This window comes from Mucilaginibacter roseus (assembly GCF_021215455.1).
Lineage (GTDB): Bacteria > Bacteroidota > Bacteroidia > Sphingobacteriales > Sphingobacteriaceae > Mucilaginibacter > Mucilaginibacter roseus.
Map to the genome: position 1 here is coordinate 519,045 of NZ_JAJPWV010000001.1, position 461,373 is coordinate 980,417.

Annotated in this window: 400 protein-coding genes, 4 tRNA genes, 1 other RNA gene, 1 pseudogene and 2 riboswitches (2 of these 408 running past the window's edge); of the genes and pseudogenes, 196 read left to right on the plus strand and 210 right to left on the minus strand. The window is 42.7% G+C overall.

Translation table 11 applies throughout. The features are described from left to right. On the minus strand, positions 1-1,381 hold the 5' portion of the coding sequence (locus LT679_RS02220; protein WP_232175283.1) for a carboxypeptidase-like regulatory domain-containing protein. Its footprint begins 4,475 nt before the window's first position; only the first 1,381 of its 5,856 coding nucleotides appear in the window; the start codon lies at positions 1,379-1,381; the stop codon falls past the left edge of the window. Between the two features lie 159 nt (positions 1,382-1,540). Between LT679_RS02220 and LT679_RS02225 the strand changes: the two genes are divergently transcribed. Then, the gene (locus tag LT679_RS02225) at positions 1,541-2,902 is read left to right on the plus strand and encodes a pyridoxal-phosphate dependent enzyme (RefSeq protein ID WP_232175284.1); all 1,362 of its coding nucleotides are present in this window, start codon (positions 1,541-1,543) and stop codon (positions 2,900-2,902) included. 101 nt (positions 2,903-3,003) lie between these two features. Here the strand turns inward: LT679_RS02225 and LT679_RS02230 are convergent, their stop codons facing one another. From LT679_RS02230 to LT679_RS02245, 4 genes are all read right to left on the minus strand, one after another. After that, entirely contained in the window at positions 3,004-3,372 is a 369-nt protein-coding gene (locus tag LT679_RS02230) for a hypothetical protein (protein WP_232175285.1), read from the minus strand. A gap of 92 nt (positions 3,373-3,464) precedes the next feature. Next, positions 3,465-5,018, minus strand: a complete 1,554-nt coding sequence (locus LT679_RS02235) for an ArnT family glycosyltransferase (RefSeq protein WP_232175286.1) — start codon at positions 5,016-5,018, stop codon at positions 3,465-3,467. Between the two features lie 154 nt (positions 5,019-5,172). Continuing rightward, entirely contained in the window at positions 5,173-6,480 is a 1,308-nt protein-coding gene (murA, locus tag LT679_RS02240; protein WP_232175287.1) for a UDP-N-acetylglucosamine 1-carboxyvinyltransferase, read from the minus strand. Between the two features lie 102 nt (positions 6,481-6,582). Continuing rightward, positions 6,583-7,302 (minus strand): DUF4290 domain-containing protein, encoded by a 720-nt coding sequence (locus LT679_RS02245; RefSeq protein ID WP_232175288.1) that lies wholly within the window; start codon positions 7,300-7,302, stop codon positions 6,583-6,585. A gap of 199 nt (positions 7,303-7,501) precedes the next feature. Here LT679_RS02245 and LT679_RS02250 point away from each other — a divergent pair, with 199 nt between their 5' ends. Continuing rightward, positions 7,502-8,602, plus strand: coding sequence for a mandelate racemase/muconate lactonizing enzyme family protein (locus LT679_RS02250; protein WP_232176051.1), 1,101 nt, complete (start codon positions 7,502-7,504; stop codon positions 8,600-8,602). A 55-nt stretch (positions 8,603-8,657) separates the two neighbouring features. Here LT679_RS02250 and LT679_RS02255 read toward each other — a convergent pair whose 3' ends face one another. The 10 genes from LT679_RS02255 to LT679_RS02300 all read right to left on the minus strand — a co-directional run bounded on the left by LT679_RS02255 (position 8,658) and on the right by LT679_RS02300 (position 12,405). Next, the gene (locus LT679_RS02255; RefSeq protein WP_232175289.1) at positions 8,658-10,028 is read right to left on the minus strand and encodes a dipeptidase; all 1,371 of its coding nucleotides are present in this window, start codon (positions 10,026-10,028) and stop codon (positions 8,658-8,660) included. Positions 10,029-10,134: 106 nt separating this feature from the next. Further along, positions 10,135-10,305, minus strand: coding sequence for a hypothetical protein (locus LT679_RS02260; protein ID WP_232175290.1), 171 nt, complete (start codon positions 10,303-10,305; stop codon positions 10,135-10,137). 44 nt (positions 10,306-10,349) lie between these two features. Further along, positions 10,350-10,541: a hypothetical protein gene (locus LT679_RS02265; protein WP_232175291.1), complete on the minus strand. Its 192-nt coding sequence runs from the start codon at positions 10,539-10,541 to the stop codon at positions 10,350-10,352. A gap of 66 nt (positions 10,542-10,607) precedes the next feature. After that, entirely contained in the window at positions 10,608-10,799 is a 192-nt protein-coding gene (locus LT679_RS02270; protein ID WP_232175292.1) for a hypothetical protein, read from the minus strand. A 66-nt stretch (positions 10,800-10,865) separates the two neighbouring features. Next, on the minus strand, positions 10,866-11,057 hold the full coding sequence (locus LT679_RS02275) for a hypothetical protein (RefSeq protein WP_232175293.1): 192 nt from the start codon (positions 11,055-11,057) through the stop codon (positions 10,866-10,868). A 66-nt stretch (positions 11,058-11,123) separates the two neighbouring features. Next, positions 11,124-11,315 (minus strand): hypothetical protein, encoded by a 192-nt coding sequence (locus LT679_RS02280; protein ID WP_232175294.1) that lies wholly within the window; start codon positions 11,313-11,315, stop codon positions 11,124-11,126. A gap of 66 nt (positions 11,316-11,381) precedes the next feature. Next, a complete protein-coding gene (locus tag LT679_RS02285) occupies positions 11,382-11,573 on the minus strand; it encodes a hypothetical protein (protein ID WP_232175295.1) in 192 nt (63 codons plus the stop codon). Positions 11,574-11,640: 67 nt separating this feature from the next. Further along, a complete protein-coding gene (locus tag LT679_RS02290; protein WP_232175296.1) occupies positions 11,641-11,832 on the minus strand; it encodes a YfaZ family protein in 192 nt (63 codons plus the stop codon). Positions 11,833-12,075: 243 nt separating this feature from the next. Then, positions 12,076-12,219 (minus strand): hypothetical protein, encoded by a 144-nt coding sequence (locus LT679_RS02295; protein WP_232175297.1) that lies wholly within the window; start codon positions 12,217-12,219, stop codon positions 12,076-12,078. A gap of 33 nt (positions 12,220-12,252) precedes the next feature. Next, positions 12,253-12,405, minus strand: coding sequence for a hypothetical protein (locus LT679_RS02300; protein ID WP_232175298.1), 153 nt, complete (start codon positions 12,403-12,405; stop codon positions 12,253-12,255). Between the two features lie 305 nt (positions 12,406-12,710). Here LT679_RS02300 and LT679_RS02305 point away from each other — a divergent pair, with 305 nt between their 5' ends. Then, on the plus strand, positions 12,711-14,150 hold the full coding sequence (locus LT679_RS02305; RefSeq protein WP_232175299.1) for a tetratricopeptide repeat protein: 1,440 nt from the start codon (positions 12,711-12,713) through the stop codon (positions 14,148-14,150). Here the strand turns inward: LT679_RS02305 and LT679_RS02310 are convergent. From LT679_RS02310 to LT679_RS02320, 3 genes are all read right to left on the minus strand, one after another. Then, positions 14,147-14,431 carry a hypothetical protein gene (locus tag LT679_RS02310; RefSeq protein WP_232175300.1) on the minus strand — a complete coding sequence of 95 codons (285 nt, stop codon included), beginning with the start codon at positions 14,429-14,431 and terminating at the stop codon, positions 14,147-14,149. The two genes, LT679_RS02305 and LT679_RS02310, sit on opposite strands and share 4 nt — an antisense overlap. Positions 14,432-14,622: 191 nt before the next feature. Further along, positions 14,623-14,973 carry a helix-turn-helix domain-containing protein gene (locus LT679_RS02315; protein ID WP_232175301.1) on the minus strand — a complete coding sequence of 117 codons (351 nt, stop codon included), beginning with the start codon at positions 14,971-14,973 and terminating at the stop codon, positions 14,623-14,625. Positions 14,974-15,151: 178 nt separating this feature from the next. Next, the gene (locus tag LT679_RS02320) at positions 15,152-17,425 is read right to left on the minus strand and encodes an ATP-dependent helicase (RefSeq protein ID WP_232175302.1); all 2,274 of its coding nucleotides are present in this window, start codon (positions 17,423-17,425) and stop codon (positions 15,152-15,154) included. 200 nt (positions 17,426-17,625) lie between these two features. Between LT679_RS02320 and LT679_RS02325 the strand changes: the two genes are divergently transcribed. Both LT679_RS02325 and ccsA read left to right on the plus strand, forming a co-directional pair. Continuing rightward, positions 17,626-18,036 carry a cytochrome c maturation protein CcmE domain-containing protein gene (locus LT679_RS02325; RefSeq protein WP_232175303.1) on the plus strand — a complete coding sequence of 137 codons (411 nt, stop codon included), beginning with the start codon at positions 17,626-17,628 and terminating at the stop codon, positions 18,034-18,036. A 21-nt stretch (positions 18,037-18,057) separates the two neighbouring features. Next, positions 18,058-20,514: a cytochrome c biogenesis protein CcsA gene (ccsA, locus tag LT679_RS02330; protein ID WP_232175304.1), complete on the plus strand. Its 2,457-nt coding sequence runs from the start codon at positions 18,058-18,060 to the stop codon at positions 20,512-20,514. Positions 20,515-20,639: 125 nt separating this feature from the next. Here ccsA and LT679_RS02335 read toward each other — a convergent pair whose 3' ends face one another. Further along, positions 20,640-21,263, minus strand: coding sequence for a hypothetical protein (locus tag LT679_RS02335; protein WP_232175305.1), 624 nt, complete (start codon positions 21,261-21,263; stop codon positions 20,640-20,642). A gap of 57 nt (positions 21,264-21,320) precedes the next feature. Between LT679_RS02335 and LT679_RS02340 the strand changes: the two genes are divergently transcribed. The 8 genes from LT679_RS02340 (at position 21,321) to LT679_RS02375 (ending at position 26,421) form a co-directional block, all read left to right on the plus strand. Further along, the gene (locus LT679_RS02340) at positions 21,321-22,091 is read left to right on the plus strand and encodes a Rossmann-like and DUF2520 domain-containing protein (RefSeq protein ID WP_232175306.1); all 771 of its coding nucleotides are present in this window, start codon (positions 21,321-21,323) and stop codon (positions 22,089-22,091) included. Between the two features lie 31 nt (positions 22,092-22,122). Continuing rightward, a complete protein-coding gene (locus LT679_RS02345) occupies positions 22,123-22,455 on the plus strand; it encodes a 2Fe-2S iron-sulfur cluster-binding protein (RefSeq protein WP_232175307.1) in 333 nt (110 codons plus the stop codon). A gap of 21 nt (positions 22,456-22,476) precedes the next feature. Further along, positions 22,477-22,719, plus strand: a complete 243-nt coding sequence (gene iscX, locus LT679_RS02350; RefSeq protein ID WP_232175308.1) for a Fe-S cluster assembly protein IscX — start codon at positions 22,477-22,479, stop codon at positions 22,717-22,719. Between the two features lie 9 nt (positions 22,720-22,728). Beyond that, on the plus strand, positions 22,729-23,250 hold the full coding sequence (locus LT679_RS02355) for a KdsC family phosphatase (RefSeq protein WP_232175309.1): 522 nt from the start codon (positions 22,729-22,731) through the stop codon (positions 23,248-23,250). Positions 23,251-23,388: 138 nt separating this feature from the next. Beyond that, positions 23,389-23,958, plus strand: coding sequence for a Maf family protein (locus LT679_RS02360; protein WP_232175310.1), 570 nt, complete (start codon positions 23,389-23,391; stop codon positions 23,956-23,958). Positions 23,959-23,997: 39 nt separating this feature from the next. Continuing rightward, the gene (locus LT679_RS02365; protein WP_232175311.1) at positions 23,998-24,744 is read left to right on the plus strand and encodes a prolipoprotein diacylglyceryl transferase; all 747 of its coding nucleotides are present in this window, start codon (positions 23,998-24,000) and stop codon (positions 24,742-24,744) included. After that, positions 24,737-26,134 (plus strand): radical SAM protein, encoded by a 1,398-nt coding sequence (locus LT679_RS02370; RefSeq protein ID WP_232175312.1) that lies wholly within the window; start codon positions 24,737-24,739, stop codon positions 26,132-26,134. The genes LT679_RS02365 and LT679_RS02370 overlap by 8 nt, the downstream gene beginning before the upstream one ends. Continuing rightward, positions 26,131-26,421, plus strand: a complete 291-nt coding sequence (locus tag LT679_RS02375) for a hypothetical protein (protein ID WP_232175313.1) — start codon at positions 26,131-26,133, stop codon at positions 26,419-26,421. Before LT679_RS02370 ends, LT679_RS02375 begins: the two co-directional genes overlap by 4 nt. On the opposite strand, the gene LT679_RS02380 is transcribed toward LT679_RS02375, so the two are convergent. From LT679_RS02380 to LT679_RS02410, 7 genes are all read right to left on the minus strand, one after another. Further along, on the minus strand, positions 26,418-27,347 hold the full coding sequence (locus LT679_RS02380; RefSeq protein ID WP_232175314.1) for a Ppx/GppA phosphatase family protein: 930 nt from the start codon (positions 27,345-27,347) through the stop codon (positions 26,418-26,420). The two genes, LT679_RS02375 and LT679_RS02380, sit on opposite strands and share 4 nt — an antisense overlap. 37 nt (positions 27,348-27,384) lie before the next feature. Further along, positions 27,385-28,002: a hypothetical protein gene (locus tag LT679_RS02385; RefSeq protein ID WP_232175315.1), complete on the minus strand. Its 618-nt coding sequence runs from the start codon at positions 28,000-28,002 to the stop codon at positions 27,385-27,387. A gap of 83 nt (positions 28,003-28,085) precedes the next feature. Further along, complete coding sequence (gene dnaJ, locus LT679_RS02390) at positions 28,086-29,249, minus strand: molecular chaperone DnaJ (RefSeq protein ID WP_232175316.1); 1,164 nt, start codon at positions 29,247-29,249, stop codon at positions 28,086-28,088. A gap of 108 nt (positions 29,250-29,357) precedes the next feature. After that, positions 29,358-29,945: a nucleotide exchange factor GrpE gene (locus LT679_RS02395; RefSeq protein WP_232175317.1), complete on the minus strand. Its 588-nt coding sequence runs from the start codon at positions 29,943-29,945 to the stop codon at positions 29,358-29,360. A gap of 244 nt (positions 29,946-30,189) precedes the next feature. Continuing rightward, on the minus strand, positions 30,190-30,876 hold the full coding sequence (locus tag LT679_RS02400) for a cell division ATP-binding protein FtsE (protein ID WP_232175318.1): 687 nt from the start codon (positions 30,874-30,876) through the stop codon (positions 30,190-30,192). Positions 30,877-30,884: 8 nt separating this feature from the next. Then, positions 30,885-31,088 (minus strand): fructose-6-phosphate aldolase, encoded by a 204-nt coding sequence (locus LT679_RS02405; RefSeq protein WP_232175319.1) that lies wholly within the window; start codon positions 31,086-31,088, stop codon positions 30,885-30,887. Between the two features lie 111 nt (positions 31,089-31,199). Then, positions 31,200-32,225, minus strand: a complete 1,026-nt coding sequence (locus tag LT679_RS02410) for an acyl-CoA reductase (protein WP_232175321.1) — start codon at positions 32,223-32,225, stop codon at positions 31,200-31,202. A 90-nt stretch (positions 32,226-32,315) separates the two neighbouring features. Here LT679_RS02410 and LT679_RS02415 point away from each other — a divergent pair, with 90 nt between their 5' ends. Next, positions 32,316-32,669, plus strand: coding sequence for a 4Fe-4S dicluster domain-containing protein (locus LT679_RS02415; RefSeq protein ID WP_232175323.1), 354 nt, complete (start codon positions 32,316-32,318; stop codon positions 32,667-32,669). A gap of 109 nt (positions 32,670-32,778) precedes the next feature. Here LT679_RS02415 and LT679_RS02420 read toward each other — a convergent pair whose 3' ends face one another. Next, on the minus strand, positions 32,779-33,720 hold the full coding sequence (locus LT679_RS02420) for a bifunctional helix-turn-helix transcriptional regulator/GNAT family N-acetyltransferase (RefSeq protein WP_232175325.1): 942 nt from the start codon (positions 33,718-33,720) through the stop codon (positions 32,779-32,781). Between the two features lie 96 nt (positions 33,721-33,816). Here LT679_RS02420 and LT679_RS02425 point away from each other — a divergent pair, with 96 nt between their 5' ends. Then, positions 33,817-34,587, plus strand: a complete 771-nt coding sequence (locus LT679_RS02425; RefSeq protein ID WP_232175327.1) for a C40 family peptidase — start codon at positions 33,817-33,819, stop codon at positions 34,585-34,587. Here LT679_RS02425 and LT679_RS02430 read toward each other — a convergent pair. The 21 genes and pseudogenes from LT679_RS02430 to LT679_RS02530 all read right to left on the minus strand — a co-directional run bounded on the left by LT679_RS02430 (position 34,577) and on the right by LT679_RS02530 (position 53,847). Continuing rightward, positions 34,577-35,488 carry a WD40 repeat domain-containing protein gene (locus tag LT679_RS02430; protein ID WP_232175328.1) on the minus strand — a complete coding sequence of 304 codons (912 nt, stop codon included), beginning with the start codon at positions 35,486-35,488 and terminating at the stop codon, positions 34,577-34,579. The genes LT679_RS02425 and LT679_RS02430 overlap by 11 nt on opposite strands. Before the next feature lie 146 nt (positions 35,489-35,634). Continuing rightward, positions 35,635-36,225 carry a bifunctional phosphoribosyl-AMP cyclohydrolase/phosphoribosyl-ATP diphosphatase HisIE gene (hisIE, locus tag LT679_RS02435; protein WP_317206529.1) on the minus strand — a complete coding sequence of 197 codons (591 nt, stop codon included), beginning with the start codon at positions 36,223-36,225 and terminating at the stop codon, positions 35,635-35,637. Positions 36,226-36,264: 39 nt separating this feature from the next. Beyond that, positions 36,265-37,059, minus strand: coding sequence for an imidazole glycerol phosphate synthase subunit HisF (hisF, locus tag LT679_RS02440; protein WP_232176052.1), 795 nt, complete (start codon positions 37,057-37,059; stop codon positions 36,265-36,267). Between the two features lie 3 nt (positions 37,060-37,062). Continuing rightward, positions 37,063-37,335, minus strand: a pseudogene (locus tag LT679_RS02445) (endonuclease domain-containing protein); the annotation flags it as partial. Positions 37,336-37,438: 103 nt separating this feature from the next. Then, positions 37,439-38,188, minus strand: coding sequence for a 1-(5-phosphoribosyl)-5-[(5-phosphoribosylamino)methylideneamino]imidazole-4-carboxamide isomerase (locus tag LT679_RS02450; RefSeq protein WP_232175330.1), 750 nt, complete (start codon positions 38,186-38,188; stop codon positions 37,439-37,441). Positions 38,189-38,194: 6 nt separating this feature from the next. Next, the gene (gene hisH, locus LT679_RS02455; RefSeq protein ID WP_232175331.1) at positions 38,195-38,848 is read right to left on the minus strand and encodes an imidazole glycerol phosphate synthase subunit HisH; all 654 of its coding nucleotides are present in this window, start codon (positions 38,846-38,848) and stop codon (positions 38,195-38,197) included. A gap of 51 nt (positions 38,849-38,899) precedes the next feature. After that, complete coding sequence (hisB, locus tag LT679_RS02460; protein WP_232175332.1) at positions 38,900-40,045, minus strand: bifunctional histidinol-phosphatase/imidazoleglycerol-phosphate dehydratase HisB; 1,146 nt, start codon at positions 40,043-40,045, stop codon at positions 38,900-38,902. Further along, positions 40,042-41,088, minus strand: a complete 1,047-nt coding sequence (gene hisC / locus LT679_RS02465; protein WP_232175333.1) for a histidinol-phosphate transaminase — start codon at positions 41,086-41,088, stop codon at positions 40,042-40,044. The genes hisB and hisC overlap by 4 nt, the downstream gene beginning before the upstream one ends. A gap of 2 nt (positions 41,089-41,090) precedes the next feature. After that, positions 41,091-41,831, minus strand: a complete 741-nt coding sequence (locus tag LT679_RS02470) for a hypothetical protein (RefSeq protein WP_232175334.1) — start codon at positions 41,829-41,831, stop codon at positions 41,091-41,093. Between the two features lie 35 nt (positions 41,832-41,866). Further along, a complete protein-coding gene (gene hisD, locus LT679_RS02475) occupies positions 41,867-43,156 on the minus strand; it encodes a histidinol dehydrogenase (RefSeq protein WP_232175335.1) in 1,290 nt (429 codons plus the stop codon). Between the two features lie 92 nt (positions 43,157-43,248). Beyond that, positions 43,249-44,100: an ATP phosphoribosyltransferase gene (hisG, locus tag LT679_RS02480; protein ID WP_232175337.1), complete on the minus strand. Its 852-nt coding sequence runs from the start codon at positions 44,098-44,100 to the stop codon at positions 43,249-43,251. Positions 44,101-44,370: 270 nt separating this feature from the next. Then, on the minus strand, positions 44,371-45,333 hold the full coding sequence (locus LT679_RS02485; RefSeq protein WP_232175338.1) for a hypothetical protein: 963 nt from the start codon (positions 45,331-45,333) through the stop codon (positions 44,371-44,373). Between the two features lie 23 nt (positions 45,334-45,356). Then, positions 45,357-46,244 carry a hypothetical protein gene (locus LT679_RS02490; RefSeq protein ID WP_232175339.1) on the minus strand — a complete coding sequence of 296 codons (888 nt, stop codon included), beginning with the start codon at positions 46,242-46,244 and terminating at the stop codon, positions 45,357-45,359. 10 nt (positions 46,245-46,254) lie between these two features. Continuing rightward, entirely contained in the window at positions 46,255-47,208 is a 954-nt protein-coding gene (locus LT679_RS02495) for a hypothetical protein (protein ID WP_232175340.1), read from the minus strand. 17 nt (positions 47,209-47,225) lie between these two features. After that, positions 47,226-48,098 carry a hypothetical protein gene (locus LT679_RS02500; RefSeq protein WP_232175341.1) on the minus strand — a complete coding sequence of 291 codons (873 nt, stop codon included), beginning with the start codon at positions 48,096-48,098 and terminating at the stop codon, positions 47,226-47,228. Between the two features lie 10 nt (positions 48,099-48,108). Beyond that, positions 48,109-49,053, minus strand: coding sequence for a FimB/Mfa2 family fimbrial subunit (locus tag LT679_RS02505; RefSeq protein WP_232175342.1), 945 nt, complete (start codon positions 49,051-49,053; stop codon positions 48,109-48,111). A 12-nt stretch (positions 49,054-49,065) separates the two neighbouring features. Then, complete coding sequence (locus tag LT679_RS02510; RefSeq protein ID WP_232175343.1) at positions 49,066-49,932, minus strand: hypothetical protein; 867 nt, start codon at positions 49,930-49,932, stop codon at positions 49,066-49,068. Positions 49,933-49,940: 8 nt separating this feature from the next. After that, positions 49,941-50,876 carry a FimB/Mfa2 family fimbrial subunit gene (locus tag LT679_RS02515; RefSeq protein ID WP_232175344.1) on the minus strand — a complete coding sequence of 312 codons (936 nt, stop codon included), beginning with the start codon at positions 50,874-50,876 and terminating at the stop codon, positions 49,941-49,943. A gap of 27 nt (positions 50,877-50,903) precedes the next feature. Beyond that, entirely contained in the window at positions 50,904-51,782 is an 879-nt protein-coding gene (locus tag LT679_RS02520) for a hypothetical protein (RefSeq protein WP_232175345.1), read from the minus strand. A gap of 57 nt (positions 51,783-51,839) precedes the next feature. Continuing rightward, the gene (locus tag LT679_RS02525; protein ID WP_232175347.1) at positions 51,840-53,339 is read right to left on the minus strand and encodes a hypothetical protein; all 1,500 of its coding nucleotides are present in this window, start codon (positions 53,337-53,339) and stop codon (positions 51,840-51,842) included. 16 nt (positions 53,340-53,355) lie between these two features. Next, positions 53,356-53,847 (minus strand): D-glycero-alpha-D-manno-heptose-1,7-bisphosphate 7-phosphatase, encoded by a 492-nt coding sequence (locus LT679_RS02530; RefSeq protein WP_232175349.1) that lies wholly within the window; start codon positions 53,845-53,847, stop codon positions 53,356-53,358. A gap of 342 nt (positions 53,848-54,189) precedes the next feature. Between LT679_RS02530 and gltB the strand changes: the two genes are divergently transcribed. The 3 genes from gltB to LT679_RS18725 all read left to right on the plus strand — a co-directional run bounded on the left by gltB (position 54,190) and on the right by LT679_RS18725 (position 60,792). Next, positions 54,190-58,713, plus strand: a complete 4,524-nt coding sequence (gltB, locus tag LT679_RS02535; protein ID WP_232175351.1) for a glutamate synthase large subunit — start codon at positions 54,190-54,192, stop codon at positions 58,711-58,713. Positions 58,714-58,720: 7 nt separating this feature from the next. Continuing rightward, on the plus strand, positions 58,721-60,205 hold the full coding sequence (locus tag LT679_RS02540; RefSeq protein ID WP_232175352.1) for a glutamate synthase subunit beta: 1,485 nt from the start codon (positions 58,721-58,723) through the stop codon (positions 60,203-60,205). 410 nt (positions 60,206-60,615) lie between these two features. Then, positions 60,616-60,792 (plus strand): YcxB family protein, encoded by a 177-nt coding sequence (locus tag LT679_RS18725; RefSeq protein ID WP_394800133.1) that lies wholly within the window; start codon positions 60,616-60,618, stop codon positions 60,790-60,792. Between the two features lie 156 nt (positions 60,793-60,948). Here the strand turns inward: LT679_RS18725 and LT679_RS02545 are convergent, their stop codons facing one another. The 3 genes from LT679_RS02545 to LT679_RS02555 all read right to left on the minus strand — a co-directional run bounded on the left by LT679_RS02545 (position 60,949) and on the right by LT679_RS02555 (position 63,418). After that, entirely contained in the window at positions 60,949-62,118 is a 1,170-nt protein-coding gene (locus tag LT679_RS02545; RefSeq protein ID WP_232175353.1) for an MFS transporter, read from the minus strand. Positions 62,119-62,228: 110 nt separating this feature from the next. Further along, complete coding sequence (locus LT679_RS02550) at positions 62,229-62,888, minus strand: YdeI/OmpD-associated family protein (RefSeq protein WP_232175354.1); 660 nt, start codon at positions 62,886-62,888, stop codon at positions 62,229-62,231. Further along, positions 62,885-63,418, minus strand: coding sequence for an RNA methyltransferase (locus LT679_RS02555; RefSeq protein WP_232175355.1), 534 nt, complete (start codon positions 63,416-63,418; stop codon positions 62,885-62,887). Before LT679_RS02555 ends, LT679_RS02550 begins: the two co-directional genes overlap by 4 nt. 100 nt (positions 63,419-63,518) lie before the next feature. Between LT679_RS02555 and LT679_RS02560 the strand changes: the two genes are divergently transcribed. The 13 genes from LT679_RS02560 to LT679_RS02620 all read left to right on the plus strand — a co-directional run bounded on the left by LT679_RS02560 (position 63,519) and on the right by LT679_RS02620 (position 75,758). Beyond that, positions 63,519-63,809, plus strand: coding sequence for a YciI family protein (locus LT679_RS02560; RefSeq protein ID WP_232175356.1), 291 nt, complete (start codon positions 63,519-63,521; stop codon positions 63,807-63,809). A gap of 31 nt (positions 63,810-63,840) precedes the next feature. Next, positions 63,841-64,623, plus strand: coding sequence for an NIPSNAP family protein (locus LT679_RS02565; protein ID WP_232175357.1), 783 nt, complete (start codon positions 63,841-63,843; stop codon positions 64,621-64,623). A gap of 173 nt (positions 64,624-64,796) precedes the next feature. Further along, positions 64,797-65,435, plus strand: a complete 639-nt coding sequence (locus LT679_RS02570) for an RNA polymerase sigma factor (protein WP_232175358.1) — start codon at positions 64,797-64,799, stop codon at positions 65,433-65,435. Continuing rightward, positions 65,435-66,631: a PorT family protein gene (locus LT679_RS02575; protein WP_232175359.1), complete on the plus strand. Its 1,197-nt coding sequence runs from the start codon at positions 65,435-65,437 to the stop codon at positions 66,629-66,631. Before LT679_RS02570 ends, LT679_RS02575 begins: the two co-directional genes overlap by 1 nt. 14 nt (positions 66,632-66,645) lie before the next feature. Beyond that, positions 66,646-67,209 carry a YceI family protein gene (locus LT679_RS02580; RefSeq protein WP_232175360.1) on the plus strand — a complete coding sequence of 188 codons (564 nt, stop codon included), beginning with the start codon at positions 66,646-66,648 and terminating at the stop codon, positions 67,207-67,209. A gap of 3 nt (positions 67,210-67,212) precedes the next feature. After that, entirely contained in the window at positions 67,213-68,157 is a 945-nt protein-coding gene (locus tag LT679_RS02585; RefSeq protein ID WP_232175361.1) for a DUF5777 family beta-barrel protein, read from the plus strand. A 4-nt stretch (positions 68,158-68,161) separates the two neighbouring features. After that, a complete protein-coding gene (locus LT679_RS02590) occupies positions 68,162-68,596 on the plus strand; it encodes a QcrA and Rieske domain-containing protein (protein WP_232175362.1) in 435 nt (144 codons plus the stop codon). A gap of 208 nt (positions 68,597-68,804) precedes the next feature. Beyond that, positions 68,805-69,497: a TolC family protein gene (locus LT679_RS02595; RefSeq protein WP_232175363.1), complete on the plus strand. Its 693-nt coding sequence runs from the start codon at positions 68,805-68,807 to the stop codon at positions 69,495-69,497. After that, positions 69,498-71,654: an exopolysaccharide transport family protein gene (locus LT679_RS02600; protein ID WP_232175364.1), complete on the plus strand. Its 2,157-nt coding sequence runs from the start codon at positions 69,498-69,500 to the stop codon at positions 71,652-71,654. Between the two features lie 11 nt (positions 71,655-71,665). Next, positions 71,666-72,847, plus strand: coding sequence for a glycosyltransferase (locus LT679_RS02605; protein WP_232175365.1), 1,182 nt, complete (start codon positions 71,666-71,668; stop codon positions 72,845-72,847). Position 72,848: 1 nt separating this feature from the next. Then, complete coding sequence (locus LT679_RS02610; protein WP_232175366.1) at positions 72,849-72,998, plus strand: hypothetical protein; 150 nt, start codon at positions 72,849-72,851, stop codon at positions 72,996-72,998. Between the two features lie 9 nt (positions 72,999-73,007). Further along, positions 73,008-74,540 (plus strand): O-antigen ligase family protein, encoded by a 1,533-nt coding sequence (locus LT679_RS02615; RefSeq protein ID WP_232175368.1) that lies wholly within the window; start codon positions 73,008-73,010, stop codon positions 74,538-74,540. A gap of 3 nt (positions 74,541-74,543) precedes the next feature. Further along, positions 74,544-75,758, plus strand: a complete 1,215-nt coding sequence (locus tag LT679_RS02620; protein ID WP_232175370.1) for a glycosyltransferase — start codon at positions 74,544-74,546, stop codon at positions 75,756-75,758. On the opposite strand, the gene LT679_RS02625 is transcribed toward LT679_RS02620, so the two are convergent. Together LT679_RS02625 and LT679_RS02630 are read right to left on the minus strand one after the other, a co-directional pair. Beyond that, positions 75,755-76,525, minus strand: a complete 771-nt coding sequence (locus LT679_RS02625; protein WP_232175372.1) for a glycosyltransferase family 2 protein — start codon at positions 76,523-76,525, stop codon at positions 75,755-75,757. The two genes, LT679_RS02620 and LT679_RS02625, sit on opposite strands and share 4 nt — an antisense overlap. 5 nt (positions 76,526-76,530) lie before the next feature. Further along, positions 76,531-77,325, minus strand: a complete 795-nt coding sequence (locus LT679_RS02630; RefSeq protein ID WP_232175374.1) for a glycosyltransferase — start codon at positions 77,323-77,325, stop codon at positions 76,531-76,533. A 125-nt stretch (positions 77,326-77,450) separates the two neighbouring features. Between LT679_RS02630 and LT679_RS02635 the strand changes: the two genes are divergently transcribed. Both LT679_RS02635 and LT679_RS02640 read left to right on the plus strand, forming a co-directional pair. Next, positions 77,451-78,788, plus strand: a complete 1,338-nt coding sequence (locus tag LT679_RS02635; protein WP_232175375.1) for an oligosaccharide flippase family protein — start codon at positions 77,451-77,453, stop codon at positions 78,786-78,788. 71 nt (positions 78,789-78,859) lie between these two features. After that, a complete protein-coding gene (locus tag LT679_RS02640; protein ID WP_232175376.1) occupies positions 78,860-79,699 on the plus strand; it encodes a beta-1,6-N-acetylglucosaminyltransferase in 840 nt (279 codons plus the stop codon). 8 nt (positions 79,700-79,707) lie between these two features. On the opposite strand, the gene LT679_RS02645 is transcribed toward LT679_RS02640, so the two are convergent. Genes LT679_RS02645 through LT679_RS02660 form a run of 4 tightly spaced genes read right to left on the minus strand, consistent with a single transcriptional unit; the run spans position 79,708 to position 82,257 of the window. Next, positions 79,708-80,244 (minus strand): hypothetical protein, encoded by a 537-nt coding sequence (locus tag LT679_RS02645; protein WP_232175377.1) that lies wholly within the window; start codon positions 80,242-80,244, stop codon positions 79,708-79,710. Between the two features lies 1 nt (position 80,245). Then, positions 80,246-80,581, minus strand: a complete 336-nt coding sequence (locus LT679_RS02650; protein WP_232175378.1) for an STAS domain-containing protein — start codon at positions 80,579-80,581, stop codon at positions 80,246-80,248. Further along, positions 80,578-81,720 carry a fused response regulator/phosphatase gene (locus LT679_RS02655; RefSeq protein WP_232175379.1) on the minus strand — a complete coding sequence of 381 codons (1,143 nt, stop codon included), beginning with the start codon at positions 81,718-81,720 and terminating at the stop codon, positions 80,578-80,580. The genes LT679_RS02650 and LT679_RS02655 overlap by 4 nt, the downstream gene beginning before the upstream one ends. Continuing rightward, positions 81,721-82,257: a hypothetical protein gene (locus LT679_RS02660; RefSeq protein WP_232175380.1), complete on the minus strand. Its 537-nt coding sequence runs from the start codon at positions 82,255-82,257 to the stop codon at positions 81,721-81,723. Between the two features lie 60 nt (positions 82,258-82,317). On the opposite strand from LT679_RS02660, the gene LT679_RS02665 reads away from it, so the two are divergent. The 3 genes from LT679_RS02665 to LT679_RS02675 all read left to right on the plus strand — a co-directional run bounded on the left by LT679_RS02665 (position 82,318) and on the right by LT679_RS02675 (position 85,129). Continuing rightward, positions 82,318-83,232: a glycosyltransferase family 2 protein gene (locus LT679_RS02665; RefSeq protein ID WP_232175381.1), complete on the plus strand. Its 915-nt coding sequence runs from the start codon at positions 82,318-82,320 to the stop codon at positions 83,230-83,232. A gap of 3 nt (positions 83,233-83,235) precedes the next feature. Continuing rightward, a complete protein-coding gene (locus LT679_RS02670) occupies positions 83,236-84,399 on the plus strand; it encodes a glycosyltransferase family 2 protein (RefSeq protein ID WP_232175382.1) in 1,164 nt (387 codons plus the stop codon). A gap of 115 nt (positions 84,400-84,514) precedes the next feature. Then, complete coding sequence (locus LT679_RS02675) at positions 84,515-85,129, plus strand: acyltransferase (protein ID WP_232175383.1); 615 nt, start codon at positions 84,515-84,517, stop codon at positions 85,127-85,129. A 439-nt stretch (positions 85,130-85,568) separates the two neighbouring features. Here the strand turns inward: LT679_RS02675 and LT679_RS02680 are convergent, their stop codons facing one another. After that, on the minus strand, positions 85,569-86,756 hold the full coding sequence (locus LT679_RS02680; protein ID WP_232175384.1) for a sugar transferase: 1,188 nt from the start codon (positions 86,754-86,756) through the stop codon (positions 85,569-85,571). A gap of 24 nt (positions 86,757-86,780) precedes the next feature. Then, entirely contained in the window at positions 86,781-87,182 is a 402-nt protein-coding gene (locus LT679_RS02685; protein WP_232175386.1) for a response regulator transcription factor, read from the minus strand. Positions 87,183-87,405: 223 nt separating this feature from the next. Between LT679_RS02685 and LT679_RS02690 the strand changes: the two genes are divergently transcribed. Then, positions 87,406-90,198, plus strand: a complete 2,793-nt coding sequence (locus LT679_RS02690) for a PAS domain-containing hybrid sensor histidine kinase/response regulator (protein ID WP_232175387.1) — start codon at positions 87,406-87,408, stop codon at positions 90,196-90,198. 6 nt (positions 90,199-90,204) lie between these two features. Here LT679_RS02690 and LT679_RS02695 read toward each other — a convergent pair whose 3' ends face one another. The 5 genes from LT679_RS02695 to LT679_RS02715 form a co-directional block, all read right to left on the minus strand. Further along, positions 90,205-91,014 carry a glycosyltransferase family 2 protein gene (locus LT679_RS02695; protein WP_232175388.1) on the minus strand — a complete coding sequence of 270 codons (810 nt, stop codon included), beginning with the start codon at positions 91,012-91,014 and terminating at the stop codon, positions 90,205-90,207. Positions 91,015-91,107: 93 nt separating this feature from the next. After that, on the minus strand, positions 91,108-91,380 hold the full coding sequence (locus tag LT679_RS02700) for a UBP-type zinc finger domain-containing protein (protein ID WP_232175389.1): 273 nt from the start codon (positions 91,378-91,380) through the stop codon (positions 91,108-91,110). A 4-nt stretch (positions 91,381-91,384) separates the two neighbouring features. Next, positions 91,385-93,043 carry a response regulator gene (locus LT679_RS02705; protein WP_232175390.1) on the minus strand — a complete coding sequence of 553 codons (1,659 nt, stop codon included), beginning with the start codon at positions 93,041-93,043 and terminating at the stop codon, positions 91,385-91,387. Positions 93,044-93,085: 42 nt separating this feature from the next. Next, the gene (locus tag LT679_RS02710) at positions 93,086-94,483 is read right to left on the minus strand and encodes an ATP-binding protein (protein ID WP_232175391.1); all 1,398 of its coding nucleotides are present in this window, start codon (positions 94,481-94,483) and stop codon (positions 93,086-93,088) included. A 127-nt stretch (positions 94,484-94,610) separates the two neighbouring features. Next, on the minus strand, positions 94,611-96,071 hold the full coding sequence (locus LT679_RS02715; protein WP_232175392.1) for an ATP-binding protein: 1,461 nt from the start codon (positions 96,069-96,071) through the stop codon (positions 94,611-94,613). Positions 96,072-96,162: 91 nt separating this feature from the next. On the opposite strand from LT679_RS02715, the gene LT679_RS02720 reads away from it, so the two are divergent. Continuing rightward, the gene (locus LT679_RS02720; protein ID WP_232175393.1) at positions 96,163-96,498 is read left to right on the plus strand and encodes a TfoX/Sxy family protein; all 336 of its coding nucleotides are present in this window, start codon (positions 96,163-96,165) and stop codon (positions 96,496-96,498) included. 3 nt (positions 96,499-96,501) lie between these two features. Here LT679_RS02720 and LT679_RS02725 read toward each other — a convergent pair whose 3' ends face one another. From LT679_RS02725 to LT679_RS02740, 4 genes are all read right to left on the minus strand, one after another. After that, a complete protein-coding gene (locus LT679_RS02725) occupies positions 96,502-97,245 on the minus strand; it encodes a DUF3575 domain-containing protein (RefSeq protein WP_232175395.1) in 744 nt (247 codons plus the stop codon). A 68-nt stretch (positions 97,246-97,313) separates the two neighbouring features. Then, positions 97,314-98,543 carry a PepSY-associated TM helix domain-containing protein gene (locus LT679_RS02730; protein ID WP_232175397.1) on the minus strand — a complete coding sequence of 410 codons (1,230 nt, stop codon included), beginning with the start codon at positions 98,541-98,543 and terminating at the stop codon, positions 97,314-97,316. Positions 98,544-98,549: 6 nt separating this feature from the next. Beyond that, entirely contained in the window at positions 98,550-101,009 is a 2,460-nt protein-coding gene (locus LT679_RS02735; protein WP_232175399.1) for a TonB-dependent receptor, read from the minus strand. A gap of 113 nt (positions 101,010-101,122) precedes the next feature. Continuing rightward, positions 101,123-102,343: a dicarboxylate/amino acid:cation symporter gene (locus LT679_RS02740; protein ID WP_232175400.1), complete on the minus strand. Its 1,221-nt coding sequence runs from the start codon at positions 102,341-102,343 to the stop codon at positions 101,123-101,125. 138 nt (positions 102,344-102,481) lie between these two features. Here LT679_RS02740 and LT679_RS02745 point away from each other — a divergent pair, with 138 nt between their 5' ends. Then, positions 102,482-104,137: a M1 family metallopeptidase gene (locus tag LT679_RS02745; protein WP_232175401.1), complete on the plus strand. Its 1,656-nt coding sequence runs from the start codon at positions 102,482-102,484 to the stop codon at positions 104,135-104,137. A gap of 64 nt (positions 104,138-104,201) precedes the next feature. Here the strand turns inward: LT679_RS02745 and LT679_RS02750 are convergent, their stop codons facing one another. Then, the gene (locus LT679_RS02750) at positions 104,202-104,600 is read right to left on the minus strand and encodes a VOC family protein (RefSeq protein ID WP_232175402.1); all 399 of its coding nucleotides are present in this window, start codon (positions 104,598-104,600) and stop codon (positions 104,202-104,204) included. A gap of 327 nt (positions 104,601-104,927) precedes the next feature. Here LT679_RS02750 and LT679_RS02755 point away from each other — a divergent pair, with 327 nt between their 5' ends. From LT679_RS02755 to LT679_RS02810, 12 genes are all read left to right on the plus strand, one after another. Continuing rightward, positions 104,928-105,866: a dihydrodipicolinate synthase family protein gene (locus LT679_RS02755; protein WP_232175403.1), complete on the plus strand. Its 939-nt coding sequence runs from the start codon at positions 104,928-104,930 to the stop codon at positions 105,864-105,866. Between the two features lie 9 nt (positions 105,867-105,875). Next, the gene (locus LT679_RS02760; RefSeq protein ID WP_232175404.1) at positions 105,876-107,459 is read left to right on the plus strand and encodes an aldehyde dehydrogenase (NADP(+)); all 1,584 of its coding nucleotides are present in this window, start codon (positions 105,876-105,878) and stop codon (positions 107,457-107,459) included. Between the two features lies 1 nt (position 107,460). Then, complete coding sequence (locus tag LT679_RS02765; RefSeq protein WP_232175405.1) at positions 107,461-108,462, plus strand: 4-hydroxyproline epimerase; 1,002 nt, start codon at positions 107,461-107,463, stop codon at positions 108,460-108,462. Between the two features lie 42 nt (positions 108,463-108,504). Further along, a complete protein-coding gene (locus LT679_RS02770; protein ID WP_232175406.1) occupies positions 108,505-109,749 on the plus strand; it encodes an NAD(P)/FAD-dependent oxidoreductase in 1,245 nt (414 codons plus the stop codon). 114 nt (positions 109,750-109,863) lie between these two features. Next, positions 109,864-110,763, plus strand: coding sequence for an AraC family transcriptional regulator (locus LT679_RS02775; protein WP_232175407.1), 900 nt, complete (start codon positions 109,864-109,866; stop codon positions 110,761-110,763). 105 nt (positions 110,764-110,868) lie between these two features. Next, positions 110,869-113,598 carry a DUF5695 domain-containing protein gene (locus LT679_RS02780; protein WP_232175408.1) on the plus strand — a complete coding sequence of 910 codons (2,730 nt, stop codon included), beginning with the start codon at positions 110,869-110,871 and terminating at the stop codon, positions 113,596-113,598. A 127-nt stretch (positions 113,599-113,725) separates the two neighbouring features. Next, positions 113,726-114,223 (plus strand): DUF6265 family protein, encoded by a 498-nt coding sequence (locus LT679_RS02785; RefSeq protein WP_232175409.1) that lies wholly within the window; start codon positions 113,726-113,728, stop codon positions 114,221-114,223. A 126-nt stretch (positions 114,224-114,349) separates the two neighbouring features. Continuing rightward, positions 114,350-114,826, plus strand: a complete 477-nt coding sequence (locus LT679_RS02790) for a hypothetical protein (protein WP_232175410.1) — start codon at positions 114,350-114,352, stop codon at positions 114,824-114,826. Between the two features lie 1,005 nt (positions 114,827-115,831). After that, the gene (locus LT679_RS02795) at positions 115,832-119,062 is read left to right on the plus strand and encodes a SusC/RagA family TonB-linked outer membrane protein (RefSeq protein WP_232175411.1); all 3,231 of its coding nucleotides are present in this window, start codon (positions 115,832-115,834) and stop codon (positions 119,060-119,062) included. Positions 119,063-119,073: 11 nt separating this feature from the next. Then, a complete protein-coding gene (locus LT679_RS02800; protein WP_232175412.1) occupies positions 119,074-121,092 on the plus strand; it encodes a RagB/SusD family nutrient uptake outer membrane protein in 2,019 nt (672 codons plus the stop codon). Positions 121,093-121,116: 24 nt separating this feature from the next. Beyond that, the gene (locus LT679_RS02805; RefSeq protein ID WP_232175413.1) at positions 121,117-122,322 is read left to right on the plus strand and encodes a DUF4959 domain-containing protein; all 1,206 of its coding nucleotides are present in this window, start codon (positions 121,117-121,119) and stop codon (positions 122,320-122,322) included. Between the two features lie 19 nt (positions 122,323-122,341). Continuing rightward, positions 122,342-123,568: a DUF4998 domain-containing protein gene (locus LT679_RS02810; protein ID WP_232175414.1), complete on the plus strand. Its 1,227-nt coding sequence runs from the start codon at positions 122,342-122,344 to the stop codon at positions 123,566-123,568. An 81-nt stretch (positions 123,569-123,649) separates the two neighbouring features. Here LT679_RS02810 and LT679_RS02815 read toward each other — a convergent pair whose 3' ends face one another. Together LT679_RS02815 and LT679_RS02820 are read right to left on the minus strand one after the other, a co-directional pair. Further along, on the minus strand, positions 123,650-123,988 hold the full coding sequence (locus LT679_RS02815; RefSeq protein ID WP_232175416.1) for a hypothetical protein: 339 nt from the start codon (positions 123,986-123,988) through the stop codon (positions 123,650-123,652). A 144-nt stretch (positions 123,989-124,132) separates the two neighbouring features. Then, positions 124,133-124,208 (minus strand) — tRNA-Gly (locus LT679_RS02820). A 321-nt stretch (positions 124,209-124,529) separates the two neighbouring features. Between LT679_RS02820 and LT679_RS02825 the strand changes: the two genes are divergently transcribed. Next, the gene (locus tag LT679_RS02825) at positions 124,530-125,186 is read left to right on the plus strand and encodes an FISUMP domain-containing protein (protein WP_232175418.1); all 657 of its coding nucleotides are present in this window, start codon (positions 124,530-124,532) and stop codon (positions 125,184-125,186) included. Positions 125,187-125,239: 53 nt separating this feature from the next. Here LT679_RS02825 and LT679_RS02830 read toward each other — a convergent pair. The 14 genes from LT679_RS02830 to spt form a co-directional block, all read right to left on the minus strand. Then, positions 125,240-125,323: transfer RNA gene (locus LT679_RS02830), tRNA-Leu, on the minus strand. Positions 125,324-125,336: 13 nt separating this feature from the next. Beyond that, on the minus strand, positions 125,337-125,861 hold the full coding sequence (hscB, locus tag LT679_RS02835) for a Fe-S protein assembly co-chaperone HscB (RefSeq protein WP_232175420.1): 525 nt from the start codon (positions 125,859-125,861) through the stop codon (positions 125,337-125,339). Between the two features lie 10 nt (positions 125,862-125,871). After that, on the minus strand, positions 125,872-126,429 hold the full coding sequence (locus LT679_RS02840) for a CAP domain-containing protein (RefSeq protein ID WP_232175421.1): 558 nt from the start codon (positions 126,427-126,429) through the stop codon (positions 125,872-125,874). Between the two features lie 43 nt (positions 126,430-126,472). Beyond that, entirely contained in the window at positions 126,473-127,198 is a 726-nt protein-coding gene (locus LT679_RS02845) for a hypothetical protein (protein ID WP_232175422.1), read from the minus strand. Positions 127,199-127,368: 170 nt separating this feature from the next. Next, on the minus strand, positions 127,369-128,307 hold the full coding sequence (locus LT679_RS02850) for a phosphatase PAP2 family protein (RefSeq protein ID WP_232175423.1): 939 nt from the start codon (positions 128,305-128,307) through the stop codon (positions 127,369-127,371). Position 128,308: 1 nt separating this feature from the next. Continuing rightward, positions 128,309-128,929 (minus strand): sterol desaturase family protein, encoded by a 621-nt coding sequence (locus tag LT679_RS02855; protein ID WP_232175424.1) that lies wholly within the window; start codon positions 128,927-128,929, stop codon positions 128,309-128,311. Between the two features lie 6 nt (positions 128,930-128,935). Continuing rightward, the gene (locus LT679_RS02860; RefSeq protein ID WP_232175425.1) at positions 128,936-129,505 is read right to left on the minus strand and encodes a DUF4833 domain-containing protein; all 570 of its coding nucleotides are present in this window, start codon (positions 129,503-129,505) and stop codon (positions 128,936-128,938) included. A gap of 3 nt (positions 129,506-129,508) precedes the next feature. Then, positions 129,509-130,246: a CDP-alcohol phosphatidyltransferase family protein gene (locus LT679_RS02865; RefSeq protein ID WP_232175426.1), complete on the minus strand. Its 738-nt coding sequence runs from the start codon at positions 130,244-130,246 to the stop codon at positions 129,509-129,511. Between the two features lie 17 nt (positions 130,247-130,263). Further along, positions 130,264-132,822: a DUF5686 and carboxypeptidase-like regulatory domain-containing protein gene (locus tag LT679_RS02870; RefSeq protein ID WP_232175427.1), complete on the minus strand. Its 2,559-nt coding sequence runs from the start codon at positions 132,820-132,822 to the stop codon at positions 130,264-130,266. 16 nt (positions 132,823-132,838) lie between these two features. Further along, entirely contained in the window at positions 132,839-133,210 is a 372-nt protein-coding gene (locus tag LT679_RS02875) for a GtrA family protein (protein ID WP_232175428.1), read from the minus strand. A 162-nt stretch (positions 133,211-133,372) separates the two neighbouring features. Further along, positions 133,373-134,698: an inositol-3-phosphate synthase gene (locus tag LT679_RS02880; RefSeq protein WP_232175430.1), complete on the minus strand. Its 1,326-nt coding sequence runs from the start codon at positions 134,696-134,698 to the stop codon at positions 133,373-133,375. Positions 134,699-134,724: 26 nt separating this feature from the next. Next, the gene (locus LT679_RS02885) at positions 134,725-135,711 is read right to left on the minus strand and encodes an NAD-dependent epimerase/dehydratase family protein (protein WP_232175431.1); all 987 of its coding nucleotides are present in this window, start codon (positions 135,709-135,711) and stop codon (positions 134,725-134,727) included. Next, on the minus strand, positions 135,708-136,826 hold the full coding sequence (locus LT679_RS02890) for a hypothetical protein (RefSeq protein WP_232175432.1): 1,119 nt from the start codon (positions 136,824-136,826) through the stop codon (positions 135,708-135,710). The genes LT679_RS02885 and LT679_RS02890 overlap by 4 nt, the downstream gene beginning before the upstream one ends. A gap of 75 nt (positions 136,827-136,901) precedes the next feature. After that, positions 136,902-138,107 (minus strand): serine palmitoyltransferase, encoded by a 1,206-nt coding sequence (gene spt, locus LT679_RS02895; RefSeq protein ID WP_232175433.1) that lies wholly within the window; start codon positions 138,105-138,107, stop codon positions 136,902-136,904. A gap of 356 nt (positions 138,108-138,463) precedes the next feature. Here spt and LT679_RS02900 point away from each other — a divergent pair, with 356 nt between their 5' ends. From LT679_RS02900 to LT679_RS02915, 4 genes are all read left to right on the plus strand, one after another. Then, positions 138,464-139,807: a TolC family protein gene (locus tag LT679_RS02900; protein WP_232175434.1), complete on the plus strand. Its 1,344-nt coding sequence runs from the start codon at positions 138,464-138,466 to the stop codon at positions 139,805-139,807. A gap of 9 nt (positions 139,808-139,816) precedes the next feature. Next, the gene (locus tag LT679_RS02905; protein WP_232175435.1) at positions 139,817-140,947 is read left to right on the plus strand and encodes an efflux RND transporter periplasmic adaptor subunit; all 1,131 of its coding nucleotides are present in this window, start codon (positions 139,817-139,819) and stop codon (positions 140,945-140,947) included. Between the two features lie 79 nt (positions 140,948-141,026). Next, positions 141,027-144,206, plus strand: coding sequence for an efflux RND transporter permease subunit (locus LT679_RS02910; protein WP_232175436.1), 3,180 nt, complete (start codon positions 141,027-141,029; stop codon positions 144,204-144,206). Positions 144,207-144,578: 372 nt separating this feature from the next. Continuing rightward, the gene (locus LT679_RS02915; protein ID WP_232175437.1) at positions 144,579-145,106 is read left to right on the plus strand and encodes a hypothetical protein; all 528 of its coding nucleotides are present in this window, start codon (positions 144,579-144,581) and stop codon (positions 145,104-145,106) included. 71 nt (positions 145,107-145,177) lie between these two features. Here LT679_RS02915 and LT679_RS02920 read toward each other — a convergent pair whose 3' ends face one another. Further along, positions 145,178-146,371 (minus strand): pyridoxal phosphate-dependent aminotransferase, encoded by a 1,194-nt coding sequence (locus tag LT679_RS02920; RefSeq protein ID WP_232175438.1) that lies wholly within the window; start codon positions 146,369-146,371, stop codon positions 145,178-145,180. A gap of 73 nt (positions 146,372-146,444) precedes the next feature. On the opposite strand from LT679_RS02920, the gene LT679_RS02925 reads away from it, so the two are divergent. From LT679_RS02925 to LT679_RS02935, 3 genes are all read left to right on the plus strand, one after another. Then, entirely contained in the window at positions 146,445-147,437 is a 993-nt protein-coding gene (locus LT679_RS02925) for a cation diffusion facilitator family transporter (protein ID WP_232175440.1), read from the plus strand. Further along, entirely contained in the window at positions 147,434-147,889 is a 456-nt protein-coding gene (locus LT679_RS02930; protein WP_232175442.1) for an NUDIX domain-containing protein, read from the plus strand. Before LT679_RS02925 ends, LT679_RS02930 begins: the two co-directional genes overlap by 4 nt. A 100-nt stretch (positions 147,890-147,989) precedes the next feature. Beyond that, positions 147,990-148,601 (plus strand): hypothetical protein, encoded by a 612-nt coding sequence (locus tag LT679_RS02935; RefSeq protein WP_232175443.1) that lies wholly within the window; start codon positions 147,990-147,992, stop codon positions 148,599-148,601. A 24-nt stretch (positions 148,602-148,625) separates the two neighbouring features. Here LT679_RS02935 and LT679_RS02940 read toward each other — a convergent pair whose 3' ends face one another. The 4 genes from LT679_RS02940 to LT679_RS02955 all read right to left on the minus strand — a co-directional run bounded on the left by LT679_RS02940 (position 148,626) and on the right by LT679_RS02955 (position 153,759). Further along, on the minus strand, positions 148,626-150,494 hold the full coding sequence (locus LT679_RS02940; protein ID WP_232175444.1) for an LTA synthase family protein: 1,869 nt from the start codon (positions 150,492-150,494) through the stop codon (positions 148,626-148,628). Between the two features lie 78 nt (positions 150,495-150,572). Then, entirely contained in the window at positions 150,573-151,220 is a 648-nt protein-coding gene (locus LT679_RS02945) for a DUF4412 domain-containing protein (protein WP_232175445.1), read from the minus strand. Between the two features lie 63 nt (positions 151,221-151,283). Beyond that, positions 151,284-153,377, minus strand: a complete 2,094-nt coding sequence (locus LT679_RS02950) for a ComEC/Rec2 family competence protein (RefSeq protein WP_232175446.1) — start codon at positions 153,375-153,377, stop codon at positions 151,284-151,286. A 46-nt stretch (positions 153,378-153,423) separates the two neighbouring features. Continuing rightward, positions 153,424-153,759 carry a MerR family transcriptional regulator gene (locus tag LT679_RS02955; RefSeq protein ID WP_232175447.1) on the minus strand — a complete coding sequence of 112 codons (336 nt, stop codon included), beginning with the start codon at positions 153,757-153,759 and terminating at the stop codon, positions 153,424-153,426. 158 nt (positions 153,760-153,917) lie between these two features. Here LT679_RS02955 and LT679_RS02960 point away from each other — a divergent pair, with 158 nt between their 5' ends. Beyond that, entirely contained in the window at positions 153,918-154,241 is a 324-nt protein-coding gene (locus LT679_RS02960; protein WP_232175448.1) for a hypothetical protein, read from the plus strand. A gap of 98 nt (positions 154,242-154,339) precedes the next feature. After that, positions 154,340-157,066 (plus strand): carboxypeptidase-like regulatory domain-containing protein, encoded by a 2,727-nt coding sequence (locus tag LT679_RS02965; RefSeq protein WP_232175449.1) that lies wholly within the window; start codon positions 154,340-154,342, stop codon positions 157,064-157,066. Positions 157,067-157,137: 71 nt separating this feature from the next. On the opposite strand, the gene LT679_RS02970 is transcribed toward LT679_RS02965, so the two are convergent. The 3 genes from LT679_RS02970 to gatB form a co-directional block, all read right to left on the minus strand. Then, on the minus strand, positions 157,138-157,827 hold the full coding sequence (locus LT679_RS02970) for a response regulator transcription factor (protein WP_232175450.1): 690 nt from the start codon (positions 157,825-157,827) through the stop codon (positions 157,138-157,140). Positions 157,828-157,922: 95 nt separating this feature from the next. Then, positions 157,923-159,044 (minus strand): TlpA disulfide reductase family protein, encoded by a 1,122-nt coding sequence (locus LT679_RS02975; RefSeq protein ID WP_232175451.1) that lies wholly within the window; start codon positions 159,042-159,044, stop codon positions 157,923-157,925. Continuing rightward, the gene (gene gatB / locus LT679_RS02980) at positions 159,041-160,510 is read right to left on the minus strand and encodes an Asp-tRNA(Asn)/Glu-tRNA(Gln) amidotransferase subunit GatB (RefSeq protein WP_232175453.1); all 1,470 of its coding nucleotides are present in this window, start codon (positions 160,508-160,510) and stop codon (positions 159,041-159,043) included. Before gatB ends, LT679_RS02975 begins: the two co-directional genes overlap by 4 nt. A gap of 113 nt (positions 160,511-160,623) precedes the next feature. On the opposite strand from gatB, the gene coaD reads away from it, so the two are divergent. Further along, positions 160,624-161,085, plus strand: a complete 462-nt coding sequence (coaD, locus tag LT679_RS02985) for a pantetheine-phosphate adenylyltransferase (RefSeq protein WP_232175454.1) — start codon at positions 160,624-160,626, stop codon at positions 161,083-161,085. Here coaD and LT679_RS02990 read toward each other — a convergent pair. Continuing rightward, on the minus strand, positions 161,060-161,692 hold the full coding sequence (locus LT679_RS02990) for an NUDIX hydrolase (protein ID WP_232175455.1): 633 nt from the start codon (positions 161,690-161,692) through the stop codon (positions 161,060-161,062). The two genes, coaD and LT679_RS02990, sit on opposite strands and share 26 nt — an antisense overlap. Here LT679_RS02990 and pyrE point away from each other — a divergent pair. Further along, positions 161,691-162,332: an orotate phosphoribosyltransferase gene (gene pyrE / locus LT679_RS02995; RefSeq protein WP_232175456.1), complete on the plus strand. Its 642-nt coding sequence runs from the start codon at positions 161,691-161,693 to the stop codon at positions 162,330-162,332. The genes LT679_RS02990 and pyrE overlap by 2 nt on opposite strands. A gap of 15 nt (positions 162,333-162,347) precedes the next feature. Further along, positions 162,348-162,743 (plus strand): SRPBCC family protein, encoded by a 396-nt coding sequence (locus LT679_RS03000; protein ID WP_232175457.1) that lies wholly within the window; start codon positions 162,348-162,350, stop codon positions 162,741-162,743. Between the two features lie 342 nt (positions 162,744-163,085). Here the strand turns inward: LT679_RS03000 and LT679_RS03005 are convergent, their stop codons facing one another. Next, entirely contained in the window at positions 163,086-164,972 is a 1,887-nt protein-coding gene (locus tag LT679_RS03005; protein WP_232175458.1) for a PAS domain-containing sensor histidine kinase, read from the minus strand. Between the two features lie 191 nt (positions 164,973-165,163). Here LT679_RS03005 and LT679_RS03010 point away from each other — a divergent pair, with 191 nt between their 5' ends. Next, on the plus strand, positions 165,164-166,792 hold the full coding sequence (locus LT679_RS03010; RefSeq protein ID WP_232175459.1) for an ABC-F family ATP-binding cassette domain-containing protein: 1,629 nt from the start codon (positions 165,164-165,166) through the stop codon (positions 166,790-166,792). Positions 166,793-166,858: 66 nt separating this feature from the next. Continuing rightward, positions 166,859-168,286 carry an ATP-dependent DNA helicase gene (locus LT679_RS03015; RefSeq protein WP_232175460.1) on the plus strand — a complete coding sequence of 476 codons (1,428 nt, stop codon included), beginning with the start codon at positions 166,859-166,861 and terminating at the stop codon, positions 168,284-168,286. Here the strand turns inward: LT679_RS03015 and LT679_RS03020 are convergent. After that, positions 168,267-169,613, minus strand: coding sequence for a sensor histidine kinase (locus LT679_RS03020; RefSeq protein WP_232175462.1), 1,347 nt, complete (start codon positions 169,611-169,613; stop codon positions 168,267-168,269). The two genes, LT679_RS03015 and LT679_RS03020, sit on opposite strands and share 20 nt — an antisense overlap. 201 nt (positions 169,614-169,814) lie before the next feature. Here LT679_RS03020 and clpB point away from each other — a divergent pair, with 201 nt between their 5' ends. Both clpB and LT679_RS03030 read left to right on the plus strand, forming a co-directional pair. Further along, on the plus strand, positions 169,815-172,427 hold the full coding sequence (gene clpB, locus LT679_RS03025) for an ATP-dependent chaperone ClpB (protein ID WP_232175464.1): 2,613 nt from the start codon (positions 169,815-169,817) through the stop codon (positions 172,425-172,427). Between the two features lie 149 nt (positions 172,428-172,576). Beyond that, positions 172,577-173,302 (plus strand): RluA family pseudouridine synthase, encoded by a 726-nt coding sequence (locus LT679_RS03030; protein ID WP_232175467.1) that lies wholly within the window; start codon positions 172,577-172,579, stop codon positions 173,300-173,302. Positions 173,303-173,596: 294 nt separating this feature from the next. Here the strand turns inward: LT679_RS03030 and LT679_RS03035 are convergent, their stop codons facing one another. The 4 genes from LT679_RS03035 to LT679_RS03050 form a co-directional block, all read right to left on the minus strand. Next, positions 173,597-174,307 (minus strand): SIP domain-containing protein, encoded by a 711-nt coding sequence (locus LT679_RS03035; RefSeq protein WP_232175468.1) that lies wholly within the window; start codon positions 174,305-174,307, stop codon positions 173,597-173,599. Positions 174,308-174,384: 77 nt separating this feature from the next. Beyond that, complete coding sequence (locus LT679_RS03040) at positions 174,385-175,236, minus strand: helix-turn-helix domain-containing protein (RefSeq protein WP_232175470.1); 852 nt, start codon at positions 175,234-175,236, stop codon at positions 174,385-174,387. A 32-nt stretch (positions 175,237-175,268) separates the two neighbouring features. Further along, entirely contained in the window at positions 175,269-177,374 is a 2,106-nt protein-coding gene (locus tag LT679_RS03045) for an FUSC family membrane protein (RefSeq protein ID WP_232175471.1), read from the minus strand. Positions 177,375-177,446: 72 nt separating this feature from the next. Next, positions 177,447-177,872 carry a Fur family transcriptional regulator gene (locus LT679_RS03050; protein ID WP_232175473.1) on the minus strand — a complete coding sequence of 142 codons (426 nt, stop codon included), beginning with the start codon at positions 177,870-177,872 and terminating at the stop codon, positions 177,447-177,449. Between the two features lie 134 nt (positions 177,873-178,006). Between LT679_RS03050 and LT679_RS03055 the strand changes: the two genes are divergently transcribed. The 6 genes from LT679_RS03055 (at position 178,007) to LT679_RS03080 (ending at position 185,791) form a co-directional block, all read left to right on the plus strand. Further along, complete coding sequence (locus LT679_RS03055; protein WP_232175474.1) at positions 178,007-179,203, plus strand: GTP-binding protein; 1,197 nt, start codon at positions 178,007-178,009, stop codon at positions 179,201-179,203. Positions 179,204-179,310: 107 nt separating this feature from the next. Then, positions 179,311-179,457 (plus strand): DUF2256 domain-containing protein, encoded by a 147-nt coding sequence (locus LT679_RS03060; RefSeq protein WP_232175475.1) that lies wholly within the window; start codon positions 179,311-179,313, stop codon positions 179,455-179,457. A gap of 86 nt (positions 179,458-179,543) precedes the next feature. After that, positions 179,544-180,263, plus strand: a complete 720-nt coding sequence (locus LT679_RS03065) for a helix-turn-helix domain-containing protein (RefSeq protein ID WP_232175476.1) — start codon at positions 179,544-179,546, stop codon at positions 180,261-180,263. 110 nt (positions 180,264-180,373) lie between these two features. Next, complete coding sequence (locus LT679_RS03070; RefSeq protein ID WP_232175477.1) at positions 180,374-181,096, plus strand: ImuA family protein; 723 nt, start codon at positions 180,374-180,376, stop codon at positions 181,094-181,096. A gap of 18 nt (positions 181,097-181,114) precedes the next feature. After that, positions 181,115-182,596, plus strand: coding sequence for a Y-family DNA polymerase (locus LT679_RS03075; protein WP_232175478.1), 1,482 nt, complete (start codon positions 181,115-181,117; stop codon positions 182,594-182,596). A 6-nt stretch (positions 182,597-182,602) separates the two neighbouring features. Next, positions 182,603-185,791 (plus strand): error-prone DNA polymerase, encoded by a 3,189-nt coding sequence (locus LT679_RS03080; protein ID WP_232175479.1) that lies wholly within the window; start codon positions 182,603-182,605, stop codon positions 185,789-185,791. A 5-nt stretch (positions 185,792-185,796) separates the two neighbouring features. Here LT679_RS03080 and ctlX read toward each other — a convergent pair whose 3' ends face one another. Both ctlX and LT679_RS03090 read right to left on the minus strand, forming a co-directional pair. Further along, on the minus strand, positions 185,797-186,714 hold the full coding sequence (gene ctlX, locus LT679_RS03085) for a citrulline utilization hydrolase CtlX (protein WP_232175481.1): 918 nt from the start codon (positions 186,712-186,714) through the stop codon (positions 185,797-185,799). Between the two features lie 132 nt (positions 186,715-186,846). Further along, positions 186,847-188,283, minus strand: coding sequence for an arginine deiminase family protein (locus tag LT679_RS03090; protein WP_232175482.1), 1,437 nt, complete (start codon positions 188,281-188,283; stop codon positions 186,847-186,849). A gap of 100 nt (positions 188,284-188,383) precedes the next feature. Between LT679_RS03090 and argS the strand changes: the two genes are divergently transcribed. Beyond that, positions 188,384-190,150 (plus strand): arginine--tRNA ligase, encoded by a 1,767-nt coding sequence (gene argS / locus LT679_RS03095; RefSeq protein WP_232175484.1) that lies wholly within the window; start codon positions 188,384-188,386, stop codon positions 190,148-190,150. A 32-nt stretch (positions 190,151-190,182) separates the two neighbouring features. On the opposite strand, the gene LT679_RS03100 is transcribed toward argS, so the two are convergent. Continuing rightward, positions 190,183-191,517 (minus strand): sigma-54-dependent transcriptional regulator, encoded by a 1,335-nt coding sequence (locus LT679_RS03100; RefSeq protein ID WP_232175486.1) that lies wholly within the window; start codon positions 191,515-191,517, stop codon positions 190,183-190,185. Between the two features lie 248 nt (positions 191,518-191,765). On the opposite strand from LT679_RS03100, the gene pta reads away from it, so the two are divergent. The 4 genes from pta (at position 191,766) to LT679_RS03120 (ending at position 200,481) form a co-directional block, all read left to right on the plus strand. Then, entirely contained in the window at positions 191,766-193,859 is a 2,094-nt protein-coding gene (gene pta / locus LT679_RS03105; RefSeq protein WP_232175488.1) for a phosphate acetyltransferase, read from the plus strand. A gap of 24 nt (positions 193,860-193,883) precedes the next feature. Further along, positions 193,884-195,083, plus strand: coding sequence for an acetate/propionate family kinase (locus tag LT679_RS03110; protein ID WP_232175490.1), 1,200 nt, complete (start codon positions 193,884-193,886; stop codon positions 195,081-195,083). Positions 195,084-195,219: 136 nt separating this feature from the next. Then, positions 195,220-197,910, plus strand: a complete 2,691-nt coding sequence (locus tag LT679_RS03115; protein ID WP_232175491.1) for an alpha-L-rhamnosidase — start codon at positions 195,220-195,222, stop codon at positions 197,908-197,910. A gap of 87 nt (positions 197,911-197,997) precedes the next feature. Continuing rightward, on the plus strand, positions 197,998-200,481 hold the full coding sequence (locus LT679_RS03120; protein WP_232175492.1) for a phosphocholine-specific phospholipase C: 2,484 nt from the start codon (positions 197,998-198,000) through the stop codon (positions 200,479-200,481). Positions 200,482-200,532: 51 nt separating this feature from the next. On the opposite strand, the gene LT679_RS03125 is transcribed toward LT679_RS03120, so the two are convergent. The 6 genes from LT679_RS03125 to LT679_RS03150 all read right to left on the minus strand — a co-directional run bounded on the left by LT679_RS03125 (position 200,533) and on the right by LT679_RS03150 (position 208,954). After that, positions 200,533-201,072 carry a hypothetical protein gene (locus tag LT679_RS03125; RefSeq protein WP_232175493.1) on the minus strand — a complete coding sequence of 180 codons (540 nt, stop codon included), beginning with the start codon at positions 201,070-201,072 and terminating at the stop codon, positions 200,533-200,535. Between the two features lie 400 nt (positions 201,073-201,472). After that, positions 201,473-201,880 (minus strand): OsmC family protein, encoded by a 408-nt coding sequence (locus LT679_RS03130; RefSeq protein ID WP_232175494.1) that lies wholly within the window; start codon positions 201,878-201,880, stop codon positions 201,473-201,475. A gap of 16 nt (positions 201,881-201,896) precedes the next feature. Next, on the minus strand, positions 201,897-202,307 hold the full coding sequence (locus tag LT679_RS03135) for a hypothetical protein (RefSeq protein WP_232175495.1): 411 nt from the start codon (positions 202,305-202,307) through the stop codon (positions 201,897-201,899). A 35-nt stretch (positions 202,308-202,342) separates the two neighbouring features. Further along, entirely contained in the window at positions 202,343-203,365 is a 1,023-nt protein-coding gene (locus LT679_RS03140) for a PorP/SprF family type IX secretion system membrane protein (protein ID WP_262909228.1), read from the minus strand. A gap of 30 nt (positions 203,366-203,395) precedes the next feature. After that, positions 203,396-207,592, minus strand: coding sequence for a PKD domain-containing protein (locus tag LT679_RS03145; RefSeq protein ID WP_232175498.1), 4,197 nt, complete (start codon positions 207,590-207,592; stop codon positions 203,396-203,398). 123 nt (positions 207,593-207,715) lie between these two features. Continuing rightward, positions 207,716-208,954, minus strand: a complete 1,239-nt coding sequence (locus LT679_RS03150; RefSeq protein WP_232175499.1) for a nucleoside recognition domain-containing protein — start codon at positions 208,952-208,954, stop codon at positions 207,716-207,718. Between the two features lie 150 nt (positions 208,955-209,104). On the opposite strand from LT679_RS03150, the gene LT679_RS03155 reads away from it, so the two are divergent. The 3 genes from LT679_RS03155 (at position 209,105) to LT679_RS03165 (ending at position 212,517) form a co-directional block, all read left to right on the plus strand. Then, positions 209,105-209,533 carry an OsmC family protein gene (locus LT679_RS03155; RefSeq protein ID WP_232175501.1) on the plus strand — a complete coding sequence of 143 codons (429 nt, stop codon included), beginning with the start codon at positions 209,105-209,107 and terminating at the stop codon, positions 209,531-209,533. A 28-nt stretch (positions 209,534-209,561) separates the two neighbouring features. Beyond that, positions 209,562-210,743 (plus strand): trans-sulfuration enzyme family protein, encoded by a 1,182-nt coding sequence (locus LT679_RS03160; RefSeq protein ID WP_232175502.1) that lies wholly within the window; start codon positions 209,562-209,564, stop codon positions 210,741-210,743. A 406-nt stretch (positions 210,744-211,149) separates the two neighbouring features. Further along, complete coding sequence (locus LT679_RS03165; RefSeq protein ID WP_232175503.1) at positions 211,150-212,517, plus strand: OmpA family protein; 1,368 nt, start codon at positions 211,150-211,152, stop codon at positions 212,515-212,517. A 71-nt stretch (positions 212,518-212,588) separates the two neighbouring features. Here LT679_RS03165 and LT679_RS03170 read toward each other — a convergent pair whose 3' ends face one another. Further along, entirely contained in the window at positions 212,589-212,972 is a 384-nt protein-coding gene (locus LT679_RS03170) for an SRPBCC domain-containing protein (RefSeq protein WP_232175504.1), read from the minus strand. A gap of 24 nt (positions 212,973-212,996) precedes the next feature. Further along, positions 212,997-213,587: an acetate uptake transporter gene (locus LT679_RS03175; RefSeq protein WP_232175505.1), complete on the minus strand. Its 591-nt coding sequence runs from the start codon at positions 213,585-213,587 to the stop codon at positions 212,997-212,999. Between the two features lie 111 nt (positions 213,588-213,698). Here LT679_RS03175 and gpmA point away from each other — a divergent pair, with 111 nt between their 5' ends. The 4 genes from gpmA to LT679_RS03195 all read left to right on the plus strand — a co-directional run bounded on the left by gpmA (position 213,699) and on the right by LT679_RS03195 (position 217,795). Beyond that, positions 213,699-214,388 carry a 2,3-diphosphoglycerate-dependent phosphoglycerate mutase gene (gpmA, locus tag LT679_RS03180; protein ID WP_232175506.1) on the plus strand — a complete coding sequence of 230 codons (690 nt, stop codon included), beginning with the start codon at positions 213,699-213,701 and terminating at the stop codon, positions 214,386-214,388. A gap of 80 nt (positions 214,389-214,468) precedes the next feature. Beyond that, positions 214,469-215,788, plus strand: a complete 1,320-nt coding sequence (mtaB, locus tag LT679_RS03185; protein WP_232175507.1) for a tRNA (N(6)-L-threonylcarbamoyladenosine(37)-C(2))-methylthiotransferase MtaB — start codon at positions 214,469-214,471, stop codon at positions 215,786-215,788. A 30-nt stretch (positions 215,789-215,818) separates the two neighbouring features. Next, positions 215,819-216,985, plus strand: coding sequence for a prolipoprotein diacylglyceryl transferase (locus tag LT679_RS03190; RefSeq protein WP_232175508.1), 1,167 nt, complete (start codon positions 215,819-215,821; stop codon positions 216,983-216,985). Positions 216,986-217,006: 21 nt separating this feature from the next. Next, complete coding sequence (locus LT679_RS03195; RefSeq protein WP_232175509.1) at positions 217,007-217,795, plus strand: inositol monophosphatase family protein; 789 nt, start codon at positions 217,007-217,009, stop codon at positions 217,793-217,795. Between the two features lie 169 nt (positions 217,796-217,964). On the opposite strand, the gene LT679_RS03200 is transcribed toward LT679_RS03195, so the two are convergent. The 3 genes from LT679_RS03200 to ung form a co-directional block, all read right to left on the minus strand. Further along, positions 217,965-218,513 carry a NifU family protein gene (locus LT679_RS03200; RefSeq protein WP_232175510.1) on the minus strand — a complete coding sequence of 183 codons (549 nt, stop codon included), beginning with the start codon at positions 218,511-218,513 and terminating at the stop codon, positions 217,965-217,967. Between the two features lie 104 nt (positions 218,514-218,617). Beyond that, complete coding sequence (purB, locus tag LT679_RS03205; RefSeq protein WP_232175511.1) at positions 218,618-219,961, minus strand: adenylosuccinate lyase; 1,344 nt, start codon at positions 219,959-219,961, stop codon at positions 218,618-218,620. Positions 219,962-220,006: 45 nt separating this feature from the next. After that, the gene (ung, locus tag LT679_RS03210; protein WP_232175512.1) at positions 220,007-220,684 is read right to left on the minus strand and encodes a uracil-DNA glycosylase; all 678 of its coding nucleotides are present in this window, start codon (positions 220,682-220,684) and stop codon (positions 220,007-220,009) included. Between the two features lie 75 nt (positions 220,685-220,759). On the opposite strand from ung, the gene LT679_RS03215 reads away from it, so the two are divergent. Then, positions 220,760-221,311 (plus strand): tetratricopeptide repeat protein, encoded by a 552-nt coding sequence (locus LT679_RS03215; protein ID WP_232175513.1) that lies wholly within the window; start codon positions 220,760-220,762, stop codon positions 221,309-221,311. A 38-nt stretch (positions 221,312-221,349) separates the two neighbouring features. On the opposite strand, the gene LT679_RS03220 is transcribed toward LT679_RS03215, so the two are convergent. Then, positions 221,350-221,562, minus strand: a complete 213-nt coding sequence (locus LT679_RS03220) for a hypothetical protein (protein ID WP_232175515.1) — start codon at positions 221,560-221,562, stop codon at positions 221,350-221,352. A 220-nt stretch (positions 221,563-221,782) separates the two neighbouring features. After that, on the minus strand, positions 221,783-223,504 hold the full coding sequence (lysS, locus tag LT679_RS03225; protein WP_232175516.1) for a lysine--tRNA ligase: 1,722 nt from the start codon (positions 223,502-223,504) through the stop codon (positions 221,783-221,785). 145 nt (positions 223,505-223,649) lie between these two features. Between lysS and alaS the strand changes: the two genes are divergently transcribed. Then, the gene (gene alaS, locus LT679_RS03230) at positions 223,650-226,451 is read left to right on the plus strand and encodes an alanine--tRNA ligase (protein WP_232176053.1); all 2,802 of its coding nucleotides are present in this window, start codon (positions 223,650-223,652) and stop codon (positions 226,449-226,451) included. A gap of 72 nt (positions 226,452-226,523) precedes the next feature. Here alaS and aroQ read toward each other — a convergent pair whose 3' ends face one another. Further along, positions 226,524-226,937 carry a type II 3-dehydroquinate dehydratase gene (gene aroQ / locus LT679_RS03235; RefSeq protein ID WP_232175517.1) on the minus strand — a complete coding sequence of 138 codons (414 nt, stop codon included), beginning with the start codon at positions 226,935-226,937 and terminating at the stop codon, positions 226,524-226,526. Between the two features lie 42 nt (positions 226,938-226,979). Here aroQ and xerD point away from each other — a divergent pair, with 42 nt between their 5' ends. The 12 genes from xerD (at position 226,980) to LT679_RS03295 (ending at position 246,346) form a co-directional block, all read left to right on the plus strand. Next, on the plus strand, positions 226,980-227,882 hold the full coding sequence (gene xerD / locus LT679_RS03240) for a site-specific tyrosine recombinase XerD (protein WP_232175518.1): 903 nt from the start codon (positions 226,980-226,982) through the stop codon (positions 227,880-227,882). 574 nt (positions 227,883-228,456) lie between these two features. Further along, on the plus strand, positions 228,457-231,378 hold the full coding sequence (locus LT679_RS03245) for a SusC/RagA family TonB-linked outer membrane protein (protein WP_232175519.1): 2,922 nt from the start codon (positions 228,457-228,459) through the stop codon (positions 231,376-231,378). 32 nt (positions 231,379-231,410) lie between these two features. Continuing rightward, on the plus strand, positions 231,411-232,910 hold the full coding sequence (locus tag LT679_RS03250; protein ID WP_232175520.1) for a RagB/SusD family nutrient uptake outer membrane protein: 1,500 nt from the start codon (positions 231,411-231,413) through the stop codon (positions 232,908-232,910). Positions 232,911-232,922: 12 nt separating this feature from the next. After that, positions 232,923-234,032: a discoidin domain-containing protein gene (locus LT679_RS03255; RefSeq protein ID WP_232175521.1), complete on the plus strand. Its 1,110-nt coding sequence runs from the start codon at positions 232,923-232,925 to the stop codon at positions 234,030-234,032. 3 nt (positions 234,033-234,035) lie between these two features. Then, a complete protein-coding gene (locus tag LT679_RS03260; protein WP_232175523.1) occupies positions 234,036-235,157 on the plus strand; it encodes a DUF5007 domain-containing protein in 1,122 nt (373 codons plus the stop codon). Between the two features lie 19 nt (positions 235,158-235,176). Continuing rightward, complete coding sequence (locus LT679_RS03265; protein ID WP_232175525.1) at positions 235,177-238,326, plus strand: SusC/RagA family TonB-linked outer membrane protein; 3,150 nt, start codon at positions 235,177-235,179, stop codon at positions 238,324-238,326. Positions 238,327-238,336: 10 nt separating this feature from the next. Further along, positions 238,337-239,860 (plus strand): RagB/SusD family nutrient uptake outer membrane protein, encoded by a 1,524-nt coding sequence (locus tag LT679_RS03270; protein WP_232175527.1) that lies wholly within the window; start codon positions 238,337-238,339, stop codon positions 239,858-239,860. 12 nt (positions 239,861-239,872) lie between these two features. Further along, positions 239,873-240,607 (plus strand): hypothetical protein, encoded by a 735-nt coding sequence (locus LT679_RS03275; protein ID WP_232175529.1) that lies wholly within the window; start codon positions 239,873-239,875, stop codon positions 240,605-240,607. Between the two features lie 17 nt (positions 240,608-240,624). Beyond that, on the plus strand, positions 240,625-242,235 hold the full coding sequence (locus tag LT679_RS03280) for a DUF5008 domain-containing protein (protein ID WP_232175531.1): 1,611 nt from the start codon (positions 240,625-240,627) through the stop codon (positions 242,233-242,235). A 26-nt stretch (positions 242,236-242,261) separates the two neighbouring features. Then, positions 242,262-243,974, plus strand: a complete 1,713-nt coding sequence (locus LT679_RS03285; protein WP_232175532.1) for an alkaline phosphatase family protein — start codon at positions 242,262-242,264, stop codon at positions 243,972-243,974. A 42-nt stretch (positions 243,975-244,016) separates the two neighbouring features. Beyond that, positions 244,017-245,477 carry a PA14 domain-containing protein gene (locus tag LT679_RS03290; RefSeq protein ID WP_232175535.1) on the plus strand — a complete coding sequence of 487 codons (1,461 nt, stop codon included), beginning with the start codon at positions 244,017-244,019 and terminating at the stop codon, positions 245,475-245,477. A 17-nt stretch (positions 245,478-245,494) separates the two neighbouring features. After that, positions 245,495-246,346, plus strand: a complete 852-nt coding sequence (locus tag LT679_RS03295) for a PKD domain-containing protein (protein WP_232175537.1) — start codon at positions 245,495-245,497, stop codon at positions 246,344-246,346. Between the two features lie 86 nt (positions 246,347-246,432). Here LT679_RS03295 and LT679_RS03300 read toward each other — a convergent pair whose 3' ends face one another. Both LT679_RS03300 and LT679_RS03305 read right to left on the minus strand, forming a co-directional pair. Further along, the gene (locus LT679_RS03300; protein ID WP_232175538.1) at positions 246,433-247,383 is read right to left on the minus strand and encodes an aldo/keto reductase; all 951 of its coding nucleotides are present in this window, start codon (positions 247,381-247,383) and stop codon (positions 246,433-246,435) included. Then, positions 247,383-247,625, minus strand: coding sequence for a hypothetical protein (locus tag LT679_RS03305; protein ID WP_232175539.1), 243 nt, complete (start codon positions 247,623-247,625; stop codon positions 247,383-247,385). The genes LT679_RS03300 and LT679_RS03305 overlap by 1 nt, the downstream gene beginning before the upstream one ends. A 158-nt stretch (positions 247,626-247,783) precedes the next feature. Here LT679_RS03305 and LT679_RS03310 point away from each other — a divergent pair, with 158 nt between their 5' ends. Both LT679_RS03310 and LT679_RS03315 read left to right on the plus strand, forming a co-directional pair. After that, complete coding sequence (locus LT679_RS03310; protein ID WP_232175540.1) at positions 247,784-248,725, plus strand: MBL fold metallo-hydrolase; 942 nt, start codon at positions 247,784-247,786, stop codon at positions 248,723-248,725. A gap of 12 nt (positions 248,726-248,737) precedes the next feature. Continuing rightward, the gene (locus LT679_RS03315; protein ID WP_317206527.1) at positions 248,738-248,989 is read left to right on the plus strand and encodes a DUF3820 family protein; all 252 of its coding nucleotides are present in this window, start codon (positions 248,738-248,740) and stop codon (positions 248,987-248,989) included. Between the two features lie 34 nt (positions 248,990-249,023). On the opposite strand, the gene LT679_RS03320 is transcribed toward LT679_RS03315, so the two are convergent. The 3 genes from LT679_RS03320 to LT679_RS03330 all read right to left on the minus strand — a co-directional run bounded on the left by LT679_RS03320 (position 249,024) and on the right by LT679_RS03330 (position 252,541). Next, positions 249,024-250,406, minus strand: coding sequence for a sigma-54-dependent transcriptional regulator (locus tag LT679_RS03320; protein WP_232175541.1), 1,383 nt, complete (start codon positions 250,404-250,406; stop codon positions 249,024-249,026). 117 nt (positions 250,407-250,523) lie between these two features. Beyond that, positions 250,524-251,783: a nucleoside permease gene (locus LT679_RS03325; RefSeq protein WP_232175542.1), complete on the minus strand. Its 1,260-nt coding sequence runs from the start codon at positions 251,781-251,783 to the stop codon at positions 250,524-250,526. A 155-nt stretch (positions 251,784-251,938) separates the two neighbouring features. Next, positions 251,939-252,541, minus strand: a complete 603-nt coding sequence (locus tag LT679_RS03330; RefSeq protein WP_232175543.1) for a bifunctional nuclease family protein — start codon at positions 252,539-252,541, stop codon at positions 251,939-251,941. Between the two features lie 318 nt (positions 252,542-252,859). Here LT679_RS03330 and LT679_RS03335 point away from each other — a divergent pair, with 318 nt between their 5' ends. The 3 genes from LT679_RS03335 (at position 252,860) to LT679_RS03345 (ending at position 255,966) form a co-directional block, all read left to right on the plus strand. Continuing rightward, positions 252,860-253,204: a tetratricopeptide repeat protein gene (locus tag LT679_RS03335; RefSeq protein WP_232175544.1), complete on the plus strand. Its 345-nt coding sequence runs from the start codon at positions 252,860-252,862 to the stop codon at positions 253,202-253,204. A gap of 651 nt (positions 253,205-253,855) precedes the next feature. Further along, a complete protein-coding gene (locus tag LT679_RS03340) occupies positions 253,856-254,566 on the plus strand; it encodes a hypothetical protein (protein ID WP_232175545.1) in 711 nt (236 codons plus the stop codon). 50 nt (positions 254,567-254,616) lie between these two features. Next, positions 254,617-255,966, plus strand: a complete 1,350-nt coding sequence (locus LT679_RS03345) for a PhoH family protein (protein ID WP_232175546.1) — start codon at positions 254,617-254,619, stop codon at positions 255,964-255,966. Here LT679_RS03345 and LT679_RS03350 read toward each other — a convergent pair. Further along, positions 255,958-258,132 (minus strand): FUSC family protein, encoded by a 2,175-nt coding sequence (locus LT679_RS03350; RefSeq protein WP_232175548.1) that lies wholly within the window; start codon positions 258,130-258,132, stop codon positions 255,958-255,960. The two genes, LT679_RS03345 and LT679_RS03350, sit on opposite strands and share 9 nt — an antisense overlap. 185 nt (positions 258,133-258,317) lie before the next feature. On the opposite strand from LT679_RS03350, the gene LT679_RS03355 reads away from it, so the two are divergent. The 4 genes from LT679_RS03355 (at position 258,318) to LT679_RS03370 (ending at position 263,142) form a co-directional block, all read left to right on the plus strand. Continuing rightward, on the plus strand, positions 258,318-260,903 hold the full coding sequence (locus tag LT679_RS03355; protein WP_232175549.1) for a phosphoenolpyruvate carboxylase: 2,586 nt from the start codon (positions 258,318-258,320) through the stop codon (positions 260,901-260,903). 80 nt (positions 260,904-260,983) lie between these two features. Then, positions 260,984-261,514 (plus strand): DUF4142 domain-containing protein, encoded by a 531-nt coding sequence (locus LT679_RS03360; RefSeq protein ID WP_232175550.1) that lies wholly within the window; start codon positions 260,984-260,986, stop codon positions 261,512-261,514. A 169-nt stretch (positions 261,515-261,683) separates the two neighbouring features. Continuing rightward, on the plus strand, positions 261,684-262,235 hold the full coding sequence (locus LT679_RS03365; RefSeq protein ID WP_232175551.1) for a sugar O-acetyltransferase: 552 nt from the start codon (positions 261,684-261,686) through the stop codon (positions 262,233-262,235). 13 nt (positions 262,236-262,248) lie between these two features. Beyond that, on the plus strand, positions 262,249-263,142 hold the full coding sequence (locus LT679_RS03370) for an SMP-30/gluconolactonase/LRE family protein (protein WP_232175552.1): 894 nt from the start codon (positions 262,249-262,251) through the stop codon (positions 263,140-263,142). A gap of 3 nt (positions 263,143-263,145) precedes the next feature. Here LT679_RS03370 and LT679_RS03375 read toward each other — a convergent pair whose 3' ends face one another. Then, a complete protein-coding gene (locus LT679_RS03375; protein ID WP_232175553.1) occupies positions 263,146-264,183 on the minus strand; it encodes a LacI family DNA-binding transcriptional regulator in 1,038 nt (345 codons plus the stop codon). A 117-nt stretch (positions 264,184-264,300) separates the two neighbouring features. Here LT679_RS03375 and LT679_RS03380 point away from each other — a divergent pair, with 117 nt between their 5' ends. Both LT679_RS03380 and xylA read left to right on the plus strand, forming a co-directional pair. Next, entirely contained in the window at positions 264,301-265,788 is a 1,488-nt protein-coding gene (locus tag LT679_RS03380; protein WP_232175554.1) for a xylulokinase, read from the plus strand. Positions 265,789-265,818: 30 nt separating this feature from the next. Next, positions 265,819-267,147 carry a xylose isomerase gene (xylA, locus tag LT679_RS03385; RefSeq protein WP_232175555.1) on the plus strand — a complete coding sequence of 443 codons (1,329 nt, stop codon included), beginning with the start codon at positions 265,819-265,821 and terminating at the stop codon, positions 267,145-267,147. A 56-nt stretch (positions 267,148-267,203) separates the two neighbouring features. Here xylA and LT679_RS03390 read toward each other — a convergent pair whose 3' ends face one another. The 3 genes from LT679_RS03390 to pdxH all read right to left on the minus strand — a co-directional run bounded on the left by LT679_RS03390 (position 267,204) and on the right by pdxH (position 269,603). Continuing rightward, positions 267,204-268,328 carry an NADH-quinone oxidoreductase subunit D gene (locus tag LT679_RS03390; RefSeq protein WP_232176055.1) on the minus strand — a complete coding sequence of 375 codons (1,125 nt, stop codon included), beginning with the start codon at positions 268,326-268,328 and terminating at the stop codon, positions 267,204-267,206. Positions 268,329-268,461: 133 nt separating this feature from the next. Further along, on the minus strand, positions 268,462-268,959 hold the full coding sequence (locus LT679_RS03395) for an NADH-quinone oxidoreductase subunit C (RefSeq protein ID WP_232175556.1): 498 nt from the start codon (positions 268,957-268,959) through the stop codon (positions 268,462-268,464). After that, a complete protein-coding gene (pdxH, locus tag LT679_RS03400; RefSeq protein WP_232175557.1) occupies positions 268,956-269,603 on the minus strand; it encodes a pyridoxamine 5'-phosphate oxidase in 648 nt (215 codons plus the stop codon). The genes LT679_RS03395 and pdxH overlap by 4 nt, the downstream gene beginning before the upstream one ends. Positions 269,604-269,711: 108 nt before the next feature. On the opposite strand from pdxH, the gene LT679_RS03405 reads away from it, so the two are divergent. Then, on the plus strand, positions 269,712-270,275 hold the full coding sequence (locus LT679_RS03405; protein WP_232175558.1) for a YqgE/AlgH family protein: 564 nt from the start codon (positions 269,712-269,714) through the stop codon (positions 270,273-270,275). Positions 270,276-270,351: 76 nt separating this feature from the next. Here the strand turns inward: LT679_RS03405 and purE are convergent, their stop codons facing one another. Further along, positions 270,352-270,840: a 5-(carboxyamino)imidazole ribonucleotide mutase gene (purE, locus tag LT679_RS03410; protein WP_232175559.1), complete on the minus strand. Its 489-nt coding sequence runs from the start codon at positions 270,838-270,840 to the stop codon at positions 270,352-270,354. Positions 270,841-270,937: 97 nt separating this feature from the next. After that, positions 270,938-272,077 (minus strand): 5-(carboxyamino)imidazole ribonucleotide synthase, encoded by a 1,140-nt coding sequence (locus tag LT679_RS03415; RefSeq protein ID WP_232175560.1) that lies wholly within the window; start codon positions 272,075-272,077, stop codon positions 270,938-270,940. Between the two features lie 270 nt (positions 272,078-272,347). Here LT679_RS03415 and LT679_RS03420 point away from each other — a divergent pair, with 270 nt between their 5' ends. From LT679_RS03420 to LT679_RS03430, 3 genes are all read left to right on the plus strand, one after another. Next, positions 272,348-273,805, plus strand: a complete 1,458-nt coding sequence (locus LT679_RS03420; RefSeq protein WP_232175561.1) for an NADP-dependent isocitrate dehydrogenase — start codon at positions 272,348-272,350, stop codon at positions 273,803-273,805. Between the two features lie 132 nt (positions 273,806-273,937). Beyond that, the gene (locus LT679_RS03425; RefSeq protein ID WP_232175562.1) at positions 273,938-275,077 is read left to right on the plus strand and encodes a cystathionine gamma-synthase; all 1,140 of its coding nucleotides are present in this window, start codon (positions 273,938-273,940) and stop codon (positions 275,075-275,077) included. An 80-nt stretch (positions 275,078-275,157) separates the two neighbouring features. Continuing rightward, on the plus strand, positions 275,158-275,925 hold the full coding sequence (locus LT679_RS03430) for a TIGR02757 family protein (protein ID WP_232175563.1): 768 nt from the start codon (positions 275,158-275,160) through the stop codon (positions 275,923-275,925). A gap of 276 nt (positions 275,926-276,201) precedes the next feature. Here the strand turns inward: LT679_RS03430 and LT679_RS03435 are convergent, their stop codons facing one another. Beyond that, positions 276,202-276,420: a hypothetical protein gene (locus LT679_RS03435; protein ID WP_232175565.1), complete on the minus strand. Its 219-nt coding sequence runs from the start codon at positions 276,418-276,420 to the stop codon at positions 276,202-276,204. 251 nt (positions 276,421-276,671) lie between these two features. Then, positions 276,672-277,169 carry a hypothetical protein gene (locus tag LT679_RS03440; protein ID WP_232175567.1) on the minus strand — a complete coding sequence of 166 codons (498 nt, stop codon included), beginning with the start codon at positions 277,167-277,169 and terminating at the stop codon, positions 276,672-276,674. A 139-nt stretch (positions 277,170-277,308) separates the two neighbouring features. On the opposite strand from LT679_RS03440, the gene LT679_RS03445 reads away from it, so the two are divergent. Together LT679_RS03445 and LT679_RS03450 are read left to right on the plus strand one after the other, a co-directional pair. Beyond that, positions 277,309-277,788, plus strand: a complete 480-nt coding sequence (locus LT679_RS03445) for a hypothetical protein (protein WP_232175569.1) — start codon at positions 277,309-277,311, stop codon at positions 277,786-277,788. Positions 277,789-277,887: 99 nt separating this feature from the next. Continuing rightward, positions 277,888-278,682 (plus strand): SDR family NAD(P)-dependent oxidoreductase, encoded by a 795-nt coding sequence (locus tag LT679_RS03450; RefSeq protein ID WP_232175571.1) that lies wholly within the window; start codon positions 277,888-277,890, stop codon positions 278,680-278,682. 53 nt (positions 278,683-278,735) lie between these two features. On the opposite strand, the gene ppnP is transcribed toward LT679_RS03450, so the two are convergent. From ppnP to LT679_RS03480, 6 genes are all read right to left on the minus strand, one after another. After that, the gene (gene ppnP, locus LT679_RS03455; protein WP_232175572.1) at positions 278,736-279,020 is read right to left on the minus strand and encodes a pyrimidine/purine nucleoside phosphorylase; all 285 of its coding nucleotides are present in this window, start codon (positions 279,018-279,020) and stop codon (positions 278,736-278,738) included. 75 nt (positions 279,021-279,095) lie between these two features. Beyond that, positions 279,096-279,698 (minus strand): peptide-methionine (S)-S-oxide reductase MsrA, encoded by a 603-nt coding sequence (gene msrA, locus LT679_RS03460; RefSeq protein WP_232175573.1) that lies wholly within the window; start codon positions 279,696-279,698, stop codon positions 279,096-279,098. A 78-nt stretch (positions 279,699-279,776) separates the two neighbouring features. Next, positions 279,777-280,535: an oxygenase MpaB family protein gene (locus LT679_RS03465; protein ID WP_232175574.1), complete on the minus strand. Its 759-nt coding sequence runs from the start codon at positions 280,533-280,535 to the stop codon at positions 279,777-279,779. Beyond that, complete coding sequence (locus LT679_RS03470) at positions 280,532-280,918, minus strand: ribosomal maturation YjgA family protein (protein ID WP_232175575.1); 387 nt, start codon at positions 280,916-280,918, stop codon at positions 280,532-280,534. Before LT679_RS03470 ends, LT679_RS03465 begins: the two co-directional genes overlap by 4 nt. Before the next feature lie 74 nt (positions 280,919-280,992). Then, positions 280,993-282,093, minus strand: coding sequence for a YbjQ family protein (locus tag LT679_RS03475; protein ID WP_232175576.1), 1,101 nt, complete (start codon positions 282,091-282,093; stop codon positions 280,993-280,995). A 51-nt stretch (positions 282,094-282,144) separates the two neighbouring features. Further along, positions 282,145-283,014: a 3-keto-disaccharide hydrolase gene (locus LT679_RS03480; RefSeq protein ID WP_232175577.1), complete on the minus strand. Its 870-nt coding sequence runs from the start codon at positions 283,012-283,014 to the stop codon at positions 282,145-282,147. Positions 283,015-283,423: 409 nt separating this feature from the next. Here LT679_RS03480 and mutS point away from each other — a divergent pair, with 409 nt between their 5' ends. Continuing rightward, the gene (mutS, locus tag LT679_RS03485) at positions 283,424-286,033 is read left to right on the plus strand and encodes a DNA mismatch repair protein MutS (RefSeq protein ID WP_232176057.1); all 2,610 of its coding nucleotides are present in this window, start codon (positions 283,424-283,426) and stop codon (positions 286,031-286,033) included. Between the two features lie 56 nt (positions 286,034-286,089). Here mutS and LT679_RS03490 read toward each other — a convergent pair whose 3' ends face one another. The 4 genes from LT679_RS03490 to LT679_RS03505 form a co-directional block, all read right to left on the minus strand. After that, positions 286,090-287,325 carry a homoserine dehydrogenase gene (locus LT679_RS03490; protein WP_232175578.1) on the minus strand — a complete coding sequence of 412 codons (1,236 nt, stop codon included), beginning with the start codon at positions 287,323-287,325 and terminating at the stop codon, positions 286,090-286,092. After that, positions 287,325-288,380 carry a homoserine O-acetyltransferase family protein gene (locus LT679_RS03495; RefSeq protein WP_232175579.1) on the minus strand — a complete coding sequence of 352 codons (1,056 nt, stop codon included), beginning with the start codon at positions 288,378-288,380 and terminating at the stop codon, positions 287,325-287,327. The genes LT679_RS03490 and LT679_RS03495 overlap by 1 nt, the downstream gene beginning before the upstream one ends. A 59-nt stretch (positions 288,381-288,439) precedes the next feature. Then, positions 288,440-289,765 carry an O-acetylhomoserine aminocarboxypropyltransferase/cysteine synthase family protein gene (locus LT679_RS03500; RefSeq protein ID WP_232175580.1) on the minus strand — a complete coding sequence of 442 codons (1,326 nt, stop codon included), beginning with the start codon at positions 289,763-289,765 and terminating at the stop codon, positions 288,440-288,442. 223 nt (positions 289,766-289,988) lie between these two features. Continuing rightward, a riboswitch (SAM riboswitch) is annotated at positions 289,989-290,101 on the minus strand. 102 nt (positions 290,102-290,203) lie between these two features. Next, positions 290,204-291,325, minus strand: a complete 1,122-nt coding sequence (locus tag LT679_RS03505) for a trans-sulfuration enzyme family protein (RefSeq protein ID WP_232175581.1) — start codon at positions 291,323-291,325, stop codon at positions 290,204-290,206. Between the two features lie 55 nt (positions 291,326-291,380). On the opposite strand from LT679_RS03505, the gene LT679_RS03510 reads away from it, so the two are divergent. From LT679_RS03510 to LT679_RS03530, 5 genes are all read left to right on the plus strand, one after another. Next, positions 291,381-291,806, plus strand: a complete 426-nt coding sequence (locus LT679_RS03510; RefSeq protein ID WP_232175583.1) for a hypothetical protein — start codon at positions 291,381-291,383, stop codon at positions 291,804-291,806. A 134-nt stretch (positions 291,807-291,940) separates the two neighbouring features. After that, positions 291,941-293,134 carry an aminofutalosine synthase MqnE gene (mqnE, locus tag LT679_RS03515; RefSeq protein WP_232175584.1) on the plus strand — a complete coding sequence of 398 codons (1,194 nt, stop codon included), beginning with the start codon at positions 291,941-291,943 and terminating at the stop codon, positions 293,132-293,134. 151 nt (positions 293,135-293,285) lie between these two features. Continuing rightward, entirely contained in the window at positions 293,286-293,906 is a 621-nt protein-coding gene (locus LT679_RS03520) for a histidine phosphatase family protein (RefSeq protein ID WP_232175585.1), read from the plus strand. A 7-nt stretch (positions 293,907-293,913) separates the two neighbouring features. Then, the gene (locus LT679_RS03525; RefSeq protein ID WP_232175586.1) at positions 293,914-294,663 is read left to right on the plus strand and encodes a menaquinone biosynthetic enzyme MqnA/MqnD family protein; all 750 of its coding nucleotides are present in this window, start codon (positions 293,914-293,916) and stop codon (positions 294,661-294,663) included. A gap of 275 nt (positions 294,664-294,938) precedes the next feature. Further along, positions 294,939-295,403, plus strand: coding sequence for a hypothetical protein (locus tag LT679_RS03530; RefSeq protein WP_232175587.1), 465 nt, complete (start codon positions 294,939-294,941; stop codon positions 295,401-295,403). A 163-nt stretch (positions 295,404-295,566) separates the two neighbouring features. On the opposite strand, the gene LT679_RS03535 is transcribed toward LT679_RS03530, so the two are convergent. The 10 genes from LT679_RS03535 to LT679_RS03580 form a co-directional block, all read right to left on the minus strand. Further along, positions 295,567-296,817 (minus strand): sulfate adenylyltransferase subunit 1, encoded by a 1,251-nt coding sequence (locus LT679_RS03535; protein WP_232175588.1) that lies wholly within the window; start codon positions 296,815-296,817, stop codon positions 295,567-295,569. Position 296,818: 1 nt separating this feature from the next. Then, entirely contained in the window at positions 296,819-297,727 is a 909-nt protein-coding gene (gene cysD / locus LT679_RS03540; protein WP_232175589.1) for a sulfate adenylyltransferase subunit CysD, read from the minus strand. 14 nt (positions 297,728-297,741) lie between these two features. After that, entirely contained in the window at positions 297,742-298,446 is a 705-nt protein-coding gene (locus tag LT679_RS03545) for a phosphoadenylyl-sulfate reductase (protein ID WP_232175590.1), read from the minus strand. A 1-nt stretch (position 298,447) separates the two neighbouring features. Continuing rightward, the gene (locus LT679_RS03550) at positions 298,448-299,965 is read right to left on the minus strand and encodes a TSUP family transporter (RefSeq protein ID WP_232175592.1); all 1,518 of its coding nucleotides are present in this window, start codon (positions 299,963-299,965) and stop codon (positions 298,448-298,450) included. Next, on the minus strand, positions 299,949-300,725 hold the full coding sequence (cobA, locus tag LT679_RS03555) for a uroporphyrinogen-III C-methyltransferase (protein ID WP_232175593.1): 777 nt from the start codon (positions 300,723-300,725) through the stop codon (positions 299,949-299,951). The genes LT679_RS03550 and cobA overlap by 17 nt, the downstream gene beginning before the upstream one ends. Continuing rightward, a complete protein-coding gene (locus LT679_RS03560; RefSeq protein WP_232175594.1) occupies positions 300,725-302,815 on the minus strand; it encodes a nitrite reductase in 2,091 nt (696 codons plus the stop codon). Before LT679_RS03560 ends, cobA begins: the two co-directional genes overlap by 1 nt. 226 nt (positions 302,816-303,041) lie before the next feature. After that, positions 303,042-303,479, minus strand: a complete 438-nt coding sequence (locus tag LT679_RS03565; RefSeq protein WP_232175595.1) for an RrF2 family transcriptional regulator — start codon at positions 303,477-303,479, stop codon at positions 303,042-303,044. A gap of 106 nt (positions 303,480-303,585) precedes the next feature. Beyond that, positions 303,586-304,410: an MOSC domain-containing protein gene (locus LT679_RS03570; protein WP_232175596.1), complete on the minus strand. Its 825-nt coding sequence runs from the start codon at positions 304,408-304,410 to the stop codon at positions 303,586-303,588. A gap of 24 nt (positions 304,411-304,434) precedes the next feature. Further along, positions 304,435-304,818 (minus strand): acyl-CoA thioesterase, encoded by a 384-nt coding sequence (locus tag LT679_RS03575; RefSeq protein ID WP_232175597.1) that lies wholly within the window; start codon positions 304,816-304,818, stop codon positions 304,435-304,437. 61 nt (positions 304,819-304,879) lie between these two features. After that, positions 304,880-306,829, minus strand: coding sequence for an ATP-binding protein (locus LT679_RS03580; RefSeq protein WP_232175598.1), 1,950 nt, complete (start codon positions 306,827-306,829; stop codon positions 304,880-304,882). Between the two features lie 305 nt (positions 306,830-307,134). Here LT679_RS03580 and LT679_RS03585 point away from each other — a divergent pair, with 305 nt between their 5' ends. The 3 genes from LT679_RS03585 to cysM all read left to right on the plus strand — a co-directional run bounded on the left by LT679_RS03585 (position 307,135) and on the right by cysM (position 309,443). Further along, on the plus strand, positions 307,135-307,647 hold the full coding sequence (locus tag LT679_RS03585; protein WP_232175599.1) for a DUF4269 domain-containing protein: 513 nt from the start codon (positions 307,135-307,137) through the stop codon (positions 307,645-307,647). 93 nt (positions 307,648-307,740) lie between these two features. Further along, positions 307,741-308,547, plus strand: coding sequence for a serine O-acetyltransferase (locus tag LT679_RS03590; protein WP_232175601.1), 807 nt, complete (start codon positions 307,741-307,743; stop codon positions 308,545-308,547). A gap of 11 nt (positions 308,548-308,558) precedes the next feature. Next, complete coding sequence (gene cysM / locus LT679_RS03595; protein WP_232175602.1) at positions 308,559-309,443, plus strand: cysteine synthase CysM; 885 nt, start codon at positions 308,559-308,561, stop codon at positions 309,441-309,443. A 3-nt stretch (positions 309,444-309,446) separates the two neighbouring features. On the opposite strand, the gene uxaC is transcribed toward cysM, so the two are convergent. Further along, positions 309,447-310,850: a glucuronate isomerase gene (gene uxaC / locus LT679_RS03600; protein WP_232175604.1), complete on the minus strand. Its 1,404-nt coding sequence runs from the start codon at positions 310,848-310,850 to the stop codon at positions 309,447-309,449. A gap of 162 nt (positions 310,851-311,012) precedes the next feature. Between uxaC and LT679_RS03605 the strand changes: the two genes are divergently transcribed. From LT679_RS03605 to LT679_RS03620, 4 genes are all read left to right on the plus strand, one after another. Further along, on the plus strand, positions 311,013-311,666 hold the full coding sequence (locus LT679_RS03605; RefSeq protein ID WP_232175606.1) for an HAD family hydrolase: 654 nt from the start codon (positions 311,013-311,015) through the stop codon (positions 311,664-311,666). Between the two features lie 65 nt (positions 311,667-311,731). Further along, positions 311,732-312,412, plus strand: a complete 681-nt coding sequence (locus LT679_RS03610; RefSeq protein WP_232175607.1) for a metal-dependent hydrolase — start codon at positions 311,732-311,734, stop codon at positions 312,410-312,412. A 146-nt stretch (positions 312,413-312,558) separates the two neighbouring features. After that, the gene (locus tag LT679_RS03615) at positions 312,559-314,385 is read left to right on the plus strand and encodes a mechanosensitive ion channel family protein (RefSeq protein WP_232175608.1); all 1,827 of its coding nucleotides are present in this window, start codon (positions 312,559-312,561) and stop codon (positions 314,383-314,385) included. Between the two features lie 48 nt (positions 314,386-314,433). Beyond that, the gene (locus tag LT679_RS03620) at positions 314,434-315,429 is read left to right on the plus strand and encodes a glycosyl hydrolase (RefSeq protein ID WP_232175609.1); all 996 of its coding nucleotides are present in this window, start codon (positions 314,434-314,436) and stop codon (positions 315,427-315,429) included. Between the two features lie 364 nt (positions 315,430-315,793). Here the strand turns inward: LT679_RS03620 and LT679_RS03625 are convergent, their stop codons facing one another. Beyond that, on the minus strand, positions 315,794-320,164 hold the full coding sequence (locus tag LT679_RS03625) for a caspase family protein (protein WP_232175610.1): 4,371 nt from the start codon (positions 320,162-320,164) through the stop codon (positions 315,794-315,796). A 94-nt stretch (positions 320,165-320,258) separates the two neighbouring features. Between LT679_RS03625 and LT679_RS03630 the strand changes: the two genes are divergently transcribed. The 3 genes from LT679_RS03630 to LT679_RS03640 all read left to right on the plus strand — a co-directional run bounded on the left by LT679_RS03630 (position 320,259) and on the right by LT679_RS03640 (position 325,408). Further along, positions 320,259-321,617, plus strand: coding sequence for a hypothetical protein (locus tag LT679_RS03630; protein WP_232175611.1), 1,359 nt, complete (start codon positions 320,259-320,261; stop codon positions 321,615-321,617). Positions 321,618-321,628: 11 nt separating this feature from the next. Continuing rightward, a complete protein-coding gene (locus LT679_RS03635) occupies positions 321,629-322,537 on the plus strand; it encodes a hypothetical protein (RefSeq protein WP_232175612.1) in 909 nt (302 codons plus the stop codon). A 444-nt stretch (positions 322,538-322,981) separates the two neighbouring features. After that, positions 322,982-325,408: a hypothetical protein gene (locus LT679_RS03640; protein WP_232175613.1), complete on the plus strand. Its 2,427-nt coding sequence runs from the start codon at positions 322,982-322,984 to the stop codon at positions 325,406-325,408. Positions 325,409-325,436: 28 nt separating this feature from the next. Here LT679_RS03640 and LT679_RS03645 read toward each other — a convergent pair whose 3' ends face one another. The 4 genes from LT679_RS03645 to LT679_RS03660 form a co-directional block, all read right to left on the minus strand. After that, positions 325,437-326,594 (minus strand): AlbA family DNA-binding domain-containing protein, encoded by a 1,158-nt coding sequence (locus tag LT679_RS03645; protein ID WP_232175614.1) that lies wholly within the window; start codon positions 326,592-326,594, stop codon positions 325,437-325,439. Next, positions 326,594-327,058, minus strand: coding sequence for a hypothetical protein (locus tag LT679_RS03650; RefSeq protein ID WP_232175616.1), 465 nt, complete (start codon positions 327,056-327,058; stop codon positions 326,594-326,596). The genes LT679_RS03645 and LT679_RS03650 overlap by 1 nt, the downstream gene beginning before the upstream one ends. Before the next feature lie 64 nt (positions 327,059-327,122). After that, on the minus strand, positions 327,123-327,353 hold the full coding sequence (locus LT679_RS03655; RefSeq protein ID WP_232175617.1) for a hypothetical protein: 231 nt from the start codon (positions 327,351-327,353) through the stop codon (positions 327,123-327,125). A gap of 1,306 nt (positions 327,354-328,659) precedes the next feature. Further along, on the minus strand, positions 328,660-330,126 hold the full coding sequence (locus tag LT679_RS03660) for a HEPN domain-containing protein (RefSeq protein WP_232175619.1): 1,467 nt from the start codon (positions 330,124-330,126) through the stop codon (positions 328,660-328,662). A gap of 138 nt (positions 330,127-330,264) precedes the next feature. On the opposite strand from LT679_RS03660, the gene LT679_RS03665 reads away from it, so the two are divergent. Then, the gene (locus tag LT679_RS03665) at positions 330,265-330,651 is read left to right on the plus strand and encodes a helix-turn-helix domain-containing protein (RefSeq protein WP_232175621.1); all 387 of its coding nucleotides are present in this window, start codon (positions 330,265-330,267) and stop codon (positions 330,649-330,651) included. 76 nt (positions 330,652-330,727) lie between these two features. Here LT679_RS03665 and LT679_RS03670 read toward each other — a convergent pair whose 3' ends face one another. The 3 genes from LT679_RS03670 to LT679_RS03680 all read right to left on the minus strand — a co-directional run bounded on the left by LT679_RS03670 (position 330,728) and on the right by LT679_RS03680 (position 334,163). Beyond that, positions 330,728-331,918, minus strand: coding sequence for an AlbA family DNA-binding domain-containing protein (locus tag LT679_RS03670; protein WP_232175623.1), 1,191 nt, complete (start codon positions 331,916-331,918; stop codon positions 330,728-330,730). A 102-nt stretch (positions 331,919-332,020) separates the two neighbouring features. After that, positions 332,021-332,893 carry a hypothetical protein gene (locus tag LT679_RS03675; protein WP_232175625.1) on the minus strand — a complete coding sequence of 291 codons (873 nt, stop codon included), beginning with the start codon at positions 332,891-332,893 and terminating at the stop codon, positions 332,021-332,023. Continuing rightward, positions 332,886-334,163, minus strand: coding sequence for a hypothetical protein (locus LT679_RS03680; RefSeq protein WP_232175626.1), 1,278 nt, complete (start codon positions 334,161-334,163; stop codon positions 332,886-332,888). Before LT679_RS03680 ends, LT679_RS03675 begins: the two co-directional genes overlap by 8 nt. Before the next feature lie 110 nt (positions 334,164-334,273). Here LT679_RS03680 and LT679_RS03685 point away from each other — a divergent pair, with 110 nt between their 5' ends. Continuing rightward, positions 334,274-334,840 (plus strand): hypothetical protein, encoded by a 567-nt coding sequence (locus LT679_RS03685; RefSeq protein ID WP_232175627.1) that lies wholly within the window; start codon positions 334,274-334,276, stop codon positions 334,838-334,840. A 243-nt stretch (positions 334,841-335,083) separates the two neighbouring features. On the opposite strand, the gene LT679_RS03690 is transcribed toward LT679_RS03685, so the two are convergent. From LT679_RS03690 to LT679_RS03720, 7 genes are all read right to left on the minus strand, one after another. After that, on the minus strand, positions 335,084-335,242 hold the full coding sequence (locus LT679_RS03690) for a hypothetical protein (RefSeq protein WP_232175628.1): 159 nt from the start codon (positions 335,240-335,242) through the stop codon (positions 335,084-335,086). 60 nt (positions 335,243-335,302) lie between these two features. Then, on the minus strand, positions 335,303-336,307 hold the full coding sequence (locus LT679_RS03695; RefSeq protein WP_232175629.1) for a PDDEXK nuclease domain-containing protein: 1,005 nt from the start codon (positions 336,305-336,307) through the stop codon (positions 335,303-335,305). A 105-nt stretch (positions 336,308-336,412) separates the two neighbouring features. Next, positions 336,413-337,696 carry a site-specific integrase gene (locus LT679_RS03700; RefSeq protein ID WP_232175630.1) on the minus strand — a complete coding sequence of 428 codons (1,284 nt, stop codon included), beginning with the start codon at positions 337,694-337,696 and terminating at the stop codon, positions 336,413-336,415. A gap of 488 nt (positions 337,697-338,184) precedes the next feature. Beyond that, positions 338,185-338,958, minus strand: coding sequence for an NARF domain-containing protein (locus LT679_RS03705; RefSeq protein ID WP_232175631.1), 774 nt, complete (start codon positions 338,956-338,958; stop codon positions 338,185-338,187). Further along, positions 338,945-339,361, minus strand: a complete 417-nt coding sequence (locus LT679_RS03710; RefSeq protein ID WP_232175632.1) for a Mov34/MPN/PAD-1 family protein — start codon at positions 339,359-339,361, stop codon at positions 338,945-338,947. The genes LT679_RS03705 and LT679_RS03710 overlap by 14 nt, the downstream gene beginning before the upstream one ends. A 50-nt stretch (positions 339,362-339,411) precedes the next feature. Next, positions 339,412-341,058, minus strand: coding sequence for a ThiF family adenylyltransferase (locus LT679_RS03715; RefSeq protein WP_232175633.1), 1,647 nt, complete (start codon positions 341,056-341,058; stop codon positions 339,412-339,414). Then, positions 341,058-342,005, minus strand: coding sequence for an SMODS domain-containing nucleotidyltransferase (locus LT679_RS03720; protein WP_232175634.1), 948 nt, complete (start codon positions 342,003-342,005; stop codon positions 341,058-341,060). The genes LT679_RS03715 and LT679_RS03720 overlap by 1 nt, the downstream gene beginning before the upstream one ends. Before the next feature lie 1,220 nt (positions 342,006-343,225). Between LT679_RS03720 and LT679_RS03725 the strand changes: the two genes are divergently transcribed. The 3 genes from LT679_RS03725 (at position 343,226) to LT679_RS03735 (ending at position 345,161) form a co-directional block, all read left to right on the plus strand. After that, complete coding sequence (locus LT679_RS03725; protein ID WP_232175635.1) at positions 343,226-343,516, plus strand: helix-turn-helix domain-containing protein; 291 nt, start codon at positions 343,226-343,228, stop codon at positions 343,514-343,516. Positions 343,517-343,620: 104 nt separating this feature from the next. Continuing rightward, a complete protein-coding gene (locus LT679_RS03730) occupies positions 343,621-343,956 on the plus strand; it encodes a plasmid mobilization protein (RefSeq protein ID WP_232175636.1) in 336 nt (111 codons plus the stop codon). Continuing rightward, positions 343,953-345,161 carry a relaxase/mobilization nuclease domain-containing protein gene (locus LT679_RS03735; RefSeq protein WP_232175637.1) on the plus strand — a complete coding sequence of 403 codons (1,209 nt, stop codon included), beginning with the start codon at positions 343,953-343,955 and terminating at the stop codon, positions 345,159-345,161. The genes LT679_RS03730 and LT679_RS03735 overlap by 4 nt, the downstream gene beginning before the upstream one ends. A 16-nt stretch (positions 345,162-345,177) precedes the next feature. Here the strand turns inward: LT679_RS03735 and LT679_RS03740 are convergent, their stop codons facing one another. Beyond that, positions 345,178-345,543: an RNA recognition motif domain-containing protein gene (locus LT679_RS03740; RefSeq protein ID WP_232175638.1), complete on the minus strand. Its 366-nt coding sequence runs from the start codon at positions 345,541-345,543 to the stop codon at positions 345,178-345,180. Between the two features lie 164 nt (positions 345,544-345,707). Then, positions 345,708-346,103 carry a helix-turn-helix domain-containing protein gene (locus LT679_RS03745; protein WP_232175639.1) on the minus strand — a complete coding sequence of 132 codons (396 nt, stop codon included), beginning with the start codon at positions 346,101-346,103 and terminating at the stop codon, positions 345,708-345,710. Positions 346,104-346,244: 141 nt separating this feature from the next. On the opposite strand from LT679_RS03745, the gene LT679_RS03750 reads away from it, so the two are divergent. Continuing rightward, complete coding sequence (locus LT679_RS03750) at positions 346,245-347,720, plus strand: HEPN domain-containing protein (protein ID WP_232175640.1); 1,476 nt, start codon at positions 346,245-346,247, stop codon at positions 347,718-347,720. 357 nt (positions 347,721-348,077) lie between these two features. Here LT679_RS03750 and LT679_RS03755 read toward each other — a convergent pair whose 3' ends face one another. The 12 genes from LT679_RS03755 to LT679_RS03810 all read right to left on the minus strand — a co-directional run bounded on the left by LT679_RS03755 (position 348,078) and on the right by LT679_RS03810 (position 361,900). Next, positions 348,078-348,761: a DUF3226 domain-containing protein gene (locus tag LT679_RS03755; protein ID WP_232175642.1), complete on the minus strand. Its 684-nt coding sequence runs from the start codon at positions 348,759-348,761 to the stop codon at positions 348,078-348,080. Continuing rightward, positions 348,754-353,406, minus strand: coding sequence for an AAA family ATPase (locus LT679_RS18690; protein WP_232175644.1), 4,653 nt, complete (start codon positions 353,404-353,406; stop codon positions 348,754-348,756). Before LT679_RS18690 ends, LT679_RS03755 begins: the two co-directional genes overlap by 8 nt. Positions 353,407-353,906: 500 nt before the next feature. After that, complete coding sequence (locus LT679_RS03765; protein ID WP_232175646.1) at positions 353,907-354,446, minus strand: ORF6N domain-containing protein; 540 nt, start codon at positions 354,444-354,446, stop codon at positions 353,907-353,909. A 28-nt stretch (positions 354,447-354,474) separates the two neighbouring features. Continuing rightward, positions 354,475-355,710 (minus strand): site-specific integrase, encoded by a 1,236-nt coding sequence (locus LT679_RS03770; protein ID WP_232175648.1) that lies wholly within the window; start codon positions 355,708-355,710, stop codon positions 354,475-354,477. 294 nt (positions 355,711-356,004) lie between these two features. Next, a tRNA-Pro gene (locus tag LT679_RS03775) sits at positions 356,005-356,078 on the minus strand. A gap of 240 nt (positions 356,079-356,318) precedes the next feature. Then, entirely contained in the window at positions 356,319-356,894 is a 576-nt protein-coding gene (locus LT679_RS03780; protein WP_232175650.1) for a chemotaxis protein CheB, read from the minus strand. Between the two features lie 68 nt (positions 356,895-356,962). Next, positions 356,963-357,694, minus strand: coding sequence for a polyprenol monophosphomannose synthase (locus tag LT679_RS03785; RefSeq protein ID WP_232175652.1), 732 nt, complete (start codon positions 357,692-357,694; stop codon positions 356,963-356,965). Between the two features lie 50 nt (positions 357,695-357,744). Next, positions 357,745-359,256, minus strand: coding sequence for a POT-type proton-dependent oligopeptide transporter (locus tag LT679_RS03790; protein WP_232175654.1), 1,512 nt, complete (start codon positions 359,254-359,256; stop codon positions 357,745-357,747). Between the two features lie 112 nt (positions 359,257-359,368). Then, on the minus strand, positions 359,369-360,286 hold the full coding sequence (locus LT679_RS03795; RefSeq protein ID WP_232175656.1) for a hypothetical protein: 918 nt from the start codon (positions 360,284-360,286) through the stop codon (positions 359,369-359,371). A 48-nt stretch (positions 360,287-360,334) separates the two neighbouring features. Further along, the gene (locus LT679_RS03800) at positions 360,335-360,505 is read right to left on the minus strand and encodes an Arc family DNA binding domain-containing protein (RefSeq protein ID WP_232175658.1); all 171 of its coding nucleotides are present in this window, start codon (positions 360,503-360,505) and stop codon (positions 360,335-360,337) included. Positions 360,506-360,512: 7 nt separating this feature from the next. Continuing rightward, positions 360,513-361,031, minus strand: a complete 519-nt coding sequence (locus LT679_RS03805; RefSeq protein ID WP_232175660.1) for a hypothetical protein — start codon at positions 361,029-361,031, stop codon at positions 360,513-360,515. Positions 361,032-361,042: 11 nt separating this feature from the next. Further along, entirely contained in the window at positions 361,043-361,900 is an 858-nt protein-coding gene (locus LT679_RS03810; protein ID WP_232175663.1) for an SPFH domain-containing protein, read from the minus strand. Between the two features lie 116 nt (positions 361,901-362,016). Between LT679_RS03810 and LT679_RS03815 the strand changes: the two genes are divergently transcribed. The 5 genes from LT679_RS03815 to LT679_RS03830 all read left to right on the plus strand — a co-directional run bounded on the left by LT679_RS03815 (position 362,017) and on the right by LT679_RS03830 (position 366,815). After that, complete coding sequence (locus tag LT679_RS03815; RefSeq protein WP_232175664.1) at positions 362,017-364,080, plus strand: HD family phosphohydrolase; 2,064 nt, start codon at positions 362,017-362,019, stop codon at positions 364,078-364,080. A 79-nt stretch (positions 364,081-364,159) separates the two neighbouring features. Further along, a tRNA-Ser gene (locus LT679_RS03820) sits at positions 364,160-364,246 on the plus strand. Between the two features lie 249 nt (positions 364,247-364,495). Beyond that, entirely contained in the window at positions 364,496-364,627 is a 132-nt protein-coding gene (locus LT679_RS18730; protein ID WP_394800126.1) for a hypothetical protein, read from the plus strand. Positions 364,628-364,783: 156 nt separating this feature from the next. Further along, the gene (locus LT679_RS03825; protein ID WP_232175666.1) at positions 364,784-365,416 is read left to right on the plus strand and encodes a phage integrase SAM-like domain-containing protein; all 633 of its coding nucleotides are present in this window, start codon (positions 364,784-364,786) and stop codon (positions 365,414-365,416) included. A gap of 559 nt (positions 365,417-365,975) precedes the next feature. Further along, positions 365,976-366,815 carry an endonuclease/exonuclease/phosphatase family protein gene (locus LT679_RS03830; RefSeq protein ID WP_232175668.1) on the plus strand — a complete coding sequence of 280 codons (840 nt, stop codon included), beginning with the start codon at positions 365,976-365,978 and terminating at the stop codon, positions 366,813-366,815. Between the two features lie 66 nt (positions 366,816-366,881). Here the strand turns inward: LT679_RS03830 and LT679_RS03835 are convergent, their stop codons facing one another. Further along, entirely contained in the window at positions 366,882-367,391 is a 510-nt protein-coding gene (locus LT679_RS03835; protein ID WP_232175670.1) for a hypothetical protein, read from the minus strand. A gap of 157 nt (positions 367,392-367,548) precedes the next feature. Between LT679_RS03835 and thrS the strand changes: the two genes are divergently transcribed. From thrS to LT679_RS03860, 5 genes are all read left to right on the plus strand, one after another. Further along, positions 367,549-369,474 carry a threonine--tRNA ligase gene (gene thrS, locus LT679_RS03840; protein ID WP_232175672.1) on the plus strand — a complete coding sequence of 642 codons (1,926 nt, stop codon included), beginning with the start codon at positions 367,549-367,551 and terminating at the stop codon, positions 369,472-369,474. Between the two features lies 1 nt (position 369,475). Further along, positions 369,476-370,042, plus strand: coding sequence for a translation initiation factor IF-3 (gene infC, locus LT679_RS03845; protein ID WP_232175673.1), 567 nt, complete (start codon positions 369,476-369,478; stop codon positions 370,040-370,042). 63 nt (positions 370,043-370,105) lie between these two features. After that, positions 370,106-370,306, plus strand: a complete 201-nt coding sequence (gene rpmI, locus LT679_RS03850; protein ID WP_173413919.1) for a 50S ribosomal protein L35 — start codon at positions 370,106-370,108, stop codon at positions 370,304-370,306. Positions 370,307-370,385: 79 nt separating this feature from the next. Further along, positions 370,386-370,730, plus strand: coding sequence for a 50S ribosomal protein L20 (gene rplT, locus LT679_RS03855; protein ID WP_232175675.1), 345 nt, complete (start codon positions 370,386-370,388; stop codon positions 370,728-370,730). A gap of 120 nt (positions 370,731-370,850) precedes the next feature. Next, on the plus strand, positions 370,851-371,519 hold the full coding sequence (locus LT679_RS03860) for a response regulator transcription factor (RefSeq protein WP_232175677.1): 669 nt from the start codon (positions 370,851-370,853) through the stop codon (positions 371,517-371,519). A 49-nt stretch (positions 371,520-371,568) separates the two neighbouring features. Here LT679_RS03860 and LT679_RS03865 read toward each other — a convergent pair whose 3' ends face one another. Continuing rightward, positions 371,569-372,312 (minus strand): SRPBCC family protein, encoded by a 744-nt coding sequence (locus tag LT679_RS03865; RefSeq protein WP_232175679.1) that lies wholly within the window; start codon positions 372,310-372,312, stop codon positions 371,569-371,571. A 121-nt stretch (positions 372,313-372,433) separates the two neighbouring features. Further along, a riboswitch (cobalamin riboswitch) is annotated at positions 372,434-372,636 on the plus strand. Positions 372,637-372,738: 102 nt separating this feature from the next. Between LT679_RS03865 and LT679_RS03870 the strand changes: the two genes are divergently transcribed. Genes LT679_RS03870 through LT679_RS03880 form a run of 3 tightly spaced genes read left to right on the plus strand, consistent with a single transcriptional unit; the run spans position 372,739 to position 376,446 of the window. Continuing rightward, positions 372,739-374,739 carry a TonB-dependent receptor plug domain-containing protein gene (locus tag LT679_RS03870; protein ID WP_232175681.1) on the plus strand — a complete coding sequence of 667 codons (2,001 nt, stop codon included), beginning with the start codon at positions 372,739-372,741 and terminating at the stop codon, positions 374,737-374,739. Positions 374,740-374,748: 9 nt separating this feature from the next. Then, entirely contained in the window at positions 374,749-375,816 is a 1,068-nt protein-coding gene (locus LT679_RS03875; protein WP_232175683.1) for a DUF5074 domain-containing protein, read from the plus strand. A gap of 57 nt (positions 375,817-375,873) precedes the next feature. Further along, positions 375,874-376,446 (plus strand): DUF6580 family putative transport protein, encoded by a 573-nt coding sequence (locus LT679_RS03880; RefSeq protein WP_232175685.1) that lies wholly within the window; start codon positions 375,874-375,876, stop codon positions 376,444-376,446. A 328-nt stretch (positions 376,447-376,774) separates the two neighbouring features. Here the strand turns inward: LT679_RS03880 and LT679_RS03885 are convergent, their stop codons facing one another. The 4 genes from LT679_RS03885 to LT679_RS03900 form a co-directional block, all read right to left on the minus strand. Next, the gene (locus LT679_RS03885; protein WP_232175686.1) at positions 376,775-378,112 is read right to left on the minus strand and encodes an NHL repeat-containing protein; all 1,338 of its coding nucleotides are present in this window, start codon (positions 378,110-378,112) and stop codon (positions 376,775-376,777) included. A 13-nt stretch (positions 378,113-378,125) separates the two neighbouring features. After that, positions 378,126-378,926, minus strand: a complete 801-nt coding sequence (locus tag LT679_RS03890; RefSeq protein ID WP_232175688.1) for a DUF4249 family protein — start codon at positions 378,924-378,926, stop codon at positions 378,126-378,128. Between the two features lies 1 nt (position 378,927). Then, positions 378,928-381,741, minus strand: coding sequence for a TonB-dependent receptor (locus LT679_RS03895; RefSeq protein WP_232175690.1), 2,814 nt, complete (start codon positions 381,739-381,741; stop codon positions 378,928-378,930). Between the two features lie 106 nt (positions 381,742-381,847). After that, positions 381,848-382,558 carry a LytR/AlgR family response regulator transcription factor gene (locus LT679_RS03900; RefSeq protein WP_232175692.1) on the minus strand — a complete coding sequence of 237 codons (711 nt, stop codon included), beginning with the start codon at positions 382,556-382,558 and terminating at the stop codon, positions 381,848-381,850. 194 nt (positions 382,559-382,752) lie between these two features. Here LT679_RS03900 and LT679_RS03905 point away from each other — a divergent pair, with 194 nt between their 5' ends. From LT679_RS03905 to LT679_RS03920, 4 genes are all read left to right on the plus strand, one after another. Next, complete coding sequence (locus tag LT679_RS03905; protein WP_232175694.1) at positions 382,753-383,826, plus strand: sensor histidine kinase; 1,074 nt, start codon at positions 382,753-382,755, stop codon at positions 383,824-383,826. A gap of 165 nt (positions 383,827-383,991) precedes the next feature. Next, complete coding sequence (locus tag LT679_RS03910) at positions 383,992-385,926, plus strand: glycoside hydrolase family 97 protein (protein ID WP_232175696.1); 1,935 nt, start codon at positions 383,992-383,994, stop codon at positions 385,924-385,926. 382 nt (positions 385,927-386,308) lie between these two features. Further along, positions 386,309-386,902, plus strand: coding sequence for a DUF6436 domain-containing protein (locus LT679_RS03915; protein WP_232175698.1), 594 nt, complete (start codon positions 386,309-386,311; stop codon positions 386,900-386,902). Between the two features lie 9 nt (positions 386,903-386,911). After that, on the plus strand, positions 386,912-389,182 hold the full coding sequence (locus tag LT679_RS03920; protein ID WP_232175701.1) for a response regulator: 2,271 nt from the start codon (positions 386,912-386,914) through the stop codon (positions 389,180-389,182). Between the two features lie 457 nt (positions 389,183-389,639). Here the strand turns inward: LT679_RS03920 and LT679_RS03925 are convergent, their stop codons facing one another. Both LT679_RS03925 and LT679_RS03930 read right to left on the minus strand, forming a co-directional pair. Then, on the minus strand, positions 389,640-390,050 hold the full coding sequence (locus LT679_RS03925) for a helix-turn-helix domain-containing protein (RefSeq protein WP_232175703.1): 411 nt from the start codon (positions 390,048-390,050) through the stop codon (positions 389,640-389,642). 69 nt (positions 390,051-390,119) lie between these two features. Continuing rightward, positions 390,120-390,704: a UpxY family transcription antiterminator gene (locus LT679_RS03930; RefSeq protein WP_232175705.1), complete on the minus strand. Its 585-nt coding sequence runs from the start codon at positions 390,702-390,704 to the stop codon at positions 390,120-390,122. A gap of 652 nt (positions 390,705-391,356) precedes the next feature. Here LT679_RS03930 and LT679_RS03935 point away from each other — a divergent pair. The 24 genes from LT679_RS03935 (at position 391,357) to LT679_RS04050 (ending at position 418,901) form a co-directional block, all read left to right on the plus strand. After that, positions 391,357-392,097 carry a polysaccharide biosynthesis/export family protein gene (locus tag LT679_RS03935; RefSeq protein WP_232175707.1) on the plus strand — a complete coding sequence of 247 codons (741 nt, stop codon included), beginning with the start codon at positions 391,357-391,359 and terminating at the stop codon, positions 392,095-392,097. A gap of 4 nt (positions 392,098-392,101) precedes the next feature. After that, positions 392,102-394,426, plus strand: a complete 2,325-nt coding sequence (locus LT679_RS03940) for a GumC family protein (RefSeq protein WP_232175709.1) — start codon at positions 392,102-392,104, stop codon at positions 394,424-394,426. Positions 394,427-394,440: 14 nt separating this feature from the next. Continuing rightward, entirely contained in the window at positions 394,441-395,739 is a 1,299-nt protein-coding gene (locus LT679_RS03945) for an MATE family efflux transporter (RefSeq protein ID WP_232175711.1), read from the plus strand. A gap of 4 nt (positions 395,740-395,743) precedes the next feature. Then, a complete protein-coding gene (locus LT679_RS03950; RefSeq protein ID WP_232175713.1) occupies positions 395,744-396,721 on the plus strand; it encodes a glycosyltransferase family 2 protein in 978 nt (325 codons plus the stop codon). A gap of 27 nt (positions 396,722-396,748) precedes the next feature. After that, a complete protein-coding gene (locus LT679_RS03955) occupies positions 396,749-397,888 on the plus strand; it encodes a glycosyltransferase (protein ID WP_232175714.1) in 1,140 nt (379 codons plus the stop codon). Between the two features lie 41 nt (positions 397,889-397,929). Further along, a complete protein-coding gene (locus LT679_RS03960) occupies positions 397,930-399,057 on the plus strand; it encodes a glycosyltransferase (RefSeq protein WP_232175716.1) in 1,128 nt (375 codons plus the stop codon). Further along, a complete protein-coding gene (locus LT679_RS03965) occupies positions 399,044-399,979 on the plus strand; it encodes an NAD-dependent epimerase/dehydratase family protein (protein WP_232175718.1) in 936 nt (311 codons plus the stop codon). The genes LT679_RS03960 and LT679_RS03965 overlap by 14 nt, the downstream gene beginning before the upstream one ends. 34 nt (positions 399,980-400,013) lie before the next feature. After that, on the plus strand, positions 400,014-401,204 hold the full coding sequence (locus LT679_RS03970) for an acyltransferase family protein (protein ID WP_232175720.1): 1,191 nt from the start codon (positions 400,014-400,016) through the stop codon (positions 401,202-401,204). A gap of 1 nt (position 401,205) precedes the next feature. Continuing rightward, on the plus strand, positions 401,206-402,315 hold the full coding sequence (locus LT679_RS03975; RefSeq protein ID WP_232175721.1) for a hypothetical protein: 1,110 nt from the start codon (positions 401,206-401,208) through the stop codon (positions 402,313-402,315). 7 nt (positions 402,316-402,322) lie between these two features. Continuing rightward, the gene (locus LT679_RS03980) at positions 402,323-403,561 is read left to right on the plus strand and encodes a glycosyltransferase family 4 protein (RefSeq protein WP_232175723.1); all 1,239 of its coding nucleotides are present in this window, start codon (positions 402,323-402,325) and stop codon (positions 403,559-403,561) included. Positions 403,562-403,564: 3 nt separating this feature from the next. Next, positions 403,565-404,986, plus strand: a complete 1,422-nt coding sequence (locus LT679_RS03985) for a hypothetical protein (protein ID WP_232175725.1) — start codon at positions 403,565-403,567, stop codon at positions 404,984-404,986. 41 nt (positions 404,987-405,027) lie between these two features. Next, positions 405,028-405,645 carry a D-sedoheptulose-7-phosphate isomerase gene (locus LT679_RS03990; RefSeq protein WP_232175727.1) on the plus strand — a complete coding sequence of 206 codons (618 nt, stop codon included), beginning with the start codon at positions 405,028-405,030 and terminating at the stop codon, positions 405,643-405,645. Between the two features lie 7 nt (positions 405,646-405,652). After that, positions 405,653-406,660 carry a bifunctional heptose 7-phosphate kinase/heptose 1-phosphate adenyltransferase gene (locus tag LT679_RS03995; RefSeq protein WP_232175729.1) on the plus strand — a complete coding sequence of 336 codons (1,008 nt, stop codon included), beginning with the start codon at positions 405,653-405,655 and terminating at the stop codon, positions 406,658-406,660. Between the two features lie 3 nt (positions 406,661-406,663). Further along, positions 406,664-407,758 carry a glycosyltransferase family 9 protein gene (locus tag LT679_RS04000; RefSeq protein ID WP_232175731.1) on the plus strand — a complete coding sequence of 365 codons (1,095 nt, stop codon included), beginning with the start codon at positions 406,664-406,666 and terminating at the stop codon, positions 407,756-407,758. Between the two features lie 2 nt (positions 407,759-407,760). Next, the gene (locus LT679_RS04005; RefSeq protein WP_232175734.1) at positions 407,761-409,014 is read left to right on the plus strand and encodes a glycosyltransferase; all 1,254 of its coding nucleotides are present in this window, start codon (positions 407,761-407,763) and stop codon (positions 409,012-409,014) included. After that, positions 408,998-409,570: an LbetaH domain-containing protein gene (locus tag LT679_RS04010; RefSeq protein WP_232175736.1), complete on the plus strand. Its 573-nt coding sequence runs from the start codon at positions 408,998-409,000 to the stop codon at positions 409,568-409,570. The genes LT679_RS04005 and LT679_RS04010 overlap by 17 nt, the downstream gene beginning before the upstream one ends. A gap of 7 nt (positions 409,571-409,577) precedes the next feature. Continuing rightward, on the plus strand, positions 409,578-411,287 hold the full coding sequence (locus tag LT679_RS04015; protein WP_232175738.1) for a GMC oxidoreductase: 1,710 nt from the start codon (positions 409,578-409,580) through the stop codon (positions 411,285-411,287). Between the two features lie 2 nt (positions 411,288-411,289). Then, positions 411,290-412,177 carry a glycosyltransferase family 2 protein gene (locus LT679_RS04020; RefSeq protein WP_232175740.1) on the plus strand — a complete coding sequence of 296 codons (888 nt, stop codon included), beginning with the start codon at positions 411,290-411,292 and terminating at the stop codon, positions 412,175-412,177. Positions 412,178-412,233: 56 nt separating this feature from the next. After that, positions 412,234-413,571, plus strand: coding sequence for a WcaI family glycosyltransferase (locus LT679_RS04025; protein WP_232175742.1), 1,338 nt, complete (start codon positions 412,234-412,236; stop codon positions 413,569-413,571). Between the two features lie 117 nt (positions 413,572-413,688). Beyond that, on the plus strand, positions 413,689-413,907 hold the full coding sequence (locus LT679_RS04030) for a hypothetical protein (RefSeq protein ID WP_232175743.1): 219 nt from the start codon (positions 413,689-413,691) through the stop codon (positions 413,905-413,907). Between the two features lie 121 nt (positions 413,908-414,028). Beyond that, positions 414,029-415,144, plus strand: a complete 1,116-nt coding sequence (gene gmd, locus LT679_RS04035) for a GDP-mannose 4,6-dehydratase (protein ID WP_232175746.1) — start codon at positions 414,029-414,031, stop codon at positions 415,142-415,144. A 26-nt stretch (positions 415,145-415,170) separates the two neighbouring features. After that, positions 415,171-415,608, plus strand: coding sequence for a response regulator (locus tag LT679_RS04040; RefSeq protein WP_232175747.1), 438 nt, complete (start codon positions 415,171-415,173; stop codon positions 415,606-415,608). 185 nt (positions 415,609-415,793) lie between these two features. Beyond that, a complete protein-coding gene (locus LT679_RS04045; protein WP_232175749.1) occupies positions 415,794-415,952 on the plus strand; it encodes a hypothetical protein in 159 nt (52 codons plus the stop codon). A gap of 198 nt (positions 415,953-416,150) precedes the next feature. Continuing rightward, positions 416,151-418,901: a glycoside hydrolase family 2 TIM barrel-domain containing protein gene (locus tag LT679_RS04050; RefSeq protein ID WP_232175751.1), complete on the plus strand. Its 2,751-nt coding sequence runs from the start codon at positions 416,151-416,153 to the stop codon at positions 418,899-418,901. A gap of 102 nt (positions 418,902-419,003) precedes the next feature. Here the strand turns inward: LT679_RS04050 and LT679_RS04055 are convergent, their stop codons facing one another. Continuing rightward, positions 419,004-419,867: an AraC family transcriptional regulator gene (locus LT679_RS04055; protein WP_232175753.1), complete on the minus strand. Its 864-nt coding sequence runs from the start codon at positions 419,865-419,867 to the stop codon at positions 419,004-419,006. A 169-nt stretch (positions 419,868-420,036) separates the two neighbouring features. Here LT679_RS04055 and LT679_RS04060 point away from each other — a divergent pair, with 169 nt between their 5' ends. From LT679_RS04060 to LT679_RS04070, 4 genes are all read left to right on the plus strand, one after another. Next, a complete protein-coding gene (locus LT679_RS04060; RefSeq protein WP_317206528.1) occupies positions 420,037-422,097 on the plus strand; it encodes a family 16 glycoside hydrolase in 2,061 nt (686 codons plus the stop codon). Then, the gene (locus tag LT679_RS18600) at positions 422,025-422,396 is read left to right on the plus strand and encodes an alpha-L-arabinofuranosidase C-terminal domain-containing protein (RefSeq protein ID WP_262909231.1); all 372 of its coding nucleotides are present in this window, start codon (positions 422,025-422,027) and stop codon (positions 422,394-422,396) included. Before LT679_RS04060 ends, LT679_RS18600 begins: the two co-directional genes overlap by 73 nt. Positions 422,397-422,405: 9 nt before the next feature. After that, positions 422,406-424,427 carry a glycoside hydrolase family 127 protein gene (locus LT679_RS04065; RefSeq protein WP_232175755.1) on the plus strand — a complete coding sequence of 674 codons (2,022 nt, stop codon included), beginning with the start codon at positions 422,406-422,408 and terminating at the stop codon, positions 424,425-424,427. A 96-nt stretch (positions 424,428-424,523) separates the two neighbouring features. Then, complete coding sequence (locus tag LT679_RS04070; protein ID WP_232175757.1) at positions 424,524-425,207, plus strand: DUF421 domain-containing protein; 684 nt, start codon at positions 424,524-424,526, stop codon at positions 425,205-425,207. Positions 425,208-425,579: 372 nt separating this feature from the next. Here the strand turns inward: LT679_RS04070 and LT679_RS04075 are convergent, their stop codons facing one another. From LT679_RS04075 to LT679_RS04120, 10 genes are all read right to left on the minus strand, one after another. Then, positions 425,580-426,614 carry a basic secretory family protein gene (locus LT679_RS04075; RefSeq protein WP_232175758.1) on the minus strand — a complete coding sequence of 345 codons (1,035 nt, stop codon included), beginning with the start codon at positions 426,612-426,614 and terminating at the stop codon, positions 425,580-425,582. A gap of 212 nt (positions 426,615-426,826) precedes the next feature. Beyond that, on the minus strand, positions 426,827-428,095 hold the full coding sequence (locus LT679_RS04080) for a tetratricopeptide repeat protein (RefSeq protein ID WP_232175760.1): 1,269 nt from the start codon (positions 428,093-428,095) through the stop codon (positions 426,827-426,829). Next, complete coding sequence (locus LT679_RS04085) at positions 428,085-429,194, minus strand: tetratricopeptide repeat protein (protein ID WP_232175762.1); 1,110 nt, start codon at positions 429,192-429,194, stop codon at positions 428,085-428,087. The genes LT679_RS04080 and LT679_RS04085 overlap by 11 nt, the downstream gene beginning before the upstream one ends. A 38-nt stretch (positions 429,195-429,232) precedes the next feature. Further along, positions 429,233-431,821, minus strand: coding sequence for a DNA gyrase subunit A (gyrA, locus tag LT679_RS04090; protein ID WP_232175763.1), 2,589 nt, complete (start codon positions 431,819-431,821; stop codon positions 429,233-429,235). A 146-nt stretch (positions 431,822-431,967) separates the two neighbouring features. After that, entirely contained in the window at positions 431,968-432,363 is a 396-nt protein-coding gene (locus tag LT679_RS04095; protein WP_232175765.1) for a hypothetical protein, read from the minus strand. Next, positions 432,360-433,274, minus strand: a complete 915-nt coding sequence (gene hemF / locus LT679_RS04100) for an oxygen-dependent coproporphyrinogen oxidase (RefSeq protein ID WP_232175767.1) — start codon at positions 433,272-433,274, stop codon at positions 432,360-432,362. The genes LT679_RS04095 and hemF overlap by 4 nt, the downstream gene beginning before the upstream one ends. Before the next feature lie 56 nt (positions 433,275-433,330). Beyond that, positions 433,331-434,560, minus strand: coding sequence for an MFS transporter (locus LT679_RS04105; protein WP_232175769.1), 1,230 nt, complete (start codon positions 434,558-434,560; stop codon positions 433,331-433,333). Positions 434,561-434,662: 102 nt separating this feature from the next. Continuing rightward, a complete protein-coding gene (locus LT679_RS04110; RefSeq protein ID WP_232175771.1) occupies positions 434,663-434,860 on the minus strand; it encodes a cold-shock protein in 198 nt (65 codons plus the stop codon). Positions 434,861-434,994: 134 nt separating this feature from the next. Continuing rightward, on the minus strand, positions 434,995-435,630 hold the full coding sequence (locus tag LT679_RS04115) for a peroxiredoxin (RefSeq protein WP_232175773.1): 636 nt from the start codon (positions 435,628-435,630) through the stop codon (positions 434,995-434,997). A 185-nt stretch (positions 435,631-435,815) separates the two neighbouring features. Then, positions 435,816-436,253, minus strand: a complete 438-nt coding sequence (locus LT679_RS04120; RefSeq protein WP_232175775.1) for an Hsp20/alpha crystallin family protein — start codon at positions 436,251-436,253, stop codon at positions 435,816-435,818. Between the two features lie 140 nt (positions 436,254-436,393). Here LT679_RS04120 and LT679_RS04125 point away from each other — a divergent pair, with 140 nt between their 5' ends. After that, positions 436,394-436,840 (plus strand): acyl-CoA thioesterase, encoded by a 447-nt coding sequence (locus LT679_RS04125; protein ID WP_232175777.1) that lies wholly within the window; start codon positions 436,394-436,396, stop codon positions 436,838-436,840. Here LT679_RS04125 and folB read toward each other — a convergent pair. Then, on the minus strand, positions 436,833-437,204 hold the full coding sequence (gene folB / locus LT679_RS04130) for a dihydroneopterin aldolase (protein WP_232175779.1): 372 nt from the start codon (positions 437,202-437,204) through the stop codon (positions 436,833-436,835). The two genes, LT679_RS04125 and folB, sit on opposite strands and share 8 nt — an antisense overlap. Before the next feature lie 226 nt (positions 437,205-437,430). Here folB and LT679_RS04135 point away from each other — a divergent pair, with 226 nt between their 5' ends. Further along, positions 437,431-439,491, plus strand: a complete 2,061-nt coding sequence (locus LT679_RS04135; protein WP_232175780.1) for a tetratricopeptide repeat-containing sensor histidine kinase — start codon at positions 437,431-437,433, stop codon at positions 439,489-439,491. Between the two features lie 114 nt (positions 439,492-439,605). After that, positions 439,606-440,445, plus strand: coding sequence for a sensor histidine kinase (locus LT679_RS04140; protein WP_232175782.1), 840 nt, complete (start codon positions 439,606-439,608; stop codon positions 440,443-440,445). On the opposite strand, the gene LT679_RS04145 is transcribed toward LT679_RS04140, so the two are convergent. After that, a complete protein-coding gene (locus LT679_RS04145; protein WP_232175784.1) occupies positions 440,442-441,806 on the minus strand; it encodes a GH1 family beta-glucosidase in 1,365 nt (454 codons plus the stop codon). The two genes, LT679_RS04140 and LT679_RS04145, sit on opposite strands and share 4 nt — an antisense overlap. Before the next feature lie 292 nt (positions 441,807-442,098). On the opposite strand from LT679_RS04145, the gene LT679_RS04150 reads away from it, so the two are divergent. From LT679_RS04150 to rnpB, 5 genes are all read left to right on the plus strand, one after another. Further along, positions 442,099-442,566 (plus strand): DinB family protein, encoded by a 468-nt coding sequence (locus LT679_RS04150; RefSeq protein WP_232175786.1) that lies wholly within the window; start codon positions 442,099-442,101, stop codon positions 442,564-442,566. A gap of 27 nt (positions 442,567-442,593) precedes the next feature. After that, on the plus strand, positions 442,594-443,010 hold the full coding sequence (locus LT679_RS04155) for a hypothetical protein (RefSeq protein WP_232175788.1): 417 nt from the start codon (positions 442,594-442,596) through the stop codon (positions 443,008-443,010). Then, on the plus strand, positions 443,011-443,667 hold the full coding sequence (locus tag LT679_RS04160) for an SCO family protein (protein ID WP_232175790.1): 657 nt from the start codon (positions 443,011-443,013) through the stop codon (positions 443,665-443,667). It begins immediately after the preceding gene. Next, a complete protein-coding gene (locus LT679_RS04165) occupies positions 443,664-444,083 on the plus strand; it encodes a c-type cytochrome (RefSeq protein WP_232175792.1) in 420 nt (139 codons plus the stop codon). The genes LT679_RS04160 and LT679_RS04165 overlap by 4 nt, the downstream gene beginning before the upstream one ends. 33 nt (positions 444,084-444,116) lie before the next feature. Further along, positions 444,117-444,494, plus strand: an RNA gene (gene rnpB / locus LT679_RS04170) — RNase P RNA component class A. Between the two features lie 100 nt (positions 444,495-444,594). Here the strand turns inward: rnpB and LT679_RS04175 are convergent. After that, positions 444,595-445,200: a porin family protein gene (locus tag LT679_RS04175; protein WP_232175794.1), complete on the minus strand. Its 606-nt coding sequence runs from the start codon at positions 445,198-445,200 to the stop codon at positions 444,595-444,597. Between the two features lie 552 nt (positions 445,201-445,752). On the opposite strand from LT679_RS04175, the gene htpG reads away from it, so the two are divergent. The 3 genes from htpG to LT679_RS04190 all read left to right on the plus strand — a co-directional run bounded on the left by htpG (position 445,753) and on the right by LT679_RS04190 (position 448,743). Further along, on the plus strand, positions 445,753-447,636 hold the full coding sequence (htpG, locus tag LT679_RS04180; RefSeq protein WP_232175796.1) for a molecular chaperone HtpG: 1,884 nt from the start codon (positions 445,753-445,755) through the stop codon (positions 447,634-447,636). Between the two features lie 69 nt (positions 447,637-447,705). After that, entirely contained in the window at positions 447,706-448,065 is a 360-nt protein-coding gene (locus LT679_RS04185) for a hypothetical protein (protein WP_232175798.1), read from the plus strand. Between the two features lie 177 nt (positions 448,066-448,242). Further along, positions 448,243-448,743 carry a DUF4251 domain-containing protein gene (locus tag LT679_RS04190; RefSeq protein WP_232175800.1) on the plus strand — a complete coding sequence of 167 codons (501 nt, stop codon included), beginning with the start codon at positions 448,243-448,245 and terminating at the stop codon, positions 448,741-448,743. Here LT679_RS04190 and eutC read toward each other — a convergent pair whose 3' ends face one another. Genes eutC through eat form a run of 3 tightly spaced genes read right to left on the minus strand, consistent with a single transcriptional unit; the run spans position 448,744 to position 452,225 of the window. Then, positions 448,744-449,499 carry an ethanolamine ammonia-lyase subunit EutC gene (gene eutC / locus LT679_RS04195; protein WP_232175801.1) on the minus strand — a complete coding sequence of 252 codons (756 nt, stop codon included), beginning with the start codon at positions 449,497-449,499 and terminating at the stop codon, positions 448,744-448,746. Next, positions 449,496-450,872: an ethanolamine ammonia-lyase subunit EutB gene (locus LT679_RS04200; RefSeq protein ID WP_232175803.1), complete on the minus strand. Its 1,377-nt coding sequence runs from the start codon at positions 450,870-450,872 to the stop codon at positions 449,496-449,498. Before LT679_RS04200 ends, eutC begins: the two co-directional genes overlap by 4 nt. Beyond that, positions 450,873-452,225: an ethanolamine permease gene (gene eat / locus LT679_RS04205; RefSeq protein ID WP_232175805.1), complete on the minus strand. Its 1,353-nt coding sequence runs from the start codon at positions 452,223-452,225 to the stop codon at positions 450,873-450,875. A gap of 127 nt (positions 452,226-452,352) precedes the next feature. Between eat and LT679_RS04210 the strand changes: the two genes are divergently transcribed. Next, positions 452,353-453,417 (plus strand): hypothetical protein, encoded by a 1,065-nt coding sequence (locus tag LT679_RS04210; RefSeq protein WP_232175808.1) that lies wholly within the window; start codon positions 452,353-452,355, stop codon positions 453,415-453,417. Between the two features lie 50 nt (positions 453,418-453,467). Here LT679_RS04210 and LT679_RS04215 read toward each other — a convergent pair whose 3' ends face one another. The 4 genes from LT679_RS04215 to LT679_RS04230 all read right to left on the minus strand — a co-directional run. Then, positions 453,468-455,423, minus strand: a complete 1,956-nt coding sequence (locus tag LT679_RS04215) for an OmpA family protein (protein WP_232175810.1) — start codon at positions 455,421-455,423, stop codon at positions 453,468-453,470. 5 nt (positions 455,424-455,428) lie between these two features. Beyond that, positions 455,429-456,394 carry a PorP/SprF family type IX secretion system membrane protein gene (locus LT679_RS04220; RefSeq protein ID WP_232175811.1) on the minus strand — a complete coding sequence of 322 codons (966 nt, stop codon included), beginning with the start codon at positions 456,392-456,394 and terminating at the stop codon, positions 455,429-455,431. A gap of 42 nt (positions 456,395-456,436) precedes the next feature. Beyond that, positions 456,437-460,582, minus strand: coding sequence for a CshA/CshB family fibrillar adhesin-related protein (locus LT679_RS04225; RefSeq protein ID WP_232175813.1), 4,146 nt, complete (start codon positions 460,580-460,582; stop codon positions 456,437-456,439). Positions 460,583-460,822: 240 nt separating this feature from the next. Next, a protein-coding gene (locus LT679_RS04230) for an SGNH/GDSL hydrolase family protein (RefSeq protein WP_232175815.1) crosses the window boundary here: on the minus strand, positions 460,823-461,373 show its 3' portion. The gene runs 538 nt beyond the window's last position; 551 of the gene's 1,089 nt are visible here — the last part of the coding sequence; its start codon lies beyond the right edge, outside the window — the gene reads right to left on this strand; the stop codon is at positions 460,823-460,825.

The window sequence follows — 461,373 nt, forward strand, 5'->3', positions numbered from 1 at the left end:
TTACTTTAGTTTTTATCTGGTAATTATCCGCCTTATAATTTAGATACTTAGTTTGGGAGCGGTGTTCATTTGATGAATTAAGAAAGTCAGCCTCGATGTAATATGACATACTTACCGGTGGAAATATAGAACCGGGAATGGTAACCTTAGTTTCTCCCAGCGGGTCGAGTTGTACGGTATGCTTCCATAAAGTATCAGGCACAAAAGCGTGATCGACTTTGTAATTGTTAATAAAACTGCTTTTAACAAGCAAGTCTACCCGGCCATCAGGCACCGGTAACCCATTTTCGTCGGTAGCTTTTAAATAAAGGTTTAGGGTATCTCCCGGTTGATTCGATTCTTTGTCGGTACGGACAGTAAAGTTGATGGCTTTTAGCTCGTACTCTTCGTACTCAAACTTTGTGCTTACAAATTGTAAGTGATTTTTTTCGCTCTCCTCTAATTCTTCTTCCTCATCATCATCGTCGTCATCTTCATTGTCTTTCTTCTGCAGTTTTTTTGTGTCAGTGAGTATGATCTGGTAGGTATCATCCAGGTCGATATCCAGGCTATCGGTCAGCACAAAGCTATACTCATACATCCCCGGGCGATAGCTGTTTATGGTAGCCAGTGTTTTAAAGTCATCATCCCCATATTGATCTGCTAGGCGTACCAGGACAGGTTTGTTTTTAAACGGCTTTCTACTCTTTTTATCAACTATAAATGCTTTCAATCTTACCGTATCGCCACGCTTGTATTTTGGTTTATTAAGCACTACAAAACCCGGATAATCCGCATGTTGGTTATAGCTGTGATATCGCTGTTTTGGCTTCTTTGAAAAGAGCCCCTTAAACCATCGTGTTAAAAAGAATTGCTTTTTGACCTCATGCTCACTGAGGTTTAAAAAACTAGTAACGCCATTATATATTACTTTTATAACATTCTGCTTTGCCGGATTAACCGAGTAAAGCCCTTTGGCTTGGTTGTAGGATACCTTTTTGCCGTTATTAGTTACGGCAGCGTTAGTAATTATGGTGCCGTTTTTATCCGTCAACAAAAATTCAATCTGTTTATCCTGAGACAGCAGTTGCATGGAAACATTTTGCTTTTCGAGCAGGGTAAACATCAACCTATTCTCGGTTGCGTAAACCTTCACATAATTACCGTATGGCAATTTGGGCTTATGAAATGCCTGATTCTTGGTTAAAATGGAATCTACCTTTTGCTTTAAAATTTTATCTGTAGGTTTTTTATCCGGATGCAGGTAAAGGTCCGCCACATCGTCATCGCTTATTTTATAGTAGTAGGTGTATTGGCTGTTCCTGATGCTTTGAGTTAGTTTTTGCTGCGCCAGGCTATTTATCGAAATCAGGAGAAGTAATAATAATGAAAGTTTTCTCATTGTGGGTAAAGGCTCGTGGTAACGCACCTAATATACCGTTTGTACGCGTTGTTTTGAAACTAATTATACGGGATAGGGTTAGTTTATATATCCCTTATGTGATATTTGATTTATTAAAATCTGATAAAATCTATAGCTTTGCTATACAAAACACTTTTTATGTGGTATAACAACATCCTCGAAACTATTGGTAATACGCCGCTGGTTAAACTTAATAAAATTGTAAAAGACATTCCGGCAACTGTTCTGGCTAAAATTGAAACCACTAATCCGGGTAATTCAATTAAGGATCGTATGGCGCTTAAAATGATAGAGGATGCTGAAAAAAGTGGCAAGCTTAAACCCGGCGGCACTATAATAGAAGGTACATCCGGTAATACCGGTATGGGCCTGGCTATAGCAGCCGTTATAAAAGGCTATAAATGTATTTTTACGAGTACCGACAAGCAGTCGAAAGAAAAATTTGATGCCTTGCGAGCCTTTGGCGCCGAGGTGATTGTTTGCCCTACTAATGTCGACCCGGAAGATCCGCGTTCGTACTACTCGGTATCATCACGCCTGGAGCGTGAGGTGCCAAATTCATGGAAGCCAAATCAGTATGATAACCTGTCCAACTCACAGGCACATTACGAGCAAACAGGCCCGGAAATATGGGAGCAAACCGAAGGCAAGATAACGCACCTTGTAGTAGGCGTGGGCACAGGTGGCACCATTTCAGGCACGGCGCGTTATCTCAAAGAGAAAAATCCGGCTATACAGGTGTTAGGTATTGATACTTATGGTTCAGTATTTAAAAAATACAAGGAAACCGGCGTTTTTGATAAGAATGAGATTTATCCTTACATCACTGAAGGCATCGGCGAAGATTTTCTGCCGCAAAACGTAGACTTTAGCCTGATAGACCATTTTGAAAAAGTAACCGATAAAGATGCCGCTTTGATGACACGCGAAATAGCGCGTAAGGAAGGCATCTTTGCTGGTAATTCTACCGGTTCGGCAGTGGCGGGTGTGCTGCAAATGAAGGACCGGTTTAAAGAGGGCGACGTGGTGGTGATTGTGTTCCCCGATCATGGCTCACGTTACATGGGTAAAATGTACAATGACGACTGGCTGCGCGACCGTGGCTTTCTAAAGGACGATAAACTCACCGCTCGCGACATCATCAGCAAAAAAGAGAGCGCCGAGATTATTACTATCGATAGCGAAAAAACGGTTATCGAGGCCATCAATACCATCAAAACACTCAATATTTCGCAAATACCGGTTACGCAGCATGGCAATATTATTGGCAAGGTAACCGAAAGCGATATTCTGGATGCCCTGCTTGAAAGCCCAAGCCTTAAATCGCAGCCTGTAAAAAATATCACCACGGCACCGTTCCCTTATGTTGATTTGAATACGTCGATTGATCGCATATCATCCATGATCAATAAGGATAACATCGCCGTGTTGGTAACCGATGAGAAAGGAAACGCAGAGATTATTACGCAGTACGATATTATTAACGCTATATCAGCGTAGAGGTAGATTGCGGATTTCGGAAGGGTGATTGCGGATCGAGTTAGAGTAAGTAGTCTGTTAATAATTAGCCTAAAAAAGTACAAGCGAAATTTATTAAACCATTAAAAATCTTTTGGATCAAGAAATAAAGAAGCCAAATACAGAATAACAAACAACGCTACAGGAATTATGAATGCTAAGTAGTTGAACACTTCTAATGGTACAGCTATTAAGCGGCCTATTATTGGTAGTGTTAATAATAAAAAGCATAATAAGTCAATCCTGATACGTTTTGCAGGTCTTGATTCTTTAGGGGTGATAATTATGAATAATGCGACGATGGCTAAAAGAGAAAGTAACTGATCGATATTCCAAAAGTCAAATAAGGATAAAGGTAGCCATAGTAAAAATGGCAATCCAATCATTTCTCCTTTCAGCACAATACACAGATAGGCAATGAGGGATAGTGTTTTGACTTTTGAGCGCGACATATTGCAAAAAATACTTAGAATATCAAAGATTAAAAACTTAGCCCCGCCAAAGTTTATAGAAATAGAAAACGTTCTAAAGCTGCCTTAATCTTTTACTTTCTAAGTTCAGCAAGTTCTTTTTGATAGCGTTGGTTTAGCGATGGCTGCGGGTTATACAGTAAATACACGCCCGAACCTTTTTCCCTCGCCAGCGGATTGTTGATAGTGCCTATTTTAACATAGCGTTCAATAAAGGGCTGTAGTTCTTTCACGCCATCTTCATTCTCGGCAATATAAATTAGGTATTTGGGTACCAGGCTGTCGGGCGCCCAAAGCGAAAAGCTGCTGCTTAGGGATATTACCTGAGGAATATTAAACCGTTTGCCATACACGGTAATGGCTCCCGCCTGTCCGTAGTTTTCAGCAAAGATGCGTGTTTGCGTTTTGGCCTGATCGCTTAAACCGTGGTAGGCTTTGGCAGTAAGTTTAGCCATTTCATCCCAGCCCAGCATATCGGCGTAATCCTGTGTGGTGGCATGTTGTTGCTGATCTTCCCACCGGGTTAAAAAATCTAAGGCCGGTACCATACTTTTAGTAAAGCTGATAGCCTTTACGGTTTGCTGCAACGGCAATACCGGTAAAACAGTTGGTAAGAGTATTACATTGGGCAAGGTTACCATTACGATAGCTACGGCGCGTAACGGATTTCCGGCTGTTTTAAACAGTCGGTCAAACCCGCAGCCACCGGCCGCGAACAGCATAGGGTAGGCGCCAAAAAGGTAATAGCTTTTGCCATTCATCTGCACTAAAAAAATGAAGATGAGTATATAGGCAAATGCCAGAAACTGATACTTGCGAAGCCTGAACGATACCAGCAAAAACACAAAGCCGGTTAACCATACAAACAGCGCTATACCATTTACCATCAATTGCTGCGCTATAAAATCGCCTGCTTTAATATATTCAAGCTGCGTTTCGCGCAGTTCGCTCATGTGATGCAATACGGGGAAGTTATGCTGCCACTGCCATATCAGGTTTGGCAAAAAAACAATCAGCGCTAACAAGGCCGCGCCAAGCGTATGCTTGGTGAACAATAGTTTACGCTGCCTGCTGATTAATACGGATAATACTAATGCCACAGCAAAAAAGGCCATGGTATATTTGGTGAGCATACCCACGCCTGTAGTTAAGCCAAAGCCATATAAAAATATAACGGACGATGTGTTTACGTACTTTACTATACACCAGGCCGCTAAAACCCACCACAACTGATCGAACACAACAGGCTGAAACAAGTAGCCACTGGCTGCGAATGCCGGCGCAAATATCATGGACAGGCAGGCTATAGCAATGGCAAATTTACGACCGCCAAGTTCAATGGTGATCATGCCGGTTAGCCAGATGATGATGCCGCTGGCAATGGTAGTGAAAAGGCGGGAAGCAAATACAGAATCACCGAACAGGCCTAATGATATTTTGGCAAGCAGCGCAATAAAGGGTGGCACTTCCTTAAAGCCCCAGTCAAGGTGATCGGCCAGGGAAAGGTGCAGCAATTCGTCGCGGTGAAAACCGAAATTTGAAATGGCTAACAAGTTAAGCGCTACCTTAACGAGCACAAATATCAGTACAAACTTGTGATACTCGGCCCGCTTATTCCTGTAGATCATGCGTGGTGGTTAAAACTGGTTTGATAAAGTTAATATTTAAGTCTGTTATCTTCCAAATAATAAAAAGGGCCGAACTGCTGACGGTGGGGTAATCAACTCATCATCCCACTCAAATCAACAGTTCAGCCCCCTGGTAAAGTAACTAAAAGTCTATTTAGATACGCTTTATATCGGCGCCTAACGCGATAAGCCTTTTATCAATATGCTGATAGCCACGCTCAATTTGTTCAATATTATAAATGGTTGATTTACCTTTTGCTGATAAGGCAGCGATCAATAACGATACGCCGGCACGAATATCAGGCGAGGTCATGGAGATACCGCGCAGTTGTATACGTTTATCCAAGCCTATAACGGTAGCACGGTGCGGATCGCAAAGTATGATGTTGGCGCCCATATCCAGCAGCTTATCAACAAAGAACAAACGGCTCTCAAACATTTTTTGGTGTATAAGCACCGAGCCTTTAGCCTGTGTGGCTACTACCAGCACAATGCTCAACAGGTCAGGCGTAAAGCCCGGCCACGGCGCATCGGCAACAGTAAGTATTGATCCATCTATAAAGGTATCAATCTCATAATGATCCTGTTCCGGGATGAAGATGTCATCGCCACGGAGCTCCATTTTAATACCCAGGCGCTTGAATACCTCAGGTATAATACCTAACTCTTTGTACTGAACATCCTTAATGGTGATCTCTGAACCGGTCATAGCTGCAAGGCCGATGAACGAGCCAATCTCGATCATATCCGGCAGCATACGGTGCTCGGTACCACCCAGGCGTTCAACGCCTTCAATGGTAAGCAAATTTGAACCTATGCCGCTGATATTGGCACCCATGCGGTTAAGCATTTTACAAAGCTGCTGCAGGTAAGGCTCGCAGGCGGCGTTATAAATAGTAGTGGTACCTTTAGCTAATACAGCCGCCATCACAATATTGGCGGTACCGGTTACCGAGGCTTCGTCAAGCAAAATATAAGTACCTTGTAGGTTCGACGCGTCAACATTAAAAAATTCTTCTGTAGTATCGTAGTTAAAGCGTGCGCCCAGTTTTTCAAAACCAAGGAAGTGGGTATCCAAACGGCGACGGCCAATTTTATCGCCACCCGGTTTCGGGATGGCAGCCTTGCCAAAACGGGCCAGCAGCGGGCCAACAATCATGATAGAACCGCGTAAGCTACCACCTTTAGCCTTAAATGCTTCAGACTGAAAGAAGTTTTGGTCAATGTTTTTGGCTTCAAAGGTGTAGGTATCGTCATTGAGGCGCTCAATGGCAACCCCCATATCGCCCAATAATTCTATCAGCTTGTTAACATCAACAATATCGGGTATGTTGCTTATGGTAACTTTTTCTTCGGTTAGCAGTACAGCTGAAAGTATCTGCAGCGATTCGTTCTTTGCGCCCTGTGGTACAATTTCGCCCTTAAGCTTTTTGCCGCCAATTATTTCAAATGCGTTCTTCATAAATTAGTGTTGGTAATAAACAGATATGGCAAGGTTAATACCTTGCCCATCCTTAAAAAGTTTTTCGGTTCAAAAATAAAAAAAGCCTGAAGTTTTTAACGCTTAAAATTTACGCCCGCCGCCATTACTGCGGTTACGGTTGTTTTGGTTATTGTTGCGTTGGCCGCCACTACCATTGTTATTGCTGCGGCCGCGGTTGTTTTGATTATTGTTTTTTCCGCGGTTGTTTTGGTTGTTAACCGGGTTGGTGCGGTACTCAACCTTATTCAGGTTAACATTATCATCAAGCTTAAGCTCCCCGCGCGACATGCTTGCCAGATCAGCCAGTATGATCTCGTCAGACACCGAATCCTTGTTCCACTGCACATAAGCCATTTTCATGAAATTGGCAATTGATTGTACCATGTGGCGTTTACGCTCAGGTTCCTCAATGGCTTTGGCACGCTCTATCATCAGCTCAATGGTTTTGCCATAGTGCTTGGCGCGTATGCGCTGGTTAGGATAGTTAAGCGGCTGAGGTTTTATGTGGATTGACTCGGGGGTTGGTTTTGGGTAGGGCGAGTCAACATCTATCTTATAATCAGATATAATGTGCAGGTGATCCCAGAGTTTATGCTTAAAGTCGGCAACATCGCGCAGGTGAGGGTTCAAAAAACCCATCAAATCAATAACCACCTGTGCGTAGCGGTTACGTTCCTCTTTACTGTCAAGATTGCAGATATATTTGACCATGTTTTGCACATTACGGCCATATTCGGTCAATATTAGTTTGTTCCTTGTAGAGTTATAATCAAACTCGGCAGGCGCTTTGGTATAAGCCATGTATTATTATGAATGAAAATTTAATGTAGCCCCTGGCGCTTAAACAGCAGCCTGACTAAAAATGACAAGTTGTATTAATAATTTTTCTTGTAGTAACGCAAATATAATGCAAATGTGTTAATGTACAAATAACATTATTAGGGCTGTAAGTTTAATTACTTTATTTTAGCAGATAAACTCTGCCACTTTGAAACAGGAAATAATCATAACCGGGATAAACATTTACCGCTTCAATATACCAATGGAGCCATTTAGTATAGCTACCGGCACAATGGATCATGCACAGAATGTATTTATCCGGGTGCATACCGATGCGGGTTTTTATGGGGTGGGCGAGTGCTCGGCCTTCCCGATGATTGTAGGCGAAACGCAGGATACCTGCCTGGTTATGGCAAAAGAATTTGCCCGTTTATGGGTTGGTAACAACGCCCTGGATATTGAAGCCCGTATGCAGCAACTGCATAGTTTTACCGCAGGTAATACTACCATCAAGAGCGCGTTTGATATGGCCCTTTTTGATATTGCCGCCAAGAACGCAGGCTTACCGCTATACAAATTTTTAGGCGGTGCGGTACGAGATATTGAAACTGACATCACCATAGGTATTGGTATACCCGAAGCCATGGCCGAAAAGGCTGCGCATTTTAAGGCTACCGGTGCTACTATATTAAAGGTAAAATTGGGTAAGGACGCGCTCACGGATGTTGAGCGCATAAAACAGATTCGCAATGCTGTGGGAGATAGTATGCGCATTCGCGTGGATGCCAATCAGGGTTGGAGTTTTGACGATGCTGTTTTAGCACTAAATGGCATAGCACCATATAATATAGAATTTTGCGAGCAGCCTATGCGCACCTGGTATGACGACCGCTTGCCCGAACTCATGCAACAATCGTCTGTAAAAATTATGGCTGATGAAAGCGTGTATAATCATCATGATGCACGTAAACAGATCGAAAGCGGATCATGCCATTATATTAACATTAAATTCTCCAAATCAGGCGGCATGCTCGAAGCGAAAAAGATTCATGATGTAGCAGCCCTGCACAATATACCGTGCATGATGGGCGGCATGCTCGAAAGCCGTATTGGCCTGAGCGCTAAGCTGCACTTTGCCTACTCAAGCCCGAATATTAAATTTTATGATATGGACACCTGTATGCTTGGGCACCTGGCCGACCCATGTGTAGGCGGCGTAAAATATAACGGATATTATTTGAAGATAGATGATGTACCCGGAATTGGCGCAGATGCCGATGAGAACTTTTTAGCGAATTGTGAAAGGTTTACCATCGAATAAACAAAAAGGCTCCTGACGATCATCAGGAGCCTTTCATTCATATATAAGGTCACGTTTACTTGCTCAAATCAGCAAAATGCTTAAAGAACAGCGGTATAGTTTCAATGCCTTTAAAGTAGTTGGCAATATCATACTTTTCGTTTGGTGAGTGCAGGTTGTCACTATCCAGGCCAAAGCCCATCAATACGGTTTTTATGCCAAGCTCTGCTTCAAATAATGCTACGATGGGTATGCTGCCGCCGCCACGGGTTGGTATAGGCTCTTTCCCGAATGATTCGGCAATGGCTTGTTGTGCCGCTTTGTAGGCTATGCTATCAGTTGGCGTAACCACCGGTTCGCCGCCGTGGTGCGGGGTTACTTTTACTTTAACTGTGGCCGGAGCTATACTCAAAAAATAATCAGTAAACAATTTGGTTATTTTAGCTGAACCCTGGTTGGGCACCAAACGCATAGATATTTTGGCACTTGCTTTTGATGGCAATACGGTTTTGGCACCTTCGCCAATGTAGCCACCCCAAATGCCGTTTACCTCAAGGGTAGGGCGGGTACCGGTACGTTCAAAGGTGGAATAACCTTTTTCGCCCCAAAGTTCGTTAACGCCAAGGTCGGCTTTATATTCCGCATCATCGTAAGGCGCACTGTTTAGGGCATCACGTTCGGCACTACTCAAATCTATTACATCATCGTAAAAACCGGGGATGGCTATGCGGTTATTTTCGTCATGTAGTGAAGCAATCATTTTAGCCAGTATAGTGGCCGGGTTGGCAACTGCACCGCCGTAAACGCCGGAGTGCAGATCGCGGTTAGGACCGGTAACTTCAACCTCAAGATAGGAGAGGCCACGTAAACCGGTTTCAAGAGACGGGTGTTCCATACTGATCATGGCCGTGTCTGATATTAATATAACGTCGGCTTTTAGCCTGTTTTTATTCTGCTTAACAAAATCGCCCAGGTTGTCTGAACCTACTTCTTCTTCTCCCTCAATCATAAATTTAATGTTGCAGGGCAGGCCGTCAGTTTGCATCATCAGCTCAAAAGCCTTTACATGCATATAAAACTGGCCTTTGTCATCACACGCGCCACGGGCAAATATCTTACCGTCGCGTATGGTGGGCTCAAACGGTGGTGTTTCCCACAGTTCCAGTGGGTCAGGCGGTTGTACATCGTAATGCCCGTAAACCAAAACCGTTGGTTTATTGGCATCAATAATTTTTTCTCCGTAAACAATAGGGTAGCCGGCTGTTTGGCATACTTCTACGTTATCGGCGCCGGCTTCAATTAGCTTCTTTGCAACAAAGTCAGCTGTTTTTAAAACGTCGGCTTTATATTTTGGGTCTGCGCTTACAGACGGGTAGCGCAGTAAATCAAACAGTTCATCAAGCATTCGCTGCTCATGCTGTGCAACATAATTTTTTATGACTGACATAAATAAATGTATTTGCAGCAAATATAGCGTAAGTTGCTTTTAAACCATGCCGTTTTTCAATAACCGTGCAGCGTTGCGCCGCCGGAATTATATATAGGTACTGATATCAATCAGCAGTTGATATATCATGTATAGTACTGCCCGGAGCTTTCTCGTTTAAACGAGCCTTTTCTATTTTAATAGTATTCTCGGCAGGTACGTCGTTTTTCTTGTTAAATGACCATGCAGTTATGCCTGATGTAAGTATGATGGCAGCTGCTATAAAGTATTTTTTCATCGTTCTGAAATGTCTAATGCTTAAAAATCTTCCTCACGTTACAATTAGTCTGCTGAAGACACATCTTTTTTATCACCTGCTTTAGTGAAATCGGCTGAAGAAACGTCCTTTTTGTCGCCTGCTTTAGCGTCTGCTGATGACACGTCTTTTTTATCGCCGGCCTTGTTTTCTGTTGCTGCTACTGAAGAGAATACGGTTGAAAGAACTAATGCTGCTGCTATGATTGACTTTTTCATGATCTGTATTTTATTGGGTGTTTGTTTGTTGTTGTATGTTGATTACCTGTAAGTTGTGTGTTGTAATTAGTCTGCTGAAGACACATCTTTTTTATCACCTGCGTTAGTGAAATCTGCTGAGCTTACATCTTTTTTATCGCCTGCTTTTGAGTCTGCTGATGACACGTCTTTTTTATCGCCGGCCTTGTTTTCGGTTGCTGCTACTGAAGAGAATACGGTTGAAAGCACTAATGCTGCTGCTATGATTGACTTTTTCATGATCTGTATTTTATTGGGTGTCTGCTTGTTGTTATATGTTGATTATCTGTAAGTTGTATATTGTAATTAGTCGGCTGAAGACACATCTTTTTTATCACCTGCGTTAGTGAAATCCGCCGAAGAAACGTCCTTTTTGTCGCCTGCTTTAGCGTCTGCTGATGACACGTCTTTTTTATCGCCGGCTTTATTTTCTGTTGCTGCTATTGAAGAGAATACGGTTGAAAGAACTAATGCTGCTGCTATGATTGACTTTTTCATGATCTGTATTTTATTGGGTGTTTGTTTGTTGTTGTATGTTGATTATCTGTAAGTTGTGTATTGTAATTAGTCTGCTGAAGACACATCTTTTTTATCGCCTGCTTTAGTGAAATCCGCCGAAGAAACATCCTTTTTATCGCCTGCTTTTGAGTCTGCTGATGACACGTCTTTTTTATCGCCGGCCTTGTTTTCGGTTGCTGCTACTGAAGAGAATACGGTTGAAAGCACTAATGCTGCTGCTATGATTGACTTTTTCATGATCTGTATTTTATTGGGTGTCTACTTGTTGTTATATGTTGATTATCTGTAAGTTGTGTATTGTAATTAGTCTGCTGACGACACATCTTTTTTATCACCTGCATTGGTAAAATCCGCTGAAGAAACATCCTTTTTGTCGCCTGCTTTAGCGTCTGCTGATGACACGTCTTTTTTATCGCCGGCCTTGTTTTCTGTTGCTGCTACTGAAGAGAATACGGTTGAAAGAACTAATGCTGCTGCTATGATTGACTTTTTCATGATCTGTATTTTTATTGGGGTATTTATTGTTGTTGTATATTGATTATCTGTAAGTTGTGTGTTGTAATTAGTCTGCTGAAGACACATCTTTTTTATCACCTGCGTTAGTGAAATCTGCTGAGCTTACATCCTTTTTATCGCCTACTTTATAGTCTGCTGACGATACGTCTTTCTTGTCACCTGCATTGGTAGTGTTTGCTGATACCGAGGTGAATACTGTTACTAAAGCCAGTGCGCTTGCTAAGAATATCTTTTTCATATCTGTATATTTTAAATTTTATAGTCTTTGTGTAATAAATATTTTTTATATATGATTATATTTGTTATTTCAATCGGCTGAACTGATGTCGTTCTTAAATCCAATCAGTACATGAAGAGGCGCCTGGGGCTTAGGCTCATGCTTTTTTTGGCATGACGCTAAAAATCCACCCACTGCTATCAATGATATCCATGCTAACTTTTTCATGATGATTTGTTTTATAAGTTTTTGTAGTACAAATGTTTAGTCTGCAACGCTAATGTCTTTTTTAAAGCCGGCCAGTGTTTTGGCTGGTGCTTCTATTCGCAGCTTAGCTTCTTTTTTACAAGATGTAAGTGAAGTTGCGCCTACGGTGGCTATAGCTATAATTATGGCGATCTTTTTCATGTTCGTTGCTTATTAAAATTGTATAGTTAAGTATTAGTCGGCTACGCTTATATCTTTTTTAAATCCACTCAATTTGCTTAGTGATGCGCCGATTTGCTCATTTTTTTGAGTAACCTTAGAATTGGCATTCAAAGAAAATGAACCAATAACTAATAAAATTGCTGTAATAAAAAATAAAAATTTCATATAATTTATATTTTAATCTATAGTTAATATAATATTCATACCAATGCTTTCTCGTTTTTTTCGCTCAGATTAAACGAACAACTTGCTTACCCCGCGGATGTGTTTCATTTAAACAAACCGCTGATATTGCTGCATATTTTTCTAAATATTATTTTATCATATAATGTGTTGTTAGTCAATTATTTAACAGTTGCAAATATACCTATGTTTATGCAATGCTCAAGAATTTTAAAAAAAAGTTTTCAACAAGGCTTTTATTGCTATTTTTATAACTTTCGGTAATAAAGGCCGTATAAGAGTGTTTGATGAATAGATACCTTCTCTTCCTAATCCTGTTTACTTTGGGCTTTAACGTTTACGCATTTAGCGGTACAAATGTTATGCTTCAGGATACCAGTGAGGTTATCAAATTTAATAAGCAGGGTTACGATAGCCGGCTTACCGATCCCGAACAAACTTTAGCCAACGCTAACCGCGCGCTTGACCTTTCAAAAAAGCTTAATTATGTGCGTGGTATGGGCGAATCGTACCGGGTGTTAGGTATAGGGTACTACTATTTGAACGAGGCTGAAAAATCAATAGATAATTACCTTAAGGCGCTGGAGTATTTCAGGCGTATAAATGATTTGCAAAGCGAGGCAAAGGTTTATAACAACATTGGTAACCTTTTTAGGGACAACGATTATGAACAGTCTCTCAATTATCTGAACAAGTCTCTTACAATAGCTTTAAAGCTTAAGGATAGGGAGCTTATAGCTTCGTTATACCTCAATATCGGAAACATTAAGTACCGGCAAAAAAGCTTTAACCAGGCGCTTGATTATTATAACCGTAGCAGTGTTATATTTTCTGAACTACAGGATACGGTGAACATAATTAAGTGTATCCAAAACAAGGGTGTAATTTACTTTTACCTTAATGATTATGGCAAGTCGGAGAAATTGCTGCTGCAGGCCAATGATGCAGCTAAGCGGCATGATCTTAACCAGACCGTTGCCAGTATTAATTTAACGCTTGCATCGTTATACATAGCAAAAGATAAATTTGCTGACGCGGTTAGGGTAGTGGAAGAAGGTAAAACCTATTCAAACATTATTAAAGATCAAAAACTGATTTACGATTACGAGTATACCAATTACCAGCTGGAGTTTAAGCGTAAGAATTACGAGAAGGCTTTACGCTACTTGCAGGCGATATACCGGCAGGACAGCACCTTGCACAAATCTAACGAGTCAACCAAAATCAACCTGATACAAAAGCAGTTTGAGCAGGCGGAAACAGAGCGGAAGGCCGCCTTGTTATTACAAAGGCAAGCGTATGATAAGCAACGGTTTTTTGGCGTTACCATAGTGGCTATACTGCTTTTGGTAGTAGTAGGGTTGCTGGTAGGTAATGTTAAACGTAAAGCTAAAACCAATTCGCAACTTACGGAACTGAACGCTGAAGTGTCCAAACAAAAAGACAATCTGGACAGGATTAATCATCACTTGGAGGAAATTATTGATGAACGGACAAAGGATCTTCAGGTTAAGAATCGTAAATTGTCCGAATACTCGTCTTATCTTTCACATCAAATTAGAGGGCCTATAGCTACGCTTAAAGGATTAATGAACCTGGAACGAGAAGGTTTGGTAGCGCAGGATGAGTGTATCAGGATGATGGATAAATGTGTAACAGATATCGACTCGCGTATTATTGAAATGAGCGATATGTTGCACAACCCGGCTAGGGATGCGCTCGATTAAGGCCAGTTAGGATAAATACGCGCCTCAAATAACCCCAAGTAACTGCAATACCACGATATCATTTGCAGAATTAACAATTCGCGGTGCTTTTTGTAGCCCTTAGTTTCAAACGCTAAAACTTCGTCGTTAGCGGTTACAAAAAAACGCATTTCGCCTTTGCTGGGTTTAAATTTCGATTTCAATACATCGAATACCCTTACTTTTAACTTGCTCGCCGGATCGTGAATGATGCCACCGGCAGCCGTTTCATGGTTAGCTATAGATATAAGGTAGTTTGACATTGTTAATCGCTATTTTGGTAAAACGATACAATATTCAAACCAAAAACTACCAAGCAAGCATGTTTAACCGGTTGCTAAGTAAGCCGAATTAATTTTTGTTCGTTTCAGCATACTAATTAACCGGTGCTTAAAATGCAAAATGCCCTGTTTCGTATAAAAACAGGGCATTTTGTAGGCATTTATAAACAATATCAGGCTTTGGCGCGCAATTCTTCGTACAAAAGAATCACTTTACGCTGCAATGTTGCTATTTCATTTTCACGCTCAAGGAGCTTCTTCTGTGCAACGCTTAAGTTTGAAGGCTCCGGTTCGGTTTCTTCAATATCGCTTGCAAGCAGATAAACTACCGCTACTTCGAAAATATTGGCAATTTGCTCGAGACGTGACAGGTTGATGTCCGTGACACCTGTTTCAATTTTTGAAAAGGCGGGTATTGATATGCCTAATCTGTTAGCTACGTCCTCCTGGCTCCAGCCACGTTGGTGACGTAATATTCGGATGTTTTTTCCGATTGACTTGTTTGTTTTCTTTTTCTCGCTCATACCTAATATATCTCAATAGTTTATAGGGGAAAGGGTTGTTTAAATATTTATATTCCAAACTCAATGCCATTTTAAAAAAGGGGCATTATTTAACTAAAATGTAACTCTGGCTTGAAATACCGTTCCCCAATTGTAGATAATATTCTACAAATATGGGAAATGTGAGATATATTTTTCTTCAATTTAAAACGTGAAGTTTTGCGAATTTAAGTAAAAGCTGCTTCTGGCCCACCTCTTTAAAAAATATGGTGGCTTTTACATCTGGTTTATTACCCTCTAAGCTGATTACCTTGCCAAAGCCAAAACGTTCATGTTCAACTTCCATACCTACCTGCAGGTTCGACGTGTCAGACGGTTTAAAGTCAGGCGAGGGCACGTGGGCCTTAGCTAAAACTGATGTGGTTTTAACGGGTGCCGATGCCGGTTTGGGCTTGGAAAAAGTATCTCCGCCGCCGCGGCTCCAGGCGGCCCGCTCGTTATTAAATGATCCGGATGACGGTGCGGGCTTGGCGGTAAAATCAAGCTCCAGGTACTTGGCATCTATCTCATCCAGAAAGCGGCTTGGCTCACAATTTATCAGCGTACCAAATTTAAAGCGCGATGTAGCATAACTTATGGTGAGTTTATGCTCGGCACGTGTAATGGCTACATAAAATAACCTGCGTTCTTCCTCAAGGTCGCTGCGGGAGTTAAGCGACATTTGCGACGGAAACAGGTTTTCCTCCAAGCCCACCACGTGCACGTTCGGGAATTCAAGGCCTTTTGATGAGTGGATGGTCATGAGCGATACCGTGTCGGCATCTTTGTTCTTATCGTTATCATCATTGGTAAGTAAGGCTACATCCTGCATAAATACATCCAGTCCGCGCTCCTCAATATCCTCACGCTCCTGAAATTCCTTTATACCGTTTAATAATTCCTGAATGTTCTCATAACGGTTTAAACCTTCTACAGATTTATCTTCATACAGATCTTTCAATACACCGGAATGCTGCGCAATGTGCAAAGCGGCATCATAAGCCAGCTGGTTTTTAGCGATCACCTGGAAACTCTGAATCATGGTAGCAAAGTTTGGCAGTGATGCAGGGCTTTTGTCGATATACTTAGAAGGAGCGAGGATCACCTCCCACGGCGTGATCTGGTGCTGATCGGCTGCCAGGATAATCTTATCTACCGTGGTATCGCCAATGCCGCGTTTAGGGTAATTGATCACACGTTTCAGTGCTTCCTCATCATTGGGGTTAAAGGTTAGCCTGAAATAGGCTATCAGGTCCTTGATCTCTTTACGCTGATAAAAAGACAGGCCGCCATATATCTTATAAGGTATATTCAGTTTGCGCAAACCTTCCTCCATCGAGCGCGATTGCGCATTGGTGCGGTAAAGTATGGCAAAATCGTTCCACTTGAGGCCGTTGGTGGTGCGGCGCTGCATAATTTCTTCAGCTATGATCTTACCTTCCTCGTTATCGCTGAAAGCGCGGATCACCTTTATTTTATCGCCGGTTTCTTTTTCAGAGAATACGTTTTTCTTAAGTTGTTCCTTATTATTGGCGATAATGCTGTTAGCAACATTAACTATGTTTTGAGTAGAGCGATAGTTCTGCTCCAGTTTAAACACTTTCAGGTCCGGGTAGTCCTTCTCAAAGTTGAGAATGTTTTGGATGTTGGCACCACGGAAAGCGTAGATACTCTGTGCATCGTCGCCCACTACACACAGGTTCTCGGTAACGGCTGCCAGCTTTTTTACGATCAGGTACTGCGAAAAGTTGGTATCCTGATACTCATCCACCATCAGGTATTTAAATTTATGCTGGTACTTGTTCAATACGTCCGGATGATCGCGCAGCAATTCGTTTGTTTTGAAGAGTAGATCATCAAAATCCATCGCCCCGGCACGGAAGCATCTTTTAGCATAATTTTCATACACCTTGCCCAAATGGCCACGGCCGCTGCTAAAATCATCAGCCTGTATCTGCGTGTTCTGTTGGTAATCCATCCACGATACCAGGTTGTTTTTGGCTGCTGATATGCGGTTATATACAAAGTTGGCGTTGTACAGCTTATCGTCAAGGTTCATCTCTTTGAGGATGGCCCGCAAAACGCTTTTGCTGTCGTCGGTATCGTAAATAGTGAAGTTGTTCGGGTAGCCAATCTTGTCAGCTTCAACACGCAAAATCTTGGCAAACACCGAGTGGAAGGTACCCATCCATATATTTTTTGCATCGGCACCAACCAGGTTATTTATACGCTCGCGCATCTCCTTGGCGGCCTTATTGGTAAAGGTTAGTACCAATATATTAAAGGCATCAACGCCTTTATTTATAAGGTGCGCCACCCTGAAAGTAATTACCCGGGTTTTGCCTGATCCGGCACCTGCAATAATCATCACTGGTCCTTCGGTTTGCTCAACCGCAGCACGCTGTTCCCTGTTTAATCCCGCTAAATAATCCAATGCTATCCCTCTCTTTTTAACATGGCGAAATTAGGGTTTTAAGGCGAAAGCTGAAAATAACGCCAGTCAAGCTTTTTACACATTGTTAACATGAAGATTTATTGATAATGATTCTAAATAGTATATATCCCCTACAATAAACATTATTAGCTGCCCGTTTCGTATTTTTGTAACCTCGAATTACAAAGTGTAAACCGCAAATGAAAAAAAGTTCAATTTTCGGAATAATCATTATAGCCATTGCCATCGCGGTGGTTATTAGTACTTATTCAAATTCAAGCACATACGGTACCTTCACTGAAGCTACCGAAACCCAGGCCGAACTGCACGTGGTTGGCCAGCTTAATAAAGGCAAAGAACTGTATTACGATGCTACCAAGGATGCTAACTATTTTTCGTTTTTTATGAAGGATAAGGACGGCAAGGAATGTAAAGTAATATTCACAGGTACCAAGCCGCAGGATTTTGAGCGCTCAGAACAATTGGTGCTTACCGGCAAAATGCAGGGCAACGAGTTTCATGCGTCAAAAATTTTGATGAAATGCCCGTCGAAGTATAACGACAATAAACTCAACGTAGCCGAGGCTACGCCAAAAACCGCTAACCTTTAATTTTTTTGCCCCTGTAGTTTAATGGATATTGCTTTTAAGAATGAACATTTATTTGTTGGCGATTTAGGACGTTTATTTGTAGCACTGGCATTTGGCGGTGCGCTTATATCTTTCATCAGTTACTTTTTTGCAACCCGCGAAGAAAGTCTAAACAAGGATACATCATGGCACAAACTGGCCCGAGTAGGCTTTTGGCTTAACTCGCTGGCTATTGTGGGTATGGGCGTATGCCTTTTCATGATACTGTATAACCATTATTTTGAGTATCACTACGCATGGTCATACACCTCACGTTCGTTACCTGTATATTACTTAATATCAGGCTTTTGGAATGGACAAGAGGGCGGCTTTTTGCTGTGGATGTTCTGGCAGGCGGTGCTGGGTAATATCCTGATACGCAAGGCCGGCTCATGGGAAAAACCGGTGATGACGGTAATTGCCCTTTCGCAAGCTATACTGGGCACCATGGTGCTTGGTATTGATATTTTTGGAGCCCGCATAGGCAGCTCGCCATTTTTGCTATTGCGTAACGCCATGGAGGGACCGATATTCCAAAATCCGGATTACCTGTCGTTCATCAAAGATGGCCGCGGCATGAACCCGACGCTGCAAAACTACTGGATGGTGATACACCCGCCAACGCTATTTTTGGGTTTTGCATCTGTAGTAGTACCGTTTGCTTATGCTATAGCCGGTTTATGGCAAAAACGTTATAAGGATTGGGTTAAACCAGCCTTATCTTATGGCTTATTCTCTGCCATGATATTGGGTACCGGTATCATTATGGGTGCTTTCTGGGCGTATGAGTCGCTTAACTTTGGTGGCTTTTGGGCCTGGGACCCGGTAGAAAATGCCTCGGTATTCCCGTGGTTAACCTTGGTGGCTGCTTTGCACGTGATGATCGTGTTTAAAAATACCGGTCATTCCTACTTTACAGCTACGTTTTTAGTGCTCATAAGTTTTGTGCTGGTATGGTATTCATCATTCCTGGCACGTAGCGGCATACTGGGCGAATCATCTGTACACTCGTTTACCGATTTAGGGATGTTCTGGCACCTGGTACTTGCTATCATTATATTCCTTGTGTTATCAATTTACTTTTTGGTTGTACGATGGAAAGAGTTGCCTATCACCCAAAAAGATGAGGACACTTACTCGCGCGAATTCTGGATGTTTGTGGGTGCGGTGTTTTTGGCGCTGGCTTGTTTTCATTTGATAGTGGTCACCTCGTTTCCGGTATGGAATAAGATGTTTGGAACCGAACTTGCTCCGCCAACCAATGTGGTTAAGCATTACAACATCATACAAGCATGCTTCGCGGTTGTTATTATGTTCTTTACTGGCTTAACACAGTTCTTAAAGTATAAAAAAACAGATTCGAAGGTTTTTGTTATTACAAACTTTGTGTATCTGGGTTTTGCCGGCTTACTTACTGTATTGATATTTTTTGTGGCTGGCTTGAGCAAGCTTCAATACCTTTACTTGGTAGTCATATTTACATCGCTATATAGCATAATGGCTAATGGTAAAATATTAGCGGAAGCATTGAAAGGCAAATTTAAACTGGCCGGGTCAGCAGTGGCGCATATTGGTTTCGGGTTGATGCTGGTAGGTGCTGTAATAGCAGCCGGAACCAGCAAGGTAGTATCTGAAAACAATACCGGCGAACAATACAGCGCCGAATTCGCTAAGGAAGAAAATCCTCGTGAGAATGTGCTGCTTTACCGCAATGAGCCTATCGAGATGAATGGCTACTCGGTTACCTTTTTGGGTGACACCATTGAAGGCGCGCAACACCTTTTCAACATCGCTTACGAGCGTAAAGATAAGGATGGCAAGCTGGTAGAAAATTTTGTGCTTCGCCCTAACGTGATACAATCGCAGGATGGCATGTCGTCATCTCCGGATACCAAACATTACCTGACGTACGACCTGTACACCCACGTTACCATGACCAACGTGCTGCAAAACAAACCCGAAGAGGAAAAAGGCGGGCATGACGAGCAGCAGGATGATGACAAGAATTACGATGCCCCAATGACGCATGAAGTAGGAGTGGGCGATACTATTCGTTACCGCGATGGCGTGATCGTGTTTAAGGGCGTGAACAAGCAAGCCAAATTACAGAACATACCATTAACTGATAAGGACGTGGCTGTCGGCGCGCAGTTGGAGGTAATTACCCACGGCCGCACCATTAATGCCGAGCCTATCTACATGATAAAGAACGGCAGCGCGTTTGACTTCCCTAAGAAACTGGAAGATGCCGGACTCAAACTTCGCATCAGCAAAATACTGCCTGAAAAGCAAAAGTTTGAGATCACGGTTTATCAGCAACCTGAGAGCAAAAAGCAATTTATAGTTTTAAAGGCCATACAATTCCCGTACATCAACTTCCTGTGGGCGGGTGTGGTAATTATGGTTATCGGCTTCCTGATGTCTATCTTCCGCAGAAATAAGGAGCTTAAAACAACCTGATGTTTTTTGACGCTGACGATCACAAGCATAATTTAAGGCAGGATGGTTTTACCATGCTGCCTTTTTTGTTGGCTGTTATTTAGTAATAGTTCCTGTTTTTATTCCAAGGCTGATAAAATACTTTTTCAGCAAATCGTACTTCTGCGTGCACAAATCACCAATGTTGATCTTGTCTGATTGCGAGGCGTAGTTATTGCATTCAAAGCAAATTTCGAGGTAATCATAAATCTTGCCTTGTTTGTTAATAAATAAAAGGCGTTTCTGGGCATGAAGCAACCACCATGGTCAGTACTATTAAGGCCTTCTACTTTATAGCCGGTATTGTACAAAAGATCCGTCAGCTTCTCAATTTGCAGCGGAGTAAGCTTTTTGATCTCAACCAGGCGGGTTGTATCTAAAACGCCATTAACTATTTTTATTCCATACTTTGTTGGGTCTTTTTTTGCTTTAATTTTGTGCAAACTACTATCCGGTTTATCATAAATGATGTCTGCCTCCTCATTATTAAAGTAATGGTAGGATACAGCCAATACCTTAGCCGCTTTATTAAAAGGATATATGCTTAGTCGCTTAGTTAGGGTATAACGGTTACGACGCAGACAATCGTCATGTTCCGGCCTCCAATTATTTAATTGTTCTAAAGGTGTAAGGCTACGCTTTTTTGTTTGCTTAGGCGTTTTTGTGGATTGTGCGTAGCTGGCAACAGAAAGAGCAAAAAATATCAGTGTGGTGATAAGCAGGTTCTTCATGCTTTAAATATCCAATTAAAATATCATCCTGCAAAACCAAACCCTTAGCTTTGCGCTATGCGTATCACCATCATCGGGGCGGGCAATGTGGCTACACACATGGCCGCGGCCTTTAAAAATGCGGGCCATCGTATTGTGCAGGTTTACAGCCCCACCATGCAAAATGCCGCCCTGCTGGCCTACCATGTAGGGGCGGAGGCTATCGACAACTTGGCAGGCATCAACCCCGAAACGGATCTATTCCTCATCGCCGTAAAGGATGATGCGATTATGGATGTAGCCAAACAACTGGCCCCGTACAATAAGCTTGTAGTACATACATCCGGCGCTACCAGTATTTCGGCGTTGGAGATATTTACCGGTAACTGCGGCGTGTTCTACCCGCTGCAAACATTTAGTAAGATACGTGAGCTCAATTTTCTGAATGTGCCCCTTTGTGTTGAAGGGGCTGATGATGATATAACCAACCACTTACAACACCTTGCCCAAACCATTAGCAACAAGGTTTACCGGGTAAACTCCGATCAGCGGAAGATACTGCACCTGGCAGCGGTATTCGCCTGCAATTTTCCTAATTATTTATACCATGTTGCCGAGCAGTTGCTCAATAAAAATCACCTGGATTTTAATATCATCCGTCCGTTAATTGATGAAACGGCGCAAAAGGTGCAGCAGGCATCTCCCGCAAAGGTGCAAACCGGCCCGGCCGTACGCGGCGACGAAAAAACCATGCAGGCGCATTTGGAGTTGTTAGATAATGATGCTGACTTACAGGCGGTTTACCGGATGCTAAGTCAGGCCATTATCAAAATGGATAAATCAGAATAACTACACGGCTAATTTTGTTACTTTTGCCCAAATGAATGTTTTTAAAGTAAAGATAAACTTTGAGGAGAAGGATCACCAGACGGTTGAACTCCCCATAGCTGAAGGCGAATCGGTGCTGGATGTTTGTCTTGAGAATGGTATTGAGCTGCAGCACAACTGCGGCGGCGTTTGCGGGTGCAGTACCTGCCATATTTACGTGAACAAGGGTATGGATAATATCCAGGAAATATCAGACAAGGAAGAGGATTTTATCGATCGTGCGGTAAACCCGCGCATCAACTCTCGCCTGGGCTGCCAATGCGTAGTTATTGATGGCGATATTGAAGTTACCCTGCCCGATCAATCACAATTTTTAGGACACTAACAAGCACTCACTATACCGAACATGACACAAGATAAATTTGCCCTGCCTATACACTGGAACGAATACGAAGACATTGCCATGGGACTTTACGAAAAGTTTGGCGATGAATTTACCGAGGCGAAAATTTACCGCATACGTTTTACCGACCTGCTGGAGTGGGTGCTATCGTTGCCTAACTTTGCCGGTACGCGCGAAGAAGCTAATGAAGGCCACCTGGAGCAGATACAATCGGCATGGGTGTACGAGTGGCGCGATAATCAATAATCACGCAGCATGGAATCGTTTTTAACCAAGCTGAAAGATATTACCACCTTTATTTTTGACGTTGACGGTGTACTGACCGATGGATCGGTATTTGTTGCTGACGATGGCGTGCAAACGCGCGCGTTTAATATAAAGGATGGTTATGCGTTACAATTGGCCGTTAAACTGGGTTATAATGTTTGCGCTATTTCCGGCAGTCGCTCAAAAAGCATCATCCACCGCCTTAATAGCTTGGGTATAACCGATGTTTATATTGGCGCCCGTAACAAGGACGAACGCTTTAAACTTTACCTGGAAGAAAAGCGCATCAAAGCCACCAACGTTGTTTATTTAGGTGACGATATACCCGATTTGACCGTTATACAGTTAGCCGGTTTGCGCGTTTGCCCTGCCGATGCCGTAGAAGAAATAAAGGCCGTGTGCGACTATGTATCACCAATACCCGGCGGCAAAGGCTGCGCGCGCGACATCATCGAAAAAGTACTCAAAGTACAAGGCAAATGGATGAACGCCGAAGCGTATAGCTGGTAAGTTCGTCCATAGTCCATGGTCGATGGACCATAGTAGGAGAACTTACTACGATAATTGAAACACTATGGTCTATGGACTATTGTCTATCGACTTAAATAATAACCATGGGCTATGGTCCATTGTCTATCGACTGAAAATATGAGCAAATTCCCACCTGTAATTCTGGCTTCAAAATCACCGCGCAGGCAGCAGTTGCTGCAACTGATGGATGTCGATTTCCGTGTGGTGTTAAAGGATGTTGACGAGAGTTTTCCTGAAGGCCTTACACCCGAGGAGGTTGCTGTATACATTGCCACCCAAAAAGCCGAGGCTTTTGATGAGGAAGTTGCCGACGAGGTGGTGCTTACTGCCGATACCATAGTTACTATTGATGGCGAAATACTCGGCAAACCTGAATCGGCAGAGCATGCGGTCGAGATGCTTAAAAAGTTGTCAGGCAGGGTGCACCGTGTAGTAACCGGCGTTTGTTTATTATATAAAGGCAATTATAATAAGTTTTTTGATGTAAGCGAGGTGTTCTTCCGCAAGCTAACCGATGCCGAAATACAAAGTTACGTGGATGAATACCAGCCGCTTGACAAGGCGGGATCATACGGTATTCAGGAGCGTATAGGGCTGATCGGCATTGAGCGTATCAACGGATCATATACCAACGTTGTTGGCCTGCCAACCGAAAAGGTTTATAAGCAATTACCCCGCTTATCCTGATAAAGCGTCAAAATGTGTATTTTGCCGTAAAAACCGGCTTTGCATTTTCCTGTAGACTTACATATCGGCAAACTTTCGCTACCCATACACTTCATCTGCGAAACGTTATCTTACTTTATTGGCTACCGGTATTACAGCTACCTGCGAAGGCATGTTTACGATACGATAAGCGATTATAACCGCCTGCTCATTTTTATTGGCGCTGCTGCCGGGGCTTTTTTAGGCTCACATGTGGTAGGTGTCTTTGAAAATCCCGAATATTTAAAACAACTCAGTCTTTATAATTTCATGGCCAACAAAACCATAATTGGTGGTTTGCTTGGCGGGTTGATAGGAGTTGAACTGGTAAAGAAGGTTATCGGCGTAAAAGCCTCTTCCGGTGATCTGATGGTTTACCCCTTGATCATTGCTATGATCATCGGCCGTACCGGCTGCTTTTTTGCCGGGTTGGAAGATGGTACTTATGGCATCGCGACGACCTTACCCTGGGCCATCAACTTTGGCGATGGTGTTTACCGGCATCCCACCAATTTATATGAGATTTTATTTTGGTTGATCCTGTGGATAGCGATTGGCGCTATCAGCAGAAGGTACACTTTAGCCGATGGCGCTAAGTTCAAACTATTTATGGTGAGCTACCTGTTGTTCAGATTATTTATTGAGTTTATTAAGCCCGCCTACTTCTTCAATATCGGGTTATCAACAATACAGTTGGTTTGTTTAGGCGGATTATTGTATTATTACAAGGTATTCATCAAACCTGTAAAACTAATTGCACATGCCTGAGCGCCCGTATATATATTATGATTTTACCCTGAGCATTTGCTCAACCTGCCTGCGGCGGGTGGATGCCAAAATCGTGTTTGAGGATGAAAAGGTGTACATGCTGAAAGTATGCCCAAAACATGGCCGCGAAAAAGTTTTGATAGCTACCGATATTGAATACTATAAAAATTGTCGCAACTACGCCAAGCGCAGCGAAATGCCTTTAAGGTTTAATACGGCAACACACTACGGTTGCCCTTATGATTGCGGTTTGTGTGCCGACCACGAGCAGCACTCATGCCTTACCGTTATAGAGGTGACCGACCGCTGTAACCTTACCTGCCCAACCTGTTATGCCATGTCGTCGCCGCATTACGGGCGGCACCGTACTTTGGAGGAGATTGAACAAATGTTGAATGTGGTGGTACGCAACGAGGGCGAGCCCGATGTGATACAACTAAGCGGCGGCGAACCTACGGTGCATCCTCAATTTTTTGAGATACTGGACATTGCTAAAACCAAACCCATCAGGCATCTCATGCTCAATACCAACGGTATCCGCATTGCCAAGGATGAAGCCTTTGTGGAGCGATTGGCCAGCTATATGCCCGATTTTGAGATCTACCTGCAATTTGATTCATTTGAGCAAGAAGCACTGGAGAAATTGCGTGGCGAGGATTTGCGGTGGGTGAGAGAAAAGGCAATTGAGCATCTTAATAAATACAATCTGTCGACCACGCTGGTGGTAACCCTGCAAAAAGGGGTGAATACGCACGAGATAGGCAAGATTATTGAGTATGCGTTAAAGCAGCGTTGTGTGCGTGGTGTAACCTTTCAGCCAACGCAGCAGGCGGGCAGGCTTGAAAATTATAACGAGGCCACCGAGCGTTATACCATGACCGAAGTGCGTAGCGCCATACTGGAGCAAACGGATGTTTTTAACCATAATGACCTGATCCCGGTACCCTGCAACCCGGATGCGCTGGTGATGGGGTATGCCCTTAAACTGGGCGAGCAGGTATTCCCGCTTACGCGGATGATTAACCCGGATGACTTGCTTGATAATTCGAAGAATACCATCGTTTATGAGCAGGACGAGCAATTGAAACTGCACCTGCTCAATATGTTCAGCACCGGTAATTCAGTTGATAAGGCAAAGGAGCATTTAAAATCCATCATGTGCTGTTTGCCCGAAATTGATGCGCCCAACTTGGGGTATGATAACCTGTTCAGGGTTATTATTATGAATTTTATAGATGCGCAGAACTTTGATGTACGCGCCATCAAAAAATCGTGTGTGCACATCGTGAACAAGGATATGAAGATTATCCCCTTTGAAACCATGAACCTGTTTTACCGTGATGACAAAATAGAATACCTCAACCAGTTACGTAATGAAATACCTGTATGACGCCTGAACAAAATCCTGAACCTAATAAGCGCCCAATCTACATGGGCATTACCGGCATCAATTTAATGGTGATGATAGGTTACACGTTGATGTGTGGTTTGGCTGGTGAAGAAGGTCTGCTTGTACAAATATTTCTTGTTATAATACATGCTATAGTTTGCGTAATTGTTGCGCCGTTTGCACGTAAATGGGAGTGGGTGCTTGCAGGCTTGCTGGTGTTGATTATAGGTGTATCAAGTTGTTTTGGGTTACTGGAACTGCAAGGTGGTTTACATTTAAACCATTAATTAGCCAGCTCCTGTGCCAACACACCTTCTTTTAATGAGTAGGTTGACATAGCCACATCATGAATATCTAAACGCCGCATCACAAAGCGCGTAATTAATGATGCTACCACGATCATATCAACCCTAACGGGATTGATGGCCGGGTTTGTTGCCCTTTCATCGTGCGATGAAGAAATAATATCGTCGGTTACTTTGGTAAGATACTCGTAATCAAAATCGTAATTCCGTACGTCCTTTAATTTAAAGTTCGGATTTTTCGGCTTTTCAATTAACGCTGTAAAGGTTTCAAAAGCGCCGGATGAACCAATTAGTTTATTTACTTTAAGATGTTCGGCCGCTTGAAACAATGGTTCAAGATTATCGTCGAGGTAATTATTTAGGTCAACAATTGACGCCTGCGGTATTGGGTCCGTTTGGTGGAATTTATCCATCAGGCGGGCTGCGCCAATTTCAAAGCTTTGTTTCCAGGTGATACCGTTGTTATTACCCAAAATGAACTCTACGCTTCCGCCGCCAATATCCATGATAAGCGTATTATTGGCCGAGAGGCAGCCGGATGCCTTAATGCCCTCATAGATCAAACCCGCCTCGGTATCGCCATCAATAATTTCGATGTGTATTCCCGTAATCCCTTTTACCTGTTGTATAAAATCGTGCCCGTTACCGGCATTGCGTAGGGCAGAGGTGGCGATGGCCCGAACATGATCAACCTGGTGCTTATCGATCAGCTTTTTGAATTGCTGCATGGTACTCAGTCCACGCGCGAATGCTTCAGGTTGAATAGTGCCTTTATTGATACCGCCTTCACCTAATTTTACGGCGATGTGCTCATGCTCCAGAACAACGTGATCGGCAATGCTTCCTTCGGTAATCAGCAAATGGAATGTGTTGGTACCAAGGTCCATCACCGCGATGCGTTTATTCATAGTAGCCATAAAACCTTAAAGCTGATGAATGGTTTGGTTAAACTTTTTTGTTAACAGTTGTGCCGCCGTTAAGCAGCAGCCATACTTTTTGCAGGATAAAGAAAATGGCGAAGCCCGGTAGTAAATTAACTAATTCAACTGCCGCTATGGACAATTTATTCACAGTTGGCGTTTGTACCGCAGGCATTAAAGTCGGCAGATAATGACTTATTAGGGCTGATAGTATCACCACGATAAAAAAGGCTCTGAAAGCTGTGCCCAATGTAGTAGGAGTAATGCGGAACGAGGTCATCATCATCACAATAATCGCCGCGAAAGTAGCAAACACAGGTATGGCCAGTATAAAGCTGGTGGATGCTGTTAAGGTAAGCAAGCCGGTATGGTAAGCTATAGGTATAAAAAAGCTGATGATGCTAAGCGCAAGGTAAATACCCAGCCACAAAGCGGTCGATTTTGACTGCCAGTGCCTTAGCGCACCAATCAAAAATATGATGACCGCCACAAAGCTTAACTCGGCTAAAAATATTAAAAAGTACTGCAAGCCTTGAGGTATAATTAAAGGGATGATTTTAACCGCAGCCGAAATGCCCCGACTCACGATATAAATAATATTCAGTAAAAAAGCCAGCTGGGCTGATTTTAGAGAGATTTTCATGTAAACAGATTTAGCAGTAAATATAGTACATAAACAAAACAGCCCGGAATAACCGGGCTGTATATTACTTTACGCTTACTTTGTTACTCAAAATATTCCTTCATCCGTTCAAAAAAGCTCTTTTCGTTTTTGCCCGGGTTGGGTTTAAAGTTGGGTGAACTTTGCAGCTTTTCCAGTGTTTCGCGTTCCTCTCGGCTAAGCGCCTTTGGTGTCCATATGTTTACGTGCACCAACTGGTCGCCACGGTGGTACGAATTTACTTCCGGCACGCCTTTGCCTTTCAACCGCAATATCTTGCCACCTTGTGTGCCCGCGTCTATCTTGATCTTGGCTTTGCCATCAATAGTTGGCACTTCAACGCTGGTACCTAAAGCGGCATCAATAAAGCTGATGTGCAGATCGTAAATCACATTATTACCATCGCGTTTCAATGTTTCGTGCGGTACTTCCTCAATCAGGATGATCAGGTCGCCGGGTACACCGCCACGTGGGGCCGCGTTACCCTTGCCGCTCATGCTTAATTGCATACCTTCGCTAACACCGGCAGGTACGTTAATGGTAATAGTTTCTTCGCCGCGAACAACACCATCGCCATGGCAAACATTACATTTTGAAGTAATGATAGAACCTTCGCCGTTACAGGTAGGGCAGGTGCTGGTAGTTTGCATCTGGCCCAAAATCGTGTTGGTCACCCTGCGTACCGCGCCGCTGCCGCCGCAGGTTTTACAGGTTTGAAAGGATGATTTATCCTTTGCGCCACTGCCATCGCAGGTTTTACAAACCACCTGCTTGTTAACCTTGATCTTTTTCTCGGCACCGTTGGCAATTTCCTCAAGTGTAAGCTTTACCTTGATACGCAGGTTGCTGCCGCGGGCTACACGCCTGCCGCCGCCACCCTGACGCCCACCGCCGCCAAAGAAACCCTCAAACGGACTACCGCCGCCAAATATATCGCCAAACTGGCTGAATATGTCTTCCATATTCATGCCGCCGCCGCCATAGCCGCCGCCGGTTGCTGATTGCGCATTGGCTGCATGGCCAAACTGATTATAGCGCTGGCGTTTTTCAGGGTTGCTTAACACCTCGTAAGCTTCGGCTGCTTCCTTAAATTTTTCCTCTGCCTCTTTATCGCCCTGGTTTTTGTCAGGGTGATATTTGATAGCCATCTTGCGGTAGGCCTTCTTTATTTCATCGGCGTCGGCATTACGCGAAACCCCAAGTACGTCGTAATAATCTCTTTTTGACATCTCTGTTTATGTTCAATTATCTCAATTATCGAATTATTGATTGCCGGAATTATTGATTTTCTCTCATTCAATAAATCAGTAATTCAATAATTTTCAATAACGCAATATTTAATTTCCTACAATAACTTTAGCAAAGCGAACTACCTTATCGCCAAGGTAGTAGCCCTTTTCCATCTGGTCTATAACTTTGCCTTTCATATCGTCCGTTGGTGCGGGAATGTTGGTAATTGCCTCATGCAAGTCAGCGTCGAAAGGTTCGCCAACAGCTTCCATCGGTTTTAAACCTTTTTGTGAAAGGATATTGTTTAGTTTGCTATGTATAAGCTCAACGCCCGCCTTAACCGCAACAACATCGGTCGCTTGATCCATTGATTTAAAAGCACGCTCAAAATCATCCAGTACCGGCAATAATGATACAATGATCTCTTTACCGGCGGTTTGCAACAGCTCAACGCGTTCTTTGGTAGTGCGCCTTCTGAAATTATCAAACTCGGCATACAGGCGCAGATATTTGTCATTGGCCTGTGCTAATTCTTCTTTCAACTTAGCTTCAGCGGTAGGCTCTTGCATTGTTTCCTCGGCTGGTTGCTGAGTAGTATCTTGTTCGGCAGCTGTTTGCTCGTTCAGCTCCTCGTTATTCTCTTGCATATTGGTATGTTCTTTCTTTTTTTTCTTCAACATATCATTAAATTTCATAGCTAAATAGTGCCAAACAAATGCCTTGCCATAGCTGTAAAACAGCCAAGCTGACAGCGGCAGTCGTATTATTTAGGAAGCAATGACAGAATTTGACAGAGGTGGCAGTGGCGGTTACAGTAAAACTCATAAAAAAGCAGTAGCGTTTGCGATAGTAGTTATTAAGTTTTTAATGCAATCGCTACCGCAATTGCCACCCAAAAAACTACTGCTACTGCCACCGCGACTGCTTCCTAAACTAAACTCAGGCTATTTGCACATCCTCTAATACCTTACCGTTCTCACATTTAATGATGCGTGATGGGAAGGTGCGGATGATATGATAATCATGCGTAGCCACAACAACCGCAGTGCCCATTTGCTGGCTTATCTGCTTAAGCAGCATTACAATTTCTTCGGATGTATCAGGGTCGAGGTTACCGGTAGGCTCATCAGCCAAAATGATCTCCGGATCATTAAGCAGGGCACGCGCAATTACCACACGTTGCTGCTCGCCGCCTGACAGCTCATGCGGCATTTTTTTAAGTTTAGAGCGTAAGCCCACTTTTTCCAACACGTCGAGCGTACGGTCTGTCACGAGCTTTTTGTCTGTCCAGCCCGTGGCGTTTAGCACAAAGTGCAAGTTTTGCTCAATGGTACGGTCTGTAAGCAATTGAAAATCCTGGAAAACTATGCCCAGCTTGCGGCGCAGAAAAGGTACATCACGGTCAGCCAGCTTACCCAGGTCATACCCGCAGGCATATCCGCTGCCATTGGCAATATTTAAATCGCCGTACAATATTTTCAGCAAACTACTCTTGCCAGATCCGGTTTGACCTATAAGCCAAACGAAATCATTTTTATCAATATGCAGGTTTACGTTTGAAAGCACGAGGTGCTTTTGCTGAAATATATCAACGCCGGTAAGTTTTATAATAGAATTTCCAATCATGGTAGTTTTTACAGCTCTAATTTTAAAATCTGCCCGAAAGGCAGGTCGTTAATAATATTCATTATCTGCTCAGATTTATCACCGAGCCCCACTTTATCAAGTGATTTATCAGGCCTGTCAACCCTGAAATAGGCCAGCAGCGTAAACTTGTCATCACGCAGCTGCACATAATCCGGTATTTTGGCAACGCCCTTTACTTTTATAATATACATTTAGTCGATGGTCTATAGTCGATAGTCCATAGTTTGTTTAAATAATCAAAAAAGGCCTTTACCATTGACTATGGTCTATCAACTATGGCCTCCTCCAAAGTTATCGTTATTTTAAAGATCAGCCAAAAATTTCATGGTATCAATTCCATCGGCGTAATCGGCGAGGCCGGGTTGCTGGCTTTGGCCAAACTTTACCACTTGGTTATTCACCTGTAAATCGGCGTCGCTCACCACGCATTGTATCTTATCAGTATTAGCGATAATTTGCTGTTGAGCGGCTTCCAGGCTGTCGTATTCCTCATAAAACAATACCGCCAGGGGCGAGGCCAAACGTTTATCCTGCTTCACCAGTAAAAAGCCGTTATCATAATGCTTATCGCGGTTTACCAGGTATATTGATTTATTATAATCGTAATTGTTATGATACTTATGGTGATTGTTTACCTCACTATAGCTTTCAATCGACTCAAAAAAGCTCGTAAAATCATAACCCGCAGGCACCAACACCTTTGATACGTTGCGGCAGCCCAGACCGAAGTAGTCAAAAATATCGTGCCCGAGCGTATGCAATTGTTCTCGCGTTTCAGTACCTGTGAGCACCGCTATGCTATTACGATTTTTGCGGATGATGTGTGGCACTTTGCCAAAGTAGTACTCAAAGTAACGAGAGGTATTATCGCTGCCCGTGGCAATAATGGCATCAAAGCCCTGTAGCTTGTCAACAAAAGTAAAGCTATCCTCAATGGCGCTGTTAATTTGCACCAGCTTGTTAAGCAAAAAGCGTATCAGGCGGCTATCCTGTGATGAGGCTTTGATGAGCGCCTTATTGCCTGACAAAATTACGCACAACACATCATGAAAACCTACCAATGGAATATTGCCTGCCAGTATCAGTCCCACGTTCTTAGGCTGCCTGTAGGCTTTTACATTGTAACCTGTCAGCCATTCCTTTAAATTAGATATGGTGAGATTGCTGGCTATGGCATCAATGGCCGATTGTATATTCTCTGGCGTGAACCAGGCATTCTGCTGTTTCTCGGTTTGTATGATGTTTTGCAGTAGCTCATCGGGCTGGCACAGGTATTCACCCAGCGCGGCAAAAGCCTGTATGTATGTATCCGGATTGTAATTTGACATATTAAATGTGGTATCAGTGTAAACCCTGAAACCCTTTTTTTGTTATATTTGCAGCTTGCAAAGTTAATTTAGAATATATAATAATAAAATATGGCGATCAAAATCACCGACGAATGCATAAACTGCGGGGCCTGCGAACCGGAATGCCCTAATAACGCTATTTATGATGCAGGTGCCGCCTGGCGTTTTTCTGATGGTACAGGTTTAAAGGGGCTTATCGACTTTGGCGATGGCAATACCCTGAATGCTGAAGAAGCTCAGGCTGCATTATCTGATGATATATATTATATAGTACCCGATAAGTGTACCGAATGTGTTGGTTTTCACGATGAGCCACAGTGTGCTGCCGTTTGTCCGGTAGATTGCTGTGTGGACGACGAAGATATCCGCGAAACCGAAGAAGAATTGCTTGCCAAAAAAGATTGGCTGCACATGGGTGAGTAATTAATCATCTTTTTAGTAAATATTGAAAAGGAGCATCGTTTGATGCTCCTTTTTTTTGACCCCACCTAACCCTTCTAAGGGAGGGGTTTAACAAATTGTCCTGCTAACCTTACAAATACATCTCCATCTTCACATCTGCCCGTTTATAAGGTGAATCACCTACCGGAATATCCTTGAAACCGAACTTGCGATATATGGCAAGGGCAGGGGCGAGCTTACTATTTGAGCCCAGCCAGACACGTTTGGCGCCCAGGCTGCGAACGGTATCAACAACTGAGGTCATTAATGCCTGACCTATCTTACGGCCCTGGTATTTGGGGCTTACGCCCATTTTGGCTATTTCATATTCCAGGTAACCCGTTTTTATTAAGGCGCAAGTGCCTGCTATATCCCCATCAACCTCGGCAAAAATAATTCGGCCGCCGTTGTTCAATATATGTTCCGGATGATCGAGTTGCTCCAGGTCGTGGGCTTCAACAGTAAAATAAGTATTGATCCATTCCACGTTGAGCGATTTGAAGTAAGGCGCAAGCTCAGGCTTGTAATCCAATATCTTAACTTCAGTAGGCCCGGAGTAACTGAACATTTCCTTAAAGCGCTGGTAATAATTCTTTTCGGCTAACTGATCCTCTGTTTCAATAACGGCTTGTAACAAATGGTTTTGTTGATTGCTGAATAACGACTTGTTCAAGCTGGTTATCTTAGCCCAAACGTGTTCAAACTTTACCAGCGATTGTTTCCCTTTTTCGGATAGGCGCAGGTTACGCTTACGGCTATCTGTTTTTGATTTTACCGATTCAATGTAACCTAAAGCCTCTAATTCTTTAGCCAAATGTATAACTCCGGGATGACTTAGGGCCAACTCTTCCGAAATTTCAGTAATGCCTATTTCTTCCCGGCGACTAATCAGGTAGTATAAAGCAAAATATTTTGGTTCAAATGTAAGTCCTTCATCTTTATATATAAGCGCTACACTTTCGGCAAAAGTATCATACAAACGCTTCATTCTTGCGCCAATGGCAAGTTCTTGCAAGTCATCAATTATCGACATATCAATTTTATGTAAGTACTTACGTAATTGTTTACGTAAGTACTTACAAATATATTATTTATTTCGAATGATTACCTTTGAGACAAATATTTTTTAATGGAATACGGTATTTGCAATATGGCCATCGCGCCTTTAAAGGCTGAACCATCTGAGCGCAGCGAGATAATGACACAAGTATTGTTTGGTGAAGCTTTTGAGATATTGGAACGCCAGGAGCATTGGGTAAAGATCACTACCGCTTATGAAAATTATACCGGCTGGATAGGTAAGCTGTTGTTCACCAATTTAGATGAGGTTGATTACAATCACATCAAACAAACGCCGCCTGTTATTACCAACTCGGCTGTAACCTGGGCATTTAAAAAGCCCGAAATGGCTTTGTTGTATTTGCCCTTTGGTAGCTCGCTGCCTTTTTTAGAGGGGGATGAATGCCGGGTTGGCGACGATTACTATGCGGTACCTGAAGTTGATGATGAACTGGAAGATACCTTGATAGAAACCGCTATGCAATTTCTGAATGCGCCTTATTTGTGGGGAGGGCGTACACATTTCGGTATTGACTGCTCTGGATTAACACAGGCTGTTTTTAAGCTGCATGGAATTAAAATAGACAGGGATGCATCGCAACAGGCACAGCAAGGCGAATTAGTTGCAGATCTGGATTCAGCGCAAGAAGGTGACCTGGCATTTTTTACTAATGCCGAAGGCCGTATTACTCACGTGGGTATTTTGCTGGGCGATGGCAACATCATCCATGCATCCGGACGTGTTAAGATTGAGCAGATTGATGAAAAGGGAATTTACTCAGAAGAGCAGGGGAAGTACACGCATAAGTTAGCCGTTATCAAACGCTACTTCAATCACTAAAGCTAACATCCCATATCAACACGGTTTTATCATCGCTTACGGATATCAGGTGGTCGCCATTCCATACCAGTTTGTTAACCGATAATACATGCGATGGCAGGCCTTTTTCGCGGCTTATGATTTTGCGGAGCTTAAAGTTATGCGCGTCCCATATTTTGATGCTTTTATCCATACTGGCCGTAGCAAAATACGGTCGAGTTGGGTGAAAGGCAATATTATTAATAGCGAACATATGTGCCGCTACATTTTCTTGTAAAGAGTAATTGGTGGTATCCCAAACTTTGAGTTGCGCATCGCGCGAGCCGGTTAGCAGGTAGCTTCCGTCCGGCGAGTACTGCGCTGAAAATACGGCCATTGTATGCTCGTTTAGCGAGGTAATAAAACCGTAATCGTCCATATCATATATCTTAACGCTGCTGTCGCGACAGCCAAAGGCTATGTGCTTTTTGGCGAGAGATATGGTTATGCAGCGAATGGTATCGACCGATACCTGAATGGTATGCAGTAGCTCCAGCGTTTCGAGACTCCAAACGGTTACCGAGCCATCTTCGCTGGCCACTAAAAGTTCTTTTTTGGGAGTGACGGCTTTAATATCAAACACCGGCTTAACGTGATGCTTGAGCAGCTTGATCACTTTTTGCTGTATAAAATCAAACACAGCCACATCGCCGGTACGTAATCCCACAAACATGTACGGATAGCCCTCCGGGCAGTGAATAGCATAGACCGAAGCAGGCACCGGGAACATCACCTTGATAAAAGTATTGTCCCTCAGGCTCCACTCAACCACGCCCTTGTCATTGCCTCCGGTAAACAATATCCCCGGCTTTTGCGATAGTTCAGCCGTAAATATCGGGTTGCCATGCCCGGTAAGTTCAGCTATTTTTTGTACTTCGATCATAAATTAGTCAATAGTTGATCGTCCATAGTTCATGGTTTATTTAGAGAGTCCATGGACGATAGGCCATAGTCCATAGTGTTCTTCAATTAATCGTTTGTCAATAATTTAAATACATTCACTATTGACCATTGACTATTGACCATGGTCTACTTATGCCTCTCCTCTAAATTCTTGGCTATAGTTTCAAGGCTGATACCTTTTTCGCGCAGTAGCACCAGCAGGTGAAACATCAGGTCAGATGACTCATTGATAAAGTCGTGCTCGGTTTCATTTAAAGCGGCTATTACGGTTTCAACGGCCTCTTCGCCAACCTTTTGGCTTATTTTATTTAAACCTTTTTTGTGCAGTTTATTCACGTACGAGCCTTCCTGCGGATTTTCGTAACGATCAGCTATAATGCGTTCTAACTCGTGAATGAAATTTTGGTTGTACTCCGTGTTAAAACAACTGCGTGAGCCGGTATGGCAGGTTGGGCCATCAGCTTTAACTTTTATAAGCAGGGTATCGTTATCGCAATCAATGTCAATGTTTTTTACATGCAGATAGTTGCCGCTGGTTTCGCCCTTTTTCCACAGGCGGTTTTTTGAGCGGGAGAAAAACGTCACCACGTTTTCCTGAACGGTTTTGTCGTATGCCTCTTTATCCATGTAACCGAGCATCAGCACCTCGAGGGTTTGCTCGTCTTGTATAATAACCGGCACCAGGCCGTCGCTTTTATCGAAATCGATGTTCATTATAAGAGTTTTTTGATAGGGGATGTTGACTTAGCAAAGCTATCAAACCATCCGCACTTCAATGCTATGTTGTTGTAAAGTGTTTTTCAGATCGGGTATCAATATCTCGCCGTAATGAAAAACCGATGCGGCCAAAGCGGCATCAACATTAGTTTTTTCAAATACATCCACAAAATGCTGTACCGAACCCGCGCCGCCCGAGGCTATTACCGGAATATGTACGGCATCGTTAACGGTTTTAAGCAAGCCATTGTCAAACCCCGCCTTAGTGCCATCATGATCCATAGAAGTAAGCAGGATCTCGCCTGCGCCGCGACTTTCGGCCTCTAATATCCATTCCAGTGTTTCGCGCTCCGTAGGCAGGCGCCCGCCATTCAGGTGAACAATGTTTTTATCGCCAATGCTGCGGGTATCAACCGCTATCACCACAAACTGCACCCCGAAGGCTTTAGCCAACTGATCAATCAGCGCGGGGTTGCGCACGGCTGCTGAGTTGATTGAAATTTTATCTGCGCCGGCATTCAGCAAGGCATCGGCATCGGCTATCTCGTTGATTCCGCCACCTATAGTGAATGGTATATTGATCTGCCGGGCTACGGCCTTAACCAGCTCAACCATGGTTTTACGGCGTTCAACCGTTGCGGTTATGTCCAGGAACACCAGTTCGTCCGCTCCTTGGTTTGAATAGTTCCAGGCCAGCTCCACCGGGTCGCCGGCATCGCGCAGGTCAACAAAGTTTACGCCTTTAACTGTGCGCCCGTCCTTAACGTCAAGGCAGGGGATAATTCGTTTGCTAAGGCCCCCCGGCCCCCTAAAGGGGGAGGTTGTGGCTTGTATTATTGTATCCAATACTTTTTGTAATTGATTATATATCTCATCGTTTGTAAAACGAAGTACCTTGATTCCGTCATCTTCAATATTCAGTTGCCTCTTAATATCGTTAACAGCAACCCTGGGTAAATTATGAATGCCGCCATCTACCTCAATAACCAATTTATGTTGATGACAATAAAAATCGGCAATATAAATGCCTAATGGGTGTTGCCTCCTGAATTTTGCGCCAAGCTGGCTGCCTTTTAAATGTCCCCATAGCAGCATCTCCGCATCTGTCATGTTATTTCATAGGCGCCCGGCATTTTTAAATATCAAACTACTTGCGCCAAGAAACATCTTCTTTTTCATGAGATAAAATGCTCCCCTTTAGGGGTTGGGGGCTCTAAATCGATATTAGCGCTTCCAGATTCCAGTTTTTCACATCCTCGATAGAAATATGGCCTTCATAGATAGCTTTACCTACCACGCACGATTCTACTTTAATGCGGCTCAGCTTTTCAATATCCTGCATGGAGCTTACCCCGCCGGAGGCGATCAGCTTGATGAAAGGAGAATGGTCTAAAAGTTTTTCGTACAATTCAATGCCGGCACCGCCTAATTTTCCGTCCTTATTAATATCTGTACATAAAAAGCGGAAGAAGCCCAGCGCCAGGCACTTATCTACATAATCCATTAATTTGATAGGTGAGCTTTCCATCCAGCCTGAGTACTTGATCACTTCATCCAGTACGTCGATCGCGATAACCACCTGATCAGAACATTTATAGTTACCGCAGATGGATTTGCTCAGATCAACCAAAAAGCTGGGATTAGTAAGTGCTTGTGTACCCACTATAACGCGATGAACTCCGGCATCAATCAACTCCTTCACTTTTTCAATGCTGCGAACGCCGCCGCCATATTGTATTTTCATGTCCGTTTTGCGGATCACATTAAAGAGGTATTCCTGGTTAGAGAAATCGTTTTTTGCGCCGTTAAGGTCGATAACGTGAATAAAATTGGTACCGTTTGACTGGTAGCGCTCTATCATCTCTTCCAATGATACATCGTACTCTGTAACTTGCTGGTAATCGCCTTCGCGCAGGCGCACAACTTTTTTGTTCAGAATATCTATAGCGGGAATAATATACATGCCTTTTTAAATTTTTGAAAAGTTAGTTAAGAGTGTTTCACCATATATGCCTGATTTTTCGGGATGAAACTGAACCCCGAAAAAATTATTTAGCCAAATTGATGCCGAAAACTTGTTATTATAAGTTGCTGACGACAAAGTGTATGCACCGTTGTACTCAATAAAATATGAATGTACAAAGTAAAAGTGCGAACCTTGCGGAATATTTGCAAACAGTTTATTCTCTTTTTCGGAGTAAACCTGGTTCCAGCCGGTGTGCGGAACTTTGTATTCAGCGCTATCAGCAAAGCGGCGGGTTTTTACCGGAACGATGCTTAACAGGTTTGAATCGCCTTCTTCAGAATGTTCGGTCAGCAACTGCATTCCAACACAAATGCCCAACACAGGCTTGGTAAGCGAACGGATTTTAGGTACTAAGCCGGTATTTTGTAACTTTTGCATGGCAGCGCCCGCGTGGCCTACGCCGGGTATGATATAGCGATCAAACTGTTCAAAATCAGCTTCATTGTGTATCATTCCGTAGGCAATACCCAGCCTGTCTAAAGCCGCAGTGAGCGAAAATATATTGCCGGCTCCGTATCTGATAATTCCGATCCCCCCGCCCCCTGAAGGGGGAGCAGCTTCACCAGTGAGCGAAGCCAGGGTACTGTTAGTGTTCATTTCATCCATTGCAATTCAAACTTCTGTTCCCCCTTTAGGGGGTTAGGGGGCCTACAGTACTCCCTTAGTGCTTGGTAAAACCATCTTGTCCACATCGCGCTTTACGGCCATTTTGATGGCTTTGGCAAAGGCTTTAAATATCGCTTCAATTTTGTGATGCTCGTTAACACCTTCGGCTTTTATGTTGAGGTTGCACTTAGCGGCATCACTGAATGATTTAAAGAAATGGTAAAACATTTCGGTAGGTACATCGCCCACTTTTTCCCGCTTGAATTCGGCATCCCAAACAATCCAGTTGCGGCCGCCAAAATCAATAGCTGCCTGCGCCAGGCAATCATCCATCGGGAGGCAAAAACCATAACGCTCAATTCCTTTTTTATTGCCTAATGCCTCGGCAAAAACCTCACCCAGGGCTATGCCGGTATCTTCAACGGTGTGGTGTTCGTCAATATGCAGGTCGCCTTTGGCAATAACTTCCAGATCAACACTGCCATGGCGCGCTATCTGATCCAACATGTGGTCGAAGAAATTTAAACCTGTCGAAATCTTAGCTTCGCCCGTACCATCAAGATTTAGTTTGATAAAGATGTCGGTTTCCTTGGTAGTGCGGCGGTGTTCAACTACCCGTTGCCCCAGTTTCAGGTATTCATAAATATCCTTCCAATCGGTGCTTTCAATAGCGATGCTCTCCTTAATGCTTTCGGGCCATTTGTCGGTATCAAATTCGGCTCCACCAAGATTGGTGTCATTATTTAACCAGATGGCCTTAGCACCCAGATTTTTGGCTAATAACACATCATTCTTACGGTCGCCGATAACGAAAGAGCCTTGCAGATCGTACTCGTCGGCGTTTAGATATTGCGTGAGCAGCGCCGTGCCCGGTTTGCGGGTAGGAGCATTGTCGCGTGCAAAGGTGCGGTCAATAAATATGGCATCGAAGGTTACGCCCTCGTTCTCAAAGGTTTTTAAAATGAAATCGTGCACCGGGTAAAAGTTAGCTTCCGGGTGCGATGATGTACCCAGGCCATCCTGGTTGGTAACCATCACCAGCTCAAAACCAAGTTGGGCTATTTTAGGCAGCCATTGCAGCGCGCCGGGATAAAACTCCAGTTTGGCAAACGAGTCGATCTGCTCATCGGCAGGCTCGTTGATCAGGGTGCCGTCGCGGTCAATAAAAAGTACTTTTTTCAGGCTCATTTATAATTTTGTAAAGCGTTGATCAATGTTTCATTTTCGGCTGGCGTGCCGATGGTAATGCGCAGGCAACCCTCGCAGAGCTCCACTTTTGAACGGTCGCGGACGATAATGCCCTGTTGCACCAGGTAGTTGTAAATATCCCGCGCGCCGGTAGTTTTTACCAAGATAAAGTTAGCGTCGGAAGGATAAATATCCAGCACAAAATCAAAGTTTTTTAACTGAAGTACAAGTTTATCCCGTTGTGTTAAAGTTTCTTTAATCCAGCTATTTACGGTGTCAATATTGTTCAAGGCCTCCAATGCTAATTGCTGCGAAGCTTCGTTGATGTTGTAAGGCGGTTTCACCTTGTTCATCACCTCGATGATCTCCTCGCTGGCAAAGGCCATACCCACACGCAGCCCGGCTAAGCCCCATGCTTTCGACAAGGTTTGCAACACTACAAGGTTGGCATATTCGGTGAGTTCCTGTATAAAGGTTTTTTGGCGACTAAAGTTGATATAAGCTTCATCAACCACTACTAAACCACTAAAGTTGGCCAGTAATGTTTCCACATCTTCACGATTAATGGAGTTGCCGGTGGGGTTGTTGGGTGAGCAAATGAAGATCATTTTGGTGTGCTCGTCAATCGCTTCGGCAATGCCTTCCAGGTTGAGCTGATAATCTTCGGTAAGTAATACCTTGCGGGTTTCAATATCATTGATGTTAGCCGATACCTCATACATGCCGTAGGTGGGTGGTACCAGTATCACATTATCAACTCCCGGATTACAAAAGCTGCGGAATAGCACATCAATAGCCTCATCGCTGCCATTACCCAAAAATATGTTGCGCGGCGGCACGCCTTTAATTTCGCTCAGGCGCTTTTTAACCTTGTATTGCAACGGATCTGGGTAGCGATTATAGGCGGTATCCAACGGTGAGCCAAAAGCATTCTCGTTAGCGTCCAGATACACGCTGGCTTCCCCCTTGAACTCATCACGTGCAGAGGAGTAAGGCACCAGTTTTTTTATATTAGGACGAAGTATTTTATTTATATCGAACATGGTTATTTAAGAGTTAAACCGGAAGAGAAGATATATCTCTTTCCATTAAATTGAAAAATAATTTGGCCATTAGATGATTGAGGTGATTCAAAGTAACCCCCATCATCGGTTTCAATAAAATCATTAAATAAATAATGGCTCGTTGTTTTAAGTGTCAGAGGGTCAAACATCGCGGCGAAAACACGATTGTTAGTGCCTGCTTCTGATACTTTCCAGTAATAGATCTTTTGATTGATGATTGCCGGGTTAGCAAACCAGCCAAAGTCTTCAGCTTTGTTATTGAGGCTGATCTTATTCCCTTTATTCAAGATGATGAAATCACCTATGTTAGCGAATATCGATTTTTTATAACAGTTATTACCAACCACTCCATCCTCATTTTCTTTGTCGGTCAGTATGCTTTTACCATCAATCACCAAATACAAATAAATGTCTTTCGAGATTTTCTGTATTCCGTATTGCTGATCAATGGTGTCCAATAGTTTATTATCTTTTTTTACAACGGCATATGTGCCATCTCCCAGTCCAAAATCAAAGTAGCCGGTATCAGCAACTATAAAATTATCAATCAGTTTGTAAGGCTTAAAAATAGTATCCTCAACTGCGGCGACTTTAATAGTATCTGTTTTTGACTGCGCTGGAGTAGTGTCAAATAGCAAGCTATCCGATGGTGCACTTGTTTGCTTGCCTTTGCAGGCCGCAAATAATACCAAGCTCAAAATATAGATAATGTATTTATTCATCTTTACTATCAAAAGTCCTCCCTTACGGGGAGGATTTAGGAGGGGTTATACCTTACACCAACCGCATTAGCATGCGCATGCAGGCCTTCTAACTCGGCCAGGGTTTGCACCGCCGGACCAATATTTTGCAAACCATCAGCCGTGATGTGCTGAAAGGTTATCTTTTTAACAAACGAATCAACTGAAACACCTGAATAGGCTTTGGCATAGCTACTTGTGGGTAGCGTATGGTTGGTTCCGGATGCGTAGTCGCCCGCGCTTTCGGGTGTAAGGTTGCCCAAAAATACCGAGCCTGCGTTTATGATGCTGCCGGTTATTTCCTGCCATTTTTCGGTAGCTAAAATCAAGTGTTCTGGCGCGTACTGGTTGCTGAAACTCATGGCTTCGCCGAGGCTTGGGGTTACTACGATGTAAGAGTTATCAATGGCCTGGCGGGCAATTTCGGCACGGGGTAATACCGCTAATTGTTTCTCTACTTCCTCAGATGCTGCTGCGGCAATTTCTTGAGATGTGCAAACCAGTACAGCCTGGCTGTCAATACCATGCTCAGCCTGGGCTAAAAGGTCAGCCGCGATGAATCTCGCATTGGCGGTATCGTCGGCAATCACCAATACTTCAGAGGGCCCGGCAGGCATATCAATAGCCGTTGTGGTGGTTGATTGTATAATGGTTTTGGCCTTGGTAACAAATTGGTTTCCCGGGCCAAATATCTTATCAACCTTTGTGATGCTTTCTGTACCATATGCCATTGCCGCGATAGCCTGCGCGCCGCCAGCCAGAAATATCCTGTCGATACCCAGCATTAGTGCCACGTAGGCGATAAACGCGTTCACCTTGCCATTTTTTTGCGGCGGAGAACACACGATCAACTCATGGCAACCGGCAATTTTAGCGGGAATGCCCAGCATCAAAAAAGTGCTTGGCAATACGGCAGATCCACCGGGAATGTATAAGCCTACCTTTTCAATCGGGCGCAACTCGCGCCAGCAGGTTACACCGGGCATGGTTTCCACCTTATCCTCAGCTTTTAACTGCGACTCATGGAACCTATAGATATTTTGGTAGGCAATATCCAATGCCGCTTTTTGCTCAGGCAATACGGTGGCGGCTATTTCCTCCAGCTCATGCTTGTTGAGGTAAAGCTTGTCAAGCGTTACTTTGTCAAAACGGTTGGCATAGTCATACAGGGCACGGTCGCCATGCTGCTGTACGTTGCTGATAACCTCTTCAACAATGGTACGTATTTCATTAGCCGGGTCAACGTTGCGTTGCACCAGTCGAGCTATGTCCTGTTTGGTTAAATCTGAATAGTTGTAAGTCTTCATAAAACCTCTCCCCAGCCCTCTCCAAAGGAGAGGGAGTTTTATACCACCTTATCAAGTCCTCCCTTATGGGGAGGATTTAGGAGGGGTGGCGCCTAAAATATTATCTTCTCAATCGGCAATACCACTATGCCCTGGGCGCCGGCCTGTTTCAATTGGCTTATGCGGTCCCAAAAATCACGCTCGGGTATTACGGTGTGTACTGCTACCCAGTCGCTTTCAGCAAGCGCTACTACCGATGGGCTTTTTACCCCAGGTAACAACGCTGTAATGGCATCCAGGTTTGCTTTTGGTGCGTTAAGCACTACGTACTTGGTTTCTTTAGCGCGTAATACTGATTGTACACGCTGGATCAGTTCCTGTATCAGGTCGTTATCTTCTTCACCTTTACGGCCGATCAATACCGCCTCGCTGCTCATTACATCGGCAAAGGGTTTAAGGCCATTGCTTTTTAGCGTTCCGCCGGTTGATACCAAATCGCATATCGCATCGCTTAAACCTAAACCCGGCGAAATTTCAACCGAGCCTGATATGGTGCGGATGTCGGCTTCAATATTATTACTTTGCAGATACTTGTTCAGGATGACAGGGTAGGTGGTAGCGATGGCCTTACCATTCAACGATGCCAGGCTACTGATATCGCTGTTGTTTGGTATGGCTATCTTAAGCGAGCAACGGCCAAAGCCCAAGGGCTGCAGGTAGGCTACGTCAACCTCGGTTTCCTGTATAACGTTTTCGCCTACAATGCCCAGGTCGGCAATGCCATCCTGTACATACTCAGGAATATCGTCGTCACGCAAAAAAAGTATTTCAAGCGGAAAATTCGATACCGGTGATATTAATGAGCTTTTATAATTTTCAAAGTTAAGGCCGCAGTTTTTAAGCAGCTCAACAGACTTTTCATTTAGCCGACCCGATTTTTGGATCGCTATTTTTAGTGTTTTCACAAAATAAAATTAAGGGTAAATAAATAAACGGGGGTGCTGTTATTTCACGTAGAAACATACATTATCTAATATCGCCATGGTGGCGATGATGCAGATGAAGATGATGTAGTTTGTAACCGTTCATTTTTAATATATAGTAGTACTATAGATTTTGAAGTGCTGCAAATATATACAGTAGATCATAAAATCAAAATTATATGTGAATTTTTATGAAAAAGAGAAAGCCCTTCCGGATGGTGGAAGGGCTTTCACTTTCAATTAAACGCTTGCTTAAAATGATTTATAAACAATATTGCTGTTCCATGTGCTGTCAACTTTAACATTCGTACCTGTGGCGGTGCCGTTTCCGCCGAATAAATTTCCGGTTAAAAGCGTTATCTGGTTAGGGTTACATGTAACGTCGGTAAGCGCTTTTGAAGCTATTACCTTGTTGTTGGCATCCACCGCTTCAATGGTTATATTGTGCTTGCTGTTGGCATCAACCAATGCATAAGTGGCAAAACGCAGGTTGCTTTTTCCGGATAAACTGCTGGTAATAGTAAAACGTGCACCTGCGTCAGCACTATTCAGGAGGTCGTCCACGCCGTAAGGTTCTGAACCCCAGTTGTAAACATGCTTTGCCGGTGACACGCGCGTGTATATATATTTAACGTTGCTTGGTATAGCATCTTTAATATGCAATTGTACCTGGGCTACTACACGTTCAAGTACTATGTTAAGCGACTGGTTTGATTGGCCCACCGTAAATGCCATACTTTTGGCAAATGTTTCTCTGAATAGGGAAGGATAAAAACTGGTGTCATAGTAAAAAGCGATGCTTGAGTTGCCTGAATGGACAAGTGTGCCATACACTGCACCTTCTTTTTCTTGCCTGCTAAGCCCACGCGTGTCATCGTTTAAGCCGGCTGCGCAATAAATTGTATAGTTGCCGGGTTGCAATTTTACCTTTATGCTGCCATCGGTAGTGGTTATATAATTGCCTACCTCGGCTCCGGTACTGTTTAATATAAACCGGTGAAATACACGGTAAAATTTATAGTCATTATCCTCTCGTATAGCCGTATCTCCAACTGCGTTGGTTTTTATACCCGAATAATCTTTAGAGAAACCGGATACTGTAAAATTTACTTCATACTCCTTGTTATTATCAGATGGTGTGGGTTTTACATCTTTTTTACAGGATGCAACGGTAGTTAGTATGGCAATGGCTATAGTATTGTAAATTGCTTTCATGTTTTAAAAATTGCAGGTTATTATTAATATTCTACCACTGTAGTGTCGTTACCATACAACTCATTATAGGTTACGGTAAAGCCCTGTTCTCCATAAGCACCTTTAAACACATTGCCCGATAGTATAGTACGTGTGTTAGGATAAATCATCACGCTATCTATCACCTTGCCGTATGTTCCAAATATTTTATTACTTACGGTTACTACCACTTTAATTGGTTTTACAGTGTTGGTAACATAAGTTTTGTAAGTGTAGTTAGTGATGCCGAATAATGAAGGCGCTATGTTTTTTGTTTCACTACGACGGTAGGGCTTACTAATATCGGGCGTGCCGTTGTTCAACAACAGGCTGTAATCGTTTTCCAAACTATATTGTATTGATAAAGTCTCATCATCAATAGCATCAAGAAACTTCACTTCCAACTGGCCGTTTACACGTTGAAGGTTAATATTTTGGGTTACAGTAGATGCCGTTACAGTAAGTTCAAATTTTTGATAGAAAGTGTCGCTGCCCAGCGCAACTATATGTTTAGAGTCATATTCCGTCGGCTTATTTTTAGTAGCTACCAGTACAACAGTATACGTTCCGGCAGCAAAGCCATCAGTTATCTTTCCAAAATTTGGCGTGGTACTGGTTTGTATCAGCGAGGTTACTAATTTATCATCGCTATTAAAAACATAATAGGCTAAAAAGGTGGCCAAGTCTGCCAGGTTAGCCGGGGTATTGTTCAGTTTTTTAATTTTAGACGAGCGTTGCAGGTTTTGCTCGTCGGCATCAATACCGATATTGAAATTAACTTCATATTTTTTACCATCATTATCCGGATCAGGCTTCGACGGGCTTTTGCCATCCTTTTTACATGCCGCGAAAAGCAAAAAGAGCAATGGGAAAATTATATAAATCTTTTTCATTCTTGATAGACTAAAATGATTGATTGATCACGTTTGTATTCCAGGTGGTATCAACCTTTAAACCGAGGTTGTTAAATAATTTACCCGAAAGCACGGTTATACTGTTAGGGCTCAAAGGCACATTCTGTATGGTTTTTACCTTGCTGTCGTTTGTTTCTTTAAGCCGGTAGCCTATTTTTACATCCCTTATAGTATTGGGCTCAACTAAAAAATACGATACAAACTTGCGGCCTTTTTGGGAATACAATGTGTTGGGTATATCATATTCGCAACTCAAGCGGGTTTTTTCACGCCACGCAGTACCTTTAAAAATAAACTCATCAGATAGTGAATCCACACCAATAGAAATTAAATCGATGTTATCAGGTATCGCATCCTTAACTTCAACTATAACTTTGGCAACTATACTTGTTAATTGTACCGTAATAGGCGTTGTACTGGTAGTTGAAACCGTAAAGTCAACTTTCTTGAAAAATGATTCGCGTGTGAATGGTTGTATCCCATCATAATTTCCATAATGCAAGGTTCCTACATCAGGCCCGTCTGCAGATGTGTAAGCGCCAACGGCATCGTACGTTTGTCTTGGGTCATTATATGGGTTAAAACCCTCTGTGTTATCATTCAAAGAGCTAAAAAAGTATGCTGTATAGTGGCCTTCATTTAATTCGAGCGATATGTTGCCTGTGGATGTATTTACATATTTAACCGCGACTTGATATCCGGCATCATTACATACGTATACAGATACGCTTCTGGAGAGTGGATACCTACCGTAGGTTGGATAAATAAGCGAATCGCCTAACGCGTTTGTTTTAATATTTTGGTATTGCTGCGTAAAGCTGCTAACATTAAATGCTACCTGGTATTTTTTACCGTTGGTACTTTGTGGCGAAGGTTTATTATCTTTTTTACAGGCCGATATAATAATACATGCCAGAGTTAAGCTAAAAAATATTTTTTTCATGATTGCAGGTTCAATGGTTAAAACTCAATTTGAGTTGTATCCGCATAAGTTGCGTAGCCAACTCCAAAATTGCCTGTACCTAAAGGTTCAGATAATTTGCCCGAGAGTATGGTACGGGTGTTAGGCTTTATAATAACATTATCAACGGTAATAATTTTAACAGGCGTATTGGCTTGGTTTAACGTAGTGATGGTTACGCTAACAGGGTCCGCGGTATTGGTAACATATGTGCCAAAGGTAAAATCTATATGGTTGGTTACGCCTTTAACGTAATTATGTGTGTATGATGATTGCGTGTTTGGTAAACCGGTAGATAAGAGCAATTCACGATCATTATGTATATCGAATTTTATAACCCTTATATCCGGTGTAATTTTATCGAGAACTTTTATTTGTAATTGCCCGTTTACGCGTTTTAAATCCAGGTTACGGGTAACCCCGGCGTCAGCAATAGTGAAGGTATATTTAGCATAAAATAATTGTTGCCCCACTGCTTTAACCTTTGTGGCATCAAAAAAGGCGGGTGCAGTCTTTGTGGCAAAAACAATAAGGGTGTAAGTACCGTTGCTAAATTCGTGGTTTATTAAGCCAAAATTCGGGTTTGTGCTGTTTTGCGTTACCTCATTTACCAGCTGGTTGCTGCTGTTGTAAACGTAATAACTTAAAAAGGAGACGGCTTTAGCAAGGTCAACGGCTTCATTGTTGCGCAATTTACCCGAAGGTGTAACGCTTAACTCGCTGGCACTACTAACCTCAATACCAACATCAAAACTTACATGATATTTTTTTCCATTATTGTCCGGATCGGATTTCGACGGGCTTTTGCCGTCTTTTTTGCATGATGCGAAAAGCACAACCAGCAAACTCGTCAGTATGTAAATCTTTTTCATGTTCGAGATATTAAAATGATTTGTTGATCACGGTTGAACTCCAGGCGGTATCAACTTTAACATTATTGCCCGACGGGCCTGTAGCGCCACCAAATAAATTGCCACGCACCAGCGTAATTTTGTTAGGACTGCAAACAACGCCTGTAATGATTTTTTGCGCATATAACGTACTGCCCGAATATGCTCTTATACTTACGGTATGAGTACTGTTTGGCGGTACCAGCATTTGCACGTCTGCGGTTATATCATTGCGCTTGTTTTGTGCAATCCCAAAAGATCCTCCGCTACTGACTAATTCATGGTACACTTCAGGACTGTTGCTGAATTTGTTATACGTTGAATCTATACCAACATCAATACGGGTTACCGCGGTAGGTACGTAATCCTTTATGTTTACCCGTAGCCTGCTGGTTATTCGTTGCAAGGTTACGTTTTGAGTTTGGTTGTTTTGCGGAACGCTGAAGTTCACCTCTTTAAAAAATATATCTTTCGATAACTGCATAGGGCCAAATTCGGTATCCAATTGATATACGTAATAATAGTTGCCGTCACTTTCCAAGTCAACTATTAAATTATAGCTAAAACGGCCTTCACTGTAGTAAGTCTCTTTCATGCCGGTAAATACCGCTTTGTAGTTGCCCTGTGGTAAGATTACCGAAAACTGCCCGAGGTTGCCTCCGTATACCGAAGTTGCGCCCTTATAAACTTCTTTTTCCTGACTATCAAAAATATTGAGGCGTATCGCGTCGGTTGTGGTGTCAAGTATGGCGTTAATTTTTAAGCCCTTAGTTACTGATGATGGATCAACATCCGTAAATTCCTGCGAAAAGCCTGTTGCATTAAATTTTACTTCGTATTTTTTGCTGTCGTTGGGTGTGTTTTCGGGCGCTTTATCTTTTTTGCACGCTGTAAATACCAGGGCTGCAAGTATGGTTATAGTAAGTATTTTTTTCATGAGATGGCTGTGTTAAAATTCAACAATTGTTGTGTCGGTCTCAAAGGCTTGATCGTAGCTTGCGTTAAAACCGGCGGAGTTAACATCAAACAAATTACCTGATAGTACCGTGCGTGTATTAGGCATCACCTTTACGCTGTCAATAACTACTTTTTTACCTGTTGCAGAATTAATTATTACCCTAAGGTTTCTATCGGTGTTGGTTAACGATAGCAGGAAACTATAATTTGTAGTACCAATCAAATTAGTGGGTATCTTTTTTACATAGCTCCTTAAATAGGTGGGATCGCCCGGTAAGCCGTCAGCTATATTTAAAGCCCTGTCAGTACTTACTTCATAGCTTATGCTGTTGGTCCCTTGTGGTATGGCATCCAATATTTTGATTTCCAGTTGGCCATTGCGGCGCTCCAGGTTTATATTTTGCGTTACGGCGGAGTTGGTTACCGTTAGCGTGAACTTTTTATAAAAGTTATCTCTGCCTATGGCTACAAAATGTTCATCGTTATACAACGTAGGCTTTCCATCTGTAGCTAATAGCATTACGGTATAGGTGCCCGCCTGTAAATTATCATTTACCGAACCAAAGTTTGTCAGGGTGCTGTCCTGAACGTAATGGCTCACCAGCTTATTCTGAGCGTTGTAAACAAAATAAGCTAAAAATGAAGCAACGTCCGATATGTCAATATCTGCATTGATTTTTTGCCCGCCTGCTGATTTTGTGCTGATTGTTTTGCTGCTGGCATCTATACCAACGTTAAAACTTACCTCATAAGTTTTATTATTGTTGTCCGGATCAGGTTTCGACGGGCTTTTGCCGTCTTTTTTGCATGATGCCAGAGCAATACCAAACAATGCGCAAATATAAATTACCTTTTTCATAGCCTTTGTTAGAATGATTGATACAGAATGTCTGAACTCCAGGTTGTGTCGGCCTTCACGTCAACGGCGTTGTTGTTTGTGCCATTACCCCCAAACAGATTGCCCGATAGTACAGTGATTTTGTTTGGATTGATTGTGATGTTCCTGATCGCTTTTGTTGCGATTATCTCCTGGCGTATGTTATACGCCTTTAAGCTTAGGCTGATGGTGTTGTTTGGGCCACTTAAAAGCTGCTTTGTAATTGTATAGTTTAAAGTGCCTGCTGAATTATTGAAATAGTAACGGTCCCAAAAGGCAACATCAACATATTTATCTGACTTTAAAGGCAAACCATCTTTTATCTGCATCGCGCTGTAAACGGTATCGATAGTTAAAATTAGGGTAGATGCATTTGCCGGTATTGCATCCTTTATAATAATTTTTAAACCGGCAACCACCCGTGTCAGATCAACAGTGTTTGACACATCGTTGTTACTTACCGTAACTGATAATCGCTTGTAAAATGTTTCCCTGAACTCGCCCCTGTCAACGTTTGTGCCACTATAATAAATATAACCAGTATTCAATTGGTCCTTGTTTGGATAACCGAAATTGTTGATTAGACTTAAGTTAATAAATACAAAGGTGTATGTGCCTGAAGGTAGCTGGTATGATATATTCGCGTAGCTGCCATCAATACCTCTTCTAAGAGTTGATTCACGGTAAAGTTTACCGTTACTGTCATATATAAATACTCGAATTTGATTGCTTTCTATTGCTTGTATAGCGAGTGCGTTGTTTTTCAAATCATTGGTTTGAGTGTTGGCATATTCAACACTAAACGCGTTAAAAGTAAAGTTAACGTTATGAAGTTTGCCATCACCTACAGGTGCAGCCGGTTTATCCTTTTTGCACGATGAAAATGCCAGCAATAGTAATGCGGCCATTTTAAATATATTTTTCATTACAATGTGTTTAAGGTGAGTGTAAAATTAAAAGCCAACAGTGTCGGCAACAGGTTCCCAGTCGTTAAATGTGAAATTAAATACGCCGCTTGGGTTAGAAAATATCTTTCCGGATAATATAGTACGCTTGTTTGGCAGGCACTTTACGCCGTTAACCGTAGTGTTTGTAAACACATCACTGCCAATGTAGCTGGTTATATTAACATTTATCCTACTGACTGTATTTAACACATAAGTTGTAGCCACAAAATCGGGCTTGCCTTGATAGTCGGTTGTTAAATAGGTTTGTGTGAATGAGCCTGGTGAGTTGGATAATACACCGGTAGGTATGTCAAAACCATAGTCGTTGGTTATGTTTAATATAATGCGCGATACTTTATTTGGTACAGTATCCAATATTTTAACCTGCAGCTGGCCTACAATTCGTTGCAGATTTACTTCTTGATTTACTGCGGTTGTAGCATCAACCTTTAGTGTAAATCTTTTGTAGAACACTTCGCGCCCGACACCAAATATTTTATCATCTTTTATATTAGGCTCGGCGCTTGCAGCCCAAACAACAACCGTGTATTCACCAGTCTTAAAGCTGTCTGCAAGTTTGCCAAAGTTGGGTTGATTACTAAGTTGTATCAATGATCCCAAAATTTTTCCTGAAGCATCGTACACACGGTATTGCAAGTAGGTGGCTATCGACTTAATATCAACAAGAGCATTGGTGGTTAAGCCGTTTTCGTTTGGTGCAATACCTACTACTTTTTGGCTGTCGGCATTAATACCAACATTAAAATTAACGGTGTACTCCTTATTATCGGGTTCCGGATCAGGTTTTGACGGGCTTTTGCCGTCTTTTTTACAAGAGAGCACAGCAAGCCCTATTAATGCAAAAAGGTAAAAGGTTTTTTTCATGGGTGAAAATTTTTGTAAAGATAGTTATTAAATTAATAACCAATACTTTAATTACCGTTAAGGCTTTTCCATCAGATAGATCGCGCCATCATCAAACCCATAAAGTTTTTTTACACGAAATTGTTTTTCAATGTCAGCAATGCTTATTAGTTCAGCATTAGCCATGGCATTGAACCAAACCAGGTAGAACTTTTTTTGCTGCGAGAATTTGGCAACGTCAGCAGTGAAAAATTTTTGCGGAACCAGTTTAGCGTGGCCGCCGGTAAAAAAATATACAGCCTCATCAGCATCGGAGTAAACGGGGATGCCGGGTTTGTATATATGCTTGTTCTTTTTCTGGAAGCTTATAAAAGGGGAGGTGTTCCAGTCGTCATCGCTATAGCCCGGCACGCCGTATTCAAATTCATCGTCATAGCGTTTCAGGTCAATAAGCGTAAGGTTGTACAGAAAACCTGCCATTATAATAACGGCCACGGCAGCCATCCATTTACGACTGTTGTTTTTAAAGGCAACAATAGCACCCGGTACCCAATCGGTGCAGGCTAATAATAACGGCACATACATAGGCGATAGAAGCCTCGAATTCAATTGCTCAAATCTTGAAACCGAGGCTATCACTAATATAAACGTAGCGTAAACTATTGCGAAGCTTAAAAATATGGTTTCGTAACGGTTTATCTGTTTTTGCTTCACCTGCCAGATGAAACGAGCTGTCAAAGCAATTAAAATTAGTGCACTTAACATTGCGCCGTAAGAGTAGGCGGCTTCGGTAAGGCCAAGCCAACCGCAAATAGTAACACCAAAATAATGCAGGTTTTCGCCAAACGTGGTTACTGATGGTTTGCGGGTACCCGTTGAATAGCCGGATGAAAAATAGTTAACCAGCAGGTTAATTATCAATGGCAATAACCCTGCAAAGCCAAATAGGGTAATATGTACAAAACGTTTTTTAAGCTCAGGTTTGGCATTTGCCAATATCATCAGGCATCCGGTAGTTATAACCGTAATGCCGGCATATCGGGTAATACAACATAAACCCGCAACCACCGCGACGTACAATAAATGTTTTATTCGCGGTGAATCTAAGTATCGCTTAAAAAAGGGTACAAAAAGGATGGTCAGGAAAATGAATAACGTTTCTGACCATAAATAGCTGTAAATCTCAAGCAGGGCAGGGCTAAGCAATATGGCCGCTAACACCAGCCATTTATATAGTACAGAAGGCTTTTTAAACCTGCTGATGCAATAGCCTGTCAACAGCAAAACCCCGCCAAAAAGTAGTCCGTTGATTACCGGCCCGGCCTTTATAGCGTCAACTCCGAACAGAAAACTCAAGCTCAACACCGCCGGGTAAAACACCGGGAAAAAGGTAAGGGGAGAGCCATTAAAAGTAATAAGGTTGCCGTGCTTGTAAATGCTTTCGGCAGCGCTGGCATACATAATGGAGTCGGGCGATATACCGACTCCGCTGTATTTTGTAAAAAAGTAAACCGCAAAGTAACCCGCTATAGCGAATAACAGCGTATCGAGATGTTTTAAATAGCGGGTTTTCGGCATTTGTGAATAACTCCGATTAGTTTATCAAATGTAACACGGTGCTTATCGGCTGGTCGCTATCAATCAATATACCCGTAACGCCCGCCAGTGTGCCTGCCTCAACATCGCGCTCGCGGTCGCCAATAAAGTATGATTTTGACGGATCGATATTATATTTCTCAATGCCTTTAAGCAACATGCCGGGTTTGGGTTTACGGCAGTCGCAATCACCCGTAAAATTGGGGTGGTGCGGGCAATAGTAAAAATCGGTAAATGTTACGCCGTGTTCACGGTAAACTTCGCTCAGGTGTTGGTGCATTTTGCCGAGTTCGTCCTCAGTGTACCAGCCTTTAGCTAAACCGCCTTGGTTAGTAGCTACAATAAGCAAGTATCCTCTGTCCTGAAGTGTCTTTAAGGCTTCAAAGTTGTCCAGCACATGGAAATCTTCCAGACGGCACACGTAATCGCCCATCTCTTTGTTTAACACACCGTCGCGGTCGAGGAATACTGCTTTGTTCTTTTCTTGCATTTGTTTTAAATTTTTGCAAAATTAGCAATTCTAAAATTTTAACTGACCCAATAAAGCATCAGCAATTTTGCTGTAAGCGGTATAAACCTGCCATCAGGTAGAGATAATCGGAATACTATATTACGATATTCTAATTTTCAAAATTAAATTCTGATTTTAGAATGATTCTATATTCGCTTAAATATGTAATAAATAATAGTTTTCATTAAAAAATTATTAAATTAACATCATATTATCTTGGCTATATTAAGAAAGTCGCAAAAATATTGCGCTTATTTTTAGTGTTTGTCAATTTAATTATCTTCGTAATTACACCCTAATTGAAACGGTTTAATTTTTATTATGAATCAAACTGATAGCCACCAGGGCCTTTACCGGCCTGAATTTGAACACGACTCGTGCGGAACCGGATTTATAACTAATATAAACGGCCATAAGGAGCACAGGATAGTAAGCGACGCGCTTACCATGCTGGAGAATATGGAGCACCGCGGCGCCTGCGGATGCGATCCGGAATCGGGCGATGGTGCCGGTATACTGATACAGTTACCGCACGAATTATTGATGGAAGAGTGCTCAAACCTCGAGATCAGTCTGCCTGAACCGGGAGAGTACGGTGTGGGTATGATCTTTTTCCCGAAAGACTCAACCCTGAAAAAAGCCTGCCGTACCATTATTGATAAAGCGGTTGAAAAGCTGGGCCTGCATAAGCTGGGTTACCGTAAGTTGACTACCGATAACAGCGTTATTGGAGAAACCGCCCGCAGTGCAGAACCGGATGTAGAGCAAATTTTTGTGGCGAAGCCGCACCATATTTTAAATATTGATGATTTTGAGCGTAAACTTTATGTGCTGCGCCGCTATATTAATAAATCGGTAACCGAACAGTTTCCGAAAGCTGCCGATGCTTTTTACTTTACCTCGTTTTCGGCTAAAACTATTATTTACAAGGGCCAGTTAACTACTTACCAGTTGCGTAAGTATTTCTCTGATCTGTCTGATCCGCGTGTGGCCTCGGGCTTTGCTTTGATCCACTCACGTTTCTCAACCAATACCTTCCCGTCATGGAAGCTGGCGCAGCCGTTCCGCCTGATAGCGCACAACGGTGAGATCAACACCCTGACCGGTAACCTGAACTGGTTCTACTCAGGCCTGCAATCGCTGGCATCATCATACTTTACAAATGAGGAGATGGAGATGCTGTTGCCGGTTATTGATAATAATCAGTCTGACTCGGCTTGCCTGGACAATATTATCGAGATATTGCTGCACACCGGCCGCTCATTGCCACATGTAATGATGATGCTGATACCTGAGGCATGGGATGGTAACGAGCAGATGGACCCGATCAAAAAGGCGTTCTATGAGTATCACGCTACACTGATGGAGCCATGGGATGGCCCGGCTGCTATCAGCTTTACTGATGGTAAACTGGTAGGTGCCGTGTTGGATCGTAATGGCTTACGCCCGCTGCGTTACGCCATCACCAGCGATGGCAGGGTGGTAGCCGGTTCAGAAGCAGGTGTACTGATCATTGATGAAAGTACCATTGTTAAAAAGGGCCGCTTACAGCCAGGTAAGATGTTCCTGATCGATACCGAGAAAGGCAAGATCATCACCGATGAAGAGATAAAGCACCAGGTAGCATCGCGCCAGCCTTATGGCCGCTGGTTGGAAAACTATAAGATACGCTTGCATGAACTCACCGAGCCTCGTTTAGCTTTCGCTTCATTAAGTGCCGATTCGGTTTACCGTTACCAAAAGGTATTCGGTTATACACGTGAGGATACTGATCTGATCATCAAATCAATGGCGCTGGACGGCAAGGAGCCTATCGGCTCAATGGGTACCGATGTGCCTTTGGCTATATTGTCTGACAAGCCTCAGCACCTGTCGAGCTACTTTAAGCAGTTCTTTGCGCAGGTAACCAACCCGCCTATCGACCCGATCCGCGAGCGTTTGGTAATGAGCCTTGCTACCTTTATAGGTAACAATGGCAACCTGCTGGACGAAGATAAAATGCATTGCCACTGCGTAATGCTTAAGCATCCGATATTAAAGAACCATCAGTTGGAAAAACTGCGTAGTATTGATACCGGTTTGTTCCATGCTAAAACACTGCAAACGTACTTTAAGGCTGACGGTCTGCCGGGTTCGCTGGAAAAGGGTATAGCCAGGCTTTGCCGCTACGCGGAGGACGCTGTTGATGATGGTTTTGAGGTATTGATCCTGTCAGACCGTGCCGTGGATTCAGAGCACGCCCCAATCCCGTCATTGTTAGCGGTATCAGCCGTGCATCACCACCTGATCAAAAAAGGCCGTCGTGGCGCGGTAGGTATTGTGGTTGAAAGTGGCGATGTTTGGGAAGTACACCACTTTGCCTGTTTGCTGGCATTCGGTGCAACGGCAATTAACCCGTACCTGGCCCTGTCAACCATCGAAACCATGATGGAAAGCGGCAGCCTGGAAACCAGCCTTGATCTGCGCCAGTTGCATAAAAACTACGTAAAATCGGTTAATGATGGCTTGCTGAAGATATTCTCAAAAATGGGTATTTCCACGCTGCAATCATACCATGGTTCGCAGGTGTTTGAAATATTGGGTATAAACCAGGATGTGGTTGACAATTACTTTGTTGGCGCCGTTAGCCGCATAGGTGGTTTAGGCTTGGATGAAATAGCCCGCGAGTCGCTTACCAAGCACCGCGCAGGTTTCAATATCAATAAAGAAGATAACGCTCACTTGCTGCCCGAAGGTGGTATATACCAGTGGAAACGCAGGGGCGAAGCGCACTTGTTTAACCCGCAAACGGTTCACCTGTTGCAGCATGCTACCCGTACCAACAATTACGACGTATATAAAAACTATTCCAAGCTGATCAACGAGCAGGGCGAAAAGCATTACACCATCCGTGGTTTGTTTGATTTTGCCCACCACCGCGAACCAATCAGTATTGACGAGGTTGAACCGGCAGAAAGCATACTGAAGCGTTTTGCAACAGGCGCCATGTCGTTCGGTTCCATCTCTCACGAGGCACACAGCACGCTGGCCATTGCCATGAACCGCATCGGCGGTAAAAGTAATACCGGCGAAGGTGGCGAGGATGAAATGCGTTACGAGAAGCTGCCAAACGGCGACTCTATGCGCTCCGCAATTAAACAAGTAGCGTCGGCACGTTTCGGGGTAACGTCAAACTACCTTACCAATGCTGACGAATTACAGATAAAAATGGCGCAGGGTGCAAAACCGGGCGAGGGTGGCCAGCTACCGGGCCATAAGGTTGACGACTGGATTGCTAAAACCCGCCACTCAACACCGGGCGTGGGTTTGATCTCGCCGCCGCCGCACCACGATATTTATTCTATTGAGGATTTGGCGCAGTTGATATTCGATTTAAAGAATGCTAACCGTGCCGCGCGTATTAATGTTAAACTGGTATCAAAAGCCGGTGTGGGTACTATTGCCGCGGGTGTGGCTAAAGCCCACGCCGATGTTATACTGGTTGCAGGTTATGACGGCGGTACCGGTGCATCACCAATAAGCTCCATCAAGCACGCCGGTTTACCGTGGGAGCTCGGCTTGAGCGAGGCGCACCAAACACTGGTACGCAACAAACTGCGCAGTCGTGTAGTTCTGCAAACGGATGGTCAGCTAAAAACCGGACGTGATATTGCCATAGCTACCCTTTTGGGTGCCGAGGAGTGGGGCGTAGCCACTGCTGCTTTGGTTGCAGGCGGTTGTATCATGATGCGTAAATGTCATTTAAATACCTGCCCGGTAGGTGTAGCCACGCAAGATCCGGAACTGCGCAAACTGTTCTCTGGCGATCCGGAGCATGTGGTTAACCTTTTCAAATTCCTGGTACAGGAGTTCCGCGAGGTAATGGCCGAGTTAGGTTTCCGTACCGTTAACGAGATGGTTGGCCGTGTACAGTTCCTGAAAGTAAAAGATAATGTGAAGAGCTGGAAAGCCCGTACCATTGACCTGTCAGGCATCCTGCACCCGGTAACCAACGCTAAAGGCGCTACCCTGTACAACAGCGAAAGCCAGGATCATGGCATGAGCAACATTATCGATTGGAAATTGCTTGAAGCAGCTAAACCGGCATTAGAGGATAAAACCCCGGTTTACGCGTCATTCAACGTAGTTAACGTTGACCGTACCATCGGTACCATGCTGTCAAACGAAATATCTAAAGTGTACGGTTCAGTAGGTTTACCAGCCAATACCATCAACTTTAAGTTTAAAGGCTCGGCCGGACAAAGCTTTGGCGCGTTCGCTACCAAAGGCGTGTCGTTTGAGCTGGAAGGCGAGGCTAACGATTATGTGGGCAAAGGCCTTTCGGGCGCTCAACTGGCTATCTATCCGGCAGCTAACGCTACGTTTAAGCCGTCAGAGAATATCATCATCGGTAACGTGGCCTTGTATGGTGCCACTTCGGGTGAGTTGTTTGTAGGCGGTATGGCCGGCGAGCGTTTCGCGGTGCGTAACTCAGGTGCTACCACGGTAGTTGAAGGCGTGGGCGATCACGGTTGTGAGTACATGACTGGTGGCCGTGCGCTGATACTGGGTTCAACAGGCCGCAACTTCGCGGCAGGTATGAGCGGCGGTTTAGCCTGGGTGTACAATCCGGAGAATGACTTTGCCGAAAAATGTAACACCGAAATGGTTGATCTTGACCCGCTATCAGTTACTGATGAAGAAGAGATACTGACCTTACTGCGCAAGCACATACAGCTAACCGGCAGCAAGCTGGCACAAGGATTACTGGATAACTGGAACGAGGTATCAACCCAGTTTGTAAAGGTTTATCCAAAAGAGTACAAAAGAGTTATCGAACAATCACAATATCAAACTACAGCATAATTATACGATGGGAAAACCAACAGGATTTCAGGAATTTAACAGGGAGCTTCCCGCTAAAACACCCGTTGCCGAACGTGTTAAAAATTATAACGAGTTTGTAGGATTGTATAGCGATGAAAAGCTGAACCAGCAATCGGCACGCTGCATGAACTGCGGTATCCCGTTTTGCCACTCAGGTTGTCCGCTGGGCAACATTATCCCTGAATTTAACGATGCCGTTTACCGTAAAAATTGGGAAGAGGCATATAACATTTTATCATCAACCAATAATTTTCCGGAGTTTACCGGTCGGATATGCCCGGCTCCGTGCGAGTCGGCCTGCGTGCTGGGTATCAACAAACCGGCCGTAGCTATTGAGGAGATTGAGAAACATATCATCGAGATAGCCTACTCTAAAAATCTGGTTAAGCCTACCGCACCGCTTATTAAAACCGGTAAAACGGTGGCGGTTGTAGGTTCTGGTCCGGCGGGTTTGGCTGCTGCGGCTCAACTGGCAAAGGCCGGCCATAGTGTAACTGTTTTTGAGCGCGACGACCGTGCAGGTGGTTTATTACGTTATGGTATTCCGGATTTTAAACTGGAAAAATGGGTGATAGATCGCCGTGTAAAGGTGATGGAAGACGACGGCGTAGTGTTTAAATACAATACCGAGGTTGGTAAAGATATTGCCGCTGATGAAATAGTGCGCAGCTTTGACGCCGTTGTTTTAGCCGGTGGTTCAACCATTCCGCGCGATTTAAAAATCCCTGGCCGTGAGTTGAAAGGCATTCACTTCGCTATGGACTTTTTGAAACAACAGAACAAACGTGTTGGCGATAGCCCTTTCACTGCCGAGGATATTTTAGCTACCGATAAAGATGTAATCGTTATTGGTGGTGGCGATACCGGGTCAGATTGTGTGGGTACATCAAACCGCCAGGGCGCGCGCTCAATTAAGCAGTTTGAGGTAATGTTCAAGCCTGCTGATTCACGCCCGAGCAGCACGCCATGGCCAAGTTTCCCTGGCCCGGCAGTGTTAAAGATCACCAGCTCGCACGAGGAAGGTGCCGACCGTTACTGGAGCATCAACACCAAGGAATTTTTAGGTGATGAAAATGGTAACCTGCGCGCCGTAAAAGTGGTTGACCTTGAATGGGAAGTTGACTTTTTAGACCGCCCGGTTAAGTTTACCGAGGTTGCCGGTACTGAACGTGAGCTGCCTTGCCAACGTGTGTTCCTGGCCATGGGTTTCGTACATCCGCAATTTGAGGGTGCCCTTGAAACTTTAGGTGTTGAGCTTGACGAACGCAAGAATGTTAAGGCTACTGAAGGCGTTTACCGTACTAACGTGAGCAAGGTATTTGCCGCAGGCGATATGCGCCGCGGTCAATCGCTGGTAGTATGGGCAATATCTGAAGGCCGTGAAGCTGCACGTAAGGTTGATGAATTCCTGATGGGGCACTCTATACTGGAAAGCAAAGATGGCGTTAACGAGTTTGAACAGGCTTATTAGTCATCGGGCATGGTCATTAGTCATTGTGGACGGTGATAAATGAAATAAATCCTAATAATATGAGTATGGCCGGGTGCGCAAAACGCCCGGCTTTTTTTGTCGTTATAATACAATTTAGGACTAAAGCGTTTATTTAAGGTGAAAATTTCAACTCAGATAACCGAACGTGAATTCATTCAACTGCAATATCTGCTGTCGTACCGACGGCCTACAGCCATATTTGTAACAGTATTTGGCGCTTAAATGCTAATGGCTGCAATAGCGCAATCATTGACAAGTTTTACGGAGATTGATCTGAGTATTGGGTATATACTGGGCGGTTATTTGCTGTTGAGAGCCGTGTTGATTTATTTTTTCTCAAAACGTAATTATAACAGCAACGCACTGATCAGGGAGCGGTATATGTATGAATTTTTACCTGGCAAAATTTTTATAAGATAATCGAGCATAGAAATTGGTTTCTGCTGTATCAAAGCACTAATCTGGCTAACATGATACCCAAAACGCAATTAAGCCAGCAACAAATCAACGAAATACGATGGCTGTTGCAAAATGTGCCTGTGAAGAATAAGAAGTTGAAGAAATAAGTTAGAAGGGAGTTGTACTTTACTTATTAGTTCTACAACGCCGTCATTTAGAGTGATAGCGAGAAATTTGCACGCGTTCAAAACCCTTATTATATCGTCCCTAAAGTAGGACCTTTCTTTTTTTTAGCCCTCCCTTTGGGAGGGTTGGGTGGGTTTTCACTGCTTTAACTTTGAAGATAGCAAAGTAACCGTCAACCCCATCACGGCAATAATAGTGTATGATACCCTTAAATTAGTTGCCGCTGCCGCAAAACCTATAATAGGCGGCCCTAACAGAAAGCCTAAGAAACCGACAGTTGATACCGCCGCCAATGCCACCCCTGCGGAAATGGTGGTTGATTTACCGGCTTCGCCGTACACAAGTGGTATGATGGATGATACTCCAAAACCAACAATAAAAAAGCCCGCTATGGCAGTATATAAGTGAGGGAATATAACTGAAAGCAACAATCCTGCGGCTATTAAACTACCGCTTATCTGCAGCATGGTTTTCATGCCGAAACGAGCCGTAAACCAATCGGCTACAAAGCGCCCGCCAGCCATGGTACACATGTAAGCCGTATACCCGGCGCCAATCCACGCTTTTTCGGCGTGTACAATTTCTTTAAAGTAGATGCCGCCCCAATCAACCATGGCACCCTCGCACATCAGGCCTGAAAAAGCGATTACGCCCAATAGCATCAATGCCTTATCGGGTTTGGCAAATACAGGCTGATCAACTGCTACCGTGCCCTCATCTTTAATAACAAAGCCCGAGCTGATAGCCGCTATTACCAACGCCGCCGAAGTAATTATTACGTAGTGCCAAAATGGGATCAATCCGAATCCTATCATCATGGTACCGATTGATGCACCGGTAAAACCCGCCAGGCTCCACAAGCCATGGAATGAGGCCATTATTGGCTTACGGTACATGGCCTCAACCTGTACAGCCTGGGTATTCACCGCGATGTTTACCATATTGCCGCTGAAGCCAAACGCAAACAGGCCGCCCAATAAAGCATATACAGATGGAGAAAGGCCTATAACAACCAGTGTTAAAGCATATACTACCGTAGCTGCCAATACTATTTTACGGCTGCCGAACTTTGCGGTGAACCAGCCTGAAAAAGGTAAGGCTACCATCAAACCTGCCGGTAGGGCTAAAAGCAACCCGCCAACTTCGGCTTCATTGAGATGGAATTTTTGCTGAAATGTAGGTATACGTGAGGCCCAGCTGGCAAAACATAAACCTTGCGTAAAAAATAACGCGCTTACTGCAACCCTGTGCGCAAGGCGCGACACACTTTTTACCGGGGCGTTAACTGTTATAGCTATATCGTTCATCTCCAATCCAAAATATAATGCAAAATTACAAATTTTAATTGGTGTAAATAATACACTAACTTGTTGCTTTTATAATATTACAAAACGATGAATAGCGATATTGATCCGGTTTATTTATCTCCGGGATGCTTTTTATTATCGAGCAGCATTTGCAGCATTTTGGTAACGCGCGCTTCCCTCGTTTTTTCCTGTTTGGCGCTTACTATCCAAACTACATATTCCTTTTTGTGCGTATACGCTAATTTGTTAAAGTATTCTATAGCTGCGGGATGTGCACTTAATGTTTGCTGTACATCCAAGGGCAGTGTTACTAATCTTTTTTCGGTATCGATGTACTGCGCGTAATTGTTTTGCGGAATGGCATCGTTTCTGGAGGCGGATCTGTTCACTAAAGATTCCGGTTTAAATCTAAGGGCAGTCCAGGTTTTATCAATCGCCGCGGAGGTTACCGGTCGCAAACAATAATTTGCCATCACATCCCAACTGCCCATTATTTCCAGATCGGTGCTGATATTGCTGGTTTTCTTTGGGAATATAATCCACAGTAATGTTTGTGGTTGTAGTTTTTGAGATAAGATGCCAATATCACGGATTAATTCAGCATTGCTCTTTACAAATAATTGAATGCCGTGGAAGCTTTCATTCAAATCATAGTTAATCATGATCTCCTCATCGGCATCAAAAATTGTAAGATAATCATCCGGCGCATTAAGCAACACCCAGCGCTGTCCGGCTTTCATCTGTAATTTTTTGGCGAGTGAACTGATCATGCTTTGCTAAGCTTACTAAAAAAATCCCAAAGTACAATACCTGCCGATACCACTATATTGAACGAATGCTTGGTGCCAAACTGTGGTATTTCAATACAAGCATCAATCTCCTGCATTACTTTGTCGCTCACACCATTCACCTCATTGCCGAATATCAGCGCATACTTTTCGACAGGGTTGGGTTGGTAAGTGTCCAGCATCAGGCTGTTTTCAGCCTGTTCAATCGCGATTATTTTATAGCCCTCGCCGCGCAATTTTTGTACGGCTTCAAGCGGTGTTTGATAATATTCCCAGTCCATTGAGGTGGTGGCGCCAAGCGCGGTTTTCTCAATCTCACGGTGAGGCGGGCAGGCGGTTATTCCGCACAGCACAACTTTTTCTACCGCGAAGCCATCAGATGTACGAAATATGGAGCCGATGTTGTGCATGCTTCTCACGTTATCTAATACTACGGCTACGGGTAGCTTTTCCTGTTCTTTAAACTCATCTACTGTGGCCCGGTTCAGCTCATCAAGCTTTAATTTACGCATGGCCAAAGTTATCAAATCAGCCTGTATAAACAATATTTAGCGGTTGAGGTTCACTTGCACATCAGCCTAAACATAGCTACATTGCGCAAAATTATCTGCCATGAAACAGTATCTTCTCACTGCGTTCGACCACACAGACGCTGAAGCCCTGCAACGCCGTTTAAACGCAAGGCCACATCACCTCGAATTAGTGAAAAGGTTGAAAGCATCAGGTAACTTTGTTGTCGGCGGCGCGATGCTTAATGATGAAGGTAACATGATCGGTTCAACCATGATCGTTCAGTTTGAGAGCGATGAGCAACTGGAGCAATGGAAACAAAACGACCCTTACGTAACGGGCAAAGTTTGGGACAGGATAGAGGTAAGGCCTTTTAAAGTGGCCGACGTATAACTAAATTAAACACACCAATTTTATAATAATTATGATGTCTGTTAATAAAATAAAGTCTGCACTGACTTTTATATTTATAATCACCCTGGCTTTTACTGCGGGTGCTAAGGATGGCAGCTATTACCAGCTCAAAGTGTATCATTACAAAACAGAAGCGCAGTTTAATCAGCTGAATACTTATTTGCAGCAAGCTTATGTACCTGCTCTGCATCGCCATGGTATAAAAAAGGTAGGGGTGTTTGCCACATTACCAACTGACACAGCCGACAAGCGCGTTTACGTTTTCATCCCTATGAAGGGGCTAAACAAGCTGGAAGAGCTGGAGCATGAACTTTCTGCCGATCAGCGTTACCTGGCTGATGGCGCTGCTTACCTGAATGCGCCTTACAATACCGCGCCTTATGCCCGCATTGAAAATATACTGCTTAAAGCCTTTTTAGGCATGCCCGGTGCGGAAGTGCCTTCGCTAAAATCGCCAAAGGCCGAGCGTATTTACGAATTGCGCAGCTATGAAAGCGCTACCGAAAAGTACCATCAAAACAAGGTTGACATGTTTAACATTGGCGATGAGATAGCCCTGTTTAAACGTCTTGATTTTAATGCGGTTTTCTATTCTCAGGTACTATCGGGCGGAAGGATGCCTAACCTGATGTACATGACGGCCTTTAACAACAAGCAGGACCGCGACAGACACTGGGATGCGTTTAGCGCCGATCCGCAGTGGAAGATATTATCGGGCAAGCCGGAGTATAAAAATAATGTGTCGCGTAACGAGATCGTATTTGTTAAGCCGATGGATTATTCTGATTTTTAGTGCATTAGCATCTATTCAAAAAAATAAAATAATTTTCTGCCGGCAGGCAACCCTTGCCCCAACTCTGGCGTAATTGCTTATAAATAAGTTAAAATAAACGGCATGTTTATATTGGCTTAAGCAGTTACATGCTATTTTTAAAGTAATTAATAGGACCGGCCCCCACCCGATCTATGGCAGAAAAAGACTTAAAGGAGCTTATTGAAGGCTGCATTCGGCAAAACCGGCAATGCCAAAAGCAACTGTATAAAAATTTTTACAGTTACGCTATGGCCATTTGCCTGCGCTATGCTAATGACCGGGATGAAGCCGCAGGTATCATGAACCAGGGATTCTTTAAGGTATTTAAATACCTGAAGAACTATGATGAGAACCGTCCATTTAAAATATGGCTCGGTAAGATCATGACCAATACGGCTATTGATAGTTACCGGGCTGCGGCGCGCATGGTAGCGGTTGATGAGCTGGACAAGGCAGAACATGTAAGCGATGTTGAAATGGCGGATAAGCGCTTAAATTATAATGATTTACTGAGTATGATACAGCGTTTACCGCGTGCCTATCGCCTGGTGTTCAACCTGTTTGCGGTAGAGGGATATTCACACGAGGAGATTGCTGACATGCTGCAGATCAGTACGGGCGCGTCAAAGTCAAACCTGCACAAGGCGAGGCAAAAACTAAAGATGATGATAACCGAGGCAGATAGACGCGATGCCGGTAATTATGGAGCAGGGGCAGGTTACGCGCCCATAGTGGCTATAAACGGTATGCGTTTGAATACGAATTATATACTCAACAATTTTTTAAGGTGATGGATCAGGAGAGAGATAAAGAATTGGATGAGTTGTTCCGTAAGGCTATGCAAAATCCTGATGAAATTAATTTTCGTGAGGATGACTGGAGCCGAATGGAAGAAATGCTGGACAGGCGGCGAAAACCACTCATTATGTGGATGCGCGTTGCCGGCGGTATTGCGGCAATGCTGCTCATTGCTTTATGCATGTGGTGGCTATTGCCGGACAAACATAAAAATGAACAACAAAACACAGCCAGGGTGAAACATAACAAGCCGATGCCAGATGAACGAGAGAAAAGCGAAGCGCCCTTGGTTGAGCTTAATGGAGACAGCGTAGCCGGATTGTCTGTACGTGGGGGGACTGCAGCAGGAACACAACACCGTAGGGAAAGTTCTTATCCGGCTGCCGCTCCATTTAAGCAAATAGCTGAATCAGTTAATACTGCGGATACCGCTGAAGTATCTCAAAATACGGACGAACTTGCATCAAGTAACGGTAACCGTTCGCAGTTTCCGGGAGTGGATACAGCGGAGCAGGCCAGTGTCATAGCGGTTAATAATCCGGATACTGTTGTAGCTGAGCAAGTGGAAAAGAAAAATAACGTTACCAAGCCTGCCCGGATGGATAAAAAACCGGTGTTCGCGGTGAGCGTACTTGCCGCCCCCGATGTAAACGGTATAGGCTCATTTGGAGAGGGTAAGATGGGGCTTAACGCCGGTGTTTTATTAAGCATGAAGCTGGGCAGCAGGTTAACTGTAACTACCGGCGCGGCTTATTCATACAAGCCTTACGCTACCAACTTTAGTAACTACCGCACTGCTTACAGGTTTGATGTGAACCCTACGCGTGTAATGGCCGATTGCCGGGTGCTTGATATACCGCTTAATATAGATTATATGGTATACTCAAAAAGGCAAAACAGCATGAGTTTTGGCGCAGGTTTATCATCATGGTTTATGCTGAACGAAAAATACACCTTTACTTACCCGGGTAATTTTGGTGGCCCGCAATCATACAGTGTATCAAATCAAAATCAACATATTCTGGGTGTGCTTAACCTCCAGGCCACGTACCACAGGCAACTGAATAACAAGGTTGGTGTCGCGATACAACCTTTTATGAAAGTGCCGCTAACCGATATAGGGTACAGCCAGGTGCGGTTACGGAGTTTGGGTATAGCCGCCGGATTAACATGGAACTTGAGCCCATGACAAACTAAGAAAACATGAAACATTTATTGATTTTACTTGCCCTGACAAGCAGTTTGCTTGGTCAGCAGGCTACTCCTGCGCTTTATGTTAGCAAAAATGCGGCTATTACACTGTACTCCAACGCTCCGATGGAAGACATTGAAGGTGCCTCTACCGATGGTAAATCAGTTTACAACGCTTCAACCGGTGAGTTGGCTTTTAACGTAGCTATCCGCTCATTCAAGTTCCAGAAATCATTAATGCAGGAGCATTTTAATGAGAACTATATGGAGAGCGACAAATATCCGCAGGCATCCTTTAAAGGTACTATAGCTGAAAAGCCTGATGTTACGGTGAACGGCAGCTACCCGGTAACCGCTACTGGCGTACTTGAGGTGCATGGGGTAAAGCAGCAGCGCACCATTAAAGGCAAAATCAATGTAAACAATGGCAAAGTAACCATGACCTCGGAATTTATGGTGAAATGCGCCGACCATAAGATTGAGATACCAAAGCTGGTATTTCAAAAAATAGCCGAAACACTTAAGATCACGGTTACGGCCAACTACACGGCATACAACAAAAACCCCACAAAATAGATCATGAAGAAAGTATGTATTGCATTGGTGCTGCTGTTTGCGGGCCAAACACTGCGGGCACAAACGGACACATCGTCGGCAGACGCGGTAATGTCATCATTAACAGCCGAGGAGAAGCCGGAAGATGTTATTGCCAGCTTTAAGGCCACCCGGTTAATTTTTTCGCAAACTACCGAAACGGTTAAAAAGCACAACCTTAACTTTTTAGTTACCCACCGCTTTGGCGACATTGCCGGGAGTGAGGGCGGCGGATCAACCTTGTTCGGCCTGGATAACTCAAGCGATATATTTATCGGGTTTGAATACGGCCTTACTGATAACCTGGACCTGCAGTTTGGCCGTAGCAAGTACGAACAGTTGATTGAGGCGGGCTTCAAATACGCTGTCCTGCATCAAAAAGCGGATGGCAGTATGCCATTCTCATTAGCCCTGGCCGGTAAAATGGGCCTTAAACCGTATAGTGTAAATACCGATGTTTTTGACGATTACACCAATCGCATCAACTACATGGCGCAGGCCATCATCGCGCGTAAGTTCTCGTCAAAACTCTCGGTGCTGATATCGCCAACATTTGTGCGTAACAACCTGCCTTTTCCATTTATTGATGGTAACGAGAAGGATTACGTAGCTATAAGCGCCGCCGCACGCTATAAAATAACCAAGCGTTTTGGGCTGGTGGTTGATTACGCACATCCGTTTTCATCATTCCGCAATAACAGCACCAACCCCAAATTCTACGATCCGCTGGGCGTAGGCTTTGAGGTAGAGACAGGCGGCCACGTATTTACGCTCAACTTCTCAAACGCAAAGGCAATTTCTGAAATGAATTATTTAAGCGATACTGAATCGAGCTGGGGTAAAGGCCAGTACCGCCTGGGTTTCACCATATCGCGCATGTTTGACCTCGGACCAAAACATAATAAAAACAAAAAACAATCAAATTATTAACGCAATGGAAAGAAAAGAATTTTTATCGAAACTGGGCATCGGCTTTGCCGCGGTTTGTGTAGGTTGTGGCGTTGCCGCCTGCGGCAGCTCAAAAAGTAACGATCCTACGCCGGATGACAACAATAACAACAACGGCGACTTGTTCACGGTAAATCTTGCCAACGAGCTTACTACAGTAGGGCAGTCAAAAGTATCAAATGGCGTTATCGTGGTGCGCACTGCTGCGGGTAATTCGGCCAGTTCGTTTACCGCTGTGCAGGTGGCATGTACGCACCAGGGTACCTCCATAAACTACAATAATGCGCAAGGCCGCTTTATTTGCCCTAACCATGGCAGCCAGTTCAGCACTTCGGGAGCGGTATTGGTTGGCCCGGCAACCGCGGCGCTTAAGGAGTATAAAGTTGCAGTTAACGGCAGTACATTAACTATATCGGCATAAGTTATTCTGATAAGTTTTAAGCTATACAGCCTGTACCTAAAGTAGGTACAGGCTTTTTGCTTTATGGATAGCTTTATACCAAACCAAAATGGAATTTAAACGTATATAAGAACTGAAAAAAAGCTCAGTCACAACTTTGTTGTATTTTTCAGCGATATTTACCGATCAAGGTATATATTGCCGTCAAATTACTCTTAAAACTCTTTTAATGAAAATACAGGTACTATCGGTATTTATTTTTCTGTTTCTGATTTTACATAAGCAATCGGCTTATGCGCAGGAAAGTATAGTACAGGATATATCAGAAGTGTACGTAGATAAACTGGTGAATGTTGCCAGGCAAAACTATCCGCGTGTTAAAAGTTTTCAGAGCAGGGTTGATGTAGCCAAAGCCAACGTGTCGATAGCTTCGGTGTCCATATTTGATGCATTGAGCCTTTCCTATATTTACCAGCCCGAAAATGTCACGGTGGTTGATCCTTCAAATCCGGGTACACGCTTTTTTCAGGGTTTACAGCTTGGGGTATTTATTAACCTGGGTACTATACTGCGTACGCCCATGAACATTAAACGGGCCAAAGCAGAACGCCGCGTTGCCGAGAGCGAACGTGATGAATATCAGCTTACGCTGGCTGCCGAAGTTAAACGCCGTTATTACCTGTATATACAGCGCGTAGGGCAGCTAAAAACGCAAACCCGCGCCTGGCAGGAATCAGAGAACGGAATAAAGGATATTGAGTATCGTTACAAAAAAGGCGAGGCTACGTTTGAAACATTTAATACCGCGCAGGTACAGCTTACCCAGCGCCGTACGCAAAAAATAGAGGCAGAGGCCAACGTGTTCATCTCAAAGGCTGATTTGGAAGAAATGTTAGGAGATAAGCTGGAAAACATAAAATAAATGGAATTCGGTAAATTTATTAAACTACTGCTTAGGCATAAATACACCCTTATAGCCGTACCTGTTATTGCAGTGGTTATAACTTATTTTTTAGTACGCAACCTGCCTGATGTTTACACTTCAACCTCGCAACTGGCAACCGGTATAGTTGACCCAACACAACAGGTTTTAAGTACCGAGCAACCGCAGGAATCAAAAATAAGCCAGGAATTCAGCAACCTGGTACAGATGCTGCGCTCAACTAAGATATTGGATCAGGTATCGTACCAGTTGATATTGCATGACCTTACGAGCGACAAACCGTTTCGTAAACCCAGCGAACTGCTGGAAGACCTGAACCCCGACGCGCGTAAACATGCTGTACAGGTTTATCGTGACCTTTATCAGAAAAGACAAGGGCTTTCACTGTTTGACCGCGACCAGAATGGCTTGAATAAAGTGATTGAATCCATGCGGTATGATGATCAATCATTACTTAAAACACTGAGCATTTACCGCCTGGAAAGCAGCGACTTTATTAATATCCAATTCGATGCCGAAAACCCGGAACTAACCGCTTTTGTGGTGAACGCATTATGCAGGGAGTTTATCAATTACTATACTTTTATAGTTAAAGAAAACCAGCGCAAGGCAGCCACTTTCTTAGGTAAATTATTACAGGATAAGCAGGATTCGCTGCGTGGGCTTAATGATTCGCTCAAGCAATACAAAATCCGCAACCGGGTATTCAGCCTTACCGAGCAGGCACGCAGTTTATATGGCCAGCTTGCCGATTACGAAACCCGCCGCCAGGAGAACGAAAAGGATGTAGCCTCAACCCGCGCGGCCATCAGGCGGATAGACCAGAGCTTTGATCCGGCAGACCGCCAGTATGTAGAAAGCTCCATGACCCGCGTAAACGCGCAGATAACCGAGCTTGACAAGCAATTAAACGCGGCTAATAACGCTTACATCGAAAATAATTTCGATCCGGCCTATAAAGGCAGGGTTGACTCTTTGACCAATGTAATTGCCTCTAAAATTCGTCAATCGTCAGATAAATACATACTTAACCCGCTTTCAGCTAAGCAGGAGCTGGTAAATACCAAGCAAACGCTGCAAACGGCTAACGTGGTTGCTAAAAACAGCAAAGGCTCAATTGACAAGGAACTCGGGCGATTAAACCGTCGTTTTGATAACCTGGTACCTCACGAGGCGGTTATCGGCTCGTACGAGAAAGCTATAGATATTGCCCAGGAAGAATACCTTACATTGCTTGCCAAATACAATCAGGTAAGCATGGAAGCCAGCATGTCGGTAACCTTACGCCAAGTGGTAGCGGCTATGCCGGGTGTTGCGCAGCCATCGAAAAAAATGCTGCTGGTTATATTGGCGGGTGTAGGCTCTTTCGCGGTATGTGTAGTAATATTGTTCGCAATTTTCTTTTTGGATAACACCGTAAAAACGGCCAAAGAACTGGCTAACCGCACCAAGATACCGGTATTGGGTTATTTAAATTTGCTGGATAACAAGGTGATTGATTTCCGCAAGCTTTGGGAAAGTAACGATCCGGATAAAAAAGTACGCACTTTTAAAAACCTATTGCGATCGTTACGATACGAGATAGACAACGACATGCAGGGCGAAAAAATATTGCTGATAAACAGCTTTAAAGCCAACGAGGGTAAAACTGTAGTGGCCGTTAGCTTGGCTTATTCTCAAGCGGTAATAAACAAACGCGTGTTGTTGATTGATGGTAACTTTGAGGATTCGGGTATTACAAAGGCGACTAAAGCGGCGCTGTACCTGGAAGATTATTTGACGGGTAAAGCTAATCCGGCTGCTGACAACACCGGCATGCTAACTGTTTGGGGTAACCGCGGCGGTGACGTATCATTATTTGAGGTTGCGCCTGAACACGAGGTTAAGCAGAAGCTGGAAGCCTTAAAAAATAACTTCGACCTGATCGTGGTAGAGGCGTCTGCGCTCGACACGTTGAACCGCTCGAAAGAATGGGTAAGCGTGGCTGATAAGATACTAACGGTATTTGAGGCCGGTCAAAACTTAACTGAGGCACAAAAACCAAACATTCAATATCTCAAATCCGTAAGAAACAAATTTATGGGTTGGGTACTTAACAAAGTGACGAATGTTGATGTAGCTGAAGGTAAGGCGTAACAATAAAATTTATGGCGGTTGTAAATATACTTTGGGTTACTGTTCAGGTTGTAATTGGTTATAACCTCGTGTTGCCGTTCATCCTTTATCTGTGTTCGCTAACCTCACGCAAAAAGCTGTATCCCTCGTCTATCAATGACGCTGACTATGCCATTATCGTAACCGCTTATGAGCAAACATCATCGTTACCTGCGGTGGTAAACTCTATATTGCGGGTTAATTATAGCAACTACCTGGTGTATGTAGTGGCTGATAAGTGTGATATCAGCAACCTGCATTTTGATGATGAACGCGTTATCATATTGCGACCACCTGAAACTTTAGCTAATAATATCAAATCGCACTTTTACGCAATCAATAACTTTCGCCGTCAGCACGATAGGGTAACTATTATTGATAGTGATAACCTTGTACACCCATCATATTTAAATGAGTTAAATAAGATGTTTGATGCCGGTTTCCTGGCCGTGCAGGGTGTTCGCGAAGCTAAAAATCTGGATACAACCTACGCGCGTTTAGATGCCGCCCGAGATATTTATTATCATTATTACGATGGCAAGCTGCTGTTTAATTTAGGTTCATCAGCCACGTTGGCAGGCTCAGGCATGGCATTCACCACGCAGCTGTACCGCGATTGCCTGGAGCGTAAGGAAATCTCAGGCGCGGGTTTTGACAAAGTTTTGCAGGCCGAAATTGTAGGCCGCAACCTGCGCATCGCTTTTACTGAGAGTGCTATAGTTTACGATGAAAAAACCACCCGGTCAGACCAATTGGTGAAACAACGTTCACGCTGGATCAATACCTGGTTTAAATATTTTGGCTTTGGCTTTAGCATGATAGGTAAGGGTATAGGCAATGCCAGCCGTAACCAGCTGTTATTCGGATTAATATTGTTAAGGCCGCCACTATTTATCTTCCTGTTGCTTGGTGGGCTGTTTATGTTTATTAATTTATTTATCAGCATTACGGTAGCATTTACATGGCTGGTTGCTTTTTTGTTGTTTGTTTTGGGCTTTTATATTGCCCTGGCGAAATCACCTACTGATAAGCGTATTTACCAGTCGTTGGTCAACATTCCCAAATTTATTTTTTATCAAGTGTTATCGCTAACCAAAGCGCGTAAAGCCAATCAGCATTCCGTGGCAACGCAGCATTATCATACCGGCGAGAACGATACGACAGGAGAGCCGTAATATGCGTATTGATCCGGCTGAAGAAATTGTACACAGCGACCGCTTTAAACGCCGCTACCAGCGCAAGGTAAACCGTATTGCGCGTATAGTTGCCATCGCCTTAGCCGCGGTTAGCACTTATGCGTTGATTTTTAAGATCGTATTTTTATAAAGATAACCTTTGGAACAAATTCAGCTCGAAATAGACAATACCGTACGCGCCGGCAATCCGGGGCGAGGTTTGTTTGGTGCGCTGAAAAAAACCTTATTTATTGATAAGCTTAACAACAAGGGGGGGATTATTATACTTGCTTTATTAGCATTGGCGTTTGGTGCAGGGGTGGCCAAGTTCGGTATAATATTTAGCGTATTGGTTTTTGGGGCTATTGTGGCCACATGGGTAATGGCCGGTATTATAGCATCCATAAATTTCGGTATTGTGGTTGTAATTGTGATGGCCTTTATGCTTTTTATGCTGATGCGGATCGGCGTGTCGGGCCCCGTGGGTATATTGATGGATGCGCTGCAGGTTATACTGATGATCAGCACGCTGGTGCGCCTGAAGCGTGAAGACAACTGGGAACTAATGCGCGGACCGGTGAGCACGGTGGTGCTGATATGGATAGGCTACAATGTACTGCAATTTGTTAACCCGGCAGCCGAATCGCGCTTGGCCTGGGTATATACTATACGTACCGTAGCAATTGTGTTGTTTAGTTATTTTGTATTCGTTTACAACATCCGCACGGTAAACATGCTGCGTATTGCTATTAAAGTTTGGCTGTTGCTTGCATTAATAGGCGCTTTGTATGCCTACAAACAGGAGTATATCGGTTTTTCGGCGGCAGAGGATGCCTACCTGCACTCTGACCCTGAAATAGCATCCTTATTATTCATCGGCGGGCATTGGCGTAAGTTTTCCATTTTCTCTGATCCTGTGGCATTTGCCTATAACATGGTGATGCCAAGCATCATTTGCATCTGCATATTAGCAGGTAAATTTAAGCTTTGGCAAAAAGTTATAGCAGGTTTAATGGTTTGCATGTATCTGCAATCTATGCTGTTTTCGGGTACGCGTGGCGCTAACGTGCTTTTACCTGCTGCAATGGTATTATTTGCCATACTGAATTTTAATAAAAAAGTATTGATTTTTGCCATAATGGGCGCGGTATTTTTGGTGGTGCTTATTAACATACCCACCAGCAACCCTAATATCATGCGTTTTCAAACAGCGTTCCGGCCTAATAACGACGACTCTTACAACCTGCGTAAAATGAACCAGAAGCGTATTCAGCCCTTTATACAATCGCACCCGTTTGGTGGCGGCTTGGGCGCTACCGGTACGTGGGGTAAGCGGTTCGCGCCGGGGTCGTACCTGGCAAATTTTCCGCCGGACAGCGGTTATATCCGTACTGCAGTGGAGCTGGGCTGGGTGGGGCTTATCATTTTTTGCACCATGGTGTTCATTATCGTAAAAACAGGCATTAATTATTTTTACAGGATAAAAGACCCCGAGCTTCGCAGCTATTGTTTGGCTATGACGTTGGTTGTTTTCGCCTACAACATCGCTAACTTCCCGCAGGAGGCATTGGTGCAGTATCCTTCAAATCTGCTGTTCCCGCTGGCTGCTGCACTCATAACGGTAAGTTACCGGCTGGACAGGCAAAAACAGAAAGGTGACAACATTGCGGAACCTGTTTCCGTAAAATATTGATACATGAGCATAAGCGACAGCATACAAAACGGTGATATTGTTATTGTAGGGCAGCAACCCTGGGATGTTGAGATAGGCAGTAATTGCAAAAATCTGGCCCTTGAGTTCAGCAAGCACAACCGGGTGCTGTATGTCAACTCGCCGCTTGATCGTATCACCCTGTACAAACAAAAGCACGATCCGAAAGTGCAGAAGCGCATTGATGTGATCAACGGCAAAACAGAAGGGTTGGTTACACTACAGGATAACCTATGGAACCTTTATCCCGACCAAATGATCGAGTCCATTAACTGGGTGCGTGGCAACTTTATTTACGACGTACTAAATAAGATCAATAACAGGCGCTTTGCAGCATCCATCAGCAAGGCAATAAAGCGTTTGGGTTTTAAGGACGTCATTTTGTTTAATGACAACGATATGTTCCGTAGCTTTTACCTCAAAGAGCTATTGCAGCCCGATGTAAGCATTTACTACTCGCGCGATTACATGCTGTATGTGGATTACTGGAAACGCCACGGCGAACGTATTGAACCTTTAATCATCAAAAAAAGCGATTTGTGTGTGGCTAACTCCACTTACCTGGCCAGTTATTGCGGCAGGTATAATCCCAACTCTTTTTACGTAGGGCAGGGTTGTGATCTGGAGATGTTTACTAACCAAACCGGTCTGCCTGTTCCTGATGATTTGAAAAACATCGCAAAACCGATTATCGGTTACGTCGGCGCGCTGCAGAGCATCAGGCTTGATATTGATTTGCTAGCCCATATTGCCAACACCAAACCCGATTGGAGCATTGTTTTAGTTGGCCCGGAGGACAACGAGTTCCAGGCCAGCAGTCTCCACGGCATCCCTAACATCCATTTTTTAGGGCCGAAACCGGGTACCATGCTTCCAGCTTATATTAATGCTTTTGATGTATGCCTCAATCCGCAAAAAGTAAACCAGGTAACGATAGGGAACTATCCGCGTAAAATTGATGAATATTTAGCAATGGGTAAACCCACGGTAGCTACCCGGACAGAGGCCATGAGTGTTTTTGAGCAGCACACTTATTTGTGCGATACCAAAGAGGATTACGTGAATGCAATCCAAAAGGCTTTAGCCAAAGATTCGCCCCAGAAGCAACAGGAGCGGGTTGCCTTCGCGTCAACCCATACCTGGGAAAATAACGTGAAAGAAATTTATAAGGCCATTAATACGGTAAAAGCCGGCAATTAATCGCGCTTGGTTTTAAAGGTTGCCAAGTCGTAATTGTGTTTGATGTTGCGATAGATCATCCGTGCGAACGCGATAAAGGGATTGGTGCTCTGCCTGAAATCGCTGCGAGTCATGGTTGATGGTTCGTCATCCGGGTTAACCTGGTCAAACAAACCTTTAAAGTCTTCGTAAAAAATAGCTTTCCCTTTATTTTTCAGGAACGACATCGCCATCAGGAATTCTGTACGGTCGCCTTTTATACCCTCTGCATAGCGCCCGAATTTGTTGAAAAAAGAGGTACGGCGAAGGTGCGGGTGATCGCTATATACGTGGAATTTGCGGTATCCGGGTTTCCAAACGCTGAACATCATCTCTGAAAAGCCTTTTCGCAATGGTTTTAAGTAAGGATACTTGAAGTAGGCATAAAAGCGGGCCATATCCAGATCAGGGCGCTCGTTTAACAGATCAAGCGCATCCTGCAGGTGTTCGGCATAACCCGGAAACGGATCAAAATCTTCCTGAACATACAGTGTGTATGGAGTAGTTACCGCATCCTGCCCCTTATTTATATTGTTACCCAAGCCCCGGTTTTTTGGCGTTGTGATTAGCCGGAAATTATAAGTAACGGCAAGTTCCCGCAAACGGTCGAGATGCTCCGGGCGGCTGCCGTCGTCAGATACTACGATATCCGCAAAGTTGATGTTTTGGTTAGCAAAGGCCTGCAACAAACGCTGTAGCGATTGGCTGCGGTTATAATGCGTTACAAGCAGGGTAATAGTATTAAACATACGGGCTATACTTTCTTAAATAACACATCATAAGTCCACTTCAATAACTTGAATTGCAGGTATACTGCCCTGGCGGCAAGCGCAAGCGGGTTTTTACTTTCGCGCCACGAAGCACGGTTCATGGTGCTCGGCTCGTCCGACGAATTTTTTTGATAAAACAAGTCGGTGAAGCGATCAAAGAATATGCCTTTGCCCTTATTTTGTATAAATGATAATGCCATACGGTATTCGGTCAAATCACCTTTAATTCCTTCAGGGTAACGGCCAAATTTTTGCAAAAAGTTACTTCGCCGCAAATGAGGGTGATCGCTGTAAACGTAAAATTTAAGGTGATTGTTTTTTAACGGCGATGCAGAAAATTTCATTTCCGAAAAGCCCTTGTTATACGGTTTGGTGTAAGGGTATTTAAAGTAGGCGTAAAAGCGCGCTATATCCAATGCCGGTTCGGTCTCAAAAAAATGCAGGGCATCTTTAAAGTGCGTGGCAAATATTTCTTTTGGCTCAAAATCCTCCTGAACGTATAGGGTATAAGGTGTTTGCACGGCGTCCTGTCCTTTATTAATGTTATTACCCAAGCCCCGGTTTTTCGGTGTGGTAACCAGGCGATAATTATAATCGGGCTGCATGGCTACCAGTTTTTCAAGATGCTCGGGGCGGCTGCCATCGTCAGATACCACAATGTCGCCAAAAGTTATGCCCTGGGCTTTGAAAGCGTCAAGCAAACGTTCCAGCGAGCGGCTGCGGTTGTAGTGGGTAACCAGCAAGGTAACATCCTTAAAATGCAAATCAGCAGTAGTCATACAATCTTTTACGCAATTTATAACGTATAAGGTTTATAATTGCTTTGTTTATTTTTATAAGCTAATATGCAATAAAAACATGTTTTACCAATAGGTGTTTTACAACCACTGTATATCAACCATTCATGCTAAACAAACTACTGGCCGTTATTAAAAATAAGCATTTCCTGTCGCTGGCAGGCAACATTATCATGTCTGGCCTGGGTATGCTTACAACAGCCATCATTTACCGCTCACTTACACTTGCCGAGGTTGGTATATGGGTTATTTTTCAAACAACTATCCTTTTTGTTGATACCTTTCGTTCAGGTTTCCTTACAACGGCCTTTATTAAATTTTATGCAGGCGCCACACCCGAACGTGCCGCCGAAGTGGTAGGCTCAACCTGGTATATTGCCTTAGGCATAACCGGTACGTTGATTTTACTTAACCTGCCGGTATTGTTTTTTATGGAGTATATTCAGGATGGGGGGTATATTCTGTTTCTCAAGTACTTTGGGTTGACTTATATTTTATCATTGCCTTGGTTTATAGCGAGTTGTGTGCTGCAAGGCGAGCAGCGGTTTGACCGGCTGTTATATGTGCGCTTTGTTAACCAGGGTAGCTTTATATTAATTGTTGTATTGTTGCTGATATTTGGTAAAGCCAGCCTGCTCACCGTGTTATATGCTTACCTGGCATCGCACGGCATAACCAGTCTGTATACGCTGCTTATGCGTTGGACGAGGTTAAATACCCTGGGTAAGCGCACCAAAGAAACCACGCTTACCATATTTAACTTTGGTAAATTCAGCGTGGGTACAACGCTCAGTTCAAACATGTTCCGCCTGTCTGACGTGGCCATTATTAATCATTTTTTGGGCGCTGCACCCGTGGCGATATACAACCTTGGCCAAACGCTTATGCAACTGGTAGAGATACCCTTACGCAGCTTTGCTGCCACGGGTATGCCATCGCTGTCAGCCGCTTATAATCAAAACAGCCGCAGCGAGGTGATCTATATCATGAAAAAGTACATCGGCCTGATTACCGTAGTGCTTATACCTGCCGCTATTGTTGCCGTGTTGCTTGCCGATGTGCCTATTTACTTAATAGGTGGTGGTAAGTATGTAGGTACTGAGGCCGCAAACGTTTTCCGCCTGTTTATGACCTTTGCTTTGCTTTACCCGGCCGATCGTTTTTTCGCGCTTACGCTGGATGTGATACACAAGCCCAAGATTAATTTTTACAAGGTACTGGCGATGCTCGCCGCCAACATCATTTTTGATATACTGGGCGTAATGCTGTTTAAGAGTATTTATGGTATAGCGATAGCCACCGTATTCCCAACGCTTATAGCTGTAATAGTAGGTTACATCGCCCTTAACCGTTATCATAAATTCCCTTTTTTGAGTGTTTATGAATTGGGCGTGAGCGAGGCTAAGATATATTTGACGCAGATAAAGCAAAAGATCAGGCGTTAATACCGTGAACTAAAATTTATGAAATAGTTAATTTGCGTATCATTACGGGCATATGCTACGTAAAACGGTTAATGAAGCTGGCTCATTTAATACTTGCTCATAATCATCCTGAACAGCTGGAACGCCTTATAAATAAACTGGCGCATCCGGATGCCGACGTTTACGTGCACATTGATGCAAAGGTGAACTTGCGACCTTTTGAAAATTTAAGAAGTATAAAAAATGTATATTTTATAACTAACCGTATTAAGATATATTGGGGTGCCTTTAATATGGTTGAGGCAACCGTTAACAGCCTTAAGCAGATAATAAATAGTGGGAATTATAACTACATTAACCTGCTTAGCGGGCACGATTATCCGCTACAGCCGGCAAATGAGTTTTTAGAATATTTGCGCATTAATCCCGGCAAAGCTTTTATGAGTTCGCTGGTTGCTGAAACCGATTGTCGGGATCTGCTGCCACGGATTGAAAAATATTACCTCGATAACTATCGCTTCCCGATGCGGTATAGGGCGCAGCGGTTAATTAACCGCATTTTACCACGACGCAAAATGCCCGGCAACATGGTATTGGTAGGCCGCTCGCAATGGTTCACCTTAAGTATTGAGTGCATTGATTTCATATTAAAGTATTGGGATGCGCACCCTGCCTTCCGCCGGTTTATGACCTTTACCTGGGGGCCCGATGAGTTTATTTTTCAGACTATTTTATACAACTCGCCTTTGCGCGATAAAATGGTGAACGATGATTTGAGGTATATCGATTGGTCGGCCGGGGGCAAAAACCCTAAAACACTCACAATGGACGATGCTGACAAATTGCTTGAATCTAAAAAATTCTTCGCCCGCAAGTTTGATGTACAACGGCATCCCGATGTGCTTGATTATATCGATAAACACCTGCTTTGACGCGCTATTTAAGCACTGGGCAGTTTAATAACGGCAGTAAATAAGTTAAGTCTGTTCTCCGCATTATAATGATAAGTAAACTCATCGGCACATTTGGCAATTATCAATAAACCAAAGTGCTCGGTTACGCTTTCAATGTCGGGAATTTCGTCATCTGTACATTCTTCAATGCTAAAGCTAACGTTGTGTTCGCCGGTATAGTTGGCAAACAGGCGGCACATAATATCGTAACTCAACTGTACCTTACCTGCAACCGGGCCTGGCTTGCCAAAGGTTACCGGCGGGCCGCTATCGTATTTTTGTATAATGATGTGGCTGCTATCAATATCAACCAGCAGATTTACCGTATTGGCGTGAGAATGTTTAAAGCCATTGGTTAACAACTCGGTGGTGATGGATTTTACTTTAAAATGCAGCTCATAGTTTTCAACTAATGACGCGCCGGTACTATCTTCCAAAAAAGCCAGCACCTGCTTTAACGATGGTGTTAATACCAGGCTATCATTTAAAAATATAAACTCTTTACGGGTGGTTGTTATACGCATTTTATATTGCGGTGGCTTCGGTCAGGTTTTTATAAATTTTAAATACTTTATCCAATCGGATCAGGCTGAAAAGGTTGTGAATATCGGGTTTTAATCCGACAAGTAAAATATCATTTTTAGAGGCAATAGCATGTTTTAATGATGATACAAGCGCTCCTAAAAACGAGCTGTCCATATAACTGATGCTGCTTAGATCGAGTACAACTTTCTTGTTGTGCTCATCGATAAAAGCAATCAGTTCGGCTTTAAATTTCTCAGAATTATTCAGATTAGCCTCTGTAACGTTGCTTTTAAGGGATACATAGCTATCGGTAACATTTTCAATATCGATCATCATAACGTTCTTACAATATTTATTATGCTCTGATCATCCACAACAATGTCAGGGCTTAGGTTAAAAAGCTGTTGTTTTATTTCTTCAAAGCTAATGCCAGCTGTGAGCAGTTCGCTTAATTTATACTTAAAATTTTCGTAGTCGGTTTTAATCTTACCATTGTCAGCAACGTCAATCATGCCGTCAGTAAAAATAAAAAGCTGGTCTGTAGGGTTTAAAACCAATTGTTGTTCAGTATAACTAACACCTGCAAACATGCCGAGTAATAATCCGTCCGTAGTTACCTGCTGCAATTGCTGTGTATTGGCATTATAGTGTAACAGCGGCAAATCGCCTGCACCGGCGTAGGTAATTAGGCCGCTCTCGGTATCAATCAGCACTAATGATAAGCTGGAGAGTATGTCCTGCAACACATCGTCAAGGCAAATAATGCTGTTTACTTTCTGCAATATATTTGCCGGCGAAAACTCATTACTTAACGTAGCAAACCTCACTGCCGAGCGCACGTAACTCAGGTAGCCAAAGGTAAAGTACCAGGCCATCCATTTTTTACCCATAATATCGCCAAGCACCACGTAGGTATAACGCTTATCAACCTGTATAAAGTCAATAAAGTCGCCGCCCGGCACGTCATTATATGGGCGGTGCCAAAAGTTAATATCATAGCCGGTTATTTCCGGCTTCTTTTGCGGTATCGATTTGATGTTTAGTGCCTTTGCTGCATTCTGTACCTCAAGTGTTGATAGCTCGCGCTGTTTATTTACGGTGAGTAATATGTTATTAAGTTTGGATATGATTACATTGATGGGCGTATCTTTTATAATAAAGTCAATAGCCTGCAAATCAAGCCCCTGCTCAATAGTTTCTTTATCGCTTAACGAGGTCAGAAATACGAAGGGGATATCCCTGAACATTTCCAGTTCCATCAGCTTTTGCCTGAACTCGATACCATTCATACCCGGCATCTCGTAGTCTGACAGAATAATGTCGGGAATATCGGTACTTAGCTTTTCTATAGCGCTTGCTGCCGACATGGCGGTTACGCATTCCCAACCGGTTTTTTTCAAAGCCTGTACCATGATGTTTAAAAACAACAGGTTATCATCAACCAAAAGAATCTTGTTTTCTTTAGCCTGTGTCATTTACTTTTGGGTACCGGGGAATTTAAATATTGATTTAATAAGCAAATATATGCCCGAAAGTACAATTAACGATGATATCAGATCCATAATCGTGATACCATCGTTAGGATTAAAGTAAAAAATGGTGTAAATCTCAAAATCGGGCGGGGCCGGCAACACAATCATGGCCAACCCGAGTGTAATGAGTACCAGGCTAATCACCATCAGTACGATGTTTGCGCCCTTTTCGGCACGGATATATTTTTTAGAGGATTCGCTATCAAACTGGTGCGATGATAAAAGTATGCTGAACTCATCCAGCAAGTCATCTCTTGAGGCGTTCTCCGTATCAATTTGTCTTAGCGCGTCAATACCGGTTTCGCCATGTGCCGAGTTTTCAATAGCACTATTCAGTTTTTGTTGAATATCGCGGGCCTTATCGCTGTCAATATTGGTTTCAGCAAGCAGGGCAATCAGTTCATCAAGTTTTTGGTTGATGGCCTGTTCGTCGGGCTGATCATTTTGACTGTTATTTATATTACTAACTTGGTCGCTCAATTTAAATTGATAATTTCAAAAACACTATTGACATTAAACCGTACAAAGGTTATAATTTGAATGAAACGCGTATCAATAATAACCGTCAATTACAATCAAAGTTTGGTTACAGAGGATCTATTGGCCTCTATCAGTTCAACAAACACTTATCCGGCTATTGAAATTATAGTTGTTGATAACGGTAGCGCCATCAACCCGGTGCCTGCATGGACAACCCTTTATACGGATGTAAGATTTATACGCTCTGATGAAAATTTAGGTTTTGCCGGTGGTAATAATATAGGCATAGCCGCTTCAACAGGCGATTACCTGTTCCTGGTGAATAATGATACGGAGTTTACAGCAGGCTTAATTGAAACGCTGGTTAAAACATTGGATGATAATAGTAAGGTAGGCATGGTATCGCCTAAGATACGCTACTTTGATGAGCCTGATACCTTGCAATACATGGGCTTTACGCCGATGAATTACTATACTGCCCGCAATAATTCTATCGGTCAGTTTGAAGTTGATAAAGGGCAATACGATAATTTGACAGGCCCTACAGGTTACGCACATGGTGCCGCCATGATGCTGCGCCGCGAATGCATTGATAGGGCGGGTTTAATGGCCGACCATTTTTTTCTGTATTATGAAGAACTGGATTGGTGCGACCGTATAAATCGGGCAGGCTATGAAATATGGCTGAATACCGGCGCGCTGATTTATCATAAGGAGTCGGTATCAGTAGGGCGGGTAAGCGCGCTTAAAGAATATTTTATGAACCGCAACCGCATCTTGTTTATCCGGCGGAACGCGCCGTTAACCGCGCGGATAGTGTTTTACCTGTTCTTTTTGCTGATAGTAACGCCCCGCAACATCATCAGATACATTAAAACCGGCCATGCCGATTTTATAAAATGGCTTTTTAAGGCCATATGGTGGAATATTACCCGAAGTAAAAACAGTACTTATTTAGGTTATCCTTTAAAATAATATATGATAGTTACTTTCTGGCTAAGCCTGTTTATAGTTTTTTATGCCTTTGTAGGCTATGGCATCGTGTTGTTTGGTTTAATAAAAATTAAGCGCGCGCTTAAAGGTAAACCTGTTTTGCCCGATGTTGTAAACCTGCCAACCTGTACGCTGGTGGTTGCCGCCTACAATGAAGAGCGTTTTATTGCCGAAAAAATCCAGAATAGCCTGGAACTAAACTATCCTGAAGGTAAGTTGGAGTTTATTTTTATTACCGATGGCTCGACCGATAATACCGCCGCTATTGTTTCAACGTTTCCGCGGGTTAAACTGATGCATAAGGACGGGCGCAGCGGTAAAATAGCTGCCGTTCACCGCGCCATGACTGAAGTAACCACCGAGGTTGTGGTTTTTACAGATGCCAATACCTTTTTAAATAAGGATGCCATTGTAAATATCTGCCGTCATTACGCCGATAAAAAGGTAGGTGCTGTGGCGGGAGAAAAACGCGTACATATTGATGAAACCGCGGATGCTACTGCAGGAGAAGGCTTTTACTGGAAATACGAATCAAAACTTAAAACCTGGGACTCAGAGCTATATTCCGTTGTAGGGGCAGCAGGGGAGTTGTTCAGCATACGCCGCGAGTTGTACGTGCCCGTACAGCCTGACACCATTCTGGATGATTTTATGATATCGCTGCTGGTTACTATTGATGGCTACCGGGTTATTTATGAGCCGGATGCTTACGCTACCGAAACCGCATCGCAAAACGTAGGTGAGGAGCTTAAACGCAAGATCAGGATAGCGGCAGGTGGCATACAGTCTATTCTCCGTTTAAAACCACTGTTAAATCCTTTGCGCAATTTTATACTAAGCTTTCAGTACATCAGTCACCGGGTGTTACGGTGGACGGTGGTGCCCTTTTTAATGATACTCGCGCTGTTGTTAAACATAGCTATTGTAGCTCAGGGTGTATATGGTATTTACTTGCTTATATTGATAGCGCAGATAGGTTTTTATGGAATGGCGCTATTGGGCTGGATATTGGAAGCGAGAGAAATAAAGGTGAAAATATTTTTCATTCCATACTATTTTTGCATGATGAATTACGCCGTTGTGCGTGGAATATTCCGCTACTCGGCAGGTAAACAAAGTGCGATATGGGAGAAAGCGAAGAGGCAGTAGTTTGGAGAGTAATGAGATATTAGTGGTGAGTGATCTTTAAAATTAACGATCTAACCCTGCTAATCTTAACTTGCCGCTCTTCACTCACAATTCACAACTAACCACTCACCAAAAAATGTCTTTAAAAGATAAAATAAAGAATAACCCCAAGCTGAAAAAGCTGGTACACTGGATGCTGATACCGAGCGGTGAGGCGAGGCCGCGCCTTTGGGTTAAATGGTTTGTAAACCCATTTATACACAAGCGGGGCAAGGGCTCAAAGGTACGCAGCCGTACGCGTATGGATGTGCTGCCATTCAATCAGTTTCAATTGGGTGCAGGTTCAACTATTGAGGATTTTTGCACTGTAAATAACGGCGTCGGTGATGTATCAATCGGTGAAAACTCGCTGATAGGTATGGGTAATGTGATAATCGGTCCTGTGCGTATTGGCAACAATGTAATATTCGCGCAAAATATAGTTGCAAGCGGCTTAAATCATGAGTACCGCGATGTTAACCAACCTATCCATGCCCAAAAAATATTAGTAGCGCCTATTGTGGTTGAGGACGATTGCTGGATAGCCGCCAATTCCGTAATTACATCAGGCGTAACGATTGGCAAGCACAGTGTTGTTGCCGCAGGGGCTGTGGTTACCAAAGATATTCCGCCCTATTCGGTTGCCGTGGGTAACCCTGCCCGCGTGATTAAGCGTTACGATTTTGAATTGAACGATTGGGTTAGGGTATAAGTATAGTTGTTACATGTCCTAAATTTCTTTTGAGCGATCAGAAGAAATAAAACTAAGCGTTAGCGATCTCATGAGCACCACAAAAAATAAGCAACAGCGAATAAATTGCCGGCTTTTTAATTTTCTATTAAGGCAGTGAATTATCAGTGCTACCCGAAAATTAAGAGGCCGGAGAAGTTGGTTATGAGTGGTCTCCCCATTTTTTTAATGATTAAAAGAGCGTGGGCCTGCCGGAAAACCGGGCCGGGAGTATGGCATGTGCGGCTGAAGGTTTTTTCCGGCTTGATGTTTGGTTACTTTGCATCTAAGGTAAAGTAACTGGCCTCTGCGGCCAAGAGCAGACCAAAGTTAATTTGAGCAAACCCTGTCAAAGTAATTTTGAAAGAGCACTTTATTACCCTACCTATGTCTTTTAGTTGATAAAAGAATTTGAGTAGGATCAAACTTGCTCTTTTTGGAGCAACGCCGGTATGGTTTTTAATATCACACGGGCATCATTCCATAAACTGTGGTGCTCGGCGTAATAGTTGTCGAGCATCAGGCGTTCTTCTTCGCTCATTTCAGCTTTGCCACGTTTTTCAACCTGCCATAAGCCGGTAATACCCGCCGGTGCGGCAAATCGCAAAGCATATTTATCCGTAGTTAGTTTTTCTGCTTCATAAAGTGGCAGCGGACGGTTGCCCACAATGCTCATGTCGCCTTTAATAACGTTCCACAATTGTGGCAACTCGTCAATACTGGTATTGCGTATAAAATTACCAATCTTGGTAATTCGCGGGTCATTCTTGATCTTGAAGAAAGCAGAGTCACCACCCTCACGTTTTGAGCTGATGTATTGTTTTTCGCACCAGGTAACCTTGTCGGCATGCAGCGGGAACTGGCACTTACCATATTGCGTACACTCGGCACATAAAAAGTTTGTGTTGTCGCTTGCAGATTTTTCCTGCTTGCTTTGCGCGTCAATAGTATACTGGTTAAGGTGCTTCAAGTCTTTAACGCGCTGATCTGCATTTACATACATTGAGCGGAATTTGTAAAACTTAAACACGTTATAACCTGTACCTACCCGCAATGAATAATAAAACGCGGGTCCGCGCGATTCAAGCTTAATGGCCAGGTAAATGATCAGGAACAGAGGAGACAACACCAGTAATACACCACCGGCAAAAACAATGTCGAATATGCGCTTGCCTATTGGTGTTTTCTTTGGAGCAGGTACTTTTTTAACCAGGTTGGTTTTAAGCTTGCTCCACTGCGTAAGCGTAAAGTTGATGCGTGATTCAACGTTATCGGCCATCATTGGCTGCCAGAAAACATCCACCACGCCCGATTCAAGGGCGAGTTTACGCAGGTTAGCGCTCAGGTGATTTACCACCAAAAAAAACGGCGGCGCGTCAGCACGCGTTTTTTTGATGGCTTCAATTAATTGTACGCCACCCGGCGCCAGTATTTCACTTTGCGAAATTACGGCAGCAATGCTGGTGCCTTTTTCAAGCGCTTCGGTAAGTTCCTGGTTATCATTAAAACATGTTACATCATTTACAGGCAGGTTCATGCCCTTAAAAAAGTCAACTATGTTATTGCTGCAATTAACCAGTGCAATTATGCTTCCGTTCGTGTCTGACATGATTAAATACCTTCCTCTATCTGTTTACAATGGCCTTTCAACGCGCCTTAATACTACCCTTATACGTGCGGCAAGCTCCGCAGGGTTAAAGGGTTTTACAACAAAATCGTCTGCACCGCTATCAAGGCACTTGATTCTCTTCTCAGAGCTTTCTTCACCCGAAAGAATAATGATCGGTATCGATTTAAAGAAGTCGCTGGCCTTTACCTGTTCAATCAATTGCAAACCGGTAATTTCAGGCGTATTATAGTCGGATAAAATAAGGTTGGGAATATTGCCGTTCTGCAAAAAAGCAAGCGCCGCCATACCATTATCAGTAATTTCAACCTCATAGGTCGAGCTCAAAAACTCGTTCAGAATGATCTGCATGTACGGATCGTCCTCAACAACAAGTATTTTAATTTTATTAGTATCAGTAAATGCCATAGGCTTCGCTTATTTTTTGTTTCTGTATAAAAATATCCAACGTTTAGTTATCTGCCAATTAAACTTACATTTATTTTCTGTGTAACATTATTACGAAAAATGCAGTATATAAGTTGGTGACATATAAAATAAATATTTTCTAATACTGTTTTAAGTAATTATTAATAGCCGTTTTGATGTAAGTACTTTAATAGTAACTTCGCTTAACACATTTCGTTGGTTGATGAACGTATCGCACTTTTTTTTTAATGCAGAGCAGCTTGGCCGTTTGTTTCCTTATTACATATTGATAAGCAATCAGGAGCTAAAAATTGATGCCTGCGGTGCCGCGCTTAACAACTTTGTAACCCTGCCTGAGTATGGCAGTTTTGCGCAACATTTCACTATTGCCGATAAACCCGGCGATACCATCAATAATCATTACCTGTCTTCTCAGATAGGGCGGTCGCTAACACTAACCCCGGCCGGTAAACCAGGCTTATACGTACACGGGCAGCTGGAATATTTAAAAGCTACCGATCAGTATCTTTTTGCCGGTAACAGTATCACCGGCTTGCCGAACGAAAAAGCAGGCGGTGGAAGTGCTGACCCGGTGCTTAAAAACAAGCTCGATTTTTATTTTGACATACTGAATGAGATACCGGGCGAGGTTGTGGTGTTTGATACCTCGCACCGTTATATATTTATAAACCAGGCAGCCATACGTGATACAGCCTTGCGTGAGCGGATGATAGGCCTGCGCGACGAGGATTTTTGCTGGCTTACCAACCGGCCGGAAAGCCTTGCACAGGAGCGGCGCGCACACTTTAACGAGGTGATGCAATCGCATAAGCTAAAAACCTGGGAAGAAACGATCATCAACCGTTATGGCGAAGAGCTGTATAAGCTGCGCCATATGTACCCCGTGCTGGATCATCAGGGTGAGGTGAAGTTTGTGGTTGGTTACAGTTTTGACATTACCGACCGAAAACGAGCCGAGGAGCAATTGCTCATCAGCGAGAAAAAATATCGTGAACAATACAACCTGAGCCCGGCGTTGATTTACACGCATGATCTTAATGGTAATATCCTTTCCGTAAATCCGGCAATTGCCGATACGCTCGGTTTTGAGCAGGACGAAGTGAATGGCAAAAACATCGCGCAGTACCTCACCGATGAAGATGGCGCCAAACTCGAAAAGCTCTACCTGAATAAGCTAAAAGCAAAAGGCCATGCCCGCGGCGTTTTCAGGGCCATGCATCATGATGGTAAAAACACGGTTTACCTGTTTTATCAAAGTTATGTGGTGGGTGCTGATACCGACCAATCTTATATCATCGGTTTCTCGCATGATATTACCGACCGGATAAACATCGAAAAAGAGCTCCGTAAAGCTAAAAATGCTACCGAAAGTGCGGCGCAGGCTAAGGGAATTTTCCTGGCTAATTTGAGCCATGAGATACGTACACCTATGAATGGTGTGCTCGGCTTAAATAAGTTGCTTTCAAAAACACCATTGAATGAGCAGCAACAAGGCTATGTGAAACTTATTGCCGAATCGGCAGACAGTTTATTAGCCATAGTGAATGATCTGCTCGACCTTGAAAAAATAACTTCAAACAACCTGGAATTTGAGAGCCGCCCGTATAACATCACCAATAAACTTAATCGTACACTGCAACTGTTCCAGTTAAAAGCCAGGCAAAAAAATCTGGAACTGGTGTTAAAGAATCGTCTGCCAGAGGAATTTATAGTAATAGGTGATGAATCGCGCTTTATCCAGATATTGTCAAACCTGCTAAGTAACGCAATTAAATTTACTAAAACCGGTACCGTAACTGTTTCATCAGCAATGCTCTACAATGCTAACGATAGGGTGTTGCTTGAATTTTCGGTAGCCGATACCGGCATTGGTATCAGCGACGACCGCTTGCCTTACATATTTGATCCGTTTATGCTTACCACCTCAAATATGGTGAGGCAGCAGGGCGGTACAGGCATGGGGCTTGCCATTGTGAAAAACCTGGTTGAAATGCAAGGTGGCCACATCAAGGTAAATAGCAAGGTAAATTCAGGTACTGAATTTACGTTCAGCCTCACCTTAAAAAAGGGCCTGGTGTACATACAGCGTTACAACGGCAACGATGGCCAGTACGATCCGGACAAGTTGAAAGGCAAACGCGTTTTGGTAGCCGAAGATGTTGAGTTGAATATGTTTCTGGTGAAAACGTTGTTAGAAAGCTGGGGGTGTGAGGTTGATTCGGCCGAAGACGGCCAAAAAGCGCTGCAAAAGGCATCCAATAAATATTATGATGTAATACTGATGGACATCCAGATGCCCGAAATGGATGGTTTAACAGCCACGCGCCATATCAGGCAGCTTGAAAATCCGCTTTATCGTGATGTGCCTATTATTGCGCTTACAGCCAACGCGTTAAAAGGTGATGGTAAGTATTACGCCAACGCCGGCATGAATGATTGCGTTACAAAACCATATTCTGAAGAACATTTATACGAAAGAATAGTTGAAACTATAGCGAAGGATAAAGCACGAGGAGATAGCGCGCCTTCCTTAAACAATGCTGACAATGTTGAGAATAAAGTTATGCAGGAAGCTGCATCGCAGTTCTCAGGCGAAAAGAAATTAGAAATACCCCAAGATACCCCTATACAAGATACCCCGCTACCCATGAACACCACCGTTAAGTTATACGATCTTTCTATAATTGATAGTATAAGCAAGGGAAACCAGGCATTCAATAACAAGATGATCAAGATGTTCTGCGACGTAACCGCGCAGGATTTGAGTAAGATTAAAGAAGCCGCCTCAGGTGGCGATTGGCAAACTGTGGGCTCACTGGCGCATAAGCTCAAATCAACTGTTGGCAATATGGGCGTTGAGATATTGAAAGAGCCAGTACGCATGCTTGAAACCCGTACCGCTGCTAATCCCCACGCCACTGTAAACGAACTTGAAGAAAAGTTAAACCAGGTAAGCCAGCAACTTAAAGCAGATTACCCGGAAGCTTTTAATTAACCCGTATTATTTGATATTTAAAACGCGTTTAAGGCGTTTCCAGGTGCCTTTCCACAGGCCGCCGTCAATTTGTATGCGCCTGTCCGTTGTCCAAACAATTGCTTTTGAGGCTGATACCCGGTGCATTTTACCAAAGCCTTTGCGGGTTAGCTTCAGGGCCAGATAACCGTCCTCGTTAGTGCCGGGAGGGTGGTTAAAGCCATCAACCTGAAGGCCCTGTTCTTTACGGAAGCCGGAGTTGAAACCATAAACGTTTACAGCTTCGCTTTTAAATTTGGTATTGTAAAAGCGGCTTAGTTCGGCAAACCACTCGTAAAAATAATAAGTTACGCGGCCAGTGCTCCCAATGGGGATAAAAGAAAATATGCCGTAGGTGATGGCCACATTGTTATTAGTGACAAGCGGCTTAACCATTTCCTCAATCCAATCCTTAGGGTAGATAGTGTCGGCATCGGCATTTAAAATGTATTTGCCACGGGCCTGCCCAAGCCCGCAGTTACGGGCGGGGGTAATGCCCTGTGTAGTTTCAAGCACATAATTAACGCCGCAGTTTTTAATAAGCTGCTCGGTAGCATCTTTAGAGTTGTTGTTTACCACCAGTATTTCAACCGGCCACTGGGTGCTGTTGTTGCATAATGATGCCAGTGTTTGAACAATGTTCTCTTCCTCATTATAAGCGGGCATCACCACCGAAATTAACGGTTCAGTATCCTTTGAAAGCTGTTTATACGCCGCGCGGATACGCTCAAAGTTTTCGGCAGAGTGATCTTTTACCAGGTATTGCGTTATGTATGATGGTATAAAAACTGATTTCATTTACGGGGCAAAGGTTACATTATGAATATAAGCGCTTATACGCTTCTTTTTAAAATAAGATACATAGGCGCTTACATCACCTTAAAACCGGCATTAATATTCAGTGAATACCTCGTCCGGGTAGCACCACAGCCAGCGTTCGCCCGGCTCGGCCGAGGCAATTACCGGGTGCTGCGAGCGGTGGTAATGCTTGGTCATATGTTTATACGGCGAAGCATCACAGCATAGCGTAATACCACAAGTTTGGCAGGTACGCAGGTGCACCCACGTACCGCCGTTTTTTATGCATTCATCGCAAACATATTCGTCGCCAATGGTAACTTGTATTATAGCGCTGATGTGGCTGCATGTTGTTGGTTGATCCATGATGTTATACTTCGGCCAGGTATTTATGTACAAAGCTAATGGCCATTGAGCCTTCGCCCACGGCTGATGCAACACGGTTCATGGCGCCGGCGCGTACGTCACCGGCGGCGAATATGCCGGGTGTGCTGGTTTCAAGCAGGTACGGGTCGCGTTTCATTTTCCATATTTTATCAAAACCATCATAACGGTTAAGCTCGCGTCCGGTTTCAACAAAGCCCTTATTATCTTTAATAATGTTGGTGCCCAACCACTCAGTGTAAGGTTTTGCACCGATGAATATGTAAAGCGCATCTGCTTCAACCGTTTCCACATCGCCCGAAATTAAGTGAGTTATGGTAAGCTCGCGCAGTTTATCATCGCCCTTGGCCTCGGTTATCTCGCTGCATCCCTTAACACATATATTTTCCACACCATTGATCTGCTCAATAAGGTACGCCGACATGGTAGATGTAAGGTCTTCCCTGCGGATGATGATACAAACCTGCTTAGCAAATTTAGACAAATACATCGCGGCTTGCCCGGCAGAGTTACCACCGCCAACAATATAAACCTGCTTGTCGCGGCAGGAGAGGGCTTCGGTATTAGCCGCGCCGTAATATATACCGGCACCGGTAAAGTTGTTCACGCCCTTGGTTTCCAGCTTGCGGTAATCAACGCCGGTGGTTATAATAATGGCTTTGGCGTTAATTTCGGTTTCGTCGTTTAGTACGATGGCTTTGTAACCATCTTTAATTCGTATTTCCTTTACCATTTGCGGCGATAAAAATTCAGTACCAAAACGGGTAGCCTGTGTAATAGCACGGCGGGTAAGGTCTGAGCCGCTCAAGCCGCTTGGGAAGCCGAGGTAATTCTCTATACGTGAGCTTGTCCCTGCCTGTCCGCCTGGTGCGTGCCTTTCAATAAGCAGGGTGCGTAAACCTTCGGATGCGCCGTAAACGGATGCCGCCAGGCCCGCAGGACCGGCGCCAACTATAGCCACATCATAAACATTATTGCTTACACGCGGGTTAAGACCAATTTTTGACGCTACATCAATAATGGTTGGGCGTTTTACCACCTCGCCATCTTCAAAAATAAGCACAGGGAAATCCTTAGGCTGCAGGTTGTTTACATTGCAAAGGCGCGTTCCTTCCTCATCAGCCATATCAACCCATTGATAGGGTACCAGGTTGCCTGCCAAAAACTCCTTTACCTCATGCGATTGCGGCGAAAATTGATAGCCCAAAACCTTTATACCTTTAAAATCCGGGCGGTAGCTGCCCTGCCAATCGTCCAAAAGATCGTCAATTATCGGGTAAAGCTTTTCTTCAGGCGGATCCCATGGTTTCGTCAGATAATAGTCAAGCTTAACATCGTTAATGGCCTTTATGGCAGCATCGGTATCAGAATATGCGGTAAGTAAAACACGCTTAGCATCAGGAAAAAATACCATCGCCTTGGTCAAAAAGTCGACGCCCTGCATTTCGGGCATGCGTTGGTCTGAAATAAAAGCGGCTACAACCTCGCCCTTATTCTTCAGCTCGCGCAGGCTGCTCAAGGCTTCGTTTGCCGATGATGTGCTGAGTATGCGGTAATCCTGGCGATATTTTGAGCGAAGGTCGCGGTTAATTGCCCGCAACACCTGCGGGTCGTCATCAATTAAAAATATTATCGGCTGATCCATTTATTGTTTAGTGGTGGTAGATTGTTGGTTGTGATTGTTTAATTATTGATCTAAGGGCAGGCAAACCTCAAATTCCGTTTCGCCGGGTTTTGATTTTACCTTGATGGTACCATTATGCTGCTGAATAATGCGGTTTACAACATCGAGCCCCATGCCGGTACCTTTGCCCATTGCTTTCGTAGTAAAAAACGGATCGAAGATGCGGCTACGGATATCCTCAGGTATGCCCGGGCCGTTATCAGTAATCTTGATCTGTACAAAAGCACCGTCACGTTGCGTACTTATCTTAAGCGTGTCGCCATTGTTGCCTTCCATGGCATCGAGCGCATTATCTATAAGGTTTGTCCACACCTGGTTAAGGTCGCCGGGGCGGGCATTAACCTTAGGCAGGTCTTCGGCAAAGCTTTTAACCATGTTGATATTGTTCTTCTTGATCTTGTAGATCATCATCTTTAACGTACTGATGATGCCTTCCTTAATATCAACCGGCTGCTTATCGGCGGCCATATCCATGTGGGTGAAATTCTTTACGGATGTAACCAGCTCGCTTATGCGGCGCGATGCTTCTTCAATGTCTGACACGAGTTTGTCCGTCATCAGCGTATTATTGATCCATACCAGCACCGGCGAAACGCAATCAACAGCCACCTGGTCACGCAGCTTTTCCAGGTCATTAACGGCAAAGCCTACATCCACTAACGTTTCAGCCATTTCGTAGCTGTTCACCTCGTGGTCTTCCAACCAGTCCATCATCTCATCTTCCTTGGCCGATTTTTCGAGCATGCTCAAAACCGGTTTATCCGGCCTGTTGATAATGTCCTGAATAAAGACGTTGATCGGGTCAACCTCGCTCATTTTTAGTTTAACCGCGGCTATTTGCTTAAAAATATGCGGGTATTGTTTTAACTGTTCTTTTAATGCCGATGTATTGCGTACAATAGCGGCTGCCGGGTTATTCAGCTCATGCGCCAGGCCGGCTGATAATTTGCCCAGCGCCATCATTTTTTCGTTTTGCTGTTGTAAGGCCGTAAAATCGCGCACGCGGTTGGTCATGATGTGTACCAATGCTTCGGTAAGCTCGTAATGCAACTTTATGCTTTCCTGTACTTTTTCGGCAGGGCATACCAGCGCCGTCATTTTACGTACGCATTCACCGTAACCGGTAAGTTTTTTACCACGCGAAAATGGCAGGTAGCCGGTTATGGAGCCTTCGCCAAGCACGGCGAGTTCTCGAATACTGCCGCCTTGCACCATACATATCCGGAAACTGCCTTCCAGCACAACCATGGTGATATTTAATGGGGCGCCGGCTTCAAATATACGTTCGCCGGACTCGTATTCCCGAACTTCGCCCTGTTCTATAAGCCATTGCAACTGGTCTTCAGGTACAGTTTGCAGGCTTTCAATTTTTTTTAGCTGATCAGCAGTTACAGTATACATTGGTAGTGTTTTGCGTTAGTAAAAATAGCGCAGATTTTTTAAAATTCCACTATTTTACAAAGCACAAAACTGTTGTAACCGCCTTTTGTGTGAATGCCGGCAGGCCGATTGGAAAGGAAGCCGGAATTTATGTATTTAAAGGCAGGCTAAAGTAAAAGGTGGCGCCCTCATACTCCTTGCTCTCTACCCATATTTTACCTTGATGCAGGTGCACAATCTCTGCCGCGATGTACAGGCCGATACCGAATCCCGCTACGGTTTTCATAACCTCATTATCAGCGCGGTAAAAACGATCGAACAGCTTGTCGAGATCCTGTGTTTTAACGCCGATGCCCTTATCAGCCACCGATATAGTTACCTCGTGTTCGGTAACTACGCTATTCACGTAAATCTCCGTTTCGAGCGGAGAGTACTTGGCTGCGTTGCTTAGCAGGTTATCAAGCACCTGTGCAATCTTGTTACGGTCGGCATTTATGATGACAGAATCGTTACGGTCAATTTCAATAAAGTGGTTGCTGTTTATAAAGCGCGATTCCGCTACAACCTCGCTGATCAGATCACTGATATCAAACACTTCTGGCGATAAGCTGATCTTCCCTGATTCCAGCTTCGACAGATCAAGGAAACCGCGTATCATCTTGGTCATTTTAACAATTTGCAGGTCGGCTTTGGTAAGCGCCCCGGCAATAAAGTCTTCATTGAGCTTCTTGGCCTTGCTGATAGATATCTGGATGTATGATTTTATTGACGTAAGCGGCGTTTTCAGCTCATGGCTTACCATGGCAATAAAATCGTTCTTGCGTATTTCTTCCTGCTTGCGTTCGGTAATATCAATCATGATACCCGAATAGTTAGACGGCTTGCCATTGGCATCGTAATATAACTTTCCGTTTGAATGTACCCAGCGCTGCCTGCCGGTTTTAGGGTCCGTTATCGGGTATTCCATATCGCAGCCGCCGCCTTGTTCAAAGGCTTTATTTATCGCTTCAACAACCAGCGGGCGCTGCCTTTCGCCAATTCGGTTTATAGCTTCACTAAACAAGAGTTCCTCATCCGGTTGCAAACCAAAAAATTCCTTCGTTCGTGCAGAGGGATATACCTGCATGTTGGTTGCGTCAATACTCCAGGTACCTAAACCGGCCGAATCAATAGCCAGGCGCAGCCGCTCTTCGGCCTCTGCCAGTTGAAAGCGTGATTCTACCTGGTCAGTAACGTCAGTAGCGGTTTGCAGCACGCCCCAAACATATCCATCGCTGTTAATTAGCGGCTTAAAGGTAAAATTATAGTAAAATGCTTTTGGGCGATAATTGATTACGCGTTCTATGCGTTGCTCCTTCAATTCAACCAACTGCCGGTTTTTATAGGCATGGTAAAGCACCGATGTAAGCAGTCGCTTATCGGCTTCAGGTAAGGCGGTATCAAACGGCATCCCGGTAACGCTTTCATCCCGTTGCCAAACATTGAGCATGGCTTTATTAGCCAGCTTGATAAGCATATTGGCGCCGGTGTAAAGCGCGGTAGGAGCGGGCGTTTCGTCAATTACGGCACGCAGCATTTCTGATTCTATATCTATAACCGAAAAATTCATGTAGAGATTAGCAAGCAGGACGGTTTACTTAAAGTGTGTTATACGTATTTTTACAACTAATAGTTAACAAAAATTAACGGGTATTTTAGCCATGGCTGCAAATTCTTTATTACTCGATTTAGTACGAAACTCGTTAATGCAAACTGCTACCGCGACGGAAAAGAAAATGTTTGGCGGCGTTTGCTTTATGGTTGATGGAAAGATGTGCGTTTGCGTAGGCGACGTTTACTTAATGTGCCGACTTACCCCCGATAATTACGAGCACGAACTGCAATTACCGGGCGTACAACAAATGGTACATGGCGGGCGGTTGATGAAAGGGTATGTTTATGTAAATGAAGCGGTATTAAATACCCAGGCCGATGTAGACTCATGGGTTAACAAAGCATTAGGCTACAATCCTGCGGCCTGGGCATCAAAAAAGTAAATCTTAAAAACGTATACCTAATGCCAAGCCTAAACGGGCGGTGATCCATTTGCCGTTCAGATCAACAGTTGCGCCGTTTTGGTCTACCCGGTATTTAGTATCAATAAATCCGTTTTTAAATTGTTCCAGCTCATTCCGCAAAGCTTGTTGCTCATTCTCGTCCAGCGGGGCGCTGCCGTCAATACGGCCGGACGAATGGCCATAGGTGCCGCCGATGATCCACCAATCCAAATACAGCAAACGGCTTAGTTTAAACTGCGTGCCTATCATCACACCACCCGAAAAGGCGTTAAGGCTGCCCTCCAGCGGGAAGATTTTCTCCGTACCATTATAGTCGTATTTAAAAGGCAGTTGGGCGCTGTAATGCGCATACCTTACGTAAGGCGCAACATAAAAACCGCGGCCTGCCTGCCCGCCGGTGTAGTACCTAAACTCAGGCGCGATTACAAAGTTGCCGGTGCGCAAACCATCAATTTGTTTGGACACCTCATCATCGTCAATGATATTTTTAAATGCCTGTTTAAAAGGAAGGTCAGACGTTGGCGCATAGCGTACATTAAGCGCTACAGATATCTGCTGGCCTACAGGGCGCTCGTATTGCAGCGATATGTTTTTGAGCGCGAGTGCGGGCACATTTATCTTTAGGTAATTATCGCCATCGTAGTCCACCGTTTGGGCTGTAGCAACTGAGATAAGGCATAGGGGCAAGCATAAAGCTCTCCCAATATGTTTAACAAAAGGCATCATAATATTCACAGGTTATGTTACGGGTATACGATGCCTCTGTTTTATTTGTTTATCTATTTGTTAAATAATTAAACTACAGCTTCGGTTTGTATAACAGGTTCCGGGTTGTTTAAAGGCTCCTTTAGTTTAGCTGATCGTTTTTTGCTCTTTTTATTACGCTTGCCCCACCATATTAAAAAGCCTGTTATGGGTAATGAGGCACATATAAAACTGGCTAAAAAAGCCAGCAGTTGAGTACCCAAACCATAAATACGCCCGGTATGGATATCCTTGTTGGAGTTGCGCCATTTTAAGCCTAAAGGCTTTTGGCTATGTATTAACTTGTCGAACTGCTTACCGTTGCGCATGTCGAAATAAAAATAGCTCATGTTACGCCAGCCGTCGGTCCGGTTTTTATGGTAAACAAAAGCCATCAGGGTAGGCTCATCCTTTTCGGGCAGGTTAAGGCCTATGGTAACGTAACTATGGTTGATTTCCTGTTGGATGTGATGCAATATCTCATCCAGCGTACCACTCGATTGCGCAGCAGGCGTAGTTGTTTTAGGTGCCTTGCGTACCAGCTCAATCTTGCCCGGCGAACCTAAAATACGGTAAATACCGTCTTCCCACCATTTGAACGACCATACCAGACCTGTGATAGCGATGATCATGGCAATGGGCAGCACATAAAAGCCAAAGCTGTTGTGCAAATCGTAATTAACACGTTTCCATTTGGCGCCCCATTTTACCGAGAGATTCTTTTTGAGCTGTTTCAGATTTTTTGGCAGCCAAAGCATAAAGCCGGTGATCATCATCAGCAAAAACAACAAAATGCACGAGCCTATAATAACGCTGCCCACCGGTTTTACCAGCAATAACTGTCGGTGCAGTTGCTCGGTAACGTTAAAAAACTCGTATCTAACGTCAATAACGCCAAGTACCTCGCCGGTGTAAGGGTTAATGTAAACATCATCCTTATACTTAAACTGGCTAAAGTAACTCCACCACTTTATCTGATCTTTCTTGTTGATTTTGGCCGCGGAAAACACATAGCTGCGATCAGCCTCATTAATGCGGATATCGGTAACCGGCTTTTTTTTGCCGAGCTTTTTTTGGGCTATCACCAATAACTCAGAAACCGGCCTTGCGGGGCCGGTTTGCTTCACCTCAACCAGGTCGCGGTGAAAAGTATCAAAAAGCTCATCCTCAAACACCAGGATACACCCGGTTACAGATACCAATACTACGATGATACCGGTAACCAGGCCTACCCATAAATGCAGCCACGCGGCTACGGCCTTAACTCGCTTCCAGATCATAAGCTATTAAAAGTCATAAGTTAATGTTAGCAGGTAGTTTGCAGGTGCACCCGGGAACAGCCTGATATAATCATAACCACCTACCCAATATTTTTTGCCGGTAATGTTGTTGGCATTAAACTGCAACTGTACTTTATTAACACGATAGTAAGCTGCCGCGTTAACCAGCAGATATTCCGGTATGCTTTGCGTAAGGTTGATAGACAGGTTACGCTTGCCTACGTAGTTTGAACCAACGCCCAAACCAAAGCCATTCAACGGGCCACGTACAAAGTTATACCTTGTCCAAATGTTGGCGGTATTTTTTGGTGCGTTTGGTTTCTGCAATCCCAGTTCAACCGGGTTTAAGCTCTCCACAATTTTGGCGTCATTGTACGCGTATGATGCCAGGATGCTCCAATTGGGCATTATGCGGCCGGTTATATCAAACTCCACACCGCGCGCACGCTCTTTACCTACTTGTCTTAAAAGATCGGGGTTGGTGGCATCGTTGGCATTGTAAAGCGTGTTGTTTTGCTCAATTTGATATACACTTGTTGTAATGCTTAAGCGGTCATCAAACCAGCTGCTTTTAGCGCCGAATTCCACCATGTTACTGGTAACGGGATCAAAAGGTCCGCCCGCGTTAGGATTAGCCAGGTTAGCTGCGGTTTGTGGGTTATAGCCCATTACATAACTTCCGTAAACATTGATGTTTTTAGTAGCGGTATAAACCAGGCCGAAACGTGGCAGCCAAGCGCTTGAGTGTGTTTTAACTTCGGTATTTGTCAGATAGTTGTTAAAGTCGGTATAATATTCGTAACGGATACCGGCCAATAGTTGCAAACGACCTAATTTGATCTGATCCTGCACATAACCGGCGTTCAGATAATAATAGGTTGGGGCAAGAGTCGTGGGAGCAAAAAATGCTTTGCTGTCATCCTGCATACGTTGTGAATTGATTGAGTTAGTCAAATCAAACGACGGAATATTCGGCACCGGGTTGCCTTTAGCATCACGTAAATATTTTAAGCTGTCCTTAGCTGCGTAGTTTGCAATAGTGCCGGTGTTGGTGGCATTACGGTAACCCGAAGCTGTAAGTTGAGACGCGCCAACAGGCATTTTTTCGCTACCATAATCATAACCCGCAACAATTTTATGTTCCAGAGCTCCGGTTTTAACATTATAATTAAAGTAGCCACTCAAATTATCAATATAGCGTTTGCGCTTACGCTGAAAAACCTGCATAGCAACCAAATTAGATATATCGTTACCTAATTTATCCTTAGCATAAGCGTTGGCACTGCGGTGCTCATACAAATCTTCCTGGTAGCCGGTTTTTGAGTAGGCGGCGTTAAAGCTCAGGTTATCATTAAACTTATGGTTTAGTGATAAGGTAACAATATACGTTTGCTCGTTCAAAAAATCGTTAGCGGTACTCAGCGCCAGCGATTGCGGGGTAGAGTAAAGGTCAGTACCAATTACGGATTGGCCCCTGTCCAGCCTTGAGCGTGAGCTGTTGTATACCATATCAAAGTTGATGCTGGTTTTTTCGGACGCTATAAAAGTAAGCGATGGCGCAACAACCACGTTCTTGTCAAACTGCAAATCACGGAATGAGCCTGCATCTTCGTAACCCAGGTTAAGGCGGTAAAGCAGCGAGCTATCCTTATTGGCAGGGCCGGTAAAATCAGCCAAACCACGAAGGGTGTTAAAGCTGCCTAATGACATGCTTAACTGGCGACGGGTTTCATTCAGCGGTTTTTTGGTTACACGGTTAACCACACCACCCGGGCTGGCGTTACCGTATAGCGCTGATGACGGGCCTTTCAGCACCTCAACACGCTCCAGGTAATTGGTAAGCGGTTGTTTCCAAAAGCCGGTGCTGGTACGCAGGCCGTTAACCAACTGGGTGTTGCTTTGGCCGTTCACGCGGAAACCACGAATGGTCAGGTCATCATAAAAAGTGAACTGATTTACACCACTAAAGTTTTTAACCACATCGCCGGTGCGGATAACGCCCTGATCGGCCATTAATTCCTTACTGGCATAAGATACCGACTGGGGCAAATCCTTAATATCGGTTTCTGTTTTGTTGCCGATAAAGGTGGATTTGGTTTTGTATGTTTTTTCCTTACGGCCGGTAATTTCTACTTGCTGTAAAGATGAATTATCGGTTGATAAGGAGATGTTTTGATTAACGTTGCTACCCGCGTTAACAGTGATTTTACGCGCTGCAGAAGCGTAGCCAATAAAGCTAACGCGAAGGGTATAAGTTCCGGGTTCAAGTTTAATGGCGTAACGGCCCTTTAAGTCGGTAGCTCCGCTAAGCGATGTGCCTTCAACGGCTACGGTAGTACCAGGCAGTGGATCGCCTTTTTCGTCGAGCACTACACCGCTTACGGTTTGTTGGGTTTGTGCTTGAGTGATGATGGTGCAAAGAGATAAGCTTATCAGCAAAAAAATGGATAATAAACGTTTCGTCATACTAAATGGTGCGAATTGTGATGGTAATTAATATTGCCACAAATGTATGTTCTTATTTAGATTAAATCCAAATAAAATACCAAAAAGGTGTTGAAACGTTTAATCAATTGAAATTATGCGGATTGTTCCATCCAGTTTTTACCGTGGCTAAAGCGCGCCACCAACATGGCGGCAACGGTATCGCCGGTTGAATTCAGAAGGGTAGCTAACGGATCGACAAGTGTGCCAATGATAATGGCAGGGGGGAGCGCCTCCGGCGGAAAGCCGTAAGCGGAGATAAACAGCAGTTCGCCAACGTAACCGCCATTGGGGATGCCTCCTTCAACAATGCTCACTAAAACGGTTATGGCCAATGCGCTGATAATGACTTCTACACTGTCAAATCCTTTACCGAATAAAGCAAATACCACAGCCATTTTTACGATGGATGAGATGCTTGAGCCATCCTTATGCAGCGTGGCGCCAAGGGGTACGCTGATGTTAGCAATATAATCGGGCACGCCGATTTTTTTAGCGGCATCGAGGTTGGCAGGTATAGTGGCAATGCTACTGCAGGTACTTACTGCCGTTGCCGAAGGGATGATATTGTTTTTCCAGTAGCGTTTAAACCCTTTGAGGCCGCCTGCTATAAAGGCATACGCGCTAAATCCGAATACAAAATAAAACGCGCCTACGCTGTAATATAAGCCTAATGATTTTGCATAAGCCCCAAACAATTGCGGCCCGAAATAACCCACCTGGTAGGCAAAGTAAGCACCAAGGCCAACAGGCGCCATCTTCATCAGGATGATGAATAGTTGCTTGAAAACCTCATTCCCCGCGTTTAAAAAGCGGGCGAAGCGTACGCCATCTTCGCCGGAGCGCAATACGGCGAAACCAATCAATACCGAAAAAAGTATCATGGCCAACATACTGGAGCGGGTGAAAAGCTGGTAAAAATCGGACGTAGTAAAAAGCTGTACCATTTGTTCACCAAAAGGCTTTTTACTGATCTGCTCGGTAAGTGGTGGCGCGGTTAATTGCTCATGCACTGGGAACAGCCTAACGGCAATGATGGTTAAAGTGGCTGATACCAGAATCGTACCCAAAAACACCATTGAAGTTACACTGAGTAACTTACCAATTCGGTTGGTGCCATTAAGGTTGGCAATGGCCGATGATATAGCGAAGAATACCAGCGGTACCACGGCAATAAACAACAGGTTCAAAAAAATATCGCCCAATGGCTTTAACACAACTACCTCTTTACCCATCACCAAACCCGCAATGGCACCGGCGGTTACACCGCTGATGAGCCATAATATTCCGCTGTAGTTTTTAAGCCAGTTACTCATTTACCGTTTTGGGTGATGTAATGCAGGCTAAGATATGTAAAAAAGGGGCTAATAAGCGGTTGACAAGCCATGGCTTTGTAAAGTATTTTTGCCGTTAGCCAAATACATTTTACGTGGTTGGCTTATATTTACTTTTATATGTTACGATCTCGAATAGTACTTATCGGCATCCTGTTATCAGGCTGCACACTGGCGCAAGCCCAAAATAAAACTTTTACCCGAGCTGATACCCTGCGGGGCACCATAACGCCGGAGCGCGTATGGTGGAATGTGCTGAAATACGACATCACTGTAAAGCCTGATTACAATACTAAAACCACCGTCGGATCTAACATCATAACCTATAAAGTGCTTACCGCAAAGCATTCGCCAATAATGCAGGTTGACCTGCAGGAGCCATTGAATATCGACAGTATCTTACTGGATGGCAAGCAAAAACTAAGATATGCCCGTGAAGGTAACGCCTGGCATGTAACCGTTGGCGAACAGGCTGCAAAATCAGAACATAAACTGGCCGTTTACTTTTCAGGCACACCCAAGGAAGGGGTCAGGCCGCCCTGGGTAGGCGGGTGGACATTTGCCAAAGATTCACTTAACCGCCCCTGGATGACCGTTACCTGCCAGGGCCTCGGCGCTTCGGTATGGTACCCGTGTAAAGATCACCAGTCGGACGAGCCGGATAACGGTGCCTCTTTGACCATGATCGTGCCTGACACGCTGGTAGCCGTGGCAAATGGCCGTTTGCAATCGCACAGAAAAAATAATGATGGTACCGCTACCTACAAATGGGCTGTAACCAACCCCATCAACAATTACGATATCATCCCTTACATCGGCAAGTATGTGAACTTTAGCGAGGTATACAGTTGCGAAAAAGGCAAGCTCGACCTTAACTATTGGGTGCTTGATTATAACCTGCCGAAGGCTAAAACCTACATGCCGTTTGAGGTAAAACACATGCTTAAAGCGTTTGAGTACTGGTTTGGGCCATACCCGTTTTATGAGGATGGCTACAAGCTGATAGACGCGCCGCACACCGGCATGGAGCACCAAAGCGCAGTTGCCTATGGTAACTGGTACAAACCGGGCTATCGTATGCGCGATGCATCGGGTACCGGATTGGGCATGAAATGGGATTTTATCATCGTGCACGAGAGTGGGCACGAATGGTTTGGCAACAACATCACCAGTAATGACCTGGCTGATATGTGGATACACGAGAGCTTTACCAATTATTCGGAAACCCTGTATGTGGATTACCGCTTCGGCGTTGATGCCGGTAACGATTATAATTACGGTATCCGCAAGGGAATACAAAATAAGGAACTTATTATTCCGCCGTATAACGTAAATGCGCAGGGCAGCGGCGATATGTATCCTAAAGGTGGCAACATGCTGCAAACCATCAGGCATAGTATTAATGATGATGTACTGTTCCGCAATATTATGCGCGGATTGAACAAGCAGTTTTACCATCAAACGGTAACCGCAGCGCAAATTCAGAACTACATATCAGGCCAGGCTAAATTCGATTACCAAAATGTGTTCAAGCAATACCTGACCACCACGCAGATCCCTAACCTGGAAATGCAGTACAGCGCCGATGGCAAAACGCTTAAATACCGTTACACCAATTGCATACCCGGCTTTAATTTGCCATTGGTATTAAAAGATAAAACCAAACTGGTAAAGCTATCTCCAACAACGGAATGGAAAACCATTATAGTAGGTGCGAATAAAGAGTTATTTAAGCCGGAGGCTATAATCAAGATGTATTATATTACCGTATCTTAATTTGTTCGCAGATACAAAAATGGCCGCTTTAGATAAGAAGCGGCCATTTTTATTTTTGATCATCTTATAAATATTTCTCCGGTACGGAGTGCAGCGCTACGCGGTTCCCCTCAGTATCTAAAAATACGGCCATGTAACCGTACTCGGGCGATATTTCAGTTTTGGGTACAATGATGGTACCGCCAGCCGCTTCAATACGGTCGGCCACTATCTTCACATCCGGGTTAGCATTGAGGTAAAGCATGGTACCACTGTTGGCCGATGGTTGATGAAAGTCGGACACCTGGCACAGCGCGCCGCCAACACCATTCATCGGGTCTTCAAGCGGGAACATGCACATAACCGCCCCCTCAAACTCAATCCTATCCATCTTGATGTCGAAGATTTTTTCGTAAAAGCTTTGGGCTCGATTAATATCAACTGCCGGTATCTCAAACCAGCTTATGGCATTTTTGAAAATCATAAAGTAGCGTTTTGGTTTAGTTAAAGTTAGTTTTCAAAACGCTATAAATCAAATCATAAAGCAAAAAGCCCCGCTAATGCAGGGCTGAAGTTAATAAGGGGAGTTGTTCAAATATTAATTTGTAACTGCAGTTACAGTTTGCTAAGTTATTTATACATGTGATCGATTTAGCGTATTAATTGACAAATATTACCCGTATTTTAACCTTTTTAGTGCGGGTTTGCAGATATTGTCTTTTAGGATAAAATGTAATAAGTATAAGCTAATTTGTTATATAGCCTGTCATCAATTAAACCCTACTTTTGTAAAAACAATATTAATTACGAGATGATAACATTTAGCTGGAAGGGCGTTTTCCCGGCGGTAACAACCAAATTTACTGCAGATGATGAATTAGATTTTGATGCTTTTGATATAAATATAAAAGCCCAGCTTGAGGCAGGTGCTGAAGGTATTATATTAGGTGGTTCATTAGGCGAGGCAAGTGTGCTTACCGAAGACGAAAAATTCAGCCTGCTTACACATACCTTAGAACTTGTTGAGGGTACCGTTCCGGTTATCTTGAATATTGCGGAGCAATCAACCCGCGCTGCGGTAAGGGTAGCTCAAAAAGCATTTGAACTTGGCGCCGACGGCCTGATGGTATTGCCGCCAATGCGCTACAATGCTGATGAGGACGAAACTATCGCTTATATTTCAGCTATTGCAGAAAGCACACCGCTGCCGATCATGATCTATAACAACCCTGTTGATTATAAAATTGAAATTACGCTGGATATGTTCGATCGCTTGTCGGTATATCCAACCATACAAGCGGTTAAGGAATCAACCCGTAACATCATGAACGTTACCCGCATGATCAACCGCTTTGGCGATCGTTTTAAGATCATGACCGGTGTTGACCCTATCGCTACCGAAAGCATCATCATGGGTGCGCATGGTTGGGTAGCAGGCTTGGTTGATGCCTTCCCGAAAGAAACCGTAGCTATCTTCCGCTTAATTAAAGCCGGCCGCATTGATGAGGCCATCGCTATACACCGTTGGTTTTTACCGGTGCTGGAGCTTGATATTCACGCCAAACTGGTACAGTATATTAAACTGGCCGAAGTTGCTACCGGTATAGGTACCGAGCAAACACGTGCACCACGTTTACCATTAAAAGGCGCTGAACGTGAGAGAGTATTAGCGGTGATTGAAAACGCTTTAGCTAACCGCCCGGAATTACCTGAAGGTAGCTGGGGTAAATTAGCCGAGGTAAGTTTATAAATTTGGCGAATGATCAAAGGACAAAATATTGTAGGTTGTAAGCACATATCATTAACGGGCGAAAGTTTTAAAGCTATCGATCCGGCAACAAGTAAACACCTCGAGGGCGACTTCGAGGTGGCCAATGAGCAATTGGTTGAACAGGCCATGCAAATGGCACAAAAGGCTTACAGCACATACAAAAACATAACTAATACAAAAAAAGCAGCCTTTTTACGCGCAATAGCTGAAGAAATAACAGCTTTAGGCGATACATTGATAAGCCGTGCGGTAGCCGAAAGCGGTTTGCCAACAGCACGTTTATTGGGTGAAATGGGCCGCACAACCGGTCAGCTACGCATGTTTGCTGACCTGGTGGAAGAAGGCTCGTGGGTTGAAGCGGTTATTGATACTGCTTTGCCTGAGCGTACACCATTGCCCAAACCCGATATCCGCAGAATGTACAAGGCTATTGGCCCGGTGGTGGTATTCGGTGCAAGTAACTTTCCGCTGGCATTTTCTGTTGCCGGTGGCGATACGGCATCGGCTTTAGCTTCGGGCTGCCCGGTAATTATAAAGGCACACCCTGCACACCCCGGTACCAGCGCATTGGTAGGCGAGGCCATCAGTAAAGCGGCGTTAAAGGCAGAAATGCCCGAGGGTGTTTTCTCGCTACTGCACGATTCAGGTTATGCGGTAGGTACCGCCCTGGTAAAACATCCGCTGGCCAAGGCTGTAGCATTTACCGGCTCGTACAAAGGCGGTATGGCGCTGGTTAATATGGCTCGCGACCGTAAAGAGCCTATCTCGGTATTTGCCGAAATGGGTAGCATCAATCCGGTAATATTATTGCCGGAAACATTAAAAAAACAGCCTGAAACCTTGGCTGCTAAATATGCCGCTTCAATCACTTTGGGTGCCGGGCAATTTTGTACCAATCCGGGTTTGATACTGGCCGTAAAATCAGATGCCTTGAACATATTTGTCGATGGCCTGAAAAAAGCTATCGAGGTAGTACCATCAGCAACCATGCTTACGCCGGGCATCTGGCAAAACTACCAAAACCTATCGCAGGGCGTTGCTGGTGAGGCTGGTCTTGATGTAATTGCCCGTTCAGGCAACATTAATCAGGAGCTTTGTAACCAGTCGGTAGCCACGGTGGCAACCGTTAAGGCAAGCGATTTTATACAAAACTATAAACTCAGGGAAGAGATTTTCGGCCCGTGGTCTTTACTGGTAGTGGCTGATGATGTGCAGGAGCTTGAAACGGTTGTTGGCACATTGGAAGGTCAGTTAACGACCACCGTAATGGCTGAGCGCGAAGAGCTTCCTGCTTATGCTGGTTTGCTTGATAAGCTTGCTGATATTTCCGGTCGTGTAATATTGAACGGTGTGCCAACAGGCGTAGAAGTTTGCGCGGCAATGCAGCATGGCGGTCCTTTTCCGGCGGCAAGCGACAGCCGTTTTACCTCGGTGGGTACAGGCGCAATCTATCGTTTTGTGCGCCCCATAGCCTGGCAGGATTGGGAAGATAGCTTGTTACCGGCCGAATTGCAGGATAGCAATCCGCTGAATATCTGGAGGCAGGTAAATAACGAATGGACGAAAGCATAACATGAGCAGCAAAACTTTTTTTTGTATAGACGCGCATACCTGCGGCAACCCTGTGCGGTTGGTTGCAGGTGGCGGCCCACAGCTCAAGGGTGATAATATGAGCGAAAAACGCCAGCACTTTTTAAAGGAATATGATTGGATTCGCACTGGTTTAATGTTTGAACCACGTGGGCACGATATGATGTCGGGCAGTATATTGTATCCACCGCATGATCCGGAAAATGATGTTGCTGTATTGTTTATTGAAACAAGTGGCTGCCTGCCCATGTGTGGGCATGGTACCATCGGTACAATCACCATAGCTATTGAGGAAGGATTGATCCAGCCTAAAACACCGGGTGTGGTGCGCATGGAAGCTCCTGCCGGTTTGGTGATAATATCTTATACACAAATAGGTCAAAAAGTTACCTCGGTAAAGCTGGTCAATGTACCATCATACCTTGCTGCGGAGAACCTGGAAGTGGAGTGCCCGGATCTGGGAAAGCTCACGTTTGATGTAGCTTATGGCGGTAATTATTACGCGATTATTGATCCGCAGGAAAATTTTGGCGGATTGGAAAATTATACTGCCGGGCAACTAATTAGCTGGAGCCGCACTATCCGTACGCGTATTAACGAAAAGTACAATTTTGTTCACCCGCAAAACCCAACCATAAACACCTGTACGCATGTGTTATGGGCTGGTGCTACCTTGTCTGCCGATGCGACCGCGCGTAACGCCGTATTTTACGGTGATAAAGCGATTGACCGTTCGCCATGCGGTACTGGTACTTCGGCACGTATGGCACAGTGGCATGCCAAAGGCAAGCTTAAAATGGGCGATCAGTTTATCCACGAAAGTATTATTGGCAGCAAGTTTATTGGTACGGTTGAGGATGAGGTGAAGATAGGAGATATTAACGCTATTGTTCCAGGTATTGAGGGCTGGGCTAAAGTGTACGGTTACAACACCATTAAAATTGATGATGAAGATCCGTACGCGCACGGTTTTCAGGTTATATAAATAAAATAAAGACAGGCCGCTGCAATGCGGCCTTTTATTAATATGTCAAAAATTGTAATCATCGGCGGCGGCATCATGGGGCTTAGCTCTGCGTATTACCTGCAGCAAGCCGGTCATGACGTTACCATACTCGAAAAAGGCGACCTGAGCGATAATTGTTCGTTCGGTAATGCCGGCATGATTGTGCCAAGCCACTTTATACCGCTTGCCGCACCGGGCATGGTGCAGCAGGGCATCCGCTGGATGTTTAACAGCAAAAGCCCTTTTTATGTAAAACCATCGTTAAGCGGCGAACTGGTATCATGGGGGATGAAGTTCCTGAAACATGCCAATACCGCGCACGTAGAGCGCTCTGCAAAGCCACTGCTGGAAATATCATTGTTGAGCAAAAAACTTTACAGTGACCTTAGCAAACAACCTGATTTTAATTTTGGCTTGGTTGAAAAAGGAATCCTGATGTTTTATAAAACCGAAAAGGCAGGTGAGGAAGAAGCACACTTAGCAGAAAAAGCCCGTGAGTTAGGTTTAGATATGGCTGTTTTAAGCGCTGATGAATGCCGGGCTTTGCAACCTGACTTAGCCCTTGATGTATTGGGTGCTGTGCACTATCGTTGCGATGCGCATTTATACCCTAACCAGTTGATTGCCGCGTTACTAAAGCATTTACAGGCAGGCGGCGTAAAAATTGAGCGTAACGCTGAGGTTGCCCGCATTGAAACCGCGGGCGGTAAAATATCAAAAGTATTTACCGGCAACAAGGTGTGGGATGCCGACCAGTATATTATAGCAGGTGGCTCATGGTCTCCGGCTATCGCTAAAATGATCGACATCAATGTGCCGCTGATGCCGGGCAAAGGCTACTCGTTTATGGTGCCTGAGCCTGAACAACGTATGCAGATACCCGCTTTATTGTGTGAAGCCCGTGTGGCTATTACGCCAATGAATGGCAGCATCCGTTACGGCGGTACTATGGAGCTTGGTAAAATAAATGATAAGATTAATATGAACAGGGTAAAGGGTATCGTTGAATCGATACCCAAATATTTCCCTGGCCTGCACCCCGAAGTGCCGGCCGAAAAAGATATCTGGTACGGTTTCCGTCCATCGTCTCCGGATGGTTTGCCTTACATTGGCCGCAGTAAAAAATACAGCAACCTGGTGGTGGCAACCGGCCACGGAATGATGGGTTTAAGCCTTGGCCCCGCGACCGGCTTGCTGGTTAAGCAGGTGGTTGATGGAACCAATACCGAAATTGATATCAGCGCTTTTTCACCTAACAGGTTTTAGCAGTCTTTAAAATTCCCTTACCCGCTTTAGCAGTATTTTAACTCGGGTAAAGGTGTTTTTTGCAATTTAGGGATAAAATCGTATTTTAGATCTCCGTTTCCCCGATTTAATACGATGAAGGTACTGCAATTTACAATCCCAGTAGCGCATGATAAAAGCGTAATAACCGATCAGGTTGAATTGCCCTACCATTACCCGCATCTGCATCGCCATAAAGAAGCGCAACTTACCTGGATACAGCGCGGAGAAGGTACTTTAATTGCAGGCAATAATATGCACGCTTTTGCCGAGGGAGATATATTTTATATTGGCCCCAACCTGCCGCATCTGTTTAAAAGCAATCCCGAATATTTTAAATCCGAAGACCATCGCCCGGTAAAGGCACTAACCGTGTTCTTCAATCCTGAGGGAGCGTTATCGGCCATGTTTGATCTTCCGGAGATGCGTGCCATCAGCCAATATCTCGGCCAGCATGCACTTGGTTTTAAATTGCCCGCACGTAACACTCAATCTATCGCCATTCAGATGCTTGCCGTGCGTGAAGCAACCGGGAGCAAGAAGTTGCTTGCCTTTTTGGAGTTGATGCAGGGCCTGATCTCCGTGGGCAATAAACCGGAAGCACTGTCGACCCACGGAAACTTACCCTCAATGGCCGATAATGAAGGTATACGTATCGGTAACATCTACAATTACATTATGCAAAATTATAACGGCAACATAACGCTCGAAGATGTTGCCCGCGCCGCCTGCATGACCTCCGAATCATTTTGCCGTTACTTTAAAAAGCATACCGGCCACACCTTCGTGTCCTTTTTAAACGAGGTAAGGGTTAATGAGGCCTGTAAACGGCTTACCTCGCATAAATTTGAAAATGTTTCGGAGATAGCCTTCAAATGTGGCTTTAAAAGCATCACCAATTTTAACCGGGTATTTAAATCAGTAACCGGCAGTTCGCCGCGCGAATATCTCGATAACTACAGGCAAAATATTAACAGCCTTTCGCAATCTGCTTAGTAAGGTCTTTGGGTTAAAAACATGCTACAATTTGGCAAATTATAGCCGAATGCTATTTGTGGGTATGCGTATTTTTATGCGCCGGCAAATCATCCCGGCTTCATTATGGCGAGTTTCTTTAAATCATTTAATCATAGTATACTATTAGTAACGGCAGTAGGTATCTTCAACTGCGCATCCGCCCTGGCGCAAAATCCATGGGAGGCGCTCTCAAAGCGGCCGTCAACACTTGGAATAGAGTCCGGTATAGATACCTATAACACTTCGGCATTCAACTTAAAACTGGTAAAGGCTTCGCAAACCGTTGCCGGCCTGGAGCCTAAAGTTGCCGCTGGTTTTGATTTTACCCCCGCCGACAGGTTAAAGCAACGCAGCAGCGATGGTATGTACCAGTTGGGTGATATCAACCTGCGGTTAAAATCGGATGGCGATACTGTCTGGAAAAGTTTTTCTACAGCTACCAAACGAGCCCCTGTTAAAGCACTGGCGGTTAATGATACTGTTTTGGCTGCTGCCGACCTGGCCGCCACTTTGCCTGCCGATATTCCGCTAACGGTGGAGCGTGTATGGAAGCAGCGTAACGGGCAGCTTATTCTTGAATTTGTACTTACCAATACCTCGGCCAAAACGGTAGAAATAGGCTCGCTTGGTATACCCATGATATTTAACAATATTTTGCAGGAGAAATCGCTTGAAAAAGCGCATGCTGAATGTGTTTTTTACGATCCGTATATCGGTAATGATGCTGGTTATTTACAGGTAACCTGCTTAAGCGGACAAGGCCCTGCCTTAGTGGTTGTACCCGATGGCAAAACGCCTTTTGAGGCCTACAACCCGCTGCTTGATGACCCGACTCCGCGAGGTATTGACTTTGAAGGCTTTTACGAATGGATGGTCAGCAGTAAAGCGTATGCCGAAAAGGATTGGAAAAAAGCGCAGCCATGGAATGAACCTACCTCGATAAGCTTAAAATCCGGTGAAACACGTCGCATTGCGGTGAAATTTATTTTGGCAGACGCAATAAAAAATATAGAGAAAACGCTGATTGCCAACAACAGGCCTGTAGCTATGGGTGTACCGGGTTACGTTATCCCGCAGGATGTGAACGGTAAGCTGTTTTTAAATTATGGTAAACCTGTATCATCTATAAAAGTACAGCCTGAGGGAGCGTTAACCTTTACACAACTGAACGACTCTCCTAACGGATGGGTAGCTTACCAGGTAAAAGGTAGTACTTGGGGCAGGGCAAGGTTAACCGTTACTTACGCTGATGGCCTGCAGCAAACTATTAACTATAAAGTGATAAAGCCGGAAGGCCAGGTGGTGAAGGACTTTGGCAACTTTTTAACAACCAAACAATGGTATCACAATGACAAGGATCTATTTGGCCGCAACAACTCGGTGATTACCTACGACTACGAGAAAAAAGCCAAAGTATTGCAGGATAGCCGTGCCTGGATAGTTGGCCTGAGTGATGAAGGAGGCGCAGGCAGCTGGCTTGGCGCTATGATGAAGGAGCTGGTGCAACCGGATAAAGCCGAAATTCAAAAGCTTCAATTATTTGTAAACCATACCCTATGGGGCGGCTTGCAGCATAGTGCCGGGAAAGAAAAATACGGGGTGAAGAAAAGCCTTTATTATTACGACCCCAAAGGTAAACCGGCCGGTACTTACAGCGACAGCGTAAACTATAAAACATGGGCCGCATGGGATAAAAAGGGTGCTGATGATATCGGCCGGTCATACAATTACCCGCATGTGGCGGCGGCGCATTGGGTACTGTACCGTTTAGCCCGTAACCATAAGGGCTTGGTAAATGAGTATAACTGGCAATGGTATTTAACCAATGCTTATGGCACCAGCATGGCGATGATAACTTTAGCGCCTTACTATGCGCAGTTTGGGCAAATGGAGGGCACCATTTTTTACCTGATTTTACAAGATTTAAAGGCCGAGGGCTGGGGTGAAATGGCTGGCAGATTAGAAGCAGCTATGCGTAAGCGTGCTGATCATTGGCGTACACTGCAATATCCATTTGGTAGTGAAATGCCCTGGGATTCGACCGGGCAAGAAGAGGTTTATGTATGGTCAAAATACTTTGGGTATGACGATAAGGCGATGGTTACCCTTAATGCCATTTTGGGTTACATGCCTACCGTTCCGCACTGGGGTTACAATGGTTCGGCCCGCCGCTATTGGGACTTTTTATATGGTGGCAAGCTATCGCGCGTGGAGCGCCAGTTACATCATTATGGGTCAGGGCTTAACGCTATACCGGTGCTTACCGGGTATCGTAGTCAGCCTGATGATCTTTATCTGCTCAGGGTTGGTTACGGCGGCACGTTGGGCGCTATATCAAATATTACCGAGGATGGTTTTGGCCCGGCAGCGTTTCACTCGTTCCCGTCAACATTAAGAATAGATTATCTGTCAGGCGATTATGGGCCAAACTTTTTTGGTTACGCGGTAAATACCGCAACCTATTTGGTTGATGATAAAACTTTCGGTTGGCTTGCCTTTGGCGGTAATTTAACAAAACGGGGAGATGTTGTAGATGTTGCTATCACCACGGCAGCAAAATCAAGGGTGTTTATAGCACCTGCCAAACTTTGGCTTACGCTTGATGCGGGTAAATTTAAAATCGCAACATACAATTCAAAAACCGGAGAGGTAAATTTAACACTTGAAAAAGGAGACAGCTACACTCCGAATGCTTATCTCCGCGTAGAAGGCGGCAATAGTAAATATAACTTAAAGCGGGCTAAAGCGAGAGGCGCATATGTATTCTCTTTAAGCAGCAAATCGGTAGTTAACATCAAGCTAATTAAGCAATAATCGTTCTTTCTATTTTCATATTTGTTTTGCGCCGGGCATTTACGTCCGGCGTTTTTGTTTTATACAGATTATTTTGGCTTGTTAAGTATTTGTTTTAATTTACACCATCAACCAATTACATAAAACTATGAACTGCAAGTACATCTGCCTGCTTTTATTATTACTGATTACGTCAAAGGGGTTTGCACAAACAGGTAAAGGTTCTGTTGCTGATGTTGCCTTTATACAGGGCAACTGGAAAGCCACCACACCGGATGGCCGTACCATTGAGGGATCGTGGTTGCCGCCTAAAGGAGAGAACCTGCTGGGCTTTATGCGGATGATGAAAGGCGATAAGCCTGATCTGTATGAAATACTGGCTTACGAGCAAACCGACAAGGGATTGACATCAATGGTAAAACACTTTCAGCCCGGCTTAATAGGCAACGAGGAAAAAGATAAGCAGGATAGGTATGTTTTCGTCGAAGCATCTAAAAACCGCGCTGTCTTTGAAAAGGAAGGAGAGACAACCCTGCGCATACTTTACGAAAAGCGTTCTGTCAGCCAGTTTGTTATAGCCCGTGGCAGCCAAAAAGATGGCAAGTGGGTTTTTGAGGATTTATTTGTGTTTAACAAGGTTAAATAGTATAAACGATGTACTGAATAAATAATACACAATCGGTCTTTATGAATACATTGTAATGAGCTATATTTTATTGGTATTTCATCAGGTGATTTCTATATTTGCCGAATATTACTTACTCCTTATCAAGTGAAAAAATATCTCTTAGTTATTTTGATTGCGCTTTTGGCAATCATATCATCATGTAAAAAAGAAAAAGTTGAGGTCAATCCCGCAGATGCTGTAGTTGGTTATTGGAGTTTAAACCGTATTTCAACAGATCTTTACTATAAAACAGACGTAGTTAAATCAAGGGATGAAAAACTTGCCGACGTTCGATATATCGATAATGTAGAGTTTAAGCCGGATGGTACCGGCGTCATGATAGAAAAGGGACTCGAATTCAGAAGATTTAGTTATCGTATTGAAAAGAACGAAATATATTTTTCAAATGTTACAGCTTTAAGTAATAAGCAATGGGTAGCTGAGCGTAATTCAATGGGAATAATTGCCGCAGTTGATGGAGGAAATTTTGTACTTGCTTATGATACCTTTTTGCTCAAGGATTTTAAAGATGATGATACTCTCTATGATCGCTATCGCACATATTATCATTTTGCTAAATAAAGTTTGAACTTATTTCAAATTGATCTCAAGCCCTTATTGCAACCGTGTAAAATACATTTGCTCTTAAATAGTTCGAAAATTTCCCAATCATCAAAATGTTTTGGAGTATGCAATTATTCGCTAAACCCCGGTTGGTTTTTTTTAAGGGTATCCCAGTCTTTTTTGTCCTTAAAAAGTAGGTAGTCATGTATCCTATTTGCTTTTGGCTCCCGTTAAATCTTTTATAATCATTGCATTTTGCTCAGCATTATATTGGCAAGCGAAAGGCGCACTATATAATGATATTTTAAAAGGCTTTTTTAAGTGCTATTGCCAAAATACAGCAAAACTAATTACTTCAGTTCTCGCTATTATTTATACACTGATACTGTAAGAGTACGGCTAACAAGTTGGATCTGAATTGCTATTATTAAACGTATAACTAACAATCATTAATTTATATCGAGTTTTTTCGTAGGTGTATAGCTGTAATATATTAACATATATTGGCATTATATAAACCTATTTAGACAGGTCTTCCTAAGTCATCAATAAAAAAATATTTTTTATTGTTTTTTTTACAATTAAAAATATTCGTTTATATTTGGTTGTTATCAATTGTAAAACCAAGTAATTCAATTTTTTCATGAACAGGATTTGTACTTCTTAGAGGGTGCTGTCTGCAATGTTGATGTTAAACTTTTTTGGCCGCTGGAGTTATTATAATTCAAAAGCGACACAAAGTTCTTACATCAGCTTTGGCCCGGCACTTGCCAAATTACCGCAAGTTTTAAGGGCGTTTTTTTAACTGATTATACCAATTATAATTCGGACAGGGAGGCTTTTGCCTAAACTGTTCAGGTTATTGCTACGCGTTTGATTTACTGAGCTTACAACAACTGATTTATTATAAACCTGATTAATTGTAATACCATGATGCCGCCTTAAACAAAGCCGTTCCGCGCAGCAACGCTGCAACTTATTTGTACGCTCAATTATCTCTAATCTAATTTAAACTGTAAACATATGAGGAAAAACTACTTTCTGTTTTTACGAAAGCTGTGCGCCACTTTGCTGTTGCTGTTTGTTGCCCTATTTGCTAAGGCGCAGCAGGTAACCATACAAGGGGTGGTACAGGATACCGTTGGCGGTATTCCCGGTGCAACCGTTATAGTTAAAGGCGGCGGCCAGGGCACTAACACCGACAACCTGGGCCGTTATAAGTTTAAAGCAGCTGCAAACGCTACCTTAACTTACTCAGCCATAGGTTATAAGCCTAAGCAGGTGCTGCTTTCAAATTACAAGGCTGATGCAGCAGGCATTATTAAAATTGACGTATCGCTTGAGGTAAATACTACCTCGCTCGAAGAAGTTGCCGTTACCGGTTTTGGTAACACGCAAAAAAAGGCCAGCCTGGTAAGTTCCATCACCACCGTAAGCGTTAAGGATTTAAAAACCCCTTCATCCAACCTTACCAACGCGCTCGCGGGTAGGGTAGCGGGTATAATCGCTTTTCAGGGCAGTGGTGAGCCGGGTTTAGGTACTGATAACTCTACGTTCTACATCAGGGGCTTGTCAACGTTCGGTTCGGGTAAGCAAGATCCGCTGATCCTGATTGATGGTATCGAATCATCATCTACCGATATGGCCCGTCTACAACCCGATGACATCTCTGACTTTTCGGTATTGAAGGATGCCGCCGCCGCTTCTATTTACGGTGCGCGTGGTGCAAATGGCGTTGTACTCATCAATACCAAAATGGGTAAGGATGCCGCACCGCAATTCAACTTCAGGGTCGAAAACCGCATGTCGCGCAATACACGTGATTACGAGTTTGCAGACAATATTACTTACATGAACATGAGTAATGAAGCCGTGCTGACCCGTAATCCAAACGGTGTTGAACCTTACTCTCAAAACAAAATAAACAGCACACGTGCCGGCGAAGACCCATATCTGTATCCAAATAATAACTGGATCCAAAAGCTGATTAAGGATTATACAATTAACCAGGGTTACAACTTAAACATCAGTGGTGGCTCTAATAGGGCAAGGTATTATATAGCCGGTACTTATAATAAAGATAACGGTATATTGAAGGTTGAGCCTATTAACGACTTCAATACCAATATCAGCCTGAAAAACTACTCTTTACGCTCAAACGTTGATTTTAATGTTAGCAAAAGCACCGTGCTGATTGTGCGTATGTATGGTCAGTTTGACGATTATCAGGGCCCGATAGGCGGGTTTAATGAAAGCGGCGCCCGTATTTCAGGCGGTGAGCAAACCTTTCGTAATGCCCTTAATGCCAACCCGGTAATGTTTCCGGCGGTATACCCGGCATCCAAGCTTCCGTTTATTGAGCATCCGTTGTTTGGTTCGGCACAAACCCGTAATTCCGACCTGAGCCTGAGCTCAACCATGTATATTAACCCTTATGCCGAAATGGTTAAAGGTTACCAGGTTTACAAAACCTCGAACCTGCAACCTCAATTGGAGCTAAAGCAAAACCTGGATGGTATTACACCGGGGCTTACCGCGCGTGCAATGGGTTATTTACGCCGTGTATCATTCTACCGCGTAAACCGTAGTTATGTGCCTTTCTTTTATTCCGCTATCATCAACCCGCAGGATCAATCTTACTCGCTTCAGCCGCTTAATGATGGTTCGGCCAATTCTTTACAGCCGGTGGGCCGTGAGTTTCTGGATTTTAACCAAGATGCGAAGGAAATTGATTCACGTTTCTGGCTTGAGGGCGCAGTAAATTATAACCGTACATTTAAAAAGAAACACACAGTTAGCGGTATGTTGGTGTCATACATGTCCAGCTACGAGAATGCTAACGCCTCCAGCCTTATCCAATCGTTACCTGCGCGTAACGCGGGTGTGTCGGGCCGTTTCTCATATGGCTATGATGACCGTTACTTAGCCGAATTTAACTTTGGTTACAACGGATCGGAGCGTTTTGACAGGCGTAACCGCTGGGGCTTCTTTCCTTCAATAGGTGTTGGTTATCGCATCTCGCAGGAGAAATTCTTTAAACCGCTGCGCGATATAGTAAGTAACCTGAAATTCCGCGCTACATACGGTTTGGTAGGTAACGATGCTATTGGTAACGTTAACGAGCGTTTCTTCTACATGTCAAACGTAAACCTTAACGATGCCGGTTTTGGCGCTACGTTTGGCCGTAATGATGGTACCGCCGTTTATAACCGCAACGGCGTGTCTATTTCACGTTATGCTAATAGCAATATAACCTGGGAGCGGTCAAAACAAATCAACCTAGGTATGGATTTAAGTATTGCTAATGCCTTTGACTTGATTGTTGATGCTTACAAGCAAGAGCGTTCAAACATTCTGCAACCTATATCAAATATTGACAACGCTGCAGGTTTAATGGCTGTTCCGTTCTCAAACTTCGGTAAGGTTAGCGCTAAGGGTGTCGATTTATCGGGCAGTTACCGTGCAAACATTTCAAAGGATTTCTCGATCAACGCGCGTGGTACATTTACGTATGCCACTACCCGTATTGAGCGTATAGACGAGTTGCCATATTCAAGCGATCTGGCTTACCTGTCGCGGAAGGGCTATTCCATTAACCAAACCTGGGGTTATGTTGCTGAGCGTTTGTTTGCTGATGATGAAGAGGTTGCTAACTCACCTGTTCAGTTTGGTAACACCAACCTGCGTGCGGGCGATATCAAATACCGCGACATCAACAAAGATGGTATAATTAACAGCGATGACCAGGTAGCCATTGGCTATCCAACACAACCGGAAATTATCTACGGCTTCGGTTCAAGCTTTTACTATAAAAATATCGATTTCAGCTTTTACTTCCAGGGTGCTTCGCGTTTCTCGTTTTTCATCAATTCAGCGCAAATACAGCCATTTTACCAAAGCGGCGGTTACCAAACCGGCTTGCTACAGGCTGTTGCTAATGATTACTGGTCAGAAACCAATCCTAACCTATATGCTTTCTGGCCTCGTTTGAGCACCTACCGTATTGATAACAATAACCAGCTATCGACCTGGTGGATGCGTAACGGCAGCTTTTTGAGGCTTAAGAATTTAGAGTTTGGTTATACTTTCAACAACCTTAAAAAAGTAAAAATGCAGCACGCCCGTCTTTATTTTTCTGCAACCAACCTGTTTATAGTAAGTGGTTTTAAAATGTGGGATGCGGAAATGAGGGGCAATGGCTTGGGTTATCCGCTACAATCACTTTATAACCTGGGTGTACAAGTTAGTTTTTAATAGCAATCAACATGAATACACAAAATAATATACATAACCCAAGCGCCGGCAAACCTATGTTTGGCTTTAGTAAGGTTATATACGGCAAAAAAAGCCGCCTGATAGCTGTGGCAGGATTGTTAGCTATAGCATCAGGTTTATCGGCCTGTAAAAAATATTTGGATATAGTGCCTGATAACGTTGCCGTTATTGAAAACGCATTCAAATTGCGTACCGAGGCCGAAAAATATCTGTTCACCTGTTACTCGTACCTGCCAAAAAATGGCGATGGCTGGTTTAACGCGGGCCTCATGAGCGGTGATGAAATGTGGTTGCCGCAAAGCGATCAGGCACATTGGCACCCGGCTTTTCGTATAGCCCAAGGCCAGCAAAACAAGGATAGGCCACTGTTTAATGAGTGGGGCGGCGATTTAAAAGGCGGCGATGGCCGTTTTAATTACCTGGTAATGTTCAGGGGAATACGCCATTGCAATATTTTCCTTGAAAATATTAAGGATCAAACCAAAGTGCCTGACCTGAGCCTTTCTGAGCGCGAGAGGTGGATAGGCGAGGTGGAATTCCTGAAAGCTTATTACCATTACTACCTGTTGCGCATGTATGGGCCGATACCTATTGTTGATAAAAACGTGCCTGAATCATCAGCTCCTGAAGATTTGTATTACAAGCGCATGCCGGTTGATGAGTGCGTAAATTACATATCAGCATTGCTTGATGACGCCATTGCAAAACTTCCGCCGCGTATTGTTGACGAGAATAAAGAACTTGGCCGTACTACACAAGTTATCGCGCTGGCTGTTAAGGCAAAGTTGTGGTTAATGGCCGCAAGCCCGCTATTTAATGGTAACAGTGATTTCGCCGGTTTTCGCGATAAGGAGGGAATTGCATTGTTCAATCCTACAGTTGATCAAACTAAATGGGAAAAAGCACGCGACGCGGCCAAGGCGGCAATTGACGCAGCCGAAGCTAACGGTAACTCACTTTATACCTACCGTAACGACGTGTTTAACCTGAGCAACGAAACGAAAACACAGTTAAATATTCGTAACGCCGTTACCGACAGGTGGGGAACCGAAGTAGTTTGGGGGTTATCAAACAGCTATTTTGTAAATGAGGCGCTTTGTATGCCGCCACTGGTACGTGGTTCTAATACCGACCGTTTCCAGTTACAAGGTGTTTGGGCTGCGCCGATCAAGATTGCTAAGATGTTTTACAGCAAGAACGGCGTGCCTATTGATGAAGACAAAACCCTCGATTTCACTAATTACATGCAAACCCGTGCTGCCGTTACTTCTGAACAATTTTATATTGAACCGAACTTTGTAACAGCACGCCTAAACTATGACCGCGAACCACGCTTTTATGCTGATTTAGGTTTTGATGGCGGCCGCTGGTACATGAAGGATGGAACAACTACAGGTAGTGACGTTAACGGAATGTACGTACAGATGAAGAACGCGCAAACCGCCGGTTTTGGTCACTTTACCAACTGGAACGAAACGGGTTACTTTATTAAAAAGCTGGTTCACTGGGAATCAACCACTAACAGTAACAACGCGCCTACCTGGAAAAGCTATCCATGGCCCGAGATAAGGCTGGCAGATTTATACCTGATGTATGCGGAAGCCCTTAATGAGGTTGAGCCTGCATCGCCAATGGCTATATCCTATTTGGACAGGATAAGGACACGTGCCGGTTTAAAAGGTGTGGTTGAATCGTGGAGCAACTTTTCACGTAACCCGGGTAAATATGGCAGTCAGGACGGCCTGCGTTCCATTATCCATCGTGAGCGATTGATAGAGCTTGCCTTTGAAGGTCAGCGCTTCTGGGATCTGCGCCGCTGGAAACAATCCGGAGAGGAGCTTAACAAGGATATCACCGGTTTCAGCATATTAGGTAAAACTACCGAAGCTTATAATATTGAGCGCACTATCTTCAACCAAACTTTCATCGCTCCGCGCGATTACTTTTGGCCAATAGGTAATTACGAAACCAGGCGCAACCCTAAGCTTGTTGAAAATCCGGGATGGTAATTATAAACTTAAAATAGTTGTAATATGAAATTGATAAAATTAATCCGTTATATCCCCGTCTTGGCGGTGCTGTTGTGGCTGTCATCATGCAAAGAGGATATGGACTATAAAACCCCAGCAGGTGGCGACGGGTCGGTACCGCAGGTGGTTAGTAACGTAAGTGTGGAGAACCTGGCCGGCAAGGCCCGCATTACTTACAAATTGCCTAACGACAAAAATTTGTTGTATGTAAAGGCGGTCTACAAAAACTCCGCCGGTGCAATGGCCGAAACTAAATCATCGTATTATAAGGATACGCTAACGGTTGAAGGCTTTGCAGATACGTTGGAGCATGAAATAAGCCTATACTCAGTTAGCCGCAGCGAGGTGCTTTCATCGCCGGTGGTAATAAAGGTAAGGCCGCTTGAGGCGCCATTTAAAAAGGTTTTCAAGAGTATTGAAGTTATCAATGCTTTTGGTGGTTACAACCTTACAGCCTTAAACCCTACGCGCGATAATGTGGCCATAATAGTGATGAAGCGTAATGCGTTCAACCAATTCGAGGTAGATAACTTTAAGAGTATTTATACTCGTACGGATGATATCATATCCAAAATACGCGGGCTTGATACCACAAATCATGAATACGCGGTTTACGTTAAAGACAAATGGGGTAACAGTTCAGACACGCTGGTGGTAAACGTTAAACCTATTTATGAGGCCAAACTCGATCCTTCAAAATTCAGGGGATTTGTATTACCGGGCGATGCGCCGCAGGTAACCAACGGCGCCCGCCTGGAGTATGCCTGGGATGGCCAATTAGGCTGGCCTTGGGTTAGCTTTACCGCCCAGGTAACCGGTGGTACGAATCCGCATATGATTACTTTTGACACCGGTGTAACTGCCAAAATTAGCCGTATCTGGATCAGGCCTTTCCCTGAGGGTACAAGGTTCTATTACCTGTCAACCATGCGCCGATTTGAAATTTATGGCTCAACCAATCCATCACTGAATGGCGCGCTTGATGGCAGCTGGACGTTAATGGGGACTTACGAGGTTAAAAAGCCTTCAGGTTTACCTTATGGTACTGATAATGCCGAAGATCAGGCTACGGCGGCCGCCGGCTTTAGCTGGGAGGTTGACCTGAATGCGCCAAAAGTTCGCTACATACGCATCCGTTGCCTCGAAAACTGGGCAGGCGGTACCGCGCAAAGTATAAACGAGCTCGAGGTTTATGGTTCAACGCTTTAACTTTTAACGATCAATGGTTATGAAACATAAATTTCAACATAAAATAAAGGCGTTATTAGCGGTTGCCGCGGTTTGTACGCTTACATACTCATGCTCAAAGTGGGATGAGTTTAAGAAATATAAAGAGGGCGGCGAAATCATTTACACCGGTAAGTTAGATTCGGTTAAATTCCTTTCGGGCAACCAACGGATCAGGCTGAAAGCCATGCTGAAGGCCGACCCAAAGTTAAACAAGGTTAAAGTACTATGGAACGGCGGTAAAGACTCCGTTGTGTACGATGTTGATATGCAAAGCGAGCCACGTGAGTTTATCCGTACTTTCCCGATGGAAGAGGGGATAAAAAACTTTGTTATCTATACGTATGATGCTGCCGGAAACCAATCAGTAGCGGTTAACGCGGTAGGGCAGGTTTACGGCCCCCGTTACCAAAACGGCTTAAATAACCGTGTGGTTAGCGCGGCGGCTACTTTGGTGGATACTACTAAGATTGATTGGTTGCCCATTGATCTTTCGGCCGGTCCGATTGCTACAGAGGTTACCTATCTTTCAAAAACCGGTATCAAAAAAGTAATTACACCGATAGCACTGGATCGAACCGTAATAGGTGACCTTGATGCAAGCGCATCAACGATAAGCTACCGTACGCTGTTTAAGCCTCAGCCTACAAGTATTGATACCTTTTATACCGAACCTGTAGAAGTGAAAGTTACTAAGGAGTATTTACGTAACACTAAGATTCCGTTTGAAACTGTGCTGAATAGCGACAGGTGGGCTATACCTAAGTATTGGAAAACCAACGCGGCGGTGCTTAATTTCACCAATGGTGCTGGTACCAAATTTGGTGGTGTCGACTTTTGGTTTGGCGGTCCTCAGTTAGCTATGGAAGCCGGTTGGTCATCAGATAATATGGTAACCATCACCAACGGAAAAATTTACCAGACAGCGGAACTACCTGCCGGTAATTATACCCTCGAAATGGATATACCTGATTGTACCCAGAACGGTAACTTCTATACAGTTGCGGCCGAAGGCACAATTATACCGGATATCGAGAATTTATCGTCAGCCATCAGCTACGCTAAAACAAGTACTACGGGTACGCACAAAATTAGCTTTAAGCTTACCTCAACAAAAACTGTATCAATGGGTTTTGTAGGCACGCTGCAAAATAAAGGCTGCTGCGACGGTACTTTCTGGCGTATAAGCGCAGTAAGGCTTAAACAAACGCCTTTAGAAGGTAATTAATTAATACCCCCCTATTAGCAAGAGCTGCCTGGCACATGCCTGGCAGCTCTTTTGTTTTTTTAGGAGATACTGTTTATCAAATTAATCCTGACCGGGAAGTGGCTTTTTCTCATTCAGTTTTTTGCGGATAGTGTAAGCACCATATATAAACATAAGCGCAATAAATACATAAACCCATTTAGGGATGTTACGCCCCGCAAAAATGATGTAAACATAAGGTATGCTGAATGCCATGGCTGAAATCAAAATAGGAACCAGTACTGACGCTTTACGGCGCGCACGGTTGGCCGTCCATACCAAACTGCCTATGAATGTTGGCTTGCTGATAAAATAAAGAATGCCGAGCGTTAACGGGTCAACGTCATACTCGTCTCCCAAGGCGGTGAGCCAATCGCTAAACGAGTTAATGTATTCTTCCATCAATGCAATTTTAAACGAATTATTGGAAATACGATTGTTTACATTAAAAAATGTTGATGAATTATACTTGATTTAAGCTTAGGCGCTTATTAAATGAGGTGAAATAAAAAAATCCCTTCTCTGATTACAGGAGGGATTTTAATTTGGAGCGAAAGACGAGATTCGAACTCGCGACCCCGACCTTGGCAAGGTCGTGCTCTACCAACTGAGCTACTTTCGCGCTGGCATTATGCCTGCAAAGGTATAAATTCAAGCCTATTTATAAAATCAATTTTTTAATATATGGCTTACAATATTATAATAAGTTGATTTTTAGCCAGAAAAAATGTCGCTCAATTTCACTTTGGCCAATGTAAAAGAAAATCATTAATAAAAGTGGACAACGCTACATCGCATAAAAATAAAACAATGTTTTTAAGTGAGGGTTAATATTATGTGCTAAATGCCTAAAATCCAGTTATAACCATTTATAAAACCTATCGATATGATTATTATCAGTAATCTTAAATTAAACAGTAAAAAGTGTTTAGTTCTTTTTACTATGATGATTTCTATAGCAGCTTGTAAGAATGATAATGATAATAATCCTGAACCGTCTGTAGAGAGCGTAACCATTGACGGCACAAGCTATCCAACGGTAAAAATTGGGAAACAGCAATGGATCAGTATAAATTACAGCGGCAAGGGCGGCGTATTTTACAACGGCGATAGGGATGTTAAATACGGCAAGCTTTACACACGTAAAGAGGCGCAAGCCATAAAGCTGCAGGATGGCTGGCGGTTGCCCACCAGATCTGACTTTGTAAAATTGGCTTCAAATTTCCCGAATATCAGTGCGGATGGATATGTAAATCTTAAACCGGAAGGTGTACTTAAGCTGGCATCATCATCAGGCTGGCGCGATAAAAGCGGCGATAATTCGTCCGGCTTTAATGCCCTTCCGGCAGGTATTTGTAAAGTGGAGGCCGACGGTGATAATGATTACAGCTATCGCGGAATTGCAACCCAGTTTATATCATCCACTACTGAAACGTTTAACGATAATGGCGCAACGCGTGCCAGAACAACAACATTTTTCCTACAGATAGCGAATAGCTCATCACAGCCACCTACCACAGAAACTGCCGGCGGCGTTGTAGATGTAATAAGGGCGGATGATTACAGGTTTAGTGTGAGGTTTTTAAGAGATATAGACTAATAACACATTGTTAATAAAAAAGGGTTGCTCCTGTTGGAAGCAACCCTTTTTAGTACCCAGAGCCGGGGTCGAACCGGCACGGCCTTGCAGCCATTGGTGTTTGAGACCAACGCGTCTACCGATTCCGCCATCTGGGCAACTGTTGTTCTTTCAGAACCGGGCTGCAAATGTATCTAAACTCTCTTTAATACGCAACAGATATTTTTGTTTATAGTAAATATTTACGATTTCATTCAGCCTGCTTTCCTTCGCTATGTGGTCAAGGGTAGGGTAGTCGTTAGTCAACCCGTTCAATTGCTCATTTATATCTCCCTCAAAAGCAAGTACTTCAGCTGTAATGTCGCGCAACTGATCCGCATTTTCAACTTCCATCAGGCGCTCATTGAGCTCCATCATTTCCATTAAAAAGTCTGCCGGTAATTGTGGTTTTGCACCTTCTTCAAGCAATTCGTGGCTGCGTAATATGTATTCCAGGCGCTTTGCGGAGTCAGCAAGGGTTTGGTAGGCCTTGTTATTGAGGGTCGAAAGTTCCAGTATTTCCTGCTGTTTTTCATCACCCTCGGTTGCGTAAAAGTCAGGATGATATTTCTTGCTGAGCTGGTAAAACTGTTTTTTCAAAGCAGCCTCATCCAGGTGGAAAGATTCGGGCAGGTTATAAAATTCAAAGTAGTTCATTAAAACAAAATTACCCTCTTTTTTGGATAATACGTGCACCTTGCTTTATCATTTGCTGTTGCTGTGGCGTAAAGTTTTCACGGCCACCAAAATCCTGTACCCAATAATTGTCTTTTTCGGCCACGCCAACTTCTTTAAGGCCGGGGTTCATCAGGTTTTTACAATGGCCCGGGCTTTTAAACCAGCCGTTTTGCACCTCGGCAATACTACGCTGCCCATAAGCAATATTTTCGGCAATGGCGTAGCTTCTAAAGCCTTTATAAGTGTAACCGGCACCCATAATACGATCTTTAATACTACGGCCATTCCTGCTTTCATGACTAAAGTACTTTTTCCTGGCCATGTCTTTTGCGTGGTCTTCAGCCGCATCCTCCAGTTGGTCATTCCAAACTAATGGCGGGGCAGGTGCCATGCGTTGCGTTCCGCAGTTGCAGCCAGTACGCCGCACCGCGTTTATGCGTTCTAAAAATTCGTCCTTAAAATCATCGTCGGCAGTATTATTGCCCATGCTTGTCAGTGTCAGGCCGAGCATTAACAGCGCGATCCCTTTCAATATCATTCTCTTCATACCGTTAAGTATGACTGTAAACGGCGAAAGTGGTTTAAGCGTGTTATATAACCGCTAATTTTTTGGCGGCTACCTTGGCTGGTTTCTTATCCGTGGCAACAGGTTTTGCCGATCCGGTAGTATCACTTGATGCGATAAGCGGGGTAGCAACTGGCTTTATGCTTGATTTATTTTTCTTAGATTTTGTGGATGCCAGCATTGTCTTGCCCTTTTTACCCAGCTTTTTATTTAGTTTAGCGTAATCCTTTTTAATCGAGGCAGACGCCGTAGCCGACTTTTGTTGTTCAGACCAGTATAAGGCTTCCTTCAGGTCTCTCTCTGCCAGTTTATATTCCTTAATATCCGTTTTTATAGCGGCAAGATGTTGTAATGACGCTATTATATTGGGAACATCATTTTTGATGCGCGAAAGGTTATTTGATTGCAATGCATACCATTTTGCCTGGCTATATTTTTTTTGCTTGTAGAATAATTGTGAGAGCTTATCAAAGCTGATGCGCATGCCGGTGGTATCGCTGATCCCGGAGTATAAATGCAGCGCCTGAAAACAATTAATTTGTGCCTCATTTTGGTACATGGCCTTTTTCATCGGATTGCTAACCGTATCGTAATGCATATATACGTTTACCAATTTTAGATGTATAGGCGCGCGCAACGAATCAACGGTGGTTTTCTTAAGCTTTCTCCTTAGGCTATCCAAGTCATCGGCATGAGTAAATTGAAAAATAAATAAGAAGGCGAAAGCAATAATTGTGAATAGTTTTTTCATCAGCTAATGGGCTATGAAAAATTCTATTCAAACTACATGCCTATATCATAATTAAGACCTTATGTACAATGAAATAGGCTTTGAATGAAGATATGTTGGTAATTGCATACAAATGCCGATAAGCCTTGTTGGCTGCCGTAGTAGCTTTTTTGGTACAGTTTGTAGCTAAATTACTTAATAGTCTGTTCGTAACGATCTAAAAAGTTGCGTAGTGGACTAACACGGGAGAATGCCCATTCAAATAAAGCGATGCCTAACGTGGCGGTCAGAATTCCGAAGGTAACATCAAGCACGTAGTGATGGCTGGTATATACAGCGGCAAACCAAATCCCTACCATCACAGTAGCGAAGAAGAGGTTAATGAAACCTAATTTATTTTTAAGGCCGAAGTATAAGACGATGAGTGGATACGCAGAGTGCAACGACGGCATAGCCGCAAACACATTTGATCCTTTGGCGTAAATGGTTTTAAAAACATTTATATCAAAATACTCATCAAAACGGGCGAGGCCAGCGGTATTGCCTGGAGTAGTTTGCACAAAATTAAATCCATAAAAATGCACATACCAGGGTGGGGCAGCCGGATAAGTATAGTAAACTATAAAACCCAAAAAGTTCACTATAAAGAACGTCAATAAAAAGCTCAGAAACTGCCTGCGGTTTACAAAGAAAAGGTACACCGCAAATGCCATTGGCACCGGTATCCAGCACAAGTAAAAGATGCCTGATATAATATCCAGGAAATTGACGTTGTTGATCCACAAATATTCATTGGGCGTAAGTATTTTTCCGCCAGAATTAATTCCGAACAAGCTTTTCTCAAAATTGTATAAGCCCGCTATATGAACGGTGTTATATTCATAGTTTGGAAAGGCCTTCATGTAATCGTAGATTATCCAGTATACAATGAATATGGAAAATCCTACGATAAATTTACGGCTGATAGGGGTTGCGTAGAAAAACAGGTTGTATAAAAACACCAGCACTAACTGATCGCTTTTAAAACCCAGCAATAACCACGAAATTATTAAATACGCAATAGAGATCAGCGAAACAGTTAAAGCCGATTTGGGAGTAACCGGAAAAACTGCGCCGGCAGTTTTGGCCATGTTACTTCTTTAAAAAATCTGAACGGAATATTTTGTCCCACAATGGAGAGCTTACACCGTAACCTTTGGATGGATCCTGGTAGTGGTGCAGCATGTGGTGCTGTTTAATTTTTTTCCAAAAACTGCCTTTAAAGTTAAAGTGGTGAATGGCGTAGTGCGAAATGTCATAACACAAATACCCTAATATAAAGCCTGAAAAAAGGCCGTTTACATACAAAGCAGGGAAAGCAAGCTTAAATAAAAAATAAAAACCTGTAGCCAGCGGAATACTTGCTGAAGGTGGCATTACCAAACGTTTAGCGTCGCTGGGGTAATCATGATGTACACCGTGAAATATAAAGTGTAAGCGCAGCGCCCACTTTGCTTTAGGTACAAAATGGAAAACAAAGCGGTGCATTACATATTCAATAAACGTCCAGACAAATAAACCGGCTAAAAACAAACCAGCAAAGTTTAAAAAGGGCTGATCGTCAACAAAAAGTGAATAGTAAGTGCATACACCGATAACCGGTACAAAAATTATAATGGGTACATAAAAGCTTACTTTTGATAAACTCTCTAAAATATCGTTCTTAAACATTCTCACCGATTCGGGTGAGTTTGATACAAAGTTCCTCTTCATGGCCTTTCAGGGTTTTAAACGCTCTGCAATAACTTTTCCGGTGAGGGTGTCAGTGCCTCTTAACTCCATGTATTTTACGTTAGGCGACCAAACTGGCCCGCCATCAATACGTACAAACACCCGGTTAAGTATTGCCTGCTTGTTTAAAATGGTTACGAAGATATGATATTTTCCGTCAGTTCCCTTCATCAGCGTAAGCGGAATTTTTTTGTATGACAATATTCTGATATCATATTTTTCTTTCGCCAATGCCTTAGCGCTTACACCAAAGGCAAATTTGCGCTGTATCATGCTCAACTCCACGCATTGTTGTTGTTTGGCGTAAAGTTTCCAATAGGGGTGTATCGGGTCATCAGCATTTAGAGTGCCGTCCTCGTTCCAATTCAATTCGTAAATAATGGTGTTGGTATTCGGGTCGCGCTGCAGGTAAAACAGCATTTCAATACCATTTGGAGTAGGTAGCTCAGCTATCTTAAGGGTATCTGATGCAGCGTTGCGATAAGCGTTATCGGCCTTGCTGCTTTTGGCAAGCATTAAATACATCACCAAAAGCAGCACGGTCAATAGTTTATGCATATGTTATTGCTGTTCTTTTTCTTCGAGGGCCTTTTTAGCCTCGCGCAACCGGTTAAAAGCGGTTATATTAGTTAGTACAGCTAATATAGTAATTGGAAGTGTAAAAAACGACATGGTTTCAAATACATGATATTTAATTCCAGGTACATACAATTTATAATCGCCACCAATGTAATTTGACATCACGCCGCATAAAATAGCGCATAAACCGATAGTCACCACGCGCTCCGGGCGCTGCATTAATCCACCTTTACATTCAACGCCCAGGCCTTCCGCACGGGCACGTACATAACTCACCATCATGGAGCCAATAAGGGCTATGAAAGCGAATATTGAGCTAAAAAAATAATGATGCGCTACCAGGTAATAGCATATACCTAAAAACATGATCAGTTCGCTGTAACGGTCAAGTACCGAGTCATACAGCGCGCCGAATGTTGATTTCATGTTGCCCAGGCGTGCTACCTGCCCGTCAAGCATGTCAAACAAGCCTGCAAATAATATCAGGCCGCCTGCCCAGCCTACATAATTAAGGTTGATGCGTGCGCCTGTTTCAGCACCTGCTATAAATATAATTGCCACCCCCACATTAAGCACAAAGCCTATTGAGGTTACGGCGTTAGGGGTAAGGCCAAGTTTGATGAGTACCTTTACAAAAGGATCAATTACTTTATAAATGCCCAGTTGCAGGCTGGTACGCAGGTTTGGTGATGTTGTTGCCGTAGTGGTTTGTTGTGCCATTAATTTTTTACTGTCAATTAAAAGTCGAATGTTATACGGGTTCTTAAACCCCATTCAGATACGTTTGGATTATCGAGATAGTTAAATCTCTTTACCAAATCCAAGCGGATAAATTTAAAAATATTTTCAATACCAACGCTCCCCTCAATGTAAGGTTTACTTCCCAATGAATAAGTTATAGGTTTTCCGGCCTCATCAACCGGAAATTGATACAGATCGGGATGTAAAGACGGATCGTTTTCGCTCCGTAACCCACCATATAATGCTTTAAACGACACTACCTCACGCCACTTCAATTTTTTTAATAAAGGTATCTTGTTAAAAAAGAATCCGTAAAAATGCTGATCGATGCTAATTGCCTGGTAATCATCGCTCACAAACTCCAAAAAGTTCATCAGGTTATATGAGTCAACATCGTAAGCATAAGTTTGGTTTGCACGATGGATATTTAATAATGGATATGGTACTTTGCCGAATATGTGGCCTGCCTCTAAAGATACATCTGCATATCCAAATACGGATAGATAGAAGTGCTTATCAATACGGCCCAACAATTTATCGTACCCGTACTGCCCGCCAAACAGATCTTTTATGCCTTTTGTATAATACAAATTAAATATGGGATACTTGCTCAGAATTGGCGTGCGAAACATTTTACCCTGGTAAAATTGTTCATAAGGAGCGTAACGCAGGTTAAGGTTTAACTCGCTTGTGGTGAGATAACGATCGCTAATTAAAGAGCTGTTAACTAAGCGGTTAAAATAGAGCGAACCGGCGGGCTCTTGTGTCCATTTGGTAAAATTGAATTTGTATGAAAAGTGATTTTCAAATTCGCGTACGTAGTCAAACCGGTAAAAATCATTGTATAAATACTTATCGTTATTACCCCTTTTAAATGATAACAGGAAGTTATCTTCTCGAACAAAGTCAAGATTTAAACCCGGTATCTTGGTATCACGCTGAAAGCTTGCCCGCACATAATGCTGCGGGAATTTGTATATGGATTTGGCATTAAGCGAATAGGTGCTGCTTAAAAAATATTTCCAGCGTTCATCCTTAAAACCATAGGCCGCGTAAGTTTCAAAAAATATACGTTTGCTAAAGTCATATGTAGTACGCCCGCCGAACCTCAGCCTGAAACCCTCAACCGGGTTAAAGCTGTAGAATGAGTTTGCCGGACCAACCTCAAACTTGCCAAATCCTTTGTAACCGAACACCAATAGCGATAATAAATCGGCTGCACGACGATAGGATGGCATGCGGGTTAGGCTGTCAATATTAGTATAAACTTTTGATTCGGCGGTGCTTAGCGTGTCCAGGCGGTTCTCCTGCCAAAACTGCTCGTTTCGTTCCTTTGCTTCATCCATATAAACAACCGCTTCACCGGCATAGGCGGCATCAGGCCGGGGAGTATTGATGAAAAACTTATCGAACGTGATAGTGCGTATACCAAACAGGCCGCCGGATTTATCCTTATTGAAACCAAAATCGGCCAATGTTGTGCTTTTGCTGAGATGATAACGGCCATCGGTGTTCTTGGCAAAGTCCAGATCAACTTCCATGCTTTTTACAAAGTTAAGGTTGATGTTTCGGTTTGCTTTCAATACAGCTCGTTGTACTGCGTAGTTGCCGTCGAGCGTAACGTACAACATACCCTCAAAAAGCATATCTGCTGTATTGCGTGGGGTAAAACTAAGCTCAACAAGCTTTTCGTTGCTGGCGGTGGTAACGGTATCGGTTATAAAAAACTTATAGAAGTTGGGTGATACGCCTGCTATCGGGCTAAGCCATTGGTTAGTGAGCAGCATTACGTTGTTATCGTAAATGTTGATCTCAGAGTACATGTGTTTAAAGTAAGCGCCAATGCCCTCACTATCTACAAACGGACCAAAGTTTACCGCTTTTTCGCCCAAAACCACGGTATGTTTTTTCTCAGGATTTTTTCGGTAAAAAGTATGCGACACCTTCTCGTTAAGATAAAATGGTAGCAGGTTTTTGCCCGGAATGGTTGTAGTATCGCGGTTATCTATCAGAAATTTATACTTTTTGAAAAACTTTTTATCCGCCAGCTTGCTCGAAACATTCAGGAACGAGAACTGCATTTTATCATAACTGCGGTACTCTACGTACTCATAGCTTTCCGGTTGGTTCTTTTCCTTGTTTTCAATAACCTTCCGGATCAACTCAACCGCCGGGTTATTCTTATTACTGTATTTCTGTTTTTTCTGGCTTTTAACTATAACCTCATTGAGCGCCTGTGCCTCGGAGGTTAAACGAATGGTGACATTTTGTTCGGCTCCCGGCTTTATGGCAAAGTTTACGGTTTTATACCCCACAAACGATACCTGTAACGTGCTCTGCGCTTTTACTGATTGCAGAAAGAACCTGCCGTCGGCATTAGTAGTGGTACCCGTGCTGGTACCCGCAAATGCTACCGACACATATGGGAGTGGCTTTTTGTTTTTGGCATCGATAACGGTGCCGTTAACAACGGTAATCTGGGCTAATAATAGTGTAGACTGTAGAAGGAGTAGGGTGAGTAAAAAAAGTTTTTTTACCGGTGTGTTTATATTCATTTATGGTGTTAGGCGTTTATGCAAATACAAACTTTTTTTGCATAAAATAATTGTAACTAAAGCCAACTATTAATGAAACAATGGCTTTTGATATATATTTATCAACGTGCAAGTAATGTACAAATAAAAACACACCCCCGTTATTAAGCAACAGGTTTCCTATCCAAACTAAAATATACTTCAATGCCTGTCCCGGTGCCTTTTTCTCCCTGGCATGAAAAACCCATATGCGGCCTAAAATAAAGTTAGTTACTCCACCGGCAACTGTTCCGGCAAAATTTGAGTATATGTACCAGAGATTAAAAAAATGGTTGCATACAAATGTAATCAAATAATCAACCGCGGTTGAAATGAACGAAGAGGCTTGTGCCTTTACAAATGTTGCCATGTTAAATATAAGCGATAAGCAGCTATAATACAATAAATTGTAATGCTATAACTGTGCCAGCTTTAGCCGGCAAATATAAAGGGTTATAATGAATATGAAATGAAAAAAAGCCCGGTTACAACTTGCGCTGCAACCGGGCTTTAAATTTTATAAACGTCGGTATTAGTTTTCTACCTCTACCAGTTCTTCATAATAGTCAAGACCTAAGTGCGTAATCAAATCTTCACCCATCAGGTAACGCAGGGTGTTCTCTAATTTGATCAATTGCTTAAATATGTCATTCTCAGCTGGTAAGCCTGGCGCAGTTTGCGGGCTTTTCAGGTAGAATGATAACCACTCCTGAATACCGCTCATTCCTGCGCGTTTAGCAAAATCGCTAAACAAAGCTAAGTCAAGCGCTACCGGTGCAGCAAGAATTGAGTCGCGGCACAGGAAGTTGATTTTGATCTGCATTTTATAACCCATCCAGCCAAAGATGTCAATGTTATCCCAGCTTTCTTTGTTATCGCCATGCGGAGGGTAGTAGTTGATGCGGATTTTGTGGTAAAGATCGCCATATAATTCAGGCTGATCATCAGCGTTCAGAATATCCTCTAATACACCACCTTTTGATACTTCTTTAGTTTTGAAGTTTTCAGGTGCGTCAAGTACTAAACCATCGCGGTTACCCAGAATGTTGGTTGAGAACCAGCCGCTAACACCTAATGAACGGGTAGCTAAACCAGGAGCGAGGATGGTTTTAACCAGTGTCTGGCCGGTTTTAAAATCCTTACCTGCAATTGGAGTACCGGTTAATTTAGCCAGTTCAACCATTGCCGGAATGTCAACTGTTAAGTTTGGAGCGCCGTTAGCGAAAGGCACACCTAACTTAAGAGCCGCATAAGCGTAAAGCATGCTTGGTGCAATGCGTTTATCGTCAGCTTTAAGGGCTTCCTCAAATTTTTCAAGCGTGCTGTGTATATCACTCGCCTCAAAGAAAACTTCAGTTGAAGCACACCAAACGATAACCACACGGTCAAGGCCGTTTGATTCTTTAAAGTTGGTAATGTCTTCCATCAGCTCTTGCGCCATTTCCCAACGGGTACCGGTTTTAACGTGGGTACCGTCAAGGTTACGTGCGTAATCGCGGTCAAAAGCAGCCTTCATCGGAACGATAGCCTGTAATTGATCTTTAACAGCTTCGATGTGATGACGCTCTAATACCTGCGCGTGGCTTGCAGCTTCGTAAACGTTGTCTGAGTAAACATCCCAACCGCCCCAAACAATGTCATTCAGGTCAGCCAGCGGAACAAAATCTTTGATCTTAGGCCTGCGGTTCTCAGTTCTTTTACCTAAACGTATAGTGCCCATTTGAGTTAATGAGCCGATAGGTTGAGTCAATCCTTTTTTTACAGACTCAACACCCGCGATCATTGTTGTAGCTACCGCGCCTAAGCCCGGCAGGAGGATACCCAATTTACCCTCAGCAGGTTTAATGTTGTGTTTCATTTATTGTACTATTTATTTATAAGGGGCTAAAGCCAGTTATTTGCTTTATACCAATTTAACGTTTCAGTTAATCCCGCGTCGAGGTCATACTTAGGGTAAAACCCCAGATCATGTTTCGCTTGTTCTGTATCGCAGTTCCAGTTGGCGGCGGTTAACTCTTTTAATTTCTCAATATTCAATGCCGAAGCTTTGTTGCTCAAAGAACTTACTTTTTCGGCAATTGCTGCAATTACTTTTACTAAATTTACAGGCAGATGAAACTTTATAGCCTTCAAATTTAATACACTTTTTGTAATATTACCTAATTCGTACCGGCTGTAAAAATTTCCATCGCTTATGATGTAGGTTTTCCCTGTACCTGCAAATAGCGCCTTAACGCTTACTTCGGCTAAATCAGTAACATAAATAAAGGTTAGCTTTTGTGCCTTATTACCTATGTAAGGTTCAATACCCTTTACTACCTGTTTAAAAAATATAAATATATCCTTGTCCCTCGGGCCATAAACCGCAGTAGGGCGCAGGATGGTATAATCCAGTCCTTTAACGGTTTTTAACTGTTGTTCGGCAGCCAGTTTACTGCGGCCATAAGCAGTTACCGGGTTAGGCGTTGTATTACCCGTAATAGTACCTTCCAGCGAGTTTATTGGGCCAACTGCAGCCAGGCTGCTAATCAGCACAAATTTTTTGAACTGCGCACCCGCGTTTACCGCGGCTTTGGCAAGGTTTACAGTATAAGTGGCATTTATAGTATCGTACTCCTTTTGCGAACGGGCTTTAGTAGCTCCGGCGGCATGTATAATATAATTGATGCCGTTGTCACTTAGCAGTTTGCTTAACGACTCCTGATTGCGAAAGTCCGGATATACATATTTTACATCCAAATCCTTTAAATGATCTATGCTGCTGCTTTTACGAACGGCGGCATAAACTTCCAGGTTATTTTTTAAAGCCTCGTTAATTAAATGGTAACCCACAAATCCGCTGGCGCCGGTTATTAAAACCTTTTCCTTCATATCGCTTTCTCGTATATCCTGTAGGTTTTGTATTGCTCGCCACCTATAGCTTCAATGGCACGGTTTACCATGTCATTATGTTCCAGTGTCCAACTGGCCTCTGCATAGTCCATACCTTTTTTGGTGTACGATCGCATGATCTCACCATATAAACAGGCCTCGATACCCATTTTACGGTAGCCATCAATTACACCGAGCAGCATAATGCGTATACCTTTGATTTTGCTTTTATTTAACAGCAGTTTAAATATCCCAGTTGGTAATAAACGGCCTTTTTTAATTGTACGCAGTATTTGGTTTAAATCAGGTATTGCTACACCAAAGCCTATGATTTTACCGTCCTGCTCGGCCAATACAGCAAAGTCCTGATCGAGTATCATCTTCAGGTCGTTCGCCGTGTAATCAAACTCTTCGTTCGTCATCGGGAAAAAGCCAAGGTTTTTATCCCAGGCTTTATTATATACCTCGCGTAGCGCAGCAGCCTCTTCCTTAAATTTTTTAAGGTTGATTTTACGTATAGTGATATTATTGCGCTGCAAACGGCCTTGTAAAAGGTCGAGCATTTTTACAGCTTTATCGTTATAAGCATTGCCTTTCCAGCTATAAGCAAACAAATCAACCTGCTTGGTTAGGCCGGCATTTGCAAACAGTTCCATGTAATATTGCGGGTTATAAGGCATCATCACAAGGGGAGGAGAGTCGAAACCCTTAACCAACAAACCACAGGTTTCGTTAGTTGAAGGATTTGCAGGGCCTACCAATTTATTCGCTCCTTTTTCTTTAAGCCAGCTTGTAGCTGCCTCAAATAATGAGTTTGCTACTTTTTGATCGTTAATACAATCAAAAAAACCGAAGAAACCATCGCTGGCATTATTGAACTGATTGTGATTGGTGTTGAATATTGCGGCGATGCGGCCAACAACTTTACCAGTGTCATCAAAGGCTAAAAACGTTTGTAACGACGAATGCTTTAAAAAAGGATGCGTGGTTAACAAATCTCTTTGAGCAATAAAAAGCTCCGGTACGTAATTCGGGTCGTTTTTATGTAACTCATGCGGAAAGTCGATAAAACTTGCAAGCTCCTTTTTGGTTTTGACCGCTGCAACGTTGCTCATAGTATTGGTGTGGTTATAATTGAAATAAGGTACACGTTTGGTGTACCTTATTTTTGTGCTCGGGCAATATTTTAATTAAATGCGCTCTTTTATCGTGTTGACACCAACATCCTTAAAGGCTTTGGCTATTTTCTCAACAGCTTCGTCAATCTGATCGAAAGTGTGCGTTGCCATTAAAGAGAAACGCAGTAGTGAGGAGTCTGACGGAACCGCCGGCGATACTACCGGGTTAACAAATATACCATCGCGTTGCAGCTGGTTAGTTACCAGGAACGTCTTATCGTTATCGCGGATGTATATAGGCAGGATAGGGCTTTCTGAAGCGCCGATATCAAAACCCTCCTCAGTTAACAAACGTTTAGCGTAGTTAGTGTTATCCCAAAGTTTGGTTATACGCTCAGGCTCTGATTCGATGATGTCTAAAGCAGCTATAACACTCGCAACTGATCCCGGCGTCATGCTTGCGCTGAACATCAGTGAACGTGCGCGGTGTTTCAGGTAATCAATCGTATCATGGTCAGCAGCGATAAAACCACCTAATGAAGCCAATGATTTACTGAAAGTGCTCATGATCAGATCAACCTCGTCGGTTAAACCAAAGTGTGATGCTGTACCCGAACCATTTTCGCCAATTACACCTAAACTGTGCGCGTCGTCAACCATAATGTTGGCACCATACTCATCAGCAAGCCTTACAATTTCAGGTAACTTAACAATGTCACCTTCCATGCTGAAAATACCGTCAACAACAATAACCTTAACGGCTTCTTCCGGCAGTAAGCTTAGCTTACGCTGCAGGTCGCCCATGTCATTGTGGGCGTATTTAATAACTTTTGAAAATGATAAACGGCTTCCGTCAATTAACGAAGCGTGATCGTACTCGTCTAATATTAAATAATCGTTACGGCCTGTAATGCACGACAAAACGCCCAGGTTTACCTGGAAACCGGTGCTGAATAAAACAGCGGCTTCTTTACCTACGTAGTTGGCCAGCCTGTTTTCAAGCTCAATGTGAATGTCAAGTGTACCGTTCAAAAATCGCGATCCGGCACAACCAGTACCATATTTATCGATAGCTATTTTAGAGGCTTCTTTAATTTTAGGATGGTTGGTTAAACCCAAATAGGAGTTTGACCCAAACATGAGTACACGTTGATTATTAATAATAACTTCAGTATCCTGCCCCGACTCGATGGGTCTGAAAAAAGGATACAGACCCTTCTCCCTGATCATATTAGCATCCTGGAACTGAGCAATTTTTTGATGTAGTTTTTTACCCATGCATTAAGCCTGCTTAAATTTTTTGTAAAAATAATATGAATAAGCCATATCCCGATAACTTTCAGGTGTAATTTTTTTTATACAGCCCATTCTATAGATGTTTTAAAATCTAAAAGGCAAAGTAATTAAATTTTTTATTTAATCAGTGTCAAAATTTTTCAAATTGTTAACGCCAACATATAGCTAAAAATTGTGGGATATGGGGTACGTGTAATCGAACCTTTACGTAAAAAATTTGTTATTGTCAACAAAATCGTCATTTAAATAACATATTCGTAACGCCTTGCTTTATAATTGATAATAATATAGAATTTTTGCCACCACATTAACACATCACACCGCCGTTCCATTTATTTATGAAGAGAATATTTATTGTTTTATTAAATATCATCGCCGTAAGCGGAGTGTTTGCCCAAACACAACAACGGCCCGATAGCATTTCGGGTAAGGTAAGCTTACAACAATGTATTAATTACGCTTTACGTAATCAGCCACTGGCTCGCCAGGCTGTATTGGACGAAGATATCAATGAGCGCGACATTCGCATCGGGCTTGCCGGTTGGCTTCCACAAGCTACGGGTACCGGGCAATTACAGCATTATTACGAGGGAGGGCCTAACGCCAACTCCGCTAACGTACCGGGCAGCGTTCTGCAAAACCAAAACATCAGCAACCTGTCTATATTAGGTGTTCAGGTAAGCCAGGTACTATATAATAATGATGTATTCCTGGCGTCACGGGCTGCAAGGTACTCACGTCAGTATTATAAACAGAATACCGAAAGCACGCGTATCAACCTGATATCAGATGTAAGCAAAGCTTATTACGATGTGCTTTTATCGCAACGCCAGCTTAAAATTACTAATGAAGACATTTTGCGCCTGCAACGGAGCCTTAAGGATGCGCGCAGCCGTTATGAGGCCGGCGTGTCTGACAAGATTGATTACAAACAAGCTACCATCGCGCTTAATAACTCTACTTCGACACGTAAACAGCTTAGCGAGAGCATTAAAAGCCGTGAGGCTTACCTGAAACAACTGATGGGTGTAAATACCAATACGCCATTAAGCTTACAATTTGATTCGACCCGTTTTGAGGCCGAGGCCGCGATTGATACCAACCAAACGCTGGATGTAACCAAACGGGTGGAGTACCGTATGTTGCAGAGCCAAAAAACGCTGCAAAACTTAAACGTGAGTTATTATAAGTGGGGCTTTTTGCCGTCGCTGTCTGCAATTGGTACTTATAACCTGATATACGCCAGTAGCAGTATATCAAAACTGTATAACAATAGCTTCCCTAACGGCTACGTTGGCTTATCTTTAAGTGTGCCGTTGTTCCAGGGCACCCGCAGGTTGCAAAATTTACGTAAAGCCCGATTACAGGAAGAGCGTGTAGATTTGGATTTGATTAATACGCAAAACAGCATAAACACAGAGTATGTACAGGCCTTAGCGAATTACAAGAGTAACTACACCGCCTGGCAACTGGTTAAAGAGAACGTTGATTTGGCACGGGATGTATATAATGTGGTAAGCCTGCAATATCGTGAGGGTATTAAAACTTATCTCGATGTAATCGTGTCGCAAACTGATTTACGTACGGCTCAGCTTAATTACTATAACGCCTTGTTCCAGGTGCTATCGAGCAAAATAGAACTTGAACGATCATTAGGAAAAATATCTGCACAACAAAACTAAACCCTGAATATGAAACACACCAGTATATATACGTTGGCCGTAGCCGCTACATTAACATGGTCGGCTTGTGGTAACAAACAACAACAGGCAGGCCCGCCACCGGCAACGCCAATAAGCGTTGTTGAAGCCAAAAAAACTCCGGCCGCTTACTATGACAATTATCAGGGTATTGTTGTTGCCCTTAACACCGTTGAGCTACGCAGCCAGGTTTCAGGCTTTATCACCGGCATCTTTTTTAAAGAGGGTGACGTAGTACAAAAAGGGCAGGCACTATATGAGATAGACCGCCGTAAATACCTTGCGGCTTACCAACAGGCGCAAGCAAATGTACTTAGCGCAAAAGCCAATCTATCAAAAGCGCAAAAAGATATCGACCGTTACAATATGCTGCTTAAAAATGATGCCGTTGCCCGCCAAACAGTAGATCAGGCAACCGCTTCTTACGAAACTGCTAAAAGCCAGGTAGCTGTGGCCAATGCCGCGTTAGAGTCGGCGCGTACCGATCTTTCCTATGCTACCATAACTGCGCCATTTACCGGGCGTATTGGTATATCGCAGGTAAGGCTTGGCGCGCAGGTTACGCCGGGTACAACTTTGCTTAACACTATTTCGGCTGAAAACCCTGTAGGTATTGACGTGGTGATTAACGAGCAGCAAATAGACCGTTTTTACAAGCTGATGAAAAGCAGCTCTGATACAACCTTTAGGCTCCAGTTACCGAATGGGCAAATGTATGGCAGTACCGGTAAAATACTGGCGGTTGACCGTGGTGTGAATAACCAAACCGGTAGCACAACCGTACGAGTTCAATTTCCTAATCCTAACAAGGAGTTAAAAGATGGAATGAGCGGCGTACTACAGGTTTTGAATGACGATTCGGGCAACCGCATACAAATACCTTACAAAGCGGTTGTTGAGCAGATGGGTGAGTTTTTTGTTTTCACCGCGCAGGATAGCATTGCTTTACAACACAAAGTGAACCTTGGCCCTCGTGTTAAGGATGATGTTATTGTACTGAATGGTATTAACGAAGGCGATAAGGTAATTACTGAGGGTATACAACGCCTGCGCGATAGCAGCAAGGTTACTACGGCCGCACCGGCACAACCCGGCGCACAAGCTAAACCGGCTGCCAAATAATCATACAAAGCGTATATCAACCTAATGAAAAAAAGACGATGTGGGTTTTAACCCCATCAACGAAACTTTAAAAAAAAGAATGATAGCAGAAACCTTTATACGACGACCGGTAACGGCCATTGTAATATCATTAGTAATACTGGTGGTAGGCTCGCTGGCGATAGCCAATTTGCCTATTGCGCAGTACCCCGAAATTACGCCGCCTACCGTGCAGGTTACCGGTAACTATACGGGCGCCGACGCACTCACGGTGGAGCAAACCGTTGCTACTCCGGTTGAGGTGCAGGTGAACGGTACACCGGGCATGACCTATCTGCAAAGTAACAGCACCAGTAACGGCCAAATGAGCATGACGGTTAACTTTGAAGTAGGTACCGACATTAATATAGCAGCGCTCGATGTACAGAACCGCGTGGGTATAGCCCTGCCAACCTTACCTCAGGAAGTGCAGCGTTTAGGCCTGGTGGTACGTAAACGTAACCCGAGTATCCTGATGCTGGTAGCACTGTTTTCGCCAAAGGCTACGCACGATGTAACCTTTACCGATAACTACGCCAACGTATTTATTAAAGATGCGTTATTGCGTACCAAAGGCGTGGGTGACGTGTTTACACGTGCCGATGATTTTAGTATGCGTATATGGCTTAAGCCTGATAAGCTTGCAGCCCTGGGCATGACAGCCGCTGATGTTACCGCTGCCTTACAGGAGCAAAACGCGCAGGTAGCTGCAGGTACCGTAGGAGCCACTCCGCAAATGAAGGGACAAACATTTGAGTACACCGTACTGGTAAAAGGCCGTTTAGTTAAACCGGAGGAGTTTGAAAACATCGTTGTAAAAACACAACCCGAAACGGGCGCCGTAGTGCATTTAAAAGATGTAGCACGTATACAACTGGGTAAGTTTAACTATGCCGGTAATTCGTTTGTTGATAATAAGCGTGCATCATATCTGCTGATTTACCAGGCGCCGGGCAGTAACGCTATTGAAACAGCGGATAATGTTACCGCTACAATGGAGCAGTTGAAAAAAACTTTCCCTAATGATATTGACTACGTGATCCCGTTTGAATCGGTTACCGTGGTAAAGGTATCGCTTGACGAGGTAATTGAAACGTTGGTTATTGCGCTTGCGCTGGTAATTATAGTGGTATTCCTTTTCCTGCAAAGCTGGCGAACAACGCTTATACCGGTGTTGGCTATCCCGGTATCCATCGTGGGTACATTTATCTTTTTCATACCGTTAGGTTTTACTATCAACACACTTACCTTGTTTGGCTTCGTGCTGGCTATTGGTATTGTGGTGGATGACGCCATTGTGGTAGTCGAGGCCGTGCAGCATTATATGGACGAGGAAGGCATGTCGCCGAAGGACGCAACTGTGCACGCCATGCGAGATATATCGGCCCCGGTAATCGCGATAGCGCTTATCCTGGCGGCGGTGTTCGTGCCGGTAGGCTTTATACCGGGTATAGTTGGGCGACTGTATCAGCAGTTTGCAATTACCATCGCTATATCGGTACTGATCTCAGCTTTCGTAGCCTTATCCCTTACGCCCGCGTTATGTACTTTAATCCTTCGTCCGCATAAAATTGACGAGAAGTCGGGCGGTTTAGATAAATTTTTCTACAAGTTCAACTCCTGGTTTGAGCGTGTTACCGGGCGGTATAGAAATGCCGTTGATAAAGGTATCAAGCATTCCAGGTTTGTAATGGTGGTGTTATTGGCTATTATTATAGGTACGGTGTTCCTGTTCCGTAGCAAGCCATCAGGGTTTATTCCGCTGGAAGATGAAGGGCGTATATTTGTAACTTATGATTTGCCGGAAGGCTCAGCTACCGAGCGTACGGTTGACGTTTTAAAAGGCATGATGAAAACGCTTGATAGCGTACCTGCAATTAAGCACTATGCCGCCCTGGGTGGATTGAACGCCATTAACTTTGCAACCAAATCAAACAGTGCCACCATCTTCGTTCAGCTCAAACCCTGGGAAGAGCGCGAGAAAAAGGAAGACCAGTTGGAAGCTTTGGTTGGTATGTTACAGCAAAAGCTGTCTGCAAAGTTTAAAGAAGCAAGTGTGGTTGTAATATCACCACCGGCTATCCCAGGTTTAGGTAATACAGGCGGTTTCTCTTTTATTTTACAAGAGCGCGAAGCTGGTGGAGATATTAAAAACTTCGAGAAAACATTGCAAGCTTTTGTTGGTGCAGTTAACCAGCGGCCTGAAATTGCCCGGGCATTCTCGTTCTTTACCGCACGTACTCCGGCTTACCAGTTAACTATCGACCGTGAAAAAGCCAAAAAACTGGGCGTGCAGATCAGCGATATTAACAACGCGCTACAAACCTACATGGGTAGTACATATATAAACGATTTTACCATATACGGCCGTAACTTCCGCGTTTTGGCGCAGGCTGATACCAACTACCGTACGAGCATTACTAACATAGGCCAGTACTTCGTACGCAATCGCTCCGGCCAGATGGTACCGCTGAGTACGCTAACATCGTATAAGGTGATTGAAAACGCTCCCCTTATATCGCACTACAACCTGTTCCGTTCTGCTGAGATAAACGGTAGTACAAAGCCGGGATACAGTAGTGGCGATGCTATTAAGGCTTTGCAGGAAGTGGCCGCGCAAACCCTGCCGCAGGGTTACGGCTACGAATTCTCCGGCTTAAGCCGTGAGGAGATATTGTCAGGATCGAAAACGGTGTACATATTTATTCTTTCGATAGGTTTCGTATTCCTGTTTTTGGCGGCATTGTACGAAAGTTGGTCGGTACCGTTCTCGGTACTGCTTGCCGTACCACTCGGCGCTTTCGGTGCGATATTGTTCCTTTGTTTTAAGCCTGATCTGACCAACAATGTGTATGCGCAGATAGGTTTGATCACCCTAATTGGTTTGGCTGCAAAAAATGCTATCCTTATTGTGGAGTTTGCCAAGGAGCGTGTAGACAGGGGCATGGAACTTGAAAAAGCAACACTTGAAGCGGTGAGGCTGCGTTTACGCCCGATTGTGATGACATCGCTGGCGTTTATATTAGGTATATTGCCATTACTCTTCGCCTCGGGTGCAGGTGCTGTATCACGTAAAACCATTGGTTATACGGTATTTGGCGGTATGCTTTCGGCAACGGCTTTAGCAATATTTATAGTACCGGTATTGTTCTACGTAATTACCAAGATGGCTTACGGTAAAAAGAAACTTGCCGAGCTGGAGGCCAATTACAAACCCGATCCAGATCACGGTGAGGTTTAATTATCGTATTAGAAAGCCGGGTTGTAAGCCCGGCTTTTTTGTATCGTAAGCTTTTATTAATACATGAATAATATCATATAATAAGATGCAGAAGGTGTATTTTCATGAAAATTATATGAAATTGTCAGGTTAAACATACATGTTGTATAATAATTAATACTTTATAACAAATGTTTATAACGTTGATTTCGGGCCGTTACCGGCGTCGTAAAAAATTGCATATATAAATGCGATATGTTTTATTATCAGTATAGTTACAATTGTAAAAGCAGCGTCATGTAAGTAGTTAATCTATTAGTTTGGCATATTTGGCAACAAAATTGGATGAGTTGTGTTGTGAAATCTAAAATTTATTTACAAAACATCACAACAATGAAAAAGTCAACAAAACTGATAGCTGCTGCGATTACTGCCGTAGCATTATTTTTAGGATCATCAGACGTTAAAGCTCAAACTAACGAAAAAAGCGCTTGGCGTTTAGGCTTCGGTATTGAAGGTGGTATTCCAACAGGCGATGTAAAAGATGGAAGCAACTTTCAATTAGGTGGTACAGCAAGATTACAGTATGGTGTATCAGATAATTTAGCGCTTACTTTAACATCAGGTTACTATAACTTTTTTGCTAAAAAGGAAATTTCCGATTTGGGCGGATCAGATTTGGGTATTGTACCGGTTAAAGTAGGTATCAAATCATTCTTTACCGATAATCTTTATTTCGGAGCAGAAGCTGGTGCTGGTTTTGAAACACGCGACAATGGAAATACCAAATTGATTCTATCTCCAGCATTAGGTTGGGCTGATAAACATTGGGATTTCGGTGTGAAGTATGAGAACTTCTCAGGTCAAAGCAATAACTATGGTGCAGTAGGTCTGCGCGTAGCTTACGGCTTCGGTTTGTAATCCGTACACTACTATTAGAACAAAAAAAACCGCTCAAATGAGCGGTTTTTTTTGTTCTATGATTGCAAGGTTTATTGCAGTTTGCCAAGCGCTTCTTTAATACGGCGCATCGCTTCAATCAGTTTATCCTCAGCTGCTGCGTACGACATGCGGATTGATTTTTTATCACCAAAAGAATCACCACCTACAGTTGATACGTGTGCTTCCTCTAAAATATATATGCTAAGTTCATCGGCGTCATTAATAGTTTTACCGTTAAAGCTTTTACCGAAAAATGATGTTACATCGGGGAAGAAATAGAATGCGCCTTCAGGTAAATTTACTTTAACACCATCAATTTCTTTAAGCAAATTGTAAACAATATCACGGCGTTTTTGGAACTCATCGCGCATTTGGTGTACACTCTCCAAACCACCTTCGTAAGCGGCGGTGCCTGCACGCTGGGTAATTGAACAGGTACCTGAAGTAATTTGTCCTTGTATTTTATCGCATGCGGCAGCCAATTCTTTATTCGATGCTGTGTAGCCAATACGCCAGCCAGTCATCGCGTAAGATTTTGAGAAACCGTTAATAATTACCACGCGGTCTTTAATGCTATCAAATTGCGCGATAGACTCATGTCCACCAACAAAGTTAATGTGCTCATAAATCTCGTCTGATAAAATATAAACGTGCGGGTGTTTCTCAAATACTTTAACTAATGAGGCTAATTCTTCTTTGCTGTATACGCTACCGGTAGGGTTGCATGGCGACGAGAACATGAAAAGCTTACTGTTTGGCGTAATAACGGCTTCTAACTGCTCGGCGGTAATTTTAAAGTTGTTTTCGGCAGATGATTCAATAAATACGCTTTTACCTTCGGCCAGTTTTACCACCTCTGAGTAAGATACCCAGTAAGGAGTAGGGATAATCACCTCTTCGCCGGGGTTAACCAGGCACAGTACCGCATTAGCTATAGCCTGCTTTGCGCCGGTTGATACTACGATCTGGCTCATGTCATAATCCAAACCATTCTCGTTCTTTAATTTGGCGGCAATGGCTTTGCGCAGGTCAGGATAGCCTGATACGGGCGTATAATAAGTAAAATTGTCGTCCATCGCCTTCTTGGCGGCGTCCTTTATATATTCAGGTGTATGAAAGTCAGGCTCGCCAAAGCTCAGGTTGATCACATCAACACCTTTGGCAGCTAATTCACGGCCCAGTTTGGCCATTTTAATGGTTGCTGATTCTGACAGGTTCTGTATCCTGTTACTTAATGTCGTCATATTGTTTGTGTTAACGCGGCAAATATAGAAAATAAGTTTACTGCTGATTACGCTTGTTATTCATTAAATTTGCATGCTAACAGAATTTATTTTGGGCGAGCAAAAAAGGATAATCCTGATTTCATTAATAACCGGCGTAGTGCTGATGCTGGCCAAGTTCAGTGCTTATTTTATCACCTCATCAAATTTTATATTAACAGATGCCGCCGAAAGTATAGTAAACGTGGTGGCCAGCTCGTTTGCTTTCTTCAGTATCTATCTTTCGGCTTTACCGCGTGATGAAAATCATCCTTATGGCCACGGTAAGGTAGAATATTTCTCGGTGTTCCTTGAGGGTGGATTGATTGTTATTGCCGGTGGAATTATCGCCGTTAAATCTGTTTACGGTTTATTGAACCCTGAGCCCGTTCGTGATCTGCTGATTGGCACTATTATCATAGCGGTTACCGGTTTAATTAACGGTGGTTTAGGGTATTATCTGATTAATAAAGGCAAAGCATTGTGTTCCATAACGCTTGAGGCCGATGGTAAGCATTTGCTTACCGATACGGTTACCAGTGGAGCCCTGGTAATTGGTTTGCTTATCATTTACTTTACCGGTATTTTATGGTTAGATAGCGCACTCTCCGCCATTGCGGCATTGTATATTATTTTTTCGGGCTACAAGCTGGTTCGCCGGTCGGTAGCAGGGCTAATGGACGAGACCGATTTTGGTGTGGTTACCAACATACTTGAGGTTTTGAATGAGAAGCGTAAAGAAGAGTGGATAGACATTCATAACCTGCGCGCGCAAAAGTATGGCAGCGAGCTGCACATTGATTGCCATTTAACCTTACCCAACTACTTTGATTTAAACAAGGTGCACGAGGAAGTATCGTTGGTTGATAAAATGATCAACAAAGAAGCCGGCGTAAAAACAGAACTCTTCATCCATTCAGATCCATGCCTGCCCGAGTGTTGCCACTATTGCAGCATGCCCAATTGCCCTATACGATCAGAAGCTAAGCGTATTGATATAGAATGGACCCTGGACAAGGTAATGCGAAATAAAAAACATTTTGAATGACATACATTAACGTACGAGTTTACGGTTTGCTGATTAATGATGCTAACCAGGTTTTGTTAAGCGATGAGCGTGAGTACGGTATGGAATTCATTAAATTCCCAGGTGGTGGGTTGGAGTATGGCGAAGGTTTGATCGACGGCCTGAAGCGGGAGTTTATGGAAGAATGCGCAATGGAAATCGATGTGATCAGTCATTTTTACACGACGGATTTCTTTGTTAAGTCGGCATTCAACGATAGCCAGATCATGAGTGTTTATTATTTGGTTAAAAACAGCGCACCTATGAATCTTGTGATAAAAACCCGGGCATTTGATTTTGATGGCGATGGTAAGGCGGATATTCTGCAATCGTTCCGATGGGCGGATATCAGTCAACTTAAAGCGGAGGATGTGACTTTCCCGACGGATAAAAAAGTAGTTGAGCTTTTACGTGAGCAATACGCCGGACAGTAACCAGCGGCATCATTACACATTTTACCGCTAAATTGCATATACAAACCTTTGCACTGGTATATTTACCGCGGATTTAACATTCGACCTGTAATATCAACATATGGAACTAAGTACATTACTACCTAAAATTGTTGCCGATAATAAACTGCACGCTAAATGGCTGAACACGCTGTCGCTGATGGAAAACACCGGCGCACGTAAAATATCGGCAAGCGAGGATCCGGTTACCGTAACATATATCATACTAAAACACGCTGCTGAAGAACACCGCCACGCTTTTTATCTGAAAAAGCAGATTGAAAAGACAGGAGAGGGGCAATGCCCAACGTATGCAGACGAGTACCTGGTAGCGCCGTTGAGCAGTAAATATTATTTGAATTTGTTGGATGTGGAAGTAAGCCGCTTTCTTAAAAAGCATTTAAACCTCTCGGGTGCTGAATTACGTTTTGCCGCCTACCTGTTGGTTACATATGCTATCGAAGTACGTGCTGACGAACTTTACCCGATATACCAGCAGGCGCTTGACAATGCAGGCAGCAAGGTTAACGTAAAATCAATTATACTGGAAGAAGAAGGACACCTGGAAGAAATGATTAATCAACTGCATCAGTTTTCGCCGGATTGGCAAACTTACGCTGACAAGGCTGTCGAAATTGAAAGCCGACTGTTTGCCGGATGGGTAAACGCGCTCTCCGCAGAAATAGCCGCTTAATTAGGATATTTTAATATAAAGCCTTTATAGCTTCATGTATTCAGCAAATACCTGTTGCATAAAGGCTTTTCCATATCTTAATAAATCGTCGGTTTGTTTTTTTGATTTATTAGGATCACCTACATAGATGATGCGTTGCCCCGCATGGTCATAAGATACCACCTGCCCCGGTACCATAAAGCCGAAGCCATTATCCCAATCAAAAAATGCGAAATCCTTGCTGTATGGGTTTAACAGGTTTTTTGACCATTTAAATTGTGTATTCGGGATATTAAGCTGAGCCAGCAGGGTAGCGGCAATATCCGTTTGGCCGCCAAGTTTGTGTATGCGTGTACCCTGATATTCCGGCTTGATAGCATCGCCAAAAAACAATAAGGGAATGTGATATTTCTGTGGTTCAAAAGGGTCGGCGGTATTGAGGGGCAGCCGGTGGCCATGATCGGCCACCAAAATAAATAGCGTATTTTTATACCAACTTTCTTTTTTAGCAAGGTCAAAATATTCTTTAAGGCTTGCATCCGTATAATAAGCCGTGCTCCTGAATTTATTGCTCAGATCATCCCCCGGAAAATGTGCAGGTACCGGTAAATCAAAAGGTTCGTGATTACTTAACGTTTGCAAATAACTGAAAAACGGCTGTTCAACCTTATTTAAATATTTTACATGCCTTTTAACCACTACATCATCATGCGCACCCCATTTGGAGTTCATATCCCTGGCGTCGAAGTTCTTTTTGTCGATCACCTCATCAGTTTTGTGGCTAAGCATGTAAGCTTTAAAGTTCATGAATTCACTTTCGCCACCGTACATGTATGAGGTTGTGTAATGTTGGGCATTAAACACATTAGTTAATGACGGAAGCTTTTCCTGTTTTACGTTATCCACAATCACGGTACGGATAGCTTGCGACGGAAAAGCGCTTAGTATGCCGATAATACCCTTGTCGGTTCTATCACTGGTGGAGTAAATACTATCAAACAGAACGCCATGCTTAATAAAATCTTCAAAATTAGGTGCGTCGCCCTTTTCACCACCTAACGACTCGATCAGATCCGCGGTGAAGCCCTCGATCTGAATCATAACTACGTTGGGCTTAGTGGTATTCAGGATGCTTATAGTCGTATCTTTTTTAACAGCATACATGCTGTCAACTAAACTCTCGGCATTTTGTGCCGACATATATATGTAGGGGTTATACGGAGTCTTGAAGTTTTCAACCGTGTTATGCAGCAGGTTCCATTCTGTATTAAGCGCGCATTGATTGAGTATTTGCTTATCGCTAAAATAAGCCATACTCTGGTTCATGGGTGATAATTGTAACCCGCCACGAATAATCAATATGTTTAAGCCAGCCAACAACAAAATGGCGAATGGTTTAACATACCATTTAAGTTCGGGCTTTTTAAAGTTATAATCGATAATATAGTTAGAGAGCAAAATACCGGCGGCCATTAAAAAGACACCGATTGCCAGGCTCAAACCAATAGGTGAGGAGCCGGTAGAAGCGATCGCTTCTGATGGAGAGTGGTAGAGCGTATCAAATACCCTGAAATTGATTTTTGAGCCCCACTCCCTGAATATATTGAGATTGAGTATAGTAACGAATGAAATAATGAAGATACAGAAGTATACGTATACCCGTAACCAGATACCTTTAATATTGAGTTTGGGAAAGAACCAGCCTATAAAAAATACCAGCAAGGGCAAGGCAGCAATATAACCTGCAGCGGACGCATCGATACGTATGCCGTAAAAGAAGGTTTGGAATATTTCGCCTAATGAAGCCTTTTGGAGTTTATTGATAAAATAAAGCTCGAACGTAGCCCGGGTAATCACCGAGAATACAAGCCAGAATAAAATAAACCGAATAAAACTAATTAGGCTCCTTAACATGAGGCGACAAAAATAATTATTTGCCTGAATGTTAAGAAGCCTTTAATTAAATGTTATACAACAATGACGGGGCGGAAATTAGTTTCCGCCGCCGCCTAATGATTTCAAATCGGTAAGGGTGATCTTTTCAAAATCCTTTGGAATACCAAAAAAGCCCGCGGCTACCTTTTGGTCGGTTACGCTTTTTAAAGTTACGTTAACAGCCTGGCCTTGTTGCAACGCGGTAAATTGTACCGGTACTCCACCAATTTCCTTAAACGTATGGCTGAATGATGTAGCCGGGATTTTAATATCATTGGTTACCCAAGCTTCGTAGCTGCTGCCGCTTTTTGAATCTTTAACCATTACTTTTTTGCAATTAAAGCCGCTGATAACTTTAGTTTCGGTACCCGGAGTAAAGGTGAATTTCGGCTCCTGAGCTTTGCCTTCCTCAATTTCGGCAGGGGTAGCAATAGCTGCTTTTTTAATGCTGGCTACAGGTACATCAACTAATACGGCCAGGTAATCACCGTTTTTTGCAGTGATGATCTTTATATCAGCCGGGCCTTGCTGCATTGAGGTAAGGCTGCTGTCGCCTTTAAAGTAACTCTTGGTATCAACTGCACCTCCTGGTGTTTGGATAGTATAGGTAGCAAAACCTTCGGTGTAGTTTTTTTGAGCGCTGGCGCCTAAGGCAGACGCTGACAAAGCAAGAAACAGCGCTGATCTTAAAAATTTAATGTTCATTGGGTCGTTTTTAGTTAGTACAAGTTATGGTTAAATTACCAATTATGCAATCAAGTTACTTATTTATTGTTTAGACGGCATCTGCAATGCTTTGTTACTGCCGTTTATCATATATTTTATATCATTATTGTTCAACAGGTTATTGACTGAATCCTGATCCGCAAATCTGTCAGGCCTCAAAATCCACATTGCCTTGTTCGCTGTAAGGCTGTTGACGTCTATTAGTCGGATTTTATTAGTTATGTAGATGAAGTTGTAAGTATCGACGTCAATATTTGGCTGATAATTATCAAGCAACAATATACGGTACCCTAATACATCCAATGATCTTTTGTTAGGAGTAATATGGTTTGTACTATGGCTCTCGTTCGGCGATTTTAAGTTGAGCGACTCAACCCCGCAACTATCAAGGTATGGCTTGATAGAGTATTGAAAGGCCTTGCTGTTTTGCTCCAGATCGGTTATCAACGTAACTCTTTTGCCGCTCCGGGCAGCTATAGCGGTATTACTTCGCAGACTAAAAAATACAAGTTCGCTGCTTTTATGTAACCGTGTTGATTGCCAAATGAAAGTTGCAGCGAAGATTGTAACTATACTAACGGATACAATAAGCGTAACCCTATTAAATTTATACAGGCAGTACACCAGGCACGTTGCAACCATTACCGCAAGTGCGAACTGTACGGGAGTAAGCCAAATTTTATCGATCACCGAAAAAGGGGCGTGCTCGATGGTTGAAAGCGTTCTATTTATCCATATGATCATCTTTTCCAGTATAAACCCGAGATACTTGGTTACCAGCCAGGTTTGGGGCATTAGCAGATAAAGAATCCCTGCATACATGATAACCGCTGAAGGTATTAGTATAATTAAATTACTTATCAAAAAGTATAGCGGCACCTGGTGAAAGTACCATACACTAAGTGGCAGGGTTACCAGTTGCGCGGCGATGGAAGCGGAGGAAACCAGCCAGAGCTTATCTGCAAGCTTATTTTTAAAACTAAACTTTTGATAGATCAGCGGTTGAATTACAATGAGTCCGGCTACGGCGATGTATGAAAGTTGGAAGCCTACATCGGTTATAAGCAATGGATCGACCAGCAGGCTGATGAAAGCGGATAACGCCAGGATGTTTAACTGATTAATACGGCGTGCAAAGCAGCGGCCAATCAATATGAAAGACAGCATCATGCCCGCGCGGCATACCGGTGGTGAGAAACCAGTTAGTAATGCATAACCCCATATACAAGCAATAATCACAAGCGTGGTGATAATGCGGCTTCTTGTGCCCGAGTTAAAGCGTGCAAATACTAAGGCCAATACTAAATAGATCAGGCCAACATGTGCCCCTGAAACTGATAGCACATGGATGGTCCCTGTTCTGGAATACGTTTGTAAAACATCGTTACTCAACTCCGCATTATAACCCAATATTAACGTAGAGGCAATTGCTGCTGCCTGTTTGTCGTGAATGTTAGCGTTGAACTTATCAACCAGGCGTTTGCGGAGACCTTGCGCATAGGCAACCAGTGTATTACCCGTGTTTTTACGTGCAACAATATAACCACCGGGGCTAAGATAAAACTGGTGATAAATGTTTTTATGCGACATATACTGGCGGTAATTAAATTCCGCAGGATTGAGCGGTGGCGATATATCTTTATAGTTGGCCGGAACTATCAGCACATCGCCATAGTTAACCGCCTGCCGGCTTTTGTCGCTTAGCATTATAGATAGGTTTCCGCTTACTACCTTTGATTGGCCTTTATTTGTAACCGCTTGATATACTACGGCTGTAAACCGAATGTTTGCATTTTTATGGATCGGCTCAGTAATAACCCTCACCACAAGTGCGGTGGCGTTTATTTTTGAAAAGTGGTCAGCCCGGTTGATTGCAATGGAGTGACCGGTAAGCATTATTCCAGCGGTAAATAAAAAAACAGCGGCGAGTGCGCTACCTAACCAGGCGTGTTTGTATACCCGTAATCTCCTGTAAAAAATATTCAGTGAAATGAATAGTGAAACGCAGGTGAAACATAACCAGGCTGGCCATATATGTTCGTGAATAACAGGTAGCTTGATCGCAAATAATATTCCGGCGGCAAATGGGGCAAGCAATAATACAAATGGATAGGCATCCTTGTGGCTTGCTTTCATGTAATGGTCAGGATGTGAAGGTTAAGCTTTAGGCGGATTAAGATATTTACAATTGATCGCGTACCTCTAACAAAAACTTTTTCAGGTTTTCCAGCGCGTTAAGCACACGCTGCTGATCTTTACTTTCGCCCATATTATTGCGCATGTGTTCTTTAGCGCCGTTAATGGTATAACCCTTATCGCGTATCAAATGGAAAATAACCTTGAGGTTCTCAATATCCTCGTTGGTAAAATAGCGGTTACCTTTTTTATTCTTTTTGGGTTGCAGTATGTCAAACTCTTTCTCGTAAAAACGCAATAACGATTGATTGACATCGAACATGGCCGATACTTCGCCCATAGTGTAATACATCTTGTTTATCTCGCGTTCTTTGTAAGGCATACTCTGGTACATTAACACCTCAAATATAATACGTTTGGTGTGTATATAAATATTTAATGCAGCTACAATGGCCGTTTAGCTGAACATTACACGTTAAGCGTTGTTAAATTATTGTATTAGAGTTATTATTTAATTGAAGATGCGGAAAGGATTGTAATATGAGTTCAAAATCATCAGGACCGGTTAAAGATGAAAAAAGCTTGTTTGGAAAGGTTAAAGAAGCGGTTACCGATATATTAGGCGGTCCGCAAGGTAATTTGGTAACGGATGATAAATTTGGCGATAAAGCCACAACGCGAAAGAAACGGGCTGCTACTAAAAGTTCGCACGCTAAAACAGTTAAAAAGCGTAGAACAACTAAACTTACGCCTCAGGCAAAAACCGTTGAGGGTCGAGCCCAAAAGCAGGTGATAGCGGCTAAAGCTATCGCCGTAAATCACAATAATATTGAGCCTGTGAAGGCGCGCAAAAGGAATAAGTAATATTCATGGTATTGTGAAAATATGTTAAAACCTTAAAATAGGTCATCTCTTTAAACTTCGGTTTTCTATATTAGCTTTTGATTAAACTCCGAAAGTTGATGATAGCGAGGCGATTTTTATTTTTACTGTATCTAACGATTTTTTCTTCAAGCGTTTTTGCCCAGCGCGATAGCGTACCCCTTAAGGATTTGGCCGAAAAGTACGGCAAGGTATCAGAGGCCTACCCAATAGAAAAGGTTTACCTGCATTTCGATAAGCCCTATTATGCCGTGGGCGATACCATTTGGTTTAAAGGGTATCTCACCTACACGCTCAACATGCCATCGCCATATAGCAAAATCATCTATGTGGATATATTTAATGGTAAGGATGCGTTGGTAGAATCGCTCACCTTGCCTGTTAAAGATGGTACCGCATCAGGTATGTTAGCGCTGAACAAAGAACGCTTTGGGCAGGATAATTATCACATAAAGGCATACACCAAATGGATGGCCAACTTTGATAGCGAATACTTTTTCAGTAAAACCATTCCTGTTGGCAATGCTATAAAACCTGTTGTGGCGATAACCAATCTTAAAAGAAGTGTAAACAACCAAGTGCCTGAAATTGCGGCTAACGTAAACTTCAGCGACCAGAACGGTACCGCTTTTGGCGATAAAAAGGTAAGTTGGACGGTTACCTCAGGCGATAACGAACTGGCTAAGGGCAAGGGCACAATTGAAAAGAACGGGCAGCTAAACGTTATCTTCCCCAATAGTAAAAATACCGATTTAAGCACCGCCTATTTGAATGTTACATATGAGGGTGCTGATCGTCAGGATCAAACAACCGCCATTCCATTAAGTACAGTTGCCGGCCCGGTTGATGTGCAGTTTTTTCCGGAAGGTGGTAACTTGCTTGCAGGTGTTGCTACAAAAATCGCCATAAAAGCAGTACAGCCTAACGGTCTCGGAATAGGTTTCAAAGCCAACATAACAGATGAAACGGGCACGTCAATAGCGGTTTGCGAAGCTAAACATGCCGGTATGGGTGTATTTGATTTAACACCGCAACCAGGCAAAAGCTATAAGGCTGATGTTACATTGGCTGATGGATCGCGCCAAAGTTATGACCTGCCCAGGCCACAAACCAGCGGCGTAAATCTGAACGTTAATCCTGTAGATACAGGGAAAATGCTTGTGGTTATTTCCGCCGATTCAACTTACCTGAAGAAAAATCAGAATAAAGTTTTTTACATTATCGGCAAGGCCGGAAACGTAGTGTGCTACGCCGCGCAAACAACGCTGACCAAAACCTCATACTCGGCATTTATACCTACATCAAAATTCCCGACGGGAGTGGTGCAATTAACTCTGATGACATCGTATGGGCAGCCGCTTAGCGAACGATTGGTTTTTGTAAAACATGCTAGCGATTTGCTGACGCTTAATGTTGCGGGTGATAAGCCATCGTATAATAACCGTGCGAAGGTTAGGCTAAATGTGTCTGCTAAAAATAATGTGTCGCCGGCTGTTGGTGATCTATCATTAGCGGTAATTGATGAAGGCAAGGTGAAAACAAATGAAACTACCGAGACTACGATATTGAGCAGTTTACTACTTACATCAGATATTAAAGGCTATGTTGAAGAGCCTAACTACTATTTTTTACCGGCTAATAAAAATGCCGTTGCACATTTAGATATCTTGATGCTCACGCAAGGGTATCGCCGGTTTACTTATCGAGAGGTAATCGGCAATAAGCTCCCACAGGTGTTCTTCTTGCCGGAGCAGGGTATTGATATAACGGGCACACTCCGCAATAATACCGGTATGCCGGTTAAGGGCGGAACCATAACCCTGCAAATACCAAGTAAATTTTATACCACACGTACAGTTACCGACGGCGAGGGTAAATTCAAATTCTCTAACCTGATCTTTACAGATTCATCGCAAGTAGTTGTAAGTGCTAAAAATAATTACAACTCAAAAAACCTGATGGTAATGGTTGACCCGATAACCTTTCCAAACTCGGGCAAAGCCATATCACATGCTGATGATGTATTGAATATTGACACCGTGATGAATGCCTATTTGCAAAACAGTAAGAAGTTCATCAACAACTCTACTACACTGCAAGAGGTTGTCATCAAGGCCAAAGCTAAGCCGAAGTTGACTGATCACACCCAGTTTTCTGCCTTATCTGGCCTAAGCTCTATTGATGCCCGGGTGGTTACCGGAGAGCAGTTAAAGGGTTGCCCGGATGTATTAAGCTGCCTGCAAAGCATGGCTCCGGGTGTAACTTACGATGCACAAGCGCAGGCTTTTTATGTAAGCCGCGATTATAACCAGGGCAAGCGTGTGCCTATGGCCATATTTGCACAAGGCAGCCCGGTTGATGTTAATTATTTGAGAGGCCTTAGGGGTTCGGATATTGAATCTATCGAAGTGTTTTTACGTGACGATCTGGGTTTGGTAAACCGTACGTATCAAACCAATGGTGTGCTATCCGTATACACAAAAAAAGCGCCGCAGGGCACAAAAATATCGGTTCAGGAATTACAGGATTTATTGCCACAGCCGAGCGTGGCTAAGCTTTCGCCTAAAGGGTATGACGTAGCCAAAACTTTTTACTCACCAAAATATCTTCCTGGGAACAAAGCCTTTGGTGCCGACCTGCGCAGCACAATTTATTGGAATCCACGTGTGCAAACCGACAAAGCCACCGGCAAAACATTTGTAGAGTTTTACACTGCTGACAGTCCAGGCACCTATAAGGTTATAGTTGAGGGTACTGATAATAACGGCCATTTGGGGCGTGCTATATACCACTTTAAAGTTCAGTAACCCAAAGGTATCAAAGCAAAAAGGCAGTCTATTGAGTTAGACTGCCTTTTGCTTTATGTGAATATTGATTATTAAGCGCCAAATTTATAGCCTACGCCTTTTACGGTAGAGATATAATCTTCACCCAATTTTTCGCGCAGTTTACGTATATGCACGTCAATGGTACGGTTAGTAACAATTACCGAGTCTTCCCAGATGTTTTTAAGGATCACCTCGCGGGTGTAAACCTTACCCGGTTTTGATGCCAGCAGGTACAGCAGCTCAAACTCTTTTTTAGCAAGCACTACCTTTTCGCCGCTTTTGTAAACTAAATAGGCCTCGCGGTCAATAACCAGATCTTCAATCTCGAGTTTATTATCAACCACCTCCTCAGCAGGTGCATTGCGCCTTAAAATAGCGTTAATACGGCTAACCAGGGCGCGTGGCTTAATAGGTTTGGCTATATAATCATCAGCGCCTACGTTAAAGCCGGCAATTTCAGAGTACTCTTCGCTGCGGGCGGTTAAAAACACCATAAAAGTATTTTTAAATTCAGGCATGGTGCGCATAATACGGCAGGCCTCAATGCCATCCATCTTAGGCATCATTATATCAAGTACTATCAGGTCAGGCAGGGTTCTTTTAGCTTCAGTAACAGCCTCCTGGCCGTTATGTGCCAAAAACACCTGGTAACCTTCTTTCTTTAAGTTGTATTCTATCAGCTCTAATATATCCGGTTCGTCATCAACAATAAGAATTTTCTGTTTTGTAGCGTAGCTCATCAGGTTAAATTTTTGCTATAAAAGTATACGCTTAATTATAGTAAATAGTTAAAGTAATATTAATTAATTGTTAAGCGTTACTTTGGTTTAACAATTTATTGAGGCTTGCTAAAAGTTTTCTTTAAAAATTCTTTAAGTTGCGGGCCGGTGATATTTTTGGCTACGATAACGCCCTGTGGATCAATAATAAAATTCGATGGAATAGCGGTTATCTGGTACATGCGCTCAACAGGGCCTTCAAAACCTTTTAAATTTGAAGCGTGCGCCCATGCTAAACCATCAGCTTTTATAGCAGCCTGCCACTTGGCTTTGTCATCATCTAACGATATGCCCAGTATATTCAACCCTTTTGATTTATAAAGATTGTATTGTTTAACTACATTCGGGTTTTCCTGGCGGCAGGGTACACACCATGATGCCCAAAAATCTATCATCAGGTATTTGCCTTTATAGTCGGCCAGGCTGATGCTCTTGCCATCAATACCGGGTATGGTAAAGTCCTGTGCTTTTTGCCCAACTGATACCGGTTTTATGGCGATCATTTGTGTTACAAATCGCTGAATGATGGGGTTATCCTTAAACTTATCCTTAATATCTTCGGCATAGGCTATCAGTTGCTGCTCATACGTGCGCGGATCAACAGAGGTAGCGGCATAAAAACCGGCCAATGAACTTTTATTATCATTAGCGAAGGCCATTGCGGCTTTGTTGTATTCTGCCAGATTTTTCAGGAATTCAGGGCGGTAAATATTCAGTAACGAATCAGACTGTTTACCTAATGCCTGCGATTTCGCTTCGAACTCTTCAGATAGTTTAGTATTACGCTCCGAAAAAACGTTTGTTTTTTGATGAAACTCTTTAAGTTTTTCTGATTCATCCGAACCCTTTATCTCGTATCCGCTTTTAGTAGAACCACTCTTAAAAGTTATTTCTTCGCCATTTTTAGCGATCAGGTCATACTCATTCTCGCCGATTTTTAAGCGATAGAAAGCGGCATACGGTGAAACGCCTTTGAGTTCAAACTTCCCATCCTGTATGGTAGCCGAATCAACCGGGCGTAATTCGGTGCTATCCATTTGCAGCAATTGCACTTGTTTGGCATCTACGGGGTTCTTCAACTCGCCCGTTACAGTGAATGATGACGAATCCTTGCTGTTGCAGGCAAAAATAAAAAGCGAGCCTGCTAAAAGGGTATATTTTGCTAAACGGAATTTCATTTACTTGCTTCTAATTGTTTTATTAATAATTGGTTGGTTTTCTGCGGGTCTATCTTACCCTTTGAGCGTTTCATTACCTCGCCCATAAATAAACCCAAAACACCTTTTTTACCTTTATGGTATTCCTTTACCTTATCCGGAAATTTTGCCAGCGCTTCGCGGATAAATTCATCTACTTCATTACCATCTGCAGTAATCAGCAGGTTAAGCTCCTGCGCCAGTTGCGCGGCGGTTTTGGTAGGTTGATCAAGCAGGGCAGGGAACAGTTTATGGGCGGCAACAGTGTTATTTATTTTGCCTTGCTCTATCAGTTCAATAATTCCGGCCAAATGCCCGGGTGTTACCGCTAATGTGCCAATTGAGTGCCCTTTTTCATTAAGGTATGATTTTACCGGCCCCATCAGCCAGTGTGCCGCGGCTTTATAATTAGTTGTTTTTTGTATCAGTTGTTCAAAAAACAGGGCCACATCATGGTCGGCAGTAAGCACGCCGGCATCATAATCACTCAGGCCTAATTGGATATATTTATTATAAAGCTGTTGCGGAAGGGCAGGGAGCTTTGCGCGTATCTGTTCTACATAATCCTCTGTTAAAACCAGCGGTTGCAGGTCAGGCTCAGGGAAATAGCGGTAATCATTAGCCATTTCCTTGCTGCGCAGTACTGATGTTTCGCCGGTATCGGCATCAAAGTTCAAAGTATTTTGATCAATATGGCCACCTTGCTCAATAACGCGTACCTGGCGGGCAAATTCGTGTTCAATAGCACGTTGAACGTTACGTATAGAGTTAAGGTTCTTTACTTCGCAACGATTACCATATTCGGTTTGGCCATGCAATCGTACTGATATATTGGCATCACAACGCATGCTGCCTTCTTCCATATTGCCATCACATATATTTAAATAGCGAAGCAGGCGACGTACTTCGGTCAAAAACTGACCGGCCTCTTCAGCGCTGCGAAGATCGGGTTGGGTAACTATTTCTAATAGTGGAACGCCAGCACGGTTAAGGTCGATCAACGAGTCGGTATGGTGGCCGTCGTGTGAGCTTTTGCCGGCATCTTCTTCCATGTGTATATGGTGTAGGGCAATATTTTTTGTTGATCCGTTAGAGAGCTTTACCTGCACATGGCCGCCAAGGCATACCGGCGCCTGATCCTGCGAGATCTGGTAACCTTTGGGCAGATCAGCGTAAAAATAATTTTTACGTGCGAATGAGTTATGTTTATTAATGGCACAATTGCAGGCCAGGCCCATTTTTACGGCATATTCAACCGCGGTTTTGTTGGTAAAAGGCAGTGTACCGGGATGACCCAATGATACCATACTTATATGGTGATTAGGCTCGGCGCCGAAGGCCGCAGAATCAGCGGAAAACATTTTGCTTTGGGTAGATAGCTGCGCGTGAACTTCTAAACCTACTACCAGCTCGTATTTATCGCTCAGGCCGTCTGTAAAACTCGTCATATATTATTTAGTGTACCGGTGGCAAAAAGCCAAATATATAAAGTTAATATCATACTTGGCCTTAAATGCAATTTCAATAACCAGTTTCGCATTTTTTTATCATCTTTACTACCATGAATATCGCCCTGTTCCCCGGTTCGTTCGATCCTGTAACCAAAGCCCACGTTGATATTGTTAAACGCTCGGTGGGTTTGTTTGATAAGGTTTACATCGGCATAGGTGTAAACAGCAGCAAACAGAGCTTTTTAAGTATCGAGAAAAGGCAGGAAATGTTAAGGGCTGTTTTTGCTGATCAGTCTAAGATACATATAGTTGCATACGAGGGACTTACAGTAGATTTTTGCCGCAGTATTGATGCCAACTACATGATCAGGGGCATACGCACCGTATCAGACTTTGAATACGAAAAGGCCATCGCGCAAATGAACCATACCCTGGCGCCCGATATTGAAAGTATATTTATTGTAAGCAAGCCCGGTCACTCGGCCATTAGTTCAACCATAGTGCGCGATGTACTGCGCCACGGGGGAGATGTAAGCCAGTTTATCCCTAAAGAAGCACTGGCCTTTCTTTAATCAGTTTCGTTTTTACCAGCACATCAATAATAGATGGAAAGGTGTTTTGCAAAATGGTATCCACCTGGCTTTTTTTAAACCAGCGAACATCGGTGATGCCTTCTTCTTTTTGAGGCTTCAGCTTTTCGTTACCCTTATGTTTCATAGCGTACCAATGGGTTTTCTTTAATACCACCTGGCGTTTTATGGTGTAAACATGGTAGGTTTTGCAGATTTTATCGCCCAATTTACTCACGGTTATGCCGCATTCCTCTTCCACCTCACGTACAGCGCCTTCCTTACGGCTCTCATCTTTTTCAAGTTTGCCTTTAGGTAAGTCCCATTTATCATTACGATAAATAAAAAGATAATTGCCCTCGTCATTCTTCACTAATCCGCCCGCGGCCTCTATCAGCGTGATGCTTTTTTCAACATCCCTGATAAACTGCTTAGCATCCTCACACACCACATAAAACTGGCCTATGTTGTATTTGAGAATCTTTGGATAGATTGTTTTCAGATTAAAGGTTTGACCGTCAATCAATTGATGGTTCTCTACATTCTCCGGGGCTTTTTCTGTTATCAGAATAACCTTTTCGTTAATATAAATTCTGTATTTTTGGGCCATGTTTAATTATACTGAGACGGAACAGCAGGTAGCCGAATTCCTGTTGCAAATTAAAGCAATTAAATTACAACCTAACAATCCTTTTACGTGGGCGTCGGGCTGGAGATCGCCAATTTATTGTGATAACCGTATTACATTGTCACATCCGTCAATTCGTACCTACATCCGGCAAAAACTTTCAGCATTAATTCAGGAAGAATTTGGCGCTGTTGGTTGTATAGCCGGTGTTGCAACGGCAGGCATTCCGCAAGGCGCGTTAGTAGCGCAGGAGTTAGGCTTGCCATTTGTATATGTAAGGGCAAAAGCTAAGGAGCATGGCCGTGGGAATTTGATTGAGGGTGATGTACTTACCGGTAAAAGGGTAGTAGTTATTGAGGACCTGATATCAACAGGCAAAAGTAGTTTACAGGCAGTTGAAGCTTTGCGCGAGGCAGAATACGATGTAGCCGGTTTGGCTGCTATATTCAGCTACGGGTTTGATGTAGCCACCGAGAATTTTAAAGAAGCCCGCTGCCCGTTTTTTACGCTGTCAAATTACAGCGCGTTACTCAAATATGCTGAAGAGCATCAGTACATTTTACCGGCTGACGTTGAAGTATTGAAACAATGGCGTACCAGCCCTGATACCTGGGGACAATAATTAGAATTTTTAACCATGACCGTTTTTGAAAGCATCGTACATATTGAAAGGCCAGTGGCCGATCTGTTTGCATTTTTAAGCGACATGAACAATCATCAGCAGTTGATGCCACCTCATGTGCAGGACTGGCGTTCAACCGCTGATGAAATAAGCTTTAGCATACAAAATATGGCCAACTTGAGGTTGGTTGTAGATCAACGAATTGAAAATTCGGAGGTGAGCATCACCGCGGTAGACGAGCCACCGTTTAAAGTTAATTTCAGATGGTTGTTGGCGCAGGAGGCTGGCTACGCCAGCGTGCAGTATACCATTACCGCCGAACTTAATATGATGATGAAAATGTTTGCTTCGGGGCCTTTGCAAAAATTAGCCGACCACGAAACGGCTGCGCTGGCAGCACTGTTTGTATAATTGGTTTCGGGCAATTAATACATCTCTCTGTGAGAGGTTGAATTGCGTGATAGCACTAACAACACGTTAATAACTATCAATCCTATAATTAAAGCTACCATAACTAAAGTGTTGAACTTGTTTTAACTCGTTTACAAAATATGGGTCGAAGCTTGTGTCAAATCCTGTGTTATTTAAAGCGCCGGTTAAATTGGTTGTTTAATAATATTAACGATAAAAAATTCCGTTTAGTTTTAACAATTGTGGATTTTTGGTCATAAATCGCACATTTAAAAAGATTTAACTTGCAGAGGGAATCTGTTGTATTTAACGGAATAAACGAGTGGTTTTATTGCACTTTAGTTAACTTTTAGGTAATGATATTTTAAAAGTTGTGCCAAGGTTTACCGCACTTTCAACTTCTATCTTTCCGCCCATGGCCTCAATTTGATTTTTTGTTATAAAAAGCCCTATTCCACGGGCATCGGCATTGCCATGAAACGTTTTGTACATGCCGAATAAATCATTACCATGTTTACTCATGTCGATGCCTATCCCGTTGTCCGTAATGGTTAAATAGTCTTTATGCTGGCAGTTCGTCAAATTAACCTGTATAAGTGGTTTTCGGTCAGCACTGCGGTATTTTATAGCATTGGTCAAAAAGTTTAACAGTATGCTTTCGAGGTATGCCGGATGGAAGTAGATGTTGGCATCCGGAGCTACATTGTTTTCGATGGTAACATCATATCGTATTATATCAGGTGTTAATGTTTCAATGGTTTTTTGAACATACTCATAAAGATTTACGGGTGTTTTTTGAAGGTGACGGTTAGCCTGTATTGATACTACATCGTTAAGGTTAAGTATCGTTTCGTTAAGCTGGTTAGATACGCTTTCCAGCAATTGCAGGTATTCCTGTTTTTCTTCATTGCTGGTATTTGGGTCGTTCACTAATTCAATCAGCGACTGAAAATTACCGGAGTGCGTGCGCAGGTTGTGCGATACGATATAAGCGAAGTTGAGCAACCTGTTATTTTGATCGCCAACTATATCCAGGGTTTCCTGTATGCGGCGGTGCTGTAGTTTTTTCTCAGTGATATCATATACGTGCGACACAAAATGCAGCGGATTGCCGTCACTATCGCGAACAATGGATACGCTAAGCAAAGCCCATACAATGTTGCCGTTTTTATGGAAATAACGCTTCTCCATTTCATATTTAGGGATGTCGTCCTTAACAAGCTTTTCAAGCAGTTCAAGGTCAGCATCCAAATCCTCAGGGTGCGTAATTTCCTGGAAGGTAAGCTCACTGAATTCCTCGGGCGTGTACCCTAAACTATTGGCCAATGTGCCATTTACCTTTAACCATTTCCCTTCCGGCGATACCAGCGCCATTCCGGTGGGCGAATTTTCAAAAGCACTTTCAAACCTTTCTTCGCTGTTTTTAAGGTTGTGCCTCACGGCCACCTGTTCGCTTATGTCCTGAAGAGTGCCATATATTTTTGAGCACTGCCTGTCTTCAAATTCAGCATGCGCAATAATGCGTACCCATACTTCCTTACCATGCTGGCTTACCATGATGGTCTCCACATCGAATGATTCGCCTGTCTCCACTATGTTTGAGAACGCCTCGTGCATCAGTGTTTGGCAACGGCCCGGCTTATACATGTTGTACATCACACTTACGGTCGGTGTATAATCAATATCGGCACCGTAAAGTTGTTTGGTTACCTGTGTCCAGGCCAGTGTATTATTTTCGATATCTATTTCCCAACCGCCAAGCTTTATACTTAGGTTGGTTTTGTTTAGCAGATCCTTGTTGTTGGTAAGCTCCTGTTCGGCCAGAACGTGCCGGGTTACATCAACGTTTATGCCTACCAGGCGAGTAGGACGGTTTTCTGCGTCGTGCTCAACAACATTGCCCTTGCAGTTTATCCAGCGTACGCTGCCATTGCGGTGCCAAAAGCGCGGCGTTATATTAAAGGGTTTTGCACCGCCTTTTTCTATACTTTGGTTAATATGCCTGCGCACCATATCCCAATCGTCATCAAACACAAGTTTTTCCCAGCTATCAGGCAGTGGATGTTCGCTTTCATCATAGCCAAGCATTTTTTTGAATGAAAGGCTTGCGGTCCATTTTATATTAGGTATATCAAAATCCCAAAAACCGGCCAAATCATGGTCAGCTACAATTTTGTAAACATCATCCTTCATCTCTGTGCGGTTGGTGGCAATAGCTAAAAATATCACTTTATCGAATAGTATTTACTGGCTGCAATAACCCAGGTAAAATAATAATATTCTTAAAAGTTTTGAATGATTATAATAAAACGATTTTTCAAATTTCTAATTGCAGTTTTAAGTATAATACTTTGCTATTTATGTAATGTTTTTTTGTTGCGTTAATAAACAGTAATTTTGCGCCAAATAAAGGCTCACGCATGATCACAGTATCAAATTTAACCCTACGGTATGGTAAACGTACCTTGTTTGAAGATGTTAACCTTAAATTTACCCGCGGCAACTGTTACGGTATTATTGGCGCTAATGGTGCAGGTAAATCAACATTTTTAAAAATTCTTTCCAAAGAGGTTGATCCAACCACCGGCTCGGTAAGCTTTACACCCGGCGAACGTATGGCTGTTTTAAAACAGAATCACTACGAGTTTGATGAGTTTCCGGTGATTGAGACTGTATTGATGGGGCATAAGGAGATGTATGCCGTAATGAAGGAAAAGGATGCCATCTACCTAAAGGAAGATTTTAGCGATGCCGATGGTGAGCGTGCCGGTGAACTGGAAAACCTGTTTGCCGAGATGGACGGCTGGAACGCTGAAAGTAATGCGGCCACATTGTTAAGCAACCTGGGTATTAAAGAGGATTTGCACTACAAGCTGGTTAAAGAGCTTGACGGTAAACAAAAAGTACGTGTGTTATTGGCGCAAGCACTTTTTGGTAATCCGGATATACTATTGCTGGATGAGCCTACCAACGACCTGGACATTAATACTGTAAGCTGGTTAGAAGATTTTTTAGCCGGTTACGAGGCTACCGTTTTGGTAGTATCGCACGACAGGCACTTCCTTGATTCGGTATGTACTCACGTGGTAGATATTGATTACAGCAAGATGACCATTTACACCGGTAACTACACTTTCTGGTATGAATCAAGCCAATTAGCTGCTAAACAGCGTGCCGACCAGAATAAAAAGATGGAAGACCGGGTGAAAGAGTTACAGGAATTCATTCGTCGCTTTAGTGCTAACGCCTCAAAATCAAAACAGGCTACCAGCCGTAAAAAGGCGTTGGATAAAATTAATCTTGACGAAATACAACCATCAAACCGTAAATATCCGGGTATTATATTCAATAACCTTGGCCGAGACGCGGGTGACCAGATTTTGCAGACAGAGACACTCGGTAAAACTGTTAATGGCGAAGTGCTGTTCAAGGACGTATCGTTTATGGTGAACAAGGGCGATAAGATCGCGATCATATCACAAAACAGCTTGGCTACAAGCGCTTTTTATGAAGTAATTACAGGCCGCGATACTGACTTTAACGGTAATTTTAAGTGGGGCGTTACCATTAATATTGCTGATATTCCCATTGAGAACGCTGAATATTTTGAAGGTAAGAATGACAACCTGATCGACTGGCTGCGTGAGTATTCTCCAGGCGAAAAAGATGACCAGTTTATCCGCGGTTTCCTTGGCCGTATGCTGTTCAGCGGCGAAGAGGTACTAAAAAAATGCAGTGTGTTATCGGGTGGCGAAAAAATGCGTTGCATGTTTAGCCGTATGATGTTGCAGCAGGCCAATGTTTTACTGTTTGACGAGCCAACTAATCACCTTGACCTGGAATCAATCACCGCGTTAAACAACGGTATGAAAGATTTTAGGGGAACTGTATTGTTCACCTCGCGAGATCATGAACTGGTTGAAACTGTAGCCAACCGTATTATTGAAATTACGCCGGCAGGTACTATTGATAAGCTGATGAGCTATGATGAATATATTAACAGCGAGGCGGTTAAAAAACAGCGTGAAGAGCTATACGCCGCTGTATAATTAAAATATATATATAGGTTTAAAACCCTGCCGGCAAGCCTGTGCAGGGTTTTTTATATTTGTTGCGTGTCGTCAATCCAAAACATACAAAAGGCCTTTCCGTTTGAGCCTACCGAACAGCAGAATGAGCTGTTTGGTGTATTGCATCGCTTTTTGCTAAGCGATGATGGTGATGAGTGCTTTATTTTAAAAGGTTACGCCGGCACAGGTAAAACCACTATTGTGGGAGCTTTAGTAAAAGCATTGCGAAGCTACAATTACAAGTATGTGTTACTTGCGCCCACGGGCAGGGCAGCTAAGGTGATCACTGGTTACTCAGGCCGTAAGGCTTACACTATCCACAAGCGCATATACCGAAAAAAATCAGCATTAAATGTTGATGAAGGTTTTAGCCTTGGTGAAAATATGGCCAGCAATACCATATTTATTGTGGATGAGGCATCCATGATTTCCGACGAAGCGGGCGGCAACAACTACCGGTCGTTATTGTATGATCTGGTTAATTATGTTTACAATACCAATAATTGTAAGCTGATGCTGGTTGGTGATACAGCGCAGCTGCCGCCGGTTGGCTCAGCTGATAGTCCGGCGTTGGATATACCTTTGATGAAAGACCGTTTTGGCCTTGCCATATTCAGCTACGAGCTTACAGATGTGTTGCGGCAGCAAAAAAACTCCGGCATATTGTATAACGTAACCAATGTACGCAACCAAATACGTTTAGAGGATACACGCATGCCACGCATTACCACAAAAGGGTACAAGGACGTGTTCCGGATGGGTAGCGACAGGCTTGAGGATGGCCTCAACTATGCCTATAGTAAATATGGCGACGACAGCACCTTGATTATCTGCCGGTCAAACAAAAACGCTAACTTATACAACCGACAGATCCGTGGCCGCATCCTTTGGCGCGAAGAGGAACTTACCGGCGGAGACCAGGTAATGGTGGTAAAGAACAATTACTTTTGGCTTAAGGACCAGGAAGAGGGTAGTACGGGCTTTATTGCCAACGGCGATATCGCGCGTGTTCGTAAAGTCCGCAATATTGAAGAGTTGTATGGATTCAGGTTTGCTAATGTGCAGTTGGAGTTTATTGATTACGCTGAAGACCCTATAATTGAATGTAAGGTTTTGCTGGATACCCTTTATTCAGAAGCGCCGGCACTGTTACCTGCCGATCAAAAACGGTTTTATACCGAGGTAATGAAAGATTACGTGCACATTCACGGCAAGCGTGCGCAGCACGAGGAGTTGAAGCTTAACCCTTACTATAACGCTTTACAAATAAAATTCGCTTATGCCATTACTTGCCATAAAGCACAAGGCGGGCAATGGCCGGCTGTTTTTGTTGACCAGGGATTTTTGACCGAAGAAATGGTAAATACCGATTTTTTGCGCTGGTTTTATACCGCTTGCACCCGCGCCACGGATGAGCTTTACTTGGTCAACTTTAATGAGAAGTTCTTCGGTATCAATGACTCGGCTGATTAGCGCTTTTGGGTAAGTGAATGGTAAATGTAGAACCCTGGCCTACTATACTTTTAACTTCAATTTTACCGATATGCCGCTCAACTATTTGCTTTACTATACTCAAGCCAAGCCCAGTAGAGTGTTCACCCCGTAAACCGCTGCGCCCTGCTTTTGAAAACCGATCAAAAATATTGGGCAATATAGCATCGGGTATGCCAACGCCATGATCAATAACTTCAATCTTTAACGCGGCTGAATCGGCGGATAATGCTATTTCAATTGCATCGCTATCCTTTGAAAATTTTGCGGCATTGCTTACCAGGTTATCTATCACTCGCTGAAACTTTTCAGGGTTTATATCTGCAAAGGCCTGTTGAGGCGATCCTTTAAAAACTATATGATTAGGAATGTTAGGCGTTTGATTCCATAGATCGGTAAGATTTTTCAGGAAGCCGTTCATCTCTGTACTTTTAACAGTAAATTCTGTATCCGTATCATTACGGGCGCTTTCCAATAAATCGTTGATGATCGATCTGGCTTTCCGGCACGATTGCTTTACCATGTGGATGTTTTCCAGCGTGTCGTTATCAACGGCATCCATCTCCATCAGCATCGCTACCGATTCGATTGCCGCAATGGGGTTGCGCAGGTCATGCGCCACCATTCCCAACACCTCTGTTTTAAAGTTGCTGGCCTGCGCAATTTCCCGGTTTTGCTTATTGATCTCTACCAACTGTAAAAAGTGGTTGGCCTTGTAATTAAAATTATACCGCGACATTAAAAAGAAGCCGAGCAGCAAAATGCAACATATCAGTTCATTATATAATATTTCGGTAGGGCTGTGTGATAGTGCGGTTATCAACAGGGTAAACACTGAGCCTGTAACCAAAGTAATAAACATGGTTTGCCCATATTCAAACACGCAGATGATGCTTATAACCGTCAGCGCGATCATAAACATGATCAGGTTATCGCTGGGTATATAAGTAACGATAAAGCTGGAAGCCATCCCGCTCAGGATGATGTATAAGGCAAAGATGACCGTGAAGACCGACATTTGAGTTGTAGCCTTACGTAAAACCCGTGCCTGTTTGTGTAAGGCCGTAACGCTCAAATAAAATAACGGCGCAGCAAAAATGTGTATCCAGTTGCTTACATTAAATTCCGGAAAGTTTTGGATTCGTGTAAGGCTGGTTGGAAATGCAGTAATAAACACACGGAAGATTACATTTAATGCAAAAAATATTAGGCAGAGTTTTTTGATACTCTTCAAATTCTGCAGCATATAATAGTTCCGGAACTGTGCACGGCTTTTAACGGTTACCGTGCCGGCTATATCAACATCCAAAGCGTAATGTATAATTTGGTCAGCACCCCAAATGTAACAAAAATATTGCACAGCAAGCAATATCACAAAACCTGAATTATTGACTGATGTTATTATTAAAAATACCCTTTGCAAAAGACAAAAAGGCGGTTTTGATTGAATTAAGCCGACATTTTTTCAGCTTTTGGGTATTGGTAAACTATTTGAATAACACTTACCGCTATGAATTTTAACAACTTTACCATAAAAGCTCAGGAAGCTGTACAAAAGGCTTCGGAGATTGCCACCGGTAATCAGCAGCAGGCTATTGAGAATGCGCACCTGCTGAAAGCATTACTGCTGGTTGATGAAAACGTTATCAGTTATTTATTAAAAAAGCTTAACGTTAACCTTAACAGGCTTGGCGATGTGCTGGATCAGCAAATAGCTTCGTTCCCGAAGGTGAGCGGCAGCAATATATATTTATCATCAGATGCTAACAGCGCTTTGCAAAAAGCCCAGGGATACCTGAAGGAGTTTAAGGACGATTTTGTGTCGGTTGAGCATATTTTGCTCGGTATCCTGGCATCTAATGATAAAACTTCGGGCGCGCTAAAGGATGCCGGCGTAAACGAAAAGGATCTTAAAAAGGCTATCGTCGCGCTTCGTGGCGATAATAAGGTTACTGATCAAAATGCCGAAGCTACCTATAACGCGCTTAACAAATACGCCCGCAACCTGAATGAGTATGCCGAGTCGGGCAAGCTTGACCCGGTAATAGGCAGGGATGAAGAGATACGCCGTGTGATACAGATACTATCGCGCCGTACTAAAAACAATCCGGTACTGGTAGGCGAACCAGGGGTAGGTAAAACCGCCATTGCCGAGGGTATCGCTTTCCGTATTATAAAAGGCGACGTACCCGAAAGTTTGAAGACCAAAACTGTTTACTCATTAGATATGGGCGCGCTCGTAGCAGGCGCTAAATACAAAGGTGAGTTTGAGGAACGCCTTAAAGCTGTAGTAAAAGAGGTGGTACAAAGCGATGGTGAGATCATCCTGTTTATTGATGAGATACACACTTTGGTTGGAGCTGGCGGCGGCGAGGGCGCTATGGACGCGGCCAACATTCTGAAACCGGCCCTTGCCCGTGGCGAATTGATGGCCATTGGTGCTACTACGCTTAATGAGTACCAGAAATATGTGGAGAAGGATAAAGCTCTTGAACGCCGTTTTCAAAAGGTTAATGTAGATGAACCCGATCCGCAGGACGCGATCTCCATTCTTCGTGGATTAAAGGAGCGTTATGAGCAGCACCACAAAGTGCACATTAAGGACGAGGCGATTATTGCCGCTGTTGAAATGTCGCAACGTTATATATCCGACAGGTTTTTGCCGGATAAAGCTATCGACCTGATGGATGAGGCCGCGAGTAAACTGCGCCTCGAAATGGATTCGGTACCGGAAGCGGTTGATGAACTTGAGCGCCGCATTATGCAGTTAGAGATCGAGCGTGAGGCCATCAAACGCGAAAAAGATGAAAAAAAGGTAGCCGAGCTGAGCGAAGAGATTGCCAACTTGAGTGCCGACCGTGATTCCATCCGCGCTAAATGGCAAAGCGAGAAAGATTTGGTAGACAGCATTAACCAAAAGGTTGAACAGATAGAAAACTTTAAGCTGGAAGCCGACCAGGCCGAGCGTGCCGGTGATTACGGTAAGGTAGCAGAGTTACGTTACGGCCGTATCCGTGAAACACAAGATGAAGTTGAAAAACTGAAGATTGAACTTCAAAAACAACAGGTGGACAGCCGTATGCTGAAAGAAGAAGTTACCGCCGATGATATTGCCGGTGTAGTTTCCCGCTGGACAGGCATCCCTGTTTCAAAGATGATACAGAGCGAACGTGAAAAACTGTTGCATCTGGAAGAGGAACTACACAAACGTGTAGCCGGTCAGGAAGAAGCTATTGAGGCTATCAGCGATGCTATACGCCGCAGCCGTGCCGGTTTGCAGGATAAACGTAAGCCAATCGGGTCGTTCATCTTTTTAGGTACTACAGGCGTTGGTAAAACAGAATTGGCTAAAGCATTGGCTGAGTTCCTGTTCAACGATGAAAGTGCCCTGGTACGTATTGATATGAGCGAATACCAGGAACGCCACGCGGTATCACGCTTAATAGGAGCGCCTCCGGGCTACGTGGGTTATGATGAAGGCGGACAGTTAACGGAAGCCGTACGCCGCAAACCATACAGCGTAGTATTGCTGGATGAGATAGAGAAAGCGCACCCGGATGTATTTAATATATTGTTGCAGGTGTTGGATGATGGCCGTTTAACGGACAACAAAGGCCGTGTGGTAAACTTTAAGAATACTATTATCATCATGACCTCGAACATCGGTTCAAATATTATCCAGGAAAACTTTACTAACCTGGATGATGACCGCGAGGAGATCATCGCCAAAACCAAGAACCAGCTGTTTGAATTGCTGCGTGTAACTATAAGGCCGGAGTTTTTAAACCGGATTGACGAGATCATCATGTTTACCCCGCTTAACCGCGATGAGATAGCTGATATTGTTAAACTGCAATTCAGGCAGGTACAGCAAACACTCGCCGAAATGAGCATTAACATCGAAGCGTCAGACGAGGCGCTTGATTGGCTGGCACAATTGGGTTACGATCCGCAGTTTGGTGCACGTCCGCTTAAACGGGTAATTCAGAAAAAAATACTGAACGAGTTATCTAAACAAATACTCGCAGGTAAAGTGGATAAAGACAGCACCATTAAGCTGGATATGTTTGATAACCAGTTTGTGTTTTTAAATACCAAACAAGCCGACGAGGTTGACGGATAATGGTTTGCCCGGCAGATGTTAAATAATGTTAACGCATTAAACCGTTTGCCGTGCTTATAATCAAACAAACATAATAACTCCATCATATAGTAAAAGAGCTGCTTACGGGCGGCTCTTTTACATTTAAAACCTTACTTTTGCAGCTTGTTATGAAAATACCCAAGTTTGCCGACCAGATACTTTTTGAAAACGACGATGTGATTGTGGTAAACAAGCCGCCTTTTATCAGTTCGCTTGATGAGCGGGGAGAGGGTAGCAGTGAGATCAGTATGCTGCGCCTGGCCAAAGCTTACAGTGACGATGCGCAAATATGCCACCGTTTAGATAAGGAAACATCCGGAGCTTTAATATTTGCCAAACATCCCGAGGCATACCGTTGGGTGTCCATGCAGTTTGAGCGCCGTAAGGTGAAAAAGGTTTACCACGCGGTTATTGATGGCACGCATGTATTTGAAGATTTACAAATTGATCTGCCGATACTAAACGTAGGCAAAGGCAGTGTAACCATCAGCAGGCAAGAGGGTAAAGCCGCCGAGACCTGGTTCAATTCATTAAAATACTATAAGCATTACACACTGGTAGAATGCCGCCCGGTAACCGGCCGTATGCACCAAATCCGTATACATTTGGCCACGCAACGCGCCTCGATAGCAGGGGATGATATGTATAAAGGTCAGCCGGTGTTTTTATCTAAGCTAAAACGTAAATACCATTTAGGTAAAGATCAGGAAGAGCAGCCTATCATGAAGCGCTTTGCCCTGCACGCTTATGAGGTGACTTTCAAATTGATGAATGGTGAAGATATAACCATTCATGCTCCATATCCTAAAGACTTTGAAACGCTGTTGAAGTTGTTGGATAAGTTTGATAGTTGATTACCTGTCCTTAACTTCTTTTGTGCGAACAAAAGAAGCAAAAGTCGCCGGCTACGTCCTGCCCGGTGAAAGTTTCTGCTTTGGCTAAGGCTGTGCTATTCCGGGCATTACTGATGCCGGTAGGACAGGTAATTCACGGTTTGTGCTTTTTCTTTTTTTTTAACTCTGTCATTTCGAGCGATAGCGAGAAATCTGCACGCGTTTAATGGTAAAGCGACAGATTTCTCCTCGTACCTTGTCGAAATGACATAAATAATTAAACTCTTTATTCTCATAAAAAGCACGTACAGAGGCTTACTGCCAAAACCCATGTGCTTTAATCTGGCCTGAGCCATAACCCTGGCCCCGTAAAGTTTTGCGCAGTTGCGCCACCATGGTTGAATTTCCGGCCAGGTAAAATATCGTATTTTCCAGGTTTTCTGATTGCTGCAGCAGCCACTTAATAAGCGAATGATGGCCGAAATTATCGCCGCGCTCAACAGGTTGCAGCGGCGTTTTAAAATATTCGTTAAACAGATTACGGTTGGCACTATCACTCATTACCACCGCGCCCGAAAAACGGGTGGCAGGTTGTGTTAGCTGTTGTAACGCCAATAGATGGCCTATAGCGCTTTCATCGCCAAGGCAAATTATAGCCGAGGTATTTACAGGGTTATGCTTCGTTGTTCCGATGCCTAAATACTCTATTTCATCGCCCTGTTTTAATTGTTTAGCCCATGTTGCGCCCGGCCCTTTGTGATTTACGTCGATGTAAAGCGTACAGGTTTGCGTTTCAGCATCCCAGGCAGATGGTGTATAATCGCGATAGGTAAATTCTGCAACTTTACATTTAATATGCTGTACCTCATTCCACTCCATATTGGCTGATGGCAGGTGTATATCAATTTCAATAATATCGTCGGTGCCCCACAACCGGCTTTCAAGCACATAACCTGTTTTTAAAAATTGGTTCTCTAATATTTGGGTAGCTTTCTTTTTTATGCGTGATAATAGTAATGCGCTCATTTTGTAAATGTTTAGTGCTTACAAAATAACGACAGGATTTATCTGCAGAAAATAGACAATGGTGGGTAAGTGTTGGACTATTTGCGGTAATTTTTCCTAAAAGCGAGAGGTGTTTTACCTACATTGATTTTAAAAATCCGGGAAAAATAAGTGTGGTCTTCGTAACCTACTGCATGGGCAATTTCTTTAACGTTCAGCTCACTGAAATATAATAGCCGGCGTGCCTCAAGCAAAACTTCGTTATTTATCCAGTAAGTTACTGATGAGCCGCTTGTTTTTTTCAATGCTTCATTAAGGTATGATTCGCTGATCATCAATTGCCCTGCATACCACGACGGGCTTTTGTATTTTACAAAATTTTGCTTTAGCAGCTTTTTAAATTGCTGCGTAATTTGGTAGGGGCGGGTAGCTGTTTCGGCGGCTTCGCTGCCCTTGCAATATCCGGCAGCTGTCAGGCCTATAAAGCTGTTTAGTAAGGAGTGGAGCAATTGCACATAAAAAGGCTGCTCCGTATCGCTGTTAAAATGTTGATGCAGCAATTTGGCCGTAATCAGCAATTGCTGGTGTTGCTCATCTGATAACGCGTAAGGTTGTTGTACGGCTATCCGGTTCTCAAATACCTCGCGATAATGTGCCGGAACAAGCATGGTATCTGCCGCTATAAACCATCCATTTATGTTTTCTGCCGCTAATACATGATGAACCTGGCCCGGTAAAATATAATATAATGCAGGACCGGATATATTTACCTCACTAAAATCAACCGTTAAAGAACCACTTCCTTTTTCAATTAAAAAGAATACATAGTGATCGTCGCGATGCACGCCCAATTGTTTAACGTGCTCAGCAGTGCCCTTTTCATAAGTGCAACCTATTTCCATACCTGCCTTAGTTTTGTCCTTAAGCTTATGTATAGGAATGTGCTTCATTTTAAGGTATATGTTCTCTAAACGGATTCTGTTTACTTTAAATCCGGTACGTTACATTGATCGATCTCTTGAGCAAGCTGTAATAAAAGCGCCCCGCCGTCCTGATCATCACTCATATTATGATGCTGTTTTTGTACAGTATCAGCATGTTGTGTAAACGGCCAATTTAACAAATCCGCCTCTCTTTGCAATTTATGCTGAAGTAATGTTATACTTGCCTGTATTTGTTTCACCTGTGCGTCAATGTTTATAGTGGTATCAGGCAACCTAAAAACAGAAAAAAGCGATGTGATCATCGAGCTCAGCTTCATATTGAGTATCTGGAACCGGTGTACGCCCGCACCTTGCTCTTTACGGTAGCCCGGCTCGCCTTGCATGCCTGCAAAGGCATTCGCTAATCCGGCCAGGCTGGTATATACACTCTTCCGGGCCAGCTTGTAGGATGTTACATCTAAAGGGACATTACGGGTAGCATCAATCAGTTTTTCAAGGTAGTTAATGTTAGCCTGCAATACCTGCTTAATATAAAAACCCAGCCGTTTATTCTCCCAAACCGGAAACAGGTAAGCTCCTGCAAAGGCTATGAGGCAGCCCAGCAGGGTGTCATAAATACGCTCAATAACAATGGTGCCGTTGCCCCCGGTATAAATATTAAGATAGATAACAATCATGGCGGATATAAATACTACAGCCACAAGGTATTGCGTGCGCAAAAAAGTTAAAAAACCAACCAGAAATATGACGGCGATGGTGCCCAGAACATCTTGCTGTTTAACCAGTAATAATATAGAAAAGCCAATAACAATACCGGCAAGGCTGCCCAATAACCGCTGTTTGTTACGTTTTTGGGTGATGTAGAATGATGGCCGCATAATAACCAGAATTGTCAGCAATACCCAATAATTGTATTCACCCCAATTAAGCAGGTGCGAAACCACCAGGCCAAATATACTCGATGTAGTGAACCGTAAAGCGAACCGGAAAACCGGCGATTCAAGATTAAGGTTCTTCGTTATACTGGCAAAGCTTAAATCCTGAACGCTAACAAAGTGGGCATATTCAATGTCTACGTTCTCTTTAAACAGGCCTGTTTTAATCTCGTTTATGTAATCATCAATACGTTCAATATTATGTTTTAGTTTGATAAGCATGGGCACATGCTTATCATCTTCGCGGTCGGTAATATATTGAAGCCTGTCTAAATAAAGTTGCAGGTTAGTACGGTAATTGGTTTTGGTTACCGCCCGTTTGTTAGTTTGCAATGCATCGCCAACCGCATATAATTCATGCGATTGCAGTTTGATCACGTTTTTAACCAGCTCAAGTACGCCGTTTATTCTGAAATTTTCACGTACAAATTCATAATCGTAATGGATGGCCGTTATCTGGTCGTACAGGTCAATGGCACACTCTGTTATTTTTAGCAGTTCCTGGCCCTTGCTGTTGCTCGCCTGCATGGCCTTTTCGTCCCTGATTAAGAGGTTGCGCACCAGTTCTTGCTTATCATTGATACGCACATGTAAGGCCAGCAGCTTTCTGTAGCTTATATCTAACGGAACATTAACATCATAAAAAGGTGCCTTGGCTTCTAAAAACTCTGCTGTAGCAGCAAGGCATTCGGCAATGGCATGCTTTAATGAGCGTAATGGCCAAAGGGTAATGTATAAATAGTTTACGGCGTAATACCATACGGCGCCGCCCATAATATACAGCGCGAACGATAAACTGTCAACAGGCTTTAAGCCCCAGGTAAAAATAGCCAGCCCAATAAGCGATATACCTAAAACACTAAAACGCACACCATATACGGTAAGCATGGAGCATATAAAAACTATAACGGCAAACACCACGGTAAACAGCATAAAGTTTGGCCAACTGTAGGCTACCATGAATGATACAATGAAGGAGAGCGGTATGCTGATTAATAAGCTGATGCGTTTATCAGCGGCAGTGCCTGCCGTTTCGGTAAGCCCAACATTAAGGGCGCCTAAGCCCACTATGGTAGCCGCGTGGGTAAAGCCAAGCCTGTTTAAAACAAGCACAGGCAAAACAACGCTTATGGTGATGCGCAATGCATCAGTAAAGTATTCAGACCGTGTAAAACGGATTAATTTCTGTAGTAAAAAAAGTGGGTTCATCCAGCTTGAACTAAGCGCAAAGATACTATAACGCAATTAAATGCCTGTGGTTTGTGGCAATGCCGCCTTCGGTTATTCCGGCGGGTTGCATTTATCGCACAAGCCACTAATCAACAGGTTTATATCTTTTGCAATAAAACCTTTAGGTATTTTAATGGATTGCAGCGGTGTGTCATCCAGGCAATAAACTTTTTTGCAGTTTATACAATTAAAATGGAAATGCTCGTCGTGGTGTTCATGTACCGTGCACTTGGGCGAGCAGATAGCGTAGTTTGCGGTGCCATTCAGGTCAATTACCTTGTGCAAAATGCCTTTTTCCTCAAAGGTCTTCAAAATCCGGTACAGGGTAACACGGTCTACATCTGCACCCATAATTTTTTCAAGCGCGGGTTGAGTGATCGCCGCATCGCTTTGCGCGATAACCTGCAATACGCCAAGCCTCGGCCCGGTAATTTTAAGTTGATTTTTTTGAAGTAAATGCGCGAAATCCTTTTCCATGTATGTAACTGCAATCACAAAGATACTATTAATAGTGTCTGCTTAAAGTAAGTGTTTAATAAGGTAATAATACAAATGCAATAATGTTGCATTTGTATTATTTTGTTTTAGATTTGTGCTCATAATATTAAAAAATGAATAAGCGAAAACTACCCGTAACCGTACTCAGCGGATTTTTAGGAGCCGGAAAAACAACATTACTCAACCATATTTTACATAACAAGCAGGGAATGCGTGTTGCGGTTATTGTGAATGATATGAGCGAGATAAATATTGATGCGAAACTGGTAGCCAATGAACAAACACTTTCGCGCACCCACGAAAAACTTGTAGAAATGAGCAATGGCTGCATTTGCTGTACACTGCGCGAGGATTTAATGATAGAGGTTGAACGCCTGGCAAAAGAGGAGCGCTTTGATTATTTGCTGATTGAGAGTACGGGTATATCTGAACCTATACCTGTGGCACAAACATTTACCTATGCAGACAATGATATTGATCTGAGCCGTTTCAGTACCCTTGACACTATGGTTACCGTGGTTGACTGCTTTAACTTTTTTAATGATTATGTGAGCAGTGAAAAATTAGCTGACAGAGCTTTAACTGATAACGATACCGACCAGCGTACTATAGTAAACCTGCTTACAGAGCAGATTGAATTTGCCAATGTTATCATACTAAATAAAACCGACCTGATTTTACCGGATGATTTAGGGTTGTTAAAAGCATTTATACAAAAGCTAAACCCACAGGCACGACTCATACAAAGCGAGTTTGGGAAGATTGATGTAAATGATGTTTTAAACACTGGCCTTTTTGATTTTGATACAGCCTCGCAGGGAGCCGGTTGGATAAAGGAACTCGAGGGTAACCACACACCCGAAACCGAAGAGTATGGTATCAGCTCAATAGTGTTCCGCTCATCAAAACCCTTCCATCCGGGGCGTTTATGGAAGTACCTGAATAATGAATATCCTAACAATATCATCAGGGCTAAAGGCTTGTTCTGGCTGGCATCCCGCCTGCATCAGGCCATAAACTTTTCGCAGGCCGGTGGTTCGCTTAGGGTTGATGTTGCCGGAACATGGTGGGCAGCCATACCTTATCGCGAACGCATTACCTATCCCGATTTTGTGGAACGGCAAAAAGAGATAGAAGCCAACTGGTCAACTCAATTTGGCGACAGGATGAATGAGCTGGTGTTTATCGGTCAAAACATCAACAAAGCAGAAGTTACAGTACAGTTAGAAAGCTGCCTGATCAATAATGATGAAATGAACTCCTACCAGCGCGGCGAGTTATTTCCCGATCCGTTTGATAACATTTTATAAATTTTTTGTGTTGTTTAATTGCAGGCCGCTTAGTAATAAGCGGCTTTGCTATTGGTAAAAAACCTATCGGTTTGTCAGCGGTTTAGGTTAAATGATGATTATAACTTATGCAAGGGGTTAAAAAGCAACATCTGCCTCAAAAAATTTGCATTACATGTAACCGGCCATTTACCTGGCGTAAAAAATGGGCCGCTGTTTGGGATGATGTAAAGTATTGTTCAGAAAAGTGCAGGCGTAATAAAGATGCCCGGTAAACATTTCAATATGTTATATCATGATTACAAAAACTTTGTTTATGCGATCAAAATGACGGGTTGATTGTTAAATTGGCTCACGAAATATGAAACTACATATTGCAAACCAAATAATAAAAACTATACGCGAACGCCGCACAGAGTTAGGATATACGCAAAGCTACCTGGCTGGCAAACTTGATATCAGCCAAAACACCTACAGTGATATTGAAAAGGGTTACAGTACACTCAATGTTGACCGTTTACTATCTCTTTGCTCGGTACTTAAAATTTCGCCAACGCAACTATTAAGCGGAAAAAAGCAAATACCTGCCGACTTTAGTAAGCTGTTTTATTCAAGCGATAGGCCAATGTGGATATTTGAACCTGCTACGCTTAACTTCATGGATGTAAATGACGCCGCCATATATAACTATGGCTTTGCCAGGGCCGACTTTATGAAAATGACTATTGCCGATATCCGTCCGCATGAGGATAGGGAAAGGTTATATGTTAATTTAAAAGACCTTAAAGGCGACAAAACTTATGAGCAACCCGTAAGGCACTGGAACCGAGATGGCACAATAAAAAATGTGAGGGTGAGTTGCTACCAGGTAGAAAATGATGGCGTTGAATGCTACCTTGTTCTTCCGCAGGTTGTTGCACCGGGTATGGCTGTGCTTTCACAAGGCTTAACCGTTCAGGATAGCTTTACCGAACTACGCATACTTGCCGCACAGTTGGAAAGTGGTGTTTCGGCTACGCGTAACCAAGTAATTATGGAGCGTATGCAAGTGCTTCTTACTCAAATTTTATCAAATAGCTGAAGCTTTTTGTTCTATATTCTTAGAATCTCTATTCTGTAAGAAAGTGAAAAATTTATCCACAATAGTTGATTTGCTAAAAAAATTAGCATTAATTTGTAGGGTAAATTATCATGTCCCTCCAAGATCAACATATCATTAAAGAACTCCGGCAGCAAATTCTGCGGTGGGAGGGTTACAAGCCGCCCTCGAGTGGCAGGTTTGAGCCGCTTGGTATAGGCAATGTGGAGCAGGCCTTCCCAAACAAGGTTTTCCCAAAAAGCAGCGTGCACGAAGTGGTTTGTGCCAGTACAGAGCAGGCTGCAGCATCCGGCGGTTTTTTGGCAGGCTTAATCTCCTTATTGCTAAAACAGGGTGGTGTTTGCGTTTGGATATACCGTGCAGGGCGTGTATTTGCACCGGCGTTGGCAACTTTTGGCGTAGCCCCTCATCAAATAGTGTTTATTGATCTTAAAAAAGATGCTGATGCGTTATGGGTGATGGAAGAAGCGCTAAAATGCAGCGGGTTAACCGCTGTTGTTTGCGAACTGAAGGATATGGATTTTAAACAATCGCAACGTTTACAGCGCGCTGTTGAGCATAGCCGCGTTACAGGTTTTGTGTTGCGCAATGCTACAGGTAAACTAACCGCAACGGCCTGTGCGGCCCGGTGGCAAATTAAACCGCTGCCCAGCTTGCCCATAAATGGCTTGCCCGGCGTTGGCCATTTTTGCTGGCAGGTTGATTTGCTTAAAGTGCGTAACGGGCAAACGGGTAGTTGGGTGATGCAATGGCATGAGGGCATGTTTGAGCAGGTTACTGAAATTTTATTTGATGAGGAAAGACAAGTGGGGTAGTTTATGCAAAAGCGTTATATGGCAATATGGTTTAGGTATTTGCTTACCGATGGCCTTATCCGCCGCCGGCCTGAGTTTAAGGAGCAGGCGTTGGTGATTGCCGCGCCGCAAAAAAACCGTATGGTTATAACCGCTTCAAGCCCGGTTGCTGAACGCGAGGGAGCTTTTGTAGGTATGGCAGTAGCCGATGCAAGGGCAGCCACCGTTGACCTGGTTGTTTTGGATGATGTACCCGGCACGGCTGCCAAATTACTCCGGCTGATAGGTATAGGCTGTATCAGGTACACGCCCATAGTTTCCCTTAATTTACCCAACGGATTAATTTTGGATATTTCAGGCTGTGCGCATTTATGGGGCGGTGAACGCGGTTATCTGAAAGAATTGGTAAACAGGCTGCGCTCCGGTGGTTTTAATGCCCGCGCTGCCATTGCCGATACTCCTGCCGCGGCATGGGCTGTTGCACGTTTCGCAAAAAAAAATCCTATTGTGCCTTTTGGCGGTCAGGCTCAAGCTTTAGCCATACTGCCCCCCGCGGCGTTAAGGCTTGAGCCCGAAGTTAACAATCTTTTAAAAAAATTAGGTTTCAACACCATAGCCCCGCTGCTTACCATATCCCCGCAAGCATTACGCAGGCGTTTCGGGCAAAACCTGTTAACAAGGCTTGGCCAGGCACTAGGCACTGCTGATGAATATTGGGAACCCATCAGCCTGCCGGTAAATTATATGGAATGGCTGCCTTGTATGGAGCCGGTACGGACTGCCCCGGGTATTGAAATAGCTATCAATACGCTGCTCGAAAGAACATGCGTACGCTTGCAGGGTGATGGCAAAGGTATACGTAAGGCAATGCTCAAATGCCATCGCATTGATGGGCGCAAGGTGCAGGTTTCGGTAAGCACAACCCGTGCATCACACAGCGTATCACACTTAATGCGCCTGTTTAAATTGCAGGTTGCCAAAATTGAACCGGCCTTAGGCATTGAGCTGTTTGTTTTAGAGGTACTCCGGTTTGAAGATATGGAAGCACCTCAGGAAGCGCTGTGGGCTGAAGCTAAAGGGCTGGCGGATGCCAACCTGGCCGAACTGCTGGATAAGATTGCCGGTAAAATAGGTGCAGATGCCATTAAACGGTACCTGCCTGCCGAACATCACTGGCCCGAGCGCTCGTTAAAAGTTGCCGGCTCGTTACAGGAGCAGCCCGAAACGCAATGGCCCCAATTACCAAGGCCGATACGTTTGCTGCCTATTCCTGAACAGATAGAGGTAATGGCGCTGGTGCCTGATCATCCCCCAAAAGTATTCACCTTTAAAAATAAACGCCACACTGTAGCTCGGGCTGACGGGCCTGAACGCATAGGGCGCGAGTGGTGGCAGGATAAAGGCGAGCACCGCGATTATTATATGGTTGAAGATACTGAGGGGCAGCGGTATTGGTTATTTCGTTCGGGCCATTACGATGGTAATGATGCCCGCTGGTATCTGCATGGTTATTTTGCTTAATACATTATGGCTTACGCGGAACTACAGGCAACATCAAATTTTAGTTTTTTACGGGGCGGATCGCACCCGCAAGAGCTGGTTGAGCAGGCTAAGACACTTGGCTATACTTCAATTGCCATTACCGACCGTAATTCTATGGCCGGTATTGTACGTGCACACATGGAAGCTAAAAGCAGCGGCATCCGTTTTATCCCGGCATGCAGGCTTGATCTGGATGATGGTGCCAGCCTGCTGGCTTATCCTGCTGACCATGAAGCCTATGCCCGTCTTTCTGCGCTGCTTACTTTAGGTAATCTGCGGACTGAAAAAGGTAAGTGTTTGCTTTACAAAGCCGACGTGTATAACTATAAAGAGGGTATTATATTCATCGCAGTTCCTCCCGAACGCTTAAACAGCAAATTTGAGTTTGATGTCGAGTTTTTAAATGATCTTAAAGAATATCAGCAACAATTTGGAAATGCGCTTTACTTGGCTGCTTCTTTTAATTATCACGGTCAGGATGCCAAAAGATTGTACAGGCTTGCGCAAACCGGGGTGCCGCTGGTTGCAACCGGCGATGTGCATTATCATGTAGCCGAACGTCGGGAACTGCAGGATGTGCTCACCTGCATCCGTGAAAAATGTACAATCCATAATGCGGGCTTTAAACTGCATCCTAATGCCGAGCGCTACCTGAAATCTATGGATGAGATTTACAGGCTTTTCAGGGAATACCCGCACGCTTTAAGCAATGCTCTTTTGATAGCTGATAGCTGCAAGTTTTCGTTAGATTCTCTGAAATACCTCGAACCTGCCGAAAAGTTGGTAGACGGCCTCACCACTCAGCAACGGCTTGAAAAGTTGGCATGGGCGGGGGCAAAGGAACGTTTTGGTGATCCGGTACCTGAAAAGCATGTTGAACAAATAAAATTTGAGCTTGAATTTATTGCCAAGCGGCGTATTGCGTGGTATTTTCTGCGTGTTTATCGCTATACCCAGCAAGCTGAGGATTTAGGGATATTGCACCAGGGCAGGGGGTCGGCAGCTAATTCAACTGTATGTTATTGTTTAGGGATAACTTCGGTTAATCCGGCAGAAACACGGTTGCTTTTTTCGCGCTTTATGTCAGACGCGCGCGATGAATGGCCGGATATTGACGTGGATTTTGAGCATGAGCGACGTGAAGAGATCATCCAGTTTATATATAACGATTACGGACGCGATCGGGCGGCCATAGTAGCTACCATAACGCAGGAAAGGCACAAGGGAGCTATACGGGATGTGGGCAAAGCGATGGGTCTGTCCGAAGATACAATAAAGCGGTTGGGTGCCACCATCTGGGATTTCAGGGAAGAGGGGTTTGATGAAAATCGGTTGAGCGGCCAGGGTTTAAACCCGCATGATCCGCTGATCCGCAAAGTACTGGAGCTTACTAATCAGTTAATTGGTTTCCCGCGGCAATTAGGCCAGCACACGGGCGGGTTTGTAATTACCGAAGGCAAGCTTACGGACATTTGCCCGGTGCACAACGCCCGTATGGTGCAGCGTACACAGGTAGAGTGGAATAAAGACGATCTGGAAGATCTGCAGATATTAAAAGTGGATGTGCTGGGGCTGGGTATGCTCACCATGATACGCAAGGCGTTTGATATGGTGCTTAAACATTACGACCGCAAGCTTACCCTGGCAAACGTACCGCAAGGCGATCAGGATGTTTATGACATGATCTGCCGTGCAGATACCATCGGTGTTTTTCAGATTGAAAGCCGGGCGCAAATGTCCATGTTGCCGAGGTTGAAACCAAGAGAGTTTTATGACCTGGTGATAGAAGTAGCGATAGTAAGGCCCGGGCCTATTCAAGGAGACATGGTACATCCTTACCTGCGCAGGCGCGATAAATTAGAATCACCGGAATACCCCAAACCGGAACTGGAAGAAATATTAAAACGGACGAAGGGTGTGCCATTATTTCAAGAGCAGGCGATGGAGATTGCTATTGTAGCGGCAGGTTTTACGCCAGCCGAAGCTGATCAGTTGCGCCGGAGTATGGCATCATTCAAGGCCAATGGTAAATTGCATATCTACGAAAAAAAGCTTGTAGAAGGCATGGTTGCGCGTGGCTACGAAAGAGACTTTGCTCACCGCATATTTAAACAGTTGCAGGGTTTTGAAGGGTATGGTTTTCCTGAAAGCCACGCAGCCTCGTTCGCGTTGCTAGTATATATATCATCATGGCTTAAATATCATTACCCTGATGTGTTTTGTGCCGCTTTGCTTAACAGTCAGCCTATGGGTTTTTACCAGCCCGCCCAAATTGTACAGGACGCAAAAAATCATGGCGTGTTGATTTTGCCGGTTGATGTAAATTATTCTGAATGGGATAATATTATCGAAAACAAGAACGGTGAAAATGCTGTTCGATTGGGCTTTAGGCAGGTAAAAGGTTTGCGGGAAGAGGATATGGCCATACTGGCTGTTTGCCGTAAAGATGGCTATATGCATATTGATGAGTTGAGAGCGGCCGGGGTGCCTGAAAATGCCTTACAAAGATTAGCAGATGGTGACGCTTTCCGTTCAATGGGTGCCGACAGGCGCATGGCCTTGTGGGAAATCTCCGCGCTTGCCGACAGGCCTATCGGTCTTTTTAAAGGACAACTATCTGAAACCGTGCTTGAAGATACTGTTCCGTTACCGTTAATGACGCGTGGCGAACATGTGGTGCAGGATTATTTCTTCACCGGGTTATCGCTCAAAGATCATCCGGTTGGCTTGCTCCGTACGCAATTATCGCGCTTAAAAAATATTAGGATAAGTGAATTAGCCTACTGTAAAGATGGCGATTACGTAAGCATATCAGGCCTTATCACGGTACGTCAGCGCCCCGGAACTGCTAAAGGTGTATTATTCATGACCCTGGAGGACGAAACCGGCTCGGCCAACCTGGTGGTATGGCAAAAACTTTTTGACACTTATCGTAAAGAGATCGTACAATCAAAACTGTTTATGGCAAGCGGTAAATTGCAGATAGCCAACGGTGTAATACACTTGGTTGTAAGGCGTTGCTATAATCTAACGCCTATACTTAACACCCTTACAACCAATTTACAAACGCCCACAATGCGGGGCGATGAAACGAGTAAGCCCGAAGATTATGACGGCCGATCATCACCTGCGCCAACAAGCCGGGCATTTCATAAAGGCCGTAATTTCCATTAAGTAAATTAATACTTAGCCGGCAAATGTACTTCGGCCATCATGCACCGTGCGCTGCCGCCGCCATTGGTTTCAATGGTGCTGATGTCAGCATAAACAGGTTTACTATAACTTGATAAAGTTTCGCGTTGTTCATCATCCAGGGAATTCCACGCGCTTGCCGACATTACGATCAAACTTTCTCCAGCCTGATTATGCACCTCCAGCATATTGCCCGCAAAGTGGTTCATCTGCTCAAACGTAATATTGATGATCTCTTTACCGCTCGATTCTATCGCGTCAATCACCGCTTCGAGTTGTTCATCGTCGGTTATGCTTTCCAGGCATATCACTACATATTTTGTTGCAACGGCCATCAGTACGTTGGTATGATAAATGGCTTTGCCCTTGGCATCAAAAGCATCAAACAAAACGGCTTTATAACCGGACTGCTCGCAGAACGTTCGTAAAACATCGGCATCAGTGCGGGGCGAAAGGCAGGCGTACGCAATCTTATTTTCCCTGTCCAGCACCATACTGCCCGTGCCTTCCAAAAATTTATGCTCATTTTCAAAGCGGCTCAAATCTGTAATGTGGTCAACGTTAAAGGTTTCCTGCAAATCACGTATTACATCTTTCCGGCGCTCCAATCTGCGGTTTTCGGCCTGCATGGGATATAAGTACACATTGCCGTCCTCATGAAATGACACCCAGTTATTCGGAAATATCGAATCAGGGGTATGTGGTTCGGCGGTATCGTTTACTACAATTACATTTACGCCGTTATCACGCAGTAACTGAACAAAGCCGTCAAACTCCTGTAACGCCTTTTGCTGTGTATCGGCTTGCTCAGCACTTTTGTTTTGAAAAGCGTTGCTGCCCGCGGTTTGCTCATTAAAGCCAAAAGCCACCGGGCGAATCATCAGTATATTAGATGTTGCTTGCATTTGTTAGTTGATAGTCTATAGACCATAGTCTATAGTAATTGTATAAATGATAGAACTTATCCGATAGTAATTGACCTTAGTTCTTCTTATTAAATGGTTTTTTACCATGGTCCATGGACTATAGACCATGGACTACTTAATCGCTTCCCGCCAAAGCGGCATACTCATACAGTGGAAACCACCGCGTGCACGCGATAGTTCTGCTGACGGTATCAGGATCAGTGTGTCTGTAATTGTTTTAGGATTTAATTCATCGCTTTCAAATTTTTGCAGCAATTCGGCCACTGGTATAATGTTAAATCCCTGGTTAACAAAAGCTTCTACAGTTTTATCGTTACGGTCATAGCCTAATACCACGCCTTCCTTAATTGCCAGCAGGTTGCACGAGTCTGTCCATTGCTCACGGGCATCAAAAGGGAAGGTGTTATTGCCCGAATAAATAAACTTCACTTCGCCCTCATAGCCAAGGTCTTTATGGCTAATGTCGGTCAACAAATCCTCGATATTATCAAACGTTTTAGGCTTTTTACCTTGCCTGAATTGCACGATCTCTGTTTTTTCCTTGCTCTTTTTATCGGCAAACCACGCCGCCGGACCAGCCTCTTTTTCAGGCTTCTCTGCTATGGCCAGCGAGTGCAGTATCACCCACATATCGCGCCTAACCTGCGTAAACACGGTATCAATATGCATGTAATCGCGCTTATTAGGTATTTTAACCACCGTTACCTTTTTAACCACGTTATGCTCAAATAGCAATTTAATAGCTTCGTCCGCGCCGCTGGTTGATGTGCGCTCACTGCAGCCTATGATCAGGTGGTCGGGACTTACCATCATCACGTCGCCGCCTTCAAGCGTGGTTTTCTGCTCATTATCCTCGCCGGGGCGTAAAAAGTGATGGACAGTTTCCGGTATCTCCAGTATGTTGTCCCGAAATTCGGCGAACAGCGGATGGTTGAAAAATATATACCGCATCAGCAACGTTTCGCGGAAACGGGCCTTTTTAGCAGGCTTATTCAATAATACATGGTTATTTATGGCGATGCCGATATCCCTCGAAAAAATCAGGTTTGGTATCGGCGCAAAGATCATTTCATCATCATTAAGCGCGCCGGAGATAAAAATTTTGGCAAGTTGTATCGGGTCGGTATCAATCAGCTTTAATTGCATGCGGTAACTGCAACCCTCAATTGCACAAACAGAGGCAACCAGTTTTTTGCGGATATCTGTTTCCTGCAAAATATCACTCAACAGCACTTGTAGTTCAAGCACTTTGGTTGAAGCGTGGAAGTCTTTATTGTCAGGCTTAAAAAATGACCGGTCGATATCTACCTGATCGAGTTTACCTTTTATCTTGCCGGAATCAAGGAAATACAGGAGTAGCTTGATATAGTAATCGTATTCTTTTTTGCGGAGTGTATCTAAGTGTACAATATCTTCAAACAGCCAATCCTGTGCTTTAGAGGGCACCACTTTACCCAACCCGCTATCCGGGCTATGAATCAATAAGGCACGCAAGCTGCCTATCTCCGAGGTTACATCTATCCTGAAATCTTTATCGTTGATCGTCATAAAAGGTTATAATAGTAGCAAATCTATTACAAAATATGTTACCGATGTATGCCGTGTTATTTTTTACACCTAACTCGCAGCATTTGATTAATTTTGCCGGATGAATTTTATTACTGATGCCGCCATTAAGGCCGTTAAGGAACTTTATAATACCGACATAACCGCTGATGCCATTAGCTTGCAGGAAACCCGCAAGGAGTTTGAAGGCCAGCTCACCATAGTAACTTTTCCTTTCACACGATTTTCCAAAAAATCGCCGGAGCAAACCGGTACCGAGATAGGCGAGTATTTGAAAGCCAACGTAAACGAAGTATCGGCATTCAACGTAATAAAAGGGTTTCTAAATATCTCTATCGCTGATGATTACTGGCTGAACACGCTTTATAACCAAATACTATCCGCTGATTTTGCAGAACCACAGTACAATGGCCAGAAAGTAATGGTGGAGTATTCATCACCCAATACCAATAAGCCGCTGCACCTTGGGCACATACGTAACAACCTGTTAGGTTATTCGGTTGCGCAGATATTAGCTGCAGCTGGGTACGAGGTAATAAAGTCTAATTTGGTGAATGACAGGGGGATACACATCTGCAAATCCATGCTGGCCTGGCAAAAGTTTGGTAATGGAGAGACCCCTGAATCATCAGGCCTTAAAGGCGATCATTTAGTAGGGAAGTACTATGTAATATTTGATAAGGAATACAAAAAAGAGATTGAAGCGCTGAAAGCCGAAGGGCAAACTGAAGACGACGCCAAAAAGAATGCCCCGCTGATAAAAGAAGCCCAGCTTATGCTGCAAAAATGGGAGGCAGGCGATGAGGAAGTGATCAGCCTCTGGAAAACTATGAACAGCTGGGTTTATGCCGGCTTTGATGAAACTTATAAACGCCTCGGGGTTGATTTTGACAAGTTCTATTACGAGTCAAACACCTATTTGTTAGGTAAGGATATTATTGAGGAAGGCCTTGCAAAAGGTGTGTTCTTTAAAAAAGAGGATGGCTCTGTTTGGATTGACCTGACAGAAGATGGCCTCGACCAAAAACTGGTGCTGCGTGCCGATGGAACGTCGGTATATATTACCCAGGATATAGGTACCGCGCTGTTGAAATATAATGATTTCGGCATGGATAAGTCGATCTACGTAGTAGGTAATGAGCAGGATTATCACTTTAAAGTGTTGTTCCTGATCCTTCAAAAACTGGGCAAGGCTGATACTAACAGCCTGTTTCACCTGTCATATGGTATGGTTGATCTGCCGTCGGGTAAAATGAAATCGCGCGAGGGTACGGTAGTTGATGCTGATGATCTGATGGCCGAAATGGAGCATACCGCCAAACAGCGTACCGAAGAGTTAGGTAAGGTAGAAGGCTTTAGCGAAGAAGAAAAGAGTGCCTTGTACCATACTATTGGCATGGGTGCGTTGAAGTACTTTCTGTTAAAAGTTGATCCTAAAAAACGCTTATTGTTTGATCCGAATGAGTCGGTAGATTTTCAAGGGCATACCGGGCCGTTTATCCAATACACCCATGCACGTATCAAATCAGTACTAAATAGGGCAGGGGTTGATTTTACGGAGCGTACCGGCGTAAATACGCTCGCTGATGAAGAACGTGAACTTATCGTACTATTAAACCAATTTCCTGATATAATTACTCAGGCGGCAGAGGCTTACAGTCCGGCTGTTGTAGCCAATTATGTTTATGAATTGGCAAAGGCGTACAATAAATTTTACCACGAACACTCCATTCTGCAAGCCGAAGATGAAGTATCCAAAAAATTCAGGCTGCAACTATCAGCAGCATCAGCCAAAGTAATTAAGAAAGGTATGGCGCTGTTAGGTATTGATGTGCCCGAGCGCATGTAATACAAAAGGGGCGAAAGCCCCTTTCTTTTTTTTCAATTCAAATGATATTCCTCCAGCTTACGGTAAAGTGTTGTTAAGCCGATGCCTAATAATCGGGCAGCCTCGGTTTTATTACCGCCGGTGTACTGTAGCACTTTAAAAATATGCTGCTTTTCGATAGTCGCCAGATCGAGCGCGTTGCTGTTGCTGCTGTTTTTAAACCTGAAGTCGGGCGGGAGCTGGTTGGGTGTAAGTGTTTCGCTGTCAGCTAAAATAACTGCGCGTTCAATGCAGTTCTTTAACTCCCGGATGTTGCCTTTCCAATGGTGGCTGTTTAAAAGCTCGACAAATTGATTGTCCATTTTATTTATTCTACTATTTATTTTAGCGGCAAATTCTTCCATGTAATGTTTCGCCAGCAACTCGATGTCTCCCTTACGCTCGTTTAAGGATGGAAGCGTGATAGTGAACACGGATAACCGGTAGTACAGATCTTCACGAAAACGACCGGCTTCAGATTCCTTCATCAGGTCGCGGTTAGTGGCGGCCAAAATGCGTACGTTAACCTTGGTGGTTTGTGTATCGCCAACCTTAATAAAAGTTTTACTCTCCAGCACACGTAGCAACTTCGCCTGCAGCTCCAGGCTCATTTCGCCTATTTCATCCAAAAATATGGTGCCGTACTGCGCTTCCTCAAATAACCCTTTTTTATCTTTAACAGCCCCGGTAAATGCGCCCGCTTTGTAACCGAATAATTCACTCTCCAATAATTCAGGTGTAAAGCTGCTGCAATTAACGGCAACAAAGGGCATCAGCCTGCGTTCACTATCGTAATGTATAGCCGATGCGAAAACCTCTTTACCGGTACCTGTTTGGCCCAGCAATAATACGGTGGTGTTCGTAGCCGCTACTTTTCGCCCAAGGGCGATAGCCTCGGTAATTTGTTTGGATTGACCGATAATATTAGCGAAGCTGTACTTTTTAGCCAGTTTAGCTTCAAGCTCATAAACCTTTAATTGCAAGCGGGCTTTATCAACAGCTTGATTGAGCAAAGGTATAATCTTCTCATTATCATCGCCTTTAATGATGTAATTAAAAGCGCCGTTTTGTATAGCCTTTACCGCATCATTAACGGTGCCATACGCGGTTAAATTAATAACCTCAACATACGGGCGTAACTCCTTAATGTTTTTCACAAGGTCAACACCGTTTATATCAGGCAGCTTAACATCGCTTAAAACAGCCATTATATTTTCGCGGGCGAGTATTTTTAACCCCTCTTTGCCGGTGGCCGCCTCAAGTACCTCAAAACCTTCCAGCCCGATAATCCTCGACAATAAACCACGTAGTTTTTCCTCATCATCAATTATCAGCACTTTGGGTTTCATACCTTGAAAATTTCAGCAAATATATCGTAAAAATACTTGCTTATATATTCCTGGTCTGTCTTTGGTTACCACAGGTTTTCGCCTTAAATAAAACAACTGTAAGCGTTGCCGAACAAAGTACTGTGCTTTTAGGTTTAACGTTATAGTTTAAAGGTTGCTGTAGTTATTGTAAAGGCTGAAATCAACCATTTTATTATAAAAAAGCGTGTTTTAGCTATATTTGCGTACCTCTTAAAATTTATCAAAAATTGACAAAAACAATATTCATCGCATCGGCCGAGCCTTACAGTGGTAAATCCGTTGTTACGCTTGGTATAGTTGATATGCTGCTGGGCAAGGCTCAAAGGATCGGCTATTTTAAACCGATAATCAATACCGACCCGGCAGAGTTTAAAGATGTGCATATTCAAACCATCCTGTCGCATTTTCAACTGCCTTTGGCTTTTGAAGACACGTATGCCTTTACCCGTGCCGAAGCCCTACAGCTTTTGAACGAGCAAAGCCAGGGCGAGATGATTGATACCATCATCAGCCGATTTAAAAAGATAGAAGAGAATTACGATTTTACGGTAATTGAGGGCGGGGATTTTACCGGCCAGGGCACTGCCTTTGATTTTGAGAGCAACCTGCTGATAGCCCGTAACCTGAACGCACCGGTGGTGTTAGTGGTATCAGGTGACGGGAAGTCAATATCAGAAACCATACAGGATGGCTTGAACCTGTTCCATGCTTATCAATCGCGCGAAATACAGGTACTCGCGCTGGTTGCGAATAAGGTACATGCCGATCAGGCCAATGATGTACGCAAGCTGTTGGCTTCGCAATTACCTAAAGGAGTAATAAGCGCCGTTATATCTGCCGATAAGGCATTACAGAATCCAACCGTAAGTGATATTTTCGGTCATCTGGATGGACGCTTGCTTTTTGGCGGCGAGCACCTTTCTAACCAGGTAGATAACTTTGTTACCGGGGCAATGCAGGTGCCCAACTTCCTGAGCTTTTTAAAGGAAAATGTGTTGATAGTAACCCCTGGTGATAGGGGCGATATCATCATCAGTTCGTTACAGGCAAATCTGTCGTCAAGCTATCCAAGGGTCGCCGGCATTGTGCTAACCGCAGGAGTTGTTCCCGAGGAGCCGGTTATGCGCTTGATAGAAGGCCTGCAAAACGTAGTGCCAATCATCGCCGTTAACGGTGGTACGTTTGAAACCACAAACAAAATAGCGGCGGTGAAAGCCCGTATTACGCCCGATAATTCCAAAAAAATTCAACTGGCTATTGATACCTTTAACCGTTGCGTTGATACCGGCGCGCTGGATGAAAAGATGGTTACCTACCACTCTGACGCCATGACGCCGCACATGTTCCAGTACCAGCTGAGCAAATGGGCCAAAAAGGAAATCAAGAACATTGTATTGCCTGAGGGTAATGATGACCGTATAATCTTAGCCGCCGGTCGTTTGATCGCGCAGCAATTGGTTAAGCTGACCTTACTCGGGAATCCAACGGAGATCGCGGCTTCCATCAAGCGCTTGGGTATCGATCTGGATATTAATGATATCACTATCATCGACCCGGCAAACTCAGGCCACTATGAGGATTACGTAGAAACACTTTACGAACTGCGTAAAAGCAAAAACCTCACGATGGAAATGGCGCGCGATTTAATGACCGACGTGTCATATTTCGGTACTATGATGGTGTATAAAGGGCATGCTGATGGCATGGTATCGGGTGCGGTACACACTACGCAGCACACCATTCGCCCTGCATTGCAGTTCATTAAAACCAAGCCGGGTATATCAACCGTGTCGTCCATCTTCTTTATGTGTTTAGAGGACAGAGTGTCGGTATTTGGTGATTGTGCGGTTAATCCTAACCCAACGGCAGAGGAGCTGGCGCAGATTGCCATTTCATCAGCCGATAACAGTATGCGTTTCGGCATTGAACCGCGTATCGCCATGCTCTCGTATTCATCAGGTACATCAGGTGCCGGTGAGGATGTGGAGAAGGTTCGTCGTGCTACAGAGCTGGTAAGGCAACAGCGTCCGGATTTGAAGGTAGAGGGCCCAATTCAATACGATGCCGCGGTCGACCCGGTTGTAGGGCAGCAAAAACTTCCGGGTTCAGAGGTAGCCGGGCAAGCCAGCGTGTTGATATTTCCGGATTTGAATACGGGTAATAATACCTATAAAGCGGTTCAACGCGAAACGGGCGCTTTAGCTATCGGCCCTATGTTACAAGGCCTGAACAAACCGGTGAATGATTTGAGCCGTGGCTGTACAGTCGACGACGTTTTTAATACGGTTATCATCACGGCCATACAAAGCCAAAACGCATAATTTAATCCGATACTCATTTTTTAGATGAACATATTTGTAATTAACTCGGGCAGCAGCTCTATAAAATATCAGTTATTTCACAGTGAATCTGCCGAGCCGGTATGCAGCGGTTTAGTAGAGCGGATAGGCCTTGGCGATTCCCTGATAAAGCATACAGTTTTTATAAACGGCGAAGAAAAGGTAACCAAACTTGAATTGGATATACCCGATCATGAGGCAGGTATGTTTGAGGTGGAAAAGCTACTGATACAACCCGGTATTGCCGTGGTGCACAACCCGGATGATATAAACGTGGTGGGTCACCGTATAGTGCATGGTGGCGAAACGCTAACCCAAACCACTATAATAACTGACGAGGTAAAGGAGAAGATAAAACAGCTATATCCGCTTGCCCCGCTACATAATCCGGGCCACATTAAAGGTATAGAGGTAGCGCAAAGCATTTTCAAAAAAGCTACACAGGTAGCTGTATTCGATACCGCGTTTCATCAAACCATGCCCGAAAAGGCTTACCGCTATGCCATTCCTGAGAATTTTTATAGGGACTACGGTATTCGTGTATATGGCTTTCACGGTATCAGTCATAAATATGTATCGGGCAGGGCGGTGGAATACCTGCAAAAGCCTGATGCGAAGATTATCACCATACACCTGGGCAACGGTTGCAGTATGGCGGCTGTTAACGCCGGTAAATGTATAGATACCAGCATGGGCCTTACACCATTGGATGGTTTAATAATGGGTACACGCAGCGGTAATATTGATGCTTCGGTATTATTATACCTGATAGAGCAACAAGGATATGACGCTGCCGAACTTACCACCCTTCTAAATAAAAAAAGCGGTATGTACGGCCTCACCGGCTATAGTGATATGCGCGATATTACCGGCATGATGAAAAATGGCAGTGATGCCGCCGCGCTGGCTTACGAAATGTATGCTTATCGTATACGTAAATTCATAGGTGCCTATAGCGCTGCCATGAACGGACTCGACGCTATCGTGTTTACCGCAGGCGTGGGTGAAAATGATGCGCTGGTGCGCGAAATGGCCTGCCGTGATATGGATTTTGTGGGCATACACATAAATACAGAAGAAAACTCGCAGCGCAAACCGGGCCTGCGTGATGTGAGTGCCTCACAATCAAAAGTAAAAGTACTGGTTATACCTACCAATGAAGAGCTGGAAATTGCACAACAATGCAAAGCGCTTTTACAGTACTAATAATAATTCTCTGCGGTAAAATGAAGCCTGTTGTTCAAAAGCAACAGGCTTTTTTTATCAAAACTTTTACAACGTGTTTTAAAAGATATTTCGATATTGCTGATTGATCTTTCTATCCAGCCAATTTTTTTATACTATGAAATTAAAATCCTTTACGCTGTTGCTAAATTGTTTTTTTACCCTCACCATTTTGTTGATTGCGGGTTATACTAAAGCACAGCCGGGTGCGGCCCAGTTACAGTGCGAACACCTTACGTCTCCGCTCGGTATTGATGAAGCTCACCCTCGTTTAAGCTGGCTATTGAGTGATAGTCGCCAGGGTGCTTTGCAAAGTGCATATACCGTTTTGGTGTCAAAAAATCCGGCAGAAGTTGGTAAAGGTGGTGTATGGAATACCGGTAAAATTACCGCTCAATCAGGCTTGATTACATATAACGGTAAAGCATTAGAGCCGTTTACTCGCTACTATTGGGCAGTACGGACATGGGATAAAAACGGCAAACCACTTGCGCAAAGTCAAACCGCTTATTTTGAAACCGGAATGATGAACCAGAACAACTGGACCGGTAACTGGATTAGTGATGGTAAAAGCATAAACGAGTTGAAGGCACCTTACTTTCGCAAGGTTTTTAATGCCGGTAAAAAGGTCCGCTCAGCGCGTGCATACATCGCAGTAGCGGGTTTGTATGAGTTGTTTATCAACGGAACCAAAATAGGCAACCACCGCCTCGACCCGATGTACACCCGTTTTGACAGGCGAAACCTGTACGTTACTTACGACGTTACCGCTCAATTAAAAAACGGCGCCAATGCTATCGGTGTGGTGTTGGGTAACGGTTGGTACAACCATCAATCTATCGCTGTATGGAATTTTGACCGTGCCCCTTGGCGGCAGCGGCCAACCTTTTGCCTCGATCTACGGATAACCTATGAGGATGGATCAGCCGAAACCATATTTACCGATGAAAGCTGGAAAACCCACAGCGGGCCAATCGTATTTAACAGCATTTATACGGGCGAGCATTACGACAGTAGAGAAGAAATACCGGGCTGGAATACTGTTAACTTTGATGACAGCAAATGGAACGGTTCCGGGCTGCGGGCCGCACCCGCTAAAAAAATAGAAAGTCAGGTGATGGTGCCTATCCGTAATGTAGAGGAATTGTCGGCCAAATCACTGGTCAATTTCAATGATACCTGTTACGTGGTTGACCTGGGCCGGAATATTGCCGGTGTTACTCGGGTAAAACTACGTGGCGACAGTGGTACGATAGTAAAAATAAAGCATGGTGAAAAGCTTTATACCAAAGAGGGAACGCCAAAGGGGCATGTTGATTTGTCGAACATCGATGTTTACTATCGTCCGAGAGATAAGAATGATCTTTTTCAAACCGATGTGGTGATACTGAATGGCAAGGGCGAAGTTGATTTTATGCCAAGCTTTAATTACAAAGGGTTTCAATATGTGGAGATAACCAGCAGCAAACCCATAAATTTCAGCAAGGAAGATATTACCGGCTATTTTATGCATAGCGATGTGGAGGCCGTGGGTAAGCTTAATACATCGAGTGATCTGGTAAATAAATTATGGGCAGCTACCAATGCCTCTTACCTGTCCAATTTATTTGGATATCCTACGGATTGTCCTCAGCGGGAAAAAAATGGCTGGACCGGCGATGGACATTTCGCCGTCGAAACCGGCTTGTTCAATTTTGACGGGATCACTGTGTACGAAAAATGGCTCGGCGATCATCGTGACGAGCAGCAGCCCAACGGCGTATTGCCGGATATTATACCAACCGGCGGTTGGGGTTATGGCACTGCCAACGGCACGGACTGGACGAGTACCATCGCTATTATTCCGTGGAACTTGTATCTGTTTTATGGTGATAAAAAGCCATTGGCCGATAACTATAACAATATTAAAGCTTATGTAAATTACGTGAGTAAGATAAGCCCAAACAACCTTACAACTTTTGGCCGTGGCGATTGGGTGCCGGTGAAATCATCATCGTCGTTGGAGTACACATCGTCCGTTTATTTTTATGTAGACGCCACAATACTATCAAAAGCCGCGGCCCTGCTGGGCAAAACCCAGGATCAGCAGTTTTACTCGGCCATGGCTGCAAAGATCAGGAAGGCCATAAACGATAAATATTTCGATAAAGCGAAGTGCATTTACGGTAGCGGAGTGCAAACCGAGTTGAGCATGGCGCTGCAATGGAAAGTCGTACCTGAAGAATACCGGCTAAAACTCGCTGAAAACCTTGCCAAAAGAGTTGCGCAGGATAATATGCATATTGATGTTGGTGTGTTAGGAGCCAAAGCCGTATTAAATGCCTTAAGCGATAACGGACAGGGCGAGGTGGCTTACAAATTAGCATCACAGGATACTTATCCATCCTGGGGATGGTGGATTGTTAACGGCGCGACCACCTTGTATGAAAACTGGGATATTAACGCACCGCGCGATATTTCATTAAACCACATGATGTTTGGCGAGATCGGCGGCTGGTTCTTCAAAGGATTAGGCGGCATTAAACCGGACGAAAATAAGCCTGGCTTTAAAAATGTATTGCTCAAGCCCAATTTTGTACAAGGGTTAAACTTTTTTACATCAAGCCACAAAGGGCCTTATGGCAATATCGTTTCGGCGTGGAAACGGGAGCAGGGTAAGATTATTTACGATGTAACCGTTCCGGCAAATTCTACAGCTGATATTACTTTTCCCAATCCTTCGTCAAAAGTGATACTTAACGGAAAGCCTGTTAATACGCAAAAAACCTATCATGTTTCCGCAGGATCTTATCGTTTTGCGGTGCAGTAATTAAACAAAGTTTATTTATCTTAAACTTAATATATCGTTAAAACACATAAAGCCTTAGCGATTTAACTTCGCTTTTTTATAACAATTATGGCTGATTCGCGCAGGGAGTTTATCAAGAAGGCAACAATGCTTGCCGGTAGTACCGGATTGTTTAGTGTGTTGCCGGAGTCGATACAAAAGGCTTTGGCAATTGATGCCGATAAAGGCACTACGTACCTTGATGCGGAGCATGTCGTATTCCTGATGCAGGAGAATCGATCTTTTGACCATTGCTATGGCACCCTGCAAGGTGTACGTGGCTTTGATGATCCGCGGGCGATGCGCCTACCAAATAACAATAAGGTTTGGCTACAAAGCAATAAAGCGGGCGAGACCTATATACCCTTCCATCTTGATATAAAAAATTCAAGGGCTACCTGGATGCAATCATTGCCTCATTCATGGGAAAACCAGGTTGACGCGCACAACAATGGTAAAATGGACGGCTGGCTGGAAAGCAAAAAGTCAGGTAATAAGGAATATGCCCACATGCCGCTTACATTGGGCTATTATGATCGAAAGGACATACCGTTTTACTATGCCTTTGCTGACGCATTTACCGTATGCGATCAGCATTTTTGCTCATCGTTAACCGGTACAAGTTCAAACCGATCGTACTTTTGGGCGGGAACCATCCGCGAAGAGCAGCACGCCAATTCTCCAGCTCTTGTTTATAATGATCAGTTAAATTACCGCGACCTTATCGCTAAAACCTTTCCGGAGCGGTTGGAAGAAGCAGGTATCTCATGGAAAGTTTATCAGAATGAATTAAGCCTGGATGTTGGGTTTACCGGCGAGGAAGACGACTGGCTGAGCAATTTTACAGATAACAATCTTGAGTTTTATAAAAATTACAACGTACGCCTGCACAAGGCTCATCGCGACTATCTGGCTAAGGCTGAAGCAAAATTACGGCAGGAAATAGCTGACCTTAAGGCGAAAGCCCAAACTGATGAGTTGAGCAATAAACTTAGCCAAAAGCAAAAACAACTGGACAAGGTAAAAGCTGAACGGGCCGAATGGACGCAGGAACGTTTTGATAAGTTAAGCGATCATGAAAAGAGTATCCACCAAAAGGCTTTTGTAACTAACGTTAATGATGCTGATTACCATAAGTTGGAAACACTGACCTATGAGGAAAACGGCGAAAAGCGCGAAGTAAAAGTACCTAAAGGCGACATTCTTCACCAATTTAGGCAGGATGTAAAAAATGGCAAGCTGCCAACTGTTTCGTGGTTAGCCGCTCCATCGAATTTTTCCGACCATCCTTCATCACCCTGGTATGGCGCCTGGTATGTATCAGAAGTACTGGATATTTTAACGCATAACCCCGAAGTTTGGAAGAAAACGATTTTTATACTCACTTACGATGAAAATGATGGTTACTTTGACCACGTAGCGCCGTTTGTACCGCCGCATTCGGCAAAGCCCGAAACCGGTAAATGTTCAGAGGGCTTAGATACCGCTGTTGAGCATGTAACTACTGCAGAGCAGGCTGAAAAGGGAATACCGGAGCAATACCGGCGTGAAAGCCCTATAGGTTTAGGCTTTAGGGTTCCGCTGGTGATAGCATCACCCTGGAGCCGTGGGGGATGGGTTAACTCCCAGGTGTTTGATCACACCTCATGCCTGCAATTCCTGGAAACCTTTCTAAGCGGAAAGGCAGGTAAGCAAATCAAGGAAACAAATATCACTGATTGGCGCAGAACTATCTGCGGCGACCTTACATCGGTGTTTAGGCCTTACAACAGCGAAAAGATCAACTATCCTGCATCGCTAAACCGCGATGAAACCGTAAAAGAGATTTATAATGCTAAGTTTAAGCAAGCGCCAAATAACTTCAAGGCTTTAAATAAAGATGAAATAGCAGCGGTGAATAACACACCGGCAACAATCCCAGCGTTTCCTAAACAGGAAAAAGGTACCCGCCGTTCATGCGCTTTGCCTTATCAACTCTATGCTGATGGTCACCTAAACAATAATAAAGACGCTATAAACATTAAGATGAAGGCTGGTGACAAGGCAGGCGCGCCATTCAATGTTTACGCCCGTGGGCAATTTCAGCATGAAGGGAAATCTGCGGAACAAATGCCTACTTGGGCATTTGCTTTAAAAGCAGGGGACGAAATAGATTATTCATGGCCGGTTAAAGCGTTTCAGGATGGCCATTATCATCTCGATTTACAAGGCCCTAACGGTTTTTACCGGAACTTTACCGGTAATAAAAACGACCCGGATTTACAGGTGGAAACAATTTATCAACCTGATGGCAACCTGAAAGTGTTATTAAGTAATACAAGTAAATCGGATATTTATATGGTTATAATGTCTGATGTTTCTTATAAACAACGCAGTAAAAATGTAAAAGTAAAACCAGGCGAAAAGGTAGCACAGGTTATCGATCTAAAAAGCAGCTATTCCTGGTACGATGTTGAACTGAAAGTACAAGGCCATAATGATTTTTTGAGACGATACGCAGGCCGGGTCGAAACAGGAAAACATGGATTTACAGATCCGCTTATAGGCGCCTGATAAGAAAAGCCCGTATTATTCAAACACGGGCTCTCTTTTTCACGGGAGTGCTTAAAATTTTTTCACCAGATTTTTAAGCTTTAAATGCTTTAAAATGCTGCGTATTTTTCGTTCGTTGCGGCTTCCGGCATCCAAGGCGTCAAACGCGAAGCCTGCGGCTGTAGCATAAACAGCATGATGCAAGGCATCAATAGCAACTGATTTTGGTTCCTCCTCTGTTACCGGTGGGGCGGCATCGTATTTAGGCAGCATAACTAAAGCAGCACCCCAAACCGCCGCAAAATGCACGGCAGTAGCAGGTAGCCCTTTCAATCCGGTTAATGATATTAAACCTCTTGCAATACCCCACGCGGTACCGTATGCCCAGTGTATTTGCTGCGACACTTTTTCCTTTTGCTCTTCGCTTACCGGTGTAACGTCCGCAGTCTCCTCAACCACTTTTACCGGGGCATCGCTCGGCTCGCGTTTTGTAATTTTCATCTCAATCATTTGTGAGAGGGTAATGGCGGCGGTACCGGCTAACCCGGCCAGTATGCCTTTACCGATTGCACTGCCTAATTCGCCAAGTATGTTGTTCTGATGAATTTTCATAACGGTTTCGTTTATATAGATGTACTCCTATAAACAGTGAATTTTAATTAATGATTTATTTATTTTCAAGCAGTTTACAACTAAAGTGGTGTTTGAGGGAAATAACTGGGATGAGATACTAACCCTTAATGATATGCGTTTTCATGTAGACGTTATCGTGTTAAGCTACAAAATAGCGAAAAGTTCTTTCGTTCTAAGTAAATGATGTAACTAAATTGTTATGTCAATCAGGGGTAAAAAACACACGTTTAAACATTCAATCAGGTGTTTTATAACTACTTTTGTAGTGTTAAAAATATTAAAGCCGGTTAATGGCCGGCTTTTAAAGATACTTCTTTTGGTTAGAGGTGATTGTTTTAGAGTGATTGGTTCAGGCCGGGTTTTCCCGGCCTGAGTTTTTTTAGGCAATTGAAGTTGTTATCGAAATATTGCCTGTAAGGATTTTGTGAATAGGGCAGTGGTCGGCAATTTGCAATAAGCGGTCAATTTGCTCCTGTATCAGTTCCCCTTTAAACGTGATCAACCTTTCTATCAATATCCCATCGTCTGTTTTAAAAAGCTCAAGATCAACCGTTATTTCATCAACTATCCACATCTTACGGTCGATGTACATGCGTAATGTAATGCCTGTACAACTTCCTAAACTGGCCAGCAAAAGCCCGAACGGATCCATCCCAGTATCTTTACCGCCTTTGTCAACGGGCTCATCTACAATAATGGCGTTATTGCCACTGCTCACTACGGTTTGGTAAGCTTCTTTACGGGTGACTGATCTGGCCGTTAAAACGGGTTCTTTTTGTAGCGTCATAATAAATTGTCGTGCTTTATTGCAATTGCAACGCCTGCAACTCCCAATTGTTGGCCTTAGTGGCTAAACCGCCGTTGTATTTTAATGTTACGTTGAAATATTGCCTACTTTCTGAACCATCCTCAGTGGTCACATCGGCATATGAGCGGATAACATATATTGAATCTGAACGTTTACCAAATTCAAATCCTTCGTCAGAAAATGAAATATTGTCGCCTTTAATTGATGGCTCCACAATTGTTTTGGCTACTTCGTAGGCATCTTCTTTTGATGGCATGCCACCAAACAGGTTTTGCTTTTGTGAGCCAGATTGGGTAAAACGAACCAGAATGAGCCCGAATACTATAATAAGCCCGATAATTACCCAAACTCCTAAACGGGCGGTTTTTCCCTTAGCTTTTTTAAGCTGGTGATAATCGTTGTTCATGATTTATAATTGGGCTACTAAAATATTGATTTTGCCTAATAAAAATCATAACATCTTAATGCACCATTAAATCTGAAGTTGTTATCGCCATTGCCCGGGGTTTCATAAACTACGCTGCCTTCGGTTGTTCCGCTGGTGCCACCATAGCTAAGTTTTGACATTGGCACATCATGGCTAACACCAACGCGAAGTTTATCACCGCTTTCGCGGTTTTTGAAGATATCGAATATAAATGATACGACAACAGCACTCGGCCCGCCGTTGCCACCGCGATACCACAACCCTGCGTTTACGCTGCGGCGCTTATATTGCACGCCGGCGCTGTATGAGTTCACGTTACTTTGTTTATAGAAAACAACCGAGGGTATAACAAATGATTTTTCGTAATCATCCAGGTTGTCGTATTTATTCAAATCATAACGATAGCTGAGGTGTCCTGCAAAACGTATGGGCAGCTTAACCGGTGTACCGGTGAATGATTCATTTGGACGGTTAAGGTGAAATGCCGAGGCCCCTGCCATAAACGGACCGGTTACCAGGTTAACGCCTAAGCCCGAATCAAAGTAAAATCGGCTGTTATAAGCCAGCAGATCGGCAGAGGATTGCTGGCCGGGTATAATACCATTGTTGGGGTCAATCTGATCACCAAAAACCAATTTACTCATATCAACCGACCGGTTGGTTGCACCTGCCGCCAAACCGAATGACAGAACGTATTCATCAGACCCTACGCTGTAAGAATAAAGGCCCATTATACTGTTTTTACGCAGATAGGCAGTTCCCTCACTACTACGTGTGAACATTAAACCAAAGCCGCCGCCAAAGCGGGGGATGTTGTAATCAATAGTGGCCGACAGGTAGTTCAGGTTGCCGGGTATGGTTGAGTATTGATTGCGATAGGTCAGGCTCATTCTTAATTTACCCTCAAACTGTCCGTTTAAGGCTGGATTAAGATAAACTGGGGCTTGAAAAAATTGCGAATATTGATGATCCTGCGCAAGGCTATCAACAGCAACGAGCATCAGCAAAAAAAACAATAATCTGTTTTGTATTTTCATCTATAGTTAGGCGTCTGTTTTATTATTATTTTATCTGATCAAATTAATTACACCGTTGCGTTTTGGCGGCGAGTTGCCGTATGACATGCCCTTCCATTCGGTGCCATTTATAAATGTTGCTGATACCTGCCATACGTAAGCCCCCTGAGGTGCAGGCGACCCTTTATAGGTGCCATCCCAACCTTCAATAGGTTCGCCGTTGGCGCCAAGTTTATCCGTTTCCCAAACAAGTTGCCCCCATTTGTTAAATATCTGCATGCGCCATTTGGCTATACCAGCGCCGCGGGCCATAAAAGTTTGCAATACCGCGCTGCTGTTAGATGGTATAAAAGCATTCGGCAAAAACAACGTACCCGGCGTGCCCGATATAGTTACAGTTCTTCGCTTTTCGCTGGTGCAGCCCTTGCTATCGGTTATAATAAGCGTTACCACATGCGAGCCGATCTGCGATTGCGGGTAGGTGTATTCAGGGTTGCGCTGGTTTGAGGTGCCGATATTGTCGCCAAAATCCCACTGCCATGATACTACGTTCCCGTCAGACTCATCACGGAAAGAGAAATGGAAGTTTGGTACTTCAATTTCTAAACCTGGTGCTACACTAAAGTCAGCAAGTAATGGCGGCGATACCGCTATAGGGCGTGTAACCGTATTACCGCAATCTAACTGATTAGTAACGGTAAGAGTTACGTTATAGTTGCCCGGCTGCGCGTACTGGTGTACCGGTTCTCTTTCAAGCGAACGAGGGGTTCCATCACCAAAATCCCATGAGAAGCGGGTGTTGGCATCTGTTACGCCGGTGATCGTAAACGTATAGTTTAAGTTATTATCGCAATTTTCAACAGCGGCATTAAATGTTACATTTGGAATTGCGTAAATAGTTATAGGCTGTTGTGCCGATTCGCCTTGCGGGCCGCATGCAATTGTACCCGCTACAACTGATACGGTGTAAGAACCGGCATCCATAAACCGGTAGGTGTAATTACCTCTCGGTACATTGCGTATCTCCTCAAGCAAAGTACCATCTTTATATATTTTATAGCTAAAGCTGTCACCGGTTGAGTTGTTCACAAACACGATATCCTGGCCAGCGCAAGCAGTAGGCGGCGATTTTTGTATGAACATACTGGCGATCAGGTTGCTTGGCACAATGGTAAAAGGCTGGTCAGGTGATGTGGTTTCATTACCGCATTTATCAACCACGCGCATGCGTACAAATACCTGGCGGGTATTATTCGGGTCGGCAGCTACCGTAAAGCTTTGGTTTGATTTATCAGTTATCGGGCCAATGGTTTGTATAATAGCCTTGTTAGCATCAAGCAAATAATAGTAATATGCCTGATTGTTACCCGGCGAGCGGTTAACCAGCGTAATTGTTTTATCGCCCGCGCAACCGGCGCTGGCCGTTGCCTCAAGCACCGGTATAGGAGAAGCCGGGCTTACCAATATAGTTTTAGTAACCGGTGGGAAAGTTTGGCAATCGCTCACCAGGCGAAGGCTTACCTCGTAAGATGCCTCTGCGCCGGTGGTAGATGGCTGATAGGTATGCGCTGGGGGCGTTTGGCCAGTATAGGTTGTTCCATCACCAAAATCCCATTGGTAGGTGCCATTTTCGGCAGGCGAGTTGTTAGTAAATGTTACAGTTGTAGGTCCGCATGCCTGTTGCGGCGTGGCTGTGAAATCAATTTTAGGGTTTGAGGGAATAACGGTGATCACCAGCCTGCGCGCGTCGCCCACACAACCCGAATTTACCGGCCTGATGATGTAAGTAACCGTAACCGCTCCACCATTCGGGTCAGTATTTTCTATAGTACCATCAATTACTGAGCTTGTTCCGCTAACTGGATAGCCCGATGCTGTTGCCGATGTGCGTGTCGGGTCAACTTCCCACTGGAAGGTACTGCCGGGTAACGTAGCCTCAATGGTATAACTAAACCGACGGTTGCTGCAAGCACGCAAAGTAAGCGGACTTGTTATTGTATTTGGCGGCGTAATGCGTATGGTTAGCGGAGTTGTAATAGTATTACAAGGCGCTGAAAGGTTAGTGGTAACTACCAAATTCACGGTAGCTGTACCGGCATCAATTTCCGCCTGAGATGGCGTGTAAGTTGTTTCGAGGCTGTTGGCGTTAGCGAAGGTGCCGCCGCCTGTACTCTCCCAGCGGACACTTGTATAACTTCCATTAACCGCGCCTTTTATGGATACAGCGTCGCCCGGACAGTTGGAAACATCCGGCGTTGAAACGGTAATTTCAGGAGCGTTTTGAATGATGATGTTATGGGTAGATTTAACTCCGGTAGGGTTACAATCATTTTTGTGCGTAACGGTTACCTGGTATTCGCCCGGTCCCGAAAAGCGTAAACGAGGATATTTAGCCGTCACCGGATCCACAAATGTAACTGTACCGGTGCCGCTCACCGTGGTGGCTTCCCAGGTGTAAGTTCCGGTAACTTCAGGATTAGTGCCGCTGAGATTTACATAAAAATCATCATCAGGATCGCTGCTGTATTGGCGTTGAATTGTACCACTACCGCAAATGCGGATTGGGCCTGCTTTAAGCTGAGCAACCGGAGTAGTGCTCAATGTAATTTGTGATGTGGCCGTATCGGGCGCGCAGGTACCGGGGCCTTTAAGTATCAGGCGTACGGTGTAACGGCCCGGTTTTGTAAGGGTGATCTCCGGAGCGTTATCGCTTGGGCTGCCATTAATAGTGTAACCGTCGGTTGGGCCGGATACCGACCAGGTACGTTCAACCGGTACACATGAATTATCGACTGTTGAGGTATTAGTGGGCCTGAATGTGAATGAAGGGTTGCCGCATTGAGTAAAGTTGCCGGTATTGCCGTTTATGTTAAAGGCGGCTGTAGGCGGGTTTTGCACGCAAATAGTCTTTTCTATTACGTTGCTTGCGTCGTTGGGATCGGTTTGGCACGGACTGGTGGAAATTAGCACCAATCGAACTTTATAATTACCCGGACTGGTGAAATTGTAGCGAACATCAGTAGCGCCAAGTGTTTTATTTGAAGCGATAAGTGTACCGTTAACAAACCAGTTATAGCGTGCATTTGGGTTTTTACAGGTTGAACTGCTATTGCTCGGGTTGTCGCCGGGGTCAGATGTGTTAATAAAAGTAACTGTTCCGGTACAAACGTTAAGCCCGGCGTCGCCGCCATTTGCAGCTCTTACGGCAAAGTCTGTGTTGGCTTTACCAAGCACTTTTATTGGTGCAATTAAGGCTCCACCCGGGCTACAATAGGCGTTGCGGGCACGTATAGTTAAGCCAAAACTGTTGTAAAATGTAGTTGAATTAACCCTGATGTTGTTCCCACATGATGACCTGTCGTAGCTATGAGAGAATTCGCCGTTGTTGGCCAATATCTCACAAACGGTAAAGTCTCTTGATAAGCCATCACCCCAGGCAACGGTATAAATGTTACCTGGAAATACCCGGCGTAAGGAACTTGTGCCATTTGAAAGATCGGTATCAAAAGCTATGGTGCCTTGCGGTAAACAGGCCGTTTGTACTTCGGTGCTGCGGAAGGCGTTTAAGTTTACGCGGTTATTTACCAGCATGTAGCTGCGGGTTGTTACCACACCGTTCGCTAAAACACCTTTTGCAGTTATGGTAAAGTGCGCCGCGGCTGCGCTGTACCCTGCATTAAGTGTTAAATTTTGTGTGGTGTTATCTATTTCGTTAGTTATCTGTGCGGTAACCGTGGCTGAAGCGTCTGTCTCATTAGTAATAGTATATGTAGTATTGCTATTACTGGTGTTCTCGCACTGGCCAAATACTTCGGGTTTGGTACTGTTAATGGTGATGGATGACAGATCAATAGGTACACCCGCCGCCGTACCTATGCTAAACGGAGCTGATACTGTGCTTGTTACTGATGGCGAGGTTGACTGAACGCGTAGGCGGTAGCCGCTGCCGGCTGCAATTCCTGATGGAATTGTACCGTTAACAAAGGTGGTGTAAAAATCGTTAAACGAACCGATTAACCGGCCAGTACCGCTAAAATTACCGTTAGCATCAGAAAGGTATAAGTTAAATCGGTTTGAGGGATTAACAATACAACCGCCACTTACACTAATGCGGGCCGTAATGGTAGACCCGGGACCGTAGGGGCCGGGGTCGACAGCGCTAACTGTTATTACTTGAGCTGAAGCACTACGGCTAAACAGAACGGCAAAAAAAAGAACAGGAAAAAGTCTGGTAAAAATTTTCTTCATTTAACTCCTAAAAAATGAACAGTTAGCTAACCTGTAAATTTTGCTTATGTTTTAGCAGAAGCAAAAAAAGTACTACTGTTATTTTTTACGGAATTAAGCTCAATTAGTTACATATTTTAGCTATCAGGCAAAGAAAAGATAGCATACCAAGATAGCTGTAATTACACCGGCAAGATCAGCAAACAAGCCCGCGGGAATAGCATACCGCGACCGTTTAATACCCACCGAGCCAAAGTATAAAGCCACGATATAAAAGGTAGTATCGGCCGATCCGTTAAAGGTACTTGCCAACCGCCCTGCAAAGCTGTCGGTACCAAATGTCTTCATGGTATCTATCATCATGGCCTTTGAGCCAGAGCCGCTTAAGGGTTTCATATAAGCTACCGGCAAGGCGTCAACAAAGCGGGTATCAGCGTTAAATTGGGTAACTACCCAGCGTACGCCATCGTTAATATAATCAAGCGCTCCGCAGGTGCGAAATACGCTGATGGCTACCAGCATAGCTACAAGATAAGGGATGATCTTCACGGATGTTTCAAAACCACCTTTCGCGCCCTCAATAAAAGCGTCAAACACGTCTATTTTTTTTCTCAATCCACCTAAGATGATGATCACCGGTATCAGGAACAGCAAAAAATTACTGGATACTTTTGATAGGGTAGTGATTTCTTCTTTGCTAAGGTATGTGGTTACATAAAACACAAAACCGGCAATAAATGCGGTTAAGCCGCCCAACCATAACACAATTACGCGGTTTAATAAATTTATTTTTTGCTTGATGGATACCGCGATTATGCCCGCTACTGTGGCAACGTAAGTGGCAATTATGCAAGGGAGCAGTACATCAGCCGGATCAGCCGAACCTAATATAGCCCGTTGCGCTATTATGGTTACGGGCAGCAGTTGCAAGCCGGATGTATGCAGCACCAGGAACATGATCTGCGCGTTGGACGCAGTTTCTTTATCCTTGTTCAATTCCTGCAAACTGCCCATGGCCTTTAACCCGAGTGGGGTAGCGGCATTATCAAGGCCCAGCATATTGGCCGAAAAATTCATCAACATCTGGCCGGTAGCAGGATGGTTCTTAGGTACTTCAGGAAATAATTTTTGAAAAAACGGCCCAACAATGCGCGACAGGAAATTGATAGCGCCGGCCTTTTCCGCAATGTTAAGTATGCCCAGCCAAAATGCCATATTGCCTATTAACGGCAGGGCTATATCCATTACCGATGATTTTGATGAGTTGAATACCCCTTCAACCATTTGCTGAAAAATCTCGGTATCGCCCAGAAAAACAAGTTTAATTAAACCTATTATAAAGGCGATAACAAAAAAAGCAATCCAGATATAATTTAAGACCATTTAGCTTTGCAATACAAGTGGTGAATATAGCCTTTTTACCATCACACTAACAAATGCGGCAAAGCTTTGCATCATATAAAAAACATAAAGTCGACAACATTACTCTACAAAACGCTCAAATTCATAACTTAGCCGATATATTTTAACACTATGCCTAAAATTGAACTTTCACGCGTTCATGGCGATTATGGCTTTGAAGCGTATGACGAAAACGGACACACCGTGCGTATGGATACCAGCCCCGAAAGCGGCGGCGATAACTTTGGCGTTCGCCCGATGCAGATGTTGTTGATGGGGGTTGCCGGTTGTTCAGCTATCGATGTAATCAGTATCTTAAAAAAGCAGCGTCAGGACGTGAAGGATTATAAAATGGTGGTTAACGGTGAGCGCGAAGCAGGTAAGGAGCCATCATTATGGCAAAAGGTAGATATTGAATTTCACTTATACGGAACGGTAGATGCTGATAAAGCTCAGCGTGCCGCGGAATTATCAATTAACAAATACTGTTCGGTATCGGCAACTTTAGAGAAAGCCGGCGCGGCAGTAACCTGGCAGGTGTTTATTCATCCGGCCGAGTAGTTTAACATTTTTTTACTCTTAATTTTTTATGTCAGATCAGTTAGACCCGATATCAAAAGCGATACGCATACAAACTTCAAAAACGTCTCAAAAAGAGCATTCTACACCGCTGTACTTAACCAGCAGCTTTACCTTCGAGAACGCCGAAACCATGCGCGCGGCCTTTGCCGACGAGGTGGATGAAAACATATACAGCCGTTTCAGTAACCCTAATGTTGATGAGTTTATAGCTAAGATGTGCGCCCTTGAAGGTGCCGAGGATGGCTTTGCTACAGCAACCGGTATGAGCGCTATATTCTCCTCATTTTTTGCTTTGCTAAAGCAAGGCGACCATTTGATTTGCTGCAGCTCGGTATTTGGTAGCACATTTACTATTGTTACCAAATATTTCCCGCGTTACGGCATCACCTGTACTTTAGTGCCTGCTGACGATAAGGCTGCCTGGGAAGCCGCTGTACAGCCCAATACTAAAATGGTATACCTGGAAACGCCTACTAACCCACAGATAGGGATCATCGACCTGGAATGGGCGGGGCAGTTTACCAAAAAACACAACCTTATTTTAAATGTAGATAACTGCTTTGCTACCCCGGTAATTCAGCGCCCGATTGATTTTGGTGCCGACATTGTTATCCACTCGGCAACCAAGTGGATTGACGGCCAGGGTCGTGTATTGGGCGGCGTTATAGTTGGTCGTGCTGATCTGGTAAAAGAAATTTACCTGTACTGTCGCCATAGCGGACCTGCGTTGTCGCCATTCAATGCCTGGGTATTAAGCAAAAGCCTGGAAACGCTTGATGTACGCATGGAGCGCCATAGCAAAAATGCGCTTAAAGTAGCTGAAACCCTGGAGCAGCATCCGGCGGTATCATGGGTTAAGTATCCGTTTTTACCAAGTCATCCGCAGCACGAAATAGCTAAAAAGCAAATGAAAGCCGGCGGTGGCGTGCTATGTTTTGAAATTAAAGGCGGCTCAGCAGCGGGTGCCAAATTTCTTAATTCACTAAAAATGCTTTCGGTTACGGCCAATCTTGGCGATACGCGGAGTATAGCTGCGCATCCGGCCAGTACTACGCATTCAAAGCTAACGGAAGAAGAGCGCCTGTCTGTAGGTATTACCCCAGGTCTGATCCGTATTTCCACAGGATTGGAACATGTTGATGATATAATTGCCGACATTAACCAGGCTCTGGAGCAAAGCACTAAATAAGATATCAAGAATTAAAAACAGCCTGCCTTATGCCAAATGTATCGGTTATAAGGCAGGCTGTTTTTATTATAGTATAGCCGGTTTACAGTTGCTCATAGCAGCCCTTCTTAACTGCCAGCCTTTGCGGTCGGCTTGAATACCTCTTGCTACAAAGTGTATTTTATTGAGTGCACGGGCTTAGTTAATCTACTACGCTTTATTACCCGTTCAAACGCACATTGCGAAAGTCTAAATCGTTTGGTTTTATTCGCTACTGTTCAATGAATTAATTTTAACGTTTCATTAAAATTTCATTAAAAATTGTAATCGTTACGCCGTTTGTAACATTCGCTTTACAAATGGTGGCACCTGAATTGAACGGTCGGGGTGAGGCTTGTAGTATACAGCCGCTACTAATAACAATTATATGAAAACAAATCTAAAAAAAGCTTCGCTGCTGTTAACCGGTGTAATGGTTGGAAGCAAGTTATTCGCACAATCCCCTGATACAACTGTTTCATCCGCAAATTATGTCGAGCCGTTTTCAGGCGGCGATAAATTACGTACATGGTCAATTGGTATACATGGTGGTATGCTTTCACCGTCAACCTTCCTGGTTAACATGAGCCGTCAGGATTTCAGGAGTCCGCACGAAAACATTGGTTACGGCGCCTATATCAAAAAACAAATCCTTCCGTCTTTCGGCTTACAGGCTGACTTCCTTCGTGGTAAGCTTGAGGGTGGTTTAGGCCAAACCAACGTAGCATCTGGTAACACGCCGCAAAGCTTCAGCACCGATTTAAATTGGTCAGCAGCTTTAAGCGGTCAGTTCACATTAGCTAACATTAACTGGAGACACAAAAAAGGCGCTATTCAACCTTACATCACCGCTGGTGGTGGTGTTATAGCCTATCGCCCGAGCATTGTAAATGCTGATGGCTCACGTACCGGTTTCAGCGATGGTGGCGGTAACATCCACAAAGTATACATACCTGTTGGCGCCGGTTTCAAAATCAACATGGGTTCAGGTATCAACCTTGACTTAGGTTACCAAATTGGTTTTGTTAATGGCGATAACCTTGATGGGTACAACTATGGCATGAATAACGATAAGTTTTCTTACGCTCACGTAGGTTTAGAATTCTCATTGGGCAGCCGCAGCAAACCGGAAATGGCTACTTACAATCCGGTAAATTCAATGCGTACCGAGTACCTGCGTAAAACCAGCGACCTGCAAAGCCAGCTGAACATGCAAAAAGAAGAGAACGCAAAGCTGCGTAGCGATTTAAATACTACCAATGATAACCTTAACAAATTAACTGCTGATACAGATGGAGACGGCGTGCCTGATATGTACGACAAGTGCCCTGGTACACCAGCCGGTACACAAGTTGATGGTTCAGGTTGCCCGATAGGCAAACGTGAAGTAAAAGTTTACGTGACCGAAGAAGACAAAAAAGTTGTAAAAGATGCGATTGATAATCTGGAGTTCGACTTCGGTAAAGCTACAATTCGCGCTAAATCATACCCAAGTTTAGATAGGGTAGCACAACTGCTGGTTGATAAAAACTTTAGCCTTAAACTTGCAGGCCATACAGATAACGTTGGTTCTGACGCGGCTAACCTGAAATTATCAAAAGCTCGTGCCGAATCAATTAAATCATACCTGGTAAGCAAAGGTGCTAATGCATCACGCATCGAAGCTACAGGTTACGGTGAAAGTCAGCCAATTGCAAGCAATAAAACTGCTGCAGGCCGTCAGCAAAACCGTCGTGTTGAATTTACCTTGTATTAGTAGCAGGTAAACATAAATAAAAACGCCGCATGGATTATCCATGCGGCGTTTTTATTTACACAGATACCGACTTAATGTACGGTATAAAAGTCAGCAATGCCGCCAAAATAGCTATCTGTCCAGCCTTCCACTATATCATCATATGCTTCGTCCGGAATATTGGTATGCTTAAGCTCAGCTGAAGTGCCATGTTTATCAGGATGTAGTTTTATAGTAACTATTGACGGCTCTTCCTGCTCCCCAAAATACCATTGCTGAACTACTTTTTTGCCTTCCTCAAACTCCAGGTTTTTGCCTGATATACTGCCATCCCACATTGAAAACTCACTGCCCGGTTCGGTCGACATCTGAGCAGGTTCGCCTGTCCAAAGTTCAATAGTAAGCGGATTAGTGATAGCTGCGTAAACCTCTTCGGGCGTGGCGGGTATGGTGTAATATTTCTTAAAATCTTTCACGGGCGCAAGTTAGCGTTAATCCGGCTATTTTACTACCGGCCCAAGCGGTAAAACTACGCGGCCGTAAACTTCGTTCAGCACCTGTGCAATGCCGGTATAAATAGCCGATGCACCGCAGATGATGCCTTCGTAGCCGGCGATGTGCTTAATGTTTTCGTTACCGGTAGCATCCCCCCAAACTAACAAGCCAAATAATATAACCAACGAGCCAAATACGAACTGCAGCGCCTTGCTTAACTTTAATGTGCCAAAAAATAGGAATAGCGTAAACAGCCCCCACATGGCCAGAAAGGCGACCACGGCATCGTTGGATGTTTCTTCGGCCAGGCCAAGTTTAGGTAAAAAATTCATGGCTACAAACGTGAGCCAGAACATGCCATATGATGTAAATGCGGTTAAACCAAAGGTGTTGTTCTTTTTCGCTTCGATTATACCGGCAATTACTTGGGCCGTGCCGCCGTAAAATATACCCATGGCCAAAATCATGGCATTGATCTCGAAAAAGCCGGCGTTGTGTACGTTAAGTAAAATAGTGGTCATGCCGAAAGCGCATAAACCCAGCGGGGCAGGGTTAGCGGTGCTTTCAACCATTGATACAGGCGTAATTGTACTCATAATTGTAAATAAGTTAAAGGTAAATAATTGGATACCTGCAATGTATGCTTAAAAATGTATTAAGCAAAATTTTTTAAACTCCGGCGGTATTTCAATGTTGTAACACTATATATGCAGAAACTCGTTTTGCTTCGCCACGGCGAAAGCGTATTTAACCAGGAGAATAGATTTACAGGCTGGACGGACGTTGATCTGTCAGAAGAAGGATATGCGCAGGCCAAACGTGCCGGGCAACTATTAGCCAAGCACGGTTATACATTTGATGCCGGGTTTACGTCGGTTTTAAAGCGATCCATAAAAACGCTTCATATTGTGTTGGATGAACTGGATCATTTGTGGATACCGGTTACCAAATCGTGGCGGTTAAATGAACGCTTTTATGGCGCTTTGCAGGGGCTTAACAAGCAGGAAACTATCGCTAAATACGGCGAGGAGCAGGTGCATAAATGGCGCCGCGACCCTAACGATCATCCGCCCGCCATTACCAAGGATGATGACCGCTACCCGGGTAAAGATGTGAGATACAAAAACCTGACGGGGCGTGAGCTGCCGTTAACTGAAAATTTGAGCGAAACTATGGAGCGTGTGCTACCTTTTTGGGGCGAAGTGATTGTACATGCCATGCGCGAGAATAAACAGGTAATTATTTGCGCGCACGGTAACAGCTTACGCGCTTTAATCAAGTATATTGATTTATTAAGCGACGAGGAGGTGACCGATTTGGAAATACCTACCGCCACACCCTGGGTGTATGAACTGGATGAGGAGCTTAACCGCATAAGGCATTATTATTTAGAATAACCTAACCGGCCTTTCGGATATAAAATTACGTTACGGTGTAAATAGGCTTAAGATATATTTTTTATCTTTGCCGATTGAAAATGAACAGGAAGGTAGCATTTTATACACTGGGCTGTAAGCTTAATTATTCGGAAACTTCAAGTATCGGGCGTTTATTTAACGATGCTGGTTATGATACAGTTGATTTTACCGATACGCCCGATGTTTATGTGATAAATACTTGTTCGGTTACCGAAAACGCCGATAAAAAATGTAAGAAGATAGTTAAGGAAGCCTTAAAGGTATCGCCTAACGCTTACATTACTATTGTTGGGTGCTATGCCCAGCTAAAGCCAAAAGAAATAGCCGAAATACCGGGTGTTGACATGGTGCTTGGCGCTGCTGAGAAATTCCAGATCATTGATCATATAACAGACCTGACCAAGCAGCCAAAAACGCTGGTTTATAATCAGCCGGTTTCTGAGGCTAACGAGTTTGTTCCGGCTTATTCATTTGGCGATCGTACTCGCACTTTTTTGAAAGTTCAGGATGGTTGCGATTATTCGTGTACTTTTTGCACCATACCATTAGCACGCGGTGCCAGCCGTAGCGATACCATCGAAAATGTACTTGAGCAGGCGCGTAAAATTGCGGAGTCGGGTGTTAAGGAAATTGTACTTACAGGTGTTAACCTGGGCGATTTCGGCATACGCAATGGCCAGCGTGAAGATAAGTTTTTTGACCTGGTTAAAGCCTTGGATAATGTAGAGGGTATTGACAGAATACGTATCTCATCTATTGAACCTAACTTACTTACCGACGAGATTATTGAATTTGTGGCGACCTCTAAAAGGTTTGTTCCGCATTTTCACATACCGCTGCAATCAGGTTCTGATAAAATTTTAGGGTCGATGCGCCGCCGTTACAAGCGTGCTTTGTATGCCGATAGGGTAGCTAAAATAAAAGCGGTAATGCCCGATTGCTGCATAGGCGTAGATGTAATTGTTGGCTTCCCTGGCGAAACGCGCGAGGATTTTATCGATACCTATAATTTTTTAAATGGTATGGATATTTCATACCTGCACGTTTTTACATACTCTGAACGTGAAAATACACTTGCCGCTGAAATGACAGGTACTGTACCTGGCTCAACCCGTGCCGACAGAAGCAAGATGCTGCATATACTATCCGACAAAAAACGCCGCGCATTTTACGAGGGCCAGTTAAATAAAACGGAAGAAGTTTTATTTGAGGGCGACATTAAGGATGGCTTTATGCATGGTTTTACCCGTAATTATGTTAAGGTAAGGGCTAAATATGATCCTGTATTAGTTAACGAACTTAAAACAGTACAATTAACAAATATATCACCCGATGGTGATGTAGAAATTACAGAAGCGGTTGAGGTATTAGTGCATTAAAAGCATATATTCGTCCTCAAAATACTGCTTATGTTTCCTACCATATCCGAGCTGATACACTATCTCACCGGGTTAAACGTACCGCCATTACCCATACAAACTTTTGGATTTTTTGTAGCCATAGCTTTTATGGCGGCCTATTGGGCTTTTGTACAGGAATTTAAACGCCGCGAAAAGCTTGGTGAAATCCATCCTATCGAAAAAACGATCACCGTTGGTGAACCTTTGTCGACAGCTGAAATTATAGGCAATGGTATATTCGGCTTTATTATTGGCTTTAAAGTACTTGAGGCTATACTTCATTATCAGGATCTGATCAGCGATACCCAAAGCTTTTTGCTATCATCACGAGGTAACTTATTAGGCGGTATTGTTTTAGCTGCCGTTTTTATTTATTGGGCATACGCCGAAAACAAAAAGCAGCGCCTGCCACAGCCTGTACAAAAAAGGGTCTTGGTGCATCCGCACGAATTGATGGGCAACATATTATTATGGGCTGCAGTTTTTGGTTTCGCCGGGGCCAAATTGTTCAACGCGCTCGAGAATTGGGATGCCTTTATGGCTGATCCGGTTGGGATGCTGATTGGTACCAGCGGGTTAACTTTTTATGGAGGATTAATATGCGGCGGTGCCGCGGTGTTATATATCGCCAATAAAAATGGTATAAAACCACTTACCATGCTCGATATTGGTGGCCCGGGCATGATGCTGTCATACGCCGTAGGCCGTATTGGTTGCCAAATGGCCGGAGATGGAGATTGGGGTATTGTAAACCTTGCACCAAAACCGGGATGGTTAAGCTGGGCGCCTGATTGGATGTGGGCCTTTAAATACCCGCACAATGTAAATGCCGAAGGTGTGCCGATTGCCGGTTGCCTGGGTAAGTACTGTAACGAGTTACCGCAGCCGGTGTTCCCTACACCGTTTTACGAAGTGGTAGTTTGCCTGGTGCTGTTTTTAGTTATATGGGCCGTTCGTAACAAGGTTACAAAACCGGGTGCCTTATTTGGTATTTACCTGATACTGGCGGGTATAGAACGTTTCTTTGTTGAACTGATCCGCGTAAATACCAAATACCATTTATTTGGCATTTCATTTACGCAAGCCGAAATGATCTCCTTGTTTATGGTGATCGCAGGTGTAATACTTATAACCCGGATTGATAATAAAAAGGTGAGTACAGCAACGGCAAATTAACCGGCTCGAAGAAAAAATTATATGAATTTACAGGACGTTGTATTAAATACTGTTGAACTGGCAAAACAGGTTGGTGATTTCATCCGCCAGGAAAGAAAAACCTTCAGTACCGATAAGATAGAATACAAGGGGTTGAATGACCTCGTATCATACGTTGATAAAACCGCAGAGCAGCAACTCGTTGCCGGGCTCGAAAAGATATTGCCGGTTGCCGGATTTATTACAGAGGAAAAAACGACCACCAAAATAGGGCAGGTTTATAACTGGATCATAGATCCGCTGGACGGTACAACTAATTTTATTCACGGCTTACCAACTTTTTCCATCAGTATAGCCTTAAAGGAATACGATGAACTGGTGGCGGGAGTGATTTACGAGGTAAACCTTGATGAGTGTTTTTACGCCTGGAAAGGCGCACCTGCCTATTTAAACGGAGAGGAGATCAGGGTAAGTAATGCGCCTACGCTTGAGCATAGCTTGCTGGCTACAGGTTTTCCTTATTACGATTTTGGCAAGCAGGAGCAGTACATGAAGTTATTTGCCGAACTGATGCGTAGCTGCCATGGTCTGCGCCGTATAGGCTCAGCCGCGGTTGACCTGGCTTATACCGCTTGCGGCCGCTTTGAAGGTTTTTACGAATATAACCTGAATGCCTGGGATATAGCTGCCGGTATTGTAATAGTAAGACAGGCAGGTGGGCAGGTAGTAAACTTTAAAGGCGGCGATGAGGTGATCGAAACCCGGGAATTATTAGCCACTAACGGCAATATTACAGGGGAGATGTTGCAGGTTATTCAAAAGTATTTCTGACCTTGATTTGAGGATTTCCTTGATTATAGGATAACTTAAGATTTCACCTGATTGTTATCATAAAAAAGTCCCATGGATTAACCTATGGGACTTTTTTATGTGTACTGTTTTATCTGTGTAATTCGAGTTAATCGGTGAAATCACCAAGTTAATCAGTGAAATCCTATCATTAATAAGCTTCCGATACTACTTCGGTAACACCCGGCACCATGCGTTTTAGCAGGTTTTCGATGCCGGCTTTCAGGGTTACGGTTGATGACGGGCAACCGCTGCATGAACCGCGAAGCTCAACAGTAACCACACCTTCGTCAAATGATTTGTAGGTAATGGCGCCGCCATCCTGCTCAACCGCCGGGCGAACGTAATCGTTCAATATCTGCTGAATTTTTATTTCGGTATCAGTACCCTCAAAGTTTACTTCTTCGTGCGCTTCAGCTTTAACAACAAGCTCTGATTCTACCGCGCCTTTAACAAACTCTTTAAGTATTGGCTCGATATCCGCCCAGTCAGTACCTTCGGTTTTAGTAACGGTAACAAAGTTGCTTGCAAAAAACACGCCGTTTACAAACGAAAATTTATAAAGCTCTTTTGCAAACGTTGATGTTTCAGCGCTTTCCTTTGTAGGGTAATCAACACTGCCGTTTATCAGCAACTTGTTCACAATGAACTTCATGGTTGCCGGGTTTGGCGTAGCTTCGGTATATACGTTGATATTCATTTTTTCGGGATTGTTATTTGTATTAATAACAAATTTAAACAGCTTTTTTGTGAAAAAAGCAAACCAATTTAGTTATGACCGCTTAATGACTTTGATAATGCTGTTTATATCCCCGTATAATTCAATGGCGTTATCTGTTTAAGCTCTGCTTTCACACTATCGTTCACATCCAATGTATCTACAAACGCGGCAATGGTTTCAGCGTTTACATGGGTGTTGGTGCGGGTTAATTCCTTTAATGCCTCATATGGGTTAGGGTAAGCCTCACGGCGTAAAATGGTCTGTATCGCTTCGGCAACTACTGCCCAGTTCGCTTCAAGATCGGCATTGATGGCGGCCTCATTAAGTAACAATTTATTCAAACCTTTTAAGGTTGATTTCACCGCGATCAGCGTATGCGCCACAGGTACACCTATATTACGCAGAACGGTACTGTCCGTTAAATCGCGTTGCAGGCGGGATATAGGTAGTTTTGCAGCCAGATGTTCAAACAGCGCATTTGCTATGCCAAGGTTGCCTTCTGAATTTTCAAAATCAATAGGGTTTACCTTATGCGGCATAGCCGACGAACCAACCTCGCCGGCTTTTATTTTTTGCTTGAAGTAGTTCATGGATATGTAAGTCCACATATCACGGTCAAGATCAATCAGGATGTTGTTGATACGCTTAAATGCATCGCATTGTGCCGCGAAATTATCATAATGCTCAATCTGCGTGGTGTATTGCGAGCGGCTCAGGCCTAAAATATTATCAACAAAATTATTGCCGAATGCTTTCCAGTCAATAGCCGGGTAAGCGATGTTGTGCGCGTTAAAATTACCGGTAGCGCCACCAAATTTTGCTGAAAAAGGTACAAGTTGCAGTTGCGCCAATTGCTTTTCAATGCGCTCTACAAATACACTAATTTCCTTACCTAAACGGGTTGGCGATGCAGGCTGACCATGGGTATGCGCCAGCATGGGTATGTTTTGCCAATCTGCAGCGTAAGCTTTAAGCGTATCAACCAGTTCAGTAATAGCCGGGTAATAGCTTTCGGTAAGTGCAAGCTTAAATGAGTAAGGTATGGCGGTGTTATTTATATCCTGCGAGGTAAGGCCAAAGTGTATAAACTCCTTATACTGCTCAATGCCCAATTCATCAAACTTTTGCTTGATAAAATACTCAACCGCTTTTACGTCGTGGTTGGTAGTTTTCTCTATTTGTTTGATGCTTTCAGCATCGGCTTCGCTGAAGTTGTTATAGATATCGCGTAGTTTACCCGACAACGATTTATCAAAATCAGCCAGCTGAGGCAGCGGGTGCTCGTACAAGGCGATGAAATATTCAATCTCAACAAATACCCTGTATTTTATTAAAGCATATTCAGAAAAATAAGCGGCGAGTCCGGCGGTTGTGTTTCGGTACCTGCCGTCAACAGGTGATATAGCTGATAAAGCGTTAAGCTGCATAGTAAATAAATTTTTCGCAAAGATATCGTTTACCTTAATATATGCTTAATGTATTTGCCAGTCTATCGGTTTTTTGCCTTCCTCTTGGAGTATAGCGTTAGTTTTTGAAAAGTGTTTACAACCAAAAAAGCCACTGTCGGCAGAGTAAGGCGAGGGATGGGCAGCTTTTAATATATGGTGTTTATTTGCATCAATCAGTTCGGCTTTTGCCTGCGCAAACTTACCCCATAGTAAAAATATAATGCCTTCTTTTTCGTCGGATATGGTTTTGATCACCGTATCAGTAAAAATTTCCCAACCCTTTTTTTGGTGCGAGCCGGGGCTACCTGCGCGTACTGTAAGCGTGGCGTTGAGCATCATTACGCCCTGTTCGGCCCATTCTGTCAATTCGCCATGCGATGGTATGTTAAAACCGGGAATATCAGTAATCAGTTCTTTATAGATGTTTTTTAATGATGGCGGCGGATTGATGCCCTTTTGTACAGAGAATGATAGCCCATGCGCCTGGTGAGCACCGTGATATGGATCTTGCCCAAGGATAACCACCTTTAACTCATCGAACGGCGTTTTATTGAAGGCGTTGAATATGTCGCTGTTTTTAGGGTATACCGTTTGCCCGCTTTCTTTTTCTGATTTCAGGAATTCACGTAGCTTAACCATGTAGTCCTTTTGGAACTCGCCGCCCAAAACATTCAGCCACGAAGGCTCTAAATCTATCGCCATAAATATTGTTTGCAGATGTTGATTAAGAGTGCAAATTAACGGATATTTGCGCTTCAAATTGTTATTTTACAAATTATGTCAAATATTGTTCGCTTAGTTATAGCGTGTGTAATAATGGGTGCGGGTGTAACACTGTGCGCATTTGGCTTTTGGGGCTGGGGTATACCATTATTTATATTTGGTGGCCTTGTGCTGGTAACCTTCTTTTTTAATGAAAACATGATCATCGCGCAATACTTTTTGCGTAAAGAAAATACCGAAAAAGCTGAGCAATGGCTTGGTAAGATCACAGATTATGAAAAGCAACTGCACCGCAAGCAACATGGTTATTACAACCTGTTGGTGGGTTTGATCGAATCGCGTAGAGCACCATTGAAGTCAGAGAAATTTTTTAAGAAGGCACTTACATTGGGTATGGGCATGTCGCATAATATCGCCTTGGCTAAACTTAGTCTGGCTGGAATAGCAATGGCTAAACGCAACAAGCGCGAGGCGCAAATGTATTTGCAGGAAGCGTCAAAACAGGATAAAAATAAGTTGCTTGCGGATCAAATAAAAATGATGAAAGCGCAGATGGCGCAAATGGATAAGCAACAGGTAGTACGCGGCGGATATCGCCAGTTTTAAAACATTAATAAAAAGCGATTCAAAGAAAGTATCGCTTTTTATTTTTCGTCGAGGGTGCTGAAGTAACCAGGCTCCGCTGAATTACCTTGTACAGGTGTATATCTTCTCTCAGGAAACCTGAAATCATCTTCCGTTGGGTTAGAAACCTCAACCATTTTCAAAATATTTCTGATCAGCGACAAGTCAAACGTGCTCTTGTTTAGTTTGATCAGGTATTCGTTTTCCGTTATCTCAAGGATTGAACCAGTCATAATCTTTCTTATTTACAGTATTTAACGATAAAATTAAACAACTGTTTTTGTACGAAAGTTTTATGAATTTTAACATTTCGTTAAAAAAATGTTATCAACGATGGTGCAAAATAAAACAGGACAGTAAATTATTATCGAAAATTTACTGTCCTGCTATATATAAATGGTGCAAGTTTAATTCTGTCAATCCACAAATTCTGCAAATTCAGGTTCAGAATAATTACGCGAACCAATCCATAACCTCTTCCTTAGTAGGCATAGGTATATCCAACTTCATTTTTTTGCGCATACCGCCAAGATCATTAAATACCTTGTTTGGATTGCCTGCTTTTAGGTCTTCTACAGTATTAAAGCCCATTTTGTTAAGTACAGGTACCCATTCTGCCTTTACGCCGATATTTACAAAATCCTCAACAGTAGAAACCTTTGCTTTTTTCTCCGGGCGCATCTGCGGGAAGAACAGTACTTCCTGGATAGTGCTTTGGTTAGTCATTAACATCACTAAACGGTCAATACCGATACCCAAGCCTGATGTTGGGGGCATACCGTACTCTAACGAACGTAAAAAGTCGTCATCCATAGCCATGGCTTCCTCATCGCCACGACCGGCCAATATCAGTTGCTCCTCTAAACGCTCACGCTGATCTATCGGGTCGTTTAACTCCGAGTAAGCGTTTGCGATCTCCTTGCCGTTTACAAACAGTTCAAATCGTTCTACCAACCCCTCTTTGCTGCGGTGCTTTTTAGCAAGCGGCGTCATCTCGATAGGGTAGTCGGTAATAAAGGTTGGCTGTATCAGGTTAGCTTCAACTTTAGCGCTGAATATCTCGTCGATCAGTTTGCCCTTACCCATAGAGCTGTCAACCTCTATAGCCAGATCGGCACAAACCTTACGTAAACCTTCCTCGTCCATTTGTGATACATCGATGCCGGTGTATTTCAAAATAGAATCGTACATGGATAGCTTTTCGTACGGGCCTGCAAAGTTGATCTCGTTAGTGCCTACTTTTACAGCGGCTACACCATGAACAGCTTTGGCAACGGTTTCTAAACAGGCCTCCACCATGCTCATCATCCAGATATAATCTTTATAAGCAACGTAAATTTCCATTGCCGTAAACTCCGGATTGTGCGTGCGGTCCATACCCTCGTTGCGGAACATCTTGCCAAACTCATATACCCCATCAAACCCGGCAACGATCAACCTCTTCAAGTAAAGCTCATTAGCTATACGCAGGTATAAAGGCATATCCAGCGTGTTGTGGTGTGTTTTAAAAGGCCTTGCCGCCGCGCCGCCGTGTATGGCTTGCAGTATTGGGGTTTCAACCTCCATCCAGCCCTGCGCGTTAAAATAATTACGCATAGCACTGATCACTTTTGAACGGTTGATGAAGATCTGTTTAAAATCCGGATTTACCGTTAAATCCACATAACGCTGGCGGTAACGCAGCTCCGGGTCGGTAAAACCATCATATATATTGCCTTCCTCGTCGCGCTTAACCACCGGTAGCGGTTTTAGCGATTTTGAAAGGATGGTCAGCTCTTGCGTATGTACTGATATTTCGCCGGTTTGGGTCAAAAATACAAAGCCCTTAACGCCAACATAATCGCCAATATCAAGCAGTTTTTTAAATACGGTGTTGTATAAAGTTTTGTCCTCGTCAGGGCAAATATCATCACGTTTGATGTACACCTGCACGCGGCCGGTAGTATCCTGTATCTCAAAAAAGGATGCGCTGCCCATAATACGGCGCGTCATGATACGGCCGGCAATGGTTACCTGTTTATAAGCATCGGGGTTGCTGCTAAAATTTTCGTTAATGTCCTTAGCCCAGGCGTCAACTTTATATTCTTCGGCCGGGTAGGGGTCAATACCTAAATCGCGTAGATCTTGTAACGATTTGCGACGTAAAATTTCCTGTTCGGATAGCGCAATGCTCATAGTAAAAAGGTGTTTTTATTAAGGCTGCAAAAATAGGTATTTTTTATGTAAGGGCATATTAAACGCCTAACCTTATATTAAACAATAAATTCGGTAACAATAAACCGATTAATAATTACTTTTGCACTCCAAAATTATACTGTACATGACAGCTAACGAGATACGCAAAGCTTTTCTGGATTTTTTTGCTTCTAAAGGCCATACCATTGTGCCATCGGCACCTATCGTAGTTAAAAACGACCCTACACTGATGTTCACAAACGCGGGCATGAACCAGTTTAAGGATATATTTTTAGGCGAGGCCCCGGCAAAAAGTTCACGCGTGGTTGATACCCAACGCTGTCTGCGTGTATCGGGCAAGCATAATGATCTGGAAGAGGTGGGTATTGATACCTATCACCATACCATGTTCGAGATGCTGGGCAACTGGAGCTTCGGCGACTACTTTAAAAAAGATGCCATTGCCTGGAGTTGGGAGTTGCTAACCGAAGTATATAAATTACCTAAAGACCGCCTTTATGTAACCTATTTTGAGGGTGACGCCAAAGAAGGACTGGAGACAGATACCGAAACGCTGGAACTTTGGAAACGGTATGTTGACGAAAGCCATATACTGCCTGGCAATAAAAAGGATAACTTTTGGGAAATGGGTGAAACCGGCCCATGCGGACCGTGCTCTGAAATTCATTTTGACAGCCGCCCGGATAGCGAGCGCGCTGAGGTTGATGGTGCGAAATTGGTAAATGCCGACCACGACCAGGTGATCGAGATATGGAATAACGTATTTATGCAGTTCAACCGCCTGAAGGATGGTTCGCTGCAACAGTTACCTGCCAAGCATGTGGACACGGGTATGGGCTTTGAGCGTTTGGTGCGCGTGCTGCAAGGCAAAACTTCAAATTATGATACCGATATTTTTCAGCCGCTGATACAGTTTATTGCGGAGAAAAGCGGTAAACAATATAACGCCGCTGCCAAACCAGGACAGGATGGTTGGAACGAAGCGGTTGCCATGCGTGTATTGGCCGATCACATACGTGCCATTAGCTTTGCTATCGCCGATGGGCAACTGCCATCAAACAATAAAGCGGGATATGTTATCCGCAGAATATTACGTAGGGCGGTACGTTACTCATACCAATACTTAGGCTTCAAAGATCCTTTTATTAACCAACTGGTGCTGATTTTAGCAGAGCAGTTTAAAGGTGTATTTGATGAATTGTGGGAGCAGAAGGATTTTGTTCAAAAAGTGATAACCGAGGAAGAAGTATCTTTTTTAAGGACGTTAGATAATGGAATAAATATCTTTGAAAACGAAATTTTCAAGGAAATAAGAGAAGCGGTAACTACTATCAGTAAATACGCAAAAGAAAATAATGTCTCTCCGTTTGTACTTTCCATTGCAAAGTCATTTGATGAAATAGATTTAAATAGAGCAAAAGAAGCTGAAACTAAATTGAGTCAAATTACTGAGGCTTTAAAAGAAATAGGAAAAACAGCAGAAGTAAAAGGTGATATAGCGTTTAAACTGCAAGATACGTTTGGATTTCCACTCGATCTCACTGAACTTATGGCCAGGGAGAAAGGTTTTCAGGTTGATATGATTGGTTTTAATAAAGCGCTCGAACAACAAAAATCACGTTCCCGCGCTGCTACCGCTATTGATACCGGCGATTGGATCGTATTAAAACAAGACGATGCTGTTGAGTTTGTCGGCTATGATGAAACCGAAGCAGTTGCCCACGTGGTAAAATACCGCAAGGTTACGGCTAAAGGGAAGGAGCAATACCAGATAGTTTTAGATAAAACACCTTTTTACGCTGAGAGTGGTGGCCAAGTGGGTGATAAAGGCGAACTGGTTTTTCCGGATGGAGAAATTGTTTATGTTACCGATACTAAGAAAGAGAACGGCCTTACCGTTCATTTTACCGATAGCTTACCCGAGGGCATTAGCGATGCGCTAACCGCCATTGTTGAACCTGCTTTGCGCCATAGCAGCGAAAGTAACCACTCGGCTACGCACTTACTGCATGCCGCGCTTAAACAGGTTTTGGGTACACATGTAAACCAAAAAGGTTCACTGGTTAATGCTGATTACCTGCGTTTTGATTTTTCGCACTTTGCTAAAGTAACAGACGAGGAGATCGCACAGATAGAAGCAATAGTTAACGCCAAAATTCGCGAGAACATCAGTCTTAAAGAAGAGCGTAACGTACCATACCAGCAAGCCTTAAGCAGTGGCGTAACCGCCCTGTTCGGCGAGAAGTATGGCGATTTTGTTCGCGTAATTACTTTTGATGATGACTTTAGTAAGGAGCTTTGCGGTGGTACACACGTAAAAGCAACCGGGCAAATCGGTTTCTTTAAAATAACCAGCGAAAGCGCCGTGGCTGCCGGTGTGCGCCGTATCGAAGCTATTACCGGTATTGCTGCCGAGAATTACATCAACGCCCAAAGTTTGCTGATTAACCAGTTAAAGGAGCTGCTTAAAAACCCGAAGGATATTACCAAAAGCATCGAGAGCCTGATCAACGAAAATGCAGGACTGAAAAAAGAGCTTGAAAAAAGCGTATTAGAAAAAGCTGCCGGTTTAAAGGATGATCTGGCCAAAACGGCTGAGAATATTAATGGTATCAACTTTATTGCCCAAAAAGTGGCGCTGCCAAATGCTGATGCCATCAAGAATTTGGCTTATAGCTTAAAGGATATCGTTGGCGACCTGTTCCTAGTGCTGGCTGCCGATATTGACGGCAAGCCAAGCCTTACCGTTATGATAGCCGAAAATTTGGTAAAAGATAAAGGCCTGAACGCGGGTACTATTGTACGCGAGTTGGCTAAGGAAATACAAGGTGGCGGTGGTGGTCAGCCATTTTACGCAACTGCCGGTGGTAAAGATGTTAGCGGTATTGACAGGGCTCTCGAAAAAGCAAAGAGTTTTGTAGCCTAACAAAATTCTGGCATAATAGAAATGGTCGGTTATTTTTATATATAACCGACCATTTCTATTATTTAAAGCTGATTACAGCAAACTTTCAATCGCCAAACGGTAAGAGTCCATTCCAAAGCCTGCTATAACGCCTTTACAGTTTTTGGCCAGCATGGATGAATGCCTGAATTCCTCTCGCTTATATACATTACTTATATGCACCTCCACCACTGGAGTATTGATACCAGCAATAGCGTCGCCGATAGCTACGGAGGTATGGGTATAAGCTCCGGCATTTATTACGATACCGTCAAACGTAAAGCCAACTTCATGCAGTTTATTTATAATTTCGCCCTCTACATTGCTTTGGTAGTAGCTTATAGTAATATCAGGGTAGCGGGCTACCAGTTGTTCAAGGTAGCTTTCAAAACTGGCATCGCCGTAAATGGATTTTTCGCGTACGCCAAGCAGGTTTAAATTAGGGCCGTTAATTATCTGTATATTCATGGTGCCCAAACTTAGGTATAAATTAATAAAAGTAAAATTACGGTGAACTGGCAGCAGGCAATTAAAGGTTTTCAGACGTATTTGAGGCTCGAGCGTTCGTTGTCGGTAAATTCTATAGAGGCTTACACCCGCGATATTGATAAACTCGCTCAGTTTTCAGTCATTGATCCCGAAAATGTAATTCAGCCGGAAAAAGTTACGCTTGCTCATCTACGTAAGTTCCTTATCTGGGTGAATGAGCTGGGTATGTTACCGACATCTCAAGCCAGGATATTATCAGGTATAAAAGCGTTCTATAAATATATGCTGATGGAAGATTTGATAATTAGTGATCCATCCGAACTGCTTGAAGCGCCCAAAACACAGCGAAAACTGCCCGATACGTTAAGCTACGATGAAATAAACCGTATTATATCAGTAATTGACCTTTCAAAACCAGAGGGGCCACGCAATAAGGCTATTGTTGAAGTTTTATATAGCTGCGGCCTGCGGGTATCTGAATTGACAGAACTCAAAATATCCAACCTTTACCTTGATATTGAATTTATCAAGGTAACCGGTAAGGGCGATAAAGAACGGCTGGTGCCTATAGGCAATGCAGCTACTAAAGCGCTGAAAATATGGCTTGATGAATTACGTGTTCATATAGCTATAAAAAAGGGGGAGGAGGATATGGTTTTTCTCAACCGGAGGGGCAGCAGGCTAAGCCGCGTATATATATTTATGTTGCTTAAAGATTTAACTGCGCTTGCCGGTATACACAAAAATATTAGTCCGCACACATTGCGGCATTCTTTTGCAACGCATTTGGTTGAGGGTGGGGCAGACCTGCGCGCAGTGCAAGAAATGCTTGGGCACGAAAGTATCACCACCACAGAAATTTACACGCACCTCGACCGCGACTATCTAAAGTCAACCATAAATCAATATCATCCCCGATCGTAAAATTAATTTCTTGTTCAAACACATTATTCATAACAAGAATAATAATTACACGATTTATCAAATACTTGACAATACTGTCAATAAAAAGCGCTGTTTTAATATCATAATGATAAAGCTAAATGCATTAAGTTTGATTTTATCTTAATATAATATAAAATTTATAGTAATTTTTTATGAATTTTATAATTTCCGGCACTTGGTGGTGTGAATTTGGAAAAAGATAGATTTTTTGTAATAATATTTTGATAAACCGTTTTTGTTGATTTAATTTGTTATACCGATTAAATAAACGTCATACACACAAGTAAAACGTTCAGACTTGTGAGTTGCACAACATAGCTCTTATAAACAACCATTTAATAAACTAATTAAACCCTTAACTATGCGTAAAATTTTTACTTTGCACATCTCTTTCACGGCTTAAGCTAAACTTAACTAATTGTTAGTCAGCTCTCTACAGGGCCTGGAATTATCATTTCTTTTATTTCAATAATCTAAATTATCCATTAATATGCGATACTTATGGCTGTGCTTTGCGGTTTTTTTCGGAACTGCAATCAAAGCATCAACTGGCTTGGCTAAAGGTAATAGTGAAGGGATAGGCAATTTTAAATTATCTTTTTTTCAGGATACAGTCCGTAAGGACACTTCCGCAAAAGATACTTTATTGAACGACAGTATAGTAAACATCCGAAAAACGTTATACAACCGTTTTTCAGACAGTGTTAAAACTACTCCTGATCAGTTATCGCTTTTTCCGGCTATTTCATTACAGCAGTACCTTAAAGGCCAATACGCCGGCCTTTACGTTCAGGAACCATCCGGCGAGCCGGGTTCTGTTCAAAACATGTTCATCCGCGGCGCTGCAATGCCTTTACTTTCACGCCGGGAAGTTTACCAGGCGCAACCTTTGGTAATACTTGATGGTATTCCGCTGATAACGGAACACCCTTTTGCGTTTGATCTTCAGCAGTTTGATTTTAACCGCCCCGGGCCTGCAACCAATGTATTTGCTAACATTGATATGAATAATATCGCGTCGGTTGAGGTACTTGCTGATTTGTCGGCATCTGCTATTTACGGACCGCGCGCAGTTAACGGCGCTATCGTGCTTACTTCAAAAAAGCCTGGCAGCGTTCGCAGCATAAGCTTCAACTCGTACATTGGTATGGTTCAGCGCCCGTCGGTAACTACTATCAACGGTAAGTATGAAAACGCTTTTCGTCAGCGTTTTTACGATTTGTATACCACAAACGGGCGCTACTCTGATGATGAAAATTATCCTATCTACCTAAGCGACTCGCTAAACAACGTTTATAGCGGTCGATCAGACTGGACCGATCTTTATTATCGTAACGCGCTTATTCATGGCATTAACTTCGGTATCTCCGGAGGTACAAGCCGTGCTAACTTCCGTTTTACATTGGGTAACACTAAAAATCAGGGTGTTGCTGATGATACCGGTATTGATAGATACAGCGCTATGTTTAATATAAACATGAAGCCGGTGCCATGGTTGGTTTTCTCGGCAATGGTTAACGCAAACCGTTTAGAGCGCGATCGTAACCGTTACCTGCGCGACCGCTTTGCCCAGGTAAACTATTTCCCTGACCTGAGCGCGCCACTCCCGCCAAACAAACAGTATTACGCTGATTATCTAAATCAGTATAAAAAAGGTTTTGACGATAATAAAACCAACCTGATACAAGGCTTCGCTCGCATTGGCGTTGAGTTTGGCAAGTTTAAATGGAGTACCACTTTTGGTGTTGATTATAACGAAGGTTACCGCGACGTATTTTACGCACGTACCTTGTTACAGGGCAACAGCTATGCATCAAACTTTTATGGTTTTAACCAGCGTTTAATGTTGGATAACAAAGGTTCGTATGATTTTACGCCAACCAAAAACCATCAATTACACGTTGAGGTAGGCCAGTCTATACAGTGGGATACTTATAAATATACTAACGCTTACGCTTATAAAGGCGCTAATGATTATATCAAAATAAACCTGCTTGAGTCTGATCCTACTAACGGGAACTATCTTAACCCCTTAGCTTTCCCGCGGGAGTTAACTTACCGCTTTCTGGATAAGACAGGTGATAACCTGCTGTCGTTTTACGGCAAAGCCGACTATACCATCAATGATAAGTATATGATCTCGGCAACCTTGCGTACCGATGGGTCATCAAACGCGCAACCTACCAAACGCTGGTTCGTTTCTCCGGTGGTGTCTGCCGCCTGGAGCATGAAGAAAGAGTTTTTACAGGATAATACTACCTTCAGCGATCTGGTGTTACGTGCCAGCGTTGGCCGTATGGGCCGCTTAAACGCTTACGATAATTACGCGCAAGGCCCGCAGTACACTGCTACAACAGGTTACACTGGCAACCTAACTGTTCCGGGTTATAATGCTATCGCTGTATTAACCAGGCCTTACAGCGCGGGATGGATAGGCTACGGCATTCCATGGTCATATTCAGACCAGATTGATATTGGTATTGATGCGGGTTTCTTTGCAGAGCGCCTGCGCTTATCAGTTGATCTGTACTCAAAAACTGAAAAAGACCTGATACTTGGCGTGCCTGATTATGCCGAATATGGTTATAAACAATCGCTGGAAAACGGCATGTCTGTAAACAACCGTGGTATTGATGTAACTATTAAGGCCGACATCATCAAGCAAAATACTTTCGGGTGGACATCATCATTAAATGTTAATCATAACAGTAACAAATTAAAATCATTGCCTCGCGGTTTAAATGAGCTGGTTATCGGCAACCGTTTGCTGAGAGTTGGTCAGCCATTTGATCAGTATTGGTTACTAACTAACGACGGTATTTATAATTCCGTGAGTGAAATTCCGGTAGTTGACGGTCAGCCGTTAAAGTATAACGGTATTGCTTTGCAGCCCGGCGACCCGCGCTGGAGAGATATTAATGGCGACAATAACATCGACAATAATGATAAGATGCTGATGGGCCATTCTTTACCAACCATATCAGGTGGTTTTGATAACAACCTGCGCTATGGCAGTTGGAACCTTAACCTGAATTTCTATTTCAATCTTGGTCGTAAACTGATCAATCAGGATATGGCTAACAGGTTTGATTTTGTGAACCGTGAAGGTAACAGCAACATCAGTTCAGTTAAAGAAATAACCTTTTGGGAAAAACGTGGTGATTACTCAAAATATCCAATGTACAATCCTTGGAGCACAGTTATACCGTATCGTACCGATCAGGACCTATTCCTGGAGAATGCTTCGTTCCTGAAGCTGCGTACAGTTGCTTTAGGTTATGACCTCACCAAGCTGTTAAGCCGCAAAAATGTTAAAGTGAGCCGGTTATACGTGTATGGCTCGGTGCATAATGTTTTCACCCTTACGCCATACACCGGTCAGGATCCGGAATTGGTTAGCTACGATGGTTTTGATCCAGGATACGGATTGCCAATACCGCGTACTTACACGCTGGGTGTAAAAATGGATTTGTAACAGGATGTTAACGTAAATCTGAAGTAAAACAAATGAAAAAGATATTATATATAGCACTGCTGTTTTTGGTAGCACTAACCGGATGTAATAAGATACTGGATAAGGATTCGGTACGTGTGGTAGGCGAAAAAAACATGTGGAACAAGCTGGAGGATGCCCGTGCCGGTATAATGGGTGTTTACGCGCTCACCCGTTCCGCTCTTTCAGACAATAACGGCCATTGGATTTATGGAGATGTGCGTACAGGTGAATTTTTAAGCCCTAACCGCCAGGATTTAAAGGCAGTAACATCAAACCAGTTAAACGCATCATATCCCACAATTGATGCGCTGTCGGACTGGACACGCTTTTATGCGGTAGTTAACGCAGCCAACATATTTATGGAGCGTATTGGCGAGGTAAAGGCGGTTGACAGGCGCTACACTGAGAACAACATGATTGTTGATGTGGCACAGGCTCGTTTACTTAGGGCCTTCGCATACTTCTACATGGTACGTATTTGGGGTGATGTGCCCTTCATAACAAGTTCATATGACGGTAAATTTGAAAATAAACCGCGCGAATCGCAAGCTAAAATATTAGTTTGGATAGAGCAGGAACTACAAAAGTCCGCCGCTGACTTACCTTTTATATACAGCGCTAATGATGAGCAACAACCGGGATCATATTATGGCGAAGGTGATGGCCGTTGGGGGGGCGCTTTGGCAACCAAGAACACAGCTTATGCTTTATTAGCACACGTAGCGGCATGGCAGGGAAATTATGATGATGTTGCTACTTACGCAAAGTTCGTTGAGGATAATTATGGTAAAAGCCGTATCAATTATCAGTCAACAACTGATCTGACCAATTCAAACGGATTTTTTTATAATAAAAATACCAGTCAGATGTTCGGTTTCAACTCTGATTGGGGACACATTGACGGATCTGTAACCGGACATATTGAAGAGTTAACCCTTGCGCAGCCGGTGGTTACTAAAAACGTGCCCGATATCTACATGCCGAAAGATACTATACTACGAGTATTTACCTTACTAAATGATCAACGCTTTAGCCTGGATACATTAGGCCAGCCACGCAACGAGAGTTACTTTGTTAACTTCAACGGTAAATATCCAATCTTTAGTAAAATCAAAGTTATCCAGGGCGGTACTAATGATCCTAATTTCAGATACTTCACAAGCGCGCTGATATTCACCCGCCTGGAAGATATTGTCTTACTTCGCGCAGAGGCGTTGGCTGTATTGGGTGACACAAATGGCGCCTGGAACGAGATTGTCAATATCATGACGCGCCGGGGTGTAACTACCATTTTTCAAACCGGCGATGTAATAGACGTAGTTTTTCAAGAGCGCCGTCGTGAATTGATGGGAGAGGGGCATCGCTGGTACGATCTTGTTCGCTATAATAAGATAAAACAGAATAACCAACAGTTTATGCAACTGATAAATTCTCAGGGTATTTACTGGCCTATTTCGCGCAAGCTTATTTCACAAAACAACCAATTAACACAAAATCCTTACTGGAAATAAAAATAAACATATATGAATACGATAAAAAGATATATGAAAACTCCGGCACTGCTGTTTTGTGTAGCGGCAACATTTTTTGCCTGCAGCAAAGATGGCGGTTACTATAACGCCGCAAATAACGATCCTCAATTTGCCGGTAATACTTACGATTACCTGAAGAGTAAACCCGGCGTGTATGATTCACTTATAGCTGTTGTTGACCGCATGGGCCTTAAACCAATGCTTACAGATAGCAACGTTACCCTTTTTGCGGTAACTAACCCGAGCTTTCAATTGGCGATAACAAACTTAAATACGCTTCGCCGCCAAAGTGATAAGGATCCCCTTTACCTGTCGAACATAGATGGCGTTCACTTGGACACCATGGCCTCTTACTATATAATCAGAGGCAGATATACGTCAGACTCGTTAACCTTGCAGGATGGCCTTGACTTGCCAAGCGTTCGTTTTGCATACCCTATGCACGGTAAACTGGTGAGGAATTCAGCTTCCGGTAATGTTAACGCAGGTCCGGTTGCTGTAGAGTTTAGCAACACCAAGCGCAGTAAATTCATTCGTAATTGGTCAACCACTACAACCGGTTCAAATAACATCATCACAAAAAATGGTATTGTTCACGTGGTTAGTCCTGACCATATTTTTGGTTTTGATGAGTTTGTAACCAGGCTAACATTTGTGCCGCCGCCACCGAATCTGATGTTAGAGATCGGAGGTAAGCTTAGCGTATTGCGTGATAACGCTGGTGGACCAGACAATGGTGAAGGATCGAAAAAAGTTATTGACGGCGACGATCATACCAAATTCCTTGCTGAGTTTCAGGGCCGTTTGTGGATGCAATACGAACTTAAAGAACCGGCTGTATCCGGCGTTTACACGCTTATTTCAGCCAACGATGCACCGGATCGTGACCCACGCGCCTGGACTTATGAAGGATCGATGGACGGTAAAACCTGGGTGGAACTTGACCGCAGAAGTAACTTCTTCTTTGAAGAAAGGTATCAAACCAAAGTATTCAGGTGCGACAATACGGTCGCTTACAAATTCTATCGTATAGATATCTCCGAGATTAACGGCAGCGGTGCATTCCAGTTAGCTGAGTGGACTATAAACCGTGCGAATTAAGAGATGAGTTACAAAAAATTAAACATGATGCCAACCATGTATATAAACGTAAAAAAATCAATTGGGCTGATGTTGCTTGCCTGCATCGCGCTAAGCAGTTGTAAAAAAATATTTGATTTGCCGGACGAAAAGGAATACCTCAGTTCGCGAATTAATTATAACAATAAAACCTTCGATCCGATTTTGGGTCGCAATAACGTAATGGGGGGATTTAACGGAGATAACTCCACCCAGCCTATTAAATTTGAGATAATTAATGCAAGGTTTGGCGACGGCCGGCCGGTTACTGACCTGTTTCAGGTAAGGCCAACTTATGTATGGACGAAGGCTTACACCGGTTTGGAAAAGAGCATTGAGGAAATTGAATCAAAGCGTAAGCTTGAGGATCACCCGATGTTTGAGGTTCGCCAGTCAGGCGAGTTCATTTTGTGGGCATCGTCAACAAATGAGTTGATTACGCCAAGAGCTGCCGATACCACAAATTTTCCGCAGGATACCCGTTATTTTGATGTACGCGTTACCAATAGCGGCGGCAGTGCAATTATACGCGATCTGTCAGTTCGGCCGTTCCGCGAGCGCCCTTACGAACCATCTGATGACTTTAACATTTATTCGGGCGGCCCGGCACCACATCCAAAATCACCTAACAACCCTAATAGCCGCAATTATATCAGGCCTTTCTTAAATAACGTTATCGGCGCACAAAGCGATCAGCCATTGCGTAGTAACGATGATTATAAGGAAGTAGTGGTTTACATACGCCCGGTACCGGGTGGTTCGGGTAACTCAATAAGGTTTAAATTTTTAAACAAGGATTCGGTAGCCATTAATCCGAATTTGTTTAATGAAACCAAATGGGATAGGATCGTGCATGGCTTTAATATGGAGAAAACCAACGAATATGTACAATATACCGTTGCATATCCAATTCCGCTGGTTGAAGTGGTTACCAATTATGCGCCGGGCGGAAGCCGCGATCACGCGGAATTCAGCTACTCTCGTAAAGGTTTTGGTGGCGGCAGAACAGTGGCCTCGTTCGGCATAGACTTCGCCATCTACAAAAAAGGCGATTGGGAAGTGGTGTTCCACTTTTTAAAGGAAAATCCAAAGTTTGAAGACGAATAAAAACCATAAAGCCATCACAATGAGAATACTTAGACTATTTTATACAGTGCTTATTGTTTGCGTAATATGCGGCACAAAAGTTTATTCGCAACAAAAAAAGGTTGTAACGGTAAGCGGTACCGTTATTGACAAAACAGCAAATATTGAGTTGCCCGGCGTAACCGTGGCTGCTGACGGCAAAGGTTTGATACAAACCGACGGTAAAGGCCGGTTTACCGTAAACGTTCCTGAAAATGCAACCCTTTCGTTTTCATTTATGGGTTACGCAACACAAACGGTGAAAGCAACTGCTGCTTCAAAAAACATAGTTATCAATATGAGCGAAGATAAAAAAGCGCTTAACGAGGTAATTATTGTGGCATATCAGAAACGTGCCAAGGAAACCACAACCGGTGCGGCGGTGAACATCTCCGGTAAGGACATACAGGATATACCTGTTGCTAACTTTGAGAGCTTGCTACAAGGTAAAGTAGCCGGTTTAAACGTACAGAACAATACGGGTGCTCCGGGTTTCCGTGGCTCGGTGCAGGTACGTGGTCTGTCAACCTTGAGCGTTCAGGGTAGCGGTAACGAATCTTTCCTGCAACCAACATCACCGCTTTATATTATTGATGGTGTGCCGCTGGATGCTGATAAAGCGTCAGAGTTTGGTTTTCAAACTCAAGGTCCAGGCGTAAGCCCGCTATCCTTAATACCTGTTGAAGATATTGAAAACATACAGGTAATGAAGGATGCGCAGGCTACATCAATGTACGGTTCGCGCGGTGCATACGGTGTAATTATCATCACTACTAAACGCGGTAACTCAAAGGTGCCACGTGTTAGGTATACCACCAATTTCTTCGTGCAAACTCCACCAAAGCTACGCGAAACATTGGGTGGTAATGCCGAGCGCCAGTCGAAAATACAGCAGATATTATCTAATGCTCGTACCGAACAGCAGTTGCGCCAGTTAGGTCTTACTGATTTCCTGGCTGACAGTTTGAATGCGTATTGGAACAACTCTACCGACTGGCAATCAGTTTTTTATGCTACTACTTATAACCAAAGCCATAACCTTGCGCTTGATGGTGGCGATCAGCGCTTTAATTACAAAGCCAACGTTGGCTACTTTTCTCAAAAAGGTGTAATTAAAAATACCGGTTTTGACAGGTATAACCTGAACATGAACATGGAGTTTAAGCCGAATGATAAGTTTCGCTTCTTCGGTTCATTATTTGGTTCGGTAGGTAACCAGGCTAAAGGCGACGGTGTGGGCTTGCTTCAATCAGGTGTTGCGGCAAATGGTCAGGCATCAACGTTGTTGCCGCCACCTTCATTTTACCTTTCATCAAATGCGGTTACATCAGCATTACGTACACAAAACAGCAACAGTTCGAGGAATTTGCGTACCAACGTTGATGGTAGGTATGAATTTATTCCGGGTCTCGCATTGTCATCAAGTATAAGCTACGATTATACATCGGATGCTGAAGCAACCTTTACGCCTGCGGCAGCAAACTCACAGTACGCCAGGGTGTATGATTTTGAAGGCCGTAACTACACGCTTTATAACCGTAACGCTATCACTTACTCAAAAACATTTGGTAAGGATCATAACCTGTTTGTAAACACCTTTAACGAGATATACAAACAAGGCGCGCAGAGCGGCATCATCCGCCAGGAGCGTACCCCTAACGACCAATTGCAGGGCCCGGTAGGATATGATGCTTACTACTCTCGTGGTGGTGGTGTTTTATCAAACTATCGTAACGCTACAATTGCTTCGTTCGCCGGTTCGGTAACTTATGATTATCAAAAGAAATACGTTGCTGAGTTTTCATATCGCCTGGATGGTACATCGTCTAACGGTTTAGAAAATCCATACTCAAAAAACCCTGCGGTTGGTTTAAGGTGGAACTTTAATAAGGAAAACTTTTTGAGCGATTTGTCATGGTTAAGTTTTGGTAGTTTGCGTTTAACCTGGGGCCAAAACATTGTGCCAAGCGGTACGCTGCAAAGCATTTACGGTGTTTACAACCTTAACGGTAATTTTAACAACAACCCAACCATTGGTATAAATAATGATTTTATACCCAACCCTGCGCTTAAGCCTACTACTACTACACAGTATAACTTTGGTTTCGACTTAGGTCTTTTCCGTGAGAGACTTACTGTAGTGTTTGATACGTATTATAAACACGTTGATAACTTACTGTTTGACCGTAACCTGGCAAACATGACAGGCTTTGGCCGCCTGGCAAGTAACGATGTGGGTATTGCCAACTATGGTTATGAGTTAATGGTAACGGCAAGGGCTGTTGATACAAAAGATTTTAAGTTAACGGTATCAGTTAACGGCGCTATCAACCGCGATATGTTGCTTAAACTACCGGTTGAATATAACGGGCAATATATCCGTTTTGATAATAGCGGTTACAGGCAGCACATTGTTTATCGTGTAGGTAAAAATACGCTTTCAAACTATCTGCGCATTAATGAGGGTGTTTATGCATACGATACCGACGTACCGGTTGACCCGGTTACCGGTAAGCGTTACCAAACCAACGGAACGTTTTTTGAAGGTGGCGATCCGAAATTTAAAGACGTAAACGGCGATTATATACTTGATGACCGTGATTATGAAATTACAGGTAATTCACAACCATTGCTTACAGGTGGTATCTCAACCAACATCGTTTACAAAAACTGGGGGCTTAACGTTTACGGCTCATTCACCGCTAACAGAACCATTTTGAACAACGCCTTGTCTGACCGTATGGCCATCATGCGCGATCCGTTCTCTCTTTTGGCTGTAGTACCGCTTACAAATATGAATATATGGCGTAATCCGGGTGATGTTACCAGGTATCCAAACCCTTATGACTTTGCGCGTTTTAACCAGATCCAACCGCTGCGTCCGGATCAAACGTTATGGGCTGAGCAAGGGACTTATTTTAAAATCAATAACCTGACCCTGTCATACATGTTTAACCGCAACGCGATCAGGAGATATGGTTTTAATAACCTGAGGGTATTCTTATCAACTGACAACTTGGTAACCTTTTCAAGATACACAGGCCCTAACCCCGAAAACGTAACCTCGTTAGGCCGTGACATTTCAAACGGTTACCCCGTAGCGCGTACATACAACTTAGGATTAAACCTTGAGCTTAACACAGGCAAATAAAACAGCAGTTATGAAAAAGATCATTACATCAATTTTGATAATAGCAGGAGGTTTCTGTTTGCCGTCCTGCAAAAAATTCCTGAATATACAGCCTATTGATAAGCTGACAGGTAACAACTTTTACCAATCTAAAGAGGACGTTCTGGCAAATATCTACGATATGTCTCGCCGGTTTTTTGGAAAAGTGAACGAAACGCATTTTATCGGCGCTACCGGCGAATACCGTTCGGGCGAGGTGCTGCATGAGCCACAAGCGGATGTAGGCCCGGCAAGGGAATATGTAGAGGTGCTTGGCCGTAATGATTTGTTGACGCTCTTACAAGGTGGCAGGCCGTGGGACTTTTACAACTTCGGCGCAATTACCGATTGGACCGGGTATTATCAGGTTATTCAAAGTGCCAACATTTTGATAGAAAAGTTAGACGAAGGTATACCAGGCGTAAGCGCCAACGAGGCAAACCAGTTTAAAGCTGAGGCCGCTTTTATCCGCTCACTATCTTACTTTTTTATGGTGAGGTTATACGGAGATGTAGCTTACTATACAGATGCTTTTCACTCTGAGCCATTACCTCGTGAGAACATGGTATCGGTTTTAAATAAATGTATTGCTGATTTAAAGGCCTACAAAAACTTTTTACCGTGGACATATAGTGACCCGGCTTTAAAAGGCGTTCGCGCAAGCAGAGGTAGCATTATTGCGTTGCTGATGAACATGAACATGTGGAATGCGGGCTTTGATCGGGCGAACGCTAATAAATACTATACTGAAACCGCAGAACTTGGTCGTGAATTGGTAGCAAGTAACGCTTACAGATTATTACCTATTGAACAGTGGTCAACAGTAATAAAAGGCCGTTCAGAGGAGAGCTTGTTTGAATTTTACCGCAGTATCAACTACGGCGATCAAAATAGGGACGTGGCACCTTTTGGTGATATGTTTCTTCACTATCCGTACAAACGTCCGGAATATACACACCGTGTAAGCTTCGCTTATTTCCGTGCGGAATATATGCAAAAGCTTTATCCAAGTGCGGCCGACAAAAGGGCTACAGCCTGGTTTGACGAAGATATTTACGCTGACAACGGTAAATTCATGATGCTGAAGTTTGCGGCGAATACGTTTGCAGGAGGTGAAGAGAACGCCAACCCCGACAATACATTTATGATTTTCAGGTATGCGGGTGAGATATTGCTGTGTGCCGAAGCTATGGCGGAGCTAAACGAGGATGGAGATGCAATTGATATGCTTAACCGTGTACGGAGAAGGGCAGAGGCTCCTCTTTACAGCGGCGGAGGCGGCCAGGAGCTAAAGGACTTCATCTTTTTAGAGCGCTCAAGAGAGCTAATGGGTGAAGGCCATCATTATTTTGACTTGGTGCGCACACGCCGCATACTGAGCAGCCAGTGGTCATACAACGTACTAACGCTTGACAAATTTAACCGTGGCGCCTGGACCTGGCCGATAAACAGTAATGCACTCGTTAACAATCCATTCATGACCTTGAACACCTATTGGGTAAACGGCGGTAATTAAAATATTATAAAGATGATAAGAAATTTTAAAACCATGTTATTCGCTCTTACAGGCCTGTTACTTGTTTTGGCCGGATGTAAGCGTGACGAATATTATATAGACGGCGGCAAAGCCCAGGCTGACTATCCGGGTAGCATGCTTGACTACCTGGAACAAAAACCGGTTCCGTTTGACACTATTGCGCAAATAGTAAAGCTGGCCGGAATGGAAGACGTTTTTCGCAACGAGGATTTTACCTTTTTCGCTCCGGATGATGATGTTGTTAAACGTACAATCGGATCGTACACCCGTGGCGGTTTAAACCGGGAATTATTTCTGGTTGGGCGTGATACGGTTAAGCAGTTATCAGACATAAGCCCGGTTGTTTGGCGTAAATATTTGATGCGTTATATGTTTAAAGGTGTAAACCGCCTTAAAGATTATCCGCAGATTGATTTGGGGCTGCAAAGCCAGTATCCGGGTCAGCTTTATTACACTAATGGTAACGATGTATGTAACATAGGCGTAATATACGGTGATGCTAACGGTGTGAAATATATCGGCCCACGTAAGTTAAATATAATTTATATACCTGATATAGCTAATCCAACATCAGGTACAGTTACGAACGCTATCTCATCGTCAGATATAAAGCCGCGAAATGGTGTTGTACATACCCTGGCGTATTCAGGTACTACATTAGGGTATAATTTTGGGGAATTTTTTGATGACGTTTATTTTACTGGTTTAACCTCATCAAGTAACTAACAGCAAAATTGTAAAACATGAAAAGAAAGATATACATAATTATACTTTTAGCAATAATGGCTGTTGGGCAGGGTTGCCGTAAGGAAAAGGTTGTTCTTACAGATCCTTATGCCGATGGCAAGGAAGTGCTCGGCATTACCTTAAACCGTGATGCGGTACCCGTGCCGGCAGCTGGCAGTCCGGGTACCGAGGTTACTTTTAAAGTAACCGGTTTAATGAAATATAAAGATCAGGCCCGCTTTTTATTTAACGGTGAGGAAGGTGAGATTACGTCAATAACCGATTCAGAAATAAAAGTAAAAGTTCCGGAATGGGGTAGTACCGGTATTACGTCTATCGTAATTGACGATCAACTGGTTTTAGGCCCTGAGTTTAAAGTAAACGGCTTGGTTAATATCGATCCGTCATTCCGTGCAACTAATGGCACAAACGGAGCCGTTAATGATGTTTTTCCGCTTGCTGATGGCCGTAACCTGGTTATTGGATCATTTACCAATTACGATAATAAGGGCATCATTGTACCAATTAACCGCATCGCGCGTATTTCCGGAGACGGCGAATACGACCGTAGCTTCCGTACCGGCAGGGCAGCGAATGGCTCATTATCAGGTATAATCGAAACTAATAATAGGTTTTATATATCCGGTGGCTTCAGTGGCTATAACCAGCGTACCGAAAATGTGAGTAACATTACTGCGCTTACCAGTACCGGTGCAATAGATACCATTGGCATAAGGGTATTTAAAAGAGGTAACAAAACCAACGATACATTGAAGTGGTTTCCGAGGTTTAACGGCGGTACTAATAGCTATATCGATAAAATATATAAGCATCAAAACAAAATCCTCGCGGTGGGCGGATTTAGGTACTATGTACGCCGCACATACGGAAAGCCTAATTACGATTTTTCACGTGATACGGTGATTTTAGACAGTACCGAGATCCGTCAGGTGCTTCGCTTTAACCTGGATGGTACGCTCGATTCAAATTTCCGCTTCAACAAGCAAACCCGCAAAGGCAACGTTTCGGCAAATGGCCCTGTAAACTCGTACATGCATACTGAGGGCGCCAATGCAGAAAAACTGGTATTATTCGGTCGCTTTAGCACATTTGACGGAAAAACCGCGGGTAACATTGTGCGTTTAAATGTGGATGGCACTATTGACGAAACTTTTCAGTCAGGAGTAGGTGCTGACAATACCATATCTTCTTTAACTTATAATAACGTTACCAAAAAATATCTCATCAGTGGAGTGTTCAGAAACTATAGCGGCAAACCGGCGTATGGTTTGGCATTGCTAAATGAGGATGGCTCGCTTGATCAATCATTCCAGGGCAAAACGTACGATAATTTTATAAGCTTTTGCAGGCAGTTGAACGATGGGTTGATCGTTATATCGGGCGGCTTTAAAAAATATGACAATATAACCCGCAACGGTTTTGCCATACTTACTGCAACCGGGTCATTAGCCAAAAGTTACAATGCCACCGGCCCATTTGCTGGTAGTTTGAATAATGTTATTGAAACCCAATCAGCCGATGGTAAACGTGCCTTATTACTCATAGGTGGCTTCTACAAGTTTGATAACGAAGACCGTTACAACATCATAAGGGTAACTTTAGAATAAAACACCAATTATAATATACTATACAGATGACAAAATTTAAAACAACAAAAGCAGCTGCATTGCTGTTCATCTGCGCTTTGTTTACTGCGGCCATCGTATCCTGTAATAAGGATTTTGCCCGCGTGCTGCCAGATAAAGAGTATACAGATTCGGTGGATGTATTTTACGGTAAACGTAAAGTGTTATATATAATTACAGATGGCGCACGTGGCGCCTCAGTAAACGCGGCCAACGTGCCGAACATCAAATCATTGCTGCCCAAATCTATCTACAGTTGGGTAGCGCTTAATGATCCGAATTCAAAGAACGACGCCCGTAACTGGGCTGATATGCTTACAGGGGTTAAAAGCGACGATCACGGCGTAACAAGCAATACCTTCGAGGGTAACAACCTGGAGCGTTACAAAGTGCTCTTCGAGCGTATAAAAGAGGTTAACCCAACCATTAAAATCGCTTCGTTTTCGGCATCTAATTTATTTAAAGAAAAATTGACAGCCGGCACCGATATCAGCGAAGCCTACGCTACCGACGCCGATGTTAAAACCGCCGTTGTAAATAACTTACAAAGCGACACGGCAACATTTGTAGTAGCTCACTTTAATGATATTGATGATGCAGGCGCACAATACGGCTACGATAATTCTTTTCCGCAATACAAGGCCGCTATCGAAACCTTTGACGGCTACGTAGGCGAAATTGTAAATGCAGTAAAGGCACGCCAAAATTATGCTAACGAAGATTGGATGATCGTTATCGCCTCAAGCGGTGGAGGTGAGTTTGCTATCCCTCAAAATCAAAATGATAATACTGTTTTCAGTAACACAACAGCCAATACCTTTACCATTTACAGCGCTTTAAAGTATAGCCAGCGTGTTATCAGTAAACCGTTTACAGGTAACCGTTACCTTGGGCGTACAGTACGTATGCAAAACGAGGCTGTTAGAGCTGAAATTGACACTGCTGATATATTCAATCTGGGTGGCGATACATCAAAGTTTACCATCGAACTAAAAGTGAAGAAGAACGGCGAACGTTTTACCTGGCCAAGTATATTGGGTAAACGGCGCGAATGGTCAAGCGGTCACCCGTCAGTGGGCTGGGTTATTTATCTGGAAGAAAAATACTGGTATTTTGAATTACGTGGCGCTAAAGAGGTAAACGGTAACTACAGGCAATGCCGGGGCCGCGATTTGGAGCCGAACCAGTGGAAAACGCTATCGGTTAAAAGCGAGATACGGGGTGGCCGCCGCTACATACGCACTTATACCAACGGGCAATTTGATAACGAAATTGATATAACCGATGCCGGTGACCTGGACAATAACGACAAGCTTAAACTTGGTTACTTAAATGGTACCGGTCATGGTTCTCCGGATGTGTACCTGAGTGATATCCGTTTCTTTAAAACCACACTGCCTGACGCTACTATACAAAACTATGCCTGCCAGACAACTATTGACGAGGGACACCCGTATTATAGCTTTTTAGTAGGCTACTGGCCGGGCACTGATGGGCAGGGCGACCTGATTAGGGATTTTGGCCCTCAAGCGCGCGACTTTAAGTTAATAGGCAATTATAAATGGGAGGATTTTAACGATCTGATATGCCCGCCGTCAGCTGAGACATTGGCGCAATTTGTTCCGCAAACCACTGATATACCATCACAAATATTTAACTGGTTTAGGATAGCGAGCCAACAGAGCTGGGATTTAAGCGGACGTGTTTGGTTAGATCAATAAACCGAGTAGGAAGAGAAAGAGTAAATATAACCAGTAACCATTATGAGAAAAGTTATATACAGCCTGACGGCCTTATGCCTTGCAGGAATAATTATTGCATCGTGCAGTAAGAATAAGCTGGATAACGTTGATCCGCTTGATAACGAGCAACGCAGCGTTTCTGGAGAGGGGATCATCGCGAGCGGTGTAGTTGCCGATAACGAGACGGTACGTGTACCTTTTAAAATAACACTGGATGCACCTGCAAAAAAGGCATTCCAGGTAGGTATCACGCTAAATACCGATACTATTGCCAAACTGATAAGCAACGGTACGTTAACCAATACAGTGGCTTTACCAAGCGGCTCAGTTGATTACCCGAACGTTATCAATGTACCTTATGGCGCTACAAGCGCGGTGGGTGAGGCCGTGGTACGTTTAAACGTGCTCGAGAAAAATTTCGGTAAGGATGTAGCCTTCGCCTTTAAACTTGCCGAGCCGGGCAAAGGCAACCAGATAAGCGCCAAAAATTCAAATATTATGGTAATTATGGATAGTGATGCCTTGATAAAGGAAAGCGACATTCATTATATTTCCATACAAAACGGCGCAGGTATACTGGATGTTGACTTTAATAAGAACTACAATAAATCGTGGCCGGGCGGTATAACCGTGCCGATAGCTATCAATTTAGCAGGTAAGCCAGCCGGCGCGTTCAATGTAAAAATTGAATTGGATACGGATACTATTGCCAAACTTATTGCCAACAAGGTGTTGCCGGCAAATACCATTGCCCTAAAACCTGATGAGTTTACGCTTGATACCAATATCCGTATTGTTACCGGCGCAAGCGGTGCTGTTGCCCGCCTTCAAATTGGCTGGCCGGTATTTGACGCCAATATAGTGGCTAACAAGCGGTTTGCCTTTGTGCTGAAAATTACCGATCCAACCAAACACTTGCTTGATCCTGTAAAAAATTATGTGATCGTGTTAGTACAGCCGGAAGTGAATCTGGATAATAATTCTTACATCACAGGTAACGGTACCGGGCTTAAGGCCGAATATTTTAGCAATTATCAAGGGTTGGACGATGATGGCCGTAAACCCGATCTGGTACGAATTGAGGAAAATATTAACTGGACAGGCGACGGTCCTTGGCAAAATGCTACGCCGGGCATAAGCCGCGACAATTTTTCGACACGTTGGACCGGAGAATTTTTGGCACCTGTACGTGGTGAATACAAATTTTATCAAACCGAATGGGATGACGGATCGCGTTTGATTGTGAATGGCGTAAAATTAATTGATGATTTCACAGATAGATGGGATAGACCTGAACGTGTCGGTACTATATTCCTCGAACGTGGTAAACGTTATAAAATTGAGGCGCACCATCGTGAAAATGTTGGCGGGCAAAGGGCCATTCTTGCTTATGAGGTGAGAAATAATAGTGAGCCAAAAGATATAATTATAAGCAAACGTGTTATACCAATGAGCCAGTTATTCCCGGCGCCATTAAATTAAAATATCAGATAATGAATATGAAAGCATTTTATAGAATTTCATCAGCCATTGTACTGGTAGCTATGCTGTCTGTTGGCTGCAAGAAGGAAAAAGAGCAAGCAAAACCTGAACCGGAGTTGCCGAGGCCAACTGCTGATTTTAGCGTAGAGGTTCCTGATACTATCGAGTATAACAATTTTAAATTTAGCAGTAACTCCACTAATTACGAAAGTTTACTATGGCAGTTTGGGGATGATAGTACATCGACAGACCCAAATCCAACGCACAAATATGAGTTTGACGATAACTACAAAGTAAACCTGACCGTACGTAATGCACAGGGCTTTACTGCAAGCCGCGAGGTTATAGTAAGAGTGGCTGATCCTAATTTTGACCCAACTAAAATAGGTCCAAGTTATTTTCAAACCATTGGTGGTACGTTATGGGTATCGCGTGATAATCAAGGCGGACCGGATGGTGGCGAAGGCTCAAAAAAAGTGGTTGATGGTGATCCAAACAGTAAATTTTTGCAATCAGGGTTTGCAGGTGACCTGGTAATTAAGTTTACACTCGATAGCGCCGTTTTAGCAGGTGGCTACACGATGGTGTCAGGTAATGACTCGCCAGACCGCGACCCAAGAAATTGGGATGTACAAGGTTCTGAAGATGATGTGAAATGGATCACTTTAGAATCAGCAGCTGCATCGGACAATCCAAGTTCTCCTGCAACCTATAAATACTATTTTACAGGCCGTAACCAACGTAAATTCTGGCATTTCCGCAAAAATAATACGGCTTATAAATACTACAGGTTAAGGGTAAAATCAAACTGGGGTAGCCGCGATTTCCAATTGTCAGAATGGTCTATCAACAAAAAACAACCTGATTGATACGATACCTATTACTTAAATCCATCACAAAAAAGGCGCTTAACTATAGTTAAGCGCCTTTTAAATTTTTGTTGGACTGTTAGCTGTTAGTATTTGCCGGCGTCACTTAACAAAGCTACATCTTCGGTAGATAGGTTTATTTCAGCCGCTTTTGCTATTTCTGTCAGCTGTTCAACGCTCGTTGCACTTGCAATAGGCGCTGTAACACCTGGTTGTGCTATCAGCCACGCAATGGAGATTGTTGCCAGGGGCACGTTGTGTTTTGCGGCCACTTCGTCCAAAGCCTCAAGTATTGCCTGGCCTCGGCTGTTGAGGTATTTTTTAATACCGCCGCCCCGCTGGCTTTTGTTAAGATCATCTTCTGAACGGTACTTGCCGGTTAAAAAACCACTTGCTAATGAATAGTACGTAATTACGCCCAAACCCTTTTCTAAACAAAGTGGCTGAAATTCTGCTTCGAAACTTTCACGATCATACAAATTATACTCCGGTTGCAGGCTCTGGTATGCGGCAAAACCGTTTTCCTCGCTTACTTTAATGGCTTCGGCGAGTCGGTCGGCTTTAAAGTTTGATGCCCCAATGGCCCGTACTTTTCCCTCTTTTATCAGTTGATCGAAGGCCTGCATGGTTTCTGCCAGTGGGGTATCTTTATCATCATCGTGCGATTGGTATAGATCTATATAATCCGTTTGCAATCGGCGTAAGGAAGCTTCAACAGCCTGATTGATATAGTTTTTTGATAAGCCCTTCATGCCTTCGCCCATGGGTTTGCCTACCTTGGTAGCCAGCACTATTTTATCGCGTTTGCCGGTGCTTTTCAACCAGTTACCTATGATAGTTTCTGATTCGCCACCCTTATTGCCCGGTACCCAATAGGAGTAAACATCAGCGGTGTCAACCAGGTTAAAGCCCTTGTCAACAAACGCGTCAAGTAATTCAAAAGATCGCTTTTCATCTGCCGTCCAGCCGAATACATTCCCGCCGAAGGCAAACGGCTTAACCATCAATCCGGATTTTCCAATTTCTCTGCTTTCCATTACAGCGCCGTTTTATTGTTTTGAATTTGTTCTGTTAACTCATCAACCCAACCCGAAAAATAAGGTTCAGTACCGCTTACGCGTTCCCAATTACCCTCTTCGTTACGAATGATGGTCAACTCCAGGCTCTCATCGATTGACTGAAATTTATATGCCAGGCCGGAGCCGGTAGTGAGTTCGGTAACAATGCCATCAATAGGCCCGTCAGATCCGGTTAATACTGCTTCAAATTGTTCGTTCATAAGATATATGTTTAATAACTGCATTCATTTTAGCATCACTTTATCAATGTTAATACGGATTTTACCCGTTATAAGCGCTAAAGGATTGCTAATAATGCATTAACATTAAAACCATTGAATTGAATGCATTGTTTGTTATTAATACATCTAAGTGAATTATGAGAAAAAAGACAAATTATTTTCAGGTTGCCCAAAATGTGTGGGGGATGAAAATCACCTTTGTTAACGTTTACATGATAGCTAACAGGAGGGGGGCAGGCAAGGGTTGGGTATTGGTTGATGCCGGCTTACGCGGCACTGCCAAGAGAATAATTGCCATGGCCGAAAGTATTTTTGGGCCAGGTACCAAACCTGCAGCTATTGTGCTTACACACGGGCACTTTGACCATGTAGGCGCACTTGAAGAATTATTAAAATATTGGGATGTGCCGGTATACGCTCATCCGCTTGAGTTGCCTTATTTAACCGGCCAATCATCGTATCCGCCGGCTGACCCGGGCGTAGGGGGCGGTTTGATGAGTTTAATTTCATGGTCTTACCCAACTAAGCCTATTAATTTAGGCAGCCGGGTGATACCAATTGATAAGTATGAAGGCGTACCCGAGTTGCCGGAGTGGAAGGTGATCCACACGCCCGGACATACGCCTGGGCATATCTCATTGTTTTTACCGTTGAATACTACGCTAATTGCGGGAGATGCTTTTACCACCACGCAAAATGAGTCGGTAGTTAACGCCTTGAATTTCAATAAAAAGCTTTCAGGCCCGCCAATGTACATGACGACTGACTGGCACGCTGCCGAAAAATCGGTGCGCAAGCTTGCTGCTTTACAGCCTCGTATAGCCGGTACCGGGCACGGTTTTGTAATGCGCGGCAAAGAGTTGCAAACGGCGCTGAATTATCTTGCCAATAATTTCAGGCAACTGGCCGTACCAAAACAGGGCCGTTATGTAAAACGTGCGGCAATGGCCGATGAAACCGGTGTAAAATACGTGCCATCGTATACAGAAACCACAAATCTTAAGCTTAAAGCCGCGGCGTTGGCGTTAGGTGCAGCAGCTGTTACATTTTTGGTTACAAAAGCTGTTGCTAAAAGGTAGTATATTTACCGCGTGGAAAATGTAATACCGGATAAAGAGGTTTTAATAACTGCCGTAACTTTAAAAATGCCTTTCGGCAAATACAAAGGCACCTTATTATGCGATCTGCCGGTTTACTATCTGGAATGGTTACATAATAAGGGCTTTCCGCCCGGCAAGTTAGGCATGACCCTGTCAACTGTTTTCGAGATAAAAACGAATGGCGTAACAGGCCTGCTTATGCAGGTTAAACAATATGTTCAACAACAAAAAAGCGACAGGTAAAACCCGTCGCTTTTTTATTATGATTTATGGGTGGTTACTCACCACGTTTTAAACCGTATTTTTCTATTTTACTGTAAAGGTGACTGCGTTGTATGTCAATATCATCAGCAGTTTTTGATACATTCCAGTTGTTCTTCTCCAACTTGAATTTAATGAATTCGCGCTCAGCGAAATCCTTATACTCCTGGAAGTTTTTAAACTGGTTAAAGTCTGTTTGCGGAGCCGCAGGTTGGGCGCCGTTAACCGGAGTTGCCGGTGCTGACGGGTTTGCAAAGGAGCGTACATCATTATCAGTGATCATCTTATCACTCATGATGATCAATCGCTCTACCATGTTGCGTAACTCGCGGATGTTACCTGTCCACGGCAGGGATTTTAATGCATCAAGAGCACCTTCAGATATACGCTTGGTTGGCATGCCGTATTCGCCGCATATTTCATCCAAAAAGCTTTGGGTAAGTAATGGGATGTCATCCTTACGTTCAACAAGCGGTGGAACGTGTATCAATATAACGCTTAGGCGATGGTACAAGTCCATACGAAAATTGCCGGCCTCAATTTCTTTAAGCAGATCCTTGTTAGTCGCCGCAATTACGCGTACATCTACGTCTATCTCTTTTTCGCCACCAACGCGCGTTATTTTATTTTCTTGTAATGCACGTAACACTTTGGCTTGGGCAGAGTGGCTCATGTCGCCAATCTCATCCAAAAACAAGGTGCCGCCGCTTGCTGATTCAAACTTACCTATACGCTGTTTAATAGCCGATGTAAATGAACCTTTTTCGTGGCCGAAAAGCTCACTCTCGATCAATTCAGATGGTATTGCCGCGCAGTTAACTTCAATAAGCGGCGCGTTTGCACGGTTTGATTTTTCGTGCAGCCAACGGGCCACCAATTCCTTACCGCTACCGTTTGCACCGGTAACCAGTACGCGTGCATCCGTCGGGCCTACACGTTCAATGGTTTCCTTGATTTTTAAGATACCTTGCGAATCACCAAGTATAGGGCGAACCTTGGAAACTTTGCGTTTTAAGGTTTTGGTTTCAACAACTAAGCTACCACGATCAAGCGCGTTGCGTACTGTTATCAGCAGTCGGTTCAGATCAGGTGGTTTGGATATAAAGTCAAACGCTCCTTTTTTGCTGGCTTCAACGGCAGTTTCAACGGTGCCGTGGCCTGATATCATGATAAATGGCAAATCAGGCTTAATGCTTAAACCTTCCTGCAGCACTTCCATGCCGTCCATGCGGTTCATTTTAATGTCGCAAAGCACAAGGTCGTAATCATTATTCTGGATCATGTCCAGCCCGTCAACGCCGTTGTCTACATCTTCAACCTGATAATCCTCGTATTCCAGAATTTCGCGTAGGGTGCTGCGGATCGCCCGCTCGTCGTCAATAATTAAAATTTTAGCCATTTGTATAATTGTTCAATAACTGAATCAGATGTTATAGGTTGCAGATAAACGAAAGATTAACTACTGATATATGTATACAAAAATAAACACTTCTGGTTTTTATAAATCTGATAAAAATTACACATGCTCAATGGCATGCTTAAGTGCGGCGTTGTGTTTGTACTTAAATACAAATGGAAATATTATAGCTATTACCAGCGCATAACCTGCAAAAGTAAGCCAGATGCCATGCCAGTCTTTAGTATTGTCGGGGTTGGTAAAAAACTCATCGATCAGGAAACCGCTGGCTAAACTGCCGAATACTGCGCCGAAGCCGTTTACCATCATCATGAACAATCCCTGCGCGCTGCCGCGTATCTCGGGTGTAGTTTGCGTTTCGACGAAAAGAGAGCCCGAGATATTAAAAAAGTCGAATGCCATGCCGTAAACAATGCACGACAGTATAATCATCCACAATCCGTCAGCCGGATTGCCAAATGCGAAAAGACCGAAGCGTAAAACCCAGGCCAGCATACTAAATAACATGACGTACTTAATGCCGAACTTACGTAGAAAGAAGGGTATGGCCAGAATAAAGCCCGTTTCAGAAAACTGGGATATTGACATGATGATAGCCGGATATCTCACCGCCCAGGTATCCTTATACGCTTCCATTTCGGCAAATCCATGCAGATAGGTGTCGCCGTAAGCATTGGTAAGTTGCAGTGCTGCGCCTAATAGCAACGAGAAAGTGAAGAAAATTGCGAAGCGAGGGTCGCGAAGTAGTTTAAATGCATTTAAGCCTAAACTGCCAGAAGCCAGCACACCTGTCGCCTTATTGAGCATTGGCCTGGCTTTGGGCAGTGTAAAGGCATACAAGCCTAAAGCAAGCGCAACGCCACCTGCAATATAAAATTGATTGGCTGATGTTTCGTTTTTACTAATACTTACCGTCCATAACGCAGCAATAAAGCCAACCGTACCCCAAAAACGGATAGGTGGGTAGTCTTTAACAACATCCTTACCTTCATTTTTAAGAGCAGAGTAAGCAACGGTTATAGATAGTGAAAGGGTGGGCATGTAAAAAAACATGTTAATGAGCATTACCCAAAAAAAAGTAACCGGGTTAGTAACCATTGGTAAGCAGAATAAAATACAAGCGCCGCCAATATGCATTATGCCGTATAATTTTTCGGCGTTGATATACCTATCGGATATAATGCCGGTTATTGCAGGCATAAAAATAGCCGATATACCCATGGTTGAAAAGATAGCGCCAAACTGTGCGCCAGACCATTCTTTGTTTTGAAACCAATATGCACCAATGGTGAGCAGCCAGGCTCCCCATATAAAAAATTGCATAAAGTTCATCAGTATTAAGCGTAACTTAATATTCATAAGTGCTTGAGTAGTAAATAAAAGTCAGTTAAGTTTTTAAAAGCGGAAAGTAGCTAAATATTGCGATATATAAAACGCGAAAATTGTTATTGTTAAAAGAAAAACGCCGCCATTTGGCAGCGTTTATATTCGATTGAAATATTAGATTAATTTTATCAGGACGATTTACGGCGATTAAGTTCGTCGCGAAGTTTGGCGGCCTTTTCATAAGCTTCATCGTTCAAAGCTTCCTGCAGGCGGGTGCGTAATTCATCCTCGCTTAATGAAGCGTAACTACCCGTTGAGGCGGATACACTTGGCTTGTCTTCAGTAGCTTCGTTCAGGTTTTCGAGGTATACAAACTCATTGCCCTCTATAACAATACCTGCTGTTGATAATATAAACTCGTAGGTGTAAATAGGGCAGCTGAACCTTACAGAAATGGCGATAGCGTCAGATGTGCGGGCATCGATCTCCATGGTGCGCTTACCGTCACTACAAATCAGCTTGGCGTAAAATATACCATCAACCAAATTGTAGATGATAACTTCCTGAACGCTTATGTTGAATGATTGCGCAAAGGTTTTAAACAGGTCATGCGTAAGCGGACGACTGGGCGTCATCTTCTCTATTTCAATAGCAATAGCCTGCGCTTCAAAGCTGCCTATTATTATCGGCAGCCTTCGCCTGCCGTTTATCTCACCCAAAACAAGGGCATAAGCGCCGGATTGTGTTTGACTGTATGAAAGCCCAACAATATCCAGCTCAATTTTTTTCATGTTATTTCCCATCGCAAAACCCCTGAGGCATATCCTCACATGTATTTTGTATGCTTATATAAAATATTATAGTCCTGTTAATACAGTATTCTTATCTAAAAGCATATTGTATTATCACAAAACGATGCACAACAATCTTTGTTTAAAAAAGAAATCACTGTTTTTAGGGGACTATTATTCCGGCTTAATGTACCCGGTTAAATTGAGCCGAATATACAAAATTGCTTTAATACCTCGACGGGTAATTCGGCGTTTGGCTTTCAAAAGCTATTTTTGAGCTTTTGAAAAATAAAGCTACATAACACTACAGAATATATTATGGAGGAGAGCAGGCTACAAAAGCTACTGGCGTTTTTTGAAAACGAACCTAATGACGAGTTTTTAAAATATGCGCTGGCAACCGAATATTTACGACTGAACGAAACAGAGAAAGCACTTGCTTATTATGAGGACTTGGTAAACAACCATCCCAATTATACCGGTACTTACTATCACTTAGGCAAATTGTATGAAGCGCTTAACCGCAAGGACGACGCTATCAACATCTATCAAGCTGGTATGCGCATTACACGCGAAAAGCGGGATAACCATGCTTACTCCGAATTGCAGGCAGCTTATAATCAGGCAGCTGGTGTATTTGATGACGACGATGACGATTATTGATTTCATTGCTTAAATTGTGTTGATTGAATCAGGATATTCAGCTTTAGTGTTAATAAGTCAATGCATTGTATATGTTTATAAGTATGCGTAACTATCTTAATTATAGTCTTTTATTGTGTTTGTAAAATTGTGTAAAACCTGTTTATAATTTCATTGATAAAATACTTGACAAGCGTTAATATGGTGTGTACCTTAGTATTATCAAGAACGACGTACTTTGACAACCTCACAGGGAAACAAATAAAAAGACAGTGAAAGCCTTCGGGCAATTACAGTTTAAAAAGAGTTACCTGAAGCATATTAAAAAATTAATTAGCGAAAGCTGATTAATAAGTAAATATAGCTTAGAGAGGTCTTGCGGAAATCGCGGCGCTCTACGGAGCTAAAGCGACAAGAAGCAATTGGTAATGTGATGATTTGTGGTTCGCGAGGATTACTTAATCAGGCATACCGGTCAAAGATCACACAAAACTTGATGTCTCCGGTGGGCTAAGGCTGGCGGGAGATTAAAACGGAAGTTGAATCGAACAGAGGAGACTTCCGTTTTGCTTTTTATGAGGTTTTAGTTTTTGTTGGGGGAAATTTCTTTCCTTTAGGAAAATAAAATGTTGTTGATTGGGTTTTAAATGGTATCAATAAATCATTAATACCATGAAAACCATCATCTTATCTTTCTTACTGCTTTTTTCATCCGCGATTATTGTCAATGCAGATAATCAAAAATTTTCTCATCATGTAATTAAACATAACCCGGCACCTGCAATTGAGGGTTGGTATTTTCGCGCTATAAGCGGCTACCCAGCCGCCATTTCTTTTGAACTGGTTGTGCTGTTTAAAAACGGCGAATATTATGAGGTAGGAGATGAACCCGTTGAAACGCTCAATATTGCATCATCAAAAAGCGCTCGCCCTAAGGCCTGGGGTAATTGGAAAAAGACCGGCGCTGTATTTTATCTCACTAACTCACAAAATAAAACGTACGATTATAAACTTGGGTCAGGCAATTGGTTTCCCGCTTTTGCTTACAGTCCATCGCTACCGTTAAAAAAGGGTTATGAAAAAACCAGCGGCGGTGATTATGGGAACGGTACTGTTGCGCTCACCATCAATAAAATCAATTTTGTTGATGCAACACATTTTACCACCGGCAGTAACAGCGGTATATCAACATCAAACGCCGCAGCTGGTAAGGTAACCAGCGCAAAAGGTACCTATAAAATAGCTGCCCATAGCATAACTTTTACTTACGATAACGGAAAAACGGTCACTAAATCCTTCGCGATAGGTGCATCCGGTTCGCCGGCTAGGCCAACCAATACGATGATATTTATCGGCGGCGATCCGTTTACCGATACCGAATGATTAAATACCTGCTTGCTTTTCTGAATTATAAATACCTAATTTAGTAGGATATGGCAAAGGCAGGCAGGAGCAAACCGGCTTCTCAAAAAAAGATATTTGTACTGGATACCTCGGTTATATTGTACGATCATAACGCTTTGGAAAGTTTTGAAGAACATGATGTAGCCATACCGGTCCAGGTGCTCGAGGAGCTTGATAACAAAAAGAACGGTAACGATACACGTAATTTCGAAGCCCGCAGCTTTTTGCGGCTGATAGATGATGTGTCGCGCGATAACCTTTTGAATGAGTGGACGCCTTTAAAGAAAAAAGGCTTGGGCTGCTTTAAGGTAATTATGGATGCCAAGGCCTCAAAGGATGCCGAGGAGATATTTGGCTCTGAAAAAACCGACCATCGTATACTCAACGCTGCGTTGAGCATACAGGAAGAATATCCGCAGAAAAAGGTTGTACTGGTATCAAAAGATATATGCCTGCGCCTCAAAGCCAAATCGCTGAACATCAATGCCGAAGATTACGAAACCGGTAAGATTAAAAATGTCGGTGAGCTTTACAACGGCGTAACGCAAGTTGATAAAACTACCGAAAAGTTTATCGGGCAGCTGAATAAGCAACTAACTCTATCAAATGGCATGCTTGCTGATGGCACTTATAAAAGCAACCATTTTTATGTGTTCAACAGTAAAAAAGCATCCACGCCTGCCTTTTACAATGCTAACACCTTACAGTTGGAAAAGGTGACTGAGCAGCCGGTACTCAATATTTTCCCGCGAAATACTGAGCAGGCCCTTGCTATACATGCATTGCTGCATCCGGATATCAAGTTAGTGTCAATACAGGGTAATGCCGGCACAGGTAAAACATTGCTTGCTTTGGCCAGCGCACTTGAGCAGCGCAAATTCTATAGGCAGATTTATGTTACCCGGCCCATAGTGCCGCTTAGTAATAAGGATATTGGGTTTTTGCCTGGCGACGTTAAATCAAAGATAGACCCATACATGGCGCCAATATGGGACAACCTTAAATTTATCAAAGATCAGTTTGCCGGCGACGAAAAAATGCAATCAAAAATAGATGAGCTGGTAAGTAACGACAAGATAACCATAACGCCGCTGGCCTTTATACGTGGGCGCACACTCAGTAAAATATTTTTTATTGTTGATGAAGCGCAAAACCTTACACCGCATGAGGTAAAGACCATCATTTCAAGGGCTGGAGAGAACAGTAAGTTTGTATTTACCGGCGATATTTACCAGATAGATACACCTTACCTTGATGCGGAGAGTAACGGCCTATCATACCTGATTGATAAAGCTAAAGATCATCCGCTCTATGCGCACATCACCCTGCAAAAAGGCGAGCGCAGCGAGCTGGCAAATCTGGCAACGCAACTATTGTAGTATACTATCAGTGATCTTGATAATATCGCTGCATATTTTATTAATAAAGTCGAGTTGCTCCTTTAATAAATTATCATCGGCATTAGGTGCAGTTGTTTCGGCGCTGTCCTCGGTTAAATGTTTTTCCACTTTAAATTCTGTGCTTGCGCCGAACAGTTTTAAACTCGCATCATTCAGCAGGGCAATGCTCTTTTTTACAGATCGTAAAGCAGATGGATTAGCTCGGCGAGCCGGCTTGCCTACTATGCCCGCGGCAATGGTTGCGATGTACGACGAAAGGATATGATTCAGTACCACAAACTTATGTACATCCTTAATTTTTACCTGCTTGCTTTTGGGCTCCGAGGTCATGCGCTGAAAAGCCGCTGATAAGTTGGCCGATTGAACGAACACATCCTTACGTGCAAGTTTATAGTCGGTAACGTCAAGGTTGTTGCCCGCAATGCTGTAGCCAATTTTAGCCAGGTAATTGGCATTGGCATGAATAACGTCGCGCAGGTTTTCTTTGATCTGCTCAAACTCCCACGATGGAAATATAAAGTGACTCGCCAAAAACGCAATCAATGATCCGATCACTGTGTCTACGATACGCTCCTGCACTACGTCATAGCCGCCAATGCCGATGAATTTAAGCATGATCAATACAAACGGTGTCATGAAAATTACGCTCACAATGTAATTTAGGCGTGTAAAGCTGTATGTGCCTATCATCAGCACAATCATGATACCGAATAAAACATTGTTATTGGATATCAGCCCAAGTATCAGCACCCCAATTAAACCACCAACGATAGTGCCTATCAGCCTGTGATAATTACGCTCTTTAGATAAGCTAAAGCCCGGTTTAAGTATCACAATAATGGTCAGTAAAATCCAGTAGCTGTGGTGGCTTGGCGCAAAAAATTTGGCTACCAAAAAGCCTACCAGGCAAACCAACGATACCCTGAGCGCGTGTTTAAACGAAGTGGATTTAAAGCTTAAGTTATCAAACAGTATATGCGGCGCATAGTCCTGGTGGGTAACAAATTTAGAATACTCAATCTTACCCTTCTTTTCAAATAACAGTCTTGACGAGCTGGAGTTATAGTAATCGTATATATTATGTATTTTCTGGTTAAGATCGCGCAGGTTGATGAGTATCTTTTTAAGTACAAGATTGCTGGCGCTGCCTTGTTTACCGCCGGCTTCGTCTATTTTTAATTTTATCTGTTCAAGATCCTTACTCAGATCAAGCACGCGTTTGTTCCTTAGGTTTGATAGCACCATGAAGGCCACATTATCTACCTCGTCGGCCATTTTATAAATGATCTTGTTGATCAATGGCAATACCTCACTATCCTTGAAGCTTTCGCGTATGTGCCCATAATCATAATGCGTGGCCATAACCTGCTCAAACATATCCACCAGGTCAACAAAGGTTAATACTAATATCCGGCTGGCATTTGTCGATTCCTTTACGGTAACCCTGCTCTTAAATAGTATTTCGCGTACCGCATCCTGATGCGTACTTACGTACACTTGTTGTGCTACGAGTTTTCTGTAATTTTCGTCGATGTCGGTATCGATATCATAAAAATCAGCTTTAATGCGGAGAAATTTGGCGATGTCGCCGATGCTCTCACCCAGTATCTGTTGTGCCGCCCGGTAAGGTCGTATCCTGAAAAATAATAAGCTAAATAACGTATACCATATACCACCAACAAGCAAGGTTAAGCTTACCGGCAAAATCTGATCGGGCTGGGTGTTTTTGCCCATCATAAATATCATGGCCAATATTGATGCTGTACCTACGGAAGCAGCCCTGTTGCCATAAACAATCAATAATGAGAATATAAAGCTGAATAAGGTGATCTCAACGCCAAGCGTAAGAATATTAAGCCGGGCAAAACCCGTGATTAATGAAACCAGGAAAAGGCAAACATTACCTATAGCCATGGCGTTACGCTTATGCACAACCGGCCCCGGGCTATCAATTACCGACAAGCACAATGCCCCGAGCGAGAGTGTAAAACCGGTATCAAGCATATCAAATTGCAGAAACAATAGAGACGGTAGTAGTATACCCGCTGTGTAACGCAATCCGTCAGAAAAATACTGGCTGTAAAAAAAACTTTTTACCTCTCGTTGCTGCGAATCATTGATGGGATTAGATAGGGAGAATGCCACCTTGCAAATTTACGTAATTTATTTATTGATATTATTTATACCGTTATTCTGACTTTTTGATTGATAAAAGCATAGAAAAATTAACATTTCAGCACGTTTTTGCTTATTTTAATTAAATTCACGCCGATAATGGCCTGTTACCGGTATGTACAGGCTTGGTTTGTTCCAAATTTTTAAAAATAACTATGCCCGCATCGTTAAAACTAAGCCAAAGAGAAGCAACTTTTAACAATGAAGTTGTTGCCCGCTTTGAGTTATATAACAGTTTGTTTCAAACACTTCCGTTCTACCAGGTAAAGGAGATAGGCATATTACTACCCTTTTTTACCGCGCATTGTGAGCAGGGAGTTAATGCGGGTCTTTCGCCCGAGGAGATCATCTCATCATTCTTTAGCAAGCATGTGCCAGACATTGATCACCGCGAGCAAATAAACCGCATGTTCCGTTTATTGCAGTACATAGAGCGCCAGGTAGTATTGTTTGATGCCATTGAGGATTCATCATTCGGTAAAATAGGTCGTGCTGCCGACGCGGGTACTTTACAAAGCCTGCTGCAACAAGCTAACATCAGTGATCAGGCACGTAAGGACATCAGCGACAAGCTGAATGACATGTCGTTACGGTTGGTGTTAACCGCTCACCCTACGCAATTCTATCCCGGTACGGTGCTCGGCATCATGACGGATTTGATTGACGCACTTAAGCATAACGATATTAACAGTATTGACGAATTGTTGCAGCAATTAGGTAAAACGCCGTTCTTCAACAAAACTTCGCCAACACCTGTTGACGAGGCCATAAGCCTAATCTGGTTTATGGAAAACATATTCTACCATGCCTTGTCGGGCATACAAACCACTATTGAGCAGGAGTTTGATGTTAACGTAAACGCTAAAAGGCAGATACTGGAGCTCGGTTTTTGGCCGGGTGGCGACAGGGATGGAAACCCCAACGTAAATACCGACACTACGCGTTCTGTAATGCGTATTTTGAGGCAGGTATTGTTCAGATGCTATTATCGCGATTTCAAAGTATTAAAACGCCGTATCACTTTCCGCGGTTTTGGTAAAACGCTTGAGGAGCTGGAAAAACTGCTCTATCAGAATGCTTTCAATCCACAGCGCGATCCGCATGATGTACAAGGTGAATTGCTTGATATGCTGGGCAGCATCCGCGAAACCGTAATTAACGATCACGATAGCCTTTTTCTGGATGTCGTTGATGACATGATACGCAAGGTGCGCCTATTTGGATGCTACTTTGCTACGCTTGATATAAGGCAGGACAGCAGGGTGTTACGCAGCGTATTTAAATACGGCAGCGAGCGTATTTCAGAAACCGGAATAAAACCCGAGTATTTTGATTTGGATGAAGCGAAAAAGCTAAAGAATATCAAATTTAACGAGGCTGACTTTATTTGCCCTGATGATGCCGATGATCTGACTAAAGATACATTGAACACCATTCGCTTAGTTAAAAAGATACAACACAATAACGGCGAAAAAGCTTGTCAGCGCTTCATTATCAGCAACTGCCAGCAGGCTTCGGACATATTACAACTTATAGATTTGTTTTTATGGAGCGGTTGGGAGAAGGATCATTTAACCGTCGACTTTGTTCCGCTGTTTGAAACTGTTAACGACCTGAAACACGCGGCCGGCGTAATGGAAAAATTGTATACGCATCCGTTTTATAAAGAGCATTTAAAACAACGCGGTAGTGCACAAACCATTATGCTTGGTTTTTCTGACAGTACGAAGGACGGTGGCTACCTGATGGCCAATTGGTCTATCTATAAAGCCAAAGTTGAATTAACGGCTATGGCCAATAAGTATAATATTGATCTCTCTTTCTTTGATGGCAGGGGCGGCCCACCGGCACGCGGCGGCGGTAAAACACACCGTTTTTATTCGTCAATGGGGCAGGAGATCGCTAATAAACACATCCAGTTAACCATACAGGGACAAACGGTGAGCTCTCAATACGGCTCGGTAGAGACCGCAAGATTTAATATGGAGCAGTTAATACATGCGGGTATCGTTTCTGCATTACACCCTAATCAGCACGATTTGCTCGACAGCCGCCATAAGTCACTGATTAATGAGATGGCTGAGGAGAGCTATAAGCTGTTTATGAATTTGCGCGAGCATCCGCTGTTTACAGATTACTTAGAAAAATTCAGCCCGATAAAACTTTTATCGCTCGTTAACATCAGCAGCCGCCCCACAAAGCGTAATTCTGATTCTAAATTGAGATTAGAAGACTTACGTGCCATCAGTTTTGTTACCTCATGGAGCCAGTTAAAACAAAATATACCCGGCTTTTACGGTGTTGGTACCGCACTGAAAAAAATGAAGGAAAGCGGTAATTGGGCTGAAATTAAAGAACTATACCGTGGATCAGGATTTTTCCGTACCATGTTGGATAACTGCATGATGTCCATGTCGAAATCAGATTTCAGGGTGACAGCGTACCTGGAGAAGGATGAGAGGTTTGGTGAGTTTTGGTCGATGCTTAAAAACGAGTACGAATTAACCAAAGCAATGCTGATGGAGCTTACAGAAGCCGACGTATTAATGGTTGATTACCCGGTAGAGCGCCGCTCAATAGCTATACGCGAAAAGATTGTGTTGCCTTTAGTAATTATACAGCACTATGCTTTAAGCTTACTTCGCGATAATAATGATGATCGTGAACTTACCGGCGTATATAGTAAACTCGCTATCCGTACAGTTTACGGTATAGTTAACGCGGGCCGCAACCTGGCTTAACCGGGCAAGATATATTTTCGGATTTTGTAAACCGATGTAATGCACAATTGTTACTTACTTACAATTATAAGTATAGGAGCATGAGGAGAGCACACTACATCGGTTTATTTATTTTATTAATTATAGCACAAGCCTGTAACGATAAGCGCAAGGCCAAGAATTATAATCAACAGGTTAGTGTGGATGGAGATGCTTTAGTATTCATACGTAAAGCTGCAGAATCGGGCATTGCCGAGGTAGAAGCATCATCCATAGCCAAGCAAACTTCTAAAAACCCAAAAGTAGTTCAATTTGCTACCATGATCGCTGATCAGCACAGCCGCATTAATGAGGAATTGAAAAGCCTGCAGAGCCGTAATATGATATCAAGTAATGATACCATCAGCCTTGAAAAACAACAGGAGATAGCAGCCATTGCTAAAAAGAGCGGTGTTGAGTTTGACCGCGAGTACATGGCTATGATGGTTAAAGACCATGAAGAAGCAGCCGCCCTGTTTAGCTCAGGTTCAACGATACGTACCGCCTCAGTCAACAAATTCGCTAATAAATTTCTCCCTGAAATTAAGGCACATCTGGACACTGCAAAACAGATCAGTGCCGGTTTAAAATAAAAGGTTTCAATGCATACAGCCGCTGTTTGTTACGCAAGCAGCGGCTTTGTTTTTATATGCTTGTTACCCGGGTTTAAATTTTTAAAAGACAGCTTTTTTAAGTAATAATATTGTGATTTTGGTGTAAGTTACCATCTAAATAAAATATATTAGCAATTACTCCGAATCTATGAAGACCGAACTACAAAAAATGCTCGACGGCGAACTTTATGTAGCTGCTGACGAGCAATTAACCCATATGCGCTTAAACGCCCGGAAGCTTATCCATCAGTATAACCAAATGACAGTTGCAACCGTTGAAGAAAAAAACACGGTGTTAAAACAGCTTTTAGGCAGGTGTTCAACTATTGATATTCAGCCACCTTTTTATTGTGATTACGGCGTTAACATTATAGCAGGCGAAAACCTGTTCATGAATTTTAACTGTGTTGTATTGGATTGCGCTTTGGTTACCATTGGCAATAATGTACAGCTCGGCCCCAATGTTCAGATATATACCGCAACCCATCCGTTAATAGCATCGGAGCGAATTAAAGGCCCGGAACTGGCCAAGCCGATTACTATCGGCGATAACGTTTGGATCGGCGGTGGGGCTATTATTTGTCCTGGTGTTACTGTTGGCGAAAATACCACTATCGGCTCAGGTGCAGTAGTAACTAAAGATGTGCCTGCCAATGTTTTTGCGGCGGGCAACCCATGCCGAGTTATTAAAAACCTTTAAATTAAATTTTTATATGGATAAACGTATTTGTTTTATAATCAGTACATTATTGCTTCTTGGCGCATTTTCAAGTAAAGCTCAGCAAAAGCCGTTATATGATACTACGCAAAAGGCAGTGTTAGTGTCGCGACAGTTTGAATTTACTGAAGGGCCGGCCACCGATAAAAATGGCGATGTATATTTTACCGACCAACCAAATGATAAGATATGGAAATATAGTGCCGATGGTAAGTTGACGGTTTTTATGGATAAGACAGGCCGGAGCAATGGCTTGTTCTTTGACAAAAAAGGCCGCCTGCTTGCAGCTGCCGACGAAAAAAATGAGCTTTGGGCCATTGATAAAAAAGGAAACCACAAGGTTATACTATCCAATTTTAACGGCAAGCGTTTTAATGGGCCAAATGATGGCTGGGTTGCACCCAATGGCGATATTTATTTTACTGACCCGTACTATCAACGTGATTACTGGCAGCATAAATCGTCCGATCTTGATGGCCAAAAGCTGTACCTGCTAAAAAAAGGCGCTAAGCAGGCTGTTGTTGCAAACGACCAATTTAAACAGCCCAATGGTATAGTGGGCACTACTGATGGTAAGTTTTTATATGTAGCCGATATTGGTGATAACAAAACCTATCTGTTTAACATTGAAAAGGATGGAACCCTAACCAATCGTGTGCTGCTGATAAAGCAAGGATCGGACGGAATGACGCTTGACGATCAGGGTAACATCTATTTAACCGGTAAGGGCGTTACGATATATAATCCGCAAGGAGAGAAGCTATTCAACATACCCATCCCGGAGCAATGGACTGGTAATGTATGCTTTGCCGGGAAAAACCGTGATGTATTATTCATTACCGCGTCTAAAGGAATTTACACGGTAAAAATGAACGTAAAGGGTCAATAAAACTTATTGATAGGATCGCCTTGAGGTTGACGCACGGATGATAAGCTTAGGCTTAACACTTATGGTGCGTGGTACGATAGGCGATTCTTTATTTTCCGACTCCTGGAAATACAGGTTGGCAATAGTTTTACCCATATAATGACTAAACTGGTCGATAGTAGTAATTGACGGGCTGGTAAGCTCCGTGAACGGCTCATTTGAATAGCCTAAAATACCAAGGTCCGATGGTACTTTTATACCCATTGATGTAGCCACCTCTAATACACCGAGTGCCGAAAAGTCGGACGTTGATGCGAATATGGCATCAGGTGGTTCCGGCAGGTTCAGTAACTTACGGGTAGCATCGGCACCCAATTCCTTTGTCCAGGCGTTCTCAATAATCAATTCATTTATCACCGGCAGATTGTGAAGTTTTAGCGCTTCAAGATAGCCCTGCTTACGCTGGCGAAATATATCCAGGTTTTGAGGTCCTTCGAGCAAAGCAATCCTTTTGTAACCCTGCTCGATCATGTGTGTTATGCCTTCAAGCGATGCCTGGTGATTATCATTCAGCACCTTTAGTGTTTCCAGGTCATCTGCCACACGGTCAAATTGAATCAATTTAATACCATGGTCAATTACGTTTTGCAGGTGCGAATAATCGCTGCCTTCGGCTGCCACTGATATCACAATACAATCAACATGTTGGTTGATTAAAGCGTTTACGGACTTAACCTCTTTCTCATGCGACTCATTAGACTGGCAGATGATCAGGTTATAATCCTTACTGTAGGTTGTTTCCTCAATACCGGCTATTACATTGGAGAATATATTTTGGTTGATGCGTGGCACCACGATACCAATTGTTTTTGATTCGCCTTTACGCAGGTTAGATGCCAGTATGTTACGCTTATAATTTAACTCCGCTGCGGTTTTCAGTACAAGCTTTTTAGTTTCCTCATTTACATGGCTGCTATTGTTAAGCGCGCGAGACACTGAAGAGGCTGTGATGTTGAGTTTTTCGGCAATGTCGTAAATAGTAGTTCTCTTTTTGGCTTTCATGGTTGGTTAAAAGTAAATAATAATTTTTTGTGCAATCGATTGCATTTTTAAAAAAATCATTTAAATTCGTTGCCAGATAACGCTCAAACCACAACCAATAATAAATCAGTTAATACTATGCTGCTGTTAGGTATCGATATAGGTACATCATCTATAAAAGTTTGTATTGTTAATGCCGATAACCAACAGGTTGTAGTGGCAGCACAATATCCTGACGTGGAGTCGCCGATAAAATCCTTGCAACCCGGCTGGGCCGAGCAGGATCCGGCGATGTGGTGGGAGCATGTTAAGTTGGCATTGGCAAAGTGCCAGGCAAGTGGCAAGTATGATGCAAACCAGATAGCCGCTATTGGCATAGCGTACCAAATGCATGGTTTGGTTTTGGTAGATAAGCAGCAGAACGTGTTGCGCGACAGTATTATATGGTGTGATAGCCGTGCCGTTAAAATAGGCGATGATGCTTTTGAGGCTATAGGCGGCGATAAGTGTTTAAGCAACCTGCTTAACTCGCCAGGTAACTTTACCGCATCCAAGCTGGCTTGGGTAAAGCAAAATGAGCCGGACGTTTACGCCAAAATCGATAAGATCATGCTTCCGGGCGACTATATTGCCATGAAGCTGACCGGTGAAATTACTACATCTGTATCTGCACTTTCGGAGGGTATATTCTGGGATTTCAAGAACGAGGGAATATCTGAAGATATAAAAAACTACTTCGGTTTTGATGAGGATTTGTTCCCGCCGGTACATCCGGTATTTTCTGTGCATAGTAAGGTTTCGGAAGCTATTGCAAATGAATTAGGCATACCTAAAGGTATTCCGGTAGCCTATAAATCCGGAGATCAGCCTAACAATGCATTATCACTAAATGTGCTTAACCCCGGGGAGGTGGCTGCAACGGCAGGTACTTCGGGTGTTATCTACGGGGTTACGGATAGTTTGGAATATGATAGTCAATCGCGCGTAAACGCCTTTGCACATGTTAATTACAGCGATGATTTAAAGCGCGTAGGTATATTGCTATGCATCAACGGCACAGGCAGTATGTATAGCTGGGCTAAAAAGATGTTTGGCCAAACATTAACCTATCCGGAAATGAATGCTGAGGCTGAACAAGTGGCTGAAGGTAGCGATGGACTATTGATATTGCCGTTTGGTAACGGCGCTGAACGTATGTTGAATAACCAGTTGGTAGGTGCGCAGTTCAGTAATATTGATCTGAACATTCATACTCGTGGTCACGTTTTCAGGGCTGTACAGGAGGGTATTGCGTGCTCGTTCCGCTACGGATTGGATATTATGAGGAGTAATGGTATGAATCCTTCTGTCATCCGCGCAGGTAAAAACAACCTATTTTTAAGCGAGCTATTTACGCAAACGTTTGTAAACGTTACCGGCGTACCAGTTGAGCTTTACAGTAACGATGGGAGTGCAGGCGCTGCGTTGGGTGCTGGCATTGGCGCAGGAATTTTTACTTCACCCGTAGAAGCGTTCAAAGATATGCAGCTGTTAAAGAGGGTAGAACCGCAGGGCGGTAATAATATGAATGAAATTTACGAAAACTGGAAAGCATTGTTAAACAAATATTTAGAGATCATTAATTAAATAAACCATTTCAATAAACATATAAAACTTATGGGCATAGTAACAGGTAATAAGGAGTTTTTTAAAGGTATTGGCCAGATAAAGTTTGAAGGCCTTGAGTCAGACAATCCTTTAGCATTCAGGTGGTATGATGCAGAGCGCGTTGTAGCCGGCAAAACCATGAAAGAGCATTTGCGCTTTGCATGCGCTTATTGGCATTCATTCTGCGGCAATGGCGGTGATCCATTCGGTGGTGCTACGCACAATTTTGCCTGGGATGAAAAGGCCGACGCGGTTGAACGCGCCAAAGACAAGATGGACGCCGCGTTTGAATTCATCACCAAAATGAATTTACCTTACTACTGTTTCCATGATGTTGATGTGGTTGATTATACCAATGATGTAAATGAAAATGACCGCAGATTACAAGCTTTGGTTGATTATGCCAAACAAAAACAAGCTGAAAGCGGCGTAAAGCTGCTTTGGGGCACCGCTAATCTGTTCAGCCATAAACGTTACATGAACGGTGCTTCAACCAATCCTGATTTTCATGTACTGGCACATGCCGGTGCCCAGGTAAAGGCAGCGCTTGATGCTACCATTGCTTTAGGTGGCGAGAACTACGTTTTTTGGGGTGGCCGCGAAGGTTACATGACTTTGCTTAATACCGAGATGAAACGTGAGCAGGAGCATTTCGCCCGTTTTTTACATACCGCTAAAGATTATGCCCGCAAGCAAGGTTTTAAAGGTACCTTCTTTATAGAGCCAAAACCATGCGAACCAACTAAACACCAGTATGATTATGATGCGGCAACGGTATTGGGCTTTCTGCAAAAATATGATCTGCTGAACGATTTTAAGCTGAACCTTGAGGTTAATCACGCAACACTTGCCGGGCATACCTTCCAGCATGAATTACAGGTTGCTGTTGATGCCGGGTTGTTAGGCTCCATTGATGCAAACCGCGGTGACTACCAGAACGGTTGGGATACCGACCAGTTCCCGAATGATATCAATGAACTGACCGAGGCTATGCTGATCATCCTTGAGGGTGGCGGTTTCCAGGGCGGTGGTATTAACTTTGATGCCAAAATCCGCCGTAACTCAACCGATCCGGCTGATCTGTTCTACGCGCACGTGGGTGGCATGGACATTTTCGCGCGCGCTTTGATCACCGCAGACAACATCCTGCAAAAATCAGATTACAGAAAAGTACGCGAAGAACGCTACGCATCATTTGACAGCGGCAAAGGTAAAGAGTATAAAGACGGTAAATTATCGTTAGAAGATTTACGCCAATATGCTATAGAGAATGGCGAGCCTGCGGTAATTAGCGGTAAACAGGAATATCTGGAGAACCTGATAAACCGTTTTATATAAGGATTTTTCTTGTGTGTTATATGGCCCTGTGCAGCGATTGCTGTACAGGGCTTTTTTTATCGGTCTACTTCGCCCAATACAAAATCAATAGAGCCGATTATAGCTATCAGGTCGGCGATCATTACCCCCTTGGCAATTTCGGGTAATACAGAAAGATTATTAAAGCTTGGTCCGCGTGATTTGGCACGAAACGGCACTTCCGATTTACCGTCGGCAATAAAGTAAAAGCCAAGCTCCCCTTTTGAACCTTCCCCACGCATGTAATAGTCTTGTGCCTTCGGCGTGATCTTACGTGGAAGTTTCGCACGCGGATCAAAATCGGGCGTGCGTTTCAATTCCTTTTGTAAACGATCAAGGCATTGCTCAACAATTTTTACCGATTCGGCTATTTCATCCACCCGCACTTTATACCTGTCCCAGCAATCGCCAACGGTGCCCATTTCGCCTTTACCTACCGGTACGTCAAAATCGAGCTCGGGGTAAGCGGAGTAGTTATCAATACGACGGAGATCCCACTTTAAGCCAGATCCGCGAAGCATTGGCCCCGAGCAGCCATAGTTAATCGCTAGGTCCATTGGCAATATACCTACGTTAGCTGTACGGTCAATAAATACCTGGTTTTCGGTAAGCAGCTGATTCAGTTCAACCATCTTAGGCTTAAAGTATTCAATAAACTCGCGGCAACGCTCCTCAAAACCGACAGGCAAATCATAATATAAGCCGCCTATCCAGATATAGTTATATAGCATGCGCGAGCCGGATGCCCACTCCAACAGGCCCATAATATGCTCACGATCGCGGAAGCACCATAGGAAAGGAGTGAACGCGCCGATGTCAATACCATATGTACCTATGGCTATCAGGTGCGAAGCAATGCGGTTAAGCTCACAAACTAAAACTCTGATGTACTCGACCCGTTTAGGTATGTCCTTATCTATACCCAGCATGCGCTCGACACCCATTACCCAAACATGGCTGTTGTTCATAGATGCCAGGTAGTCCATTCTATCAGTAAACGGAATGGTTTGCTGGTAGGTAAGGCTTTCGGCATGTTTTTCAAAACAGCGGTGCAAATAGCCTAAATGCGGAATAACCTCTTTAACTATTTCGCCGTCAGTGATCAACTCTAACCGCAATACGCCGTGTGTCGACGGATGCTGCGGGCCAACATTCAACACCATATCCTCAACGGATGCGCTGGCAATCTTTTCGTTGTAACGCTGAAGAGCTTCTTCGTATTTTGAGTTAACTGTGATCAAAGTAGTTGTATTTCGATAATAACTATTCTTTTGTCCTATTAGGGGGCGGCGGTAATCAATCTATCTTGATCCCTTTATAATATTCAGCAGTCTTATAGTCTTTGCGTAGCGGATAACCCTCCCAGTCATCCGGCAAAAGTATCCGTCTTAAATCAGGATGGCCTTCAAAGTAAATACCCAGCAAGTCGTAAGCCTCACGTTCGTGCCAATCGGCAGTTCTATATACTGATGATACACTTTTAAACGATGGTAATTCGTCAGCATTCCCATCATGCTCGATGCTTATTTTAAGCGTAAGCTGCAAACGATAAGGCATAGATGCTAAGTGATAGACTACGCCAAAGCGGCCGGAATCCACACCATAATCAATACCGCTCAGGCTCGAAAGAAAATCGAAATAAGTTTTTGGATTATCCCGAAGTTCCCGGCAAACGTCAACAATGCTGTCAGGAGCAATGAGCAGTGCAGGCTGCAGCCCGCCGCGTTCTTCGCCCACAACAACGTCATTACCAAACCTGGCTGTCAAAATATCCTTTATCTCATCAAACGTCATGGTGCAAGGCGTACTTTTTTCCAGTTTTTTTTATCAATCTTTTTATAAACTATCCTATCGTGTAAACGGCTGGGTCTGCCTTGCCAAAATTCAATTAAAGTAGGCTTTAAAACATATCCGCCCCAGTGTGATGGCTTGGGTATATCTTTACTTTCGTATTCGGTTTCCAGTTGCTGCATCTTGCTCTCAAGCACTTCACGGCTACCAATTTCCTGGCTTTGCGGAGAAACTACGGCGCCAATCTGGCTTGATTTCGGGCGCGAATGGAAATACTTTTCAGACTCGTCCTTACTTAATTTTTCAATAGTTCCCTCTATACGTATCTGCCGCTCTAACGGCCCCCAGAAAAATACTAACGAACCCAACGGGTTTTTAGCCATTTCGCGGCCTTTACGGCTTAGATAGTTGGTATAAAATTTAAAACCATCGCTATTGTAACCCTTTAATAACACAACGCGTGCCGATGGCCGTCCATCGCTCGTAGCAGTTGCCAGGGTCATGGCATTAGGCTCATACATTTCGGCCGCAAGGGCTTCATTAAACCATTTGTCAAATTGCTTTAAAGGGTCGGCATTGGTGCTTTCCTCGGTTAAAGTAGCTGCACTGTATTCCTGACGTAAATTTTGTATCCTTTCGTTATCCATCAACGCAAACTTACAAATTAATTATACCGTACATATTGTTATAATGTAAATTAGTGTACGAACATTAATTTATAAATATTGTTAAATAATTAAGTAAATGTAAACCTTATGCTTAATTCTATATCAGCAGCGGCGGGCCGGTTATTAGTATCTGAACCCTTTATGATGGATCCGAACTTCAAAAGGTCGGTAATACTGCTTACTGAATACTCGGAAGACGGAGCTATGGGGTTTGTGCTGAACCACCAGACAGAAATGATGCTGGGCGATATTTTACCGGATGTTTCTTACTCAGAACTACCCGTGTATGAAGGTGGGCCGGTGGCTAAAAACACATTACACTTTATACACCGCTGCCCTGAAAAAATCTCCGGTGGAATTGAGATATGGGACAATATTTATTGGGGCGGCAATTTTGAGGAAGTAAAAGAGCTGATAAATAATTACCAGCTCGATGAAAATGAGATAAAATTTTTTGCGGGCTATTCCGGCTGGACACAAGGCCAGCTCGACGCCGAACTAATGGAAGATACCTGGATTGTCGCCAACAACTTTAACGCCGACCTGATATTTGCCAACAGCGAGCACAATTTATGGCGCGAAGTAGTGATCAGCCTCGGAAACCGCTATGCGCATATTGCTAATTTCCCTGAAAACCCATCGTTGAATTAACCCCACCCAACTCTCCCCGGTAACGGAGGGCTTCAATATCAGCAAGTTTTGACCTTAGGGGAAGATTTAGAAGGGATTAACCCTCCATTTCCCTGGCAGATTCTTCTACCTTTTTTGCGAGTTCCTGTTTGTAGGCAATCAGGTTATTGGTAACCGTTTCGTTAGCTGTCGCGATAATTTGAGCGGCTAATAAACCAGCATTTTTTGCCGCATTTAAGGCCACGGTAGCAACGGGGATACCGTTTGGCATTTGCAGGATAGATAAAATAGAATCCCAACCATCAATAGAATTGCTCGATTTTACGGGCACACCAATAACAGGCAAGTGGGTTAGCGAGGCGACCATACCCGGTAGGTGCGCTGCACCACCTGCACCGGCAATAATAACTTTAATACCGCGGCCCGCGGCCTCTTTAGCATAGTTAAACATACGGTCAGGCGTGCGGTGGGCTGACACTACGGTTATCTCGTAAGCAACGCCTAACTCGTTCAAAATATCGGCAGCATCCTGCATTACGCCAAGATCTGATTTGCTGCCCATTATAATTCCTATTTGGGGATTCATATTTAAGTCGATAGACCATAGTCGATGGTCCATAGGTTTATCTAAATTATAAATACTGCTTCCATGGACTATCGACTATTATCCATGGACTAAAAAATCAACTAACTACCTTAAGCGTCTTCTGTACAAACCTCGCTTTCTCTATCGCCTGTTCTCGGTCTGCATCTACAATCGTAACGTGGCCCATTTTCCGGAATGGCTTTGTTAAAGCTTTTCCGTATAAATGAACGTATACACCGGCGCACTTCAATACCTTTTCAATACCTTGGTAAACAGCCGGGCCTTCATGGCCTGCCTCGCCAAGCACATTTATCATGATGGCGTTGTTTAAACAAGCCGTATCGCCAAGTGGCTGGTTGAAAATAGCACGCAGATGCTGTTCAAATTGCGATACCGTATTGCCCTCGATAGTTTGGTGGCCGCTGTTATGCGGACGTGGAGCCAGCTCGTTAACCAGTATCTTGCCGCTCTTATCCAAAAACATTTCAACCGCTAATAAACCAACGATCTTTAAATCGTCGGCTATCTTTTTCGCAATCTGCTCTGCTTCCTGTTGTACCTCGAAAGGCAGGGTAGAAGGCGCTATCAAAAATTCCACAAGGTTGGCTTGCGGATTAAACCCCATCTCTACCATCGGGAAGGTTTTGATCTCGCCGCTTTCGTTACGGGCCACTATTACGGCTATTTCCTTCTCAAAATCAACCCAGCGCTCAACAAGGCTTGGCTCGGTAAAAGCCCCAGCCAGGTCGTCCTCGCTTACTACTTTGTAAACACCTTTGCCGTCATAACCATCCCTGCGTAATTTTTGTATATAGGGGAATGGAATTGCACTATTGCTAAGCTGCTCAGGCGATGATATGATCTGGAACTCAGCCGTAGGAATGTCATTCTCTTTAAAGAATTGTTTTTGCAAACCTTTGTCCTGTATCAGCCTTATCACACGCGATTGCGGGTAAACCAACACACCTTCACGCTCTAACTGCTCCAATGCATCCACATTCACCTTCTCAATTTCAATGGTCAAGAGGTCAACCTTTTTGCCAAAATTGTAAACGGTTGCATAATCGCTTAGCGAGCCTACAGTAAATTCTTCGCAAAGTTTGCGGCATGGCGCTTCACGGTCAGGGTCGAGCACCTTTACCGTAACATTATAATTAATAGCCTGTTGTATAAGCATACGCCCAAGCTGGCCGCCGCCTAATATTCCTAATTTTAAATCGCCGTAAAATGCTTTCATTGTTACCTGCAAAGTAAAGCATTTTAGTTAAGCTGTAAAAGTGCCTGATTCGGTTAAACTATAACATTAACAAGCAACTTATGGCTATAAAAATATCAATGTTAAAGTAAGCATATATTATCTTTTTTAGCCTCGAGAGTAATATAATCTTAACCAATTCAGGTGCAAACCTTATACTAATTTGACTGTTGAGCCTTCAAACGGCGCTTTAAAAACGCTATATTTGCACCGTTTTTCAAATAAGTTGTTTGAACATTTAATTTATACTCAATGAAAACCAAAATAGCAGTAGCCAATGGCGATGGTATAGGTCCGGAAATAATGGACGCCGTATTAAATATTTTTAAAGCGGCAAACGTGCAGTTAGAATATGACTTTGTTGAAATGGGCAAATCATACTTTGATGCAGGGCATTCTACCGGCATGACAGAGCAGGCTAAAGCTACCATTGAAAATTTGGGTATATTATTTAAAGGGCCGATGGAAACGCCTAAAGGCAAGGGCGTAAAAAGCATAAATGTAACTGCCCGCAAAGTATGGAATACATACGCCAACCAGCGCGATTTCCGTACATTAAATGGTGTTGATACCGTTTTCTCTAAAGCGGGAATGGACATTAATCTTACCATCATCCGCGAAAATATTGAGGATACTTACGGCGGTATTGAGCACATGCTTACTAATGATGTAGCCGTGGGCCGTCGTATCATCACCCGCCCTGGTTCGGCACAGGTAATACGCTATGCGTTTGAAATGGCTAAACGCAAAGGTCTTAAAAAACTGGCTTGCGGACACAAGGCGAACATCATGAAACTGACTGACGGCATGTTCCTGGAAATATTTTATCAGATAGCCAAAGAATATCCGCAGATAGAGGTATCAGACATCATAGTTGACGACCTTTGTATGAAGCTGGTTTCTCGTCCGGAAATGTTCGAAGCTATCGTATTGACCAACCTGCAAGGCGATATTGTGTCTGACCTTTGCGCGGGTTTGGTAGGTGGTTTAGGCTTTGCGCCATCAGCTAATATTGGCGATAACATATCCATTTTTGAAGCCGTACATGGTACCGCTCCTGATATTGCAGGCCGCGGTATTGCAAATCCAACTGCTTTGTTACTTTCAGGCATATCTATGCTGCGCTTTTTAGGCTTAACTGAAAATGCCGCCACTATAGAAAATTCGTTGCTTTACACACTTGAGCAAGGTGTACATACCGGCGATTTTGGTGACCGTTCAACACAATCTGTAAATACCCAAGGTTTTGCTGACGCAATTATTGCAAACCTGGGTAAAGTTCCGGCTAACGGAAGTGTAGTCGCGCAACCTAACTTTGAAACGCGCAAACCGGTTACCCGCCCTGCGCAAAATAAAATAACCGACACGAATCCTGACATTACCAAAGAGATTCAGGGCGTGGACATTTTTGTGGAAACAACACTGCAACCTGCCGAAATTGCAGAGGTAGCTAAATCAAAACTGAATGATAAATTTAAATTGGTAATGATCTCGAACCGTGGTACGCAGGTTTGGCCAACAGGTTCAATTTTTACAGAATTGGTAAATCAGTCGCGTATACGCTATGAGAAAACCGACGGCACTACTTTAACACCTCGTGATGTGTTTGCTATAGCGGCTGAACTATCAGATAGTATCCGGGTATGTTCAACAGAGTTGCTGACTATTTTTGATGGCAAGCCGGGCTACTCATTAGCACAAGGACAGTAATTTAAATATCACATAATAGAATGCCGGTTAATCACCGGCATTTTTTGTTTAAGGAGTAATTCAGATTTTATTACTTTTAAAAACAACACCATCAGGCATAAAATGAATGGTGATTACATAAAAATCAACAGTATGAAATTCGCAACCAAGGCAATACACGCAGGGCAGGAGCCCGACCCAACAACAGGCGCTATCATGACGCCTATATACCAAACCTCAACTTACTGGCAGGCGTCTCCTGGAGATAATAAGGGCTTTGAATATTCGCGCGGTACTAACCCTACCCGCAAAGCATTAGAAGATTGTTTAGCCGCGTTGGAAAATGCAAAATACGGACTTGCTTTTTCGAGTGGTATGGGCGCTACTGATGCTGTGATGAAGCTGCTTCAACCCGGTGATGAAGTAATAACCGGTGATGATTTGTATGGTGGCTCTTATCGGATTTTTACGAAGATATTTGCCAATTACGGCATTAAATTTCACTTCATCAGCTTTGCCGATCCGGAAAACGTTCGCAAATACATTAACGAAAACACAAAACTTATCTGGGTTGAAACACCAACAAACCCAACCATGCGGATAGTGGATGTTAAAGCTGTAGGGAAGATTGCTAAAGAAAAAAATGTAAAGCTGGTAGTTGACAACACCTTTGCTTCGCCATATCTACAAAACCCGATTGACCTGGGTGCTGATATTGTGATGCATTCGGTAACCAAATACATTGGCGGCCACTCGGACGTGGTGATGGGCGCGCTGATGCTGAATGATGAGGAACTGTACAAAAAACTTTGGTTTATATACAATGCCTGTGGTGCCACACCTGGCCCGATGGATAGCTTTTTAGTATTACGCGGCATAAAAACTCTACACCTGCGCATGAAAGCGCATTGCGAGAACGGCCGTAAGGTAGCAGAGTTTTTAAAAGACCACCCGCGGGTTGCTAAAATATATTGGCCGGGTTTTGATGATGCACCGGGGCACTTAGTCGCTAAAAAACAAATGCGCGATTTTGGCGGCATGATTTCCATTACGCTGAAAGATGCTACGCTGGAAGATACCTTTAAGATAGCATCATCATTCAAAGTATTCTCGCTGGCTGAATCCTTGGGTGGCGTAGAATCATTGATAAACCATCCGGCTACCATGACGCATGGTTCCATCCCTAAAGAAGTACGCGAAAAGGTAGGCGTTGTCGACAGCTTATTGCGCCTGAGCGTAGGAGTTGAAGATATTGATGATTTGCTGGAAGATTTAAAACAGGCACTTGCCTAAGTTAGTTGCAGTAGCAGTAAGTGGTAGCAGTAATGTTGTACTTTTAACTGCTACTGCCACTGCAAGCGCTACTAAATAGCATGATAGACAATCTAAAAATATTCCTTGATTCAAAAGTTGCACAATATAATCGTCCTGAATTTGTAATACCTGATCCGGTGAGCATACCACATATGTTCACCAAAAAACAGGATATAGAAATTATGGGCTTTTGGGCTGCTACGCTGGCGTGGGGTCAACGGGTTACCATCATCAAAAAATGTAAGGAATTAATTGCGTTGATGGACGGAGCGCCTTATGACTTCATTATTAATCACCAAGAGCCTGACCTTAAAAAGCTGCTGAGTTTTAAACATCGCACGTTTAATGACATTGACACGCTTTATTTTATAGCGTTCTTTCGGCAGCATTATGAGCGCTTTCAATCTCTTGAAGACGCATTTATACCGTCGGGATCAGTCGATTGGAATGCCGAAATGGCGCTGAATTATTTCAGGTCCTATTTCTTTTCGTTACCTGATTACCCGCACCGTACTAAAAAGCATGTATCGTCGCCTTCACAAAAATCAACCTGTAAGCGGTTGAATATGTTTTTGCGTTGGATGGTGCGGAAGGATAACTGCGGAGTTGACTTCGGCATCTGGAACCGCATTAAGCCTGCTGATCTTATTTGTCCGTGTGACTTACACGTGGATAGGGTAGCCCGTAAATTATTGTTAATAACTAGAAAGCAAACCGATTGGCAAACTGCTGTCGAACTTACAAATAAACTGAAGGAGTTTGATGCTGAGGATCCTGTAAAGTATGATTTCGCGCTATTTGGTTTAGGTATCGAAGAAAAATTTTGATGCGTTACTTTATTAACACGTAAACACCTGTACCGTTGGAGAATAAACTTATTGAAACGGTAATGTGGAGAATTTATTACATTGTTAGTTGGTAAATTTGTATGTAATGCGCATATTTACAACGAAATACCAATCGCAAACCTAATAGAAAGGCACATCATTCAATGTGTCTTTTATTTTGAACAATAGCTAAATCGATCTAAATATATAAAATCATATAAACGAAAAATGCCCGTAGATTCTACGGGCATTTTTTTAGGTGTGTTCTTTTGGTGATTATTCCCAGCCTGAACCTTTTTTAGCTGCACCGTTTTTGATGTGCTCTTCAGCTTTAGCCTTACCAAGTATAGCGGCAAGTTTATTACCGTCTTTATCTTTACCGGTTGCAATGTAGCGACCAGCTTTTACGTCGATTACCGGATCAATGATTGGAACGTTTTTGGTTTTGGTTTTTACTGAATAGGCGGTGATTGCGCCTTCGCTTTTTGTTGCCATAACTAGATTTTAATTTGTTTCTACTAAGTAAATGTTGATTTTACATTATTTGTTTGAAGCAAACATAAACCTTTGCATTAAACAAAAGAATAGTAACGGGCATTTTTTGCACGTTTTTTATGCACAAAACCATGTTTTTAACATTTTTATCGATCAAATTTCAGTAAAACGGCGTATACAAAAAAGCGATACGAGAGATTATTCGTATCGCTTTTTATTTGTAGCGCTTGTATAGCGCTGCTTACATCCTATTATTTTTGAGGTGACATGCCACCACCGGTTGTACCTGTTCCCATACCCGTGCCGGTACCTGTTGGCGATGTAGTCGGGCTTGTGGTTGGGGTTGACGGACTGGTAGTCGGTGCCGTTGGACTGGTGGTTGGCGGCGTAGTCGGGCTTGTAGTTGTTGGAGGCACTGTTGGGCTTGTTGGGCTGGTAGGTGCCGGCGTTGTGTTTGGCGTTGTTGTAGGCGCCGTTGGGTTAGCCGGATTTACGGGGTTTGTATTCGGGCTTGTCGGATTTGGATTAGCCGGGTTTACAGGTGTTGTACCTGGTGTAGTTGAGTTTGGCCTTACCTGTTTGTTGGTGCCCTTTTTAGTTGCCGGTACAGTATCTTGCTGCATTCCGTCAACCTGATAGTAAGCTACAGGTGTGCGGTTAATATTTTTGTTCTGATCTGTGGTAACTTTTGCATAGCCAAACGCACACGTCGCGCTCACTGCCAATGCTATCAAACTTACTCTTTTCATAATTTTTTTCTTTTAAGTTATTTGTATTAACCTATGCTATAACTATGCCAAAAAATTCATATGCTGCGGATAAAATCAAATTTTAAAATTCAACAATATAGTCGCTCGTTTGTATCAAAATACATAAATCACTATGATCATGAACTTTAAACATCTTCCAATTTTAGCAATTACAGCGGCTTTAGCGGCCTGCAATTCAAACCCCAATACTAAAACAGCTGATAGCATTGCTGCTGACAGTGCAAAAAATGATACTACAGCGCAAGCAGCAGCACCCGGCCATATATGCTTTTTACGTACTGAAGGAACCCAGCAGCAGGACAGTACAAAAATACACCTGATGATTGACGGTAATAAAGTTACCGGTGATATGCAATGGCTGCCAAAAGAGAAAGATGCTCGCAAGGGTACTATTGAAGGTAGACAGGACGGCAATGTTATTAAAGCTGTCTGGACATTTATGCAAGAAGGAATGAAGGACACCATGGCTGTTGAATTCAGCTTTCCAGGCGATAAACTTTTACAAAAACCATTTAAAGTTAACGCTAAGGACGGTCGCCAGGTTACCGATAGTAAGGCGGATTATACAGTAGTGTATGATAAGGTTGACTGTAAATAACAGCTAAACGAAGGCTTTACATTAAACCAACAAAACTAACGGCAACAGTATGTTAATTTGAATGCGTATTGTAAAAAGCAACGCTTAAACATTTACAACATGGATTTACAGTTAAAAGGAAAAACCGCGTTAGTGAGCGGATCTACTCAGGGAATAGGTTACGCTATAGCGCAAAGGTTACTTGCCGAGGGGGCGATTGTTATTATAAACGGCCGTAATCAACAAAAGCTCGATGATGCGGTAACTAAATTAAAGCAGGAACTTCCAGGTGCCCAGGTTAGCGGTATAGCCGCAGATTTTGCAAGTGCAAGTGATGTAGACACATTGCTTGCAGCTGTTGATGAAGTGGATATATTGGTAAACAATGCCGGGATATTTGAACCCAAACCCTTTGAGCAGATTACCGACGCCGACTGGTTACGCTTTTTTGAAGTTAACGTACTGAGCGGCGTAAGGTTGTCAAGGCATTACTTCCCTAAAATGGTAAAAAAGGATTGGGGGCGTGTGATATTCATCTCCAGCGAGTCGGGTATAAACGTTGCTGAAGAAATGATACATTACAGTATGACCAAAACCGCCCAGCTTACCGTAAGCCGTGGCCTGGCTGAATTAACCAAGGGAACCAACGTTACCGTAAACGCTGTGTTACCAGGGCCAACGCGATCTGAAGGAGTAAATGATTTTGTTAGCCAGTTAGCGCAGGGGCAGGGTGTAAGTTTTGAAGAGGCTGAGCGCGATTTCTTTAAAACCGCTCGCCCAACATCACTGATACAGCGATTTGCAGGTGTTGATGAGATAGCAAATTTGGTAGCTTATGTAGCCAGTCCTTTATCAGCAGCTACCAATGGTAGTGCTTTACGTGCCGATGGCGGTGTAGCAAAGCTTATTATCTAATCAGTAATAAAATCAACAAAAAAACGCCGCTAACTTAAGCGGCGTTTTATTATTTAGCGGTACTTGCAAAGGTAAGATACCTGCGTGTCTGCCTTCACCTTAAAACGTTTATTAGCTTCAACTTCAAATGTTTCGCCGTTTGTGTATGCCTGCCAGATTGAATCATCACCAGGTAAAAGCGCATGTAATGTGCCCTCAATAACCTTCATGGTTTCATGTTGCGATGTACCGAACTCATATTCGCCGGGCTCGATAACTCCAATAGTTGATTTGCCTTCGGCAGAAGTATAGGCAAGCGATTTAACCGCGCCTTCAAAATACTCATTAACGTTTATCATAACTTACATATAAATGGATTTCAATATGTAAATTAAATTTGATAAGTGGAGCAAATAAGCACAGTATACTCTTGTTTACTTCAGTTTCTCTTTGAAGATTTTCTCGAGCTTATCCATTTTGGGTTTGATCACGATGCGGCAGTACGGTTGCGAGCCGTTCCGCTTGTAATAGTTTTGGTGGTAATCTTCGGCTTTGTAAAAGTTTTTTAGCGCGGCTATCTCGGTTACAACCGGTTTACCGAAAGCGTTTTGTGCATTTAATTCATTCTTATATTTTTCGGCTAATGCTTTCTGATCGGCATTGCTGTAAAATATCGCCGAACGGTATTGTGTGCCTACATCAGCGCCCTGGCGGTTTAGGGTTGTGGCATCGTGCATTTTCCAAAATACCTCGAGCAAATCTTTATAACTGATCACGGCCGGATCATAAGTTACCTGGATTACTTCGGCATGACCGGTTTTACCAGTGCATACATCCTCATACGTAGGGTTGGCTACCTTACCTCCGGAATAACCCGACTCCACTTTTTTAACGCCCTTTAACTGCTGAAATATAGCTTCTGTACACCAAAAACACCCCATGCCAAACGTAGCCTTTTCAGCTTTGGCTTTGGGTTGTGCGTTTACACTTATACCGGCAACCAGCAAAGCGATTACCATTATCCAAATTTTTCTCATTTTAATTGTTGTTTAACTGATGTACGGAGCCAAGGGCAATATAGTTTACAAGCCGTTCAGTTTTACAAATTACCGACATTACCGCACATTGAGCTGAGCTATTTGCTGCTTGTATTTAACCGGCAGTAACATGTTCTTTACCATCGCTGCCAGGTTAATTTGCTTTAGCGTTTTGTAGATGAACAGAACAGGTTTTATCCAGAAAATATTTTTAAGAGACAAGTGCTGTTTTACTACTGTAGGTACTAAAATGTTCTGCACGCCCAGCATAATGCGGTAATGCAGCCATCCCAAATGCTTTTTGTATTGTTTGTATAAATTAATGCTGAATGCGCTTTTTACGAGGTTTTGCTCGAGATGCTGTTGCCGTGCTGTCACCCATTCCGTGTAGGATTCTGGCAAATCCCTAAGGCACATTTCTAAACCCATTCGATAGAAAACGTCGAACACATCCCGTTTTTCGTTTAAAGTGAGCTTACGTTCCAAGAGTTCAAAAGACCGTATCGAATAATCAATCAACATAAATAATACGTCGCGATACGCCCAATCGGGTATTTGGGCGCCGCGGCTTTTCTCAACGCCCTGATGTATAGCGGTTATTTTATGTATAGCCCGTAGTGCGGCTTCTTCATCAGCGAATATAATTGACCGGGAATAAGCCACTGTTGAGAAAAGCCGGTCTAAAGGATCGGCCGGTAATTTGCCCGTATAATATAACCAGTCCACCGCTTTGTTTAGTGCAAATTCAGCCGCTGCACCGGCAAATATAAAGAGGACTGTGTCCGCATTACCCCATATTTGCCGCACAATTGAGTCTTTAGCTACAAAAGTTCTCATACCATTTTTGTTTTAAGTGTGTTGCCCCTTAGCTTTTCAATAACTACGATAAACGCAGCGCCAAGCGTGTAGGCCAGCATATCAATCCACGAAAAGGCATAGCCCATTACGGTTACCGCCAATTTGGATTGTTGCAGGCCAAGCCGTTCGGCTAAATTCATATACTGGCTAAACTCAACTAAATAGGCAAAAATCAGGCAACCAACAGCGGCGCGTATGGGCTCGATAGCAATAAAGGCTTTTACAAAGCAATAGATCATAATCACCACCAACAGATCGCCAAAATAGGGGCGAATCACGGCGTCATGAATATAAAGGGCGATAAGGCACTCGACGAGGAACAGAATAATGAATAGTGAAAAATACAGCTTGCTAAATTTCATATTAAAAAAGTACTTTTAAATACAAAGTAAATGAAATAAATTGTTTATAAGTTAGGAATTTTTAAAAAAAATCTTTAAATCAACTCTTGAATTAGTTCTACCTTATCTCGTAGAGCCTTGATAGTATTTGCCGGTTGAGCGCTTTGAGCTTTAAAGCCCCAAATGTTGTTACCACAGCTTTCGCAAAACTCAGATTCTGTGCCATATCCATCGTTGGTTTTGGAACACTCACATATCCAAACCTCTTTCTCTTTTGATGAAAGCATTTGTTTTTTGGTTGATCTGGTTCCTCGCTCTTTAAAATCTTGTGAGATATAGCTGATTATTTCGTTGAATGAATCAATATCTTGTTTGTCATAGTAAGGCTTATCATAATGCAATATTGCCAGTGCTCTTTTTTGAAGGATAAAATTATCACTACGTAGTAGTTTATTAATTTCTTCAATATTTAACAATTGAAGCCTGCTTATCAAAACTAATAATTGACCAATAAGAGCCGGATCATTTTCAGTGGATATCGCATCATAAACTAGATTTGTCTTTTCATCTTCCGAAAAGCTATCTACGTAATTCATCAAACTCAACTGAAACTGGCTGTTTTGAGATGGGTCTTGTTGAAATTGAGCCAAACGCTTACTATAGGCCCTCAACAAAAAAGGAAAAACTTCTTTTACTTGATTTGCAGTGACAAAATCCCAAAAGTCTTCATCAAATATCTGCTGAGTGTTCTCCGCTTTAGTAATTATTTCTTTTTTCTTTTTTAGTGTTTTGATACCTTCAGTAGTAGCAATCCCAAACGCCTGAGATTCTTCTTCATGTGATTTTAAAGAAGATTTTTCAATAATAATAGCGGTGCCAATAGCTGTAAGCATAAACATTGATTTGCCCTTACCTGATATTTCATCTGCATCAACTTTCAGATCCAATATACAGTTGGCACCAATTTCAAATGCGGCTATCTTTAGCTTATTTACAGCTTCGTTGTAAATTGAAGATATTTGTTTTTGATAAGTATCAGACCTACCGCCGAATACATCACTAAAGGATGCAAACATATCACTAAATACATTTGTACCCGCTACCACATGAGCCGATATGGGTTTTAGATATTTTTCTATTTTAATATTTTGAATTGTAGACGTTGTTACTACGAGGATGTTTTTAGGGCTATTCATTTTTGATTTAGGAAGTTTTGCCTAAAGTAAATAATTGAATAAATACTTTTTTTAATTCTTAAAATAAACTGAATATTCCGCAGGCAGCGCTTTAATAGATCGGATTAAAATATCTTTATAATAAACCTCTGCCGCTTCGCTTTGAATTTGCAGGCGGCCGCTGGTGAGTGGTTTGTAAGTGTCGCCATCTTTGTACGATGATCCGCTCAACGCCATAACAACATGCCCGTTTAGTATATGCAGGCTTTTATCGCCAAAGCATATCAATTCAAGCGTATTCCAGTCGTTATTCGGCTTTTCGTAATTGCGGCTTTGTTGTACAAAATTATTACCAGCACCCATAAAGGTTTTTACACCGGCCGGGTCATACACCATAGTGTCTTTTTTGGCTGGTGTTCTTTTGGTTTTAATGTACCCTGCTGATGAAGCAATACACCAGTAGTCGCCACAGCCGCCTTCCATTACCTGCATTTCCTGCCCCAGCATCCATGATCGCCAATAATCAACACCAGCTTTGCCGTTTGAGTGATAGATGATACCCGAATCCTTAGGTTCATTAAGACGTGGAATCCATTTTTTATCGCCCCATTTTACTTTCAGCTTTAAATGGTAGTTTTTGAACGACTGCTTTGTGTAAAGGCACCCGTAAACTTCGCCGCTAACGCGTAACACCGGCTGGCTGGTGTTCTTTACAAGCGTAAACACACCCGTCTTGTCGTTATTGTAACCGATAGGTTTTATGGGTTTGCCATTTTCGTCAACCGGCGCTGTGCCCTTATAGCCATCTTTATGACGATAGCTTAAATAAGTTTTCCATTTGCTTAACTTGTTATCAAGCAATGGTGCCCATCCATCATTATCCGTAAATGAGGTAAACAGCAGTATAAAAACGGGGGTCAACAGGTAGTAAATGCGCTTCATTAAAAGGTTTGTTAATCGGCATTAAAATACCCGGTTAAGGCATTACTATTTTACCAAAACATGGTGTTATATTAACAAATTTCGGAGCTGCAACTTTATGCATGCACCGCGGTTCAAGCACAAACCGCGGGCAATACATAAAGCTTATAGGTAGATGTTAGAAAACTGCTAATGTGATGGGTATTAGGTATTACCACGATGTAAAATTACGCAGGCCGCGCTTTTTAACCACGAGTTCAAAAACCCATTATCGCTATACTTTAAACGCTCTTAAAATGGGTGAAAACACCTATTGCATTACTCAGGGCTGTAAAGTGGCTGGTTGTTAACAAAAAACCATTTTTCAACAAACAGAATAAAGTCGGTGCAAGAGGCTAACTTTATCGGGTTAAAAACCGAGGTAATAGATTTGGCAAAAGCAACTACAAAAGAAACCCCTTTAATGCAGCAGTACAACGCTATAAAGGCAAAGTACCCGGGCGCGCTGCTGCTATTTCGTGTGGGCGATTTTTACGAAACATTTGGAGAGGACGCCGTTAAGGCAGCCGGTATTTTAGGCATAGTGCTTACCAAACGTGCAAACGGCGCCGCTACACACATAGAGTTGGCAGGGTTTCCGCATCATTCGCTCGAAACGTATTTGCCCAAGCTGGTAAGGGCGGGGCAACGTGTTGCTATATGCGATCAGTTGGAAGACCCTAAAACTACTAAAACCATCGTTAAACGCGGCGTTACTGAACTGGTTACGCCTGGCGTGGCTGTTAGCGACAACATCCTGCAGCAAAAAAGCAATAATTACCTCGCCTCGCTATATTTTGAAAAAAACAGCATCGGCATAGCGCTGATCGATATATCCACCGGTGAGTTTTTGACCGCCCAGGGTAATAGTGGTTATATTGATAAACTTTTACAAAGCTTTTCGCCAAGCGAAGTAATCTATCCCAAAAGCCGCCAACATGATTTTAAGGACACATACGGCGACCGTTTTTACACTTACTCGCTTGATGAGTGGCCATACAGCGGTGATTACGCTTACGAAACCTTGCTCAAACACTTCGGTGTGCAATCGCTAAAGGGTTTTGGTATAGATAAGCTCGCTTTGGGTATAGTCGCCGCCGGTGTGGCGCTTCATTATCTCAACGAAACCGAGCACCGTAATCTGCAGCATATATCAGCCATCAGCAGGATAGAGGAAGACCGCTATCTGTGGCTCGATCGCTTTAGCATCCGCAACCTGGAACTGGTAGGCTCAGCCAATGAAAACGCGCATACCCTGGTTGATGTGCTCGACAATACCTGCTCACCTATGGGTGCGCGCCTGCTGCGCCGCTGGATAGTGATGCCGTTAAAGGAGCATAAACCCATTGTTGACCGGTTGAACGTTGTTGAGCATCTGATTGAGCATGAAGAACTGCGCGAAAACTTGCAGCAGCAACTACGGCAAATAGGCGACCTGGAACGCCTGATCTCCAAAATTGGATTGCAAAAAGCAAATCCAAGAGAGATTTGTCAGCTGAAAAAAGCTTTGCAGGCTATCAGCGAAATAAAAAAGATAAGTGAAGCATCGGGTAACCAGCCCCTTCAAACAATAGGCGCGCAGTTAAACCCCTGCGCTTACATATGCGAGAAGATAGAGAAAGAACTTTACCCGGAACCACCGGTAGCTTTAATAAAGGGATCGGTAATTAACGAAGGTATAAATGAAGAACTTGACCGCTTGCGTAAAATCGCATTTGGCGGCAAAGGTTATTTGTTAGAGATACAAAAACGCGAAGCTGAAATAACCGGCATACCATCGCTCAAAGTATCTTTTAATAACGTTTTTGGTTATTATCTCGAGGTTACACACTCGCACCGGGATAAGGTGCCAACCGAGTGGATACGTAAACAAACGCTGGTAAATGCCGAACGTTATATTACCCCTGAACTAAAAGAATATGAAGAGCAGATATTAGGGGCAGAAGAAAAAATATTAGTGCTTGAAACCCAGCTATATAATGATCTGCTCTACTCTTTAACAGAATATATTAAGCCGATACAGCTTAACGCGCAATTGATAGCCCGGTTGGACGTGCTGCTGAATTTTGCGCACATATCCATCAAAAACCATTACGTTAAACCTATAATTAACGAGGGCAGACTGATAGATATAAAGGGTGGCCGGCATCCGGTTATAGAGAAAACATTACCACTGGGCGAATCATATATTACCAATGATGTTTACCTTGATTCAGAAACGCAGCAGGTAATCATTATCACCGGCCCTAACATGGCGGGTAAGTCTGCCTTGCTGCGGCAAACCGGCCTCATTGTGCTGATGGCACAGATGGGGTGCTTTGTGCCTGCCAAGGATGCTACGATAGGGTTGGTCGATAAGATATTTACCCGTGTGGGCGCATCAGACAATCTTTCATCGGGCGAATCAACCTTTATGGTGGAGATGAATGAAACCGCCAGCATTTTGAACAATCTGTCTGACCGTAGCTTGATCCTATTGGATGAAATAGGTCGTGGTACGTCAACTTACGACGGTATATCCATTGCCTGGGCTATTGCAGAGTACCTGCATAATCACCCATCGGCTAAAGCAAAAACACTTTTTGCTACGCATTATCATGAGTTGAATGAGCTGAGCAACTCTTTTAACCGGATAAAAAACTTTAATGTATCGGTAAAAGAAGTTGGCCAGCAGATCATATTCCTGCGTAAGCTGGTACCGGGCGGCAGCGAGCATAGTTTCGGTATACATGTGGCTAAACTGGCTGGTATGCCGCCAAAGGTTTTGGGTCGTGCTAATGAAATACTAAAGAAACTGGAGGCCGAGCGTACAGGCGGGGAACATATAAAAGAAAGCATCCGCAAGGTGCAAAAACAAGCGGTACAAATGCAGATGTTCTCGATTGATGACCCAGTATTGGTTAAGATACGGGATACCTTGAACAATTTAGATGTGAATACGCTGACTCCGGTTGAAGCCTTAATGAAACTGGACGAGATACAGCGATTAATAAAAAGCTGATAAAGCAAAAAGCTCCGGAACTACCGGAGCTTTTTGCTTTATTGATGTCTTGAATATTATACCAGTTCGGCAGCTTGTGTTTTTGCCGTAGCTAAGCTCACCCCGGTCAACTGATCGGCGAAAGCTATAAACGCTTTGCTGTCTGATATAAGGTTTTGATTTTCTATCAGGTTTTGAAGATTTACCTTGCCGATAACGTATTTAAAACCATCGGATGTATAACTTTCAAAAATATGTTCAAATTCAAGTGCCTGCACCAGGCTCTCGTCAGTATAACGCAGGTAAACGGTTAACTTGATATCATTGGTAAATGTAAGGCTGCCTTTTTCCTTCGCTTTTTTGTATTCGTAATGATAGTCGTAACGCAGTGCTGCAACGTCAGACAGTACGGCCGCGCCGGTAGGGTGGCCGCCCGCGCCCTTACCGAAGAAAAATTGCTGATCGGCAAATGCAGCTTGTACTATAACGCCATTATACTCGTACTCCACATTATACAAAAACTCGCTTTCAGTTACCAGTTTGGGTAAAACGAACAAGGCTACATGGCGGTCATCCAGTTCTTTAGCTACCGGAACAAGCTTTATTTTCAGATTCTTCTCGCGGGTATATTGCAGGTCGTTCGCCGAAAGATTTTGTATGCCGATGTTCAGCACATCGTCCGGATTCACCACTACGCCATAAGCATGCGCTGCGGCAATAACCAGTTTAAATTTAGCATCGTAGCCGCCAACATCCATGGTGGGGTCGGTTTCGGCAAAGCCGAGGTCCTGTGCTTGTTTTAGCGCGCTTGCGTAATCCAGGTTTTCCAGGTAGCCCTTTGAAAGTATGTAGTTAGATGAGCCATTGAAAATGCCGCAGATGGAGTGCAATAACTCGTTATCATAATATTCTTCCAGGTTACGGATGATCGGAATACTACCGCATACGGCTCCCTCATAAAGTAACGATGTGCCATGTTCATGCTGGATAGCCAACAACTCCTCAAGGTGAGTGGCAATCATTTTCTTACTGGCCGATACCACATTCTTGCCTGATCTTAGAGCGGTAGATACAATTTCAAAAGCAGCATCTGTTTCATTAATCAACTCTATAACCGTGTTTATTTCAGGGTTATTCAATATTTCATTCCTGTCTGTAGTAAATAAGTCGGCAGGCAGGGTACGTTTCTTCTCAGGGTTTTTAATAGCGATCTTTACGATCTCCAGGTTCAGGTTCTTTGTTTTGATGATGTCGTACAAACCTTGTCCAACCACGCCGAAACCAAATAAACCAATAGTAAGTTTTTTGCTCATTATGCTGTTTGTTGCAATTCAATAATTTTTCCCTTAACGTCAGTTTTCAGGAATGATCTGATAATATTTGTTAATGCTTCTGTTTCAATTAAAAATCCATCGTGCCCGTAAAATGAGTCGAACTCGGCAAAGGCAGCCTTGGGTATATGCTGAAATAAATAGCGCTGTTCTTCAATCGGGAATAACAAATCGGATGTTATGCCGATGACCAGTGTTTTAGCCGTTATCTGGCTTAGCGCCTTGTCAACACTGGTACGGTTACGGCCAACGTTGTGTGAATCCATCACTTTGGTTAAATACCAGTAGCTGTAAGCATTGTACCGGTTTACCAGTTTTTGGCCCTGGTAGTTTTGGTAGCTCGATGCTTTGTAGCCATCAGTAAGGCCATTAGTGTCCTCCTGTTGGGTGATATTGTATGCTTTATAACCGCGATATGAAAGCAGTGCTATGCTACGCGCGGCTTTCAGGCCTTTTTCGCCACCCTGTGGGGTATTGGCGTAAAATGTACGGTCTGTACTGATAGCTAAACGTTGCGACTCGTTAAAGGCAATGCCCCATGGCGAGTGCTTAGCGTTTGTAGCTATAAGAATCAGGTTCTTGATCTTTTCAGGTTCCGCAATAGCCCACTCCATAGCTTGTTGCCCGCCTAAGGATCCGCCTATCAATACTTCGATGTTATTGATATCCAGGTGTGCAGCTAACAGGCGATGCGCTTTAACCATATCGCGTATGGTAATTTCCGGGAAGGCCAGGTAATAAGGTTGACCGGTTACCGGGTTAACACTTAACGGATTGGTTGAGCCGTAGGGCGAACCCAATATATTGGCGCATACGATGAAGTGCTCATCCGGATTAAAAAAATCTTTTGCGCCAAACAACCCTTTCCACCAATCAAGCACATCTGAATTGGCTGTAAGCGCATGGCATACCCAAATTACATTATCACGGTTTTGGTTAAGCTTGCCGTAGGTATTAAATCCTATTTCCAGCTGGCGTAACTCCTTGCCCGATTCAAGTGTGAATTTTTGTTTATGCCTGTATATGTCAGTACTCATCTCTTATCAATAAGCTCCCGGCTTTACGCCGGAAGCATTTTAAAACTATAATCAAAAGCCTATGCAAGGCTTGTTTCTATTTGTTCAATTTTGGCTAAAGCCTGCTCAAAGTCAGCTTTAATATCATCAATGTGCTCAATGCCTACGGCAACGCGCAATAAACCGGGAGTAACACCGGCGGCTAACTGTTCAATCTCACTCAACTGTTGGTGTGTGGTTGCCGATGGTTGAATGATCAAAGTTTTGGCATCGCCCACATTAGCCAGGTGGCTTACCAGTTTCAGGTTATCAATTACCGCAGTGGCATTTGCCTTTTCGCCCTTAACTTCAAAGGATAATACGGCTCCAAAACCATTGCTTAAATATTTTTTTGCCAGTTCATGGTAAGGTGACGATGTAAGGCCAGGATAATTTACCTTGGCTACTAACGGATGCTGCTCAAGCCATTTAGCCAGTTCGAGCGCGTTATCAACGTGGCGTTGCACGCGCAGCGATAGCGTTTCTAAACCCTGGATCAAAAGCCATGAATTAAATGGTGATTGTGACGGGCCAAAGTCGCGCAGGCCCTCAACACGCGCACGAATGATATACTGTATATTCCCAAACGGACCGCCGATGCCAAATACATCATTAAACACTAAACCGTGGTAACCTTCGGCTGGTTGCGTAAACTGCGGAAACTTGCCATTGCCCCAGTTATAATTACCGCCATCAACAATTACACCGCCTATGCTGGTGCCATGCCCGCCGATCCATTTAGTGGCTGATTGTACCACCACATGCGCACCATGCTCCAACGGGCGGAAGAGGTAACCTGCAGCACCAAATGTGTTATCTACAATTAAAGGCAAATCATGTTTTTTAGCTACCTCTGCAATTTTTTCAAAATCGGGGATATTAAAGCCGGGGTTACCAATTGTTTCTAAGTAAATAGCCTTGGTACTCTCGTTAATTAAGGCTTCGATACTTTCTGCCGAGTCATCTTTAGCAAAACGGGCTTCGATGCCTAACCTTTTGAATGATACTTTGAACTGATTATAAGTGCCGCCGTATAAGAACGGAGAGGTAACAAAGTTATCGCCCGTTTGTAGGATGTTATTCAGCGCCAAAAACTGCGCCGCCTGGCCCGATGCTGTGGCCAAAGCCGCTACACCGCCTTCTAAAGCCGCAACGCGTTTCTCAAACACGTCGGTAGTAGGGTTCATCAGGCGGGTATAAATATTACCGAATTCTTTTAGCGCGAAAAGGTTAGCGCCATGCTCAGCGCTATTAAATACATATGATGTAGTTTGATATAACGGTACAGCGCGTGAGCCTGTAACGGCATCAACTTCCTGACCGGCGTGTAGTTGTAATGTTTCGAATTTAAGGTTTGTAGCAGACATGGTTTTTAAGATTTTAATTTTTAAAAAGGTTAATGTTTTGATTTTAGCGGCGGGATGCAATTATCCCGGTGAGGTGCACGCGTACTTTGTTAAGTAAGTGTTAGCGTGCAATAGTGTGGCTTAGCAGCAACACATACACATACAGCAATAAGGGTTTAAACCATATTGATTATGCTGTACTATGTTTTCAGGAATGCTAAATAAAATTTTCATTTCGTTTGTTAATTTATATTTCCCGGGGTTATTCTTCCGGGGCAGGAATTGGCACCTTCTTCAGTTGCTGAAGGGTTGCCAGCGGGTTGTTGAGCCTGTTCTCTCGCCGCTTCTTTATAAACCAAACCTTTTTGAAGGGTATTGATCTTAAATATTTGCTACCAAATATTGTTGCAAATGTATGTTAAAAAAACATTCGCTTCCAAATTTAATTTGTTTTTATCTTTAAAAACTATCTAAAGCCTGTTTCATATCCTCAATCAAGTCGTCTATATGCTCCAAACCGACAGACACTCTTAGTAAATTAAAAGGTGTTTTTGTATCGGGGCCTTCAATTAACGCCCGATGTTCTATCAAACTTTCTACGCCGCCTAAACTTGTAGCCTGCGTAAATAACTTTAAAGCATTTATCACTTTGCTCGCTTCCGGTTGCCCGCCATTTATTAAGAAAGAAAGCATACCGCCGTACAAACTCATTTGTGCCGACGCCAGCTCATGTTGCGGATGCAATGCAAGGCCCGGATACATTACCTGCTCAATTTTGGGATGCTGTTCTAAAAATTCGGCAAGGCGCTGCGCATTATGTACATGGCCTCGCACGCGGTAAGGCAATGTTTTTAAACTGCGTACCAGGTAATAGCAATCAGCAGGCGAGGGGATAGCACCACCCATCTCCTGCACTTGGCGTATCTTTTGCCACCAGTCGCTTTTTTCGGCAGTTATCAGCGCGCCTCCCATCAAGTCGCTGTGGCCACCAAAATATTTGGTGCTAGAATGCATCACCAGGTCGGCACCCAATAGTAAAGGCTGCTGGCATATCGGAGTTGCAAAGGTGTTATCGCACACGACCATAATACCCTTAGCATGCGCTATATTAACCACCTTTTTTATGTCGGTAAGTTTCAGTAATGGATTTGATGGCGTTTCTATCCAGATAACGCCTGTGTTAGCTTTGATATGCTGTTGCAGAACGACTTCGTCGTTCACGTCAACAAAATCGAACTCTAAAATACCGGCAAACAAGTTTTTAACCTGGTTGCGCAAGCCATGGTACATATCATCGGGCAAAATAATATGGGTGCCCGGTTGTAATGATTGAAACACCGCCATGCCCGCCGCGTTGCCCGATGAAAATGCTGCAGCATCAACGCCGCCTTCAAGTTGCGTCAAAACTTTCTCTAACGATGCCCGGTTAGGATTGGATGAGCGGCTGTAGATATGCCCTGAAGGGTATTCACCATTTTGATCTCGGGTAAAAGTAGTTGATAGCGTTATCGGCTGGATCACTGTCCCGGAGGCTTTATCAGGATGGTTGCCGGCATGTATGGCAATGGTTTCAATCTTCATAGTATATTGCGTAGCGTTGTGCGGTAAATGTACGTATTGATAAAAAATCCGGATAATGAAAAATGTAATAATTGCTGTTATAATTGTGTTGACTTTTTTTTCTTGTAAAACTGCAAAGCTGTCTGTTGAGGCAGGTAAAGTCAGTAGGGCTAATCTCAAAGGCCAATGGGACTGGAAGAAAACCACGGGAGGGTTTGCCGGAATAACTACCACACCCGAAACCGCCCGTTATATATTACATATCGAGTTTAAGGATAATGAGCTGCTGTTTTATAAAAATGATGCTATAACCCAGCGTTATCATTTTTCTTTGATAAAAGATAAAACTATCTATTCAATGGATTCGCTGTATATCATAAAACCAGATAATGCCGAAAGCGCTATCCCGCTTGTTGTCACCAAAATGGTTAAAGACACGATTGTACTGGCTGATAATGTGAACGATGGCTTTTCATCAACCTATGTTAAAAGGTCGAATTAAATGTTTCGGTATTTAATGTATGTGACAACATCTATGTAAAATCAATGTCAATAACAGCCGCCTTTAAGGAATAAGGTGACCGGTTTAACTGTAATTTTTGCGCATTTTACTACCTTTGGTAAAACTTTTATTGAATGCAAAACTCAGATAGTTTACAGGTATTACTGAATGATCCTAACTTATCTGCTGATTTAAAAGACATTGCACAAAAGGTACTCAACCTGCAACGCATCAGCTTTGACGAGGGTGTGCTGTTATATGAAAAAGCTGAACTCGGCTATCTTGGCACTTTAGCAAATTATATACGCAACGCTAAACACGGCGACAAAACATATTTTAACCGTAACTTCCACATCGAGCCCACCAATTTGTGTGTGTACGATTGTAAATTCTGCTCATATTCGCGCCTGATAAAACAGCGTGGCGAAGGGTGGGAGTATACCATGGACGAAATGCTCGACATGGTTAAGAAATACGATAACGAGCCGGTTACAGAAGTACATATTGTGGGTGGTGTGTTGCCGCAGTACGATCTCCCATTTTACACGCAATTATTCACCATCATTAAACGACATCGGCCTGATCTGCATGTTAAGGCCTTAACACCGGTTGAATATCATTACATATTTAAAAAGGCTAAAATTGATTATGCCACCGGTATGCAATTAATGAAGGATGCTGGGTTGGAATCAATGCCCGGCGGTGGCGCGGAGATATTTCACCCGGAAGTGCGTGATTTGATCGCTAAAGACAAATGTACCGGAGACCAGTGGCTGCAGATACACGAGGAATGGCATAAGCTGGGTATGCGCTCAAACGCTACCATGCTTTACGGGCACATAGAAAAGTACTGGCACCGGGTAGATCACATGGAGCGCCTGCGCCAGTTGCAGAACAAAACAGGTGGATTCCAAACATTCATCCCGCTTAAATTCCGCAATCAGGATAACCAGATGTCCAACGTTCCGGAATCAACCGTGCTGGAGGATCTGCGTAATTATGCTATAGCACGCATCTACCTGGATAACTTTGACCATATCAAGGCTTACTGGGCCATGATTAGCCGTAACACGGCGCAGCTTTCGTTAAACTTTGGCGTAGATGATATAGATGGTACACTTGATGATACCACCAAGATATACTCCATGGCTGGTGCAGAAGAGCAACACCCGGCCATGAGCACTAAAGAGCTGGTCGAGTTGATTAAACAGGTTGGCCGCCACCCGATAGAACGCGATACCTTATATAATGTAGTTACCGATTTTAAAGACCACGTGTTTGCCGAAGAGGCCAAACCTAAGTTTTATAAACTCCCGGTAGTTAATTGAGGTGAAAGGCTAAAGGTGAAAGCATAAAGGTAAAACCTCAAAGCATAAAGATGAAAGCTTAAATCTGATTTTACAAAAAGATATAAGCTTTGTGCTTTGGACTTTAAGCCTTTAGCTCAAAAGGACTTTAAGCTTTCAGATCCAAAAAAGAATGATACAAAAAACACTATACATTGTCCGCCATGGGCAAACCGATCTGAATAAGCAGGGGATTGTGCAGGGACGGGGGATGAACACTGATTTGAATGACGAAGGACGAGCGCAGGCTGCTTTATTTTATGAAGCGTATAAACAAGTCCCTTTTGATAAGATCTACATTTCTGAGTTAAAGCGTACGCAGCAAAGTATACAACAGTTTATTGATCTGGGTATACCTTTTGAAAAACTTGCCGGGCTTGATGAATTGGCCTGGGGCAGGCTGGAGGGTCAGCCAAGTACACCCGAAAATAAAGCGGCTTTTTTTGACTTGATGCGTAACTGGCTCGATGGTAACCTGGATGCAAAGATTGAAGGTGGCGAAAGCCCTAATGAGGTTAAGCTACGCCAACAGGAAGCTATAAAGCTGATTTTATCGCATCCAGAAGAAAAGAATGTTTTGGTATGTATGCATGGAAGGGCTATGAGGCTGCTGATGTGCCTCCTTACCGATCGCCCGCTTACCGAAATGGATACCTTTCCGCATCAAAACCTGGTGCTGTATAAAGTTACCTTTGACGGCCAAAAATTTGAGATTGTTGATTTTAATAATGCCCTGCATTTAAAGCAGGCTTGATGTATTTGTGAAAAAGATTAGAATTTCAGCTGTTAGTTATACTAACACCAAGCCTTTTATATACGGCATAAAAACTACCGACTTCGTTAACAATATTGATCTCAGCCTTGATATACCGGCCGATTGCGCGCAGAAGCTGATAGATGATAAAGCAGATATTGGCCTGATACCTGTTGCTGCAACGCTTAATTTGCCGGAGTGGCACATCGTGTCCGACTATTGTATTGGCGCTAACGGTGCTGTTGCATCTGTCTTTATTTTCAGCAATTGTGAGATATGCGATGTTAGGCGCATACAGCTCGACCCGCAATCGCGAAGCTCAAACAATCTGGCCCGTGTACTACTGAAAAACTTTTGGAAGATTGATCCGGAACTTATTACTGATGCTGAAGATTACACCAACTCATCAGACCCTAATACAGCGTTTGTACAGATAGGTGACAGGACTTTTGGCAAGGCGGAGCAATACCCTTACGCGTATGATTTGGCTGAAGAGTGGCAAACGTTTACCGGCCTGCCTTTTGTATTCGCCGCATGGATATCGAATAAACCCATACCGTCTGATTTTATAGAGGAATTCAATACAGCTCTAAAATTCGGATTGGATAACAGGCAGAAACTATTTGAAGAGCTACCCCACCGCGACGATTTTGATGTTGAGGATTATCTGCTCAATAAGATCGATTATGATCTGACTGATAAAAAAAGGGAAGCGTTATACTTATTTTTAAAGTACATCAAGGATTTAGGCGTCTAACCATTTTCCAATTGATGTTATTTAGACCTGCTAAAACAGTTAATCAAAGTTTCATTTTACATTTTTATGACAGGCTTATTGTAGTTTGTACACTATTAAATTGCAATAAAAATTAAGATATTGTAAAACTTACACTATCTAAGGAATTAAATTTTGAAATATTTAAAATAAAATATCTTAAATTGTGAATAATTTATAAAAATTATTCACAATTTAAATAATTAATAATTATGTTAGATATTTGTTGTGGATTTAAAATTTAACACAACAAGACAATGAAAAAGTTATTAGTTATACCAGCAATTATCGGTTTATTAGTTACAGGCGCTTTCGCAGCCGATAAAAAAGTTAAAGAAGACGACGACAAAAACGCAAACGTATCTTACGCGGTTGTTAACCAGTTTAAGTCAGATTTCCGTGACGCTGAAAACGTTACCTGGACTGTAACCGAAACTACTCAGAAAGCAGAATTTACTTTAGACGGTGTTAAAATGACCGCTTTCTACAACCTGAATGGCGATTACATGGGCACAACTAAACAAGTTGCATACAAAGCCATTTCAGCACGTGCTCAAAAAGAAATTGCCAGCCGTTACAAAGATTATACTGTAGGCCAGGTAATTGAATTAAATTCAGGTGATGGCATACAGCACTTTGTTGACCTGAAAAGCAGCAAAGACGAAATTTTAGTTCGTGTTGCTCCAACTTCAGCTGTATACTACTTTCAACAAGTAAAATAAGTTACAACCCATAATATATATAGCAAAGGCTGTACCTTAATAGGTGCAGCCTTTTTTTGTGTTTGTTCTTTAACAGTTGGGATTTATATAATAACATAAAAGCAGTGATTGACAATTGAAATAACTAATCGCCAACCACTGCTCTCTATTCTACAAATGCTGATCAATCAACCGCTGAGCGCAGCATCAAGGCGCCCACGGTTACGTTAGTACGGCTGTCAATTATAATGGCGCCGCCATTCGCTTTGTTTAACTGATATGGGTCGAACGCTAAAGCGTCTGCTGTTTTAATTACAATTCGGCCAATATCATTAAGCTTGAAGTCCTCATCATATTGTTTTTCGAGCGTGTTAATGTTTACCTTATGCAAAACTTCGTTTATCCGGCAACGAGTTACTTTGCTATTGTGCTGTACCAGGTATGTATGTGTAGTATCCAGCGGACGGGTATCCATCCAGCACAGGTCGGCCTCAATTAATTGCGCAACATGCGGCTGTTCAGCACTGCTTACTAAGAGATCGCCACGACTAACATCAATATCGTCAGCCAAATGTATCGTTACCGACATGCCTGTAATAGCCTCGGCCGGTTCCTTATCAAATTGCTCAATCTTCGAAATAGTACTCGTAAAGCCCGATGGCAAAACGGTTACCTTGTCATTCACCCTAAACCTTCCGCTGGCCACGCGACCTGCATAACCCCGGTAATCATGCAATTCATCAGTTTGCGGGCGTACAACCCATTGCACCGGTAAACGCGCATGTGACGCTTTAACATCAACTTTTATATCTACGTTCTCCAGATAGGTAAGCAGGCTTTCGCCATCGTACCATGACATATTGGTAGACTGGTGAACAATGTTATCGCCTTTTAAAGCGCTGACAGGTATAAACTTAACATTGTTCAGCTCAACTTTTTTTGCAAGTGCTTCATAGTCGCTCACAATTTTATTGTAGGCCTGTTCATCATAGTTAAGCATATCCATTTTATTAACGCAAACCACTACCTGCGGAATGCCTAATAACGATACCAGGAACGAATGACGTATGGTTTGCTCAATAACACCCTTACGTGCATCGATCAGAATAATGGCCAAACCGGCGTTACTTGCCCCCGTAACCATATTGCGGGTATATTGTATGTGGCCGGGCGCATCTGCAATAATAAACTTGCGTTTGTCAGTGTTGAAATACTTGTAGGCAACGTCAATGGTTATCCCTTGCTCACGTTCGGCTTTAAGGCCGTCGGTCAGGATAGCAAGGTCAATGGTGCCATCATCGTTCTTACGATTTGAGGCATGTAATGCTTCTAACTGATCGGCTAAGATTGCTTCGCTATCATATAACAGGCGGCCAATAAGGGTGCTTTTACCATCATCAACACTACCGGCAGTAATAAACTTTAAAATATCCATATTAAAAATAGCCTCCTTTCTTACGGTCTTCCATGGCCGCTTCTGATACTTTGTCGTCCATGCGTGCGCCACGCTCACTAATTTTTGATTCGCTTATCTCGTTAATGATGTCATCAATCTCGTAAGCGTACGACTCAACAGCTGCGGTACAGGTCATGTCGCCCACGGTACGGAAACGTACGTTGCGACGTTCGATAACATCCTCTTCGTCCATATTAAGGAAAGGAGAGGCCGCCATTAACTGGCCATTGCGGGTGATACAATCGCGCTCGTGCGCAAAGTATATGGAAGGGAGTTCAATCTTCTCACGACGGATGTAATTCCAAACGTCAAGTTCTGTCCAGTTACTGATCGGGAATACCCTTACGTTTTCGCCTTTGTGAATTTTACCGTTATATAGGTTCCATAGTTCAGGGCGCTGGCGTTTAGGGTCCCATTGGCCAAACTCATCACGTACCGAAAAGATACGCTCTTTAGCGCGGGCTTTCTCTTCATCACGACGGGCACCGCCGATACAGGCATCAAACTGGTGCTTGGCTATAGTATCCAATAAAGTAACGGTTTGCAGTGCGTTTCGGCTGGCGTTTTTGCCCTTTTGCTCAACTACTTTGCCTTCATTTATTGAATCCTGAACATGGCCGATGATTAATTTTTCGCCAAGGCGTTCAATCATCCTGTCGCGGTAATCAATGGTTTCAACAAAGTTATGGCCGGTATCAATATGTACCAGCGGAAAAGGAAATTTACCCGGGCGAAAAGCTTTTTCAGCCAATCGTACCAGAGTTATAGAATCCTTACCGCCCGAAAAAAGCAGCGCGGGTTTTTCAAATTGCCCCGCCACCTCGCGCAGAATGTATATCGCTTCTGCTTCAAGTTCATCTAAATAATCCAGGTGGTTATTAGTACTCATTTGGTGGTTATATGTTATTTTACAGCATGAAGGCCGCATTCTTTCTTACTTTGATCTTCCCACCACCAGCGCCCGGCACGAAAATCTTCGCCTTCTTGTACGGCGCGGGTGCAGGGCTGGCAGCCAATGCTCGGGAAGCCCCTGTCATGCAGTGTATTGTACGGTACGTTGTATTTTTTAATGTAAGCCTTTACATCATCCAAAGTCCAGCTATAAATAGGGTGATACTTCAGTATATTGTTCACTTCGTCCCACTCCAGGTTATCCATGTGCTGGCGATTGGCCGACTGATCGGCACGAATGCCGGTTACCCAGCATTTGTTACCTGTAAGGGCTCGTTTTAAGGGTTCAATCTTGCGGATGCCGCAGCATTCCTTCCGGTTTTCGACAGACTCATAAAAGCTGCTCGGGCCTTTTTGATTCACCATCGCCTCAACCAACGAGTGATTGGGGTAGTAAGCGAATATCGGCTTGCCATACATTTCCATGGTGCGGTTCCAAACGTAGTAGGTTTCCGGGAAAATCCGGCCTGTTTCGAGTGTGAAAACTTTTATAGGCAGATCATTAGTAAATATCATGTGGGTAATCACCTGATCTTCCCAGCCAAAACTGGTTGAAAAAACTACTTCGCCCGGAAACTGCTCTGCCAATGATCGCAGCGCTTCTACAGGTTCAAGTCCGGTAATATCCTGTTTAATATAGTTTGCTAACTCACTCATCTCAAATCACTTTCAAAATAAAATTAACAATGCTGCGCAAACTGATGGCAACCACAATAATACCCACAGCTACCATAATTACCTTGGTAGATATTTTGTTGGATATTTTTGCCGCGATAGGTGACGCAGCAGCACTGCCAATAATTAAACCCGCCACAGCATGCCAATGCCCGCTGTTAAGCATGGTTATAAACGTCAGTGAGCTCATTAAGGCGATAAAAAACCTCGATAGTTTTACCGTCCCTAAAGAGAAACGTGCGTTACGGCCGCCGGCTATTAAAGTAGATAATACGATAGAACCCCAGCCGCCGCCGCCAACCGCGTCAATAAAACCGCCGCCTAAACCAAGTAATGATATTTTCTTGATCTTATCAGCGGATTTTTTAGGCTTACGGTTAAAGGCCTTTGACAGAATAACTAAACCTAAAATCAAGGTGTATAACGATACGAATGGCTTGGTGTAATGGGCATAATGCTCTAATGAGGATAGTAGATACGCGCCTGTAACAGCTCCAATTATACCGGGAATTAGCAGTAATTTAAACAACTTCCAGTTTACATTACCCATCCGGTAATGCATCCATCCGGCAATACCATTGCTTAATACTTCTGATAAATGGACGGCCATACTTGCCGAAGCAGGCGGAACTCCCATAGATAGCGAGAAAGTTGTAGATGTTACTCCGTACGACATGCCGATAGCGCCATCTATCATCGAAAATACAAAACCAGCACCCAGGAAATAATAGAACATCGGGTCGATGTTCTGCACATAATTTTGAAATCCGGGTTCGCGATACCACAGCGATACTAAACTTATAACAATAGCAGCAAATGATGTGAGCCAGATCAACCAGCGTACAAACATTTTGTTGCCCGGCTTGGCTTTTTTTGACTCGCCCAGCACTGCAGTTGCCTCATTGAGCTTTCGAACTTTATAAGCGAAATCGCCTTTAAGAGAATTTCTTAAATCACTCATTTGTTGCAAGGTATCATCTATCTCGTCCGGTATTTCGCGATTGAGGAATTCCTTGATACGTTTGGCAACAGTGGGCGATTTACCGTTGGTTGATATGGCAATCTTCAAATCACCTTTTTGTACGATAGAGCTCAGGTAAAAGTCGCACAGATCGGGTTTGTCGGCAACATTGACCAATAATTTACGATCATGCGCGGCTTGGCAAATGTAATTATTTAGGTCACTGTCATTCGTAGCGGCAATCACCAGATCGGCCGTATTTAGATCATATTCAGCAAAGCTTTTGTTGATCACTTGCACGCCTTCGTATTCAGATGCGAGCGCATGAATCTCAGGTAAAATTGCCCTGGCAATAATAGTAACCTTAGCATGCGGACTGTTTTTTAGCACAGCGGTCAGTTTTTCTAAACCAACATTACCCGCGCCAATAAGCACCGTATGCAAGTTATTGAGTTTGATGAAAACCGGGAAAAGTTGATTTCCCTTGGTTTTATCCTGCTCAACAGGTTTTACGCTATTATCCTCAGGCAAGTGTGTCATACAATGCTTTGATCGATTTAAACTCCGGGTGCAGCGCTACTACTTCGCCAAACACTATAAGCGCAGGCGAGCTGATGTTTTTTTCGGCAACAGCGTTCACAATAGTGTCAACCGTCGCGATAGCTACTTTTTCGTTTGCAGTAGTTCCGCTTTGAATTACGGCGGCAGGCAAATTGCTTTTACCTTCAGCTTTAAATACTTCGGTGATTTCCGCCAGCTTATGTATGCCCATTAAAACCACTACGGTAGCACGGCTTTTAGCCGCATCTATTAAATCTAATGATATTTTGCCACTGGCAGTAGTACCGGTAACCACCCAAAAGCTTTCGCTTAAACCACGATGAGTTACGGGTATTTGCTGTAATTCGGGTACGCCAATGGAGCTGGATATACCCGGCACAACCTGCGCCGGTATGTTATGCTGTGCTGCAAATTCTATCTCCTCAAACCCGCGACCAAATACAAATGGATCGCCACCTTTAAGGCGAACCACGTGGCCATAGTTAAAGGCATAATCAACCATTAGTTGGTTAATGCTGGCCTGTGAATGTGTTTGATCGCCGGAACGTTTGCCTACGTACACTTTGATTGAATGCGCTGGGGCAATATCGAGCAACTCCTCATTCACCAGGGCATCATATAAAATCACATCGGCAGTTTGTAATGCTTTAATTCCTTTTATGGTGATCAGATCGGCATCTCCTGGGCCTGCGCCAACCAAGGTGATACGCGGCGTTATATTTTGTGTACTGTTATTCATTATTTTACCAAAGCCTCCCTTTTTGCTTTGCTGTCATTTAAAAACTGAGTCGCTTGTGCCAGGTAGGCGGTGGCAAACTCTTCAGATGGTTCGTTTTTGTTGATCTGCAAAACCAGATCAGTAAATGTGGTATCAAGCGCAAATTCGCCCGACTCAACATACTGCGCATCAAACTCCTTGATTACGCCTGCCTGGGTGCTGCTGTTTACGCCTTTATCAAGCAATAACGCTTTAGCCGAACTTACAAACACGCTGTAAGCATGGTAAATTGCATCAGCCCAGCGGCTTTCAGCATATGCATCATTAGCCCAACCCAGCTTTTCTTCTGATTCGTATAGTAAGGTAGCTACCAGATCAATCACCACACCGGCACATTCACCAACGCCTATAGCGGTAACAAATGTTTCCTCGTGGCCCCAGTCAACAAACTCTTCTTCTGTTAAGTTGGTCAGGTCAGCAAGTGGTTTCAGTAAACGGTAAAAATAATCCTTGCCCTGACGGTCATAGTAACCGTGGTAAGTTTCGTCGGTAATGGAATTTGCTTTATAGTCATCCAATAACGAGCGTAAAACACTGGTGGCCCGTTTTGCAGGTACCTTAACCACACGCTCGGCCACGCGGCCAACGCCATTGCCAACTGTGCCGCCGCCAAGCATTACCTGTACTGATGGCAAAACTTTAGTTCCGGCTTTTAACGAACTGCCATGCAAGCCGATATGTGCCAGGCCATGCTGACCGCACGAGTTCATACAACCACTTATTTTGATCTTGATCTCGCGGTTATAAATAAAGTCTTCGTATTCGGTGTAAATTACGTTTTCGAGTACGCGAGCCATCGTCATGCTGTTAGATATACCCAGGTTACAGGTATCGGTACCCGGGCAAGTGGTTACATCGGCCACGCTATCAAAACCCGGCGCTGATAGTTCCAGTTCGGTTAAGCCGTTAAATAAAGCGGTTAATGCTTTTTTACGTACGTATTTTAATAACAGCCCCTGGTTTTGGGTAATGCGCAGTTCATCGGCAACTAACGGTTTTAATACATCAACCAGTTTACGTGCTGTGGCTGTGTCTATATCGCCTACTGGTACCTTGATGTAAACGCCATAAAAACCTGCCTGCTTTTGCTCAAAAACGTTGGTAGCCAGCCATTGCTCATAACGTAATGGATTTACCGGCTCCGCATCAGCATAAACAGTAGTATCAGGAAGAGCAGGCTGGGGGAGCGCTTCGCGATTAACAGGATAAGTTTTTACCTTGTTGGCCACACGCTCTTCCTGAGCTAAACGCAGTACCTCATCTAAACCAAGTTTTTGCACCAGGTATTTTAAACGGGCCTTGTTACGATTATTACGTTCGCCGTAACGATCGAATACGCGGATAACCGACTCTATATAAGGGATCAATTGATCCTCCGGTAAAAACTCTTCAACAGCGCTTGCCAGAAAAGGCTGTGCACCAAGTCCGCCTGCTAATAATACTTTAAAACCACGCTCGCCTTGAGTATTTAATTTTGGTATAAAACCAAGGTCATGTATGTAGCTGAAAGCTTCATCGCTATCCGTAGCCGAAAATGATATTTTGAATTTACGGCCCATTTCCTGGCAAATAGGGTTCCGTAAAAAGTACTCGAATGTGGCGTGCGCGTAAGGCGACACATCAAATGGTTCCTTTGGGTCGATACCTGCGGTAGGGGCTGCGGTTACGTTACGTACGGTGTTTCCGCATGCTTCGCGAAGCGTAATGTCATCCTGCTCCAGTCTTGCCCAAAGTTCGGGCGTGCGGTCAAGGCTTACGTAATGTATCTGTATATCCTGACGAGTGGTTAAATGCAGGTTGCCGCTGCCGTATTCATCAGATATATCGGCAATAGTAAGCAGTTGTTTAAAGGTAACCTTTCCAAAAGGTAGCTTAATACGAACCATTTGCACACCTGGTTGGCGCTGACCGTAAACACCGCGCGCGAGGCGCAGGCTCCTGAACTTTTCATCGTGTATCTTACCTTCCCTAAACAGGCGTATCTTCCGTTCAAGATCGATAATATCTTTTTCAACTACAGGGTTCTCCAGTTCTGTTCTGAAGCTTTGCATAATGAGAATGGTGGTTATTTATAAAAAAGCCCCTTTTGCTTATGGCTAAAGAGGCGTTAATATCGCTTGTTTATACTTATAGCCAAACATCAGTACACTGCCAGCAGCAGTACATTAGTTGCATATAAATATAAGTATTTTTCATAATGTCACAAATATATATATTCTATACGGAAATAATAGACTTTAATTCAAAATTACAATAACATGAATTTTGTTTTTCATATTATAGGCTGGTAATCAACGTGTTTTCTCTTGCTATAATATCAGCAATACTGGTTTCCGAAAGTATTTTGAGCGTAGCATCGCGCACATCAACAAACACACTGCGTATACCGCAGGTAGTTTCCTGATGGCATTCATCGCATTTGTGGTAAAAATTGAGGCTTGCGCAAGGTACCATGGCAATAGGGCCATCAGTTATACGCATAATGCTTACCAGGTAAATATCTTTCGGATCCTTATTCAGGCTGTAGCCGCCGCCCGCGCCTTTTTTACTGTACAAAAAACCCGCGTTGCGCAAGTCGAGTAATATTTGTTCCAGGAATTTTTTGGGTATGCGTTCTTCCTCTGCAATTTTTGAGATCTGCATAGGTGGCTTGTCTGTGTTTTTGCCCAGAACAACCAATGCTTTGATAGCGTACTTAGTTTTTTTCGACAGCATCGTTTAAAGATACAATTCGCAAAGATATATGTTATATATAAAGAATATCTTTTTTATAGGGTAATAATTTGCTGACAGTAGCCCTTGAAGTTAATCAATCCTGGTATTAAACTAAAAACCGCTCTTCAATATGTTGGCTTATTATATTGAGCGAATCACCTACGCTTATTACACCAGTGCCGTTGTGCAGCAAATTTTGCCCGAACATGATTTTCTGGCCCTTACGGCGATAACCGGCAAGCGTTTTAAGAGGCTCCTTATGCTTAGTGGCAGTCTCCTGGTCAATGGTTGTCATAACACATCTGGCGCAAAGTTTAACACCCTTAAAGTTTATGCTATTTATACTGAATTCGTTAAATAAATCCTCAGCATAAGGCTCGCCGCCGCTGAACACGATGTTTGGGCGAAAACGGTTCATAGGTAAAGCCTCGGCCAGGCGAGTGTTCAGATCATTCAGCGATTCTTCACCGATCAGTAAAAAAGGATAATCATCAGCAAACGTCGTGATTTCATCGTTATGTGCATACTTAGGGTCAACCTTTCGATGGGTATCTTCAGGCATGTAAACCAATTTGCATGGCTTATTTAGTTTGGCGCTGAACCATGCATCGGCCGCATCACTAACCCTAATGGCAGGGCAGGTGCTCTCCCAAATGGTGACATCGAATTTATCATCCGTTTGCGGTTTAAAAGGTATGTGTATCGTATCGGCATTCGGTGTATAAGTGATCAGCAAATTATCGCGTGTGATAGCAACCTTAAGTAAAGCCATGGCTGCGAAATCGCGCTGCGTCATAAACCGGTTGTCGATGTCCACAAGCAGCCAACGGCGGTCATATTTAAAACCACGGTCGGTTACTTCTGCTTGCTGAAGCTGTATACCGCCTAATGATTTTACGGGATAAATATAAAGTGCCGATACCTTAAGCATAACTGTTTACTTTTTTGATATTATTTATAAAACCTTGATCGGGTTTTTATGCTCGTCAATAGCTACGAAGGTAAATGTACCGGTTATTGCCTTTTCGCGATGCTCGGAGTACATCTCCTCAATAAATATCTCCACCAATACCTTTAAACTGGTGTTGCCAACATGTATAACCCGGGCAATCAATTCAACAATGGTGCCTGCCGGGATGGGTTTATTAAAATCAATACGGTCAGACGATACCGTAACCATGCGTTTACGACTAAAGCGCGTTGCGGCCATAAAGGCTGCCTCATCCATCATAAACATGGCGTTTCCGCCATGTAGCGTATCGTAATGGTTTGTTGCACCCGGGAAGATAGGCCTGAACATGCGCGTTTCCGACTGCTGTATTTTTTCTTCAATATCCATTGGGCAAAAATAACAATACCACGCTTTTGGCGTGGTATTAAACGTTTTTAAATCGTTATTATCAGTTTTTACTAACCGCAGGCAATTGAAAATAGAATGATGAGCCATTACCCGGCTCGCTCTCAACACCAATGTCGCCACCATGCCGGCGAATAATTTCGGCGCAGAGGTAAAGACCAATGCCAAACCCGCTAATGGTTTGCGTTTGCTTGTTGCTTACACGGTAAAAACGATCGAAAAGTTTCTGCTTGTCCTGCGCCTTTATACCAATACCCTGATCTTTTACGGTTACCCGCACGCTATTTTCAGTCTCTGTACATTCTACAACAATCGGGCTGCCCTTTGGCGAGTACTTTATAGCGTTGCTCAGGTAATTATTTATTACCTGGCCAATTTTTTCACGGTCTGCATCCACAAAAACCGGACTGCAGCGGTTGAATATGATAGGGTGGGTGGTGTGTATCAGTTTCATCTCGTCCTCAACCTCATCCACCAGTTGTTCCAGGTCAAAGGTTTGTTTTTCGAGGTAGATCTTTCCGGATTCCAGGCGAGAAACATTAAGGAAACCATTGATCAGCGATGTCATTTTTTTAACCTGGGTGCCTGCTTTGCCAAGCGCCTGCGCAGTAAAGGTATCTTCAGCTTTTTGAGCTTTGGCGGTAAGCATTTGCAAATATGCGTTTAACGAGGTAAGCGGCGTTTTCAGCTCATGGCTAACCATCCCGATAAAGTCATTTTTACGCAGATCGTCTTCTTTCGCTTCGGTAATATCTAATAACGTTCCAGAGAAATACCGGTTGCCATCCTGTTTGTCCTGATAAAGCTTTCCAGTAGCTTTGAACCATCGTAGCTGCTGGCTGTCGCGCGCTTTGAGGCTAAACTCTTCATCAAAAGGAACGCCCTTGTTAATGGCATTACGCATGGCTAACTTTACACGGTCGCGGTATTCATCGCTTATTAAAGCAAGCGCATCGTTGTAGCTCATGTACTCTTCCTCATCGTAACCGAAGAAACCTTTCATCCTTATCGACGGCAGAAACTCGTACGTCGCGGCATCGATGTTCCATGTTCCCATTTTGGATGATTCAATGGCCAGGCGCAATTGCTCTTCAGCCTTCTCAATAGCTTTGCGGCTTAAAGCGCGCTCCGTATTGTCAATCACGGTAGCAAGCACGCGGTTGACGTTGCCATTCAGATCGCGCAGGGGCTGGTAATGGAAGTCAGCCAGAAACCTGCGTTCGCCTTCCTCGGGATGCTTATAATATACTTCTATCTCTTCCTTTATCACCGTTTCCCCGGTATCAAGCACATGTTTCCATAGTGATGGAAAAACCTGCTCTTTCATTTCAGGGAAAACTTCTAACATCGGTTTTCCTAAAACCTGGTCTAAAGTGCGGTTCCAAAAACGGAGTATCGCCTCATTTACTGACGTTATAATATGATCGTGGCCTTGTAAAACCACTACCGGAGCTGCAAGCGAATTTAATATCTGGTCAACCTTTGATTTGCTGTAACGCAGTTCCATTTGCGATTGCGCCAGCTCTTCAATAGTAGCAGTCAGTTCTTCATTGGTAGCTGAAAGTTCCTCATTAGTAGCCAGGTACTCCTCGTTAATGGCGGTGAGTTCTTCGTTTGAAGCAGCAAGTTCCTCAAAAAGTTCCTGCTCGTGGTTTTCCTTTTCTATAATTATCTTTCCTTGCCTAACTTCCTCCGTTACGTCGACAGCTGTATGTAAGATGCTGTAAACGTCGCCGGTGTCGCTCTTTATCGGGCGATATTCAAAATCAAAGTACGAGGTTTTAAGTTCCCCATCAATAATTAGATCGGCCGGTGTGTTTTCGGCTTTGAACGTTCTGCCCGTATGCCACACGTTCTTCAGTAAATCGGTAAAGGGTTGACCGGTAATTTCAGGAATAGCTTCCTCAAACGTTTTACCAATCACACTCCTGTCTTTACCCCATAATTGAAGCATACCCTCGTTTACAAAACCAATGTGGAGTTGTTCACTCACGTAAATAGCGGTCGCATAAGTTGAAGAGGATAGAACCTGTAATAAAAGGCTATCGTGTAAATTATTTTTTGACGCTAACGTCCGGTTATCCATCTTAATAAAATAGTGGCGTGTGTAACTTATAAGCACGTATCAGTTACACGTGAAATTATCGTTATAACACCCAAATTTAAATAAAACAATCAGTAACTATAACAGGCAGATGTAATAAAAGTGAACTAACAGATAAATCGACTTTAAAGTTTTAGCATATATTCGTTTCTGAAGTTTCGTATGTTGATTAAAGCAAACCGAAATTTAACACGATGGAATTATTTGATAACATTGATTACCTGCAGTATGGAAGCCCGGTACAGATAAGTGCTTTTCAAACGTTAAAAAAACATCTTATAATAGATTTACTTGAACCCTACGCCCCGTTGCTTACCGGCACTATACCCATCGGCATTAACATTGAAGGTAGTGATCTGGATATTATTTGTTGTTACCACGATCAGGCAAATTTTGCTGATAATATAATTAAGCTTTTTAATGAATTCGAGGGATTTAAATTGACTATAGATACCTGTTTTGTAGTAGCCGGTTTCAAGGCGGATGACTGGCAGATTGAGGTTTTTGGTGAGGCTAAACCCACGCGCATGCAATACGCTTACCGGCATATGCTTGTAGAGTATCAATTGCTGCAAATTCACGGTGATGATTTCAGGGCTGAGATAATCAGACTTAAACAGCATGGTTGTAAAACAGAACCGGCTTTTGCCAAAGCATTGGGTTTAACGGGCAACCCTTATCAGGCATTGCTTGATTTGGAGGTTTAATATCGACTAATTTGGTATTTGTTTTTTACGTGACACTGGTTAAAAAACTAAAACTGTACTTTTGTAACAGCCGCTCAACAGAACCACCATTTTATGATTGATGATTTTTACAAAGAATTGCTTACCAAACCGAGAGCTAAACAGGTAGTTCCCTCTAACGATAAAATAGCGGGCTGGGCGCTTAAGGTGATCTATCTGTTATATCCTGAGCATTCAACCGTAGCGCTGGAATCTATAACGGATTTAAAACAGCACGTCGCTGAGTTACGTAATGAACTGGCCAATATTTTAAGCACCGGCGCGCATGCTGATGCCGTTACCGGGCACGATATCGCGGCAGAGTTTTTTGAGCAGCTGCCATCGCTGTATGCAACACTAAATACCGACATACAAGCCATTTATGATGGCGATCCGGCTGCGCAGAGTGAGTTTGAGGTGATACGTACCTATCCGGGATTTTATGCTATTTGTTTCTATCGTATAGCACATATCCTGTATAACTTCAATGTAGCATTCATTCCGCGGATATTAACCGAGCATGCGCATTCAAAAACGGGTATTGACATTCATCCCGCGGCCAAGATAGGCGAGTACTTCCATATTGATCATGGCACAGGTATTGTAATTGGCGAAACCTGCGTGATAGGCAATTATGTAAAACTATATCAGGGTGTTACGCTGGGTGCGCTAAGCGTGCGCAAGGGTCTATCTGGCGTAAAAAGGCATCCGGATGTTGAGGACAGGGTGATCATTTATTCTGGTGCTACTATATTAGGGGGCAATACGGTTATAGGGCATGATAGCATTATTGGTGGCAACGTTTGGCTAACCAGCAGCGTAGCCCCGTACTCAACAGTTTATCATATCCCTAAAATTACAATACAAAAAGTTACACAATAAGCAAATTCGTTATGGCGGGAGTTACCGATTTTATAGGCAATACACCATTAGTTAAGCTGGGCAAACTTAACCCAAATCCTAACGTGGCTGTTTACGCCAAGCTCGAGGGTAACAATCCGGGTGGCAGTGTAAAAGACAGGGCAGCGCATAACATGATACGCAGCGCTATTGAACGCGGCAATATTAAAGAAGGTACTAAACTGGTTGAAGCCACCAGCGGCAACACCGGTATCGCATTGGCCATGATAGCCAGGCTTTATAACCTGGATATTGAATTGGTTATGCCTGCAAACTCTACCCGTGAGCGTACGCTTACCATGGAGGCATACGGTGCCAAAGTTACCTTACTCGAAAATATTGAGGTATGCCGCGATTATGCAGAAGAGAAAGGTGTAACAGCCGGTTATTTTCTGTTAAATCAGTTTGCCAATACGGATAATTACATGGCTCATTACAAAACTACCGGCCCGGAGTTATGGCGTGATACGCAAGGGAAAATAACCCACTTTGTGAGTGCTATGGGCACAACCGGTACCATTATGGGTTGCTCAAAATACCTGAAGGAAAAAAATGCCGATATTCAGATCGTGGGTTGCCAGCCAACAGAAGGTTCTTCTATACCCGGTATTCGTCGCTGGCCAGAGGCTTATCTGCCTAAGATATTCAACCCCGCCAGTGTTGACCATATTATAGACATTGATGAGGCCGAAGCAGTAGCTACCACCCGGCAGTTAGCCAAAGTTGAAGGTATATTTGCGGGTATGAGTACTGGTGGCGCATGTTCGGCAGCCATTAAACTGGCGCAAACGTTAGATAGCGGCACGATTGTTTTTATAGCCTGCGACCGCGGCGACCGCTACCTGAGCAGCGGCCTTTTTGGCGATGTAACAGAATAGTCGTTATCTAAAATTGAAATAGTTGCGGGCGTTATGGTAGCATATATCGCTAATGATTTTGCCTGTCCATTCTATATCAGCAGGTAGTTCGCCATTCTCAATGTCTTCACCAAAAAGATTACATAGAATGCGCCTGAAGTACTCATGCCTTGGATAGGATAAAAAGCTGCGAGAATCAGTAAGCATACCCACCATGCGGCTGATAAGGCCGATGTTCGAAAGTGAATTTAACTGACGTGTCATTCCATCTTTTTGATCCAGGAACCACCAGGCAGAGCCGAACTGCATCTTACCTGCAACCTCGCCATCATTAAAGCATCCAACAACTGACGCGATAACCTCGTTATCCGCCGGATTCAGGTTGTAAACAATAGTTTTGGCCAATGCATTCTCCGAGTTCAATTTATCAAGAAACCGCGCCAGTGCCGCTGTCTGGCTAAAGTCGCCTATGGCATCCCAGCCGGTATTAGGCCCAAGTGTATTTAAGCCTTTGTTGTTGATGTTACGCAGTGCACCGAGGTGAAATTGCTGTGTCCAGCCTTTTTTATGATTCCATCGCGCAACCTCAAACAAAATGGCTGATTTAAACTGATTTTCCTCTTGCGGGCTTATTGGCGTATTTGCTCTTATTTTATCAAAGATAGTTTTGATGTCAGCTTCGGTGTAGTCGTCAGCATAAATATGGTCAATCCCGTGGTCGGAAAGAACGCAGCCATGCTGAGCAAAATAATCGTGCCTGCTTTTCAATGCTGTTAAATAATCATCGTACGTGCTAATATCTTTATTGGCAACGGCGGCAAGCTTGTCTATGTAGTTGCTCAGTGCTTCAGGCTCACCCGAGTTCATAGCGGCGTCAGGCCTGAAGGTAGGGTACACCTTCACCTCAAAGCCCTCCTTTAAAAGTTGCTGATGATAAGCGAGATTATCAATAGGATCGTCTGTTGTGCAAATAACTTCCACATTCATACGGGTGATCAATGATCGCGTGCTGAATTCCGGTTTTTGCAGGCTGATTGTACAGGCATCATAAATATTTTTTGCCGTTTTGGGCGATAAAATATCACTAACGCCAAAGTACCGTTGCAGCTCCAGGTGGCTCCAATGGTAAAGCGGGTTGCGCAAGGTGTAAGGAATTGTAGCCGCCCATTGCTCAAATTTTTCATAATCATTACGGGCGCCTGTGATATAATCCTCGCTGACACCATTGGTACGCATGGCTCGCCATTTATAATGGTCGCCGCGCAGCCATACATCTGTCAGGTTTTCAAACGTTTTATTATCCGCTATTTCATCGGGCGGCAAATGGCAATGGTAATCTATTATGGGCAGATCTTTTGCGTAATCATGATAAAGCTCCCTCGCAGTATCATTTGTAAGCAAAAAGTTTTCATTTAAAAAGCTTTGCACGATAATTTTATTTGATGCGATTATAACAAGTTTAAACGCAAAGTGATAAGGTATATTCCTTTAAAACTACGCAAACGTTACCGAACGCTAATTGTCAGCCTTAAATCAATGTTGAAACTTATATTGGTCAGTATATTACCATTTAAATTACCTTAGCACTCAATGAAAGCAATCATATTTGATTTAAACGGTACCATGATCAATGACATGTGGTATCACACCCTTGCATGGGAAGATATTTTGAACAATGACCTTGGCGGTAATTTTACCCGTGAAGAGGTTAAGCAAAACATGTACGGTAAAAATCACGAACTGCTGGTGCGCATGTTTGGTAAGGATCGCTTTACGGCGGAGGAGATGGACAAACTGTCGCTCGAAAAAGAAAAGCGCTATCAAAAAGCCTTTTTGCCTGAATTAAAATTGTTGCCCGGCTTGCAGCAATTTTTAGAGAGTGCACATACCAAAGGTATACTGATGGCTATTGGTTCGGCTGCTATACCTTTTAATATTGATTTTGTACTGGACGGCCTGAATATTCGCAAATACATACCTGTGGTGGTTAGTGCTGATGACGTTACTGTTAGCAAACCGCACCCTGAGACTTTTCTTAGAGCCGCAGAATTGCTTAATGTATCCCCGGATGATTGCCTTGTTTTTGAAGATGTGCCCAAAGGAGCCGAGGCCGCCGGTAATGCGGGTATGAAGGCGGTTATCCTTACCACTACTCATGAAGTGAATGAATTCGATTATTTAAATAACATCATCCACTTCGCGCCTGATTTTACCGACCCTTATATAAAAAGCCTGGTTGAGTAAATTATCGCAACAATTAATTATAGCCTCTGTTAACTATTTTTAGAGTAACCACAAATTATATTAAAATGGAATTTACCTATTATGGACACGCCTGCTTTGCCGTAAAAATAGGCGGAAAAAATATTCTTTTTGATCCGTTCATTACACCCAATGAATTGGCTAAGGCAATTGATATCAATACCATCCCGGCTGATTACATCTTGGTATCGCACGGGCATTCCGATCACATGATCGATGTGGAAAGCATTGCAAACCGTACCGGTGCAAAAGTTATTGCCAGTTTTGAGGTGCACACCTGGTTTAATAACAATGGTGTAAGCAATACGCATCCGCTAAACCCGGGAGGGCAGTTAGCGTTTGATTTTGGCAGAGTAAAGTGCTTCACCGCTGTGCACTCCAGCAGTATGCCTGATGGCAGTTATGGCGGCGTAGCAACCGGTTTTGCTGTAAAAAGCGATGACGGCAACTTTTACTACAGCGGCGATACGGCCTTAACTATGGATATGCAGTTAGTGCCGCGTTTTGCTGATCTTAATTATGCTGTTCTACCTATCGGTGATGACCTGACCATGGGTATTGACGATGCTATTGGGGCCGCCAAAATGGTAGGCGTAAAAACCGTTGTAGGTGTGCATTATAACACCTTCGGGTTTATTATGATTGATACCGAAGATGCTAAAGGGCGTTTTGAGCAAGCCGGTATTAAACTTTTATTACCGGCCATAGGCGAAACTATAACCATTTAATATACGAGGATATTCTTTTGAAGCCATCTGAAAGGATGGCTTTTTTTGTGATACAACATTAGCGCATTGTGCCTGTTAATAAAGCAGTTTAATTAAGTTTGTGTATGAGGAGATGCTTACTGATTAGTTTTTTATTTTGCTTGAATGTGCTTACATACGCTCAGTCGGCAGACTCGACAGCCCTTAACCGAACTGATACCATTCATACTGACAATGTTAAGAATCAGCTGAATAGCGTACAGCAATTATCTGCAGAAGGAATTGCTGACTCGCTTAAAAGAGCGGAGCTACAGGCTAAAGTAGCGCGCTTAACAGTGGATGATAAACAACGATCTGCATTAGTTAAAGAACTTAGTGCCTTAAAACAAAAAGACTCACTAAGAACGATCAGGCAAAAGCAACAGGTTGATTCACTCAGAAGGTTTGTAAAGGGTTTTCCGGTTAAACCGTTTCGTGACACTGTTTTTTTGCTTTACTTAAAGCAGGGAAGTTTTACCGCTAAGGACAGGGCAGAGGCTATAGAACAACGATTAATAAGGCTTTCAGAGAATTATCGCTTTAGCTCCGACTCTTTAAAAATAATTGAAGCCGAGCAAACTACTGATATAATTTATGCTGATGAACTAATTATGTCCGTATCGGACATGGATGCCCTTTGGGAAAATACATCCCGCGAAAAGCTGGCTCAAAAACTGCGTGCCGCCATGGGCAAAGCGGTCACTATCCATCGCGACGAAACAAGCATTCAAACCCTTGTGAAAGAAGGCTTGCTTGCTCTATTGGTATTAGGTGTATTAGGCTTGCTTATATTCTTTATCAACAGGCTGTTTAAGTGGTTTACAGGTAAACTCGCTTTAAGCGAGCGGGTATCAAAAAAGGGCGTGCATATACGCAACTATCAATTGCTCACACCGGCCAGGCAGTTGGGTTTATTAAATACTGCTATCGGTTTGGTGCGTTGGGTTACTATACTTATTACGGTTTATTTTGCGCTTACCATACTGTTCAGCATATTTCCATTTACGCGTGATATTTCAACCGCCTTGCTTGGCTACATCTTAAGTCCGTTACGGCGTATAGGTGAGGCCATTTGGAACTATATCCCAAACCTGATTACTATCATCATACTGATAGTGGTATTTCGGTACGTACTGCGTTTTTTTAACTTTATAAAGTTGGAAATTGAACGTGGCCAGTTGACTATTCCCGGCTTTTATCCGGATTGGGCAAACCCGACATATCAGATCATCAGGGTATTAATATTGGCATTTATGCTTGTGGTTATATTTCCATATCTGCCAGGTAACGAATCGCCGATATTCAAGGGCGTTTCCGTCTTTGTGGGTGTATTGTTCACCTTCGGTTCTGCAGGGGCGTTAGGTAACGTTGTGGCAGGCTTGGTATTAACCTATATGCGCGCCTTTAAAATTGGCGACAGGGTGAAAATAGGTGAGGTAACCGGCGATATAATTGAGAAGAACCTGCTGGTTACCCGCATCCGAACCATTCAAAATGAGATTATTTCCATACCCAACTCCGCGGTTATGAGTAACCATACCGTGAATTACAGCAGCGATGCAACGCATAAGGGTTTGATTATACATACAACAGTTACTTGTGGTTACGATGTGCCGTGGCGGCAGGTGCACCAATTACTCATTGATGCTGCGCTACGTACTCATTTGCTTGAAAAGGAGCCCACACCCTACGTATTTCAAACCAGTTTAGATGATTTTTATGTGAGCTATCGCATAAACGCATTCACAAAATTGCCAAATAAACAAGCAGCCATTTACTCTGATTTGCATGCTAATATTCAGGATGTGTTTAATGAAGCGGGGATCGAACTCATGTCGCCAAGATACCAAGCCGTACGGGACGGTCATGCAACCGCCATGCCGCCGGAATATTTGCCAAAAGACTATGATCCGGGTGGTTTGAAGGTAAGGATTAACGATAACGGCACTAAGTGATTAGTGTTATTGTCTTGATCCATACTTCTGTCTATATTTGAGAGTTTTATGATAACAGTGCTATCCAAAAAATACATTTCTGTTATTGCTGTATTCTGTACGCTATTAGTGGTATCAACTCCAACTATGGCACAGCAAACTGCAAAGTTATCCAACAAAAAAGCATCAAAAGAAGCCAAGGCATTGTATAACTATCTACTCGCCATAAACGGCAAAAAAACATTGTCGGGCCAAATGGATGTAAAGTGGGGCGAGGGTGAGTTAAAGTATGTTCAGGAGGTTACCGGCAAGCAGCCTGCTATTCGCGGGATGGATTTTATTGATAGCGCCGAAAATGAAAATGAAGTAGCACACGCGATTGAATGGTGGCGTAAAGGTGGTATACCGACCCTAATGTGGCATTGGGGCGCGCCAACTAAGGGGCAGGGTTATGATAATTCAAAGAAAGAGATTGATATAGCTAAATGCTTTGAAGAAGGTACCCCTGAAAATGCTGCCATGTGGGCTGAATTAAAAGAAAAAGCCCGCTTATTAAAAAAGCTTAAAGATGCTAAAGTGCCTGTGCTTTGGCGCCCGTTTCACGAAATGAATGGCACCTGGTTTTGGTGGAGTAAACAAGGTTCGGAGCCGCTAAAAAAACTTTGGGTAACGATGTACAATTACTTTGTAAAACAGGAAAAGCTTAACAATTTGATTTGGGTGTTCTGCTATACATCAAAGCCTGACACGGCATGGTACCCGGGGGATGAATATGTAGATATTGTTGGCGCTGATGATTATGGTGATGACAGTCCGCATGCTGATATGTACAAACAGGCGAAACAAATAAGTAATCGAAACATCCCGATTGCTTACCATGAATGTGGTATACCACCGGACCCGGATAAATGCGTAGCCGAGGGCATCGTTTGGTCGTGGTGGATGGAGTGGCACACCGGGCATTTAACAGCAGTTGATAAAGCGTATTTAAAGCGGGTATATAATCACGATTTGATACTTACGCTTGATGAATTGCCTGATATTGTGAAAAAATACAGCAAATAATTAGCAGATTACAGGAGTAAATAATTATAAATTAGATTGGCTTAGCAGCTCATACTTGAACTATGCACTGAGGTAAATCTAAAAATAAAAAAACCTCTAAATTGTATAATTTAGAGGTTTTGATACTTGTTGGTATCGCTGTTGTCGGGATGGCAGGAAGACAACCCAACTGTGTAAATATCTATATTTCAGTAATTTATAAGGACTACTCCAAGCTGTTCACCTCCTTGTTCGCGGGAATGCTTTGGTTTTATAAAAATACGGAATTTCGGTCAACAACAAACTTTATTTTTTCTTGGTGACGGGTTCAAGGTCAAACACACCGACAATTCTGATGGTTTACAGTATGAGGTACAATGGTTTATTAAATTTCTAATAATAAATTGTACTCATTAATAGCTTCTTCGATATTTGAGTTTTTAGTCTGTTTAATCTTAATCTGTTCTTCCATTTGGACAATTGAGAAATACAGGAAATTTACGTTTGCTATATTTTTCTCGTGGTCTACTATAAACTTTTGGATGGCTGTTTTGACAAACAAATAGTTGTGACTTGATTGAATACCTATATTGTGTAAAGCGCTAAGCAAACGGTCTTCAAAGTCGTTAAAAACATCTGTTTTGTACGCAGGTTGTTTAGCTATCTCTAACATCAACATTATTTTGGGAACAGCTGCAATATCCCGCAATAAAGATATGCTTCCCAGGTTTAACCGAAAATCGAATCCAGGATCTGGATTACTCAAAATCAAATCGGCAAGGAAATTAAAACCATACAAATCATTTTGTTTCATTAAATGATTTCCAGCTTGTATTTTTTCTTCCGAAGTTTCTCCTACTGAATCAATAATCTGGTGAAACAAAGAATTTAAAAATTCAACTTCTGTATTTTTATCTTCTAATAATCTTATAGCATCCCATCTTAAATATGAACCTCCGACAGCCAAGATTAACGATTTTAAACGCTCAACATTTTTAGTTTTTTCAAACCAAACTGCCAATATCTCACGAAATTTATATTCAAATTCGTATGTCTGCTCTAATTTATCAAGTATATTATTGTAAGAGGCTGAAAGGTTTTTACGTAAGGCATACCCTGCATTATTAACCCAAGCCATCATATCTAAATTAGGATTGCTCAGATTTTCTGCAACTTTTGCTTTGATCTTAACCGGCGATACGAACTTTTCGAGTTGTTCTATACTACCAGGGTCAGTAAGCTTAACATCGTAATTAAAGTGAGTAAAATTGGTCAAATCCAGCACCTTTTCTTCCGCTACCTTGAGGTTAAATTTATTTAGAAAATCCCATAATATTTTTCTGCTATTACCCTTAACCTGTACCCAGGTATCAATAAATTCAATTTGCTCCGGACTTATCTTTAAATCCTTTTTATTTAAAATATCTGAATGAATATGACTTATTCTAAAATTTTGGTAATCCTCATTTGATATGATATAATTAACGATTTCTTCCTCAGATATAATTCTTCCCCGCATTGTGAGATGATTAAATATCAAATGTACAGAATTGGGAATGCGATCTTCAAGGGTGAGATCAGAGTGGTGATTGTAATTAAATATTTCGTCCCGCGATAATTCCTTTTTGCCGATTTCATTAAAAACGTATCGTATTTCATTTATCATTTTATCATCATCGAACCAAAGATCAAATCCTGTTTGCTCACGCATTCGATGGATTTGTTGCCAGTCTTTTACAACGGGTCTTTCTAAAATGATTTTAAAATCAGATAGAATTTTTTTCTCAAAATGCTCAATCAATTCAAATCCGGCATCATCTGATCTTTTATTCCAAAAAATGAAATCATAAAATTCCTTAATCTGATCGTTGTAATTTGCAGCGTTACGAATATAATCAATGAAATGATCTATAATATTTTGATTCAGCAGCTTTGTTAATGTTACCCCCTTTACATACCCTTCGTGCTCAGTAGTTTCCCAAATAGTTTTAAATGCCAACCAACGAGTATCCGTGCGGTCGAAGAAATCAACAAGTTTGGGTTGAGTATGACTGTGATAGCTCATTACGTCGGCTAAAAACAAATTTAAGATTTGAGAAAATAATTCTTTTTCGTAGGGATATAAGTTAACGGCTGAGTTTACCAGAGAAGTCAAAATCTCATGATAATCTGACATCAACAACTCCCGTTTATTTTCAGAATGAATTAATTTATCAATTAAAGTAGTTAAGCCATTAGCAGTTTTAATGTTTTGAATACCAATTTTGAGTAACAGTGTTTCATCAAATAAGTTAACTTGCTCACGGTCGTTCGATGGTGAATCAAGATCTGCCAAATCAATTCCTTCAATAAAAATATCTACATATTTATCTACTGCGTTTGCGGTAATTAATAGTTTGTATAATGCTGCTCTGATATACTGATTTCGGCGTTCCCTGTACTTAGCTACAATGTTTTCTATCGTTTCAGCATTAGTTATTTTCAATTCCGACAATGCACCGATTATGACATAAGCATCATTAGCTGAAAGCTGGGGTGTTTCTAACAACCCTAATAACGCAGCTCTGATCTGTTCGTAATAATCGTAAAACCGGCTGATATGGTAATGTGATAAAATATGTACGGCATTCAATCGTGCAATACGGTTCTCTGGAGAATTTACAATTAACGCTAATAAATATTCCAATATCTCTTTTGATTCCCCAAACCGTGCTAAATCTTTATCTGAAAATTTATTGGAGCGAAGCCAAATTTGACGACCACTATAGAAATTGAAAATATCCTTAAAAAGACCTACTCTTTGAGTAACACTCAACCGCTCAGGCTCAAACTTTATAATTACTTCACGATCGTGCTGAATAATCCAATTAAAAATTTGTTGCACAGAATCATCATCCGCAATGCTAATAAAAAAGGAAAGGGTATTAACCCAGGATGGTTTAACACGTAATTCTCCGGCAGTTGATACCGCAATTATTTTAATGATCTCACTTGCACTTTTCTTACTTAAAACCCGCGAAGTGATATATTCTTGCAAATTGTTATGCTCAAACATCCATCTATCGTTCTCGCCCGATTTTTTGAATGCAGGTAAGTAGAGGCACCTATCTTGTTCCTCTTTGTTTGGAAATATTTTTAGCAATTCTTCCTCGGTAACAAAATTTCTGCCCACCATTTCCATTACGAAGGCCACTTTTTCAAGAAGTTTAAATATTAATGTTTTTGATAGTGGCGCAACCGTTGCTACAAAATGCTGCTTATCGTTGATATAATATTTTAACAAAGCCTCCTCCATAATACCGGCACGACCACCACTAAAGTCATTATGCTCTTTGTAATATTTTATCAGAATATTTAAAAAGAATGGCTTTTGAACTAAATCTAAGAACGAATAGCCATGAACCTTAGTAATAAAATCATCACCATCAAGATTGAATTTTTCTGAAACGACCCGAATAATTTCTGGAACGGAGATATCATTTAGTGTATAAACTGAAAACCCATCCAGCGTTCCAGAGAAATTTTCATAAGGCAATTCGTAAAAATTATTACGACACGAAATTACCATCCTTACAAGCGGGTTTTGTTGTGAAAACGCATTAATCTTTCTAATGGCGGTTTGAAAATGTTTAGGTTGGATTTCATCAAGTCCATCTAAAAACAGCACTAAATTGCTTGGATCGGACTGCTGCCAATTTTCCGGCAGGTAATCCGATATATTTTCTTCTGTATAGGTGTTAAATCGTTGGAAAATAGGATTCAATAATTCGTTGGTAAGTTGAAGTCCATGAGCAAGCGATAACAATTCAACTGACTTACCTGAGCCTGCTGCACCTAACAAAACAATGCGTTTATGCGAACGAATTAAACTGTTTAGGTAAATTTTACCTACTTCCGGCTGGAAAAACTGTATATCTTTTGATTCCTGATGATCGTAATAGGTCAACAATCTTGGAATGTAGTATTCAATTTTGGCCTCCGGTAAAGGAAACCTAACTGGTTCAAGTGGTGGCACATCATCATCGCCGCTTTTATCGGTTCGTAACCGAAATACCATTTGCCCACCTTCATGAGCATCACATCTTATTTCATCAGCTTGAGGCTGCTGCCCGCCTTTATTTTCTACAGCCCGAATGACTTCATTGAAAATCTCACCTGCAGTAAGAACCGGGGCAATATTTTCTTCTAAGTAGTTACATAGTGCGATCCCGAAAGGGCTACCTTCTCCAGGTTTGCCATCCTTAACAGGTTCTTCACCTCCCGATACGAATACCCACCGTGAAGGCAAAGCATCTAACTCGTCTGCTGTCATTATTTTGCCGGAAGCCCTGGTTCTGGATATGAAGGTTCCTGAATAACAGGAGTCAGAAATGAGCAAAATATGTTTTGCTTGAATTGCTTCCAGATCATCAAATACGGAAGAATTTTTGATGAACTTTTTAGCATCGTTTTCGCCATCTACCGGTATCCAATAACCCTTTTTCGATGTAGGATGCTGATCCCCATGTCCCGCAAAGTAAATGATTAGGTTATCTTCCTCAAATGAACTTTGAGATAAGTCCATTAAAGCATCGGCGATATTGTCGTGCGTTGCTTCATCATCATACATAGGCTCGCGTACTGCTGTGAACCCGTATTTCTCCTGTAATACCTTTGCAAAACGATTACCATCTACTTTGGCATTAGAAATGCGTTTATATCTTTTTAAAGGATATTCATCAATTCCAATGATTAAATAGCGATTTTCTCCGGGCATATTTAGGTTAAAAGTAGTCAGAGTGTTGTCCTGAATTCGGTTACAAAAATAGTTGGTTTGCCGCGTTGTTTGTTAAATTTGATAAACTTTAATTATGAGCCACGTAGCATACGATTTTCTTGCCGATAGCCTGTTTTTCAATGAGTATTCCCTTTCTAAGGAATTTAAAAATGAATCAAAACAGCGGATTGAAAAAGAGCTGATCGATTACAGGAATTATGTTTTAACAAATTTTGACCGACTTAAAATTGAAGTTAACGCAAGTCAATCAGCATTAAATGTTTTCACATCTGCTCAATATACATCACTCGATCTTTTAAAGCAGACTGCCCTTTATATGAATCAATATATTGTGGCAGATCCTTTATTTCGATATACTAACCTGGACACGGCTACCGAAAAAGCAATGTCAGAAAGCCTTGGATTTCCAGAAAAACAAAATTTGGATGGTTTGACTAAAGCAGCGCGCTATTTAAAAACGCTTACGCCCATGGTTGCAGGAAATTATGTAAAGGTATTTCCAGTTACCTACCATTTTGAGCCACCCAAAGAATTACCATATAAAATTCCTGTAAATAACAATAATGATTTGTTACCGCAGAACATTATGCAATTTTTTCGCGAACGGTGTGTAGTTAGCCCAATGAGTAAAATTGAAGGTGGTGGTTGGGCAATTTTGGACGGCAAGCCATTAACACCAACAAGAGCTATTAACATCGAATTTGATGGCGACCGTTTTAATAACGGCTTTATATATTTTCTTACCGAACGTAAAGTTTTATCTTATGATGAAGCCACCGGTATGGCGCAGATTGCGCAATATATGCCACCCACAGAACCTGAAAAGGACATTTTTGAGGCATGGGTAACACAATCACAAAACTCATGTGCTAAAGCCTATTTCGATCAATCCTTCGGCGAAGTTTACCTTGCAGGAGAACTTAATGCAAAATATATTTCTGAAAATTCTTTGAAGCATGAGCTTTTGACCATGAATCTCGACAATCATAAAGATATTTCAACATTTACTGCTGAACAGCTATTAAACATTGAACTACCATTTTTAGATAAGATAGATACCGCAAAACTAATGCAGGTCAGGGAGAATGACGCTGATGTCTTCACAAATTTTAGATTGGAGTTAGAAAAACAATTTCGGGAAGTTCGTATCCTTACCGATCCAAAAGATGTCAAACTAAAAACGGAAAGCATATTTCATGAACTAAATGAAGTTCAGGCTGCAAAAATCAAACAGAAAGTTCAGTATATCCACAAACAGATGTTTTTAAATAGTGTGTTAACAGCTGGTGGATTAGTGGGTTCGATGACTGTTGGTGGGATAAGTTTAGTTGGACTTGGCTTGGCGCTCTCCAAAGGTTACAAAGATTATCGTGATTACACCCAAAGCGTTCGAGAAAATCCGGCTTTTTTTCTGTGGAAGTCTAAACTTTAAGTACCATATTTATGACCTCACTAAAATTTGGCAATTCCAATAAGCAATTTGGCGGTTTTAAATTTTCTTATAACCGGGGGTTACCTACCTATTTAGCACCTAAGTTACTGACCTCAAAAAAGCAGGAGGAATATTTCATTGCAAATATTTACGCTCAACACATGATTTTTAACGATGAACCAGTTTCCGGTGTTCAGGTTAGCGAAGATGATAGCCACAAAGGTGCAGATGTCATCATGACAGTGGGTAAAAATAAAGTTGGAATTCAAATAACCAGGTTTACATTGACGTCATACTTACAGCGTAAGGACGTTGCAATTAAACGAGCAATTAAGATCGCAACGGAGGTACAACAATATGGCGCTGTACCTATTCCTGTTAATGTTTCGATTTATACGCCTGACACGATGGTCATTCCTACAAATAGTAAAAAAGATGACAAGGCATTGTCCCAAGAGATTGCTCGTATGATAAAAGAAAATCTCGCGGATTTAAGTAAAAGAACGCAGCAATTTTTTAATCTTGAAGTAAAAGATGAGCGGGTGAAGAAATTAACGCCATTGATCACTTTGCAGGCGATACCTGAAGGATTTAATTCAAATTACGGAGGTAAGGGTAACGTTTTTGTCAACTATGATTTTGATAACATAGGATTTTCTGAAAACGATATAATTGACGAAGCTGAAAACATATTTCAACGTAAGAATGGCGGGAAATCAGAAATATTGTTGATTTGGGTTGATGAAGCTGAAACTGTCGGTCAAAAAGACCTATTTGTAAAGGCCTTACGCAATGCATTTGGTGCTACGACCTTCAAGAGGGTATTATTGTTTAATTTCTATAATGAAAAACATCTTCATTTTATCAAACCGATTGAAACTTCACTCATTTTTGACAAGGATCAAAAGATTAACGATTAATTTAATTTTAATGATAGCGCCCCCTGTTTGCACCGCTAAAAAAATCAGTAATGTAACCAGGGGGCGTACTGGGGCCGGCATCGCCGGCCCACTGGGCAATTTTTAAAAAATTTAATTCCTGTTATTTTATCAGGTATAAAATGATCCCCGCAATAATTATCAGAGTGGCTATGATGTTTACCAACCTTTCAATGGTTGTGATTATTAATGCTTGTTTATAGTTGTTGTAATATTGCAGACCTGCTATGCCACGACGGTTAAATAGCCTGAACGCTGACGCTTTTGCGCTTGAAAAAGCTTGTTTGGAACGACAGTGAAAATTAAGCGCCCGTTAGGGATTGGCGCTGCATCCTGCGCATCAGATACAGCAGAAAGCCCAGCCGAAGGCAACGGCAAATTTTAAACACAAATATTTATTAGCTTTAGCTTAATTATGAGATTTTTATGTACGCCGGAATAAATCAGAAAGCCGCCCCGATCCGTTTTTTTTTCTTAATACAACCGGATAATAATCAACGTTTCCAGCGGGCTATGGAATTGGCTTGTTCGGTATGGGGAGGCACTTATGCACCGATATTTGCTTATTATGAAGAACTACCATTTACATACCGGCAAGAATTTAGAATACCAATTACTACGGCTGATTACTACCGTTTTACATTGGAAAACTACGATCCTGATGTTGTACTCTACGATGATGACCTGTCGGAGGCGGCTATAAAAGATATTGCAGGTGAACGTAAAATCATAACGATTGAAGCATACCTGGCAGCCATTGAAAATGGAACAAATGATTATGCGATCATTACTTTAGAGATTGCCAAGTATTACCTTGAAAATGAGTTTAAATATTTACGCAATGATGATTTGGTTTTCAGTGTAGCCAAAGTTGCGCCTGAAAATCTTTTGCTAAATGCTTTGATGGGCAGTACCAGTGAAAAGCTGAGAACAGGGATTGAGCGTATGTTTGAAGGGAACGACGCTTTGGAGCAACCGGAAATTGGTTGGGATGAAATGGTGGATTATGCAGTCGCTCCAAAAATTGATATCATAGACCTGGTATATCATAAGCTTAGAATCTGGTCGAATAAACCCTATAAAATGGGTTCAGGGATATATTTCATGCGGTCAGACCGGCTTCAGGATGTGATGAATTTTTGGAATTTGAGGGCGGCGGGATGGAAAGTTGTACCCCTGGCAACCGACCTTATGGATAAACCATACTTCAAGGATTACGTGTTGCGATTTACGAATTGGGCGGTACAACGTGAGGGCGGGCAAATGGGTTCGATAAGGCTATTGATCGGGCATAGGTTTACAAAAGAACAGATCGATACAGCCTGGGCAATAGCTAAACCAGCAGACACAGCGCAATTGAATGGTACAAGTTTTTCGTGGCAAACCTGGTTTCCCAGATTTTGGGCTAATTATGAATATCAGGATGCTGACCACATTAAAAGTGAACTCCCATTTTATGATGCTTTTTATGATCATTATGATGTGGAAGAAAACCGTATTGAATTCAAAGCACAGCATCTGCCATTTTTTTACGACTGGAATTTAGCACGGGAAGCTGCTTACAAAGTTATCCTGGATATTTCAGTACATGATGGCCACGCAGAGTATGCTACGCTGTTATCCGGTATAACGGATATGCAATTGCGAAGATTAGCGGCGCCTATAGACTTTCGCGAATGGCGTTTGTCACCGGCTGGTATTCACCGTACAGTGAACCGTAGCGATAGCAGTATCATATTATCGTTGCCAAAAGCGCTGGATTTTTTTAAATCTTATTTTTCCAACTTAGATCAAACACTTAAAGAAACCTCTAATAGCAAATTAGCTAAAGAGGTACTGAAAAATATTGGTGGTCTAACGTTAGGTAAATTCCTGCTGCGGGCAGGCCCTTTAAAAATTATCGAACTTTTTGAAGGTGGCAAAGTCATTTCCTACGCGCAGTTAGTGGCAGAAATCCAAAAAACACTGACTATAAAAAAAGTAACCGATGCCCAAACTTTTATTGGCAGGCTTTTAGAACATAAAATTATTGAAATGGGCGCTCAGATACAATGCAGTGTCTGCGAACAGCATGGATTTTTCCTTCCGGAAACCATCGCGGCAACTATAACGTGCCCAATCTGCCGAAATCAATATAGCTTACCAATGAGTGCACCGAGTGATATTGTCTGGCATTACCGTGGCATTGGCCCGTTTTCAAGGGCAAACAAAGCCGATGGTGTAATGGCGGTATTCGCTACACTCAGTCTTTTTCAAACAGAGATAACCGGACATAGCGAAAAAGTATCAGCCTTATTCGGTTTTGAATTAATCGGTAAAACCCAAGGTCAAACCCCAAAGGAAGTTGACTTATGTTTACTGCTCCAAAACGGCAGGGATGAATTTAAACAGCCCGACCTTTTGTTTTGCGAATGCAAAACCTATAAACGATTTAATCTTAAAGATGTGGAAAGAATGGTTGCCCTCGGTGATGAATTTCCGGGTTCCATTCTAGTGATGGCTACACTAAACGAGGCTTTGAACGAAGACGAAGTAAAGTTATTGACGACTTTAGTACAGCATTTTCACAAAGGCACTACAAGTCGCCCGGCCAACCCCGTCCTGATTTTAACTGGTATTGAATTACTACCGGAAGATTACCGGGCTGGTTTTAGAGCTTATAAAAATAAAATAAAACCTTATCATCGTCATAACGACTATATAGGTGCGCTTGCTGAATTTAGTGTAAATGAACATTTGAAAATTCAAAATTGGTGGGATATCCGAGAGCAAGTTTGGCAGAACGGTATTTATGTCCGGCAGATGGCATCTAATATAGTTCAAAGTTTAAAGGCGAAATTGGAGGAGAAATAACAACGGCAATAAAAAATAAAATCCTATATTATTTAAAGCTGATAGTCAATTCAAACGATTGCGGGTTAGGTAAATTAGCCGCATAAATGGTAGCCTGCACCTTTAGATCTGCACCGCGCATTACTTCCAGCGCTGCCAGCCGCAAGGGTTTGGTAAATACCTCAGTAGGTACTTTATGCCTGATCTCACCAATTTGGTGGCTCACCCTGATCTGTTCATACTGTACTTTAACTTTTGGATATCCGGCCTGGTAATCTATGCCTGTGGCAACGCTCAATTGGTAAGTTGTAAGCGGAACCCGGTCTGTAATATAAAATCCTGTCGTAACGGGGAAAACCATTTCGATCATCGCATCTTTCAGGTGTTCCTTACCGTTATTGGCGATCGTCAGTTGCAGTTTAACACCATGTTCCTCAAATATGTGATAATGGTTTTCATCATGATAGTTGCGCTCCACATTGGCAAGGCGCTCTTTCAGGGTATTGATATCCATGGCCTCATAGCTGTCACCATCTTCATCTGGTGAATAATGCCCGTACTTTTCGATATAGATTCTGCCATGGTTCTCATAAATATGTTGACGGTGGTTTAAATTTTTGATGATCTCGGCTTTATGCTGCTCGGAAGGCAATTCAAGCGTCTCCAAAATCGGCAGTTCAATACTTTGCCGGCCGTTCTTAAAAGTCAAATCAATTTTTCCCTCCAGGGTAGTTTGCGCATAACGGCGGGCGTAAACCTTTTCCAGGTCTTCCCGTATCCCGGCAACATTGCGACTACCTTTCCTGATCCAGAATTCATTTGGCCGAAGGAATGGCCCATTACCCCGGTTGAGCTGTTTTTTAGGATAATAAGGTTGCTCATTGGTATCACTGATAACCAATACCATAATATTTTGCCCCTGGTAAGAATAGGAAATGTAACTGACCGATAACTCAGGTGTGATATTTTCGTGAATATACTGCTGAATAGCAGCTGAATCCTGCGGTTGTTCCACAGGATTAACCGTCAAACCTTCATGATCCTTTTTAATACCGATAATAATATATCGTTCATGGGTGTATCCCGCATTGGCAAAAGCCAATACATCTTTAATCATTTCAGGTTTGTTACTGTCATGATATTCTTCCCGTTTAAAATCCAGAAAAACACATTCATCATTATCCTCTATTAATGCCGCGATATCCATTATTTTAAAGCATTTTCTATAAATAACCGGTCTGCCTGGGTAAATGGTTCCCATATCCCGAACGCGGATCTGCCTTTGGAAAACCTGCCGCTTGCAATCTGCTCACCGTATTCAGTGATCAAGGTATTTACCATAGCAGTTAAATCCATACCACCAAATTCAGTTTGTTTGTACGCCAGCGTAGCTTCGTCACTTCCATTGGTAAAATATGGTGTGATAATCTCACTACGTTTAACCAACCCTAAACGGTAGGCATCTATGGTACGGCAAAATTCTATTGTGGCACAATGTTCAAAGGCGGTGCCATTCACGATCTCATCAAACAGGCTACTAATGGGGCCGCTAGTTATCCCGCCCGCCATGAATTGCTGGCGCACACCAACTAAAAAAGGTATGCTCAGGCCGGAACCGTCCTCAGTAAACACCCAATAATCCAATAACTTATACCAATAAGGTTTATCCATATTATTTTACAATAGTGAATATAGAAAAAATCCCGCCACGATAAACTGCGTGGCGGGAATACCATTATCCTTTATACAGAAAAGGGGCAATCCAATTTGCAAACTGGTCAACATTCGTCAGGATTCCATAACTCACCGGGGAGCTTTTTTCAGGGAATCGCAGTAAATTTATTCCGGAGCCTTTCTCAAGGTCGTCCAGTAATATTGTTAAGTAAATGGCTAAATTTTCGGACTGCCCTAACTGGTGCATGTCTTCGATGGTGGCCAAATCCACCGTGATAATTGAATTAATCATAATCGCTTTATTATAAATAGTCTCTAAAAATCGAAACGACCGTTTTTTTCTTAAAATATTTTTGTCTAAGCGCCTGGGCTTACAGCTATTTATAAATACACCGGTTTTAATTTTATCTAGGAAATTTTCGCTTTTTTATTAAATAAAAAGATAGCCTCACTTGGGAAGCCAACTGCTAAAAGAGGACCGGCTAACTGGAAAGTATGACCAGTCGGTACTATTCGGGTTTAAGCCGGGTGTTATGCCATCTTGATTTATTATCTAACTCGGCACTCATGGTTTTGAATCTTATAAATCCGACTTCGGAGGATTTTCACTTAATGGCAGTTTTCCCCGGATGCCGGGGCAAGATTCAATTGTGACACAATTGTACATCTTGCTAACTGCTGCGAAGCGGGCAGTTTCATATTCCTACCAGCGGATCATAGGCAATTTTGGTGTATTCAAAAGTCTTTCGTCCATTGACTCCATAGGATAAAAGGCCTCTGATAGCTGCCTCATTCAAGGCTTATTCGTATCCAGTTTAATAATCGACTACATGTCTTTCAACGGTATGATAAATCATTTCTTTATTCAAATTTAGCCCGCCTGAACCCGTTTATTTCTATCACCGAAACTTTCTAGTTTCCGGTACTTTTTGACCAGATCAACTGATTTGATTTTAGCGTTTTAACCGGGTATATCTTTTATAATTATATAACACAGCACATCTGCTTATTTCCGTTTATAGAAGTATAGAATTCTATAATCCTCCCTAACTGCTTATAGCATTATAGATTTATAGCATGCTATGATTTTAGATTGCTATATTTCTATAAACCTAAGTTGCTACAATTATAGGATTCTAATCATGTAAAGTAACGACGGTTCCCATCTACCCGTGCGACCCTCCCGGATAGCTATTTTTCAAAATAAAAAACGGTAAAAAAGAAAGTCAAAGGAGCGGTCGTAAGGCAGAGCGGGAGAACTATAAGTCCCGAAGGGTGGACGGAGCATAGCGGAGGACATTATGCGTTCGTACGCGATGCCTGACCGAGATTGACGCCGCTTTTGTCCGTTTTCTTTCGAAAATAGTGTTGGCGTCCATGATCGGAGCAATCGCTGTTCGCGTCAGACAAATACGGACAACCGTTTTTGTCTCTCAAACGGAGGCTTTTGCAGCGCAGCAAAAATGCCGGAGTTGCGGTAGGGAAAGTAGCGGCATCCTGCCTGAAAAGGCAGATATAGCGGAATGCCCGAGCCGAAGGCACCGCCCATGTTAAAGATCTACAAAACAGAAAGTGTCAACGGCCTTTTGATATAGGGTTTATTCTCTCAATTTATCCATGGCTTGCGTATAAAATCCTTCGGCCGTTATAAAAAGCTTGCAGACCATATCGGACAAAGCTTTTACCATTTCCGAATCAGCATTGAAATCGTCTTTATACCTGGCAGACGTGTAAGAACTTTGCAGCAAGTCAAAAAGCCCGGCATCCTTGCCAGGACCGATCTCAAATATACCCCTCAAATCATCTGTAAACATCAAAGTAAGCCGTAACATCCGCTCTAAATTATGAATCGACAGACGGTAACCTAAATTGATCCATATGATTGCACTTAAAGCGCTCTCTACGGCCTGATGCATGAGAAATAGCGAAAGGCCATAGTTACCTTCATCATAGGAATGCAAAGCCGTATCTAAAAAGTCTTTCCCCTGTTTGCCCCAACGCTTCCAGATCGCTTCGTTTTGCATTTGAACTAAGCCCTTATCAACAGATGGTAATTTCGGTAGCGCAAGCTCAGCTGACCGATAGGCAATTTCGCACTTCGCCAAAGCATTGCAGAAAAAGCGGCCACCTTCACTAATCCCCCTAATGAAAGCATCGGATTTATGCACTATCACACAAACATCAATCAGGGGTTTACAGATCGCTTCTATGGTATGTATGATATCATGTTCAAATGACTTGTCTTTCTCGTCCGTTACCACCAACAAATAATATGCCTCTGGTTTGGAATGTGTGCCCAAGTGAATGATCATTTGTACGGAAGGAACACGGTTTCGTATGATCTTGACCAATTCATCTAGTCCCAGTTTCTCTGTAACAGTAAGCGTGCCATTGAAAGCACAATTCAAGTGAACCAAAGACAACTCAGACCGCATTTGATCAATTGCCAAATTAGGCTCCTCGATTTCAAACCTTTTTAGAATCGGCGACTCTATCTCGCGTTGCCTTATGACCCATGCCGCTTCATAGAGTTTTTGCAGGTTTTCATAAACGTAAATGATATCTGATGCTTCAAGCGTCTCATCTGCAGCACTGGTAGATAACGCGGTTTCCAGCCATTCTCTAAGCAGTTCACCATATTGCCCGACTGTGTATGCCTTAAAAAAATGAGCAATAGCAAGGTAAGGGTTGATCACTTCTTCTTCTGAAAGGTAAACCGGGTAATCTATCCAACTTAACTGTTCCAACTGTAATTGTGCATTAACATTGAGGCGAATTTTGACTAGGCTTTGCTTAGCCGATCTTGACAAATTTAGGATGTATAAAGCCTCGATCAGGCTCATGGTTAGCTTATGCGTAAATAATAAGCTGACCGGACCACTACTTTTGTCTTTATAGTAAGCATCTTCAATCACATATTTACGCCAGCGCTTCAAACTGTCCAGATGGCCCGTAAGCCAATCCACTGAAAAGAAATCCCTAATCACCATCAACGGATCATTAACTTCCTGTTCGGTAATATATCGTGGGTGAAAATCTGATAAGTTAAAGTGATGGATTTTCATGGCACTTATGTTAATCCGGCCTACATTGACCGGCAACACAAAAGAATAGCAGACCAATAGCGTAGCGAACCATATCGATTTGTATTTTACAAATTATGGGTTGTTTTGTACATTTACGATAAATAATACCTTTGAACGATGGCAGAACCAACTTTACATATCGGCAGAAAAATCAGTAAACTTCGCGAGCTACGTGGAATTAAGCAGGAAACATTGGCAGCTGAATTGGGTATAAGCCAGCAAGCTATTTCTAAAATTGAACAAAGTGCCGAAGTAGAAGATGAAGCCTTATTGAAGATTGCAAAAGTTCTAGGGTTATCATCTGAAGCCATTAAAGCCTTTACAGAAGAAGCTGTGTTTAATATTATATCTAATACGTTCCAGGATAGTAGTTCTAATAACAACAATTACATGTGTACATTCAATCCTATAGAAAAGATAATAGAATTGTATGACGAAAAGGTTGCTTTGCTTGAACGTCTTTTACAGGTGGAAAAAGAAAAGAATGAATTGCAGAAGAGGTAATAGCTCCTTAAAATAATTTGTACAATACTTATTAAATATCAAAGTCAATAATCTATTATATACAGACTCTTGAATTTTATTTGATAATTATGGCCAGTTCCTTTCTAAGTGGGTTTCTTAGATTTCGGCCATATATAATGCACTGAACAGGTAAAGTTGTTCCCGGTGGTATGTCACCAAATGCAATACGGATTGGCGCTTTGAAAGCTTTTGTAGATATATTGTGCTTAATGTCACCTAACATTGCATTAATTACGTAAAATCCTTCTTCCTCTTTGACTTCAGGATAATTTAGTTCGTCAAATTTGGGAGTTCTTGGTGAGTATGGTATCATAGGATTTCTGGGTTCTCTATGAATGTAATAAACCTTCTCCGCAATAAGCATTTTTTTCAGTTTTGGAATCATCAAACTAATAGATGCGTCTTCGAGGTAAGCCTCACCTGTATTTAAAATCTCTAGATTCAGTTTAAACGCCATTTCTTCAAAAAGATAGAAATAATCGTCATCACGATATGTTTCAGAAACTTTTTCAAGATTACCTTTTAAAGTTTCTATGTCTCTATTTTCATAGGGTACCGGTTCCCAAATGGCCAAAAAGTTATTTCTAATTGATGCTTGATATTGATAATCGTTCCTGCTTTTTAAACCCTCTTTATGAGCGATAATTTTTTCTAATTTCTCCTTGGCCTTTTTAGAAGGAAATTCCAGGTTCCGTAATGGCTCTATAGTTAACGAAGTACTTTTATTGCATGAAAATTCAACAGTTATAATGCCATCAAAGTCCTGTTGTTCAATTCTGGCTCCATAAATGCGCTCAAAATCACTCCTTGTCGCCATAACCTGATAACTTCCCTTTCTTACCCAGCATTCATTTGCCTTTAAAGCCAGCTTACCATTTTTATAAAATACATCCTTTGACGTCATGTAGGGTTGTTCACCCGGATTTTTGATAGCGAGTATCATCAGGTTAAAATTCTTATAAGAAAATGAAGTGTATGAAACTTGAATGTCAGGCGTGATATTGGCATGAATGTATTGCTGAATATGCGCGGAGTCGGTATTGCTTTCAATATTGAAAAGAGCAATCTCACCATCTTTTTTCTTAACGCCAATTACGATGTAACGATCCCCTTTCACCGGGGAATTAGCGAAAGCTAATACATCTTTTATTAAATGAGGTTTATTGTTTTCGTTATATTCCTCTTGCTTGAAATCAAGAAATTCACATTCGTTATGAAACTCAATAAGTTCTTCTATAGAATACATACTGTTAATAAATTTAAGGAAAGGTTTAGCATAACACACAAAACTACAATGGTAGTGGGCGTTTTGTAAGTTTAAATAAATAACAACATTTGGAAATGCTGTTTATTGATTATTTAAGGTTAACCACGATTCGATGAGATAACCGTTCTGGTTAAAACGGTAATTGAAACGATTTAAGCGAAGGACTACATCGCCTGTTCCGTCACCGGTGATTACTTGATAACGGCCATAATTTAAATCAATAAATTCGGCTCGATTCATTGGATATTCGTAATGAGTAACTTTGATCATGTGTAAGTTCACTAACCCGCCGTCGTAGCGATGAAGGGGAATAAATTCATTGCCGAAAGCCTCCGGAATCGTAGCCCAAGCTTCGGATTGAATATTGATCTCCTTTTGCGCGCCGAATTCATCATTTGGCCGATACTTGTAAGCGGCCTTCGCTAAAATGTCATATATAGTTTTATTGACTTGCCTTAATTCTTTAGCTCTGACAGAGAAGCCATCGTCATATTGGAAGTTGCTGAGTTTGCCATTAGTGAAATAAAGATAAGTTTTGATCTTTGGGGAATAGAACATACCGTTATGAGCAATATTAGCAAAATTTAAAACTTTTGCAAGGAACTCTGCCGATAGCGATTCATTTTCTATCCCGGATTCCAGAATCTGCATAATATCACCACTGGTGTAGTATTTGGCTACCGAAAATCCTTCCATGGCTTTCTTTAATTCCCGGCTATCGATAAACGTGACTTTTTTATCCGTATGTATAAAAACGATGCTGCGGGTAAATATTTCAAAAGCGATGTTCGTTATCTTTTGGCTTTTAGACTGAAAATAAAAGAGCAATTGATCCGGGTGATAGCCCATGTATTCGGCACATCCAACAAAAGATAAAGCAGCCATTTCAACAGGCGCTTGACGATAACCATTACCGTCTGCAATGAATACTCCGGTAGACGTTCTGTTAAGCATGAATATCTTTTGGCAAATTGTTCATTTTTTGACTAATAAATTGATGTACCCGATCTAGTTCGGCATTGCTGAATGTAACGCCGAAAAGTCGTTCGAAATGTTTAAGCTGCTGTGTTATGTTAGTGCTGTTCTGAAATAATTCCCAAATATTTGTTAGTCCTTTAAAACGATTAATTACCCGCCGATCTTTGAACCAGTCTATCGATTTGGTAACAGCTTTCCCTAAAATTTTGGCATAATTAATCTCACTTAGGCCATCCTTCAAATGATTGGTTTTAATCAAGTTATTTGCACTCTTGTCAAGATCAGCATCTTGAAAAATATCCAAATGGTTATGCACTAATCGGAGATTTTTGATTTCATACTTCTTTGTGAAGGTCGCCCAAAAATCATTAAAAGCACGCCGCGCTTCCAATTGTTGTTTTATAGCCGGAGATTCGTATATCTGCTGTTCTAATGCGATAAACCGTTCTCGTAATTCCTGAAAATCAGCTCGTAATTGTATGAGTTTGGTAGGGATTTCACTAATGTTATTGAGTTGACTTAAAAGAATATTTGTAAATGGGGGAATCGGTAAATAAGAATAGCCTAAATTTTGAAGGAGTTCATCAAGTTGAATTTGATGAAGCGCCGCAAGCTTCCGCAAAGCATCTATTGAGTAAGGCACTTTCCTGATTTCGTTAACCTGTTGACCAAATAGTCCAATCGGTAACGTCGTTTGAATACTGGATGTATTAGAAACGCTTATCAGATTACTGATTAAAGCATGTGTAGTTGTACGTACTTCAGAAACAATAAATTCTTTTTCCTCGTTAAATGCGCCTGTAACCAATGGTAGCATATCTGCTGTTTTGCTCACATCACTTTGACTAAAATAATCGGTTTTCAAGTTTCGGCCATATTGACTGATGAATTCTTGTTCGGCCTCTTTTTTACTTTTACCCTCTCGATCTATTTTGAAGATCACCCGTGAAGGTGCTTCCAACACTCCACTAACAAATTTTAGTCCAGTCTCACGTACAAGCATATTCAGAATCGGTCGGCCACTGGGGAAGATTGCTGCTGCGGTTAAACTTAGATGATTAAGTTCATCAAGCGAGGTATAGAATTCCGAACAACCAATAAACGACTCGATAAAGGTGTTTAGCGAAAATATAAATTCAGGTGTTGGTTTGCCATAGCCACCAAGACAGTAGTCTAATTCGTCCAATAAGCTTAAGCTAATATATGCACTATTATAATTGACGGTGTCTTGGATTAGGTTGTCCATAAATCAAATGTAACTGTTTTCCAAATAACTCAGGGTTTTGATTTTTTAATGAAAGCTGTCGCATTTGTTGATTTGGCTCGTAGCTTAGTAGAGGACTTACAACCATAATCATGAATCTTAAAGTCAAGATAACAAGAGATTTTATCGATCCAATAAAATGTTACCTCGAAGATGCTTTGGTAGCTGAGAGAGATGCTGTAAAAAGTGATTATTATCAGCGGAATCACGTTCGTGTCGTTTTCTCTGTTATTGAAGGCACCATCCATATTCTGAAACAAACTTGCCTCACTGCGGCTATCCATGCCAAAAAGCTTACTCCTGGTGATTATGCGCTTCTGCAAGAGTTAAGTTTTGATCTGAGTCCAAAAGGTGAAGTCGTTGAGAACCCAAAGTTTATACGACTTGATACCAATTTTAAATATTGCGTAAAATCTTTAAATAAAGTGTTCCTATTGAACTATCACATTGATACCAATGGTGCTGACTGGAATCATTTTAAAAAAGCCATATCGATTAGGAACAGACTTACGCATCCTAAAGGTGTCCAGGATATGGTTATCACATCCGCTGACGCCGAGATTTTAGTCAAAGTAAGCGGTTGGTTTTGCGACTTCACTCACCAAGCCGTTACAGGCATTCTCGCTAAAATTCAACCTTCTCAAGTGATGGATGGATAAGATTTGCTTTTTTGGTAGTAAATAAAGAAGCAGATTCTTAATGCGGAAGGATGGGTTTGAAACCTGAATAACACAAGCTGGATTATAAGGGGATAGTATTGGATTCACCAATAATTAGTAGGCATTAAGTAATGTGTACCACAGGAATCAAATTTAAAAACCCTCTGTAACTACAAGTTACAATTTTTTTCAGAGGCAAAAAAGGCCAGGAAATCCCGGCCTTCAATAGTTATCTAAAAGGATTTATTTCTTAATTTCCGAAAAGGTTAGTTTATTAATAACAGCTTTCGCCTCTTCAACTTTTTTAAGGACGAATGGATCATTAGAATGATCTTTTACATCTTTACTTATTGTAACACGTCCGGAATTTGCCTGATTCTTAGCTTTTTTTCTTTCGGTCATAATGCTGATTTTAAATAATAAAGGTAAGATATTAACTATTAAATTTAACAGAGTGAAACACTAACCCTCCTTTTGAAAGTCACTTTGCCTTTCAAAAATTTCGCGAAACTTTCTCTGTAATGCCTTTTTCTCCGGCAATATAGTCTGATATTCTGCAACCATAGCAGGGGATAAGTTGCGGCTCAATGCGTATTCAACAACCTCAACATCTTTGTTCTTACAAAGTAAGATACCAATTGATGGATTTTCATGCGCCTTTTTAATATCCCTATCTAAAGCTTCCAAGTAAAAGTTTAACTGACCCAAATGTTCAGGTTTAAACTTGTCTGCCTTTAATTCAAAAGCTATCAAGCATTGAAGCGTACGGTGATAAAATACCAAATCGATAAAAAAGTCACTGTTGCCCACCTGTATTCTATACTGCTCATCCATGAATAGAAAGTCCTTACCCAGCTCTAAAATTACGTTTTTCATTTGCGCAATTAAAGCGTCCTGAAGTTCGCCTTCACTATGAGTGTCGGGCAGTTTAATAAACTCGAAAATGTAAACATCCTTAAAAGCGTTTGTAATATCGTGTTTTAATTCTCTCATCACTGGTGAGAGTTTTTGATTTCCTATCATCACCCGCTCAAAAGCCCCACTGTTTATCTGACGGTCAAGTTCCCTGGAACTATACATTTCTTTGGCACACAACCGCAGGTAAAATTCCTTTTCCTCAATAGACTTGCAACGGCTGAAGATCGCTAAATTGTTTGTCCACGTATTTTCTCTCAGCATTGCTGAGAGTTTTGGATGATCTCTATAAGTTTCAAAGAATTGTTTCATTCGCCAAAGGTTTTTATCCGAGAACCCTTTAAGATTCGGCTCGGCGCGTTGAATATATTCGGCTAAAGCCGGCACGACTGATTTTCCCCAGTCTTCAGTTGAAATTCTGTGGCTAATGTATTCGCCAATGTTCCAATACAAGTCAATTAATGCCGTGTTGACAGCTTTAAATGCGTTGAAACGGGACTGTTGAATCAATTTAACTACCTCTGTAAATTGATTTACTATTTGTTTTTTCATGGTCTTACCATCTTATTTTGCAACCTGATGTCCAATTTGGCATCACCTTGTTATATTATCACTGTTAGATGAGCTATTGTATTTGATCAAGAATAAACTTGCTCTTTAGCTTGCCTTGTTAAATTTGAGTTTGGAAATTGATCGACGATTATTACTGCGAACTGGTGCGGAGGAAAGCCTCTCTCGCAGCATGTTCATATCATCGCTTACTTTCCGCTCTACTACTTTTGCATAGATCTGTGTAGTTCTGATGGTCGTATGGCCTAGCATCTTACTTACGGTTTCAATTGGGACACCGTTAGAGAGTGTTACAGCTGTTGCAAACGTATGGCGGGCGACATGGTAGGTCAGTGTCTTATTAATTCCGCAAAGGTCGGCTACTTCTTTTAAATAGCTGTTTAGTTTTTGATTAGATATGCGGGGTAACAGTGTTCCTTCTGCTATTGCTTTTGGGTGTGTTTTATAACGTTGAATAATTTTGGCGGCTTGGGGCAGCAGTGGCACGTTGACAGCGATCCTTGTCTTCTCACGGGTGGTTTTGATCCATTGACTTTGATCAATTCCCTGTACCAGATTCTCAGGAGTTAATTCCATTACATCTATGTATGCTAAGCCTGTATAGCAGCTCAATACGAACAGGTCGCGTACGTATGCAATGCGTTCAATGGTCAACTTTTTGCTTTCGATTTTATTTAGCTCCGCGACTGTAAGAAAACCGCGCTCGGTTTTATTGAACTTTAATTGAAACAAAGAGAAAGGGTCTTTTTCAAGCCAGCCCATTTTGACAGCAAGCCGAATTATCTTTCGAAATCTCTCTAAATGCTTCATCAAGCCATTATTCTCTAATTTCTTCTGATGATCTTCCGGCTGACGCCTTCTCAGGAAATGTTCCAGTTTAGATATGAAACTATAATCAAGCTCTGAGAGATAAATATCCGAGCGCTTGAATTCGACCTTAACAAATTCTTTGAGGTAAGAGGCAGTGGTGTAGTAGTTTTTCATGGTACCACGCGCCAGCACATCCTTCATGTTGGTATTGTGGTACTCTACGATAGCGTGCAATGTATGCTCTGAATCTTTGACGCCTGAAAAAAGATTTTTGAGCACCTCTGCTGTGATAACTTTTTTATTGACCTGTAATTCCTGATAGTGACCAGCCATCATTCCTCGAAGCTGTTCGAGATGGGTGTTGAGTTTACGTAATTCGTCATTTTTGGGTCGGGCCTGACCTCTTGCTTCATTCCAGTCGGCCAATGCGACCTGGCGCTTTAAAGCGACCTCTGAACGGCTTTTGTTTACAACGATCCGCATGTAAATAGCCGCCAGTCCGTTCTTACCTCGGTTTTCCCTTAAGATAAAGTGAATCCCGAATGTGTTGGTTGTTCTCATCTTTTCCAGATTTTAGATAATTAATGAATTGTTTTGAACTGTTATGGCCAAAACTGTTCACCGGAAAGAAAAAGAAGTGATCTAAATGCGTTCTTTTAAGTCTAAATTTAAATGACGTAAATTATTGTACATCAGTTAGTTAAACCCTTTCTGGTGAACAAATCTAAAAAAGATATTTTGTTCACCTCTTTGTTCGCATAAAACATGGAATAGTATGTACTGAAAAGGATTTGAATAAAACAAAAAACCCTGTAAATGAGACATTTACAGGGTTTTGATACTTGTTGGTATCGCTTGTTGTCGGGATGGCAGGACGATAACCTATGCTTGTAAATCCTTTAATGTCAACTTGTTATTTGAAACAAATCAAAGCAGGTGTTCACTTAAGTAACGACCTGTTTTCAAACTTAAAGATAAGCATTTAGTTGATATTAAAAAAAGTATTCGTCCTACAAGGAATTTTGTCAAGTCTAGTTTTAAAACGTTGACTAATTGTCATTGGCATCTTCTATTAGCCTAATAACCTCCGCATATTTCAAGGTTGAAAGTATACTATGGTACAACGTAAACAAAGAATTGGAAAAATTTAACTTCGAATTGGGGGTCAGCCGCCCTGTACTATAAGCAACGTAATGCACATCTTCCTCTTCATTTAATGCCATCAGTTCATCAATTTTCTCTTGTGTCAATTCACCGTTTGGTGTATTAAAAACCATTAAATCATGATCCGGTAATTCATCAAATGTACCTACGACCCTGCAAACTACTTTTTTAAATTTTAAGCGTTTCAAGAAGGTCTGTATCTTCTCATTGGTATCTTCGTCACCACTTATAACGAGTATCTTCTTTGTATTCCGAAGCTTGTTGTCAAATGTCTCTGTCTCGATCAGACGAATTATGTCATCTCGCTTCTTTTCTACAATAGAAGCAACGGTATTTGTGACCAGTTTACGGACATAGATGATTATCCCTACAAAGCCAATTAAAAATGCGCCCACCGTTCCGGGTACGCCAAGAAACAACAAAAGATCAAGTTGTTTTTGTGCATCCTCAATTTTTTCCAGTCCTGCTTTTACATCTTTATCAACCTGGTTTTTTAGCGTCTCTGCTCGTGCATCAGCTCTCAGCTCAATATTTTGTTGGTACTGTTCAACCGCCTTTACCCGCAGTTCCAATTCACTTACTTTAGGGTCGCTTTTCGCAAACGAATATTGCCAGGCTGAAAAACAAAGCACAACTGTCAGTAATCTAAATATTTTCATAACTGTAAGTTCTTTTATTCATATAAACGTAAAATGCAGGTTTGCACTTTTTCCGATCAAGACCTAATATTAACATGATAGGATGGTCTATAGAAACAGCATCTGACGCTACTATTTCTTTAAGAGCATTCAAGTCGGTGTAACTTGGGATCGGGGCCGCATTAGGATGGGTGTGCCATTCCCCAACGTATATTTTAGGTTTTTCCTCTTCATAAACGGCTTTCAGTCGCTCCTTCAAACCTTTGTCCCCACGTTCAAAACTTGATGGCGATGATCTATAGTCGTCCGGTAATAAAGTTCCTGTAATAATAACTTGTTGCTGACCCTCCATATAATATCCGATCAATATCCCACCAAATTCTTTAGGATAATGTTCTCTACCCACTGTTTCTATAGAAGACATAAGTGCGTCATCAATGTTAATGGTCAGATCAAGCTCTCTGTTAATTAAAATCAAAATGTGATCGATTTTATTTGAAAATCATTCCCTTCGCTTGCTGATAGATAAAAACTACGTAAAGGTTTTGCGCTCATTAAAGTCAAATTGATCTGTTTAATCGCGTACTGAACCAAAACGGAAATATCGTTGTAACCCGCTCTAAACGTCGGATTCCAGCACCCGGTAGGGTTATAAAGGTCTTCTTCGACCTCCTTATTCAAAAGTTTCAACACATGTACCAAGGACATGTATAAATTTGGATTTACCGCACAAATCAACTCTTGCGCATGGTTAGTAATTGACAAGTTGACCACATTTGCATCAAGCTCCAGACGGTCAATTAAATGTGCCAAATCATTATCGGCAGTACAATCTATTACAAGATCGTATCCGTTAAAGTATTCCCGAAAAAATTTCTGACCGTCCAGATCCTCCCATAAGAACTTTACGCCGTCAGTGATCATTACATTTCCTGCGGTTTCTATAAACGGCGAAATATCATTCAACTGCACACGCAATTCATCAACCTTATCATTGACCCCGGTTGAAAACTGATATTCAGACCGGCAAACGTTTCCGGGTTCTTTAGCATCATAATCCACCAGATCGATCTTTTTGCAACCACCTCTGCAGAGCGTTTGAGCAACCATACTGCCAATAGCGCCAATACCAATAATCAAGATCTTGGAGTCGGTAAGTTTACTGTCAAGTAAACCTCTGCCGAAAAAATATTCATAGCTGCAATTCTTCGTGTCGCCCCACAATATTTGTTGTTTTTTTAAGCGGGTGATATGGATAGTTCTTGCACCAGCAATTTTATCAACAAAGACAGGAAAATTACCCTTTTCAACATTGATTAACTGCCAGTGTATCTCATTATCGCTAATAGGATATCCTAATAGAACGCTTATTTTAAGATAGTTTTGCTGTCGTAAAGATCTTTCCGTAGCAGCAAGGAGATCTACAAAATCCTGCGGTAAAACCCCATTAAGGTCATCCCAATCTTCGACCATAAATCGCTTATTTTTAACTGGAGGCCCTTCTAAAAAAACAAACATTCCCTGATGTGGATGAAGGGCCTTGTAACCTTTATTCCACTTACATTCTACATCCTCGCCTTTAACTTTAATCGATTGAAGTATGTAGGTTGCCGTACGAATACCTTTGACCTTACCTTCAGCTAATAATGAATAGTTTATGGTGCCATGATCCCCGGGCTTAAATACATGATTCAAGTCCGTAAACAGCATAACCTGCCTAATCCCAGAAACTGCCACCATGGGCGTGATAACGTGCTCATAATGGCTATCAGCACTTTGGTCAATAAGATATTTCTGCATCCAGGCTTTTAAGGATGCAATATCGATATGAAGTTTCTCCATCAGGCTTGGATGATGACTTGTATGAATACAAATCGAACCGTCCGCGTTTACATGATCGTAAATGATCAGGTCTTTATTAAGGAATCTGATGGTCTCCATATTATGAAATTGTGCTGGGTAAGGGCGCTCGATGAAAACAGTGAAATTTTCCTTCCTGTCACCAACAGTAACCTCTAAAGAACCCTTTACAGTAGTATTATCAATAGTAAAGGGTTCTATGATGGTTACATTTTCAATGGAGCCAACGACCGAGACAATTTGTTGCAGCCGTTCCTTCATTAGCCAAAACGTGTTACAGGTGGAACAGAGAATCCTCCGCCTCCATAACTATTCTTTTGGTCGTTTAGCGGAAATTTATCGTTGAGCGGAAAGTATAATTTAATATTGTCGCTATTCTCATCAACACGCTTTACAATATTAGCCATATCATCGCTCATGACGGTCTTATCCCAATCACTTAACGAATCCGCAACTTCGTTGCCGGTGTTACCTGGATCAGAAAGTGATACCGTCTTGACATTATCACGAATATACTCCAGCACGATTTTAAGCATATCCCAAAGACTTCCGGAAACGTTTTTTTTATCAAATGCTTTAATAACGATCAATTCGATGAAGAAAGATTTTGGCACCTTATTATTGTGAATTTTCCAAACCTTCAATAATCTGATTATCTTACGGAGATCATTGCGGTTCGCGTTATCCCGAATGTTTGAAACCTGAGCACTTACATTCGTTCTAATATAATCACTACCTTCCGCTATCTTACCAAATTGGGAATAGACGTAAAGGTTAAGTTTTCTGTCTTCGGGGTATTGATCTTTATTCAATTCACGGCCAGGCACCACATCGATTTTAATGACGTGTCCGTCTCCATCCGCATAAAATTCGATACCGATAGAGACCTTTTGTCGCCTAACGTAAGCTGTTCCCTGATACTTTTCGTTGAGAAAGTCATAAACGCTTTCGTACATCTCCTTTAACGTACTAAAAGCGTTGCGTTTAAACGGAGCCATCAGGTCGAAATCAAATTTCTTGTTGACGGCCGTATTCTTCGCGTAAGAACCTGAGTTAAAAGGTGAGTAAATATCGGTCCCGTATTCTTCGTTAAGAGCTGTAACGATATCATCACGTTTTGATTTGTGCTTGTCAAGTAGGGCCTGCTCTTTAGAAATCTTGTGGGTCGTCAGTACATCATTAAGGTGCTTGCTTCTATCTGTTGCCATTGCGCACCTCCTGATTTAAGAACACACCTTTGAAATGAATTTGAGTTTTAACTCGCTCGGAGGGGCTAAACACCCGATTTAATTTTGTAAAGTTCACCATACTGCTGGTATTAAGTTAAAAATTCCATGGCTAAAGCCAAGGGTTAGTTATCGCGGCCAACCGGAATTAAAAACATTGCAGTAGGGATGATTGATAGTGAAAACAATTCTTACCTTTGCGCAGATTTTTAGAACCTTCTATGTTTATACAACATTGTGGCCTATGAAGTCTGCATGGATCGTCGAAAATTTTTGCGGGCTTCATAACAAGGTCTTCAATACCAATGCCAACGCCACTTTTTTGTTGGCGCTAATCTCAATGATTTACTAACATCGATAGCGAATCAATCTTTAAAAAGAGACTTTACCAACCAAAATACTAATATTTTTAACACTACGTAGCTTTTAATCTTATAAGCTGTGTTGAAAACATAAAGTTATACACTGTGGCAGTTACGTCAGCATGGCAGCTTTTAATAAACAGTCTTGTGACAAAATTGAAATTACCTGTCAGTTAGTGTGTTTTAAACACTATTGTTTAATGAATACTATCAGCCGCTTTTTTATAAACTTAATAATAAGAGTACCTGAATTCAGGATATTAAATAATATTCAGAGGGTTCTTATAAGGTAAAATACTGCGTGTTATTTTGCCGTAACTTGGCGTCTAACCGACAAAAACTATTTTTTCACTCTGAAATTATTCAGCCATAGCTAATAAACTAGAGCAAATAGCGCTAAAATCTCCTTTTTCATAAATGCCGTATAGCAGACAGCAACGCTTTTAGAGTTCTAATATAATTTCTATCCTGACAATCCGCGATTTCGTATTCCGCTTCCTCATGAATAGCCGACCCTAAGGTTATGAACCTAATTGCACAAATAATATAGATTGTTCAAACTCCGACTCGGATAAACTCGGAGTAAATTCCAATTCCTTCAACTCATCTTTGGATAAAATATCCTACCTCGTACATGAGGTGTGATATATATTTATATCAGGTCAGCACCTTTGTACTTAAACAAACGCAGGGTAAAAAAGCACCCAAGGTGTGCGCACGTTGTGAGCTATCCTTAATGGAAGGGTACAACTTTGTTGCAAGGGTACAACTTCAAAGTTGTACTTGTGGAGCATCTGACAGGAATTTAGGTTTGAGTTTTATATCAGTAAATTAATAATTATGGCAGCAGAAATCATCACGAAGGAAGACTTGCAGGAGTTTGGAGAACGACTGCTTAGTCAAATGAAAACACTGATCAGCGGCGGTTCAAATGAAGAGCCAAGGAAGTTTTTAAAGAGCTACCAGGTTAAGAACCTGCTCAAGATCTCCAGCAATACACTACAAACGCTCAGAGATAACGGCACTATTCCCTTCACTAAGATCGGCGGTATCCTGTATTACAATTACGAGGATATCATGAAGGTTTTAAAGGGAGATGTTAAAAGCAAGCGGATCAGTTTTAGTAAATAGATATGTGTTCAGCGTTTAGGAGCAAGCCATGTTTTCGCTACGCTTAAACGGCTTGCTCCTTCGGAGGTAAGCAAGATTTTGCACTTCGTTTAAAATCTAAGATCATGGGAAGACCGGCTTTACAGGAAGAGGATAAAAGGACTATACAAGTCAATATCCGGCTAACGAAACAAGAAAACGATATGGTGTGCAACTATGCCCAGGCATCGGCAATGACACCAGCCAACTGGATCAGGCAGAAAGCATTTACCGGCAGGTTCCCTGCCATCAAGCTGTCACCGCTTAAAGCCGAATTGTACCGGGAGCTGCACAAGATCGGTGTTAACCTGAACCAGGCAGTAAAACAAGTTAACGCGGGTAAACTATCACCGGCATTCTTGACGATACTGACTACTTTGATCAAAACACAGAAGGACATATTTAACTGCTTAATGAAATGACAGCAGACCAGGTAAAAGGAAAAGGATTCAGGGGCGCATTGCGGTACAATCTGCAAAAGGTTGAGCATGGTAAGGCGAAAGTCCTGGATATGACTTTTACATCGGGCAAAGAGGATCCTATCATGCGTGAGGTGGCTTTGGTCAGAATGTTAAGGCCAAACCTTCAAAAATACTTCTATCATACTTCGCTCAACTTTCCGCCCAATGAGAACCTGGGTGATGAACAAATGAACCTAATTGCAAATGAATATTTGACCAACATGGGATTTGACCAGCACCAGTATGCCATCTTCCGCCATTACGATGCCGATCATCCACACCTGCACATCCTTGTCAACCGTATAGGCTATGATGGTACAGTCGTGTCTGACAGCAAAGATTACCAACGCAGTGAACAGGTGCTGAGAAAGTTGGAAAAGCAGCATGGCTTAACAGAGGTCATCTCCAGCAGACAAGCGCAGGAACGGGCCATGACCAAGAATGAACTGGAGATGATGAAGCGAACGAATGTGCCGTCCTCCAAAATGCAGTTACAGGAGATCATTAAAGATGTGCTCAGTAGAAAGCCGGATACCGCACGGTTCATTCACGCTTTAGAATCTAAAGGGATCAACGTATTATTTAACCAGGCCAGCACCGGCTTTGTCAGCGGCATATCCTACGGTTATGAAGGTATGCAGTTCAAAGGCGCTCATTTAGGTAATGCTTACAAATGGCAGGCCATTAAAAATGCTATCAGTTATGAACAAGAAAGAGATCGCCCAGCAATTTACCAGGCAAATGTTAGGACAAGAGACTTCCAACAATCAGCAAGAGCCGGTAAAACCACCACAAGAGGAACAGCAACCGGAAATGAAGCAGATACAAAAGTTACTGCCGGAAATAGAAAAGCTATACAGCAAGGCGCTGGAAAACTACAGGATCAGATCAGAGCAAAAGATAGCAGACACCAGCAGGCGGCTGGAGCTGATGGACAGCACAGCAACGAATCTGGCGTTCCAAATCAAAAGTATCGTATACAGCGCGGAACAGATCTACAAAGCCAACAACAAGGTAGGCAGCAGGTGGGTCATCAGGCTTTACCTGGTAGCGATCTTATCGGAAATTTGCTCGGCACTAGTCACCCTGCTGGTGATATGGATCAAAGTGCATTGAATGAGTTCAAACGCAAGCGTAAGAAGCGAAAAGGGCAAAGATTGGGCTAACAAATAAGCCTATCTATTACAAAACCCTTCTCGGCCTTTTCTTTCGTTCCTCGGTGCCTGGCCTGGATACTTTTTGATAAACGGGCTGTCTCTGTGAAGTAAATGCTTTAGGCGCGTGGCTTTGTTTTGCAGCGGGTTCTTCATTAATCTTCACGGTGAGTTGTTTCCCGCTCATGTCAGCGCCATCCAGTGCTTCGGCGGCAGCTTCAGCCCCTTTTCGGTCATTCATTTCGATAAAAGCATAGCCTTTACAGATGCGCGTTTTCTTATCACGAACGATCTTAATAGTGCTGATGTCACCATGAGGTGCAAATAACTTAGCCAGCTCCAGTTCGTCGATCTCTAAAGGAAAGCCGCCAACAAATAATTTCACTAATTCCATAAGTTGACTGCAAATGTAGAGATATAGAAAAATAGATTTGTGCATTTGTAGAAATGACCATTTCTGTAAATGCAGAAAGTTAGAAATGCAGAAATATGCATTTCTAATAAATAAACTATCCATGGCTGACTGCAAATAAAAAAAGCCTCTTGCGGAGCTTCAAATTATTTTGAGTTTTTTAACAGTTCGATTTTCTCTCGCTCACTAGCTAACAGTTGCTCATAGAGTTTTTTGTTTTCTTCATACACTTCAACCAATTTGTCAATTGGATTGAATGTGCTATTAAAAGCATAAACAGCACCGTTATTCGTGCTATTATCGTTAAATGTATTAAAGTAGTTAACAACGGCTTCTTCACTGAAGTTCTTGATTGCCTCCGGCGTTACACCTAATACCTTTGCGATTTTACTTAAGGCATCTTCTTCAACATCAGAACTTTGTTCAATCTTAGAGATTGCTTGTTGACTGATACCAAGTTCTAAGGCAAGCGTTTCCTGCTTTATACCGCGTAATTCGCGAATCTTGCTGATCTTTCTTCCAATGTGTAAAGTCTCTGCCATGGCGTAAATGTATCAATTATTGTAAATGTACGAAACAACCGCATTATTGTAAAGTACAAATCGCTGTGGTTCGGCACATGGTTACACTGCTATTCTTTTGTGTTGCTGGTCAATGCAGGCCCGGTAACAATAGCATTAGTCATGGACTTAAAGCAATACGATGTACAGAACTTTCATCCGAGATATCTTGATCAGGACGATGTCAACGAGCCTTTGAAGGTCATCAGTGATTTCTTTTCAGCTGATTGGTTACCCGGACATTTAGAAAGCTTGTTCGATTGGCGAAAACATGTGATCGAAGAGGGGTATTACACGGATGAACATAAGAAAAGTCCAGCCGGATTGCTTTTTACACACCAATTAAATGCCACGCTAATTGAAGCTATATACTTAATCAGCCGTACCAAAAGGGCAATGAAACTTGCTGATGCCATTCATATTAACTTTGAAGTACAATTGAAGCAGGAAGAGCATGAATGGCTGCATTATCCTTTTTACCTATCCTCAGCCGAACGTATCAATCCATATTATGCTATTAGTAACGTCTTTAAGGCCTACACAGTTGATCAGTATCTTGATTTACTTTATGAGTGGCTGGAAACGGGTCTTTCCAATCATTCAGCTGATGAGTTCTTAGATACCAGCGATGTGATCTATTTCTACGAGAACATGCAAAAGCTTTATGAGGCCGCATGGATCATTAAGCAGCGCGAGATAGAACCAACATTTAAAAAGGGCCCTGATGAGTATGATGAGATGGTAACAGTGCAAGCGAAACGTTATCCTGTAAAGTTGCCATTACTGAATTTCAATTGCAGATTTAACGAAGCTATTACACCCGCTGAACAGCATGGCTTAGATCAACTAGTTGAGATCATACTCAAAGAAATCGAGTCTGTATTAATGATTATTCACCTTGGGACACATCCTGATCCTGACACGTTTTATCTGCTAATTATCACAGAGGAGAAAGACAAAACACCAGAGCATCAACTCTTAGATAAGATCGAGAAGAAATGCGGACATCTCATCAATGTCTGCGCGATTGTTCACAAGTCGGATGCTTTTCTTAGGGGGCTTGAGGAAGGAAGCCACTTTTTTATTAATGCTTTACAAAAAAATAAAATAGCATACCGATCATCCAAACTGGAGTTACCCGAACTACAAAATCCCGATGAAAAGTCTATCAGAGGTCAGGTAGAAGCTAGATGGAACCGTTGGGGTAAGCAAGGAAAAGACTTTCTCGATACATCTTTAACTTGCGTTGATGATGGTAATTATAACTTAGCGGTGTTCCTGATGCACCAGGCAGTAGAAAGCACGTTAAGTGCCATTATACGGGTTAATTTAGGTTATCGGCTTTCCATTCATAATCTGGCCAGGCAGCTAAGGATAACATTGATCTTCACAGATGACTTGAAAAATGTGTTTGACTTTAGTGAGGTAGACGATGTGCAGCTTTTCGAGTTGTTACAAACTGCCTATTCGGCAGCACGGTATAAAGATGATTTTTACGCTGACAAGGAAACTGTAAAGGCATTATCGGATAAGGTTTGCAAGCTTTTTATAACTGCTGAAGGAATGTATCACCAGATAATAGAACAAATGAAAGATTAGCCCTCGCAGGAAGGCAGTCGGTTGCATTTCACCAACGCTATCGCTCCGGGTTCCATTACACCGACAGCCTTGCTGCCACACAGGCAATACTGTGGCTCGTTATCTCTCGCCATAAAATTGCCTTTCCCTCTGCATGGCAATTGACCACTGCACCGCCATCACAAAATTAGCGTCGCAGGAAAACTGTCAAGGGTATATAAACGCTGCAATTAATTTGATTTATAGGCAGCAGCGCCCTTGACAGTTTTCCTGCTTGCTGCTGCCGGTTGTTTAAGCGATGCAATGGAACTCTATGTTGTCCAATTTGAATTAGTATAGATTAATTTGCAGTTGTGGATTTTACCATACAGGAAATTCTCATTCTATGTTTTCAGTAGCAAAATATGGTTTCAAAAATTCTCTGAACTTAGCCAAATCTTCGCATTGCTTATGATCTAAGTTCCAAAGCTCTTTTAGGCTGTAATCTCTAAGTGAAAGGTCGGAGTTATGGTTTAGTGTAAACAAATAGTACCCCAATCTAGTCTTCACGTCTGCATGCTTGATGCCCGGAATATTTGTAGCAATTAGGCAAGAATGGTGATCACTTATACAATTCATAACACATTGTTTATCGACAGGAATGAGCTGCAATAGCAAATCTTCCACCTCTCCATCAGACGAATTGTTGTGCCAAAGATAGTAATCAAACTTCACGCTATGTTGTTGTTGTATATCTAACAACTTTTGACTTGCACTTGCAAATCCATGATTGCCAGTACCCTTCTTTACTCCATCATTATCAATGGAAAAATCAGCGTCAAAAACAACCAAATTCACGCCGCCTTCTTCCATATTGTCACGCATTCGATCCAATACAATCTCATTTTTAAGCTCCCCACATCCGCCAATCTCTATTACTTCACAATGTGGGGCTAATTTTACTGAGGTGATTTTCTTACTTTTAAAAGTTTTCTGCAAATCCAGATTCCAAAATTCTGCGAGGCAATGTCCAATAAATATTTGATCTGTTATTCCTTCACAAAAAATCAATATCTTATTCATGCACACCCTCCCCGCGTATTTCAAGGTTACCTTCTATAGCGGAATTAAAACTCTCAAACGGGTAACTCCGAATCTTAATATTACCAGCGACTTGCTTCAATTGAATTACACGCGAGTCCATTTGAAAAGCTTGTCCTAATTCTGCTACAACCTCGTTGAAGTAACGAATACATTCATCATTGTGAGTGGTTGCGATTACCTGCGTTTGATCCTTTTTTGCAATTTCTAAAACAATTTTCCAGAAAAATTTAAATCTGGAATAGTGTATACCAGCATCAATTTCATCAATAAGAACTCGTTTCCCCTTGTGCAATGCCAGTGAAACAAGTATTCTGAACAATTTGTTAGCTCCTTCACCATATTGATGTAGCGGACGATAGTTTTCTGGATAATCAGAATCTAAGAGCTCAATAGATCCGTTAGCTGTATCTACAATTATCCGATTTACTGTAGGAATAAATAACTTCATGTTATTCAAAAATTCCTGTTCGAGCCGAGGTTTTGTACCAATTTCATCTAGGTAAGCTTTGGCGAGGTCTATTCCAAAGCCTTTACCATAAGGAATAAACGGTGTCTTTATGGAGTCAGATACAGCAATATCGGTCAAACTTCTATAATCAATATCTGTAAATTCTAAGCTGTCAATATTAACTGGTGTTGTACTTGATTTGCTTAATTTCAATCTAAATTCCCAAGATTCCCGATTCTGCTCGATAATGAATTCAATCCAACTTTCGTTGTTATAATTTTTGTAATCAAGTAAAAATTTTTCGTCTAAATTGTAAACGTACCTAGCCTCTTCAGAGTTAATAGAGCGGTCGGGATATATATTACGCCTTTCAATATAAGCGAATGCTAAACGACGAAGTAGTTCTCGCTTATCATCAATAAATAACAATGCCTCTAGAAAAGACGTTTTACCGATATTGTTATCACCTACAACGAGATTTAATAGCGACATGTTCTCTATTCTTACCTCATCAAATCCTCTAAAGTTTTTAATTGTAATGGTTTGAATATGATTGGGCAAGTCTTTTTGTGCTTTTGTGGGGATGCTTGGCAAATCATTCAGCTCTGAAGATGTGAACACATGAAATCGAACCTTATTTATAAACGCTATATGCTTATAGATTTCATTAATCAAAGATACATCCTTGGACAATTGAAATAGTTTTTGAGCCCATCTGCTTAATACGTATTGAAAATTGTTTGAAGAAAGATCCGGGCCTTGTAAAAGGTCCTTATAAAAATCGATTAGCACTTTAATGTTATTTGTGCTCGATGCTAACCTTTCAGCAAAACGGCCGATTTCTATAATTTCTGCCTCATCTTTTGTTTCAATCAAAAGTGCTTCGTAAACATATAATAAGGCGAAAAATAGTGGTTCTTGGCGAAGAAGTGTTTCTTTATGCGTAGAATAAAGCTCTATAATTTCTTTTCGAATATTTTTTTTCGCATAGAAGTCCTCAAGCTCCTTCATCAATCTTCCTTTCCAAAAGATTAGTTCGGGTATGTCCTCTTTCCTTAAAGAGACCTCGATTTTAGAGCGAACGTAAAATACTCCTTCTTCACCGCACTTTTCAAATGCCGTAATAGCATATTCGTAACGTTGGATAGCAAAATTTTTATTACCAATCTTACACCACACATCACGATCTGACGCTGTGCATATTTCCTCGAAAATATCAATCAGTATTTTAATTGGCTCATTATCTACCGTTTTTTCAAGATAACTTAGTAGAGCTCTTATAATTTCTTCCCTCCAATGAGTGTTTTTTAACACAATACGAAGCTCGTTCCGCTTTTCATGTAAATAATTAAGATCATTGGATTGCAGGGTTTCAAATAGTATGAGATTAGCAATTATTAATCTAATTTTTTGTGTTTCACTGTTTGGGTCGGCCGAAAGACCTACGAATTCAGAAAGCATTTTGCCTTGCCAATAAGTGTCCGCTGCCGAGATAAAGCCCTCCAAACCAACTTCTTTTCTCAGATAACATTTAGCTGCTTCCTCCCATTTAGCTTGCAATTTGTACATAAGAGCCAAGCATATATAATATTCAGCTTTATTGCCCAACCTAAGAAATTGATTTGCCGCCACTCGTAGCAAAAAAGGATTCTTGTCGAATATGCCCTGATTTTTATCCTTCACCGCATTCTCAATAGCCATAGCTGGAGTACTTTGCATGACGTTTGAAATTTGATTTGCACCAAAAACAATTGTATCACGTATTTCTTCCGATTTAACCTCGCTTTCCGTAGACCAATTGGAACCTGCGTAAAAGTCAATCAGCGGCTTCCAAAAATATTCTTCTGAGGCAGCATTGTCCAGAATTATCAACTCATGTTGCGCCCGAGTTACGGCAACGTACAACTTGTTGTAAAAGAAACGTAGTTCATACTCTTCCTGATGATTTAATTCCTTAGCATACTCTCCAAAACCATATAATACTACTTGGTCATAGTCAATCCCTTTAGCTTCGACCGCTGTTTTGACATTGATGTCAGGAAATCGCTTCAAAATAGAGCTATTGGCTATATACTCATCTCTATCATCTGAGTTAACAGGAATTATAAAGATTTTATATTTAAGTTTATCTAATATTCCATTCTTATTAGATTCAACAACGTCGTAATCTAAAAATACGTTTAAATGACTGTCTTTCGTAAATTCCGGTCGTTTGGCTATTTGCGGCTTTTTTATATCTGATTGAAAATGTTTTTTCCGCCAATATTGAATAGCATTAGCAACGTTAACGATAGGTTGTGACGATCGATAATTAAATGTTGGCGCGTACTCAATTTTATTAGTGTCTAAATCAAATCCAGCAATCTCTTTTAATTCTTTGTAAAGCATGTCCTTGACTTCCGCAGCTCGAAACCCGGTGGGATTTACAGTCTGCAATGCGTCACCTGCAAAAACTATTGGTACCTGAGTAGTATTGCTCAAGTCATACTGAAGATATGTTGAAAGATTTAGGATGTAGCGTAATTCAACGCGGCTGAAGTCTTGAGCCTCGTCGCAAAATATGACGTCGTAAAGTTTTTCATTGGTAATATTTTTCTTGATATAACGAATTATTTTTGTCTTATCCCAAAAGCCCTGATCCTCTAATAGCTTACGATAAAAGGGCAACACATCTTTTTCAATACCTTGAAGGTCTTGTATTGATAATAACTGCTTACCTTCTGAAGGCATTCGCACTTCATAATTAGTACTTGTTATTTGGTAGTCCAGGTCATAACCATATATATACGTAGACATAGCGAACCATACTAGTTCTGCGGAATATCTATGTTTAATATGTTTAGGGATAGTAGATGATTCATACAGCACCTTGAAGTTCGAAAAACCAAGATATTTTTCTGGCGAAAACTCAGTATTATCACTCGGAATTTGTCGCAATAGAAAGTCTTTAAAGGAGACGAAATGTTTATCAACATTTGCAATATCTTCCAAACTCAACTCGAATTCAGGGTTGCATTGTAATAGTTCAACTATTGATTTTTTTGTATGTTTAAGAAGATCTTCATTTTCTGTTAAAAAAATCACGTCACCTTTAATTTCGTCAAAACATTTATAATAATAAACATTGGCGAATAAATAATATAACATAGTTGATTTACCACTACCAGCTTGTCCATTGATGTACTTGGGGAAGGTAAACTCCTTTAGAAACACCGTTTGTTCTGGAAGCAATGAAAGATTGCCCGTTTCGCTATTTTTTTGAATTGCTTTCCAGAGATCTGCTTCTTTAAGAGCCCATTGTGGGTATGCCCTCAAAGCAATTCTCTGAACGCTTTCAATAGAATCATAATAGTATTCGGTTCGCTCAAGTTTTTCCTTTATTTGTTTATAATATTCTTCCTGAGTCTTAACATTTGCACCATTTAATAATAAATAAATAGGTTTATTTATATTTTCAAATAATATAATACTATAAAAAATACTGACATCATTTTTAGTGATGACTTTAACTTCATAATTATTCTCACTCTTAATGGTCTCAAATGATGCGTCTCCTTTGCCGGATGGTCTAAGTAAATCAACCAGTGTCAATCGGAAAAGCTTGGCCTCGTCATCTTTCATACCTTCAAGACCATCATTACTCATGGCAAACTTGACCCAGTCTTCACCTTCGTATATATCATAGTCTACTTTTAATTCGTACTGATGATGCCAACTTAGTAATTGCTCAGGTGGAGATTGCTTATTCTCAGCGCTTATACTTAAGTTATTTACGGAAGCTAAAAATCTAGCTACTTCATCATTGCTTAATGGATTGTATTCTAACCATTTACCATCTCTAATTTCAACATAGTTTTGCAACCAATTAAAATTTTGGCTCATATTTATAATCTCGCGGACAAAATACACCTGCAACTCCTCATTATTTGGCACTGAAATACGCTGTTCTTGAAGAATTACTTTATGATGTGGATTCATCAAATTAAGCACATATATGCCGCCGGTGTAAGCTGCAACCGAATTTATTCCTTTAAGATTTTCTCGGCTTGAATATTCACTAAGTTTTTTCCTGACGTTTCTATCAACTGGATCTAAAACTGTTTGGGAATAGGATTCGCAATAGTAAAAATATATCATGTATGGTCGACTTTTACCGGCATCAAAATCCGCAATCACATCAAATCAACTGACAAAGTGATAATCGAGATTAAATCAATATTACGCCCTAGAATAAGCGCAACGATTAATTTCTCGATAGCTATCAAAATGCCTGTAATAATGTAATTTAAACGTATCCTTTGTCTGGCTAGGTTTTAAATATTAAAAAGAATTAAATTTTAGTTTAACGTATGCATTAAAATCTAAAATTTGATAAAAATAAGATAAGCAGAATCTCTTTTAAAATTTTTTTAGTAAATATATTAGACTCACTTGGGTCTGATATGCGACCTTTATTTAATATCCTATTGTTCGTAGTTCTCTGAATGCATAAACTTCCTATAAGGTATTGGTCGCTATAAGTAAATCTAGAGGAGTATACTTGTACAAAATACATCTTCTTACAAAAACAATAAAGTGAATCTAATCCAGATTAAACATGCCCTGAAATTATTTAAAATTACAATAAACTGTCCTGACCAATAATTGTCAAGTTTAGTTAATAGGATACTTCCAGCTTAATCATGATCCGGTTTATAACCTATTCGCTTTCTTGGTTTTGGCTTATAATGATGTTGCATAAGCTCATCTAGATACTTGAATAATAAGTCAATCTTACCATCTTGTTTTGTAATCGCTGTCTTTATCCTTTCAATTTCCAGCCAAATATCAGTTTGTCCCGCTAGAGTTTCGCGAAGTTTTACGAAGATGTCAATGATCTGGATGCTAACTGCAATGGCTCTTTGACTCTTTAAAACGTTTGAAAGCATTAAAATGCCATGCTCCGTAAATACATAGGGAAGGTATTTGGAGTGTTCACCTCGCTTTAAGGTCACAAGTTGTGACCTTAGAATTTCATTTTCCTCTTTGGTTAGTTCGAACATATAATGGCCAGGAAAGCGCTCAAGATTACGGTTAACTTGTTGCTTCAGTTTTTTAGTTTCGGTTCCATACAGTTCAGCAAGATCAGCATCGAGCATGACCTTTTGGCCTCTTATTAGATATATTTTGCTCATAACAACTTCGTCAGGAACAAATAGCTGTGATTGATTTTCCATCTTACAAAAATTTTCGGTCAATAAACAGTTAAGCAACTGAGAGTCCTTTAAGCTTACCTTTCAGGGCTGCCATATCCTCGCTCACCTTTCTTTCGATAACTTTGGCATAGACTTGTGTCGAGCGCATAGATGTATGACCAAGAAGCTTGCTGACCGTTTCTATCGGCACTCCGTTCACAAGTGTTACAGTGGTAGCAAATGTATGCCTGGCCATATGGAAGGTGAGGACTTTATTAATTCTACATAGTTCAGCAAGTTCTTTGAGGTAGCTATTCATTTTTTGATTAGATAGTTTAGGGAAGATGGTTCCGTTTGCAGCTGCTCTTACGTTTCCTTTGTACTTGTTCAATAACCGCTCTGGCTCGTTGAGTACCGGAACATTGACGGGTATAGTAGTCTTCTGGCGAAAAGTTTTGATCCAAAGGCCGCCATCCTGTCCTTTGACCAGGTTGTCTGGCGTAAGCTCCATCACATCGATGAAGGCGAGCCCGGTGTAGCAGGCAAATACGAATATATCCCTTACGACACTCAATCGAGGTAGTAGCAGATGTTTTTGTTCCAGTGCAGCCAGCTCGTCAGAGGTTAAAAAATCTTTCTCCACTCGATCAAATTTCAGTTGATACTTTTCGAAAGGATCACGGTATAACCACTCGATCCGACAAGCTAAGTTGATCATCTTTTTAAACCGTTCCAGATGCTTCATGATCCCGTTAGTCGTTAAAGGCTTTTGATGGTCCACCGGCTGGTGATTGCGAAGGAATACCTCAAAATCCTGAATAAACTTGTAATTGAGCTCTGATAAAAAGAAAGACTTTCGCTTTAACTTGTTACTCACAAATTCCCGCAAATACTTTTGGGTAGTGTAGTAATTTTTCATGGTCGCTGGTGCAAGTACCCCTTTAGAGGTTTCATTGTGGTACTCAGCAATTTCTTCCAGGGTGTGTTCGTCATCCCCGCTTTTTAGAAAAGCGTTCTTAACAGCATCGGCACTGATCACACGCCGCTTGAGTTGTAACTCCCGGTAGCATTCTCCTAGTACCTGCCTTACCTCTTCCAGATAGATGTTGAGTTCCCTGCCTTCAGCGGTCGTAGTCTTACCCATACCTTTCCGAACGTCCCAGCATCTAGTTGCAACGCTCTGTTTGAGCGCCAGCATGGCTTTCTCTCCGTTAACTTTAATTGCCGCATAGACCGGCGCTTTTCCTTCTTTTCCTTTTTCTGTCCTCAAATTGAAGTGGACACTGAATGTGTTGATCGGCTTCATAACATTGATCTAATTAAACCATTTGCATTTATTTGGTATTAAATCATACCTGATGGTATCAAAAGATCAGTTCAAATCAGCGTAAAACAACGCAAGTTCGTTGCCTTGTAACCCGTTGTAATACAATGATTTAAACCACTTTTGAATACCTCAAAAGTATGAAACGAAAAGAGGTGTTCAGTTAGGTGACGGATAACTTGCGATGATTTGATATAATTTGCGTTGGCAGGAAAACAAAAAAGCCTGTAAATCATTGATTTACAGGCTTTCCATATCGTTTGATATGTAGTATCGTCGGGATGGCAGGATTCGAACCTGCGGCCTCCACATCCCAAATGTGGCGCGATACCGGGCTACGCTACATCCCGAAAGGGTTTGCAAAGGTAAATTTTTAAAGCTTATATGCAAATAAAAATTTAAAGTATTTTAATACTGTTTTAACCTTGCAATTTTAAAGTACATCGCTTTGTTCGATCGGTAATCCGTTTCTTTTAAAGCGCATGCAAAAGTAAGTTTTTAATCGCTATTTGCAACACCGGAACTAGCTTTTTATGTGTGTTTATGCATACCGTTCAGAAAATCAACTTATTAATTTTTATACTTAACTGCTAATTACCAGAATTTACATGATTTATGACTTTCTCAACTATATCTGCAGGCGTGAGCACGTAGTCCGGATGGTCATTTGCGATCAAGGCTGACGGCATTAGCGGGAATTGGGCAGTTTTCGGGTCCTGCACAATAATGAGGCCTTTGCAAGCTTCAATTTGTTTTGCGCCTTCTATGCCATCATAACCGGCACCGGACAGAATAATCCCTAATGATTTATTCTTAGCATCACTCGCCATTGATATGAACAGGTGGTCAATAGTTCTATTGATCTTTTGCTCGGCACTGCGGTCACTGGTGGCAAGTTTACCATTTTCTAAACTGAGTTGTTTACCCTCAGCCATTACGTATAGATGCCCGGCTTGTAATTCGGCGCTATCATCAACTGTAATTACTGTTAACTGCGTTGAAGGCTGTAGTATGCGGTCCAGTTTACTTAGTGAGTTATTAGGTATGTGGCTTAGCACAACCACCGCCGCATTAATATCGGCCGGCAGGTTACCAATAATCTCTTTAAGCGGATCGATACCGCCGGCGGAAAGGCCGATGCCTATAACGTAAAAGTTGTATTCCATAGCGTTTACATACTGCGTTTAAGGCAATACATAAAGTGTAATGAAATAAACCGGAAAAGGTTTGCTTATCAGCCCTCGGGATACTTTCGAAATATGCTGTTTATACGCATCTGGATGACGCCTAAAAACGCCTCGCGGAAAATACGTGTTGACATTTTCGACTCACCCGCAGTACGGTCTGTAAATATTATAGGAACCTCAACAACCTTAAAGCCGTGTTTGATGGCGGTATATTTCATCTCGATCTGAAAGGCATAACCGACAAATTTTATTTTATCGAGCTGCACGGTCTCGAGCACCTTACGCTTATAACACATAAAGCCGGCCGTAAAATCCTGTATGTTGATGCGGGTAACCATGCGTACATAAACAGATGCAAAGTAACTCATCAGCACGCGGCTCATGGGCCAGTTAACTACGTTAACGCCTTTTATATAGCGTGAACCCACAGCAGCGTCGGCACCATCAATACAAGCCTGGCGGAGCCTTAACAAATCATTAGGATTATGAGAGAAATCAGCATCCATCTCAAAAATAAAATCGTAATGACGGGCTATACACCATTTAAAGCCATGGATATACGCCGTACCTAAGCCTTGTTTGCCTGCACGCTTTTCCATAAAAAGACGGTCGGCATATTCAAGTTGCAGGCTTTCAACTATCTGTTGGGTGCCATCAGGCGAGCCGTCATCAACAATAAGAATATGGAAATCATGCGGAAGGGAAAATACCTTGCGAACCATCCGCTCAATATTTTCCCTTTCGTTATACGTTGGAATTATTACAATACTATCAGGCACTACTCGTAAACGCTATCGTTTTAAAAAAGTATGCAAAGCAAACAATTTTTTTAAACAATCGGGTTATCCGGATGAATTTCCTGTGTTTTATCTCCCTTAATATTCAGGGCACCGGCAAGTGTTTCGTCTGCCAGGTAACTGCGCTCCTTAATATGAGGACTTACAAACAGGAAGAGTACAAAGAAACCTCCTATAATACCCACGAACAACCAAAAGTATTTATCGCCTTCAAAATAAGCAAAGAAGCCTTTTTCGGAGATGTTTTTATTTATAAGGGTGGTAAAGAATGTGCCTACAGAGTAAGTCAGGTACCAGATACCGGTCATGGTGCTTTTCATTGACGGCGGCGATTGAGTATAAGCGTACTCTAATCCGGTAATTGATACCATCACTTCACCGGCCGAAAGAATTATGAATGCCAGTATTTGCCACCAGATGGATGGTTGTTCGCCGTTTTGCAAATTAACCTGAACCAATGCTATAATAACAAAACTTAACCCGGTTACAAATAAGCCCGCGCCAATTTTTTTAAGCGGAGTTAGCTTTACACCTAATTTTTCAACCAGTGGATAAACTCCATAATTAAACACCGGTATCAGTATTAAGAGGAATAAAGCGTTTACAAACTGTACTTGCGATGGCAGGATGCGTAAACCAAATATACCCAGATCAAGATCAAGCTTGGCGGCCTGCAATGCCCATTCGGCACTATTCATGTCCCACATAGCCCAGAAGATTGGGATAAAGGCAAATACTGCCATTACGTTCCACACGGACTTTACAGCGTCAGTTTTTGCTTTACCGTACTTAGCTTCGGTTACATTCCAGGCTGTTTTCGTTTTATCCTTGTTCGTGAATTTGGCTTTTAAGTTATATAAACTGATGGTAATAAAATTTTCCTTACGGATGCCGCTCGGCGGAACCTTGACATACATTTTACGGCCCGAGAAAAAGATTACAGTAGCCAAGGCCATTAAAATTCCCGGTACACCAAATGCTACCGAAGCGCCAAAATGCTCATACAAGTAGGGGATAAGCAGTATACTAACCGTTGAACCAGCGTTTATACTAAAGTAAAACCAGCTATAAATCTTACTCATGAGGTGCTGGTTGTTATGATCGAACTGGTCACCAACGTTAGCCGATACGCAGGATTTAATACCACCGGCAGCTATGGCGATAACTACCAACCCGGCAATAAATCCGTCCAAAGAGCTATCGAAAATTGAAAGCAGGAAGTGACCGAAGGTGTAAATGATAGAGCCCATTAAAATCACCCGGTATTTACCAAAAAACCAGTCGGCCAATATGGCGCCAAGTAAAGGCGTAAAATATACCAGGGTGGAAAACAGGTGATTATAGTAATTTGACTGCGCTTCGGCCTGTGTAGTTAACGCAGGTATATGGTTAGGGTTGAAAAACTGATTAACAAGAAATATAGCAAGTATACTCCTCATACCATAAAAGCTAAAGCGCTCTGAAAATTCGTTACCTATAATAAAAGGAATACTGCGGGGTATCTTACCCTTTGGGGTAGAAGCGGGGGTTAATGTTTCTGCCATTTAAATTTTATGAGGTTTTGCGAAATTAGTATAAATCCCCGAAATCAAAATTAAATCTTGAAAGAGTTACACTTAAAGCACTATAATTTCGCGGTGCTAAGTTGCTTTGATATTAATGTCGAGCAGGTACCTGTTGGCGATCTTTAATCGCTTGCTTTTTAGGGTCTATGTATTCATTTTGATCCTGTGCGGTGGCGATGTTGCGCATATCGAGGTTTTCAACAAATTGCCATTTACCGTTGCTGAGGCGATAGCCATCATAACTTAAGTCGGGCCCGAAAGTTTCCGGCTTTCCTGCTGATTTTTGATCCGGTGGCGATAGGTGATCAAAAACGATGATATTTTCATCGGGCACGTATCGTAACAGCATTGATGCTTGTCGCGAATATTCAAATACAACGCGTTTGCGTGTTTTTTTGCCGTTGCCTGTAAAAACATCAGCGCCAAATATGGGCTGTCCGTTTCTGTTGAACGATATGGTTTCGATTACCTTTTTTGTTGACTTTACGGTGTTACCTTTCCAACCCAGCAAAAGGTAATAGGGGTTAGCGCTGTTTTTTACAGAGACAATTTTGTAGTACTGTGCCCCGTACCATTTGCGGTTATCAGTAACTGAATCTTCGGGGTTTTTAAGTAGCGGCGAGTAATCCTCAAGCGGGTATAGCTTTAGCGGGCCGCCGGTATTCATTTGTACTGCGCCATAAAACCGGTAACTGCCATCAAGGTTTATTACATGCCAGGTAAAGATTCGGAAACGGTTATCCGGAGCATTTAAAACGCTTATGGCATTAATGCTATCGAATGAAAAATTGAATGAGTTAGGAAGTTTAAGCGCGCTAACCAAAGTGCGTATAAACTGATAGTTGGCGTTTTTGCGCTCCATATCGTCAGGGTCGTTTATAAACCTTGTTCCTAAATGTTTCAGGCTGTCGCGATAGGTGGTAAATTGTTTAACGGCACGCGTATCTTGCGCGAGGAGTACATTAATTGCCTGTATAAACAAAAATATCGTGAGTAATAGTTTCTTCATTTATAATTAAACACAAATTTAATCTGTCGCTACTATAAAGCGCGTTGCTTATTGTAACGGATCTTTTTTCTTTTTGGTTTTCTTGCGTGCGTTAAGCGCCTGCTGCAGCAGATATTCAATCTGGCCGTTGGTGCTCCTGAATTCCTCAGCAGCCCAGTTCTCAACCTCCTTCAGCATTTCAGGATTGATGCGTAAAATAAATGCTTTTTTTTCGGCCATAACATAATTAAGCTCCGGCTGCCGCAGCCTGCCGTTGCCTCGAAATTATCAGGTAAAATGCAGTGAATGTTAACAGTGGAAACAAATGAAGGGGAGATGTGCTTTGTTCTATAAAAACCTCATCGGTATTCGCAAAAGGTTTTAAATTGATTGTCATCAAACGCCCGCCATCTATGCTTTCCCACTCATAACAAGCTTTCCAAAATGATTTTCTCTTCAATATATATTGTGTACTATCCGCTAACGTAAATATCGACGCGAAGCTGAATAACTTACTTTTTAGGGTGCCGATCACATTTTCATTCGCGTCGGTAACACTGATCGCCCGTTTCCAGGTATCTGTAAATTTAAAGTTCAAAACAGCGTCCGCGAGTTCAGCCATACCCCTGTTTTTTAAGGAGACGGTTTTAAAAGTAAGCTTGCCATAGCTATACAGATCGTCCTTTAGTTCATACTCAGGTTTCACCCAGCCATGGCGCTGTAAACACAGTTTGCTTACGTTGCGATTGTTAAATGGTGAATACATCAAAATATGTATTAATGGTAAAGCGTACCGGTGTTAACCACAGGAGCCACATTGCGCTCACCACAAAGTACCACAAGCAGGTTACTGACCATGGCAGCCTTGCGCTCTTCATCCAGCTCAACAATGTTTTTTGCAGATAGCTTATCAAGCGCCATCTCAACCATACCAACGGCACCTTCCACAATTTGCTTACGTGCCGCTATAATGGCTGTGGCCTGTTGGCGCTGCAGCATAGCGTTGGCAATTTCAGGCGCGTAGGCCAGGTGCGAAATTCGTGCTTCCAAAACTTCAATACCAGCACGTGCAAGGCGGTCGTTGAGTTCTTTTTCAAGTAATACGCTAACCTGGTCGGCTCCATCACGCAGGGTTACTGATGCATCTTCATCCTCAAAATGATCATAAGCGAAAGAGTTAGCTAAGTGACGTACTGCCGCCTCGCTTTGGATGTTAACGTATTGAATATAGTTTTCAACGGAGAATACAGCCGCCGCCGTATCTTTAACACGCCAAACAATTACCGCGGCAATTTCAATGGGGTTACCCACTTTATCGTTAACCTTAAGTTGCTGGCCATTCAGGTTGAAAGCTCTTAACGATACTTTCTTTTTAACAGTAAACGGATTCACCCAAAAAAAACCATCCTTTTTAACCGTGCCGGTATATTTACCAAACAAGGTGAGTACTTTGGATTCATTGGGGTTAACAATCACCAGTCCGGGTAAAACAAGCGAAAAGTTGAGTATAAATATAATAACGGCAATGATTGGCATGCCTTGCCAAATTAATATACCCGATGCGGCAATTAAAATTAAAAACAGCGCAAACGTAGCGTATCCGGATGGCGGGTTAATGATTTTTTCGTTTTCCATGAGTTTGGGTTTGATTTTAAAATGATATCATAAAGATATCAAACAATTATTCACAAATGCAAGAAAAAGTGCGCAACACAGAAACTTATATTATTTTTGAGAGGTTAACATAGCAAATGGTTCAAATTTCTACATCCCGGCGAAAAGCACTGTGGCGTAAATATGCACGTAACATTAAGTTTTTAATGATATTAGGCAGTATATGCCTTATTGTAGCAGCTTTGCCAAAGCAGGCACAATTCAGATACGAGTTTGAAAAAGGCAAAATATGGAACCAAAAGGACCTTATATCGCCATATAGTTTCGCCATACTGAAAACGCCGCAGGAGATTGAGAACGACCGTAAAACCGCGCTGGCGAGCGTGACACCATTTTATCGTTTTGACCGTGATTTGGGCAAACAGCAAATTGAGGGTTTCAGGAATGACCTGGAAATTAAATGGCACACAGCAGGATTGCCCGAAAATCAGCGTGAAAAATATGAAACGGTAGGTATAAACCTGTTAACTGAAGTTTACAATAGAGGAATTGTAAAGGTTAATCAAAAACATCAGCGAGCCGAAGCACTAAATATCAGTGTGTTAAATAATAACGTATCTACCGAGCGTAATATAAACGATTTGTTTACGCGTGACCGCGCGCTGAATTATTGCGAGCAACAATTAAATGCACGCAAAGATATGGACAAAGCCTTTCTGCTGGATTTGATTGGCGACCGCCTGATGGTAAATCTCTCTTACGATGAGAAGTTTACGGCTGCAGTTGAGAAAGAAGCGTTGGATAATCTTTCGGTCACCCGCGGAATGGTTCAAACCGGAGAAACAATTGTGGCTAAAGGTGCTGTGGTAAATGACGATGTCTTTCAAAAGCTGCAATCATACAAAAAAGCCTTTGAGGACAACGCCAGGATTGACGGAAACGGAAACCTGGTGTTATTTGGCCGTTTTTTGCTGGTAGGTCTGGCGATAACGCTGCTTATTGTATTCCTATATTTATTTAGGCGCGATATTTATAATGATAACAGATTAGTGGGCCTTATTTTAATGGTAGTAACCGCCATGCTGGCAACACTATCGATAGCCATCATGCTGCAGATTCCCACTTTATATTACATACCTTATTGCATAGTACCCATAATTATCAGAATATTATTTGATACCCGCCTGGCGCTTTATATACACCTTTTGGTGGTATTGATAGCTGGTTTTTTTGTACCTAATAGCTTTGAATTTGCCTATTATCAAATAACTGCAGGTATGGTGGCTATTTACACCATTAAAAATTTAATACGCCGCGAGCAGTTCCTTACTTCTGCGTTGATTATCACCGCTACCTATTTTGTTGCATTTTTAGGAATTTCATTCATTAGGCAGGGGAGCCTCGCTTCAATAGAATGGCTGGATTTTATACCGTTTACGGTTAGTGTATTGCTTACGCTGCTGGCCTATCCGCTTATCTATGCGTTCGAGAAGCTTTTTGCACTTACGTCAGACATTACTTTAATAGAGCTTACCAATACCAATTCGCCATTATTACGCGAAATGGCCTTCACAGCGCCGGGCACTTTCCAGCATTCGCTGCAAGTAGCTAACCTTGCTGAAAATGCAATTTACGCAATAGGAGGGAACGCTTTGCTTGTGCGTGCGGGTGCGCTTTACCATGACATTGGTAAGATAGAGAATCCACTGTTTTTTATAGAAAACCAAACGTCGTCATTTAATCCGCATGATAAACTGCCATATGAGGAAAGTGCTCAGATAATTATTCGCCACGTGAGTAAAGGTATCGAAATGGCACGCAGGGCAAATTTGCCGGATATAGTGACTGACTTTATACGCACGCACCATGGTAATACACGGGTGGACTATTTTTATCAGTCGTTTTTGAAAAATTTCCCCGAGAAATTCATCGATGAGAATATATTTCGTTACCCTGGACCCATTCCTTTCTCCAAAGAAACCGGCGTTTTAATGCTTGCCGACTCTGTTGAGGCTGCATCACGGTCATTAAAAGAGCCAAATCAAAAATCGATCAGTGACCTGGTTGATCGCATTGTAAAATACAAATTGGATCAGGATCAGCTGAAAGACAGTAACATAACACTGAAAGATATTGAAACCATCAAAACGATATTTAAACGGATGTTGATGAGTATTTATCATGTTCGGATAGAATATTAAAAAACCTCAATTTTTTTTTTGACAGGTATTCACTTTTACTATATTTGCAGACCTCAAAAAAAGAGGCGTACTTAAAAAAGGTGAGGTGCCTGAGAGGCCGAAAGGATCAGTTTGCTAAACTGACGTACGGGAAACTGTACCGAGGGTTCGAATCCCTCCCTCACCGCTGATAAGACTATCAAAACACTTTAAAAGCCTGTAAATCATATGATTACAGGCTTTTTCATTTCAGGAAGTACTCATTTTATGTGCGGTCTCGCATAGTTTTAGTGTGACATTTAGTGTGACATTTTTTTTCAGGAAATGTCACACTGGAAAGCTTGTAATAAATTGTATTACAGCATATTCACTAACTAAACATCTTGACTTTTATTAGCTGCATTTCGATATTTATTAACCGATAAAATGTGTCGTTATGTTAGAAAAAAGTTTCGGTTTGCTGTTCTATCTCAGCAAGCAACGCCACGCCGACAAAGGTGAAATGTACATTTATCTCCGGATCACCGTTAATGGGACTTCCCGGGACCTGTCCGTAAAAAGGATCTAGACAAGTTCCAGGTGGAGTGCAACGGCCAACCGCGCTACCGGTACAAAGGAAGATGCCAGGGAATTAAATCACTATCTCGATATTCTTCAAAATAAGGCCTATGATGCCCGCAAGCAACTGATCGATTCAGGGCGCATCGTAACCGCTATCGCGGTCGTGGACATCATTAGCGGTGCAGAGCAGCGCAAAAGGGAATTAATGTCGCTGTTCAAAGGACATAACGATGACCTAAAGGCGATGATCGGCAAAGGTGTCGCTAAACGCACCTGGACGAATTTCAATACTTCCTACCGTCATGTTTCTGAGTTCCTGTACGCGGAATACAAGGTTAAAGAGATCAATATCCTGTCGCTCGATCTTGAATTCATTAAGAAGTTCTATCAATGGTTGCGTGTGACCAGAAACCTCGGCCATAACAGCAGCCTCAAGAACATCGCTAACATGAAAAAGATAGTGATCAGTTGCGTCGATAACAGCTGGCTCAGATCAGACCCTTTTGTGAAATTTGATGAAACGCGGGAAGATGTACAACCTGTCTTTCTGGTAAAGGAAGAATTGCAGGCCATTGCTGAAAAGGAATTCCTGAACGTCCGTTTATGCCAGGTCCGTGATGTATTCATATTCTGTTGTTTTACAGGACTTGCTTTTGCCGATGTGAAACAATTAAAAAAGTCGGAGGTTGACCTTGGAGTGGATGGAGAGTTACGGATCTATAAAGGGCGGCAAAAGACGGGGACGCCCTCGATCATTCCTCTGCTGCCGATCACAAAACAGATCCTCGCTAAATAGGAACACGACCCGAAGTGTATCATCCAGGATCAGCTATTGCCGGTACTTAGTAATCAGAAGTACAATGCCTACCTTAAGGAGATCGGCGATCTTTGTAATATCAATAAAGAAGAGGACGGCACGGTAAACTTGACGTTGTTTTGAATCATCCACATTCAGGGATTATTTACTTTAACCTAAGTCTCTTATCGCCGTTTTGACGTTTACTTTCAAAATATAAAAAGGTTGTAGTACTAATATATTAATTGCAAAGATTGGAGAACAACAGCATCATTTTTTTAGAATGTAACTTGTGCCTGAACGTTCATTTTAACCAGCTTTCTTTCAGCGTTCATGTATATACAAAACGGTTTCATTTGCCAGGTTTCAAAAAAACTAATGCGCCTTAGTGGATAGTTAGAAAGTTCAGACCGTGAGCTACAAAGAGTTAATAGTATAATGTTTTAAAATGCCAATGCAGTTAAGGCTAAATATTATATTTACCGCATTACCGTGAAGAGCGAAAAGCCAGAAGTTGGTCAAAAATACGGTTTGAAATTGCATTTAAAAATATGAAATTATGAAAATTAAACACTTTTTTATTTCAGCACTGCTTGTAGCGGTTGGTGGCGTAACACAAGCCCAGCACCTTATAGCAGGCTCGTTTAACCTGCGTTTTGATAACGCCGGTGATACCGGAAACCTTTGGGTTAACCGGGCACCGGTAGCAGCCGCGCTTATCCGCTTTCATGATTTTGACGTAGTAGGTACGCAGGAAGGCCGCGAAAACCAGCTTCAGGATTTGAGTAAAGCCCTGCCTGAATATGAACGTTACGGCCTTGGCCGTGACGATGGTAAAGAAGGAGGCGAGCATTCAGCCATCTTTTTTAAAAAAGATCGTTTCCAGGTTTTAAAGAAAGGCGATTTCTGGCTGTCAGAAACACCGGATAAGCCGGGTTTAGGCTGGGATGCCACTTGCTGTAACCGTATATGCTCATGGGTTTACCTGTTGGATAAGCAAAGCAAAAAGAAGTTTTACTTTTTTAATGCGCATTTTGATCATCAGGGAAAAGTAGCCCGCGAGGAAAGCAGCAAATTGATCCTGAAAAAGATAAAAGAGATAGCTGGCAAGGAAAAAGCCATTTTTACCGGCGACTTGAATGGCGACCACGAAAGCACTTGGTACCAGCGCCTGGCAACATCAGGTTACCTGAAGGACACATACACGCTGGCTAAGCACCCGTATATCTTCAATGCCTCGTTCAATAACTTCGGCAAAGCGTTAGATAAGGACGGCATCATTGATCATATATTTATTAACGGTAATGCTGATGTTAAACGCTGGGGTATATTAACCGATAGCTACCGCGGCAAATTCCCGTCAGACCATTTTCCGGTACTGGCTGAGTTTACATTTTAATCGTTTCTTTTTTCTGATTTTTTTCCAAGGCCTCCTCAAAAGGGAGGCTTTGTTTTTGAATGGTATCTATTTTAGCATAAAAGAAACCGTATTTGATTTATTACCAAAATAAGAGATACTTACATAATATCTTCCCCGTTTTGACGGTTTTGAACCTGTGAACAAAATCAATTTATTCAAATAGTATATATCGCTCACAGTGTCGCCTTTTTTTAATTCTATCAGATACGGCCTTACATCTTTGATACTATAAGCAGATGAGGAAATTAAGTAAGGACAATTTATACCATCTATCCTTTGGTCTTCACCATAAAAAAGATAAACACAACTCTGCCACGGATAATTTTTCATTGGTTTATTAAAAAGTATATTCTTTATCGTATCAGTATCGTTAGTAATAGTTATCCTGAATTTCACACTGTCAATATCAGAATAAACACTGTCAAGCGATGATATATTGGTCTTAACTCCAGGTTGTCTTACTTCAAGTAACAATTGTGCTTTACAATCAACGCAAAATGCCACAATACAACACGTAATAAAAAAACTATAATATTTTTTCCCCGTAGATTTCATATTGGTGTTAAAATAATCAAAACACGTTATTACCACGATAATAAATCATATTTTTGCCGCATAACATACAGGTCGCGTTAGTAGGCGATCTTTTTTAAAAACATATTTTATAAACTGGCCGTATCAAATAAATGAAAAGGCCGAATCATAGTTGTAGATGATTAATATTACACTCCCTGATGGTTCCGTTCGTCAGTACGACAAAGGAATCACTTCCATGCAGATCGCGCAGTCGATCTCCGAAGGTTTAGCACGTAACGTATTAGCGGCCGAAGTAAACGGCCAGGTTTGGGATGCCAGTCGCCCTATTGAAGAAGACAGCAGCATAAAGCTCCTGACCTGGAATGATGCCAATGGTAAATCAACCTTCTGGCATTCGTCAGCCCACTTGATGGCCGAAGCGCTTGAGGCTTTGTATCCGGGTACAAAATTCGGCATAGGCCCTGCCATTGAAACAGGTTTTTATTACGATGTTGACTTTGGCGACCGTGATTTCTCATCAGAGGAATTTAAAAAGATAGAAGATAAGATTATTGAGCTAGCCAAAGCCAAATCAGAGTACATCCGCAAGCCGGTTAGCAAGGCGGACGCCATTGAATATTTTACCGAGAAAGGCGATGAGTATAAGCTCGACCTGATTAAGGATCTACCTGACGGTTCCATCACTTTCTATACACAGGGTAACTTTACTGACCTTTGTCGTGGGCCGCACATTCCGAATACTGGTTTTGTTAAGGCTGTTAAATTAATGAGTGTTGCCGGCGCTTACTGGCGTGGCGATGAAAGCCGCAAACAGCTTACCCGTATTTATGGCGTGACTTTCACTAAGCAAAGTGAGCTGACCGAGTATCTGCACATGCTGGAGGAAGCCAAAAAACGCGACCACCGCAAGCTGGGTAAGGAATTGGAGCTGTTTACCTTTTCCGAAAAAGTGGGCATGGGTTTGCCATTGTGGCTGCCTAAAGGCACTGCCTTGCGCGAGCGTTTAACTAACTTTTTGCAAAAGGCACAGGTTAAAGCAGGTTATGAGCAAGTGATTACGCCGCACATCGGGCATAAAAACCTGTATGTAACATCAGGCCACTATGAAAAATATGGTGCAGACTCTTTTCAGCCAATAAAAACGCCGCAGGAAGGAGAGGAGTTCTTATTAAAACCAATGAACTGCCCGCACCATTGCGAAATTTATAAATCAAAACCACGCTCATATAAAGATTTGCCGGTACGCTATGCGGAGTTTGGTACCGTTTACCGTTATGAGCAAAGCGGTGAGTTGCATGGCTTAACCCGTGTACGTGGCTTTACTCAGGATGATGCGCACCTATTCTGCCGCCCGGATCAGGTTAAGGAAGAGTTTAAAAAAGTTATAGACCTTGTGTTGTATGTTTTTGGAGCACTGGGTTTTGAGGATTATACAGCACAGGTATCGCTTCGTGATCCGGAGAATAAAACCAAATACATCGGTACCGATGAGAATTGGGCGCTGGCAGAATCGGCTATTAAAGAAGCGGCTGAAGAAAAAGGTTTAAAAACCGTGGTAGAGCTTGGCGAAGCGGCATTTTATGGCCCTAAGCTGGATTTTATGGTGAAGGATGCCCTTGGCCGTAAATGGCAGTTGGGCACTATACAGGTTGATTATAATTTGCCTGAGCGTTTTGAGCTGGAGTACACCGGAAGCGATAACCAGAAGCACCGCCCGGTAATGATACACCGTGCACCATTTGGTTCAATGGAACGTTTTGTGGCTGTGTTGATTGAGCATTGCGCAGGTAATTTTCCGCTATGGCTTTCCCCTGAGCAATATATTATTCTCCCTATATCTGAAAAATATGAAGAATATGCAAAAAAACTTTCAGATGAATTAAAAGATTCCGATATTTGCGGGCTAATTGACTTCAGAGATGAGAAGATCGGGCGTAAAATCCGAGATGCTGAAGTTAAAAAGATCCCCTATATGCTTATCGTTGGCGAAAAAGAAGCCGCAGAAAATGTGGTATCTATTCGCAAACATGGTCAGGGCGACCTGGGCAGCATGAGTGTAGAGGAGTTTATAAAACAGATAACTAAAGAAATAACAGTATAACTTGGCTTTAAACAGACCGTTCAACAGAGGACCAAGGCCCCCTTTCAAGAAAAAAGAGGCCGAACACAACATCAATCAATTCATCAAGGCACCAGAGGTTCGTCTTGTTGGTGATAATGTAGAAACCGGCGTGTATTCACTACGTGACGCGCTTGCCATTGCCCAGGAGCAGGAGCTTGACCTTGTTGAGATATCGCCTAACGCCAACCCGCCTGTTTGTAAAGTAACCGACTATAATAAGTTTATTTACGAGCAGAAGAAGAAGCTTAAGGAGATTAAAAGCAACGCTAAACAAACGGTTATAAAAGAAATCCGTTTCGGCCCTAATACTGATGACCATGACTTTGAGTTTAAATTGAAGCATGCCATTAAGTTCCTGGAGTCGAACGAGAAAGTGCGTGCTTATGTACACTTTAAAGGCCGTTCAATTGTTTACAAGGAACAGGGCGAAATACTCTTATTAAAATTTGCACAGGCGTTAGAGGAAGTAGGGAAGGTTGAGCAATTACCAAAATTAGAGGGTAAGCGTATGTTTTTAACCGTCGCTCCAAAAGGTGCTAAAAAATAGAATTCGATATTCGAAATAAAATAAAACGTTGCGAAAACGTCTAAACACAAACAAATAAGAGTTATGCCAAAAATGAAAACCAATTCCAGTGCTAAAAAGCGTTTTAAGCTTACTGGAACCGGTAAAATTGCAAGGAAAAACGCATACAAAAGCCACATCTTAACCAAGATGTCGACCAAACGTAAGCGTAACTTAGGTCACACCAGCTTAGTGTCTGATGCTGACATGGGTAACGTAAAACGTATGCTTTGTATCGGCAAGTAATTAATTTAAATTTTTAACCAGGTATTAGAGTACAAAAGTTCGCGCTTAAGCGGCACTCACTACCAAAAACAACAACAAGATGCCACGTTCAGTAAACGCAGTTGCGTCACGCAGACGAAGAAAAAGAATCTTGAACCTCGCTAAAGGTTATTGGGGTTCACGCAGCAAGGTTTATACCATTGCAAAAAACACAGTAGAAAAAGGTTTACAGTACGCTTACCGCGACCGTAAAACCAAAAAAAGAGAGTTCAGAGCTTTGTGGATCCAGCGTATTAACGCCGGTGCCCGTGAGCACGGAATTTCATATTCGCAATTAATGGGCAAATTAGCCGCTAAAGAGATCGGTTTAAACCGTAAGGTATTAGCTGACCTGGCTATGAACAACCCAGATGCATTCAAAGCAATTATTGACGCAGTAAAATAGTTCTGTTTAGCAACGTTTTACATTGAAAAGCGCCCGGTATTAGTCGGGCGTTTTTTTTGTGCATTTTTTCTTTTAAAATTTATTTTACATATTCAGGTAATTTTAGTTCGTCCTGATTAAATGGAACTCACCAAACCTGTCGCCAAAAAAATAGCCGAATTTGCACCTTTTGCCGAGATGATGCCCGGCGTAACCATTATACATCATATAGCCGATTTTTCAGTAGTCCACATGTGTTCAAAAGGGCTTAAGCTACTGGGCGTAACCATAAACGAACTACGTCAAATGGGTGTAGATTATTATCCCCGATATTTTAATATGGAATATATGGAAGGCCTGTTGCCCAAAATGGAAAAGCTACTTAGCGATAATAAAGAGAACGAAAGCTTCAGTTATTTTCAACAGGTAAAATATGCCGGTAAAAATGATTGGACCTGGCACATTACATCCACCGGTATATTTATGTGGGATGATAACGGTAAGCCTCTACTAACCATAACAACTGCGCTGCCTATTGAAAGCCTTAAAGAGGTTGAGCCTAAAGCCGAAAGGTTGTTAGCAGAAAATATATTTCTCCGTAAAAACGCGGCACGCTTTGGGCTACTTACCAGGCGCGAGATTAGCATACTAAAGTTAGTAGCCGGTGGAAAGAGCTCGCCCGAAATAGCCGGAGAATTATTTATTTCAGCTGAAACTGTACAAACCCACCGTCGAAACATTAAGCAGAAACTCGGTATAGCCAACAACTTTGAATTTGTTGAATATGCCCGCGCTTTTAATCTCATATAAAAAAGGCGCTTACAATTTTTTGCAGCGCCTTTTCATAAGGATTTGAGTTCTATAAAAGCGGATCAGTGCTTCTTTCGTTCAATTCACGGGTATCATTGTCAATATCCATGTACTGCTTAAAGTTTTGTACATCGGCGTTAACCATGCTTTTAAAAACCGGATTAAGCACATGCGCTATGCTTGCACCAAAGCCGCCTGCGGGTGGGTGGTAGCTGATCACCACATCAACCAGGGTTCCGCCATTTTCGGCATCCCTGAAACGTACTTTACCAGCATTGTCAATTATCGACCCTGGCAACGAACTCCAACCAATCATGTAGCCGGGCTCGTCCTTCACAATCTCAGCATCCCAGGTAACGCGCGCCACACCTGCTGGTAATTTAAGCTCCCAATGTGAACGTGTACTATCTATTACTTGCACGCTTTCCAGGTGCTTCATAAAAAGTGGCAGGTTATCCAGCTGGCGCCAAAACTCATAAACCTGATAGCGGGGTTTATTCACTACAAAAGCCGAGCGGATATTAACGTTCACCACGTCATCTCTAGTTGTTTTGCCAACGCGGCTATATAACTCGCAGTGGCCGGTAAAACCCCGGCTTAACAGATAGCCGCCGGCGCCAAGTTTTATAATGCTTGAAAACGGACTTTTAAAAAGGTTTTTGAAACCCGATATTCCTAATTTAACACCGGTAGCGATAGATATATAACGCTCGGGCCAGGTCAAATTTATAGGCTCCGCACTATTTTCGGCGCGGTGGTAGTTGTTTGACAACTGTAAGGATGCATTCGACATAATTATATGTTTTTAAGTAGATTACTTATATAACATCACGCCATAAAAGGAGTTTTGCTTTAGTTAAAAAACTTGCATTCATCGGCGCTGAATTTTTTTAATGTAGTAGCTGCTATTTGTTGTACATTTGTGCGCTTTTGGTTTTGTAGTGGTTGGTTTAATAATCGCACAAATTAAAAGGGAATACGGTGTGAGTCCGTAACTGTCCCGCAGCTGTAAGCTCCGTAACCAAATATCCGTCAATAAGCCACTGTAGCAAGTAACTATGGGAAGGCAGGATAGTGGGGAGTAAGTCAGAATACCTGCCACAAGTGATAATTATTCAAAGCTTTCGGGGATTGAAGCTTGAATGGCATGTGCGCGCACATCTCACTCAGGCTAATTCCTTTTATTTTTTTTGAATTTAATAACTGTGGCAACGTCAATATGTTAAACAAAAATCTTTTTGCATTAAATGCGATAGCGTTTTCCATATTGTGTGTAAGTCCGCGTGTATTCGGGCAATCTGACAGTACCCGTAACCTTAAGGAAGTAAATGTTCAGGGCATTACATCGGATGTTTTCAAAACTGCTGCACCCGTTCAATCCGTTACATCTTCAGACTTTTCGAGATACAGTGCTTTCAGCGTAGCAGATGCGGTTCGAAATTTTTCGGGAGTGGCCGTGCGCGATTACGGTGGAATCGGGGGGCTAAAAACGGTATCGGTACGTAGCATGGGTGCCGGTTATACCAGTGTTTTGTACGATGGCATTCTCATAAACGATGCCCAAACCGGGCAGGTAGATTTGGGCAGGTTCAACTTATTGAATTTGCAGCAGATTATTTTGTATACCGGACAGCCGCTAAACCTGAACCTGCCGGCACGTTCTTATGCAAACTCGGCGGTACTATCGCTCATCACTAAGCAACCTCAGTTAAGCCGGGAAAAACCCAACCGTTTTACCGCCGGTATTCGCGCAGGGAGCTTCGGTTTAATTAATCCTTATTTGCAATGGCAGCAGCGTTTGAGCGGTAATTGGTCAATGGTACTTAATGGCTCTACGCTGAACGCTAACGGGAATTACCGGTTTAAAGATTCGTTTGGTGGTAAGGATACCATCGGCAGGCGGGTGAATAGTGATGTATCTACGCAGCAGATTGATGGGGGAGTTTACTATAGCAGGAATGACAGCACCAAATTCAGGCTTCAATTTAATTATATTAACTCAGACCGCGGTTTGCCGGGACCGGTGATATTAAATGCCGTTTATGATAATCAACACCTGCTAAATCAGGATGCTTTTGTACAAGCGGCCTACGATCGAATTTGGCAGAATAGTTTACACCTTTTGCTAACTGCTAAGGCCTCGCACAATTATCAGCACTATACCGATGCTTCATTTTTAAATAACAACGGTGGCGCTAATGAGCACTATACGCAGCGGGAGATCTACCAATCAGCAACGTTGAGCTATAAGCCCTTGCAAAACTGGGAAATAGCCTACGGTACAGATGCATCATTTGTAGATATGGACGTCGACGTATACAAATACGTTTTCCCAAAGCGCTTGTCGCTGTATAACATTTTGGCGAGTAACCTGAAGTTAGGCCGTTTTGGCATTCAAACAAGTTTGCTCAGTACCTATATTAACGATGATAATGAAACAAACGCTGCCGCAAAATCGAAATCAGCGTGGAGCCCTACACTCGTGGCAAGCTACGAAGCTATGAAGAACGGAGAACTGCTGATACGGGCTTTTTATAAAAATGTCTATCGTTACCCCAACCTGTCCGAACAATATTACTATGCCGTACAGCCACGTGATATTAAACCAGAGCAATCGCGACAATACAATGTGGGTGCTGTTTATACCAAAAATCTTGACGGTTTTGCCGAGTATGTATCTGCCGGCGTTGATGGTTATTATTATAACGTAACCAATAAGATATTCACTTTTCCGGGCCGCTCTGCAGAAATTATCAGCGTGCGTAACATCGGCAAGGTAGACATTCGCGGGCTTGATGTTAATATTAAAACTCGTTTTAAGCCGGTTGCAGATTACACCGGGTTATTCAATCTTTCATACACCTATCAAAAGGCAATTGATATTAGCAACATGGGAGACAGCTTTTACAAAGAGCAAATACCGTATACACCAAAACACACGCTTGCTTTAAATGCTGGAGTTAAACATCAAGGCATCGGCCTGTTTTATAATCATATTTTTTCGTCATCGCGCTATTACCTAAGCAATAACCGCCCGGAGTATTATCTGCCGGCATATCATATTAGCGACTTTTCTTTTACTTATGATTTCAGGTTGTTTAAAAAACAATTTTACTCGGCTTTAGAGGTCAACAACGCTTTTAATAGTGATTACGTCATTGTTAAAGGTTACCCGATGCCGCCACGATCAATACGCTTAACACTTCAATTAACAATTTAATATAATAAAATGAGATCATTTAAACACAGCTACTTATTATTTCTATCAGCCCTGTCATTATTAGCTACGTCATGTAGTAAAGATGATGATCCAATCATCGACGACAATTTAGGGTCAGGCGTGTTCATAGTTAACCAGGGAGCATTCAGCGCAAGTAATGCTTCGCTAACGTTTTATAATACCACCACTAAAAAGGTTACTTTGGATGTATTTTCAGCGGTTAATGGTGCAGGCTTAGGCGCCGTAGCGAATGACGCGGCTATTTATGGCTCAAAAATGTACATCACGGTAAACGTTTCGAGCACTCTGGAGGTTATTAATCCGCTGAACGGTAAGCTAATTAAGCATATCGATATGAAGAACAATGGAGTTGCGCGCCAGCCAAGGTATGTCGCTTTTTATAAAAACAAGGCTTACATCACATCGTACGACAACACGGTAGCTGTACTTGATACAGCCAGCCTCAATGTTGAGAAATTTATCACCGTAGGCCGTAACCCGGAGCAACTGGCTGTAGCTAACGGAAAGCTTTATGTAGCTAATTCAGGCGGCCTCACGTTTGGCAATCCGGATAAAAGCGTTTCTGTTATTGATTTGAACACAAATACCGAGACTAAAAAAATCACAGTTCCGGCCAATCCGGTAAGTTTGGCTGTTGATGCCGGTGGCGACGTATACGTAATTTCAGCAGGCGATTACGACAAAATTCCACCTGCACTCACTATCATTAACAGCGCTAACGACGCAATAAAATCAAGCGAAACTACCGATATAAGCTACGGTAATACCGTCGCGATAGCCGGAAACAAAGCATATTTTATATCAAGCTCCGGTAATATAGTGGTGTATGATACTGCAACGGACCAGGTAAGTAACGAAAATTTTATAACCGGCAATTTCAAAATTAAAACGCCTTATGCCATAGCCGTTAAAGAAAGCACTGGTGAAGTATTCGTTACAGATGCTAAAGGTTATACAGCTGATGGTAAACTGTATATTTTTAATCGTGATGGAGCAGTTAAGGATAGCGCGGCTACAGGATTGATTCCGGGTAAAATTGTATTTAAAAACAACTAAACGCCAAGTTTACAAATTGCTTTTTAATCGTTAATTTCGCATACAAATTTATAAGCAATGTCGGCATACAACATGAACACCCGCAACACCGTACTTATATTAATGATTATAGGTGCTATAGCAATGCGCTTTGTTACTTTTGAGTTTCAGCAGTTGAGTAATTTTACCCCTGTTGGTGCGGTGGCTTTATTTGCCGGTACTTATTTTACTGATAAGTGGAAATCATTCTTTGTACCGCTTGTGGTACTATTTTTAAGTAACATAGGCATCAACTATCTGTATACCGGCCAGGTCGCTTGGTTTTCCTGGTTTGACCTCGTAACATATTCATGCTTTGCTTTAACAGTATTGATCGGTGCGCTTATTAAGAAGGTGAATGTGCTTAACGTGTTGGCCGGATCCGTTGCTTCAGCCGTTTTATTCTGGCTGATAACCGATTTGCCCTTTCTGTATGGCACATATTACACGCACGACATGAGCGGTTACATAACCTCACTTACTAACGCATTGCCCTTTCTGCGGAATATGCTTATGAGCGACGCTGTTTTCGGCCTGTTATTGTATGGTGGCTTTGAATTAGCTAAAAATAAATATACTATTTTACGCAGCAGGCACGAGCTTGCTATGTAATTTTAAAATATCATAGGTTATTAAGCGGCTCTACACGAGCCGCTTTTTTGTTATAATAATTTATCTATCATCGATTTACATTTCAGTATTTAGTTTACGATATTTACAAATGGACTGTTAAACTGTATGCTGGGTAGCTACAACAAAAAATGTTAACTTTTAAAATGTGTTCAGTTAAGGGCTAACGAAAGCGAACCTTAGGGTGGTAGAACGGCAACATCTCAGCTAATTAAGTACAATATGTACAATGTTTTTATAAATGGAATACGAAAAGTAGCGTATATAAGAAAGATTAAACGATAGTTGTAATACTATTTATTTTTGGCCATTATATTTTAGCAATAGCTATTTTTCGTATGCGTTGATTACCATAGTCTGCCACATATAGGTTACCTGACGGGTCTATTGTTAAACCTTGAGGATTATTGAACAATGCAGAACTCCCTTTGCCATCTGCAAAACCTGTTGTTGATGAACCAGCTATTACGGTAAGAATATGGTCGGTATCAAGCTTTAAAATGCGCCCTGCACCGTCACAGATATACAAATTTCCCTGGGCATCAACAATCAAGCCGGTTGGATCGCCTACTATATCGCTGTTGTCCGGACCTCCTATCACGGTGCTCACAACGCCATTCGCATCAATTTTACGTATAGCATGGTTTGCCGCTTCAGCTATAAATAAGTTGCCTTCGCTATCAATTGCGATGGCATTGGGTTTATTAAAGCTTGCATCCGTGCCTGTGCGGTTAATGTAACCAGCCGCCGTGTTACCGGCAAATGTACTTACTACGCCATCCGGCGCTATCTTACGTATTAAATTGTTGCCATAATCGGCCACAAATAAATATCCGGAGGCGTTTACAGTTATACTCACCGGTGTGTTAAAATCGGCCTTGTTTCCGTTGCCATTCTCAAGGCCGGCGGTGCCGGTGCCGGCAAGGGTAGTGACCTCGCCATCACTTAATTTCCGAATAATGTTATTACCCCTATCTGCTACAAATAGGTTACCTTGGTTATCTCCAGTAATGCCAGAACATGCGTAAAATTGCGCCGATGCGAGATGCCCGTCAATGTATCCGATAGTTCCATCGCCTGAGATTGTGATTACATCAGCTAATTGTGTTACCTTACGTATAGCACTGTTATAAGAGTCTGCTACATATAAATCGCCGCTTTGGTCAGCCCAAAGCCCCATCGGGTAGTTGAATAATGCTGAGTTTCCGTTGCCATCAGTAAACCCGGCAGTTGAATTGCCTGCCAGGGTGCTAACCTGCACATCTATAGTATTTGCTGACGATATATTTATCGCATAGACTTCCCCATAGCTTGTGCCGGTTTCATTCGAAGCGTATGCTCTAACATAGCAGGTTGTCCCGGCAGCCAAGTCAGATATTGAACTTACAAACGCGAGCCTACTCAACGTTTCGGATGTTTTTGTATCAGCAATGGTTGGCGTTGAATTGGTAGTGCTCCAACAAATTCCGTAGGCCGAAATGTAATAATCATCACCGGGTACATTTCCTCCTGACCATACGGTGCCCGTAGCTGCTTCGAAAACAGGTTGCACGGTAGTTACTACCGGCAAATCATATTGTGTGCTTTTATTGCAGCCCATTAATGCTACAACCGATAATATTAAAAATTTATATAATTGCTTTTTCATAATAAACGATGACTTATTGGTTTACTGTCAGTTCTATTGTGTCTGCCTGCATGGCGGTGAATATGCCGTAACCATTTGAAATATTGCCGGGTGGGTTTGTAAGCTGTTGCGACGAGGTGTTGGCATTGCTGCTTAAAACATCGTTATACTCCTTATTTACGGTAAAGAGTATAACCTTGTAAGTGCCCTTATAGTTAAGTGTGCGGTAATACAGTTCGTACCCGGCTTCCTGCTTACCATTAATGGTAAAGTTTGCAGGAGCGTTGCCGCGCCCGCCATTTAAAATGTAAGGGTATAGTTCATCGTTTTTAAAAACCAGCACATGATAAAGCGAATCGGGATTATTCCAGCGATATACCACAGCAACCGAGTCGGCAGTGCCCAGATTAGGAAAGTCATCGTTTGCAGGCACCAAAATGGTTGTTGTGGATGCCGTAAAGCCCGTTGTTTTTACGGGTACGGTTGTAGTTGCCGTAACGGTTTCGTTATTATAGCTGAATGTTAAGCCATAAGTTTTACCGGTTTGGATGTAAGAAGCATCGCTGTAAGTATAGGTTCCGGTAGCGGTTTCCTGTAACGATACCGAGTCGCTCCCATTTGACAGGGTAAGGTTTAAGCCCGATACCAGGGCGCCGTATGATGAGGTATCATCAAACGCTTTTTGCTGATATATTTTTACGGATGGCGCCTGCCCCGGCATCAGGTAGGCAACCACCACCGCGCGGTTGGCCACTGCGGTATTGTCTTCCTTTTTACAGCCGGATAATACTGCCGTAATAAATAATATAAGTAAGTGTATGTGTTTGATATTCATGTTAGTTAAGATTAAGGCTTAGCGTTATGTTAGGGGTAAAGCCCAGGTATTTTACTACTGTGGTTATTACCTGGTTGTTGCTGATGTAGTACTCGTTGTACCAGGTGTTAACGTGGTTGTAAGCGTTGAAGAAAGAAAAACCCAGGCTGCCTTTTTTGCTGCCATCGGTACGCAGCAGATCATACGTGGCCGAAAGGTCAAGGCGATGGTAGGCTGGCAAACGTTCGCCGTTCTTAGCACTTACCGACAGGTAGTTGATTTTGTTACCATCCAGTGTATTAATAGTATAGGTACCTACCGGAGCAGTGTACGGATGCCCTGTGCTGAATATAAAAGTTGCCGCAAAACTCCATCGCTGCCAGTGGTACATATTCACGGCCTTAAATTCGTAGGCGATGTCCTGATTGGCCGGGAAATAGTCGGCACCATAGTTTTCAAACTTGTTTTTGGCTTCGGCAAGGGTATAGCTGAGCCAGCCGGTGTACATACCCGCTTTTTTCTGCAGCAAAAATTCAAGGCCTTTGGCATAACCCGATCCGTTGTAAAAATTCTGCGTAAGCGTAGTAGTTGTAGTGCCGCCGCCAAACGGACCGCCCATGCCCATACCACCACCTTGCTGGCGTATGGAGTATTCGGTCAATCCGCTGAGCTTTTTATAATAGCCTTCAACATCAAACAGCCAGTTATTGGTTTCGTAACCAATGCCGCCAATAAAGTGATCGGCTTTGCCAACCGGTATGTTCTGATCATTGGCCAGTACCCAAAAGTTGCGGTCGCCCCCGGCAACATCTTCACGGGTTACCTTGCTGGTAAACTGGTAGTAGCGGCCTGTAGCACCTTTCAGGGTTATCCTATCGGTTAGTTTATAAGTTAAGGATAGTCTTGGTTCGTAATATAGTTTTCCTGTGGGTGAAAAGTATGTGGTGCGGAAACCCGGTTGAATGTGTAATTTTTCGTTAGGATCTATCTCCAGCTCAACGAATCCGCCGGCGGTTGTACCGCTGTTGTGTTCATCAATAAGCGTGGTAGTATCGTTTTGAATATACGTATAATCAATAGATTGCTTTGTAGCAAAACCTCCAAAGTCAATTTTAAGCGGTGATGCTATCTGCCATTCCCAATCAGATTTCAAGCTAAAATCGCGCAGCTTATTTTTTTCGAGGATACCATTATTGATGGTGGTTGTGGTGTTGCTATCGGTAATGGTGCCGGTGGTACCACGGTTGCGGTCGCTAAAAAAGCCTGAATAGCTGGCCACGGTGGAACCAAAGAGTTTACCTGCTGATGTTGTCCATTTTAAACTGCTGCCTGTATTACCATAATGGGTATAATCGTTAATGTTAAGCGATCCTCCTGATGATGTTTGAAAGGAGGGGAGTGTCATCTCCCGGCTGTTGTCCAGCTTATCGGCACCATTATAAAAGCTCCAGCTTATATTGTTTGAGCCATTTATGGCATAGTTGTATTTGGTATTCAGATCATAAAAATAGGATGATGGGGTGGTTTGGTTGGCGAACCCGCCCGGTCCGCCTCCCATTCCGCCACCCGCTGCGCCGGTAGGGCCACCACTCCCTCCGGGGCCATTGTTGGCAGTCGAAGTATTGAACTGTCCAAAAATTTTGTCATATAGCGGTCCCTGGTATGATCGCCTGAACGCTACCAGTGCCGATGAATTTTCGCCGATAGGGGTTTCGGCATAAATATTAGTGCTCAGTAAACTCAGGTCGCCGCCAATATTGGCTTCCTTTTTATTGCCATCTTTACCGCGTATCTCCGTTACACTTGATAAGCGACCTCCGTATTTTGCAGAGTATCCGCCCTTGTACAACTCCACATCGCGTACGGCATTGCTGTTAAAGGCACTGAAAAAGCCATATAAGTGATCAACCTGGTAAACGGTAAAGCCATCAAAGGTTACCAAATTCTGATCTGGCGTACCGCCACGCACATAAGCTCCGGATGATGATTCGTTAGTAGCGCTTACCCCCGGCATTAACTGAAATGCACGCATAATATCGCGCTCGCCAATGTTAGGTAATTTATTAAGAGCAGCAGGTGTAAGCTGCAGTACGCTTACTTTGCGGCTATCGGTGTTCAGTACGCCCTTTTTGCGCCCGGTAATGCTAACCTCACTGATCGTATTATTCATGGCCGGGAACAGGCCGAAGCTCACCGGCCTTTTAACACTGCCGCTATCCAGCCTGAAGTAGTCGGGCTGATAGCCCACAAAGGTTACCTCAACCACCGACGTGTCCGACGGGATGTTGAGTATGGTAAAATTACCGCTGGTATTGGTTTGCCCGGCCAGGCCAGTACCACGTACCTTTACGGTAGCGCCGGGCAATGCTTCACCCGTTTTTTGGTCGGTAACCCGGCCGGTAAGCGCGAACATGAAGTGTTTTGGCGCATGTTTAGCTTCGGGTATACGCTTAGGTGTAAAGTTGCGGGCTGTTTGCTGCAGTTTGTATAATTGCTGCAAACGGGGCAGGTCATCAGGTTGTTGCAAAATATAAACCGTGCCGTCATTCTCTATCCAGTATTGCAGGTCATTTTCGTTACAAACCTGTTTCAATACCGCCTGCATTGATTCATTAAAGAAATGCTCGTTAACATCCATTCTTGAGAGCGAGTCGCGCTCGTACACAATGGTAATATCAAGCCTGCTCGCTATGGTATCTATAAACTGGTCCAGCGAGCAGGTAAAAAAATGGTCGATCTTTGTTTTCTTTAACTTATCCTTAGTGTTTTGCTGCCCGTAGACAACGGTGGTGGCTAAGGCGTAAAAAATGGTGACCAATAGTAGTATTTGCTTCATCAACTTATCAGGGTATGCCCTAAGTTGCGGTTAAGCGGTACTACTATAAAATAAATGAGATAAGGCAGCTTTTTTTGTAGACGAAAACGCCCCTTGTGCCGCAGTTTTAAACCGCTTTTCCGGTCATTCTACCGATAACATCGCGATAATTGTCGCTGTAAGGAATCTCGGCACTGCCTATTTTAATTCGCCCTTTACGTATGGATTGCACATGATCAAGGTTAACGATAAACGACTTATGAGTGCGGTAAAAGCGGTCGGCCGGTAGTTGTTCCTCTAATGCCTTAATAGTCATGCGCGACAGTAGGGGCTTAGGCTGCCCTTCGCGGTATAATTTAACATAATCCTTCAGTCCCTCGATATGCGTTATTTCATGATGACTTAAACGCACCAGGTTATAATCGGCATAAACAAAGATGTGGTCACGGTTTTTGCCGGCTATGTCATTAGCCAGGCGGCGTTGCTGGTCAAAAATAGTCTGGGCCTTACTACATGCCTTTAAAAAACGCTCGAGGGGTACGGGTTTCAACAGATAGTCAACCACGTCAAGCTCAAAGCCATCAACAGCAAACTGGTTGTAGGCTGTAATAAATATTATAAGGGGCTTTTGCACCATGCTTTTTACCAGTTGCAGGCCGGTTATGCCGGGCATCTGTATATCGCAAAAAACAAGATCAATCTGCTGCTCGTGCATTGCCTGCATAGCCTGCGCTGCCGAGCGGCAACTGGCTACCAGTTGCAAGCCATCAACATATTTAATATTATCCTCAAGTAGTTCAAGCGCTAATGGCTCATCATCAATAATTATACAACGCATGCCTCAATAAGTTAATAGTTCAGTGTTTTATCAAAGTAAAAGCGTCTGATGCACATAAACATATGTTTTAACATTATTTAACGTGTTCGTCGCTACAATGCTGGCTTTGGTCGAGTATGTTCGCAACAGCAAATCATTATAGGTTTATTTGGATGATGGATAATAATATTACATTGAAGCCCAGTGTTTATAGGATGCTTCCGCTCTTAGTATGGATTCTATTGCTATTGATGCCGCTGGCTACGTCACCCTTAAGCTTACCTGAGGCTATCAGGCATCGTTTCATAACACACGTGGTAATTCTTAACAGTTTATTGCTGGTGGTTTTTTACTTGCATACTTATATAGTTTATCCACTATTACAGCGCAAGGGTTGGTTAGTGTATATTGTTGGATTGCTTATACTATTCGCTGTATATTGGTTTAGTTGGTATATAACCCGCAGTGAACCGCCCAAGCCCAACGATGATTTTATGCGCCGTGCTGAAGAAGGCTTTCGCCGTATGCAGCCGCCAGCAAGCCCTGATCAAATGCCGTCTCAGCGCTTTGGTGGGCCTCGCTGGGGAGGCCCGGGCGTTTTTATGCCTATACTATCGCCGTTTATAGCAATTTTATGCAGCTTTTGTTACATCGTACTCCTTAATAATGCAGAACGTCAGCAAGCATTGAAGGAGCGCGAAACAGTGCATCTGCGTACCGAATTAAACTGTTTGCGTTCGCAGATCAACCCGCACTTTTTATTTAATATATTAAATAACCTTACATCCCTCGCCCGAAAACATTCAGAGCTTATGGAGCCAGCCATCATCAATCTGTCGCAATTAATGCGATATATGCTCTTTGAAAGCGATGATAACAAAGTTTCTTTGTCAAAGGAAGTGGACTATATTAAAAGCTATATTGACCTGCAAATGCTTCGGTTTAATGACGAGGTATCGGTGGTCACTGAATTTAGCGGTAATTATGCCGACAAATTAATTGACCCTATGTTATTGATAGCGTTAGTTGAAAACGCCTTTAAGCACGGTACCGGTGAAAATGAACACGCCAGTATTTACATCAGTTTAAGCATAGATGAACATACAGATACCCTGAATTTTACCGCTATAAATAGCTTTATAGAGTCGTTTGAAAGATCTGACAGAAATGGTATCGGTTTGAAAAATCTGCGCCGTCGGCTGGATATCCTCTATCCGCAAAAATATAATTTACGCATCGAAAATAATGGCATGTTATTCACAGCCCGCTTAAGTATTAACCTGGCTTAAATGGGAAATATGTGTGATGGTAACACGTCCGATCATTATCACAAAATAGTGTTTGTTATTTTTCGTGAATAAAAAGCCAATATTGAATAAAATCCTTGGATTTTCATTTAGTAGTTTTGATCACTTCGGTCAATTAACCTAAAAGGCATAATATTATTTTTTGATATGAGAACAATATTTACAAGCTTGTTTATAATCATTTGTCTTTTATGTTTAAACGGTAATTATGCGGCTTACTCTCAAACTAAGAAAGCTTATCAGCTAACCTCGCCGGATGGAAATATTAAAGTAGCTGTAGAACAAGCCGCAGTTGTGCCAAAAGGTTCAGCCATATTTAATATCTATTACAAAACCGGCGTAAAATATATGCCGGTTATCTTGAACAACAACTTAGGCCTTTCAACAGATCAGGCGGAATTTAAAGATGTGAACTTAAAGCAAGCCGGGCCAGTAAACCGGATAAACGAAAAGTATGAAATGATAACCGGCAAGCGTAAGTTTTGTACCAATGCCGCTAACGAACGCAGTTTTACTCTTACTAATTTTGCAGGTAAAACACTTAATGTGATATTCAGAGTTTACAACGATGGCGTAACATTCAGATACCAGTTACCTAAATGGACAGACAAGCCTGTTAACATAAAAGACGAATATACCACATACAACGTACCCCCTGAAACTGCCCGTTGGATACAAACATATGACCCGAGTTATGAAAGATTCTTCCCCTTTAGCACAACCGGCAAGGGCGAGAAAAATCAGCAGTGGGCTTATCCGGCCTTATTCAAAGCCAATGATTTGCCGGTGTGGTACCTGATAAGCGAGGCAGACAATAGCGAGGTAAATTGCGCTGCGAGGCTCACTAACGAGGAAAAGTTCAATGTATATAAAGTTACTTACCCTGAGCCCAGGAAGAGTTTTCAGCAGCAGGGTGATGTTTCATCGCTACCTTGGACGTCGCAGTGGCATACTTTAATAATAGGCTCGTTGGCAACGGTGGTGCAATCAACCCTTGTTACCGATGTAAGTAAGCCAAGTAAGGTAAAAAATACAGATTGGATTGTACCCGGAAGTGCATCGTGGATATATTGGGCGTATAATCATGGCTCAAAAGATTATAAGAAAGTAGTGGAGTATACTGACCTCGCTAAAAATATGAACTGGCGTTATGTGCTCATTGACTGGGAATGGGATGTGATGACCAATGGTGGTAATCTTGAGGATGCTGTCAAGTACGCGCAATCAAAAGGCGTTAAACCTTTGATCTGGTACAACTCGGGTACAACAGATTGGGCTGACGCTACACCGATAGACAGGATGCGTACCAGGGATATGCGTATCAAAGAATTTGAATGGTTGAAAAAGATAGGCGTCTACGGGATTAAGGTAGATTTCTTTGCCGGCGATCAGCAGGATATGATGAAGCTTTACCTGGATATTTTACAGGATGCTGCCCAATATCAGCTCATGGTTGATTTTCATGGGGCCACCATTCCGCGTGGGTGGGCCAGAACTTATCCTAACTTAATGACAACTGAAGCTGTTTATGGTGCAGAATGGTACAACAATTCAGCTGTACTTACAAATAAAGCAGCCGCACACAATACGACCCTTCCTTTCACCCGTAATGTTATTGGTTCAATGGATTATACACCGGTTACATTTTCCAACAGTCAGCACCCCCACATTACATCTTACGGGCATGAGCTCGCATTGTCTGTTGTGTTTGAATCAGCCCTACAAAATTACGCTGACCGACCGGAAGCTTTCTATGCGTTACCTGATGCACCGCGTAATTTTCTGAAAAAAGTCCCGTCGGCGTGGGATGAAACTAAGCTTATAAGCGGCTATCCTGGCGAGTATGTTATAATAGCAAGGCGCCGCGGCAACCAATGGTATATAGGCGGCTTAAACGGACAAGATACAGCAAGAACCTTTAAATTTAAATTGGATTTTATCAAAACTGGGTCAACGGTTAGTATTATTAAAGATGGTAATAACGACAAATCGTTTGAAACAACATTACGGCAAATTGTGAAAGGCCAAGATATTGAAGTAAAATGTTTGCCACGTGGCGGGTTTGTTGCAACTGTAGAGTAAAGCTCATGTCAATAGTGAAATCAACAACTTCATCATAAAGTGGAAATGGCGGATATCTAATTCGTGAGATCATTTTTTCCCAAAGCGTGAATGTTTTGCCTCGATCCGGGGTGCCCGAACCCCAGTGAATTTAAACAACGCTGAAATTTATGCATGCTTAATTTGGTTTGTAAGCTATCCAACTTGTCTTTTAAAAGTTTAAGTTTATCATTTTCAAGTGTTAAAATAACAATAAACACGCTGGCTCTAATCTATTTTAATATTCTATCATCTACGGAATGTGATTTGTAAGATTTATGCGTTCAAATAAATTTTTTAGCGGTATCCCTGCTGTTTCTGTTTGAACATGTCTGCTCAAACTATCACTGTTTATACTATTTTAATGAGGAAGCTGCTGGCTGTGGTCTGGTTGTGTTTGTTGTTTGGAATTGTTGGCTGCCTTTTTTGGTATAATGAATACCAGTACACTCTGCCTACACCGGTTCCTGTTGACTATAAAAATGTGCCTGTTGGCGGGTTCATCAACTTAACTAATGGTTTAACCGCGAGTGATAATAAACCTTTGCTATTGCATTTTTTTAACCCTAAATGCCCCTGTTCCCGCTTTAATATTCAGCACTTTAAGCAACTCGTTAAAACATATCAAAATAGAGTGAACTTTGTGGTGGTATTGTTAGACGATCAAAATGACATCAAAGAAGTTCGAGACAAGTTTGATTTGAACGTGCCCATTGTAATTTCACCCGGCTTGGCAAAGGCTTGCGGCGTTTATTCCACTCCGCAAGCGGCTGTGATCGACACTCGTTCGCGCTTGTATTACCGAGGCAACTATAATACAAACCGTTATTGCACAAACAAAGAAACGGAGTATGCCCGCATTGCTTTAGATGGTGTGCTGCAAAAATCAAATCCAATTCATTTTAACGCGCTTGCGTTAACTGCATACGGTTGCAGTTTACCAAATTGCGAAAGGTAATTATATATTATGACGCCAATTATACCCCTTCATAACGATAGCTCAGCCTATGATGTAGCGCTATGGAAAGCTATCCGGAAAAATGCCGACCGTACTATGGACTACTTCCTGGCTGCGTACTTTATTGTAAGCCTGGTGTTAGCCTATTTTTATGATACCTGGTTTATTGCGCTATCGGTAAGTAGCATTTGTTTGCTTGCTTATTACTCTACAAAAATTTTGTTACCAGGTTCAGACTTGTACCAATACGTTTTAAGTGTAATACTCGGGCTTTTTGTTGCGCTGTTTATATACCAGATGCATGGATTGTTTGAGATGCATTTTTTTGCATTCATTGGTGGTGCTATCCTAATCATTTATCGAAACTGGAAGTTGCAGCTGCCAATATTAATTGTGGTTGGTATACATCATGCATTATTCAGCTATCTTCAAAACACCGGGGTAAAAGGTGTTTACTTTACCCAGTTAGATTATTTTGATCTGCAAACACTTATTATCCATTTACTACTTACAACAGTAATTTATTTTGTTTCGGGCTTGTGGGCGCATAAGCTTAAGGATGCGAGCAACTGGCAAATTAAGCAGGCTATTGCCATGAAGGAGTTGCAGCAAGAAGCGGCTTTGAGTTTAGAACGTAAGCGCAACCAGGAAATGCTGGAAGAATTAAATGAAGAACTGCTTACATCAAATGCTCAGTTAGACCTATCACGTATAGAAGCGGAAAAAGCAAACCGGGCAAAAAGTGTGTTTTTGGCCACCATGAGCCATGAGATACGTACGCCGATGAACGGCATTATTGGCATGTCATCCTTACTTACTGAAACGTCACTTACTGATCAGCAACGTATGTATACCGATACCATTACCAACTGTGGCGATAATTTGCTGAACGTGATCAATAACATCCTCGATTTTTCAAAAATTGAGGCGGGTGGTATGGAACTGGAAGCGGTTGATTTTAACATTCGCCAGTGCATTGAAGAGGTGTTGGACATTTTTAGCACCCGCATAGCCGATATCGGTATTGAGATAGCATATCTGCTAAATGAAGATGTACCGGCGAGTATAAAGGGCGATAAAATACGCGTGCAGCAAGTGTTAACCAATTTGGTTGGCAACGCCGTAAAGTTTACACAAAAAGGAGAGGTGATTGTAAAGGTAAGCCGAGGTAAACTTAATGGCGACGATGTTGAAATTAAGTTTGAGGTTTGCGATACAGGTATTGGAATTCCGCCCGAAAAACGGGAGCGCCTGTTCAAGGCTTTTAGCCAGGTTGATTCATCTACTACGCGTAAATATGGCGGTACCGGGCTGGGCTTGGTTATATCAGAAAAATTAGTGAATCTGATGAGTGGCCAGATTACAGTTACCAGTGAAGTTGGTAAAGGTTCAACATTTGCGTTTTCTGTTGTGGCACCTATCGGCGAGGCCGTCGCTCAACCCTGGTTTGAAAAGGATATATTGGCATATGCCGGTAAACGGGTTTTGATCATAGATGACAACCTTACTAACCGAAATATTTTAATGTACCAGATGAATGCCTGGCGATTGGTTCCGGCAACCGCGGCGTCAGGTCCGGAGGCCATAAATATATTGGCGAAAAATGCTGACTTTGATTTGATTATTACGGATTACCAAATGCCGGATATGGACGGCGTGGAACTTACCAGGTTGATAAAAGCGAGCCATTCCGAAATACCGGTTATATTATTGAGCTCGGTAGGAGAGGAAAGGCGCGCTGAAAATCTTAATCTGTTCGACCATATCCTGACAAAGCCGATTAAGCATCAAACGTTGCTAAAATATATCTTGTCGTGCTTTAAGGCACCAAAAAGAAGAGAAAGTACATTAAGGCCGGTTAGTAAGATACCTGAAAACTTCGCGTCGTTGTACCCGTTACGCATATTAGTTGCCGAGGATAATAAGATCAATCAAAAAGTAATATCACACATGTTGGCCAAGCTTGGCTACGATGCAAGCATTGCCGGAGATGGCGTTGTAGCGGTAGCGTCAGTTATGGCTGATGACTTCAACCTGATATTGATGGATATACAAATGCCAAATATGGACGGGCTTGAGGCAACTACTATCATAAGGGCAAGCGATATTAAACAACCGGTGATTATAGCGCTTACCGCCAATGCGCTGAGCGGTGATAGGGACGAGTGCATTGAGAAAGGCATGGATGATTACCTGTCAAAACCATTAAGGACAGAGGATTTGCTCGAAAAACTCTCTTACTGGTCAAACCGACTCCTCGAAAAAGGCGATGTTGCTTGATCAAGCTGCATGTACATGAGAGATGTGTCGTTAAAAAGTTTATTTTTTTGAAACATTATAAACCTTAAGGTCGTATAAAAATACAGAAACTTAAAAAACGATGTTGATGTTTAGATAGCGACTATAGAATATATTATCATAAAGACTTTTTAATATTATTAATAATAAGAAGTTGCTTTCGTTAAAAATTTAAGGTAATTTTTATGTTACATAATTTATATGTAGTGTATATTAACTTAAACGATTTATTGTGTAAAAAATTTCACGTTTTGTTTATATAATTCTACGCTTTGGGGTGTTTATTCTACGTTAATTTTTGTTTTGTTAATCTATACTATAAAAAATTAAACAGACGAGTTGTTTAGTAGCAATATGGCCAATCTTAATTAATGTATCCTGACCTTAACTTATCTTCCTTTATGTTTGGTGAATTTTAATACAGGCATTGCAGGTGTAATTATTGGTTAATGTTACCCTCTACGGATATCTTAACCGAATTACGCTCAACTGTTTTGATGAGAATATCGTTATACTTTTCCAATAAGGCTATATACTTGTCCTTCCAATAGGATTCGCCGTTTTGTGAATTTGCTCCTTGTTCGCCAGGTGTGAAATTTTGTTGCGTATGGTTTACAGGTTGTGTGTTGCGTTTAAAATCATCACTTTTAAATAAATGAGGAAACTCCACCGAGAAATCATGGTTAATGATCATCCCGATCTTATAGATAATATCAGCTTTTAAAAACTGCTGGTTAAACCAGTTATAAACAGACCGTCTGTTAACGTTGCTCAGTCTGGCTATTTCACTTATGCTATACCCTTCCCGCCTTATTACCCGCTCTACTATGTGACCGTGATGTACGTCCATATCAAATACAGTTACATAAATTACTGAATTGCCTGCTTTTAGACCAAATCAGTGGTAAATAATTGTTGCTTAAGCTGTTAATAAAGCTACTGAAAGGATAGCAAGTAACGCGAAACCATTTAAAATTTGCGTTGCAGGTGCTACATGTTCAGCTTTTACCTTAACCATAATCACACAATTAAGTTGATCAATAGCCATGATTACGTTTTTGCCCGAAATGGTTTTTACAATGCCATTGGTGTTATAAAGCAGGCCATCAGTTATGCGTACTTCGTCGCCTATATTCAGCCTGTTAATATCAACTATTTCGAGATTTTGGTAGCTTTTAACAATTTCTTCAATTCTTAAAATCTCGGTGTCATTAAGCGTCACAGGTTTATTGTTATTGGTAACAAAACTTACCACACCTGAGGTTTGCTTCACACGTTCAATTTCAGACGAAGAGATGTTGACAAATATATATGAAGAGAAAAGAGGGGTATCAATTGTCTTTATTCTATCAGCCCATTTATGTTTTGATTTAACTATGGGGCAAAAAGAATTTATGCCTTGCTGATTTAGGTTTCTATCTACTTTCTTCTCAAATCTGGAGCGCGTATAAACCACCATCCATTTTTTCGAAGTGTTGTTAGGTTTCATATAGTTATTTTCCATGGGATTTTATATATGATAATTATCATACCACAATTATCATTCATTATGCATAGCTAAATCAAATAGGAATGTATCGTATTTAATTCTAACCAATTAAAACTGTATAGAATATAAAACTAAACTATTAATTATATTATTTTAAATATTTAATGGTTTGAAATGAATAATTTATAATAAAAAATCTTATCTGTAATAAATATAGAAAAACATACGCGTTTTAGACATGCACAGTTTTGACTGTGTAAAAGTGTATTGCTGATGACAGCCTTAAAAATTTTTAAAGCGTTTAGTAAGATAAAATGAGTATTTATTTTTCATAAAAAATACTCACATCGCTGTGATTAGCACCGTAATTATCTCATTTATTATCAAAATTTCCTAAGTGTATATGTGGTGCATATGCGAAGTATGTGAAGTATACAATATAGTAACGATCAGTCGGTTACCTTAGTTCCAGTACCTTTAAACTTTACTTTTGTAACAATTCTTACAGCACAATTTAACGTGCTTGCAGAATTCCATCAAACATTTTCAAGAAAGCATTCACTGTAAGTGAAATGGCGAAGCTATACAAGCAACGCAAAATGTCGGGCTTACTCTAAATATTTATACCGACGAATTACAGCTATTTTATATTCCCAACTATTTGTAAATGATGAATTACGCCTCTTTATTAAGATCTATTGTACTCATTATCTGTGTTTTATTTAGTTCTTGCAGCTCTTATAAAAACATACCTTATTTCCAAAACGTAAACCGTAGCAATAGTGCTAATGAGAGTATTGATAACTTTTCGCCTCTTACCGTTCAACGCGAAGATATTTTAGGAATAACTGTAAGTAGCCTTAACCCTGAAGCTTGGGGCGATTCGAGCAACAAAACATCAGGTTACCGGGTAGACCAAGCGGGTGAAATACAGTTACCTTTAATAGGTAACCTAAAAGTAGTTGGTTTAACCACAGAAAGCATATCTAAAGAAATCCAAAAACGCCTAACCACTTATCTCAAGCAACCGTCGGTTAACGTAAGGGTACTAAATTTCAAGATATCCGTAATTGGGGATGTAGCACGACCTAATATTTACCAAATTCCTAACGAGCGCGTTACAGTACCAGAGGCGCTGGGCTTGGCAGGCGACTTGAATATTACAGGTATACGTAACAATGTATTGCTGATACGTGAAATTGATGGCAAGCGCCAATATTATAACCTGGATTTAACATCGGCTGATCTTTTCAAATCGCCCTATTATTACCTTAAAAATAATGATGTATTGTATGTACAACCTGATAAGACCAAGTCAAACTCAGGAGACAGGAATTACCGTACCGCGAGTTTAATATTATCAGCAGCATCTGTAATCACCATCATACTCACCAGCATCAACAACTAAGCTTATGAAAAACCAACGTTTGTTCTTAACTACCGGAGGCGGTGATGCCGATGAAGATACCAAAGATCTGCGCGGTATATTTAATAGATATGTGCATGCCTGGCCATACTTTGCCGTATGTATCGTGCTTGCTTTTGTGGCGGCATATATCCACGTAAGTAATACCAAGCCGGTGTACGACGTAAAAGCAAAGCTTGCGATAAAAGACGATAAAAGCGCTTCGGCAGAGCAGCAGGCGCTGGAAAAGATTGATCTGGCCGGTCAGCCTAAAGATATTGAAAGTGAACTTGAGGTGATTCGTTCAAGGCCGCTGATACGACAAGTGGTAGACGATTTGCAATTATGGACAAATTATAAGGCCGCTGAAACTTATAGCGATGATGATATCTACGCCACTACCCCGGTTAAGCTTAATTTGTTAGAAAGTAAAAAAGACCCTACTTATCAATCAATCACTATCCAAATAAAGGATGCCAACAGCTTTATGCTATTGAATGGTGATGAGGAGTCAGGTCCGTATAGATTTAACACAACTCTAAAAAACACTTTAGGCAAGTGGAGTCTTACCGCGACTCCTTTTATTGGAGATTATATAGGTAAAAAAATCAGCGTAAATACGCAAGGCGTTGATGATGTAGTAACCTATTACCAAAACGCGGTACTGGTTTCGTTAAACAAGGATGCGCCGATAATCGAGATGGAGCTTGAGGATGGTGTACCTGAAAGAGGGAAGGCTTTTTTGAATCAACTTATAAAAGCCTACAAATTATCGAGCATTGAAGATAAAAAACGGGCTACACAAAGCACGCTTAAATTTATCGACGAACGTTTGTCATCATTAAGCGGGGAGTTGACCTCAGTTGAAAAGGATGTTGAAGGCTTTAAGAGCAGCCGCGGCCTTACCGACATATCATCCAAATCAAAATTTTACCTGGATAATGTACAAAGCAACGACACCCGCCTGAGCGAAGTTAACGTTCAGTTGAACGTCATTAGCGGCATAGAACGTTATGTAAACTCAAACAATAATGATGGTACCGTACCGGCAACTTTAGGTATATCTGACCCGGGTTTAATAAGCCTTGTTGATCAATTATCTAAACTGCAACTACAGCGCGATAAATTGCTCGCTACTACGCCGGAGCAGAACCCGATATTTGAGCCGGTAAACAGGCAGATAAATGCTACGAAAGGCGCTATTAAAGAAACAATTAAGGGCATTAAGTCTTCATTAGTATCGGTACAGCGTGAGTTACAACAAAACAATTCAGGCTTTGAGGCTTCTATAAAAAATATACCCGGACAGGAGCGTCAATACATCAGCATAAAAAGGCAGCAAAGCATTAAGGAAAACTTATACATCTATCTGCTGCAGAAAAAGGAAGAAGTGTCGCTTAGTTACGCTTCAACTTTAACCGGAATACATACGGTTGAAGAGCCGTATTATATATCGCCCAAATCAAAAAAGCAAGTTCCGTATGTGCTGGCATTTTTGTTAGGTATAGGTATACCTGCGGCGTTTATTTACGGTCGCGATATGATCAAAAACAAAGTGATCAATCGTGCTGAAATTGAGAAAGCACTTACAGCACCCATAATTGCAGAAATAAACCAGGAAAAGGCGAATAAAGGCATTGTGATGTTTGATAAAAAGGGTTATGTAATTGCCGAGCAATTCAGGGTGCTTCGGACTAACCTGCAAATGCTTCTGCGAAATAAAACCGGTCGTGTAATTATGTTTACATCCAGCGTAGGTGGAGAGGGTAAGAGTTTCGTAACCAGCAATATGGCAGCCGTATTAGCTGCAACCAACCGCAGGGTAATTGTTCTGGAGTTAGACATGCGCCGCCCAAAACTCGTTGCGACTTTGAAGTTTGACGTTGATCGGCCTGGATTAAGTAACTATTTTAAGGGAGACGCTACGTTTGAACAAGTGGTTCAAATGTCATCGGTTCATAGCAATATAAGCGTAATCGGTGCCGGCACGATACCTGAAAATCCGTCTGAGTTATTAATCGGTGATCAACTGGATGTACTAATAGGGCAGTTACGCAGAACATATGATGATGTGTTGATAGATACGCCCCCGTTGCATTTGGTCACTGATGCTTCAATACTATCAAGAGTTTGTGATGCAACGCTTTATCTTATTAAACAGGGGTATACTGACAAATCCGAACTCAAATTTATAAGGCAGGTAATTAAGGAAGATCAGTTGCCGAACTTAAACATCGTATTTAACGGAATACAACGTACCAAATATGGTTACGGCTATAATTATGATGATAGTTACTACATCAGCACAAAACATAAAAAAAGGCTAGCCTAACCGGTAGAGTTTAAATGAAAACCGAAACTACCACCGCTCTGCCAATTTCAAAATACGCTAAACTGTTTGAATTAGGGAAACTGGTAACGATTACTGGCGCCGCCCAACTGATTATCCAATTAATTGGTTTTGTAAGTGCCGTAATTGTTATCCGGTTATTGCCGACACAGCAGTATGCTCTTTATACCTTGGTCAATACCATGCTTGGTACCATGATTTTGTTGGCTGATGGCGGTATATCAACCGGAGTAATGTCGCAAGGGGGAAAGGTGTGGCAAGACAGGCAAAAACTTGGCCTGGTAATAGCAACGGGGCTTGATCTGCGCAGGAAGTTTGCTGTAGGTAGCTTGCTGGTTGCCGTACCCGTACTGCTTTACCTGCTTGTTCATCATGGTGCAAGCTGGTTGATGGCTTCTTTACTGACTTTAGCGCTTATTCCAGCGTTTTTTTCATCGCTTTCGAGCACGCTGCTTGAGGTCGCGCCTAAACTTACACAAGACATCGCGCCGCTGCAAAAGATACAGGTACACACCAACATTTTGCGCCTGATACTCACATCGCTAACCATTTTCACCTTTCCGTGGGCGTATGTGGCCATATTTGCTTCGGGTTTGCCGCCGGTTTGGGCAAATTGGCAATTAAGAAAAAAGTCGGCACGTTATGCCGATACCGACCAAAGTCCGGACCTGGTTATTCGGAAGGATATATTAACTTTTGTAAAACGCATATTGCCAGGCGCTATTTATTACTGCGCATCGGGTCAAATCACCATATGGCTGATCTCCGTATTTGGATCAACAACAGCTGTAGCGCAGGTTGGCGCTTTAGGTAGACTTGTAATGGTATTAAGTGTATTCAACGTCTTATTTTCTACGCTGATTGCACCTCGTTTTGCGCGACTGCCCGACAATAGAACTTTGTTAATGAGCAACTACCTGAAAATAACGTCGGCCATGGTACTGGTGATGGCGCTGTTGCTGGTTTTTGTTTGGCTTTTCCCGGCGCAAATATTATGGGCTTTAGGACCAGCTTACGCCAATTTACATACTGAACTGTTTTTAAATATAGCAGGCAGCTGCCTGGGTTTGCTGGCCGGATCATCATTCTCGTTATACACGCACAGAGGGTGGGCTATAAAACCAGTAATACTTATACCGCTAAGCATAGCGGCAATCGCTGTATCAGCTTATTTTTTAGATATATCTACACTACAGGGAATATTACTGCTCAACATATGCGTAGCAGGTTTTGAGGCGGTGATGCATATGTTGTTCAGTGTGATAATGATCAATAAAGTTTCCATAACAAATTAACAATATGTCGTTGTTAGCGCAGTTGCCATCTGTTGGCAACAAAAAAGGCTGGGCATGGACCAAAGAGGTTGATCCGCGTATTTACAATACGCAACAGCAATGGCCAAAAATATCGATAGTTACACCAAGTTATAATCAAGGTGTTTTTTTAGAGGAGACTATACGGTCTATCCTGCTTCAAAATTATCCTAATCTGGAGTACATCGTGATAGATGGCGGCAGTACCGACGATAGCGTGGCCATATTAAAGAAGTACGATAAATGGATTACGCGGTGGGTAAGTGAGAAAGATAACGGCCAGGCAAACGCAATTAACAAAGGTATAGCCTTATGTACAGGCACTATATTCAACTGGATAAACAGTGATGATTATCTGGCGCCAATGTCGCTTTTCTACATTGCACGTTCATTTGAAAAAGGAGCTACAGTAGCAGGAAAGGTGCACAATTTTTACCAGGATAATCCGGGTTTTAAAGACATCATACAAAACAGCGATCTGGAAATAAGCAACTTTTTAGCTTTACGAGACACCTTTCATCAGCCAGGCGTATGGTGCGATCTTGATAATATACGCCAAACCGGTAAATTCTCTGAGCGCTCGTCTTACTATTTCGACAGGATTTTTTTTACTAAATACTTTCTGCAGTTTCCGCGGGTTAACTACAATCAAAACGTGCTCGTGCACTTCAGATATCACGAAAGTTCAAAAACTATTGTGATACGCGATAGTAAGGCCGACGAACTGATTGATCATTATTACAGGTTATTGGATGATCCGGCGTATATCAATTATAAAAAGGATCTACAATGGGCGCTTGACTACCAATTGTTACCTGAAAAACGCATCAGCCAATGGGAGTATGATAATGTTGGCAAACGATTATATAACCGTTTATCCAGCTACGCTGCATTGCTGATTAGATACCCGGGTTTGCTGCGCACCCGTCATTATTATACCAAGCTTAAGCGCAGCGTAATATAACGCCCGGCACGTTATTCATCTTTACAAATGAAGTTCTTTTTCATCTGCGGATCTCTGCAAGCGGGCAGGGATGGGGTTGGCGATTATGTTCGGCGTCTTGCATGTATGCTGATAGCCAATGGCCATCAGGTGAACGCCGTAGCGTTAAAAGACCATCACATAGCCGTTCACGAAGACGGCGTACAGCAACTTAACGGCATTGAATTGTCGGTTCTACGCTTACCGGCAACATTAAGCAGTCAGGAACGCTATAAGTTGCTTAACAAAAGGATTAAAAGCTTCTCTCCCGACATTATAAGCTTACAGTATGTAGGTTTTGGGTTTCAGAAATATGGTTTGCCCTTCGAGATGCTATCCGGCCTAAGAAGAGCAACTGCTGGTATAAAGCTACACGTTATGCTGCATGAGCTTTGGTGTGGTATGGCTCTAAATGCAGGGTTTAAAGAAAAGGTGTTAGGAAACCTGCAAAAATATTTTTTAAAGGCTTTGATAACACGGCTTCAACCGCAACGGGTATTTACAAGCATTAAACCTTATCATTCTTATCTGAAACAGATACAGGTTGAAGCTGATGTAGTACCCATCTTCGGTAATATACCCGTTAACGAATATGGTGATGAGCAGGAGTGGAAGCAGCTTGGTTTGAGCAAACACTTGTCACTGTTATCAGGTACCGAAGACCGTTGGTTGGTGGTCGGTTTTTTTGGTACAAGCTATAACTGCCCGGGGTTAACTGAAATGCTGCAAACTATTGATCAGGCAGCAAAAAAGGCGGGATTAAAATTAGGCGTAATGCTGATAGGCCATAGCCGTATTCAAAATGTAGTCGAAATTCTTAAAAATATACCCGGCGCCGTGTACTGGCAAACGGGTGCCTTAGCACCAGCCATGATAAATCGCTGCATGCAATTAGTGAATGTAGGTGTAATTACCAGCCCGGTAGATGGTGTTTATAAAAGTGGCGCGGCATTAGCCTGGATGGAACGAGGCATTCCGGTATTGATATCAGCATCTGACAATACTTACAACGAATTTGAAATGAAGCGGCTTGGCATCTTCCAGGCATCATCTGTTAATAGCGTAATCGAGGCTCTGAATGCTAAAAATAAATTAACGCCTCCAAATTATCTGAATAAAGCTGCCGAAGCTTATCTGCAATGTGTGTAGCACATAAAAGCACAAACTGCTTATCCGTGAACATTAAACCAATGGGTTTGAACGCAAAAAAAAATATTTTACTGATGGGGCACGTCGATGGCCTCGGTGGCGCCCAGATAGCCTATCGCGAATTGATTGATTTTGTGAAAGCTGAAGGCCATAATCTCAAAGTTATCAATATCACCGATGATAAAAATGGCGGTCGTGCGGCTGATGCCAGCCATATTTTGGGTCGTATAGAACATAAAACCCCGGGCTTATTTGATAAGGTAAAAAAATACCGTTCGCTGCTTTCAGCTGCAAAACAGGCAAAAAGCTTTAAACCTGATGTATTTGTGAGTATTGGTTTATCAAACTCCTCAAATTTTATAACGCATTACTTAAATAACAACTGCTTTAAGATAGCGCAAGACTTTATAGCCAACCGCTCTCAAAAAGAAGAGATTTGGAACAAGAGCCGTAGTAGTTTTAACGGCATAGCGGTACAGGCGCCATCTATGTTAACGTATTGGCAAACCAATCTTACTGATGCCTCGGGCTTAAATTGGTTGCCATGTTTTCCGGCACCACCTGTCAATGGTGTGTTGCGCAAAAAAGATGACAATAGCGAAAAGCAGCAGATCAAACTGGCTTACTTCGGCAGGCTGGCTGGTAACAAAGGTTTGCCGCTGTTATTCAACACACTGGCCACGCTGCCTGATAAGCAAAATATAGCGCTGCATCTATGGGGCAAAGGCGAAGAAGAAGCCAACCTCAGAAAACTCGCAGCGGAACTTAACTTAACCGGCATTGTAACCTTTAAAGGCGGTTACCCGGCTGATAGAGAAGGTGCCGAACTAATGGCATCGTACGATGGCTTAGTACTCACCTCAACCGAAATGGAGGGCTTGCCGCTTGTTCTGCTTGAATCAATGGCTTATGGGCTACCGTTTATGGCAACCAATATAGGCGCGATAGGCGATTGCTGCATTGACAATCCGGATGCAGTTCTGGTTGAGCCTGATCAGCATTCTATAAGCGAAGGCTTATCAAAATTGATTAGCCATATAAAAGCAGGAGCCTTTGATCCTGAGAGGTTAAAGAATTATTACGATCAAAACTTCTCCCATAACGTAATGGCCGACCGTTGGCGTACTTGTTTAAACAACCCTAAACTATTTTTTGATGAAGTACAATAAAACAATCCTGGTTACCGGCGCCTCCGGCTTTCTGGGTACCTGGCTTGCCGATGAGTTGGCTGAGCAAGGCTATAACCTGATAGGTATTGATATGCGTGCGCCAATGCGCCCGGCTTTGTGGGATGGTTTTGCCACTTCGTCTTTAGAAACGGTTGATCTGGACAGGTTACTACAAGGGCGTAAGCTCGACGCGGTTTGCCATTTAGCGGGTGGCGCTTCTGTTGCCGCATCAGTGAATGATCCATACAGCGATTTTTCGAGCTTATTACCCGGCACTGCTCGCTTGGCTTTATACCTTGCCAAAGCACAGCCCGATGCTAAATTGCTTTTCTTTTCGAGTGCGGCAGTATATGGTAATCCGAAAACGTTGCCAATAACAGAGCAAACGCCAGTTATGCCTATATCGCCCTACGGCATACATAAGGCCACTGCCGAAACCTTGTTGATGAATTACTCTCGCGCTTTGGGATTACAGGTTGTCGTATTTCGCATATTCTCGGTTTACGGCCCAGGCTTACGCAAACAATTGATATATGATGTTACCCAGCGAGCCATACAGGCTGGTACATTAGGCCAAAAATCTATTCAGCTATTTGGTACAGGTGCCGAGAGTCGCGATTTTATGTACGTGCGTGATGTATGCCGTGCCGTAACCAGTATTATCAATCAGCAGCAGGATGAGCGCTATGCTATATATAATCTGGCCTCAGGTGTTGAAAGTACAGTAGCGGATGTTGCCCGCTGCCTTATCAATAGTTTAAATATTGATATGGATATTGCCTTTGACGGCAAAGTACCACCCGGCGATCCAACCAATTGGCGTGCCGATGTAACCAAGTTGGAGCAGATAGGTTTCAGTTCGGTTTACTCGCTTAACGAAGGGTTGAATGAGGTTGCACAATGGGCAAAGGTTACTGTTTAAGATGTTAATTTTAGCTTGAGGGTATAGCCGATACATGAAACACAACTACCAGCTTGATGCCATGCGTGCCATAGCCGCCTTAGCTATAATCGCCTATCATTATACGCTTTTTCCTTGCGGGTGGATAGGAGTGCAATTTTTCTTCGTGCTATCAGGATTTTTAATCTCGGGCATCATTATAAAAAACAAAAAAGCGTTACCAAGTAAGCAAACCGGCGCTTTTTTTAAAGACTTTTACAAGCGGCGCGTGTTACGCTTGTTTCCGTTATACTTTGGCTACATTGGTATTCTCGCGCTTTTCAATTTTTTTGCAGGTAAGCCCGAAGCTTTTGATAAAGAATGGCCTTGGCTGGTAACGTACTCGCTTAACTTTAGGTGGCTTTATCAGGACTATTCGTTTCACATGGTATACGGCCATTTATGGAGCCTTGCGCTCGAATGGCAGTTTTATTTGATATGGCCTTTCTTTTTATGGTTTGTCCCTCAAAAACGTATAACACCAATATTGTTATGCCTGTTGCCGCTAAGCATGCTTATACGGGTGCTGGGTTATTCTGTCAACGAGCATTTACCATACCTGGTTGGCTATAATGGAGGCGCCACCGCCAAAGCGCTTGCAGCATATGTATTGCCTTTTTCACATATAGATGCTTTTGTATTTGGCGCGTTACTTTGTAAAGTAAAAGTTCGCAGGTTTTTGAGCAGGCCGCAGGTTATCTACTCCAGTATGGCGATGGTAGTTGTTACCGGTTTACTATTGGTGGCATTAATACCAACTTACAATTTAGGCGCAATTGGCTGGCCAAGCAACTTGCCCAAAGCGTACCAATGGATATGGGGTTATTCGCTTTTGAACTTTATAAGCGCGGCCATTATTGCCGGCATTATAGAAAAAGGACGCGCAAGGGTGTTGGCCTTATCGCGCTCTTCATTATTGCAGTACCTGGGCAAGATATCATACGGAATTTATGTTTATCACCCCATTGTGATATTCGGAATGCTTAATGTTCGCAATAAAGTGCCTCAGTTTACCGGTAAAGTTATTGTCGAACTCATAATTGTGATATCAATTACAATTGTTATCGCGCACCTGTCATACGAATATTTTGAGAAAAGATTTCTCACTAAAAGAAAGCCGCAACCTGCAACAAACGAATTTAAGCCACAAGTTAACAAAGTACCTGCAGAGCGTTTGACACTTGAACTACAGGAAGCTAACAACTAAAATGATGAACGACAGCCACAGGCAATTATTGGTAATAGCGCCTACCTGTCCGCCCGGAGTTTGCGGAGTAAGCGATCATGCTTTCCGTACAGCCTTGGCTTTGGGCAAGTACTACCTTGATATTAAAATTGGTGTTCAGTATTTTCCGGCAGATAAAATTGAAGTTCCGTTGGAGTTAAGTGCTGATAATTGGGAGATCGCATTAAAAAACACCATCAACAGCACCTATCCAACAGATGTGCTGTTGAACTACACGCCAAAAAGTTATTCGCGTTTCGCATTGCCTTTTAAGCTGCTATCTGCATTAAGAAAATTCAAAAAGGCGTCGCCAGCCAATCGCTTGTTCATATATTTTCATGAAACATGGGATGGTGGCAAACACTTAAAGGCACATCATAAGTTGCTGGATACCTTTACAAAGTATACAGTTAAAACGTTAAGCAAGCGAGCTGACGCCATTACGGTTGTAACTAACGAACAAAAACAAAAGTTAGAGTCGGTGCTGGTGAATCCAAAAGTTCATTTAAGTATGGTGGGCGCTAATATTTTACCTTTTGATAAAGAGTATGGTCTTAAAAGCGCCCGCAACCCTGGCGAGTGGATCATATTTGGTTTAGCACACACAAGGTTATGGACATTGCAGCAGCATTTGCCTCTGATTAAACAACTATATCAAAAGGGTGGCATCACAAAATTGTATGCTATTGGCCCTAAGGACAATTCATATGCCGAGCAGGAGCTTGATTTGGCAAATACCGAAATAGGGCAAGGCGTGCTTACACAAATGGGCGTGTTAAAACCCGCAGAAGTATCGGCTATGATGTTGAGCGCCGAAGCGGCTCTGGTTGGCCAAACTGCCGATAGCTTGCGCAAGTCCGGAACATTCGCGGCCTTATCTGCGCATGCTGTACCTGTGGTTTGTGAAGCTCCGTTTACGCTGGACGAACCTCCGGGTTACGCCTTATTTCGTCCGCAGGAATTGATGGAGAACTATAGCCTGGTTACCACAGCTGAGGGTGAGAAACGCCGCCAGTTGTTGCACCAATGGTTTTGGTTAACACGCAGTTGGGAAGCTATCGCGCTGGATATGTATAGCTGGATAAAAGAATAGGGAACAGATGAACGTAGTTATATCGCACCCGACAGGCAACCGGAATGTGCGCGCTGTTATTGCAAGTTTAGCTAAGGCGAATATGTTATCGGCCTTTCACACCACGTTGGCCACACATCAAAATTCGGCCTGGCTAAAGCTTTTGCCGGGTAAATTACGTGCTGAACTGATGCGACGTTCGTTTCAGGTACCGATGGGAAGTTTATACACCCGCCCAGCGCTTGAAATGGTTAGGATGACACTGCCGCGTTTGGGTATTAATAGTTGTACCGAGCACGAAAAGGGGTGGGCCAGTGTTGATGCGGTATACCGTGACCTGGATAAAGCAACAGCTAAACGTTTAAGGCATTTCACAAAAAATAAAAGCATCACCGCGGTTTATGCTTATGAAGACGGCGCTTTAGCTACTTTTAAAGAGGCCAGGCGCTTAGGCTTGAAATGTGTATATGATCTGCCGATAGCATATTGGGAAACAGCGCAAAAGCTGCTTAATGAGGAAGCTACACGTATGCCAGAATGGGCGATTACATTAGGTGGCGGAATCAATGATTCTGAAGCTAAACTCGAACGCAAAACACAAGAATTGGAGCTGGCAGATGTTGTAGTGGGGCCGGGTTCATTTGTAATGGATTCGCTGCCGAATTGGGCGGCAACTAAACAACGTATTGTATCACCTTTTGGATCGCCACAGTATGGTGATATTAAGGCCGTCGCTGATAAAAATAAGCCGCTTCGGGTATTGTTTGCCGGGTCAATGGGGCAGCGTAAAGGGCTTGGCGATCTGTTTAAAGCCGTTAAGTTACTAAATACAAAAAATATTGAGTTAGTGGTAATGGGTTCTTTACTCGCACCGATGGATTTTTACCGCAAGCAACTATCCGATTTTACCTACGAGCCGGGTCGTTCACACGATCAGGTTTTAGAATTGATGCGATCATGTGATGTATTCTGCCTGCCATCCATAGTTGAAGGCCGGGCATTAGTAATGCAGGAAGCCATGAGCCAGGGCCTGCCTATCATCATCACCCCAAACACAGGGGGCGCTGATTTGGTAGAGGACGGCAAAACAGGTTTCCTGGTTGATATACGCTCACCAGAAGCAATTGCTGAAAAGATTGCCTGGTTTGCTGATAACCGCGATAAACTGCCGCAAATGAGTAAAGCTGCGCAACTTAAAGCAGCTACTTACACATGGGAAACTTATGGCGATAATGTTATACATGAACTGGTTAATTATACACACTAAGGCATGAGACAGTTCAATAATTCCGTTTTGGCGGGTGTGTATAACAGCCTCGATCTTACTAAAAACCATATACTGGAACCGGTAAAGGAGCGGGATGCGAATTTACTGCTCAAGCGCGGTATATGGGCTTACTTTCTGTTACTCATCTTTGAAGGCGCCCTGCGTAAATGGGTATTGCCGGGATTAGCTACGCCGCTGCTTGTGGTGCGCGACCCAATAGCACTTTGGTTAGTTATGCTTGCGTGGAAACGTAACCTATTACCTGCAAATTTATATGTAACCGTTATAATGATTGTCGGTGCCGTGGGTGTTATTACAGCTTTGGCATTCGGGCACGGCAACATTGCTGTAGCTATTTATGGCGCACGGATACTGATGTTTCACTTCCCGTTAATATTTGTTATCGGGAGGGTTTTTGATCGCGATGATGTAATACGGATAGGGAAATTTACGGTTTGGCTCACCATCCCAATGGCTATACTGATAGCTATGCAGTTTTATAGCCCGCAATCGGCATGGGTGAACCGGGGTATCGGTGGCGATGCCAAAGGTGGAGGCTTTGATGGGGCAATGGGCTTTTTCAGGCCACCGGCAACCTTCTCGTTTACTAATGGTACTGCTTTATTTTTTGGCTTTGCATCAGCGTATATATTTTATTTCTGGCTTACGCCGAAGAGCATGAACCGCATCATATTAATCGGTGCTACGCTGGGCTTGCTGATGGCGATTCCGTTATCAATTAGCCGCAGTCTTTTATCGTTAGTGTTGGCCTGTATATTATTTACATTGATCGCCATGTCCCGTAATCCAAAATACATAGGCAAGATCATGATGGCGGCGGTTGTATTGGTAATAGCAATTGGCGTGCTGAGCCAAACTAAGTTCGCGGCAACACCAATAGCCGTTTTTACAGACAGATTTACCAATGCCAACGAAACCGAAGGTGGTGTTAGTGGCGTATTTGTCGATCGCTTTTTGGGGGGCATGGTCGGGGCCATTATCGAGTCGGCCGAAAAGCCGTTCTTCGGTTACGGTATAGGTATGGGCACCAGCGTAGGCAGTATGCTTATAGCCGGAGACCATACTGTGTATCTTATATCCGAAGGGGAGTGGGGCCGGTTAATCGGGGAGATGGGTATCATCATGGGCTTCGCAGTAATCATCATCCGTGTAATATTTGTGATCAACCTGGGTTGGGATAGCTTCAAACGCGTTAGCCATAACGACTTTCTTCCCTGGATGATTTGTAGTATTGGTATACTGGCCATTATGCAGGGGCAATGGGCGCAACCAACCTCATTAGGTTTTGATGTAATACTGGGCGGACTAATTGTAGCTGCCTTGCGTAAGCCAAACCGTAAGTTGTGGCTGGTTAAAACTATTCAAGACGGCGAAAACGAACCTGAAGTTCTGTTCATCAAGTAGTTTCTTCAATCTGACTATAAAAACATTTAATTTCTATTCATATGCTCGGGTCATCATATAATCAAAGCACTTATGCTGCTGACGCAGGTGTATCATACCTGCAATCGGTTGATGAGTTAATTAAAGTGCTATCAGCAAGTGTGCATCTTGAAGAATGCATTGATGCTGCGGCTCAGGCTATAAAGCGATCCATACTAAATGGCGGCAAGCTGATTACCTGCGGCAATGGCGGCAGCGCGGCTGATGCATTGCATTTATCAGAAGAGTTGGTAGGACGTTATAAGGCGGAACGCCGCAGCCTGCCGGCTATATGCCTTAATGCCGACGTTACCGCCATCACTTGCATTGGTAACGATTATGGTTTCGACGAGATATACGCCCGCCAGTTAGAAGGGCTGGGTAAACTTGGCGATGTGCTGGTAGGCTTTAGCACCAGCGGTAACAGCGCCAATATCATTAAAGCATTTGAGCAGGCCACAGCTCAGGGTATTACAACTATATATTTAGGCGGAAAAGATGGCGGTATGATAAAGGGTACGTGCGATATTGAACTCATTGTACCAAGCAATACTACCGCGCGCATACAGGAAGTGCATACGCTGATACTGCACCAATGGCTTGAAGAACTGGATGCTACTGACTGGAGCGATCTTAAATAACATCTGCATGAACCTGACTTATTTACTAAAAAAACTGAGTGCCGTAAAAGTTATGGTAATCGGCGATATGATGCTCGACCATTATGTATGGGGTAACGTAACGCGCATATCGCCCGAGGCACCGGTACCTGTTGTACACGTAGCTGACGACAGCTTTACAGCAGGCGGCGCGGCCAATGTGGCATTAAACCTTACCAATTTGGGGGTAACAACCAGCATTATGGGGCATTGCATACAGGATGAGGCAGGCGAACGCCTGTTAAAAATACTGGCAGATAAAAAGGTTCAATATATTTCTCCTGATGTGCTGTTTCAATCGCCAACTATTGTTAAAACGCGCGTAGTTATACAATCGCAACAGCTTTGCCGTATTGACAGGGAAGGCCAGCGTGAATTTTATGCCATTGATTCATCATCTGATTTTGAAAAGATACTTGGCAGGGCTATGCGTGAGGTAGACGCCGTAATTGTATCTGATTATGCTAAAGGCGTGATCACACAATCCTTATTGGATTCTGTAATAAACATCTCCAAAAACATTCCGGGTTTGCTGGTAGCCGTTGATCCAAAACCGGCACGCAGGCTATCATTCAGTGGCGTTGGTTTGCTTACGCCAAACCGTAACGAGGCGCTCGAATTAGCGGAATTACCGGCACCTGCTATAGGCGAAAAATATCCGCTTGAAGAAATTTGCCGCAGGATACATGATAGATACAACCCGGAAACGTTAATTGTTACCCTTGGTGCCGACGGTATGGCCATCAGTGAAAAGGGGGAGGTGGTTGAACACCTGCCTACTGTAGCCAGGCAAATATTTGATGTATCAGGCGCGGGTGATACAGTGATTGCCACGCTTACCGCGGCAATGGCTTGCGGCGCAAGTGCCGCCGAAGCGGCCCGTTTAGCTAACGCAGCAGCGGGTTGTGTTGTAGCTCATTTAGGCACAGCACCGGTTTTAACTGATGAACTTGAAGAGTGGCTGATTAAAGCGGACGCAGCTTATCATAACGTATAAAAAGTGGCTAAAAAAGTACTGATTTACAGATTGGGTAGCCTGGGCGATACTATTATGGCCTTGCCTTGCTTTCATAAAATAAAGGAAAGCTTTCCCGATGCTGATATTACCTTGCTTACCAACAAGCCCGTAATGGCCAAGGCTGCGGCAGCCGAAGCCGTTTTAGGCAGCGGATATTTTTTTAACCGCATTATCAATTATCCGGTTGGCACCCGTAGTCCGCGTGTGTTGTTGACGTTGATTATGCAAATTCGCAAGTTGAATATCGATACGGTTGTAAACATTAACCCGGCGCGCTCGCGAATTTCTTTATTGCGTGATTACTGGTTTTTTAAAGCTGCAGGCGTTAAGAATTTAATTGGCTTTGATGCTCAAAAAGAAGATTTTGAAGTTAGCTGGGATGAACACACCGGTAAAAACGAATGGGAAGCGAAACGCCTGGCGCGTCGCATTAAATTATTAGGCGCATTGCCGCTTGATGATGACAGATACTGGGATTTAAAATTAACCTATCAGGAAATACAAACAGCAAACGCCCTTACCGAAGCACTGCCTGTTGAAGCGTCCATTTTAGCTATATCATTGGGTACTAAAAATCCGGCCAACGACTGGGGCATTGATAATTGGCAGCTGCTTTTACAGCAGTTATCGTCAAGGTTAACAGGTTGGTCATTGATGGTGATTGGTGCGGCCGATGAAACTTCAATTGGCGATAAATGCCTTGAATCGTGGCGTGGTACAGGCATTAATTTTTGCGGAAAATCATCACCCAGGGTATCGGCGGCGCTGTTAAAACAAGCCACTGTTTTTATCGGGCATGATAGCGGGCCTATGCATCTTGCAGCTTGCGTAGGTACACCTGCAATAGGTATATACTCAGCCCGTAATCTTCCGGGGCAGTGGTTCCCAAGGGGCAGCAACAACCGCATTATTTACCGTTTGCCGGAGTGTGCAGGCTGTGGTTTGGAAGTATGCGTAACGCAACAAAAAAAATGTATCACATCAATAACTGTTCATGAGGTTAAGCAGGCTTTGTTTGACGTTCTCTCCACAGTAGCCGAAGGTAAGCTGGAAGCAAAGCTAATAGCGCAAGCGTAACAATGAAAATACTTCATGTAATCAGTACCATGAACCCTGAAACTGGTGGGGTTTGCGAGGCGGTGCGCTTATTAGCCGAAGGGTTAACTGACGCCGGTTTTTATAACGAGATAGCCAGTGTTGACCATAAGGTGTATCACTCCGACAGCATTGTTACACAACATGCGCTCGGGCCAAAAAGAGGTCCGTGGTATTATAGTAAACAGCTAATGCCGTGGCTACTAAAAAACCTGACTCGCTTTGATGTGGTAGTAGTTCATGGCTTGTGGTTGTATCATGGTTATGCGGTTAATAAAGCACTTAAACAGTTAGATAGAAACGCAGAAGGTATACTGCCACGCTTTATGGTTATGCCTCATGGTATGCTCGACCCTTATTTCCAGCAGGCAAAAGGCCGCCGCATAAAGGCGTTGCGCAACATTGCTTACTGGGCATTAGTTGAAAAAAATATAATTAATAATGCCGACGAATTGCTGTTTACATGCGAAACCGAACTGTTGCTTGCACGAAAACCTTTTAAACCATATTATCCTAAAAGAGAAACTGTAGTGGGGCTGGGGGTACAATCGCCGCCAGCCTTCACACTGTCAATGGCAAAGGCTTTCCTTGAAACAGCCCCTGATTTGCAACTCAAACCCTACTGGCTTTTTTTAAGCCGTATCAACGAAAAAAAAGGTTGCGACTTATTGCTGCAAGCTTACAAAAGTTTAGCTGAGCGTGCAGCCGCCATCGGCGATATATCACACTTGCCAAATTTGGTAATTGCAGGCCCGGGTGGAGAAATGGCATACGGCGAGCAGTTGCAACAGATGGTAAGGCAATCGGTAATATTAAATAACCGCGTACACTTCCCCGGTATGTTAATCGGCGACGCCAAGTGGGGCGCTTTTTATGATTGTGAAGCCTTTGTGTTGCCAAGTCACCAGGAAAATTTTGGCATTGCCGTGGTTGAGGCATTGGCTTGCGGAAAACCTGTATTGATTTCAGATCAGGTAAATATATGGCGGGAAATTAAGGATTCAGGTGCCGCCATTGTTGAGCCGGATACTGCCGAAGGAACATTCAACCTGCTATACAAATGGTACAAACTATCCGCTCAAAATAAGCAATTAATGAGCGGCGCTGCAAACGGTTGCTTCGAGCAATATTTCTCGGAATACGCCAATATTGAGCGTTTTAGCAGGGTTATGCATGGCACCGATTCATCAAGTACAAATAAAAACAAACTGACAGATCAGTATGCTATCATATCATAGTGCCGATAATGCTGACGGGTATTTACGGCCGGTATTTTCGTTCTCAAACAAACTTCGACGGTTTTGCTGGAATATAACGTGGTTATTGCTTTGCCGTTGGACGCCTAACCCCATGCACCGTTGGCGTGTTTTGGTGGTGCGAATGTTTGGCGGTAAGATAGGCGACAAGAACGTGATCTATCCTGACTGTAAAATATGGGCACCCTGGCTGCTCGAAACCGAAGAGATCGTAACCATCGGCCCGGGCGTTGAAATATATAATCCCGGAGGCGTTTACCTGTCGCATCACGTAATATTATCGCAGTACTCGTTTTTATGTGGAGCCACGCACGATTATAATACGGCAGACTTCACCTATATCATGAAAAAGATTGTACTTGAGCCTTACGTTTGGATATGCTCAAAAGCGGTAGTGTTGCCGGGTGTTCACTGCAAACAGGGCAGTGTTCTGGGGGCTTCGTCAGTTACTTCATCAAACCTTGAGGCCTGGACCGTATATGGAGGCCACCCGGCAAAAGAACTAAAAAAACGTACGGACTTTATTAATAACAAATAACCTAAACATGCTATCAACTGATGATGCTGAAGTTTATGACCTTTGTGTTATAGGCAGCGGCCCGGCCGGGATAATACTTGCCTTAGACTATGCGCGGCTTAATCCGCATAAAAAGGTTTTGCTGGTTGAATACGGAAATAAAAAACAAGTAAATGGTAATCAGCTTGATAGCAGTATTCAGATAAACAATCCGGTTAATCATCATCAGCCTTACGAGTGTACCAATAAGGGCTTGGGCGGTACATCAGCTACTTGGGGCGGCCGCTGTGTGATGTATGATGAGGTAGATTTTGAGGACCGGTCAATACTTAATGGTAATTGCACATGGGACAAAAATATATTGATTGACATACAGGATCATTTGCCAAAAGCTGCCGAATATTTTGAATGCGGTAAGCCGGATTTTGACCTTACAACTTTAACAGGTGTAACGCCAAAACCAATTGCCGAAGGGTTTAAGCAAGGCATTGTAAGCGATAATAAGTTGGAGCGTTATAGTATGCCGACACGCTTTGGTGAGAGGTATGCAGCGGATATTGCATCCCAGAAAAATATGACGCTGATTGAAGGTTTTGAGGCGCGGGACTTTGAACAGCCTAACGAAAAAGGCAAAGTGAGCTTTTTAACACTCAGGCACGTTGCTACCCAAAAGCAGATCATAGTAACAGCTGATAAATTTGTTTTGGCTGCCGGCGCACAGGAGAGTACACGGATATTATTGCGCAATCCGCAATTATTCAAAAACATCGGCGGCAGTCCCGATTCGCTGGGTAAATATTACCAGGGACATTTATCCGGAAAGATAGCATCAGTTCATTTTTACGGCGATCCTAAAAAAACTGATTATGGTTTTATAAAAGATGCCGGTGGTGTTTATACCCGCAGGCGTTTTCAATTTGATAATAACTTTTTAAAGGAAAACAACTTACTAAATACAGCACTATGGCTTGATAATCCGTTGTATTTTGATCCTAAGCATCGAAGTGGTGCCATGTCGTTCATGTACCTGGCCATGATAACGCCGGTACTTGGTAAAAAACTGGCGCCCCCGGCTATAGCACATTCAATTACTAAGGGCAGGGTTAACAACATACCGGGGCATTTGGGCAATATCGCGAGGGGAGTACCCCGTTCATTCACCAAACCAGCTTCTATTTTTTATAAAAGGTATATCAGTAAGCGAAAGCTGCCGGGTGTTTTTCTTTACAGTCCTAAAAACACTTATGCTTTACATTTTCACGCAGAGCAAATTCCTTTTGAAGGTAACCGGATGAGGTTGGCACCTGACGGCGAAGGACTAATCATTGACTACAAATTAACTGACGCCGATGTTGCCTCTGTAATTAAGCTGCACGATGTGCTTGACAATTGGCTACGCGCAACCGGCTGTGGTGAACTTAAATATTGGTTTGAAAAAGATGAATTACCGCAGGCAATAAAAACTATGTCGAAAGACGGATTGCACCAATGTGGCACAACTCGCATAGCTAACTCGCCGGATAAGGGTGTGGTTGATACCAATCTGAAAGTTTGGGGTACAAGTAACATTTACGTTTGCAGCAGTTCGGTGTTTCCTACATCAGGACAGGCAAATCCAACCTTCATGCTCGGTGCTTTTGCGGTGAGGTTGTCAAGGCATTTGAGTTATACAAAAAACAAAAGTAAAAAGTCTTTCAAAACACATTTTCAGCGTGTTAAGTCAATTGATTTAAATTAATCATGATCTCTGTAATTATACTTACTAAAAATGAAGAGGCTGATTTGCCCGTCTGCCTACAATCGTTACAATGGACGGATGACGTTCACGTGCTTGACTCGTTGAGCACTGACCGTACAGCTGAAATAGCCTATAAATATGGCGCGTCGGTAACAACCAACGCGTTTGAGAGCTTTGGCAAGCAGCGCAATTTCGCTTTGCAAAACATCAGCTTAAAATACAATTGGATATTATTTCTGGATGCGGATGAGGTAGCTACGCCGGAATTTAGAGATGCTGTATTAAAGGCGACCGACGAAGCGGGTGAAAATATCGCTGGCTATTATTGCTGTTGGAAAATGATGTTAGAGGGGCGCTGGTTAAAGCGTTGCGATAACTTCCCAAAATGGCAGCTGCGCCTGTTGCGTAAAGGTAGGGTTACCTATACCGATTTTGGTCATGGGCAAAAGGAAGATCAGGTTTTAGGTAAAGCAGAATATTTGAAAGAGCCATATTTGCACTACGGTTTTTCAAAAGGCTGGTCGCATTGGATTGAACGGCATAATCGCTATTCAACACTCGAGGCTGAGGCCAGACTGAAACACCGCCCGCCCTTTAAAAACATTTTTAGCAAGCATGGCAGTACACGTAATCCCGCATTAAAATCGTGGTTAAGCCGCCTACCGGGCTGGCCATTGCTGAGGTTTATTCATGCTTATTTCTTTGCGCTTGGTTTTACCGAGGGCATACAAGGGCTAACCTATTGCATCAATATATCTTACTACGAATATATGATCATCATCAAAATACGTGAGATCATGATAAACCAAAAGGCAAAAACTCGAAAGGGTCAGGCGCCAATCAACAATCAAGAAGACGCTGCACAATTAGTTTTGCAGGCATCCGAATAAACTTCCTCTTTTTAACTATTAGCGCCTCCCCCAAGCGCGTAAATTAAACCAACATTATGGCTAAAGATGTACCTGAGCGTGAACTGAGCAAATTAGATGCTCCGTCAAAAAGTATTTTGCTGATCGGCATTAATTTTTCGCCGGAGCTTACCGGGATAGGTAAGTATACCGGCGAGATGGTTGACTGGCTGGTTGAAAACAATTTTCAGTGTAATGTAGTCACGAGTTTTCCGTATTACCCTTACTGGCAAATACAAAAGCCATATAAAAACAAGTTCCATACCCGCGAGACGCTAAAGAACGGTAAGCTTAATATATATCGTTGCCCTATGTATGTGCCAGCGCAACCAAGCGGCATGAAAAGGCTGATTCATGAGTTTACCTTTTTTTGCTCCGCACTGCTGATGGTGATATACTTGCTGTTTAAACCCAAAAAAGATTATATTTTTTGCGTAGCGCCACCATTTCATATTGGCTTTTTAGGGTTGATTTACCGTTTTTTTAAAGGAGGAAAGATACTTTATCATATTCAGGATCTGCAAATAGAAGCTGCGCGAGACCTGCAGATGCTGAAGTCGGATAAAGCTTTTAAGGTACTATTCGGTATGGAAAGGCTAATATTGCAACGGGTTAATTTTGTAAGCACCATATCAAGCGGTATGCTTAAAAAGGTTTCTAAAAAAGCCGATAAAGAAGTTCTGTTCTTTCCGAATTGGGTGGACACCAACGCTTACTGCCCATTATATGATAGCGCTGAACTGAAAAAACTTTGGGGCTTTCATGAGGATGATAAAATAGTACTTTACTCAGGCAGTATTGGTGAAAAACAGGGCCTGGATGGCATTTTAAGCGTTGCGCGTCACCTGGAAGCATCAAAATTTATAAAGTTTGTGATTTGCGGTACCGGGCCCTATAAAGAAAAACTGATGCAAAGTGCACGTGAGCAAAAGCTAAACAATGTTCACTTTTTACCCTTGCAGGAACCGCATTTGTTTAACAATTTCTTAAATATGGCCGATGTGCACCTGGTATTGCAAAAGAAGAATGCAAGTGACCTGGTGATGCCATCAAAGTTGACTACTATTTTAGCGGTAGGGGGTTTGGCATTGATCACTGCTGAGCCGGGTACAAACCTTTTTGAAATTATCAATGACAATAGGATGGGAGTAGTAATACCGTCTGAAAACCTGCAATCTTTAGAAGAAGCTATTCTGCGCTGCTGCACCATTGACAACACCGCCGAAAAGCTAAACGGTCGTAACTATGCCGAAACGCATTTGGATAAAAATAATATCCTAACCAAAGTGATGCGTTTAATAGGTAATCATAATTTCGAACCGGCTCAGGTAAGCGAAAGGCATGTTGAATATCTGGAGTTGGAGAACAATATTTAATCTTCAATATATCATACAATCAGGTTCTTTAACTTAAATATTTTATAACACTAATAACATTTCATAGCTTTATCCGTACAACAGGAGGTATCAACAATCCTGATTATGCCAACGGTAATGGATCAAGCTCAGTTAACAAAAGTTTATTTAACCGATTTAGAGCGTAACCTTACTTTTTTTGGCATAGTTGATAAACTGAATGAGGCAAATAATAGCATAGAGGTAAAACTTACCGATGTTAAAGTTTACGAGTACGAATCATCAAATTATCTTTACAGTTCGCCTGAGGTTACGTTTACCCGTCCCAAGTCGGTTTTACATATAGAAGCAGCGTAACTGGTTCCTACTTTCTTTTTCGAGATTCTATTTTTATTTATTGTAAGCTTTTAAGCTGTTAGCCGTAATGGTTTATGGTTTTTACCTGCTTACTATTCTATAAACATTACTATACATTTTTATGAAAAAAAAGGCCCTTATCACGGGTATCACCGGTCAAGACGGTGCATACCTTGCTGAACTCTTATTATCAAAAAATTACGAGGTTCATGGTATTAAAAGACGGAGTTCACTGTTCAATACCGAGCGTATTGATCATTTATACCAGGATCCGCATGATGAAAACCGCAACTTTATTATGCATTACGGCGACTTGAGCGATTCTACTAACCTCATTCGCATCATTCAGCAGGTTCAGCCCGATGAAATTTACAACTTGGGTGCTATGAGCCATGTTAAAGTGAGCTTTGATACACCTGAATATACCGCTAATGCCGATGGCATTGGTACGTTACGCTTGCTTGAAGCCATCCGTATACTTGGCCTTAATAAAAAAACCAAAATATACCAGGCTTCGACATCTGAACTTTATGGTTTGGTGCAAGCCGTTCCACAATCAGAAACTACGCCTTTTTACCCACGCTCGCCCTACGCTGTGGCCAAACTATACGCTTACTGGATAACGGTTAACTATCGCGAAGCTTATGATATGTTTGCCTGCAACGGGATATTGTTTAATCACGAAAGCCCGTTACGCGGAGAAACTTTTGTGACACGTAAAATTACCCGCGGCGTTGCCAAAATAGCATTGGGTTTGCAAAACAAATTGTACCTGGGTAACCTTGATGCCCGTCGAGACTGGGGGCATGCTAAGGATTACGTTGAAGCCATGTGGCGCATATTGCAGCAGGATAAACCCGAAGATTTTGTGATAGCAACCGGCATTACAACTACGGTGCGCGATTTTATTAAAATGGCTTTCGCTGAGCTTGGTATCGATATTGAATTTAAAGGCGAGGGTGTTAATGAACGCGGTTACGTAGTGGCTTGCAGCAACGTTGATTACCTGGTTGAAGTAGGGAAAGAGATAGTTGCGGTTGATCCGGCCTATTTCCGCCCTACTGAGGTTGAGCTGTTGATTGGTGATCCTACAAAAGCTAAAGAAAAGCTCGGTTGGGAAATAAAGTACAGCCTGGATATGCTTGTCAGCGATATGGTTCAGGCTGATGTAACGCTGTTCAAAAAGGAACGCATACTAAAGGAGCTTGGTTACGAGATCAAAAACCAGTTTGAATAATCAAATCAATCAAAAATAATAACGTTATGAACTTACTTATTATTGACGACGAACCTATCCAGCATCTTATTTACGATAAGATGCTGGATATATATGTGCCAAATGCTTCATCGCATACCATGCACAGTTACGATGGTGCTAATGCACTTGAGTTTTTAAAGCGCAATAGCGACAACGCCAAAGCTTTGCCCGATATGATATTTTTGGATATTCATATGGCATCACTAAGTGGTTTTGATTTTTTAGAACGTTTTAAAAAGTTAAGCCAAAAGCTTATAAAAAAAATTGAGGTTTATGTGATCTCCTCATCTATCGATCCGGATGATATAAACCGTTCAAAAGCGTATGCTTTTGTTAAAGATTATATCATAAAACCGGTTACCCAAATCGCCATCAAAAATATATTTAACAGCAATGGCCAGTTCCCTAATAACATGGCTTTGTTGAAACACTACGGGCAATAGCTTCCTGAAACAAACCCCGGTTTCGCTTATATAAGTGCCTGACTGCAAAGTCATAAAACATTCCTAATTAAACTACTTGATCGTTTATACTAATGCTCTCTGAAAAGGGGGTATGTGTTTGTTATGCCTGCCTCCGCAGGTTTTATGCTTAGCTAAACAATTATAAACTTATAACACCAAAACAAATGAAAAATTTAACAACCTCACTTAACCGGTTTGGATTCCGTGTTATGAACAATGAAATGAATGGTGCTGATGTAGCTATCATCGTCGCTGTTTGTTTAACCATTTCAATGGCGGTAATCCTGTTAATTGGCGATCCATCTCAACTTGCTAACAGGTAATTTTAGAGATATTGTTTTACTAACAGGCGCGCGATGCGCCTGACTCAATGGTCAGTTAATGTCAAGGCATACCATTTTCGGTATGCCTTTTTTTATTCTATACTGATCGAGATATTTCGGATTTTACGCAAACGTTACCGTAGATTACGTTTGCACTGGTTAATTGTAATGGTTAGTTTCAAAACAAATAACCAAGTAATGAAACTATTTTGCCAGTTATGCCTATGCTTCCTCACATCAGTAAGCGCTTTTTCACAACAAACAAAAAAAAAGTACTTATCGGGTACAGGTAAGGATCATACCGTACTGTGGGACTTTTATTGCACTGAGGGCCGTAAAAGCGGGCAATGGACTAAATTACCCGTGCCATCACAATGGGAAACTCATGGCTTTGGTAATTACAATTACGGGCATGACAAGGTGAAATACAAAGAGCAGGGGCAATATAGAACAACTTTTGCTACTGAGCCGGCATGGAAAGGTAAGCATGTTTTTATTGTGTTTGAGGGATCAATGACGGACACCAGGGTATTAGTGAACGGCAAGCAGGCCGGCGATATTCATCAAGGTGGGTTTTACAGGTTTAAATATGATATTACCGATTTATTGAAGCCAAACGGTCAAAATCTACTGGAGGTAACGGTGGATAAGCAGTCTGCAAATAAATCTGTAAACAAAGCCGAGAACGGGGATTTCTGGATATTTGGCGGGATATTCCGCCCCGTTTATCTGGAGATAATGCCTGAGACTTACATCGACAGGCTGGCTGTCAACGCGGCGGCTGATGGTGCATTTGAAATAGACGTTTATACCAGGAATATTAAAGGCGGCGAAATAATTGACGGCCGGATACAAAAATTAAATGGACAAACTGTGGGCAAAGTATTCAGAACATCCGTCCAAATGGCTGAGGAGTTCCAAAAGCTTAGCGCAAAATTTGCCGACCCTTTAAAATGGAGCGCCGAATCTCCCAACTTATATCAGGCTGTTATTAATGTTAAAGATAAGAACGGTACGGTGCTACATCAGGTTAAACAAAAGTTCGGCTTCCGTACAATTGAAGTCCGGAAAAATGATGGTTTATACCTGAACGGGGCAAGGATTATATTGAAAGGTGTGAACCGCCATAGTTTTTGGCCGGAGAGTGGGCGTACCCTTAGTCGCAACGTTCACATGTTAGATGTAAACGCCATTAAAGATATGAATATGAATGCGGTACGTATGTCGCATTATCCGCCAGATCAGGAGTTTTTAGATATGTGTGATTCCGTTGGTCTATATGTGTTGGATGAGTTGACCGGTTGGCAAGCCAGCTACGATACTATAGTTGGCCGGAAGCTGGTTAAGGAGTTAGTAGTACGGGACGTAAATCATCCCTCTGTTTTATTTTGGGATAACGGTAACGAAGGTGGTTTTAATCGCGGGCTTGATAATGATTACCGTCTGTACGACCCGCAGAACAGAACGGTACTGCATCCATGGGAAAAATTTAACAATACTAACACCCGGCATTACCCGGATTATAATTACGTGGCAAACATATTACCAAAAGACCCGGATGGCGGCGTGTTTTTCCCTACAGAGTTTATGCATGGCCTTTACGATGGCGGCGCAGGTGCCGGTCTCGAAGATTTTTGGAATGCTATGTTAAAATATAAAGCGAATGCAGGCGGCTTTATATGGGTGCTTGGCGATGAAGCGCTTATTCGTACGGATAAAAATAACGCATATGATGCGGATGGTAACCATGCACCGGACGGCATAGTTGGGCCGCATCGCGAAAAGGAAGCAAGCTATTATACCATAAAGGAAATATGGTCGCCTATTTATATTAATCAGCAATCTATCAATACAAGTTTTGACGGTAAAGTAGCCGTTGAAAACCGATATTCGTTCGTTAATCTTAACGCTTGTACATTTAAATGGAAGCTTGTTAAATTTCCGGGTGCCGCATCTAAAAATACGTCTGCTATAACTACAATTACCGGAAAACCGTTACCCTTATCGTTAGCGCCGGGTAAAAAAGGAACTCTTAATTTAAAATTACCTGCGAATTGGATCAATAACGACGCCTTGTATTTAACGGCTTATGACGTTCACAAAAAAGAAGTATTCACTTGGAGCTGGCCTATAACAGCGCCAGCTAAAATAATCAAGGCCAGCACTCCCTGGGTGAAAATGCCTGTTATCGGCAGTGAAAATGCAGAGGAAGTTATTATCAACGCTAATCTTATAAAATATCACTTTAATAAAAGTACCGGGTATCTAACCAAGGTGGTTAAGCCCAATGTAACTGTTTCATTGTCCGGAGGTCCGGCGTTAGCGGGCGTTAAAACACACTTAAAAAGTTTCAGATACAAGCAAGAAGATGGCAGCCAGATAGTCGAAGCGGATTACGACGGTGATGCTGACCTGCAAGTAAGATGGACCTTTGCCTGGGGCAAACCGGTGCAACTACAATACACCTACAAGCAAAATGGCGATGTTGATTTTCATGGTATTAGTTTCAACTATCCGGAGGGTAAAGTCACTGGCGTAAAGTGGCTTGGTCGCGGACCGTATAAGGTTTGGAAAAACCGCCTGCGTGGCCAGCAATTTGGTGTTTGGTATAAAAATTATAACAATGGCATTACCGGCGAAAAATGGGAGTATCCTGAATTTAAGGGATATCACCAGGAGGTTAACTGGATAACCATCGAAAATAAGGAAGCGCCGTTTACTGTGTACAGCGGTGATAAAAATATTTTTGTACAACTATACAAACAGGATAGGGCAAATGCCACGCTTGATCGGGTTGAACCGCCCATGCCAACTGGTGACATCAGCTTTTTGCAAGGCATCAGCGCCATCGGTACAAAATTTCAGGAAGCAAAAGATTTAGGACCGCAAAGTCAAAAAAATAAGCTTACCGGCGAAGCAATAAGCGGTACCTTATGGTTTCAATTCTAATTAATATTGGCAAATGACAGATAAAAAATATAATTGAACGCTTATAAACTCGATCCAATTCACTCTATTACCCTCGTTAAAATAAACAGCATACAAGGTTTATTAACTTATTGTATGCCGTTTGTTTTGTTTTTGATAGGCGAGAGGCGATAAGCCAATCTGCTTTTTAAAGCGACGGTTAAAATAGGAGATGTTGTTAAAACCGCTTTCAAAGCAAACCTGCAATATACTAAGTTCTTTTTGCTGCAAAAGGCGGCAGGCATAACCTATACGCAAGTCGTTCACAAATTCAGATAACGTTTTTCGCGTGTGTTGCTTAAAATAGCGGCAAAAGGCCGCCACCGTTAAGTTCGCCATAGCCGCTACATCATCAATTGCAATATCATTTCTAAAGTTATCGAGCAGATAATGATAAATGCGGTTCATCCTTGCTGTGTCTTTTTGAATGCTTGCGGCTATTTGTTTCTGGGCCGATAAAACGGTGTAATCCTTAGCCTTGGCTAATAAGCCCAACAAGCCAATCAATCCCGCCACGGCTTCTGGTTCGTCTGCATTTACCATGGCTTTCATTTTCCGCTCAGCTAAATCACGTGTCTCGCCGTAAAAGTTGAGGCCGTGTTTGGCACGCTCAAATAATTGGTTCAGGGCGTTAAATTGTGGTTTATTGAAAAAACCTGCACCCAGGCAATTCTCGTCAAATTGTATTACAATCTGGTGCACTTCACGGTCGGCAGGCATATGCTTGTTGTAAAAGGTATGTGGCAAATGCGGCCCGAATAAGCACAAATCACCCGGAAAAAAATCAGCTATATGGTCGCCCACATAACGGGTGCCGCTGCTTTTCATCACAAAAATAATCTCATATTCCGGGTGTGTATGTAACGGGAAATCGTTAAAGGGAAAACGCTCCTCCTTTACTACAAATAACCGTTCACCGGCCATTATTTTCTCTTCAAACAAACGCATATATCAATATAGTGTCAATATCTGCTAATGGAGTACCAATTATTTCCTTTAATGGTATACATTTTTGCACTGCATTAGCCAACAAACATAAAAAAAATTCTACGCTGTTATGTTTCCAAAAGTCTTATTTAGTTTATGCTGTGTTTGTTTTCTACAACTCGAAATTCGTGTGTTAGCTCAGCAAGCGCATATCAAAGTTGACGCCAGTAAAGTTTTGAACCGCATACCTGAAAAACTTTATGGTTCGTGCATTGAGGATGTGAATCACGAGATATATGGAGGCTTGTATGATCAGCGAATATTTGGTGAAAGCTTTGAAGAACCAGCGCTGGGCCCTCAAATTACAGGCTGGCAAGCATTAGGTGGCCATTGGAAGAGTGATCAAAATGAAATACAGGTGAACGCCGGCGAGGGTTTTAAGCTCGTCAGAAATAAAAGACCCGTCGGCGCCTACACGGTAAGCCTGCAACTGAAATTTGGCAGCAGGAATGACAACGCCGGAATTTTAGTAAACGTAAACAACGCACGTACCGGAGCAGACAGATTTAACGGCTATGAAATAAGCATCGATCCCAATAAAAGGGTTTTGGTATTCGGCAAGCATCAAAACAACTGGACACCGCTACAGGAGGTTAAAACGGATATCGATTTTAAGGCATGGATCAAATTGAAAGTTAAAGTTGATAACAATCATTTTACTGTTTACATAAATGATAAAAATGAACCAATTGCCGATTTAACGGATCATAATAATCCTTTGCCTTCAGGCCATTTCGCTTTGCGTACTTACAACGCTGATGTAACGTACAAGCAGATTGCTTTTAATAACGTTATTGAAAAATTCACATCCAAAACTCAGTTACAAGTTAGTGGCGCATGGGATGTAGTAAATACTGCAAATAATGCAGGTTATGCTTTAGTGACTGACGCCTATAACGGCAGCCAGGCGCAACTTATAATGCATAACGGCGGCAAAGGTTTAACCGGGATAGCCAACAGAGGCTTGAACAGATGGGGCATCGCGATTAAAAAAGGCAATACTTATACCGGCGAATTGTATTTAAAAGCTCAGGGTATAAAGGATGGCGCTACCGTGTCACTGCAAAGCGCTGACGGGCGGAAAATGTATGCCAGCCACACGATAAAAAGTGTCACCAGCAAATGGGCGCCATATTCGTTCAGGTTAAAATCCAACCAAACGGATGGTAACGCGCGTTTTGTAGTAACTATCAACAGTAAAGGTAAGTTATTGGTAGATCAGGCGACGCTTATTTGTAAACAGGAGCAGTTTAAGGGGTTGCGCATACGCAATGATATTGCACAGACTATGCAACAGGAAGGCCTTAACTTTTTAAGATACGGTGGCACCATGGTTAATGCTGAAGGATATCGATTTAAAAAAATGATAGGCCTACGCCAAAACCGGCCGCCATACAAGGGGCATTGGTATCCGTACTCCACTAACGGATTTGGTATTGAAGATTTTCTGCAATTTTGCGAAGCCGCTGGATTCGAGGCTGCATTTGCCGTAAATATTGAGGAAACGCCTGAAGACATGGCTGATATGGTGGAATATTTAAAAGGAAGCATTAACACCAAGTGGGGAAAATTACGCGCCCAAAATGGTCACCCGGTGCCTTACAAAGTGAAGTATATTGAGATAGGCAACGAAGAAGTGATTTTTCAGGGTGATGTAGCGGCTGATTATGAACATTATGCCGAAAGGTTTGTAAAACTTCGCGATGCCATGCACGCCAAGGATAGTACTATTAAATTTATTTGTTCAGCCTGGTGGCGGCCCAATTCGCCAAACATGAAACGCGTGTTTAGAGCAATAAACGGAAAAGCTGATTACTGGGATTTGCATACCGATGCCGACGCACCCAATTCCGGTAGTAAAGTAGATAGTTCGCTTACACAAATGAAAGTGTTATTTTTAAAATGGGATCCGAATACCCGGCTTAAATGTGCCATATTTGAGGAGAACGGGGGCAGGCATGATGTTGCACGCGCGTTAGGGCACGCCACTACTTTAAATGCCGTTAGGCGCCATGGCGATTTTGTACTTACATCGTGCGCGGCCAATGCCCTGCAACCACTCGGTCAAAACGATAACGGGTGGGATCAGGGACAAATATTCTTTACGCCTTCGCAGGTATGGGGCATGCCACCTTTTTATGCCCAGCAGATGGCGTCAGCCAATCATCAACCGTTAAATTACAAGCAATAGCCGATGGTGACCTGGATGTTACAGCGACGCTTAGTGATGACCGAAAACAGCTTGTGTTGCACGTTGTGAATCCGTTGACTAAGGCTATCAACACTAAAGTTGAATTAAATGGTACCAAAAGCCATTCAGGCAGCGCTACCTTAACGCAACTGGCAGGCGAACCTGACGGTACTAACAGCTTAACCCAACCTAAACGCATTATTCCTGCAAACCTAAAGGTAAACTTTAACAGCCATAATTTTGACTACACTTTCCTGGCATCATCATACAGTATTCTTCTTTTTAACCTTTTAAATTAACTATCAATCATGATCGTAAAATACACTTTAACCGCATTATTAGCCGGTATAATTACACTTGTGGAAGCAGCTTTCGTAGATGCACAGAATATTAAGCCCGTTGATGTAAAGCATGTTAAAATAAACAACGGATTTTGGTCGCCGAAACTCAAGGTGATACACGACGTAACGGTGTACGATGTGCTTGATAAACTGGAAGGTAATTATAAGCCCGACCGGGAGGATCTGATAAAAGAAAAGGAAAAAACCGGCCGTACACGCAACGCCTTTTTAAATTTTGACCGGGTAGCACAAGGCAAAAGTAATATCGGCCAGTTTGATGGACCGCCCTGGTATGACGGATTAGTATACGAAAGTATACGTGGTGCCGCCGATCTGCTAATTGCACAACCCGATAAAAAACTCGAACAAAAGCTCGATGCATATATCGAAAGGATAGCCAAGGCACAGGCTGCCGATCCGGAAGGATATATTAATACTTACACCACGCTCAACCGGCCTGCGCAAAGGTGGGGTACCAATGGCGGCGATGACCGTTGGCAGCACGATCTGTACAACGCAGGAATGCTGGTTGAGGCTGGTGTACATTATTATGATGCCACCGGCAAAACCAAGCTGTTAGGTGTAGCTGTAAAAATGGCCGATTACATGTGCAAGGTTATAGGTGATGCACCCAAAATGAACATTATACCCGGCCATGCTGGTCCGGAAGAGGCCTTTTTTAAGCTTTATTTATTACTTAAGGCACAACCTGAATTAGCCAATAAGTTAAACACAAAGGCCACGCCCGATGCTTATTTACACCTGGCTAAATACTGGATCGAGCATCGCGGGTTTCCGGCTGATGCGGATGGTGCCCGTAAACGCCAGGCTTATGGCAGTTATAATCAAGACGACCAATCCGTTTTTACACAGCAAACCATAGAGGGGCATGCAGTGCGCGCCACTTTGTTAGGCACAGCAATATCGGCTATAGGAGCTTATAAAAACGACCAACGATATATAAATACGGCAAACCGATATTGGGATAACATGGCAGGCAAACGTACATTTATTACCGGCGGGCAGGGCGCTATTGCTGAAGATGAAAAATTCGGGCCTGATTATTATCTCCCTGAATCAGCTTACCTGGAAACTTGTGCAGCAATAGGAGCAGCTTTTTTTAGTCAACGTATGAATGAATTGCAGGCTGATGGCAAGTATATGGATGAGTTCGAAAGGGCTTTGTATAACAATATTTTAGCAGGTGTATCATTAGATGGCCGCCATTATCATTATGAAAATCCGCTTCAGGCAACCAACCACCCGAGATGGGAGTGGCATAGCTGCCCGTGCTGCCCACCCATGATCTTAAAAATGGCAGGAGCCCTGCCTGGTTTTATTTACGGTACCGATGCTAAAAACGGCGTTTATGTAAATTTATTTATTGGCAGCAATGCAACCATTGGCGAGGGTAAAAGTATTACAAGAGTAAGCCAGAAAACTGAATATCCATGGAAAGGGGCGGTTAATATCAGTGTTGATCCAGAAACAACAAAAAGCTTCTCGGTATATGTACGCATACCAGGCTGGGCCACCGGTACCGAAAATCCATTCGGCTTGTATAACGCCGAGCAGAAAGGCAAGGTTGCTTTACAGGTAAATGGTCAGGCGGTACCTGTTAATATTCAAAAAGGCTATGCTGTAATTACCCGTAAATGGAAAAAAGGGGATAAAATTATGTTGAGCCTGCCTATGGAGCCGAGAGTTGTTAGTGCAAATACATTGGTAAAAGAACTAAACAATAAGCGGGCAATCGCTGCAGGCCCATTGGTTTATGCTTTTGAAGCTAATGATAACAAAAGCTTAAACGTTGGCAATCTTACAAATCAAAACAAACTTGACGTTAAAAATCAACCCGATTTATTGAATGGTATCAACATCATAAAAGTTAAAGCCAGTAATTCATCATCTGCACTTACTGCAATACCCTTTTATTCAATAGGCAACAGGGGTAATGCAACTTATCAGGTTTGGTTACAATCCCAATAACTTTAATATAAATATATAGCGGTTATGTTGATTTGCTTGCAACAAATAACCTCTCATCTCTGTTAATCATGAGGTTTTAGCTACTACCTCATATACATGGAAATTGATTGGCATAATATATTTCTTAATGATCTTGACTTAAGTTATATCGCGGAGATTGTGTTACGCACAGTTTTAATGTTTGCTTTCATCCTTATATTGCTAAGGCTGTCGGGCAAGAAAGGGGTGAGGCAACTTAGTATTTTTGAGGTTGCAATTATTATCGCACTTGGCTCCGCGGCCGGCGACCCGATGTTTAATAAAGATTTTGCCATACTTCCATCGCTGTTAGTGTTTGTAATTATATTGGCGTTTTATCGGGTGCTCACTTACATAGCCGCAAAAAATGAAAAGTTTGAAAGCATTCTTGAGGGCAACGCCATGTACATAATTGAAGATGGCATGTTTACCTTACAGGAAGAAACAGACAACACATTTGCTAAGGATGAGTTTTTTGCTGAGATGCGCGCCATGAGCATAGAACACGTAGGGCAGGTGCGCACAGCCATTTTAGAAACCAACGGACAGGTAAGTTTCTTTTTTTACAATGATGAGGAAGTCAGACCGGGATTGCCTGTCCTGCCCAAACCCTATAACAAGCGGTCTAAAAATTTGAAGGTATCAGGTTCATACGCTTGCACATTTTGCGGACGAGTTGAAGAACGCGTTACTGCAGGGCAATGCGGGCGTTGCAACCATGATGAATGGGTTACCGCTATTCAAACACGAAGGATAGCTTAAAGGATTGAAGCTGTAAGATTTATTAAAAACTTAACAAAGGCTATCAGCAAAATCAGGTTATATAACAATATCTTTACAGACCCTTATTTTTACTATGTCTGTACCCTTAACATTGATCACTTCTGACGTTAATAAATGTCCGAAGTGCGGTAACGTGATTTTAACACGGCTGAAGCGTAATTTACTATTCAAAACTATTTCGCCTGACTCTAAACGCTATAAGTGCATGAAATGCTTTGCCACGTTTTATGTAAGAAATCAGTCAGCCAAAGGAGTGGAGCAATAGTTTTATACTAAACCAGTATAGTTACCCAGCAAACATCTAACCGTATGAAGATTGTTATATTGCCGGGTAACTTTTAAATACTAAGGTTATATATTTTTGCTGCTATAAACCAAATGCAATACCGGGTCTGCTGAATAAGCCGCCCACAACTCATCAAGCGTTTTTCCGGAAAGATCAACCCAGGTACTTTCTTTAAATGTGCCATTCCTGAGCTCTTTGTCGATGGCTACAATCATTCCTGGTTTAATTTTTTGATCTATCCATTCAAAAAAACGAGCTGTTGTACGGTAGCTATCTTTGTAGCCTTGAGGTTTTGCTTTAAATGATGGTAAATACCATTTTGAGCCAACATTATCTACACCGTATTTATAACGGATGAAATCAGCAATACCCTCGGTTAGCCAAACAAGATCACGCCCGTAGCTATAACCATAACCCTGAACGAGGTGCATGCCTTCGTGGGTTACTACGTCCACATCATACGGAAATTTATTCATGTACTTAGTAGAAAACAGAATACGATTACCGGAAGCTTCGGCCACGCCGTTGTATGCGGTATCAGTTACAAAAACTACATCACGCGTAGCTTTATCGTTAAACATACTAACCAGCTTTGGATAAACTTCAAAGTAGGTTTCAATCAGATTTTTTTGGATAGTAGCGTCAAAGTTTGAGTTTTTGTTAACAAATACTAATGAATATCCATCTTTCTTAATAGTGTCAACCGATGTCCAGTTTTTATGAAAAGCATCGTTGAGGTGTTGTTCTAAAGCATTCAGATTCTTTTTGCTTTTCAGCCATTTTCCATTGGCAATAATTTCACCAGGAATAGCTTTTATTGTAAAATTTTTCACGGTATCGATGATGCGCATGGTAACCTCACGTTTTGTACGATACCCGTCAGCGGTAGCAAAACCAGGATAAGTGTTTCGGAATGCCATGCCAAGTTTAGCAGTGTCAATTTTTGTTTTGGCTACATCAATAACAGTCAACGCGTATGGCCTTGGCTGATAGCGCCTGCGTTGCGGATTTTGCGCGTTTGAACTGCCTGGAGTATTTTGTGCAAACGCTGATATACACAAAAGCACAAGCAAATTAATACTGGTAAATAGTTTAATCATTTGTTAGTTGGTTTTTGCATTAAATATAAATCAACCTGTAATAATATCTTGTAAAAAGAATGTTGCTTTTATGCCTATAACATTTCGATAAATCAACCTCAGCTTTTAAACCAGTTACAGCAAGAACTATCTAAGTTAAATAATTCATATAATTAATATTATGTTAAGTAATTGGTGATTTTAATAGGGCCTCTTTATAAGGCCCTATTTTATTAAAGTGCTTCTATTTGCTTTTGAACTTTATTTGCGTTAGCTGTATCCTTTTTACCTAAGTAATAAGTTTTAAGGTTCGTTAAAGCTTCAGGTGATTTTGGATTCAACTCCACAGCTTTATCCAAATAAGGCTTTGCGGCGTCAAATAAACCATTTGCTTTAGCTACAGCAGCAACATATTCTTTTTGTTTGTTAACCGGCAATGCGTTGGCTGCGTTATAAGCGTCAATAGCCGGGTTAACCATCACAAAACCTAAATTAAGTGCAGCGTCAGCATAATTCGGATCAAGCTCAAGCGCTTTTTTGTACATCTCGGCAGATTTTGCGTAAGCTTGCTCTTTCTTAGCTAAAAAAGGCGCTTTAGCAGCCGGAGTTTTGGCTTTCTTGGCATCTTTATCGGCCATGTCAGCAACCTTTGCATAAGTTATACCACCATAGTAGTATAAAGCTTTGTCTTTAGGGCTATTGGCAATAGCTGCCTCAATTTTTGAAACCGCTTCAGTTTCTTTACCCTGAACCAGGCTGATCTCAATTTCGCGTGAACGCAGGTTAGCACTTGTTGGAAATTTTTGAACACCTTCTGATACAGTTTTCAAGGCGCTTGCAGTATCTTTGCTCATCAAGTAACTGCTGGCCAGGTCATTATAAATATCTGCTTTTTTGCTGTAGTTGGTAGTCAGCAATTTTTGGTAACCGCTGATAGCCATTGGTAAAAATTTGGCATCGTCCCTACCCGCGTTAGCTGCTGATAAAGCAGTGTAATATATCGCGTTTGTGTCTTCAGGTAAAATCTGGCGGTAAGTATCAAACGAAGTATACGCCAGGTTATATTTACCGGCTTGATACTGCTTAACGCCCTGATTTAAAGCATACTGCGCAAGGTAACGCTCACCGTTATTTACTAATTCTTTTAATTCTTTATCATCGCCCTTTGTATCAAGCTCTTTAGCTTTTTTGATCGCTTCAGCAGCTGCTGTTTGCAACGGAGCCGCGGTGGTTTCAACGCTGTCGCGCGAAGCTAAAGCCGCATACACCACACCTTTTACAGCATATGTTAAAGGCAAATTTGCGGTTTTTTCGTGTGCAGCAGCTTTGTCAATTGCAATTTTAGCATCACCTAAGCTTTTTACCGCTACGGTTGCCATTGCTTCTTTAGTACTCTCATACTTCTGATACTCTTCCTTAGCTTTATTAAGCTCACCTTTTTGTGCAAAGGCTGTAGTTGTAGCAAGAGCAAGCACACCAGCCGTTAAAAGTTTAATTTTCATAAGATACTTTATCAGTTAACTGTTTAAGTTTATTGTTTACTTTATTTAATTGCCTTGTGTTGCCAGTGCGCTGATATATCTGCTGCAGCAATTGCAGGCTTTTTACATCTGTCGGCAAAATTTCGGCAGCCTTCTGCAGCCATTTTGATGCGTAGTAAATATCCTTTAAAACGTCATCATCTTTTTTGTCAATCGCGCTTTTTTTATAATACAGCAATCCAAGGTTAAAAACCGGATCGAAAGCTACACTATTTAATTCAATCGCTTGCAAATAAAGCTCTTCGGCTCTATCATATTTTGAAAGCTGGTCATAACAATTGGCTGCCACAAATATAACATCCGGATTGTTTTTATATTCAGCTATAAGCTTAGGCAACAAAGGTTCTAACGCTTTATAGTCTTTTTTGTTATTGTAAATGTTTGCTTCATCCATCAGCAGAAATTTATCGCCCGGTAACAGCGTTTTCCCTCTTTTTATAATATCAAGCGCGCGGGCGGTGTCCCCTACCGCCATATTAATATTAGCAGCTGTTTGGATGTACTCAGGCTTGATGTTATCGCCGTCAATAAGCGAATTATAAAAATTAGCCGCTTGCTGTAAATTACCAAGTTTGGTATTGGAATACGCCAGGTAAGCGTTAAGCGGTTTATAAGATGGATCGTAAAAATGGGCACGGCTAAAATACTGCTCAGCGTTGGTAAAGTCGGACCGGTTCATGTACCCAAACCCAATACGTATAGCTGCATTTGCAAGGCATTGCCTAATGAATTTCAACTCGTCCGGATAGCGGTTGATCTTAGGGTGTTTGGATAGCTTGTTGTCTACAAAATCAGCAGTGGTATTAAAAAAATCCCCGGGTTGGTTTAATTTATTAGTGGTATCTACCTGTAAAATAGTAGCGTATACCAATCCGCGGTACGTGATCTTTTCAATATTATTTGAATCACGGCGGCTGGTAACTAAACTGTCGATGGATTTTTTTGCCCTGCCGAGCCAGTTAATATCTTTTGTTTGTTGATAAAAACCAAGGCTGTTTGCCACGGTCTTCAGCGCTTCAGATTGACCGAAGGCTAACGGCGCGGCAAACAGCGTTATCAAAATGGTGATTATTACTTTACGGCAATGCATCCAAATTATTATTCGTTATCAGTTTCCGGTGCTTCCTTATCGGCGCCGGCTTCCGGTTCAGTATTTTCGGTATTAGCGTCAGCGTTTGTGCCTTCTGCTGTAACTTCGAGTTCAGTTGTTTCCTCTTCCGGATCATGCTCAACTTTAGCAACCGAGGCAATTTCGTCGTTTCCTTTCAGGGTAATTAACCTCACCCCTTGCGTTGCACGGCCCATAACCCTTAATTCATTTATGGCAATACGTATTACAACACCTGAGCGATTGATGATCATCAGGTCCTCAGCATCAGTAACACCTTTTATGGCTACAAGGTTTCCGGTTTTTTCGGTAATATTTAGTGTTTTTACACCTTTACCACCACGGTTTGTAACGCGGTAATCATCAATATCGGTACGTTTACCGTAACCCTTTTCTGATACAACCAATACCGTGGTTTCCGGGTTATCAATACTGATCATGCCGATAACCTCGTCATTATCATTATCAAGCGATATACCGCGAACACCTGTTGCCGTACGGCCCATCGGCCTAACAGTCGACTCGTTAAAGCGGATAGCACGACCTGATTTAAGCGCCATAACTATTTCGCTGCTGCCGCTGGTAAGGTTTGCCTCAAGCAAGGTATCTCCCTCGTTAACATTAATGGCGTTGATACCATTAGCACGCGGACGAGAATATGCCTCTAATGAGGTTTTTTTGATGGTACCTTTACGGGTACACATGATGATATAATTATTCTCAAGGTACTCCTGATCCTTAAGGCTGGTAAGTTTAATATAAGCCTTGATCTTCTCTTCCTTAGGAATATTGATGATATTTTGAAGCGCACGGCCCTTTGAAGTTCGTGTACCTTCAGGTATCTCAAATACACGTAACCAGAAACAACGCCCGGCTTCGGTAAAGAACAGCATGTAGTTGTGGTTTGATGCCACCAGCAGATGTTCGATAAAATCCTGATCGCGGCTGTTGCTGCCTATTGAGCCTTTACCACCCCGGCCCTGCGTACGGTACTCGGTAAGCGGTGTGCGCTTAATATAACCTTCATGCGATATCGTGATTACAACATCATCGTCAGAAATAAAATCTTCGGTTTGCATCTCGGCCGATGAATGTACCATTTCGGTTTTACGCTCATCACCAAATTTATCCTTAACTTCAAGTAACTCATCTTTGATGATCTGCATACGCAGGCCTTCATCGGCAAGTACTGATTTCAAGTAGTTGATCTGCTCCATCAATGCAGCATATTCATCTTTTATCTTATCACGCTCCAGTCCGGTTAAACGGCGCAGGGTCATGTCTAATATCGCGCGGGCCTGGATGTCGCTCAATCCGAATTTTTCAATCAAACCTTCGCGAGCCTCATCAGGGGTAGACGATGCACGGATCAGGCGGATAACTTCATCCAAGTGATCAAGCGCGATTAGTAAGCCCTCTAATATGTGCGCGCGCTTCTCAGCTTCGGCCAGCTCATACTTAGTACGGCGGATTACTACCTCATGACGGTGCTCAACAAAATGATGGATCATATCCTTCAGGTTGAGCAGCATTGGCCTGCCTTGTACGAGTGCGATATTGTTTACGCTGAATGAGGTTTGCAGTGAAGTGTATTTGTACAGGTTGTTTAACACGATAGCAGCGTTGGCATCACGTTTTACCTCGTATACAACACGTATACCTTCGCGGTTTGATTCATCGCGAATGGCCGAAATGCCTTCGAGTTTTTTCTCGTTAACCAACTCGGCGGTACGCTCAATCATTACCGCTTTGTTCACCTGGTATGGTATCTCGCTAACTATAATGCGTTCGCGATCATTATTGTAGGTTTCTATTTCGGCGCGTGCGCGGATAACGATACGGCCACGGCCAGTTTCAAATGCTTGTTTAGCACCTTCGTAACCGTAAATAATACCACCTGTCGGGAAATCCGGGCCTTTGATATACTGCATCAGTTCCGGAACCTCTATCTGGCGATTGTCTATCAGCGCTACGGTAGCGTTTACTATCTCGGTAAGATTGTGCGGCGGCATGTTGGTTGCCATACCTACGGCAATACCTGATGCACCGTTGACCAGCAGGTTAGGTATTTTTGATGGAAGAACGGTTGGCTCCTCCAGCGAATCGTCAAAGTTTAACTGATAATCAATAGTATCCTTATTGATGTCGGCCAGCATTTCTTCGGCAATTTTTTGCAGCCTTGCCTCTGTATAACGCATAGCCGCCGGTTGATCTCCATCTATTGAGCCGTAGTTACCCTGGCCTTCAACAAACGGGTAGCGAAGGCTCCAATCCTGCGCCATACGTACCATGGCATCATAAACTGATGTATCGCCGTGCGGGTGATACTTACCTAATACCTCACCAACAATACGTGCCGATTTTTTATAAGGCTTATTGCTGGCCAAACCCAGATCGAGCATACCATAAAGCACGCGCCTGTGTACCGGCTTTAAACCGTCGCGCACGTCAGGCAAGGCCCTTGATACGATAACCGACATTGAATAGTCAATGTAGGCAGATCGCATCTGTTCATCAATATTAATCGAAATTATACGGTCTTCGTTTTGTGGATTGTCGTTTCCTGTTTCGTCAGCCATTTTATATTATATGTAGAACTCTTCTCAAAATACGCGCGTAATTGATTTTACGGCGACCTGCGAAGTTAAGAATTAATATGATTTTTGGCACAGATGTTAGTAAAAACCACATTGTTTACAACCTGCTGTAAAGCATCGGTTTAAGGCTACTTTATCTTTTTCCAATATTCCTCAACCGTTGCGCCATCGGGCAATGTGCCTTTAAATTTGAGCGTATCGTTGCTGATTGTGTAAGTATAGACTATGGTTTTGTTAAGCGTTTGCGATGGTTGGCTGCAGTAAGTTTGCGTTTCAAAACACGTATCGGCTTTTAACTCGTAATTACCTGTTTCATATTTAACCGCCTTTTGACCAGGTTCTAGTACGAACGCTTCAAAATCCTTCTTTTTATATTTACGCTGCAGCGTATACTCTGTTGGCGCGGCTGATAGTTTACCGTTGAACATGCCGCCGCAATATTGCCACATACCCTTTAATGATGCATCGTTAAACGAACTGCATAAAACTATAACCGATAAACATATTACAAGCCTTTTAATCATTCTGCCCAATTTATGCCCTTTTTTAATAACGATAATGTGCGCTCTTCATTACTGCCCGCAGCTGGTGTGTGGTTATAAACCCACTTGGCAGTTGGTGGTAAACTCATCAGTATCGATTCAATACGTCCGTTGGTTTCCAGTCCAAAACGGGTACCTGCATCGTAAACTAAATTAAATTCGGCGTAGCGGCTACGGCGTAAATATTGCCAATGCTGGTGTTCGTCGGTAAATGGTGTGTTGCGGTTGCGTTCAACTAACTCGGTATAAATTGGAATAAACGAACGGCCGAGATTTTTCGAGAATTCAAATATGTCATCCCAGGTAACTTCGTCATTTGCGGTAAGCCTGTCGTAAAATATGCCGCCTATTCCGCGTGTTTCATTTCGATGTTTGATAAAAAAATAATCATCAGCCCATTGTTTAAAGCGATGATAATATTCAGGATGGCATGAGTCACAAACGGATTTCAGATAAGCGTGAAAGTATTGCGCATCGGAATCAATAACATAATGCGGCGTTAGATCTATCCCACCGCCAAACCAACGTAGAGGCTGCTTTTCAGGGTCATCAGTCGGCATTTCAAAATACCTGATGTTCATGTGAATGATAGGTACCCAAGGTTGGTTAGGATGTATAACGATAGATACGCCGGTGGCAAAAAACTCGTCATTCTCTACCTTCAGCGCTTTTTTCATGGTATCAGGAAGTTGCCCGTATACGGCAGAAAAATTGACGCCCCCTTTTTCAAATATGTTTCCGTTTTGGATGACGCGTGTAATGCCACCTCCGCCACCATCACGTTGCCATTGCTCCTCCTCAAACCGGCTTGTACCATCCACCGCCTCAAGCGCGAGGCATATTTCGTTTTGTATTATCCGGTAGTCTGCCGCTATTTGTTCTTTGCTTATCATTAAGCGCAAAAGTAACTAATTTGTTAAATGAATGCACATTTGAAGGATCAACACAATCAGGTTTCCATGTAATCCAAATCCTTATTAAAGCTCTCCTTTAACCGGCTTAAAGCAAAAAGCGACAGGCCGATCAATATAAATAACATAATGTATCCGCTGGTAATACGGCCGTAATGCTTAACCAAGGCGTCAAACGCAAAGTTGATCGGTATCAACGCACCGCGTACAAAGTTGGGTACAGTGGTAGCCACGGTTGAGCGGATATTGGTACCAAACTGCTCGGCAGCAATTGTATTAAATGTAGCCCAATAACCTATACAAAACCCAATGATGAAGCTAAGCCACATAAATTTATCAGGCGTAATGCCTTTAGCGCTTAGGTAAACAATAACACTGATGGTTGATGCTACCTGGAAGATCAGCATGGTAAGCTTCCGCGACCGGGTGATCTGTGACAAAATACCTGCAAAGATATCGCCTATAGAAAGACCAATATACGTAAACATTACGCCGGTTGCAGCGCTTAGCGGCTCGGTAGCACCCAGCTCTTTGCCAAATTCCGGCGCCTGGGTTATCAATATGCCCACTACATACCATAAAGGCGCGCCAATTAATATGCAGCAGATGTATTTAAAGAACCGTTTACGATCATTAAACAGCATGAGCAGGTTGCCTTTAGATACTGTGCTTTGCTCTGCCCGTTTATACATGCCCGACTCAAACGTGCCCATGCGTAACAGCAACAGTACAAAGCCGAGCCCGCCGCCCGTAAAATATGCCGTGCGCCAATCCTCCTTGCCCACCAGTGAAGCTACTACAGCGCCAAACAAACCGATTGCCGCAACTATAGTCGTTCCATATCCACGTTTTTCTTTACTAAGCGTTTCAGTAACCAGTGTAATACCAGCGCCAAGCTCTCCGGCCAAACCAATGCCGGCAATAAACCGGATGATAGCGTAAGTATTTACATCGTGTACAAAGCCGTTGGCGATATTGGCTAATGAATATAGCAGTATTGAGCCAAAAAGCACTTTAATACGACCGAACTTATCGCCGATTACCCCCCATATAAGCCCGCCGAGCAGTAAACCAAACATTTGCATATTAATGATAAATACGCCATCGGGCTGTATATCTGCATCTGAAACGCCAATATCCTTAAGGCTTTGCGTGCGTACAATTGAGAATATGATCAGGTCATACAAATCTACAAAGTAGCCCAGCGCGGCTACAAGTACCAGGAATACTACATTGCGCTTTTGCTTGCGCGAAAGATCATCGGTCATTATAAAAATTGAGTTGGTGTATTTGGCCGGTAAACTTAAAATTTTTTACATAAAAAAACCTCTGTAAGCGCTACAGAGGTTTTAACTATAAACAGGGTGTATTTATACTTTTTTTACATTGACAGCCTGAGGGCCTTTTTTGCCATCTTCTACTTCATACTCCACAGAATCGTTATCCTTGATCGCATTAACGCCGCCCTGAACATCCTTAAAATGCACAAAAAGATCTTTACCTTCTTCGGTTATAATAAAACCGTAGCCCTTTTGTGTATTAAACCATTTTACTTTTCCAGTTTTCATATTAAATTTCGTATTAAGTTATAGCTGACAAGAATTATTACTAAAACCAAACTGAATATAAAACGGATTGATAATCAGAGCGGAATAGACAAATCTATCTCCTCAAATATAAAAAATTATTAATCCAAATAAAATTATTTATTTGGCTGCGGAGTTAGCCTTAAATATGGTTTCACCTCTGTATAACCTTTCGGGAATTTGGCCGGTATGTCCTCTGTTTTGATTGCCGGCACAACCACTACGTCCTCTCCTTCTTTCCAGTCGGCAGGCGTGGCCACGCTGTAATTTGCTGTTAATTGCAAAGAGTCTATCACACGTAATATTTCCTGGAAGTTTCTGCCGGTTGAAGCCGGATAAGTAATGATTAACTTAATAGTTTTATCAGGCGCTATAATAAACAGCGAACGCACAGTTGCAGTCAATGAGGCGTTTGGATGGATCATGTCATAAGCCTCGGCAATCTCCCGGTTCTCGTCGGCAATTATCGGGAAGTTTACCTCAACATTTTGCGTTTCGTTAATATCGTTGATCCAGCCTTTGTGCGATTCAACGCCGTCAACACTTAGCGCAACTACTTTAACATTGCGCTTATCGAACTCTTGTTTTAACGAGGCCGTGCGACCCAATTCAGTAGTACATACAGGTGTGTAGTCAGCCGGATGCGAAAAAAGCACACCCCAGCTATCGCCTAAATACCCATAAAAATCTATTTCGCCTTCTGATGTCTGCGCTTTAAAATTCGGCGCTTTATCTCCTAATCGTAAACTCATGGTATGTTATTTTTGGTTAACTATAGCTAAGGTATAGCGATTTATATTAAATATCTACAAAATTGATAGATTTTTTTCTGATGCCGTTACATAATGGCATTATCGTGACTGGCCCAAAAAAAGAAGGCCGCCTTTTTAGGCAGCCCTCTCATCAAACCAACTCTATTATGAAAAACAAAACTTACTTATTTTATTACAATCTCTCTTGATTGTACTTTGGCTTCCTCTTTTTTAGCTACATTAAGTTTCAGAATGCCGTCGGCGTAGTCAGCTTCGATACGTGATTGATCTGCCGACTCAGGCAAGGTGAATGAGCGCACAAATGAGTTATAGCTGTACTCGCGTTTGCTGTATTTTTTACCTTCGTCAACGTTCTCTGTTTTTTTCTCGGCAGAGATACTCAGCACGTTCTTATCAAGATTGATCTTAAAATCTTCTTTCTTCAGGCCAGGTACTGCCAATTCAATGTGGAATTCATTTTCAGTTTCGGCGATATTTACCGCCGGAACACGTGAGGCCAAACGGTCGCCAACAAACGCGTCATTTAAGAATGAATCAAACACGTCGCTGAAAAATGGGCTTACTGAACGGTTTCTGTTGTTGCCAAATTTTACTAAAGTCATTTTTATATCCTCCTAATGTTTTTATGTATTAAATGTTAACTTCGTCGCAATATGTTCAACTGTTATACCAATGCAGATTGAATTAATTTTGAGCGACAAAATGTCGCCATTTATGGATACTTGCTGACTTTTTGACAATAATGGCTGAAAATTTATCATATTATCGCTTCAAAACCGATATACCCATTCGTTTCTCTGATCTCGATGCCTACGGCCATGTTAATAATGCTGTTTACCTTACCTACTTTGAAATAGCCCGTTCAAACTATTGGAGAGAGGCTATCAGTTGGGATCAAAAAAAAGCAGGTGTGATATTAGGCCGATCTGAGATAAATTATCTGAAGCCCTTAACTCTTGACGATAGGATATCGTGTTATGTACGCACAACACGTATAGGCAACAGTAGTTTTGATATGATGCACGTGTTGGTTAAACACACGCCACACGGCGAGGAGATATGCACTACGGGTAAAACCGTTTGTATCAGCTACGATTACGGGGCTAACAAGTCAACACCTATACCCATAACCGAACGGCAGCGCATGATAGAGTATGATGAACCGCCGCTTATATTAAATACTAATTGATACCCTCGCGTGCTTGATAGCTGATATTTACAGCCGAATATCCCACTGATCCGCCTAAAGGTGGATTCAGCTTTTTTAAGCTAAAATTCAATTGGGTTATGTAAGGATAACTATCTTTTACGCGCTTTACTATCGCGTCGGCGGCTGTTTCAATTAATTTTCGTGGAGTAGCCATCTCCTCTTTACAGATGGCATATAACACCTGATAATCTACCGTTTGCGATAGTTCGTCATCTGCCGCATGGCTTGAAGGTTCGAAACCGACAGTTATATCAATCAGATAACGCCCCCCTATCAACTGTTCTTCATGATAAAACCCATGGTAAGCATAAAACTCCGCGTTATTTAAGCAAACAGTTATCATATGGCAAAAGTAGTCAATGTTTATCAACTCAACTAAGACAGACATAACAAGGCTCCAGGCAATAATTGTCGCTTATTAAATTATTAGTTAGTATTTTAATGTTTGCCTTAACGGTTGTCATAAATATATTATATTTGTTACAACTATTGTTTGCATCCCCTTGAGTCTTTTGGTAAGCCAATTCCAACCTAAATCACGCTGCGCCTTTTTGTGCCTATGTTTTGTTGTGGCTTTAGTTATTGGCTCGTGCAAGTCAAATCAAAAAAATGCCAACGAAAGATTTTCGCCTGAGTTTGTCAAAATTTTAAAGCATGGCACCGCGTTGCTCGAAAATCATAAAAATAAAGAGGGTTTAAGGTATATCGATTCCGGATTTAAAACCCTTACTTCACCCACTACCGGCGATTATGTTCGCAGGCATGGATTACACTACATGGTTTTGCGGCGTGGAATGGGCGAAGTGGAAAAAAGCCTGGTTTACGCAGACAGCATGGTGTATTACGCCACCCGAAATAAAAAAGACAAGTACTATGCTGAAAACCTTGCAGAAGCGAGTTTTTCAAAGGGTGACGCACTATTTGATCTAAAACGCTATGCGGAATCCTACCAACAATACTATGAGGCTTATCTTGTTGGGCAAAACACACTTAACCGGGTAATGCTGAGTGAATTTACCTATCGCATGGCACTCATCATGTTCAGGCAGGGAAATTACGAGCTTTCAAAAAAATACTTTAAGGAGAGCTATAACCAGAGTTATGATAACAACGAGTTCCTGATGTTTTATCGCCGGCAGGAAGTGCTTGATAACATCGGCTTGTGCTACAAAAAACTCTATCAAAATGACACCGCGCTATACTATTTTCAAAAAGCGCTTAAATATATTAACGATAACGAGCCCAAATTTAAGAAAGTTATACCGCAGCCTGTTTACAGGCAACAGGTAATGGGCGATCACTTTGATATAGCCCGAGGCGTTGTTTACGGAAACATAGCTGAAATTTATCAACGCCAGGGCCGTTATGCTGAGGCTGCTGAATTGCTTAAAAAAAGTATTGCCATCAATCTGCGTAAGGGAAACGACAATAACGATGGGCAGTTAACAGAAATAAAACTGGCTAAATTATGGCTTGAACGTAATCAGTTAGACTCACTTAAGCAAATACTCGATACCGTGAAGTCTCAATTCGATACTTTAAAGAACGAGGAAGCAGTTACTGACTGGAACAACCTGATGGCGCAGTATCATTTGCGTAAGCGGAACTTTGAAAAGGCCGCAGGCTATCTGCAGATATACGACGAAAAAAAGGACTCGTTAAACAAAAAGCTGAGCGATTTAATAGCGAGCGACGTAACCAAGCAATTGGCTACTTATGACAACCAGCGGAAGATAGCGTCCCTCAGCAATAATAATAAAGTGCAGCGCATTTACCTGGTAACGGCTGTTGTTATTGGTATTTTGCTGCTGTTAATTATACTCCTGGTTTATCGCAACTGGAAGCGATCTCGTGCGGCATACCAGGTGGTTAACCAACTAAACGAACAAATAAATGAACAAAATTCAGTATTAGCTAAGGCGCTTACTGAGCTTAATATAAATAGTCGAGAAAAAGACCGTATACTACGCACCGTGGCGCACGATTTACGCAACCCTATCGGTGGGATAGCATCGCTAACTACCGCCATGATTGATGATGCCGGACTAACCAGCGAGCAACAGGACCTGGTAAACCTAATCAAAGAAACTTCATACAATACGCTTGAGCTGATCAACGAAATTATGGAGATAGCCAATAACAACAACGCACCTTTGCGGATGGAGAATGTGGAGATCAACTCGTTGGTTAGTAACAGCGTAGAGCTTCTCCGCTTTAAGGCTTTGGAAAAACAGCAGCAAATTGAGATGGAGTTGTTGCCGCATGATAAAGAACTGTTTATTAGCCGCGAAAAAATATGGCGTGTTTTAAGCAACCTCGTTAGTAATGCTATAAAGTTTAGTCAGTATGGCTCAATCATCAATGTGCGCATTGTTGAAGATGCCGAAGGTGTGCGCATAGCTGTTAATGACAGAGGTATCGGCATACCCGACAACCTGAAAAGCCAGATATTCAACATGTTTACAGATGCCAAGCGACCCGGCACAGGTGGAGAAAAATCGTTTGGTTTAGGTTTATCTATATGTAAACAAATTGTAGAAAAGCACAACGGACGTATTTGGTTTGAAAGCAATAACGAACACGGCACCACCTTCTATATCAAACTATTAAATACTTCTACAGCCGCGTAAAATTTATTTGTAAACTGTACGTTTTGTTAATACAAATTAAACCTTAAAAGAGAGTTTAACGTATACGCAAAATATACACTGCTTATAAATTACTTTTTTCCAATCCGTGGCTCTATGGAATCAACTTTCAGCAACCGGTTTTCGGCCTTAAACATTCCCGAAAATACATTTGAGCGTGATGGTGAATCCATGTCCATGAATTATAGTTCATCACAGCAAAGTGACGCGGTCAAATTCGCTGCGGAACATATCCCATCAAAAAATAATATCACCGACTACAAGCGAACCAATAAAGAGTTGTACGCCATTGCCCACGATCTTAAAAATCCGCTTGCTACCATAATTACATTAACGGAGTTAGTATTGCGCAAAGGCCAACTTACTGACGAAATAAAGGAATACATTGATCATATACGCCGTATATCTGCACATTCATTAGAGTTTACCGAAGATGTGATTTATTCGGCAACTCTTGACCCGGCCGACGATACCTTGATGGCGCACGATGTAAATGCTTTAGTTTATACCGTGATGTGCGACATGACCTATCTTGCAAATAACAAGCAGCAAACACTAATTTTTAAGCCGGCACAGGTTGATGCGTCGGCGAAAATTAACAAATTTCAGATTGTACGGGTAGTAAGTAATGTAATTGGTAATGCCATCAAATTTACCCCGGCAGGTAAAAATATCCGTATTGCTGTTGATGCTGTTGATGGCTGCGTAGTTTTTTGCGTGGAAGATGAAGGTATCGGTATACCAGTTACCCTGCAATCAAAGGTTTTTGACGCATTCACCGATGCTAAAAGGCATGGCACTAATGGCGAGGCCTCTTCCGGGTTAGGATTATCTATCTGTAAACAGATAATTGATAATCATGGTGGACGGATTTGGTTTGAAGCCAGGCCCGACAATGGATCTGTTTTTTATGTAAAAATTCCCTCGGGAATTTAAACCGGTTCGGCTAAAAAATCTGCATACCATTTTCCGGAGTCTTTAACAATTCGATGTTGATTTTCAAAGTTGATGTGTATCAATCCGAAACGTGGATGGTAACCTTCGGCCCATTCAAAATTGTCTGTCAGTGTCCAAACGAAGTAGCCGTCAACTTTAAAGCCTTCGTTCTTTGCGCGTAACACTTGCTGCAGGTGTGTTTGCAGATAGTTAACGCGCTTTACATCATGCACTTGTTCAGCTTCAACCTTATCCGGAAAAGCGGCGCCATTTTCAGTAATAATAAGTTTGCGGATGTTTTTATAACCATTAAACTTTTTAATTACCTCGTAAATGGCAGGCGGATAAACCTCCCAGCGCATATCGGTTAAAGGCACTCCCCTGTTCTCGGCTTTAACAAGTTTGGCGCTTATATATGGTGTAAAAAAGGAATATTTTACAATTTCTCGCGTATAGTTCTGTATGCCGATAAAATCAAAATCAAAACTCATTCTGTCCTCATCACCGGGGTGAAAATACTTGTGTAGTTTTTTCAGCACCGGCAAATCATCCATAGGGTAACCTAAGCCAAGTATCGGCTCAATAAATAAACGGTTTATCAGTGCGTCGGCACGCTTTGCAGCGCTAACATTGCGAGGATGGGCCGAGTAAGGTTCAATATGCGAGCATGAAAAGGTCGTACCAATTGATGCGTCTTTACATTTTTCGCGCAATATTTTGGCGCCGGCCACAATGCTTAACACAGCGTGGTGTATCGCCGGTAAAAAATTGCCTAAGCCGGTACGGCCTGGGGCATGTATACCTAAAAAATAGCCGGCACCGGTAAACACCGCCGGCTCGTTCATTACCATCCAGTACTTAACCCGGTCGCCAAAGTTTTCGGCACAAATGTTTACGTACTCGCTAAACCAATTTACAACATCACGGTTCGTCCAGCCACCTTTGTCTTCAAGTGCCTGCGGCAAATCCCAATGGTAGAGCGTAACCCAGGGCTCCACTCCCACCTGTAAACAATAATCAATTACCCGGTTATAATGGTCAATTCCCTGCTGATTGATGGCACCGGTTCCGTCAGGCAAAATACGGGTCCAGGCAATAGAAAAACGGAAGTTCGGGATGTTAAGTGATTTGACTAAATCGATATCCTGCTTGTAGCTACTGTAAAAGTCACAAGCGGTTTGTGCATTGTCGCCATTTAATATCTTGCCTTTCCGGCCGGTAAATCTATCCCAGATGGATTCACCTTTACCATCGGCTGAACAGGAACCTTCTGTTTGGAATGCGGCAGTTGATACTCCCCACTGAAAATCGCGGCCGAAAGACAGGCGCGATAGTTGATCACTTTTGATAGATGCCTCCATTATTTTGAGCCTAAAAGCAGCCCAAAATGTGCATTTAAATTGTATTTATCAAGCAACGCGTTTTATATTAATGAATGAAGGTCGAACGCATGCTTTTTAAAAAGAACCATTCGCGTAATTGATCAACCAGGTAATTAACAAACTTTAAAGCTTTCATAATTGGTAGTTTTAACAATATAAAATTACTCTCACACTGTCAACTCAGTGTACAATTTATATTATTAGATTGTTAATTAGCGAATGCTGACATTGCTACAACTTTCAAAACAGGCTATAGCGTTAACTTTGTTGCATGTCTATCTTAAAAAAGCACTTCAGCACTTTGTTTAAATACGATTGCGAGAGCAATGAAAAATTTATAAATCTGCTAAACCAGCCAGGTGCTCCTCAGCAAGCTATAAAATTAATGGCCCACCTGCTCATGACGCAGCATACCTGGTTAAACCGCTGCAAGGGTTTGGAAAACCCGCCTGACCTGCAAGTTTGGCCTGGTTGGAAACCCGTGGTATTTATGCCCACTTTGACGCAAAACCACGACGATTGGACGGTATTTTTAGCAAATGTTAAAGATGATGAATGGCTAAGGATCATCAATTATAAAACCACCCAGGGCGTGCCTTATGCCGATAGCCTAATGGATATAGTAACGCACGTAATTAACCATGGCACGCATCACCGTGCACAGATTGGCCAGTTGCTGAAAAACCAAAACAATGCACAGTTGCCAATTACAGATTACATCGCTTTTATCAGACAATAAGTTGCCTATATTTGAAGCACTTTGTTTATGAAGAAGATTATTTACCTGTTATTTATTCCTGCACTTTTCACCGCTTGCAACAGTCTTTCTGATGACAAAACGCAGGAGCGCAAACTGTTTGATGAAGTAATAAGCATCCACAACGAGGTGATGAACTACGAAGGTATGATACTTGAAAATAAAGCAAAGTTGGATACGCTGGCAAAAACTCAGGTAGATAAGTCTGTTCAGGATTCGGCGCTTGCGTTAAGCGAAAATTTGAACATAGCGGATGCCGCTATGAGCGAATGGATGCACCAATTTGAGCCCGACTACTCACAAAAAACGCATGAGGAAGCGATGAAGTATCTTGCTGATCAAAAAGCAAGCATAACACAAGTTGATTCAGTCACAAAAAAAGCCATCAAAGCTTCATGGCAATTTTTATCAAATCACAAACAGTAAATGAAGAGATATTTTACCGCGATTGCAGCCGCTGCATTATTTTTTGCCGCTTGCAAATTCAACGATAATAACGGAAGGAAAGCTTTACCCATTTACGGCGAACGCGATGCTGTTACTAAAACAGTAGATGGTAAACAAGTAACGGATACAGTGTATCATACCATCCCCTCGTTCGGCTTTGTAAACCAGTATGGAGATAGTGTCACCAATAAAAGTCTCGACGGCAAAATTTTTGTGGCTGATTTCTTTTTTACAACCTGCCCGTCAATATGCCCGGTGATGCACCGTAATATGCTGAATGTTTACAAGGCATTTAAAGATGCAGGAGATGTAAGTATTATTTCGATGACCATTGATCCGAAGTATGACAGCGTGCCAGTTTTAAAAAAATATGCCGACGCGCTGAACATTAAGGGTAACATGTGGTGGCTTGTTCAGGGTAAAAAAGAAGAAACTTATAATCTGGCGACGAGCTACCTCGTTACTACTCCCCGCGAGGACGAAAAAGAAAAGTTTATCCACGATGGATATTTTATTTTGATAGACAAGCAAAAACGCATCAGGGGATCATACATCGGCACTGATGAAAAAGAAGTTGCTAAGCTTATTGAGGATATTAAAACACTACGTGCAGAGCCCGATCAGCAAGCCAAATGAAAAAAGCTTTAGCAGTTTTTGTTCCGCTGTTGGTAATTATAGTTGCGGCTGTATCATGTCAAAACCAGGATCAGTTGGAGTATGCGCGATACTATACCGGCGGTAAACTCATCTATCAGCAAAAATGCCAAAACTGCCACGGCAGCAAAGGCGAAGGCTTATCTGCCCTTATACCGCCGTTAACCGATACATTATACTTAAAACAAAACAAAGCCAAGCTGGCTTGTTTTGTGCAAAACGGCATGAGCGGTTTCATCCGCGTATCAGGCAAAATGTATGACAATAAGATGCCTCCATCAGGCCTCAGCCCTATCGAGATAGCTCAGGTTGTAACTTATATTGGCAATTCATTCGGCAATAAAATGCGATTGATTGATGTTAAGCAGGTGGAAGTCGACCTTAAAAAATGCGACTAACGTAGGCATAACGCCAAAAAGCTTATCTTTGTGATTGCAAAACGTTCTATCGCTCCGTGTTTACGCGGGGAGGAAAGTCCGGGCAACGCAGAGCATCCTGCTTCCTAACGGGAAGGCGCCGGCAGCCGGCGACAGCAAGTGCCACAGAGAATATACCGCCCGCAAGGGTAAGGGTGAAAACGTGAGGTAAGAGCTCACGGCTTTTTCGGGTGACCGGAATTGCGGTAAACCTCAGGAGTTGAAAGACCAAATAGGTCCTGATCAGTGAAGTTGCTCGCTTCCGTACCGGCTTTAGCTGGTCATCAGGATGGGTAGGTTGCTAAGAGCTTGTTAGCAATAGCAAGCCCAGATTAATGATAGAAGCCATAAGCAATTATGGAACAGAACCCGGCTTACACTTTTGCTGCTGATATAAAACCCCTTTCGAGTAAAGGGGTTTTTTGTTTAATTGGCATAAAAAGAAAAAGCGCCACAATCAGGCGCTTTTCACAAAAATCAAGATCAAATCTGATTACATCGAGAATATTTTATAAGCCAATGTGAGATTGAATAAGTTGATGCGTGCTTTTGAATTGCCTTCGTTGTAGGTTTGCTTGGTTAATCCATATTCGTATCGCAGGTCTATAGATAAGTCCTGAATATCGACGCCTGCACCCAGTTGCCATGCAAAATTTTGGTTTTTAACATCTCTTAATCTAACGGCGTCAGAAAAGGCACCACCAAAATTTTGACTATCGTTGATTTTAAAGGAAATCAATGGCCCTGTGTAAAATCTACCACCAAAACCCAGAGCACCTACTTTAGAACCTACCAATAGAGGAACATCAATGCTGGTAAATTTAACCCTGTTTACATTTCCGTTATCATCTTCTATATTTACGTTCTTACCGGTCAAATAAAGCTCCGGTTGAAAATGGAAGCCTAAGCCACCTACCCTCGCCCAAAAACCACCAAGGTAACCTGCGCGGTTAGAACCGTCGAAATTGTTGTTTGACAAGCTGAAGCTTGACAGGTTGACACCGGCTTTAGCGCCAAACTGAAAGTTGGGTATAAGCTGTGCCGAAGCGAAATGGGCAACGCCAAAGAGGAGCGCCGCTATTAAAGTAAATTTTTTCATGAGAGGTTTATTTGTTTAACAAAGTGATTGAAAATTTGTGCTAAGTAACAGCAAATACATGAAAAATGTGTGATATTTTTACTTGAAATAAATAACATTTTAAACCTGCATGTTACAAACACCAGCTATTGATCCGCTTAAAAATTATAATAAGGCCAAAAGATATTTTAAATACGGTATGTTGTCGATTGTAGCAATGATTTTATTAACTCAACTTGATAAGATCACACATCATTACTACTCTGGATATAAGATTTCGGTGTTCTTTGCAGCTCTCTTAATACTTACACCTTTCTTTTTGCTTCTCTATTACACATTTGTAGGAGGTTATTTCCTGTTAAAAAGTTTTTTTAAAGAAAAGCCCGTACGATCGAAGGTCATTTACCTTTTTGGATATGGTCTGTTTCTGAGCTTGTTTCTCGCGCTCATAAGTGATATTATTAAATATTTACTTTAATCAACACTGCCAATTTGACAAGCGAATCCACTTTGGAACAGGCATTGATATTTGCCAGTTACTGATCATTATTAAAATTATAACATTATAAAATTATGCAAGAAAAAGGCACAATTTCAATCCACACCGAGAACATCTTCCCGATAATTAAAAAATTCCTTTACTCTGATAACGAGATATTTCTGCGCGAGCTGGTATCTAACGCGGTTGATGCTACTCAAAAGCTAAAGCGCCTTTCATCATTAGGCCAATACAATGGCCCGGTTGATAACCTGCGTGTTGAGGTTGCGTTTGATAAGGATGCCAAAACCATCACCATATCTGACAATGGTATTGGTATGACGGCAGAAGAGATCAAGAAATATATCAACCAAATAGCATTCTCAGGCGCTACTGAGTTTATGGAAAAATTCAAGGAAGCTAAGGATGCCAATGAGATCATCGGTCGTTTTGGCTTGGGCTTCTATTCGGCGTTCATGGTTGCCGATAAGGTGGAGATACAAACCCTGTCCTACCAGGACGGTGCTAAACCGGCTTTCTGGGTATGCGATGGCAGTACCGAATTTGAAATTGGCGATGGTGTTTTGGAAGAACGCGGTACTGAGATCACCTTGTACATCAACAGTGAATCTGAAGAATTTTTAGACAAGCACAAGCTTCAGCAGATATTGGACAAGTACTGCAAATTTTTACCAGTGCCAATTAAATTCGGCACTAACGAGCAGGAAGAAGAAGATGGCGTTGATGAGGAAGGAAAACCAAAATACAAAACCATCGAGGTTGACAACATCATTAACGATACCAACCCAATATGGACGAAAGCGCCTAACGAATTAAAGGATGAAGATTATCTTAAATTTTACAAAGAGCTTTATCCGTTCTCAGAAGATCCGCTGTTTTGGATACACCTTAACGTTGATTATCCGTTCAACCTTACCGGTGTACTGTACTTCCCTAAGCTTAAAAACGATTTTGAGATACAGCGTAACAAAATTAAACTATTCTCTCGCCAGGTGTTTATTACCGATGAGGTGAAGGATATTGTACCTGAATTTTTGATGCTATTACATGGCGTTATTGATTCGCCAGATATTCCGCTTAACGTATCGCGTAGCTTTTTGCAGGCCGATAGCAACGTTAAAAAGATCAACAACTATATCACTAAAAAAGTAGCCGATAAGCTTACAGAGATATTTAAGCAAGACCGTAAAGCTTATGAAGAAAAATGGAGCGACATTGGCCTGTTTGTGAAATATGGATTTGTAAGCGAAGATAAATTCTATGAAAAAGCTAAAGACTTTGTTTTGCTGAGCAACACCGCAAACGAAAACTTCACCCTTAACGAGTACAAGGAAAAGGTAGAAGCTACTCAAACGGATAAGGATGGCCAACTGGTTTACCTATACACAAATGACGCGGCAAAACAGGATTCATTTATCCAGTCGGCCAATAAAAAAGGCTACGATGTGTTGCTGATGAATTCTCCTATTGATAATCACTTTATCAGCCACCTGGAGCAGAAGCTGGAGAAGACCTCACTTAAACGCGTTGATGCTGACGTTGCAGACAAGTTGATAAAAAAGGATGACGCGCCGGAAACCGTACTGAGCGAGGAGCAAACTACAAAGGTTAAGGACATCTTTACTAAGGCTATCAATAAACCCGCTTATCGTGTTGAACTGGAAAGCCTAAACCCTGACGAGTTACCGGTAACCGTTACTATGGACGAGTTTATGCGCCGTATGAAAGACATGGCTGCTATGGGCGGTGGCATGGGTTTTTACGGCAATATGCCGGATAATTATAAAGTTATTGTAAACGGTAACCATAAACTGATCAGCAGGATATTGGAAGCTGAAAGCGATGATACACAATCGCAATTGGCAAAACAAGCCTTTGATTTAGCGTTGCTATCTCAGGGTTTATTAACAGGGCCTGAACTTACTGAATTTGTTAACCGCAGCGTTAATTTGATATAAGTAATTTGATCATTTAAAATAGAGCCTTTCTGTATATGCGGAGAGGCTCTTTTACTTTATTGATATTGTATGGATACTACACGATTCAGGGATGAGAATAAGGGCTTGTCAGAATTTCAAACCAGAGTTTCGGTTGAATGCCCGATGTGTGGTAGGCAAGCATACGCGACAGTTAGCTACGAGACTAAGGTAGCTCGACTAATATGTGCACAATGCGGATATAATAAAACAGATGATATTACATCAAAACAATTCAAAGCCATTACTTTTATAAAAGCGGCACATGGTTATTTTGACGCCCGATTGTGGTATCAGCATCCTTTTAAGGATGATGTATTTGGGCTTATAATGATGAACATCTGCAATATCTGGAAAATTATATTGGCGCCAAACTCAGGGAGTACCACGATCGTACAGGTTTCACACTGATAGAGCGGTTACCCAAATTTTATCATGATGCCAAAAACCGAAAAGAGCTATTAAAAATAATTACATATTTAAAAAGTAAACCTAAATGAGTTAAATAACTGTAAGTCAAAAAATAAAAGCTGATGTAAGCAACTTATCTTTAAACCATTTGTTAGTATTAATATCTAATTCATAACCATGAAAACGATAACCAAACTTTTATTTATAGCCTTATTGGGTTTAACTGTAAGCACCGCATATGCCCAAAATAGCAAAGCCGACAAAAAAGCAAAACAGGAACAGGCGGTAAAAGCCCAGGTTGATTCAACAAAATACAGGTTTGTGGCTCAATGGATGAATCCGCTGGGTGGCCGCCAGGTGTTTCTTACCCCAGCCAATTATTACGACATTAAAATCCGTAAGGATTCGGTAATAGCATACCTTCCGTATTTTGGCCGTGTTTACATGAATGCGCCGGTGGGTGGCGAAGATGGCGGCATTAAATTTACCTCTACCAAGTTTGATTATAAGGTTACCTCGAAAAAAGATCGTTGGCAGATAACCATCAATTTTAAAGATACCCGCAAAGCACGCCGTTTAACTATGGATGTGTTTAAAAATGGTTCGGCTACTGCCAATATCATCAGCGATAACCGCGACCCGGTTTACTTCCAGGGTAACATTGATATTAAGATTTAATCAGGGAAAGTATCGTTCATCGCTATCGTCCTTAAGCTGCACGCCCGAAAGTTGCTTACGAAAAGCCTGGCGTATCAGGTAAAATATTTTTTCTGCCGCCATGTGTATGGGCAAACCTTGCGGGCGGATATTTGATACACAATTTCGGCTATCATCCGTCAACCCCTGTTTGGGTGAAAAGGTGATGTAAGCCCCCATACTGTCCGCTGCGCTCAAACCCGGCCGCTCGCCAATTAATATAAGTGAAAGCCTGGCGTTAAGTGCAGCGCCAATATCATCGCCTATAGCTACTCTACCCTGTTCAACAAGGCATATTGGCGCCAGTTGCATTTTAGCCGCTTTAAACATTGGTATAACTGACGCTAAAAAATCAATCATGTTTTGATTGATGGCCGTGGCTGAAAGTCCGTCAGCAATAACGATCACTATATCATACTTACCCTTGTTCGCCTGCAGGATTTCATTTGAAACATCATCTGTTCTCCTACCTAAGTCCGGACGCTGTAAATATTGTTCGCGATACGAGGCCCGGCTGCTGATATTGAGCACGGGTAAATTAAACCGGGTTAATTCGCTATTAAGTTTATCCACATCAAGCCTGGAATAAACGGCATCCCGCGCGTGCGCGTGCGCCAGCTTAAATTCGAGCGAGTTATGTACCGGTATGCTACTGCCTGTACGGCCTATCGCTATCCGCGCCGACGTAAATTTCTTCAGCTTGTCCCATAGGTTCTGTTTATATAAATCGTCGCTCATAAGTTAGCAGCCTTTAGCAAACGGTTACGGCTATCTGATATCAGCATTCCTTTATCATCTATAATGTCATGCTTTAATAACCATGCTTCAAATTCGGGGGCAGGCTTTAATCCAAGCATTTTACGTATATACAACGCATCATGAAAAGAAGTCGATTGATAATTCAACATAATATCGTCGGATCCGGGAATGCCCATAATAAAGTTGCAACCCGCTATGCCGAGCAAGGTTAATAAATTGTCCATATCATCCTGATCTGCTTCGGCATGATTGGTGTAGCAAATATCAACTCCCATGGGCAAACCCAGTAACTTGCCGCAAAAATGATCTTCGAGCGCCGCACGGATGATCTGCTTACCGTCATACAAATATTCAGGCCCTATAAAACCGACCACTGTGTTAACCAGTAATGGGTTAAACTTACGAGCTATAGCATACGCTCGAGCTTCACAGGTTTGCTGATCGGCACCGTGATTCGCGTTGGCCGAAAGCGCACTGCCCTGCCCGGTTTCAAAATACATTACATTTTGGCCTATGGTACCACGATTCAACGCAAGGGCGGCTTCATAGGCTTCTTCAATAATCTTAATATTGATACCGAAACTCTTATTGGTTAACTCCGTGCCGCCTATTGATTGAAAACACAAATCAACCGGCGCTCCGTTTTCCATTAGGCCAATTGTTGTGGTAACGTGGTTAAGTACGCAGCTTTGCACGGGTATATCAAACCGTTGGCGTAATTCATCCACCAGGTTAAGCAGGTTTGCAGTTACAGCAGGGCTATCGGTTGCCGGGTTTATGCCAATAACCGCATCGCCGCTTCCGTACAAAAGCCCGTCAATTATACTGGCCGTGATACCCCGCGCATCATCTGTTGGATGATTAGGCTGCAAACGCGTTGAAAAGTGACCTTTTAAACCAATGGTGTTACGAAAACGGGTTATAACCCGGCATTTACTCGCCACGGCAATTAAATCCTGATTGCGCATGAGTTTTGATACCGCCGCTGCCATTTCCGGCGTAACGCCTAAGGCTATGTGCCGTAAAACAACTTCGTCTACATCATCCCGCAACAGCCAATCTCTAAAACCACCTACAGTAAGGTGGCTAATCATGCCGAATGCTTGTGCATCATGGCTGTCGATAATCAATCTTGTTACGTCATCAAATTCATATGGGATAATCGCCTCGTTCAAAAAATTTTTCAGGTAAACGTTGCTAAGCGCTATCTGTGCTGCCACAAGTTCTTGGTAGGTTGCGGCGGCAACGCCTGCCAGCACATCACCGCTACGGTGTGGCGATGCTTTAGCCAGCAAGTCCTTCAGGCCGTTAAACCGGTAAACATGGTTATTTATGGTATACCGGTAGCTCATTTAATCTTTTGTGTTTGATATCATCGGCGATTGCAGCAAATCATCGTGTGTTACTTTTAACTTGTGTTTACCCATTATGATAAACAACACCAGGGATGTCAGTAAACCCGTGATGAAAATTAAACTTATTCCGAGATTAAAGTACATGATAGTCAGTAAACACACCGAAGCGATAGTTAGCGCGATAGCCGGAAAAATTGGGTACACCGGCGACTTAAAGGGCCGCTCCAGATGTGGTTCTTTTTTGCGTAAGATGAATAAACTTACCATGCTGATGATGTACATGAGCACCGCCCCCATTACTGACATGATGATGATCTGGCTGGTGGTTCCTGTAAATAAGGCAACTGCACTTACTACACCACCGGCTACTATTGCCCAATGCGGTGTTTTGAACCTGGTGTTTACCTTTGATAGTTTGTGGGGCAGATATCCACTGCGCGACATGGCAAATACCTGCCTTGAAGAGGCCAATATGGTACCATGAAACGAAGCGATTAAACCAAAAAGACCTATACTGGCGAATATTTTAGTCCAACCGCTGCTACGGCCTAAAACTATTGCTATAGCTTCAGGTAACGGATAATCAAGATGGCTTAGCTTCCGCCAGTCTGTTATACCACCGGTTAAAACCATTACACCAATTGCTAAAAGCACCAGTGTAAGCATGGCTGAGATGTAGCCTTTAGGAATATTGCTTTTGGGATTGTCAACCTCTTCGGCTACCTGTGCTACGCCTTCTATTGCTAGATAAAACCAAACGGCAAAAGGTAAGGCCGCTAGCATGCCACTCATTTTTACCGGCGTAGAATTGGCGAGGTAATTTTCCATTTTAAAAGATGGAGCTACAATCCCCATAAACAGAAGCAGTTCTGCTACCGCCAGCAAGGTGATAAATACGGAGAAAGCTGCCGACTCCTTAATACCGGATATATTAAGCAGTATAAAAACCACATTGAAAAATAATGCAGATACTAAAATGGATATATCCGGATATAAAAAGTGCAAATAACTGCCTAATGCAAAGGCAATACCCGGTGTCGCAAATAAAAACTCTACCAATGTAGCATAACCCGCTATTAAACCGCCAATAGGCCCTGTAGCGCGATAGGCGTAAGCGAAAGCGCCGCCGGCATGTGGTATTGCGGTTGTAAGTTCGGTATAACTAAAAATAAAGGTTACATACATCAATGTAACTACTGCGGTGGTTATTAAAAAGCCCACGGTACCCGCTTCGTGCCATCCATAGTTCCAGCCGAAATATTCTCCGGATATAACCAGGCCCACGGCAATTGCCCACAGTTGTAAAGGCTTTAATACTTTTTTTAGTTGCACTGAACCGGATTGCTCCATGCTTTTGAATTGTGATGACGCTAATGTCGCTTTTAAGTTAATTAAAGCATTTTTTATTAGCAATATTTAAAAAACATTTGCATCATTATATTTTCTGCTACATTTATAAAACCATTATGAATGCCTTATGGATACCTATCAACTTGCCGCATTAGAGGCCCGCATACAAACCTGGAAACAAAATTTTGGCGGTTCACAGTTAACTGAAGCCGACGTTGAAGAACTTGCTGTTCTACTTAAGGATACTTACCTGGAGTTACGCGCTGCAAATCTGAGCGATGACGAAGCCTGGCTGGTAGCTACCCATAGAATTGGCCGGCCGGAAACAGTTACGGTTCAGGAGCAAAAACCGTTAACCGGCAATGCAAACCGCAACTGGATGATGATGCTTTGGGGCGCTGTAGGTGTTTTAATTTTGCAGGCAATATTTATCGTAATGCCACAGGTTTTCAACCAAACGGTTGTCAGCGTATTTCAGCCCGATAATAGCGATAGCTTCATCAAGAACGAATATTACGCCATGGCTGTAATATTATTTGTGCTGTTTATTTTGGTAACGCTGCGCAGTGGTTACTTTATTAACCGTTTTACCAATTCACTTACCAAAAATGCATCGTTATACGCCATAGTAGCTATCGTTGCCGGTTTGTGGGCGGGCTTTTGCAGTTACATAACCTTTGTTAAGTACCCTATGGCGGCCACCATCAACGGCTATAGCGATGATACCCGTACCGCTTTTAGTGTATTGATGTTTGGCTTTTACTTTCCGCTGATATTCGTTGCCGCGTTTGCTACTATCCGTTACTATGCTCGTGAGAGTGTTACGTTTAAGGAGTTTAATCGTAACATTAATTGGAAACATGCTTTAATACTGGGTTTGCTTGCGCAAACGCCCATACAATTTTCGCATATATTTAGTGGTAGCGATGCCGTAAGAGCAACGGTGATCATTAGCCTTTCCGTATTATTATTTTCGATTATAGGCTGGATGCTTAGCTATTCTAAAAACGCGTTCAGTACTATTTTTGCAGCTCAAATAGCCCCATTATTCATCTGGATTATGGGAAGCGTAATGAATGAACAAGCACGATTTATTTTCTTTATCTTTTACATTACCAAGGTAATTGCATTGATATCCAGCTATTACATAGGTAAAACCCGCCACCAGCCCGAAGTTGCGCTGGCTCAATAAAACAAAAGGCCTTACCGATAACAGTAAAGCCTTTTGTTTAGGTTTACTTATTACATTTTGATAATAGTGAATTCGGTGCGGCGGTTAAGCTGGTGATCTGCATCACTGCATTTTACACCATTTTTACAACGGTTTAGTAAGCGGCTTTCTCCATAGCCACGGGCAACTATCCGCCCCTCATCAATATTGCCCTTATCCAAAATATAGTCTACCGCTGCATTCGCTCGTTTGCGGGATAGTTCCATATTATAATCATCATCACCCCTGCTATCGGTATGCGAGCCCAATTCTATCTGTATAGTTGGGTTATCCTGTAATATCTTAATCAGTTTATCCAGCTCTATTGCAGCGTCAGGCCTTATCTCCCATCTGTCAAAGTCGTAATAAATGTTCTCCAGCCGGATGGCTTTATTTAACACGATTTTCTCCAGGTAAAGGTCTTTTTTTAGGGTCTGCGAATTAGTAAGTCCGCTGGTACTTACTTGTTCGTTATCACTTAAATACCCTTGTTTTTCAGCACGCAGGTTATAATTACTGTTTTGCCTGATGCTAAAGCTATAGTAACCGGTATTATTGGTAATTACAATGGCGCCGCCGCTCAAGCCCACCTTTGCATTGTATACCGGCTGCCGCGTACCCTTTTCGTATACTATACCCTCTAAACGCAGGTTAAGTTCTGGCTGTTGGTTAAAGCTGTAAATGTCATCACTGCCTACCCCGCCTAAACGGTTTGACGACAGGTAACCTGTACGGCCGTTATAAATTACGTATGAAAAATCATCACGCGGAGAATTGGTTGGATATTGCAGGTTCTCGGGTTTCGCAAAGGTAAAATCACCGGTTTTAAAGGCTCTAAAAACATCAAGCCCACCCATGCCGATTAAACCGTCGGTAGAGAAATACAAATTACCTTCAGCATCTATAAAGGGTGTGCGCTCGCTTCCTGCCGTATTTATGCTCTGCAGGTTTACAGGCATTTGCCAGTTTCCAGCTTCGTCTTTTACGCAATAGTAAATATCCGTAGCACCCATTCCACCCGGCATGTCTGATACAAAATACAGCGTGCTTCCGTCGGCCGAAATAAACGGATCGCCAACGGAATACTTTTTCTCATTATTAAACTTGAAGGGTACAGGCTTAGTCCACTTGCCGGCAGCATCTTTTTTGCTGAAGTATACCTCAAGCCTGAATGTTTTAATGCCTGACAGATCCTTACTCCAGTTACGAGGTACGCGCGTAATGGTGTAGTACATTTCATTACCATCAGCGGTGAATGAAGCGGGCCCGGTATGGTAAGCCACATTGTTTACTATGGGAAATAAGCGCCCGCTATCCGCATTGGCTGATTCATACAAATGCAGGTAACCATTACCTGTCCAGCCGTATTGCCTTTTATCAGGTGCTTTTGCTCCATCGAATTTAAAAAATGGTTCATCATCCTTAGTGACATTTCGGGTAAAGCGGCTTTCGCGATCTGAAACAAAAACCAACTGATCGTTATATTTCCGGGCGCCCCAATCAGCGTAGGTGCTGTTTAGCAACTGCTCATTTTTCACCTGTACAGGAGTCGGATTTTTCATCCATTTTAATGCCGAATCGCAAGCATCCGTCCAGAATTTAAGTTGCGTTTTATCTATTACTTTATCCGATGCGTAGTATTTGCCAAACTGCCGTTTAGCCTCGGCATACTTCCCGTTATTTTTAAGAACCTCGGCATAGCGGTAAATGTTGGCATTATTGCTTTCAGGTATCACAACTGTTTTTTCATACCAAATTTCCGCCTCCGGGTAATCATGCATCATTCGGTACGAGTTAGCCAGGCGTTCTACGATATGCAACGACGATGAATCGCGCTTGTAAGCATCAAGGTATAATTCAGCCGCTTTCTTGTAGTTATACAAATTATATTGTTCGTCAGCTTGCTTTAATACGTTTTGTGCGCCAGCTACTTTAACAGTAAAAAGCAGCGCTGTAAAAAGTCCGATTTTGGTCAATGCTCTTTTCATCTGCTTTAAAAATATCTTGGCGTTAACATCCGGCTTTGTTTGGTTTTAAAGTAGATACCAATGGATATCTCATGCGTACCGCCATCATAACCGCGCAGCGGGCCGATTGAAAAATCGTAACCATAACCTATACGCAGATAAGGGTTGGGGAAAAATTCTGCCGCTGCTATGATAGAATTGAGCGGGCTCAGGTCATTTTGAAGGTAGCTTTTGTCATACAACTTTACTGCTGTACGGTATGATCCACCCAGCCATAATTTCTCGCCAAGTAATATAAAGGCATTAATATCTAAGCTCGTAGGCCCGCCGCGGTCGTCCTTTAAAAGGAAACTTGGCTTTACCATAATATCCTGATTTAATGGAAACAACATACCACCGGTAAGATAATAATGTGCCTTGGGCTGCGCTATATAGCCATCCTTACGTACATTGATATGCTGGGCTACCAGGTTATCAGCAGAGAGTCCCGCGTAAAATTTATTATCAGAGTAGTAAATACCCAGGCGGGCATCGGGCACTATAGTACTTTGCGTGCCGGTAAACATATCGGGTTCGGGGTCATTAGGGTTGAGTTTTGAACCATTCATGCCCAACTGCATCAGGCCCGCACCTAAACCGAACGCTAACCTCGAGCTTCCGTCCTCATTCATGCGCAAGCGATAGGCGTAGTTCGCGTATGCTGACAGATACTCCTGTGCGCCAAGCCTATCACTCGCCACCTGGAAAGCCAAACCAACATTGCCATTGTTAGCCGTCGCATCAACGGCTAATGACATGCTGCGCGGCGAACCCTCAACGCCAGTCCATTGCGCACGGTAATAAGCATGCAGGTTAAGGATCTCTTTATAACCAGCATAAGCGGGATTTATATAAATACCGTTAAACATATACTGGCTTTGCTGCGCATCCTGCTGGGCGTAGATTATACCGGTATTTATGAGTAGTAATAATATGGTTAAAAATCTTTTCATGTTATGTAGTTCACCAGCCCCTGAAAGCGGTTATTCATCAGCTTATTTTTTTAAACTCCTCATCAATGTAATGTAACCCTTATACACATTCCACTTACCCTGGCTATCCTGAACCTGCAGTATGTAATAATAAGTACCCTCATTTAATCCGGTACCGGCCCAATTATTCTGATAGTTGGTAGCCTTGTAAACTTCATTACCCCAACGGTTAATGATAGATAGTTTGTTTTGGCCATATTGCTCAAGGCCGCGTATTTCAAACACATCGTTAATGCCATCGCCATTTGGAGTAAATAAGGTTGGTATTTTAAACGGCGCGTTCGCATTAATAGTGAGGTTCACCGTTGCGGGGTTGGTGTAGTAACCATACAAGTCTTTAATACGATAAGTAAATGAATCGGTACCGGTATAACCATCATTTGGAGTATAAGTAACGGTTCCATCAGCACCTACCTGTACGGTGCCATGCTGCGGTTGTGTAAGTATTTCGATAGATTGCTGATCGAAGCTTGAATTACCCGCCAGGTCATTACGGTCAACGTCGATCACAACAGGTGTATTTCGTTGGGTTGATGCGTTATCGTTTACCGCTATCGGTGCCGGATCAACCGGAACATCTACTGTCGCGTTATCGCTTACAATGTTTCCTACAGGGTCAGTACTACTTACCGATGCATTATTGGTTACCTTACCTGCTTCTTTATCGGCTTGGGTTAGTGTATACCTGAATGTTAAAGTAGCCGTTCCACCAGGAATTAAGCCCCCAGCTGGAATGTTTACGACGGTGTTGGTAAGACCGAGATTGGTATCTGTAAGCGTTACATTGGTTAATGTAGCGTCGCCTGTGTTAGTAAAAGTGAACGTGTAGGTAATATAGTTGGCTGTAAACACACCTGTTTTTTCAAGCGATATTGCGCCAACCGGAGTAATGGTTACAATAGTCGGATCATCCGCAGCAGGTGTTGTAGGGTCGTCAGAACGTGTATCGCTCACCGGCCTTCCGGTTTGATCTGTACCCGCTACGCTGGCCTGATTGCTATAACTGCGGTTATTCACGTCAACCTGTGTGAGCGTATGCCTTGCGGTAACTGTACGCGAGGCGCCAGCGGCCAGCGTAGGTATGTTGGCCGGAGAAATACTACCCGCATCAGCCCCAACATCTGTAACAGCTAAGTTGGTGAGTGGCGTTTGGCCGGTGTTGGTTACTATCAGCGTGTAATTGATAACGTCGCCTGCCTTGCTGCCGGTATTGGTTGCTCTTTTGGTAAGGTTTACCGTTGCGGAATAAATAGTAATGGTTACAGTTACCGGATCAGACACCACACCATCCGGCGTGGTAAGCGTATAGGTATAGGTATCAATACCTGTATAACCTGAAACAGGTGTATAAACCACTTGCCCCTGCGCATTGACTGACGTAACGCCATGCTGGCCGGCTGTACTGGTAACGGTAGTACCAACACCACTTGCCCCATCGTTTGCTTTTACGTTTGTGGTAACGCTGGTATTAACCGGTGTAATATCGGTATCGTTAACCGGTACAGGTTTTACAGTGACGTTAACGGTTATTGGCGCCGATACAATACCATCCCGCGTAAGCGTGTAAGTGTAAACATCCCTGCCAACGTAGCCGTTAGCCGGTGTATAAATCACATTACCTTGCGCGTCAACCGTTGTAGTACCGTGCGCCCCGGCTTTAGGCGAAACTGTTGCACCTGTAGCCGCCGCTCCATCATTAGCCTTTACATTAGTGGTAACCGGCGTATTGATATTGGTTATGGCTTCATCATTTTCACCATCCGGTGTTATGTAGATATTTACGGTTATCGGGTCAGAAGATATGCCGTCCGCCGTGGTTAAAATATAGGTATATGTGTCAGTACCCGCATAACCCGGCTCCGGCGTGTAAGTTACGCGGCCTTGAGCATCTACGGTTGTATTGCCATGTATACCGTTGGTGGCGGTAACTGTAGTAGCCGTGGCATCCGTACCGTCGTTAGCTTTTACTATGGTCGTAACCGGGGTGCCTATAGCTGTGGTGTCACTGTCATTCACACCGGTTGGTTTCACTATTACTGATATCAGGGCAGGCAAACTCTCCGAACCGTAATTATCACGAATTGTATAAGAAAGCGGTATAGCCTTGCCTGCGAATGACGGCACCGGTGTAAAGGTTACCCGGCCGGTAGTTGTATTGGTAACGTAAGTGCCTTGCCCTGCTACGGTCACTGTTCTTTTTTTGGTATTGTCAATCGGGTCAACAATAAATACCTGGGCCGGATTAATGGTTCCATCTGCATCGGTATCATTACCCGGTATGTTTAAGGTAACGGCTACGCCGGCAGTTGTGGTGGCCGAATCGGCAACGGCAACCGGTATTTGGTTAAGCGCAAAGTTCACTCCGGTTATATCCAAACTTGTACCCGGCGTACTCACTCTTATTTGCAGGTTAGGTGTCCCGGTTTCGATACCCGTACCGCTAACGTTATTTGTACCGTATGCCTCGCCGGATGGTTTCCAGTTTACAGGCAGGTTGGCTGCAACCGCCGCCAACGTAGCGCCCGTATCAACGTTATTGGTTGATATGGCAACTGTGTAAGCACCGTTGTTGTTATTTGCCAGACTATATGTGCCGGTGCTGCTAACCGCAGCCTTTTGTACTACCCTGTTCGTTGCTGCATCAACCAGGTAAGCATACAGTTGGGAACCCGATACTTGTTGCAGTGGCGTACCCGAGATTGAACCGTTGCTGCCACCATTACCATCATTAAATACACTGCCCGATATAGTGATGCCGGTTATGTCTTTTAACCTGTAATCTTCCGTTTCGCCATCGGCGGCAAATGATGTACTGCGCTCATCAACGGCGGTTGATGGGTCATCAATTAGGTTTGTGGTGGTAATGCGAATACGTGAGTAAAGCAACCCTACCTTAATTCTGCCTGCGAACTGCGCATTAGGAAATGTAAGGGTAAAATTCTGATTTGTTGTATTAGCGGGAACGGTAGCACTTACCAGTTCACCTGGCTCAAACAAACCGTTACCGTTAAAATCGAGCCATATACGTAAAGCCGCAGGAACGTTTTTGGTATTCGTTACCGGAACATTAAATACAATATCACCGGCCTGGTTAACTTTCACTACAGGCAGGCTCGCTGGGTTTATTGTGTTTTCATCATTGTTTCCGGTATTATCGTCGCCATCAGCGTTAAGCGTTCCTTCCGGTTCGCCGTCCGGGTCAACGTTATCTTCTCCGATGTAAACGGTAGCACGTGCTACCAGCGGTGTAGTGGGATAATTTACTACGGCAAAGGTACCGTCACCATTAAAATAATTGGTTATCTGGAAATTCTCCATATAATGCCCGGTGTTGCCGTAGCCCAGCGGGTCATCTCCCAGATCAAAAGGCAATACGAATCCTATGGCCATAGCAGTAAGGCCGGATCCTTTCATGCTTACATCGTTGAGTTCGCGAGCGCCACGCGCAAACATTACCGCCTGCACGCCAAAGTTTCCCGGCGGCAGATTAGCGAAGAGCCTGAATGATCTGCCGGAATTACTTAATTGCATTTTATACTCGTTATCGGCAGCGTTGTTTTGCGTGCGTTTATTAAGCAGTTGCCATGCAATCGGATTAGGTGTATTAGCTGAAATGTATTCACCGCCCGCGTCAATAGATTCAGCATCGCCGATAATCATACCAGGATAAACTACGTCCGTCCAAACACCGTTTATCAGTATAAAAACTTTAATATCAATATCGAAAGTAGCTGTACCGCCATAGGGTGTAACTACGGCCGATGCCGCCACTCCCCTCGAATCGGGCTTAGGGCGATTATTACCTGAATATAACAGATCCAACCCGTCACTGGCGTAGCTACCCGGCGTGTAAGATTGCATCGGTTGATTGCCGCTGGTAACCAGGTTGCTGATTGTAGCCCTGATTTGCACCGTAGGCGAAAACTGCCATACATAGTTACCATTGGTGATGTTTTGTGCGCTTGATCCACTTGGCGAAGTAACCAGCGTACTGCCGGGAAGGGCGTTATCCCAGGTGAGCCAATAAACCGAGTTTACAAGGTTAGTGCCGGCTTCGCCGCCAATAGCATATTGGGCGTGGGCCTTATTGCTATATAAAAATATAGCTAAAAGTAGTACGAAAGTTTTGAGTAGGTACAGTTTTCTCATTTACGGACGTTAGGTATAAAAGAATTACGCACGTTCACCAGGATAACAATATGCCGTTTAAAATGTCAGTTTACTTCAGCGTTTAACTTAAAAAGGCAGCATTAACAAACAAAATACGGTAAAAATGCCGGGTTGATTATTTGTCGGTTAAGTACAGCTTTATACTGCAATTGGCTTAAAATGGTTACACTTTGGCGCTTTTTGGGCTGATAAAATTCGGCTTGTTTTATAAACCAACATCTACCATTTTATGTTTTTGTTGATGAACGTAATCAATTGATTAGCCATGGCTTGCTGTTCAGCTGCGTTAGGGTGTCCGGGCGTTTGCTTGTACGGAAAAAAGCAGGTGTATATTTTCTTGTCGTTGATATCTGCCGTAGCCTGCTTTATATAACCAGGCCATGGTGAACCCTCTTTAGTGGCATCCATATTACCAAGTGCGCATATAATGCTGGCGTCGGGGTATTTTGATCGTATGGTCTTTACAAAATTCCGGTAGGCATTAGTCAATTGTTCGGCAGTTGGCGGAGTTTTGCCAAAGCGTGATTTAAACTCAGGATTATCGGGCATATGCGTAATCCATGAATCATTTTGAAAAAGATTGATGATAACTATCTGGGGCTGATATTTTTCAAAATTCCATTTAACAGTGGAGTCATTCGCGTAAAGCCTGTCATACATCTCGGGCATAATAAGCGGAAACCAGCTAACGGTAATACCAATCCCGCTCTTGGATGTACTATGATAATCGGCATCAAAATGCCGTGCCGTAATTGCCGCGTAACTAATAT

Coding starts and splice junctions, on each gene's coding strand:
- LT679_RS02225 (WP_232175284.1), top strand. CDS start 1,541: ATGTGGTATAACAACATCCTCGAAACTATTGGTAATACGCCGCTGGTT.
- LT679_RS02230 (WP_232175285.1), bottom strand. CDS start 3,372: ATGTCGCGCTCAAAAGTCAAAACACTATCCCTCATTGCCTATCTGTGT.
- LT679_RS02235 (WP_232175286.1), bottom strand. CDS start 5,018: ATGATCTACAGGAATAAGCGGGCCGAGTATCACAAGTTTGTACTGATA.
- murA (WP_232175287.1), bottom strand. CDS start 6,480: ATGAAGAACGCATTTGAAATAATTGGCGGCAAAAAGCTTAAGGGCGAA.
- LT679_RS02245 (WP_232175288.1), bottom strand. CDS start 7,302: ATGGCTTATACCAAAGCGCCTGCCGAGTTTGATTATAACTCTACAAGG.
- LT679_RS02255 (WP_232175289.1), bottom strand. CDS start 10,028: ATGTCAGTCATAAAAAATTATGTTGCACAGCATGAGCAGCGAATGCTT.
- LT679_RS02260 (WP_232175290.1), bottom strand. CDS start 10,305: ATGAAAAAATACTTTATAGCAGCTGCCATCATACTTACATCAGGCATA.
- LT679_RS02265 (WP_232175291.1), bottom strand. CDS start 10,541: ATGAAAAAGTCAATCATAGCAGCAGCATTAGTTCTTTCAACCGTATTC.
- LT679_RS02270 (WP_232175292.1), bottom strand. CDS start 10,799: ATGAAAAAGTCAATCATAGCAGCAGCATTAGTGCTTTCAACCGTATTC.
- LT679_RS02275 (WP_232175293.1), bottom strand. CDS start 11,057: ATGAAAAAGTCAATCATAGCAGCAGCATTAGTTCTTTCAACCGTATTC.
- LT679_RS02280 (WP_232175294.1), bottom strand. CDS start 11,315: ATGAAAAAGTCAATCATAGCAGCAGCATTAGTGCTTTCAACCGTATTC.
- LT679_RS02285 (WP_232175295.1), bottom strand. CDS start 11,573: ATGAAAAAGTCAATCATAGCAGCAGCATTAGTTCTTTCAACCGTATTC.
- LT679_RS02290 (WP_232175296.1), bottom strand. CDS start 11,832: ATGAAAAAGATATTCTTAGCAAGCGCACTGGCTTTAGTAACAGTATTC.
- LT679_RS02295 (WP_232175297.1), bottom strand. CDS start 12,219: ATGAAAAAGATCGCCATAATTATAGCTATAGCCACCGTAGGCGCAACT.
- LT679_RS02300 (WP_232175298.1), bottom strand. CDS start 12,405: ATGAAATTTTTATTTTTTATTACAGCAATTTTATTAGTTATTGGTTCA.
- LT679_RS02305 (WP_232175299.1), top strand. CDS start 12,711: ATGAATAGATACCTTCTCTTCCTAATCCTGTTTACTTTGGGCTTTAAC.
- LT679_RS02310 (WP_232175300.1), bottom strand. CDS start 14,431: ATGTCAAACTACCTTATATCTATAGCTAACCATGAAACGGCTGCCGGT.
- LT679_RS02315 (WP_232175301.1), bottom strand. CDS start 14,973: ATGAGCGAGAAAAAGAAAACAAACAAGTCAATCGGAAAAAACATCCGA.
- LT679_RS02325 (WP_232175303.1), top strand. CDS start 17,626: ATGAAAAAAAGTTCAATTTTCGGAATAATCATTATAGCCATTGCCATC.
- ccsA (WP_232175304.1), top strand. CDS start 18,058: ATGGATATTGCTTTTAAGAATGAACATTTATTTGTTGGCGATTTAGGA.
- LT679_RS02335 (WP_232175305.1), bottom strand. CDS start 21,263: ATGAAGAACCTGCTTATCACCACACTGATATTTTTTGCTCTTTCTGTT.
- LT679_RS02340 (WP_232175306.1), top strand. CDS start 21,321: ATGCGTATCACCATCATCGGGGCGGGCAATGTGGCTACACACATGGCC.
- LT679_RS02345 (WP_232175307.1), top strand. CDS start 22,123: ATGAATGTTTTTAAAGTAAAGATAAACTTTGAGGAGAAGGATCACCAG.
- iscX (WP_232175308.1), top strand. CDS start 22,477: ATGACACAAGATAAATTTGCCCTGCCTATACACTGGAACGAATACGAA.
- LT679_RS02355 (WP_232175309.1), top strand. CDS start 22,729: ATGGAATCGTTTTTAACCAAGCTGAAAGATATTACCACCTTTATTTTT.
- LT679_RS02360 (WP_232175310.1), top strand. CDS start 23,389: ATGAGCAAATTCCCACCTGTAATTCTGGCTTCAAAATCACCGCGCAGG.
- LT679_RS02370 (WP_232175312.1), top strand. CDS start 24,737: ATGCCTGAGCGCCCGTATATATATTATGATTTTACCCTGAGCATTTGC.
- LT679_RS02375 (WP_232175313.1), top strand. CDS start 26,131: ATGACGCCTGAACAAAATCCTGAACCTAATAAGCGCCCAATCTACATG.
- LT679_RS02380 (WP_232175314.1), bottom strand. CDS start 27,347: ATGAATAAACGCATCGCGGTGATGGACCTTGGTACCAACACATTCCAT.
- LT679_RS02385 (WP_232175315.1), bottom strand. CDS start 28,002: ATGAAAATCTCTCTAAAATCAGCCCAGCTGGCTTTTTTACTGAATATT.
- dnaJ (WP_232175316.1), bottom strand. CDS start 29,249: ATGTCAAAAAGAGATTATTACGACGTACTTGGGGTTTCGCGTAATGCC.
- LT679_RS02395 (WP_232175317.1), bottom strand. CDS start 29,945: ATGAAATTTAATGATATGTTGAAGAAAAAAAAGAAAGAACATACCAAT.
- LT679_RS02400 (WP_232175318.1), bottom strand. CDS start 30,876: ATGATTGGAAATTCTATTATAAAACTTACCGGCGTTGATATATTTCAG.
- LT679_RS02405 (WP_232175319.1), bottom strand. CDS start 31,088: ATGTATATTATAAAAGTAAAGGGCGTTGCCAAAATACCGGATTATGTG.
- LT679_RS02410 (WP_232175321.1), bottom strand. CDS start 32,225: ATGTCAAATTACAATCCGGATACATACATACAGGCTTTTGCCGCGCTG.
- LT679_RS02415 (WP_232175323.1), top strand. CDS start 32,316: ATGGCGATCAAAATCACCGACGAATGCATAAACTGCGGGGCCTGCGAA.
- LT679_RS02420 (WP_232175325.1), bottom strand. CDS start 33,720: ATGTCGATAATTGATGACTTGCAAGAACTTGCCATTGGCGCAAGAATG.
- LT679_RS02425 (WP_232175327.1), top strand. CDS start 33,817: ATGGAATACGGTATTTGCAATATGGCCATCGCGCCTTTAAAGGCTGAA.
- LT679_RS02430 (WP_232175328.1), bottom strand. CDS start 35,488: ATGATCGAAGTACAAAAAATAGCTGAACTTACCGGGCATGGCAACCCG.
- LT679_RS02450 (WP_232175330.1), bottom strand. CDS start 38,188: ATGTATATTATTCCCGCTATAGATATTCTGAACAAAAAAGTTGTGCGC.
- hisH (WP_232175331.1), bottom strand. CDS start 38,848: ATGAACACTAACAGTACCCTGGCTTCGCTCACTGGTGAAGCTGCTCCC.
- hisB (WP_232175332.1), bottom strand. CDS start 40,045: ATGAGCCTGAAAAAAGTACTTTTTATTGACCGCGACGGCACCCTGATC.
- hisC (WP_232175333.1), bottom strand. CDS start 41,088: ATGTTCGATATAAATAAAATACTTCGTCCTAATATAAAAAAACTGGTG.
- LT679_RS02470 (WP_232175334.1), bottom strand. CDS start 41,831: ATGAATAAATACATTATCTATATTTTGAGCTTGGTATTATTTGCGGCC.
- hisD (WP_232175335.1), bottom strand. CDS start 43,156: ATGAAGACTTACAACTATTCAGATTTAACCAAACAGGACATAGCTCGA.
- LT679_RS02485 (WP_232175338.1), bottom strand. CDS start 45,333: ATGAAAGCAATTTACAATACTATAGCCATTGCCATACTAACTACCGTT.
- LT679_RS02490 (WP_232175339.1), bottom strand. CDS start 46,244: ATGAAAAAGATTTATATAATTTTCCCATTGCTCTTTTTGCTTTTCGCG.
- LT679_RS02495 (WP_232175340.1), bottom strand. CDS start 47,208: ATGAAAAAAATATTTTTTAGCTTAACTCTGGCATGTATTATTATATCG.
- LT679_RS02500 (WP_232175341.1), bottom strand. CDS start 48,098: ATGAAAAAGATTTACATACTGACGAGTTTGCTGGTTGTGCTTTTCGCA.
- LT679_RS02505 (WP_232175342.1), bottom strand. CDS start 49,053: ATGAAAAAAATACTTACTATAACCATACTTGCAGCCCTGGTATTTACA.
- LT679_RS02510 (WP_232175343.1), bottom strand. CDS start 49,932: ATGAAAAAGGTAATTTATATTTGCGCATTGTTTGGTATTGCTCTGGCA.
- LT679_RS02515 (WP_232175344.1), bottom strand. CDS start 50,876: ATGAAAAATATATTTAAAATGGCCGCATTACTATTGCTGGCATTTTCA.
- LT679_RS02520 (WP_232175345.1), bottom strand. CDS start 51,782: ATGAAAAAAACCTTTTACCTTTTTGCATTAATAGGGCTTGCTGTGCTC.
- LT679_RS02525 (WP_232175347.1), bottom strand. CDS start 53,339: ATGCCGAAAACCCGCTATTTAAAACATCTCGATACGCTGTTATTCGCT.
- LT679_RS02530 (WP_232175349.1), bottom strand. CDS start 53,847: ATGCAAGAAAAGAACAAAGCAGTATTCCTCGACCGCGACGGTGTGTTA.
- gltB (WP_232175351.1), top strand. CDS start 54,190: ATGAATCAAACTGATAGCCACCAGGGCCTTTACCGGCCTGAATTTGAA.
- LT679_RS02540 (WP_232175352.1), top strand. CDS start 58,721: ATGGGAAAACCAACAGGATTTCAGGAATTTAACAGGGAGCTTCCCGCT.
- LT679_RS02545 (WP_232175353.1), bottom strand. CDS start 62,118: ATGAACGATATAGCTATAACAGTTAACGCCCCGGTAAAAAGTGTGTCG.
- LT679_RS02550 (WP_232175354.1), bottom strand. CDS start 62,888: ATGATCAGTTCACTCGCCAAAAAATTACAGATGAAAGCCGGACAGCGC.
- LT679_RS02555 (WP_232175355.1), bottom strand. CDS start 63,418: ATGCGTAAATTAAAGCTTGATGAGCTGAACCGGGCCACAGTAGATGAG.
- LT679_RS02560 (WP_232175356.1), top strand. CDS start 63,519: ATGAAACAGTATCTTCTCACTGCGTTCGACCACACAGACGCTGAAGCC.
- LT679_RS02565 (WP_232175357.1), top strand. CDS start 63,841: ATGATGTCTGTTAATAAAATAAAGTCTGCACTGACTTTTATATTTATA.
- LT679_RS02570 (WP_232175358.1), top strand. CDS start 64,797: ATGGCAGAAAAAGACTTAAAGGAGCTTATTGAAGGCTGCATTCGGCAA.
- LT679_RS02575 (WP_232175359.1), top strand. CDS start 65,435: ATGGATCAGGAGAGAGATAAAGAATTGGATGAGTTGTTCCGTAAGGCT.
- LT679_RS02580 (WP_232175360.1), top strand. CDS start 66,646: ATGAAACATTTATTGATTTTACTTGCCCTGACAAGCAGTTTGCTTGGT.
- LT679_RS02585 (WP_232175361.1), top strand. CDS start 67,213: ATGAAGAAAGTATGTATTGCATTGGTGCTGCTGTTTGCGGGCCAAACA.
- LT679_RS02590 (WP_232175362.1), top strand. CDS start 68,162: ATGGAAAGAAAAGAATTTTTATCGAAACTGGGCATCGGCTTTGCCGCG.
- LT679_RS02595 (WP_232175363.1), top strand. CDS start 68,805: ATGAAAATACAGGTACTATCGGTATTTATTTTTCTGTTTCTGATTTTA.
- LT679_RS02600 (WP_232175364.1), top strand. CDS start 69,498: ATGGAATTCGGTAAATTTATTAAACTACTGCTTAGGCATAAATACACC.
- LT679_RS02605 (WP_232175365.1), top strand. CDS start 71,666: ATGGCGGTTGTAAATATACTTTGGGTTACTGTTCAGGTTGTAATTGGT.
- LT679_RS02610 (WP_232175366.1), top strand. CDS start 72,849: ATGCGTATTGATCCGGCTGAAGAAATTGTACACAGCGACCGCTTTAAA.
- LT679_RS02620 (WP_232175370.1), top strand. CDS start 74,544: ATGAGCATAAGCGACAGCATACAAAACGGTGATATTGTTATTGTAGGG.
- LT679_RS02625 (WP_232175372.1), bottom strand. CDS start 76,525: ATGTTTAATACTATTACCCTGCTTGTAACGCATTATAACCGCAGCCAA.
- LT679_RS02630 (WP_232175374.1), bottom strand. CDS start 77,325: ATGACTACTGCTGATTTGCATTTTAAGGATGTTACCTTGCTGGTTACC.
- LT679_RS02635 (WP_232175375.1), top strand. CDS start 77,451: ATGCTAAACAAACTACTGGCCGTTATTAAAAATAAGCATTTCCTGTCG.
- LT679_RS02640 (WP_232175376.1), top strand. CDS start 78,860: ATGAAGCTGGCTCATTTAATACTTGCTCATAATCATCCTGAACAGCTG.
- LT679_RS02645 (WP_232175377.1), bottom strand. CDS start 80,244: ATGCGTATAACAACCACCCGTAAAGAGTTTATATTTTTAAATGATAGC.
- LT679_RS02650 (WP_232175378.1), bottom strand. CDS start 80,581: ATGATGATCGATATTGAAAATGTTACCGATAGCTATGTATCCCTTAAA.
- LT679_RS02655 (WP_232175379.1), bottom strand. CDS start 81,720: ATGACACAGGCTAAAGAAAACAAGATTCTTTTGGTTGATGATAACCTG.
- LT679_RS02665 (WP_232175381.1), top strand. CDS start 82,318: ATGAAACGCGTATCAATAATAACCGTCAATTACAATCAAAGTTTGGTT.
- LT679_RS02670 (WP_232175382.1), top strand. CDS start 83,236: ATGATAGTTACTTTCTGGCTAAGCCTGTTTATAGTTTTTTATGCCTTT.
- LT679_RS02675 (WP_232175383.1), top strand. CDS start 84,515: ATGTCTTTAAAAGATAAAATAAAGAATAACCCCAAGCTGAAAAAGCTG.
- LT679_RS02680 (WP_232175384.1), bottom strand. CDS start 86,756: ATGTCAGACACGAACGGAAGCATAATTGCACTGGTTAATTGCAGCAAT.
- LT679_RS02685 (WP_232175386.1), bottom strand. CDS start 87,182: ATGGCATTTACTGATACTAATAAAATTAAAATACTTGTTGTTGAGGAC.
- LT679_RS02690 (WP_232175387.1), top strand. CDS start 87,406: ATGAACGTATCGCACTTTTTTTTTAATGCAGAGCAGCTTGGCCGTTTG.
- LT679_RS02695 (WP_232175388.1), bottom strand. CDS start 91,014: ATGAAATCAGTTTTTATACCATCATACATAACGCAATACCTGGTAAAA.
- LT679_RS02700 (WP_232175389.1), bottom strand. CDS start 91,380: ATGGATCAACCAACAACATGCAGCCACATCAGCGCTATAATACAAGTT.
- LT679_RS02705 (WP_232175390.1), bottom strand. CDS start 93,043: ATGGATCAGCCGATAATATTTTTAATTGATGACGACCCGCAGGTGTTG.
- LT679_RS02710 (WP_232175391.1), bottom strand. CDS start 94,483: ATGTATACTGTAACTGCTGATCAGCTAAAAAAAATTGAAAGCCTGCAA.
- LT679_RS02715 (WP_232175392.1), bottom strand. CDS start 96,071: ATGAATTTTTCGGTTATAGATATAGAATCAGAAATGCTGCGTGCCGTA.
- LT679_RS02720 (WP_232175393.1), top strand. CDS start 96,163: ATGGCTGCAAATTCTTTATTACTCGATTTAGTACGAAACTCGTTAATG.
- LT679_RS02725 (WP_232175395.1), bottom strand. CDS start 97,245: ATGATGCCTTTTGTTAAACATATTGGGAGAGCTTTATGCTTGCCCCTA.
- LT679_RS02730 (WP_232175397.1), bottom strand. CDS start 98,543: ATGATCTGGAAGCGAGTTAAGGCCGTAGCCGCGTGGCTGCATTTATGG.
- LT679_RS02735 (WP_232175399.1), bottom strand. CDS start 101,009: ATGACGAAACGTTTATTATCCATTTTTTTGCTGATAAGCTTATCTCTT.
- LT679_RS02740 (WP_232175400.1), bottom strand. CDS start 102,343: ATGAGTAACTGGCTTAAAAACTACAGCGGAATATTATGGCTCATCAGC.
- LT679_RS02745 (WP_232175401.1), top strand. CDS start 102,482: ATGTTACGATCTCGAATAGTACTTATCGGCATCCTGTTATCAGGCTGC.
- LT679_RS02750 (WP_232175402.1), bottom strand. CDS start 104,600: ATGATTTTCAAAAATGCCATAAGCTGGTTTGAGATACCGGCAGTTGAT.
- LT679_RS02755 (WP_232175403.1), top strand. CDS start 104,928: ATGATAACATTTAGCTGGAAGGGCGTTTTCCCGGCGGTAACAACCAAA.
- LT679_RS02760 (WP_232175404.1), top strand. CDS start 105,876: ATGATCAAAGGACAAAATATTGTAGGTTGTAAGCACATATCATTAACG.
- LT679_RS02765 (WP_232175405.1), top strand. CDS start 107,461: ATGAGCAGCAAAACTTTTTTTTGTATAGACGCGCATACCTGCGGCAAC.
- LT679_RS02770 (WP_232175406.1), top strand. CDS start 108,505: ATGTCAAAAATTGTAATCATCGGCGGCGGCATCATGGGGCTTAGCTCT.
- LT679_RS02775 (WP_232175407.1), top strand. CDS start 109,864: ATGAAGGTACTGCAATTTACAATCCCAGTAGCGCATGATAAAAGCGTA.
- LT679_RS02780 (WP_232175408.1), top strand. CDS start 110,869: ATGGCGAGTTTCTTTAAATCATTTAATCATAGTATACTATTAGTAACG.
- LT679_RS02785 (WP_232175409.1), top strand. CDS start 113,726: ATGAACTGCAAGTACATCTGCCTGCTTTTATTATTACTGATTACGTCA.
- LT679_RS02795 (WP_232175411.1), top strand. CDS start 115,832: ATGAGGAAAAACTACTTTCTGTTTTTACGAAAGCTGTGCGCCACTTTG.
- LT679_RS02800 (WP_232175412.1), top strand. CDS start 119,074: ATGAATACACAAAATAATATACATAACCCAAGCGCCGGCAAACCTATG.
- LT679_RS02805 (WP_232175413.1), top strand. CDS start 121,117: ATGAAATTGATAAAATTAATCCGTTATATCCCCGTCTTGGCGGTGCTG.
- LT679_RS02810 (WP_232175414.1), top strand. CDS start 122,342: ATGAAACATAAATTTCAACATAAAATAAAGGCGTTATTAGCGGTTGCC.
- LT679_RS02815 (WP_232175416.1), bottom strand. CDS start 123,988: ATGGAAGAATACATTAACTCGTTTAGCGATTGGCTCACCGCCTTGGGA.
- LT679_RS02825 (WP_232175418.1), top strand. CDS start 124,530: ATGATGATTTCTATAGCAGCTTGTAAGAATGATAATGATAATAATCCT.
- hscB (WP_232175420.1), bottom strand. CDS start 125,861: ATGAACTACTTTGAATTTTATAACCTGCCCGAATCTTTCCACCTGGAT.
- LT679_RS02840 (WP_232175421.1), bottom strand. CDS start 126,429: ATGAAGAGAATGATATTGAAAGGGATCGCGCTGTTAATGCTCGGCCTG.
- LT679_RS02845 (WP_232175422.1), bottom strand. CDS start 127,198: ATGAAAAAACTATTCACAATTATTGCTTTCGCCTTCTTATTTATTTTT.
- LT679_RS02850 (WP_232175423.1), bottom strand. CDS start 128,307: ATGGCCAAAACTGCCGGCGCAGTTTTTCCGGTTACTCCCAAATCGGCT.
- LT679_RS02855 (WP_232175424.1), bottom strand. CDS start 128,929: ATGAAGAGGAACTTTGTATCAAACTCACCCGAATCGGTGAGAATGTTT.
- LT679_RS02860 (WP_232175425.1), bottom strand. CDS start 129,505: ATGCATAAACTATTGACCGTGCTGCTTTTGGTGATGTATTTAATGCTT.
- LT679_RS02865 (WP_232175426.1), bottom strand. CDS start 130,246: ATGGCACAACAAACCACTACGGCAACAACATCACCAAACCTGCGTACC.
- LT679_RS02870 (WP_232175427.1), bottom strand. CDS start 132,822: ATGAATATAAACACACCGGTAAAAAAACTTTTTTTACTCACCCTACTC.
- LT679_RS02875 (WP_232175428.1), bottom strand. CDS start 133,210: ATGGCAACATTTGTAAAGGCACAAGCCTCTTCGTTCATTTCAACCGCG.
- LT679_RS02880 (WP_232175430.1), bottom strand. CDS start 134,698: ATGAAACACAACATTAAACCTGCTGAGGGTAAATTGGGTATCCTCCTG.
- LT679_RS02885 (WP_232175431.1), bottom strand. CDS start 135,711: ATGAAGGAAAAGGTTTTAATAACCGGCGCCAGCGGATTTGTGGGTTAC.
- LT679_RS02890 (WP_232175432.1), bottom strand. CDS start 136,826: ATGAGCAACGTTGCAGCGGTCAAAACCAAAAAGGAGCTTGCAAGTTTT.
- spt (WP_232175433.1), bottom strand. CDS start 138,107: ATGGGTAAAAAACTACATCAAAAAATTGCTCAGTTCCAGGATGCTAAT.
- LT679_RS02900 (WP_232175434.1), top strand. CDS start 138,464: ATGAAGAGAATATTTATTGTTTTATTAAATATCATCGCCGTAAGCGGA.
- LT679_RS02905 (WP_232175435.1), top strand. CDS start 139,817: ATGAAACACACCAGTATATATACGTTGGCCGTAGCCGCTACATTAACA.
- LT679_RS02910 (WP_232175436.1), top strand. CDS start 141,027: ATGATAGCAGAAACCTTTATACGACGACCGGTAACGGCCATTGTAATA.
- LT679_RS02915 (WP_232175437.1), top strand. CDS start 144,579: ATGAAAAAGTCAACAAAACTGATAGCTGCTGCGATTACTGCCGTAGCA.
- LT679_RS02920 (WP_232175438.1), bottom strand. CDS start 146,371: ATGACGACATTAAGTAACAGGATACAGAACCTGTCAGAATCAGCAACC.
- LT679_RS02925 (WP_232175440.1), top strand. CDS start 146,445: ATGCTAACAGAATTTATTTTGGGCGAGCAAAAAAGGATAATCCTGATT.
- LT679_RS02930 (WP_232175442.1), top strand. CDS start 147,434: ATGACATACATTAACGTACGAGTTTACGGTTTGCTGATTAATGATGCT.
- LT679_RS02935 (WP_232175443.1), top strand. CDS start 147,990: ATGGAACTAAGTACATTACTACCTAAAATTGTTGCCGATAATAAACTG.
- LT679_RS02940 (WP_232175444.1), bottom strand. CDS start 150,494: ATGTTAAGGAGCCTAATTAGTTTTATTCGGTTTATTTTATTCTGGCTT.
- LT679_RS02945 (WP_232175445.1), bottom strand. CDS start 151,220: ATGAACATTAAATTTTTAAGATCAGCGCTGTTTCTTGCTTTGTCAGCG.
- LT679_RS02950 (WP_232175446.1), bottom strand. CDS start 153,377: ATGAAAGCAAGCCACAAGGATGCCTATCCATTTGTATTATTGCTTGCC.
- LT679_RS02955 (WP_232175447.1), bottom strand. CDS start 153,759: ATGCCTTACAAAGAACGCGAGATAAACAAGATGTATTACACTATGGGC.
- LT679_RS02960 (WP_232175448.1), top strand. CDS start 153,918: ATGAGTTCAAAATCATCAGGACCGGTTAAAGATGAAAAAAGCTTGTTT.
- LT679_RS02965 (WP_232175449.1), top strand. CDS start 154,340: ATGATAGCGAGGCGATTTTTATTTTTACTGTATCTAACGATTTTTTCT.
- LT679_RS02970 (WP_232175450.1), bottom strand. CDS start 157,827: ATGAGCTACGCTACAAAACAGAAAATTCTTATTGTTGATGACGAACCG.
- LT679_RS02975 (WP_232175451.1), bottom strand. CDS start 159,044: ATGAAATTCCGTTTAGCAAAATATACCCTTTTAGCAGGCTCGCTTTTT.
- gatB (WP_232175453.1), bottom strand. CDS start 160,510: ATGACGAGTTTTACAGACGGCCTGAGCGATAAATACGAGCTGGTAGTA.
- coaD (WP_232175454.1), top strand. CDS start 160,624: ATGAATATCGCCCTGTTCCCCGGTTCGTTCGATCCTGTAACCAAAGCC.
- pyrE (WP_232175456.1), top strand. CDS start 161,691: ATGTTTAATTATACTGAGACGGAACAGCAGGTAGCCGAATTCCTGTTG.
- LT679_RS02990 (WP_232175455.1), bottom strand. CDS start 161,692: ATGGCCCAAAAATACAGAATTTATATTAACGAAAAGGTTATTCTGATA.
- LT679_RS03000 (WP_232175457.1), top strand. CDS start 162,348: ATGACCGTTTTTGAAAGCATCGTACATATTGAAAGGCCAGTGGCCGAT.
- LT679_RS03010 (WP_232175459.1), top strand. CDS start 165,164: ATGATCACAGTATCAAATTTAACCCTACGGTATGGTAAACGTACCTTG.
- clpB (WP_232175464.1), top strand. CDS start 169,815: ATGAATTTTAACAACTTTACCATAAAAGCTCAGGAAGCTGTACAAAAG.
- LT679_RS03030 (WP_232175467.1), top strand. CDS start 172,577: ATGAAAATACCCAAGTTTGCCGACCAGATACTTTTTGAAAACGACGAT.
- LT679_RS03035 (WP_232175468.1), bottom strand. CDS start 174,307: ATGAGCGCATTACTATTATCACGCATAAAAAAGAAAGCTACCCAAATA.
- LT679_RS03040 (WP_232175470.1), bottom strand. CDS start 175,236: ATGAAGCACATTCCTATACATAAGCTTAAGGACAAAACTAAGGCAGGT.
- LT679_RS03045 (WP_232175471.1), bottom strand. CDS start 177,374: ATGAACCCACTTTTTTTACTACAGAAATTAATCCGTTTTACACGGTCT.
- LT679_RS03050 (WP_232175473.1), bottom strand. CDS start 177,872: ATGGAAAAGGATTTCGCGCATTTACTTCAAAAAAATCAACTTAAAATT.
- LT679_RS03055 (WP_232175474.1), top strand. CDS start 178,007: ATGAATAAGCGAAAACTACCCGTAACCGTACTCAGCGGATTTTTAGGA.
- LT679_RS03060 (WP_232175475.1), top strand. CDS start 179,311: ATGCAAGGGGTTAAAAAGCAACATCTGCCTCAAAAAATTTGCATTACA.
- LT679_RS03065 (WP_232175476.1), top strand. CDS start 179,544: ATGAAACTACATATTGCAAACCAAATAATAAAAACTATACGCGAACGC.
- LT679_RS03070 (WP_232175477.1), top strand. CDS start 180,374: ATGTCCCTCCAAGATCAACATATCATTAAAGAACTCCGGCAGCAAATT.
- LT679_RS03075 (WP_232175478.1), top strand. CDS start 181,115: ATGGCAATATGGTTTAGGTATTTGCTTACCGATGGCCTTATCCGCCGC.
- LT679_RS03080 (WP_232175479.1), top strand. CDS start 182,603: ATGGCTTACGCGGAACTACAGGCAACATCAAATTTTAGTTTTTTACGG.
- ctlX (WP_232175481.1), bottom strand. CDS start 186,714: ATGCAAGCAACATCTAATATACTGATGATTCGCCCGGTGGCTTTTGGC.
- LT679_RS03090 (WP_232175482.1), bottom strand. CDS start 188,283: ATGACGATCAACGATAAAGATTTCAGGATAGATGTAACCTCGGAGATA.
- argS (WP_232175484.1), top strand. CDS start 188,384: ATGAATTTTATTACTGATGCCGCCATTAAGGCCGTTAAGGAACTTTAT.
- LT679_RS03100 (WP_232175486.1), bottom strand. CDS start 191,517: ATGAAACCCAAAGTGCTGATAATTGATGATGAGGAAAAACTACGTGGT.
- LT679_RS03110 (WP_232175490.1), top strand. CDS start 193,884: ATGAACATATTTGTAATTAACTCGGGCAGCAGCTCTATAAAATATCAG.
- LT679_RS03115 (WP_232175491.1), top strand. CDS start 195,220: ATGAAATTAAAATCCTTTACGCTGTTGCTAAATTGTTTTTTTACCCTC.
- LT679_RS03120 (WP_232175492.1), top strand. CDS start 197,998: ATGGCTGATTCGCGCAGGGAGTTTATCAAGAAGGCAACAATGCTTGCC.
- LT679_RS03125 (WP_232175493.1), bottom strand. CDS start 201,072: ATGAAAATTCATCAGAACAACATACTTGGCGAATTAGGCAGTGCAATC.
- LT679_RS03130 (WP_232175494.1), bottom strand. CDS start 201,880: ATGACGCTACAAAAAGAACCCGTTTTAACGGCCAGATCAGTCACCCGT.
- LT679_RS03135 (WP_232175495.1), bottom strand. CDS start 202,307: ATGAACAACGATTATCACCAGCTTAAAAAAGCTAAGGGAAAAACCGCC.
- LT679_RS03140 (WP_262909228.1), bottom strand. CDS start 203,365: ATGAAAATACAAAACAGATTATTGTTTTTTTTGCTGATGCTCGTTGCT.
- LT679_RS03145 (WP_232175498.1), bottom strand. CDS start 207,592: ATGAAGAAAATTTTTACCAGACTTTTTCCTGTTCTTTTTTTTGCCGTT.
- LT679_RS03150 (WP_232175499.1), bottom strand. CDS start 208,954: ATGGTCTTAAATTATATCTGGATTGCTTTTTTTGTTATCGCCTTTATA.
- LT679_RS03155 (WP_232175501.1), top strand. CDS start 209,105: ATGCCTAAAATTGAACTTTCACGCGTTCATGGCGATTATGGCTTTGAA.
- LT679_RS03160 (WP_232175502.1), top strand. CDS start 209,562: ATGTCAGATCAGTTAGACCCGATATCAAAAGCGATACGCATACAAACT.
- LT679_RS03165 (WP_232175503.1), top strand. CDS start 211,150: ATGAAAACAAATCTAAAAAAAGCTTCGCTGCTGTTAACCGGTGTAATG.
- LT679_RS03175 (WP_232175505.1), bottom strand. CDS start 213,587: ATGAGTACAATTACGCCTGTATCAATGGTTGAAAGCACCGCTAACCCT.
- gpmA (WP_232175506.1), top strand. CDS start 213,699: ATGCAGAAACTCGTTTTGCTTCGCCACGGCGAAAGCGTATTTAACCAG.
- mtaB (WP_232175507.1), top strand. CDS start 214,469: ATGAACAGGAAGGTAGCATTTTATACACTGGGCTGTAAGCTTAATTAT.
- LT679_RS03190 (WP_232175508.1), top strand. CDS start 215,819: ATGTTTCCTACCATATCCGAGCTGATACACTATCTCACCGGGTTAAAC.
- LT679_RS03195 (WP_232175509.1), top strand. CDS start 217,007: ATGAATTTACAGGACGTTGTATTAAATACTGTTGAACTGGCAAAACAG.
- LT679_RS03200 (WP_232175510.1), bottom strand. CDS start 218,513: ATGAATATCAACGTATATACCGAAGCTACGCCAAACCCGGCAACCATG.
- purB (WP_232175511.1), bottom strand. CDS start 219,961: ATGCAGCTTAACGCTTTATCAGCTATATCACCTGTTGACGGCAGGTAC.
- ung (WP_232175512.1), bottom strand. CDS start 220,684: ATGGCGATAGATTTAGAGCCTTCGTGGCTGAATGTTTTGGGCGGCGAG.
- LT679_RS03215 (WP_232175513.1), top strand. CDS start 220,760: ATGTCAAATATTGTTCGCTTAGTTATAGCGTGTGTAATAATGGGTGCG.
- LT679_RS03220 (WP_232175515.1), bottom strand. CDS start 221,562: ATGACTGGTTCAATCCTTGAGATAACGGAAAACGAATACCTGATCAAA.
- lysS (WP_232175516.1), bottom strand. CDS start 223,504: ATGAGCATTGCGCTATCCGAACAGGAAATTTTACGTCGCAAATCGTTA.
- alaS (WP_232176053.1), top strand. CDS start 223,650: ATGACAGCTAACGAGATACGCAAAGCTTTTCTGGATTTTTTTGCTTCT.
- aroQ (WP_232175517.1), bottom strand. CDS start 226,937: ATGAATATACAGATAATTAACGGCCCTAATTTAAACCTGCTTGGCGTA.
- LT679_RS03250 (WP_232175520.1), top strand. CDS start 231,411: ATGAAAAAGATATTATATATAGCACTGCTGTTTTTGGTAGCACTAACC.
- LT679_RS03255 (WP_232175521.1), top strand. CDS start 232,923: ATGAATACGATAAAAAGATATATGAAAACTCCGGCACTGCTGTTTTGT.
- LT679_RS03260 (WP_232175523.1), top strand. CDS start 234,036: ATGAGTTACAAAAAATTAAACATGATGCCAACCATGTATATAAACGTA.
- LT679_RS03265 (WP_232175525.1), top strand. CDS start 235,177: ATGAGAATACTTAGACTATTTTATACAGTGCTTATTGTTTGCGTAATA.
- LT679_RS03270 (WP_232175527.1), top strand. CDS start 238,337: ATGAAAAAGATCATTACATCAATTTTGATAATAGCAGGAGGTTTCTGT.
- LT679_RS03275 (WP_232175529.1), top strand. CDS start 239,873: ATGATAAGAAATTTTAAAACCATGTTATTCGCTCTTACAGGCCTGTTA.
- LT679_RS03280 (WP_232175531.1), top strand. CDS start 240,625: ATGAAAAGAAAGATATACATAATTATACTTTTAGCAATAATGGCTGTT.
- LT679_RS03285 (WP_232175532.1), top strand. CDS start 242,262: ATGACAAAATTTAAAACAACAAAAGCAGCTGCATTGCTGTTCATCTGC.
- LT679_RS03290 (WP_232175535.1), top strand. CDS start 244,017: ATGAGAAAAGTTATATACAGCCTGACGGCCTTATGCCTTGCAGGAATA.
- LT679_RS03295 (WP_232175537.1), top strand. CDS start 245,495: ATGAAAGCATTTTATAGAATTTCATCAGCCATTGTACTGGTAGCTATG.
- LT679_RS03300 (WP_232175538.1), bottom strand. CDS start 247,383: ATGGAAAGCAGAGAAATTGGAAAATCCGGATTGATGGTTAAGCCGTTT.
- LT679_RS03305 (WP_232175539.1), bottom strand. CDS start 247,625: ATGAACGAACAATTTGAAGCAGTATTAACCGGATCTGACGGGCCTATT.
- LT679_RS03310 (WP_232175540.1), top strand. CDS start 247,784: ATGAGAAAAAAGACAAATTATTTTCAGGTTGCCCAAAATGTGTGGGGG.
- LT679_RS03320 (WP_232175541.1), bottom strand. CDS start 250,406: ATGGCTAAAATTTTAATTATTGACGACGAGCGGGCGATCCGCAGCACC.
- LT679_RS03325 (WP_232175542.1), bottom strand. CDS start 251,783: ATGAATATTAAGTTACGCTTAATACTGATGAACTTTATGCAATTTTTT.
- LT679_RS03330 (WP_232175543.1), bottom strand. CDS start 252,541: ATGAAAAAAATTGAGCTGGATATTGTTGGGCTTTCATACAGTCAAACA.
- LT679_RS03335 (WP_232175544.1), top strand. CDS start 252,860: ATGGAGGAGAGCAGGCTACAAAAGCTACTGGCGTTTTTTGAAAACGAA.
- LT679_RS03340 (WP_232175545.1), top strand. CDS start 253,856: ATGAAAACCATCATCTTATCTTTCTTACTGCTTTTTTCATCCGCGATT.
- LT679_RS03345 (WP_232175546.1), top strand. CDS start 254,617: ATGGCAAAGGCAGGCAGGAGCAAACCGGCTTCTCAAAAAAAGATATTT.
- LT679_RS03355 (WP_232175549.1), top strand. CDS start 258,318: ATGCCCGCATCGTTAAAACTAAGCCAAAGAGAAGCAACTTTTAACAAT.
- LT679_RS03360 (WP_232175550.1), top strand. CDS start 260,984: ATGAGGAGAGCACACTACATCGGTTTATTTATTTTATTAATTATAGCA.
- LT679_RS03365 (WP_232175551.1), top strand. CDS start 261,684: ATGAAGACCGAACTACAAAAAATGCTCGACGGCGAACTTTATGTAGCT.
- LT679_RS03370 (WP_232175552.1), top strand. CDS start 262,249: ATGGATAAACGTATTTGTTTTATAATCAGTACATTATTGCTTCTTGGC.
- LT679_RS03375 (WP_232175553.1), bottom strand. CDS start 264,183: ATGAAAGCCAAAAAGAGAACTACTATTTACGACATTGCCGAAAAACTC.
- LT679_RS03380 (WP_232175554.1), top strand. CDS start 264,301: ATGCTGCTGTTAGGTATCGATATAGGTACATCATCTATAAAAGTTTGT.
- xylA (WP_232175555.1), top strand. CDS start 265,819: ATGGGCATAGTAACAGGTAATAAGGAGTTTTTTAAAGGTATTGGCCAG.
- LT679_RS03390 (WP_232176055.1), bottom strand. CDS start 268,328: ATGGTGTTGAATGTTGGCCCGCAGCATCCGTCGACACACGGCGTATTG.
- LT679_RS03395 (WP_232175556.1), bottom strand. CDS start 268,959: ATGACGTTTGATGAGATAAAGGATATTTTGACAGCCAGGTTTGGTAAT.
- pdxH (WP_232175557.1), bottom strand. CDS start 269,603: ATGGATAACGAAAGGATACAAAATTTACGTCAGGAATACAGTGCAGCT.
- LT679_RS03405 (WP_232175558.1), top strand. CDS start 269,712: ATGCTTAATTCTATATCAGCAGCGGCGGGCCGGTTATTAGTATCTGAA.
- purE (WP_232175559.1), bottom strand. CDS start 270,840: ATGAATCCCCAAATAGGAATTATAATGGGCAGCAAATCAGATCTTGGC.
- LT679_RS03415 (WP_232175560.1), bottom strand. CDS start 272,077: ATGAAAGCATTTTACGGCGATTTAAAATTAGGAATATTAGGCGGCGGC.
- LT679_RS03420 (WP_232175561.1), top strand. CDS start 272,348: ATGAAAACCAAAATAGCAGTAGCCAATGGCGATGGTATAGGTCCGGAA.
- LT679_RS03425 (WP_232175562.1), top strand. CDS start 273,938: ATGAAATTCGCAACCAAGGCAATACACGCAGGGCAGGAGCCCGACCCA.
- LT679_RS03430 (WP_232175563.1), top strand. CDS start 275,158: ATGATAGACAATCTAAAAATATTCCTTGATTCAAAAGTTGCACAATAT.
- LT679_RS03435 (WP_232175565.1), bottom strand. CDS start 276,420: ATGGCAACAAAAAGCGAAGGCGCAATCACCGCCTATTCAGTAAAAACC.
- LT679_RS03440 (WP_232175567.1), bottom strand. CDS start 277,169: ATGAAAAGAGTAAGTTTGATAGCATTGGCAGTGAGCGCGACGTGTGCG.
- LT679_RS03445 (WP_232175569.1), top strand. CDS start 277,309: ATGAACTTTAAACATCTTCCAATTTTAGCAATTACAGCGGCTTTAGCG.
- LT679_RS03450 (WP_232175571.1), top strand. CDS start 277,888: ATGGATTTACAGTTAAAAGGAAAAACCGCGTTAGTGAGCGGATCTACT.
- ppnP (WP_232175572.1), bottom strand. CDS start 279,020: ATGATAAACGTTAATGAGTATTTTGAAGGCGCGGTTAAATCGCTTGCC.
- msrA (WP_232175573.1), bottom strand. CDS start 279,698: ATGAGAAAAATTTGGATAATGGTAATCGCTTTGCTGGTTGCCGGTATA.
- LT679_RS03465 (WP_232175574.1), bottom strand. CDS start 280,535: ATGAGAACTTTTGTAGCTAAAGACTCAATTGTGCGGCAAATATGGGGT.
- LT679_RS03470 (WP_232175575.1), bottom strand. CDS start 280,918: ATGAAATTTAGCAAGCTGTATTTTTCACTATTCATTATTCTGTTCCTC.
- LT679_RS03475 (WP_232175576.1), bottom strand. CDS start 282,093: ATGAATAGCCCTAAAAACATCCTCGTAGTAACAACGTCTACAATTCAA.
- LT679_RS03480 (WP_232175577.1), bottom strand. CDS start 283,014: ATGAAGCGCATTTACTACCTGTTGACCCCCGTTTTTATACTGCTGTTT.
- LT679_RS03490 (WP_232175578.1), bottom strand. CDS start 287,325: ATGAGCAAAAAACTTACTATTGGTTTATTTGGTTTCGGCGTGGTTGGA.
- LT679_RS03495 (WP_232175579.1), bottom strand. CDS start 288,380: ATGAGTACTGACATATACAGGCATAAACAAAAATTCACACTTGAATCG.
- LT679_RS03500 (WP_232175580.1), bottom strand. CDS start 289,765: ATGTCTGCTACAAACCTTAAATTCGAAACATTACAACTACACGCCGGT.
- LT679_RS03505 (WP_232175581.1), bottom strand. CDS start 291,325: ATGAAGATTGAAACCATTGCCATACATGCCGGCAACCATCCTGATAAA.
- LT679_RS03510 (WP_232175583.1), top strand. CDS start 291,381: ATGAAAAATGTAATAATTGCTGTTATAATTGTGTTGACTTTTTTTTCT.
- mqnE (WP_232175584.1), top strand. CDS start 291,941: ATGCAAAACTCAGATAGTTTACAGGTATTACTGAATGATCCTAACTTA.
- LT679_RS03520 (WP_232175585.1), top strand. CDS start 293,286: ATGATACAAAAAACACTATACATTGTCCGCCATGGGCAAACCGATCTG.
- LT679_RS03530 (WP_232175587.1), top strand. CDS start 294,939: ATGAAAAAGTTATTAGTTATACCAGCAATTATCGGTTTATTAGTTACA.
- LT679_RS03535 (WP_232175588.1), bottom strand. CDS start 296,817: ATGGATATTTTAAAGTTTATTACTGCCGGTAGTGTTGATGATGGTAAA.
- cysD (WP_232175589.1), bottom strand. CDS start 297,727: ATGAGTACTAATAACCACCTGGATTATTTAGATGAACTTGAAGCAGAA.
- LT679_RS03545 (WP_232175590.1), bottom strand. CDS start 298,446: ATGAGTGAGTTAGCAAACTATATTAAACAGGATATTACCGGACTTGAA.
- LT679_RS03550 (WP_232175592.1), bottom strand. CDS start 299,965: ATGACACACTTGCCTGAGGATAATAGCGTAAAACCTGTTGAGCAGGAT.
- cobA (WP_232175593.1), bottom strand. CDS start 300,725: ATGAATAACAGTACACAAAATATAACGCCGCGTATCACCTTGGTTGGC.
- LT679_RS03560 (WP_232175594.1), bottom strand. CDS start 302,815: ATGCAAAGCTTCAGAACAGAACTGGAGAACCCTGTAGTTGAAAAAGAT.
- LT679_RS03565 (WP_232175595.1), bottom strand. CDS start 303,479: ATGCTGTCGAAAAAAACTAAGTACGCTATCAAAGCATTGGTTGTTCTG.
- LT679_RS03570 (WP_232175596.1), bottom strand. CDS start 304,410: ATGCTTAAGGTATCGGCACTTTATATTTATCCCGTAAAATCATTAGGC.
- LT679_RS03575 (WP_232175597.1), bottom strand. CDS start 304,818: ATGGATATTGAAGAAAAAATACAGCAGTCGGAAACGCGCATGTTCAGG.
- LT679_RS03585 (WP_232175599.1), top strand. CDS start 307,135: ATGGAATTATTTGATAACATTGATTACCTGCAGTATGGAAGCCCGGTA.
- LT679_RS03590 (WP_232175601.1), top strand. CDS start 307,741: ATGATTGATGATTTTTACAAAGAATTGCTTACCAAACCGAGAGCTAAA.
- cysM (WP_232175602.1), top strand. CDS start 308,559: ATGGCGGGAGTTACCGATTTTATAGGCAATACACCATTAGTTAAGCTG.
- LT679_RS03605 (WP_232175606.1), top strand. CDS start 311,013: ATGAAAGCAATCATATTTGATTTAAACGGTACCATGATCAATGACATG.
- LT679_RS03610 (WP_232175607.1), top strand. CDS start 311,732: ATGGAATTTACCTATTATGGACACGCCTGCTTTGCCGTAAAAATAGGC.
- LT679_RS03620 (WP_232175609.1), top strand. CDS start 314,434: ATGATAACAGTGCTATCCAAAAAATACATTTCTGTTATTGCTGTATTC.
- LT679_RS03625 (WP_232175610.1), bottom strand. CDS start 320,164: ATGCCCGGAGAAAATCGCTATTTAATCATTGGAATTGATGAATATCCT.
- LT679_RS03630 (WP_232175611.1), top strand. CDS start 320,259: ATGAGCCACGTAGCATACGATTTTCTTGCCGATAGCCTGTTTTTCAAT.
- LT679_RS03635 (WP_232175612.1), top strand. CDS start 321,629: ATGACCTCACTAAAATTTGGCAATTCCAATAAGCAATTTGGCGGTTTT.
- LT679_RS03640 (WP_232175613.1), top strand. CDS start 322,982: ATGTACGCCGGAATAAATCAGAAAGCCGCCCCGATCCGTTTTTTTTTC.
- LT679_RS03645 (WP_232175614.1), bottom strand. CDS start 326,594: ATGGATATCGCGGCATTAATAGAGGATAATGATGAATGTGTTTTTCTG.
- LT679_RS03650 (WP_232175616.1), bottom strand. CDS start 327,058: ATGGATAAACCTTATTGGTATAAGTTATTGGATTATTGGGTGTTTACT.
- LT679_RS03655 (WP_232175617.1), bottom strand. CDS start 327,353: ATGATTAATTCAATTATCACGGTGGATTTGGCCACCATCGAAGACATG.
- LT679_RS03660 (WP_232175619.1), bottom strand. CDS start 330,126: ATGAAAATCCATCACTTTAACTTATCAGATTTTCACCCACGATATATT.
- LT679_RS03665 (WP_232175621.1), top strand. CDS start 330,265: ATGGCAGAACCAACTTTACATATCGGCAGAAAAATCAGTAAACTTCGC.
- LT679_RS03670 (WP_232175623.1), bottom strand. CDS start 331,918: ATGTATTCTATAGAAGAACTTATTGAGTTTCATAACGAATGTGAATTT.
- LT679_RS03675 (WP_232175625.1), bottom strand. CDS start 332,893: ATGCTTAACAGAACGTCTACCGGAGTATTCATTGCAGACGGTAATGGT.
- LT679_RS03680 (WP_232175626.1), bottom strand. CDS start 334,163: ATGGACAACCTAATCCAAGACACCGTCAATTATAATAGTGCATATATT.
- LT679_RS03685 (WP_232175627.1), top strand. CDS start 334,274: ATGAATCTTAAAGTCAAGATAACAAGAGATTTTATCGATCCAATAAAA.
- LT679_RS03690 (WP_232175628.1), bottom strand. CDS start 335,242: ATGACCGAAAGAAAAAAAGCTAAGAATCAGGCAAATTCCGGACGTGTT.
- LT679_RS03695 (WP_232175629.1), bottom strand. CDS start 336,307: ATGAAAAAACAAATAGTAAATCAATTTACAGAGGTAGTTAAATTGATT.
- LT679_RS03700 (WP_232175630.1), bottom strand. CDS start 337,696: ATGAGAACAACCAACACATTCGGGATTCACTTTATCTTAAGGGAAAAC.
- LT679_RS03705 (WP_232175631.1), bottom strand. CDS start 338,958: ATGAAAATATTTAGATTACTGACAGTTGTGCTTTGTTTTTCAGCCTGG.
- LT679_RS03710 (WP_232175632.1), bottom strand. CDS start 339,361: ATGTCTTCTATAGAAACAGTGGGTAGAGAACATTATCCTAAAGAATTT.
- LT679_RS03715 (WP_232175633.1), bottom strand. CDS start 341,058: ATGAAGGAACGGCTGCAACAAATTGTCTCGGTCGTTGGCTCCATTGAA.
- LT679_RS03720 (WP_232175634.1), bottom strand. CDS start 342,005: ATGGCAACAGATAGAAGCAAGCACCTTAATGATGTACTGACGACCCAC.
- LT679_RS03725 (WP_232175635.1), top strand. CDS start 343,226: ATGGCAGCAGAAATCATCACGAAGGAAGACTTGCAGGAGTTTGGAGAA.
- LT679_RS03730 (WP_232175636.1), top strand. CDS start 343,621: ATGGGAAGACCGGCTTTACAGGAAGAGGATAAAAGGACTATACAAGTC.
- LT679_RS03735 (WP_232175637.1), top strand. CDS start 343,953: ATGACAGCAGACCAGGTAAAAGGAAAAGGATTCAGGGGCGCATTGCGG.
- LT679_RS03740 (WP_232175638.1), bottom strand. CDS start 345,543: ATGGAATTAGTGAAATTATTTGTTGGCGGCTTTCCTTTAGAGATCGAC.
- LT679_RS03745 (WP_232175639.1), bottom strand. CDS start 346,103: ATGGCAGAGACTTTACACATTGGAAGAAAGATCAGCAAGATTCGCGAA.
- LT679_RS03750 (WP_232175640.1), top strand. CDS start 346,245: ATGGACTTAAAGCAATACGATGTACAGAACTTTCATCCGAGATATCTT.
- LT679_RS03755 (WP_232175642.1), bottom strand. CDS start 348,761: ATGAATAAGATATTGATTTTTTGTGAAGGAATAACAGATCAAATATTT.
- LT679_RS03765 (WP_232175646.1), bottom strand. CDS start 354,446: ATGGAAAATCAATCACAGCTATTTGTTCCTGACGAAGTTGTTATGAGC.
- LT679_RS03770 (WP_232175648.1), bottom strand. CDS start 355,710: ATGAAGCCGATCAACACATTCAGTGTCCACTTCAATTTGAGGACAGAA.
- LT679_RS03780 (WP_232175650.1), bottom strand. CDS start 356,894: ATGGAATACAACTTTTACGTTATAGGCATCGGCCTTTCCGCCGGCGGT.
- LT679_RS03790 (WP_232175654.1), bottom strand. CDS start 359,256: ATGGCAGAAACATTAACCCCCGCTTCTACCCCAAAGGGTAAGATACCC.
- LT679_RS03795 (WP_232175656.1), bottom strand. CDS start 360,286: ATGAAGAAACTATTACTCACGATATTTTTGTTTATACAGGCAATTAAT.
- LT679_RS03800 (WP_232175658.1), bottom strand. CDS start 360,505: ATGGCCGAAAAAAAAGCATTTATTTTACGCATCAATCCTGAAATGCTG.
- LT679_RS03805 (WP_232175660.1), bottom strand. CDS start 361,031: ATGTATTCACCATTTAACAATCGCAACGTAAGCAAACTGTGTTTACAG.
- LT679_RS03810 (WP_232175663.1), bottom strand. CDS start 361,900: ATGGAAAACGAAAAAATCATTAACCCGCCATCCGGATACGCTACGTTT.
- LT679_RS03815 (WP_232175664.1), top strand. CDS start 362,017: ATGGTTCAAATTTCTACATCCCGGCGAAAAGCACTGTGGCGTAAATAT.
- LT679_RS18730 (WP_394800126.1), top strand. CDS start 364,496: ATGTTAGAAAAAAGTTTCGGTTTGCTGTTCTATCTCAGCAAGCAACGC.
- LT679_RS03830 (WP_232175668.1), top strand. CDS start 365,976: ATGAAAATTAAACACTTTTTTATTTCAGCACTGCTTGTAGCGGTTGGT.
- LT679_RS03835 (WP_232175670.1), bottom strand. CDS start 367,391: ATGAAATCTACGGGGAAAAAATATTATAGTTTTTTTATTACGTGTTGT.
- thrS (WP_232175672.1), top strand. CDS start 367,549: ATGATTAATATTACACTCCCTGATGGTTCCGTTCGTCAGTACGACAAA.
- rpmI (WP_173413919.1), top strand. CDS start 370,106: ATGCCAAAAATGAAAACCAATTCCAGTGCTAAAAAGCGTTTTAAGCTT.
- rplT (WP_232175675.1), top strand. CDS start 370,386: ATGCCACGTTCAGTAAACGCAGTTGCGTCACGCAGACGAAGAAAAAGA.
- LT679_RS03860 (WP_232175677.1), top strand. CDS start 370,851: ATGGAACTCACCAAACCTGTCGCCAAAAAAATAGCCGAATTTGCACCT.
- LT679_RS03865 (WP_232175679.1), bottom strand. CDS start 372,312: ATGTCGAATGCATCCTTACAGTTGTCAAACAACTACCACCGCGCCGAA.
- LT679_RS03870 (WP_232175681.1), top strand. CDS start 372,739: ATGTTAAACAAAAATCTTTTTGCATTAAATGCGATAGCGTTTTCCATA.
- LT679_RS03875 (WP_232175683.1), top strand. CDS start 374,749: ATGAGATCATTTAAACACAGCTACTTATTATTTCTATCAGCCCTGTCA.
- LT679_RS03880 (WP_232175685.1), top strand. CDS start 375,874: ATGTCGGCATACAACATGAACACCCGCAACACCGTACTTATATTAATG.
- LT679_RS03885 (WP_232175686.1), bottom strand. CDS start 378,112: ATGAAAAAGCAATTATATAAATTTTTAATATTATCGGTTGTAGCATTA.
- LT679_RS03890 (WP_232175688.1), bottom strand. CDS start 378,926: ATGAATATCAAACACATACACTTACTTATATTATTTATTACGGCAGTA.
- LT679_RS03895 (WP_232175690.1), bottom strand. CDS start 381,741: ATGAAGCAAATACTACTATTGGTCACCATTTTTTACGCCTTAGCCACC.
- LT679_RS03900 (WP_232175692.1), bottom strand. CDS start 382,558: ATGCGTTGTATAATTATTGATGATGAGCCATTAGCGCTTGAACTACTT.
- LT679_RS03905 (WP_232175694.1), top strand. CDS start 382,753: ATGCTTCCGCTCTTAGTATGGATTCTATTGCTATTGATGCCGCTGGCT.
- LT679_RS03910 (WP_232175696.1), top strand. CDS start 383,992: ATGAGAACAATATTTACAAGCTTGTTTATAATCATTTGTCTTTTATGT.
- LT679_RS03915 (WP_232175698.1), top strand. CDS start 386,309: ATGAGGAAGCTGCTGGCTGTGGTCTGGTTGTGTTTGTTGTTTGGAATT.
- LT679_RS03920 (WP_232175701.1), top strand. CDS start 386,912: ATGACGCCAATTATACCCCTTCATAACGATAGCTCAGCCTATGATGTA.
- LT679_RS03925 (WP_232175703.1), bottom strand. CDS start 390,050: ATGGACGTACATCACGGTCACATAGTAGAGCGGGTAATAAGGCGGGAA.
- LT679_RS03930 (WP_232175705.1), bottom strand. CDS start 390,704: ATGGAAAATAACTATATGAAACCTAACAACACTTCGAAAAAATGGATG.
- LT679_RS03935 (WP_232175707.1), top strand. CDS start 391,357: ATGATGAATTACGCCTCTTTATTAAGATCTATTGTACTCATTATCTGT.
- LT679_RS03940 (WP_232175709.1), top strand. CDS start 392,102: ATGAAAAACCAACGTTTGTTCTTAACTACCGGAGGCGGTGATGCCGAT.
- LT679_RS03945 (WP_232175711.1), top strand. CDS start 394,441: ATGAAAACCGAAACTACCACCGCTCTGCCAATTTCAAAATACGCTAAA.
- LT679_RS03950 (WP_232175713.1), top strand. CDS start 395,744: ATGTCGTTGTTAGCGCAGTTGCCATCTGTTGGCAACAAAAAAGGCTGG.
- LT679_RS03955 (WP_232175714.1), top strand. CDS start 396,749: ATGAAGTTCTTTTTCATCTGCGGATCTCTGCAAGCGGGCAGGGATGGG.
- LT679_RS03960 (WP_232175716.1), top strand. CDS start 397,930: ATGGGTTTGAACGCAAAAAAAAATATTTTACTGATGGGGCACGTCGAT.
- LT679_RS03965 (WP_232175718.1), top strand. CDS start 399,044: ATGAAGTACAATAAAACAATCCTGGTTACCGGCGCCTCCGGCTTTCTG.
- LT679_RS03970 (WP_232175720.1), top strand. CDS start 400,014: ATGAAACACAACTACCAGCTTGATGCCATGCGTGCCATAGCCGCCTTA.
- LT679_RS03975 (WP_232175721.1), top strand. CDS start 401,206: ATGATGAACGACAGCCACAGGCAATTATTGGTAATAGCGCCTACCTGT.
- LT679_RS03980 (WP_232175723.1), top strand. CDS start 402,323: ATGAACGTAGTTATATCGCACCCGACAGGCAACCGGAATGTGCGCGCT.
- LT679_RS03985 (WP_232175725.1), top strand. CDS start 403,565: ATGAGACAGTTCAATAATTCCGTTTTGGCGGGTGTGTATAACAGCCTC.
- LT679_RS03990 (WP_232175727.1), top strand. CDS start 405,028: ATGCTCGGGTCATCATATAATCAAAGCACTTATGCTGCTGACGCAGGT.
- LT679_RS03995 (WP_232175729.1), top strand. CDS start 405,653: ATGAACCTGACTTATTTACTAAAAAAACTGAGTGCCGTAAAAGTTATG.
- LT679_RS04005 (WP_232175734.1), top strand. CDS start 407,761: ATGAAAATACTTCATGTAATCAGTACCATGAACCCTGAAACTGGTGGG.
- LT679_RS04010 (WP_232175736.1), top strand. CDS start 408,998: ATGCTATCATATCATAGTGCCGATAATGCTGACGGGTATTTACGGCCG.
- LT679_RS04015 (WP_232175738.1), top strand. CDS start 409,578: ATGCTATCAACTGATGATGCTGAAGTTTATGACCTTTGTGTTATAGGC.
- LT679_RS04020 (WP_232175740.1), top strand. CDS start 411,290: ATGATCTCTGTAATTATACTTACTAAAAATGAAGAGGCTGATTTGCCC.
- LT679_RS04025 (WP_232175742.1), top strand. CDS start 412,234: ATGGCTAAAGATGTACCTGAGCGTGAACTGAGCAAATTAGATGCTCCG.
- LT679_RS04030 (WP_232175743.1), top strand. CDS start 413,689: ATGGATCAAGCTCAGTTAACAAAAGTTTATTTAACCGATTTAGAGCGT.
- gmd (WP_232175746.1), top strand. CDS start 414,029: ATGAAAAAAAAGGCCCTTATCACGGGTATCACCGGTCAAGACGGTGCA.
- LT679_RS04040 (WP_232175747.1), top strand. CDS start 415,171: ATGAACTTACTTATTATTGACGACGAACCTATCCAGCATCTTATTTAC.
- LT679_RS04045 (WP_232175749.1), top strand. CDS start 415,794: ATGAAAAATTTAACAACCTCACTTAACCGGTTTGGATTCCGTGTTATG.
- LT679_RS04050 (WP_232175751.1), top strand. CDS start 416,151: ATGAAACTATTTTGCCAGTTATGCCTATGCTTCCTCACATCAGTAAGC.
- LT679_RS04055 (WP_232175753.1), bottom strand. CDS start 419,867: ATGCGTTTGTTTGAAGAGAAAATAATGGCCGGTGAACGGTTATTTGTA.
- LT679_RS18600 (WP_262909231.1), top strand. CDS start 422,025: ATGGGGCATGCCACCTTTTTATGCCCAGCAGATGGCGTCAGCCAATCA.
- LT679_RS04065 (WP_232175755.1), top strand. CDS start 422,406: ATGATCGTAAAATACACTTTAACCGCATTATTAGCCGGTATAATTACA.
- LT679_RS04070 (WP_232175757.1), top strand. CDS start 424,524: ATGGAAATTGATTGGCATAATATATTTCTTAATGATCTTGACTTAAGT.
- LT679_RS04075 (WP_232175758.1), bottom strand. CDS start 426,614: ATGATTAAACTATTTACCAGTATTAATTTGCTTGTGCTTTTGTGTATA.
- LT679_RS04080 (WP_232175760.1), bottom strand. CDS start 428,095: ATGAAAATTAAACTTTTAACGGCTGGTGTGCTTGCTCTTGCTACAACT.
- gyrA (WP_232175763.1), bottom strand. CDS start 431,821: ATGGCTGACGAAACAGGAAACGACAATCCACAAAACGAAGACCGTATA.
- LT679_RS04095 (WP_232175765.1), bottom strand. CDS start 432,363: ATGATTAAAAGGCTTGTAATATGTTTATCGGTTATAGTTTTATGCAGT.
- hemF (WP_232175767.1), bottom strand. CDS start 433,274: ATGATAAGCAAAGAACAAATAGCGGCAGACTACCGGATAATACAAAAC.
- LT679_RS04105 (WP_232175769.1), bottom strand. CDS start 434,560: ATGACCGATGATCTTTCGCGCAAGCAAAAGCGCAATGTAGTATTCCTG.
- LT679_RS04110 (WP_232175771.1), bottom strand. CDS start 434,860: ATGAAAACTGGAAAAGTAAAATGGTTTAATACACAAAAGGGCTACGGT.
- LT679_RS04115 (WP_232175773.1), bottom strand. CDS start 435,630: ATGAGTTTACGATTAGGAGATAAAGCGCCGAATTTTAAAGCGCAGACA.
- LT679_RS04120 (WP_232175775.1), bottom strand. CDS start 436,253: ATGACTTTAGTAAAATTTGGCAACAACAGAAACCGTTCAGTAAGCCCA.
- LT679_RS04125 (WP_232175777.1), top strand. CDS start 436,394: ATGGCTGAAAATTTATCATATTATCGCTTCAAAACCGATATACCCATT.
- folB (WP_232175779.1), bottom strand. CDS start 437,204: ATGATAACTGTTTGCTTAAATAACGCGGAGTTTTATGCTTACCATGGG.
- LT679_RS04140 (WP_232175782.1), top strand. CDS start 439,606: ATGGAATCAACTTTCAGCAACCGGTTTTCGGCCTTAAACATTCCCGAA.
- LT679_RS04145 (WP_232175784.1), bottom strand. CDS start 441,806: ATGGAGGCATCTATCAAAAGTGATCAACTATCGCGCCTGTCTTTCGGC.
- LT679_RS04150 (WP_232175786.1), top strand. CDS start 442,099: ATGTCTATCTTAAAAAAGCACTTCAGCACTTTGTTTAAATACGATTGC.
- LT679_RS04155 (WP_232175788.1), top strand. CDS start 442,594: ATGAAGAAGATTATTTACCTGTTATTTATTCCTGCACTTTTCACCGCT.
- LT679_RS04160 (WP_232175790.1), top strand. CDS start 443,011: ATGAAGAGATATTTTACCGCGATTGCAGCCGCTGCATTATTTTTTGCC.
- LT679_RS04165 (WP_232175792.1), top strand. CDS start 443,664: ATGAAAAAAGCTTTAGCAGTTTTTGTTCCGCTGTTGGTAATTATAGTT.
- LT679_RS04175 (WP_232175794.1), bottom strand. CDS start 445,200: ATGAAAAAATTTACTTTAATAGCGGCGCTCCTCTTTGGCGTTGCCCAT.
- htpG (WP_232175796.1), top strand. CDS start 445,753: ATGCAAGAAAAAGGCACAATTTCAATCCACACCGAGAACATCTTCCCG.
- LT679_RS04185 (WP_232175798.1), top strand. CDS start 447,706: ATGGATACTACACGATTCAGGGATGAGAATAAGGGCTTGTCAGAATTT.
- LT679_RS04190 (WP_232175800.1), top strand. CDS start 448,243: ATGAAAACGATAACCAAACTTTTATTTATAGCCTTATTGGGTTTAACT.
- eutC (WP_232175801.1), bottom strand. CDS start 449,499: ATGAGCGACGATTTATATAAACAGAACCTATGGGACAAGCTGAAGAAA.
- LT679_RS04200 (WP_232175803.1), bottom strand. CDS start 450,872: ATGAGCTACCGGTATACCATAAATAACCATGTTTACCGGTTTAACGGC.
- eat (WP_232175805.1), bottom strand. CDS start 452,225: ATGGAGCAATCCGGTTCAGTGCAACTAAAAAAAGTATTAAAGCCTTTA.
- LT679_RS04210 (WP_232175808.1), top strand. CDS start 452,353: ATGGATACCTATCAACTTGCCGCATTAGAGGCCCGCATACAAACCTGG.
- LT679_RS04215 (WP_232175810.1), bottom strand. CDS start 455,423: ATGAAAAGAGCATTGACCAAAATCGGACTTTTTACAGCGCTGCTTTTT.
- LT679_RS04220 (WP_232175811.1), bottom strand. CDS start 456,394: ATGAAAAGATTTTTAACCATATTATTACTACTCATAAATACCGGTATA.
- LT679_RS04225 (WP_232175813.1), bottom strand. CDS start 460,582: ATGAGAAAACTGTACCTACTCAAAACTTTCGTACTACTTTTAGCTATA.